The organism is Nocardia sp. NPDC051756, assembly GCF_040681495.1.
Lineage (GTDB): Bacteria > Actinomycetota > Actinomycetes > Mycobacteriales > Mycobacteriaceae > Nocardia.
On record NZ_JBFAYV010000002.1, the window covers coordinates 169,773 to 624,358 of the forward strand.

Below are 454,586 nucleotides of genomic sequence, written 5' to 3' on the forward strand. Positions count from 1 at the left end.
CGGGAAAACCGCCGTCCGCCTTGCGTTCCCACACCTGCTCGCCGTCCACGGTGATCCGGAAGACGCCGCCCGTGCCCGGAATCAGCGCCACCTCACCGAGTTCGGTGGCGAAGGTGCTCAGCAGTTCCTGCGCCATCCAGCTCGCCCGCAGCAACCAGCGGCACTGGGTGCAGTACTCGATCGCGACACGGGACATAGTGGGTGAGGGTACTCAGGCTTCGATTTCGCCGTCGAGGTAGACCCAGGCACCGTCTGCGCGCAGGAACCGGCTGACCTCGTGCAGCGAACCGCGCGTGCCGTCGGCCCGATAGTGCGCGACGAACTCGACCAAGCCGGTCTCGTCGAACAGCCCGCCGTCCGCGGTGCGCAGTATCTCCAGGAACAACCACCGCTGCCCCGGGTCGAGTTCCAGCGTCGCCGGCCTGGTCCGCGGATGCCACGATCCACGGAGATAGTCGGTGTCCCCGACCGCGAAAGCGGTGTAGCGCGAACGCATCAACGCCTCCGCGGTCGCCGCCGCCCGTTTTCCGGTCAGCACCGGCCCGCAGCAGTCGTCGAAGGCCTCGCCCCGGCCACACGGACACATCCGCGTCCCACTCATACCCCGATTGTTGCGCGCCGCCCGCAACAAAGATCAGGCCGGGTCGCCTGGAGCGCGCTCAGCGGGCCTCGACGGTCGCCAGCGCCGTGGCGATCGCGACCGTCTGTTCGCGCCAACGGCGCAGGTCGGTGACGCTCGGCGCGAGTTCGTAGTCGTGGTGGTGCGCGGCGCGGGACAGCGCGGCCCACAGCGCGGCGACCTGCGCCGCCACCTCGGGGCCGGCGAAGGTGCGCAGCGCGATCAGCTGGGCGCGCATCGGGCAGCGCATCAGCGCGGGCGCGAGCCGGGTCCACAGCTCATCTACCGACTGCTCCAAGGCAATTCGCAGAATCCAGGCGGTGGCGCGGGACCACAGGCCGCCCGCGTCGGTCACCGAGCCGGCCAGCAGGCGATCGACCGTGTCGAGCCGTTCGGCCACCGAGGGCCGCGGCCGCTTCGGTCCCTTCCCCGGGCGCTTCGACCGTTGCCCGCCACCGTTGAACCCGCGGCCGCCGTTCGGACCGCGCCGCTGCCCGCTCACCGGCGCGCCGTCAGTGCGCGAGCCATGCGACGAATCTTTCGGTCTCCGTGATCAATTCGCGCATGCTGCGGCCGATCGGCACGTGCGCGCCCGCCGTCGCGTCACGCAGCGCCTCGACCACCCATTTGCCCTCGCGCGCGACCAGATGCTTGTTGAGATCGTCGACCTTGCCGCCGACGCCCATCACCGCGAGAGCCACCTTCGCCCTGGTGGATTGGGCGGCATCGATGTGGCGCTCCACCTCGCGGTGGTTCATGCCGTCGGCGAGCAGGGTGCGCCTGGCCCGGCCCAGGCTCGCGGCCTCGACCGCGGAACGGCAGCAGGTGGCGACGAGTTCGTCGGCGATGGCCTGCGGCAACTGCGGCGTACGGACCAGGGCGCGCGCGTCATCCAGGTAGCGGCGCACCGGATCGCTGGACACCCGCACCTCGACCACCGAACGGTCGCGGCGCTGCACCTCGAGCACGGTGGCGTCGAGCTGCATCCGGCGTACCGCCTCGGCGAGCCGCTCGTCGTGGGTGAACACGACCACCTGCCGGGTCCACGCGACCGCGGCGAGCACCCTGGCCAGGCCGTCGACCTTCGCCGGGTCCATCGCCTGCACCGGGTCGTCGATCATGACGAACCGGAACGGGCTCTCCTCGACCGTGGCGCGCGGCAGGAACAGCGACAGCCCGAGCGCGTGTAACTCGCCCTGGCTCATCACGCCGAGCGCGGCGCCGTCCACGTCGTCGACGGTGACGTCCAGCAGCACCCGGCGGGCGGTTCCGGCGTTGCCCTGCAACGTGATCGAGCCGAGTTCCACGTTGCTCTGCTGGCGCAGCGTCTGCCAGACCCAGCGCGCGGTGGTCTCCAGCGGCGTCATCCGTTCGCCGCGCAGGCCTGCGGTGGCGGACTTGAGCCAGTCCTCGGCCTTCTTGACCGTGCGCAGTTCGGCCGCGTGTGCGGCGACCTCGCGCGCGCCCTCGAGCCAGCTGACGATGCGCGGGACCAGCGGGGTCCACACCTCGTCGAGGCGATCGAGTTCCTTACGCGTGCCCTGCTGCACCAGGTCGAGTTCGTCGACGAGGCGCGCGTGCGCGCCGCGCAACCGGCCCGGCAGGTCGGCGGAGTAGTCGGCGGAGGTGAGCGCGGCCCAGTCGGCCCAGGCGCGGCGGACCGCGGCGGTGTCGACCGAGGCCGGGCTGCGCGGGTCGAAATCCAGTTCCGGCGGAATCAGATCCGGCAGGGCGCGGGCCGCGCGCAGGGCATCGCCGAGTTCGGTGCGCGCGGTGGTGAGCGCGTCGACCCGGGCGGCGAGTTCGGTGATCGAGTCGTCCGCGGCGGCGGCCCACTCGTCGTCCAGGTCCCCGCGGCCGCAGACCGGGCACGGACAGGTACCGCTCGCCTTGTGGTGGTCGCGGGCTCGGCGCAGCAACTCCAGCACGCGCCAGTCCGCCTCGGCGTCGGCGGTGGTGCCGCGGGCCAAGGCCGTGCCGCAGTCCGCGAGCCGGGTGGCCACCTGCGCCACCTCGGCCGCCGTGGGCAGGGTGAGGCGGACGATCGCGCGCAGACCCGCCGGGCCGCCCGGATCGTCGAACGTGCCGGACACCTCGCGCCCGACCGCGGCGAGGTCCGGTTGGGCGGGCCGCAGCAGGCCGTTGACCCGCACGGCGCGGTCGTCGGCCACCGTTTCCAGCGCCTCCAGGAGTTCGAGGCGTTCCTGGCGAGAATCACGCACGGCGCGTTCCAGTTCCAGGCGGCGCATCCGAATTCGCTCCTGCGCCAAGGTCAATTCGTCGAGGCCGAGCAGCTGGTGCAGCGCGTCGAACAGGTCGCTCGGCTTGCCGTCGACCAGTGCGCCCAGCTCGCTGTAGGACAGGAACGGGCGGTACAGCTCCAGCCGGCCCGCCCAGCGGTCCATGTCGAATTCCGTTGGGGCGGTGGGCGGATGCTGTTCGGTCCAGGTCGCGTCGGGCAGGTCCGCGTCGGCCGCCCATTCCTTGCTGATGGTCAGCTGTGGCTTGCTTCCGGTGGTGAGCAGTTCCACCTCGATGCGGGCGGTGCCGCCGTCGTGCAGGTTGCGCCAGCCCTCCCGCCAGGCCGCGGATCGACCGTCCCAGCGGCGATTTCCGCCGGTGAACACCAGTTCGGCGGCCTCGGCGAAGCTGGATTTACCGCTGCCGTTGCGGCCGACGACCAGTGTGAGACCGGGCCCGGGCGGGAGTTGCAGCTCGGCCTCCGGGCCGATGCCGCGGAAGCCGCGCACCCGGATGGCGCGCAGGAAGATCCCGCCGTCATCGAATTCGGTTGCCCGATCATCGTTCTCGGTGCCGCCGAGGGCGCGCAGGACGGTCCGGGCCACCGAGGGCGTCACCGAGGGATCCGCGGCGAGCCGACGAGTCACCACCTCGGTTAATCGCGGCACCGGGTCTGCGTCGGGACGCATTTGGTCGGACCCCCTCCACCACCGAGCCGCTACACGCCCTCCGACCTCGTGCGCGGCGCCACTGTCGAAGCTCTGCGAAACGCTACCCGATCGCGTCGAATTCGCCCACCGGAGGTAATCGTCCGGTCACCAGCGAATCTGCCCGCGGGGATGGATATGGCCATCGAAACGGCTGGGGCCGCGCCTCGATGTCCACCCCTCGCCAGCCCCGACGGGCAGCTCGATGGTGTATCACCCGATTTGGATGGTTCGGTCGAGCCGAACAGAACAGAATGCCAGAGAACAACAATGTACGCAAGAGGTTTTCAGCGGTGAAAACCGGCACGCCGCAGCAATTTCCGTGCGAAACACACCGGCCGGATCGGCACTTGTCGGTGGCCTGCGGTAGAAATCCGGTCAACCGACGAACGGGGGAAGACATGACGCGCTGGAGCGAGGACCAGGTCACGGCGCTCGCGCCGGACGCGAGCTCGCTGTCGGCCGCGCGGAAACTGGCGAGTCGCTGGCGCGGCACCGGACAGCACGACATCGCGCTGTGGGGACTGTGCCAGGGCAGCGGCGCCAAGCCCTATCAGACGATCATCGATCTGTCCGGGCCCGCGTACAAGTGCTCCTGTCCGAGCCGCAAGTTCCCGTGCAAGCACGCGCTCTCGCTGTTGCTCGAGTGGGCGGCGGGCCGGGTCGAGGAGGCGCCCGCGATCGTCGACTTCGCCGGGAGCTGGATCGGCGGCCGGATCGCCAAGGCCACTAAACCGGCGGCCGAGGCCGGCGCCCGCACCTCGAATCCGGCCACCGCGGAACAGCGGCGGGTGCGGGTCACCGCGGGACTGGCCGAACTCGAGGTCTGGCTCGGCGATCAGGTGCGCACCGGTCTGGCGCAGGCCGACCGCTCGTACCGGGCCTTCGAGACGATCGCCGCGCGCATGGTCGACGCCCAGGCGCCCGGGGTCGCCTCGGCGCTGCGCCAGCTGCCGACCGCCGTGGTGACCAGGTCGGACTGGCCAGAGGTGGTGCTGCGTGAGTACGGCAGGCTGCACCTGCTCGTCGCCGCGCATCGCCGCCTGGACGAGCTACCGCCCGAGCTCGGCGCCAGCGTCCGCACGCACGTCGGCTATCCGAATCCCGCCGAGTCCGTGCGCACCGAGCCCGCGGTGCGGGACCGGTGGATGGTGCTCGGCCTGCGGATCACCGAGGACGAACGCCTCTACACCCGGCGAACCTGGTTGTACGGGAGGCAATCTCGGCGCTGGGCCCTGGTGGTCGACCACTCGTTCGGCTCGCCGGGCTTCCCCGCGGACGTGCCGCCGCTCGGCCTGCTCGCCGACGCGGACCTGCACTACTACCCCGGCGCCGCGCCGCTGCGCGCGCTGTGGGGCGAACGCCACGGCGCGCCGGAGCCTTTCACCACGTTGCCGGCCGATCCGGACCGGCCGGGCACGATCGCCGCCGCGCTCGCCGATCACGCGACGGCGCTCGGCGCCGATCCGTGGCTGCGCGGATGGCCGGTGCTGCTCGTCGACGTGATCCCGGTACACACCGAAAGTGGTTGGTACATCGCCGAATCCGATGGCACCGCGCTGCCGGTGGCGCCCACTGAGCAGCCGTGGCGACTGCTCGGCGTGTCCGGCGGTCATCCGGTGACCATCGCCGCCGAATGGACCGGCGAGGGCCTGGTGCCGGTCTCGGTGTTCAACGCCGGTGACGTGATCGATCTGGCCAGGCTCGATCCGGTCGGCCGGAGCGCGCCGAATGCCCGAGCGGCACAGTCGGCCAACGCGGCCGACCTCACCTCCGTCGCGCTGCTCGGCACCGCCCGCCGCCCGCCGGATCTCACCGGGCTCGCCGCGCCGATCGCCGCGGCCGCCGACCGGCTACCAGCCGATCCGGCGCTGCGCCTGCTCGAATCCGCCGCGCTGCAAGACGTTTTCGCCCGCGGCGGGGTGCGCGCGGCCACCGCGACCGCGCCCGAGCCCGCCGAGGACGATCCCCGGCGGATGCTGCCGCACGTCGCCGCCGGTCGCCTCGCCCGGATGTTGCGGGAGAAGTCGCCGTTCCTGCCCGAATGGTTCACCGCGGCAACGCCGTACGACTATCGCGCGCCGGACGCGCTGTGCGGGCAACTGCTCGACCAGGCGAAGAGCAACGCCGAGCTGCGCGAGCCGCTGCTGCGCCTGGCCGGCACCCGCGGCCGGTGGCTGGCGAGCCAGCATCCGGAGTGGCGAAACCTGGTGCGTCAGCAGCCCGCTGCGGCGCCCACCGAAGAGGCCTGGCAGTTCGGGCAGCCGCCCGAGCGCCGGGGTTGGCTGGCCGAGCTGCGCCGCCGGGACGCCGAGGCCGCACGCGAGACGCTCGCCACGGCCTGGCCGAAGGAATCGGGTCCGTTGAAGGCGGAGCTGCTCGCCGTACTCGCCGACGGGATCTCCCTGGCCGACGAACCGCTGCTGGAAGCCGGACTGGACGATCGGCGCTCCGACGTCCGGCGGACCGCCGCCGGCCTGCTGACCCTGCTGCCCGATTCGGCGCTCGCGCACCGCATGACGCGGCGGGCGAACGACTGGCTGCGCGTCGAGCACCGGATGTTGCACACCGAACTTGTTGTCGCCCTGCCCGATACGCTGGATCCGCCCGCGCATCGCGACGGCATCACCGACCGCAGCGTCGAGTTCACCTATCGCTGGGGCGGCGCACCGGATGTCACCGCGGGTAGGCTGCGCCAGCTGGTCGCGGCGACACCGCTCGGTCACTGGGCGAACGTGCTCGGCGCGCCCGACAAGGCGGTCAAGGTGACCATCGACGACCGCTTCCGCCAGCCGGTGTTCGACGGCTGGGTGGATGCCGCACTGGCCCAGCACGATTCGGTATGGGCGCGGGCGCTGTTCGACGCGGGCGTGCCCACCGACGTCGCCATGCTGCGCCGGCGCGAGCTGTTCGCCCTGCTGCCGCAGGCCGACCGCACCCGCCACCTGCTCGACCTGGACGGCTCCTGGCTCTCCGAGATCGAGGCGCTGCTGCCGGCGATGGGGCATCCGTGGCCGGAACCGTTGGCGCAGCACCTGATTCTGTTGCTGTTCGAACGGGCCCGCGCCGCCGCGCGCCGGCCCGAAGCGCACGGCAACACCCCCAACGCGCACCGCTCGCTGCTGGCCGCGGCGTCGGTGCACCTACCCGTTGGCACCGCGAGCGCCGCCGCCGTGGTGGCCCGCCGGTGCGGCGATCCCACCTGGGAGCGAGCCTTCGATCAGCTCGCCCACGACCTCAACCACCGCTCGATGATGCTCGAGGAGTTGCAGTGACCACTACCGACGTGACGCCCGACCTGCTGCGTCCGCACGCCGAACAGGCCTATGCCGACGAACTGTCCGCCCTCGCCACGGCCGACGAACGCCCGCGCCCGCCGTCCTGGCGGCTCTCCCCGTGGGCGGTGGTCACCTACCTGCTCGGCGGCACCCTCGACGACGGCACGGTCATCAGCCCGAAGTACGTCGGCCCGCGCCGGCTCATGGAGGTAGCGGTCGCGACCCTGGCCACCGACCGCGCACTGCTGCTGCTCGGCGTGCCCGGCACCGCCAAAACCTGGGTCTCGGAACATCTTTCGGCCGCCATCTGCGGGGAGTCGACGCTGCTCGTGCAGGGCACGTCCGGGACCGCGGAGGAGGCGATCCGGTACGGCTGGAACTACGCGCGGCTGCTCGCCGAGGGGCCGAGCGAGGGCGCGCTGGTGCCGTCGCCGGTGATGACCGCGATGCGCGCCGGCTCGATCGCCCGGGTCGAGGAACTCACCCGCATCCCGTCCGACGTGCAGGACGCGCTGATCACCGTGCTGTCCGAAAAGACGCTGCCGGTACCGGAACTCGGCACGGAGGTGCAGGCGGCCAAGGGCTTCAATGTCATCGCCACCGCCAACGACCGCGACCGCGGCGTGAACGAGCTGTCCTCCGCGCTGCGCCGCCGGTTCAACACCGTGGTGCTGCCGCTGCCCGCCAGCGAGGACGAAGAGGTCGCCATCGTCAGCCGCCGTGTCGAACAACTCGGCGCCTCGCTGGAACTGCCGAAGGTGCCCGCCGCGGCCGAGGAGGTGCGCCGGGTGGTGCGCGTGTTCCGCGAATTGCGTTCCGGCATCACGGCCGACGGCCGCACCAAGCTCAAGTCCCCCTCGGGCACGCTGTCCACCGCCGAGGCCATCTCGGTGATCACCAACGGGATCGCGTTGTCCGTCCACTTCGGCGACGGCGTGCTGCGGGCCGCCGACATCGCCGGCGCCGTGCTCGGTTCGGTGATCAAGGATCCGGTCGCCGACGCCGTCGTGTGGACCGAATACCTGGAAGCCGTTGTCCGCGAACGGCCGGAGTGGTCCGACTTCTACCGGGCCTGCCGCGAGATCTCCGGGTGACGACCGCAACCACCAGGTAGAGGAGAAGGGGGTGACACCATGACGCAAGCACAGAACGGCGCGTCGGCGGACGGCGGCACGCAGACCCGCGTGTTCGGCATCCGCCACCACGGGCCGGGTTCCGCGCGCTCACTTCGGTTGGCGCTGGAGGCCTTTCAGCCCGACACGATTCTGATCGAGGGGCCCGCGGACGCCGATCCGCTGGTCGGATACGTCGCGGCCGAGGGGATGGCGCCGCCGGTGGCACTGCTCGCCTATGTGCCGGATGCCCCGGCGAAGGCGGCCTTCTGGCCGTACGCGGTGTTCTCGCCGGAGTGGCAGGCGCTGCGCTATGCCGCCGAACACGATGTGCCCGTTCGTTTCTGCGACCTGCCCGCCACCATGGTGCTCGCCGCCGAGGAGGAGCCCGGCGACCGGTTCGATCCGTTGACCGAGCTGGCCGCGGCGGGCGGGTACGACGACGCCGAACGCTGGTGGGACGCGGTCGTCGAATCCGCCCCCGACGCCACCGCTTTCGATGCGATCACCGAGGCGATGGGTGCGCTGCGCGAAGGCGCCGAGCAGGCTTCGGCGGATCTCGATGCCGGCGAACATGATTCGCCACCGCAGGCCGAGCGGACGGACGACGACGGGTGGGAGGCAGGCACCAACTCGGTCGCCGAGGCCACCGCCGACGTCCTCGAGCTGGAACCGATCCGGCTCGAGCCCCTCCGCATCGACGCGCACACGCTGCGCCGCGAGGCGTACATGCGGCAGACGATGCGCAAGGCGCTCAAAGACGGAGCGGTCCGCCTCGCGGTGGTCTGCGGCGCCTGGCACGCCCCCGCGCTCACGGGCAAGCTCGGCCCCGCCGCCGCGGATACCCGGCTGCTGAAGGGACTTCCGAAGACGAAGGCCACACTGACCTGGGTGCCGTGGACGCATTCGCGGCTGTCCACGATCTCCGGTTACGGCGCGGGCATCACCTCCCCCGGCTGGTACCACCACCTGTTCACCGAGACCGAGCGGCCGATCGTCCGCTGGCTCACCAAGGTGGCCGGCGTGCTGCGCGCGCACGATCTGCCGGTGTCCAGCGCGCACATCATCGAGGCGGTCCGGCTCGCCGACACCCTCGCCGCGATGCGTGACCGCCCGCTGGCCGGGCTGTCCGAGGTCACCGAGGCCACCCGCGCGGTGATGTGCGCGGGCGACGAGACCATGCTGCGGCTGGTCGTCAACGAACTCGTCGTCGGCGAGGCGCTCGGCACCGTGCCCGAGGGCACACCGACCGTCCCGCTCGACGCCGACCTGCGCGCCCGGATCCGCACGCTGCGGATGAAACAGGAGGCGCTGTCCCGGGTCCTCGATCTCGACCTGCGCAAGGAACGCGAGGTCGAGCGTTCCCGCCTGCTGCACCGGCTGCGCGTGCTCGACATCCCGTGGGGCACGCTCACCACCAGCGAGGTGCGCAGCACCGGCACCTTCCGCGAGACCTGGACGCTGGAATGGCGCCCGGAGTACGCCATCTCGATCATCGAGGCGTCCCGCTGGGGCACCACCATCGGCACCGCCGCCGAGGCGAAGATCCTGGACACGGCGAGCCGCGCGGACAGCACCGTCGGCGACCTCTCGGCCGCGTTGGAGGTCGCGCTGCTGGCCGATCTCGGCGGCGCCACCGACGGCCTGATCACCCGGCTGGAATCGGCCGCCGCGCTGGACCACGACATCACCCACCTGCTCGCCGCCCTGCCCGGGCTCGTCCGGACGCTGCGCTACGGCGATGTCCGTGGCACCGACACCAAGGCCCTCGCCCACGTGGCCGACGGCCTGCTCGTCCGCATCTGCGCGGGCCTACCCGGTGCCGTCACCGGCCTGGACACCGACGCGGCCACCGAATTCCGCACCCTGCTCGACGCCGCCCACACCGCCATCAGCACCCGCGACGACGGCTGGGCCACCGGCGAATGGCTCGGCGCGCTGGGCAAACTCGCCGACCGCGACGACGTGCACGGCGCGCTCGTCGGCCGGGCGGTCCGCGTGCTCGCCGACGCGGGCATCATCGACGAAACCGATTCCGCCCGTCGGCTTTCCGCCGCCCTGTCGGTCGGCAACACCGCCGCCGCGAAGGCCGCCTGGGTCGACGGATTCCTCGGCGGGCGCGGGCTGCTGCTGGTGCACGACCGGGAGTTGTTGCGCCTCATCGACGATTGGCTCGGCGCGCTGCGCGAGGACCAGTTCGTCGAGACACTCCCCTTGCTGCGCAGGACATTCGGCGCGTTCGAGTCCGGCGAGCGCCGGGCGATCGGCCGCGCGGTGCGCGACGGCGGCGCGATCGCCAGCCGGACCGCCGACGAGGGCGGCGGTTTCGACCTCACCCGCGGCAGCATCGCCCTGCGTGCCGCCGCGGAGATCCTAGGAGTTCCGGTATGAACGCGGTCGATGAAACACAGGCGCGGCGTTGGCGTTTGGTGCTCGGCGCCGCCGCCGAAGAGGGGCTCGGCGGACTCGGCGACGGCGACGATGTCGCGATGGACCGCGCGCTGTCGGCGCTGTACAACGACGACGAACGCAGCTCGGGTAAACGCTCCGGCGGACTCGAGGGCTCCGCGCCCCGGGTGGCCCGCTGGCTCGGCGACATCCGCAACTACTTCCCCTCGACCGTCGTCGAGGTGATGCAGCGCGACGCGGTGCAGCGGCTGAACCTCACCCAGCTGCTGCTGGAACCGGAGTTGCTCGAGGCGGTCGAACCCGACGTGCACCTGGTCGGCACCCTGTTGAGCCTGAACCGGGTGATGCCGGAAACCACCAAGGCGACCGCGCGCCTGGTGGTGCAGAAGGTGGTGCGCGAGATCGAGCAGCGCATCGCCGCGCAGACCGTCGCCGCCGTCTCCGGTGCGTTGAACCGGGCCGCGCGCGTCTCCCGCCCGCGGCTGCGCGACATCGATTGGGACCGCACCATCCGCAAGAACCTGGCCAACTATCTGCCTGAGCATCGCACCGTCGTGCCCGAGCGGCTGGTCGGTTACGGCCGCAAAGCCCAAGCGGTGCAACGCGACGTGGTGCTCGCCATCGACCAGTCCGGCTCGATGGCGGCCAGCGTCGTCTACGCCTCCGTGTTCGGCGCGGTGCTCGCCTCCATGCGCTCGCTGAAGACCTCGCTCGTCGTCTTCGACACCGAGATCGTCGATCTCACCGACAAACTCGACGACCCGGTCGACGTCCTGTTCGGCACCCAGCTCGGCGGCGGCACCGACATCAACCGGGCCATCGCCTACTCGCAGACCCTCATCACCCGTCCCACCGATTCGCTGTTCGTGCTCATCTCCGACCTGTACGAGGGCGGCGTCCGCGACGAAATGCTGCGCCGGATCAATGCCATGAAGGAATCCGGCGTCCAGGTGGTCGTCCTGCTCGCCCTGTCCGACGAGGGCGCTCCGGCCTTCGACCACGACAACGCCGCCGCCCTGGCCGCCCTCGGCGTCCCCGCCTTCGCCTGCACCCCCGACAAGTTCCCCGCCCTGCTCGCCGTCGCCCTCGACCGCGGCGACCTGCAAGCCTGGGCCAACTCCAACACAAGCCACAGCTGATGTTGGTCATGTATGCTCGCATGTACATCACCAACATCGAGGAGGTGCGCCATGACGGTGACGCAAATCGACCTGGACGACGATGCACTCGCGCAGGCCATGGCACTCTCCGGCGTCCGAACCAAGAAAGAGGCAGTCAACCTGGCTCTCCGCTTCTACGCGGAACAGCAGGAACGCGCCGCCCTGGTCCGCGAGCACTTCGAGCGCGCCCGCACCTGGGGTGCGGTAGCGGATGCCGAACGACTGCATCACGCCGAGAAAGCGGACCGCGATCGGTGATCTACCTACTGGATACCTCCGGGCTGGTCCGCCTGCTCGCCGACCCGGCCATTCAAGCGGCATGGGAACAAGCCATCGTCGCGCAGACCGTCGGTTCCTGTTATGCACAGCGCTCCGAGTTTCTCTACAGCGCGCGCGATGCGCAGGAGTTCGACGAGATCAATGAGATGTTCGCGCGAATTTATCCCGACGTATCGGTACCGAAGCAGGCAGGCGCATGGATCAACGCCGCGCAGTACCGCATGTCACGGCAAGGCCAGCACCGCAGCGCCTCGGCCGTGGATCTGATCATCGCGGCAACGGCCGCCTATCACGGCCTCACTGTGCTGCATGACGACAACGACTTCCGCACTCTTGCCAAACACGCAACCGACCTGACCGAGCACAACATTCGCAATTTCTGAGCGCCCAGCTCACCCCGACAGGCTGGAGATGGCCGAGACCAGGTTGATCAACTGCAAGGCGATGCCGAGCAGGGTGGAGAGCGTGGTGAGGAATTCCATCGGGCTCCTATCTGAACGGGCGAACCGGACAGCTCAGGAGATCCTACGACAGCGGATGCGGCGGCGAGCCTGGTTCGACCGACCGTCGCGCGACGAATTCTCAGCTGGTCACGAGGGGTTTCACGGCCACAGGGCCCATGATGCCCCAGGCCGTCGCTGCGGTCGGGACGAGCTTCGGGTGTAGCAGCGCGGACACGGCCAGCAAACCGATCGCAACGATGACGTCGAGCCAGTAGTGGTTGCCGGTGCCGACCACGACCAGGGTGGTCAGCACCGGATGCGCCAGGGCCAGCCAGCGCCACGGCGTGCGGGTCGCGGCGACCACCGCGAAGGCGAGCAGCAATGCCCAGCCGACGTGCAGCGACGGCATCGCGGCGAATTGGTTGGACAGACCGCCGGATTCGGCCGAGCCGTACACGGATTGGCCGTGCACGGCGGCCAGATCGACGAAGCCGTACTCCGGCAGCATGCGCGGCGGCGCGAGCGGCACCAGGACGTGCACCACGAGCGCGGCGGCGGTCAACGCCACCATCAGGTTCCGCGTCCAGCGATAGTGTTCGGGCCGAAACACCCACAACCACAACAGAACCGCCACCGCGACGGTGAAATGTGCGGTGGCGTAATAGAAGTTGGCCGGCACGGCGAACGAGTCGTGTCGCACGAAGACCGACTGCAACGTCGTCTCCTCGGGTAACCAGAGCCGATCCTCCAGCCCGAGCAGTCCGCGGGCGTTGCCGAACGCGCGCACGGTGTCGTCGGCGGTCACCATCCGGCCGACCCGATAACCGAGATAGAGCACGGTGATCAGCACCAGCTGCCCGACCGCCTCGCCGCCGCGGCCGTGCACCGCGGCCCGCATCCGCTCGACGATCCCGCCCGGCGCGACCTCGAATCCCACACCTGGCCCGCCAAGACCCACAGCCACCATTGCCCGCGGCCTCCTTCCCCGTTGAACCAGGCCGATCCCGGCAATTAAGCGGAGCTACATCCTCCGTTTAACCTAGCATCATCTCCCGGCCAACTTCAGCACGGTGTGACGGGACAGACACCACGGTTCGCCGCACCATCCCGGACCTGCTGCGGGCCAGTCGATTCCGCATAGCAGAACGGCGGGCCCCGACGAATCGGGGCCCGCCGGACAGCGCTGCGCTACAGGTCGGCGATGGCCGCCAAGGGCGGGGTCCGGGCCGCCCGGACCGCGGGCCAGAGCGCGGCCAGCACCCCGACCACGGCCGAACTCACCAGGACGAGCACCAGCTGCGACCACGGGATGGCGATCTGATCGAGCCCCAGATCGCGCAATGTCCGCAGGAAGCCCACGCCGAGACCCAACCCGAGCAGCATGCCGATGATCGCCCCGAAGACCGCGATCAGCATGGATTCCAGATAGATAGTTCGACGCACTTGCGAACGCTGCATGCCGACCGCGCGCAGCATGCCGATCTCCCGCCGCCGCTCCACCACCGACAGCGCCAGCGTGTTGACGATGCCGAGGATCGCGATCACCACCGCCAAGGCGAGCAGGCCGTAGAGGATGGCGAGCAGCGTGTTGATCTGTTTGCCTTGCGCGCCTTTGAATTCCTCCCGGTCCTGCACCTGGACCACCGGGAACGGCTCGACCGCCTTCTCCAGGTCGCTGCGCATCTCGGTCAGGTTCGCGCCCGGCTTGGCGGTGACCAGCACGACGACATTGCTCTGGAAGTTGACCGGCACCACTTCCTTGTAGACCACCGGCGACACCACCAGCGCGCCGAGCAGCGGGGTCTTGCGGTAGATGCCGGCGACGGTCAGCGGAACCTTCTTGCCGTCGAAACTGGTCGGCGAGACCTCCTGGCCGACCCGCCAGCCACGCTTGTTCGCCTCGTCCTCGGACACCAGCATGTCCCGGTCGCCGAGAGTCGCTGAGCCACGCAGTATTTCGTAGTTCAGCGCCTGATCGAGCCGCCCGTCCGGCGAGGTGCCGCCGACCTGATCGTCCCCGATCTTGAAGCCGACGCCGCGCAGCCCGACCACATCGGCGACGCCGGGCACCGACTTGCGCACCGCGTCGGCGGCACCAAACGGCACCCCGACGAACTGCTGGCTGGCCAGCACGTATTCGGACCGCACGCCCTTGTCCACCAGCACCCCGACGCTCGCCTTCGCCGAGGCGCCGAGCATCCCGATCGCGGTCACCAGCATCAGCCCGAGGGTGAGCGCGAAAGCCGTTGCGGCCGTGCGGCGTGGGTTGCGGGCGGCATTGTTGCGCGCCATCCGCCCGATCGGCCCGAACGGGCGAGTCAGCAACCCGAGCCCACCGACCACCGGTCGCGACAGCGCCGGCGCGGCCAGCAATACCGCGAGGATCAGCGCCAACGCGCCGATCCCGACGGTCAATGCCGCGTTCCCGCCGGTGGATTGGGCGCCGACATAGACGAGCACCGCACCCGCCACCGCGAGCAGCGCGCCGACCAGCGTCCGGATCCGCAAAGAGTCACCGGCGGAAGCGAATTCCTCCCGCATGGCCTCGACCGGCGGAATCTTCGCCGCCCGGCGGGCAGGCGCGTAGGCACTGAGCACTGTCACGATGAGACCGACGAGCAACCCGACCACGATGGTCCGCGGCAACACCGTCATCGACCCGGTGGGCAGCCCGAGATCGAACGCGTTGAGCGCCGCGGACAGGCCGAACGCCAACCCGATGCCGCCGGCCAATCCCAGTGCGCTGCCGACCAATCCGATGACGAACGCCTCCGCGACCACCGAGCGCCCGACCTGTTGCCGGCTCGCCCCGACCGCGCGCAGCAACGCGAGTTCGCGCAGCCGCTGCGCGACGATCATCGAGAAGGTGTTGTAGATGATGAACGTGCCGACGATCAGCGCGATCGCGCCGAACGCGAGCAGGAAGTAGTTGATGAAGTTGAGCGCGTTGGAGACGTCCTTCTTCAGGTCCGCGCGCACCTGATCGCCGTTCTGCACCTTGTAGTTCGGCAGGTCCTTGATCAGGTTGTCGCGTAACTGATCACCTGGGATCCCGGTGGCCGCGACATCGACATAGGCCACGTGCAGTCCGTCGGTGAACAACTTGCGCGCCTGGGTGTCGTCGAACAGGACGCCGATGAATCCGCCCGTGTCCGAGGGCACTTGGTAGATGCCGGTCAGGGTCACATCGATCGGATCGCCCTGCGACGGGATCATCAGCTTGGTGTGATCGCCGATCTTCAACCCGGCCCGCTCGGCGCCGCCCGTATTCAGCGCTATCTCACCGCTTTTCGCGGGCGGCACGCCCTGGACGAACTTGTTCGGCTCGGCGACCGCCCGCTCCGGCGGCAGATACGACTGCCCGAAGGTGGGCGCGCCGCCGGTCTGGATCGCCTTCTTCCCGTCCGGCGTGAGCAGCACCAGGACGCCGTTCACGCTCGGCGCGATCGTGCGCACCCCGGGGTACTTCTGGAGTTCGTCGACGATGTTGTTCGGAACCCCTTGCGCCTGCCGCTCTTTGGGACTCACCCGCACGTCGACGCCTTTGGCCTGACCGGCGAAGATTCCGTCGAACGTGCGCTGCAACGTATCGGTGAACACGAACGAGCCCGCGATGAACGCGGTGCCGAGCACCACCGATAGCAGCGTGAGGGCGAGGCGCACTTTATGCGCGGCGAGGTTGCGTAGCGCAACCTTCCGCATCGGACTTCCACTCATCAGGCTTGCTCCAGCGCCTTCATCCGGTCGAGCACGGTGTCCGAGGTCGGATTCCGCATTTCGTTCACGATCTTGCCGTCGGCCAGGAAGATCACCCGGTCGGCGAAGCCGGCGGCGTGCGGCTCGTGGGTGACGATCACCACGGTCTGCCCGAACTCGTCCACCGCGGCACGCAGGATGGACAGCACCTCCTCGGAGGCCTTCGAATCCAGGTTGCCGGTCGGCTCGTCGCCGAAGATGATCTCCGGCTTGCCCGCCAGCGCCCGCGCGCAGGCCACACGCTGCTGCTGCCCGCCGGACAACTCGCTCGGTCGGTGGGTGAGCCGGTCGTTGAGGCCGAGCCGCTTGAGCACCGTGTCCAGCCAGTCCTGATCCGGTTTGAGGCCGGCGATGTCCAGCGGCAGCGTGATGTTCTCCAGCGCGGTCAGCGTCGGCACCAGGTTGAACGCCTGGAAGACGAACCCGATCCGGTCACGCCGCAACCGGGTCATCTGCTTGTCGGACAGGCCCGCCAGGTCGGTATCGCCGATCCGGACGGTCCCGGTGCTCGCGCTGTCCAACCCGGCCAGGCAGTGCATCAGCGTCGATTTGCCGGAGCCGGAGGGCCCCATGATCGCGGTGAATTCTCCCTTCGCGAACTCGGCCGACACGCCGTCCAGCGCCCGGACCTGCGTATCTCCCGACCCGTAGACCTTGACCAGGTCGATCGCACGGGCCGCGACATCGGTCGGAACCGCCAGGTCAGCGGTGTCGGAACCCAAAGCTTGCGAAGTCATGCACACCAGTCTTACCGCGTTCGGGCCGGTGCGCCATCAGGGAATTCCCCGACGCGTCAGGTATCGATGCGCGGCGACGGGTTACGTGGTAACGGGTTCGGTGTGCAACTGGTCGACCAGGCCGGCCAGTGACTTGGCCAATCGGGCATTGTTCGCGGCCAGCGCGTCGAGTCCGCTGGCGGCGACGGCGCGGTTCATCGCCTGGAAGGCGAGCACGCCGCGACGGGTCGGGAACACCAGCACCCGGCGGCGATCGGTGTCGTCGACCTTGCGGTGCACCAGGTTGTCCGCGATCATCCCGTCGATCAACCGGGTCAGGTTCGCACCGGTGAGCAGGGTGGCCTCCGCGAGGTGCGACATCGGGTAGCCGACGCCGTCCACCACCGCCGCGAGGGCGTGCCAGCGCACGACGGAATTCTCGCCGAGGCTGGTCGCGATAGCCCGGTCGAGTTCCTGCGACGCCCTGCGCACCAGCCGGGCCAATTCTTCCAGCGCGGCGGGGGCGGTGCTATTGTCCACGGCAGTACTATATCCAACCCCGTATGGTTAATATTCAAATGGAAATATACGGTGGTGATTCCGTTGTCGCGCTACGGTTTTCGTCGCTCCACGGTGGACATCGCACTGGTGGTGCCGCGCAGTGGATCCGCGGGCATGTTCGGGCCCTCCTGTGAGGCCTGTGCGTCATTGGCCGTCGCGGATATCAATGCCGCCGGCGGAATTCTCGATCGAACGGTCCGGCTGCACCCGGTAGACGCGGGCGCACCACTGCCCGTGCTCGCCGCGACGATCGACCGGATGGTCAGCACCGGCATGGTCGACGGCGTGGTCGGCTGGCATCTGTCCAACGCGCGCAAGGTGATCACGCCGCATACGGCCGGCCGGGTGCCCTACATCTACACCACGTTCTACGAGGGTGGCGAGGACTCCGACGGCGTCTACATGGTCGGCGAGACGCCGGAGCAACAGCTGTTCCCCGCGCTGCGCTGGCTGCGCGCCGAGCACGGCATCCGCCGCTGGTGCGTGGTCGGCAACGACTATGTGTGGCCTCGGGAAACCGCAAGGGCAGCTGTGGAATTCGCGGCGACAACGGATATCGACGTTGTCGGGCAGACCTTCGTTCCGCTCGGCGGGCGCGACTTCCGCCAGGCCCTGGAGCTTATTCATCGCTCGCCGGCGCAAGGCGTTCTGCTGTTCATGGTCGGCGCGGACTGCGCGGCATTCAATCGCGCCTTCGCCGAAGCGGGCCTGGACGACAGCAGGCTGCGGCTGAGCATGATGATCGGCGAGGATGTGCTGTACGCCGGTGGCGCGGACAGCACGCGCGGATTGTTCACCGCCAGTGGGTATTTCGAGAGTGTCGTGTCGTCCGCGGGCATGGATTTCGGTGCGCGCTATCTGCGCGAGTACGGCCCGGCCGCGCCCGCGCTGAACAACATCGGCGAATCCTGCTACGAGGGGCTGCTGCTGTTCGCCTCGCTCGCCGAATCCGCCCGCAGCCTCGACCTGCGCGCCATCGAGCGCCACGCGCCACGGGTCAGCTACGGCGGCCCGCGCGGCGAGGTGCGGGTGCGCGGCGCGCACACCACCCAGCCGGTCTATCTGGCCGATGCCGACCTGCTCGAATTCAGCGTGCGCGCCGAACTCAACTCCTGAGCCCGTAACACGAACTTCACCTTGCGGTTTCGCTGCGGCGACCTGCCTGCCTTTGTATCGTCGTCATACGAAACATATTCAAATGAAAATAATGAGGTCCCCGTGCCCCTCTACTGGTTCCACTGCCGCGCCTGCGGCGGCTTCGATCTCGCCTTCGCGATGGCCGACGTGCCTGCCGCCGCGCCGTGCCCGGACTGCGCGTCGAACAGCAAACGCCAATTCGGCGTCGCGGCGCTGATCCGGCCGGGATCGGCGGCCACCCGGCTCATCGACGCGACCCAGCGCACCGCCAGCGAGCCGCCGGTGGTTTCCGCGCCGCCGCGCAAGTCCGTGCCGGTGACCCGAAACCCCTTGCACCGCAAGCTTCCCCGCCCCTGATACCGAAGGACACACGATGCCCGAGTTACTGTTCCCACTCGATTCCGGCAAGCGGTTCACCGAGCAGCAGCACGTCGGCCACAACCGGTGGCATCCCGACATTCCCGCCGCGGTGACGGTCAAGCCGGGCGCGGAGTTCCGGGTGCACGTGCGCGAGTGGTTCGACGGCGCCATCCACAACGACGACTCCGCCGAGGACGTGCTGAACGCGCCGCTCAGCACGGTGCACTGCCTGTCCGGCCCGTTCGCGATCGAGGGCGCGCAGCCCGGTGACCTGCTCATCGTCGACATTCTCGACATCGGGCCCATCCCGCAGGAGGACACGGGCCCGCTGGCCGGGCAGGGCTGGGGTTACACCGGCATCTTCGCCACCGACAACGGCGGCGGCTTCCTCACCGAACACTTCCCCGACGCGTACAAGGCGATCTGGGATTTCAGCGGGCAGACCACCACTTCTCGGCACATTCCCGGGGTGAAGTTCACCGGGATGACCCACCCCGGCCTGATGGGCACCGCGCCGTCGGCCGCGCTCCTGTCGAAGTGGAACGCGCGCGAAGCGGCGCTGATCGCGACCGACCCGCACCGGGTGCCGCCGCTCGCGCTGCCGCCCGAGCCGCGCGACGCCATCCTCGGCACGCTGTCCGGGGCCGAGTTCGACCGGGTCGCCGCCGATGCCGCGCGCACCGCGCCGCCGCGGGAGAACGGCGGCAACCAGGACATCAAGAACTTCACCCGGGGCAGCCGGGTGTTCTATCCGGTGTTCGTCGACGGCGCGCACCTCTCGGTCGGCGACCTGCACTTCTCCCAGGGCGACGGCGAGATCACCTTCTGCGGCGCGATCGAGATGGGCGGATTCATCGATCTGCGCGTCGATCTCATCAAGAACGGCATGGAGCTCTACGGCGTCGCCGAGAACGCCATCTTCATGCCCGGCAACTCCGGCCCCAATTACTCCGAATACCTGGCCTTTTCGGGCACCTCGGTCACCCTCGACGGCGAACAGCGCTACCTCGACTCGCAGCTGTCCTTCGAACGCGCCTGCCTGCACGCCATCGACTACCTCACCAAGTTCGGCTACACCCCCGAACAGGCCTACCTCCTGCTCGGCGCCGCCCCCATCGAAGGCCGCTTCTCTGGCGTAGTAGACATCCCCAATTCCTGTGCCACCGTCTACATCCCCACCGCCATCTTCGATTTCCCCATCACCCCCACCCCCACCGGCCCCACCCGAATCGACCCCGGCCCCGGCGCCCCCCGCGCCACCCGCTGACCTTCGGTTACGAAAGCTCGCGGATTCGCCGACCAAGCATCGCCGCCAACATGGCGCTGTGCTTGTCGGCGAATCCGATGTCAGATATCCGCTCGGCCCCGTCCGAAACCCCCTCGACGATCCGATCGAGGGCCCGCTCCATGGCCCGCCGAGGCACCGAAAGCCGTTCGGCCGCTTGGATCATCACTGCGCGGGTGAGCTTGTTGGCGCGCCCGTAGAGATCGAGTGCCATCGGGTCACGCCAGCTGAGATACGGCTGGGTGCACAGCAAGTCGTAAGCCGGCGTCAGTGCCCACCGACCATTCGGGGCATAGATGGAGAAGTTCTTTCCGTGTAAGTCGCCATTGCCGATGGCGTACGAGTAAGCGACCAGACGCAACGCCTCGAGCGTCACGAGCCGAGCGGACCCACCGCCAGCTTCGCACCTGCGCGCGAGTTCGGCGATGACGACTTCGGTCTTCATCCGGTACTTCGCCGCCGGGTACAAGCCGAGCACCTGGCAAGCGTCCTCCTGGGCGATCCGCACCACCTCACCACCCGCGCCGATTGTTCGATCGAAGCGTGTCACCAGCAAACCTGCCGTGCCCTGCGCGTCATGCAGCACCCGATGGTCGGCAACGGGCACACCGCACGCCCGCGCCAAGCTCATAAAGAAGTTCTCGTTTTCGACCAACTGCGGAAAGCCGTCCCGCGGGGCCAGCTTGAGGATCGCCGAGCCGGATGCGGTGCCGATGGGCACGCTGAATTCGAGCGCCGAGACTTTGGCCTGCACACCGGGCAACCCCCGCGGATCCAGCTTGAGCGAACGCGGTCCGGAGATCTGCCCGAAGAGGTCGTGCAGGTCCGGGACCAAATCGCCAGGATCGAACACCACCGACGGTATCGGAATCTCCACTCCGGCAGGCAGCACGCGCACATCCCCGATCGCGTCCGCGCCGACCGCGAGCAAGATCGTGAAATGGTCGTCGGGCGAGGTCTTGGTGCCGTCGATCGCAGCGCGCAGGCGGACTCCTTCCGGCAGCAATCCCGCGAAGAACGGTGGCACGCTGCCGCCGGTTGCTTCGACCGGACCGGAGTCCTTCGGTATGGTCCAGGCCAACGCGGGCGCACCGGGGTCATCGAGATAGTCCGCGGCATAACGGAATTCGACTCGGTCGCGATGCCGGAGCAGCGAGCCGGCCAGCCGATCGCCCTTGTACACGTCGGCCGCGTCGACCCCGCGCAGCGCGGAGAAGGCCATCAGCCGGCGATCCGCACGCCGGAACGAGTCGCCAATATGAGGTCGCAGCCGAGGGCGGCGGCGATCTCCTGAACCAGCGACAATCGAACCGACGCTTGGCCTGCCTCCAGCGCCTGCACGCTGGATCGCGAGACGCCCGCGAGATCGGCCAAGTCGGCCTGGGTCAGGCGCAGCTCATGCCTGCGGGCGATGAACGCATCCGCGACACTGCCGGTCGAGGGTCGTTTGACCCGTCGAGGGACTGCCATCTGCCACTCCTTATGCTTGCCAGCGCATGCCTAACGACGAGTTGCTCACAAATCGGCCACCATCGATCCCTTATGCCTGCGAATACAAGCATAGTCGACCAAGCAGGACTCGTGAAGCATATTCAGGCCCTTAATGCCTGTGTTCAGAAGCATAAGATTTACCTCGAGCCGCGCCTGCCACGATCCAGCCGGGCATCGGACGTCACACCGCGAGCCGCTGTCTACCGAGTTCGCCCGGGACGCAGGAACATCGACAAAATGATTGCTGAAATATTGCCAATCCAGACAGATAGCGACGCGGCAATCTCTTTGGCGGCGAACGTCAGCGGATGAATTAGTGGTCAACCGTCAAGTTGTTCAATATGACCCGGGGTGGGTGGGGCGATGGTTCAATCGGGGTGCGTGTGCTCTGGAGTAGCTGTTGGTGGCGAAAGGAGTTTCATGGGGCCGACGGTTGCGGAACGGATCCGCTTGCGGGTCGAGAGATTTCATTCGGAAAGGCTTGCCGGGCATTGGGGCGGGCGGCATATCCTGCACGGCCGCGCGCCTGCGTTCGGCGACATCGTGCTCAGCAGCAACGACTATCTGGCGTTGGCCGCCGATCCGCGGATCACCCACGCGATCAGGACCGCGCTGCGGGCGGCGTATTCGCCGAGATTTTCCTCGGGTGCTTACCTGCCTCCCAATCATCCACAGGTTGCGCTGGAACGCACCTTCGCCGACCATCTGCGCGCGCCCGCCGGGATTCTCTGTCAATCCGGGTGGGATGCGAAGGTCGGGCTGCTGCAATCGATCGCGGACCCCGGAACACCGGTCTATATCGATCAATTCGCGCACATGTCGTTCTGGCACGGCGCGAAAGCGGCTGGTGCGCAGATATATTCGTTCCGGCACAACTTTCCCGGCCATCTGCGCGAGCAGATTCGCGCGCACGGGCCGGGAATCATCGCGGTGGACGCGATCTACGGCACCAATGGCAGCCGGTGTCCGCTGACCCAGATCTGTGACGCCGCCGACGAAACCGACAGCGTGCTCGTCGTCGACGAATCGCACGCGCTGGGCACCGACGGACCGGCCGGCGCGGGCATGGTGGCGGCACTCGGCTTGACCGAACGGGTGCCGTACCGAATTGCCAGCCTGGCCAAGGCCTTCGGCGCCCGCGCCGGGTTCATCGGCGCGAACAGCATCGATTTCGTCGACTACTTCAAGCTGGAATCCCAGCCCGCGGTATTCTCCTCGACCTTGCTGCCGTACGAAATCGCCGGCCTCGCGGCAACACTCGAAGTGATCCGCCTGGACAATTGGCGACGGCAACGACTACGCGAGCTGTCCACCATGGTGCGCCGGGCGCTCACCACGCTCGAATTCGACCTGGAGGGCTCGGCCAGTCACATCGTCGCGCTACAGGGCGGACCCGACGCGCGAGCGATGGCCATGCGCGACTTCCTGGAGGCGCGCGGCATTTTCGGCACCCTGCTGTGCCCGCCGACCACCGCCCGCAACCACAGCCTCGTCCGCTTCGGCCTGCACGCCGGCCTCACCGACCAGCACATCGACCGAATCATCGCCGCCTGCAACGAGATCCGCACCCACTTCGGCGCGACCCCGCCCATCGACCCGCCGCCGAGACCCGCGAAACACGCGCAACCGACCCACGCGGCGAGCGGCACATGACGAACGCCGAGACCGAGCGCGGGGACCCGTACAGGTCCCCGCGCCCAGCCCCGAACCGCTAGCCGGTGGTCAGGACGGTGCCCGCCCCGACGGTCCGCCCGCCCTCGCGGATGGCGAAGCCGAGACCCGGCTCCACCGGGGTCGGACGACCCAGCTCGACGGTCAGATCGACCGTGTCACCGGGCATCGCTATCCGCGTGTCACCGGGCAACGTCACGTCACCGACCACGTCACCGGTGCGGATGTAGAACTGCGGGCGATAACCGGTGGTGATCGGCGTGCGCCGCCCGCCCTCCGCGGTGCCGAGCAGGTAGACCCGCGCGGTGAACCTGCTGTGCACGGCAACGCTGCCGGGCTCGGCGACCACCTGACCGCGCCGGACCTGACCGCGCTGGATGCCCCGCAGCAACAGCGCGACATTGTCCCCCGCTTCCGCGAATTCCATCGTGCGCCCGAAGGTTTCGACGCCGGTGACGACCGAACTCAGCTCGTCGTCCAGACCGAGCAGGGCCACCCGATCGCCGAGCCGGACCCGGCCGCGCTCCACCGCGCCGGTGACCACGGTGCCTCGACCGGTGATGGTGAGGACGTTTTCCACCGGCAGGAGGAACGGCGCGTCGGTGTAGCGGACGGGCGTCGGCACGTGCGTGTCGATCGCGTCCAACAGCTCGATCAAGGCGGCGGTCCACCGCTCGTCGCCGTCCAGCGCCCGCAGCCCCGAGACTCGGACGACCGGGAGTTCGGCGCCCGGGTATCCCTGGGCGGTGAGCAGTTCACGGACCTCCAGCTCGATCAGGTCGAGCAGTTCCGGGTCACCCGCGTCGGCCTTGTTCAGGGCGACGACGATGTGCTCGACGCCGACCTGCCGGGCCAGCAGCACGTGCTCGGCGGTCTGCTCAGAGCGCTTGCGAGCCGCGAATGCGCGAGGCCGCGCATCACCCCGTCCTGCGCGGAGACCACCAGGATCGCGCCGTCCAGCTGGGACGCCCCGGTGATCATGTTCTTCACGAAGTCGGCGTGACCCGGCATGTCGATATGCGCGTAATGCCTTGTCGTGGTCTCGTATTCGACGTGCGCGATGTTGATGGTGATGCCGCGTTGCGCCTCTTCCGGGGCGCGGTCGATCCGGTCGAACGGCACGAAGCTGCCGCCGCCCCGCTCGGCGAGCACCTTCGTGATCGCCGCGGTGAGCGTGGTCTTGCCGTGGTCGACGTGGCCCATGGTGCCGATGTTGAGGTGCGGCTTGGTGCGGACATAGGTCTGCTTGGACATGTTTCTTCCTGGTTTGCCTGGCGGGCACGAGCGAATGTGCCCGACGATGTCGAGCGGGACCTCAGCGACGGGGCGACCTTCCCCGTCCGAGGTCCCGGGACATCCCGGGGAAGGTCAGCTTCGGGCTCCGTCGAGCTGCACGGCAACTGCTGCCGAGGCGGCCAGGACAGCGGCCATCGCGCCCGCGAATGCGGACGATGCGGCGATGGCGTAGCTGAACATGTCGGGAATGGTAAGCGGCGAGACCGCCGCGGCGCGACGGGTTTTCCGTGCGCCGCGGATACGCATGGACGTCGGTGGGAGGGTGATCTCCCCCGGAAACCAGAAATCCGACCCCGGCGTTGCTCGGGATCGGAGGTGTAGCGGTAGGTCGGCCGAGGCGCTCGGGTCCTCGGACACCGAGCGCCTCGATTCGCGACTACTTCGCGGAGCTGCTGCCCGCGAGCAGCGCCTTCAGGAACGCGTCGATCGCCGCGCCGGAGCCCTCGGCGGAACCGGTGCCGGAGCCGGTCAGCGGCGGCGCCGCCACGGTGCCGTTCGCGGAGCCGGTGTACGGCGGCTTGAAGGTTTCGACGGAACCGGTGCCCGAGCCGGTCAGCGGCGGCGCCGCGACAGTGCCGGGGTTCGCGGAGCCGGTGTACGGCGGCTTGAACGTTTCGACGGAACCGGTGCCCGAGCCGGTCAGCGGCGGCGCGGCCACCGTGCCGTTCGCGGAGCCGGTGTACGGCGGGGTCTGGGTGGCCGCGGAACCGGTCCCCGAACCGGTCAGCGGCGGCGCCGCCACCGCGAGGCCCGCGCCGGCCACCGCGATGGAGGCCGCGGTGATGGCCACGAAACCGAACGTACGAATCTTCTTCAAAGACTTTCCCTTCAGAGAACAGCAGCCGACACTCCCTCGGTATCAGCCCGCTAGAGATATCACGGTAAGGGAACATCCAGGTGCGCTCCGCTTAACGCACGACCAACAGCGTGATAACTGGGAATTTGCGCAATGCTCGACACTGCGCCGGGAAAACCGCGCATGCCAGTGCCGCGCAACAAGTCCCGTTCCGCCGACCGTTTTCCGCAGGTCAGACATTTTCGGTCATGGCGAATCGATGGCTAACTTGTGATATGGGCCACACAATTTTGTTCGCGCTGAACTAATCTCCTGGTCAATGATGTCGACCACACCGCGCCGCACGCGGAATTATTAGTCGAGCACAGGATTCGCGCTCCGCAAGCCGAAAACCGCACCGCGCCTTTGCCGACTCACCGAATTGTCTATCACGACCGACGCCGGACCGCTGGCTGAATATTTACCCAGCAGCCCGCGCGCTAACCCATTCGAAAGCATCGGCTTTGGACCGCGCCCCCTCCGCCGCGCGCGATCGATTCGCCTCGCCGAGCTCCGTGAGCAGGCCTTCGGACAGATCGACCAGCGCAGCAAGCGTGGCCGGGGTGAACCATTCGGGGCGCGTCGCGAACAGAATATCCTCGGTGGCGGTGTTGCCGCTGGCGCCGGGCGCGAACGGGCAACCTCCGAGCCCGCCGAGCGCACCGTCGACCATCGTGGCGCCCGACTGAATGGCGGCCAGGGTGTTCGCCACCCCCATACCCCAGGTGTCGTGACCGTGAAAAACGATGCGCCGCTGCGGAGTTCGCGTCCGCACCGCGGTGACCAGCGCGGCCACCTGCCCGGGATGGGCCTGGCCGAGGGTGTCGGCGAGGACGATGTCTTCGGCCCCCGCGGTGCGCGGGTCGTTGGCGATGGCGACCACCCGTTCCGGATCGACCGGACCGTCGAACGGGCAGGTGAAGCTGGTGGCCAGGCACAACTGGATCGAGCCGCCCGCCTCCGTCGCCAAGCGGACCGCGTCCGGCATGGCGGCGACGCTGTCCTCGGTGGTGCGGCCGATATTGGCCTGGTTGTGCGCGTCGGAGACGGACAAGCAGTACTGGAAATTGCGCACACCCGCCGCGGCGGCCTTCTGCACGTGCCGCGGCGTGGCCACCCACACCCAACAGCGTTGCAGCTCTTCGGGACTCAGCGCGGCGACGAGCTCCATGGTGTTCGCCATCGGCGGCACCAGATCGGGCCGGGCCATGGAACCGATCTCCAGTGCCGGTACGCCGAGTGCGAGCAGGCGGCGGACGATGTCCACCTTGCGCTCGACCGGCAGCGCCTTTCCGGTGAGCTGCAAGCCATCTCGCAGGGTGACGTCGCGCAGCAGCGCCGCGGTCACCGCTCGTCCCGCTCCTGCCGCGGCGCGCACATCACGCCGCCCCACGGCTTTTCGTGCACACCGGCCGGGTTCGGATGCACCGTCGGCCGGGTGAACCCCGGTGACCGGATATCGCGCGGACCGCGCCCGGGCGGGCGCCTGCGGTCTTGTCTCATTTCGCCTCCAAGGCGTCGATCTCGCTGTCGCTCATGCCGAGTAGCCCGGACAACACTTCCCGCGTGTGCTCGCCTAGATCCGGGCCGATATTACGGATGGGCAGGGACTGCTCGCCGATCACCGGGACGATCCCGGGGAACCCGACCGTCTTCGGTTCCGCCGCACCGACATCCACCGAGAACGGTTGAATCATATTGCGCGCCTTGTACTGTTCGTCGGCGACGATGTCGGCCGCGGTGTAGATGGGACCGCATGGAATGCCCGCGGCCTCCAGGATCTTCAAGGCTTCGGCGCGGGTGTGCTGAATCGTCCACTCGGAGATGGCCCGATCGAGGCGATCGTGCTGACGCCAGCGGCCCGCGTTGTCGTGCAGTTCCGGGTCGGCGGCCAGGTCGGGACGGCCGATCACCTGCATGTAGCGCTGGAAGATGGCGTCGCCGTTGCCGCCGATGATGATGCTGACGCCGTCGCTGCACGGGTAGGCGTTGCTCGGCGCGATGCCCTCGACCAGGCCGCCCACCCGGCCGCGGTTGATGCCGTAGGCGAGGTAGTCGGGGACCAGGGATTCCATCACCGACAGGATCGTCTCGTTGAGCGCGACGTCGATGATGCGCTCGCGCAACGGAATCGGCGTCTCGCCCGGCTTGCGTTCACGCTGGAACAGCGCCATCACCGTGCCGAAGGCGGCATAGACACCCGCGATCGAGTCACCGATGGAGACGCCGGTGCGCACCGGCGGGCGGTCCGGCTCGCCCATCAGTTCGCGCAGGCCGCCGACCGCCTCGGCAACGGCGGCGAAGCCGGGCCGGGACGCGTGCGGGCCGGTCTGCCCGTAACCAGAGATTCTGGTGATCACCAGGTCCGGGTTCGCCTCGTTGAGCACCTCCGGGCCGAGTCCCCACTTCTCCAGCATCCCAGGGCGGAAGTTCTCCAGCAGCACATCACACCGGCGGACCAGGTCGAGCACGACGGCGCGGCCCGCCTCGCTGCGCAGATCCAGCGTGATCGACTTCTTGTTCCGGTTGACCGTGCGATACAGCATCGAGGTGTCGCCGCCGTAGAGCCGCCAGTTGCGCAGCTCGTCGCCGGCCTGCGGGCGCTCCACCTTGATGACCTCGGCGCCGAAGTCACCGAGGATGCGCCCGGCGGTCGGCGCGGCAATGTAATTGCCCAGCTCCAGGACGCGAACACCGTCCAACGGCCGAATACTCATCGCAACAGTGTCTCAGGGGCCCGAGCGGCGGCGCACGACGACACCTCGCTGCGACCGAACAAGATCATGCGCCCCGGCAGCTGCGCATGATCGTTGTCCGCGGATTCGACCGGCCGCGGCCGGCGTCGGCGAGTCGGCTCAGGAGGCAAGCAGCTGGGTGTCCTCGACGATCGAGTAGTGCTCGGCATTGCCGGCGATGCTGGTGCTCGCGGTGCCGTCGACGCCGACCGGGATGTCGCCGGCCAGGGTGATCCGGGTCAGCTTGCGCGGCTGATCGTCGTAGTCGTCGATGGCGTAGTGCTGGGTGGCGCGGTTGTCCCAGATCGCCACGTCACCGGGCGCCCAGTTCCAGCGCGTCGTGTTCTCCAGCCGGGTCACCCGGTCCTGGAACAGCCGGTACAGGGTCTGCGATTCGGTGCTGGACAGGCCGACGAAATGCTTGACGAAGTGGCCGAGCAGCAGCGCCCGCTCGCCGCTCTCCGGGTGCACCCGGACCACCGGGTGTTCGGTCTCGTAGTAGCTCGACTCGAACTCGGCGCGGTAGGCCTGGGTGTTCGGGCGCAGCGGTTCCACGTTGCGGGCCGCGTAGTCGTAGACGTTGGTGTGCACGGCGCGCAGGTTCTCCGCGAGCAGCTTCAGCGAGGCAGGCAGCGACTCGTAGGCCGCCACGGTGGAGGCCCACGTAGTCGACCCGCCGTAGCTCGGCAGGTGCACCGCGCGCAGGATCGACGCCTTCGGGATCCGGTCGACGAACGTGACATCGGTATGCCAGCTGTTCGCCCGGCCGTGCTCGGAGTCGATCGCCAGGCTCTTCACCCCGTGCGAAGTAACCGTCGGATGCGGCGTCGTCGGACTCCCGAGCAGCTGCGCGAACTCGTACTGCCCGTCCTCGGTCAGCTCGTCCTGCCCGCGAAAGAAGATCACCTTGTGCTCCACCAGCGCCCGCCGGATCACCTCGACGGTCGCCGCGTCCAGATCACCACCGAGCCGAACATTGTCGACCCGCGCGCCGATCCGCGCGCCGAGCTTGGTCACCGAGGCAGTGCTTGGTGCGTGTGCGACCGTCATGAGATCACCTTCGCTGTAGAGAACCCGATCAATGCTCACCCGAGCACATCACCGAATCCCCCACCCCAACCAGGTTTTTCGTCGCCCTGATCCCAACCGAACACCCACTCGCACCCCACCCCCACCTCGCCAGGCCAACACCAGAATCCGCACTCCCTCTCGGGATCCGCACTGGCTTTAGGCCCCTATTCCCGGTGCGGATCCCAAGAGAGAGTGCAGATCTTCGGCCCTACGGGCAACCGGGTCGCTTCGCAGGTCTGGTGGAGCACCCCGACCGCCGCTTCCGGCCCTTTCGTGTCCAAAGCGTCTGTGGTGCAACCACAGCCAGATGACCACGCTGGAACTTGACGCCGCGCCCACCCGGGGTGCGCAGCACCCACGGCCAGATGGCCGGTTGGAACTCAACGCCGCGCACTGGACTGCAGAGGTAGGCCCGGATACGACAGGCGACGCGCCCAGCACTCCTCATCGAGTCGAGCCAAAAGGCTGTTGGCCTAATCGAGCCGAGTCAAAAGGTCGCTTTGGAAGATCAACTAGCAACTATATGACTCCCCTCGATGACGAACCCCAACCCAACCCACCCGGGGTGCGTAGAGCACCCCACCACCATCTACCCAATGCCCCCAGCAACGGTGCACAGCACCATCTCTGCCCCACCAACCCACCCAACTTCCGCCTAACCCACGCCGCGGGTGCGCAGCACCCACCTCCCCTACCACCAAAGAGTGCGCAGCACCCGCAGCCAGATGATCACACTGGAACTCGACACCGCACACTGGACTGCGGAGATACGCCGGATACGACAGGCGACGCACCCAGCACTACTCATCGAGCCGAGTCAAAGGTTGTTGGCCTAATCGAGCCGAGTCAAAAGGTCGCTTTGGAAGATCAACTAGCAACTATATGACTCACCTCGATGACGAGCCCCAACCAAACCACCTGGGTGCGCAGCACCCATCTACCGCCCAACCCACCCCCGGGTGCGCAGCACCAATCACCATCCATGCCCCCACCCAACTCCCGCCTAACCCACCCGGGGTGCGCAGCACCCCACCACCCCTACCACCAAAGGGTGCGCAGCACCCACAGCCAGATGACCACGCTGGAACTCGACGCCGCGCACAGAACTGCGGAGGTAGGTACGACAGGCGACGTGCCCAGCGCTACTCATCGAGTCGAGTCAAGTCAAGTCGAGTCAAAAGATTGTTGACCTAATCGAGCCGAGTCAAAAGGTCGCTTTGGAAGATCAACTAGCAACCATATGACTCACCTCGATGACGAGCCCCCACGCAACTCACACCGGGTGCGCAGCACCCCATCTCCCCTACCAACAAAGGGTGCGCAGCACCCACCACCATCCACCCAACACCCCCAACAACGGTGCCCAGCACCATCTCCCCACACCCCTCCCCAGGAGAGACCAGCAGCCGACCCCTCAGCCCAAATGCTCGCGAAGGTACTTCAAATCCTCCGCAACCCCTTCACCTGGCGTCTCCAAAATCACCGGCGCCCCGGCGGTCTTACAAACCTCAGCAAGCAGTTCAGGATCGATCGTCCCATCGGAGAAGTTGGCATGGCGGTCGGCACCGGAATTGAACTCGTCGCGTGAAGAGTTCAGGTGCACCAGGTCGATTCGGCCGGTGATGGCCTTGATCCGGTCGACGACGCCGATCAGTTCCTCGCCGCCGGCCCAGGCGTGGCAGGTGTCGAGGCAGAAGCCGGCGCCGAAATCGCCTACGGCGTCCCACAATCGGGCGATCGAGTCGAAATGCCGGGCCATGGCGTGGTTGCCGCCCGCGGTGTTCTCGATCAGGATCGGCACGGCGAAGCCGCCTTTGTCCTGCTGGCGCTCGAACAGCTTGCGCCAGTTGTCGACTCCGGTGTCCAGCTCGGCGTCGGAGCGCACGTGCCCGCCGTGCACGACCAGGCCGAACGCGCCGAGATCGGCGGCCGCCTTCGCCTGCTGGGCGACCGCGTTGCGCGAGGGCATGCGCAGCCGGTTGTTCAGGCTCGCCACATTGATCTGGTACGACGAGTGCACCACCACGTCGATCGGGCTGGCCCGGATCTCTTCGGTGCGCGGGTGCGGAGTGGGCTTGTCCCAGCTCTGCGGGTCGACGACGAACATCTGGATGACGTCGGCGCCGAGTTGCTCGCCGAAACCGATCGGGTCGCCGTCCTGCCTGACGTGTGCTCCAATCTGCATGCGGCCAGCTTAACGACCACCACCGACAGCATTGCGCGGATTGCCGACGGGGGTTTGTTGCATCGTGCGGGCCCGGCGAGATACATCGGTAGTATCCGCGCGCTCGACCCGAAGACGGGGGTGAACACCATGTTGCAGACCGGCCATGTCTTCGCCGGCTATGTCATCAAACGCGTCCTCGGCCAGGGCGGCATGGGCACCGTCTACCTGGCCCAGCACCCGCGGCTGCCCCGGCTGACCGCGCTCAAGCTGCTCAAACGCGAGCTGTACAGCGAGGTGGAGATCCGCCGCCGGTTCGAGCGCGAGGCCGATCTGGTCGCCGGGCTCGACCATCCCAATATCGTCACCGTGTTCGATCGCGGCACCGAGGACCAGCAGCTGTGGATCTCCATGCAGTACGTGCCCGGCGCGGACGCCTCCTGCGCGGACGTGAACGTGCTCGCGCCGGGACGAGCGGTGCAGATCATCAGCGACACCGCGATCGCCCTCGACTTCGCACACGCCAACCAGGTGCTGCACCGCGACGTGAAACCGGCCAACATCCTGCTGGCCAAGGCCCCGATCGGACAGCCGGAGCGGGTGCTGCTCACCGACTTCGGCATCGCGGGCGTGCGCGGCAGCGACACCACGATCGGCTCGGCGGGTTCGATCACCGCGACCCTGGCCTTCGGCGCGCCGGAGCAGCTGATGGGACAGCCGCTCGACGACCGGGCCGATCAGTACTCGCTCGCGTGCACGTTGTTCTGGTTGATGACCGGTGTCGCGCCCTACCCCGGCGCGAATCCGGCGGCGGTAGTGAACAGCCATCTCTACGCACCCGTGCCGTCGCTGAGCCGGATGCGCCCCGGACTGCCGCCCGAGTTGGACCGGGTGCTGGCGCGGGCGATGGCCAAGCGGCCGGCCGACCGGTTCGCCGACTGCGCCGAGTTCGCCGCCGCGGCACGGCACGCGCTGGCCACCGGCCAACCGCGCCGCCCCGCCGGCCCCGTGCACAACGCGCGACCGGGCCCGGTTCCGCCGACGCGCACCTTCCCCCCGCAACCGAACCACTCGACAGCGCCACCGAACCAGACCGGCAGGCGCGCACCGGAAGAGCGACCTCCGCACGAATCGGCCGCGCCGCCAACCAGATCCACGCCACCGCCGCCGAGATCCGTTCCGCCACCGCCGAGATCGGTTCCGCCGGCCACATTTCTGCCGCCGCGCCGCCCCGTCCGGCGCGGCATGATCGAGCTGCCCGACCTGCCGAGGCGCCCCGGCCCGGCACCCCGGCGGCAGGCTCCGCCACCGGACGCGCGGCCTCCACCAATAGCTATTCGCTATCGAATGTCACTGGCGTTACCCCGCTTTCGCTGGGCCGCCGTCGGTTCAGTGACAACTGCTATGGTTTCGATGTTTTCCGTGGTCCGGCCCGTGCCTGATCACGTGTTCTTTTGCTGTGCGCCTGTTCGTCGGTGGGTCCCGACGGGCGGCGGGAAGTGGAGCAGACATGCTGGCCAGCGGTGACGTTTTCGCCGGTTATGTCATCGAGCGGCAACTGGGTCGCGGTGGCATGGGTTCGGTCTACCTGGCGAAACATCCTCGGCTGCCGCGGATGACCGCGCTGAAGCTGCTGAACCGGGAGATGTTCTTCGACAAGGAGGTGCGGGCGCGGTTCGAACGGGAGGCGGATCTGGTCGCCCAGCTCGATCACCCGAATATCGTCACGGTCTACGACCGCGGGCTCGACGACGAGCAGCTGTGGATCTCCATGCAGTTCATCGACGGCATCGACGCCGCGTCGGTGCAACCGCAGGCGCTGCCGCCCGAGCGCGCCGTGCAGATCATCAAGGAGACCGCGGACGCCCTCGACTACGCGCACGGCATCGGCGTGCTGCACCGCGACGTGAAGCCCGCCAACATCCTGCTGGCCCGCTCCGGCAGCGGCCGCGGCGAGCGGGTGTATCTCACCGACTTCGGCATCGCCCGGTTCCGGGACGACACCGGCCATCTCACCCAGACCGGAACCTTCACCGCCACACTGGCTTACGCGTCCCCCGAACAGCTGACCGGCTCCGCGCTGGACCACCGGTCGGATCAGTATTCGCTGGCCTGCTCGCTGTTCTGGTTGTTCACCGGCACCGGGCCGTTCTCCGCGACCAACCCCGCCGCGGTCATCCAGGGTCATCTCCAGGGCGCGCCGCCCGCGTTGAGCAGCCACCGTCAGGGCCTGCCCTATGCCCTGGACAGCGTGCTGGCCCGGGCGATGGCGAAGCGACCGGACGACCGCTACCCCAGCTGCGCCGACTTCGCCGCGGCCGCGCGGCATGCGCTCACCAACCCCAGCGTGCCCTCGATGCCGGTGGTCGGCGGGCCGCGTCCGTTCACCGCGCCGCCGACGCCGGTGAGCGGGCCGCGCCCGACCACAGGGCCACGTCCGACGACGGGCCCACGCCCGAGCACCGGACCGCCGACCCCCACCACAGGAGCGCCCTACCAGGTGCCGCACGGCCAAGGGCAGCAGCAGCCGAGCGGGCCGAATTACCTTGCCGGGTCGAACTTCCCGACGCCACCCCCGGCCACGGTGGCGGCCCAGCCGCGGGGGACCGGACCACAGCCGACCAGCCCGTACCAGGGTGGGTACAACCAAGGTCCGCAATCGGGATACAACTTCACCCCGCCTCCGCCGCCCATGTCCCCGGTCGGGGTCGCAGGACAACGACCGCGGAAGTCGAACGTCGGCCTGATCATCGGTATCTGCGTCGCCATCGTGATCCTTTTGGTCGTGGTGCTCGCCATCATCGGCGCGGTCAGTGATTCGGGGTCGTCCGCGGACGGCACCACAACCACCTCAGCCGGCACCGGACCAGGCAATACCGTGCCTGCGAACGCGGACTCGATCAGTGCCGAATTCCCGCGCATGGTGCCCGCGACCAAGTCCGAACAGGTCGGCTACAACGGCGCGAAGTGCTGGGAGACCGACACCAGCTACACGCCGTCGCCGAGCAACGGCGACCCGGAGTTCGGCGCCTGGCAGTGGCAGTGGCGCTGCTACGGCGGCGGGGACAACTCCGATCCGCTGTACCGCATCTACGTCTACAAGTCCGCCGCGGACGCGCAGTCGGTGCTGAAGACGCTGCCGAGCAACAGCAAGTCGATGGACTCCAACGGCGGAAAGTCCTACACCAACTACAAATTCGACGCAGGCGGCCCGAAGATCGTCACCGCCTTCACCGGCGATCCGGACCGCGCCCAGTACCTGATGTTCACCGACGGCTCCGGCTCCATCGATCAGACCTTGCGCTGGTGGCGCTCGGCTCCGCTGAACTAAGATGCTCCGCACTGGAGAAACATTCGCCGGCTACACCATAGAACGCCTGCTAGGCCGAGGCGGCATGGGATCGGTGTACCTGGCGCGGCATCCACGCCTGCCGCGGTTGACGGCGATGAAGCTGCTGAACCCGGAAGTGTTCCACGACAACCAGATCCGGACCCGGTTCGAGCGAGAGGCCGACCTGGTCGCCCGGCTCGATCATCCGAACATCGTGACGGTGTTCGACCGCGGCGTCGAGGACGAGCAGCTGTGGATCTCGATGCAGTACATCGACGGCACCGACGCCGCCGCGGTGGACGCCTGGTCGCTGCCGCCGCAGCGGGCCGTGCAGATCATCGGCGAGACGGCCAAGGCGCTCGATTTCGCGCACAGCCGCGGCGTGCTGCATCGAGATGTGAAGCCCGCCAACATCTTGCTCGAAGGCGCCGGGGGTGTCGGCGAGCGCGTGTTCCTCACCGACTTCGGCATCGCCCGATTCCGCGATGAGACCGGGCGGCTCACCCAGACCGGAACGTTCACCGCGACACTGGCGTACGCGTCCCCGGAGCAGCTGTCCGGCGCCATCCTCGATCACCGCTCGGATCAATACTCGTTGGCCTGCACGCTGTTTCGGCTGCTGACCGGGACGGTGCCGTTCGAGGCCACCAACCCGGTCGCGGTGATCCAGGGCCACTTGCAGACACCACCGCCGCCGGTGAGCCGACTGCGCCCCGGCCTGCCGGTGGCGCTGGACGCGGTGCTGGCCAAGGCAATGGCGAAGCGGGCCGAGGACCGGTTCGACTCGTGTGCCGAATTCGCCGGCGCCGCATGGCATGCGCTCACCGCGCCGCCACAGTTCGCGCCGTTCCCGACCGTGGATCAGCCGTCGACGGTGCCGCCGCAGCCGCCCACGGTGGTGCAGCAGTGGGGGCGCGGCTCCGAAACTCCCACTCCCGCTGCTTCGCTCACCAGCGGTCACCGTCGCTCCCGGTCCAACGCCATGATCGGTGGCGTGATCGGCCTGCTTCTGGTGGTGGGACTGATCGGCTCTATCGCCGCATTCTCGCCCGGCGGAACAGGTTCCGCTGGACCGACGACCACCGTCGCGACTCCGGCGACGAGCGCGCCGACCACGACGCGAACCGGCAGCACCACGCCCACCACCAAGCCGACGACCTCGGTGCGCCCGACGCCCGACCGAGCCCAGGTGAGCGCGAACGCCGCGGCACTGAGCAACGAGTTCCCCGACATGTTGCCCAAAACCACGCCCGGCCAGTCGGTTCAGGCCGGAACGGGCTACAACAAGGCGGGTTGCTTCGCCTACGCCCCCGGTTCGGCGCCCCCGCTCGACAACGACGATCCCGCCCTCGGCGACTGGCTGGTGCTGTGGCGCTGCTTCGGCGGTCCGAACAAGGCGTCCTTCTCGTTCTACCTGTACAACTCGCCCGTCGAGGTCCGATCCGCACTCGACGGCCTGCCCGCCAACGACAAGATCACGGTGGGCAGAGACGGCCACAACTACCTCAACTACACCCTGCGCGACAGCGACGAACGGCGCCCACGCATGGTCACCGAGTTCATCGAGCGCCCGCAACGCGCCGCCATGCTCATGTACAGCGTCGGCTTCATCGCCACCGAGTCCGATTTCATGGAATGGTGGAACGCCGCCCCGCTGAACTGAGTTCGCGCGGAGCGGCGGCCGGAATACGTAGGTAGCTAACCGAATTCGAAGTTAACGAATTCGTGGGTCGGATGGAAGCCGATGGCCTGGTAGATCTTGCCCGCGGTGCGGTTGGCGTTGTCGGCGAAGAGGCAGACGTCCAGGCTCTCGGCGCGCAAGACCTGCGCGATGTGCGCGGTAACCGCGCTGGCGTAGCCGTGACCGCGCTCCTGCGGCGGGGTGTAGACCAGGCCGATGCGGGCCCAGCCCTTCACCGGGATCTGGTGGGCGGCAAAGCTTGCCGGACGACCGTCACGCTCCCAGAACCAGACCATGCCCGCGGCGACCCGCTTGCCGATGGCCGCCTTGTCGAGTGCGGCCACCGGTATCCCCGCGTCGTTGTGCATGGCCTCGGCCCATTCCAGGCACAGCGGCAGCTCGGATTCGGTTGCCCGACGGGCCTTCCCGGGTACATCGGGGATGCGCAGCGCGCCGAGCCGGTACAGCCGGGTGGTGTAGGACGGCTGGAATTCGAGGTCGAAGCGGGCGCTCCAGCGTTCGGCGAAGGCTGTCGCGTCGGCGACGAGTCCCTCCACGCCTTTGCTGTCCGGAACCACGTCGGCGAGCGCGTCGGCCACCGCGCCCGCGCTGCCCTCGGGCAGTTCACCGAGATACATGTCCCGGCCTTCGACCCGCATGGCGACGCCGACCACGGTGGCGTCGTCGGCGTATAACGAGACAAACCGTGAGGATCCGTCGGAGGCCTGGATGCCCTCGACCTGGTTGGCGATGCTCGTGGTGATCACGGTGTGCCGCAGCGGATCACGGAGCAGGAACGATTCGGTGCGCGAGCGGAACTCGGCCGCGTCCGTGGTGATCTCGATCCTCATGATCATCCACGGTAGGCCGCGAAAACGTTGCGCGCCCGCATTTTTCGGCGACCAGCCGGGATCGCTGGGCAACCGACCGACCAGTAGTGCCGACGGCCACGGCGTTCAGCGGGGTTCGGCGTCAGTCCGTTTCGCTGCTGCCACTGCCACCTGTGCGGAGTTTGAGCAGGATCAGCCCTGCGGTGCACGCGAGAATCAATCCGGCGACGGTGATTTCGACGTGTAAGCCGGCGATGCCGAGGACAGCCCCGACGATTCCACCGACGAAGAAAAGCCAGGCGAAGGTCCGCGAAATGATCGTGGACAGCGAGCGCGCTGACTTGTTCGACATGAGCTGCGGCGAAGTAGCCGGCACCGCATCCTTGGCGGTTGCGGACGACGACTCCCGCTGCGACGTTGTCGAGTAAGCTCCCATCATCTACTCCTCGATGACGCCGATCAGAGAACCAATGCCGCGTTCATCACACAACGCTTCTCTCATCTGGGTACAGGCGTCTCACGCGTAACTTTGCTCACACGCTACGACCTGCCGCGCCGGATAACGGCGACACGTGCCCACGACACGCCGAAGATATCAATTCGAGATCTGAATTACTGATGTTTTAAATCATGCCTGGTCGGCGCACCGAAGGCGACCGTTCGTCTGGCTGGGCGGCCCGCGCTCGAGTAAGGTGATCCCGACTCGAACCGCAGCAGGAGTGAATCACCGATGGAGAGCACCAGGACCAAGATCGCAGGTCCGGCGATCGCCGCAGGCGCGATCTCCGTTGGGCTCGTCCTCATCGGCGCCTGCGGAATCGGCAAGCAGGACACCTACGTGGCGCCCCCGCCGTTGCAGTCGGACCCGAATGTCGCGCCCGTGGCGCACGAGGGACCGAGCCTGACGGCGCCGAAGGTGGCCATTCCCCCGTCGCCGACCTGGCAGATCGCGCCCTACCAGGCACCGCACGCGTCGCCGTTCACCGGCTTCAGCACCACGACGCCGGGCGAGACCCCGCCGCCGGAAGAGGCGCCGGGCGCGCTGCCGAACGGGAACCCGCCGCACGAGCGCCCGACCGAGGACGCCCGGCCCACCACCGAGTCGCCGACCACGACCGAGGCCCCCACGACCCGGCCGACCACCACCCGGCCGACCACCAGGCCGCGGCCCACCACGACCACGACGACACCGGACGAGCCGACCACGCATCCGTACGGCGGTCAATCCACCGACGACGAGTGACCCGCGGTGGTGCGCGGATCGCGCACCACCGCAAGGGTTTACAGCTCGGGCAGGGCGTACTCGCCGACCCGCGCGCTGAGCACCCGCAGGTGCTCGAGCCCGCCGCCGAGCGTGCGCTCGATCGCGGTCAGCCGGGCCACATAGTGACCGACCGGGTATTCCGCGGTGACGCCGATGCCGCCGTGCATCTGGATGGCTTCCTGACCGATGTGCCGCGCGGAACGACCGACCTGGAGCCGGGCCCGCGAGGCGACGTGCGGGTCGCTCGTCCCGTCCGCGACGGCCGCGGTGGCGTAGAGGCTCATGCTGCGCGCCAGTTCCAGCGACACGTACATGTCGGCCGCTCGATGCGTGAGCGCCTGGAACTTCGACAGCGTGACCCCGAACTGCTTGCGCTGCTTGAGGTAATCCGTGGTCAGCCGCAGCGCCTCCTCCATCGCACCGATGGATTCCGCGCACAGGCTCGCCTGCGCCTGCACCAGCGCCGACTGAATCGCCGCTGCCGCATCGGCATCGCCGCCGAGCAGCTCCGCCGGGGCCTGCTCGAACTCGAGCTGGGCGCCGCGCTGCCCGTCCACCGTGCGGTAGGGCTTGCGGGTGACGCCGGTGGCCTCGGCGCCGACCAGGAACAGCCCGGTCCCGCCGCCGGGCAGCTGCGCGCTGACCACCAGCTCGTCGGCGCAGTCGCCGTGCGCGACCGGGTTCTTGATGCCGGTCAGCACGTACGAATCACCTTGCGGCACAGCCGTGGTGGCGAGTTCGGTGGACGGCCAGCGCACGCCGGGCTCGGCATGCGCGAAGGCGAGCAGCTTGGTGCCCGACGCCACCTCGGGCAGCACGCGCTGCCGCTGTTCGGCGCTGCCCGCCGCGGCGATCAGCGCACCCGGCACCAGCACCGCGTCCAGGATGGGCTCGGGCGCCAGCCTGCGGCCAACCTCGTGCAGCACGACCATCGTCTCCACCGGGCCGGCGCCGACGCCGCCGTCCTCCTCGGTGAAGGTCAGGCCGAGCACGCCGAGTTCGGCGAGCTGCTGCCACACCTCGCGGCTCCAGCCGAGTTCGGTGTCGGTCACCTTCAGCCGGGTCTCGGGATCGTAGTTGCGGGCCAGCAGGTCACGCACGGTGTCCCGCAGCATTTCCTGTTCATCGGTGAGATCGAAATCCATGGCGGCGCCTCACAATCCGAGGATCGTGGAGGCGATGATGGTGCGCTGCACCTCGCTGGAGCCTCCGTAGATGGTTGTCTTGCGATAGTTCAGGTAGCCGGGGCCGCTGCGTTGCGCCCAACCGGGCGAGGCGATGTCGTCGGCGCCGACCGGCAGCGCGTCCGGGCCGGCGATGTCGACCAGCAGCTCGGTGGCGGCCTGCTGCAACTCCGAGCCGCGCAGCTTCAGCACCGAGGACGCCGGATTCGGCTTGCCGTCGGTGGAATTGGAGACCACGCGCAGCTGGGTGAGTTCCAGCGCGAGCAGCTCGTTCTCCAGTTCCGCGATGCGCGCCGCGAACAGCGGATCGGTCAGCAACGTGCCGTCGCCCGACTTCGTCTGCGCCGCATACTCTTTCGCGATGCCGAGCTTCACCTTGGTGCGGCCGACGCCGGTGATGCCGGTGCGCTCGTTGCCGAGCAGGAACTTGGCGTAGGTCCAGCCCATGTTCTCCTCGCCGACCAGCTGATCGGCCGGAACGCGGACGTTTTCGAAGAACACCTCGTTCACCTCGTAGCCGCCGTCGATCAGCTTGATCGGGCGGATGGTGACGCCGGGCGACTTCACGTCGAAGAGCAGGAACGAGATGCCCGCCTGCTTCTTCGGCGCGCTCGGATCGGTGCGCACCAGGCAGAAGATCCAGTCCGCGTACTGGGCCAGGGTGGTCCAGATCTTCTGGCCGTTGACGATGTAGGAGTCGCCGTCGCGCACCGCGGTGGTGCGCAGCGAGGCCAGGTCCGAACCCGCGTCGGGCTCGGAAAAGCCTTGGCACCACCAGATGTCGAGCGCGGCGGTGGGCGGCAGGAAGCGCTCCTTGAGCTCCTGCGAGCCGAAGTGCGCGATCACCGGGCCGACCATCTGCGCGTTGAACGTGAGCGGCTCGGGCACCGAGGCCAGCTGCATCTCGTCCTGCCAGATGTGGCGCTGCATCGGGGTCCAGTCCTTGCCACCCCACTCGACCGGCCAGTTCGGCACCGCGAGGCCGTGCTCGTTCAGGGTCTTGTGCGACCGGACGATGTCGGCGCGGGACAGCTCCTGGCCGTACTTGGCGCGCTCACGGATGTCCGCGGGGATCTCGGTCCGATAGATGTTGCGCAGTTCGTCGCGGAAGGCGACATCATCGGGGGACAGGCTTATTTTCATACGCAGCTCCGTCTGTGTCTCGTACGTCCGAGTCCAACCTACCCTCCGGTAATCCTCTACTGTCGAGTGGATCACACCGGCAGGACACGCTCGCGGGCGTCGACACCGGGTGAACGGCAGCGCTACCTGGGCGGTATTCCGGACGAACTGGTACGTTGCTGCACGTGGGTTGGGGACCCCGAGACTTTGCGTATCGAGGAGTTCGAGTGAACGGCAGGACCATCGCACGCGCCGCCACGGCCGTGACAGCTCTCGGCATCGGCGCGGCGCTGACCATGGGTGGCACGGCAGGCGCGGATCCCGAGCCGTCACCGCTGGACGCCGCGCTGACCTACCTGACCGAGACCGCCGGTCCCGATCCGACCGCGCAGGCGGGTGTCGGCGCGCTGACGCAGTACACCAAGCTCGCCGACGTCGCCGGACTGCGCCACGTCACCAGCGCCTTCACTCCGTTCGCCTATGCCGCACCCACTTTCGGCTGCGGCAGCATCGGCCCGGTCACCACGATCATCGCGGCCGCGACCACCGATGGCGTCGGCAACAGCCAGGACCTCAATGTCGCGCCGGGCGAGCTGCGGTTCAGCGCGACCCCCGCGCACACCGGCACGCCGCTGGCCTCGGGCCTGGTCGTGGCCTGGGTGAACATCAACAACGGCGCCAGCGGCATCGATTCGCTCGACGACATCACCGAGTACGGCCTGCCGTCGCTGTCCAAGACGGTGCGCAGCGGACCCGGCACGGTGATCGCCTCGATGTGGGGCATCATCGACTACCCGTTCGCGCACTGCCTGATGACGCCGACCGTCGGCACCTTCATGGTGCCGGACCAGCCGGTGGCCCACCCGGCGCCGTCGAACACGAATGCCCCCGGCGGCCTGGTCGCACCGGGCCCGAACGGCACCGAGGTCGGTCCGGCGCCCGCGCCGACCACCGAGCAGAAGCCCGCGCCCGCCCCGGCGCAGGCACCCGCTCCGGCCCCGGTGGCGCCCCCGTCGCCCGAGCCTGCTCCGGCGCCCGCCCCGGCGCCGCCGCCCGCACCGTCCACCCCGGGCGCGCCCGCCGGTGCCGCGGTGCACGGCGAGTTCACCAAGCCCGCCCCGGCCAACTGATTCGACGGCACCGCCGCGAACGGCGGTGCCGCACCGCCTGATTCAGCGAAGCTTGGCGAAGAAGGCCCGGATGTCTTCGACGTGCATCCGCGGACGTTCCATCGGGACGAAGTGATTGCCGGCGTTGCCCTCCGGCCAGTGCACGATGTCGTTGTCGCGCTGGGCAAGTCGCAGCATCAGCGCCGAGCCGCCCCCGTAAACGCCGGTCGGAACCAGCTTTTGGCCCTTCGGCCAGGCGAATCCGTTCTCGCCCAGGCCGTTGTACATCGGCCAGGATGACGTCGCCGCGGTGTTGGTGAACCAGTACAGGCTGATGTTGGTCAGCAGGTGATCGCGGTCGATCACATCCTCGGCCTGGTCGGCGAGCGGGGCGAATTCGTTGAACTTGTGCATCAGCCAGCCGAGCAGGCCGACCGGCGAATCGGTCCACCCGTGCGCGAAGGTCTGCGGCGCGGCGTGTAGCAGGACGTGATGGTTCACCCCGGTCATCCACTTCTGCATCTGATCCCATTCGGCCCGCTCGTCCGGGGTCATGGTCGGCACGTCGGCCGCGCTCGGCATGCCGACGCCGCCGTCGATGTGCGCGCCGAGCACCCGGTCCGGCGCCGCGATCGCCAGCTCGGGCACCACATACGCGCCGAGATCGCCGCCCTGCGCACCGAATCGCCGGTAGCCGAGCCGGTCCATCAGCACGAGCCACATCTCGGCCACCCGCCGCGGCGTCATCCCCATCTCGGTGGGCGCTGCCGAGAACGCGAAGCCGGGCACCGACGGCACGACCACGTGGAAGGCCTGCGCCGGATCGAGACCGTGTCTGCGCGGATCGGTGAGCAGTCCGATGGTCTTGGTGAATTCGACGAAGGTGTTCGGCCAGCCGTGGGTCAGGATCAGCGGCACCGCGTCCGGCTCGGGCGAGCGGACGTGCACGAAATGCACGTCGAGGCCGTCGATTTCGGTGATGAACTGCGGGAACTCGTTCAGCGCCGCCTCCTGTGCGCGCCAGTCGAATTCGGTGCGCCAGTAGTCGGCGAGCTCGCGCAGGTAGGCGACCGGAACGCCGCGGTCGCGGCCCGGACCCGGCAGCTGCGGCGACCAGCGGGCGCGGCGCAAGCGGTCGTGCAGGTCGTCCAGGTCCGCCTGCGCGATGTCGATGCGGAACGGGCGAACGGCGGTGCGGTGGTCGGTCATCGGTGCGGCTCCTTGCCTGTGGGGCTTGCGATCTGTGCACCACGCTAGAACCCATGTAGGACCATCTATGTCCTAGTTATCTGGAATCCTCGAATTCATGAACGACACACCGGCACGGCTGCTTCGCCTGCTGTCATTGCTCCAGACTCCGCGGGAATGGCCGGGTAGCGAACTGGCCGAACGGCTGAACGTCACCGACCGGACGGTGCGCCGGGATATCGATCGACTGCGCGAACTGGGCTATCCGGTCGAGGCGACGATGGGGGCGGCGGGCGGGTACCGGCTGGTCGCGGGGTCGGCGTTGCCGCCGCTACTGGTCGAGGACGACGAGGCGGTGGCCATCGCGGTCGGGCTGCGGGTGGCGGCGGGTTACGCGGTCGCGGGCATCGAGGAGTCGTCGGTGCGGGCGCTGACCAAGCTGGAGCAGGTGCTGCCGGCGAAGCTGCGCCGACGGGTACGGGTGCTCGGCACCGCGCTGGCGCTGCCGGCCGATACCGGTCCGCTGGTGGATCCGGAGGTGCTGACGGCGCTGGCCGCGGCCGTAACCAACCGGGAGCGTGTGCGTTTCGCGTATCGCGACGGCGGCGGCGCGGAATCGCGGCGGCAGGCCGAACCGGTCGGGCTCGTCCCGGCGCGGCATCGTTGGTATCTCGTCGGGTATGACGTCGACCGCGACGACTGGCGGATCTACCGGGTCGATCGGATCGAGCGCCCGCAGCCGACGGCGGCGCGCTTCCCGCCACGCGAACTACCCGCCGCCGATCCCGCGGCGTATGTGGCCGGACGCCGAACCGACTGGGGTACACCGACTTTCCGGCTCTCGGTCACTATCCACGCGGCTGCGCGGCGGATCGCCGGCCGGTTGGGTGACGAACCAGGCGAGGTCATCGCGATCGACGAGAACACCTGCCGCCTGGACACCCTCCGCGACGACTCCCCGGAGTGGTTGGCGCACCGGCTGATCGCGCTCGGCGCCGATTTCGACGTGCACGAACCGCCGGAGCTGATCCGTCAGCTGCGCGCGGTATCCGCGCGGATCGAACGCGCCGTCGGTCCGGAAGCTCAGCGAGCCAACTGAACTCGCAGGACCGCACCGCCCTCGGTACCGGCCAGCAGCTCGTCCGGCTGCCCGGGTGTGGCGACGACCGACGTCAACGGTGCACCGGACAACACCGCGCAGGCCACGCCGGAGGCCGGATCGATGCGGACCAGCTGGCCGGAAAGCGTGGTGACGTAGAGGATTCCGTCGGCATCGACGAGCAGATCATCGGCGAAGTCCGGGACACCGGGCAGCGACGAGGCGAGGTCGGCGACCGCCGTCTGGTTGCTCGGGTCGTCGATCGAAATCCGGAGAATCTGACCGAGCGGGCCCCCGTTGGACGTCACATAGAGCGAACGCCCCTGCGCGACAATGCCATTGGCACCGAGCTTCGCCGCCTTCCCGGTCCAGGCGGTATCGACGCTTCCGTCCCGGCGCACGCGGACCACACCCACGGTGGACGCGACGTAGAGATCGCCCGTCTCATCGAAGGCCGCGCCATTGGGAAAGGTGAACCCGGAAACGAAGACCTCAGGTTTCGGGTTCGCGGCCGACGGATCGAAACGGACGACCCCGCCGGGCCGGATCGCGCTGGTGGGCGAGTCGCCGTAGACGACATACAGCAGCCCGTCCGGTCCGCTGCGGACAGCGCCGGGGAATTCGACGGGAACGGTCGCAGTCAGTGCGCCCGAACGGTTGTACCGCTGCACCTCGTTGCGGTAGGTCCGGGACACCCACAGGTTGCCCTGCGCGTCGTAGCCGACGTTCTCCGACCAGTCGAGGAACGGCACCCCGGCGGGCACCGCGGGCGCGGCGAAGGCGGGCGCGCACGAGGCGATCGGCTGTGTGGCGATCGGCTGTGTGGCGATCGGGTCCGCGGCGGCCGCGGGTGCGGTACACGCCAGCGCGACCAATACGGCGGGCCACAGCAACGAACCTGGGCGACGGAGTGTTCTCAACGGGCACCTCGGGTCTCGGCAAGACGGCACGGCGATCGGCTCGCAGTCTAGCCACCTGAACAGAAGCGGACCGTTCTCACACCACCTGTGGCCGGGGCGAAGACACGCCGCGCCCGCTGGGATGCGGCATGAAGTCCCCTGAGCGACAAAATATTTGGCAAGATCATGGCATGCCATTTTTCGACGGCGAGCGCGGCCGGATGCACTATCGGCGGTGGCCGGTCGAAAACAGCGTCGCGACCGTGCTGTTGCTCCCCGGGATCGGTCAGCACAGCGGTCACTATCACCGCTTCGCCCGCACGCTCAAAGCCGCCGACATCGGAATGTGGGCGCTCGATACCTACGGGCAGGGCCTCAGCGAGGGTGATCACGGCAACCCCGGCACCCTGGCGGAGCTGGTCGCGGACGCGCGGATGCTGTTCGAGCTCGTGCGCGCCACGGAACCTGGGCCGCCGCTGGTCCTGATGGGGCATTCGCTCGGCGCGGTCACCGTGCTCGGCCTGTTCGGCGCCGCGGAACCGGAGGCGCGCGGGACGACCGCGGACACCGCCGCCTTGGAACGCTCCTACCCGCTGCGCCCGGCGATCCCGGCGGACGCGGTACACGGACTGGTGCTGTCCGGCGTATCGAAACGGGCGCTCGGCGGCGGCACCCCCGACGCGCTGGGAACACCTCTGCCACGCGGCCTTCCGATCCTCGCGGTGCACGGCGTCGAGGACCGGCGGGCCCCGATTGATGCGGTCAGGGTATGGACTCAGCGCCACGAATCGGTAGATTTACGCGAGTACACCGATGCCGGGCACGATCTTCTGCACGAGCCGGTGCACGCGCGGGTCGCTGCCGACATCGCGGACTGGATGCAGGGTGCCGTCGTGGGGTTGGCGCGGCGCCCGTGAACTGAGCCTGCTCAGAGATGAGAAAGGGGGACGCCAGATGCCAGCTGACGAGAACGCCAATGGGGTCGGGAGCCCGGATCTGTCGAATTTCGCGGCGCCCGGTGCCAGTGCCGCCGGACTACACAGCGCGGTCAACGACGGAGACCTGTGGATCGACCGCGTGCTCGTCGCGGACGGCGTGCACGAACGTTGCGCGCGCCGCTACGAGCAACTCGCCAATCAGATCGAGGATCAGATCCGCACGCTCAGCGCCGCCTCATCACTCCCCGGATTCGGCGGGTTCGCCTCCGGTGACGCGCTGCGCACCGGTTTCGAGAACAAGGCGCACGGCGCGCTCACCCGGATGTGGGAATACGCCGAAGCCGCCAGGGAACTCGCACTGACCTTCCGGGCCGCCGGCGCGGCCTACCACCGCGCGGACCACGTGCTCGCCTCGGCCGTCGGCCGGATCGGCGCAGAGGGAGCGACGCATGCGTAAGCTGCCCCGCACGCCCGAGCGGTTGCTCGCCCGGCGCAACGATCCGGCGTACGCGCCGAATGTCGAGGTCTTCGACAATCTGACCCATCAGGAAATCCACGACAAGGTCCAACTGCTGAATCCCGCGGTGCTCACCGGCGGACAGCAGGCCTGGGGTGACGCGGCGGCCGGGCTGGCCGAGGCGATCTCGCAGGCGCACATCGAGATTCGAGCGGACATCGCCGACGGCTGGCGCGGCAGCGCGGCGCAGCAGGCGGTCGAGGCCGTGTACGGGTTCGAGCAGACCGGCCAGGATCTCGCGGACGTGCTCGCGGTGGTCTCGCAACGGCTCGGCCAGGCGGGCGACGCGGCGGAGGCGCTGCGCGCCGCGGTGGCCGCACCGTCCGGGAAGGCGCCCGATCTGGGTGCCGCGCTGCTGGATCCGACCCAGGCCACCAGCAATGTCGCCGACCAGAAGACGACCGAGCACACGCGGCAGGACATCGTGCGCTCGATGAACGACATCTACGCCGGGGTGTTCATCCCCACCGGCACCAACGTGCCCGCGTTCCTGGACGAGCAGTTCGGCGATGCGCCGGCCGCGCCGAGCGGGAGCCCGGCCGCCAAGGTCACCGGAGCCGGAATCGACGCGGGAACGCCCGTTGCGCAACAGGTTCCGGCGCAGGCCGCGGTCGTGACGACACAACCGGGCGCCGCACCGGCCGCCGCCGCACCGGCCGCCGAGCAGGCCACACCCGAGGACCCGCAGCCCGAGGAAACCCAACGCGCGACGGTGGCCGCATCGAGCGCGGTCGCCGATGCCGGAAGTCCTTCCGCACCGGCGGCACCTCGCATAACCGCCGCAGCGGCCGACACTCCCCTGTCCTTGGCACCGGCCGCGACCCAGCTGCACTCCGTGCCCGCGGCGGCGACCACGGCCGCGGCACCGACCACCACCACCGCCTCGACCGCCGCACCGATCAGCGTGCCGGGCGCTCCGGGCACCGTGGGCGCGGGCACCCCCGACGAACAACGCAAACGCGATGAACGCCGGACCAACTCGCCCAGCACCAGCGACGCGGTCACCGGGCTCGGCGCCGGCGCGATGGGCGGTCTGATGGGCGGCGCGATGGCTGTCGGTGACGCACCGCGCCAAGGTTCCAGCGTCGCCGCCAGCGCTGCGGCGAACGCGCGCGCCCCGCGCTTCGACGACGAGGACGAGGACGACTTCCACTTCGACGACCTGCCGACCTATCTCGAACCGGCCGACGACAACGGTGAGCTGATCGGCGCCATCGATCCGACCACGCCGCCGGTGCTCGGCGAGTGGACCGAGCTGGAGTGAATTGGACGCTGACGCCGGACCAGTTCGCGCTGGCCTGGGCGCGCACCGACGGTGATCGGATCCCCTATCCGCTGGCCGTCCGGTTATCCGCACGCGACACCGAAGAGCGGGACGCGCAACTACCGGCCTTACAGAGCTGGTGCGATCGCGTGCTCGACCCCGACCTGGAAGCGGCGCTGCGCGTGCTCGGCGCGCCGGAGCTGCGGATCGAGGTGTTCGGCGAGCGGGACGCCGAGCCGGGTTCGGCGAGCGGCATCCGGCCGGTGCGGGTGCTCGGCGCCGCGGCGGGCAATGTCGCGGTGGTGGCCGCGCAGCGTCCCGGCGCGACCGCGGATCGCGGCGGCGACATCCGATTATTCGTCGGCAGCGTGAAGAGCCTGACCGCCCGGGTCATTTCGATGCTGCCGGAACGCACCCCGGGCACCACCCCGCGCCTGACCGCTCCGCTGGCCCGGGTCGGCGAGGACAGCCGCGACCTGGTCACCGTGCCGGTCGCCGGTCCGACGGTGCCCAGCCGCATCCGCAGAATGCTGCGGCAGCCACGCGACGGCATCGGGCAGATCGTGGTGTCCGCCCGGCGCGAGGACGGCGAGCTCCGGCCGTTCGGGGTGCTCTGCTGGATCGACGTGGTGGACGACGGCCGCTACTCGGTGCGCACCGGCACCGATGTGGACATCATTCCGGTGACCGCGCACGGATTCATCGCACAGCTGCGCCCGATGGTCACCGCCGCCGAACGGGCGGGCGCTTACGCCGACCGCTGGTGAGGCTCGGCGTTACGGTGGGCGAATGCCCCTCTATGAATTCGAAGGCAAACGCCCGCAAGTCGATCCGACCGCGTTCATCGCGCCGACCGCCACGCTGATCGGCGACGTGCGGGTGGAGGCGGGCGCCTCGATCTGGTACGGCGCGGTGCTGCGCGCGGACCTGGCGCCGATCATCATTCGCGAACGCGCCAACATCCAGGACAACGCGGTGCTGCACGTGCCGCCGGACGTGCCGATGGAGATCGGCGCGGGCGCGACCATCGCGCACAGCGTGGTGTTCCACGGCGCGTCGGTCGGCGCGGAAGCCATCGTGGGCAACGGAACCACGGTGCTGGACATGGCCAAGATCGGCGCGGGTTCGATGATCGCCGCACACTCGCTGGTGCAGCCGGGCACCGAAATCCCCGACGGCGTGCTGGCCGCAGGCTCCCCCGCCGTGGTCAAACGGCCGATCGAAGGCACCCAGGCGCAAATGTGGATCCAACTCAACCCCACCTTCTACGCCGACCTGGCGCAACGCCACCGCAAAGGGATCACCGAGGTCTGACAGACGCACGCTTTCTGATTTACCGCACCTGGAATCGCATGCAATTTTCGGTGCGGGAAATCAGAAGGGGTGCGGCGGGATTCAGGCGAGGAGGGTGGTGACCTCGTCGTCCTCGAGCTGGTGGAAGTCCTCGTAGGCGGTGCCGACGCCGCCGAGGGTGCGCGGGACCAGCGGGCAGACGATCTGGTCGGCCTCCGCCGCGACTCTGCGCAGGGCCTCGGCGGAGGAGACCGGGATCGCGACCACCACATGGGCCGGCTGATGCAGGCGGGCGACCCGGCAGGCGACCACGACCGTCGCGCCGGTCGCCATCCCGTCGTCCACGATCACCACGGTGCGCCCGTCCAGCGGGATCGGCTCCGCGTCGCCGCGCCACACCGTCCGGCGGCGATCCAGTTCGACCCGCTCGAGGTCTTCGATCTCGGCGAACTCCTGCGGCGTTATCCCGATGTGCGACAACACATCCGAGTTGAGCACCCGGACCCCGCCCTCGCCGATCGCGCCCATCGCCAACTCCGGCTGCCACGGCACGCCGAGCTTGCGGACCAGCAGGATGTCCAGGTCGCCACCGATGATCTCGCGCACCCCCGCGGCCACCGGAACCCCGCCGCGGGGCAGGCCGAGCAGCAGCGGATGGGTCGCGCGCAGGTTGTCCAGATGCGTGGCGAGCGCGCGACCGGCGGACGTCCGATCGGTGTAGATCATCCACTGAAACGCTACGCCGACCGGGCGCCCGATCTGTCCGCTTCGCGATACTGCGCCGATCCGGCACCCGATCGCGCGGTCATAGGTGGTTAGCTGCGCTCCGCGATCGCGAATCGACGCAGGGAAAGACTCGGATTGGTGGTGCGGACCTCGGCCAGCCGGGCGAGGTCGATGCCCGCGGTCAACACGCCCGGTTCGTCGCCCAGTTCGGCGAGCACGGCGCCGGTCGGATCGATGATCATCGACGCGCCCGCCCCGAGCGGCGCGGCCTGATCGGCGGCGGCCACATAAACGGTGTTCTCGATGGCCCGGGCGCGCAGCAGCGTCGTCCACTGATCGACCTTGGCCGGACCGGGAATCCACTGGGCCGGCAACACCAGCACCTGCGCGCCCGCGGCGGCCACCCGGCGGATGCCCTCGGGGAAGCGCAGATCGAAGCAGGTCTGCAAACCGAATGTCACGTCCGCCACAGTGAAGGTGGCCGCGGGCTCGATCGCGCCGGCCTCGATCACCTCCGATTCCAGGTGCCCGAAGGCGTCGTAGAGATGAACCTTCCGATACTTCGTGACGAGAGTTCCGTCCGGTCCGAGGACGACCAGGGTGTTGCGGATCCGGCTACTGTCCGGCGCGATCTGTTCGACCATTCCGGCCACCAGGTGCACCCCGAATTCACCGGCGATCTCGCCGAGTCCGGTGACGAACGGCCCGGTCAGAGGTTCGGCGGCGGCCACGACGCGCGCATCGAGCCGGGTGACGGCAAACATCGAGTATTCCGGTGCGACCACCACCGACGCGCCCCGATCGCGCGCCGCGCGGACGTGCTCGCGCAGCGTGGAAAGGTTGGCCGACGGGTCGGTGCCGGGGGCGAACTGGACGACCGCCACGTCCAGCTGGTTCGGTGCTGCGTTGTGATTCGTTTCGGAGCTATCCAGTTGCATAGGTCTCACCGTATTGGGGCGGTGGCCGGGCAAGCCAGCACGAGGCAGTAAACTCCTGGTCAATGAGTACCAATCAGGTCGACAGCGTTCCTGGCGACAACGACAGGGACACCGACGGCCCGACCTTCGCCGATCTCGGGATCGATGACCGCATCCTCGCGGCCATCGCCGATGTGGGCTATGAGTCGCCGTCGCCGATCCAGGCTGCGACGATTCCGCCACTGCTCAGCGGCGCCGATGTGGTCGGCCTCGCACAGACCGGCACCGGCAAGACCGCCGCGTTCGCGATCCCGATCCTGATGGGTCTCGAGACCTCCGGCAAACTTCCGCAGGCCCTGGTGCTCGCGCCGACCCGCGAGCTCGCGATCCAGGTGGCCGAGGCGTTCGGCCGCTATGCCACGCACATCCCCGGGCTGCACGTGCTGCCGATCTACGGCGGCCAGGCCTACGGCGTGCAGCTGTCCGGCCTGCGCCGCGGCGCGCACGTCGTGGTCGGCACGCCCGGCCGGGTGATCGATCACCTGGAGAAGGGCACGCTCGACCTGTCCCAGCTGAAGTATCTGGTGCTGGACGAGGCCGACGAGATGCTGAAGATGGGCTTCCAGGAGGACGTCGAGCGCATCCTCAAGGACACGCCGTCGACCAAGCAGGTCGCGCTGTTCTCCGCGACGATGCCCGCGGCCATCCGCAAGATCTCCAAGCAGTACCTGAACAACCCGGTGGAGATCACGGTCAAGTCGAAGACCTCCACCGCCACCAACATCACCCAGCGCTGGGTGCAGGTCTCGCATCAGCGCAAGCTGGACGCGTTGACCAGGGTGCTCGAGGTCGAGTCGTTCGAGGCGATGATCATCTTCGTGCGCACCAAGCAGGCCACCGAGGAGCTGGCCGAAAAGCTGCGCGCCCGGGGCTTTTCCGCGGCCGCCATCAACGGCGACATCGCGCAGAACCAGCGTGAGCGCACCATCGGGCAGCTCAAGTCCGGCGCGCTGGACATCCTGGTCGCCACCGACGTGGCCGCGCGTGGCCTGGACGTGGACCGCATCTCGCACGTGGTCAACTACGACATCCCGCACGACACCGAGTCCTACGTGCACCGCATCGGCCGCACCGGCCGGGCCGGGCGCAGCGGCGAGGCCCTGCTGTTCGTCGCGCCGCGCGAGCGTCACCTGCTCAAGTCGATCGAGCGGGCCACCCGGCATCCGCTCGAAGAGATGCAGCTGCCCAGCGTCGACGACGTCAACGCGCAGCGCGTGGCCAAGTTCGGCGACAACATCACCGAGAGCCTGACCTCGTCGAACCTGGCGCTGTTCCGCAGGCTCATCGAGGATTACGAACGCGAGCACGACATTCCGCTGGTCGACATCGCGGCGGCACTGGCCGTGCTGTCCCGCGACGGTGACAACTTCCTGATGCAGCCCGAGCCGCCGGAGCCGGTGCGCGAGCGCCGCGAACGCCCGGATCGCCCGCGCCGCTTCGAAGGTGACGACGACCGTTCCGGTTTCGGGCAGCACAGCCGGGCCAACGGCACCGAGCTGGCCACCTACCGGATCAGCGTCGGCAAGCGGCACCGCGTGGTGCCCGGCGCGATCGTCGGCGCCATCGCGAACGAGGGCGGCCTGCGCCGCAGCGACTTCGGGCACATCAGCATCCGGCCCGACCACAGCCTGGTCGAGTTGCCCGCGGACCTTCCCCCGGAGACGCTGGAAGCGTTGCGTCGCACCAGGATCAGCGGCGTGCTCATCCAGCTGACCCCCGATCAGGGTCCGCCCGGACAGCGCTCGTTCACCCGCGGACCGCGCCGCGAGGGCGCGCCGGCGAAGCGGCCGGAGCGGCGTAAGCCACGCTCCTGAGCCGGGGAGGCTTCCCCGAGGTCAGCCGCGCTAGCTACAGTGTTGCCGTCCGTGCGTAATTAGTGCCGACGGCAGCGGGTGTCCCGCGAAAACTCGAGACGTGATGAGCGACAATGGCGCAGCCTGCTCCGGGCGACTGTTGCGCAGCCCGTTCATCGTCGCCGACCGGGTGCGGGTGTCCCGCAAGACACAGGAGGGCCGCGTTTGTTCGTGTTCGGTGATCGTGTCGTCTGCTCCGCCGTCGACCTCGTGCGCGCGGCGCGCTGTGAATTCGCGCTGCTTCGCGCCCTCGACACCGAACTCGGCACGATCGCGGCCGATCCGGAAACCGCCGCCGAATGGGCGCCCGCGCCGCGCACCTGGTTCGACGACTCACGCGACCGCAGGCTCAGCGACTTCCGCGACCGGTTCGGCTCTTCGATGGTGCAGATCCAACGCCCGCAGCACAACTCGGACAGCCCGAAGACGCTGATCACCGCGCTGACCGCGGCGCACGCGGAGACCGTCGCGGCCCTGCGCGCCGGGGTGCACGTGATCCACGGCGCCACCTTCTTCGACGGAACCTTCGACTGCTCCGCCGATTTCCTGGTGCGCGCGGGTCATCGGGTGCGCTACACGGTGCACGGCACCGCGCACGGCAAGGGCGACCGGGTCGGCGCCGCACTGGAACTCGCGGCCTGCGCCGACGCGGTGGACCACAGCGGATCGCTGACCGGCCCGCTGCTGCGGCTACACCTCGGCGAGGACAACACCGCGTACGCGCTGAGCGATCTGATCCCGGTGTACCGGGCGCGCAGGCGCAGAGTCGAACGCATCCTGGACGAGAAACTCAGCGAGCTGCTACCCGTGCAGTGGGGCGATCCCCGCTACCTCGCCTGCGGGCGCTGTGGAACCTGTACGACCGCCTCGGCGGCCGCGCGGGATCTGCTGCTGGTCGCGGGCATGCCGACCACGATCAGGGCCCGGCTGCGCGAAGCGGGTGTGAGCACCATCGATCGACTGGTCAGCACCGAGAACACCGTCCGCGGCGTACCACCGCGCACCTTCAACGCGCTGCGCCGCCAGGCCGAAATCCAGCTGCGCCGGGAAGATTCGGGCCTGCCGACGCACTGTCTCATCGATCCGATCGCGCTGGGCGCCCTACCCCCGCCCTCCCCCGGCGATCTCTCGCTCACCGTCGACGGCGGCGGCCGCACGCCGCTGGCCGTGGACGTCGGCGGGCCGGGCACCGTGCACCTGACCTTCCGCGGACCGTTCGGCGTCGACGGCGAGCCGGGCAGCGAGGCGGCCGGGCAGCGGCGCGCGCTGGAGGAGGTGCTCGACTATCTCGCGCAGCGGCGGCGGATGTATCCGGACATGCACGTCTACCACTACACCTCCGCGGTGCGTTCGGCGTTGCTGCACTGCACCGGCAGTTCCGGGGTCGGCGAAGAGATCGTGGACGAGTTGCTCTGCGACGGCGTGCTGGTCGATCTGTATCCGATCGTGCGCAATGCGCTGATCATCGGCGAACGGTCCTATCGGTTGAGCAGGCTGGCGCGGCTGCTGCGCGGTGCGGCGCATTCGCCGGTGGCCGAACGGGATTGCCTGACCGTGCTCCGGCTGCGGGATTGGCTGTTGGATCGGGCGGCCGAGCAGCGCATCGATCCGCAGGCGATCACGCTGGAGCGGGCCGGGTCCTGGTGCCAGGTGGCCGGGCCGGACGAGCTGGAACCGATTCCGCCGTCGCGGCCGTCCTCGTTCGAGGCGGCGCTCGCGGAATACGCCGCGGCGCAGGACGAACCGCGGCACGCCGCCGCCATGATGGCCGCGGCGCTCGGGTATCACCGGCGGGAACGGCAGCCGCTGTGGTGGGCGCACGTCGATCGGCTCAGTCATCCGGTCGACGAATGGGCCGACGCGCCAGGGGTTCTGGTCGCCGAGTGGGGCACCGTCGACACCAAGTGGCATCGGAGTCCGGACCGGCCGACCATGCGCCGGTATCTCACGCTGACCGGGCGGATCGGGTCGAGTTGGAGTGCGGGCGGGCCGGGGCCCGCGACCGTGCTGACGCCGGGCACCACCGTTTATACGTTCTACGACCGGCCTGCCGCGGCGGGAATGGTCACCGCCGTCGGACGCCGCGCCACCGCGGTCGCGACCGTGCTCGGCTGTTCGGTGGACGCCGAATTCGACGACACCGTCCGGCTGGAGGAGTTGCTGCCCGACGGCTGCGAACCCTACGACGAACTACCCACCGCGATCGCCCCCGGCCTACCCGCATGGGACTGGAATGCCGAGACCGCGGTCGAATTCGCCGCCCAGCAGCTGCTTGTCGCGCTCCCGGAGATCCCCGAGGGCGCCGTGTTCGACCTGCTCGCCCGCCGCCCGCCGCGCCTGCGCAACGGCGCCGCGCTGCCCGAGGTGCACGGCGACCACGCCGCCGCGATCACCGCCGCGATGCGCGAACTCGATCACTCCTATCTCGCCGTGCAGGGCCCTTCCGGCACCGGCAAGACCTCTACCGCGGCCCGTGTGCTGGAACGCCTGGTCACCCGGCACAAGTGGCGGATCGGGATTGTCGGACAGACCCATTCGACGGTGGAGAATCTCCTGGACGCCCTCGTTCGGGTCGGCGTCCTGCCGGAGCTCGTCGCGAAGAAGGACGTCGAGTCGGTGGCCCCGGAGTGGGTCGTCATCGATGCCTCGCGCTACTCGCGCTTCCTGGACAATGCCATCAGCGGATGCGTACTCGGCGGCACGCCAACGGATTTCGCCAACGAGGAGATGGTGCCGCGGGAGGCGCTCGACCTGCTGGTGATCGCGGACGCGGGGCGGTTCCCGCTGGCCGACGCGGTCGCGGTCGGGGTCAGCGCGCGAAACCTGTTGTTACTCGGTGATCCCGTGCCGCCGGCCACGCACAGCGCGCACCCGGAGCCGGTCGGCGAATCGGTGCTCGGCTGGCTCGCCGAGGGGCGGCACACGCTGCCCGGCGCACGCGGCTACTTCCTGGACCGCACCTGGCGGATGCATCCGCAGGTGTGCGACCCGATCTCCCGGCTGTACTACGACGGACGGCTGCGGTCCAACGAAACCGTCACGCTCGCACGCGCACTCGACGGCGAGGCGCCCGGCGTGAGCACCGTCCTGGTCCCGCATCACGGCAATGCCACCGAATCCGCGGCCGAGGCGCGCGAGGTGGTCCGCCGGGTGCGCGCGCTGCTCACGATGAACTGGACCATCGGCACCATGACCAGGCGGCTGCATCCGCACGACATCTTCGTGGTCGCGCCGTACGCGGCGCAGGTCGGGCGGATTCGAACGCTGCTCGCCCGGGCCAAGATCGAGGATGTGCTGGTCGGGACGCCGGACCGGTTCCGCGGCCGGGAGGCGGCCGTGGTGCTGCTGTCGATGACCACGTCCAGCCCGGCCGACGCGCCCTACGGGATGCCGTTCCTGTTGTCCCGCGCGCTGATTCACGCCGCGCTGTGCCGCGCGATGTGGAAAGCCGTCATCATTCGCTCACCACTGCTGAGCGAGTACCTGCCCGCGTCGCCGGACGAGTTGCCCGACCTGGCCGGGTTCCTGCGGCTCTGACGAATCCCGGCTCAGCCGAAGCACTTTCCTTCGCCGCGGTAGGTGGGGACGGTGGTCCGGGTGCCATCGGAGTCGACCAGATGCACCTTGTCGAAACGCTCGCACAGCTCGCCCGCCTTGGCATGCCGGAACCACACCCGGTCGCCGATGCGCAGTTCCGACGCACCGGTCAGCGGCGTCTGTACCTCGCCCGCGCCCTCGGTGCCGATCAGACCTAATCCCTTCGGCCACACCGGCTTCGGCACGCGCGAGGCCCCGGTCGGACCGGACGCGATGTAGCCGCCCGCGAAAACCGTTGCGATAGAAGGGGTCGGGCGACGCAGCACCGATGTCGCGAAAAACAGTGCGGGCCTTGGCGTGAAGGACCGGTAGTGGTCGAACAGCGTGGGCACGTACAGCCCGGAACCCGCGGTCACCTCGGTGACATCCGGGTCGGCGGTGGAGACCTCGATGGATCCGGAGCCGCCGCTGTTCACGATCTCCAGCTTGCCGGTCACCGACCGCACCGCGTCGAGCACGCGCTTGCGCCGCTTGGTGATCTCCGCCGCGGAGGCCCGCTTCATCAGGCGCAGCGCGACATTGCTGTCCGGCATGCCGGCGATCTGCGCCTCGTAGGTCATCACGCCGACCACGTCGAACTTGCGCCGCAGCGCTTCGCTGGCGAGGGCGACGGCCTGCTCCGGGGTGCGGATCGGCGAGCGGCGCACGCCGAGGTGGATCGGGCCGATGCGGAGGGAGGCGTCGACGTCGAGGCATACCCGCGGGCGCACCCGGTCGGTGCCGACGGCGGCGCGGATGAGCGTCAGCTGGTCGACATCGTCGATCATCAGCGTGATGGAACGCAGCAGGGTCTCGTCGGCGGCGAGTTCGGCCAGTCCGGCGCGGTCGACGGTCGGGTAGCCGAGCAGAATGTCGCGGGCGCCGCAGCGGACCAGCCAGATGGCCTCGGCCAGGGAGTAGGACATGAGGCCGGCGAAGCCGCCGGCGGCGGTCAGCTCGTCGCCGAGCACGGTTTCGAGGATGGCGCGACAGCGCACGGATTTGCTGGCGACCCGCACCGGGACACCGTTCGCGCGGCGCACCAGATCGGCGGCGTTCGCGCGCAGAGCGGTCAGATCGAGGGCGGCCAGCGGCGGGTCGAGCTCGGCGGTGGCCGCGTGCAGCCCCGCAATGGGAGATGTCTCGCTCACAACCCCAACTCAACCATCAAACTGGTCAAACGTCCAGTATTTGCGGGTTCCCCATTTCGCGAGGTCACCGCGCCCGTGGGCCGACTAGATTTCGGCGGCCCTGGTCGCCAGGCTGCTCACCAGATCGTCGAGCACCACCAGCATTGTCTCGTCATTGCAGTCGGCCAGCCAGCGCAACACGGTGCCCTGCAGCACCGAGACCGCGTAGGCGGCGATGGCCTCGACCGGTTCCAGCCACTGCGCGCCCGAACGATCGGCGCACAGTTGCAGGAAGGCGGCGACCTCGGTGTCCATCTCCCGATAGACGGCGGACGCGGCCGGGTCGGCTATGCAGTCGGTCTGCACCGCCCACCGCTCACGCAGGGTCTGCACCGTCGCCTCGTAGGCCTGGACCTGCTTGGCCGGCGCGGCCTTGACCAGTGGCCAGTACGCGCTCACGCCGGCGTGCAGTAGCACACGTAGCGCGCGCACACCTCCATGGTCCAGTGACGCGGCCGCCTTTTCGACGGCCTCGCAGATGGTCGGCCGCAGCCGAACCACTGCGGTGTCTCCTCGTACGCTCAACGACGACTCCCTCGGCGAAAAGATCTCGCGCACCCTCGTCGGCGCGACTCGTCGAACATGGCGGGCAATTCGCTGGAAACCCCAGGCTGCCCGGTCCAACGTTCATCAATGGTAGAGGGTTTCCGGGGTTTGAGAACAGGTTCAGTGGGTAATTCCAGACTGAAAGAATGTTTTGTTACCCAAACGGAATAGTGGGGGTACCACTCCGCCCTGCCCGGATTTCCCTCCCTCGGGGTCACTCTCAGCCCTGCCCGGCTGATAAGCAGACCGTTGTCCACTGTACGGGCGGGCTCGAACGCGGCCGGAATCCTGTGGCCGATCACACAGGTGAACCGCGCAAATCGGTCACCTACCGGTGCGCAGTTCGATCCGGGAACGACACCCGCTCGATGCCGACGGCCGGATAGCCTTGGTCGGTGACTCTCTCGCCGCCTGCCGACCAGTACTTCATCTCCGGCACCTTCAACTTCCGCGACCTGGGTGGACTGCGCACCGAAGACGGCGCGAAGATCCGCCCCGGCGTGCTGCTGCGCTCGGCGCAGCTGACCGGCCTCGACGAGGCGGGCCTGGCCGCCCTGCGCGCACTGCGGGTCAGCGACGTGCACGACCTGCGCGGCGAACGCGAGATCGACCACATCGGCCACGACCGGGTGCCCGAGGGCGTGCGGGTGAACGTCACCCCGTTCGACGCGCGGATGGCCGAGGCGCCGCCGCACCACACCGACGCGCAGGGCGCGTTCACCCACATGCTCGAGGTCTACCGGATGTTCCCCGCGCTGCCCGAGGCGCACGCGGCGATCACCGCGCTCGCGGAGTCGATCGCGCGCGGCGACGGCGCGGTGCTGGTGCACTGCGCGGCGGGCAAGGACCGCACCGGCTGGGCCATCGCCACGCTGCTGCGCGCGGTCGGGGTGGCCGAGGCCGATGTGCGGGCCGACTACCTGGAGAGCAACGGCGCCGTCCCGGCGTTGCGCGCCATGATGACGACGAAACTGCTGGGTGGCGAGGAACTTTCGATCGACCTGCTCGGCGTGCGCGAGGAGTACCTCAGCACCGCCACCGCGTCGATGCACGAGTTGCACGGTGACGTCGACACCTATCTGACGGCCGCCGGGATCACCCCGGCGCTGCGGGCACGGCTGCGCGAACGGATGCTGGAGTGAGACAGCATCATTCGTCCTGAGCCGGACCGCGGCGGACCAGGCCGTCTGCGTCGATGGTGACCTGATCGCCGGTGTGGAACCAGGTTCCGGTGAAGCGGGCGGCGGTGGTGGTCGGGTCGTTCCAGTAGCGCGGGCAGACGTTCGGGCCGCGGCACAGCAGTTCGCCGTGACCGACCTGCGCCTGCGGACCCCACAGCGCCAATTCGGTACCGCCGAACGGGAATCCGAGCACGGTGTCGGCGTCGGCCGCCGGTTCCGCGTCATCGACGGCGAGGCCGATGCCGCTGGTTTCGGTGGCGCCCCAGATCGACCATTGCCGTGCGGCGGGGAACATTTCGCGCAGTTCGGCGGCCAGATCCGCCGGGGTGGCCTGCGCGGCGGCCCGCTCGCCGCGGTGGCCGGCCTTGCTGATCCGGGCGATGTCCTCGGTGCGCACGCCGTCGTTGCGCAGGGCGGCGAGCTCGGGCAGCAGGCCGGCGAAGATCCGCGGCGTCGCCGAGACCATGTCGATCCGTTCGGCCACAATGGCTTCCGCGAGTCCCCGGCCGTCCCTGGCCAGCACGACGGTGCCGCCGACGGCGAAGGTCGGCAGCAGTTGATCGACGCAGCCGCTGGCATGGGCGAGCGGCAGCAGCACCAGGTTGCGCAGTCCGTCGGTCGGCAGATCGAGCGCGGAGACCACCGAACGTATTGCCGACAGCAGGTTTTCGTTGGTCAGCTCCACACCCTTGGGTGCGGTCGTCGCGCTGAGCTGGGTGCCGCTGGTGTAGCTGAGCAAGGCCAGATCACCCAGTGCCGCACCGTCATCGATGTACGCCGCGCCGTCGGGCAGCTCGGCCCCGCGCGCGATGTCGCGGCCGAGCACGAAATCCGCACTACTGTCGGCGATCACCCGCTCGGCCACCGCGTCCGGCAGGCCGTCGTGCACGAGCACCGGCACCGCGCCGCTGAGCAGCGCCCCGAGAAACGCCTGCACCCAGCGGACACCGGTGGGCATGTGCACGGCGACCCGATCGCCGTAACCGATGCCGTGCTCCTGCAATCCGCCCGCGATGCGCGAGGCGGAGTGCCACAGCTCCCGATAGGTCAGCCGCGGGCCGCCGATCTCGACCACGGCCTCGCGCTGGGAGAAGGCGTGCACCTGTAAGTCGAGTAGCTCGGTGAGCGCCGGGGTGAGGTTGCCGTAGCGCAGCACGCCGTCGGCCCCGCGCGCCAGCGGGTTAGCGCTGGCATACGGGCGGGTCAGGGGGTATTCGACGAGCAACTGCGACATTCGTCCTCCGCGCGCCTCGAGTCAGCAGGCACTGCGACTATATGACGCGAGTCACATTTTAGCCGGGAGAGGCGACGAACGTGTCCGGTCTGTCACCGCCCGGTGTAAGTCGCCTTCCCCGGACCGACCTCGAGGAAGCTGCGCACCGCGCCTTTCAGGTCGGCGGTGTCGAACAGCGCGCCGGATACCGCGGGCGTCACCGAATCCGCGTGTGCCACACCGCCGGAACGCCAGGCCTCGATGATCTGCTTGGTCGCGGCGTGCGCCACCGTCGGGCCGTTCGCCAGGCGGTGCGCCAATTCCCTTGCCGCCGTGTCGACGTCGTCGTGGACGGCGTTCACCACGCCCCAATCCGCCATGGTCGCCGCGGTGTACAGGTCACCGGTCATCACGAATTCGCGCGCCCGGCCCGAGCCCGCGCGTTCGGCGAGTCGCTGCGGTCCGCCCATCGACGGCGTCAGCCCGACCACGGTCTCCACCAGGCCGAACTTCGCCTTGGGCGCGGCCAGGACGATGTCGCAGGCCAGCGCGATCTCGAACGCGGCGGTCAGGGTGAGGCCGTGCGCGGCGAACACCACCGGGCACGGCAGCGCCTCGATCGGGTGGATGATCTGCGCGAACAGGGTCCGCCACAGTTCCGCGCCCTGTTCGACCGACAACCCGTCGAAGACGTGCACGTCCACGCCGCCGGAGACCAGCTTGCCCTCGGCGCGCAGCAGCACCGCGCGCGGCGGGTCGGCCGACAGCTCGGCGACGTCCTCGATGAGCGCGTCGAGCATCGCCCGGTCGAACAGGTTCAGCGGCGGATGGGCGAGCGTCAGCGTCGCCACCTCCGCGCCGCCGTCGGTGATTTCGCGTTCCAGGCGGGTGGCCTTCGTATCGGTCATTCGGTCAGACTAGGTCCTGCGTCTGCGAGACTGTCCAGGTGACCAAGTCGGTGGAAAGCGGCTCCTACGTCGAGCCCGGCGAGTTCAAGCGGGATACGAACTACATCACCACGCGAATCACGGCCGACGGCGGCGAGGGCTACGCCGTCGAGCCGGGCCGCTACCGGTTGATCGCGGCGCGGGCCTGCCCGTGGGCGAATCGCACGCTGATCGTGCGCCGCCTGCTCGGGCTGGAGGGGGTGCTGTCGCTGGGGTTGTGCGGGCCGACGCACGACAAGCTCAGCTGGACCTTCGATCTCGATCCCGGCGGCGTCGACCCGGTGCTCGGCATACCCCGGCTGCGCGACGCGTATCTGGCCCGGTTCCCGGACTATCCGCGCGGCATCACCGTGCCCGCGGTGGTGGACGTGCCGACCGGGCAGGTGGTGACCAACGACTACGCGCAGATCACCCTGGATTTCTCCACCGAGTGGACCGAGTTCCACCGCGACGGCGCGCCGCAGCTGTATCCGGAGGCGCTGCGCGCGGAGATCGACGAGGTGAACCTCGCGGTGTTCCGCGACGTCAACAACGGCGTCTACCGCTGCGGTTTCGCCGGCTCGCAGGAGGCCTACGAGACCGCCTACGATCGGCTGTTCCATCGCCTGGACTGGCTGACGGAACGGCTTGCGACGCAACGCTATCTGGTCGGCGACACGATCACCGAGGCCGATGTGCGGCTGTTCACCACGCTGGCCCGGTTCGACCCGGTCTATCACGGCCACTTCAAGTGCAACCGGTCCAAGCTGAGCGAGATGCCGGTGCTGTGGGCCTACGCACGCGACCTCTACCAGACCCCCGGTTTCGGCGACACGACCGATTTCGCGCAGATCAAAGAGCACTACTACGTGGTGCACCGCGACATCAATCCGACCGGAATCGTGCCCAAGGGACCGGACCTGGAGAACTGGCTGACCCCGCACGGCCGGGAAGCGTTGGGCGGGCGACCGTTCGGCGACGGCACCCCGCCCCTGCCGCCGGTGCTGGCCGAGCGGGTACCCGCGCTGCGCCAACCGGACTGATGGAACCGATCAGGCTGGGTACATCGTTGTCATGACGAGCTGAGGTGAGCTGGTGCCATACAGTTCAACCAGCAGACCGAAGAGGAGGGTGCCGCCGATGTTCAAAGGCGCGTTCGAGAAGACGGTGGTCCAGCTACTCGATACCGGGTCTCGCTTGCAGGGGCCCGCGGTCGCCAAGTATGTCGACCGGATCCGGCGTTCCCACCCGTCGGAAAGTCCCGCGCAGATCATCGAGCGCCTGGAGGGGCAGTACCTGCTCGCGGTGACCGGTAGCGGCAGCGCGGTCGGCGCTACGGCGGCGGTACCCGGCGTCGGCACGGTCGCGGCGATCGCCGCGGTCAGCGCGGAGACCACCTTCTTCATGGAGGCCTCGGCCGTGTTCACCCTGGCGGTGGCCGCGGTGCACGGCATCTCGCCGGAGGACAAGGAACAGCGCCGGGCGCTGGTGCTGGCCGTCGTGCTCGGCGAGGGCGGCATGGACATCGTGCAGAAGACCGTCGGCACCTCGGCGAAGAACTGGGGCACGGTGTTCGCCAACCGGATCCCCGGGCTCTCCTCGATGAACGACTCGCTGCTCAAGCGCTTCATCGTCCGCTTCATCACCCGCCGCGCCGCGTTGATGGCCGGCAAGGTCGTGCCCGCGGGCATCGGCGCGGTGATCGGTGGCGTGGGCAACCGGGCGATGGGCAAGACCACGATCAAGAACGCGCGCGAGGCCTTCGGACCCGCGCCGGTGGTCTGGCCGGCCGACCGGCACCTCATCGTCGACGCCGATCCGCTCACCGCGATCGACCCGACGAAGCCGCAGACACCCACCAAGCCGCAGTGACCGCGGTGCCGTCGCTCGCCTTCTCCGTTCGCGGCCTGACCAAGCGCTACGGGCTGGTCCCCGCCATCGAGAACGTGAGTTTCACCGTCGCGTCCGGCAGCACCGCGGCGCTGGTCGGGCCGCGCGGTGCGGGCAAGACCACTGTCGCGCGGACGTTGCTCGGGCTGCTCGTGCCGACCTCGGGGACGGCCTCGGTCGGCGGGCCCGGAGCGAATCGGGCGCGCGGCGAAGGGGATCGGGACGTCAGCTCGGCGCGGGTCGTCGGCGGCGTGCTCGCGCCGCGCGGACTGCATCCCGGCCGGACCGCGCGCGACCATCTGCGGGTGTATGCCGCGGCGGTCGGTGTGTCGGATGGGCGCGTCGAGGAGGTGCTCGAACTGGTCGGGCTCGGCGAGGAAGCCGGATCGAAGGGCGGCGCGCTGTCGGCCGGTCAGCAGACGCGGCTGGCGTTGGCGACCGCCGTACTCGGCGATCCGCCGCTGCTGATCCTGGACGAGCCGATGGACGGCCTCGAAGCCGCGGAACGTGGCTGGCTGCAAGACTTTCTGCGCAGGCACGCCAAGCGCGGCGGCAGCGCGCTGGTGACCAGTGAGAGCCTCGCCGCGGTATTGCCGGGGGCGGACAGTGTGATCGTGCTCAGCGAGGGTGCGGTGGTCTATCAGGGCACTCCGGCGCGGTTGCGCCGCGGTCATCCCGATCGTTTGGTCGTCGCCGCGTCCACGCCGATCGCGCTGGCCACCACGCTGGCCGCGCGCGGGTTCACCGACGCGGTGATCCGGCCGGACGGGCGACTCGCGGTGGCCGAGGCGACCGAGTCCGACATCCGGGACGCGGCGACGGCGGCGCAGGTGCGGCTGGACAGCATCATCCCCGACCTGATCCATCCCGACCGGGTGCTCGCCTCGCTGACCAAGCCGCAGGCTCCGCCGGTCTCGCCCTACCCCGGTCTCGCCGGGGCCGCTCATCAGCCGACGCCGACGCCATACGGAATTCCACGATGATCACGATTGTGCCCCCGGACCTGGTGCCGTCCATCAACTCCGAGGTCCGCAAGGTCAGCACGCTGCCGCTGAGCCGGATCCTCGCGGGCGTGCCGCTGGTGGTCGCGCTGATCGCGAGCGGGGCCAGCGCACTGCTGGCGGGCAAGGCCGATCCGCGCGGCGAACCGGTCACCGGCACCGCGACGATCGGGCTCTACGTCGGCATCGCGGTGGTGGTGCTGGCGGCGGCCGTGTTCGGTGCGGTCGGCAGCGGTGGCGAGTACCGGCACCAGACCATGCCGGTGACCGCGCTGTTCACCGCGGACCGCGATCGGCTCACCGCCGCGAAGCTATTGGTGACCGGCGTGTTCGCGTTGGCCGTCGCGCTCGCGGTCGAGGCGGTCGCGGTCGTGACGCTGCTGGCTTTCGGGCGCGGCAAATTCGACCTCGACCTGGAACTGGCCGCGGTGCTCGGCGGCGGTCTGCTCGCCGCGGTCTGCTGGTCGGTGATCGGCGCCGGGCTCGGCTTGCTGCTGCGTTCGTCGTCGACCGCGATCGCGCTGGTGCTCGGCTGGCTGGTCATCGCCGAGCCGTTGCTCTGGCTGATCGCCAACGGCGTCGGCGCGACCGGCTTCGTCACCCTCTTCCCCGGCTCCACCACGATCAGCACCATCGCCGTCGGCTCCTACCCCGACAGCGACTTCCTCGCGCCCACGCCCGCCGCTGTCGTGGTCCTGTTGCTGTGGACCATCGGCATCGGGGGCGCGGGCTGGTGGAATCTGCGCCGCCTCGACCTCTGAGCCTGCGCACTGCGGGAACAAAAGACGTGTCGGTGAGCGTCGTTACCGTGGATGGTTATGGGCGGGGTTGTCGAAGCGAGTGCACACACCGAGTCGCCTGAACGCGACCCGGACGGTCCCGGCTGGATTCGCCGGCTGTGGGCCGAAAGCCGGTCGCACAAGGGCACGCTGGCGGGTCTAGGGGCGGCCGTGCTGGCGGGTGCCGCGGTGGAGATCGCCGGGCCGCTGCTGACCAAGCGCGCCGTCGATGCCGCGGGCACCGGTGAGACCGCGGTGATCGGGGTGGTCGCCGGGCTGCTGGTGTTGCTGGCGCTCGGCCGATTCGCGGCCGGATTCGGGCGGCGGCTGCTCGCGGGCAAGTTGTCGCTGGATGTGCAGCATTCGCTGCGGGTGGATCTGCTCGGGTCGCTGCAACGCCTCGACGGGGCCGGGCAGGACGCGATCCGCACCGGGCAGGTGGTGTCGCGGTCGATCACCGATCTGCAATTGGTGCAGGGGTTGCTGGCCATGGTGCCGTTGTCGAGCATGGCGGTGCTGGAGTTCCTGCTCGCCGCGGTGGTGATGATGTGGTTGTCGCCGCCGCTCGCCCTGCTGGCGCTGCTCGTGGTGCCCGCGATCGCGGTGGTGGTCTATCGGGTCCGGCCGAAGCTGTACGCGGCCACCTGGTCGGCGCAGCAGCGGGCGGCCGATGTCGCGCAACACGTCGAGGAGACCGTCACCGGCGTTCGGGTGGTGAAGGGGTTCGGGCAGGAGGCCCGGATGGTGGACGTGCTCGAAAAGCACAGTCGCACGCTCTATTCCGAACGGATGCGCGCGGCCGCGGTCGACTCCCGGTTCGCGCCGACGGTGGCCGCGATTCCGCAGCTCGGCATGGTCGGGGTCATCGTGCTCGGTGGTCTGCTCGCGTTGCACGGGACGATCGGCATCGGCACCTTCGTCGCGTTCGCCGCGTATGTCGCGACGATGACCGGGACCGCGCGGATCATGGCCGGGGCGCTGGTGCTCGCGCAGCTGACCCGGGCCGCCGCCGAACGGGTGTACCAGGTGATCGATACGGCGCCGATCGTCACCGATCCGCCCGAGCCCACGCCGCTGCCCGCGGGTCCGCTCGGCATCGAAATCGACGCGGTGACTTTCGGATTCGACCCGGAACAGCCGGTGCTGCGGGAGCTGGACCTGACCGTGCGCCCCGGCGAGACCGTCGCGATCATCGGGCCGGCCGGTTCCGGGAAGACCACGCTCTCGCTGCTGCTCCCCCGGTTCTACGCGCCGAACTCGGGCCACATCCGCTTGTTCGGCAACGACGACGATCGCGTCGATCTCGCGGATCTGCGCGCCGCCGACCTGCGCGGCGCCATCGGAGTGGTGTTCGACGACCCGTTCCTGTTCTCCGACACCATCGCGGCCAATATCGCCATCGGCAGGCCGGAGGCGACCGACGCCGAGATCCGGCAGGCCGCGTCGTCCGCCGCGGCCGACGAGTTCATCAGCGAACTCCCCGACGGCTACGACACCGTCGTCGGCGAACGCGGGCTGACGCTGTCCGGCGGGCAACGTCAACGCATCGCACTGGCCCGAGCGCTGCTGGCGCAGCCGCGCATCCTCGTGCTGGACGACGCGACCTCCGCGGTCGACGCGATCACCGAGGCCGCGATCTTCGGCACGCTGCCCGATCAGGCCGGGCGCACCACCTTGATCCTGGCGCACCGGGAATCGACGCTCGCGCACGCCGATCGGGTCATCCGGCTGCCCGCACCGCTGAGCGCGCACCTGCCCACGCACGGCTCGGCCGCCGCGATGCCCACGACTGTCGCCAACGGCAGTGCGGGGCGCACCTTCGCCGCCGCGGCCGCCGATCTCACCGAAACTCCTGAGCTGCGCCGCAATATCGCGCTGCTGCCGCCCGCCACCGAGCAGCCGCGACTCGATGATCAGCGGATGCGGCAGCCCGATCCCGAGTTCCGGCTGACCAGGTTGTTGCGGCCGGTCCGCGCGCTGGTGTTCGCCGCGATCGGGTTGCTGCTGCTGGACGCGCTGATCGGGGTCGCCTTCCCGCCGATCGTGCGGTTCGCCATCGACAGCGGGGTCACCGGGGACGATGCCGGTGCGCTGGGCGTGGCCGCCGTGCTCGGTCTGCTGCTGGTCGCCGCGGGCTGGCTGGTCGGCGCGGCGAACACGCTGATCACCGCGCGCACCGGCGAACGGGTGCTCTACGGCCTGCGCATCCGCAGCTACGCGCACCTGCAACGGCTCGGGCTCGACTACTACGAGCGGGAACTGTCCGGCCGGATCATGACGCGGATGACCACCGACCTGGACTCGCTGTCCACGTTCATGCAGACCGGGCTGGCGACCACGTTGATCGGCGCGCTGACCTTCGTCGGGATCGCGGTCGCGCTGTTGGTGATCGACGTGTCGCTGGCCTTGGTGGTGCTGGCCACGCTGCCGCCGCTGTTCGTGGCGACCGCGCTGTTCCGCCGGTTCGCGTCGACGGCGTACACGGTGTCGCGGGAGAACGTTTCCACGGTGAACGCCGACTTCCAGGAGAACGTCGCCGGACTGCGTGCGGTGCAGGCCAATCGGCACGAGCCGGTCGCGGCCCGGCGGTTCGCCGAGTACTCCGATCGCTACCGGCGCAGCCGGATGCGCGCGCAGGCCTCGATTGCGCTGTACTTCCCGTTCGTCACCGCGTGGTCGGGCGTCTCGCTGGCCGCGGTGATCTTCGTCGGCGCGCGCGAGGTGGCGGCGGGCACCACGACGGCGGGCACGCTGATCGCGTTCGTGCTGTATCTGGATCTGTTGTTCATGCCGGTGCTCGCGCTGTCGCAGGTGTTCGACGGATATCAGCAGGCGCGCGTCGGGCTGCGCCGGATCGGCGAGCTGTTGCGCACGCCGTCGGCGATCGCGACCGATCGCGCCGACTCGGTGCCGATCGAGCAGCGGCTGCACGGCGAGGTCGTCCTGGACAACGTGCGCTTCCACTACCCCGGCGTCGAAGCGCTCGCCCTGGACGACGTGTCGCTGACCATCCCCGCGGGCAGCACCCTCGCTCTTGTCGGCCCCACCGGCGCGGGCAAGTCCACCATCGTCAAATTGCTGGCCCGCCTCTACGACCTCCCGGCCGACGGCACCGGCGCGATCCTGGTCGATGACACCGACATCCGTGATTACCGTCTCACCGACTACCGCGCCCGGCTCGGCATCGTCCCGCAGGAGGCACACCTCTTCAGCGGCGACGTGGCGAGCAACATCGCCTTCGGCAAGCCGTCCGCGACCGCGGCCGATATCGCCGAAGCCGCAGCTGCGGTCGGTGCGAGCGAGATGATCGCCGCCCTCCCGCACGGCATGCGGCAGCCGGTCGGCGAGCGCGGCCGCGGCCTGTCCGCGGGCCAGCGGCAGCTGATCGCGCTGGCCCGCGCAGAGCTGGTGCGCCCCGACCTACTCCTCCTGGACGAGGCCACGGCTACCCTCGACCCGGACGCCGAGGCCTCGGTGCTTGCCGCGAGTCGATCGCTGACCCGTGGCCGGACCACCGTCCTCGTCGCACACCGGCTCGGTACGGCCGCACGGGCCGATCGGATCGCCGTCGTCGAGCACGGCCGGATCGCGGAAATCGGGACCCACGCCGAACTGCTCGCCGCGGCTGGACCGTATGCCGCACTGTGGTCGGCGGCACGTGAGACCGGGGGAATATTCTTGGTTACGGACAAGTCGTCTTTTATGAGGTGAGGTTTGTCGGGTGGTCAGTCGCTCCGTCGGTTTGCTGCTGGGCCTATCCTCAGATAGGGCGCATCGGCGCGATTCCGCTGATCCCCGTGCCGGGCACGTCACAAACGTCGCAGCGCGAAGAACGAAATGAGGCGAACACCTGCTGTGAGCAGCTCAACTTCCCAGTTCGGACAGAACCAGTGGCTAGTCGATGAGATGTATCAGAAGTTCAAGCAAGATCCATCTTCGGTCGATGAGAGTTGGCACGAGTTCCTCGCCGATTACACGCCCGAAGCCACGGGTGATTCCGGTAACAGCTCGGCCGCTCCGGCCGCGGCCGCTCCCGCGCAGGCGCCGACCCCGGCTCCGGCACCCGCGTCGGTGAACTCGGCCCCCAAGGCGAACGCGGCGCCCAAGGCCGCCGCGCCCGCGCCGGCCAAGCCCGCGGCCCCCGCGCAGGCGCCGGCGAAGGCCACCGCGCGCACACCGCAGACCACCCCGGCGCCGACCTCCAACGCGGCCCCCACCTCCGGCGCCCCGAAGACCGACACCGCGGCCGACGAGGCCAAGGTGCTGCGCGGCGCGGCGGCGGCAGTGGCCAAGAACATGGCCGCGTCGCTGACCATCCCGACCGCGACCAGCGTGCGCGCCATCCCGGCCAAGCTGATGATCGACAACCGGCTGGTCATCAACAACCACCTGGCCCGCACCCGCGGTGGCAAGATCTCGTTCACCCACCTGCTCGGCTTCGCGATCGTCAAGGCGGTCAACGCGTTCCCGAACATGAACCGGCACTTCGCCGAGATCGACGGCAAGCCGAACGCGATCACCCCCGCGCACACCAACCTCGGCCTGGCCATCGACCTGCCCGGCAAGGACGGCAACCGTTCGCTGGTCGTCGCGGCGATCAAGGGCACCGAGGCGATGACCTTCGGCCAGTTCCACACCGCCTACGAGGACATCGTCCGCCGCGCCCGCGACGGCAAGCTGACCTCCGACGATTTCTCCGGCGTCACCATCTCGCTGACCAACCCCGGCACCATCGGCACCGTGCACTCGGTGCCGCGCCTGATGCCGGCCCAGGGCGCCATCATCGGCGCGGGCGCGATGGAGTACCCGGCCGAGTTCCAGGGCATGAGCGACGAGCGGATCGCCGATATCGGCGTCGGCAAGCTGATGACGCTCACCTCCACCTACGACCACCGCATCATCCAGGGCGCGGAGTCCGGTGACTTCCTGCGCACCATCCACCAGATGCTGATCTCCGACGAGTTCTACGACGAGATCTTCCACGGCCTCGGCGTGCCGTACGAGCCGGTGCGCTGGCGCAAGGACATTCGCGAACGCGGCGTCGACAAGAGCACCCGCGTGCTCGAGATGATCGCCGCCTACCGCAACCGCGGCCACCTGATGGCGGACACCGATCCGCTGCGGCTGGTCAAGGACAAGTTCCGCAGCCACCCCGACCTCGACGTCACCCAGCACGGGCTGACGCTGTGGGACCTGGACCGCACGTTCAACGTCGGCGGCTTCCACGGCCAGGAGCAGATGAAGCTGCGCGAGGTCCTCTCGGTCCTGCGCGACGCCTACTGCCGCCACGTCGGTGTGGAGTACACCCACATCCTGGAAACCGAGCAGCTGCAGTGGATCCAGGAGCGGGTCGAGCAGAAGCACGTCAAACCGACTGTCGCCCAGCAGAAGTACATCCTGAACCGGCTGAACGCGGCGGAGGCCTTCGAGACCTTCCTGCAGACCAAGTACGTCGGGCAGAAGCGCTTCTCGCTGGAGGGCGCCGAGGCCGTCATCCCGATGATGGACGCGACCATCGACCAGTGCGCCGAGCACTCGCTCGACGAGGTCATCATCGGCATGCCGCACCGCGGCCGGCTGAACGTACTGGCCAACATCGTCGGCAAGCCGTACTCGAAGATCTTCACCGAGTTCGAGGGCAACATGAACCCGGCAGGCGCGCACGGCTCCGGCGACGTGAAGTACCACCTCGGCGCGCACGGCACCTACCTGCAGATGTTCGGCGACAACGAGATCGAGGTCTCGCTCACCGCCAACCCCTCGCACTTGGAGGCGGTCGACCCCGTGCTCGAGGGTCTGGTCCGGGCCAAGCAGGACCTGCTGGACAAGGGCGACGGCCCGGAGGGTTACTCCGTCATGCCGTTGATGCTGCACGGTGACGCCGCGTTCGCGGGTCAGGGTGTGGTGGCCGAGACGCTGAACCTGTCCGGTCTGCGCGGCTACCGCGTCGGCGGCACCATCCACATCGTGGTGAACAACCAGATCGGCTTCACCACGGCGCCGGAGAACAGCCGCTCCACCGAATACTCCACGGACATCGCGAAGTTCATCGGCGCGCCGATCTTCCACGTGAACGGCGACGACCCGGAAGCCTGCGACTGGGTGGCCCGGCTCGCGGTCGACTTCCGGCAGAAGTTCCGCAAGGACGTCGTGATCGACATGGTCTGCTACCGCCGTCGTGGCCACAACGAGGGCGACGACCCGTCGATGACCCAGCCGGCCATGTACGACGTGATCGACACCAAGCGTTCGGTGCGTAAGGCCTACACCGAGAGCCTGATCGGCCGTGGCGACATCTCGCTGAAAGAGGCCGAGGACGCGCTGCGCGACTACCAGGGTCAGCTGGAGCGGGTGTTCAACGAGGTCCGCGAGCTGGAGAAGTACACGCCGGAACCGAGCGAGTCGGTCGAGGACGACCAGCGGGTGCCGACCACCGTGCAGACGGCCGTGGACAAGACCATCCTGCAGCGCATCGGCGACGCGTTCCTGAACGTGCCCGACGGATTCAACGTGCACCCGCGCGTGAAGCCGGTGCTGGAGAAGCGTCGCGAGATGGCCTACGAGGGCAAGGTCGACTGGGCCTTCGCCGAGCTGCTGGCCTTCGGCACGCTGATCGACGAGGGTCGCGCGGTCCGGCTGACCGGTCAGGACTCCCGGCGCGGCACCTTCACCCAGCGGCACTCGGTGATCATCGACCGCAAGTCGGGCGAGGAATACACCCCGCTGCACAACATCGGCAGCAAGGACCCGGGCTGGTTCGCGGTGCACGACTCCGCGCTGAGCGAGTACGCCGCCGTCGGCTTCGAGTACGGCTACTCGCTGGGCAACGAGAACGCACTCGTGCTGTGGGAGGCGCAGTTCGGCGACTTCGTCAACGGCGCGCAGTCCATCATCGACGAGTTCATCTCCTCCGGTGAGGCCAAGTGGGGTCAGCTCTCCGACGTCGTGCTGCTGCTGCCGCACGGCCACGAGGGTCAGGGTCCGGACCACACCTCCGGGCGCATCGAGCGGTTCCTGCAGCTGTGTGCCGAGGGCTCGATGACGGTTGCCGTGCCGTCCACCCCGGCGAACTACTTCCACCTGCTGCGCCGCCACGCGCTGGACGGCATCCGCCGCCCGATGATCGTCTTCACCCCGAAGTCGATGCTGCGCAACAAGGCCGTCGTGTCGGATCTCAAGGACTTCACCGAGAGCAAGTTCCGCTCGGTGTTCGACGAGCCCTCCTACGAGCAGGGCATCGGCGACCGCAGCAAGGTCAAGCGGGTCCTGCTGACCAGCGGCAAGCTCTACTACGAGCTGGCCGCCGAGAAGGCCAAGCAGAAGCGTGAAGACGTCGCGATCGTGCGGATCGAGCAGCTCTACCCGCTGCCCACCTACCGCCTGAACGAGTCGCTCGACCGCTACCCCAACGCGACCGATATCGCGTGGGTCCAGGAGGAACCGGCCAACCAGGGCGCGTGGCCCTTCTTCGGCCTCAACCTCCCCGAGGTCCTGCCCGAGCGCCTTGGCAAACTGCGCCGCATCTCCCGCCGCGCCATGTCCGCCCCGTCCTCGGGTTCGAGCAAGGTGCACGCGGTGGAACAGGCGGAGATCGTCGCCGAAGCCTTCGAGCCGACCAACTAATAGTTAGACCACCGGACGCCGGGTCGACTCCGCTTTTCCAGCGGATTCGACCCGGCGTCCGGCATTTCCCGTGGTCGACACCGGTGCGCGCGGTCAGTAAACTTCGCCACCATGAGCGACGGGGGTACGCCGGTGACACCCGGCCAGCAGGTTTCGGTCATTCCCGAGCAGGTTCGCGACGTCGGTAAATACGTCTACGAACTGGCCGAGGCGCTGCGTTCTGCGCTGGATTCCGCCGCCAAAGACGTCGACGCACTGACCAACGGGAGCTGGACCGGCGACTCGGCCACCGAGTTCGCCAACGGCTGGACCGATGTCCGCGACGGCGGGGTGCAGATCATGTCGGCCTTGACCGGTATGGCGGAAAAACTCGGCATCACCGCCGATACGTACCAGAAGCGCGACGAAAGCAATGCCGCCGCATTGGACACCTCCAGTCTGGACCTGCCATGAGTTCGGAATTCGCGGTCGACCTCGAACACCTCGACCAGATCGTCTCCCGCCTCGCCGGGCTCGCCGGCTTCGTCGCCGACCATCTCGATGAAATCGACGACCGCGTCGCCGCACTGCACGGCACCGGCTGGGAAAGCGTTGCCGCCCAGGCCTATGCCGACGCCCATCGCCAATGGGCTACCGGTGCACGCGAATTCGTCGAAGGTGTGCGCGAGATGAGCGACGCGGCAAAACAGGCGCATGGGCGCTATACCCGAGCGATCGAACTCAACAGCAAGATGCTGCAAGGGGGTTGAGCCGTGCGCATCGACTGGCAGACCTACTACGACGCCGGCAAGAAATGCCACGACCTCGCCGCCGAGCTGCGCCGTGCGGACAAACCGGTGCACGACGCCGTCAAAGGCGAATGCGCGGGCATGGCGGGTGACGCGCCCGGTTGCAAAGAGTGGGGCGAGAAATACGACGGCGCCGCGCGCGACGTGATGCAGTCGTGCACCGACCTCGCGGACGCCCTCACCAACTTCGGTTATGTGCTGTACGCGACCGGATACAACTACGGCATCAGCAACAAGAGCAATCCGCCACCCGATCGGCCCGATGTTCGCGAGGTGTCGAAGTATCAGGTCAGCATCCCGACCTCGGTGCGCAACAACGGAATCGGCATCGAACACCACGGCGGCGTGCAGGAACTCTTCGATGCCTTGATCGCCAAGATCCTGGAGCAGTTCGGCAAGCTCCCTAACGGTGATATCGCGAAACTCGCGAAAGCGTCGTCCACCTGGACCACCTTCGCCAACCACCAAACCGTCACCGGCGCGGCAGCCCAAATCACCACCATCATCGGCTTATTCGACAACATCGACGACAAGACGAACCTGCCCCCGATCCTCGGCCACCTCGAAACCCTGCGCAACGGCGCAACCCAGGTCGCCGCCGCATCCCAGAACCTGGCCACCCCGGTCGCCGAATACCACACCGGCACAGTCGATGTGCGCGGCAACTTCGAATCCTCGATCACCCAGGCCGAATGGGCAATCGGCCTCACCGTGGTCGCCGCCGCGGCCGCCGCCTTCTTCACCTTCGGCGGCAGCGCGGCCGCCGGAGCAGGCGGCGTCGGCGTCATAGCCACCAACACCGTCAACACAATCCGCACCGTCTACCAGGGCAGCAACCTCCTCAAAGCAGTCGGCCTAGCCACCGCCGCCGCCGGAGCCGTCGGCATCATCAAATCCTTCGACAAAGTCCCCGACCTAACCACCACCCTCACCTCCCTAGCCACCATCATCGCCATGCGCGTGCTCATCGATGATGACGACGACATAAATCCGAATAGTCCTAGCGGCGCATTCACGACAGCCTCACAAACTACAAGAATCAATAAGATAGCCAACTACTACGGCGTCCCCGCGAAGGACGTAAAAGACGCGATTCACAGAATAAAATCGTACAGCGGGTGGCGCGGTGACGGTTCAAATAGAAACCCAGATGTCGTGGTAGATTTGGAAACTGGCGACGTCTTTGTAAAGAAGCCAGATGGAACAGCCTCCGACGACAGCATCGGTAACATACGGCAAGAATTGGATCGATGATGAACGGACCCGAATGAATAGGGAGATCACAGAATACGAGAACCGGTGGCTGCTGAGACCTTTGCAAGGCAGCAGTGTTACTCATATCGAGTGGCGCTCGGATGTCTTCGAGCTCTCGATGGATTCGCCGTTTCGGATAGTCGCAGGCTACGGGGCCGAGCTGTCTCCCCGCTCATTGTCCCCGGATGATCCCGACCGACATGCGATCACTCATTGGCCGACCACCGAGGTCGAGCGAATACTTTCGGCGCCGATAGTGGCCGCGGTACTGTTCAAGTCCGGCAGTCTCCGGCTCGGATTCCGAAACGGGTGGAATATGTTTGTGTCAGATCGACACCCAGAGGTCCCCGCCGAACTGTTCTTCGGCGAGAACCTGCTGTGGAATCGATCAGGAATAGTGGATCAGACAGAATATCCAGTTGTGCAGGTAGATCCGTGGACCGGAAAACCGATCACAGCACCCCCGTGGCCATCTCGCCCGGACGACCTCGACATCAACTACGACTCGGACGACATCAACGACTGATGGCTTCGGTTTGCAAGGATGTCACGGTGCATCTGTTGTGGCGGGTGGCCGTAGTTGCCGCCGTACTCACCCTGACCGCCTGTTCGTCAGAGGATTCGCAGCGGCAGGTGGAAGCTTCGGCGGCGGCCACTACGACCGGCAATCAGCCCGTGGACCGGCAGCGCATCGGTGCGCTTGCAGAGGGGGCACGGATGGCGGAAGCGATTGCGTTGCCGGCCGAAGTGGATCCGTCACTTGTCTATCCGGGCGAGTCCGGGGTTTTGACCAGAGCGATGCTGCTGGTCAGTGTCGGGCACAACGGTGCAATCCGAGATGCGGCGACGAAGAACGGGCTGTTGACCGGATTCGTCACCTCGAGCTCGGACGCGTCTGGCAGCTCGTTCGAAAAGGTTGTGACACAAGGCATCATGCGGTTTCCGGACCGTGCGACGGCGACCCGCGCCGCCGATGACCTCGCCGACGCGGCATTGACGTCGCGGGGCATGCTGGAAACGGACTCGCGCCGAGCAGTCACACTTCCCGAAGCCTCCGATACTCGGTTCAGCCTGTACGACATCCACAACGCTTCGGACAGGGGCGACTGCGTCGACAGTACGGCCTTCACGCCGCATGACAGGTTCGTCATCTTCACTCGCGTTTCCGCGAAGACCGAGGCACAAGCGGCAGCGGCGACTATACGAGCCGCCGAATTGCAACGCCCACTGCTCGATTCATTCGCTCCCACCGACGATGCGAAGGTTGCTGATCTATCCGCCGACCCCGAGGGGATGTACGCGCTCTCCGTCGGAAACGACTCCGGGGAATCCGGCAGTTACGGACCCCGTGGTGCCGCCCTTTTCGCGTTCGACCAGCTTGCCGCGCTGAAGTTGTTTCAGGATGCTGGGATGACGGCCGCGGGCGTTCGAGGTACCTACGCCTACCGCACGCGTGATCCCGAAGCGGCACAACAGCTCGCGCAGGCATTGGCGGATTCTGCGGTGCGCTATCGCAGGATTCGAGACGACCGCCTCCTTCCCGCCGCAAGCCCGCCCGAGGTAGCGGCCGCCCGCTGCTGGTCAATCATCAACGCCGGCAGCAGCAACAGCTGGCACTGCGTGGTTCCACAAGGCCGCTACGTCGGTGAAATTTGGGCCGGTAGCGCGGCCGAGGCGCACGACCTGACGACAAAACAACAGCGCGCATTCGCCGCAGCCCGATAGCCACGGACAACTCCGCCGGGGATGCCGCCTGCAGCGATTCCACCGGCAGGCCGATGAGGTGAATGACTCGGGATAAAAGGCCCATTTTGCGGCTCGATGTGGCGCTCGTCACATTAGTTCAGCTTCTCGGGGATCGTCGGATATGAATATCCCTGTCGATCAATATCAACGCTTCGATTCGTCTGGGGGACAAGGCGTTCCATAGCGGTCGGGGGCGGGAGAGAAAGCCTAAATGTTCCAAAAGACTGTCATGCGCGCAGGCCGCCAGATCCTCACGGTGGTTCTGCCTTTCGCGGTAGTGGCCAGCCTCGCCAACGCGGGCACCGCGTCCGCGACCGAACTCGCGGACCAGCAGGCTCGGTGGGCCGACAGCCTGTCGGCGGCGGGTGCCGAGCAGGGCGTCGAATACAAGACCACCACGTCGGCGGACCTGAAGTCCGTCTCCACGGTGCTGAACAGTGGCAAGTTCACCCTGACCGCGGATTCGTCGGCGGTGCAGGTGGAATCCGCCACCGGCGCGAAGGTCACCGAGTTCCCGATGTCGATGAAGTCGGCCGCGGGCAACACGATCGCGCTGGCTCCGCAGATTTCCCCGGACGGGAAGACCCTGGTCGTCACCCCGCAGGTGACCACGGAAATCGCCGGTGAACTGAAGAACGTCGCCGCAGGCGAACTGAAGCCCATCGCGACCAATCCGGACGCACAGAATCACGACCCGGTGGCCAACGGCCTCGCGGCCGGCGCCATGACGGGCCTCGGCGTCGCCGCCGTCCTGTGCATCCCCGCCATCCTGGTCTTCATCGTCGGCTACTTCGCCTGCATCATCGCCAGCGGCATCAGCTACGTCGTGTTCGCCGCGGTGATCGGCGCCATCCTGGGCGCGGTCGCACCGCAGATCATCCCGCAGGTTCTGCCCTGATAACCAACTGACCGGGGCGATTACCGGTCAGTAAAGAGCCCGCCCTCATCGAAACCGATGAGGGCGGGCCTTTTTTCGTCAGGTGAAAAATGACATGACCGAGTGCGGCGAGCAGCGGATACTCGGGAAATGCAGGGATTTCAGACCAACCCTGGCGGAATGACCGGGGTGGTGCGACTCGAGGACGACGCGGGAGTCTGCTGGGAGTTGACCAACTGGCGGATTTATTTGCGGGTAGTGCGCCGGCTGATCAAGGATCCGACGGTGTGCGTTGTACTCGCTACAGGCGGGGGCCTCTTTCCGGAGTTGGTGCCCGACACCGCACGAATGCCGCTGTGGGAGAAGATCAAACACAACTACACCGGGCCGGGCGGAAAGCGCAGCGGCGGTTATTTTCTGGCGCATCAATTTCGTACGCAAGACGACCGGCGGATGCTCTACATCGAAGAAAACTGCTGACCCGAAACCCTCAGCCGCGCAGAGCTTCGGCCAGCGCGGGGCTGAGCGCAAGCGCCGGTAGGGATTCGACGAGCAGCTCGATGAGTTGCTCACGGGCGATGGGCTTTTCGCTCATCCAGGTGAGGATTGTTTCCTCCACGAAGGCGATCCAGCCGCGCACCGCGAGTGACAGCCGGGGACGATCGGGGTCGTCCGGGGGAATCGGCACCTCGGTGAGCACGAGTTCGGCGATGGCACTGCGGGACTCGTTGACGTAAGTGACCATGCCGGGGTTGTAGCTGGAGGGTCCGCGCAATATCGCGTGATAAGCCGCGCGATTGTCTTCGACGTAGTCGACGTAGCGCTCGACCGAGTCGCGCAGCATGTCGAACAGACCGAGGCTGCGGTCCGGCGCGGTCGCGGTCAGGAACTCGGCGCTGACGTGCCGCGCGATCGCCTCGTGGAATTCGGCGACCGACGCGAAGTAGTGGAACAGCAGCCCGCGCGAGATGCCGGCCTCTTTGGCGATGTCGTCGACGGAGATGTCCTCGAGCGCGCGCTCGGCGAGCATCTCGGCCCCGAGGGTGATCAGTTGCAGGCGGCGTTCGTCCGGGCTGAGCCGGACACGCTTGGACTCTCCCGGACCGGAACGACTGATACTCACACCGACATCCTACTGAACGTGATTCAATACTATTGACTGATGCTCAATAAGTCTCTACGCTCGGGTACATGAGTCGCAAGGTTACAGACAAAGCTGTCGGCGACCGGCCGGTCCGCCGCGTCAAGACGATCATCATCGGCGGCGGATTCTCGGGCCTCGGTCTAGCCATTCGGCTCAGCCAGCAGGGTCGCAACGACTTCCTGGTGCTCGAGCGCGGCGGCGATGTGGGCGGCACCTGGCGCGACAACACCTACCCCGGCGCGGCCTGCGACGTCCCCTCGCACCTGTACTCGTACTCGTTCGCGCTGAACCCCGACTGGTCGCGCTCCTTCTCCCGCCAAGGCGAGATCCAGCAGTACATCCAGGGCGTGGCGAAGAAGTATCAGGTCTACGACAAGCACATCTTCGACTGCGACGTGACCAGCGCCCGCTGGAACAACGACACCGCCCGCTGGGAGGTCGAGTCGACCCAGGGCAGCTTCGTCGCCGAGACCGTGGTCTCCGCGGTCGGCGCGCTGTGCGAACCCGCGCTGCCGGATATCAAGGGCATCAACGACTTCCAAGGCGAGACGTTCCACTCCGCCCGCTGGAACCACGACGCCGACCTGGCCGGCAAGCGGGTCGCGATCATCGGCACCGGCGCCTCGTCCATCCAGATCGTGCCCGCGATCGCGGACAAGGTCGCCCACCTCGACGTCTACCAGCGCACCGCCCCCTGGCTACTCCCCCGCCTGGACCGCCCGTACACCAAGCTCGAGCGGCTCGCGTTCAAGCACGTCCCCGGCTTCCAGCGCCTGTCCCGCGCGGCCATCTACGCCGCCCGCGAGACCCAGGTGGTCGGCCTGGCCAAGCTGCCCGCGCTGATGGGCGCGTTCGAGCTGATCGCCAAGGCCAAGCTGCGCGCCGAGGTGCGCGATCCCGAGCTGCGCGCCAAGGTCACGCCGAACTTCCGCATCGGCTGCAAGCGCATGCTGATCTCGAACAACTACTACCCGGCGATCAGCCGGGACAACGTGGACGTGGTCACCGACGGCATCGCCGAGGTGCGGGCGAACTCGATCGTCACCCAGGACGGCACCGAGCGGGAGATCGACGCGCTCATCGTGGCGACCGGCTTCCACGTCACCGACTCGCCGACCTACGAGACCATCGCCGGCCGCGACGGCCGCACGCTGAGCGAGGTCTTCGACGAGATCGGCCAGCAGGCCTACAAGGGCGCGACCATCGCCAACTTCCCCAACATGTTCTTCCTGCTCGGCCCGAACGTGGGCCTCGGCCACACCTCGATGGTGTACATGATCGAATCGCAGCTGAACTACGTCGCCGACGCGCTCGCCACGGTGGACAAGCTCGGCTTGCAGACGGTCGAGGTGCGCCGCGATGTGCAGGACGAGTTCAACAAGGACCTGCAGCGCAAGCTGAGCAAGAGCGTCTGGCTCAACGGCGGCTGCGCCAGCTGGTACCTGGACAAGCACGGCAACAACACCACGTTGTGGCCCGACTTCACCTTCGAATTCCGTAGGCTCACCCGGTCCTTCGATGTGGACGCCTACCAAACCACCAACCAGTCCAAGGCCGACTTGAAAGTAGGGGCACCCCAGTGAGCAAAGACGCTTACTTCGAGAACAAAGTCTGTGTGATCACGGGAGCCGGCTCCGGCATCGGCCGCGCGCTCGCGGAGAACCTGGCCAAGCGCGGCGCGAAGCTGGCGCTGTCCGACATCGACACCGAGGGCCTGGCCGAGACCGTGCGCCGCTGCGAAGCACTGGGCGCCGAGGTCAAGTCCGACCGGATCAATGTCGCCGAGCGCGAGGCCGTGCTGCTCTACGCGGACGCGGTGAAGGCGCACTTCGGCAAGGTGCACCAGATCTACAACAACGCAGGCATCGCCTACCACGGCGACGTGATCAAGTCCGAGTTCAAGGACATCGAGCGGATCATGGACGTCGACTTCTGGGGCGTGGTGAACGGCACCAAGGCGTTCCTGCCGTTGCTGATCGAGTCCGGCGACGGGCACGTGGTCAACGTGTCCAGCCTGTTCGGCCTGATCGCGGTCCCCGGCCAAAGTGCTTACAACGCCGCCAAGTTCGCGGTGCGCGGGTTCACCGAGTCGCTGCGCCAGGAGATGCTGGTGGGCAAGCACAAGGTCAAGGTCACCTGCGTGCATCCCGGCGGCATCAAGACCGCCGTGGCGCGCAACGCCACCTGGGCCGAGGGCATCGACGGCAAGAAGGCCGCCTCGATGTTCGACGCGAAGCTGGCCATGCACACCCCGGAGATGGCCGCGCAGACCATCACCGAGGGCGTGCGCAAGGGCCACGGCCGGGTGCTGATCGGCTGGGAGGCCAAGCTGCTCGACGTGTTCGTCCGCGTCACCGCCTCCGGCTACCAGCGCATCGCCGCCGTCGTGAACCGTCCGTTCCTACCCTGATTCGAGTTCGAAATACCATGCGGGACATCAATCTTCCGCTGCCCGTCGCACGAGCGGTGCTGCGTCCGATCTTCCGCGCCACGCTGAACCAGCGGGCGCCGTGGCGGATGCAGCGCCTGCTGCTCGAAGTGGGCTCGGCAGCGCAACTGGTGCCCGCGGGCACCATCATCGATCAGATCCGGCTCGGTGGCAGGCCCGCCGAGAAGATCACCGCCACCAAGACGCCCCGGGGCGCGGTGCTCTATCTGCACGGCGGCGGTTACGCGGTCGGCTCGCCGGCCACGCACCGGTCGCTGGCCGCCCGGCTGGCGCACCAAACCGGTTCGACCGTCTACGTTCTCGACTATCGGCTGGCCCCGGAGCATCCGTTCCCCGCCGCGCTCGACGACGCCGAGGCGGCGTTCCTGGAGCTGGTGGAAAGCTCGGGCTACCTACCGGGCCAGATCGCGCTCTCCGGCGATTCCGCGGGCGGCGGCCTGTCCCTGGCCACCGCGCAGCGGCTGATCGCGCGGCACGGGCACACGCCAGCCGCGCTCGGCCTGATCGCGCCGTGGACCGACCCCAATCAGATTCCCGAACGCGACAGCGACCTGGTGATCAACCGCCGGTGGTCGCGCGCGTGCGCCGCCGCCTACCTCGGCGGCGGGGATTCCAGTGATCCTGGTTACGCGCCGCTCACCGGCGAATTGGTCGGCCTGCCGCCGACCTATGTGCAGGTCGATGTGAGCGAGCTGCTGCACGGGCAGTGCGGCGATCTGGTCGAGGCCCTGCGCAACGCGGGCGTGCCGGTCCGGTTCACCGAGAGCACGGGCCTGTGGCATGTCGCGCAACTGCAAGCCGCGCTGGTCGCCCCGGCCGCCGCGGTGCTGAGCGAACTGGCGGCGTTCCTGCGGGAAGCGATTCAGCCTGCCGAATTGCGGGACTTAGGATAACTACGACACGGGTCCGTACTCGGCGGTTACGCACGGATCCGTTTCTGGTGGTCGACCTCACGGCCCTGACCAAGGTGTCGTAGATTACTGGCGAGTAAACCCACGTGGAAGGGCACTGATGCGAGAGTTCGAAGTCCCGGCTTCCTACACCATTCCGGAAGACGCGAACAATTCCGACAACGTCTTCCGGCACGCCGAACAGTCGCCGGACGCGGTGCTGTTCAACGTGCCGAACGGGAGCGGTGGCTGGCAGGACGTGACGGCCGCGCAGTTCGCGAAGACCGTCACCGGAGTGGCCAAGGGACTGATCGCCTCGGGCATCGAGCTGGGCGACCGGGTCGCCATCATGGCCCCCACCCGCTACGAGTGGGCCGTGCTCGACTTCGCTATCTGGGCCGTCGGCGGCTGCACCGTCGCCATCTACGACAGCTCGGCCGCCGAGCAGGCCAAGTGGATCCTGCAGGACTCCTCGACCAAGCTGCTGATCGTCGACAGCGACAAGCACCGCGCGATCATCGATGAGATCGAGCCCGCGGCGCTGACCGAGCTGAAGGAGACGCTGCAGATCGACAAGGGCGTCGTCGACGAGCTGACCACCCGCGGCAAGGACCTGGACGACCAGGCCGTGCACGACCGGCGCAAGCAGGTGAACGCGGCCTCACCCGCCACCCTGATCTACACCTCCGGCACCACCGGGCGGCCCAAGGGCGTCATGCTCTCGCACGCCAACCTGTACGCCGAGTCCCGCTCGGACGGGATCGCGCTCGGCACGTTCATCCGGCCGGGCAAGCGGACGCTGATGTTCCTGCCGCTGGCGCACGTGTTCGCCCGCGCGGTCGCGCTGGTCGCGTTCGACGCCAAGGTGACCGTCGCGCACACCTCCGACTGGTCCACCCTGGTCGACCAGTTCGGCAGCTACAAGCCGCACTTCATCCTCTCGGTGCCGCGGGTGTTCGAGAAGGTGTTCAACAGCGCGAAGCAGAAGGCGCACGACGGCGGCAAGGGCAAGATCTTCGACGCGGCCGCGGAAACCGCCATCGCGTGGAGCGAGTCGCTGGACAACGGCGGGCCCGGCCTGGTGCTCAAGCTCAAGCACGCGCTGTTCGACAAGCTGGTCTACAGCAAGCTGCGCACCGCGCTCGGCGGGCAGTGCGAGGCCGCGGTCTCCGGCGGCGGACCGCTCGGCGCGCGCCTCGGCCACTTCTTCCGCGGCGTCGGCGTCACCATCTACGAGGGCTACGGGCTCACCGAGACCACCGCGGCGATCACCGTGAACACCCCGGAGAACATCCGGGTGGGTTCGGTCGGTCAGCCGATCGAGGGCCACGGCGCGAAGATCGCCGAGGACGGCGAGCTGCTGCTGCGCGGCTCGGTGGTGTTCGACGGCTACTGGGGCAACGAGGAAGCCACCAAGGAAGCCTTCCAGGACGGCTGGTTCAAGACCGGCGACCTCGGCGCCATCGACGCGGACGGGTTCATCACCATCACCGGCCGCAAGAAGGAACTCATCGTCACCGCGGGCGGCAAGAACGTCTCCCCCGCGCTGCTCGAGGATTCGTTGCGGGCCAACCCGCTGATCAGCCAGGTGATGGTGGTCGGCGACGGCCAGCCGTTCGTCGCCGCGCTGATCACCCTGGATCCGGAGGCACTGCCGGGCTGGAAGAAGAACCACAACCTGCCCGAGGACACCCCGATCGAGAAGCTGATCGAGAACCCGGAGCTGATCGCGGATGTCGATGCCGCGGTCGCCGAGACCAACAAGAAAGTCTCGCATGCCGAGGGCATCAAGAAGGTGCGCATCCTGCCGATCGACTGGACGCAGGAGACCGGGGAGCTCACCCCGAAGCTGTCGCTCAAGCGCGCGGTCGTGATGAAGCAGCACGCCGACGATGTGGCGAAGATCTACAGCTGACTTACCACCGACAGCGCCGTTCGCGAATTTCTTTCGCGGGCGGCGCTTTTCGGTTTTCCCGGACGAGTTGTCCTGGTTCGCGCTTCAATGGGGTGACACCGTCGAGGATCGGGAGCGTGCTGAGATGACTGACGGCGCAAGGAAATTGCTCGATGAGATCCAGGCGGAGCTGGCGCCGCGAGAGCCGGACAATCGGCTCGTTCCATTGATCGCCGCGGGCAAGGCGGCGCGGACGGTGTTCGCCGCGATCGCCACCGAGGAGTGGCGGATCACCGGGAGTGACTGGCGCAGTTTCCACGAGATGGCGGCGCGGGCGGCGGATACGCAGGCCCGCGCGTTCTTCGGCATGCTCGCGCCGGGTGAGCAGCAGGCGCAGGGAATGCTGGACGCGCTCTTCGCCGCGGCCGGCGCGGATCCGGGGACCGAGCTGCCGCGGGCGGGATGCCAGGCGTACCCGGCGTATGTGGCGTGGCTGGCGGTGAACGGTGAGTCGTCCTCGGTGGCCGCCGGGATCTACGCGAATTTCGCCACGTTCGGCGCGTACTGCCGCGACGTCGCCGCCGGCATGCGTGAGCATTACGGATTCGACGACGCGGCCTGCGCGTTCTTCGATTTCTACGCCACCGATGTGCCGGAGATCGAGCAGCAGGCGCTGCGGGCCATCCAGGCCGGGCTCGACTCCGGACGGCTCAAGCGCGACGAAGCGCACCTGTATGCCCGCCTCTTCCAGAGCTACGAGCTGATGTTCTGGAACACCCTCGCCGACGAGTTCGCCGGATAACCCGACCAGGGCCTTGCCGTCACCGAATGGTCACATTCCTGGGCCTTTCCCGCAGTACGCTCGGATTCATGGCCGATCTGCGATCGCGGGTGGCGGCTGGGATCGTCTCGGCAGCTGTGACGCTCGGCGTCGCGGAACTGCTTGCGGCGTTTTTCGGCCCCGACAGCGCGCCCCTCAACGCCCTCGGGGCGACCGTGGTGGACCACACGCCGGACGATGTGCGCGAATGGGCGATCAGTACGTTCGGTACGAGCGACAAGACCGTGCTGTATATCTGCATGGCGGTGGTCGCGGTGATCGTCGCCGGGCTGGCGGGGGCGCTCGAACGGACTTCGCGCACAGCGGGTTCGACGATTCTCGGAATCTTCGGCGTGGTAGCGACGATCGTCGCGGTCGGGCGGACCAGTCTGTCCGGCGCGCTGCCGACGATCGTCGGTGTGGTCGTGGGCATCTATGCACTGCGCGTGCTGACTCGTCGGATCGACGCGGTTGCCGAGGCTGCCGAGCGGGCCGACGAACAACATTCTGCGACTGCCGTCCACTCGGCGGGTGAAACCGAAAGCGCCAGACCGGAATCGGCGGCAGCACCGGAGACGCGCTCGCCAACCGCCGACAGTCCGGCCGAGTCGACAGTGCCAGCGGATAGGACCGCGCACGCAGGAGCAGCCGCTGCCTCCGGTGACACCGCCGACTCGACTACGGCGGGTAGGACCGGGCCTGCGGCGGTCATCGCTACCTCTGACTCCGCCAGAGCTGGGCGGGAAGTGGCGGCACCCGAACGACGCCGGGTGCTGCAAGGTCTGGCGGTAGTAGGCGGCCTCGCCATTGTCACCGGTGTCGGTGGCAAAGTGCTCGGGCTGCGACGACGAGACGTATCGGGCGAGCGGGCGGCGGTCGAATTGCCGCAGCCTGTCGCGCCCGAGGTGCCGATCGCGCCGGGCGCAGATCTCCGGGTGCCGGGGCTGACGCCTTACCTCACCTCCAACGCCGACTTCTATCGCATCGACACCGCGCTGATCGTGCCGCAGCTGTCCAAGGACGACTGGTCGTTGCGCATTCACGGCATGGTGGATCGCGAAATCCGGCTCAGCTGGGCGGATTTGGCGAACCGGCCGGTGATGGAGCGACTGGTGACCCTGGCCTGCGTGTCGAATCCGGTCGGCGGTGATCTGATCGGCAACGCCCGCTGGCTGGGCTATCGCCTGGACGAACTGCTGGCCGAGGCGGGTCCGCACCCCGACGCGGACATGGTGCTCTCGCACAGCATCGACGGCTTCACCGCGGGTAGCCCGCTGTCCGTGCTCACCGACGGCCGCGACGCCATGCTCGCGGTCGGCATGAACGGCGAACCGCTCCCCGTCGCGCACGGCTACCCCGCCCGGCTCGTGGTCCCCGGCCTCTACGGTTACGTCTCCGCCACCAAATGGGTGACCGAGCTGGAGGTCACCCGCTTCGACCGAGCCACCGCCTACTGGACCCGCCGCGGCTGGTCCGCCCTCGGCCCGATCAAGACCGGCACCCGCATCGACACCCCGCGCTCGCGCGGCCGAATCAAGCCGGGCCGCAACACCATCGCCGGCGTCGCCTGGGCGCAGCACCGCGGCATCCGCAGCGTCGAGGTCCAGATCGACAACGGCAACTGGCAACCCGCCCGCCTAGCCGACGAACAATCCCTCGACACCTGGCGCCAATGGACCTTCGACTGGGACGCCACCCCCGGCCCGCACACCCTCCGCGCCCGCAGCACCGACGGCCCCGGCAACCTGCAAACCGCCGACCGCGCCGACGTGGTCCCCGACGGCGCCACCGGCTACCCCTCCGTCACCATCCAGGTCGGCTGAGGACGGCACTGCGCCCCACGGACGAAGGTCCGTGGGGCGCAGTAGTTCTCGTTGATCAGACGGTCAGGGACTCTTCCTTGGTGAGCTTGTCCTTCGGTTCGGCCGGGGCGGGTTTGCCGTGGCGGATGAAGAGGGCGGAGGCGAGGACGCCGACGAGCAGGATGGCTGCGGGGAGCAGGGTGGACTGGCCGAGGGCGGTGCTGAACGCGTCCTTGACGAACTCCGGGATGGGGCCTTGGCCCGCACCGCCTTCGGCGACCTTGCCGCCGCCGAGTCCGTTGGCCGACATGCGGGACGCGATCAGGGCGCTGATCGCCGCGCTGCCGAGGACCGAGCCGACCTGACGGGTGGTGTTGTAGACGCCGGCACCGGCGCCGGCCTGCTGCACCGGCAGGTTGTGCGTCGCGGTGGTGGCGAGCGGACCCCAGATGCAGGAGTTCGCGAAGCCGGCCAGCGCGGCCGCCAGCAGGAACCACACGATGGACGAGTCCGGCGACATCAGCGCGGAGAAGCAGAAGATCGACGCCGAGAACAACGCGAAGCCGATGGTCGGCAGCAGCCGCGGGTGCAGGCGGTCGGAGATCTTGCCGATGAATGGCGCGAAGATGAAGGTGACGATGGCCATCGGCGCGAACACCAGGGCCGACTTGGTCGGCGACAGCTCACGCACGGCTTGCAGGTAGAAGTACGACGGCACCATGAACGCGGTGACCGTGGCGCCCATCGCGGCGATGGCCACGTTGGACAGCGCGAAGTTGCGCTCCTTGAACAACCCCAGCGGCAGCAGCGGTTCACCGGTGTTGCGCGCCTGGTTCACGAAGAACGCGGCGAGCACCAGCACACCCGCGCCGATGATCAACCAGATCCGCAGCGACCAGTCGTAGCTGTTGCCCTCCTGGATGCCGAACACCAGCGCGAACATGCCGACACCGCTGAGCAGCACGCCGGGGATGTCGAACTTGTGCCGGTTGGTCGGCAGCGCGGGCACCAGCCAGACGGCCAGCGCGAAGGCGACGATGCCGACCGGGACGTTGACGAAGAAGATCCACTTCCAGCTCAGGCCGTCGACCAGCACACCGCCGAGGATCGGCCCGACCAGCGTGGCCAGTCCGGCCACCGCACCCCACAGGCCCATGGCCGCGCCGCGCTTGTCCGGCGGGAAGGTGCGGGTGATCACCGCCATGGTCTGCGGCGTCATCAGCGCGGCGCCGATGCCCTGGGCGGCGCGCGCGGCGATCAGCATGCCGATGGTGCCGGACAGGCCGCACCACAGCGACGCGCCGGTGAACACGGCCAGACCGATGAGGTAGATGTTCTTGGGGCCGAAGCGATCTCCGAGCCTGCCGGTGACCAGCAGCGGCACCGCGTAGGCGAGCAGGTAGGCGCTGGTCACCCAGATCACCTTGGAGATGTCGGCGTGCAGGTCGGTCATGATCGCCGGGTTGGCCACCGCGACGATGGTCATGTCCAGCAGGATCATGAAGAAGCCGACGACCAGCGCGGTCAGCGCCAGCCACGGATTGCGTTGAGTGGTCATGGGTTCGGAGTTCCTATCTCGGATGTCCCCGAGGACGGGGGAACGGCGGCGGGTGCGTGCCATCCGGCGACATCGGGCTGGTGGCGTCCCAGCCGCCGGGTGTGCGGCGTCGGTGGCGGCTCGCTATGGTTCTCGCCGGTCCACGGGTGGTGATGCTTGGCGACCCTGGTTCCGGTGACCTGATCGAAGTCTTCCCATTGCAGGCCGCCATCCTCGAGCTCGCCGAGAAAGCCGGTGACCCAGGCGATCTCGGCGCCGATCATGGCGTGCAGATAGGGCAGGACGATGGTGTAGCGGCGGGGCACCTTGCGCTCGCCCGCCCAGTCGATCAGCAGCGCGACCTCGTTGTGTTCGGCGTGCAGATGCCCGATCCGCTCGCGCAGCAGCGCGAGCACGTCCTCCTTGGGCAGGTTGTGCGACTCGGCCAGCGCGACCGGGAAGATCGGGTACTCCGGCGCCGGGAACCGCAGGATCTCGGTGATCCTGGTGCGCAGCGCCGCGCGGCCGTGCTCGGTGATCCGGTAGGTGGTGCGCTCGGGGCGGTTGCCCTCCCGGTCGACCCCCTCGGCCTGCACCAATTCCTGCTCGGCCAGCCGCGCCACCGTGTGATACAGCGAGCCGGGGCGCACCTTGATCAGCGCGTCTTCGCGGCGGGCGATCAGCAGTTGGTACATCTCGTACGGATGCATGGGCTGCTCCTCGAGCAGCGCGAGCACAGCGATCGCCAGTGGCGTCACCGCCGGACGCGCCTGCTGCGCCATTTCCGTCACCTCCTGCACATCGCTCGCGCGGTCGTCGCACGAGCCGGAGATCGCCGACCCGCGAGGCGAACGTTAGCCCCGTCCTCCGACATGCTCCACACTTAATATTCCACGTGGAATATACGGCGCGGAGCAATGCGCTCGCAAGGTCGGCCGACCGGATCGAAAGGTGACTGTGCGCACAGAAAACCGGCCCCGACATCAGTCGGGGCCGGGGTGAGGCGGGGGTTGTTTCGGCAGGTCAGTCGGCTGACGACACGCTGAGGTCGGGCGCGACCGGCAGCGCTTCGGCGCGCCGGAGCCGTCCGGTGCCGGGCGTGCTGGCCCAGACCGCCAAGGCGAGCAAGCCGTCCAAAACCATGGCCAGCACGGCGACCAACAGCGCACCGACCAGAACGCGGTCGTACTTGTAGAGGCTGATTCCGTCGAAGATGTAGCGGCCGAGGCCGCCGAGGTTGACGTAGGCCGCGATGGTCGCGGTCGCGACTACTTGAAGGGTGGCCCCGCGCAGACCGGTGAGCAGGATGGGCAGCGCGTTGGGCACCTCGACCCGGAACAGGATCTGCGTTTCGGTCATGCCCATGGCGCGCGAGGCATCGACGACATCGGCTGGGACATTGGCGATTCCGGCATAGGCCCCGGCCAGCAGCGGCGGAATGCCCACGGTCACCAGGGCGAGCAGCGGCGGGATCAGGCCGAGCCCGAGGCCGAGCACCAGGAAGGTGAGCAGGCCGAGCGTCGGCAGCGCACGCATGGCGTTGGCGAAACCGACGAGCAGCGCGGCGCCACGCTTGGTGTGCCCGATGACCAGGCCGAGCGGCAGCGCGACCGCGGCGGAGATGACGATGGTGAGGAAGCTGTACCAGAGATGTTCGGCGATCCGGTGTTGGATGCCCGCGGGCCCGGACCAGTTCGCGCCGTCGGTGAGGTAGTGCCAGGCGTCGAGGAAAAGGTTCATGCGGCACCGCCTTTCGCCCGCGCGGCCCTGGCGTCGGCCCGCACCCACGGTGTCGACCAGCGGCCGAGCGCGTAGACGAGGCGGTCGAAAATCAAAGCGAGCGCGAGGATCACGATGATGCCGGCGATGATCTCGTCCGGATAGTCCCGCTGATAGCCCTGGGTGAACAGCTTGCCGACGCCGCCGACCCCGATCAGCGCGCCGACCGAGACCATGGCGATGTTGGTCACCACCACCACCCGCAGGCTGGACACGAAAACCGGGATGGCCAAGGGCATGTCGACGGTGAGCGTGCGCCGCAGCGAGCTGAACCCGACCGCGTCGGCGGCGTCGATCACCTCGGCGGACACCGAATCCAGCGCCGCGGGCACCGCGATCACCAGCAGCGCGGTCGAATACAGGGTCAGCGCGAGGATGACGTTCAACGGGTCGATCGTCGAGATCCCCACCAGCGGCGGGATGATCACGAACAGCGCCAGCGACGGAATGGTGTAGGCCAGGCTCGCCGTGGTCACGGTCACCCGGCGCAGCCAGGAGACCCGGCGCACGAACGCGCCCACCGGAATCGCGATGATCAACCCGAGCGCCAACGGCACCAGCGCCAGGTACAGATGGGTTTTGGTGAACCCCATGATCTCGGCAAAATTGTCGATCAGGTACCTCACGTCGGTCCCCCGCCGCTCACTTCCTGTTCGAAGAAGTGCCGGTTGCGTTCGGCGTCTTCGACGGAGCGCTGGTCGGCGAGCTGTTGCAGGATCTCGGTGGCCAGCACGCCGCCCCGGACGGCGCCCGAATCATCCACGGCGACACCGACTCCGGAGGGTGAGGAGATCGCGGCGTCGAGCGCCTGGCGCAGGTCGCCGGTGGGGGTGAACAGCGAGCCGCCCGCGGAGGTGCTGCCCGCCAGCGAATGTCCGCCGCGGACCGCCTCCACGCCGGTCACGTCGATCCAGCCGGACGGCTTGTGCTCCGCGTCGACGATCAGCACCCAGTCGCCGCGATCCAACCGCAGCGCCGGGATCTCCGCGGCGGTCGCGGTCCGGATCTCGTGCAGCGGAACGTCTTTCGCCGAACGGAAGGACAGCCCGCGATACCCGCGATCGCGCCCGACGAAATCGGCGACGAAGTCGGTGGCCGGTTGGGACAGCACATGATCGGGTGCGTCGTACTGCTGCAACACCCCGCCGCGGCCGAACACCGCGACCCGATCGCCGAGCGTGATCGCCTCATCGATGTCGTGCGTGACGAACACGATGGTCTTCTGCAATTCGGCTTGCAGCCTTTGCATTTCGCTCTGCAACTCGGCCCGCACCACCGGGTCGACGGCGCTGAACGGCTCGTCCATCAGCAGCACCGGCGGGTCCGCGGCCAGCGCCCTGGCCACCCCGACGCGCTGCTGCTGCCCGCCGGACAGCTGCGCCGGATACCGAGTGGCCAGTGCCCGATCCAGGCCCACCCGATCGAGCACCTCCAGCGCCGCCGCCCGGGCGGCCTTGCGCGAATCACCGCGCAGCACCGGCACGGTCGCCACATTGTCGACGACCGTGCGGTGCGGCAGCAGTCCCCCGCTCTGGATCACGTAACCGATACCGAGCCGCAGCTTTACCGGGTCGACCTTCGAAATGTCCTGTCCGGCAATGGTGATCGAGCCGGAGCTGGGCGTGATCATTCGGTTGATCATCCGCATCGAGGTGGTCTTACCGCAGCCGGACGGGCCGACGAACACGGTGAACGAGCCGGATTCGATGCGCAGATCGAGGTCGGTGACGGCCTTGGTGCCGTCCGGGTAGGTCTTACTGATACCGCGGAATTCGATATCGGACAACGGTTTTCCCCTAGCCGGTCGGTGTGTTCAGTCCCTGCGCGGCCACCCAGGCGACGGCCGCCGCCTTGGGCTCGGTCTTGCTGGAACCGGACACGGCCTCGTTCAGCTTGATCAGCTCCGCGGTGGTCAGCTTGGCCGAGGCGGCGTTCAGCACGGCCAGCGCCTTGTCCGTCTTCTTGGCCGAGTTGAGCAGCGGGACCACGTTCTGCGCGGGGAAGTTGTGCTTCGGATCCTCCAGCACCACAAGGTTGTTCTGCGTGATGGCGGGCGAGGTGGTGAAGATGTCGGCCGCGGTCACCTGGCCTTCGACCAGCGCGCGCACGGTGGCCGGGCCGCCGCCGTCGGCGATCGGCACGAAGTTGTTCGCGGCGATGTCCAGGTTGTAGTTCTTCTTCAGGCCGGGCAGGCCGCCCGCGCGCTCCTGGAATTCGGCAGGCGCACCGAATTTCACCTCGGCCGCGTGTGCGGCCAGGTCGGCGATGGTGCGCAGGTTCCAGCGCTCGGCGGTGGCCTTGGTGACCACGACGGCGTCGGAATCCTCACCCGGGGCCGGGGCGCCGATGGCGAGATCCGTGCCGAGCGCGGCGGCCAGCGCGCTGTTCACGTCTGCCGCGCTGGTCGCGGTCGCGTTCTTGTCCAGGTACTGCAGCAGGTTGCCGTTGTACTCGGGGATGACCGAGATCGCGCACGTGCGCACGGCCGGGACGTAGGCCTCCCGGCTGCCGATGTTCAGCTTGCTGTCGACCTTGAATCCGTTGACGCGCAACACTTCCGCGTATACTTCGGCTACCGTCTCGGATTCCGGGAAGTTCGCCGAACCGACGGTGAGCCCGTCGCCCTCGCAGCTGCCTTTGCTGGCCAGTGGGTCGGAGTTGCCGCCGCACGCGGACAGGATCATGGCGACGGCCAGCGCCGCGGCCGCGACGATGAACCGGGTGGCGCGCAGCGTGAGCCGCAGCGCCGACCGGCCATGCCGCGCCGCATGGGGGGTGATCGAGGTTTTCACTGAAGTCCTTCCGGCCTGACGGGCAGTGCGAGGTCCCGGGGCAACACAGCCACCGGTACATTCTGGGTGTCCATACTGCCCGCTTCAGGGTGTTCGTGTTAGCTCTGTCGGTCTCTCGGAGAGTTGGTGTCGCCGGATGGTGTTGCCCGCGTCGCTGCGGATGCTGGCTCGAGTACTGGTCGTCGCGACCGCCACACTGGCCGTATCCTGCGGTAACAGTGCGGACGGCGCGCGGATCACGGTCGGGGCGGGCGATTCGGTCGAGTCGAGCGTGCTCGCCGAAATTTATGCGGGCGCGCTGGCGCGGGCCGGCGCGCGCACGTCGGTCGCACCCCATCTCGGTAGTCGCGCCGACTATCTCGCGGCGTTGGATGACGGCCGGATCGATCTGATCGGTGAGCACAACGGCGCGCTGCTGGCGTATCTCGACCCCGAGAACGCCGAGCGCACGCCGGACAAGGTGCCTACCGCGTTGAGCACGTCGCTGCCCGAAGGCCTGGTGGTCAGCGATGCCGCCGACGGTACTGACCTGCGCCCGCGAGTCGTGCTCAGCGCCGAGACCGCGACCCACGACAACCTGCGCACCGTCGGTGATCTCGCGCCACGATGCGACGCGCTCACGGTCGGCGTGGCGCCCATCCCAAATCTGATCGCGCTGCCGCAGACGCTGGAACAGGTGGCGGGCTGCCATTTCGCGGCGACAGTGTCGTTCCCCGACGCCGCCGCACTGCGAAACGCCCTGCTGGACGGGCAGGTTCAGGCCGGTCTGCTGACCGGCCCACCCGCCGTCGTGCCCGGCTCGACCGACGGACTGACCATCCTGTCCGACGCTGACTACGCCATCCGCACCGAAAACGTACTACCCCTGTTCCGCAAGGGCATACTCGACGACCGCCAGCTCGAGAAGCTGAATTACGTTGCGGGCGAGCTCACCACCGACGACCTCGCGAAGCTGATCCGCGACGTCCGGGACAACGGCGCGAATCCCGCCGAGGTCGCGCGCAAGTGGCTCGACGACCACTCGCTGTAAACACCGCACGCTCGGCACCGGACCTGGCTAACGTCTGACCAGTGAGTATCAGGTTCATCGCCGGCTATGTGGCGCTCGTAGCGATATTGCTGTTCGCCTGGACGACCTATTCGGACAAGAATCCCGTGTTCGCGGCGGCGTTGGTCTTCGCGCTGTGCGCGATGATCGCCATGAACATCTGGATCCATCTGTCGCTGCGCAAGCACACCCCCACGCGAAAGGCGCCCCGTCCCGAGCGGGACAAGGCGCCTTCCAACGACTGAACCGACCTACTACGCAACGCCTTCGGCCCGCGCGGCGGCCGCGACGGCCTCGGCGACCGCCGGGGCGACCCGCGGGTCCAGCGGGCTGGGCACGATCTTCTCCGGGCCGAGCTCGTCGGCGACCACGCTGAGAATCGCGTCGGCGGCGGCGATCTTCATGCCTTCGGTGATCCGGCGGGCGCCGGCGTCGAGCGCGCCCTTGAACACGCCGGGGAAGGCGAGCACGTTGTTGATCTGGTTCGGGAAGTCGCTACGGCCGGTGGCGACGATCGCGGCGTACTTGCGCGCGACCTCGGGGTGGATCTCCGGGTCCGGGTTGGACATGGCGAACACGATCGACTCCGGCGCCATCGAGGCGATGAGCTCCTCGGCGATCAGGCCGGCGGACAGGCCGAGGAAGACATCGGCGCCGTTGAGCGCCTCCGCGGGGCCACCGACCAGCCCGCGCGGGTTGGTGCGGGTGGCCAGCTCGGCCTTCACGTCGTTGAGGTCGCCGCGCTCCCGGCTGATGATGCCCTTCGAGTCGAGCACGGTGACGTCCCGGACACCCGCGGCCAGCAGGATATTCGTGCACGCGACACCGGCCGCGCCCGCGCCGGACACGACGACCTTCATGCCGTCGATCGAGCGACCCTGCACCTTGGCCGCGCCGTTGAGCGCGGCGAGCACCACGATGGCGGTGCCGTGCTGGTCGTCGTGCATGACCGGGCAGTCGAGCGCCTCGATGAGTCGCTTCTCCACCTCGAAGCAGCGCGGCGCCGAGATGTCCTCCAGGTTGACCGCGCCGAAGCTCGGGCGCAGCCGGATGATGGTCTCGACGATCTCGTCGACGTCCTTGGTGTCCAACACGATCGGGATCGAGTTGAGCCCGGCGAACTTCTTGAACAGCGCGGCCTTGCCCTCCATCACGGGCAGCGAGGCGCGCGGGCCGATGTCGCCGAGGCCGAGCACGGCGGTGCCGTCGCTGACCACGACGACGAGGCGGTCGGTCCAGGTGTAGCGCTTGCAGAGCTCGACGTCTTGCGCGATCGCCCGGCTGACCTGAGCGACGCCCGGGGTGTAGGCGATCGACAGGTCGCGCTGGGTCTCCAGCGGCGAGCTGAGTTCTACCGAGAGCTTGCCTCCGAGATGCCCCGCGAAAATCTCGTCGTGGGTGATTTCGGAAAGACTTGCAGTGGCATTCGGTGCGTCAGTCACAGGTGACACGATTTCACTCCTGCTCGGGCCGGACAAACCGGGGGACGGTTACCGCCGGGTATATAGGTATAAGTGTTTTCATTACGCTCATCGAGTGCGCTGACCGGTACGTTTCGCGGTCGACGGCGGGTCATGAAAAAACCCGTAGCCGATTTCGCTGACGTGGCGCGGCACTGATCCGCGGAGCGGGAGCCGGACGGGTGGGTCCGGACAGAACATGCGGCGTGATCCTCGGGTCGCGACGGTGCGTCGCGAGGCGGAGATCTCCGTAACTCCAGTACCCGGCGGTGGCTTAGGTAAAGGAATCCGACATATTCTGCCAGCACGGTCCGCGACTTGCCAAACCGGTCGGGTTCCCGCTGTGTCGCGCGCCGGTATCCAGCCTAGAGCGGCGGAATTACCTGGCGGTAAGGGAAAACTCGCACGTGGCCGCGGCCGCGGTGAGTTGTCACAACGCGATCGGGTCGGCCGGTGTGAGGTGCGGGGCGGTGCCGTCCTCGTCCTCGGGCAGGATCGCCGGGGCGTCCGGGACGGCCGCGGAACGTGCGCTCAGCACACCCGGGTCGCGCAGGTGCGAGACGGCGGGGCCGCGCGCGTCGAGCACGAGGGTTTCGCGCCGGCCGCGCGGGAACGGTTCGCGGGCAGGGGCCACCGAAATCTCCGTTGCGCCGACCACGCCCGCGTCCAACGCCGCGATTTCCCGCGCGTCCGGGCGGACCCAGACGTTGTCCAGGCCCCCTGACATCAATCGCACCCGCCAGTCCGCCTCGGCACCAGGATGATCGGTGCGCCGATGCATGCCACGGCTCTCGGTGCGGGCCAGGGCGCTGTACTTCGTCCACCGCGCGACCGCCAGCAGCGCCGCGGCCTGCCTGGCCCGCAATCGGTCCAATCCGGTGCCGCCGAGGTCGAATTCGGCGCCCGGCCACATCGCGTCGAGTTCGCCGATGCTGTCGACCAGGCTGCCCGCGCTGCGCCAGTAGCTGCGCCGCAGCGGCAGCGTGTGTTCCTGCACGAGGCCGACCACGGCGCGCGGATCGATCCGCGCCACCGCGCTGAGTCCGGCGCCGGCCACCTCGCGGGTGGGACTGCGCCGGTCGGCCGTGCGCGCGTGCCTGGCCGCGCCGGTGCCCGCCCACACGCCGGACGCGATGGCCCACGCGCCGCCCTGACCGCCGAAGCCGCTGACCGCGCCGGTGATCGGCTCCCTGGTGGTCACGTCGCCCGCGCCGAACAATCCGCGAACCGTGGTCGCGCAATCCGGTCCGGCCAGGCGCAAACCGCCGGTGCCGCGCACGGTGCCTTCGAGCACGGCACGCAGCGGCACTCGTCCGGTGCGGTCGACCAGTCCCTGCTCGGTCAGCCAGCCGCGCATCGTGGCCGGCACGTCGTCGAGCGCGGCGAACACGCGGCGGCCGTCGGCGATAGCGGCGAACGCGGCGGCGCGGTGACCCTCCAGGATCGTGCCGGACTCGTCGTAGAGGGTGGCGAAATGCAATCCGAGGCCGGGCGCGGAGTGCAGCGGCGCGGCCGGGCGCGGCACATTCACCACGGGCGTCAGGCCATACGCGCTGGAGAATTCCATGCCCGACAGCTGTGCCCCCGCCTCCGCGGCGAACAGCAGTCCGTCACCGGTGTCCACATCGGTGCCCGCGCCGCCGGACAGGAACGCACAGCCGCCCGTGGCCACCACCACGGCGCCGGCCCGGACGGTCCACGCCTGGTACTGATTGTGCTGCTGCACGCCGGTCGCCCCGGCGACCTTGCCGTCGGGATCGATGAGCAGTTGCAGCGCCGGATGATGATCGAGGATCTGCACGCCCGCGTTCAGCACGCTGCGGCGCATCCGGCGCAGGTAGCTCGCGCCGTCGAGGTACACCCGCAGCGAGGAGCCGGGGCCCGCGCCGGGAAACCGATAGCCCCAGCGGGCCAGCTGTTCGACGCGCAGGTGCGTCTCCTCCAGCACCCGATGCATCCAGTCCGGGTCGCCGAGTCCGCCGCCGTGCGCGTAACCGCGGTGCACCGCCTCGTCCCTGGCCGGGCCGGGTGGGATGTTCCACAGCGAGGTGGTGCCGTGTGCGGTGGGGCCGCTGGTGCCGCATCTGGCCTTGTCGGCGAGCACCACCCTGGCCCCGGTAGCGGCGGCGGATACGGCGGCCCAGGTTCCGGCGGGCCCTCCGCCCAAAACCAGTACGTCCGTCTCGAGTTCCGCCACAAAGAGAAATGTTCGGCCACAATTCACGGAACCGCAACCATTAACGAAATATTTAGCGCTGCCGTATTCGATCCGTTGTCAGCGGAGTGCCCCCAATCAGCTCCACCACTGGGTCCAGAGCAATAATCCGGCGGCGACAAAAACAACCGCAGATCCGGAAAAGGCGGCGAAACCCCGACGCTTGTCCGAATAAATCTGTGCCGCAACGGCAATCACCGCGGACACCACGTGCCACGCCACCGATTCGGTGCCCGGCCCGGGGAACTCCCGCCGAGCCGCGACGACCGCGGTGCCGATGACGACGAGCGCCAGCGCCACCGTGCCCGCGGCGACGACGCCGCTGAAGCCGCGCACCAGTTTCACGAGACGATCACCGGCACGCCGGTCGCCTTGCCCGCCAGCACCTCGAATTGCGCGGGGTCGGTGGTGAACTGGCCGAGCTCGATGGTCTTGTTCGAGCCGTGGTAGTCCGACGAGCCGGTGGTGATCAGGCCGAGCTCGGCGGCCAAGTCGGCGAGCACGGCGCGATCGGCCGCCGAATGGTCCGGATGGTCGAGCTCCAGTCCGCCGAGGCCGAGGGTGGCCAGTTCGCGGATGTCGTCCAGGGCGAGCAGCCGGCCGCGCTTGCGGGCCCGCGCGTGCGCGACCACGCTGACCCCGCCCGCGGTGGCGATCATCTCGACCGCGCGACGCAGCGGCGTGTCCGCCTTCTCCGCGTAATAGGGACCGTGCGGCGCGAGCAATTCCTCGAACGCGGCATCGACACTCGGCACCACGCCCGCCGCGACGAGCGCCCTGGCCAGGTGCGGACGACCCGCGGACGGCCCGGCCGAGGCGAGCACCGCGTCGGGATCGATCGGCAGGCCATCGGCCACCATCCGATCGGCCATGGCCCGCACCCGCTGGATCCGTTCGGCGCGCAGCCGCTCACGTTCGTCGGCGAAGCTGCGGTCGGTCGGGTCGAACAGATAGGCCAGCAGGTGCACCGGCACCGGCCAGCCGTCCTCGCCCATGCCGATGCAGGACATCTCCATGCCGCGGACCAGCGTCAACCCCTTCGGCAGCGCGTCGACCGCCTCGGTCCAGCCGGACGTGGTGTCGTGATCGGTGATCGCGACGACGTCCAAGCCGGCGGCGGCCGCGTTCCGGACCAGTTCGGCCGGACTGTCGGTGCCGTCGGACGCGGTGGAGTGGGTATGCAAGTCGATGCGCACGCCCTCAGTCTTACAGTGCGTGTGCCAGGAACCGCACCTCGCGGGACGTAGCATCGCGGTGTGCCATCCATTCCGCCGCTGCCGTCGTTCCGCGGTTCGAGCCGTTCGGCCCGTGCGCTGCCGCGGATTCCGATCCCGACCGCGCGGGCGATCGTCGACTGCGGCGTGTACGTCGAGGGGCGGCGGCTGCCCGGCAGATTCACCCATCGGGACGCGCTCGCGGAGGTGCGCAATCGGGGTGCGGGTTTCGTCTGGGTGGGCCTGCACGACCCGGACGAGGCGCAGATGGCCGATATCGCCGAGACGTTCGGGCTGCACGCGCTCGCCGCGGAGGACGCGGTCAAAGCGCATCAGCGCCCGAAGCTGGAGCGCTACGACGACACCCTGATCCTGGTGATGCGGACGGTCGCCTATGTCGAGCACGAGATGCACAGCATCAGCGAGATCGTGGAGACCGGCGAGATCATGGTGTTCACCGCGCCGGACTTCGTGGTGTCCGTGCGGCACGGCGAGCATTCCGAATTGGCCTCGCTCCGTAAGGAACTGGAGGCCGACCCGGCGCAGCTGATGCTCGGCACCGGCGCGGTGCTGCACGCGATCGCCGACCACGTGGTGGATTCGTATATCGAGGTGACGCAGTCGATCGAGCTCGACATCGACGCGATGGAGGAAGAGGTCTTCACCCCGCGCAGCCGGGTCACCATCGAGTCGATCTATCAGCTCAAGCGCGAGGTGGTGGAGCTGCGGCGCGCGGTGAACCCGCTCGCGGTGCCGCTACAGGTGCTCGGGCACAAGCCGGATGTCCCGCTGCCCAAGGAGATTCGGCGCTACATGCGCGACGTGGCGGACCATCACGCCGGGGTCGCCGAGCGGATCACCGATTTCGACGAGGCGCTGAGCGCGCTGATCAGCGCCGCGCTGGCCAAGGTCGGCGTGCAGCAGAACACCGACATGCGCAAGATCTCGGCCTGGGTCGCGATCGCCGCGGTGCCGACCATGATCGCGGGCATCTACGGCATGAACTTCACACACATGCCGGGATTGGAAGCGACCTGGGGCTTTTGGCTGGTGATCGTGGTCACCCTGGGTATCTGTTTCGGCTTGTACGCCAACTTCCACCGCAACAACTGGTTGTAGCGCCGAATTACAGGCTGGCCGCGCCGCGTTCGGGGTCGCGCACGTCGATTCCCGCCTCGGCCCAGGCCTCGCGCAACGCCTGCGCCCCGCGCACCCGCACCCACGCCGCCTCGGTCGCGGTCACCGGCGTCACCGCGAAGTAGCGCACCGGATCGGCCGGTGCGGGCAGCACGACCTCGGGAATCCCGCTGTCGCCCAACAACACCGCGGTGAACGGCGCGCCGTGCCACATCTGCTCACCCAGGTCCATCAGCGCATCGGCTTGCAGCACAACGCCTTCCACCGCGGGCGCGGCGGCCAGCACGCCGAGCGTCTTGGCCAGCCCCGAGCTCGCGCCTGCCGAACCGCGCAGCGTGAGCACCAGCTCGGCGCGCGGCCCCTGCACCGGATCGGCAAGCAGCGCAGTGGGATCGCCCATCGGATGCCGGGAACCACCCACCGTCGCGTAGTGCACCAGGTCGCCGTCGACGATCCGCAGGATCTCGATCGGCTCCAACCCGAGGAAGGTCACCGACGCCGAATCGACGCCGGTGGCCGGTACACCGAAATGGTCGAGCACACCGGTGCGGACCGTCGACAACACCTCCATGCGTCAGATGGCCAGCCGGGCGAGCATGTCCCGCGCCTGTTCCGCCGACTTCGGGTCGCACAGCACGTCGTAGCGCCCGGCCACCAACTGCATGGTGGAGGCGAAGTCGCGCTGCCCCTTGGTCGCCGCGTACGGGATCGAGGTGGAGATGACGCCGAAGATGATGCCGCCGACCAGGCCGACCAGCAGCGGGCCGAGCGCGCCGCTGGTGGTGAACAGGCTCAGCAGCAGACCGAGGAACAGGCCCAGCCAGGCTCCGCTCACCACACCGCCGCCGATGACCTTGCCCCAGGTGAGTCGATAGAGGACCCGCTCGACCTGCATGAGGTCGACGCCGACGATGGTCACGTCCTGCACCGGGAACTCCCCGTCGGCCAGGAAGTCGACGGCCTTCTGCGCCTCGGCATAGGTGGGATAGGAGCCGACCGGCCAGCCGGACGGCGGCGTCGGCAGGGCCTGCCGTGCGCGATTCGAGTTCCCTAAGGGATTCGTCATGTCTCTATTCTGCTATTTCTACCGGTTTTCCGGGGGTGTGAAACGCGTGGTGCGCGTCATTGCGGCCGCGCGACCCTTTTCCGCGATCACCTGAGCCATTTTCGCGCTCGCCTCATCGATCATTTCGTCACCCAGCATGACCGCACCGCGGGCGCCGCCCGCGGCCGAGGTGTGGAAGGCGTACGCGTCCAGGATCAGCTCGGCCCGGTCGTAGTCGGACTGACGCGGGCTGAAGATCTCGTTGGCGGCCTCGATCTGGCCGGGGTGCAGCACCCACTTGCCGTCGAAGCCGAGCGCGGCGGTGCGCCCCGCGGCCCGGCGGAAGCCGTCCAGGTCCCGGATCTGTAGGTACGGGCCGTCGATCGCTTGCAGGCCGTGCGCGCGGGCGGTGAGCAGGATGGTCATCAGGATGTGGTGATAGGCGTCGCCGGTGTCGTAGCCCTCCGGCTGTTCGCCGACCACCAGGGTGCGCATGTTGATGCTGGCCATGAAGTCGGCCGGGCCGAACACCAGCGCCTGCACGCGCGGGCTGGCGGTGGCGATCTCGTCGATGTTGCGCAGTCCCAACGCGTTTTCGATCTGCGGCTCGATGCCGATTCGGCCGGCCTCGAGTCCGGTCGCCTTCTCCAACTGGGTGAGCAGCAGATCCAGCGCGCGCACCTGGCCCGCGTCGGTCACCTTCGGCAGCAGGATGGCGTCCAGCGCGGTGCCCGCGCCCTCGACGATGGTGATCACGTCGGTGTAGGTCCACTGGGTGGTCCAGTCGTTCACCCGGACCACTCGTAACTGGGATCCCCAGTCGGAGTCGTTGAGTGCCGCCACGATATTCGCGCGGGCCTCCGCTTTGGCCGGCGGCGCGACCGCGTCCTCCAGATCGAGAAACACCTCGTCGACGGGCAGGCCCTTGGCCTTCTCGATCATCTTTTTGTTGCTGCCCGGACAGGCGAGCACCGAACGACGCGGCTTCAAGATCACTCCCATCGATCGTGGCGTGGTACTTACACCCGGCCGCGAACCTCTAGCCTGGCAAGCATGGCAGCTACCAGGGTGTACGTCGCCAGGCTGGCCGGCCTGGTGGTGCTTGGACCGGACGGCGAGTCTATCGGCCGGGTCCGCGATGTTGTGGTGGCCATCCGGTACGACCGCCAGCAGCCCCGTATCCACGGCCTTGTCGTCGAATTACCCACCAGGCGGCGCATTTTCGTGCCGATCCTGCGGGTCACCGCGATCGAACCCGGCGTTGTGACATTGAACACCGGGACGGTCAGTTTGCGCCGGTTCCACCAGCGGCCCGGCGAGATGCTGGCGCTGGCGCAGATCGTGGATTCCTCGGTGCGCGTGGAGGATCCGGATCTGCCGGACCTGGCCGGCGTGGACGTCGTCGTGGTCGATCTCGGCATGGAACAGGCGCGCACCAGGGATTGGCGGGTGACCAGGGTCGCCGTGCGCGGGCACCGCCGGATCGGGCGCCGCCGCACCGTGCATGTGGTGGATTGGATCCTGGTCTCGGGGCTGACCCCGAAGGACATCGACCGGCCCGGGCAGGAAGTCACCCAGCTGCTCGAGCAATTCGAGGGCTTGCGCGCCGCGGACGTCGCGCACCTGCTGCGCGAGTTGCCGGAGAAGCGCAGGCTCGAGGTGGCGGTCGCGCTCGACGACGAGCGGCTCGCCGATGTGGTGCAGGAGCTGCCCGACGACGAGCAGGTCGACCTGCTCGGCCACCTCGAGGTGCGCCGCGCGGCCGACGTGCTCGAGGCGATGGATCCGGACGACGCCGCCGACCTGCTCGGCGAGCTGCCGGTCAACGAGGCCGAATCGCTGCTCGCGCTGATGGACCCGGAGGAATCCGAACCGGTCCGCAGGCTGCTCGAACATTCGCCGTACAGCGCGGGCGGCCTGATGACGCCGAAGCCGGTGATCCTCACCCCGTCCACCACGGTCGCCGAGGCGCTGGCCCGGGTGCGCAACCCCGATCTGACGCCGGCGCTGGCCTCGATGGTGTTCGTGGTCCGGCCGCCGACCTCGACGCCCACCGGGCGGTATCTCGGGTCGGTGCATATCCAGCGGCTGCTGCGCGAGCCGCCGGCCCACCTGGTCGGCGGCATCCTCGACGCGGGCCTGGCCCCGCTGCGCGCCGACGTCCCGCTGGCCGCGGTGACCCGCTACTTCGCCACCTACAACCTGGTCTGTGGACCGGTGGTCGACGAGGAGAACCACCTGCTCGGCGCGGTCAGCGTCGACGACGTGCTCGACCATTTGCTACCCGATGACTGGCGCGACCAGGAAGAGCTGCACGAAGGGATAGCTGGACATGAGTGACAAGGTCGGCGGCGCGCGACAGCGGCTGGAGACGCCGGTCGAGTCTCGGTTCCGCATCGATTGGGACGCGGACGCCCTCGCGCGCAGCAGCGAACGCGTCGCCCGCTTCCTCGGCACCGGTCGCTACCTGGCCATTCAGACGTTCGTCGTGATCGTTTGGATCGCGTTAAATGTCGGCGTCATCGCGTTGCGCTGGGATCCATATCCGTTCATTCTGTTGAATCTGGCGTTCTCCACCCAGGCCGCCTATGCCGCACCGTTGATCCTGCTCGCGCAGAACCGGCAGGACAACCGCGACCGGGTCTCGCTGGAGGAAGACCGGATGCGGGCCGCCCAGACCAAGGCGGACACCGAATTCCTCGCCCGCGAACTCGCAGCGTTGCGGATCGCGGTCGGCGAAGTCGCGACTCGCGACTATTTGCGCAGGGAATTGGAGGAGATGAAGGAGATACTCGATCGGATCGAGGGTGCCGGCCCAGCCAAGCCGCGACGCAAGAAGAGTTCCGGCCAAAAGCAGGCCCCAGCCCCGGTTTCACCGCCTGTTGCTGACGATTGACCGGAAATACCAAACAACTACCTGACTGGTGGGTAACCTGGACAGCGTTGTCCCGAGCGGCGCCCGGGAGGGGATGTCCCAGATAGCCGCTCACACGACGTAGAGGATTGGTGTGGCTGAATGCGTATATCTGCTCCGATAACCGTCTCGGCCCTGGTCGTAGCCGGTCTGGTCGCCTCAGGCTCAGCTTCCGATCCTTCCTCTCCCGCCGGCGCGCCCACGGCACCTGAGGCTTTGCTGGCCGCATCCACGAATCCCGCCGGATCGGCCGACAGCTCGGCCAAGTCCAGCGAGACCGGACTGTCTAAGACAGTTGGCTTGCTACCGGTGACCCAGGACTCGCCCCGCAAACTTCGGGCAATGACCCCGTCCGACGGCTCGGCGCCGTTTGCCGGCCGAGTGCCGTTGCAGGAGATCTCGCTGCCGCTGATCGGCGGCGCGCTCGGTATCCCGGAGGTCGTGCTCGCCGCGTATCGCAACGCCGAACTCGCGCTGGAGTCGTCGACGCCCGGCTGCGGGTTGTCCTGGAGTCTGCTGGCCGGCATCGGCCGCATCGAGTCCGGGCACGCGGGCGGCGGGCGCACCGACGCCGCGGGCACCACGGTCTCCCCCATCTACGGCCCCGCGCTGGACGGCACGCTGCCCGGCAACGAGGTGATCAAGGCGGCCAGCGGCGGTTACGTGCGCGCGGTCGGGCCGATGCAGTTCCTGCCCAGCACCTGGACCCACTACGCGGCCGACGGTAACGGCGACGGCGTCGCCGATCCGAACAATGTCTTCGACGCCGCGCTCGCCGCGGGCAAGTACCTCTGCTCGGGCGGGCTGAACCTGCGCGATCAGGCGCAGGAACTACAGGCCGTGCTGCGCTACAACAACTCGACGGCCTACGCGGCCAACGTGCTGAGCTGGGCCGCGGCCTACCGCACCGGCGGCGCGCCGACCCAGGTGACCATCTCCCCCGAGCTGATCCCGCCGGGCAGCAACACCGGCGCGCCCGCGCAGATCCCGGACATGACGGCGGTGACCTACACCAACAACACGCCGACCACGACGGCCCCCGCGGCGCCGCAGACCACCACGACGACGCCGACGCCGACCGAGGTGATGATCACCATCCCCGGCCTGCCGCCGATCCCGTGTGGCATCTTCTGCCCGCCGCCGCCGAAGCCGCTCAATCCCTGTGAGCCCGCGGTCATCCCGGCCCCCATGCCGCAGCCCGGCGAGCTCGCGGAGCCCGCCGCGGTGCCCGGCGCGCCCGCCCAGACCTTCGGCGCAGGCATGGCCCCGAAGGATCCCGCGGTGGCCGACGCGAAGGATCCGGCGCACCCGGATCAGCCGACCATCGCACCGGTCTGCACGCCGCCGGACCCCGCCCAGCAGCAGGCGCAGCCGCCGCAACCGCCCGCGCCCGGTCAGCAGGCCGTACAGACCCCGGAAGCGACCCCTGAGGCCCCGCCGACGGTCTCGGTCGAGCCGACCCCGTCCGCCGAGACCGCGCCGACCCAGCAGCCGGGCATCACGTTGCCGTTCGGCATCGTGATTCCGCTGCCGCCCGCCCCCCAGGGCTGACGCCACACTCGAAGTAGGTCACGAAGCAGTAACAAAAAGGTCTCGGGTGCGGTAGTCTCCTCTTCGTCAGATCACGAAGGGCTCACATCGAGCCGTTGGAGGGTCACCGCACAGTGGGGCGTCACCGAAAGCAACCAGCTGTCACCGTTAAACGCAGCTCGGTTATCGCATTGACCGGATTGGTTCCCGCTGGACTGATGGCATGTACTGCCGCGTCCAACGTGGGCCACGGGAACACCGCGAACGCGGTGGAACAGCATCTTCCGGCAGCCGATCAAGGCGAACTGGGCGCCAAGCCCGCAGCCCTGATGACAGATCCGGGCGCGACGACGGAATTCGTCGCCAACAAGATGGCCAAGCCGAGCGGACCGCCGGTGGTGAAAAGCGTTGCGCTGGCCGACAATCGGCAGCTCGCCGCGCTGCCCGCCGGGCCGATGGGCGTGCCCGGCATCGCGGTCGCGGCGTACGAGAACGCCGAGCGCATCCTCGCCGAGGAGAACCCCACCTGCCACATGCCGTGGTCGATGCTCGCCGGAATCGGCCGGGTCGAATCCACCCACGCGTACGGCAAGGCCGACGCCGACGGCAACCCGATCAACGCGGTCTACGGCCCGGTGCTCGACGGAAGCCTCTACGGCAACAACGTCGTTCGCGACACCGACGGCGGCGAGCTGGACGGCCTGGCCGGATACGACCGGGCGATCGGCCCGATGCAGTTCCTGCCGCAGACCTGGAAGCGCTACGCCGCCGACGGCAACGGCGACGGCATCGCCGACCCGCAGAACCTGTACGACGCGGCCCTGACCGCCGGAAAGTACCTGTGCGACGGCGGTTTGAACATGCGCGACCTCGCCCAGCAGTCCAAGGCGATCCTGCGCTACAACAACTCGATGGCCTACGTCGCGAACGTCATGGCCTGGGAAACCTCGTACAGCAGCGGCGTCGCACCACGGGCCGGGGACCTGCCCAGAATTTGACACGCCTAAAATTCCTGCCATGCCAGTAGTTACGGAATCGGATGTGCGGGGCGCGCTCGCGAAGGTCGACGATCCGGAGATCCGCAAGCCGATCACCGAACTGGGCATGGTGAAGAGCATCGCGATCGCCCCGGACAGCAACGTCCACATCGAGATCTACCTGACCACCGCGGGCTGCCCGCTGCGCACCGAGATCATCCAGCGGGTCACCAAGGCGGTCGCGGACGTGTCCGGCGTCGGCGCGGTCACCGTCGACCTCGACGTGATGAACGACGAGCAGCGCACCAACCTGCGCAAGCAGCTGCGCGGCGACTCGGCCGACCCGGTCATCCCGTTCGCCCAGCCCGGCTCGCTGACCCGGGTGTACGCGGTCGCGTCCGGCAAGGGCGGCGTCGGGAAGTCCAGCGTCACCGTCAATCTCGCCGCCGCCATGGCCGCGCGCGGGCTCTCGGTCGGCATCCTGGACGCCGACATCTACGGCCACTCGATCCCGCGCATGCTCGGCACCGACGCCCGGCCGACCCAGGTCGAGAAGATGATCATGCCGCCGCAGGCGCACGGCGTGAAGATGATCTCCATCGCGCAGTTCACCCAGGGCAATACGCCGGTGGTGTGGCGCGGCCCGATGCTGCACCGGGCGCTGCAACAGTTCCTCGCCGACGTGTTCTGGGGCGATCTGGACGTGCTGCTGCTCGACCTGCCGCCCGGCACCGGCGACATCGCCATCTCGATCGCCCAGCTGATCCCCGGCGCGGAGATCCTGGTCGTCACCACCCCGCAGATCGCCGCCGCCGAGGTGGCCGAGCGCGCGGGCGCCATCGCGTTGCAGACCCGGCAGCGGATCGCCGGCGTGGTGGAGAACATGTCCTGGCTCGACCTGCCCGACGGCAGCCGGATGGAGCTCTACGGCGCCGGCGGCGGACAGGTGGTCGCCGATCGCCTCACCCGCGCCGTCGGCGCCGACGTGCCGCTGCTCGGCCAGGTGCCGATCGAACAGGCCGTGCGCGAGGCGGGCGACGACGGCCTGCCGATCGTCCTGAGCGCACCCGAGTCCCCCGCGGGCAAGGCGTTGCTCGAGATCGCCGACAAGCTGGCCGTGCGTCGCCGCGGGCTGGCGGGCATGTCGTTGAACATCGACACGACGCGCCACGGGTAGCGAACTCGACGACCGATTTCCGCGCGGACGTTGTTCGCCCGGTGTCGGTGGGTGGCAATAAGCTCGGGGGCATGCTCACGTTGCTGCTGTACGTGCTGATCGTCGGTCTGGTCGCCGCGGTGCTGTTCCTGCTCGCCAGTGCGGTATTCGGCCGGGCCGAGGAGCTCGGGCCGCTGCCGGAGGGGACCACGGCGACCGTGCTGCCCGCCGAGGGGATCGCCGGCGCCGATGTCCGGGCGCTGCGGTTCCAGCAGGTGGTGCGCGGTTACAAGGCGTCCGAGGTGGACTGGACGTTGGCCCGGCTGGCCGCCAGGATCGACGAACTACAGCATCAGCTGGCCGAGGCGCAGGCCGCGCGCTGGCAGACCCCCGTCGCGCCGGACTCGAAATGAGCCCGGCCGCGCTGACCGTCGCCGAGGACGACGGCCGGATCCGCTGCGCCTGGCCGCTGGAGACCCAGTTGTACCGGGACTACCACGACTTCGAGTGGGGAAAGCCGGTGCACGGCGACGACGCGCTCTTCGAACGGCTCTGCCTCGAGGCCTTCCAGTCGGGCCTGTCCTGGATCACCATCCTGCGCAAGCGGCCCGCGTTCCGGAAGGCGTTTGCCGGGTTCTCGATCGACCGCGTCGCCGAGTTCGGCGACGCCGATCGGGCGCGCTTGCTCGCCGACCAGGGCATCGTGCGGAACCGGCTGAAAATCGACGCGGCGATCGGCAACGCCCGAGTTGCTCGCGAACTCGATATCGGACTGGACACGCTGCTCTGGTCGTTCGCGCCGGACCCGCGCCCGCGCCCGGAAACCGGTGCCGACGTACCCGCCAGCACACCCGAATCCGTAGCTCTGGCAAAAGAATTGAAGCGGCGCGGGTTCCGTTTCGTGGGGCCGACCACGGCCTACGCCATGATGCAGGCGACCGGGATGGTAGACGATCACCTGGCCGATTGCTGGGTCGGTAGTGACGTGTCCGACACAGTCCGACCGGTCACTTTTTGAACTCAGGTATCCGTCCACATCCGCGATAGGGAAGAATGGGACAGGTGTAGCTCGCCAAATGCCGGCGAGCTCGCTGGTTGGTGACAACTGGAGTTCCAAGAAAGTGCGCAGCATATCGCGCAGATCTGGAGGGAGCAGAGGATGGCGGCCATGAAGCCCCGTACCGGGGACGGTCCCCTCGAGGCAACCAAGGAAGGGCGTGGAATCGTCATGCGGGTTCCACTCGAGGGTGGCGGGCGTTTGGTCGTCGAACTCACGCCGGACGAGGCCGCGGCGCTCGGCGACGAACTGAAGAGTGTCACCAGCTGATACCTCGGCGCTGGCCGCTGTGGCCGGTCTGCTGGCTTGCCCGGAATGCGCGCTCGGACTCGAGCCGCATGATCGGGTACTGCGCTGTGGACACGGGCACAGTTTCGACATCGCCAAGCAGGGCTATGTCAGCCTGCTGACCGGCGCGTCGACCAAAATGACCGGTGACACCGCGGCCATGCTGGACGCGCGGGCCACCTTTCAAGGTGGGGGACATTTCGCACCGATCGCCACCGCGGTGGCAGCGGCGGTCGGGCCGGACGAGCATGCGTCCGGCACCGTACTGGAGGTGGGCGCGGGCACCGGCTATTACCTGGCCGGTGCGCTCGACGCCGCACCTTCGACTTCGGGCATCGCGCTGGACGTGGCCAAACCGGCCGCCAAGCGCTGTGCCCGCGCTCATCCACGGGCGGCCTCGGTCCTGGCCGACGCCTGGCGTGGGCTGCCCGTTCGCGACGGCACTCTGCGCGCCGTGCTCTCGGTGTTCGCGCCGCGCAATCCGGGCGAGGTCGCGCGCGTGCTCGCCGCCGACGGCCGATTCGTCGTCGCCACCCCCACCGAACGTCACCTGCGCGAATTGATCGGCCCGCTCGGCATGGTAACCGTCGACCCGGACAAGGATCGCCGGCTCGACGCGGCCATGTCCGGCCACTTCACCGCGGTCGATCGGGTGCTGGTCGAGTATCCGATGAAGCTCAGCCGGGCCGACGTGGCCAACGTCGTCGGCATGGGCCCCTCCGCCCACCACGCGACCACCGAGGACGCCCGCGTCGCGGCGCTCCCCGACATCAGCGAGGTCACCGCGTCGGTCTTGGTCTCCACCTACCGCCCGGCCTGACGCCGGATCTCAGGCTTTGCGAACCTGCTCGTAGACCCCGACGGTCTGCTCCGCGATCTTCGACCAATCGAATTCCGCGATCGCCCGCGCCCGCCCGGCCGCGCCGAACTCGGCGGCCAGCACCGGATCGCCGGCGACCTCGTTGATCGCCACGGCCAGCGCCCGCTCGTACTCCTCGGGCGCGGCCGGGTCGTAATGCACCAGACGGCCGGTCCCACCGTCGACGACCACCTCGGGGATGCCGCCGACATCCGAGGCGACCACCGCGGTCGAACACGCCATCGCCTCGAGATTCACGATCCCCAGCGGCTCGTACACCGACGGGCAGACGAACACCGTCGCCGCGGCCAGGATCTGCCGGATCTGCTCGGTCGGCAGCATCTCCCGCACCCAGAACACGTTGCCCCGGCTGCGCTGCAACTCCTCGACCGCGGCGGCCGTCTCGGCTTCCAGCTCCTTGGTGTCCGGCGCGCCCGCGCACAGCACCAGCTGGATGTCCGGATCGAACTCGCGGGCCGCGGCGAGCAGATGCCCGACGCCCTTCTGCCGGGTGATCCGCCCGACGAACGCCACCATCGGCCGGTCCGTACGCACCCCGAGCACGGCCAGCACCGGCCGCGCGCCCGCCGCCACCGGTCCCGGGTACCAGACGCCCGCGTCGATGCCGTTGTGCACCACGTGCACCCGGTCCGGGTCGACCGCGGGATAGGCGTCGAGCACGTCGTGGCGCATGCCCTCGCTCACCGCGATGATCGCGTCCGCGTGCTCGACCGCGTTGCGTTCCGACCACGAGGAGAGCCGATACCCGCCGCCGAGCTGTTCGGCCTTCCACGGCCGGCGTGGCTCCAGCGAATGCGCGGTGAGTACGTGCGGGATGCCGTAGAGCGTGGCGGCGAGGTGCCCGGCCAGGCCGGTGTACCAGGTATGGGAGTGCACCACGTCGACCTGTCCGGCGGCGTCGGCCATGCGCAGCTGCGCGGACATCATCTGCAACGCGGCATTGGCGGCGTAGAGCTGCGGATCGGGTTGGTGCACTACGGCATCGGAACGCGCGACCCCCATGCAATGCACGGTGACCTCGCACAGTCGCCGCAGCTGCGCGGTCAATTGCGTCACATGTACCCCGGCCCCGCCGTATACCTCGGGTGGGTACTCACGGGTCAGCATTGCGACCCGAAGCCGGTCGTGCGCGCCGGAATCCGCCGTCGCGCGGCCGGTGTCCGTGCCGAAACTCACCAGGTTCAAAGTAGACGTTCACCTCCGCTGGGGCCACTCGCGCGCCGGTTACCCGGTAGTTTGACAGGTGTGAGGAGCCAGCCGCACGTACTCGGGATCGTGCTCGCCGGTGGCGAGGGCAAGCGACTCTTTCCACTCACGGCGGATCGTGCCAAACCAGCGGTGCCTTTCGGCGGCGCGTATCGACTGATCGATTTCGTACTCAGCAACCTGGTCAACGCGGGTTTCCTGCGCTTGTGCGTGCTCACGCAGTACAAGTCGCACTCGCTGGACCGGCATATCTCGCAGACCTGGCGGCTGTCCGGTTTCGGGGGCGAATACATCACCCCGGTGCCCGCGCAGCAACGCCTCGGGCCGCGCTGGTACACCGGCAGCGCCGACGCGATCATGCAGTCGCTGAACCTGATCTACGACGAAGACCCCGACTACATCGTGGTTTTCGGCGCCGATCACGTGTACCGGATGGATCCGGAACAGATGGTCAACCACCACATCGAATCCGGCGCGGGCGTCACCGTCGCCGGGATCCGGGTGCCGCGCAGCGAGGCCAGCGCGTTCGGTTGCATCGACTCCGACGAGTCCGGCCTGATCACCCAGTTCCTGGAGAAGCCCGCGCACCCGCCCGGCACGCCCGATGATCCCAATGTCACTTTTGCGTCAATGGGCAACTACGTCTTCACCACCAAGGTGCTGGTGGATTCGATCAAGGCGGACGCGGACAACTCCGACTCCGATCACGACATGGGCGGCGACATCATCCCGTCGCTGGTGGCCGCGGGGCAGGCCGGCGTCTACGACTTCGCCGACAACGAGGTGCCCGGCGCGACCGAACGCGACCGCGGCTACTGGCGTGACGTCGGCACCATCGACGCCTTCTACGACGCGCACATGGACCTGGTCTCGGTGCACCCGGTGTTCAACCTCTACAACCGGCACTGGCCGATTCGCGGGGCCGCGGAGAACCTGCCGCCGGCCAAGTTCGCCCAGGGCGGGCTGGCGCAGGAGTCCATCGTCGGCGCGGGCAGCATCCTGTCGGCGGCCACGGTCCGCAATTCGGTGCTCAGCTCGAATGTGGTGATCGACGACGGCGCGACCGTCGAGGGCAGCGTGCTGATGCCGGGCGTGCGGATCGGCCGGGGCGCGGTGGTGCGCCGGGCCATTCTGGACAAGAACGTGGTGGTCGGCGAGGGCGAGATCATCGGCGTCGACCTGGAGCGCGATCGCGAGCGATTCGCCATCAGCAATGGCGGTGTGGTCACCGTGGGCAAGGGTGTCTGGGTGTAGCGAAACATTGGACAGCAAGGGCATTCGGGCCTCAAGATTGGTCCTATGATCAGGCGCGCGCAGTCCGATCCCGCGCTGGAACAGGTCCGCGCACTGGCCGCGTCGCTCGAGATTCCGCGGCCGTGGCAGCTGGAGACGTTCGTCGATCATGTCGCGACGCGGCTCGGCAAGCCGATCCTGCTGCTGCCCCAGCCCGAGCTGACCGCGAAGGGATTTCCCTGCGGGGTGGTCATCGAACGCCCGGACAGCTTCGCCGTCGCCTATGACGCGGCGAGCTCCGGCTATCACACCGACCACATCGTGCTGCACGAGCTCGCGCACCTGCTGCTCGATCACGCGGGCTATGTCTCCCCGTCCGCGCACCTGCGCACGCTGCGCCAGCTGTTCACCGAGATCGACACCGAGATCGTGCTGCGCGTGCTGGCCCGCACCGACTACGACGACGTCCTGGAAAGCCAGGCGGAGCTGTTCGCCTCGCTGGTGATGTCCGAAACCGACGCGCCCCGTTCGGGTTCCGTGCTCGGCCGCGCGATCTTCCACCACTAGTGACCCGGGGGGATCCGCAGTGATGCTGCCGACCGCCGTGACCTTGCCGATCACGGTGGCCGCCTGGCTGCTGCTGATCGTCCGGCTGCTCTGGTTCCGCACCACGCTCATCGAGCGGCGGTTGAACATGCTGATCGCGCTGGTGACCGAGATTCTCACCACGCACGAGCCGACGCTGCGCGATCAGCTCAGCGCGCTCACCGGCGGACGACTGAGCCCGGGATTGATCTATCAGCTCGGGGCCATCGGATTCGTGTTCACCACCGCGACCAGCCTGCTGCTCGCGGGCGTGATGCTCGGCCGTTCGCCGTCGGCGGTCGCCGTCTACGGCCTGGCCGGCGTGTCCTGCGCGGTGGCGCTGCTCTGTAGCGGTCCGGCGCAGGGGCCGAGCCCGGAAACCATGTACACGCAACCGGGCTGGGGACAGTTCGGCTTCTGGCTGGCGCTGGCGCCGATGTCCTACTGGATGGTCTTCTACTTCGGCCGGGTGTGCCTGGCCGAGATGCGCGAGCAGAACGATCGCCGCGAGCGGACCCTGCACGCCATGGTGCTGGCGACCGGCGGCACCGTCTTCATGATGTTCAGCCTGACCCTGATCAGCACGGGGCTGCGGTCGTTCGGGCACGAAAGTTGGCTGACCCGAGCGCAAGTCGTCATCGACAACAACGCCATCTTCGTCCAGGGGCTGCCGTTCCTCGGCATCGGCGCGGTGCCCGTGCTCGCCCGGCTGATCAACGCGACCGAACTCGATGCCTGGTCGCGGCGCCGGAAGCGGTTGCTGCCGTTGTGGTTCGACCTCACTGCGGCCTGTCCGGAGATCGTCCATCGCACCTCGAACCCGGACGCCGCGCACCGTAACCGATATGCCCTGCACCGCACCGTCATCGAGATCCGGGACAGCGTGCTCATCCTGGCCCGGCACGCCACGCCCACCCCGGCGGACCTGCACGCGGAGATCGCCGCGGCCGGCTCGGACCGCGAAGCGCTGGACCTCGCGGTGCGCCTGGTGCGCGCCTGCGCCGCCAAGACCCGCGGCGATTCGCCGGCCGGCACCGGTTCGTTGCGGCACTGTGCCGGGGACAATCTGGCGGAGGAGGCCGCGGAGCTGGCCGCCATCGCCGCGCAGTGGTCGCGGGCGCGCGCCCTGGTGGACGCCGCGGCGATCAGAGCTGCGGCGCGGGCGTAGCGGGGCAGAACGGCGCGCAGGGGCCGGGCGTGCGCGGCACCGTGGATTTCGACGGTTGACCGAAGTCGGCCGTGCTGACCAGGTAGACCACCAGGACGGCGGCGACCAGGACCAGGGCAAACGCGACCATCGCCCCACCCCAGTGAATCTGCGGGCGGCCGTTCTCGTCGTTGTTGCTGTTGTTCAGGATGTAGTAGAGCACTCAGCTCGCACCTCTTCCGCATGCCCCACCGCGAGGCATCACCGCTCTGGTATCGGATGTGCTCTGAGCAGCATGCGCCTCGAATCGCCGCGATGTTGCTGTTTGGTCCACCCGGCGGAACAGCGCTGGCGACCGGCCCACCCCTCCCGGGTCGGTCACCAGCGATCCGGCCGGCCTTCGTGCGCGTCCGTCATCGGCCTCCCCGCCGCGGACGCGACCTGTCGAAGGCGAACCGGTCATCGTACATCCGTTGCGGGACTTCGTATTCCGTGACCTGTCCCTCACCGGGGCGAGCTACTGACCAGGTACCGGCGGGGCGGTGCAGAACGGTTCGCACGATCCGTGCGTCGGCGTGACTTTCGCTGGGCCGGTATCGAAATCGGCGTTACTCACCGCCACCATCGCGATCACCGCGGCGAGAATGATCACCGCGAAGCAGATCAGCGCGGGCCGCAGCCAACTCGATCGAGTTTCGAAGATGGTGTGGCCGATGTGGCCGATTTCGAACAGTTCGTGCCCACGCATTGCGGTACCTCCGCCAGCGGAATACCCGGCGCGAGCACAAGAAACCGCGATGTCGGTACGGATTCGGCGCGGGCTATCCGCGCGAGGCGCAGAGCAATCCGTCGCCGACCGGAATCAGCACGCTGGTGAGTTCCGGGTCCTCGGCGATCGCGCGAGTGGCCGCCCGCACCGCCTGGGTGGCCGGATCCCGTTGTGCCGCATCGGGTACCCGCCCGCCGAGCAGCGCGTTGTGCAGCAGGATCGCGCCACCGGCGCGCAGCAGCCGCACCGCCTGGGTGACGTACTGCGGGTGCTCGAGCGGCGCGGCATCGATGAACACCAGGTCGTAGGCGCCGTCCGCGAGCCGGGGTAAGACGTCGAGCGCGCGGCCGTTGATCAGCCGGGTGCGCGCGGGCGGAATCTCGGCGGCGCGGAACGCCTCCTTGGCCGCGCGCTGATGCTCCGGCTCGGAGTCGATGGTGGTCAGCGTGCCGTCCTCGCGCATGCCGTCGAGCAGCCACAATCCGCTGATCCCCGCGCCGGTCCCCACCTCGACCACGGCCTTGGCGTCCAGCAATTGCGCGTACATGCTCAGCAGCGCCCCCACCGAGGGTGGCACCGGCACCGCACCGAGTTCGGTGGACCGTTCACGCGCGCTGATGAGGATCTCGTCTTCCACGACGGATTCCTCCACGTAGGCGAGATTTCGCTCCAAATTCGATGCCACGCCTATGAGGTTAATGCTGGGCGCCTGGTATGGGCGTTCCGAACTACTCGCGCCGCCGAGCAATCTCCGCGCAGATTTTCTCAGGTGTCCCTCAGCATCTCCATATCCAGGCCATATCCGGACAGGAAAGAGTATGGGCAACGCAAGACCAACAGACCGGCTCGACACGGGACGCGGGAACAACGACAGACACGTTGTCGGTTGTATCCGAACGTAACGGTTTGCGGCCCGAAAGAGATTTCGGATCGGAGCCAAGTTCCGAGTTTACGGTCCCTAGTAGGAGGTAGCCCCATCCACATGGTCGATGCGGCGCGTGAGCACGCAACCTTGCCAGAGCAGATTCTGCCGATCGAGTCCGACACCGCTGAAGAGGCCGTCGACCTGACCGGTACCGCTGCCTTCGATGCCACCGGTGACCGGGCGGCCATGCCGTCCTGGGACGACCTGGTCCGCGAACACGCCGACCGTGTCTACCGTCTTGCCTACCGTCTGTCCGGCGACGCTCAGGACGCCGAGGATCTCACTCAGGACACCTTCATCCGGGTGTTCCGCTCGCTGTCCAGCTACCAGCCGGGCACCTTCGAGGGCTGGTTGCACCGCATCACCACGAACCTGTTCCTGGACATGGTCCGGCGCCGCAACCGCATCCGGATGGAGGCGCTGCCCGAGGACTACGACCGGGTCCCGTCCGAGGGTCCCGACCCGGAGCAGGCCTATCACGACGCCCGCCTCGACCCGGATCTGCAGCGCGCGCTCGATTCGCTCGCGCCGGAATTCCGCGCCGCGGTCGTGCTGTGTGACATCGAAGGACTCTCCTACGAGGAAATCGGCGCTACGCTCGGCGTGAAACTCGGCACCGTGCGCAGCCGGATTCATCGCGGGCGACAGGCACTGCGCGACTACCTTGCGCATAATGGAAGTGAGCAGCGGTTCGCCGCTGATGCAGCAAGTATCGGGTGAGCTGGACGAAAGCCGGCATCACCCCACGGTTCGGATGATGTCGGTTGGAAGGGTGAGCACCGAATGAGTGGCGACTCCAGCACGCCCGGTCGTCGTCCGCCTCGTTTTCGTCCCACCGAGCATCTGGCCAGCGAGGCGATCGCGGCCTATGTGGACGGCGAGTTGCGGATGAACGCCTATCTGCGTGCCGCCCAACATCTTTCTCTGTGCCCGGAATGCGCGGCCGAGGTCGACGCACAGCAGCAGGCGCGTATCGCGCTGCGCCAGTCGGGCCCGATCTCGATTCCGCACGGGCTGCACGACAGCCTGACCCGAATTCCGCTCGCCGATCTTCCCGGCGGCGCGTCGAGCCAAACGTCGGGCACCAACGGGACTCCGCGCAACGAGGCAGTTTTCGGCTTTCTCACCGATTCGTTTGCCGCGACTCGGTGGACAACGTGGTGGCGCAAGTAGAGTTTCCCCCGTGACTGAGCGGAGCGAAGGAACCAAAGGCACAGCACGCCTCGGCGCGGCGGAGCCGAGCGCTAGCGAGGCGGAGGCGTGACGACGGAATCGACGAATACCGGATCGGCCGACACCCCGGATAGCGTCCAGGGCAGGCCCACGGATTCGGCGGCCGACAGGGGAACCCTGAGGCCGCCGGACGCGCCCGTGCTGGGCCCCCGGCCGGTATACCGACCCCATGTCGACAACCACACGGCGGGTGCATTCCGCAGGCCTGCGGGCCAGCGCGGGTCGTTCGCCGAGCCGCTGCCGCGTGGCGCGCAGGCGGTGTCGGGCCAGGACGTGCAGAACCGTCCGCCGGACGCTGTGCTCGCCGAGGCTTTCGGTCGCCCCGACGGTTCCACCGAACTGCTGCAACGCGATCCCGACGCGGCCAACGGGGCCGCACCGGTCGCAGGCCCGGTCGATCCGTGGCGCGATCCGGACTCCGCCGCCCGCCTCGGCGCCCCCGCGGTGCCGACCCCGAAGCCCCAGCCGCTGCCGCAGGCGCAACGCCTCAGCGCGCGCGAGGTCCTCTTCGGCTCCAGGGTCGCGCCCAAGGCCCTTGCCCTGCTCGCCTTGGTCGCACTCGCCGTCGGCGTGCTCGGCGGACTGGTCGGCAGGCTGACCGCCGAACAGGCCTCCGTCCTCACTTCGCGCAAAGTGACCCTCGAGCAGAGCTCCGACACCAGCCAGCCGCACAGCCAGATCGCCAAGGTCGCCAACGCCGTGCTGCCCGCCGTCGTCTCCATCCGGGTCACCGTCGGCGACAACGGCGCGACCGGCTCCGGCGTGGTGATCGACGGCCTGGGCTACATCGCGACGAACAACCACGTGGTCTCGATGGCCGCCCAGGACAAGACCAACCGGGCCGTCATCCAGGTCCAGTTCTCCGACGGCTCCCGGGTGCCCGCCCGCATCGTCGGCCGCGATCCGAAGTCCGACCTGGCCGTGCTCAAGGTCGATGTGAAGAACCTCACCGTGGCCAAGCTCGGCAAGTCCGGCGACGTCCAGGTCGGCGACGAGGTCCTCGCCATCGGCTCCCCACTCGGCCTGAGCAAGACCGTCACCTCCGGCATCGTCAGCGCCCAGCACCGCCCGGTGAAACTCCAGGGCGAGGGCAGCGACACGAACGCGGTGATCGACGCGGTCCAGACCGACGCCTCGATCAACCCCGGCAACTCCGGTGGCGCGCTGGTGGACATGGAAGGCCGGGTCATCGGCATCAACACCGCCATCCGCAGCGAGACCGGCGGCTCGGTCGGCCTCGGCTTCGCCATCCCGGTCGACCGGGTTACGCAGGTCGCGCAGATCCTGATCAAGGACGGATCCATCCATCACCCGACCATGGGCCTCAGCCTCCGCAGCAAGGTGGTGGCGAACGAGCAGATGAGCGGCGCGGAGGTGGCCGACGTGGTGGCGGGCGGTCCGGCGGCCAAGGCCGGCATCGTGGAGAAGGACGTCATCGTCAAGGTCGGCGAGCGCGAGGTGACCGGTCCGGAGGAGCTCACGGTCGCGGTGCAGTCCCGCGCTATCGGCGAAACGGTGAACGTGGTGTTGATCCGGGACGGCAGGCAGGTGGACGTTTCGGTCACGCTGGAATCCGACTGACGACAGCCGCGGTTCCCCAAACCACTCGGTGCGAGATCGCCGCACCCAACCGGTAGCCTGATTAGGTGTTCAGCAATATCGGCTGGAGCGAGATGATGATCTTGCTCGTCGCCGCCCTCGTGATCCTCGGACCGGAGCGACTGCCCGGCGCGGTTCGCTGGACCACGCGCAGCCTGCGGCAGGTGCGCGACTACGCCAGTGGCGCGACCTCGCAGCTGCGCGACGAGCTCGGCCCCGAGTTCGAGGACCTGCGCAAGCCGCTGGCCGACCTGAACGAACTGCGCGGCATGACGCCGCGCGGCATGGTCACCAAACACCTTCTGAACGGCGACGATTCGATCTTCCGCAACATGGAGGACGCACTGCCGGACAAGAAGGACTTCCTCGGCGCCAACAGCGGCATGCCGGACTATCCGATGCCGAAGCTGGAAAAACCGTTGGAGCGCAACGAACGTCCCCCCATCGACACCGACGCCACCTGACCTGGCGTCACTGCGTCACGAGAAGGGTGCAGTGTCAAGAGTTCTAGACACTTTGGCCTGTCCAGCTGTCTAGACTTCCCACATGTCGGCCGATGACGTGGCGCGCGTTTTCGCAATCGAAGACAAGGTCGAGCGACTCAAAGCGGCCACCGATGGTGTGGCTGCGGCCCAGCAGACCATCAATGAGCTAACCAGGATCCGTCGTGCGGTCATCCGGGAGCTACACGCCGAAGGCTGGACCTTCGCCAGAATCGGTGCGGCAGCCGGACTTTCCCGTGCCCGCATCCATCAGGTGAGCACCCAGGGGCCGGCGCCGGAGGGCCTGTTCTTCGGGCACGGGACGCTCACGGTGCTGGTGCCGGAGGTTCGCGCGGGCCGGGTGATCGGCGCCCCGGATCCCGCGGCGGCGCACCGGCTAGTCGAGCTGCTCCGCGAGCTCGGCTTCACCGCTTCGGTCGAGCACTTCCTCCCCGGGCGACCGGTGGACCTGAACCGGGACGGCCTGATCGTGCTCGGCGGGCCGGAGCTCTCGCCGAGCGTGCGGCAGCTGATCGCCGCCGACCCGCGGCTACGGCGCGCGGTGGCCAGGGCCGGCGACGCCCGGCGGGGCATCGAGGATCGCGCCGCGCGCCGGGTCTATCGCCCCGGCGGCCCCGATCCGCACGACATCGCCTACCTGGCCCGGCTACCCCGTCCGGACGGGCGCGGCTCGGTGCTGATGATCGACGGCATGCACCCGCCGGGCTCGCTGGGTGCCATCCGGTTGCTCGCCACCCGATTGGCCACCCTGCACGAACGTGCGGGCACCCACCTGTTCTCCGTGCTGGTGGCCTGCCGGTTCGATCGGGCGACCGGTGAACCCCTGGAAGCCGAGCTGCTCACGCCGGTCTATCGGCACGACCCCGAAAACCGTTTGCCCGCACCGGGTATCCGTCGCTGAAAACGCCGGCCGCCGGTCCCATAGCCGACGGCTGTCGATGATCATCGTGACCTAATTGTGTCGCGGGTCACTCACCTCTTCCGCTCGGGAAATCTTGATGCAATGCTTGAATAGCTAGAAGGTAACTATGCGTGATAGGTGAGCTCGATGAGTGTTGAACTTTCGACGGCGGCCAGTTCCGCACCCACGATCCGGACGGTGCGGCCGAAGCCGACGCAGTCCGGCGCTGTCGATGCGGCCGACCCGATCATCACCACCCACCGGGTCACCTACAGCGACCGGCTCAAGCTGTTCATCGGCGCGGGCGAGACCATCGACAACTTCCTGCGCCCGCTGCGCAGGCTGGACGGTCACCACCGCTTTTCGGTGCAGCTGTCCCGGCTGCCCGCGCCCATGCGATCCGCCGACATCAGCCCGGCGATCAGCTCCGCGCCCGGGCAGAACTATCTCCAGTGCACCGGCTCGGCCGACGCGCTGGTGCTCGAGCTGCGCACCGTCCTCGACGGCGTGGCGCACCGTTGCATCGTCGGCCGGGGCACCGGTCACGACGGCGAACCCGGCATCTGCGTACAGGTTCCGGAGAGCATGCCCGCGCCGTGGATCTATCCGGACGAGGTATTCACGGCCGAAGACGCGGCCGAGATCTTCGCCGTCTACTTCCGCACCGGCACGGTCCCACCCGGCCTCGCACTCCGCGAGACGACCGATTGATGCGTGACCAGAGGAGGCAGTGATGAATCTGCTCGTCACAGTCGGCGGCGCCGTCCTGGCGCTCGGCCTGCTCATCCTGGTCGTCACCGTGCTGAGACGGCCGACCAAGTCGCCCGGACGGCTGACCGTCGCCGCCTTACAGGCGCGACTCGCCGAAGAGGGAACCGCGGTGCCGGACGAGACCGAAGAGCGCCTCGCCGACCACGTCTCGGCAGGCTCGAATCAGCCGCACACCTCCTGATTTCCCGCACACGTCGGCGCCCGCGATTCGGTATGCGAGAAATCAGTGGGTGTGCGGTGCGTCGCTGCTGCGCGGCCGAATAGCTTTCGGATAGCTAGGCTGGGCAGGAGCCGGTGTACTCCGGTGTGCTCGCTCGAGAGAGGAACCGTGCTGATGCGCGCAATGCTCGAGCAACTGATAACGCTGGCGGGACTGGGGCCGGTGGCCTTGGCGCGGGTGGTGGATACCACCGGGCCGGGACCGCGTGAGCCGGGTGCCGCGATGATCGTGACCGACTCCGGCGAGGTGTTCGGGTCGCTGTCGGGTGGATGTGTGGAGGCCGCGGTCGTCGAGTCGGCGCGCCAGGTGCTGGCCACCGGTCACGCGGTGACCGATCGATTCGGTTATGCCGATGGTGACGGCATCGCGGTGGGGTTGACCTGCGGCGGGGAGATCGAGGTCTTCGTCGAACGGCTGGGGCCGGATCGGGTTCGGGTGCTGTCGGCGCTGCGGGAGCGGATTGCGAGCGGGTTGCCCGTCGCGCTGGCGACCAGGCTGGACACCACCGCGGAGTGGAAGCTGCTGCGGCCCGATTCGAAAGAGACGTGGCACGACGTCGATCGCGACGCGCTCGCGCTGCTCGCCGCCGGGCGCAGCGGCGTGGTCGGCGCCGACGAATGCGAGGTCGACGCCTCCCCGCGGCCGCGGGTCTTCGTGCAGGTCTTCGGCGCGCCCGCGCGAATGATCCTGGCCGGCGCCAACGATTTCGTGCGCGCGCTGAGCCGTACCGGGCGGCAACTCGGCTACCGGGTGACCGTCGTCGATGCCCGCGAAACCTTCGCCACCTCGGCGCGATTCCCGTCCGCGCACGAGGTCGTGGTGGATTGGCCGCACCGGTATCTGCGCACGGAGCACGAGGCGGGGCGCATCGACGGGCGCACCGTGGTCTGCGTGCTCACGCACGACACCAAGTTCGATGTGCCGACGATCGCCGCGGCCCTGGACATCGACGAGATCGCCTTCGTCGGCGCCCTCGGTTCCCGTCGCACCCACGCCGAGCGCACCGAACGCCTACGGGCCGCCGGCGTCACCGAGAGCAAACTGGCACGCCTGAAAAGCCCCCTCGGCCTCGACCTCAACGCCCGCACCCCGGACGAGACGGCGATCTCCATCGCCGCCCAAATCCTCGCCGATCGCGGCAACGCCTCGGCCCGCCCCCTCGACCGCATCAACGGGCCGATACACCGCTGAGCCGCACCATCTCTGATTTCCCGCACCGGAAATCGCAGGCGAATCTCGGTGCGGGAAATCAAGAGTGGTGCGGGAAGTTCAGAGCAGGTGTTCGATGCGCAGCGGGAGGTCGCGGAAGCGGTGGCCGGTGGCGTGGTGGACGGCGTTGACGATGGCGGCGGCGGCGCCGATCATGCCCAGTTCGCCAATTCCTTTGACACCCAACGGGTTCACCACGGTGTCGTCGACCGCGACGAAGGAGATGTCGACCTCGGGAGCGTCGGCGTTGACCGGCAGCAGATACTCCAGCAGTGATGCGTTGGCCCAGCGACCATCACGGAGGTCGGGCAGCGAACCCTCCATAAGCGCTTGGGACAGACCCCAATTCATGCCGCCGAGCACCTGACTGCGGGCCAGCTTGACATTGAGCACCCGGCCGGGCGCGAACGCACCGACCATGCGGCGCACGCGAATCAACCCCAGCTCCGGATCGACCGCGACCTCCGCGAATTGGGCACCGAAGCTCATCTTCCCGTACGGCGCGGCGGGCGAGGCCGGCCGCCAGCTGCCGGTCGTCTCGATATCCGAAAGCTGGTTGCGCTCCAGCACATCCGCGTAGGCGTCGGTGACCGACGGATCATCGACCAGCCGCAGCACGCCCTCGACGCCTTCGATCTCGTCGGGCGTGCGGCCGCGCAACGGTGAATCGATATCGGCGACCGCGATCTCGATGAGCTGGGCCAGCAGCTGCGTGCACGTGGTGTGCACCGCGGAACTGACCGCGCTCGCGCCGATCGAGCCGACGGTGGCCGCGATGTTCGGATAGTCGGTGTTGCCGATCTCGAAGCGGATGCGGTCGAACGGCATTCCCATGGCATCGCACGCGACCTGCGACATCGCGGTCGCGACACCGGTGCCGAACTCCTGTGTGCCGGTCTGGACCACGAGCGAGCCGTCCGACCGCAGCCGGGCATGGGCTCGCTGCGGCTGCCCCGGCTCGTACACCGGGTAGCCGGCCGTGCCGACGCCCCAGCCGAGCAGCCAGTTGCCGTCGGTGTGCGATCCGGGGGTCTGGATCCGGCCGTCCCAGCCGAACCGCTCGGCCGCCAGCCGGAGGCATTCGACGTAACCGTCGGAGCTCCACGGGTTTCCGCTCTCCGGGTCGACCGCGGCGTGATTGCGCAACCGCAGGTCCACCGGATCCGCGCCGAGCTGTTCGGCCAGCTCATCGATGGCGCATTCCAGCGCGACCATGCCGGACGCCTCACCCGGCCCGCGCATGAAGGTCGGCGTCATCGTGTTGCCCTTGATCAGCCGATACTGCCCCTCCCAGTGCGGAATTCCGTATGCCTTGCCGGGCACCTCCAGCGACGGCTCCGCCCAGTCGTCGAAATGCGAAGTGACGGAGAGCTTGTGGTGCCGCAGCCCGGTGAACCGGCCGTCGGCGTCGCTGACCAGGGCGACCCGCTGTTCCTGCTCTTCGCGTAATCCGGTGCCGTAGAACATCTGCTCGCGATTCAGGATGACCCGCAGCGGCCGGCCCAGCTCCCGCGCGATCAGCGGGGCGAGCGTAACGTGCGGCCACATCATGGCTTTCGCGCCGAACCCGCCGCCGACATAGTCGGCGACCACCCGCACCTTGCTCGGCGAGATGCCCAGGTGCGCCGCGATGGTCAGCTGGCTGGCCACGATGCCCTGGGTGGCGTCGTAGACGGTGACCGAATCGCCGTTCCACATCGCGGCGGTGACCGAGCATTCGATCGGATTGTGGTGATTTGCGGCGAACCGGAACGTCGCGTCGACGGTGTGCGCGGCGGCCGCACTCGCGCCGGCGAAGTCGCCGCGCGACTGGGCGGCGGGGATCTGACCGGCGAAGATGCTGTCCGGCAGGTACTGCTCGTCGCGCCCGTCGTCCAGGCGCACCAGCGCGGGCTGCGCGTCGTAGGTGGCCTCGACCAGGCGGGCGGCCTCCTGCGCGACCTCGAAGGTATCCGCGACGACCACCGCGATCGGCTGACCGAAATAGTGAATCGTGGTGTCCTGCATGGGAAAGAAGGTCTGCCCGGGTGCGGGCTGGCCGAACAGCGACGGCAGCAGCGGCACCGAGGGGACCCGTGGCAGGTTCTCGTGGGTGAGCACGGCGACCGCACCGGCCCGCAGCGCGCGAGTGACGTCGATGGAGGTCAGGGTGCCGTTACCGATCTCGGCGCCGACGATCACGCCGTATGCGGCGTTCGGCATCGGGATCTCAGCGGTGTAGCGGGCGGCGCCGGTGACCTTGGCGTGCCCGTCGATCCGGTCGAGGCCCTGGCCGATCAGCTTGGGGACCGCGGGTGCGCTCATTTCCGGCCTCCCTGCTGCTCGGTCACGATCTCCAGGGTGCGCACCATGGTGCGTTGTGCCAGTTCGATTTTGAACCGATTCATCGCATGGCTGCCGTCGGCGGCGGCAAGCTCGGTAGCAGCGGCTGCCGCGAAGTTCTCCTTGGTCGCGGGCTTGCCGACCAGCAGCGCCTCGGCCATCCTGGCCCGCCACGGCTTGGTCGCCACCCCGCCGAGGCCGATGCGGACATCGCGCACCTGCCCGTCCACCAGATCCAGCGCCACCGCCGCGGAAGCCGCTGCGAACTCATAGGATTCGCGATCGCGCACCTTCAGATAGTGCGAGTTCGCCGCGAACGGCAACGGCGGCACATCGATTCGGACGATCAGCTCGTCGGCGGTGATCGGATGTTCGAGATGCGGTGTGTCACCGGGCAACAGGAAGAAATCGTCGAAGGCGATGGCGCGCGTGCCGCGCGGTCCCTGCACCTGCACCACGGCATCGAGCGCGGTCAGCGGAATGGCCATATCGGACGGGTGCATGGCGAAACAGTGCTCGCTGGTGCCCAATACGGCGTTCCCGCGGTGCAGCCCCTCGTGCGCACCACACCCGCTGCCCGGCGCACGCTTGTTGCAATCGAACGCGATGTCGCGGAACTGCGGGCAACGCACCCGCTGCATCAGGTTGCCGCCCATCGACGCCATGTTGCGGATCTGCGCGGACGCGCCCTTCCACAGGGCGATGGACAGGAACGGAAAGCGCTCCACCACACCGGGATCGGCGGCCACCTCGCTCATCCGGACCATCGCGCCGATGCGCAGGCCGCCGTCCGGCCGGTGCTCGAGCTCGGTGAGCGGCAGCCGATTGATGTCGACCACGTTGTCCGGCTCCATCGCCCCGATCCGCAGCATGTCCACCAAAGTGGTGCCGCCCGCGAGGAATACGGTGTTCGGGCGAGCGGCCACCGCGGCGAGCGCCTGGTCCACCGTCTCGGCGCGGGCAAACGCGATGGGCTTCATCGGTTCTCCCCCATCTCGTCGCGCGCGCTCTTTATCGCGTCCCGGATGTTCTGGTAGGCGGCGCATCGGCAGATATTGCCGCTCATCCATTCGGCGATCTCCGCGTCGTCGCCGGTGTGGCCCTCTTCGATGCATTTGATCGCCGACATGATCTGTCCCGGTGTGCAATACCCGCACTGGAAGCCGTCGCAGCTGATGAACGCGCGCTGCACCGGGTGCAGCTCCTCCCCCTCCGCGACCCCCTCGATGGTGGTGATCTCGCGCCCCTCCACGCTCAATGCCAAGGTAAGGCAGGACAATTCGCGCTTACCGTCGACCCAGACCGTGCACGCGCCGCAGGCCCCCTGGTCGCACCCCTTCTTGGTGCCGGTGAGTCGCAGGTACTCGCGGAGGGCGTCGAGCAGGCTGACCCGGGGTTCCAGTGCCACCGGGAAAACGTGGCCGTTCACCCGCAGTGTCGCCAGCGTGTAGTCGGGACCGGCAAACTCTGGTTGCCGCGTGTCCTGCTTGGGTAGCTCACCAATAGTCATTGACGTATCTCCTGCTCATGAGCGCGCGATGGACGGCGTCTTGAAGGACAGAATGCGAACGTAAGACCAAAACAACACTCTAGCGTCCACTCAGCAAACACGCATCCGTATGGCGGCCATGGCTTTCGGCACAACGCAGCGAACCCGGGCGCCGAAGGCACCCGGGTTCGCGCGTCGATATATCGGTCAGGCAGCCGCCCACTCGGGGCGCAGCGTGTTCATCGGCGGCCGATCGGCCAGCGACACCTCGGTGCTCTGCGCGGTGAAGGCGTCGCCGACCAGCGGGAACTGGGTCAGCGCGGCCCCGGAGTCCTGCACGCCGCTGCGGCCGAGCACGGTGCCGAGGATCTGCCTGCTCATCACGCCGAGATCGGCCAGCGGGCGATTGCGGTGCGTGCGCACGCCCAGGTTCACCTGCCCGATCGCGGACAGCCCGAGCTGGTCGTAGGTATCGAGCAGCAACCCGATCTCCACGCCGTAGCCCGGCGCGAACGGGACCGAGGTGAGCAGCTCGCGGGTGCCCGCGTATTCGCCGCCGAGCGGTTGCAGCACCTGGGAGAGCTCCGGACGCAATGCGGCGAGCAGCGGACGGGCGACGAGTTCGGTGACCCGGCCGCCGCCGTGGGCGTCCACCGCGCCGCCCTGGTGCAGCGGCCTGCGGTAGTACGCCTTGACCAGGTGCATCGCATCGACCGTGAGCAGCGGTCCGAGCAGTTTCGGCACGAACTCGGGATCCGGGTCGATCAGGTCGGAGTCGACGAAGGCGATCAGATCGCCGCTGGTCACGGCCAGCGAGCGCCACAGCACCTCGCCCTTGCCGGGCACCGGATCCAGCTCCGGCACCGCCTGCTCGCGGGTGATCACCTCGGCGCCCGCGGCCAGCGCCCGTTCGGCGGTGGCGTCGGTCGAGCCGGAATCGAGCACGATCAGCTCGTCGACCAGGGTGCCGAGCAGCGGCATGATGCTGCCCACCACGTCGGCAACGGTGTTCTCTTCGTTCAGCGCGGGCAGCACCACCGAAACGGTGCGGCCGTCTTTGGCGGCGACGAGCTCGTCGACCGACCAGTGGGGGCTGTCCCAGGTGTTTGTCGTCGCCCACGCGGGGCGGTCTTCGCGGCTGTGGGGGTGGTGGAATTTCATACCAAACCTCGCAGGGTGCGTGCTGGGGGCCGGATGCCTTGGATCGCGGCGATCATGTCCACCACCCGCCGGGTCGCGGCGACTTCGTGGACTCGGAAGACTCGGGCGCCGGCGGCTGCCGACCAAGCTGTTGCTGCCAATGTGCCCTCCAACCGTTCGGAAAGATCGACACCTAGAGTCTCCCCGATGAAATCCTTGTTGCTCAGTGCCATCAAGACTGGCCACCCGGTATTTACAAGAACGTCCACTCCGCGCAACAAGTCGAGCCCGTGATAAGTGTTCTTGCCGAAATCATGGGTCGGATCGATCAAAATCGAATCCGCGCGCACACCCGCCGCGACCGCGTTTTCCGCCGCGCGCACCAAGGTTCCGGTCACTTCGGCCACGATGTCGGCGTAGCGGACCCGATGCGGGCGGGTACGCGGGATCGCCCCGCCGGTGTGGCTGCACACGATGCCGACGCCCTGGTCGGCGGCCACCGAGACCAGGTCAGGGTCGGCGCCGGACCAGGTGTCGTTGATCAGATCAGCACCCACCTGGACCGCGGCCAGGGCCACATCGGCCCGCCAGGTGTCGATGCTGATCAGTAACTCCGGGTATTTCGCCCGAATGGCCGCGACGAACGGGATCACCCGGCGCGATTCCTCGGCCGCGTCGACCAGCGCACCCGGACCGGCTTTGACCCCGCCGATATCGACCAGATCCGCGCCTTCGTCGACCGCCCGGGCAACGGCCGCCATGGCCGCCTCGTCGGTAAACGTGGCCCCTTTGTCGTAGAACGAATCGGGAGTGCGATTCACGATCGCCATCACCAGCGCCCGATCGGTCGCCACCGGCTTGCCGCACAAGGTAGGAAGCGGCGTTGCGGTGGTACTGAACATCCTCTGACTGTACCGACCGGTGTGCTACCGGTCGCTCCGCCCAGCGGCGCTAGTTCTTCGGCGCGCGCCCGGCGGCCACGTCGGCGGCGTAATCGTCATAGGCGGGGACATAACCGTCGGAGCGGCCCGCGAGGACGTACAGGGTGCCGTCACCGTCGGCGGCGTACCCCTGCTTACGCAGTTCGACCTTGCGGCTCTTGAAGGTGGAGGTCTGCTCCAGCTCCTCGACCACGCGGATGAACAGCGGGACGGCGTAGCCGGGCAGCTGCCGGTAGACCTCGCCGGCGATCGCCTTGCCGTCGAACTCGACATCCGGGGTCAGCGTCACCGCGGCCATGCCCGCCTTGCCGTCGGCGCCCGGCACCTCTACGCCGTAGACGACCGCCTGGGAGAGTGCGTGCGAGCGGGTCAGCGCGCCCTCGACCTCGGTGGTCGCCACGTTCTCGCCCTTCCAGCGGAAGGTGTCGCCGAGCCGGTCCACGAACGCGATGTGGTGCCAGCCCTGGTTGCGCACCAGGTCGCCGGTGTCGAACCAGACGTCGCCCTGCGCGAATCCGTCCCGGACCAGCTTGGCCTCGGAGGCGTCCTGGTCGGTGTAGCCGTCGAACGGCGAGCGGTCGGTGACCTTGGAGAGCAGCAGCCCGACCCCGCCGGAGCCCACCTTGCGCAGCCGACCGTCGTTGCCCCGCTTGGCTTTTCCGGTCTCGTCGTCGTACTCGACCACCGCGTACGGCAGCGGCCCGAAGCCGGCCGTGCGGTCGACGCTGAACGCGTTGATGAAGGCGATGTTGGCCTCGCTCGCACTGTAGAACTCGACGATGCGATTGATGCCGAACCGCGTCTTGAACTCGTCCCACAGTTCCGGGCGCAGCCCGTTGCCGACCGCGAGCCGCACCCGGTGCTGCCGGTCGGTCGGCTTCGGGGACTGGTTCAGCAGGTAACGGCACAGCTCACCGATGTAGATGAACGCCGTCGACTGCTCGCGGATCACCTCGTCCCAGAAACGGGACACGGAGAACTGCCTGCCGAGGGCCAGCGTGGCGCCGGCGCCGACCACCGCCGACAGCGCGACGGTGATCGCGTTGTTGTGATACAGCGGCAGGCAGCAGTACAGAGTGTCGTTGCCGCGCAGGCGAATTCCGAGCCCGGCGATGCCGGCCAGGCTCTTGGTCCAGCGCAGGTGCGTCATCACGCTGGCCTTCGGCAGGCCCGTGGTGCCGGAGGTGAAGATGAGGAAGGCGCGTTCCTTGGCGGTGACCTCCGCGCACACCGGCGGATCGGTGGCGGCCGCCTGCTGTGCCGCGGCCTGCAAGTCGTTGGCGAGCAACACATTCGGCAGCGGCTCGGCCAGCGAGTCCAGTGCCTCCTTGCATTCCTCGCCGATCACGTTGAGCACGCTGTTCAGCAGGCTGAAACTGTGCGCGAGCACCTGGTCGCGCTGATGATGGTTGAGCAGGCCGACGGTGGCGCCGAGTTTCACCGAAGCCAGTACGGTGAACAAGGTTTCGGGCCGATTGGTCATCAGCACGCCGACCACGTTGCCGCGTTCGACGCCGCGCGCGGCGAGCACCGAGGCGTAGCGGTTCACCTCGGAGTTGGCCTCGCCGTAGGTGTAGGCGGTGCCCTCGAAGCGCAGGAACGTCCGGTCCGGATGCCGGTGCGCGGCGCGCTGGAAGTACAGCCCGACCGAGGATTTGTCGTCCGGCCCGACCAGCATGCCTGCCGCGTTGCGCAACATGGCCGGTGCGTCGAGCGCCATCGCGGGCAGGTTTTTGGCCAGGCTTAATAGACTCACCGTCGAGCGGCCGTCAGCACTCACTGTGTAGCTCTCCTCATCAGGAAGGTGTTGCGCGCGCCTCCAATGCCGTGAAGGCGGACGAAAGATCGGTGACCACGGTGATGCGGTCCATGGCGGGCTGGGGCACGAACTTACGGTCGTAGAGTTCGTCGAGCCACTGGAAAAGGCCTCGGTAGAAGCCATTCGGGTCCAACAACACCACCGGCTTATTGTGCTGTCCCAGATACCCTCCGGTCCAGGTTTCGAAGAACTCCTCGAGCGTGCCGATGCCGCCGGGCAGGGTGAGGAAGGCGTCGGCGCGGTCCTCCATGATCTGTTTGCGCTGGCGCATGGTGTCGGTGACGACCAGTTCGTCGGCGTCCACATCGGCCACCTCGCGGTGCACCAGATGCTTCGGGATCACCCCGATGGTGTTCGCGCCGCCGGCCCTGGCCGCGGTCGCCACCTCGCCCATCATCGAGACGTTGCCGCCACCGGACACCAATTGCCAACCGCGCCGGGCGATCTCGGCACCGACCTCGGCGGCCAGCGCGAGGTAGGTGGGATCGGCGGTGCTGGCCGAGCAGTAGACGCAGACGGAGTAGGGCTGCTGTTCGGTCACCACTGGTCCTCCGTGCCGAGCGCGTCCTCGGCGGCGCCCGCCTCGGCGTAGGACAGGATGATCTGCACGATCTCCTCCACGCTGTCGGTCACGTGGATCAGCCCGAGGTCGCCGGGCGAGATCTTGCCGGAGCCGCCGAGCGAATCACGCAGCCAATCGACCAGGCCGGACCAATATCTGCTGCCGAACAGGATGATCGGGAAGCGGGTGATCTTGCGGGTCTGCACCAGGGTGAGCGCCTCGAACAGCTCATCCAGGGTGCCGAAGCCGCCGGGCAGGCAGACGAACGCCTCGGAGTACTTCACGAACATCGTCTTGCGGACGAAGAAGTAGCGGAAGTTGATGCCGAGATCGACCCACTCGTTGAGGCTCTGCTCGAACGGCAGCTCGATGCCGAGGCCGATCGAGTAGCCGCCCGCCTCGCACGCGCCGCGGTTGGCCGCCTCCATCGCGCCGGGACCGCCGCCGGTGATCACCGCGAAACCGGCCTTGGCCAGCGCCGCGCCGATCGCCCGCCCCGCCTCGTACTCCGGATGATCCGGGCCGGTGCGCGCCGAACCGAAGACGGTGACCGCGCGCGGCACCTCGGCGAGCGCGCCGAACCCCTCGACGAACTCGGCCTGGATGCGCAGCACGCGCCACGGGTCGGTGTGTACCCAATCGGTGTCGCCGCGCCGGTCCAGTAGATTCCGGTCGGCCGTGCCGGTCCCGTCCTTGCGGTCGCGGCGGAGCATGATCGGCCCGCGGAACTTGGCTGTCGACTTCTGCGTATTGGCAACCTCGCGGTCAGCGGCGTCGGTGGACATGCCGACCACGCTACCGGGGACCGCGCGAAGCAACTGCCCGGAGGCGAGAAGTCGTCCCACGTTCAATCACCCGACCCGAGGGCGAGCCCGGCCCGCAATCTGCGGGCCGGCAAACCGCGCGTGCGATCAGCTCGACGTGCCGGTGAGGTAGTTGCGCAGCATCGCGGTCACCGCGGTGATCTGGTCGACCGGGACGTGTTCGTCGCGCTTGTGCGCGAGGTTGGGGTCGCCGGGGCCGAAGTTCACCGCGGGGATGCCGCGGGCGGCGAAGCGGGCGACGTCGGTCCAGCCGAACTTGGCCCGCACCCCGCCGCCGCCGTGGCTGTTCACCGAGGCGATCAGGTCCTTGGCGGCCGGGGCGGTCAGGCCGGGCAGCGCGCCGGGCGCCGAGTCGGTCACCTCGAAGGTCAGCTCGAGGTCGGCGAATACCTCGCGGACATGCTCGACGGCCTGCTCGACCGTGCGGTCGGGGGCAAAACGGAAGTTCACATCGACCTCGGCCGCATCGGGCACCACATTGCCCGCCACTCCGCCGGAGACGCGCACCGCGGACAGTCCCTCCCGGTAGACACAGCCGTCGATGTCGACCTCGCGGGCCCGGTAGTCGGCCAGCCGCTGCACGATCGGCGCCAAGCGATGAATCGCGTTGTCGCCCAGCCAGGCTCGCGCCGAATGCGAACGCACGCCCGCGGTGGACAGCCGAACCCGCAACGTCCCTTGGCAACCCGCCTCGATCCAGCCGCCGGACGGTTCGCCGAGCACCGCCAGATCGCCGTCGAGCCATTGCGGCAGTTCGCGTTCGATGGCGCCGAGCCCGTTGAACTCGGCCGCGATCTCCTCGCAGTCGTAGAAAATCAGCGTCAGGTCGTGCACGGGTTCGGCGACCGTCGCGGCCAGGTGCAGGAACACCGCGTCACCGGACTTCATGTCGACCGAACCGCAGCCGTAGAAGACCCGCTCCCCCGCCGCGTTCTCGGTGAAGTGGCCCGGCACGTTGTCGGCGATCGGCACGGTGTCCAGATGCCCGGCCAGCACCACCCGGCTCGGCAGTCCCCGATTCGTCCGCGCCAGCACCACGTTCCCGTGCCGCAGCACCTCGAACCCGCTCGTCTGCTCCCGCAGCGCGCGCTCGACGAGGTCGGTGATCGCCAGCTCGTCGCGCGAAACACTCGGGATATCGACGAGGGCGGCGGTCAGGGTGATCGGGTCAGCACGCAGGTCGAGGGTCACGCACCCACCCTACGACCGCCCGTCGGCCGTGTGGTGCGGCACATCGGCGGAGCGGGCTCACCGCTTGCGCCGATGGGTCGGTAATCTCTGTTGACGTGAGCATTCAGGGAGCAGCAGCAGTCGGTATCGCCAATGTGACCGCGGACGGGACCGTCCTGGACACCTGGTACCCGAGCCCGGAGCTGGGCGAGTTCGCCGAGACCGGGACCAAGCGCCTGGATGACGCGCCCGCGGAGTTCGCGGCGCTGCTCGGCTTCGACGAGGCACGCGGGGTCGACGTGGTCGCGGTGCGCACCACGATCGCCGACCTGTCCGCCGCGCCGGTCGACGCGCACGACGTCTACCTGCGGTTGCATCTGCTCTCGCATCGGCTGGTCCGGCCGCACGGGGTGAGCCTGGACGGGCAGTTCGGGCTGCTCAGCAATGTGGTGTGGACCAACCACGGCCCGGCGGCGGTGGAGGGCTTCGAGACCACCCGCGCCAAGCTGCGCGCCCGCGGCCCGGTGACCGTGTACAGCGTGGACAAGTTCCCGCGGATGGTCGACTACGTCATCCCGTCCGGCGTGCGCATCGGCGACGCCGACCGGGTCCGGCTCGGCGCGCACCTCGCCTCCGGCACCACCGTCATGCACGAGGGCTTCGTGAACTTCAACGCGGGCACCCTCGGCAACTCCATGGTCGAGGGCCGCATCTCGGCCGGCGTCGTGGTCGGCGACGGCTCCGATGTCGGCGGCGGCGCGTCCATCATGGGCACGCTATCCGGCGGCGGCACCACGGTCATCTCGATCGGCGAGCGCTCGCTGCTCGGCGCCAACGCGGGCGTCGGCATGCCGCTCGGCGACGACTGCGTCGTCGAGGCCGGCCTCTACCTGACCGCGGGCACCAAGGTCACCACCCCCGACGGGGCCGTGGTCAAGGCCGCCGACTTCAGCGGCCAGAACAACCTGCTGTTCCGCCGCAACTCGGTCAGCGGCGCGGTAGAAGTGGTGCCCCGCAAGGGAACCGGCATCGAACTCAACGCCGCCCTGCACGCCAACGACTGACCGTCAGGTAAGGCGCTTCTTCTGCACCTTGCCCATGGCGTTGCGGGGCAGGGCGTCGACCACGCGGATTTCGCGGGGGCGCTTGTGGGCCGAGAGTTGTTCGGCCACCTGGGCGATCAGGTCTTGTTCGATGGAAGCCGGTGCGTCGCCGCGTAATACGACGAAGGCGACGATGCGCTGGCCCAGGTCAGGGTCGGGCAGGCCGACCACGGCGGTCTCGGCGACGGCGGGGTGGCCGAGCAGCACGGTCTCCACCTCGCCCGCGCCGATGCGGTAGCCGCCGGATTTGATCAGGTCCACCGACTCGCGGCCGACGATGCGATGGAAGCCGTCCCGGTCGATGGCGGCGACGTCGCCGGTCTTGAACCAGTCGTCCGCGGTCCAGCTCTCGGCGGTGGCGTCGGGCCGGTTGAGGTAGCCGTCGAATAGCATCGGGCCGGAAACCTGGAGCCCGCCGATGCTTTCGCCGTCGTGCGCGACATCCGCGCCCGCTTCGTCGCGCAGCCGGGTCCGCACGCCGCGCACCGGGGTGCCGACCCAGCCGGGGCGGCGCTCGCCGTCGGCGCGGGTGGACAGGGTGATCATGGTTTCGCTCATGCCGTAGCGCTCGATCGGCGCGTGACCGGTGAGTTCGCGCAACCGCTCGAAGACCGGGACGGGCAGCGGCGCACTACCGGATACCAGCAGCCGGGCATCGGCCAATTGCTTTGCGGCTTCGGGCTCTTCGACGATGCGCGACCACACGGTCGGCACGCCGAAGTACAGCGTGCCGCGCGCGGCGGCGTAGGCCTGCGGGGTCGGCTTGCCGGTGTGCACCAGCGGGCTGCCCACCCGCAGCGGGCCGAGCACGCCGAGGATCAGGCCGTGCACGTGGAACAGCGGAAGCCCGTGCACCAGAACATCGTTCGCGGTCCAGGCCCACGCGTCGGCGAGCGCGTCCAAACCCGCCGAGATCGCGCCGCGGCTGAGCACAACACCTTTCGGCAGACCGGTCGTGCCCGACGTGTAGAGCACGAAAGCCGTTGCGGCCGGGTCCGGTTCGGGATAGGTGTGCCACGACCTCGCGTGCACCCGCACCGGAACCACCGGCAACTCGCTGCCCGCCGCGGCCTCGCCGAGCCACGCCTGCGCCCCCGAATCGGCCAGAATGTGCGCCAGCTCAGCGGTTCCCGAGTCCGGCGGCACCGGAACGACGGTCACGCCGGCGATCAGGCAGCCGACGACCGCGAGCACCGTGCTCACGGTCGGCTTGGCCAGCACCGCGACCCGATCGGCCCGGGCCACCCGCTCGGCGACGGAGGTCGCGGCCCCGAGCAGATCGCTGCGGGACAGCATCACCCCGTCGATGGTGACGGCATCCGGGATGTCCGCCCCGCCGGCGACGGCGAGCGGATTCAGGGAACTGAGCAGCAACGGCGGACCGAACGACATGCGCCCAAACTACTTCGCCCACCCCGTCCGGCCCGCAACAGCTCGGCCGATCACAGGTGAATGAACCACCGATGTGACCGTTGACACACCCGATGAGTCGGTGAGACAGTCAGTGCATAGCCTTCTCAATGAGACAGGGGTCGACGATGACCAGGCCACTTCGCGCAACGACGCACGAGACCGCACCGCCGGACGAGCTCGACATCACCCAGTTCATCGACGGCATCGCCGGCCTGCTCGGCGGCGCCGCGAACGTCATCATGCAGCTCAGCACCCGGCCGGTCGGCTACGGCGTAGTAGAGAGCACCGTCGACAGCGGGAAGGTCATGCTGCACCCGGTCAAACGGTTGCGCACCACGATCACCTATCTGGCCGTCGCCATGCTCGGCACCGAGGACGAGCGCGCCGACTACCGCAAAGCCGTCAATCGTTCGCATCGCCCGGTGCATTCGACCGCGTCGAGTCCGGTGCGGTACAACGCCTTCGACCCGAGTCTCCAATTGTGGGTCGCCGCTTGCCTTTACTGGGGCGCGAAGGATCTGTACGAGCGCATGCACGGTCCGATGGACGAACCGACCGCCGACGCCTTCTACCGCTACAGCGCCCGCCTCGGCACCACTTTGCAAGTGCGCCAAGACATGTGGCCTGCCGATCGGCAGGCCTTCGCCGCGTACTGGGACGCGCATCTGGCCGGCACCACGATCGATCCGCCGATCCGCGACTACTTCAACGACCTGATCGATCTGAAGATGCTGCCCCGCCCGGTGCAACTCGCCTTCGCCCGCCCGCATCGCTTCTTCGTCGCGGGCCTGCTCCCGCCACACCTGCGCGACCAGATGGGCTTCACCTGGACCGCGCGCGACGAACGCATCCTTCAGCGCATCATGCGCACCCTCGGCACCACACAGACCTGGCTGCCCCGCCAGGCCCGCATGTTCCCGATGAACGCCTACCTGCTCGACCTGCGCCTGCGCCGCCGCCTCGGCCTCCCCCTGGTCTGACTGGGCAATTGATCAGCTACCGCGTGTCGCGACGGCCTTTTCATCGCTGATCGGTGTTATCTCGAAGAGCACACAGGGGGCCGAGCCAGGAGGAAACGATGGGCTATCGGACTGTGATGACCGCGGCCGCCGCCGCGGCGACCTACTGCGCACTGGTCGCGCCGACCGCCCGCGCGGAACCGCTCGAGCCCGACGTGGTCCCACCGCGCACCTCGATCTCCATCCGCTCCACCCTCGGCGGGCACTGGAGCACCGCGAACGAACACGAATCGCGCACCAGCCTCTCGCTGACCAAGCTGTACCTGGCCGACTACGCGCTGCGGCACGGCGACGGTTCCCGCGCGGACCGCGACCTCGCCGAGCGGATGATCCGCTACTCCGACGACGGCGCGGCCACCACGATGGAGAACAAGTATCCGCAGGCGCTCAAAAGCGTTGCGGCGGAATACCATCTGACCGACACCCGGTCCGCGGGCAGTTGGGGCGCGGCCTACACCAGCACCGCGGACCTGACCGACTTCCTGGACGCCAAGCTGCGCACCGACCCCGGCTCACCGATCTTCGACTGGATGGCCGCCGCGGGCCAGAGCGCCGCCGACGGCACCGAACAGGACTGGGGCACAGCGCGTTTGCCGTTCGTCCTCGGCACCAAGTGGGGCTGGTCGGATATCGGCGAACCCGATGTCGCGTCGGCCTCCTACGGCCCCGGCTTCACGGTCGCGGCCCACACGCACGGCACCGCGACCGAGCAGACCCTCGACCTCCTCGGCGCACTCCCGCTGGCCGCCCTCGAACTACTGGCCGGCCACTGAAATCAGGTCAGGGCACCCGGAACGACACCACGATGTGATCGCGGGCGAACTGCCGGATCGCCACCTCGTCGCCGAGCGGAATCACCGTCTGCGGCGTCAAGGCCAGCGACAACGCGGTGCGCGCGATCATCTCCGCGAGCGGCTCCGGGTCGTAGGCGGGCAGCTTGCCCTCCCGCTGCAACCGAGAGATGAACTCGGCCACATAGTCTCGGCCGAGCTCGAGCACCGGCGCGCCCTTGATCGTGAGATACGGCAGCACCAGTTCGGGCTCGGTCGCCAGCAGCCGGTGCACGAGCCGGTTGTCCCGCAGCCCGGTGATGAACGCGGCGAACAGCTCGACGATCTGCTCCTCCGCGCCCGCGTCGCGATCGAGCTGCCGCTGCAACGCAGCATCGACCTCCTCGACGAACTCACGGGTCTGCCGCAACCCGACCGCCTCGATCAGGTCGGACTTGCTGGCGAAGCGCCGATACAGCGTGGCGAGCGAAAGCCCGCAGCGCCGGGCCACCTCGACCATGCTGGTGCGTTTGATGCCGAAGTCGAGGAACGCCAGCAGCGCGGCGTCGAGCACGCGCGTCTGGTTGCCGTCTTCCGGACCGGCGCTTCGCACCAGCGGCAGCAGTCTGGTCAGCCTCGCCATGCGACCAGCCTATCCGGATCGGCGAAACGATGACACAAGAACCATTGCAGCGCATCATTGACACAGTCGACGAGGCAATGAGAAGGTGAGATAAGAACCTTCTCATTCGTTCGCTGGTCCGGAAACGCCTTCGGACCCAGAAAGTCGAGGTCAACGATGACCGCACCGCTGCATCGGGTCGAGCCGTCCGCCACACCGGCCCTCACGCCGGAAACCGTCGAGCCGTTCATGGACGGCATCGCGGCCTTCCTCGGCGGCACCGCCAACGTCATCATGCAGCTGAGCCTGCGCCCGGTCGGGCGCGGTGTGCTGGAGAGCAGTGTGGACAGCGGCAAGGTCACGCTGCACCCGGTCAAGCGGTTGCGCACCACGCTGACCTACATCGCCGTCGCGATGATGGGCTCCGACGACGAACGCGCGGCCTACCGCGAGGCGGTCAACCGCTCGCACCGCCCGATCCGCTCCGGACCGCAGAGCCCGGTGAAGTACAACGCCTTCGACCCGAAGCTGCAACTGTGGGTGGCGGGCACCATCTACTGGGGCATCGACGACCTCTACACCCGCATGCACGGACCGCTGGACCCGAGCACGGCCGAGGCGCTCTACCAGTACAGCGCGCGGCTCGGCACCACCTTGCAGATGCGGCCGGAGATGTGGCCCGCCGATCGCGCCGAGTTCTTTCCCTGGTGGGAGGAGAACCTCGCGCAGCACCGCATCGAGCCCGCCCTGCGCGAATACTTCGACGGCCTCATCGATCTCGACATGATGCCGCAGCCGATCCGATTCACCTTCGCCAAGGTGCAGCGATTCATCGTGGCGGGGCTGCTGCCCCAACACGTGCGCGCGGAGATGCGGATGACCTGGACCGACCAGGACCAGCGCCGATTCGACCGGCTGCTGCGCGGCATCGCCGTGGTCAACGCCCGGCTGCCGAAGCAGGCGCGGCTGTTTCCATTGAACGTCTACCTGTTCGACCTGCGCCGGCGGATGCGGCTGGGCAAGCCACTGGTGTAAGGACTTTCAGGACTTGCTGACCAGGGCACGCAGGAAGAACGTGAGATTGGCGGGTCGCTCCGCCAAGCGCCGGGTGAGGTAGCCGTACCACTGGCTGCCGTAGGGCACGTAGACCCGCACCGCCCGGCCTGCCGCGGCCAACCGCAACTGCTCGGCATCACGGATGCCGTACAGCATCTGATACTCGAAACGGTCAGGGCCACGGCCGCTTTCGGCCGCGAGATGCTCGGCAGCGGCGATCGGCTCCGGATCGTGCGTGGCCACCATGGGATAGCCGTCGCCGAGCATCAGCGCGTCCAGGCAGCGCAGGTAGGACTCGGTCACCTCGTGCGCGCGCTGGAAGGCGACCTCGTGCGGCTCGCGATAGGCGCCCTTGCACAACCGGATTCGCGATCCCGGCCCGGACAGCGCGCGGCAGTCCGCCTCGGTCCGGTGCAGGTATGCCTGGAGAACCGCGCCGAGCCAAGGGAATTCACCGCGCAGCTCGCGCACGGTGGCCAGCGTGGCCGCGGTGGTGGTGTGGTCTTCGGCGTCGACGGTCACCCACACGTCGGCCTGGGCGGCCTTGGTGCACAGGATGCGCAGGTTCTCGGTGGCGACCGCGGGGCCGTTGTCCGGCAGGGCCTGCCCGAGCGCGGACAGCTTCACCGACACCTCGACGGGTGGCGCATCGATCCCCGGCAGGGCCGGACGGTCCAGCGCGGCCAGGTCGTTGATCAGCGAAAGGTATTCGGCCACTGTGGCATCGGCCTGGCCGCGGTCGGTGGTGTTCTCCCCGAGAAAGTCCACGCTGACCATCCGGCCGCTGTTCAGCAGCGCCTGGGCCACCTCGATCAGCTCGCCGCGGGTCTCCCCGGCGACGAACCGCCGCACGATGTCGGCGGTGATCGGGATGCCGGTGAGCGCGCGCTTCATCCGCGGCGACTCCGCCGCCGCGAGAATGAGGGGACGCAGCGGATTCACCGGTCACTCCCCCATGTGCGGGTAACGGAAATCGGTGGGTGGGACGAAGGTTTCCTTGATCGTGCGCGCGGCGACCCAGCGCAACAGGTTCAGCGGCGAGCCCGCCTTGTCGTCGGTGCCGGAGGCGCGGGCGCCGCCGAACGGCTGCTGACCGACCACCGCGCCGGTCGGCTTGTCGTTGACGTAGAAGTTGCCCGCCGCGAATCGCAGTGCGGCACCGGCCTGTTCGATCGCCTGTCGATCCTGGGCGAACACCGCGCCGGTCAGCGCATAGGGTGCGGCGGCGTCGACCTCGGCCAGAATCGCCGCATACGCACCGGGTTCGGCGTCGTCATAGACGTGCACCGACAGGATCGGCCCGAAATACTCGGTGGCGAAGGACTCGTCGTGCGGATCGTCGGCCAGCAGGACGGTCGGACGGACGAAAAACCCCTCGCTGTCGTCGTAGGTGCCGCCGACCGGGATGGTGACTCCGGCATCCCTGGCCCGCTCGATCGCAGCGGCGTTCTTGTCGAACGAGCGCTGATCGATCAGTGCCCCACCGAAATTCGACAGGTCCGTCACGTCGCCGTAGGTCAGCCCATCGGTCAGGTGCAAGAAATCGTCACCCATCTTGCGCCAGACCGACCGCGCGATATAGGCGCGCGAGGCAGCCGAACACTTCTGCCCCTGATACTCATAGGCGCCGCGAATCAGCGCGGCCCGCAACGCATCCGGGTCAGCCGACGGATGCGCGACGATGAAGTCCTTGCCGCCGGTCTCCCCGACCAGTCGCGGATAACCGTGATACCGGCCGATATTCGTGCCGACCTGCTGCCACAGATACTGAAAGGTCTTGGTGGAGCCGGTGAAATGGATCCCGGCCAGCTGCGGATCGGCCAGCGCCACCTCCGACAGCGCGACCCCGTCACCGGTGACCAGATTGATCACGCCCGGCGGCAGCCCGGCCGCCTCGAGCAGGCGCATCGTGTAGTACGCGGACAACGTCTGCGTCGGCGACGGCTTCCACACCACCGTGTTGCCCATCAACGCGGGCGCGGTCGGCAGATTCCCGGCGATCGCGGTGAAGTTGAACGGCGTGATCGCGTAGACGAACCCCTCCAGCGGCCGATAGTCCAGCCGATTCCATACCCCCGCACTCGACTCCGGCTGCTGCGCCATGATCTGCCGCGCGAATGCCACATTGAACCGCCAGAAGTCGATCAGCTCGCACGGCGCATCGATCTCCGCCTGCTGCGCCGACTTCGACTGCCCGAGCATGGTCGCCGCGGCCACCGTCTCCCGCCACGGCCCGGCCAGCAGATCCGCCGCGCGCAGGAACACCGCCGCCCGTTCGTCGAACGGCAAGGCCCGCCACCCCGGCGCCGCCGCCATCGCCGCATCGATCGCGCCCTGCGCCTCGGACTGCGTGGCATCGGTATAGGTCCCCAGCACCTGACTGTGCCGATGCGGCGCGACGATATCGTGCCGCTCCCCGCTCCCCGGTCGATGTTTACCACCGATGACCAGCGGGACTTCGACGGCCTCCGCGCCGATCTCGGCCAGCTTGGCGACCAGCCGTTCCCGCTCGGGACTGCCGGGCGCGTACGCATGCACCGGCTCGTTGCCGGGGGTAGGAACAACCGTGACAGCGTCCATACTTCAGGCTAACGCGCTCCCGCGACCGCGCGCCGGTTGCCGGTCACGGCGGTCCGTGCGTGTCGCCCGGCCCCGCGGACCGACTGCCGTCCGATCAGTAGATCAGGCGGTCAGTCGTTCGGCGGCGGCGGCGATGCGTTCGTCGGTGGCGGTCAAGGCGATACGGACGTGCTCGGTGCCGGTGGGGCCGTAGAAGTCGCCGGGGGCGGCGAGGATGCCGCGGTCGGCGAGCCAGTCGAGGGTGGTGCGGCAGGCTTCGCCGCGGGTCGACCAGAGGTAGAGGCCCGCTTCGGAGTGATCGATGCGGAACCCGGCCTGCTCCAAGGCCTTTCGCAGGACCTCACGCCGGACCCGGTAACGCTCGCGCTGTTGCGCCTCGTGCGTGTCGTCGCTGAGGGCGGCGGTCATCGCGGCCTGGATGGGGAACGGCACCATCATTCCGGCGTGCTTGCGCACTTCCAGCAGTTCGGTGACCAGCGCCGGGTCGCCCGCGACGAAGCCGGCGCGGTAGCTGGCCAGGTTGGAGGTCTTCGAAAGCGAGTGCACGGCAAGCAGATTCGTATGGTCGCCGGCGCACACCTCGGGGTCGAGGATCGAGACCGCGCGCCCCTCCCAGGTGAGCCCGAGGTAGCACTCGTCGGAGGCGATGATCACGTCGCGTTCGCGGGCGAATTCGACGACCTTGCGCAGGTGGTCGACGCCGAGCACGCGACCCGTCGGGTTCGACGGCGAGTTCACGAACATCAGCGCCGGTGTCCGCGGGCCGAGCTGGGTGAGCCCGTCGGCGCGCGCGATCTGCGCGCCCGCGAACAGCGCACCCACCTCGTAGGTCGGGTAGGCGACCTCGGGAATGACGACCAGGTCGTCCACGCCGAGCCCGAGCAGCCGGGGCAGGCCGGCGATCAGTTCCTTGGTACCGATCGCGGGCAACACCGAAGCCGGGTCGAGACCCGTGATCCCGTAGCGCCGCTTGAGTGCGTCGACCGCGGCCGCGCGCAGCTCGGCGGTGCCGTGGGTGGCCGGGTAACCGGGTACCGCCGAGGCCGAACTCAAGGCCGTGCGGATGAGCGGATCGACCGGGTCCACCGGGGTGCCGACCGACAGGTCGACGATCCCACCGGGATGCGTCGCCGCCTTCGCCTTCACCGAAGCGATGGTGTCCCAGGGAAAGTCGGGAAGCAGACTGCTGACCCGGTTACGCGCGGACACGGCAGAGCTACTCGCTCGCCATCGGCGGCAGTTCCTTGATGAACGGCGGGTCGTGGGCGACCTTGCCGACCTTGGTGGCGCCGCCCGGCGATCCGAGCTCGTTGAAGAAGTCGATGTTGGCGTTCACGTATCCGGACCACTGGTCCGGAGTGTCGTCTTCGTAGAAGATCGCCTCCACTGGGCACACCGGTTCACATGCACCACAGTCCACGCACTCGTCGGGATGGATGTACAGCATCCGGCCACCCTCGTAGATGCAGTCCACGGGGCATTCCTCGATGCATGCTTTGTCCAGCACGTCAACGCACGGTTCAGCGATGATGTACGTCACTGACGTTCTCCTAGTCTGTCCTCACCTTGCGGAGATAGTCCGCCGCCCTGCGAAACCCTATCCGGACACCCCACGCTACTCCGGGTCAGCCTTGCCTAACTTCAGATGTTCCGCACGCCACTGGGGCCGTCCGAAACCTCGGTCAGGACCGGGCTGTTCGGAGCCGTCCCACGTCATCGCGGGTACGGCTCCAGCTCTTCGGAACCCTCCCGGTCGGTCCGCCGGTATTCCGGCAATCCGGCCAGATCCGAATTCGATCGCCGCGTGGAGCCTTGTCTATCACCGCCACCGGCAGTTACCGGAAGCCTACGCCGCTATCCCACGGTGAGGGGTAACGCCGAAACCTTGTGCTGCGGAACGCCGTACGTGGTGGTGCGTTCGCGGGCCGGACGGCCGATGCCCGCGGCGATGTCCACCAGCTCCGCGACGGTCTTGGCCGAGCCGTGCTGCGAACCGGCCATCCGGGAGATGGTCTCCTCCATCAGCGTGCCGCCGACATCGTTGGCGCCGCTGTTCAGCATCACCCTGGTACCGATCGTGCCGAGCTTCACCCAGCTGGTCTGGATGTTGTCGATCCGCCCGTGCAGCATGATCCGCGACAGCGCGTGCGCGGCCCGGTTGTCCCGGTTCGTCGGCCCCGGCCGCGCGGCGCCCGCCAGATACAGCGGGGCGCTCTGATGCACGAACGGCAGCAGCACGAATTCGGTGAAACCGCCTGTCTCGTCCTGGATTCCGCGCAGCACGCGCAGGTGCCCGACCCAGTGCTTCGGGTTGTCCACGTGCCCGTACATCATCGTCGAGCTGGAGCGCAGGCCGATCTGATGCGCGGTGGTGATCACCTCGATCCACGCCGAGGTGGGCAGCTTGCCCTTGGTGAGCACCCAGCGCACCTCGTCGTCCAGGATCTCCGCGGCGGTGCCGGGGATGGTGTCCAGGCCGGCCTCCTTCAGCGCGACCAGCCAGTCGCGGATGCTCTGCCCGCCGCGCGAGGCGCCGTTCACGATCTCCATCGGGCTGAACGCGTGCACGTGCATGGACGGCACCCGCTGCTTCACCGCCCGCACGATGTCGGCGTAACCGGTGACCGGCAGGTCGGGATCGATGCCGCCCTGCATGCAGACCTCGGTGGCGCCGTCGACGTGCGCCTCCCAGGCCCGGTCGGCGACCTCGTCCATGCTCAGCGTGAACGCGTCCGCGTCGCCCTTGCGCTGGGCGAACGCGCAGAAACGGCAGCCGGTGTAGCAGATGTTGGTGAAGTTGATGTTCCGGTTGACCACGTAGGTGACGTCGTCGCCGACGGTGTCGCGGCGCAGTTGATCGGCCAGCGCGGCCACTGCCTCCAGGTTCGCGCCGTCGGCCGTGGCCAGCGCCAGGTATTCGGCGTCGGAGAGTCCGGCCGGATCCTTCTCCGCCGCCCGCAGCGCGGCGAGCACCTCGGAGTCGAGACGTTCCGGCGCGACGACCGCGAGGTCGCGAGCCTGCTCCCGGATGGTGTCCCAATCGCCGAACGCGCCGACCACGTCCTGGCCGATCGCGGAATCGCTGCGGCTCTCGGTGTTGCGGCCCTCGGTGTCGATCGAGGTGTTCAGGTCGACGCGGCCGGCGGACTCCCAGGACTGGTCCGGTTCCTGCCAGGGCAGGCCGACCGGCATCGCGTCCGGGTTGGCCAGGCCGGTGACCGGATCGCTGAGCGCGGCGACGTGCACGCCGATCCGCGGGTCGATCCATGGGCTGCCCGCGCGCACATACTTCGGGTGTGCGGAGGTCCGCTCGACCAGCTGGTAGCCGGCCGCCTCGGTGATCTCGCGCAGGGTGTCCAGGTTCGGCCAGGGCCGTTCCGGGTTCACGTGATCCACCGTCACCGGGGACACGCCGCCCCAGTCGTCGATGCCCGCGTCGATCAGCGCCAGGCAGTCCTCGTGCGACACCAGATTCGGCGGCGCCTGCACCGGCACGTCCGGGCCGAGCAGCAGCCTGGTCACCGCGATGGTGGCCAGGAACTCCTCGATGCCCGCGTCCGGGACGTCGCGCATGGCGGTGTCGTCCTTGGCCCGGAAATTCTGGATGATGACTTCCTGGATGTGCCCGAAAGCCTTGTGCTGCTTGCGAATCGCCATGATCGACTCGGCCCGCTCGGCGATCGTCTCGCCGATCCCGACCAGCAGGCCGGTGGTGTACGGGACCGAGAGCCGGCCCGCGTCGGTGATGGCGCGCAGCCGCACCGCCGGGTCCTTGTCCGGGCTGCCGTAGTGGCATTCACCCTTCTCGGTGAACAGCCGGGTGGCGGTGGTCTCCAGCATCATGCCCATCGACTGCGCGACCGGCTTGAGCCGGGAGATCTCCTCCCACGACATCACACCGGGGTTCAGGTGCGGCAGCAGGCCGGTCTCCTCCAGCACCATGATCGAGACGGCGCGCAGGTAGTCCAGAGTCGAGTCGTAGCCGCGCTCGTCGAGCCACTGCGCGGCCTCTGGCCAGCGATCCTCGGGGCGGTCGCCCAGCGTGAACAGGGCTTCCTTGCAGCCAAGGGCGGCGCCGCGACGGGCGATGTCGAGCACCTCGTCGGGTTCCAGGAACATGCCCTTGCCCTCGGCGCGCAGCTTGCCCGGCACGGTGACGAAGGTGCAGTAGTGGCATTTGTCCCGACAGAGGCGGGTCAGCGGGATGAAGACATTGCGCGAATAGCTGATCGTCTTGGGCCGTCCGGCCGACTCCAGCCCGGCGTCACGCACCCTGGCGGCGCTGTGACTCAAATCTTTCAGATCGTCGCCGGTCGCGTGCAGGAGCACGGCGGCCTCGTCCACGTTCAGCGTGACACCGTCACGCGCTCGTCGCAGGGCCCTACGCATGGCCGATGGAGAGGGAGGTGAAGCAGGAATGCTCGGGTTCGGCAGTTCGGTCACGTCTTCGATCATGCGCTAACCATCCGGACCTGTCTCCTTCCGATGCTGATGAGTGAGCGTAGCGACCGGAACCCACCGGGCGCGGGACGCGGCGCTCACCACGGAGCCCTGGGACAGCGAGGCACCATGTGAGCGTTGACAACTGCGCGAGGGGCGGGGAAATTCCATCGGCGCCCGTTCGAGTTCCCGCAATGCCGGTCCGGGTGCGCCGCGCCGCGCGCGATCGGCAGCCCCGGAGGGCGGAGTTCATGGAACCATGGCATCCATGTCGCACCCGCGCACGATCATGGCCGATCCGGCCTGGCGCCCCAGTCCGAAGGCGAAACTCTTGTGGACCATTCAGGCCGCCTTGGTCTGGGTGGTTCCGTTCGCGGCGCAGCTCGTGTGGGCAGTGCTCGACTCCGGCAATCGGGGGTGGCAGCTGGGCGTGTTCCTGGTGACGCTGGTGCTCGCCGGGCTGAATATCGGCGTGGTGCCGTGGTGGCGGTACGCGGTGCATCGGTGGGAGGTGACCGAGGACGCCGTCTACACCAGGGTCGGCTGGCTCACCCAGGAGAGCCGGGTGGCGCCGATCTCGCGGGTGCAGACGGTGGATACCGAACGCGGGCCACTGGAGCGGTTGCTCGGGCTGGCGACGGTGACGGTGACCACCGCCTCGTCGGCCGGCGCGGTGCAGATCTCCGAACTCGATCTGCCGGTGGCCGAGGAGACGGTCACCCGGCTGACCCGGATCGCGGCGCAGCATCGGGGCGACGCGACGTGAGTTCCGTGGAGGCGCTCGCGCCGGAGACCGATCAACCCTGGTCGCGGCTGGACAAGCGAATGCTGTTGGTACATCCGGTCACCGAGGTGGTGAAGTTCATCCCGGTGCTGATCGGGTCGGTGATCCTCGGCACCAGCAGCGGCAATCATGTGTGGAGCATCATCCCGCTAGCGTTGATCGTCGGGTTCGCGCTCACCCGCTGGTTCACCACCACCTATCGGGTCGGGCCGACCCATGTCGAGCTGCGCACCGGGCTGGTGCAGCGCAAGAAGCTCGCGGTGCCGCGGTCGCGGATCCGGTCGGTGGATATCGAGGCGGACCTGCTGCACCGGCTACTCGGGCTGGCGGTGCTGGCCATCGGCACTGGGCAACAGGCGGATTCGGGGGAGAAGTTCAAACTGGACGCGCTGGATGCGCGACTGGTGCCCGACCTGCGGACCGCGTTGCTCGCGCACACCGGTGCGGCACCGCAAAGCGTTGCCGGACAACCTGTTCCGGATGACGCGGCCGTCACCGAGAGTCAAGACGCGCAGCCCGGACGCGAGATCGCGCATTGGAATCCGGCCTGGGTCCGGTACGCGCCACTGTCTTTGACCGGTTTCGCGATCATCGCGCCGATCGTCGGTCTGGCGTTCCAGTACGGCGTCGGGCAGGTGCTGTTCCGTTCGGACGCGGTGCAGCGGGTGGAGAACGGCGGCGCGGCGCTCATCGCGATCGGCACCGCCGGGTTGATCGTGGTGATCGTGCTCATCGTCAGCCTCGCGGCCTGTGCGCGTTATCTGACCACGTATTTCGGCCTGCGGGTGATCGACGACGGCCGGACGCTGCACCTGCGCCACGGGTTGTTCACCACCCGGCAGATCACCCTGGATCTGGCCCGCTTCCGCGGCGCGACGGTGAACGAGCCGCTGCTGTTGCGGCTGGCCGGTGCGGCCGAGCTGGAGGCCATCATGGTCGGGGCGAGCCCGCGGCAGAAGATTCTGCCGCAGGCGCCGCGCACCGCCATCGAGCACACGTTGAGCCATCTGCTCGCGCCGAATGAGTTCCAGGACAAGGTCATTGCCCCGCCGGCCGCGGGTCCGACGCCGGGCAGCGCCCCGCTGATTCCGCACGGGCCGATCGCGCGGCGCAGGCGCTACACCCGCACGCTGGCTCCGATTGCCGTGGCCGCCCTCGTCATGCTGGGCTTTTCGATTGCGGGCGCGGGCTTTTCGCCGTGGTGGTATGTGATTCCGGCGCTGTTGGTTCCGGTCGCGATCGCGTTGGCCGAAGACCGGTATCGGGGCCTCGGTCACACCGTGCTGCCCGAAACCTCTGCCAGCCCAGCCTGGTTGATCGCCCGGTCCGGGTCACTCGGCCGGGACCGCGACTGCCTGGAGGCGCCCGGCGTGATCGGCTGGACCGTCCGGCAGTCGTTCTTCCAGCGCCGGGCCGGCGTCGCCACCGTCGTCGCGGCCGCCGCCGCGGGCAAGAAGCGCTATCACGTGCTCGATATCCCGATCGCCGATGCCTGGGCACTCATCGACTCGGTCACGCCGGGCCAGCTGGGCGAGCGCTAGCGCCGGCTGAACAGCCCGGAATTGATCCGGATGTAGATGTAGATCAGCGGCGGCACCAGTCCGCAGAACAGCAGCAGCACGGTGCGCCAGTCGCTGGCCAGCATGATGTCCCCGCCCGGGCCGGTGCTCGCGCAGATGAGGAACCCGAAGGTCCAGGCGGCCAACGGCAGGAACATCGCCGCGACCCGGGTCGAGACCGCGCGGGCGCCGATCACGAGCAGGATGTTCACCACGCCCGCCAGCACGCCGGACAACGGAACCGCGGTGCTGCCGAAGTAGGTCGGCAGGTACAGCACCTCCAGCGCCAGCGTGATGAACGCGTCGATCACCAGCACCACCAGGATGAGCGGCGCCAACCACGGCGCCACCGGGGCGGGCGACTCCAGATAGGACACGGGCGCGCGACCGCCCGGCTGACCGTCGACGGCCGTCCTCACGGCACCGGCGGGAAGCCGAGCAGGGTCAACAGATGACTCTGCATATCGACGAACCCGTACAGCACCGTCAGATACAGGTCGTGTTGCGCCTGCCAGTTCGGCTTCATGCTGTCCACGAACGCGACGATCGCGTCCTGGACCGACCAGTTGTACATGCGAGCGAGTCTATTCCGGCGCCGCGACGGCCGTGCCCCGCATGATCACTTCTCGCCGTCGATCGGGATGTTGGCCACCACCGGGAACTCGCCGGTGTAGCCCATCCGCTCCTCCGCGATGGACAGCACCCGCTTGCGTGCCACCAGCCAGCCGACGATCAGCATCGGGATGATCAGCACCAGCGAGGCGACGGTCCAGGTGCCCACCGGGTAGTCGAAACCGGTCAGCACCACCACGAAGAACAGGAACACCAGTGTGAGCAGCCCGGTATAGGGCGCGCCGAACATGCGGAACGACGGCCGCTCGGCCTTGCCCTGCTTGCTCCACCGCCACAGCTGCAACTGGCACAGCACGATGGTGGCCCAGGACGCGACGATGCCCAGCGAGGCCAGGTTCAGCACGATCTCGAACGCGCGGTCCGGCACCACGCCGTTGAGCGCGATACCGACCAGCGCGATCAGGCTGGTCAGCAGGATGCCGCCGTAGGGAACGCCGTTGCGCCCCATCACGCCGGTGAACTTCGGCGCGCTGCCGTTCATCGACATGGACCGCAGGATGCGCCCGGTCGAGTACAGGCCGGCGTTGAGGCTGGAGAACGCGGCGGTGAGCACGACCAGGTTCATCACGCTGCCGATGCCCGGCACGCCGAGCATGGTGAAGAACGTGACGAACGGGCTCTCCTTGGCGGTGTAGGCCGTGTACGGCAGCAGCAGGCCGAGCAGCACCAGCGAACCGACGTAGAAGATCGCGATCCGGGCGATCACCGAGTTGATCGCGCGCGGCATGATCTTGGCCGGGTTCTCCGTCTCGCCCGCCGCCGTGCCGACCAATTCGACCGCGGCGTAGGCGAACACGACGCCGGAGACGACCACGACCAGCGGCAGCACCCCGGTCGGGAACAACCCGCCGCTGTCGGCGATCACGCTCGGCCCGGTCGGGTTGCCCTGCACGGTGAACCGGCCGATGAGGAAGATCGTGCCGACGATCAGGAACGCGCTCAGCGCGAACACCTTGACCAGCGCGGCCCAGAACTCCATCTCGCCGAACCACTTCACCGAGATCAGGTTGATGCTGAGCACCAGGATCAGCGCGATGAGCGCGAGCAGCCATTGCGGGATGCTGCTGAACCCGGACCAGTAGTGGAAGTACTGGGCGATCGCGGTGGTGTCGGCGATGCCGGTCATGGACCAGTTGAGGAAGTACATCCAGCCGGCCACGAACGCGGCCTTCTCGCCGAAGAACTCACGCGCATAGGACACGAACGACCCGGAGGACGGCCGGTGCAGCACGAGTTCGCCGAGCGCGCGCAGGATGAGGAACGCGAAGAATCCGCAGACGCCGTAGACCAGGAACAAGCCGGGTCCCGCATTGGCGAGCCTGCCGCCCGCACCGAGGAACAGCCCCGTGCCGATGGCGCCACCGATGGCGATCATCTGCAGCTGTCGCGGTTTGAGACTCTTGTGATAACCCTCGTCCTCGAGGCTGAGGTGAGCCTTGTCGCCGACCGCCGTCATGAACCGCTTCGCCCTCCACATCGATGAATTCGAGATCACGGGAACGGTACCCGGCGAAATATTTCGGGGTAACAGCAACCCTCAAGCTACGAATATTCGCAGCTCAGGGCACATTCGAAGATTACGCCGTAATCCAGCAGGAACTGCGGAAGGCCAGCCGAGGCTTCGCTAGAAGTTCACTTGTCGAGGCCGGCGAGCAGATCATGTTCACGACCGTCGGTACCGACCGGTCCGCGTCGACCCCGCACGAGCGCGTAGCACTCCTCCGGCAGTACCGGCTGAGCAACATTGTTGGACAGGGCGAATTCGCGACCGGACGGCGCCACCGTGACCTGCGTGGCGTGGGCCCGCAGCGCGGCCCGCTTGGCCGCGAGCGCGTCGGAAACATCGATGGTGGTGGTTACGGTGCGGCTCGGCACGCTCGCCAGTTCACCCTCGGCGGGCAGCCGCCAGCCCGGCGGCAATCGGCCGGGCAACCCGTTCACGGTGCGCTTGGCCAGCGCGCTCGTGTGCTGGCGCAGGATATCGGCGTCGGTGACGGTCCAGTAGAACTTCGGCGTGTCCCAGCCCTGCTCGGCCGCGGAAGGCACTGCGGCCGTGGTGATCTGGTGGGCGCGAATGTGGTCGGGGTGGCCGTAGCCGCCGTTCGGGTCGTAGCTGATCACCACCTGCGGGCGCAGTTCCAGGATCACCTCGGTCAGCGCGCGCACGGCCTCGTCACCGGACTTCACGAACACGCCCGGCTTGTCCGCGGCCGGGGTGCCGGCCATGCCGGAATCGCGCCAGCGGCCCGCGCCGCCGAGGAACCGCGGCGGCGCGGCATCCAGGGCCTGCAACGCCCGGGTCAGTTCGAGAACGCGGTAGCCGCCGAGTTGATCGGCGCGGTCGGCGGTGAGCTGGGCCCACTCGTCGCCGATGACCTCGCCCTCCTCGCCGAGCGTGCAGGTCACCACGGTCACCGGCACGCCGCGACGGCGGTAGTGCGCGATAGTGCCGCCGGTGGTGATGGATTCGTCGTCCGGGTGCGCGTGCACCAGCAGCAGACCGCCGGTCATTGGATCTTTCGCCACTGGCCGGCGTCGCCGAAGATGCCGACCTGGATGCTGCCGCTGAGCGACGCGCCGTCCACCCGCGGACCGGCCGCCGCGACCACGTTGTCCTGCACGATCGGCAGCACCGTGGCCAGCTCCCACAGCTTCGGCTCGGCGTCGGCGAGCACCCGGCCGGTCTCGATGCCGCGCAACGCCTCGTCCATCGGCAGTTGCAGGGCCGGGTCACACACCCCGGACAGGTTGGCCGGCGCGCGGCGGGCCGGGTCCGAACTCTGCTGCGCCGTACCGGTGGTCCCGGCGCCGGGTTCCGGTGGCGGGCAACCATATCGGGAGGCGAGCACGGTGGCCGGGTCGGAACCCGCACGCTCCCAACCGACTATCGCGTCGACCGTGCCCTCGACGAGCTCGCGCCCGTACAGCTGATCGGCGGAGACGCTGCGCACCGTGGCATCGATTCCGGCACTGCGCAATTGGTCGGCGGCGGTGTTGGCGACCGCGATGGCGGTGGTGTCGCCCTCGGCCGCGCCGATCCGAATCGACAGGGATTTACCGTTTTTCGCGACCGGTCGCGGCGTCGGCGCGGGCGAGGTCGGCGAGTTGACCGGCGGCGGTTCGGGCGCGCGGCCATAGCCCGCCTCCGCGAGCAACGCGAAGGATTCCTCGGCCGGCGGGCGGGGCGGCGAGGTGGGCGCGTAGCCGGGGTCGGACGGCGAAAGTATCTGTGCGCGAGCCGGTTCCACCCAGCCGCCGGTCTGCGCGCCGACCGTGGCGAGCAGCGCGGGATCGAGCAGCGCGAGCACCGCGCGGCGCACCCGGATGTCGCTCACCGGTCCGGTCCTGGCATTGAGCGCGAGCTGCAGCACCCGCGACTGCGGCATGATCGCGGTGCGCACCGACGGAATGGCGGCCAGCTGCGCCTGCGTGGCGACGCCGCCGTGCACCAGCGTCATCTGCGCGTCGTTGGTGCGCAACGACTCCGCCAGCTGCGCGGGCGTGCCGCCGCGGCGCAGCAGGATCTCGTCCGGCGCGGCCGGTGTCCCCCAGAAACGCGCGTTGCGCTCCAGCAGGACTTCCTCCCGCTGCGGATCGACGTTCTTGATCGCGAACTGCGAGCCGGACACCCGGATGCTCTTCACCCAGCCGTCCTGGAACCCGCCGGGCGAATCCTTCATCAGGTGCGAGGGCAGCAGATTGGTGAACAGCTGCTGCCACGCCGGATACGGCTCGCGCATCTTCACCGTGACCAGCTTGCCGCCGTCGGCCGAGCCGATGTCGGTGATCAGCCGGTAGCCCGCCGAGTCGATCACGCCGGGCTGGGAAATCATCTGCTGCCAGAGGAATTGGAAATCCTCGGCGGCGATCGGCGCACCGTCGGACCAGTTCGCCTCGTTGCGCAGCGTGTAGGTGATGGTGAACGGATCCTGCGCGCTGACCTCGGCGGAGGTCAGCAACGACGTGTCCGGCACCCAGTCGGTGACGCCCGGCGCCACCTGATTCGGCACCGGGCGGAACGGACTCGGCAGCACCATCGAACTCAACGCGGCCGAGGCCGGCGACTGATCCGAACGCAGATGCGGATTGAACCCGATCCCGATCGTGTCGATCGCGACGACCACCGTGCTCTTGCCCGGCTTGGCCTGCGTCGTCTTCGGACTGTCCGTCGTTTCGATCGGCGGTGGCGGGTTCGCCGTGCAACCGGCGAACACCGTCAACGACGCTGTCACGATGATCAGCAGTGCGCGCCACGTAGCGCGATTCCTTGCCCCCGGGCTCACGGAGCGCACTCTACCCGCGACTTACAGCGCGGCCCGGTCCCGTGCCTTCCGACGCGACAGTTCGCGGCCACGCTCGGTCGCGCCCAGGATCACCTTGCGCACCCGGACCACCTCCGGAGTCACCTCGACGCACTCGTCGTCGGCACAGAACTCCATCGCGGCTTCCAGGTCCAGCTGCAACGGCTTGGCCAGCGTCTCGAACACATCCGCGGTCGCGCTGCGCATGTTGGTCAGCTTCTTCTCGCGGGTCACGTTGATGTCGAGATCCTCGGCGCGCGGGTTGATCCCGACGACCATGCCCTCGTAGGTGTCCGCGCCCGGTTCGACGAAGAACTGGCCACGATCGGCGAGCTGGATCATCGCGAACGGGGTCACCGAGCCGGCCCGGTCGGAGACCAGCGCGCCGGTGTGCCGGGCCCGGATCTCGCCGGCCCACGGCGCGTAACCGTGCGAGACGGCGTTGGCGATGCCGGTGCCGCGGGTGTCGGTGAGGAAGTCGGTGCGGAAACCGATCAGGCCGCGCGAGGGGACGATGAACTCCATCCGCACCCAGCCCGCGCTGTGGTTGGCCATCTGCACCATCTTGCCCTTGCGGGCGGCCAGCAGCTGGGTGACCGCACCGAGGTACTCGTCGGGGCAGTCGACGGTCAGCTCTTCGTAGGGCTCGTGCACCTTGCCGTCGACCAGCTTGGTCACCACCTGCGGCTTGCCGACGGTCAGCTCGAAGCCCTCCCGGCGCATCTGCTCGACCAGGATGGCCAGCGCGAGCTCACCACGGCCCTGCACCTCCCAGGCGTCCGGGCGGCCGATGTCGAGCACGCGCAGCGACACGTTGCCGACCAGTTCCTGATCGAGCCGCGACTTCACCATGCGGGCGGTGAGCTTGTGCCCCTGCACCCGGCCGACCAGCGGCGAGGTGTTGGTGCCGATGGTCACCGAGATGGCGGGCTCGTCGACGCTGATCCGCGGCAACGCGACCGGGTTCTCCAGGTCGGCGAGGGTGTCGCCGATCATGATCTCCGGGATGCCCGCGATGGCGACGATGTCACCGGCCACGGCGACCTCGCCCGGCTGGCGCTCGACGCCGATGGTCTGGAGCAGCTCGGTGATCTTCACCTGCTTGACGCCGTCGCCGTGCATCCACGCGACGTTCGCGCCCTTGCGCAGCTCGCCGCTGTAGATGCGGACCAGCGCGAGGCGGCCGAGGAACGCCGAGGCGTCGAGGTTGGTGACGTGCGCCTGCAACGGTCCGGCCGGATCGCCCTTGGGCGCCGGGATGTTGTTGAGCAGCACGTCGAACAGCGCGTCCAGGTTCTCCGCGTCCGGCTCGTGGCCGTTCTCCGGACGCTCCTTGGACGCCTTGCCCGCACGCCCGGAGGCGTAGAGCACCGGCAGGTCGAGCGCGAGCTCGGCGGCCTCGGCGGCGGAGTCGTCCAGGTCGGAGGCCAGGTCGAGCAGCAGGTCGTGGCTTTCCTCGACGACCTCCTCGATCCGGGCGTCCGGCCGGTCGGTCTTGTTGACCACCAGGATCACCGGCAGCGACGCGGCGAGTGCCTTACGCAGCACGAACCGGGTCTGCGGCAGCGGGCCCTCGGAGGCGTCGACCAGCAGCACGACGCCGTCGACCATGGAGAGGCCGCGTTCGACCTCACCACCGAAGTCGGCGTGGCCGGGGGTGTCGATCACGTTGATGACGGTGACAGAACCATCCGCGTGGTGCTTATGCACCGCGGTGTTCTTCGCGAGAATGGTGATGCCCTTCTCGCGCTCCAGATCGCCGGAGTCCATCACCCGGTCGACGAGCTCGGCTCGCTCGGCGAACGCGCCGGATTGGCGGAGCATGGCGTCGACCAGCGTCGTCTTACCGTGGTCGACGTGCGCCACGATGGCGACGTTGCGAAAATCGCGCGCAGACGACACGCTGAATCCTCCTGCTGTTAGGTGTAGGTACCGGCCGACCCCTGCAAACAGGTGGAGAATCGAAACTCACCGGGCATTGCGGCCATATACACCCTACCTGCGTTCGGGTCACCCCTCCGCGCCAGGCACGCAACTAAGGGTATGCTAACCGACATGGGCAAGGTCAAGGCTAAGCAGGTTTCACGTCTGAAACCGAAGAAGAAGTGCTGTCGAAAAAAGACGCGCTGCGTGAAATGCCCTGTGGTCATTATGCGTATGAAGAAGTGTGAAGCCGCAGGCATCTGCGGCAAGGACCTGAAAAAGGCGCTCAAGCAAGCCCGCGCCGCCTGACCCTTTCGTCCCCTCCCGACGGGTCGCGCGGCCCGTTGCGCTCGAACGTTCCGGCAATGACGGACATCACTCTCGGCACAGGTGTAGAACCGGGTTATGAGCGCCCCGCTGCTGACCGAAACCGAACTCGAACAGTCTCTGACCGACCTGCCCGACTGGACCAGGGACGGCGATGTGCTGACCCGCACCGTCCAGGCGCCCACCTTCCTCGCGGGCATCGAACTGGTCCGCCAGGTCGCCGAGGCGGCCGAGGCCGCCAATCACCATCCCGACATCGATATCCGCTGGCGCAAGGTCTCGTTCGCGCTGTCCACCCATGATTCCGGCGGCCTCACCGCGCTGGACGTCGAGCTGGCGGGCAAGATCGACCACCTGGCCGCGCAGCTCGGCTGACCGGCTCAGGCGGCGCGCGCCTGGCCTTCGGTGGCCACGCGCGCCGCTGCTTCCGGCTCCGCTTTCGCATCGCGGCCCACCCGGATCACCCAGAGGAAGAAGACCAGCGCGCCGAGCACGTCCACCGCGCCGAGCCAGGCCAGCACGGCGGGCCGCGGAATCGTCCAGATCGAATCCTGGAAGAACGAGAGCACCCACGGCACCCCGATCAGCGTGTTCACCAGCCAGTAGCCCGCGATGATTTTCGCCCCCGGCGCGCGCCGCAGCGGTCCGTAGAGCAGCCACAGCACCATCGGCAGCAGCCAGACCCAGTGATGCGACCAGGAGATCGGCGAGACCAGCAGCCCGAACAGCTGCACCATGATCAGCGTGCCCATCCGGTCGTCCGGCCCGAGCACCCGCCAGGCGAAGAACGCCAGCACCGCGACCACCAGCACCCCGGCCATCCACCACGGCCCGGATTGCACGTCGTAGCCGAGGATTCGGCTCAGCGTGCCGCGCAGCGACTGGTTCCACACCGAGCCGACCGGGCCGATCCGGTCCGCGTCGCCGAGCAGCGTGCCGAAGTAGCGCCGCGCCTCGTGCGGGGCGATCAGGAAGCTGATCCCGACCGTCGCGCCGAACACCACCGCCGACCAGAGCACCGCCAGCCAGCGCCGCTGGGCGACGAAGTACAGACCGCTGATCGCCGGGGTCAGCTTGATCCCGGCGATGACGCCGACCAGCCCGCCGGACAACCACCAGCGCGAGCTGCGCACCGCGAGCATCGCGCCGAGCACCAGGAACACATTGACCTGGCCGTAGTCGATCGTGGTGCGCACCGGTTCCATCCACATGCCGAGCGCGGTCCAGCCGACCGTCGCGGCCTGCCAGCCGGGTTCGCTCGCCCGCTCCGCGCCGAGGATCAGCTCCAACGCGATGCGCACGACCACATAGAGCGCGGCGACGGTGGCCAGCAACCAGCCGACCGCGACGGCGGTGAACGGCAGGTAGTGCAGCGGGAAGAAGACCAGCGCGGCGAAGGGTGGATAGGTGAACGGCAGCGGGAAGTCCGGCGTCTTCTCCGCGTAGGTGAAGTCGTAGAGCTTGTCGGTCAGCAGCGACGCCGATCCGTCCACGTACACGTGGAGGTCGACGACGTTGAGTCCGTTCTTGTTCAAGAACATCCAGAGCAGCCGCGCCAGCACGGACAGACCGAGTGCCGAGACAGCCCATCGGAGTTGACGGTTCAAATCGCAGGCTTTCGACTCGGGTGCGGTAGGTCGGCCCGGCACCCGGCGTTGCGAGTGTTCGGCGACAAGAATGGATGGCTGCGACTAGATTAACCGCAGCGCCGATCCCGATCGCCGCGCCCTCGTATCATCAGATCCCTTCCGAATCACTGATAACATTTGCATCACCTTTCACACCAGTAACACCAGTAGCGCGCTACCGTCTGATAACACTGATCGTCCGCAGCACCTGTAGGGCGACGCAGCTGTACACATAGCCGCGATGTCCCTAGAGTGACCCCCGAAACGATGGCTTTTCAGCATCGGCCCCAGATGTACCCGAGGTAAGGACGGCTAGACCAGTGCTTCGCACCCGAGGACCGCGGATTGCATTGTCCGCGCTCGCCATCGCGGCGAGCGCCACGCTTGCCGCGCCGATGACGACAGCTGTCGCGGCGCCCGCGCCCGCGCCTGCGGCGACCCCGAACTCCGTGCCCATGGTCCCGGAGGGTGTCCCGATCGACGCCCTCGCCGCGCTGGCCCCCGCCATCGTCGGCTCGATCGCCGGCCCCGCCGATATCGCGGCAGGCCCGCAGTCGGCCATCCTCGATCAGGCCCGCAAACTGCTTGCGACGCTGGCCCTCCCGCCGCAGATCAAGTCGACGCTGGAACGGATCATCACCTTCCTCGACGGCAGCGGTGGCGGTGGCCCCGAGCTGCCGCAGGAGGGTCCGGTCATCGCCCAGTTCCTCTACCCGACGATCGGCAAGGGCTGCATCGGCCCGACCGCCGACTCGATCGGCACCGCGCTCGCGGTGGCGGGCCCGGCCCAGCTGCCGCCGCCCGGACCGAAGGCCGGCCAGGCCGGGTTCGTCTTCACCGCGCTCGGCACCAAAGCGCCGACGGTGGAACAGAATCCGCCGATGACCGTGCAGTGGATGAACCTGGACACCCGGCAGTCCGGCCTGCTGCCGCTGACCGACGAGGCCAAGATCAACCCCGGTGGCCCGGCCACCCTGTCCGCGATCGCCGACACCGGCGCGGGCCGCGTCGTCGCGGTCATCTCCGGCTCGCTGACCACCAAGGCCGATGACGCCGACCCGCGGACCTGCTCGTTCCTGCCGACGCTGGGATTCTTCACCGTCGCATAAGTTCTGCACGCATAACGGCGGCGACTCTCCGGAGTCGCCGCCGTTGTCGTTTTTACGACACCACTACGGAGAAACGCCGCGATGACCACTGCGCGGGTGTTGATTGTGGTAGACCGCTAACTATGGCGACGATCGAACATTCGATACGGCCCGGCCGCTCCATCCGGAGCAGGCGCTCGCATCGATCGATACTGTCTATCCGGTCCGAGGGCTCGATTCTGTCCATCGGCTCGGCCTACTCGATCCTGTCGATCGGCAGCGTGGGCTCGGTGTTGTCGATCGGGTCGGTCGGCTCGTTCGGGTCGGCCATCTCCTCATTCTCGTTCACCAGCCTCGGGTCGGCGTTCTCCGGCCTGTCCCGCTGGTCGCTGTTCTCCTGGCTCGGCGATCACGAGGCGCCGGACTCCCGCCCGACGTTGCGGGTGGTGCCGGACGAGGAACCCGATCTGCGCGAAGCGCCGTTGAGCCACTGCCAGACCTAGGGCCGGCGGCTCACCACTGCCCGTAGTCGGCGGCGAGCGCATTGTTGAGATCGATGCCGATGCCGTCGAGCGAGCGCTTGTCGATTTCGAACTGGTGCAGGTGCGCGGCGGGGTGCACGACCCCGTTGGAGCCCCAATTGTGCTGCCAATACCAGGAACACAGGCCTGCGGCGCGAGCCAGTTCGATGGTGGGGGCGTTGGCGTACATGCCGGTGTTCTCCTTGCCGAGCACCGACTGCCAGCCGAGCAGGTAGGGCGCGATCATGGTGGCGAACTCGACCGCGGTCGGGTTGTCATCGATCGACGCGTAGATGGGCACGCCCTCGGGGCCACCCGCATCGAGGTGCAGGTCGAGCCCGCGCTGCGCGTGCTTCTTGCCCGCCTCCAGCCCACCACGCCAGTCCGCGGTCGGCCCCTTGCCGAACTGGTAGCAGGACACGATGTCCAGGTTTGCCGCGTGCAGCTCGTCGACCTCGTTGGCGCGCAGCGGCTTGCCCGCCATCCATTCCGCGCCGGGCCGCCGGTCCGAGACGTACCGGATGACGCCGAGATGCCCGGCGTCCCTGATCGATTCGGCCGACGGCACGCCGCCCGCGTAATCGATCAAGGTGCCGTAACCGGAGGCGGCCGCGGGCTTCGCGGAAACGGTCAGGCCGATCGCGGCTGCCGCTGCGGCATACCCGAATAGCTCACGCCGGGATACAGAACTGGAACGCATCGCAGGACTCCTTCGCGCAACCCCGACCATGGATGGCAGCGTGCCCGGCGCACCTTCCCCAAACTTTTTTCGCACGCGCCGGGAGCCTCGAACGTGTACTTATTTCACCATATTCACATAGGAACCGCTAGACCCACGGGACACACCCTTTCACATTGGTCACACTGGTGTGCCTGGGTGAATGCGGATCGAACTCGGGCGGGCTCGCCCTATCGCACGCCGTCCATGCGCGCGGCGACGTCGATGGTCCGCCCGGAACCGTTGGCGAGTTCCTTGCTCACGACGCTCGCCACCTGGGCGATCACCTGCTTCTTGATGCCCGCGAGCGCGCCGAGCGTCGCCGCCCGCACGCCGTGCGCCTTGAACTCCAGGCGGATGTCGTCCAGATCCGGCGGCGGCACATCGATGACCACGAGCAACGGATCGGCGGCGCGCGCGGTCAGCACCAGCGGCACCTCCACGTCGGCGCGATAGCGATTGGACTTGAGCACGTCCACGGTGATGTCGAGGCTGACCGGCAGGGTCAGGTCGAAAGACCGTGGCGTGTCCGTCTTGTCGTCGAGCTGCGGCACCCGGACGCTGCCCCGCACCGTGACCGTCGCCGATTTACCCGGTCCGGTCTTCAGCGGCCCGATCTCGATCGGCCGCCCCGCCATCCGCTCCACCACGTCGAACACCCGCTCCCGGGTCACGATGCGGGAGAAGAACCGGTGCCCGAATTCGTCGTAGCCGATCCAGTCGAACTCCGCCTGCTCCCGATGTTCCGACCGGGTGCCGCTCACGATGGCCTCGACGTCGAAGACCCGGCTGCGGCGGGCCTGCGGGTCGGCGAGCATGGCGTTCACCCGCGAGGCGACCTCGCGTTGCACCAGGCCCGCGATCGGATCGAGCAGCATCTCCCCCGCCGCGTCCATCGCCTGGGCGCGCAGCACGAAGCTGACGTCGCGCTGGGTGACCGGCGGGATATCGATGACGATCAGCAACGGGTCGGCGGTGCGCGCGTGCAGGGTCAGGTCGATCTCGACCCTGGCTTCCAGCCGCAGCTTCTTGCCGCCGAGCATCACCTTCAGCGCCAATGACACCGGCACGGTCACGTCGAACGTGACGTGCGGGCCGCTGTGCAGCACCTTCGGCGTGCCGACCTTGCCCTCGGCGACGAAGCCCGCGAGTCCGGCCGGGCCGAGGGAGAACGGGCCGATCGTCATGCCGCGCCCGGTCATCCCGGACACCGCGGCCTCGATCCGGTCCTTCGTCACCGCGTGCGTGACGAAGCGTTCGCCGAAATCGGCATAGTCGATCCAGGTCGGATCGCTACTCGGTTCGTCGGTCGACTGCATCAGATGTTCCGGAACCCTCACCGCTCGATGGACAACGGACACGGTACGCGACCGACATTGCCCAGAACTTGCACGAGTCTGAACCCGAGATCCCCGTCCTGCCGATGAGGGGGAGGCAGGGCGGGGATCGGCGACGGCGCTGCCGGGCGCCGTCACTATCTATCGTAGGGCTATCGCGCGCGCTCATCGGCCGTCTCCGCCCACCAGCTACCGCAGGCGGCCGGCAATCTTGCTCACAATCGGCCGAATCCCACGATTCCCGGCGCCTGGGCCAGCGCGAACGTGTGGATACTCACCTCGCCGAACTCGTTGCCGCCGATGGTCGTCACCACCCCCGCCTCGGATTTCAGCACAATGTTCGTGTGCTGGCCGAACGGGCTGGTGCTGTCGTACATCAGCACGTCACCCAGGCGCGGCTGGTACGTGCCGATCGGCGCGAACCGCCCGGCATTCGCGTAGTACTCCTGCAACGTGTAAACGCCCGGGATCCGCCACGAACCCGAGTTCGGGTTCGCCAGCGGCGCCCCCGACTCCCGCATCACCCAGCTGACGAAGTCCGCACACCACGGTTCGCTCACCCCTTCGGCGTACTTGTCCCCCGAACCCGGACTACGGAATTCCTGCGCCGTCACCGCGACGATCTCGGCCTGCGTCGGATCCAGCGCCGACTTGTCGATCGCGGGGAACGCGGTGCTGCGTTCCCCGACGATGGCCGCCGGACTCGAATGGTCCTGCCACCAACGGACTCCGACAACCCCGGCCGCCGCAAGCGCGATCACGACCAGCCCGACCACGAGCCACGGCCCCACCCGCCGACCTGACTGCTCATGTCGGCCGCCCGCGCCGCGTTGCCGCACTCGATGCGAGCCTCTGACCTGCTGTTCCGGCATCTCTCCCCCACGTTCGTCGTGCGCGCGGCCGGTCTCGGCCCTTGCTGAATTGGACGAACGAGCGGCCCGAACGGTTCCCCTCGAAAAACCATTTCCAGCGCGCAGATCTCGAGGTAGATTTCCACCATCCCCGCACGGAAGGGTAGAAACCAGCATGAGTCTGAATATCAAGAACGAGGCGGTGCACGCCTTGGTGCGTGAGGCAGCGGAGCGGACGGGGATGTCCCAGACCAGCGTTGTCGAGGAGGCACTGAAACGCATGTTGAAAGAACTTGATGCCGAACAACACACTCGGCTCGAAAAGCTCCGGCTGATCGTGGACGATATGCACACGATCCTGCGGGAATCCGGGCACCTGCCGTTGACCACCGACGATCTCTACGATGAGGACGGGATGCCCGCATGATCGTCGACGCGTCTGCCCTGCTCGCCATCCTCAACGAGGAACCCGAGTCAGAATCGTTCACCGAGGTTCTGGGATCGACCCACAGCCTCGCGATGTCGGTCATCAACCATTTCGAGGTGGCGATCAAAGTCGACCGGCATCCGAACCCGGTGCTCGCCCGGCGCGCGGACCAACTGATGGACACCGCAAAGATCGAGCTCGTTCCGGTCTCGCTCGAACAGGCCGCCATCGCCCGAGCCGCGTATCGCGATTTCGGCAAGGGCAGCGGCCACAAGGCACAGCTCAATCTCGGCGATTGCTTCGCGTACGCACTCGCCACGGTCACCAAGAAGCCGCTGCTCTACAAGGGCAACGACTTCGTCCACACCGATATCAGATCCGCGGTCTGACCTCGGCGCTCGATTCCGGGCGGCGCGCCGCCGCCCGGAATACCGTCCGGGCGAAGCGAATCCGCGCTACCCTCCCAGAACACCGGGCGACGGGGAGGTACGACCCTGGACACGCTGTGGACTTTCGTAGTACACCGGCGACATCAGCTGCTCATCGACTCCTACCTACATGTGTCGGCGGTGTTGCAGTCGGTGCTGATCGCGACCGTGGTCGCGGTGCTGATCGGAATCCTGGTGCACCGCAGCCCGATCGGCTCGTCCCTCTCGACGGCCGTCGCCAGCGCCATCCTCACGGTGCCGTCGTTCGCGCTGCTCGGCCTGCTGATTCCGATACTCGGCCTCGGCGTCGCCCCGACGATCACCGCGCTGGTGCTCTACGCGCTGCTGCCGATCCTGCGCAACACGATCATCGGCCTGTCCTCGGTGGATCCCGCGGTGACCGACGCGGCCCGCGGCGTCGGCATGAACCGCCTGCGCGTGCTCACCGCCATCGAACTCCCCCTCGCCTGGCCCGCCATCCTGGCCGGCATCCGGGTCAGCACGCAGCTGATCATGGGCATTCTCGCCATCGCCGCGTACGCCAAGGGCCCGGGGCTCGGCAACCTCATCTTCTCCGGACTGGCTCGCCTCGGCAGCCCGAACGCGGTGCCGCAGGCCCTGGTCGGCACGGTGCTGATCGTCGTACTCGCGCTCGTACTGGACGGGATCTACGTCCTCATCGGACGGCTCACCACCTCGAGGGGAATTCGTGACTGACACCGAAACCCGTTCCGGCGGCATCGAATCGGCGGTGTCGGGCGAGGAGATCGTGCTCGACGCGGTCACCAAACGCTATCCGGGCCAGCACGATCCGGCCGTCGACGCGGTGTCGATGACCATCCCGGCCGGCGAAATCGTCGTGCTCGTCGGACCTTCCGGCTGCGGCAAGACCACCACCATGCGGATGATCAACCGGCTGATCGAGCCGACCTCGGGCACCATCACCATCGGCGGCCGCGACGCCGCGTCGATGAATCCCGACGAATTGCGCCGCGGCATCGGCTATTCGATCCAGCAGGCCGGACTGTTCCCGCACATGACCGTCGCCAAGAATGTCGCGACGGTGCCCGGCCTGATCGGCTGGGACCGCAAGCGGATCGCCGCCCGCACCGACGAGATGCTCGACCTGGTCGGACTCGATCCCGACACCTACCGCGACCGCTACCCGCGCCAGCTGTCCGGCGGTCAGCAGCAACGCGTCGGGGTGGCCCGCGCGCTCGCCGCCGACCCGCCGGTGCTGCTGATGGACGAGCCGTTCGGCGCGGTCGATCCGATCACCCGCGGGCTGCTGCAAGACGAATTGCTGCGGCTGCAAGGCGAATTGGGCAAGACCATCGTCTTCGTCACGCACGACTTCACCGAGGCGGTCAAGCTCGGCGACCGAATCGCGGTGCTGGGCAACCAGTCCCGCATCCTGCAATACGACACCCCGGCGGCGGTGCTCGCCGATCCCGCGGACGAGACCGTCGCCGGCTTCGTCGGCGCGGACGCCTCGCTCAAGCAGCTCACCCTCACCCGGGTGAGCGATGTCGACATGGGGCAATGCCCGACCGCGGTCGAGGACGAGCCGGTCGACGCGCTGCGGACCGCGCTGGCCGGGCAGGACTGGCCGTGGGCGCTGGTGCTCGACCAGCAGCGCCGCCCACTGCGCTGGGTCTCGGCCGAACACCTGGCGCACGCGAAGTCGTTGCGCGGCACCGGAACCCCGATCGGCGAACCGCTCTCGCTGCGCTCGACCTTGCAGGACGCGCTGGAGGCCCTGCTCGCGGATCAGACGGCGAACGCGGTGATCACCGGCAAGCGCGGCGAATACGTCGGACTGATCAACATCGACACCTTGGTCGCCCATCTCTCGGCGATGCGCGCCGAACACGGATCCGGCCGGCCCGCGGCGGGTGACGCGCCATGACGGCGGCCACCGGCACCCCGCCCGTGACCGCCGCGCCCGCCGCTCAGCGCCGGGCCGAACGCATCCGGCTGTTCGTCCAGCCGGTGGTCGTGCTGATCCTGACCGCGGGCGTGCTGGTGTGGGCCTTCGCCCGCGACCTGACCACCACCCAGCAGGCCAGCCTCAATACCCGCAACATCGTGACCGTCACCTGGCAGCACATCCTGATCTCGGCGACCGTCGTGCTGATCGTCATCGCCGTCGCGGTACCGCTCGGCACGCTGCTCACCCGCCCCGGATATCGCCGTCTGGCACCGGTTTTCGTCGGCATCGCCAATATCGGCGCGGCCGCACCGGCCATCGGCCTGATCGTGCTGTTCTATCTGGCCACCCGCACCACCGGCTTCTGGATCGGCGTCGCGCCGATCGCGTTCTATTCGCTGCTTCCGGTGCTGCGCAACACGATCCTCGGCTATCAGCAGGTGGATCAGACGCTCACCGACGCCGGCCGCGGGCAGGGCATGTCGGCGGTAACGGTGTTGCGCCGCATCGAGTTTCCGCTCGCGGTGCCCTACATCCTGGCCGGCCTGCGCACCTCGCTGGTGCTGGCGGTCGGCACCGCGACGCTGTCGTTCCTGGTGAGCGCCGGTGGTCTGGGCATCCTGATCGACACCGGCTACAAGCTGCGGGACAACGTCACGCTGGTGGTCGGCGCCGTCCTCGCGGTCGCGCTCGCCCTGCTGGTCGACTGGCTCGGCGCGCTCGCCGAACAGTTCCTCGGGCCGAGGGGGCTCAAATGAACCGGCGCTGGCGCGGGATGGCATTGGCGGCCGGAGTCCTGCTGGTCGCGGCCTGCGGCCTGGAATCCGGTGGCGCGGTGCCGCTTCGGGTGGGGCCGGGCAGCATCGTTGCGGTGCCGGAACTCGACGGAGTCCGAATCATCGTGGGGTCCAAAGACTTCACCGAGCAGAACATCCTCGGCTACATCGTCGAGTTCGCCATGTCGGCGGCCGGCGCGCAGGTGCGCGACCTGACGAACATCCAGGGCTCCAACAGTCTTCGCGACGCCCAGCTGCACGGCCAGATCGACGTCGCCTACGACTACACCGGCACCGGCTGGATCAACTACCTCGGCAAGGAGACCCCGATCCCGGACGAGGTGGAGCAGTTCAACGCCGTCCGCGACGCCGATCTCGCCGCGCACGGCATGGTGTGGACCGACATGGCGCCGATGAACAACACCTACGCGCTGTTGATGAGCCAGGCCACCGCACAGGAGACCGGCGTGCGGACCCTGTCGGACTACGCCGCGCTGATCGCGAAGGACCCGGGCGCCGCGGCCACCTGCGTCGGCACCGAATTCAATGTGCGCCAGGACGGCTACCCCGGCCTAGCCCGCAAATACAACATCGATGTCGGCAAGGTCCGCAAACAGATCGTGCAGGACGCCGTGGTCTATCAGGCGACCGCCGATGGCAAGCAGTGCAAGTTCGGCTCCGTGGCCGCGACCGACGGTCGCATTCCCGCGCTGAACCTCATTCTGCTGCAAGACGATCAGCGCTTCTTTCCGAAATACAATGCGGCCGTGGTGATGCGGAAATCCTTCGCCGACGCGCACCCGCAGGTCGCCACCGTCCTGGCGCCGATCTCGGAGCGTCTCACCAACGAAGCCATCACGGAGCTGAATCGGCAGGTCGATGTCGAGGGCCGCGAGCCCGCCGATGTGGCCCGCGACTGGATGGTCGCCCAGGGCTTCGTCACCGCACGCTGACGATTTCGACCGCGCCCCAACGGTTCCCCCGAGCAGCAAAGGTGCGCGGCGAATGCCGCGCACCGCGCCACATCAGACGCGCGGCACCCGGCCGAGGTAGTGCAGCAGCTCGGCGACCGCGCCCTCATCGGACGTTCCGTCGACGATCGCCGCGTAGGCGCCCCACTGACGCAGCGGCTCAACGATTTCCGCTTCCTCGCCGCTACCCGGCGCGGGCTGTCCGGTACGCGCGGCGGTGAGCAGGTATCCCGCCAGCTCCTCGGTCAGCGGCGAGGCCTGCCCGGTCCCGATCGCGATATCCCAGGCGTGCACAGCCGCATCCAGCGCGCACATCACCGCGGCGACCGAAGTCGGCATCGCGCCGTGCGGCAGCGGGGTCGGCACGGTCTCGGTGCTGTCGGTGACGGTCGCCCACGCGGCGGCGGTCTGCTCGATCGCGTCGTCGACCAGCGCGACCAGCGTGCCGTCGACGGTGCCGGACGGATCGAACGGGTTGTACGCGGGGCCGGCGCCGATCCCGAGCGCCGCGGCGTAGGCCAGCTGGTCGCCGGCGGCGTGCTGGATCACCTGCGTTACGGTCCACTCCGAGCACGGGGTCGGCAGCTGCCACTGGTCGTCGCGGACGCCGGCGACCACGTTTGCCAGGGCGCGGTAGGACTCTGCGAGCACGTCGCGCCACACCGGGTTGAGGGTGGCGATGGAGGTGGTGGTGACGTTCATGTCCGGGCCTTTCGAGAGGGTGTTCCTTGCTTCTGACATCAGCTTATGAGTCCATTAGGCTAATTTCGTTCCTAATGATCCGGAGGTGAAATGTGACGCCGACCACAGTTCGCGTACTACGTTTGCTGGCCCTGCTCCAAGATCGCGCGCACACCGGCAGGGAGCTGGCCGACCGGCTGTCGATCACCGACCGAACCCTGCGCAACGACATCCAGCGCCTGCGCGAACTCGGCTATCCGGTGCAGGCGCAACGCGGTGCGATCGGCGGCTATCGCCTGGGTCGCGGCACCACCATGCCGCCGCTGCTGCTGGACGACGACGAGGCCGTGGCGGTCGCGGTGGCCGTCGGACTGGCCGAGGACGGCGCGACCGGGATCGCGGACATCACCGACAACGTCACCCGCGCCCTGGCCAAACTCGACCAGATCCTGCCGAAACGCTTGCAGCGCAAGGTGACCGCGCTGCGCGAGGCCACCGCCATCGGCCCGGCCACCACCGGCTCGCGCGAACCCGACGCCCCGGTCCCCGCCGCGATCCTGACCACGCTGGCCGGCGCCATCCGCGATGCCGCCACCGTCCTGATCGAACAGACCGAGCAGGATCGCGGCGAAGAAGTCGAGCCGTATCGACTCATCAATTGGCAGCGCCGCTGGTACCTGGTCGCCTACCACCTCGAAACCCATTCCTGGAGCGCAATTCCGGTCGCCCGGATTCAGCAGGCCGACCCGGGTACTCGCCGTTTCGCCGCCCGCGCGCTCCCCGACGACGACCTGGTCGCCTTCGTCATGCGCCACATTGCCAGCACCGGCTGGAAGGTGCACGCCCGGGTCACCGTGCTGGCTCCGGCCGAAACCGTCATCGCCAGAATCAATCCCGCGGTCGGCGTCGTCGAGGCGGTCGACGCCGACACCTGCGTGCTGATCACCGGCGCCGACGCCATGGAGACCCTCGCCATCTACCTGAGCATGCTGATGATGGACTTCCGCATCGACGACCCACCGGAGCTGGTCGAGCACATCCGCACCCTCGCCCGCCGCTACACCGAGGCCGTCGCCCCGTAACCGGCATAGGCTGAACTTCGTGGCCGACAACCAGTTGTTCCTGGAACCGAACATCGGAAAGCCCACCGAGCAGGTCGGCTACTTCGCGACCCGAGCAGGTTTCGACCGATTCGCCGCCGCGTACACCGCCGGTCTGGCCGAACTACCCACGCCCGCCGAACAGGTCGCCGTGCCGACCTCGTTCGGCCCGGTCCGCGCCTACCGCTTCGGCGACGCGGGCGGTACCCCGATCGTCCTGCTGTCCGGTCGCCAGGCCTCGACGCCGATGTGGGGCGCGAACCTGCCCGGCCTGATGGCCGGCCACACCATCTGGTCGATCGACAGCATCGGCGAGCCCGGTGCCAGCACTCAGCACAAACAGCTCGTCACCCCGATCGACCAGGCGACCTGGGTCGCCGAGGCCCTCGCCGGTCTCGGACTGCACCGCGCGCATCTGCTCGGCGTCAGCATCGGCGGCTGGCTGGCCACCCGGGTCGCCCTGCACCGCCCCGAATGCGTGGCCTCGGTGACCCTGCTCGATCCGGCGAATACCTTTGCGCCCCTTACCTGGAAGATGATCGTCGTCTCGCTCGGCAGCATCATCCCCGGGCTGCCGAAGCGGGTGCGCTACTGGCTGCTCAGCTGGATCTCCGGCGGCATCCCGGTGGACGACTCGATCCCCGAGGGACGCCTGATCGCTTCCGCCATGCGCGATTTCACCTCCGCGCAGCCGATGCCGGTGCGCCCGACCGCCGAGGAACTGGCCACAATCAAGGTGCCGGTACTCGCAATCCTGGCCGGGCGCAGCATTGTTCACAACGCGACCCATGCCGCCGAAACCGCCCGCACCATCCCCGGTGCGCAGGTCGAGGTCTGGCCGGAAGCCTCACACGCGATCAACGGCGAGTTCCCGGAGCGGATAGCCGAACGCGTCGCCGAGTTCACCGCCGGTCTTCAATAGCCCGTCAGAGCGAAGCGCGCGGTCGCAGGGGTAGCTGACCCATGAAAAGAGCCGACCCGGACGAATCCGGGTCGGCTCCAATGCTGCTCAGATCAGGCGTGTCCCACCGTCGCCGCCGCGTCCGGCGCCTTGCGCATCGGGATCAGCGCGGTCAGTACGATCGCGACGATGGCCGCGGCCGTGGCGATCAGGAACGTGGTGTGGAACCCGTCGCGCGACGGGAAGACGTGCACACCGAGCTGCATGGTCATGTGCGCCAGCACGACGCTCATCACGGCCGACGAAGTCGACGTGCCGACCGAACGCATCAGCGAGTTCAGCCCGTTGGCCGCGGCCGTCTCGGTGATCGGCACCGCGCCCATGATCAGCGCGGGCATCGCGGCGTAGGCCAGGCCGACGCCGGCGGCGACGATCATCGACGCCACCATGATTTCCCAGACGCTGTTCATCAGCACCACGGCGCACAGGTAGCCCGCCGCGATCACCGCGGAACCGAGCGCCAGGGTGATCTTCGGACCACGCGCGGCGGACAGCTTCGCCGACACCGGCGAGAGCAGGATCATCACGAATCCGGTTGGCGCCAGCGCCAATCCGGCGTTGACCATGGTCAGGCCGAAGCCGTAGCCGGTCTGCTCCGGCGCCATCAGCAGCTGCGGGAAGGTCAGCGACATGCCGTAGAGCGCGAAGCCGACCGCGACGGACGCGATATTGGTGAACAGCACCCGCGGCCGCGCCGAGACCCGCAGGTCGACCAGCGGCGAACGCTGACGCAGCTCATAGGCGCCCCAGCCGAGGAACACCACCAGCGACACCGCGAACAGGATCAGCGTGGTCGGGCTGCCCCAGCCCCAGTCCGCGCCCTTGGTGATCGGAATCAGCAAAGCCAGCAGCGCGATCGAAAGCCCCAGCGCGCCACCGAAATCGAAGCGCGCGGGGGTGCGCACCGGCGATTCCGGCACGAACACGAAAACCAGTGCGGCACAGATCAAGCCGAGGCCCGCCGCGGTCCAGAACAGCATGTGCCAGTCCGCGTTCTGCGCGATCGCCGCGGCCAGCGGCAGGCCGAGGGCACCGCCGACGCCGAGCGTGGCGCTCATGATCGCCATCGCCGAGCCCACCTTCTCGGCGGGCAGTTCGTCGCGCATGATGCTGATGCCCAACGGAATCGCGCCGACCGCGGCGCCTTGCAGCGACCGTCCGATGATCTCGGGGATCAGCGAGGTGAAGGCCGCGCAGACCACCGAACCGGCGACCAGCGAGAGTAGGTTGACGAACAGCACCCGGCGCTTGCCGAACATGTCGCCGAGGCGGCCGGAGATCGGGGTGAACACGGCGCCGGCCAGCAGCGTGGCGGTGACCACCCAGGAGGCGTTGGACGCCGAGGTGCTCAGCAGATCGGGCAACGACGGGATGATCGGGATGACCAGCGTCTGCATCAGCGAGACGACGACACCGACCATGCCGAGGGTCGCGATGAGGACGGCCGGCGATGGACGCCTTCGGTCGTCGGTATCGGAGACGGTCGAAGACGCGTCGGCAGCAACAGTCACAAATGTGCACGCTACACACGTTGTGTATCGTGCACAATTGGATATAACGTGACGCACCCGACATAGTGAGGCCCATGTCCGAATTCGGTCCCGCCGACAACGCAGCGCTCACCCGCCTGGTCTTCGAGCTCACCCTGCTCGCCAGGCACTTCCCCGCGTCGCTGCTCCGCCGCCCCGGCTTCCAGCTCGACCGCTCGGCTTTCCTCATCCTGACCCGGCTGGAGTACGACGAGCCGCTGAGCCTGCGCGAGCTGTCCGAGGCGTTCCAGCTCGATATCTCCACGATCAACCGCCAGGTCGGCGCGATGCTCAAGCAGGGGCTCGTCGACCGCGTCCCGGACCCGGACGGTGGGATCGCGCGCAAGATCCAGGCCAGCATCAAGGGCCTGGATGTGCTGGCCGCCGATCGCATGCAGAGCCGGGAAGGCATCGGGGCGGTGGTCGCCGATTGGGACGGTACCGATGTCGACCAGCTGAGCAGGTTGATCGCGCGGTTCAATCAGTCCGTCGAGCAGATCGAGGAAAACCCGTGGCCGCGGCCGCCGGAGGTGCGGCTCTAGCCGACACCTTCGCCGATTTCAGCTCGGAGATCGTTCGGCCGCCGGCTTTGACGGTGGCCAGGACCGGGGCGGTCTCGAGGGTGCGGATCGCGTCGAGGGTGCCGAGGCGGGCGGTGAGGTATCGGTGCAGGGCGGCGGGGTCCGGACACATGGCCTGGGCGACGAGGTTCGCCGAGCCGGTGGTTGCGACGACGAAGGCTAGTTCTTCGTGGCCTGCCAGTATGGTCGCGACCGCGTCGAGGTGGGCGGGGGCGATCGACATCCACAGCAGAGCTTGGGTGGTTACGCCGAGTAGTGCGTCGTCGAGTTCGACGTCGAAGAAGAGCGCGCCGGTTGTTCGGAGTTCGGCCAGTCGTCGGGTGACGGTGGCCGGGGACCAGCCGGTTGCCGCCGCAAGTTCGGCGAGGGTGGCGCGTCCGTCGCGGCTCAGTGCGCCGAGCAGGGCGGTCTCGGCAGGGGAAAGTGTTCGTCGTTCGGGCGATTTGTCGGTTGGGGTCTGAAGCTGTTGCTGCTGAGCGGGATTCAGTGCGTTGACGTGTCCGTGCCATACACCGGGACCGCCGTGATAGGTGTGCAGTACTAGATGCGCCGAGACTCCGGTGATGCCTGCTGTTCGTGGAATGTCATGCAGCAGTAGCGATCGCGAGGTTTGAGCACCGAGGGGCACGTCGACGATGAGCAGGATTTCAGTGCCGCCGGACATCAGCTTGACCCATGAGGTGTCGGATCTGCGGGCCAGCGAATTGGCGAGGTTTTGCGCGGCGGCGGTTGTGGTGGTGAGCCGAACCAGCCACTGCGCCTTGCCGATTCCACTCGTGTCCGGCAGTCCGACAACGCGTAGGCCCGCCTCGGTGCGCAGTCGGCGGTAGCGGCGGGCGATGGTCTGGGTCGAGACGCCGAGGACCGCACCGATCTGGCTGAGCGGCGCCCTGCCGTCTATGTGCAGGGCGTGGATCAGGCCGCGATCCACGTCATCAAGTGTGGTCATTCCTTTCATATCACCACTCTGGATGGAACTTTTCTACTGTTTGTGAGCCGCAGATGGATCTGTTGACGGTTCTGGTCGCACCCTGGTCCAGGCAGCGGGCGCTCGACCTGAACGCCTGTGCTATCGAAAGAGGCAGCGACACAATGATTCTCGTAACCGGGGCCACCGGAACCGTCGGCCGTGCCCTGATCGACCAGTTGCTCGTTGCGGGCGAACAGGTCCGCGCGACCAGCCGGAATCCGGCAGCGGCGAAGTTGCCTGACGACATCGAAGTGGTCCAAGCCGATCTGGGCGATCCCACCCGGATGGCCGTCGCGATGCGCGAGGTGGATCGGGTCTTCCTGTTGTCCACCGGCCCCGACATCCCCGAGCACGACGCCATCGTCGCCGACGCAGCCGCTCGGGCGGGTGTCGCGCGATTGGTCAAGCTGTCGTCCGGCCGCACCGGTGACGACACCGCCACCGATCCCATACCCACCTGGCACCGCGCGGGCGAACAGTCGGTGCGCAGTTCCGGCGTGCGGTGGACCATCGTGCGCCCGCTCGGATTCATGTCCAACGCGCTGCACTGGGCAGGCACGATCCGGGCACTCGGTGCCGTGCACGCGCCATATGGCCAGGGGCGCATAGCTGTCATCGATCCGCGTGACATCGCCGCGGTCGCGGCGGTCGCACTCACCACCGACGGCCACGAAGGTCAGATCTACACACTCAGCGGCCCGCAGGCCCTGTCCCCGGGCGAGCAGACCGCGGTCCTCGGTGAGGTCCTCGGCCGGCCGCTCGAATTCGTCGAAGTCGCACCGGCACAGGCACGGCAGGCCATCCTCGACCACGGCGTTCCCGCCGAGCTGGCGGACGCGATCATGGCGCTTCGAGCCACCGCGCTGGAATCCTTCACCTCCGTCGTGCATGACACCGTCGAACGACTGACCGGCACCCCACCACGCACCTTCCGGCAGTGGGCCACCGACCACGCCGCCGAGTTCCGCTCCGCCGCAGCCTGACTCGGCCCGGGCGGCGGCGCGGCGGCAACCCCCGTACCATCGAGGCGTGAGGCTGGGTGTGGGGTTGCTGGCCGTATCCGTCCTCGCGGCCGGATGCCAGGCCGGCGAAGACGAGTGGTCCGACTGGACCGTGACGGTGTACTACACCGCTGTCGAGTCCTATCACGACGGCCCCCTGGAAACGGTGCACGGCTGCACCGCCATCGACTGCGTCGAATCCGACGTCCAACTGGGCGAGCTGCCAAGCGATTTCGTCGACGCCGTGCGCGACGAAGGCACCGGCCGCATCACCAGCGGCACCAACGCCGGCGCCTACCTGAACTGGTCCTACGACACCGGCTTCTGGCTCGACTCGCACCCCCGCGACGCCGCAGGCGAAATCCTGCAACCCTTCCACAGCGCCGCCGCCGACGGCCTCGACCCCGGCACCCGCCTGCGCCTCACCGATTGCGGCATCATCGACCCCGAAACCACCCCCGCCTGCACCAAATTCCAAGCCGCCGAATGGTCCATCGGCGAAGAATTCATCCCCGGCCCCAGCGGCCCACACCACCTGGACCTCTACATAGGCGAAGAAACCGCTCCCGACTTCCCCGATACCCCCGACTTCCCCCTCTTCGCCGGCGCCGCCCTGGAACCCCTCCCCTGACCGAGGCGTAGCCGGGAGCGAGGTCCCCACCAGCACAACGTGATCGGGAGTTCGCCGGTCGTGCGGGTGGCGGGGCGCTAGGCTCTGCGGCTGGGTCGGACCCGACGTCTTGGGAGGCGCTTCGATTCACACGAAACAACACGCATGGTGGGACAACTATCTGGTCGCCCTGCTGGGGCTGGTTCTCGCGGCGGGGTTTGCGTTCGCCGCGATCGCCGCGGCCTCGGGCGGGGCCTATCCGCTGGCGATTGCTCTGGCGGTGCTGGCGGTGCCGTTCGCGATTCCCACCATCGTTCAGATACTCGGTGAGTTGTTCATCTACCTGATGATTCCGGTCGTTTTGGTCGGATTCGTACTGTTTCTCCCGGTTCTCGCGGTCAGCCCGGCGGCGCGGACCTGGGCGCGGCGGAGGTGGCGGCACCGATGAGCCAGGGGCTCGGGCCGACGAAGATCACATAGCCCGTTCGTTAGCCATCCGTAGAGTTATCGGCATCGAGCTGTTTGCCGCGTAACCGAAGGACGGAGGCCCCGGGTGAGCGAGCTTCAGCGAGCGAACCGAAGATACAGCGCGCCTTCGCGCACGACGGAGCCGAGCGCCAGCGAGGCGGAGTCGTGAGCGGTGGCAAGGCTGTGAGCTGGGATGTACGTGGTGCGGCGTGGTGGCTGCCTGGGCTGATCGTGATCCTGGCGGGTGTGCTGCTGTACTCGCCATTCGGCGTTTCTCTGATCGAGGGACGCGTGGTCGTGGTGGTCGCGATGCTGGTACTCGGCGCGTCCGCCGCCGCTCGGTGGTGGTTGGCGCGGAGAGACGGTTCGTCCGGCTCTGAGCCCGATGAGTCGTCGGATCGCGACAACGCCAGGCTCGTGCGTGCTCAGCGGTTGCTGGGCGCCGAGGCGGTGCTTACCGTGGCGTTCGGGGTCCTCGGCATCGCCGGGCTGCCCATGTCGGTGTCGACGGCACTGGTGTGGGTCGGGACCTTCTTCATCGCACTGGGAATCTGCGGGCTGCTGGCCGGAACCGGGCGCGATGAGGTCCTCGTCGCGTCCGCGGCGCTCGCGGGCTGGCAGATACTCGCGGGCGTAATTCTCGCGACGCTGCCCTTCCGCACCGGTCTCGATTTCACCGCGTGGACGATCATCACGTTGTTGATCACCGGTGTGGCGATGCTGGTCCGCGGCCTTCGACTGACCGCGCCGCTGCCTCGCGCGAGCACCCTGCGCTGGTGGCGTCCTACGGCGATCACCGTGCAGCTGATCGTGCTCGCTGTGACCGTCGGCTGGTACGGAACGATCGTCACCCAGGCAGCCCGGCAAGACGCCGAACAAACCCGGCTCGACGCCTTCTACGAAGTGCCCCAGGGCCTTTCGCCCCAACCGCCCGGCACCGTGATCCGCACGGCACCGATGTCCCTTCCCGGGGTGAACGGCCACGGTCAACGCATCCTGTACTGGTCTCAAGACCGCAACGGCGCCCCGGCGGTGTCCTCCGGCATGGTCTGGACGCCGCTCGCCGAAGGGGCCAACCGCCCCATCCTGAACTTCGCCCACGGCACCGTCAGCCTCGGCGCCGAATGCGCCCCCAGCAGGCAATCCGGGATCGCCTCGACCATGCCCTGGCTCAACGACGCGCTCGACCGCGGCTGGGTGGTCGCCGCCAGCGACTACGCGGGCGCGGCAGGCACCGGCGACGGCGAGCACTACCTGGTCGCCGCCGACCAGGGCCGCGACACCGTGAACGCCGCCCGCGCCGCCCACAACCTGCCCGGCACCAACGCGGGCACCGACATGCTGATCTACGGCGTCTCCCAGGGCGGGCTCATCTCGCTGGCCGCCGCCGCCCAATCCCCCAGCTACGCACCCGAATTGCACCTCGTCGCCGACGCCGCCACCGCCCCGGCCTCCGACATCGCCGGCATCCTGCGCGCCAACCCACCCCAACTCCTCAACGGCTGGGCCGTCACCCCGTTCCTCACCACCCAGTACGCGAAGGTCTACCCCCAACTCGACCCCAACGCCCTGCTCACTCCCCAAGCTGCCCTGCGCAATCGGGAAATGGCCGGAGCAGGTTGCGCCGCAGCACCTTTCGCCGCCCTCTTCGCCCGCATCACCACCGTCCCCGGCATGGGCGATTACTTCAAGGGCGACCCTTTGGCCGACCCGTCTTGGCGTCGAGCCTTCGAGGAAAACCGAGCCCCCGACATGCCTTCCGGCATCCCGGTTTACCTCGCTCAAGGACTGGAGGACCAACTGGTCCCCCCGAAATTCACCGCCGCCCTGGTCGATCGTTACTGCTCCGCAGGCACTCCCGTAACCACCCAGTGGAATCCTGGCGTCGGCCACGACAACGACAACGAGAAGGCCGTCGCTCCCCGCGTGATCCAGTGGTTCGCCGACCGCCTCACCAACACCCCCACTCCCAACAACTGCGGCGACGCTCTGCCGGCGACTCTCACGGAGCACTAGCCGCACGCGAACCCGTTGTGGCGGAACACATCCGGGGTCAGCGAGGTATCGGCCTCAGGCCGCGTATGGACGTTCGGCGCGGGCTGTGCGAAGGGCGGATCCCCACCAGACGAGTTGGTTGAGTAGTTGGTCGGCGGCGGCCGTGGGAGCGGCCGGATCGGTGAGTTTGCCTGTCGCGTCGAAGAGTTGGCCGGCCCAGTGGAAGCTCACGGTGTCGCGCACGGTGACGGCGTGGAGTTCGGCGAAGACGTGGCGGAGGTGCTCCACCGCGCGCAGGCCGCCGGAAACGCCTCCATAAGAGACGAATCCGATCGGCTTGGCCTGCCACTGGGTGAAGTGCCAATCGATCGCGCTCTTCAGGGGTGCCGGATAGCTGTGGTTGTACTCCGGGGTTATCACGACGAATCCGTCGGCGGCGGTCAGCCGCGCACCGACGGATTCCAGCGCTCGCGCACCCTCGGGGTCGGGTTCGCTCGACATGTAAGCGGGCAGTTGGTCTTCCGCGAGATCGATGAGGTCGACCGCGATGTCGTCGCGTTGCTTCGCGTGATCGATGAACCAGTTGGCCACCGTGGGGCCGAACCGTCCCGCCCGGGTGCTCCCGAGGATTACCGCGACCTTGACCGGATTCTCTGTCATGACAGTTCCTTTCGATGCGTGCAGGTGTGCGCGCAAGCATCGAACATCAACAAAGGTTCAGGTCAAATCGGCGCGTTCCATCCGGCGTATCCGCCAGGTCAGGGGCGATCAGCCGTCGCTGTTGTCGGCCGGAGCCGCTACTTCGCTGTTGTGGTGACCGTCGGGGCGGGAGTGGTCGCAACGGAGGTCGTCGCGGACGGTTGCGGCGTCGGCGAGACGGTGGCGGTCGGCCGAATCGGGTCGGGGCACCTCTTGTTCCACTCGCCGAGGGTGTTGATCTCGCCGGGCGTCCGCGGATCACCCGTGTAGTCGATCTGGTCCGTGCATTTCGCCGGCTTGGGGGTCTCACCGCAGACGATGATGCCGCAGTTGTCGGTGCCGCCGGGCGCCGGCGGCGGGGTCTCACCACAAACGATGATCCCGCAGTTGTCGGTGCCACCGGGGCGCGTCGCGTTCACGTCACCGCAAACGATTTCGCCGCATCTGTCGGTCCCGCCGGGCGCGGGTGCCTGGGTCTCGGTCTGTTGAGCGGCGGGCTGACCCGGGTCACCGGCGCCCGGACGCGTTGCGGCGGGAACTCGCGGCGTACCCGGATCAGCCTGCGCCGGAATCGAACTCGTCGGCGTCTTGGTCGCAGTGACCGAAGTCCCGGTCACTTTGCTCGACGGCGGCGCACCGGAGTCCGGTTCTTTCGACCCGCACGCTGCCAATATCAGCACCAGTGCCGCCAGCAGCACCCCTAGCACTACACGCAGCCGAATATCAACCTTCATGATTTCCCTCTATCTCCTCCAGCTGCCGAAGCAGCACCCCGATCCGAAGGTAAAAGTACACGGAGACTGAGGATTTCGGGCAATGCGCTTTTCGACACCGGGCAGCAACTCGGATATTCCGAGTCAAGACCACAGAATAGGTGCCCCTTGTATACGGGGCCGAGAATGCCACGGAGACAGCCGATCCCGTGGAACGCGAGACGGCCCCGATCGAATAGCTCAGGTCGGCCGCTTCTTAATGGCGTACTGCAACGCGCTTTCCGCGTTGGCGGTGCCTTTCATCATGATTTCGAGCGCCCGGACAAGCGGATCGATGCCGGTGGCCACGCGACCCTGCTCCAGGATGGCAACCCGGCGGACCCGCTGGTCGGCAAAACCGCACACGCCGCGCTCGCCGGAGGTCAGCGCGGTATCGGGCGGCAGCGACACCAGGCTCGGCGTCGCCTCGGCGATCAGCAGGAATCCACTGGCGGCAAACCCGCGCAGAGCCCCGAGCGACCACTCCTCCAACCGGCCTTCCTTGGTGGTCTTGACCCCTTCGCCGGTTTGCCGTCCCGCGTCCGGATCGGTGGGCGCGTCCGTTCGCTCCGGCCCCGGGACTTCACCCCCGAATGTTTCGTAGGTCATGATGTTGATCGCCTGGCTCGGATCCGTGCCCCGGGTGATCACCACTGCCTCGGCCGTACGCAGCGAATCCAACCGCTTCTCCTGATCGCGCTGAATGCGCAGGAGTTCCACCGCCAGTTTGCGATTCAGCTCGTTGTCCAAGTACCGCTTGCATCGTGCGGCGTCCTCCGCCCACTCCTGCACCCGTGCCTGCGCGAGCGCGTACAACTTCTGATAGGCGACCACGATGTCCTGCGCCGTGTAAGTCTCATCGGGATCGTCGATCGCGGTCTTCACGAGCACCGCGAGCATTTTATGCAACGGACCGGTCGATTTGGTCGGTGGCGTCACCTGGGCGGCGAGAATGGTGGCGGCACGCGTAAATTCGGTGATCGGACTAGGTCCTGAAGCAGTGGTTTTGGTGGGATCCTGCAAGGTGAGCACGGTGATCTCCAGAGCTGAACGAGATGGTGAGACCCCTTCAGTCTGAACCCTTCTCGTCACCGACCTGCCCGGAATCCGAAGCATACGACCGGGTTCGGTTCGGCCACCCGAGTACGCTGCGTACACCCACCCGCCGAAGGAAGGTTCGCCATGCCCGACGACGATGTGCGCGCCGCTCTGCAACACCATTGGGCAGCCTCGGACGCCAACGACTTTGCGACAGAACACGAAATCTACCGAGCCGACGCAATTCTCGAATATCCGCAATCCGGCGAGCGAATCCGCGGTCGGCACAATATTCGAGCGTCCCGCGAAGCCCAGCCGAACACGAAACGCTTCACCGTGCGCCGCATACTCGGCGGCGGCACCCTTTGGATCAGCGAACTCGTCCTCGAATACGACGAGGAACCGTTCTACGTCGTCAGCATCATGGAATTCGACGGCCCAGACGTAGTCCGCGAAACCCAATACTTCGGCGAACCCTTCGCCCCCGGCCCCTCCCGCGCCCAATGGGTCGAACACCTGGACTGAAACCTTTTCGGCACAAACCGATTTCGGAGTCGGATCAGACACGGAGCGGATTCGACCACAGCCCTCGATTCGCGACCGCGGTCACCGTGCGGCAGGGTTGAGCGCACCATGACTGACGACGATCCTTCGCAGACCAGCCGCTGGCGACACGGCGCGCGCCTCGCGGCATGCATCGTGTTCCTGCTCACGCTGTTCTACCTCGTCGCCGTCGCCCGCGTTATCGACATCAACAGCGTGCGCGACATGGTCGAAGCAACAGGCCCGGCAGCACCGCTGGTCTATGTAATCGTCTCAGCACTCCTCGGCGCCATCCTCGTCCCAGGCCCGATCCTCGCCGCCGGAAGCGGCCTACTGTTCGGCCCACTCCTCGGCACATTCGTCACTTTGGGTGCCACCGTCGGCACAGCAACGATCTCCAGCTACCTCGGCCGCCGAGCCGGCCGAGAAAGCGCCCGCGCCCTACTCGGCCCCACCCGCGCCAACCACCTCGACACCCGACTAGACCGCCACGGCCTCTGGGCCGTAGTAGCCCAACGCTTCATCCCCGGCGCCCCAGACGCCCTCTCGTCCTACGCCTTCGGCGCCCTAGGCATCCCCCTATGGCAAATGGCAACCGGCGCCTTCATCGGCTCAACCCCCCGAGCCTTCGTCTACACCGCCCTAGGCGCCTCCATAGGCGACCTTTCCGCCCCCCTCGCCTACACCGCCATCACAGTCTGGTGCATAACCGCCATCCTCGGCGCCTTAGCCGCCCACCGCACCCTCCGCACCTGGCGCCGCCGCAACGAGGAAGCCGAACCAACGGCGAAAAGCTAGACGTTGAAGCGGAATTCGACCGACCCCGACCAAGCGGTCGGCGCGAACGATCGGAGAACGTAGCCGAGTTGAGTGCGTTCGGCTGACTCGCCGTCCGAGCCTGCCCGATCGGGCTGAACCTCCGTGGTTTGCCGATTTGCGTTCTGCGTGGTGATTTCTGTGTCACTGCTGGTTGGGGTTGTACCGGAGTCGGTTGTTCGAATGACTGTGGCGGGTGCGCGCCGACCATAGGCTTGTTGTTGTCGTCTTGTCTTGGTCTCCAGCCTCTTCTGCTGGGGTTGCCTCGAATCATGTGCGGACGGCGATCCCCGCGTAATGAGCAGAGCAGGAGTACAGATGACCGAGCCGTTCCCCACCCCACAACCCAACTACCGGTCGGCCGTAGGCTCGCCGACGGAGCAGAAGAAGTGGGTGTGGCTGGTCGGCGCTCCGGTACTGGCTCTCGTCCTGGCGGTACCCGCATGGAACAGCGCTCCGGCAGCGGCCGACGCCGCTCAGCTGGGTATCGCGGCACCCGTGTCGACAGTTGCGGTCGAATTCTCCCCGGCCAAGCTGGACATCACTTCCAGCCAGCGCAACGCCATCCGGTCTGCCCAGCAGTACCTCGACTACTCTGCCTTCTCCCGCAGCGGTCTGATCCACCAGCTCGAGTACGAAGGCTTCTCTACCGCAGACGCTACGTTCGCGGTGGACAGCCTGAATGTGGACTGGAACGAGCAGGCGGCAAAGAGCGCCAAGCAGTACCTCGAGTACACCTCGTTCTCTCGGTCCGGACTGATCGATCAGTTGGTGTATGAGGGCTTCACGCGCGCCCAGGCCGAGTACGGAGTCAATGCCGCCTACTGACAACCTCTTTCGGCGGTAGACCCGGACACCGCAGCACCCCTTCCGGGCTCGTCTCGCTCGACGGCGGCGATGTCACGTATCGCGCGCGCACCTGCGCCGCATTGGTACGGAGCGCGGGGTGAAACCTATGGTCAGATCCGCCGCTAGACGTTGAAGCGGAACTCGACTACGTCGCCGTCGGCCATGACGTAGTCCTTGCCTTCCATGCGGACCTTGCCTGCGGCTTTGGCGGCGGCCATCGAGCCGTGTTCGACCAGGTCGTCGAAGGCGACGATCTCGGCCTTGATGAAACCGCGTTCGAAGTCGGTGTGGATGACGCCGGCGGCTTTGGGGGCGGTGTCGCCCTGGTGAATTGTCCAGGCGCGGGACTCTTTCGGGCCTGCGGTGAGGTAGGTCTGGAGGCCGAGGGTGTGGAAGCCGGTGCGGGCGAGGGCGTTCAGGCCGGGTTCGGTTTGGCCGATGGATTCGAGGAGCTCGAGGGCGGACTCGTCGTCGAGCTCGAGGAGTTCGGCTTCGACCTTGGCGTCGAGGAAGACGGCGTCCGCGGGGGCCACGGCGGCTTTCAGCTCGGCGATCTTCGCGTCGTCGGTGAGGATGGACTCGTCGGCGTTGAAGACGTAGAGGAAGGGCTTGGTGGTGAGCAGCGAAAGCTCTTTCAGCAGTTCGCCGTCCAGCTTGGCGCGCGCGGAGTAGAGGGTCTGGCCGCTGTCGAGGACGGCGTTGGCGGCGACGGCCGCGTCGAGCAGGGGCTTGCGGTCCTTCTTGATCCTGGCTTCTTTTTCCAGCCGCGGGATCGCCTTCTCCAGGGTCTGCATGTCGGCGATGATCAGCTCGGTCTCGATCACCTCGATGTCGGCGAGCGGATCGACGCGACCGTCGACGTGCACCACGTCATCGTCGGCGAAGACGCGCACGACCTGGCAGATGGCGTCGGCCTCGCGGATGTTGGCGAGGAACTTGTTGCCGAGACCGGCACCCTCGGACGCGCCCTTGACGATGCCGGCGATGTCGACGAAGGACACCACGGCGGGCAGGATTTTCGCCGAACCGAAGATCTCCGCGAGCTTGTTCAACCGCGGATCGGGCAGCGGGACCACGCCGACGTTCGGCTCGATGGTCGCGAACGGGTAGTTCGCGGCCAGCACGTCGTTCTTGGTCAGCGCGTTGAAAAGCGTCGACTTTCCGACGTTGGGCAGGCCGACGATTCCGAGGGTGAGACTCACGAGAACGAGAGTCTACGCGGCAGGCGCGGGCCACCGACCCGCGCCTGCCCCACCGGTGATCAGGGGATAAGCACAACCTTGCCGAGATTGCCGCGGTCCTCGATCAGCGCGTGCGCCTCGGCGACGTCGTCGAGCGCGAATTCGGCGTGCACGACGGGTCGCAGCTGATCCGACGCGACGTACTGCCACAGCTCCTGCCGCCACTGATCGAGCAGGTCCGGCTGTCGCTGCGCGATGCGCGCGATCTGGAACCCGATCACCGACTTGGCGCCGACCAGCAGGTCGTAGGCCTGGATGGTGCCGCCGCCGGAGCTGTAGGCGACGAGCCGCCCGCCCGGCGCGACCGCGGCGATAGCGGGTCCGAGCAGATCGCCGCCCACCGCGTCCAGCACGTAGTCGACGGGCTGGCCCCACGACTCCTGCCCGTACTCGATCACCTCGTCGGCGCCGAGCCCACGCACGAACTCCGCCTTGGCCTGATCCGAGACCGCACCGACCACCCGGGACGCCCCGCGCACCCGCGCCAGCTGCACCGCGAGATGCCCTACCCCACTGGCCGCAGCCGTGACCAGCACGGACTCACCTTCGAGCGGCGTCGCCGCCTCGAGCGCACCCAGCGCGACCAACCCACTGCGCACCAACGCGACCGCGTCCACGGCCGACGCCCCGTCCGGAATCGGCGATGCCATCGCCGCCGAAACCAGCGCGTATTCGGCGTACCCGTGCCCGAACACCAGCCCGGTCACCCGATAGCCCGGCGCGTACCCGGTGACGCCGTCGCCGACCGCGACCACCTCGCCCGCGACCTCACCGCCCAGCGGGATCGGCGTGGGCTGCTCGCGCACCTTCCGCACCATCGGCAGGGTCACCCCGATCGCCTCGACCCGGACCAGGAGTTCACCCGGGCCCGGGGTCGGCACCTCGGCCGACCCGACCTCGAGCACCTCAGGACCACCGCTGCGCTCGTATTGGACCCGCCGCATCACACCTCCAGAAAACATCGGAAAGACGACACGGTAACCAGAGCCCGGTGTGGGCTCATACCCGATTTCGGGTCCGAGTGCTCCATCTCACCGCGCTTGCGGCCGCCGGTGGGCGGCGTAGCGTGACCTGCATGGAGCCGATCACCGAGGTGGTGACCGCGCGGCCGGCGCCCATGCTCACGCCGTTCATCGATCACTACCTCGGCTACCGCATGACGGGTTATCCCGCCGGGTTGCATCGCGGGCTGCCCTCGGCGCACATGACCTTCATCATCAGCATCGGCCCGACGATCGACGTTGTGGCGCAGACGGATCCGAGCCAAGCCCCGCAGGACTATCGCTGCTCGGTGAGCGGGTTGCAGGCGAACACCGCGCTGATCTCGCATACCGGGCACCAGGAGGGCGTCTCGGTCGCGCTGACCCCGCTCGGCAGCCGAGCGCTGTTCGGGGTACCGGCCGCGGCGCTCTGGGACACGTCGGTGGAATTCGCGGACGTGGTCGGCCCGGTCGGGCGCGAGCTGTGGGAGCGGTTGCAGGAACCGCTGAGCTGGCCGGAACGCTTCGCCGCCGTCGACCGGATCCTGACCCGGATCGCCTACCCCGATCGCGTGGTCGCACCCGAACTGACCTGGGCCTGGCGCGCGCTCGTCGACTCCGGCGGCACCCTGTCGGTCGGTTCGCTGGTGGAGGAGATCGGCTGGAGCAGACAGCACCTCGCCCGCCGGTTCGGCAACGAGTTCGGCCTGAGCCCGAAGCTGGCGGCCCGGATCACCCGCTTCGAACGGGCGCGGCGCATGCTCGAGCGCACCCCCTCGTTCGTCACCATCGCGCAGGTCGCGGCCAGCTGCGGCTACTACGACCAGGCACATCTGAATCGCGACTTCGCCGAACTGGCCGGGACCAGCCCGACGGCCTGGCTGAGCGAGGAGATTCCATCCGTCCAAGACACCGAGCGGTCCGCCGGGCGACGCTGAGCGCATGACGAATCCAACCCCCACCGACATCACCACCCGCACCGCCGTCTGGCCCGCGCTGACCTTCCGCGACGCCAAGGCCATGTCCGCGTTCCTGGTCGAGGCCTTCGGCTTCCAGGAGACCGCGATGTACACCCGCGAAGACGACCCGTCGATCGTCGTGCACGCCGAACTGCGCTGGCCGCTCGGCGGCGGCGTGATGTTCGGCTCCGCGTGCAAGGACGAGAGCGAGTTCGGCAAGCGCGTCCCCGGCAACGACTCCACCTATGTGGTCTGCGAAGACCCGGATGCCCTGCTCGAGCGCGCGACGGCCGCCGGGGCCGAGGTGCTGCGCGGTCTGCGCGACGAAGACTATGGTTCGCGCGGCTTCACCGTCCGCGATCCCGAGGGCAACCTCTGGAGTTTCGGTACCTACTGGGGCGAGTAGCAACCGGGAGCACTGCGTAAGTTCACCTGGGGTCCGCGGCCCGGCGGCACCGAGTGTCGTTGGGCCGCTGGGTATTCAGCGCCCGCCGAGACCGGACATGGCCATGCCGCGGATGAACGCGCGTTGCGCGATGCCGTACACCACGAGCAGCGGCAGCAGAATGACGACCGACGTGGCCATCAGAATCGGCCACTGGGTGTAGTACTGCCCCTGCAAACGCACCAATCCCAGTGTCACGGTGGCAATCTCGTTACGCTGAATCATGACCAACGGCCACAGGAAGTCGTTCCAGACGGTGATCCAGGTGAGCACGCCTAGCACCATCAGAGCAGGACGGGTGTGCGGCAGCAGGACTCGCCAGTAGACCTGCCAGGTGGAGCACCCGTCGAGGATGGCCGCCTCCTCCAATTCCATTGGCAGCGTGCAGAAGAACTGCCGCATCAGATAGGTACCGAAAGCGCTGCCGAACAGGCCGGGCACGATCATCGCCCACGGCGTGTCCACCCAGCCGAACGCCCGCATCAACAGGAACTGCGGGATCACCGTGACGGTCAGCGGCACCATGAGCGTGCCGAGATAGGCGACGAACAGCACCTCGCGCCCGCGAAACCGCAAGCGCGCGAACGCATATCCGGCCAGCGAGCAGAAGAACACCTGGCCCGCGGTGACACACGCCGCGTACATCAAGGTGTTGAGCAGCATCCGCCACATCGGCAGCAGCTCGAAAACCTTGCCGTAGTTGGACCATTGGGGACTGGCCGGCAGCAGGGCTCGATCGGCGACCTCGCCCTCCCGCTTCAACGATCCGGACACCGCCCACAGAATCGGCGCCAGCGCACACCACGCGATCCCGATCAACACCGCGTAGATCCCCACCCCACGCAACATCCGGCGCACGATCGCCTTGTCCGCCTTCACAGCTCCACGGCCTCCCGCCGGGCGAACCGTAACTGCAACAAGGTGAGCACCAGCAGAATCGCGAAGATCACCCATGCCAGCGCCGACGCGTACCCGACCTCGTAGAACCCGAAGGCGTTCTGGAACAGCATGATTCCCAGCAGATAGGTCCCGGTCTCCGGTCCCCCGTTGCTCCCGGTCAGCGCATAGACCTGATCGAACGCCTGCATCGAGTTGATGACGGTGATCACGAACACGAACGACAGCGGCCCCCGGATCAGCGGCAGCGTGATCGCCGAAAACCGCCGTAGCGCACCGGCTCCGTCGAGTTTCGCCGCCTCGTACAACGGCTCCGGCACCCCCTGCATCGCGGCCAGCAGAATGACCGTCGCGAACGGCACGCTCTTCCACACCGTGACCACGCTCAGCGACACCAAGGCCAGATCCGGATCGGTCAGCCAGGGCACCGGCCCCAATCCGATCCAGCCGAGCCCGATATCGAGCATCCCGTCCTGGGTGAAGATGAACCGCCACACCACCGCCATCGCCACCGTGGACGCGACCAGCGGCAGGAACGCCAGTGTCCGAAAGAGCCCGACACCGGCCAGCTTCCGATTCAGCGCCGCGGCGATGCCCAACCCGATCACTACCGTCGGCGCCAGCGTCAGCACGGTGAACACCGCACTGTTCCGTAACGCGATGAGAAACAACGGATCCGACCCGAACAACCGCCGATAGTTGGCCAGCCCGACGAACCGCATCGGCCGGAACAGATCCCACGCGTGAAAGCTCAAATACAGCGAGAACCCCAGCGGAAACAACAGGAACACCGCCACCGCGGCGACATTCGGCGCGACGAACATCCACCCGGCCCGCTCCCGTTTGCGCGCGAGCTGTGTGCCCTTCACGAAGGCTCCAGCAGGGCATCCACGTCAGCGGTGAACTGACCATCGAAGGAGGCGGCAGTGGCGGCTCCCCGAAGTACCCGGTTGGCCCCGCGTTCGAGCAGCGCGGAAACCTTCCCCCAGGCCGGCGTCACCGGCAACGGACGGGAGCTGTCCGGCCCCTCGGTGAACACGGTGAGGTTGCGGATATCCCGATGCGCCGCAGCGAATCCGGGCGACCCCATCGCGGACTTCAACACCGGCACGAACAACCCGGACGCGGCGACGATCGCCTGCCCCACCGGCCCGGTAGCGAATTTGACGAATTCCCAGGCCTGTTCGATCCGCGGGCTCCCTGCCGCTATGGACAACCCGGTACTGCCGACATCGGTGATCGAACCGGGCCCACCGTGCGGCCCCACCGGCAGCACCGTGACATCGATCGAAAGCTCTTCCTGCCCAGCGAATTCGGAATACAGCCAGTGCCCGCCGAGCACCATCGCCGCCCGCCCGCCACGGAACAGATCCGGCGCCGAGATCGACAGCTGGTCGGCGACTCGCGGCGCCACTCGATGCCGCACCGCGAGATCCGCGTAGAACTGGAACCCCGCGGCGAACCGAGGATCACCGAGGTTGGCCTTGGTCGGCGCCACCGACGGCGTGAACCACTCCGCCCCGTTGTTCATGCCGAAGCAGGCGGCCGAGTAGTACGGCACCCACGCATCGGCAAAGCCCCATTGCCGGTCCCGCGTGAGTGTGCGTGCGGCTTCCAGGAATTCGTCGAACGACCACGCGTCCCGCCAGCGCGCCGGCGGCGTCAGCCCGGCCGCCGCGAACAACTCCCGGTTGTAATAGAGGAATACGCCGGACCACTGCTCGGGCAGCGCGTACTGCCCACCGCCGTAGGTGAACGTGTCGTACAACGCCGGATAACTGTCCCGCCGCAACATCTCCGCGTACTCCGGCTCCCGATCGAGCAGCGTGCGCAGATCGAGCAACACCCCCCGCTCGGCCAGCCCGGAGTAGAGCAGCTCCCACGCCATGATGACGTCCGGGCACCGCCCGCCCGCGCAGTAGGTGAGCAGCTGTTGCTGCGGATCCGGCCCGGACATGATGGTGCGAATCCTGATGTCCGGGTGCCGCTTCTGGAACTCGTCGATGATCCTCAGCCGCACCCGGGCCTCTTCCGGCCTGGCCTGGAAGAAGAAGGTCAGTTCGTCGTCGGGTGATCCGCATCCGGTCGCGCTCAGCAGCGGCGCGGCCAGGGCCGAGCCGAGCAGGGTGCGACGGCGGACCGGTGACACGAGCTCCTCCACGACGGCAGGCGGGCGGATCCGGGAACCACGGCATCAGAAACGTCAGTGTGTAGGACCGATCGGCAGACGCCGGAGCCAGCATGGCAGCATACGGATGGCAACATCGCCGGGCGAGGGAACACGCCCACCCGCACCGGCGAATACCGGGCCGCGCGGGCCACCCGTACCCGCCGCGTACCCCTGGATCGAGCCCCGCTCGTACGAACACACAGTACGAGTCGACGCGGCGCGCACGATCCGTATCGCAATGTTCAGACTTCACTAAGTCCGGCTCATTCGCGCTTCAGTTCAGCTACGTTGTGAACGTTTCAGCAAGTCCAGCTCGATCACGGGAGAGTAGTTCGCATGGCGACCATCGAATACCTCCGGACTGATCCCGACCTCCCTCCCGTGGGTGTCGTGGACCGTTCGCCTATTACCCCTGTCAAAAAGGGCATCTTCGCCGCCATCGCGATCGTCGGCGCGATCGCCTGGGCGGTCCTCGCCATCTCGCGCGGCGAGTCGGTCAACGCGGTCTGGATCGTGGTCGCGGCCGTGGCCACCTATGTATTGGCCTATCAATTCTATTCCAGGCTCATCGAATACAAGATCGTCAAGCCGCGTGACGACCAGGCCACGCCGGCCGAGATCCTGGAAAACGGCAAGGACTACATGCCGATGGACCGGCGGGTGCTGTTCGGGCACCACTTCGCCGCCATTGCCGGCGCGGGCCCGCTCGTCGGCCCCGTCCTCGCCGCCCAGATGGGCTACCTGCCGGGCGTGCTGTGGATCGTGATCGGCGTCGTGTTCGCCGGCGCGGTGCAGGACTACCTGGTGCTGTGGGCCTCGACCCGCCGCCGTGGCCGCAGCCTCGGCCAGATGGCCCGCGACGAGCTCGGCGCGGTCGGCGGCGTCGCCGCGATCATCGCCGTGCTGGTGATCATGATGATCCTGCTCGCCGTGCTCGGCATCGTCGTGGTGAACGCGCTGGCCGCGACCCCGGGCAAGGACGGCACGTTGCAGGGCGGCAGCCCGTGGGGCGTGTTCTCCATCTCGATGACCATCCCGATCGCCCTGTTCATGGGCGTCTACCTGCGCTACTTCCGGCCGGGCAAGGTCGGCGAGGTGTCCATCATCGGCTTCGCGCTGCTGCTGCTCGCCATCATCTCGGGCAACTGGGTGGCCGGCTCCGGGTGGGGCCAGGACCTGTTCACCCTGTCCGGCACCACCATCGCCTGGTGCCTGATCGCCTACGGCTTCGTCGCCTCGGTGCTGCCGGTGTGGCTGCTGCTCGCGCCGCGCGACTACCTGTCCACCTTCATGAAGATCGGCACCATCGTCCTGTTGGCCGTCGGCGTGCTGATCACCATGCCGGTGCTGAAGGCCCCCGCGGTCTCGGAGTTCGCCAGCTCGGGCAAGGGGCCGGCGTTCGCCGGCAGCCTGTTCCCGTTCTTGTTCATCACCATCGCCTGCGGCGCGCTGTCCGGATTCCACTCATTGGTCTCCTCCGGCACCACGCCGAAGCTGCTGGAGAAGCAGTCGCAGGCCAGGATGATCGGCTACGCGGGCATGCTGATGGAGTCGTTCGTCGCGGTGATGGCGATCATCACCGCGAGCATCATCGACCAGCACCTGTACTTCGCCATGAACGCGAGCGCCGGCCTCACCGGCGGCACCGCGGAGAAGGCGGCCGCCTACACCAATAGCCTTGGGCTGAGCGGTGATCCGATCACCCCGGCGGAGCTGACCCAGGCGGCCAAGGACGTCGGCGAGACCAGCATCGTCTCCCGGACCGGTGGCGCGCCGACGCTGGCCGTCGGCATGTCCGAGGTGCTGCACCGGTTCCTCGGCGGCACCGGGCTGAAGTCGTTCTGGTATCACTTCGCGATCATGTTCGAGGCGCTGTTCATCCTCACCACGATCGACGCGGGCACCCGGGTCGCGCGCTTCATGCTGTCGGACTCGTTGGGCAATCTCGGCGGCCCGGCCAAGAAGTTCAAGGATCCGTCCTGGCGTCCGGGCGCCTGGCTCTGCTCGGCGATCGTGGTCGCCGCGTGGGGTTCGGTGCTGCTGATGGGTGTCACCGATCCGCTCGGCGGCATCTACACGCTGTATCCGCTGTTCGGCATCTCCAACCAGCTGCTCGCCGCGATCGCGCTCACCGTGGTGCTGACTATCGTGATCAAGAAGGGCCTGATCAAGTGGGCCTGGATTCCGGCGATCCCGCTGATCTGGGATCTGATCGTGACGATGACGGCGTCCTGGCAAAAGATCTTCTCCGCCGACCCGAGCATCGGCTACTGGAAGCAGCACAGCAACTATGTCGCGGCGGTGGACGCGGGGAAGATCTTGGCGCCCGCGAAAACGGCCGCCGATATGGACAAGGTCGTGCGCAACACCTTCATCCAGGGCAGTTTGTCCATCATCTTCGCGGTGCTGGTGCTGATCGTCGCTATCGTCGGAGTATGGGTCTGCGTACGCGCCTGGCGCGCGGGCGGCGGACCCGACAGTGAGTCGCCGGACGAGCCGTCGAAGATCTTCGCACCGAAGTCCTTCCTGGCGACTTCCACGGAGAAGGAGGTGCAGCGGGAATGGAACGCCTTGATCGAATCGGGGAAGGTCCGAGCACCGGGCGCCGCACAGCCGAAAGTGACGCATTGACCGTGCAGGTGACCCCGCAGGACGGCCGACCGGCCGCCCTGCGGGGCCTGCGGGCCGCTGGAAGTTCCTGTGCGACAGCGGTTCGTGCGGCCGGCTGGTGGTTCAACTCGATCCTCGGTGGCCAGGACTATCAGCGCTACGTGGACCATCTGACCCGCAACCATCCCGGCTGCGCGGTGCCGACGGAACGCGAATACTGGCGCACCAGGCACGCGGACGCGGACAACAACCCGACGAACCGCTGCTGCTGAGGCACGGCGGGGCGACGCGATGAGGGCGACGCTCCGCCTGCCCCGGCCGGGCCGATCTGTGGTGATGGCAGATTTCCGCTAGCGGAGTGTGCCCTTACCTGACATTGTGGTTGGCGTGACGATCACGGCGTTTGATTTCGAGCGGTGCTACCGGGCGGTATCGACCAGGGACTCCCGCTTCGACGGACAGTTCTTCACCGCGGTGCGGACCACCGGAATCTATTGCCGCCCTTCGTGTCCGGCGATCACGCCGAAACGGGCGAACGTCTCGTTCTTACCGACCGCGGCGGCCGCACAGCAGGCCGGTTATCGGGCCTGCCGCCGCTGCCTGCCGGACGCCGCCCCCGGATCTCCGCTCTGGAACACCCGCGCCGACCTGGCCGCGCGCGCGATGCGGCTGATCGGCGACGGCGTCATCGAACGCGGCGGCGTGCCCGCGCTGGCCGCCACCCTCGGCTATTCGCAGCGGCAGTTGACCCGGGTGCTCACTACGGAACTCGGCGCGGGACCGCTGGCGCTGGCCCGCGCGCACCGGGCGCACACCGCCCGACTATTGATCCAGACGACGGCAATGCCCATGTCCGACATCGCCTTTGCCGCCGGGTTCGCCAGCATCCGCCAGTTCAACGACACGGTGCGCGAGGTGTTCGCGGTCAGCCCGACCACCATGCGGACCGAGGCGCACAAGGTGAAATCCACGTCGAACGGGCGTCCGGCGCCCGCGGTCAACGGCGTACTCAGCCTGCGGCTGCCCTATCGCGAACCGCTGGACAAGGCCTGGCTGGAGTGGTTCCTCTCCGCGCATGTGGTGCCCGGCATGGAGCTGTGGGAGAACCGCGCCTACACCCGGAATCTGCGTACGCCGCACGGTCATGCGACGACTCGGCTGAGCTTCCAGCGCGACCACGTGCGGGCCGAGCTGGCCCTGCACGACATGCGCGACCTGGCCCCGACGGTGGCGCGGCTGCGGCACCTGCTCGACCTCGACGCCGACCCGATCGGCATCGACGAGGCGCTGGGTGTCGCTCCGGGACAGCGGGTTTCGACGCCGGAGCTGGCCGGACCGGATACCACGCGGCTGCCGGACGCGGGCGCGGGATCACCACCGGACGCCGATACCGCGCTCGCCCCCGGCGCTGGGCGACAGCCGATGTTCTCCCCTGGCATTCGGGTGCCTGGCTGCCTCGACGGACCGGAACTGTTGCTGCGCACCATGATCGGGCAGCAGATCTCGGTTTCGGCGGCGGCGACGCACACCGCGCGGCTGGTGGACGCGCTCGGCGACCGGGTCGACGGGCCGATTCCGCTGCTGTTCCCCACGCCGGCGGTGATCGCCGAACGCGGTGTCGAGGTGCTCACCGGGCCGACCCGGCGGATCCGTTCGATCATCGGCGCGGCCGAGGCCCTGGCCGGCGGCGAACTGGCCTTGCATCAGGGGCGCACCGCGGCCGATCTGCGCCGCGATCTGCTGGCGCTGGACGGGGTCGGGCCGTGGACCGCCGACTACGTGACCATGCGGCTGCTCGCCGACCCGGACGTGCTGCTGAACACCGATCTGGTGGTCCGTCAGGGCGCGGCGGTGCTCGGCATCGACCTCGCCGACACCACGCACTGGGCGCCGTGGCGCTCGTATCTGTCCATGCACCTCTGGAAGGCGGCGCTCACCGAGCGCGCCGACCGATCCAAGTCCGCCGCGGCGAAGTCCGCCTCCTCGAAAGCGAAGTCCGAAGCATGAACGCTCCCACCGCTGTTCGCTCGACCAAGCGCCATATCGGTACGACCACCGCGGATTTTGCGACCGTCGATACGCCGATCGGTCCGTTCACCGCGGTGGTCGACGCAGACGGTGCGGTCATCGCCTCCGGGTGGACCGCCGATGTGGGTGAGCTGACCCCCGTGATCCATCCGACCTTGCGTCCCGCCGAACTGCGGCAACGAGATTCGCTCGGTGAGCTGACCCGGGTAATCATCACCTATCACGACGGCGATCTCGCGGCGATCGATACGGTCCCGGTTCGCCAGCAATCCGGTGAATTCCTCATGCACGCTTGGGATGTGCTGCGCAAGGTGCCGGCGGGCGCGCCGATCACCTACACCGAGTACGCCGCCATCTCCGGTCGTCCCGATGCCACCCGGGCCGCGGCCAACGCGTGTGCGCGGAATGCGGCGGCACTGTTCGTTCCGTGCCACCGCATCTACCGCATCGGTGGTGCGCTCGGCGGTTTCCGCTGGGGTCTGCCGGTCAAGCGCTGGCTGCTCGATCACGAGGCGTGAGCGGGTCTGTCGTGCCCTCAGTCGATGGCGGGGTGCTCGATATAGCGCGCACGTCCGGCCGATAAACCGAGCACGACGTTGCCCACCATGAGCACCAGCAGTCCGATCAGTGGCACCGTCCACGAGCCGGACAGCGAGTACAACGCGGTCGCGATCAGCGGTCCCGCGCCGCCGATCAGGTAACCGATGGTCTGCGCCTTCGTCGACAGAGCGGCGGCGGTGTGCTGATCGCGGGTGCGCAGCACGTACAGCATGCTCGGAATGGTCTGTCCGGCACCGATACCCACGCCGAGCAGCACGAGCCACAACGGGGCGGTCGCGACCGGCGCACACAGGATGCCGAGGACACCGACGAAGCACAGTGTCGCCGCGGCGGCCAGGTGCAGGCGCTGGTTGCGGTGGCGTCCCGCCAGCGTCGGTCCGAGGAATCCGCCGACGGCCAGCATCAAGGCGCAGATCGACAGGTAGAAACCTGCGGTCGTCTGGCTGACACCACGCGAGACGTAAATCGAAGGCAGCCAAGCGAACACGGTGTACAGCAGTAGCGATTGCAGGCCGAAGTAGCCGGTCACGCTCCACGCCAACCGATTTCGCAGCAGCCAGGACCACGAGTTCGAGACCGCATCGGGCGCGGGCTGCTGATCGAGCTGTGGGATCAGCGCGATGAGCGCGAGTAGAGCGGGGATGAGTGCGAGGCCGAGGGCCAGCGCGGTGGAGCCGGTAGCCTGGTACACAGGCACGGTCAGTGCGGCGACAATCGCGGCACCGACGCTGATCATCAGGCCGTAAACGCCCAGCATGGCACCGATTCGGGTCGCCGGGAACCGCTTCTTCACCAGCACCGGCGTGATCACGTTGAGCACGGCGATACCTGCGGCCGCCACCACTGTGCCCGCGAACAACCCCGCCGTGCCGATCGAGCGAATCACGATGCCGACCACCAGCACCGCGGTCGCCGCGAACAACGCGCGCTCCTCGCCGAGCCGCCCGCGTGCCAGCACGCCGACCGAGGCGAAGATACCCATGCACAAGACGGGCAGGGCGGTCAAAAGTGTTGCTGCGAAACGACTCAGGTCGAGTGCGGGCAGCAACGGCCCTGGTCCGGCGAACGGGATGCGGAGGTTGAAACTGACCAGGACGAACGCGGTGACCAGCAGCGGCATCGACGCCGCCCGGGTGGTCCGCGGCGGATCCAGAACTCGGCTCATGCCGTCACTGTTGCGGCTCAAGTCGGCTTGAGCGCAAGCGTGCTGCGACGGCTAGGCGGGGAACTCCAGATCACGCGGGGTGATGGGATTGCCCGCCATCCGTTGCGCGATCACCTCGCGCATGAAATCGCACCGTCCCGCCGGATGCGCATTCGGGCAGACCAGCATGTGTTCGAGCTGCGCTTGCCCGTCAGCGAGGCGTCGCCGCTGCTCCTCGATGGCGTCGATGCGGTCGCGCACCACGTCACGCCAGCCGTGCGCGTCGCCGGACAGCATGGCCGCGATCTCGTCCAGGCTGAGCAACCCCAGCTCCTGCCACAGCTGGATCAGGCCGATCCGGTGCAGCTGATCGGCATCGAACTGGCGCACACCCGCGCGCCGGGCCGAGGCGGTGATCAGGCCCCGTTCCTCCCAATAGCGCAGGGTGGAGACGGGTAGCTTGAACCGCCGGCCGACCTCACCGATGGCCACCAATTCCTGCGCCGCGTTCTCCGTCACCTCCTCATTCGACCTCGGTACTGGCCCGAGTTCAACCGGTCGGTCAGGCGACGGTGGCCTCGAGGTGCGAGCCGGTGCGCCCGCGGCGGACGTGCAGGCGGCTCGGGATGCGCTGGCGCATTTCGTCGACATGGCTGACGACGCCGACCACCCGGCCACCCGCGCGGAGTTCGTCGAGCACGCCCATCACCGCGTCGAGGGTGTCGGCGTCGAGGCCGCCGAAGCCCTCGTCGATGAAGAGGGTGTCCAGCACCAGGCCGCCGGATTCGGCCGCTACGGTGTCGGCGAGGCCGAGGGCCAATGACAGTGAGGCCATGAAGGTTTCGCCGCCGGAGAGGGTTTTGGCGGGGCGGATGGCGCCGGTGTAGTCGTCGCGGATGTCCAGGCCGAGACCGCCGCGGCGACCGCGCGGGCCTGCCTTGTCGGAATGGACGAATTCGTAACGGCCGCCGGACATTCGGCGTAGACGCAGCGAGCCCGCCTGAGCCACCTCTTCCAGTCGGGCGGCGAGGACGTAGGAGCGCAGCGACATCCGGCGGTTGTTCTCGCCGCGGCCCGCGACGACCTCGGCGAGGCCGGCCAGTTCGTCGTGGGTGCGCTGTAGTGGGGCGATTCGATCCACTGCTGCCCAGAGTTGGCCGCCGAGGTCTTCCAGGAGGCTGACCCGCCGGGTTGCTTCGGCGTGTGCGGCGACGGCGGTGTTCAGTTGCGTCTGCGCCGCGGCGACGGCGGACTCGAGTTCGGTCAGGTCGCCGGGTTCGAGCGAGGCGGCCGCTTGGATTTCCGGTTCTGCGAGAACGGCTTCCGCGTGTGCGCGGGCACGGTCCGCGTTGGTGAGTTCGGCTTCGATCTCCGCCTGGCGTTGTGGGGTGCGGCTAGCGGCGGTGACCACGCGCGCATAGGCGGTGAGCCGCGCAACAACGTCCTGGGGTGCTTCGACTGCGGCTGCGCGCGACGTAGGTCCCGTGGCCGAGTCGTTGGCGGGCCCCGTGGCTGCATGGTCGGCAGTCGATGTAACCGTGTTGTCGGCGATCGCTGTGGCCGCGCCGTCGGCGTGCGCGGAAGTCGCCGCAGCCGCATTGTCAGCGGTCGCCGCAGCCGCGCGGTCAGCGTGGTCTGATGCTGGATCGCTCGATTCAGCGTTTGCTGCACGCGCGGCGTCGCGCGTCATCTGTGCACCGGCGGCCGCTGCCTCGGTCCGCTGCCGGCCGACTTCGTGCTCGGGGATGAAACCTGCGGCGCGGGCGAGGTTTTCGACGCGGTCGGCGATGACGGCCACCTGCTCGCGGGCGGCCGCGGCGTCGGCGCGGGCTTCGCGCAGGGTGGTGGCGTCGGCGACGAGGGCGGTGAGGCGGGCGTAGCGGCGTTCGATGGTCTCGTCGGCGCCCGCTGCCGCGCGCAGGCGGTCGTTGAGTTCGGCGAGGCGGGTGGTGGCGGTGGCGACGTTCGCGGCGACTGTGCTTCGGCGGGAATCGGATTCGCGGAGTTCGTCGTGCAGGCGGGACTCGTCGGTGCGCAGGCGGGTGAGTTCGGCGGTCAGTCCGTCGGTGAGGGCGGCCAGCTCGGCGGTGTCCTCGTAGCGGTCCGTGGCGGCGCGGAGGGCAGCAGCCAACTCGACCCGGTCGGTGTCGCCGCCGCGGACGGTGAGCGTCTCGATCTCGCGCTCCAGGGCGGTAATTCGGGCCAGTACCCGATCGCGCGCGTCCTCGGCGGCGCGTTCCGCGGTCACCGCGGCCTCTTCGGCGTCCTTGGAAACCGCAGTGGCAGCAGGGCGGGCGGGTGCCGGGTGATCGGCGGAACCGCACACCGTGCAGGGCTTTCCGTCGGCGAGCCCCGCGGCCAATTCGGCGGCCATGCCCGCCAGCCTGCGCTCCCGCAGATCGAGGACGCGCTCCTTGGCGTCGTTGTGGGCGGCACGGGCAGATTCGAACTCGACCCGGGCGTGGTCCAAACCTGTTTTGCGGGAGGCGAGTTCGACTGCGGCCGCAGCTGCGGTCTGAAGGCGCTCGCATTCAGCAGTCAGGGTCGGCAGTGTGGCAGCCGCGTTCGTCGCCTCACGTAAACGAGCCTCGAGGGTGGCGAGTGAACCCGGGAGTTGTTCACGCAGCCGGGTCAACTTCGTCACCTGGGTGTTGAGCGCCGCATCCTCGTCGCGCAGCCCTGCCAGTTCGCGGGTGAGCCGAGTCGCAGCCGTAGCGTCGGCCCGTACCTCGTCCAGCCCGCCGATCTGTGCGCTCCAGCGCCGAATCGCCGCGTCGATATCAGCGTCGTCCCGGATAGTCGCCGGGTCTGCGGACCGCGCCCGCCCCTGATTCGACTCGGTGCCACGACGGTCTCGAGGGAGCGGGCGGGCGGTTCGCCGCTCAGGATCGTGCCCGTCAGCCCTCCCCCGTCGATTCGACTCGGTGCCAGAATGATCCTCACCAACCGGGTGGACAGTTCGCCGCTCGGCGTCGGAGTCGTCGACCTTCACCGCGCGGTTCGACTCGATACCAGGGTGACTCGCACCGAGCCGCCCGGCACCTCGCTGCTCGGTGCCGGAGTCGAGGCGCTCGGCGGCTCCGTCGCTCGGCTCGGGATCGGTACCTTCCACATACTCGTGTTCAGGTTCGACCATCTCGACACCGCTGAGGTCGGCGCTACCGGGCTCGAGCAGACGTGCGGCCAATTTCCGACTGGCGCTGAGAGTTTCGGTATCGCGGCGGCGCATCTGCATGACGGCGGCGCGGGCCTCGTCGATGGCTGCGGCGACCGGTTCGGCACGGCGGGCCAGTTCGAGTTCGGCGTGCAGGGCGGTGCGGTGGTCCGTGCTTGCGGCGTAGTCGTCGAGTTGCTTGCGGGCGGCCGACATTCGGCGGCGGAGTTCGTGCAGGCGACGTTGTTCCTCGGCGAGGGCCCGAACCTTGCCCGACTCCTGTTGACGGCGTTCGGCTTCCGTTGCCGCGGTGGTCAGATCGGTACGCGCGGTGGCAAGTAGCTCCTGCGACCAGCTGACTGCCTCCAGCGGTCCGAGGGTCTCTGCCGCGCCCGCCCCGGCCGCGACGCCGACCTGGGCGATCAGCCGATCGATGCCCTGCTTACGGGAGTCCAGGTCCGCGGTGGAAGCGCGGCGCTTGTCCGCGAGCCACTGTTCGGCGCTACCGAATCGTTCGGTGTCGAAGAGCTTTTCGAGTAGCTTCTCCCGATCTTCGTTGTCCGCCCGCAGGAATCGGGCGAAGTCGCCCTGCGGCAGCAGCACCACCTGGAAGAACTGGTCGGCGCTCATGCCGAGCAGCCGGATGATCTCGTCGCCGATATCGGGTATGCGGGAAAGGTTTTCGCCGCGGCCGTCCAGCCAGGCCAGCGTCGCCTTGGCGGGATCGGTGCGCATGCCGGTGCCGCGCAGCTTCGGGCGTTCGAATTCGGGGATGCGGGTCAGCCGCACCCGCCGCCCGCCGAGGGTCGCCTCCAGGATCACCTGGGGCGGAGTCTGTTCCGCCGCGTGATCGGAGTGCAGGCGCTTGCTCTCGCCACGCGCGCCGGGGACCCGGCCGTAGAGCGCGAACGCGATCGCGTCGAGCACGGTGGTCTTGCCCGCGCCGGTCTGTCCGTGCAGCAGGAACAGCCCGTCGGCGCCGAGCGCGTCGAAGTCGACGACCGTGGTCTCGGCGAACGGGCCGAACGCGGTCATCTCCAGCCGGTGCAGCCTCATGCAGCCGCACCACCGCGGGCGATGCGCAGGCCGCTGCAGCTCGGCAGCACGGGGCGAGCGGCGGGCCGCGCGCTCACGCCGAGAGTTCCGCGGCCGAGTCGGCGGTCAGCACATGGTCAGGTTCCGCGACGGCGGCGGCGAGTGCGCGCTCCAACCAAGCCATTTCGCCCTTGCTGGGCTCCCCGCGGACATCGGTGAGGAAGCTCTGCGCTACTTCGGTGTCGCGGCGGCCGTGCACCCGCTCACGGTAGCGCAGCTCCGGGTTGCCCTCCGGGCGCACCCACTCGACGTGCACCGCGTGCGGGAACCGTTCGCGCAGCTTGCGCATGGCGTCGACGGGGCGGGTCGAGTCGGTGAGCACCGCGGAAACGTAATGCCCCTCGGCGGGTGCGTGACCCGCATCGGTGAGGAGTTCGTCGAGGGTGCCGGTGAGCTTGGTCAGCCCGCGGACCACGGGCAGGTCGCGGCGCTCAACCGAATGCAGTCCGGCGGCGTCGAGTTCGATGAGCCACACCGCTTTACGGTGCGAGCTCTCCGCGAACGAGTACGGCAGCGGGGAGCCGCAATAGCGCACGGACTCCGACAGCGTCTGCGGGGAATGCAGGTGACCGAGGGCGACGTAGTCGATGCCGTCGAAGGCCGACATCGGCACGGTTTCCACGCCGCCGACCGAGATCGAGCGTTCCGAACCGGTCGCCTCGCCGCCGACGACGAAGGCGTGCGCGAGCACCACGGTGCGGATCCCGTCACGCTGCGCGATATCGGCGCGGATCCGGGCCATCGCGGCGTCCAGGATGTCGGCGTGCGAACGGGCCTGCGGCACACCGAGTTCCGCGCGGGTGATGTCCGGCTCCAGGTACGGGATGCCGTAGAAGGCGACGGGACCGTGCTCGTCGTCGAGCAGAACCGGCCGGTCGGCCTCGGCGACGGTGGTGCGCAGATACAATCCGCCCGCCGCCGCGAAGCTCGCGCCCGCGCCGAGTCGCGCGGGCGAATCGTGGTTTCCCGAGGTGGCGACGATGCGGGCGCCGGCCGCACGGATGGCCTCGAAACCGCGGTTGCACACCGCGATCGCGTCGGCACTCGGAATTGACCGGTCGTACACGTCGCCGGGCAGCACCACCACGTCGACCGACTCCGCGGCCACCAGCTCCGCGATCGCGGTCAGTGAACGCGCCTGGTCGGCAAGCAGATCGACCCCGTGGAACGTGCGCCCGATGTGCCAGTCCGAGGTGTGCAGCATCCGCATCCGCGAAACCGTAGGCCACCGCACCGACACAATTCAATTGCCGAACCCCTCGTGTCGGATAGCCGCCCGCTCGTGCGGCGTGTCAACGGTGATTCACCCGGCACTCCGATGGCTATTCCGCAGGGTGTGCGCGCACCGTGTCGCCGCCGCGCGCGGGCGATCTGCCGGCGCACAGCCCAACCGCGAGTACGGTTTTCGATGCCGCGTCGGGCACCGAGGCCGATCCCGCGTAGCCGAATCCATGGCCGGCGAGCGACGCGCGTCACGAATTCGGTTGCCACGTCATGACCGGCCGCGCCGCTCGGCGCCGTATGTATGGCTTGACCGTTACGTTTGCCGACACGGCGCTGCGTAATTGCCGACCGGCGCGTACTTGTCGGTGGTGTGCGGCACTATCGGCGCTATGACCGCACCGATGCTCGTCGCACTGATGCTGGTGTTCGCCGCCGGGGTAGGGCTCGGCTGGCTCGGCCATGCCGCGCGCGCGGGTCAGCGGGCGGCGCAGGCGGAAGCGAGACTCGCGGCGGCCACGGACAACGAGCATTTGTTGCGGCAATCACTCACCGCGGCGAACGAGGATGCGGCGCGCAGGCATTCGCATGCGATCGGCGCGATGGTCGACCCGCTGCGCGACGCGGTCGGTGCGCTGAACCAGCACATCCAGCAGGTCGAACATCATCGGATCAACGCGTATTCGAGCCTGCGCGAGCAGGTCGCGGGGATGCAGCGCACCTCGCTTCAGCTCACCAGCCAGACGAGTCAGCTGGTCGCGGCGTTGCGCGCGCCGCAGGTGCGCGGGCGGTGGGGCGAGATCCAGTTGGAGCGGGTGGTCGAGCTGGCCGGGATGACCCGGCATGTCGACTTCGACACCCAGGTGACCCGCGTGGCCCGCGGGGACGGCGACGGCGACCGGACCGGCAACGTCCGCCCCGACCTGGTGGTGAATCTGTCCGGCGGCCGGCACATCGTGGTCGATGCCAAAGTGCCGTTCAGTGCCTACCTGGACGCCAGCATGGTCGACGATCCGGACATGCGCGCCGAGCACCTGACCCGGCACGCGAAACATCTGCGCGGGCACATCGACCAGCTGGCGGACAAGGCGTACTGGGCCGCGTTCGATCCGGCGCCGGAATTCGTGGTGCTGTTCATACCCGGCGATCCGTTCCTGGACGCGGCGCTGACCACGGACTCGGGCTTGCTGGAGTACGCGTTCGGCCGCAACGTGATCCTCGCGACGCCGACCACGCTGATCGCGTTGTTGCGCACGGTGGCGTTCGGCTGGCGGCAGGAGGCGCTGTCCCGGGATATGGCGACCGTGCAGCAATTGGGCAAGGAGTTGTACGCGCGGCTCGGCATGACCGGCCGTCATCTGGATCGGCTCGGCGCGCAACTCGGCAAGGCGGTCGACGCGTTCAACTACACCGTGGCGTCGGTGGAATCGCGGGTCATGGTCACCGCGCGCAAACTGCACGACCTGGAAATAGCGGAACAGGAGGTGCCGGCCATCCAGCGGGTTGATTCGTGGCCACGCGCGGTGGGCTTCGCCGACGCCGACGATTAGCCGGGACAACCGCCGTGCCATAACGCCGTCCGAGGCGGCGAAGGTTAGTGTTCATAATGTGGCTGCTTCCCAACGTGTGCGAACCCGGGTGCCCGCGCCGCAACGCTCGATACTGCCGACGGTCCCGGGAATCCCGGTGGGCGCGGCGGTCCTGATCGCGGTTGCCTGCACGTTTCTGGGTTTCTTGATCGATGCGAACGGCGACAGTACCGATCTGACCGGTACCTTCGCCGCGCTGTACGTCGTCGGTTGTGTCGCAGCCGTACTGGCGGTCCGCTATCGCGGGCTGTTCACCACCATGGTGCTGCCGCCGCTGCTGCTGTTCATCGCGGTTCCGCTGGCCTACAAGGTGCTGACCGCCGTGGCCATGACCTCGATCACCGAGGTCCTGCTGAAGCTGGCGGTCCCGCTGGTCGAGCGGTTCCCCACCATGTTCCTCGCCACCGCCTTGGTGCTGCTGATCGGCGGCGCCCGCATCATGATGCAGCGCCGCGGTGAGCCGGCGGATCGCGGCACCGAGTCCAAGCGCGGCGAAAGCTGGGGCCGGACCGCGGCCAAGCGCCCGCGCTCCGGACGCGCGGCCGGCGCCGCCGGACTCGCCGACTCGGCCAAGCGGCGCACCCGCCGCCCCAAGCCCGACCCGGACGATCTCGACGACCTCGAAGACACCCCCCGCCCGTCCCGCCGCGCCGCCACCCCGGTCGCCGACGCCCCGCCGCGCGTGGCCACCCCCGCCCGCCCGCGCGAGGGCCGCCCGGCCCCACGCACCGGCGCGCGTCCCGCCGCGGCCGCACCACGCGCGGACAACGAACCACCCCGCGGCAATCCCCCGCGCCGCCGCGGCGATATGCCGCCCCCGCACCCCCAGCCCAATGTCCGCTACCGCGAACGCGATTCGAGCCGCACCGACCGCCGCAGGCCGGAGAACCTGTAGGTCGTCGGTCGCGCAGACCGCCGGCGAACGGCATGGAGCGCCAGTGCTCGATCGACGGTTTCAACGCCTCGAAGAGCATCGGCCAGCTGCGGCACGCGGCACGACAGCGTCCTGGCCATGCCGACGGCGTTGATGAAGCGCATCACCCGTTCGTCTAGCCGCCGCAGTCCTCGGCACTCTGCCGCGGCGTTGTAGGCACTCGCGCACTCAGGGCTGGAAAACCGGTGGGAGCAGTCCCTCAGCCGCGATCGAGCGTGTCGGAGCTCAGCAGTTGTCATCGAGGCGAGTCAAATGGTCGCTAGTTGATCTTCCAAAGCCACCATTTGACTCGCCTCAACCAGGCCAACAACCATTTGACTCGCCTCGATCAAAAAATCTCGAGAACAGCACCACAGCCAGTCCCCACGTCGACAACTCTCACCTCCCGACCAAAGCCGCGGAAGACCAGGTCGGGGACCCCACCTGACGCGCCCAGCACTACCCGGGCATCCCACGCTGCAGGTCGAAAACCCCGCAGATCGCCCACCCGGGACGTCTCTGAGTGCGCATACCGAAACGGGGACACCCCGAAACCCTCGGAACGCGCACCTACCCCGTGACTACTTCCAAGGACTCCCCGCCTGCACTATCCAGTGAAGCTGAAGACCTACCCAGGTTTTCTCGTGAGTAGTGCTGAGCACGCCGCCTGCCGTACCCGACCTACCTCCGCAGTCGAGTGCGCGACGCCAAGTCCCAGCGTGGTCATCTGGCTGTGGTTGCGTCACAAACGCTTCGAACAAGAAGGCCGCTAAGTGGCAGTTGGCTGCTCCATCAGACCTGCGAACCAACCCGTTTCCCCATAGTGCCGAAGATCCGCACTACCTCTCGGGATCTGCACTGAGAATAGGGCCCTATTCTCAGTGCAGATCCCGAGTCTCAGTGCAGATCCCGAGTCTGGGTGCGGATTTTCCTGTCCGCGGGGTGTGTGCCGTGGGACGGCGTGTATCCCGTTGTCACGCAGGGATTACCATGGCGAGCACCAACGCTTCCGGCTAGCGCTCTGCGCACAAACCTCTCGCTCTGCGCACCAACCTCTCGCTCCGCGCCCAAGACCTCTCGCCGCGCATAGGTCCTCCCAACGCACGCGGAATCACTAGCTGACTACTCCGCGGGACTGCGAAGCACGTACACAAGCTTCAGAGCAGCTGCACTACACCGATTCAGTGCGCCCGGCTGGTGCGCAGTTCACGCGGCAACGCGAAAACCAGAGTTTCGTTGGCCGTGGTGACCGGCTGGACGTCGGCGTAGCCGTGCTCTTCGAGCATGTCCAGCACGCCGCGGACCAGGATCTCGGGGACCGAGGCGCCGGAGGTGATGCCGACCGTGCGGACGTCGGCGAGCCAGGCGGGGTCCACCTCGCGGGCGTAGTCGACCAGGTAGGAGGCCTTGGCGCCGGCGTTGAGGGCGACCTCGACCAGGCGAACCGAGTTCGAGGAGTTGCGCGAGCCGACGACGATCACCAGATCGCATTCGGGGGCCATCGCCTTGACCGCGACCTGACGGTTCTGGGTGGCGTAGCAGATGTCGTCGCTCGGCGGATCTTGCAGGTTCGGGAAGCGCTCGCGCAGCCGCTGCACCGTCTCCATCGTCTCGTCGACGCTGAGCGTGGTCTGTGAGAGCCAAATCACTTTCGACTCGTCGCGGACGGTGACCTTGTCCACCGAGGCCGGGCCGTCGACGAGCTGCACGTGGTCGGGCGCCTCGCCGGCCGTGCCCTCGACCTCTTCGTGGCCCTCGTGGCCGATCAGCAGGATGTCGTAGTCGTCGCGGGCGAAGCGCTTGGCCTCCTGGTGCACCTTCGTGACCAGCGGGCAGGTCGCGTCGATGGTGTGCAGGTTGCGCGCCGCGGCGGAGGTGTGCACAGCCGGTGAGACGCCGTGCGCGGAGAACACGACGACCGAGCCCTCGGGCACCTCGTCGGTCTCGTCGACGAAGATGACGCCCTGCTCACGCAGGGTTTCCACGACGTGGCGGTTGTGCACGATCTCCTTGCGCACGTAGATCGGCGCACCGTGCTTTTCCAGGGTCTTCTCCACGGTTTCCACCGCCCGGTCCACGCCGGCGCAGTACCCGCGCGGTTCCGCGAGCAGCACACGCTTGCCGCCGAGGGTATCGGCGGTTCCGGCACCCGCTGAGCGGGTGATTCCGACGTTCAAGGGTATGGCCGTGGACATGCCGACAGCTTACGTGCGTGCACCGACTCCGCGCCGTCCGGGCGTTGCGCCGGCGAACTCGTCGCGCGGCGGCGAGGCGTACTCTGCGCACGCGCTCGCATGCGCCAGAATCACTCCCGTGAGCCCCGACCTTTGCATAGCACACCATTTCGGGCAGGCTAGGACCATGTTTCGACCACCGTTCCTGGCCCGGGTAGCCGCCGGGGCCGCCGTATACGCCATTGAGGAAACTCGCCGGCTACCCACGGCCGCAATGAATTTGCCGATCACCGCCATCAGCCAGATGCTGCAGACGACCATGCACGTCCAGCAGTTCGTGACCAGTCTCGCACTCAAGGGCGACGCGGTCTTCGATCGTTTGGGCAACGCTCCGGAGGAACAACCGGAGTGGGCCACCTTCGACGAGGACCTCGACAGCGAGCAATCCTTCAGCGGCACCGCGGCGCGCACCAGCCGCTTCGATCTCTACGCCGCCGACGAACCCGAATCGCCCTTCACCACCCAGGAGACCACGGCCGGACGCAACGGCCACCCGGTCGACTTCGTCGCCGAGCCGGAATCCGCTGAGCCGGAACCGGAACTGGAGATCGTCCGCGCGGAGGACCCCGCGCCGGCGATCAGCGAGCCGGAAGTAGCCACCCGCTACGACTACGCCAACATGACCCTCGCGCAGCTGCGTGCCCGCCTGCGCATGCTGACCGTCGAAGACCTCACCGCGCTGCTGGATTATGAGCAGCAGACCCAGGACCGGGCACCGTTCGTGACCATGCTGACGAATCGGATCGCCACCGTGCGGGCCCAGTGACCGAACCCCGGACGCCGTCGACGGTTGGCCGGGCCGCACCCGGCCAACCCGAACAACCCCAAACCCCATCCGCCGCTCCGGCGAACTCCGCCGAGCAGCCGTATCCGGTCCGCTCCGTCGCGATCAAGGTCGCGCAGTGGATCGATCGGCTCGGCAGCATCTGGGTCGAGGGCCAGATCACCCAGATCAACCTGCGCCCCGGCACCCGCACCGCGTTCCTGGTGCTGCGCGACCCGTCCGCGGACATGTCGCTGTCGGTGACCTGCGACCCCGACCTGATCCGCAAGTCCGCGGTCCCGCTGCAAGAGGGCAGCCGGGTCGTGGTCTACGGCAAGCTGTCCTTCTTCACCGGCCGCGGCACATTGTCGTTGCGCGTCATCGAGATTCGCCCGGTCGGCATCGGCGAGCTGCTCGCCCGGATCGAGCGGCTCAAGGCCCTGCTGGCCGCCGAGGGTCTCTTCGATCCGCGGCTCAAGCGGCCGATCCCGTTCCTGCCCAAGACCGTCGGCCTGATCACCGGCCGGGCCAGCGCCGCCGAGCGCGACGTCCTGACCGTCGCCCGGAATCGCTGGCCCGCGGTGCGTTTCGAGATCCGCAACACCGCGGTGCAGGGACCGAGCGCGGTGCCGCAGATGCTGGAGGCGCTCGCTCAGCTCGACCGCGACCCGGCCGTCGAGGTGATCGTGCTGGCCCGCGGCGGCGGCAGCGTCGAGGATCTGCTGCCGTTCTCCGACGAGGCGCTGTGCCGCGCCATCGTCGCCGCGACCACCCCCATCGTGAGCGCGATCGGCCACGAGCCGGACAACCCGCTCAGCGATCTGGTCGCCGACCTGCGCGCCGCCACCCCGACCGACGCCGCGAAACGCGTTGTCCCCGATGCCGCCGCGGAATTGGCTGGCGTGCACGACATGCGCGCCCGCGCCGCCGCCGCGTTGCGCGGCTGGGTCGACCGGGAAACCCGCGCGCTGACCCAGTTGCGTTCGCGGCCCGTGCTCGCCGATCCGTTGCGCGAAATCGACCGTCGCCGTGAGGAAGTCGAGCGGCTACGCGCGTCGGCCCAGCGCAGCGCCGAGCAGTTCATCCGCACCGAGGCCACCGCGACCAGGCACCTGCGGGAGAAGCTGACCGCGGTGGGCCCGGCCGCCACGCTGGCCCGTGGCTACGCTGTCGTGCAGCGCGTCGCCGGTCCCGAACGGCACGTGGTGCGCACGATCGAGGACGCGCCCGCGGGCAGCCAGTTGCGCATCCGGGTCGCCGACGGCGCGGTCACCGCGGCCGCGCTCGGCACCCAGGCGCTCGGCCCGCGATCCACCGAAGACCCCGAAACCAGGAGGAACTGACTTTGGCCGAGCCCGAGACCGAGTTGGCCGAGATCGCCACCTTCGGCTACGAGCGTGCCCGTGACGAACTGGTCAACGTGGTGAAGATGCTCGAGCAAGGCGGTCTCGACCTGGACGAGTCGCTGGCCCTGTGGGAGCGGGGCGAGGCGCTGGCCAACCGCTGCGAGCAACACCTGGCCGGGGCCAGGAAGCGCGTCGAGGATGCGTTGTCGCGCACCGACCTGGAGGACGGCAAATGACGATCCGCCGGGCCACGCCGGACATCCACACCACCGATATCGAGCGCAGCCGCGAGTTCTACAAGCTGCTCGGTTTCGAGGAGGCGATGGATCTCGGCTGGGTCGTCACCATGGTCTCCCCGACCAACCCCACCGCTCAGGTGCTGCTGGTCGGCCCCGGCGCGGAGAAACTCCAGCCGAATATGAGCGTCGAGGTCGAAGACGTCGACGCCGTGCACGCCGCGATGACCGCCGAGGGCGCCGACATCGTCTACCCGCTGACCGACGAAGACTGGGGCGTGCGCCGCTTCTTCGTCCGCGACCCCAGCGGCACCGTCGTCAACGTGGTCAGCCACCGCTAGGTCAGGGCTTGCTGATCGGCGGGGTCGCCGCGATCGCCTGGGCCAGCGTGACGAACGAGTCGCGCTGTCCCGCACCGGTGATCAGGACTCGGGACTGGCCGAGGTCGGCGATCCAGGCCGATTCCGAGCCGGGCTCGGAGTAGACGATCCACTTCTGGTCGCCGACCTGCTCGGTGCCGGTGGCGTAGCGGGAGCCGAGGACGAAGCGCGACATCGATTCCTCGGTCGCATTGCTCTGACTGAAGCGCATGTAGGAGCCGTGGCCAGTGATATAGCCGACAGTGCTGATCGGTCCGCCCCCGGTGCCGCTGATCGACTCGCGGCTGCCGGAGTTGGGGGTCCAGTCCGACGGCACGGCCGGGTTCCGGATGGGGAACGGCAGGCTGCGCGCGTCGGAGGTGAGCGCCGCCTTCACGTCGAAGTGGGGAATCTGCCCCTGCGTCGGACCCTTTGCGGCGAAACTGCATTGGCTGGCCAGGCCGGCGAAAACCACGGCGATCAACACGAGCGGAATCAGTGACCAGAACAGATCCCGGTAGTCGTTCATGATGCGTGGCTTTTGTGGGGACACGCACTCAGTATCCACTCGTGGGTCGGGTGCTCGAGCTCGCACCCCGCTGGGGCGTGCAGGGTGTACGCCCGTCTCAGTCGGAGTGAGACAATCGTCCGGTACGTACCGACGCACAGGAGGCACCCCGCAATGACGGCATCTTCCCCGACACCGAGCCGCCGCGAGGCGCCGGACCGCAACCTCGCGCTAGAGCTGGTCCGCGTCACCGAGGCCGGAGCGATGGCCGCGGGCCGGTGGGTCGGCCGCGGTGACAAAGAGGGGGGCGACGGCGCCGCCGTGGACGCGATGCGGCAGCTGGTGAACTCGGTGTCCATGCGCGGCATCGTGGTCATCGGCGAGGGCGAGAAGGACGAAGCGCCCATGCTGTTCAACGGCGAGCTGGTCGGTGACGGCACCGGTCCCGAGGTCGACTTCGCGGTCGATCCGGTCGACGGCACCACGCTGATGTCGAAGGGTTCGCCGGGCGCCATCGCGGTGCTCGCGGTCGCCCAGCGCGGCGCGATGTTCGACCCGTCCGCGGTGTTCTACATGAGCAAGATCGCGGTCGGCCCGGACGCCGCCGACGTGATCGATATCTCGGTCCCGATCGGCGAGAACATCCGCCGGGTGGCCAAAGCCAAGAGCCTGTCCAAGTCGGACCTGACCGTCTGCATCCTGGACCGGCCCCGGCACGCCGGGCTGATCCAGGAGGTCCGCGACGCGGGCGCGCGCATCCGGCTGATCTCCGACGGCGACGTCGCGGGCGCCATCGCCGCGGCCCGCCCCGATTCGGGCACCGACATCCTGGTCGGCGTCGGCGGCACCCCCGAGGGCATCATCGCGGCCGCCGCGATGCGCTGTATGGGCGGCGAGTTGCAGGGCATGCTGGCCCCGACCGACGACGACGAGCGGCAGAAGGCGATCGACGCGGGGCACGACCTCGATCGGGTGCTCACCACCGAGGATCTGGTGGCCGGCGACAACGTCTTCTTCTGCGCGACCGGCGTCACCGACGGCGATCTGCTGCGCGGGGTCCGCTACTACGGCGGCGGCGCGTCCACCCAGTCGATCGTGATGCGCTCCAAGTCCGGCACGGTCCGGATGATCGACGCCTACCACCGGCTGACCAAGCTGCGCGAGTACTCCTCGGTCGACTTCATCGGCGACGAGCACGCGGTGCCCCCGCTGCCCTGATCCCGGTATCGACCGCAGAAAGACGCGCAGGCCCACCCGCCTGCGCGTCTTTCTTATTCCGGCTGCCGCGTGTGCGAATCACTACAGGCGTGGCAGCCCCATGGCCGCGTGCCGCGGCATAGGGTCGAAATCATGACCGAGGAGACGCAGCAGTACCGCATCGAGCACGACACCATGGGCGAGGTCCGGGTCCCGGTGGACGCACTCTGGCGCGCGCAGACCCAGCGGGCCGTGGAGAACTTCCCGATCAGCGGCCGCGGCCTGGAGCGCGCGCAGATCCGCGCGCTCGGCCTGCTGAAAGCCGCCTGCGCCAAGGTGAATCGGGATCTCGGGCTGCTCGATCCGGCCAAGGCCGACGCCATCATCGCCGCGGCGAACGAGATCGCCGCGGGCAAACACGACGCGCAGTTCCCCATCGATGTGTTCCAGACCGGCTCGGGCACCAGCTCGAACATGAACGCCAACGAGGTGATCGCCTCGATCGCCAAGGCGAACGGCGTCACCGTGCACCCGAACGACGACGTGAACATGTCGCAGTCGTCCAACGACACCTTCCCCACCGCCGTGCACCTCGCGGCCACCGAGGCGGTCATCACCGATCTGGTGCCCGCGCTGGATCACCTGCGGCTCGCGCTGCTGGACAAGGCGACCGAGTGGCGGACCGTGGTCAAGTCCGGCCGCACCCATCTGATGGACGCGGTGCCGGTGACGCTCGGTCAGGAGTTCGGCGGGTACACCCGGCAGATCGCGGCGAGCATCGACCGCTTGATGGCGACGCTGCCGCGCCTCGGTGAGCTGCCCATCGGCGGCACCGCGGTCGGCACCGGGCTGAACGCGCCCGACGGGTTCGGCGGGAAGGTCGTCGCGGAACTGGTCCGTTCGACCGGTCTCGACGCGCTGCGCGAGGCGGAGGATCACTTCGAGGCACAGGCGGCTCGCGACGGACTGGTCGAGGCGTCGGGCGCGGTGCGCACGGTCGCGGTCAGCCTGACCAAGATCGCCAACGACATTCGCTGGATGGGCTCCGGCCCGCTGACCGGTCTGGGCGAACTCCAGCTGCCCGATCTGCAGCCCGGCAGTTCGATCATGCCCGGCAAGGTCAATCCCGTTCTGCCCGAGGCGGTCACGCAGGTCGCCGCGCAGGTGATCGGTAATGACGCCGCGGTCACGTTCGGCGGCGCGAACGGCGCGTTCGAGCTGAATGTCTATATCCCGGTAATGGCGCGCAATCTGCTCGAGTCGATTCGCTTGCTGGCCAATGTTTCCCGGCTCTTCGCCGACCGTTGTGTGCGCGGTCTGGTCGCCAATGTGGATCACTTGCGCACATTGGCGGAATCGTCGCCGTCCATTGTGACGCCGCTGAATTCGGCAATCGGTTATGAAGAGGCCGCCGCGGTCGCCAAGGAAGCGCTGAAGCAGAAGAAGACAATTCGCCAGACGGTTATCGATCGCGGTCTGCTCGACGAGAAACTCACCGAGGAAGAACTCGACCGGCGATTGGACGTCCTGTCGATGGCGAAGGTCGAAGATATTAAGTAGCAGGGACTTTCGACGCTACGTCGGGCGCCACGTTGAATACCCTCATGGTCCAACGTGACGCCCGAACAAGCGTGTGCGCGGGTAGGTCAGCCGAAGTAGACGTACCCGCGCAGGGCATCACAAGAAGATGCCGAGTGCCGCGAGGAACGCGCCCGCGCCGAGGGAGACCAGGGCTACGAGGCCCCCAACAATTGCAGCAATCATGATTCTTTCCTTTCTTGCGTCCGCGTATTGCGGATGTACTCAGCTAATCGCGAGCAATACCGCGTGTGTTTCATCACATTTTCGCGGCGCAAGAAAAGAAACCCGGTCGGCGCGGTAAAACCACGCGCCGACCGGGAGTAATTCAGCGCAGGTACGCGAGTTCTTCGCGGGCCTTTTCGCCCGCTTCACCCAGATCCGTCCGGGTGAAGACGTTCCAGCGCTGCAACAGCGGCTTGAACACCAGCTCGTCCTGCTTGGCCGGATCGTAGATCCCGGCCTCGGCGAGCACGTCGTCGCTGTTGCGCCCGTCGGCCAGCGTCACCGACGGCACCGTGAAACCGGCGACCTGGTCGGCGATGGCCCGCATCGCCTGATCCGGCGCCACGTTCAGGCCCGCCTCGACCAGTTCGGCGAACACGACCGCCTGCAACTCGTCGTCGACCGCGATGCGTTCGGCGATCGCGGTGACCATCGGGCTCTCGTCGAGCGCGGCGGTGTTGCGATGCCGAATCGCGGCGGCGACCTCCTCGAACGCGCAGGCGGCCAGCACGTCGAGCAGGTGCATGCCGGGGCGGCGGAAACCGGTGGTCATGTTGTCCATCCGCATCCGCTCCAGCGCGACCGGGTCCACCGACCTGGTCGTCATGAGGAAGTTGCGGATCAGGATCTCGTGGCGGTTCTCCTCGGCGGTCCACCGGCCGACCCAGCGCCACCAGGCGCCGGTGCGCAGGTACTTGCCGAGCTCGCGGTGATACGAGGGCAGGTTGTCCGCGATCAGCACGCTGACGGTCAGGGCGAGCTTGGCCACGTCGCTGAGTTCGGACTGCTCCGGCGCCCAGTCGGTGCCGTGCAGGAACGCGAAGTTACGGCCGTCGTCCCACGGCACGAAATCGTGCGGCTGCCATCCGTCGGCGGCGTCGATATGACGACGCAGAATGGATTCCACGTCCAGCGCGAGGGATTCGAGCAACTCGCGATCGGTCAAGAGAGTTTGCACCTAGACAACCTAGCGGTTGAGCCCGTGATACGGGGATTTTTGGAATGAGACTGGACGGGCGTCCGGGACCGGTCGGGGCGTCCCGGACGCCGCACCGACTACTGCTTCGGGGTGACCGTCGTCTTGCCGTCGACCCAGGTGATGGTGCCGCCGGAGAAGTCGCTCTCCTTGCCGCCGGCGATGTCCTTCTCGTCGCTGGTCGGGTAGCCGAGCTTGCCCATGGCGCCGCCGTTGTCTTCCCACGCCTTGCGGATCTCGCCCCAGACGATGTGCGCTTCGCCGTCCTTGGCCTTGTACACCGTGCCGCCGACGAAGTCCTGGTACTTGCCGTCCTCCGGACCGGACTCCTGCGCCTCCAGCGGAGCGCCGAGCGCGCCGGCCGGACCGCCCGACTGCACGTACTTGTCGAAGATCGCGCCGGAGACCGTGAGGTCACCGCGCTGCGTGGCGATCTTGGTCTCCTCCGCGGCACCCGAGGCGTGCTCCTCGCCGTGCTGCATCGCGGCCGTGGTGGTGGTGATGGACGCCGCCGCGTTGTTGTCGTTCTTGTCGTCGTCCTTGCTGCAGCCGGCGACGATCAGGCCTGCTGCGGCGAGCAGGGCGGTGTATCCAGCCGTTCGTCGAGCGAAGTGGTGCATTTCCATCCTCTCGAAAGTGGCTACCGAGGGCGTCGCCGACTCGGTGACGCCGCTGGCAGCCTAGGCCGATGTTCAGCAATGACCCGGCGAATCCACCAGGGACACGCCGGGTCATACCGAACAGCTATCGCAGGGATATTACCCGGCGACTGTGAGCGGAAACACACCGCCCAACTCAGGCGTTGGGGCCGTACTCCTCCAGCATCTCGGTCACGAGCGCCGCGATCGGCGAACGCTCACTGCGGGTCAAGGTGATGTGGGCAAACAGCGGGTGACCCTTGAGCTTCTCGATCACCGCGGCGACGCCGTCGTGCCGGCCGACGCGCAGGTTGTCCCGTTGCGCCACATCGTGAGTGAGCACCACCCGCGATCCCGTGCCGAGCCGGCTGAGCACCGTCAGCAGCACATTGCGTTCCAGCGACTGCGCCTCGTCCACGATCACGAACGAGTCGTGCAACGACCGTCCGCGAATGTGGGTGAGCGGCAACACCTCCAGCATGTCGCGGGCGAGCACCTCCTCCATCACCTCGCGACTGGCCAGCCCGTCGAGCGTGTCGAAGACCGCCTGGGCCCACGGGCCCATCTTCTCGCTCTCGCTACCCGGCAGGTAGCCGAGTTCCTGGCCGCCGACCGCGTAGAGCGGACGGAAAACAACCACCTTTCGCTGAGTTCGCCGCTCCAGCACCGCCTCCAGGCCCGCGGTCAGCGCGAGCGCGGACTTGCCGGTGCCCGCCCGGCCGCCGAGCGAGACAATGCCGATGCTCTCGTCCAGCAGCAGATCGAGCGCGATCCGCTGCTCGGCGGAGCGGCCGTGCAGGCCGAACGCCTCGCGTTCACGCACCAGTTGCACCCGCTTGTCCGGGGTGACCCGGCCGAGCGCGCTGGAGCTACTGCCCAACAACCGGATTCCGGTGTGGCAGGGCAGTTCCCGGGCGTCATCGATATCGAGGACGGACTCGGAGTAGAGCTGGTCGATCTGCGCCGTGCTGACGTCGAGTTCCACCATTCCGGACCAGCCGGAAGTAACAACGTCCTGTGCGTGGTATTCGTCGGCTTGCAAGCCCACCGCACTCGCTTTGACCCGTAGCGGAATGTCCTTGGACACCAGCACCACCTGGCGGCCCTCGGCCGCCAGATTGAGTGCACAGGCCAGGATTCGGGAATCATTGGTGTCGGTGCGGAATCCGACCGGAAGGACCGCGGGATCGGTGTGGTTCAGTTCCACCTGCAGCGTTCCACCCTCGGTGCCGATCGGCACCTGCTGATCCAGCCTGCCGTGCTGCAGGCGAAGATCGTCCAGGTTGCGCAGGGCTTCCCGCGCGAACCAGCCCAGTTCATGGTGATGCCGTTTGCCTTCGAGTTCGCTGATGACCACCAGCGGTAGCACCACGTCGTGTTCGCCGAACCGGGTGAACGCCCAGGGATCGGACAAAAGGACCGACGTGTCGATGACGAAGGTATCGGCCGGGGAATGCGAGGGGTGTGCCCCCTTCGCGGCGGTTCCGCCTTTCGCGGAACGGGATTGCGCCGAGGGAGCGGGAACGGAGCGTGAAGCAGTCACGGTGGGCTCCTCTTTGTCCGCGCGGCACCCGCACGAACGATCTCGCTGGACCGGTCCGTCCTGATGGGACCTGACGTTGCCGTCAGATGCCACGAGGGCCGGGTGCCGGCCCCCTCGTACTGAATAGCTCAGTCACGGTCAGGACCTCCCGTACGAGCCACACCGCCGCGGCCCGCACCATCGACGCTACCGTCGAACTACGCTTCCCCGCTCCCGCACAGGTAGGCGTGTCCGTGAATTTGTCGTTAACCCGGACACCACCCCGCCCCGCTACCCCACCCGGCCCGTTCTCAAACCGGCTGGTGAGCGGCAACACCACGCCCACACAACCCCTGCATCCCGCCGCCCGACCCCGCCGGGATTTCGTCACACGGCCCGGGAAGTGACCAGCATCATTTCCGCATCACCCTAAGCAACCGCCTCCCGCAACGCCGCAGTCCAGGACACCCACCGCGGGTCCGGGGCAGCCGCATTGTCTCCGGTCATGTTGGTGCACGTGTAGCCGACCGCCACACCGGATTCCGGGTGAGCAAAGGCGATTCGACCGCCGGTGCCCACGTTGCCGAACGAGCCCGCGCCGAGCATCGGCCAGGTGATGCCGGGGACCTCGTAGGTGTAGGCGAAAGTGTGCGTCCCCGGGATGACGTCCAGCGGTGGCGGACTGCTCAGGTTGCTGGTTTGAGGTTGACGCGCCTTCTCGACGGTCGCGGCGGAGAGCAATCGGATGCCATCGACTTCACCGATGGTCGCGGCGAACATCCGGGCCAGCGAGCGGGCGTTGCCGATCCCGTTGCCTGAGGGCACTTCGGCCTCGTGACCTGCACGCGTGTTCAGCATCTCGATCCCCTCGTCCTTGGTCGCGAGAGTCGCCAAGGTCGCCCGCACCAGTCGATCCTCGACATCGATCCCCATCTTGGTCAGCACGGCCCGCACCTGGTCTGCTGTGGGACCGGTCTGGCGGGTGAACTGCGGGATGACCCGATGTTCCTCGCGTTCGGGCAGCCCGATCCACAGGTCCAATCCGAGTGGCCCGGCGATTTCGGCGGCAAGGAAGTCACCGACGGTCTTGCCGGTCACCCGCCGGATCAGCTCGCCGGCCAGATAGCCCAGCGTGAGGGAGTGGTAGTAGAACGCCGTTCCTGGCCGCCACAGCGGAGTCATGGATTCGAGCGCCGTCACGCAGGTCGACCAGTCGGTCAACTGTGTTGGGCCGATACCGTATTCGGGGTCGAAGCTGGACAGTCCGGCACGGTGCGAGAGCACATCGGCGACCGTGATCGCGGCTTTGCCGTTGGCCGCGAACTCTGGCCAGTAATCACGAACCGGTGCGTCGAGGTCGAGTTGCCCGCGTTCGACGAGCATGTGCACGCAGGTCGCGGTCAACCCCTTCGACACCGACATGAGCACCACCAACGACTCTGCGTCCCAGGGCTTGTCGGATATCGGATCTCGACCGGTCCAGAGGTCGACGACGCTACGCCCGTGCCGATAGACACACAGCTGAGCCGCGCCTTCATCCTCGGCTTGAGCCTGTCCGAAGGCGTCTCGAACCGCCTCGAACCCGGGCTCGACCGAACCTTGCACCGACATCACAACGCCTCCTGGCAGCTGAAGATCGAACTTCCCCGCGTAGATCATCACTCGTCGGCCTGAACAGCCCGGCCGCCGCCACCAGTTGGTGGGGGGCGGTTAGAGTCGGCGGTATGGCCGGTAACGAGGACCTGGAGAAGCTGTCGTCCAAGGAATTGCACGATCGAGCGGTGAAGCTGGCCGTGCGGCACGGGGACGTGAAGTTCCTGTGGCGGCTGCTCACCTCGATCCCGGCCGCCGAGGCCGCCGCGGGCAACCTCGGCGAGAGCGAGGCGGACATCAAGTACGTGCTGCCGATGCTGGACGACTACATCCATGCGGGCGACGGTGAGATCGCCGAGGTGCTGCGGCCGTTCTATCTGGAGTATCTGACCGAGCACAGCTGAGCGCGTCGTTGTTCAGCCGCGGGGCAGCACGGCGCGGAAGAGGCCGACGGCCGTGCCGCGCAGGAAGTTCTCCCAGCTGAAGTGGTCGTGCCACAGGATGATTCGGCCGTCGCGCAGTTCGAAGGTGCCGGTCACCCAGAACGAAATCCGCACCGGGCCGAAGCGCAGGATGTCGGTGCGGTCGGTGAGCACGATATTGCCGTCGGCGGCGATGTGGTGCATCTCCACCCCGAAACCGAACGCGTCCTTGTCCAGGCCGAGCAGTACCTTGCGCGCCAAGCCGCCGCCGAGATCGGGCAGCGAGGTGTTCTTCCACACGACATCCGGATGCAGCAAGTCCAGCGCATCCGAGACGGGTCCGTGTTCGAGCGCGGCGAAGAACTTCCGCACCGTGGTGATCGCGTCCTGCTGAAGTTCTAGGTCCTGGGTCATGGTCCGACGATAGGCCGAAGTCGGCCGATGCGGCAGGCCCGGCGATGGAGACCGCTCAGCCGCCTGCCCGTCGAGCGATCAGCACGGCCAAACCGTCGAGGACACGCTCGATACCGAAGTTCAGGGCGTCGTCCGCCGCAGCCGAATCGGCTGCGGCGGCCTCCTCGGCGAAGGCGGCGACGACTTCCGGATAACGATCGCCCGCCTCGGTCATCATCTCGGTGAACTGCTCGGCGAACTGCGTGGTCGGGGCCGCGCCCAGGCTGTGGGTCTGTTGCGCCAGGCTGCGGGCGTGGCCGTTCACCAACACGATGGTGTCCAGCTTTTCCGGGCCGGTGAGGCCGGTGCCGCTGAGCGCGACCAGCGCGCTCTCCGTCCAGCCCAGCTCGTTCGGGCCGAACGGGCGGACGCCGACGGTCAGCTCGATGGCCCAGGGATGTTCGCGATAGCGCTGGTAGATCGACTCGGCCCAGAGCCGGATCCCGGCCCGCCAGGATTCCGAATCCCCCGGTAGCGCGGCGGTATCCGGTGGCGTGCCCATCGCGGCATCGAGCATCAGCGCGGTCAGGTGTTCCTTGGCCGGCAGGTACCGGTACAGCGACATCTTGGTGAAGCCGAGGCTCTCGGCCAGCCGCTGCATCGACAGGTTCGCCAGCCCTTCGGCGTCGGCGAGCGTGATCGCCTCGGCCACGATCCCCGCCAGCGAGAGGGCGGGCTTCGGACCCCGTTTGGGTCGCTGCTGGGTTCCCCACAGCAGCTGAATGGTGGTCGGTACCGGCATGCGCAAATCCTTCCGGAGAACGGCTTGACTTGAAACTGTGTCTACCATACTCTGATTCGCGTCCAGCGGAAACAGTTTCCGAAGGACACTTATCGAGACCAGGAGTCACCATGCGCAACCAGTCCGTTCTCATCTCCGGCGCCAGCATCGCGGGCCCGGCCCTCGCCTACTGGCTGAACCGCTACGGCTTCGACGTCACCGTCGTCGAGCGCGCCCCCGGCCTGCGCCCGGGCGGCCAGGCCATCGACTTCAAGGGCAAGACCCACTTCACCGTGCTCGAGCGGATGGGCATCCTGGACGACATCAAGGAACGCTGGACCGGCACCACCGACACCGTCTTCGTCGACGAGAACGGCAAGCAGCTGGCCCTGATGTCCGGCGACTTCACCGGCGGCGACGTGGAGATCCTGCGCGGCGATCTGGCCGAGATCATGTACAAGCGCACCGCCGAACACTGCGAATACCTGTTCGGCGATTCGATCAGCGCCCTCACCGAACTCTCCGACGGCGTGCACGTAGAGTTCGAACACGGCCCGGCGCGCACCTTCGACCTGGTCTTCGGCGCCGACGGCATCCACTCCCGGGTGCGCAAGCTGACCTTCGGGCCGGAAAAGGACTTCGTCGAATACCTGGGCTACTACTACTGCGTCGCCGGCGCCAGCCCGTGGAGCAAGGACGCCACCGGACCGCGCGAGCGGGTCACCGCCTACGGCCACAACGCGCCCGGCAAGCTCGCGATCACCGGCGGGTCGAAGGCCCAGCAGCTGTACATGTTCATGTCCCCCGAGCTCGACTACTCCCGCGACGACACCGCGACCCAGCGGCGCATCGTCGAGGAGGTGTATGCCGACGTGAACTGGAACGTTCCCCGGATGCTCAGCGAGATGGCCGATTTCAACGACTTCTACCTCGACTCGATCAGCCAGGTGCGGATGCGGGGCGTCTTCACCAAGGGGCGGGTCGCGCTGGTCGGCGACTCGGCGTACGGAAACACCTTGGCAGGCTTCGGCACTGGGCTCGCGGTGGTCGGCGCGTACGTCATCGCGGGTGAACTCGCCCTCGCCGACGGCGACTACACCGTGGCCTTCGCGCGCTACAACGAGATCATGCGGAACTACGCGAAGATCATGGGAAACAGCAACGCTGGAAGGTTCCTGGCGCCGAAAACCGCGTACGGCATCAGAATGCGCAACTGGTTCTTCGGATCATGGATGTTCAGCCTGATGGCGAAGTACGCCGACAAGGCCGCCAACGACATCGACCTGCGGGATTACCCGGCCCTGATCGGCCCGACCGAGATCAACTGAAACCGTTGGCCGCGCGGGATTTTCGGTCCCGCGCACCGATTCGAGGCCGACCGGTATGCGGGGACGATCCGCCGATGTGCTCGCACCGGAGAATTCGCTGTGTTTCGATGGAACCGAAGCGGGGCGGGGCGCGTCTATAGGGTCAGAGGCACTCATGAAAGGGGACGGTGATGGCGGTGGACAGCCCGTTTCCCGGGTACATCGAGGATGCGAAGTCCGGGGCGTTGAAGGTGCGGATGGATCCGCAGGGGTTCGTGGATATCGACAAGGCGTGTGAACAGCTGATCAACCAGCTGACCGGTGTGCGCGCGGACGCGCGTGAGTTGAGCGAGAAGACCTCCTGGGGGCTCGGTGAGAACAACCCGCGCCTGTCGTCGGCCGTCGAACTCGTACAACTGTTCCGGGAGAAGGCATTCGGTGGACCGAACAACGCCTACGACACCCTGAACGATTACATCAAGGTGGCCGAGGACATCCGGGCAATGTTCAAGGCTATCTGCGAGAGCTATCAGCGCACCGATACCGAATTCGCGACGAAGTTGCGGGAGATCAGCGTATGAGCTTTGTGCAGCGTGGGAGTCATTCGCCGCGAGTCGGTTTCGTGGCCGCCGCCGCGATCCTCGCCGCCGCGCTGACCGGATGCGACGGCGAGCCGAAGCCTGCCGGCCCACCGACCGGCCCGGACTCGACCGCGCCATCGGTCACCAAAACAACAGGATCGGCTCCGCAAGCGGCCTTCGATCCCTGCACGTCGATGACCCCGCAGTTCCTCAGTCAGCATCAGTGGGATGCGTTGCCGCCCTCGCCGAAACAGAACAGCGCAGACGGCATCAACTGGAAGGGCTGCCGCTACGTTGCCAAAGCCGGCTACGGCATGACCATCGAGACCACCAACGGAACCCTCGCTCAAGTGCGCGAGAAGTTCCCTGTGGCCGTGGACATCTCGATCGGCGACCGGAAGGCGCTGCGGTACGAGGCCAGGCCGGACGTACCCGGCGGGTGCACGGTCAATGTCGAGATGAAGACCGGTTCGCTCTACGTCCTGGTCGACGACCCGACCGGCAAGCACCCACGCAATCTGTCGCCCTGCGACAACGCCACCGAAATCGCCCAAGCAGTCGCACCATTGCTGCCAGCGGGCAGCTGAACCAAACCCTACGGGGGAGCGATCATGAAACAGACCGACGGCCGCGCGATCACCAATCCCGAGAACGCGCAAAGCTTTACCCACGCCGAGATCAAGCAGGCGGCCGACGAGATGAACCCGGACGGGCTGGACAGCGCGTTCGACGCCTGGTCGAAGATCGCGACGGCGGTGACCGATGCCGGGCACCAGTTCGAGACCGCCATCAAGCAGGCGATCGAACAGCATTGGGAGGGCGCGGCGGCGGACAGCGCGGTGCGCGGCATCCGCGACTACGCGACCCAGGTCGGCGAGTTCGGTGACACGCTGAACGCGCAGACCACGCCGTTGTCGCAGGCGGCGAGCGCGGCGGCGAAGTTCAAGCTGTCGGTGCCCGACGTGGTGGACACCTCGACCAATCCGCGTGGGCCGGAACTGCGTAACTCCAGCGAGGAGCAGGCCCGCGACGACATGACCACGCAGTACATCCAGCCGTACGGCACCACCGCCCCCGCCATTCCGACGCTGCCGCCGCCGATCAGCCCGATCTCGGTGACCCCGCCCGGCGGGGACAGCAGTACCGATCCGGGCACGAGCCCCGGCCCGACGAAGAATCCGGACAACAGCAGTTCCAGCACGGAGGATTCCAGCAAGCAGGCACCGACCGACAAGGCGGACAAGTCGTCGGACACCGGCACGCCGGAAACCGAAGCGAAGTCGGAAGAGACTGCTCCACAGTCTGTTTCGAAGGATCAGACCACCGACCCTTCGACCACACCCGCCTCGACGACGACCGCGGCAACCACACCGAAGTCCCCGGCAACCACCACCACCTCGCCCTTCTCGGCCAGCCCGATCGCGACGACAATCCCCACCACGACACTGCCGTCGACCACCGTCACCCCCGCCTCGGTCAACGGGACCCCGAGCAGGTCCGGCTCTCCGACCACCAGCGGTCACCCGAGCACCTCGGCCAACCCGAACACTCCTGGGAGCTCGAACAGCGAAGCCCGCCAAGGCACTTCACGCCCCCCGGTGCCCGCCACCGCCCCCGTCGCCGCCGGAGCCCAGTCGGCCGCCACGCCCGGTCGAACGGGCGCACCGGGCACCTCCGGCTATCCCGGCATGTTCCCGCACGGCGCCCGCAGCCGAGGTGACGACGACGGCGAACACAAGTCCCCCGGCTTCCTGCGCACCGAGGAACACGCCAAGGAACTGCTGGGCGAGGTGGAAAAGACTGTGCCGCCGGTGATCGGAGAAAAATGACGGCGCAGTGGTCGCTGTCGGCAGAGCAGTTCGCGGCGGCCTGGTTCGGCACCGGCCTCGATCGCCTGCCCTTTCCGTTCCGCTTCACCAGCCGCTTCCCCGGTCTGCGCGAATACCAGACCTACCAGCAGCAATTCCGGGAGGAGCTGGCTCGCCCCGAGCGCGTCCCGCTGTCGCGCGCCATCACCGTGCTCGCCCGACCCGATTGGCGCATCGAGCTTTTCGGCTACGACAACACCCGCGACGGCGTCGAGTTACGGGCGATCGGCTGCGCCACCCACGGCGGCGCGGGCGTGATCGCCGAGCAGACCCCCGCACCCACCGGCGGCCGAGTTCAGCTGCGCCGCTGCCGGATAGACCAGCTCGCCACCGAACTGGTGCGGCTGCTGCCCGAAACCCCCGCGGGCACCACCGGCGAAAAGTCGTTCCTGCTGGACGATCTCAACGACGAGCGCACCGATCTGTTCGGCAGCGCCCCCGCCAGCGAAGTCAAGGATCGCTACCGCCGCTTCTGGCGCCAGCCCTGCGGCACCCGCGGCATCGCCGCGGTCCTGCTCGGCCCACGCAACGCCGAACCGCTGCGCACCGGCCGCCTGCGCTGGATCGACACCACCGCCGACGGCCGCTACTACGAGGTCCCCGCCAATCGCGCCCTGATGATCCGTCCCGGCACCAGCGCCGACCTCGTCCGCTACCTCGACGAGTCGATCGCCCGCGCCCGGGCCAGAATGGATTCGGTGTGACCGTATTGGTACCGGCCGGTCTGGGTAAGTCGACGGCATGACTACCACTCGGGATGAGATCGAGTCGCTTCTAGTCGAATACCAGGACTCGCTGACCGCGTTCGACGCCGAACGCTCGGTCTTGCAATGGGGCACGCCCGGCATGATCATCAGCGACGCCTTCGTCGGCACGCTGTCCTCCGCCACGGAGATGGCCGAAGGGCTGAAACAGTCCTACCCGTTCTATCAAAGCCTCGGCCTCGCCTCGGTCGGCCACACCCTGCTCGAGCAGGCCGACCTCACTGCCCGGCTCACCCGAATCCACGTGCGCTGGCACTTCTACGACAGCGACGGCGCGCTGCTCACCGACGGCGACTACGAATACCTGCTGCGCCGTGAGGACGACGGCCGGCTGAAGGTGTACGTCGCGGTCGCCATCGATGAAATGGAGAAGCTCGCCGCACTGGCCGCCGCCAAGGGCATCGAAATGCCGACGAGCTGAGCGCTCAGTCGTTCCGGCGGATCGCGTCGATGAGCATCTCCGCTTCGTGCTGATGACCAACGGCGTTGGCGTGCAACGGTTGTGCGGGTGAGTTCGGGACGACACCTTCGGCCCAGCGATCGTCCTCCGGCGCGCAGGCGTCGTGGCCGATGCTGGCCGGGTACACATCGACGAACGTCGCGTCGTGCGTCGCGGCCTGGGCGGCCAGCACCGCGTTGACCGCTTCGATACCGGTGTAGATCTGGTCGGCCTGGGTCGGCAGCAGGGGCACCGCCGGGAAACATCCGCCCGCGCGCACGCGCTCGATCTTGCCCATCACGAAGACTTCGGCTTGTGGTGCACGCGCGTGGATATCGTCCAGTAGCGCAGCCAATTTCGACGCCAAGACGGTAGCGGTCCAGCCGTCGTCCGCATAGTCGTTGATGCCGAAGTCCACGGACACGATCGTCGCGTCCGCGGTCACCGCGTCCATCTGCGGCGGGTTCGGCGCACCGAACGGAAGCGGCTGTGCCACATACATGTTCGCGATCTTCGCGCCCGAACACGCCGGATCACGCAACGTCAGCCCGAGCGCATCGGCGGTCAGATGCGCGTAATTGTGATCGGAGCGAAAACAAGCCAGCGGCTCGAGCTGATCCGGAATGAACGGCCCCGCCGCACTCGACTCCCCCACGGACACATAAACCCCCGGCGGTTCCGCCCCCGCCGCCGACGACACCCCCGCGGCCAGCACCACCAGCGCGCAGACCACCCGGACCACACGCCTGCCGACCACCAGGTTGCCTCCGCGCCGAGTCGAGTCCCCTACCTGAGCTACACAACGCCAGACTGCGCCCGCGCACCCATCCGACGAGGGCAATCCGCGAAAACACTAGCGGGACACCTCGTCAACGACACGCGACGACACGCACACGAACCAACTCCGCGACCACACCCAACGGACGACTTTCCCTGCGCGCCGCCCGCCACAACCAAACGGCAGGCAGCAGAAAACGCAGCCGCACGGCTAGCTCGACGTCTCTAGCCACCGGGACATAGCCGAGGCATTCGCGAGTAGCGCCACCACTATGTCCGTTGGACACAATGGGCCGAAGGCTCTTCCGTCGGTGGCGGTGAGCTTGTGGCAATGCTGGTGATGGGGGGCGGAAACGACTCGGGCTCGCAAATCCGGCGGATGACCGGATATGCGAGCCCGTCGAACGAATCAGCGGCGACTCAGCCGAGCAGACGCCAGTCCTCCAGGCCGTCGTACAGCGGAACGCTCTGCGCCAGCTTGGTGACCCGGCCGCGCAGGGTCTCGACATCGGAACCACCGGCGAGCGCGGTGCCGATGATGTCGGCGACCTCGGTGAACTCGGTGTCGCCGAAACCACGGGTGGCCAGGGCTGCGGTGCCGATGCGCAGGCCGGAGGTGACCATCGGCGGGCGCGGGTCGAACGGAACGGCGTTGCGGTTCACCGTGATCCCGATCTCGTGCAGCAAATCCTCGCCCTGCTGGCCGTCGAGCTCGGAGTTGCGCAGGTCGACGAGCACCAGGTGCACGTCGGTGCCGCCGGTGAGCACGCTGACGCCCTTGCCCTTGACGTCGGCCGCGGTCAGGCGCTCGGCCAGGATCTTGGCGCCGGACAGGGTGCGCTCCTGCCGGTCCTTGAACTCGCTGCCCGCGGCGATCTTGAAGGCGACGGCCTTGGCGGCGATGGCATGCATGAGCGGGCCGCCCTGCTGGCCCGGGAACACCGCGCTGTTGAGCTTCTTGGCGAATTCCTGCTGGGCCAGGATCAGGCCCGAACGCGGTCCGCCGAGAGTCTTGTGCACGGTCGAGGACACGACGTGCGCGTGCGGCACCGGCGAGGGGTGCAGGCCGGCCGCGACCAGACCGGCGAAGTGCGCCATGTCCACCCACAGGTAGGCGCCCACCTCGTCGGCGATCGAGCGGAACGCGGCGAAGTCCTGCTGCCGCGGGTAGGCGGACCAGCCGGCCACGATCACCTTCGGACGAGCCTCGAGCGCGATGGTGCGCACCTCGTCCATGTCGATCCGGTGGTCTTCCTTGCTGACGCCGTAGAAGTGCGTCTCGTACAGCTTGCCGGAGAAGTTGAGCCGCATGCCGTGGGTCAGGTGACCGCCGTGCGCGAGGTCGAGGCCGAGCAGCTTGTCGCCCGGGTTCATCAGCGCCATCAGCACCGCGGCGTTCGCCTGCGCGCCGGAATGCGGCTGCACGTTGGCGAATTCGGCGCCGAAGAGTTCCTTGGCGCGGTCGCGGGCGAGGGTCTCGACGACGTCGACGTGCTCGCAGCCGCCGTAGTAGCGCCGGCCCGGGTAGCCCTCGGCGTACTTGTTGGTGAGCACGCTGCCCTGCGCCTGCAGCACCGCGCGCGGCACGAAGTTCTCCGAGGCGATCATCTCGAGCGTGTCGCGCTCGCGCGCGAGTTCGCCTGCCATCGCGGCGGCGAGCTCCGGATCGAGCTCACCGAGAGACTGAGTATTGACCGAGGCCGTCGTCTGCGTCACCGCCACAGTCTATGGGCCGCCGGTGTGTTGTTCGGCATGGGGTTCCGGACAACTCTGGCGTGCGTCAGCGCTCGGCGTCGGGCCGGAGATAGTGCCCGAGCAGGACCGACAGGTGTTTTTGCGCGTCGATGAGCGGCTGGGTGGATTTCATCGCGCGCGACTGCACGATCGCGCCCTCCAGCGCGCTCAGCACGAAGCTGCCGAAGGAGCTCGCCTCCTCGGCGGACAGGCCCGCGCCCGCGAAGCCAGCCGCGAGTTTCGCCTGCCAGTCGGCGAATACCGCGCCGGCCGCGGCTTGCACGTCGGGTTCGGATTCGGCGAGCGCGGCGCCGACGATCGGGCAGCCGATGCGGTAGGAACTGGCCGGCATCGCGGCGATCCACCAGCCGAGCAGCGCGTCGAACCAGCGTTCGGGCGGCCGGGTCGCGGTGATCTTTTCCATGACAGCGGCCAGCCGGGCGCCGGCGATCGTGGTCGCGGTGGCCACCAACTCGCTCTTGCCCGCCGGAAAGTGCTGATACAGCGAATTGCGCGAGGCCTTGCTTCGGTCGAGCAACGCGGACAGGCCGGCCGCGTGCACTCCTTGCTCGCGAACCAGTTCGATCGCGCTGTCGATCAGCCTGGCGCGGGGGCCGGTCATCGGGGCTCCTTACCGGTACATGGTTGCGTGAACCGATCGGTCCATGCTCCAATCATGACAGATGTGGACCGATCGGTTCACCGAAGGGACGGATTCATGTCGGAAACCACGATCGACCTCGCCCAGCTGACCGGCCTGGAGCTGCTCCGGACCGCCATGACCATGGAAGACCGCCCGCCGTTCATCGGCGACCTGCTGGGCATGGAGGTGGATCTGCTCGAACAGGGCAAGGTGGTGTTCGGGCTGCGGACCCGGCCCGATTTCGCCAATCCGCTCGGCAGCACGCACGGCGGCATCTGCGCCACGCTGCTCGATTCGGTGATGGGGTGCGCGGTGCACTCGACCCTGGACGCGGGCGTAGGCTACACCACGCTCGAGCTGAAGATCAACTACATCCGCTCCGCGCCGACCAACGGCCAGCGACTCACCGCCACCGGCACCACCATCCACGTCGGCCGCACCACCGCGACCGCCGAGGGACGGGTCGTCGACGAACAGGGCCGCCTGGTCGCGCACGGCACCACCACCTGCGTCATCTTCCGCGGAAACCGCTGAGCCACAAGGAGCCTCGTCATGACCGAACGCAGCACCAGCGCCGCCGTCCGCAAGTTCCGGCGCGAACGCCTGATCGGCCGCTACCTGGCCAACCCCGCCGTCGGCCTGCTCGACCGCATCGGCATCCGCTCGGCCCTGCTCGCCGAGTTGGAGACCACCGGCGCGAAAACCGGTCAGCCACGGCGAGTTCCGGTCACCGTGTCGGTGGATGACGAAGGCGCCTGGCTCATTTCCCAGCACGGCCGTCGTTCCGGCTGGGCGCGCAATATCGTGGCCGACCCGAATGTCCGCCTGCGCCAAGGCAAGCGCTGGTACACCGGCACCGCCGCGTTCGTCCCCGACGACGACGTGATCGCCCGCGCCCGCAGCTTCGCCAAGGGCCGCGTCCCCGAATCCGCCGCGGAGTGGACCATGAAAGCGCTGGAAAGTGACCCGATCTCGGTGCGCATCACCTTCACCAACGCCTGACCAACGCTGCCCCCACTACCCGGGGCACACTGATTCGGGGCCCCGCGAGACGTAACGAGACACCCCGATTCCACCGGTTTAACTGGTGAAATCGGCCACACACCCGTCTCGAGGAGCCATCATGCTCGCCCTGATCTCGGTCCCCACCAACCCGCTCGAGGGCCTGCTCCGCCAGCTCTCCACCCTCATCTGCACCATCTCCTCCGGCCAAGGCTGCGCGGTCATCCAGTAGCGCACCGAATTCCGCCGCGCGACCCGGCGCACGGCACCATCGCGGACATTCGACCGGCCGGCACGAACCGGAGGGGATCGCGCCGTACGGCAAACCGTCGCGCCATCGCCTCGGGCATTCGCACCCGCTGCCACTGCCCGGCAGCGGGTGCGAATCCGCGTCAGGGGATCATCGAGCGCCTTCGGCAGAGTGACGCATCACAGCCGCGGCGGGAGTCAGCCACGCCGGACCGCACCCGGGGTCAGCGGCTCGTCGAGCAATCGACGGAAACGATCCGAACGGTCGTCCGCATCGATCGCCCGGTCCAGCCAGCCGCCGAGCAGGCGGTAGCCCTCCACATAGGTGGAGATATAGGCGCGCCACAGCGGCGAGGACAGGAAGCGCAGGGACTGGCGGGCGCGCTCGGGGGTGGTGAGGCTCCAGGTCTGGAGGAATTCGGCGACCTCGTCCTGGCCGCGGTGCTGATCGTGCAGGAGCAGGGCCGCGTCCTGCCGGACGCCGAGCAGGTTCGCCGAGGCGATCGAAAGCCGTTCCGCGCGTTCGCCGTCGAAGCGCAGGCCGAGGTCGGCGTAGATCTCCTGGGCCCATTTGCCCCAGCCGGGGCCGACGATGGAGTCCAGGGCCAGGTCGGCGAGGCCCTCGGCCATCAGGCACTGCGGGGTGTTCACCACGAACAGGGTCTGTTCGGCCTGACCGGCCGCGACCAGTCCGGCCTCCTTGCGGCAGTGCTCGGTGTGATGGCCGGGGTAGGACTCGTGCGCGATCAGCACCGGCAGGACGGTCATGTGCTGCTTGAGGTCGGAGTTGATCGCGACGCGGGAGTGGAAGTTGCCGACGTAGTAGTTGAAGCCGGACCAGGGCTTGTCGCCGACCACCTCGTAGGTGACGTGCTCGTGGTCGGGCAGCGGGTAGCGGTCGCGGACCAGCTCGCGCAGGGCGCTGGAGAACGCCTCGACGCAGGCGGACAACCGCTCCGGCGGGATCTCGTCGGCCTTGCGATGCGCGGCCACCCGTTCGGCCAGCGGGCCGGTGCCGGCCAAGACCTCGTCCATCTGCCGGTGCGCCTCCCGGTAGTCCTCGACGTCGCCCGGCGCGATGTCCACGTCGAAGTAGGCGCGCACCTCGTCGACGAACCCGATGTCGTCGCCCGCGAACTTGCGGCCGGAGCACTCCAGCGCGCGCAAGTGCGCGTCCAGAAACTCGGTGCGCTCGGCCGAGAGCCCCGCGTCGGCCAATCCGGCGCGCAGCTCGGCCGCCCGGCGGGCCAGCTGACGCGGCTCCGGCGCGGGGGCGTTCTCCACCTCCCGGCGCAGGGCCGGATCGCCGGTGAACGCGTCGACGAAACCGTCTTCGAGCCGGTCGAATGCCAACCCGAGCCGCAGGTACTCGGTCACCAGTGGATGCGCTGCCATCCGACCGACATTAGTCGTTCGCCGACCCGGGATACCCCGCTATCGGTACCCCGCTTTTCGCACGCTGTTGACGCAGAGCAGAATTCGGCTATGCGGCGAGAGTTAGACCGAATCACACGGAGCCGGCACGGTATGTGTACGCGTTTGCCGAACTGGAGCGTCGGGTAAGTGGCACGAATGAGCGAGCCCAGTCCGTATGTGGAATTCGACCGCAAACAGTGGCGCACACTGCGAAAGTCGACTCCCCTGGTGCTCACCGAGGAAGAACTGAGGGGCCTGCGCGGTCTCGGCGAACAGATCGACCTCGAAGAAGTCGCGGAGGTCTATCTGCCGCTCGCTCGACTCATCCACCTGCAGGTGGCCGCGCGCCAGCGGCTGTTCGCCGCGACCGCGACCTTCCTCGGCGAGACGCACCCCGACCGGCAGGTGCCGTTCGTGATCGGCGTCGCGGGCAGCGTCGCGGTCGGCAAGTCCACCACCGCCCGCGTGCTGCAGGCGCTGCTCGCCCGGTGGGACCACCACCCGCGGGTGGACCTGGTCACCACCGACGGATTCCTCTATCCCACCGCCGAACTCACCCGCCGCGGCATCATGCACCGCAAGGGCTTCCCGGAGAGCTACGACCGCCGCAAGCTGCTGCGATTCGTCACCGAGGTGAAGTCCGGCGCGGCCGAGGTGTGCGCGCCGGTGTACTCGCACATCTCCTACGACATCGTGCCGGACAAGTTCCACTGCGTGCACCAGCCCGACATCCTGATCGTCGAGGGCCTGAACGTGCTGCAGACCGGGCCCCGGCTGATGGTCTCGGACCTGTTCGACTTCTCCATCTACGTCGACGCCCGCATCGAGGACATCGAGAGCTGGTACGTGCAACGGTTTCTCGCGCTGCGCGAGACCGCCTTCGCGAACCCGAACGCGCATTTCCACCACTACTCCGGATTCACCGACGAGCAGGCGACGCATGCCGCGTCGGAGATCTGGAACAACACCAACCGCCCGAATCTGGTGGAGAACATTCTGCCCACCCGGCCGCGCGCCACCCTCGTGTTGCGTAAGGACGCCGACCACAGCATCAATAGACTGCGACTACGTAAATTGTGATCCCGCTTACAATTTCCAGGCGGCATCGAGGCGTTCGGCCACATTGATATCGCGGGCCGCGGCAATGTGCGGTTTGTCGATCTCCTTGGCGATATAGCGGGCGACGAAACGCCGGATCTCCTGATCGACGCTGGCGAAGATGCGCAACAGGTTCCCGCGAATGGTGTCGGTGGCGACATTGATCCGGACGTCGCTCGAGCGCGGCGTCGCGATGTCGATGACCACGCGCAGCGGCTCGGCGGCCCGCACGATCAGGTGCACGTGGATGTGGCCGTCGACCTCGAACCGGTGCTTGTCCAGCGCGAGGTCGATGAGCATGTCGACGCTCAGCGGGATCTTCAGCGCGAACGAGATCACCTCGTCGACATCGCGGCGCACCACCGCCTGACCGAGCTGCACCTGCGCGCTGGCCTTGGCCAACCGGCCGGGCCCGACCCCGATCGGGCCGAAATCGAACGCGGCGCCGGTCAACTGGGAGAACGCGCCCAGGATCCGCTCCTCGGTGGCGGCGTACTCCAGGAACCGCCGGCCGAAGTCCTCGTAGCTGATGTAGGGCACCGGCGCGGTCCGGTGTCCGTCGGCGCGGCTGTCCAGGTCACTCATGACCCACCGCCCGAGCTCAGATGCCGAAGCGCCGGTGTCGTGCCGCGAAGTCGCGCAGCGCCCGCAGGAAGTCCACGCGCCGGAATTCCGGCCAGTATGCCTCGGTGAACCATATCTCCGAGTATGCGCTCTGCCACAGCAGGAATCCGGAGAGTCGCTGTTCTCCGGAGGTGCGAATGACCAGGTCCGGGTCCGGCTGGCCGGAGGTGTAGAGGTGCTGGCCGATGGCGTTCACGGTGATCGACTGGACCAGATCCTCGCCGGTCTCGCCCGCGGCGATCTCCTGGCGGACCAGCGAGCGCACCGCGTCGGTGATCTCCTGCCTGCCGCCGTAGCCGACGGCCACGTTGACGTGCACGCCGCTGTTGCCCTCGGTCCGTTCGGCGGCGGTGCGCAGGCGCTTGGCGATCAGCTCGGGGAAGCCGTCGAGCGTGCCGACGATGCGCACGCTCCAATTCTGTTCCGGCGCCGAGAGTTCCTCGACCACGTCGGTGATCACCTCGAACAGCGTCTCCAGCTCTTCGGGATCGCGCTGCAGGTTCTCGGTGGAGAGCAGGTAGACGGTGACCATCTCGATACCCTCGGCCTGACACCAGCCGACGAGCTCGGCGATCTTCACCGCGCCGACCCGATGTCCGTGGCTGACGTCGGTGAAGCCGTTCTCTCTGGCCCACCGCCGATTACCATCGCACATCACCGCGACGTGGCGGGGATGTTGTTTGCCGGCCAGCTGCTTCATGAGCCGGGCCTCGTAGATGCGATACGGCAAACCCCGCACCTGAACCGGAAGCTCCACGCGGCCACCCTACGCCCCACGGGCGGGATCCTGGCAGCGACCGGGTCTCCCGGTACAGTAGCGGTGGGCCGCAACCTACGGTTCCGTAGGTTACCGGTGAGTTCAACCAGGAGGTAGCTCGTGTCCGAATCGGTCGGCGCCGCAGACCCCGCAGTGGTCGACGGCTCGGGGTCGGAGTCCCTGGTCGAGACGCTGGTGAAGCCACGGATGCGCGGCTGGATCCACACCTGGGCGGTCGGCATCGCGGCCGTCGCGGCCATCGTGCTGGTCGCAAAGGCGGCCACCATCTCGGCGACCGCGGGGTGGTCCACCGCCGTCTACGGACTGACCGTGTGCGGGCTTTTCGGCATCAGTGCGGTGTATCACCGAGTGACCTGGCCGACCACGCAGGCGCGCATCCGGATGAAGCGCGCGGACCACTCGATGATCTTCCTGTTCATCGCGGGCAGCTACACGCCGTTCGCCTTGCTCGGCCTTCCCGGACGCACCGGGCAGACATTGCTCATCGTGGTCTGGGCGGGCGCGCTGGCCGGCGTCGCGCTGAAACTGTTGTGGCCCACCGCTCCTCGCTGGGTCGGCGTGCCGCTCTATCTGTTGCTCGGCTGGGCGATCGTGCCGGTGGCCGGGCAGTTGAACAGCGAGATCGGCATCGCGCCGCTCATCCTGCTGCTGGTCGGCGGCCTGTTCTACAGCGGCGGCGCGATCCTCTACGCCACCAAGTGGCCCAACCCGTGGCCGACCGTCTTCGGCCATCACGAGTTCTTCCATGCCGCGACCGTGCTCGCCGCGCTCACCCACTATGTCGCGGTGTGGCTCGTCGTCCTCCGATGACCAGCACGAACGGCTAAGCTGCTCGTTCGTGTTCCTAGTCACCGCCGTTCGTGGCGTCGCATTGCCCGGGCGGGCCGTCGCGGACGTGCGAACGCCATGATCGCCCGGTTGGTCATCTGGGCCCTCAAGGCCCGCGCGGGTCTCGCGGCGGTGGTGATCACCGCCAACCTCAGCGGTCTGTTCGTCATCATCACCGAGCTGTGGCTCAGTGGGTCGCTCAGCCGGCTCGGGCCGGACTGGATCCGGCACATCGCGCTGGCCGGCATCTATCCGACGCTCGGGTTCCTGGTCGGGGTCATACTCGCGGTCCGGGATCGGTCTCACCATTTCGGCTGGCTCGATCAGGGACGCAAACCGACCGAAGAAGAGGCGCGGCAGCTGTTGCGCCTGCCGATCAGCATCACCATGCGCGCGTCCGCGGTGTGGATCACCGGTGTCATCGTGGCGACCGTGTCGCTGATGCGCCTGGCGCCGGACAACGACCCGGCGGTGATGGCGTCGCTGTTCACTTTCGGCGGGATCGAATCGGTCGGGCTGACCTTCCTCATCGTCGATCGGCTGATCCGGCCGACCATTCCGGTGGTGGCCGCGGTCCTCGGGCCGACCATGCACTGGAGTTCCTCCGTACTGGTCCGGGTGGTGGTGAGCTGGGCGGTGGCTGCGGCGTTGCCGCTGCTGATGCTGATCGTGGTGCTGGGCAATCCGGTGGCGGACCCGAGCGATCGGGTGCGCACCGCGATCTACCTGTCGGTCGTCGGGCTCGGTGTCGGCGCGCTCGCCACCGCCTTCCTGGCCCGCGCGGTGGCGACGCCGATGCGCACGTTGCGCCGGGCCTTGGATCGGATCACCGGGGGCGATCTCGACGTGCGCGTTCCGGTGGGCAGCACCAGCGAGATCGGCCGGCTGGAGAACTCGGTCAACGAGCTGGTCGCCAATCTGCGCGAGCGGCAACGGATGCGGGATCTGTTCGGTCGGCACGTCGGCACCGAGGTGGCCGAGCGCGCGCTGGCCGGTGGGCTGGATCTGACCGGGGATGTGCGGGTGGTATCGGCGTTGTTCGTCGACGTGACCGGCTCGGTCGAACTGTCCACCGGGCTGCCGCCGGAGGAGTTCGTGGCCAAGCTGAACCGGCTGCTCGCGACCGTCGTCGCGGCGACCGAGGAGAACAACGGGCTGGTCAACAAGTTCGAGGGAGATGCGGCGCTGTGCATCTTCGGTGCGCCGATCGCCTTGCGTGACAACGCGACTCCGGCTCTGCGGGCAGCGCGGCGGATCCGCGATGAGGTGGTCGCGGCGGGCGAACTCGATATCGGCATCGGTGTCGCGCACGGGCTGGTGTTCGCGGGGGACATCGGTGCGGACACCCGGCTGGAGTACACCGTGATCGGTGACGCGGTGAACGAGGCGGCACGACTCACCACCGAGGCCAAGGAGGTCCCGCGGCGAATTCTGGTGAGCGGTGCCGCGATCGAGGCCGCCGCGCCGCACGAGCGCGCGAAATGGGCGCTGTACGAAACGATTCTGCTGCGCGGAATGAAGAACCCGACCGCCTGTTGGACGGACGTCGATCAGACCGTTGCGCCTGCTACGGCGAGCAACAACGGTGACGAAACCGCAGCGCCCAGCGGCACTGCCGATCCCGAGACCGATCGCAGCGGGGTGGTCGAAGTTCGTACCGCTGCAACGGAAATCGACTGAGCGTCGGTTTTGGCTGCGCCATCCGCAGCCACCGCATTGACCTTGGTAGCGAAAGGCGCCAACACCCGTCATCGGCGCGGCCCCGGCCGCCATCGGTGAGCCCTGACAAAACTGAGCGGCCAGTTCCGTCAGACAGCAGCGCGTACGTCCTCTTCTATTCACCTGTAACTCGGCCAACGCCAGCAAGCGACCTACCGACCCGCAGGACAACGAGCGATCAACCCGCCTCGTAGTCTGCGTCTATGGCCGTTCCAGGCACGCAGTTCAGCCGCTGTCCCAACTGGGAGGTCGCAGACCGTGCCGCGGCAGACGTAGGCGGCAGGCTAGCCACCCAGCAGCGTGTACCTTCGCTTCTCGTCGACCTGTAACCCGCCACCACCAACAAGTGATCTACCGATTCCCGCGACTGGGCGAGCGGTCAACTCGTCTCGTAGTCGGCGCCTACGTCCGTTCCAAGGCTGCACGCAGTTCAGCCGCTGTCCCTACCGGGAGGTCGCAGACTGTGCCGCGGCAGACGTAGGCGGCGGGTTCGCCACCTAGCAACGGGCGGTCGGCCAGTAGGGGTGCCGAGTTCGGTGGGCCCGCAAGGATTACCGTGCCGCCGGGGGCGATAGCGCGGGCAGCGGTAAGCAGTTCGCTTGGCTCGCCGGGTGATTCGGTGGCGATGGCGACCTGGAGCGGGCCGCGCAGGGCTGCCTCGGCGACCGTCATCCACTGGCCTGCGGAACGTGGGGCGCGGGCCAGGACGACCGCGCCGCGTTGGAGTGTTTGTTCGGCCAGGGCGAAATAGGGGATGGCCTGGTCGGGTTCGCTGACGGCGGCCGCGGTGAGCAGCGCTTCAGCGAGTGCGGACGCGCCGGCCGGGGTCGCGCCGTCGACGGGATCGCGAGGGCGAGTGACCAGCGTTTCGGCATCGTCGGCGGTGTCGAACCAGCTGCCGGGGATGCCGGGGTCGGCGAAGTGCTGAATTGCCGTGTCCAGCAATCGTTGTGCTTCGTCGAGCCAGTCGAGTTCGCCGGTGGCCTGATGCAGGGCGAGCAGTCCGGTGACGAGCCAGGCGTAGTCCTCGAGCACGCCTGGCGATGTTCCCGCGGTGCCGTTCAGTGAGGCGCGACGCACCCGGCCGTCGATCACGTGCTCGGACAACAGGAATCGCGCGCAACGAACCGCGGCGGCCACCCAATCGTCCTCACCCAGCGCGGCGCCCGCTTCGGCCAAGGCGGTGATCGCCATGCCATTCCACGCGGTGACCACCTTGTCGTCACGGTCCGGTTGCGGCCGGCCGTCGCGCGACTTACGGAGCGCCGCGGTGATGCGTTCGAGCCGATCGACATCGGCGGGCGCGGGGTCGGCGTATCGGGTGAGCACCGAGGTGCCCTGCTCGAAGTTCCCGCCGGTTGTCACACCGAAAAACTCTGCGGCCCAAGCACCTTCGATCGGCCCCAGCTCTCCGACCAGCTCCGCGGGCGTCCACACATAGGTCGCGCCCTCCACTCCCGGCTGCCCTGGTTCGAGATGCGTGTCGGCATCGAGGGCCGACGCAAAGCCGCCCTGTTCGGTGCCCAGATCATCGAGCAGGAAGTGCACGGTCTCGCGAGTAACCCGATGGGCCAACGACTCCGGCTGCTCCCCCGGCGAACGCCGCGCCAAATGCCCATAGGCACGCAGCAATTGGGCGTTGTCGTACAACATCTTCTCGAAATGCGGTATCAGCCAAGCCGGATCGACGGAGTAGCGCGCGAACCCACCGCGCAACTGGTCATAGATCCCGCCCCGCGCCATCGCGTCGGTCGTCCGCGTCACCGCCCCGAGCACAGCCGAATCACCGCTGCGCTCCCAACTCCGCAGCAACCCCTCCAGCAACGCCGACGGCGGAAACTTCGGCGCCCCACCGAATCCCGCATACTTCGGATCCTCGTCCCGCAGCACCGCCGCGACCGCATGATCGAGCAGTTCCGCCGTGATCGCCAGATCCGAATCCGGCAACCCCGCCGCCTGCGCCTGCAACGCCTCGGTCACCTGCGCCGAAGCCTTGTGCACCTCATCCCGCCGCTGCACCCAGGTCTCGGTGATCGCGGTCAGCAACTGCGTGAAGGATGGCATCCCACCCCGCGGCTCCTTCGGATAATAGGTACCGCAGTAGAACGGCTCCCCATCCGGCGTGAGGAAGCAGGTCATCGGCCACCCACCCTGCCCCGTCATGGCAACGGTCGCATTCATATAGACCGCATCCAGATCAGGCCGCTCCTCCCGATCCACCTTGATACAAACGAAGTTCTCGTTCATCAACTCCGCCGTCGCCACATCCTCGAACGACTCATGCGCCATCACATGACACCAAATGATTTGTTGAGTGCCGTAGCTACCAATGGCAAGACGCATACCCAACTGACAACAGTATGGGCACGTCTCGCCTGGTAGCTTCCGCACTCGCCTCCTTCCCCCACTCCTGCCAATCCACTGGATTGGAGGCGTGCTGCCGCAGGTACGGCGAGGTAGCACTACCTAATCGGTTCATAACCTCACCCTACGGCCCTTCCGTCCAAGATCCGGGCAATGGTGTCGTAATGCTGCTCCGATCTGCTCGGGCGGTCCCGAAGGTGCCACCGAAGCCACTCTTCTTCCGGTGCATCTTCATCAGGCTTTTCGTGCTCCGTCACGGGTTCGCCGGGCCGGTTGCCGAACAGTTTTCACCCGCCCCACCCCCACCAGCGCTGTTCCGGTCACCGGGTGGGCCTTGGGCGGCAAGCATCGCTCGGTCGTATTCGGCGCGCCAGGTGATGCGTTGGCTGATCGCGGCCAGCAGGAGCTTCGCGCGTGAGGGGGTGCGTGTGCCGGGTGCGATGGTGGCCCACACGTAGCGGCGGGGATCTTGGGCAGGTTTGCCGATGCCGATTGCCGCGAGGGCGCGGCGGACGAATTCGATGCGGTCGGCTTTGTGGTCTTCGAGGGTCTTGCCGGTCCATTGCTCGGAGGTCAGTACCCGGTTGCCGGGCAGCGCTAAGGTTTCGCGGCGGTGCGCCCGCGCTTTGCACACTCCGGGAACGGTTTTCGCTGTCGCGCCTTTGGGGATGACGCCGTAGAGCAGCCAGATGGCGCACCGTGGACTACACGGTGTGTGGCACAGGGCGACGTGTAGGCGGTCGTAGTGGTCTTGCTGGCGGGCGGTGCGCGCGGACAGGACTTCGGTCACCGATTTCATCAGGTACTTGCACAGGTAGCCGATCGCCTTGTCTGCCGTGTGGGTGCCTGCGGCGATGCCTTGGATGTCGATGCGTGGCCCGAACCGTGCGGTGTGGGCGGGCGCGTCGCTGGGTCCGATTGCGTCGACGGCGTCGTCCCAGTCCGTCAACGGTTTTCGTGTCGCCGGGTCGGTGAACGTGGCGTGCTCGGTGTCCCACGTCGGGACGGTCTTGCCCGGATAGTGCAGCTGCTGTGCTGGGGGCCACCACACTTGGTGGTAGGTGGCTTCGTGGACTTTGCTCAGCACGGCGCGTGGGATCGCACCCCGCAGCGCCACATGCAGGTGCGGTGCCCCGCGTTTCTGGGGTTCGACCACAGCGAAGTATTGGACGTTCCAGCCCAGGGCGCGGCGCAGGTTCTGTATCCAGCGCGAGAACAGCCGCGAACAGGTGATCGCGTCCCAGGCCGCCTGCTGGTAGTCGTAGCCCTCGGGTTCGCGTGCGCTGCCGTCGCCGTAGACCTTGCCGTAGCTGGGCATGGTCAAGGTGACGAACATCGAGGAGAAGCGACCGCCCAACGCTCGGCCCACCGTGCGCTCGGAAACCTTGTGGCGCGGTAGGTCCGGTGCGTCTGTGCGGCGGCGAGTCGAACGCCTGGGACGCGTGCCTGGATTCTGCTCGCGGTCCCCGCCGGCCTCGGGGGCATGGACGGAGGCTGGCGCCGAGCCTCGCATGCCCAGCAGCTCTAGTTGCTTGTCGGCCCAGGCGATTTCGGCACGTAGTTCGACTGCTTCGTGTGGGTGACCTTCGCCGAGGAGCGCAGCCAGATCAGCTCGGTAGACGACGAGTCCCGCTTGGCCGTAGGTGGGGCGGGCACGCGCAGCTACCGGCTCGGTGCTCAGGTGCCAGCCTTCGCGGCATTGAGCTTTGCGCAGCGCTTGAGCTTTGCGGGCACATGGCCCGCAGCGTGATTCGAGCCTGGCACCGCACGGCACCGGCACGAATGTCGTGTGCCCGGTTGCGGTGTCGGTTTGCTCGAGCAGCACCGGCCGTACACACACGCCGTGCCGTTCTGCGGCAGCCACCGCGATGTCGAGAAACGACGGACCCCGACCGGGTATCGCCACGTCGCTGTCGTGTTCGTGTGAGATGTCGTCGAGATGGATAGTCATCCGTTGCGCTCCTGTTGCGTGGGGAAGGAGCGGCACCAGGCCCACCACGCGTGCGTCGGACGCGAACGGATCGGCCCGGTGCCGCAGGCAGCACCGAAAAGCGTTCCGCCGGAACAGGAATCAATGGATGGTGTGGTCCTGCCGGGTCAGGCCACGAGCGCTACCCGCGCTGAACAGGAGAGTCTGAGAGATGCGCTACCCGCGCTAAGAGTCTGTGTGGATGCGCTACCCGCGCTAGCGAAAGTGCCGCTCACAAAAGAGGATTCAATCGGGTTCACCTGGCGCGGCTTCTACCAAGCTACCTCGCGATGATCAGCCAGCGTCCTTACCGAAGTCGACACCGGTCTCATCCTGGCGGCGCGGTGGCGGGTAGGTGGTCATGATCCAGCGGATGTCGTCATCGGTGACGTGGAAGGCCCGCACGCGGGTGATTTCGGGTGATTCGTCTTCTTCCACGAAACCGACACCCGGCATGGATGTCGGGATCTGATCACATAGCGCGCCTCGTTCCCGCGCGTTGTCCCCGAGTGCCATGTCCGGTTGTGTGCGCTCCTTCATCCGTAACCCGATCCGGTACGGAATCAGTTGCCGCACAGGCACAGTGTCCTTGCTGGGGTCCTGCACACACGCCATCACCGGTACCGCGACCGCACGGGACTTGCTGAGCACGTCTCCGAGTAGCCGCAGGATTTCGTCTCTGATCTTGCGGTCGCTGAAATAGCTGGTCAGGCTTGCTGCTTCATCGATGATCAGCAGCACCAGCGGCTCGTCCACGGTCGGGGTGATCTTGCGCGCCCACGAATCCATATGCCGTTCACCCCGCCCTTGGACCAACGCGGCAGCATCCTGGAGCAGCGTCAACGCCTGCGGCCCGTTGTCATAGGCGAAGCGCGCGAACCACCGACGCCCGGCACCGAACTCGAACCCGCCCTTTGGATCGATCACCCAGATCTGCACCAGACCCGCACGGATCGCCGGACCCAACGCCGCGATCGTGGCCCACGCGACCGACCCTTTGCCCGAACCCGTCGCCCCGGCGACGAGCAGCTGATTGCCCAGCAGCCGAATCCGCCACGGCTCACCGAGTTCAGTCATCCCGATCGTAAGTGCCTCCAGATCAACGGTTTTCGAATCCACTCGCGGTAGCGAGATCGGTTCGGTGAGCCGGTCAACCTGGATCACCTCCAGGCGCACCCATCCCGGCTGCGTCGTACGTACCCGCACCCCGAGCGCCCCGAACGCGTTACGCAGCGCGTCCGCGCGATTGGCCCAGTCATCCGCCACTTGGGATTTGAGCATCTTGATCGTCAGGACATCAGCGGTGTCGCCGATCTCGATCTTCACCAACCGCGGAGTCAGCACACCCGTATCGAGCATCTGCGTCAACGAGTTCACCGCCAAGGTCGTGTTCCAACTGGCCCGGTAACGCTTCCAGCCCAGATATCGCCCCCGCATCCGCCCCCACACCCATCGCCGCCACGAGGCCGGCCACCAAGCCCACCACCACACCCACGCGGCAACCGAAAGCGCGACCACGCCAACGGCATACGGCCATCCCCGCCACCACCACAACGCCCCAGCACCGGCCAGGGGAACCGAGAACATCGGGTACAGCATCACCCACCACAACAGGTGCACCACCCCGACCATCGCACCCCCGAGCACGTAGAACACTGCTTTGCCCACGTCATCGGCCAACGTCGGTGTCCCCGAAGGGGGTTTCTGGTACTCCGCCGAACGGACCATTGCCTTCATTGCCTTCCATCAGGTCTATTGCGAATCATGCTGCCCCGCAGGCAGTTACAGAATCTCGCTCGCAGGACTAGCGCGGGATGGGCCCGGGACACAAGGCACCGGACCCATCCCTCGTTGGTTAGTGCCTCAAATCAGGCACTTTTCGGCCCCGAACCGCCCGACGAACGCGGATTAGGAGGCTGGGCGTAGCCCGTCGCGCGGACGGTGTGCGTCAGGTACTTGAACTCGCCCTGACCGCCGACACGCGGCGTGACCATCAGCCCGGTCAACTCGATGGGCCGAAGACCGGGAGCGACTTCGTCTGTCGTCGGCACCGGCTCGGTATCCGAGAGCAACAGCACCTCATAGCTCGCGCGCCGAGGGTTGCGCTCGCCTGGATCACTGACAGTGATCTTCCAGACCAGTTGACCGGTCACCGAGTCGCGTTTCTGCGGACCCGGCCGGTTCGGATCACCGGTGTACTCGGTGTCCGGACGCACCGGACCCATCTGGAACAGACCCGCCTTGTAGAACAAGGAGAACGGAGGGTTGTATCGGAAATCTCTGCGGAAATCGTCCGCATCGGTAGCCATCGTGGCAAACCTTCCTGTTGTTCGAATGTGAAGAACCTGGCCGATTTCCGCCAGGACAAAGGTAGTTCGGGACTCCGCAGGTAACGGTCATGTCCCGGTGTTGGACGTGCCGCCACGAGGCGGGCCCCGGCATCCGTACCGCCCGCAGCCACGGGTCGATAGCACGGCTTCTACCCCACTTTCGGGGGTGAACTCGCCGCGGAATAGTGACTTAGCCAGCATCTATCGACTACTCTTGACACAGCAGAGACCTAGTTTCTGTGTGAATGGAAAGCGGGGACTCCAAAGGCGAGGGCTCATATCCCTATGACCCGTCGGAGTTTCTTTTCGTTCAGGCTGTCCCCTCGTTGACGCGGGGGGACAGCGACGAAACCTCGTTCGGCCCTGCCGAACTCAACTCACCGAATCCTCATCACCTGCCTTTCTCGTGTTGTGCGGTCAACATTCCATCCTGGCCTCATCGGCGGTACCTGTCCAGTAAAATGACCACTCTCATTTTTGTTAACAGTGCCAGTATCAAATCGTTCGCCTACTCCTTTCTACGTCCTCCAGCCCCGCCACAGGCACCGATGCCACACGCCCTGTGGGTGCACAATCCGTGCACGTCTCGGTGCAGTGACAGCACCTGCGCGACCGCGAATCGAGGACGAACCATCAAGTCCAACAACGTAGTTCGCGCGACTCATACGATCGCGTACCGCGTGCCTCAGCGGTTGGGACCACCCCTTTACTCCAGAATCGGAAACACCATACGGCGGCATCGACCAACCCTGAGTCAACACTGGGGTGTCGCGATAAATCCCGACAACTTTCTTCGGAGTAGGTGATGACCGCGTCCACACATGGATAGTGGCCGAGTCGTCAAGAAGCGCACTGAGTCGTAATGGGCTGCAACGAGTCGTAATGAGTTGTAACGACTTCCGTGTATTGCTGAGGAGACCTCCGATCGCTTGAGGCGCTCCCGGACATGCGGGAAGTGGCTTCACATCGGAGTGTCAGCTTGACAATTGATCATTCCACTATCGCGAATGCCGTTGAACGACTTGCATCCTCACGATGGGAGGATCGGCCGAGGGTAGTGACCGCCCGTACACCGGCCAATCGTCACCAGGGTTGGCACCACGGAATATCCGATTGTCGAGTTCACACCTCGTGTGTGCCACGACAGTGCCGCCGCCTCAGCTGCCCGCCAGGCCCCATATCGCGATCAGGTCCCGGTCAGATCCGGGTCCACCCGTCGCAGCGCGGACGCGAGCCACTCGGTTCGGCGGTGCTCGATCGGCATCTCAGCAAGACCCGCCATGGCTTCTTCAACTGCTTGGGCAGTGTCGCCGAGCAGGGCGAGAACACCACCTCGTTGCACGGCTCCGAAACCGGGCGTCCACCAGTACATTGCGTCCGGTGGTTCGAAGCCGTCCGCCGATGCCGCCGCTTCGTCTGCTGCGGCCAGAGCGCGTTGTGCCTCGAGTGCCTCTCCCCGTGCGGCCAGTAGTTCGGCCCGCCGCATACGGGCATAGGCGGCTAGGACAGGGTGCGCGCCGCGCACATTGAGTGCTGCGTCCGATAACCCGATGACTTCGTCGTAGTCTCCGGTCGCACCCCAGGCGACATAACCGGCAAAGCCCAAGCTGTGTACGAGCCGGTCCGGGTCATGAGACTCCGCCGCCAGATCCACTGCTGTCGTCAGACTCCGGCGAGCGGCCGTGTCCGCTCCTACCGCGTGTTCCAGCCAACCCCGGTATTGCGTGACCTCGGACGCGACGGCAGCTGCTGTGTCTCGTCCAGTACGAGCCTCCCGTACGAACTGTTCTGTCATGGATGACATGCCGCGCACTGCCGGAAGTACTGCGTGAGCACCGGTTGTGTCCTCTATCCGGCGGATAGCCGCCAGCATCACCGCTACGTCGGCCAGGGCGCTGGCGTCCACGCTGGCCGCCGAACTCGAAGCAGCAGTCAGCCGTCCGAGGTCTGTCGTTGCAAGCACGCGTTCGTACGCGGCGCTCACCCCCGCCGGCACCGGCCGTTGCCCAGTCTCGATCGCACTCAGGTACGTGCGGCTGTAGAAGGTCCGTTCAGCCATTCCACGCAGCGAAATACCTGCCGCCTCGCGGGCGGCCCGCAACAGCGGTCCAGGCTCCACAGTTCCAGCGTAACGGGAGCTGAGGACGCATGTGGACACGAAGCCGCACATCTCCGCGCATATCGGGTGGTTGTCTGAATGCGTGCCAGGAAGGCGCTCCCAGGACCGAGCGACCGGCGCCCCAACCCACTAGGGGCCGGGCACACCTAAACCGTGCGATGCCAGCAGGGGGCTTGAATCACGATGAAGAACATCTCGTTCGGGGATACACCAGTTTCGCGATGCGTCTACTACCGATTGGTGTGCGGACTCACCGCCAACATCAACCCGCCCGGCTCCAATCGAATCACCTTCCTCGCCGGGAGTACCGGTGCAGTGACCATGCCCGGAACGCTGGGAACCGTTCTGCGCCAACATATGCAGCGGCACGGGATCGCGGTTGGTCCGATCGTGTCGCACGTCGGTTCGAACCGGTGGACGTTCCTCGTTCGTCCCGATGTCCCTGATGACGACACGCGGCTGTTCAAACAGCTTTTTCCGCTGAATGTGAGCGTCGTTCGTGAAGGAGCGATCGCGCTGCCGTCACCGACAGGCGAACCCGGAGGCGGTAGCAGACGGTGGATAGAACTACCACGCAACACGTTTCGTCCTTCGGCCCGTGTCGTTGTGGACTCGATTCTCGGATGTACGGGCATCGTCCGCGATGCGCGATGGCTGGCGGTGCATCGTGGCTGATTGCGGATGTGGTTGTGGGTGCGGTCCGTGGATCAAGCTGTCGCACTGCGGAGTCGGGATGTGGGGACCGTCCGGGGAGCTGACCCAAGTACGGTGCCCGTCGGTGTTCTGCATGAAGCTGGTGCCGTTGGTCGCCGGAAAGATCGGCTATCACGACGGCATGGTGCCGGGGCACTGCCCGTTCATCGGGACACGGGTTGTCGATGACGCCGCCGACTTCGACCCGGACCACCTCAGCAAGATCCGATCGAAGCGGGAGGCGTAACCGTGGGAACGTTCGAAGAATTTCGCCAACGGGTGACCGCCAACGCCGAGCGCTTAGGGCTTACGTTGCGGCGCAGGAACCGCGCGCCTTACGGGTTCGAACTGATCACCGAGCACGGCGACATACCGGCGTCCGGGACGCTGGAAGAGCTGGACAACTATGTCGCTGAGCAGCGGGACAACGCGGTCAGTGATCGGTATTCGAGATGACTGCCCCCGAGTCTCCGCATCCGGAACAGCCCGATGTGCATCTAGCTGTCGTGCTGGACGGACAGCGACTCGACTTCGCGGCGTGCCTCACCTCCGCGTTGTGGTTCCTCCAAGAACAGCGTCTACGGCACTTCGCCGACTCGGTAGACGTAATCCCCGGAGCGGCAACAGGATTGCCGCGCCTGCCCACCGAACAACTCTACGACGGGCCATAACATGACCTTCCGCCTAGGCAACTGGGAAATATTGCGCCACAACGGCATCCACGTGTCCTATCGCAAGTCCAGGCACGCTGACGGTGGCGAGGGTAAGCCGTGGTCGAACTCGTCGCATTGCGACGTTGTCCACATCTTCGACGGCTCCCGGGGCCATCGAGTTCAACCCCTCGAACACGGGCTCGACACCCGACCCCGTCCTGACGGAACCAGTGTCCCGTGAAGTGCCGTACGCCGATCCGTACGCACGGGATACTGTTCTGTTCGGTTGAATCCAGGCAGGGCGGTACCGACTACCGAAAAAGGGGAAGCGCGATGGCTGACGAACAGATGAGTATGGACCTCGGCGTGCCTGTCGAGCCTTCCGATTGGGCACGGTGGGTGAACGTTGACCGCCGCAAGGCGCAGGCTCAGAAATTCTTGGATCGCATCGGCATTCAAGGCATCCCCGATGAATTCTCGTGGTTCGGCGATGTCGAGAAATCGGCGAATATTGCATTGTCTGAGGCGTTTCCCGGCATGGAGTTGCCGACGCCGGAAACCCGCTCGAACCTGGTCGACCCTTTCGTGTGCTTCCTCGGCGAATACCTAACCAAGATTGCCGAGGCAGAATGGTACGACTCGCCGGTCGATCGGGAGCGCACGATATACGAAAACGTTAACCCGGCGCTTCGATGCAAAGGTTCTGCCGATACAACGGTGACCGATCTATTGCAGGACATTCTGAATCACGGAAAAGAACTCGATGACCGCATTTTCACGAGTGCGATGGTAATCAGTCACGAGCTCCATCTAAATTCGTTATAGGCGTAATCGGGGGGGACGGCATGTCCGCAGAGAATAACCAACAGGGAGACTTCTTCCATCGTGGAATGGCGGAGATCCGGGGTGAAACTCGCGAACACGGATGGGTGCGGGAGCATCCAGAACCGGCCACCAACCAACGTCTAGATCAAGCGCGTATCTACGTTAACGAGCGCGAGCGCGAATTTACGGAGTACAAGTCCGGCCGGATCGACGCACGGTGCGTCGAGCAACTGGCGAAGCATCTCGAACTCCTGGATCGGGGCATGTATCGCTCCGCCGAATGGGTTTCGGTAACGCCTATTGAGAGAACACCCAAAGAGTTTCAAGATTTGGTACGTGGGGCGCAAGATCGAGGGTTGAATTTCAAATACGTCACCCCTGAACGTCATGTGATCAAGGAAGCGATCGAAAAGGGCAAGCAGCAGGTAGCGGGACAGCAACTCGAACTACCCGGCGTTGGAGATAAGGCACGCGAAGCGCAGGCGCAAGACCTTCAGAAAGCGCGAGACCGGCAAGTCGCACTCTCGAAGGCGCGTGAGGCAAAAGAACGGTTTCAAGCAGTACAGAGATTCAAAGACGCCAGTGCCCGCGGCAGAGTAGAAGCACCGGCAATCGTGCACGCCGAGCGTGTAAGACGGGCCGAATTAAGATCCGAGCACGTTAAGGCCCGTGAAACACCGGAGACCGAACGCATCCGGGCCGGACGTGCAGCGGCAGAGAAGGCCGTGCGGGAATTTCAGGACCGACTGAGAGACGAGCCGGGATCGTCGGCGGACAATGCAGCCGCGAAAACCGCTACCCCGAAGCGTGAATCACCCGAAGCGGCCCGCGCCCGAGTCGAGCAGGAAGCCCGTGAACAGGTCTTGCGCGACTTCCCGTTCCCTGCGCCTCAGCAGCCCCCAGAGCGAGAAACACTCGAGATCGGGGAACGGAGTATCCCGGAGCTGGATCAGGCTGCCAGCGTGGCACGTGAAGCCGCCGATAAAGCACAAGCGGCCGAACGCGAAGAAGCCGACAGGGCACGCGAGGAAGCCCGCGAACGAGCAAAGGCATTGGAGCAACACCAACTTCACGGTCTTTCACCCGAAGTCCGCAACCTTCTCGCGTTAGGCCAAGCTCAGCCACCCGCTGCGGCGGTGGAGACGAAACCGGGATACGCGCCACAAGTCCAAGGTCTCGGCAGGAACGCGCAGGGGATCTCCCGGGGGCCGGAACGCGGCCGTTGATGACCGAAGCGGAGCACACCCACGATCAGTCGCCGCAGCCGGCCTCGGTCGGGGCTATCGACGCGTTACCCCGCACGATGTAGCTCCGTGGACTAGGCAATAAAATCCGTACACGATCGGGTGGCGCATTACGAGCGCCGAGTCTCGCCGCTCTTGCCCGAATTCGGTTCGCTCCATCCCAGTACTACGCGTCCAAGGTGCCGCCTGTCGCGTCACGACCGAGCAGACACATAGTCAGATTCGCGAAAGAATGCGGTGTCGCAGTCTTTGATGGACCATATAGGGCAGATGAAGAGAGTTTGGGAGCCCTCGGAAGTGAGAAGAAGGAGAAGAGGAAACCGGAAACCCAAGTAAGAGAACTTGCCGAATTCACCTTTACTGGATCAAGTGCGGCGCGCTACGCGCGCCGCCCAGGTGCCCGCCCTCCGCTGCGCTCCGGGCAGCACCCTGGTGTGTAACCAGGACGGGGGGACCGAACCATCGCAACACAACCGCCGCAACAGCAATCCATCCGCCGCACACCCACAAACCTTCGCCAGGCACATAGACCAATCACCAGCCCTCAGCAACCCGCCCTGAAGCGCTGCCGCGCCCCTCCGGGGCTTGCCACCGATCCATTGCGAGGCAGCTGATTAAACCAGCTGACCTATCCAATAAGATAACGGACATTTAGAGCCAACCCGTTACCAGGAGTCCAATAGACTGCCTCCAGCGACTACTCCGAGCGTGGATCACTTCCCGATGTGCGAGCTGTTACAGCCACCTGTCCACTGTTAGAAACCTTTCCTCGACTCGACGCGTCAAACCATCCCGTCATTTCGCCACTCTCGATCGCCGTAACCGCCTCAACTAGCCGTTGATCGCGAGTCAACGCGACGTCATACGGAGGAACTCTAATCCGATATTTCCTACGCTCAGCTTCAACAGCTTCACGAGCTTTGCTATACCGCAGATAGTTCTCTTGCCACAGGAACAGCGATCGCAGCCCTGTGACAACAACAACAAGAGAACCAATGACGGCCGGTAAAATCGTATTACCAGAGAACATCGCTGCAAATACCGGAATAGAGGCGGATCCGGCCAGCTGAATTGCTTCGGTTAGCCTGTGGTACCTGCGCGATCTTTTCGAGGCTTTGACATACCAGTCATAAGAAGCATTGGCCATCCCCACGGCATACTGCTCTACCGAGTCACTGTCGGTCATTCGCAAGCCCTACCCCAGACGGAATATATCGATGTATCATTCGATGCCGCGCAAACTATCGATCCAATTCTTAATTATTGTCTGAGTGTCGGAGATCATTGTAATCCCCGACACGATCAACTTCCCCGGCTTTCTCATATCCCGACTCAGTGCCGACATTCCCTCCAATACATCGACCAGTGGCCTCGCTTCCATAAGTGCCAGATTTACCGATTCGTACATACCTCCAATCGTATCCGCCAGACCAGAAACCTCTTGTGGATCCATGGACGTAGACATTTTCATGTCATTAATAACTGCACCGAAGGCCGCATCCATGGAGACGACGCTATCCCTGTAGCCTTCGGCAGCTCCATAAAAGTCGGAGCAAGGCGACATTAGCCGACCGGCGATACGGCGCAAACTCGCAAGGCGCTGCGACATTTTCGAAGCCTGGGTGGCACGTTCAAGGTCCGGCTGCGAGGCATTCATAATGCTCGCCAAGGATTCCAATGCAATTGTCATGGCCTCAATAGACTCTTGCCATACCACCGTTTGATCTTCGAGGTTCGCAATTTGATCCAAAGTACCCGGTACATCATTCCCGTCCTCGTCGTCGCTATCCGGACCGCCCCCCCGTTCACCGTCCGGATCACGGTCGACTGGAACCATCTCTGGCACACTTTCCATCATTTCGGAAATCTTTTTGATGCGTTCGGCCAGTTTATGAATAGCTCGCTTGTAGATACTTGACGACTCATCTTCAAGGCGGATATCAAACCAAAACTGGCATTGCAGACTGCTCACAATCGTTAAAATTTCGTCGCCAGAGCCATCCTCCATGCCCATTTCGGTATAAACAATAGGCAGCATGAGATCGACAAGCCCCGCGGAGCGCGACTTACTCCAGAACGTAAGGAATTCGTAGCGGCATGCAGAGCTTCGCAGATACGAGGGCGTAATTATCGGAATAAAAAGCGTTGTATTATGTATCGAGTCATCAATCCTTTTCGCCCATTCTTCTCCCCATTCTATACTTTCGCGATCTATGAAAATCTCAAGAGGATTTCCGTTGATCAACTTAAATTCCCTGCCGATCTGCTTCGACAGTTTTACAATATGACCATCCGTGCACTCGTCATCATCACGCGAATAGCTCCAGAACGCGCTCAGGGCTGCCACCATGCAAGAATGATGCCTCATCTTGCGCACTTTTAAAAACAGACGGCGTGTCTTCTCATGTTTCGCGGAGACGCTACATGCGGCCAGAATGTTCGCTACAATGCTCGATTCTTCGATCAGACAGGCCGTCCTCAGACCAATAAGTCAATTCTTGCCAATCAATATCTACCGGGCGCTTCCAATGCCCGCGCCTTACCCTGCTTCCTTCCACACAGGCGTGAAGCTGTCGAGCGAACGGTTCTGGGTACCCTTTCCTACTGGGTGAATCACGACTGCTGCCAACTCCGCGAAGAGGATCGACCGCTTTTGCTGAAGGTCGTAACCACCCTCTTCGACGGGCTCGTACCAGCGCTCCCGACGTTGTGCAGCGGTATCAACCGGCACCGTGTTGGCCTTCTGGAACGTGGCACGCTCACGCCGGAGCATGTTCACCGTCTCATCGAGGCCCGGCAACATCCGATAGAACCGCTCGTCATCGATCTCGCCGTGGTTCCACCGAGTCTCGAACTCATCGCGGCGACGCAGGGCAGCCTCTAGCTCAGATTCCTTGTCCCAATGCAGTTCCGCGGTGACCGCCGGCCGTTCCTCCAGCGCCAGCAGAACGAGCTCGCTGATCTTCTCATCTATCCACTCGCCACCGACCGAGACGCCACCACATCCGCCATTGGTTACCGGTCGGCAGCCATAGCGGTACTTGGCGCGTCCCTTGTCGTTTTTTCGGCCGGACATCACGCAGTTGCAGCGGCGTCCGCTTTCGAGCAGGTTCCCGCACCGGTACAAACCGCTTCCGAGGTAGACCCGAGACACGATGCCCTTCGGGGGCTTGTTCTTGCCGATACGGTTCCGAGGGCGGTAGCGCCCGGCCACCTTCTCCCACTCTGCCGGGGTAATGATGGCTTCCCACTGCCCCAGCATCAATTCACCGTGCTCATCCCGATAGACGTCGTTGTTGTCCCCAAGAATTCGAAGACCCGCGTTGCGTGGGTTCGAGACGATCTGCTTGACGGTCTGGTCCCGCCACTGCCCGCCCTTCGCAGTCGGAATCCCGGACTCTTGGAAGATCTTCGTGATGGTGCCCCAGGACTGCTGGGCGATACACGCGGCAACTGCCTTCCGTATAACCACCGCCTCCTCCGGAACCACTTGGATCTCACCGGGTTTCCCCTGCACTGGCTCATAGCCGAAAACCCGACCTCCGGTGTGCGCAATTCCTCTTCGCGCCTGGCCCTCATGCCATCGTCGGGTGCGGCTACGCCGTTTTCGGTTCTCCCCCATGGCGATTGCGACACCAAGCAAGCCGATGATCTCGGAGTTCTCCGAGTACAGATCTTGGGTGCCGTAGTCGTCGGCGAACACACGGTCCGGGGCCGCGCGAAATGCCTCGATGAAGTGCTGCCACTGGGCAGGGAGCTTGTAGATACGATCTTCGTCCACGGCGACCACGCCCTGAATTGGGTAGCCCGCCGGGGTTGCGCCCTTGTGCAGATGCGTCAGCATCATCTCAAAGTCGGGGCGGTAAGCGTCTTTCGAGGCAGACAGGTCGTTATCGGTGTAGTACCGAACGATGACCAGATTCTCTCGCCGAGCGGTGCTGTAATTCGTTGTGTGCTGGTTGGTCACCCCCTTGGCCCTCTTGCTCGTCCCCCGCTTGCCCGAGAGGTCCGAGATCCGGGCATAGGCCACAACGCAGACCGCGCCGGACTGGCTTAGCTCAGCCGGACTTGGAAGATTCGCAGGCACACCCCGCATCTCCATGTCCAGTTTGGCGAGCACAGCACCATCGACAGCGGGGGCATCTTCGTCAGGTTCCATCGCATCTCCCCAGGTAGCAACACCTTTCGAAGACTATGGTACTTCGCAACTCACATGACACCAGTGGCAAGACGCGTACCCGATCGACAAGAGAATCGGCACGTCCCGCTCGGCCGCCTCCGCCAACGCGGCGGCATCCCACTCCCGCCAGTCGACCGGATTACCGGCGTGCTGTCGCAGGTAAGGCGATGTCGCACTTGCCAATTGGTTCACATCCATCAGCCTCCTCGGTCAAGCCAGCACCCAGCACGCTCCGGCCACCAGGTCTCGATCCGCAAGTTCGGCTTGCGGAGACGGCAAAGCGAGTCCCCACACCACGGACGTCTTCTACGCCATCACATGAAGAGTAGTGCGCCATCTCTGGAAAGCGGGGGTTCGTTCGGCGAGGGACACGCTGGCGCCTGACTTCGGCTGCGCATGCCCGATTCTTCGTTCACAAGCTCGACCTCACGTTGCATGGTCTGGCAGATTCTGGATTAAAAGTCTGGCAATTCTGGGATATTTAGGTCGCAAATGTGCGACTATACCCCTGGCAGATTATCGAATAGAGAGGTTGACAGTGTCGGAACCCAAGCTGATCGCACGTTACTTACAGGGCGAGCTGGCCGAGTTGGTCCACGACGAACCTGTAGTCGTACTGACCGGCGCCCGCACTGTCGGCAAGAGCACCTTACTCTCCGCATGCGCCAAGGCTGTGGGCCTGCAGGTCCTCGACCTCGATGATCTGGAGACCCGACGAGCAGTTTCGGCCGACCCTGCGCTCTTCGTCGCCGCAGACCGACCGGAACCGGTCTGTATCGACGAATTCCAGCATGTTCCATTGCTTCTGGACGCCATCAAGGCCGAACTCAACAAGGATCTACGAGCTGGGCGCTTCATCCTGACCGGCTCGACTCGCTATGGGTCGCTCCCGGCGGCAGCGCAATCGCTCACCGGCCGTGCCCATGTTGTGACGATGTGGCCGCTCTCGCAAGGGGAGTTGGCCGGAACTCAGGAAACGGCCCTGGATACGCTGGTCGACGACCCCGCAGCACTGGTAACCGCGAACTCGTCTCCGAGTACCCGCGCCGACTATGAGCGAGCGATCCTTGCCGGAGGGTTCCCACTCGCCTTGGCCCGCGAACCTGGACGCTCCCGTGATCGGTGGTTCCGAGACTTCGTCAACCTTGTCGTCGAGCGCGATGTCATGGAGATCCGCAAAGTCCGCCAGCGGCAAGTACTTCCACGAGTGCTCCAACGACTGGCGGGCCAAACCGGCCAAGTAGTCAACATCTCGAACATCGCCGACGCCGTCGGCCTCGACTCGACAACGGTCAAGGACTATCTCGGCCTCCTCGAAGCGGTCTTCCTCGTCCATCGCATCGAACCCTTCACCCGATCAGCTACCCAACGGGCCATACGCAGCGCGAAGATCCACGCCGTCGACACCGGCCTCGCGGCGTACCTCACCGGACTAACGGAGCAGAAGCTGTCCAGCCGGGTCCCCGCTACGCTCACCCAGTTCGGCCACCTCGTCGAAACTTTCACTGTAAACGAGCTGATCAAGCAAGCAGGGTGGGCACAACAGGAAGTCGAGTTCTCCCATTTTCGAACCCGCGATCAGCAGGAAGTCGACCTCGTTATCGAAACCGTCACAGGGTCGGTCGCCGCGATCGAGGTAAAGGCGGCCGGCACGGTTACCGACCGAGACTTCGAAGGACTCAGGATGCTCCGCGACAAACTGGGCAGCGCATTCGTGGGCGGTGCAGTCATCAACCTCGGCCAGAAGTCCTACACCTACGAGGACAAGTTGCACGTCTTGCCCCTCGATCGGCTGTGGACACCCCTCAGCTGACAATGCGCACTGAACGCTCGTGCGCGGTACTTCATAGTTCAGGCCGGTACAACCGGTTTCGCCCGGTGCACAGGGGCTGCCTGCGACCGGACCGCGGGTCCGGCGGGCATTGCGCCCACCGTGCCCGCGGTCACAGGATCAGCCCTGAACTGGGAAGTTCGCGCGGATGACGTTGTGCGGGTCGCGGTTTCGCTTGATCTCGCGCAGCCGCGCGAGGGTGTCCGGGTCGAAGGCCGCGGCGGCGGACTCCCCGGGAGCGAGGAACGTGTAGGGCTTGGTGCCGGTGATCTGGGTGCCGAGGGCGTCGGTGATCTCGGTGATGCGGCCGCGGATGTCGTCGAGCAGGTGCGGCAGTCCGAGACCGAGCAGGTACAGCGCGTAGGGCTCGGTCACCGCGCCGCGGGCACCGTCGCCGGGGCGGTTCTCGGCGAGTGCGCCGCCCAGGCCGCGGATCTGCACGTTGAGCAGCGGCGCGACGGGTGCCTCGATGAGGGTTTTCACCACCGCGTCGTCGAGTTCGGTGAGTAGTTCGCCGCGCGAGAGCGACGGGCTGGGGTCGGTAGGTTCGGCGGTGATCTTGCCGATCTCGGCGGGGGTGAGTTCGCCGCGGGTATCGGCGATGATGCCGTCGATCGTGTCGAGCCGGCGGGTCAGGTGGCGTCCCTCGGCCGAGTCGCCCAGGTAGGCGAAGTCGATCGCGACGGTCGGCGCGATGCCGGGAATCTGGTAGCGCTGCAACCACACCGAGAGCTCGGCGGGCGCGTCGGTGGTGAGTTCGGTGAACACCTCGAAGACCTCGCGGGTGCGCTCGGCCGGCCACATCACCCGCCCGCCGTAGAGCCGAGGCAGCTCGACCAGCTCGAACTCGAGCCCGGTAACGATCCCGAAGTCACCGCCGCCACCCCGCAATGCCCAGAACAGGTCCGGATCCGAATCTGCGGTGACCCGCTGTGGCCGCCCCGCGGCATCGACGATCTCGACCGCGCGCACCGCGCTCGAGGCCCATCCGTACTTACGCGCGAACCAACCGAAACCGCCGCCCAGGGTGTACCCGGTCACGCCAACGACCGGGTTGCTCCCGGACAGCCCCGCAAGACCGTGCGCCGACGCCGCGGCCTGCACCCGCCCCCACTGCGCACCACTGCCCACGCGCGCCACGCGCTGCTCGCCGTCGATATCGATGCTGTCGAATCGGCTGGTACGCACCAGGATCGCGCCATCGATATCACCGGTCGCACCATGCCCGGTCGGTTGCGTCACCACTACCCGCCCCGCCCGCCGGGCGTACTCCAGCACCGCCGCCACATCCTGCGCGTCGGCCACCTCCACCACACCCGCCACAGACTGCACCACAGCGGTATTCCACGGCTGCGCCGCCCGATCGAATTCGGCATCACCCGGCAGAAGCACACCGCCACGGACCGCAGTGCGCAAGTTCTCGATAGACATTCTCAATCCTCGTTCATCATCGTCGTGCCGGGTTGTCTAACTGATTGACGACACAGGCCCCACAGGTGTGACATGAGCCCCTCACCGCCCGGTGCAACCACGTCGTTCGCGGGCTATCCGCCGACGTTGCGGTATGCCGCGTAAACCCGGATTCGCCCAGTGCAGAGCGGGTTTCGGCGACATGCGGGCGACCACACCCACGAAGCGAAGACCACGCAAAGTTTCGGCCGCACCCGAGCCACTGGTCTCAAGGCACGACGCGACCAGCACCGAGCGACGGCATGGCCACGGACGCCGGCCCTCGCAGACCACCGACCACAATCGGACGTCCATCGGCCGGACGTACTTCGAGAGGGCCGATGATTCCGAACTGCACAGCTCACAGTATGCCGCGCAATCCTCGAGCTACGGAATAGACCGCTGGTCAGCACCGATCGCCAGGCCGATAGCGGTGTCGCCGTTCGCATCGGGCACATTGCAGGAGTCCGCAGCGCCGAGAAAGCCGGCCAGCCCTTCGGTCTCGATTGCACAGGCGGCCACAGCATTCGCGACCGCCATCACATAGCAACGGAATCGCCTACTGCGAAGTAAACAGGGGTGCAGCCACACTCACCGCGAAGACGCGGTTCACCCCCAGTGGCGAACTCCTTGATAGAGCGAGGTGGTCACTCCACCAGATCAGGCTCCGGGTCCGACCGGATCTGCGCGCTGAATTGTGCTCCGTACTTGCCGGAGTTCGCCTCCATGGCCGGGATGAGCAGCGACGAATTCGCCGATTTGCCGGAGAACAGTGCGTCCCACGTATCGGCACCACTTGCGATCAGGTCGGCAGCCTGTTTGAACTCGGCACCCAGCTCACCGGACTTAGCGAGTTCTTGTAGCTTCTGGGCCTCTTCCGCAGTGGTCACATTCGCCTGAGCAAGCCGTTGCGCCTCCTGCATCAACTCGTCCAGTTGCGACTTCAGCTCCGCAAGAATGGTCCCGAACGCCTCACCTCGGTTCGCGATTGCCATATTTTCTCCTGATTCTTTGCATCAGACCTGCGGCGGTTTCGGTAGCGACTCTCTACTGAACTCACCAATCGCACTCACAAAAAGATTCTTGACCGCATGCAGCAATGTGAAGAACACGAGGAGCACACTCACTACACCCTTGTAAAGCTTGAAGGCATCCCACCCCTTCTTGGCCAGATAGGCCTGCCCGAACAGCGGGATGGCCGCCTTCGTGAACGCCGCGGTGAGCAGACTGACGATGGTCATGAATACGTCGGTCGCATTCTGCGCTAGATGCACTGCCTGGTCAGCAGCATCATCGATGTATTGCGCCGCTTTCCGCATGATCGACTCGATATTGTCGAACTTCGTGTCCCAAGCCTTGAAATGGTTGCCCGCGCTGGTCGACGCACTGCCAATCCACGTTTTAGCAATCGAGGTCTGCCCGGAGGCGAGATTGGCCTGCACATCGTCGACGAACTCGGCCAGCTTCCGCCAGGCATCTGCCTGAGCTTTCGCCTTCGGAATGTCGCCGGCCAGCAACTCGCAGATCTTCTTCCTGGGGTCGGACGCACCCAGCGCTACCAGCAGTTCGCACACCTTGTTCCACATCAAACCCAAAGACAGCGAAGGCATCTCGAAATTGCCACGCACCGGGTCCGAGAGCTGAGCGGTCGGTGTCTGAAGATCAGCGAATCCGTTGGCGACACCGTCGTCGACAACGGTGACCGGAACATCCCCATCCAGCTCGGCGAGTGACCCAGCGAACCGGCGATCGGCGTCGACGTAGTCAGCAGCCGCGTACTCCAGCGCCCGCTTGGCCTTGTCCATATTTTCATTGCTTGCCAGCAACACATCATGCAACGCCGGCAGCAGCGTCGTGTAGTCATCCTTGATGAGATTCATGATCCGGCCGAAGTCTGCATCATTAAGGTTGCGGACTGAGTAATTATGCCCTTCGTAAAGATGAGTCCCCGAACGGCCGACCTGTTCCGCCCAACCACGCAGATCGCTGATCTCGACCGAAAAGTCTGGCGCCAAAGCGTCCCCCTCGATATCGTATTACCAATTATTTCAGAGATCCCCGGATAGTCGACCATGCACGACCAGCAGGATCACGTTTATCAGCACAATGCTGATCGAGCCCAACCATTGCAGGGGCCAGTTCCTACGCATAACAATGAATGACGCGACGATACCGAGAGCCCCCGCCACGCAGTAACTGGCTTTCCAGGCAGTGCTATCAGAAGTAAGACCCATCACGACGGTGAACGTCGACAGCAGGACAGCACCGACCAAGAATTCGCGGCGTAGCAATCCCTCGGCTAGCAAGGCACCGATCTGCGCGGTTGCCGTCACCACTCGCCCTACAGTCCGGAAGCGACTCGGTTCCCCCATACGATGCCCTCCCCATAGGTGCCGTAACGATCAGAACGTCCCCATTTCCGTTCTCGCGCAATTCAAACACTTCACACACCGCGGTGCAACGGCGACAGCTGCCGTCTTGCCGGCGAGCCGATGACCGTTGAGGCGGTGACATCTGCCACATCGCCACGGTGTCACACGGAGGCGCTTGGCGGCATCTCGTGTTCGTCCGGGTGAGCGGGCCGGGCGTTGGTGCCCGACGAGTCGAGGAAAGAGCTGTTGCTATGCGTATTACTGTTTTTGGGGCCAATGGGCCTGCCGGTCGGGTGTTGACCAGTCAGGCGCTCGCTGCCGGGTATCAGGTTGCTGCGGTTACTCGGCGGCCGGAAGTGTTTCCGCTGCAACATGATCGGCTCGAGGTGATCGAGGCCGATGTGTTCGATTCGGGGGCCGTTGATGCTGCGGTGGGGGCGGGGGATGCGGTGTTGTCGGTGCTTGGGGTGCCTGCGGGGAAGGAGGCCATCAGTACGTATTCGCGTGGGGTGGGGAACATTATCGATGCGATGCGGCGGCGGGGGGTGCGGCGGCTGGGGGTGGTGAGTTCGGCGGGGGTGGATCCGCATCCGTATGCCGGGGCCGGGGTTGTGTTCAATCGGGTGCTGATGCCGTATTTGACTCGGGTGCTGGGTAAGACGATGTACGACGATATGCGGCGGATGGAATCGTTGGTTCGGGCAAGCGATTTGGAATGGATGATTGTGCGGCCCGGTGCGCTTTATCATCGGCCGGCGGTCAGCGACTACACCGTGGTCGAGGGGCGCGCGGACGGGATGTATACCGCTCGGGTGGATCTGGCGGCGAGCCTGCTCGCGCTGCTGGATGACGACCGCTACCTGCGTAAAACGGTCGAGGTCGTCACCACGGTCGGCAATCCGACACTGCTGCAATGGATCCGGCGCGAGGCCATGCCGAAGCGGTGAATCGATCCGCGACTCCCGTACACGCGATGACAAGATGGGGAGATGCCACGAATCGCTACTGCCGACAAGGTCGAACAGTCCGCGCTGCTGGAGTTCTTGCGGCAACGGCACCGCGGGGTATTGGTCACCAGCCGCGCGGACGGGTCGCCGCAGCTGTCTCCGGTGACCTGCGGGCTGGATGCGGAGGGGCGCATCGTCGTCTCGACCTATCCCAGCCGGGCCAAGACGCGCAACGCCCGCCGCAACCCGCAGGTGTCGATCTGCGTGCTCTCCGACGACTGGAACGGTCCTTACGTGCAGGTCGACGGCCGGGCCGAAGTCCTGGACATGCCGGAAGCCCTCGACGGGCTGGTCGACTACTTCCGCGGCATCTCGGGTGAGCACCCGGACTGGGACGAATACCGGACGGCGATGGCTCGCCAGAACAAGTCGCTGATCCGCATCCACATCGACCGCTGGGGACCGATCGCCACCGGCGGGTTCCCACCCGAGCAAGCGGAAGCATAGCGACAATTCGCGGGCTCAGTTCCAGTCGGACCAGACGGGCGGCGGGCCGACGAGGGTGACCCCGTAGCTCCCGATCAGGTCCACCTGCTGGTCGTGTTCTCGGGTCTCGGCCGCGCCGACGCCGTTGAAGTAGCCTTCGATCGCACCCGGCGTATTGCCGACCAGAACCTCACTCTCCTCGGTGATGGTCTGGAAGGTGTGCGGAATATTGCGCGGGCCGTAGACGAAAGCGCCGGGACCCGCCTCGGTGATGGCGCATTCCGCCAACGAGTATCCACCGATCCAGAACCGGACCTGCCCGGACAGGATGACCCAGAACTCGTCTTCCCTGGTGTGGAAATGCAGCGGCGGCGCACCCGCGGGGAACACCTTGGCCCGCATGACGGTCAGTGCACTCGCGGTTTCCTGCTCCGACAGCACCTGCTCGAAACCGCCGTCGTAGTAACGAACTTGCGGCTGAGTCCAGGGTGCCCGAACGCCCACGGGGCCTGCGTAACCCATTGCGATGTCCTCTCTGTACGGGTGGGACCGCTATGCCGTCCCCCTAGACAGGAAACCGCAACCGCCGTCAGCGACAGATCACCGTCCGATCACCATCGATCACGGCCACACCTCAGGGAGTGAAGGTCTGTAGGTGATCGACGGTGACGAATTTGCTGGTCGGACTGGCTTGCGCGACGGCCTTGCGCAGCGCTTCGAGACCACCCCAGTCACGGGCGGGCTCGGCGAGCGGATAGTCGAAATCGTCCCAGTGCGTGGGAATTACGTAGCGCGGGTTACCGGTGACGCGCAGCAACCGCGCGACATAGTCGGTGATCTTGCCGCCGCCCGCGGGCAACAGCAGCACGTCCGGGTGCAGGCCGGCCAGCTCGGATTCGATGTAGTTGGAGCCGCCGAAGTTCAGCACGCTCACCCCGCCACCGCTCACCTCGTAGGCCAGCGTGCCGCCCTCGACCAGATCGCGAATCACCTTGGGCTCCGGCAACTTTCCCGCGCCGAGACCGGGGCGGGTGCCGGCGAAGGCCACCTCGGCCCGGGTACCGGAGACCGAATGCAGCGAGCGCAGTGCGCGAATCGTGTATCCGTCGAAGCGCAGTTGCTCGCCGCCGGTGGTGATCGAGAGCTGATCTTCCGGTGCGCCGAGCGCGGCCAGCAGATTGAGATGGGTCTCGGTGCCGAGCACCGTCGCACCGGTCTTCTTCGCCAGGTACGGCACATCGGTGAGATGGTCGTAGTGACCGTGGGTGACCAGGATGTGGTCGGCGCGCAGTTCGCCGCTGTCCACGTACCGGTCGATGAGGGCGGTATCAACAGTGATCGGGGTGTCCGGATCGGCGCCCGCAGCGGTATACGTTCCGGTATGGAACCTGGTCAGCCAGGGATCGATCAGCACCGTCTTACCGCCCGGCAGCCGGATTTCCCAGCTGTTGTTACCCCACCAGCGCAGGGTCATCGCACCGGGCGCCGGAGCGGGAGCCTCCGCCGCAGGTTTCGCGGATTCCGTTCCGCCACATGCCACTACGCCCGCGAGCACCGCCGCACCTCCGGCCACACCGAAGAATTTCCGCCGTCCGAAACCTGTCATGCAGGCACCCCAACACAGCAGATATCCCGCTGTCCAAGACCGGCGCGGCCGCTCGGCGATATCGAAAACGATATCGTCGCAGCGTGGACATGCTGCGTCAGCTGCGGTACTTCGTTGCCGTGGCCGAAGAACTTCATTTCGGACAGGCCGCCGAACGCCTCGGCATCGCCCAGCCACCGCTGAGTCAACGCATCCGCAAGCTCGAAAACGACCTCGGCGCTCGGCTGTTCGACCGGGACAGCCGCCGGGTCGAACTCACCGAGGCGGGCCAGATCCTGCTCGCCGAATCGCGCGATCTGCTCGCCCGCTGGGAGCGCGCGACCTCGCTGGTCGGCAAGGCGCATCGCGGCGAGATGGACGCGTTGCGGGTCGGTGTGCCGCCCGAACTGGCGGGACGGGTGCTCGCCGCGATCCTCACCGCGTTCGAGAGCCGCGAGGTGCGAGTGGATCTCCAGGAGCTGACCACGGCCGAGCAGGTCCGCCTGCTGGCCGACCGCCAGCTCGACGCGGGACTGCTGCAACATCCGGTCGACGTCGTCGGCCTCGAACTCGGCCCCGCCGTGGACACGCCCGTCGGCGTGGTCCTCCCCCGCGATTCGCCACTGGCCGTGCGCGCTTCGCTCACCCTCGCCGATCTGGCCGGACTCGGCCTGGTGATCTTCCCGCGCGCCGCCGCGCCCGGACTCTACGACGCGACACTGCGCACCTGCTGGGAGCACGGCTTCAAACCGACGCGGGTCCAGCACGCCCGAAACCCCGAATTCGTGCTCGGCATGGTGCTTTCCGGCCGCGGCGTCGCCTTCGATCAGGGCATGGTGGCGCAGAAGGAACCGCGGGTCGTCTGGCGGCCGCTACCGGAAGGCACGTTGACCTGGCGGCTCTCCCTCGCCTGGCCGGCGCACGCGCCACATCCGCTGGTGCCCGAACTCGCCGAGCTGATCGTGCGAGTTGTGCAGGGCGACGGCGCATCTCGGCCCGCGGCGGTTCAGGCAGCCCCGCACCGGCCGTGGAACGTGGTGTACGGCAGGCCGTGATCGATGCGGTCGATCGCGTGCGCGGCGACGGCGCCGATCGCGCGATCCACCTCGGGCAGCCGTTGCGCGAGCGAGTTCACCCTGGTGAATACCGCTACGGCATAACGACTTCCGTCCGGATACTCCAGCACACCGATCTCGTTGCGCACCCCGGGCAGGGTGCCGGTCTTGGCCCACACCTGCACCTCCGGCGGGAACGCACCGGCGAGCCGATGCCAATTCACTTGCCGGCGCATGAGATCGCGCACCCAGCCGCAGGCCTCGGCGGGACCGGCGAGATCCTGACCGATGAGCGTGAGCAACCGGGTCATCTCCCGTGGCGTGCTCGCGGTAGTCCGAAGCGGGTCCAGCGCCCGGGTGCCGAGAATCTCCACGGCGGTGAGCGCCGGAAACCGCTCGGCGAACTCGGCGGCATCCCGAGCGCCGATGTCGTCGGCCATGCTCTGCACGATGTGCCGCGGCGGGCCGACGATCCGGGTGGCGTCGAGGCCGAGTTCCCGCACCAGCGAACGCACATTGTCGAGACCGACCCGATCGAAGAGCAGATCGGCCGCGGTGTTGTCGCTCACCGTGAGCGCGAAGAACGCCGCATCGCGCAGGCTCAGCTCGACATCGTCATGACAGCCCGCCGTGCCGACCCCGCCGAGCCGATCCGCACCCGCGGCCCGCACTCGATCGGCCGGATCCAGCTGCCCCGCCGCCACCTGCCGGGCGAACTCCAGCACCAGCGGCACCTTCACCACCGAGGCGAGCACCACCGGCTCGTCGGCGCCCGACCCGGCCTCGGCACCGCAGTCGAAGCACCGCGCATGCACCCAGCCCCGCACCCCCGCGTCCCGAAAGATCTCGTCCACGCCTCCAAGCTGCCACATGGATCGACGCTTGACTCTCCCGGTGCTGGAGCCTCCAGGCTCGCGGTATGAAGCTCGATCTGGCCAAAACAGACAAGCACTACTACCACGCATCCACCGAGCCGGCACTGCGCACGTTCGACACCTACGCGTACGTGACGGTCACCGGTTCCGGCGCCCCGGCGGGCCCGGAGTACGTCGCGGCGATCGAGTCGCTCTACCGAACCGCGTACGGCGCGAAGAAGATCGCCAAGCTCGCCGGGCACGACTTCGTGGTGCCGAAGCTGGAGGGCCTGTGGTGGGTCGAGTCCGACGAACCCCCACTGACGGTGCCGCGCGAGCAGTGGCACTGGAAGCTGATGGTGCGCATGCCGGAGTTCGTCACCGCGGCCATGGTGCACGGGGCAACCTTCGAGCAGATCACCGAGGGCGACGCCATTCAAGCGCTGCACATCGGTCCGTACGCGACCGAACCGGAGACCCTGGCCAAGCTGGAAGCGTTCATGGCCGCCGAGGGCTTGACGATGAACGGACGCCATCACGAGATCTATCTGTCCGACCCGCGCCGGGCGCCGGCCGCGAAGACGAGGACCATCCTGCGCCACCCCGTCCGCCGGGTCGCCGAAAAATAGGATGCGCCGGTCGAATTCGACCGGATACAGTTCGCAAGCGCCCGGTGCACGGGCAACGGTGGAATGGAATCCGTTGCCGATCGCGAACTCCGGCGCGCACGGACACGCACCCGCGGTACGTGGCGCACGTTTCTTTTCGTGTGCCCGAAATACGGTGGGCGCGACGGAAATCGAGCCGATATACCTGCATCTTATGGAAAGGGCGTAATTGCCATGCGCAAATTCACCATCGCACGTCCGAAAGACGGCGCAGCCCGGGATATCAGCGCGGCGACGTCATCGGTACATGCCGAGCAGCATGCCTTGCATCGCCACCACGGTGGCCGGCTCGCCTACGAGCAGGCCGCGGCGCGCGAGCTGCTGCTTCTCGCGGCCTCGACCGTGGTTCGGATCCGGTAGCGGGCTACGGGGTCCGCGCCAGCACTTCCCGGCCGACATAGCCGAGCAACCGGCGATGACCCGGCTCGTCCGCCTCGACGAACACCTCGGCGTCGAAGATGCCGGGGGCGCGGAACCGGTCGATGCCGCCGCCGGCCTGCATGGTGGCGAGAAGTTCGCCACACAACTCGTCGTCGGCCAGGTCCGGCCTGCCGATGGCGACCGCGAGATCGACACCGTGCACAACCAATTCGGTGAGATGCACAAGGGCCGCCATCGCGGCGGGCAGTTCGCCCAGCGGAATGTGCACGGTGTACTCGAGCGCGTCGGGCCGATGCCAGGCCGCTCGATCCACCTCCGCCGCCGCCGCGTACGCGCCCTGCGGATCGCCGCCGAGCCAATCGGATTCATGATCGGCGCCGGAATCCGTGCCGCTCAACGCGGCCGCGAAGATGTGCATGTTGCCCACCGTGTGGTTCAACACGGCACGCACATCCCACTCCCGGCAGGGCGTCGGCGCGGTCATGGAGCTGTCGTCCAAAGCCGCGACGATCACGCTCGTCGCATCGAGTGCACGGTCGATCTGTCCGATCACGTTGTCCATGAGCTTCCTTCGGTCGAGCGGTCTGGCTGAATTGGTAACACAGGCGGGCGACATACGGAGGCCGTTGCGAAAGCTGCTCGCGGCGAATTAGGTTGCCAGCAGTGTGCTTCTCGGTGGCCGTTGGATTAAGCGGCTGTGCTCAGCCGAATACATCTCGCTACAGTGTGCAATGCGCTCGGTGCGCATGCAACGGCCGCCCCACAACGTTTGAAAACTGTTGCGTCAGCGGTGTTGTGACCGTAGAGCGGGCTATGCAGTGGTGTGAAGCTGAAAACCGGTTTCGATTAAGCCACAGCTGTAGCGATTTCGTTATCCAGTTCAGGTGTTGTTTAAACCTGTTACCCCGATTGAAATTCGGACATTCGCACATTCACATGGTCAGCCGACCGGCAATGCCGCACGTCGCCTACCATCCGTGCCCATGCGCATCGACCTCTGCACGCTCGTCGTCGAGGACTACGACCCGGCGATCGCCTTCTTCACCGAGGCGCTCGGCTTCGATCTGATCGAGGACTCGCCCGCGCAGACGAACGACGGCCGCTCCAAACGCTGGGTGGTGGTCCGCCCGCCCGGCGCCCGAACCGGCCTGCTGCTCGCCCGCGCGGACGGCACGGAGCAGTCCGCGGCGGTCGGCAACCAGACAGCGGGCCGAGTCGGATTCTTTCTCCAGGTAGACGATTTCGACGCCGCGTTCCACCGGATGGTGGCGCGCGGCGTCGAATTCGTCACGGTGCCAAGGCAAGAGCCCTACGGTCAGGTCGCGGTGTTTCTCGATATCGCGGGCAACCGCTGGGATCTGCTGGGCCCCAACTGATCCCAGCGTCAGGTCTTTTCCGCGCGGCTGTCCGGCTCGACCTCGTCGGGCCGGGTGGTGATGCCGCGCTCGGTCCCCTCGTCGGCCTCCTGGTCCGGTTCCGGGTGTTCGGGTTCGAAGGTGGCGGGCAGCTTCTTGAGGTGCTTGTTCATCGAGCGAACCAGCAGCACGGTGCCCGCGAGCAGGATCAGGATGATGACCAGACCGAGCGGGGACGCCTTGCCGAACTCCGGCCCGGTCGGGGTGCCGCCGGGTGCTTGCGCGAGCAGAACCAGCATCACCGGTGCTCGTCCTCGATGCCGGCGAACAGGTCGGTCTCCGGCAGCGCCGTCTTGACCCTGGTCTTGGCCAGCTCGAACTCCTCGGTCGGCCAGAGCCGCTGCTGCAGCTCCAGCGGGATGGCGAAGAACGCGCCGTTGGGGTCGATCTGGGTGGCGTGCGCGCGCAGCGCGTCGTCGCGCTGCGGGAAGTACTTGGCGCAGTCGATCTGCGTGGTGACCCGGGAGAACACGTCGCCGCGCTCCGGGACGTACTTGCGCATCCGGTCCAGCCACTCCTGCAACGGGAACGGCTCACCCATCCGCTCGTACTCCTCGGCGAAGACCTCCATCCGCCGGGCGGTGAAGCCGTGGTCGTAGTACAGCTTCAGCGGCGTCCACGGCGCGCCCGCGTCGGGGAACTGCTCGGGATCGCCGGCCGCCTCGTAGGCGGCGACCGATACCTCGTGGCAGCGGATGTGGTCCGGGTGCGGGTAGCCGCCCAGCTCGTCGTAGGTGGTCATCACGTGCGGGCGGAACTCGCGCACCACCCGGACGAGCGCCTCGGTGGCCTCCGCCAACGGCACCACCGCGAAGCTGCCCTCGGGCAGCGGCGGCAGCGGATCCCCCTCCGGCAGACCGGAATCGACGAAGCCGAGCCAGTGCTGGCGCACGCCGAGCGCACGCGCCGCGGCGGCCATCTCCTCGCGCCGGATCTCGTTGATCCGGTCCAGGACACCAGGGGTGTCCATCGCGGGGTTCAGGATGCTGCCACGTTCGCCGCCGGTCAACGTCACGATGAGGACGTCGTGTCCCTCGTCGGCGTACCGGGCGGTCGTCGCGGCACCCTTACTGGATTCGTCGTCGGGGTGGGCATGCACCGCCATGAGGCGAAGGCCACTCACGTCTCGTTCACCATCGCTCTCGCTCGCGGGTGTCTGGTCTTCGTTCCCTATAGTTCCATTCGACCGACTTTTGTTCCGACGTACCCCCCGGGAGCGACCTTGTGACCGATCGAAGCGACGCCCCGGCTCCCGCCGCGCCCCAAAGGCCGACCGACCGGTACGGAACCAAGCCGCCGGTGCAGCGCCGCTGGCTGCCGCTGGTCCTCGGCGTCGTCGTGGTGGTGCTCGGCTGCGGCGTGGCCTTCGTGGGCTACCAGAAGTACGGCCCCAAGGACCTGGAGTCCGAGCAGCTCGGCTACACGGTGGTCGACGACTCGACCATGACCATCCGGATCAAGGTCACCCGCAAAGATCCCGTACAACCCGCCGTCTGCTTCGTCCGCGCGATGGCCCGCGACAGCGTCGAGGTAGGCCGCCGCGAGGTGCTGATCGAGCCGTCTACCAGCGGCACGATCGAACAGACCACCACGGTCAAGACCTCGTCACGACCGGCGTCGAGCAGTATCTACGGTTGCAGCTCGCAGGTACCCAGCTATCTCCGAGCAGGGTGATTTGCCGCTTTTGCCGCAGCAATTGTCCTCGAAATTAACTCCGACCTGCACGTTTGTGATTCATGCTAAAATGGCCTGATACACGGTTCCGGGGTTCGGAGCCGTGTTTGCTGCATTGGCGGCCAGCGCTATCTGTTCCGGATTACGAGCTTTGCCCGGAACCAGGGTCTGTCGGGGTTCGATGAACTTCCCAGGATCGCTCTAGCCGTCGACTGGTGCGTGCCCGCCCCCACGGGTGGGTACCGCGGCAGTTATCAGGGAATCCCGGCCTGCCGGGAACAACTACTAGGGAGTGATCGAGATGACTGAGACGCAAGTGACTTGGCTGACCCCGGAGTCGCACGACAGGCTCAAGGGCGAACTCGATGCGCTCATTGCCAATCGTCCCGTTATCGCTGCCGAGATCAACGAACGCCGTGAAGAGGGCGACCTCAAGGAGAACGGCGGATACCACGCCGCGCGCGAGGAGCAGGGCCAGCAGGAGGCGCGTATCCGCCAGCTGCAGGAGCTGCTGAACAACGCCAAGGTCGGCGTCGCGCCGACCAAGTCCGGCGTCGCGCTCCCCGGTTCGGTCGTCAAGGTCTACTACGACGGCGACGAGTCCGACACCGAAACCTTCCTCATCGCCACCCGCGAAGAGGGCCTGAACGACTCCAAGCTGGAGACCTACTCGCCGGCTTCCCCGCTCGGCGGCGCGCTCATCGACGCCAAGGTCGGCGACACCCGTGAGTACACGCTGCCCAACGGCAAGACGATGAAGGTCACCTTGGTCAGCGCGGAGCCCTACCACAGCTGACCCGTCCGGCCGCGGTGTCGCGCAGCCACGAGCTGCGCGCCCCGGCCGACTTGTTCCCCTGAGACACGAACGGCCGCACCCGATTACCCGGTGCGGCCGTTTCGTCATTCTCCGGACCCTAGCTCAGTGCCTGCTCGAGGTCCGCGAGCAGGTCGGCGGCGTCCTCGATGCCGACCGAGAGCCGCACCAGATCCGCGGGCACCTCGAGCACCGAGCCCTCGGTGGACGCGTGCGTCATCGCGGCCGGGTGCTCGATCAGCGATTCCACCCCGCCCAGCGACTCGGCGAGGGTGAACACCTTGGTGCGCGAGCAGAGATCGCGGGCCGCGTCCGGGCCGCCGTGCAGCCGCACCGAGATCATGCCACCGAACCGGCGCATCTGCTTCGCGGCGACCGCGTGGCCCGGGTGCTCCGGCAGGCCCGGGTAGATCACCTGGGAGATGGCCGGGTGCCGGGTCAGGAACTCGGCCAGGGTCTCGGCGTTGTCGCAGTGCCGATCCATCCGCACCGCAAGGGTCTTGGTGCCGCGCAGGGTGAGGAAGGCGTCGAACGGGCCGGGCACCGCGCCCGCGCCGTTCTGCAGGAACGCGAACGCCGCGTCCAGTTCGGGATCGTTGGTGATCAGCGCGCCGCCGACCACGTCGGAGTGCCCGCCCAGGTACTTGGTGGTCGAGTGGGTGACGATGTCGGCGCCGAGCAGCAGCGGCTGCTGCAGGTACGGGGTGGCGAAGGTGTTGTCCACCACCAGCTTCGCGCCCACGCCGTGCGCGATGTCGGCCAGCGCCGGGATGTCGCCGATGCTCAGCAGCGGGTTGGTCGGGGTCTCGACCCACACCAGCTTGGTGTTCGGCCGGATCGCGGCGCGCATCTCGTCCACGTCGAACACGTGGGCCGGCGAGTGCTCGATGCCCCACTGGCTGAACACCTTGTCGATCAGCCGGAAGGTGCCGCCGTACGCGTCGTCCGGGATGACGATGTGGTCACCGGGACGCAACGTGGCGCGAATGGCACAGTCGGTGGCGGCCATGCCGGACGCGAACGCCCGGCCGTAGGTGCCGGATTCGAGCGCGGCGAGGTTCGCTTCCAGCGCGGACCTGGTCGGGTTGCCGGTGCGCGCGTACTCGAAACCGCCGCGCAGGCCACCCACCCCGTCCTGGGCGAACGTCGAACTCGCGTAGATGGGCACGTTGACCGCGCCGGTCTGCGGATCGGGATCGAATCCTGCATGCACGGCTCGCGTAGAGAACCCCAGCTCACTCATGGCCCCAGCCTAATCAGGGGCGATTTCCGGGCAACCCCCTGGTCGGGTCGGATCGACGTTCTGCGGACGAATCCGGGTCGGCACCGATCTAGTTACGCAGCTAGGGCAAGTAGACCGGAAATTTTCTTATGAGAACCTCACCAGACCCCGATCTCACCGGCGGCCTTCCCATTTACGCTTAGCGCATGGTGACTGTGGAAGAACTGTTCGCGATCGACTCCCTGCTGTCCGACGATGAGCGCGAGATCCGCGATGCCGTCGCGACCTTCGCGAATCAACGCTTGCGACCGCACATCGCGGACTGGTTCGAGGAGGGCACCTTCCCGGCTCGCGAACTCGCGCCGCAGCTGGGCGAGGTCGGGCTGCTCGGCATGCATCTCGAGGGTTACGGCTGCGCGGGCATGTCGGCGACGATGTACGGCCTGGCCTGCCAGGAGCTGGAGGCCGTCGACTCCGGCGTGCGCAGCATGGTGTCGGTGCAGGGATCGCTGGCGATGACCGCGATCCACAAGTACGGCTCGGAGGAGCAGAAGCAGCAGTGGCTGCCGGAGATGGCGGCCGGGCGCGCGCTCGGCTGCTTCGGGCTCACCGAACCCGACTTCGGCTCCAACCCCGGCGGCATGCGGACCAGGGCCAAGCGCGACGGCGCCGACTGGGTGCTCAACGGCTCGAAGATGTGGATCACCAACGGCTCGGTGGCCGATGTCGTGGTGATCTGGGCGCAGACCGAGGACGAGGGCAGGCAGGTCATCCGCGGCTTCCTGGTGCCCACCGGGACGCCCGGGTTCAGCGCGCGCGAGATGCATCGCAAGCTGTCGCTGCGCGCCTCGGTGACCGCCGAACTGGACCTCGACGACGTCCGGCTGCCCGCCGACGCGGTGCTGCCGGAGTCGCGCGGGCTGGCCTCGCCGCTGGGCTGTTTGAGCGAGGCGCGGTTCGGGATCATCTTCGGCGCACTCGGCGCGGCCCGCGACTGCCTGGCCTCGACCATCGAATACGCGCGCACCCGTGAGGTGTTCGACAAGCCGCTGGCCGGGTACCAGCTGACCCAGGCGAAGCTGGCCGACATGGCGCTGGAGTTCGGCAAGGGACAGCTGCTCGCGCTGCACCTGGGCCGGCTGAAGGATCGGGACGCGGTGACGCCCGAGCAGGTGAGCGCCGGCAAGTTGAACAGCACGCGGGAGGCCATCAAGATCGCCAGGGAGTGCCGCACCATCCTCGGCGCGAACGGCATCACGCTGGACTATCCGGTGCTGCGGCATGCGAACAACCTGGAGTCGGTGCTCACCTACGAGGGCACGGCCGAGGTGCATCAGCTGGTGCTCGGTCGCGCGCTGACCGACGCCAACGCCTTCCGGTAACCGGGGGTCGCCGAGGGAATCAGTTCGCCGCCGCCAAAACCGTATCCATACCGGACGGTCGCATTTACCGGCGGCTATTGGCGAACTGATTCTCTCCCAAGACTTTTCGATGCGGCGAATTTGCTGGAACTCACTTTTCCGGCAAAACAGACTGGGTGAAGCGTCACAGTTCTATAAAGACTCGCCGATTGCTAGCATAGGAACATGTTTCTGCTCGGCCCCGCGTTGCTCGAAGTGTCGGCGCGCAAGATATTGACCCGCCTGCACAAGACGCACGGGGTACCGGCGCTCGCCGCGGCGGCGGAACTGCCCGCCCTTTCGGCAGCGCTGGACCAGCACGCGGCCGCCGTGCGCGACATCCTCGAACTCGGCGTCGAAGGCGCCGCGCGGGTGCCGATGAGCGTGCTGCTCGCGGGTTACGCGCGCGGCCTGCTCGATCACGTGCGCGAGGCCGCGGCCGAACACGGCATGACCAGCGCCGCGCCGAGCGATCTCGGCAGCTGGGCGAACGCCGACTGGCTCCAGCTGCGCCTGGCGAGCGTGTGCCTGCACCCGTCCCAGCGGTTCGCCTGAACCCCTGACACAACGCGTCCGCCGTAGGCAACAGCCCACGGCGGACGCGTTTATCGGTGGTACTTAGCGCCGCTCGCCCGGGTCGCGGTAACCCATGTACTCACCGGACTGCTCGTACGAGCCGCCGCCCTGCATCGCACCCTGATCCCACTGCTGTGCGTGCTGACCCTGGCCGCGGGTGGCCTGCTGATCCATCCATAGCTGCTCCCGCGAAGCATCCTCACGACCACGCGAGTACGCCTCCGCGTGCCCCTTGACCGCGGGCATCTCCTCTTCCAGCCCGCTCAGCCAGCCCTCCCAGCGCTGCTGCATCGGCCGGACCATGCCGCCGCCGACGCCGACCACCAGAATGCCGCCGATGGTGGCGAGCACCGTGATCAGGATCGGCATGGTGACCGACATGGCCACGCCGATCTGGTTCAGCGCGGCCACGATGCCGACGCCCCAGATGAACACCGCCGCGATCCGGCCGATCATCGCGCCGTAGGACAGCCCGCCGAGCATGTTGCCGACCAGGTCACGCACCGCGGACGCGATCGCGCCGGCGATCACCACGATGATGATGGCGACCGCGGCCTTCGGCAGCCAGGACACGATGCCGTCGAGCAGATCGCTCACCGGGTTCGGCCCGAACACCCCGAAACCGAGTTGCAGCGCGATCAGCAGGATCGCGTAGTAGGCAAGCTTCGCCAGCAGATCGGAAGCGTCGTAGCGGCTGCGCGACATCATCTGCTTGAGGCCGCCGCGCTCGACCAGGCGGTCGAAGCCGAGCCGGTCGAGCACCTTGTCCACGATCGTCGAGACGACCTTCGCGACGATCCAGCCGATGAGCAAGATGACGATGAATCCGGCCAGCTTGGGGACGAACGTGGCCACCGAACTCCACGCGTCCGAGAACCCCTTCTGGAAATCGATAGCCAAACTGGAGGTGTACATGCCCATCCCTTCGCTATCCGATTACGCCATGGCGGTTGCCGAGGCTGCTTCATGGCCGGTTATACCCTGGCCACATAACTCGAATCGTCTATTTGCAGATAATTTGCCACATTGCGACTTTCGGCGCGACCGCTAACCTGTCCGGCGCGCGGGGGACGTACTCTCTACCCCGGCCACCCGAGACTGGTCGATCTTCCTCACAACCCCGGCCGACGCCATGAGGAGAAGATTGTTACGACCTGTCATCGCGGTGCCATCTCGACGTCACCGACACGCCGAGGTAAGCGGCGCACTCTTATCTCGGATTCGGCATCAGGGCAATGCCTCCCGCCTGACGTCACCCGGAGGTGCACGATGAAGACCTTGTCAGCCGACCGATCATTGCCGGATCAACGCGAACTGGTCGCCGCCTTCGGCAGCCACGCGGGCGATCCGAACACCGACCATCCGCTGATCGATCTGGCCCGCCGGTTGGCCACGCTGCACCGGCAGCGGCCCGGCAATCCGCTCGGGGCCGCCGGAATAGATTGCCGCCGCGCCGAATTGGTCGCCGCCATCGATAACTGGGTAGCCACCCAACTCCCCCGCCGCAGTTGCACCGAGCATCTGCGCACCGGATCCCTCGGCGCCACCGTCGATCGCATGGCCGCCGCACACGCGCACGCCAGTCATCTGCTGCACACCGCCGAAAAAGTCTCCGATCTCCGGGTGCATGCGGCGTGGTATCGGCTCGCCGCGCTGGCCGACGAATGGACCGATCTCATCGTGGGTGCGGTGCGAAAGGCGTAGTGGTGCAGGGGTGCCCGGTCTAGGCGGACATTCTCGGCGTCGAACGACGAGAACCGCGGGCAATCAGCGGGAAAGTGTCCGCGCAGGCCGGGTCAGGCCACTAGCTCAGGCTGCGCCAGCTGCAACTGCCGAGCCGAGAACCACCGCATCGCCTTGGCCAAGAGCGGCAGCATCAACACCATCAGCAGCAGGCGCATGCTCTGCACGCAGGTGATCAACGGCAGGTTCGCGTCCATCGACTCGGCCGTGGCCAGCACCGCGTTGATACCGCCGGGCGTGGTGGCGAGGTAAATGTCGGACAGCTCGAGGTCCACGAAGGTGGCCACCGCGAACGCGAGTCCGGCGACGATCGCGGACAACGCGACGATGGTGACCGTCATGCCCGGGATCATCCGGGCCATCTCGCGAACCACGGTCCGGGTGAAGCGAGTTCCGACCTCGAAGCCGATGAGCACGAACAGCAGATCCTTGAACAGGTTCGTCGGCGCGTACCCGTGGCTGACGCCCAGCGCGGTGAGCACCGCGGTCATCAGCATCGGCCCGATCAGCGCGGGGCTCGGCAGCCCGAGCCGCCGGCCCAGCTTGGTGCCGACGACGCACAGCATCACCGCGATGGACAACCCGGCGACCTGATCCCCGCGTCCGACGATCATCCAGAACGGCAGATCAGGATTGGTGACCGCGCCGCCGAGCGTCACCTTCTCGTTGCTCAGCCCGTCGCCGCTGTTGCTCAGCAGCGCACCGAGGGCAGGCGCGCTCACCGCGACCAGCGCGACCCGCAGGTACTGCATGAACGCCACCTGACGCGGATCGGCGTCCATGTCGTCGGCCACCGCCACCACCGCCGCGGAACCGCCGGCCAGCAGCCCGAGCGTCGCGGTCGGCAGTTCGACGTGCGCGAAGCGGGCGAACACCACCGCGACCAGCAGGCTGATCAGCAGCGTCGCCACCGTCACCGCGAGCACCGGAATCAACGCCAACCCGATGCTGGACAGCAGCGAGATCTCCAGATAGCTGCCCATCAACACACCGAGCATGGACTGCACGCCACAGGACAGCTGGCGGGGCATCGGCGCGGGCAACTTCCCGGCCAACGCGAGGGCGCCGCCGACGACGATCGCGAGAATCATCTGCGGCGCGGGAAAATTCACCCGATCGAGCAACTCGGCCCCGGCAAGCACCGAGGTAAGCAGAGCTACCCAACCGATCACTTGCCTCCGAGTCATACCTCGTAATCCTGGCCCTAGACGGTGAACAGACCGTTACAACTCCGTTATCGCGGTTAACGGCCGGTGTGATCCCGGCCGCAGGACACCAATCCCCAGTTCAGAACGGACATTTCCCAGGCCCTGCGTTGGTTCGTACTCTGTCCGGTTTCCAGGATACCGAGTCGAGCGAACATGCAGTTCACGGCCGTTCAGCGGGCGCGGCCATGCGGATCGCACGGACCGCCGAATCGCCACGTGTACTATTCGCCCGAACCACCCCCACCGCGGGAGCTCGGGCAAGGCCGGGCTGAGAGGGCGGACCCCAGCGCTTCGCCGACCGCATGAACCTGTCCGGGTAATGCCGGCGTAGGAAGAGCGTTTCGGGCATGTCTTCATCGACCCTGCACAACTCCGAACGGCACGAGGCCCCCTTCACCCTCGACGAGCCCGCCCCGAAGGTGCTGTCCTTCTGGGACCAGAGCGCATTCTGGGCAAACCTGGGTGTCAGCCTCATCGCCTTCTCCGGCGCGTACACCGTGCTGGCGCCGAATTCCGACGGCGCACCGCAGATTTCCATCTCCGCGGGCATCCTCGCGATGATCGTCGGCACGGTCGTCGGCGGTCTGATGCTCGGCCTGGCGGCCATCCCCGGCGCCAAGACCGGCAAGCCGGCGATGGTGCTGCTGCGCGGCCTGTTCGGCGCGAAACTCAGTTATCTGCCAACCGTTTTGAACATCGCCCAGCTGATCGGCTGGGGCACCTTCGAATTGATCGTGATCGGCGACGCGGCCGACGAGCTGTTCGGCGGCGGTCCGCACTGGCTCTACGTGGTGGCCGCCGGCTTGCTCACCACGGCGCTGACCATCTGGCCGCTCGGTTCGGTGCGGCTGCTGCGCCGGTTCGTCACGATCGGCGTGGTGATCGCGCTGATCTGGTTCTACATCCAGTTCTTCCGCACCGGGCTGCCCGATCTGTCGGCCAATCCCGGCCCGCACGGCAGCGGCCCGTTCGGCGCCGACTGGAACCTCTTCTGGATCGCCACCGACGCGGCGCTCGCGGTGTCCATCTCCTGGGTGCCGGTGGCCGCGGACTACACCCGGCACTCGCGCAGCACCGGCTCGGCCTTCGGCGCGGCCAGCGGGGCCTACGCGATCACCCAGATCGTGGCCTACACGCTCGGCCTGTTCGCGCTGGCCCGGGCGACCGGCGACGGCCAGTACTCGCCGTTCCTCCAGGTCAGTCTGGGCGGCCTGTTCTTCTTCGTGTTCGTGCTGCGCGAGGCCGACCAGTCGTTCGCCAACGTGTACTCCACCGCGGTCTCGATCCAGAATCTCGCGCCGCGCATCGACCGGCGGATCCTGTCGATCGGGCTCGGCGTCCTGATCACGGTGCTCGCGTTGCAGCTGAACATGGCCAACTACTTCGGCTTCCTCGGGCTGATCGGTTCGGTGTTCGTGCCGCTGCTCGGCGTGCTGGTCGCCGACTTCTTCCTGCGCGCGAAGGGCGACTGGAACACCGCCGACGACGCCCCGCCGCGCTGGGGCATGATCGTCGCCTGGCTGGCCGGGCTCTCGGTCTACCAGCTCATCAATCCGGGCGATGCCGGCGTGTGGACCGACTTCTGGGTGAACGTGCAGGAGCGGTTGCACTTCACCAAGCAGGCGTGGATGAGCGCGTCGCTGCTGTCGTTCCTCGCGGCGCTGGTGGTCGCGTGGGCGTTCGGCCGGATCTCGACGCTCCGGCGAGCTCGGGTAGCCGGCGACACGTCCGCCTAGCTGCCACGATGGAGTGATGGGTGAGGTCAGGATCGGCACGTCGGGGTGGGTGTATCCGCCCTGGCGTGGCGTCTTCTATCCCAAAGGCGTGACGCAGAAGCGGGAACTCGCCTATCTGTCGCAACAGCTGAACAGCGTCGAGATCAACGGCTCGTTCTACGCACTGCAACGCCCGTCGAGTTATCAGAACTGGGCGAGCCAGACGCCGGACGATTTCGTCTTCGCGGTGAAGGGCAGCAGATTCATAACGCACATGAAGCGGTTGCGCGACGGCGACGAGTTGCTGGCCAATTTCCTCGCCTCCGGAATGCTCGCCCTCGGCCCCAAATTGGGCCCGATCCTCTGGCAGCTGCCGCCGAACTTCCAGTTCGATCCGGAGGTGCTGGCTACCTTTTTCACCCACCTGCCCCGAACCACTATGCAGGCCACGGAAATAGCGAAACAGCATGACCAACGGGTGGATCCGGCCTATACGACCACCGACGCTGATCGCCCGCTGCGGTACGCGTTGGAGATCCGCCACCCCAGCTTCGTCACGCCCGAGTTCACCGATCTGCTGACCGAGCACGAGATCGCGCTCGTAATCGCCGACGCCGCAGGCAAATTCCCGATGATCGAGGAGGTCACCGCGGATTTCGTCTACATCCGCCTGCACGGCCACGACGAGCTGTACGTCAGCGGGTACACCGACGAGGGCCTCGATATGTGGGCCGACAAGATCCGCACCTGGTCCGCCGACCGCGACGTCTTCTGCTACTTCGACAACGACGCCAAAGTCATGGCCCCACGCGACGCCCTAGCCCTGCGCGCCCGCCTCGCATAGTCGGGGCCCGAGTACACGGGCCCCGACTGACATTCCCCGACAACAGATCTCGTGAGCACAGGGGTAACTCACCGGGGACGGGCTGACCCTGCCTCCGCCGCACCGCCGGTCGCCGACGTCAAGCGCCGCGCGCCTGAGTCCGGCCTGAATTCGCGGAGAGGCGGATGAGCAATTCAGTGTCCGAGCGTTCCGATGCTGAGGAAGCCGAGCAGGTCGTGCCGCGTGATGACGCCGACCGGCTTGCCCTCCTCGACCACCATCAACGCGTCGGTATCCGACAGTGCCTTGGTCGCGGCGGAAATCGGCTCGCCCGCACCGATCAGCGGGAACGACGAGCTCATGTGCTTGCCGACCGAATCCGTCAGGTGCGCACGGCCTTCGAACACCGCCGAGAGCAGGTCGCGCTCGGACACGCTGCCCGCGACCTCGCCCGCCATCACCGGCGGCTCCGCGCCGACCACGGGCATCTGCGAGACGCCGTACTCGCGCAGGATCTCGATCGCGTCGCGCAGGGTCTCCGACGGATGGGTGTGCACCAGGTCGGGCAGCTCGCCGGACTTGCCCCGCAGCACGTCGCCGACCAGCGGTTCGACCATGCTGCCGTCGAGCCGCTCGCGCAGGAAGCCGTAGGAGCTCATCCACTGGTCGTTGAAGATCTTGGACAGGTAGCCGCGGCCGCCGTCGGGCAGCAGCACCACGACCACGGCGTCCGGGTCGCGCTTGGCCACCTCGATGGCCGCGACCACGGCCATGCCGCACGAGCCGCCGACCAGCAGGCCTTCCTCGCGGGCGAGGCGGCGGGTCATGTCGAAGGAGTCCGCGTCGGAGACCGCGATGATCTCGTCCGGGATGGCCGGGTCGTAGGCGGACGGCCAGAAGTCCTCGCCGACGCCCTCGACCAGGTACGGCCGTCCGGTGCCGCCGGAGTACACCGAGCCCTCGGGATCGGCGCCGATGATCTTCACCTTGCCGCCGGACACCTCCTTGAGGTAGCGCCCGACGCCGGTGATGGTGCCGCCGGTGCCGACACCCGCGATGAAGTGGGTGACCTTGCCGTCGGTGTCGCGCCAGATCTCCGGGCCGGTGGTCTCGTAGTGGCTGTCCGGGCCGCCCGGGTTGGAGTACTGATCCGGCTTCCACGCGCCGTCGATCTCGCCGACCAGGCGGTTGGAGACGCTGTAATAGCTGGCCGGGTCTTCCGGCGCGACGGCGGTCGGGCACACGACGACTTCGGCGCCGTACGCGCGCAGCACGTTGCGCTTGTCCTCGCTGACCTTGTCCGGGCAGACGAAAACGCAGTGGTAGCCGCGCTGCTGGGCGACCAGCGCGAGACCGACACCGGTGTTGCCGGAGGTGGGTTCGACGATGGTGCCGCCGGGGCGTAGCTGCCCGGACTGCTCCGCGGCGTCGATCATCTTCACCGCGATCCGGTCCTTGGAGCTACCGCCCGGGTTCAGGTATTCGATCTTGGCCGCTACCAGTCCGGCGTTCGGGCCTACAACAGAGTTCAACCGGACCAGCGGCGTATTGCCGATGAGGTCCACGACATGGTCGGCGATGCGCATGCGCCCCATAGTTCCAGATGGACCCGGTGTGAGTTGGCGCACGCCACGCGCAAGCCCGTCCGGCGCGACAAACCGGGATTCCAGCAAACCCCCCTTTAGGATCCGAACCATGAAGCAGCCGAACATCGCCCGGGCCGGCGTTGTTCTGGCCGGAGCGGCACTGGCCGCGCTGGTCGGACCAGGCGCGCAGGCGAACGCAGTCACCATCGAATTCCCGCAGGTGCCGACGCTCGCCTACGGCGGCTGGTGCTGGACCAGTATTCGCACCTGGGCCGACGTCAGCCCAGCGTGGCCGGGTCGCGCCATCCTCAATATGCGCGCGTTGCCGGTCTCGGGCATCGGTCCCGGCGACTATCCGCTGGCGCCGCTGTGCGAGGTGCACACGATGGTGGACTGGCGCAACACCACCACCGGCGCGGTGGGCCGGTACGAGGACACGATCGTCACCGGCCTCTACGGCAGCATCCAGTACGCGCTGTTCCAGGACACCGGCCCCGGCCACGTCGAGGTCACGATCAGCACCGACGCGGCCGCCATTCCGGCGCACGGCTCGTTCGACGTTCCGGCTCCGGCTGCCCCGCCTGCGTAAAGTCGGTACATTTTCTGTTGTGAGCGCACCACGCATCGGCTGGCGTACGGCCGCGGTGACCGGTGCCGCAACAGTCCTGGCCGGTTCCGGAACCGGCGCCGCATGGTGGGTGACCTCCCGACTGTTGATGGCGCAGGCCGGCGCGGCGCGTGGCGTCATCGGCCGCGACACCTCGAAACCCCCTGAGGCAGACGGCATCTACACCGCGGGCTGCCTGGTGCCGGAGCGCTGGCGCTCCGGCAAGCAGGCGGATCTGCACCTGATGGTCTTCGGCGATTCCACCGCGGCCGGGGTCGGCTGCCTGGTCGCCGACGAGGTGCCCGGCGTGCGCCTGGCCCGTGGACTGGCCCTCGCTACCGGGCAGCGAATCCGGTTGAGCACCAAGGCGATCTCCGGCGCCACCTCCAAGGGCCTCTCCGGTCAGGTGGACGCGATGTTCGTGGCCGGGCCGCCGCCGGACGCCGCGGTCATCCTGATCGGCGCCAACGACATCACCAAGAAGCATTCGGTCCGCGCCTCCTCGCGCCGGCTGGCCGCCGCGGTCGCCCGGCTGCGCACCGCCGACAGCGTGGTGGTGGTCGGGACCTGCCCGAATCTCGGTACGGTGACCGCGATTCCGCAGCCGCTGCGCACGGTGGTGCACAACTGGAGCGTGCGGCTGGCCAAGGCCCAGACGGTGGCCACCGCGGTGGCCGGTGGGCGCCCGGTGCCGATGGGTTATCTGCTCGCGCCGGAATTCCGGGCCCAACCCGAACTCCTGTTCTCCGCCGACGGTTTCCACCCGTCGGCGGCCGGCTACGAACTGGCCGCCGCGCAACTACTTCCGGTCCTGCTCGAGGCCCTGGACGAGGTGACCCCGCCTTCCCGTTCTCCGGGACGGGACGTAGATTCGGTAAGAACCCGCGAGTAACAACAGCGGTTCGCACGTTCCTTCCGACAAAGGAGTCCTCATGCCTGAGGCTGTCATCGTCTCGACCGCCCGCTCCCCTATCGGCCGGGCGGCCAAGGGATCGCTGGTCGACATGCGGCCCGACGATTTGACCACCCAGATCGTCCGCGCGGCGCTCGACAAGGTGCCCGCCCTGGACCCCGCCCAGATCGATGACCTGATCCTCGGCTGCGGTTCCCCCGGTGGCGAGTCCGGCTTCAATATGGCCCGGATCGTCGCGGTCCAGCTCGGCTACGACTTCGTGCCCGGCACCACCGTGCACCGCTACTGCGCGTCGTCGTTGCAGTCCACCCGGATGGCCTTCCACGCGATCAAGGCCGGCGAGGGCCACGCGTTCATCTCCGCGGGCGTCGAGACCGTGTCCCGGTACAAGAACGGCTCTGCCGACAGCTGGCCGAACACCCAGAACGTGCTCTTCGCCGAGGCGCAGGCGCGCACCGCGAAGACCGCCGAGGGCGGCGCGGGCATCTGGCACGACCCGCGCGAAGACGGCCTCATCCCGGACGCCTACATCGCGATGGGCCAGACCGCGGAGAACGTGGCCGGCTTCACCGGCATCACCCGCGAGGAGCAGGACCGCTGGGGCGTCCGGTCGCAGAACCGGGCCGAGGAAGCGATCAACAACGGCTTCTTCGAGCGCGAGATCACCCCGGTCACGCTGCCCGACGGCTCCGTGGTGTCCAAGGACGACGGCCCGCGCGCCGGCGTCACCTACGAGGCGGTCAGCAAGCTGAAGCCGGTCTTCCGCCCGGACGGCACGGTCACCGCGGGCAACTGCTGTCCGCTCAACGACGGCGCCGCCGCGCTGGTCATCATGAGTGACACCAAGGCCAAGGAACTCGGCCTGACCCCCTTGGCCCGCATCGTGTCCACCGGCGTCTCCGGCCTGTCCCCCGAGATCATGGGCCTCGGCCCGATCGAGGCGTGCAAGCGCGCGCTCGCGCTGGCCGGCAAGTCGATCGACGACATCGACCTGGTCGAGATCAACGAGGCGTTCGCGGTGCAGGTGCTCGGCTCGGCCCGCGAGCTGAAGATCGACGAGGACAAGCTGAACGTGTCCGGCGGCGCCATCGCGCTCGGCCACCCGTTCGGCATGACCGGCGCCCGCATCACCACCACGCTGATCAACAACCTGCAGACCCACGACAAGCAGTTCGGTCTGGAGACCATGTGCGTCGGCGGCGGCCAGGGCATGGCGATGGTCATCGAGCGGCTCAGCTGAGCTAGGTAATTCGCCGAAGGGCGGTCATCCGGTCTCCGGGTGACCGCCCTTTGTCAGAACCGACGTGTTGGGCTGACCCGGATACGCAGAACGGGTGGCCACCGGAATCCGGTGACCACCCGTGGTCAGCTCAGCGGGTCGGAACCCACTGCCGTTAATCGTTGTTGAAGTAGCTCAGCAGTCGCAGGATCTCGACGTACAGCCAGACCAGGGTGACGGTCAGGCCGAGCGCCACGCCCCAGGCCGCCCGCTCCGGCGCCTGTGCGCGGATCAGCTGATCCGCGGCGTCGAAGTCGAGCAGGAAGCTGAACGCGGCGATCGCGATGACCACCAGGCTGAACACGATCGCCAGCGGGCCACCGTCGCGCAGGCCGAGGCCGCCGGAGATGAAGAAGCTGGCGATCAGGTTGCCGACCACGAGGACGAGCACGCCGATCATCGCGCCGACGACCATCCGGGTGAAGCGCGGCGTCACGCGAATCGCGCCGGTCTTGTAGACGACCAGCATGCCCGCGAACACACCGAATGTGCCGAGCACGGCCTGCGCGATCATCGCGCTGCCGCCGACCCCGCCGAAGGAGATGTTGGTGAACATGAACGACAGCGCGCCGACGAACAGGCCCTCGAACACCGCGTAGGACAGCACGAGGACCGGGTTGTCCATCTTCCGGGCGAAGGTCGCGACCAGCACCAGCACCAGGCCGACCAGACCACCGCCGATGACGAACAGCGGAGCCAGCGAGTTGTTCGCGTTGGTCAGGCCGTAGGAGATGATCGCCGACAGCGCGAGCACGCCGAGCGTAATCGCCGTCTTGGTCACCACGTCGTCGATGGTCATCGCGCGGGTCGCGGTGGGCTGCTGGTACGGCTGCGGCTGCTGGTACGGCTGGCCGTACTGATTGCCCAGCTGCTGGCCCATCTGGCCTGCCCCGGTCACGCCCGAACCGAAGTTGGCGTAGCCACTACCCTCTTGCCTCGGCAAATTTCTGAATACCGGATTGCTGGTGCTACGCACTCGCTTCCCTTTCTGGTCGTTGCCGCTGTTCGTCGAGCTCTCGCTCGAGAACCAACTGCTAGGTCCAACGTTTGCTGCGCGGCCCGAGTTCCCGAGGGAGTGGCCGACGCGGACAATTCGGACTCTACCGCTGCTGCGCGTCGTGCAGGCCACGCACGGACCGAGTGACCGTGAACTTGCGGTTGCGCCCGACCACGTCGGTGCGCCCGACCATGCGCTCGATCACACCCCGATAGTTGAGATGCGAGTTGAACACCGTCCACAGCTCGCCGCCCGGGCGCAGCACCCGCCCGGTCTCGGCGAACATCTTGATCGCCGATCCGGTGTGCACGGCCGCACCGACATGGAACGGCGGATTGCACAGCACGAGGTCGGCGCTGTTGTCGGCGGCCGCGGACATGGCGTCGTCGCGCACCACGGTCACCCGCTCCGCGACGCCGTTGACGGCCACCGTCGCCCTGGCCGAGGCCACGGCGGCCGCGGACTGATCGGTGCCGAGCACCCGCAGCGCGGGCCGGGCCCTGGCCAGCGCGACGGCCAGTATCCCGGTGCCGCAGCCGAGGTCGATGGCCTCGCGGGCGTCGGGTTTCATCCACTTCAGATGGTCCAGCAGGAATCGGGTACCGATGTCCAGCCGAGCGCCGGAGAAGGCGGCGCCGTGCGCGACCACGTCGATGCCGAGATCGTCGAGCCGGTCGCGGACCGGGAACGGCGGATCGCCGACCGGTTTCGGCCCGCTGACCAGCAGGGTGCGCGACTTCTGCCGGCCGCGGCTGGCCCGGACCTCGGAAAACGATTGGGCCAGAATGTCGTTCATCGACTTGGTCAGGTACTTGTCCCGGCCGCCGGCGAACACCACCACCTCGGGATCGGCGTAGCGCGCGATGGCGTCGGCGACCTCGGACAGTCCGGCCAGCGCACGGGGCAGCCGCAGCAACACCACGCGCACGCCGGTCAGCAGCTCCGGGCCGAGCGGGTACGCGGTGTATCGATCGGCGTAGCCGAGGGCGCGGGCGTTGTTGGCCAGGGCCAGCTCGCCGGTCAGCAGATCCTGGTACACCCGGACGCCGCGCAGGTCGTGCGCGGCGACCGCGCCGATGGTCAGCGCGCCGTACGCGTCACCGAGAATAGCTATCTTTCCGCTATCGGTGCTGGCGAGGGCTTCGTCGGCGACATCGAGGATCAGCCGATCGGCGGCATCCACAGCGTAGAGGTTTAAGGCCTCCACATCTGGATATCGCCGCAGCCGGCTCAGTACGTCCTCGATATCTGCCACGCCTCAAGTGTGCTAGATCGTTGCCCCAAGGTCACATCGGCCCCGGCAAACCGGCGCCAGCAAACCGCGCAGTCTCATGTGCGTTTGCCATAACCCATAGTGCCACAACGTATTTCACTTATTTGACGTCCGCTTTGCCACCCGTGGGAGTCACCGCGTGCCATACCCCACCGACCCCTTGGCCGAGCAGATCGCCCGCCTTCTGGTCCTTGGCGAAGAAGTAGACGGGCCAGCCCGCGATGGTGATTTGGCATGCGCCATCAGCACGTTCGACGAACCCGATGAGTTGCGGGTCGACACCGGTGGCGTACACGACCTGGCCGCGCTGCGCGATCAGCGGCGGCCAGGTGGTGGCGCAGGGGCCCGCGCAGTTCGACTTCGGCGGCTTCGCGGTGTCGTTGTCGAATCGGTACAGCGCGCGCTCGGTGGCCGTAACGTACTGTCCGACAGCGTTATTGTCCGCGATCGTGAGCTGAACGGCATTCGTGCCGGTCGGCGCCGTTCCGCTGTAGATCTTCAGCCAGTCCTGCGTTTTGGCCGGCGCCTGGCTCTGCGGCGCACCCGCCGGGGCCACCGTCGAGGTCGCCGCCGCCACCGGGACGGGCGCGGGTGCGGGCACGGGCTTGGCCGAGTCGGCGCTTCCGCACGCACTCAGCAAACCGGCGAGAATCACCGAGGCAGCGGCAAATGGCAGGGCGGCTCGCTGGAAGTGCTTGGTCGACAGCATTTTTCAGATCCTCCGGATCGATCGATGACGCGCGATTCGCGTCCGGTCATCGACAACTACGAGACAGGCCCGCGTCCGGTTCAGCCGAAAGTACTTCCGACGGCAAACATCGAGAAACCCGCAAATCCCGCGCGACACCCGGCTTGCCGTTTACCATCAGCCCCATGCGTAACAGGATGGTGTTGACCATCGCCGCTGCGACGGCACTGCTCGCGGGCTGCGGCGACAACGGCTCTACCGCCGATACTCCTGTGGCGACCGCCCCGACCACCCCGACCACCGCGACCGCGGCCGAAGCGCCGAAAGTCCCGCACGACGCCACGCCCAAACGCGGCCCGGCCTCCGGCGACGCGGGCCTGACCGTCACCGGCATCCGGATCGGCCACCAGCCCGGCTTCGACCGCGTCGTCTACGACCTCGGCGGCCAGGGCACCCCCGGCTGGATCGTGCAGTACGCCGACCGGGCCGTGCAGGACGGCAGCGGCAAGCCGGTCGACGTGGCCGGGAAATCCATCCTCGAGGTGCAGATCCTCGGCTCGGCCTACCCGTTCGACAGCGCCGTGACGCCGTACGCGGGACCCGACCCCGCGACCGATCCGAGCGCACCCGGCATCGCGGGCGTGTACCGCAACACCGTGTTCGAGGGCACCACGCAGTCGTTCATCGGCGTGAACGCGGACCGTCCCGGATTCGTGGTCAGCTCGCTGAGCAACCCGACGCGGCTGGTTATCGACGTCGCCACCCCATAGGTACCCGTACCGCCAGGGGGTATCGGAACCGGGCCGGATCGTCGTCATTACACTGGCCGCGTGGTCGAACAGCACCTGCCGCTCCGCGCAACCGGGCTCGCCCGGGCGCTCGGCGTGCTGGTGCTCCTGGCCGGGATCGTGGCGATGCATGCGGCGGTGTTCGCGGTGCACGGGGAGGCGACCGCCGCCGATCACCATGCGGAAGCGCGCAGCGATCCGATCGGCAACACCATGCCGATGCTGAGCGGTGCTGTGCTGATGCGCACCGGATCCGACGCCGTGTCGGCCGAACACGGTATCGCCGGAAACGAAGGCCGAAGTCTCCTGGCGACGCCGCTGACCATCCGCGAGACAGCCACCAATCATGCTGCACCAGAACCAGATTGCGCGGGTGACGGATGCACCGGCACCCACGGAGGAATGCACGGCTGCGTGTTCATCCTCGTAGCTGCCGCTCTCTTGCTGGCCCTGGTACTGCTATACCGGCTCGGCGTCGCCCGGCCGGGCAATGATGTTGCGCGGCTGCGTCATCGTCGTCCGCGACGTGACCGTTCACCACCGTGGACCGTGCTCTCCCTAGCCGAATTGTCGATTCTGCGGATCTGACAGGTACCCGGCGACCCCTTCGAACGGTCGCCGCGTTTGTCTTGCCCGAAATCCGATCATGCGCAATTCCCAAGGAGCACAACCATGTTCATCAGCCGTACCCGAATCACCTCCGCGATCGTCGCGAGCACCGCGGCCACCGCCCTCGTCCTGACCGGCTGTAGCGACAACGACTCCAGGTCCGGCATGGACCGCGGCGCCTCCAGCACACCCGCATCCGCGAGCGCGCCGGCCGCCCGCACCGACTTCAACGACGCCGACGTCACCTTCCTCCAGATGATGTACCCGCATCACGCCCAGGCGGTCGACATGGCGAAGCTGGTGCCGGGTCACAACCAGAACCAGCAGTTGCTCGCTCTCGCCACGAACGTCGAGCAGGCCCAGGCACCGGAGATGCAGCAGATCACCACCCTGCTGCAAGGCTTCGGCAAGCCCGCCCCGACCGCGGGCGGTCACGGCGGCCACACCATGCCCGGCATGATGAGCGCCGACCAGATGACCGCGCTGCAAGCCGCCTCCGGCCCGGACTTCGACCGGCAGTGGCTGACCATGATGATCGAGCACCACACCGGCGCGGTCGCCATGGCCGAAACCGAGCTCGCGGACGGCACGAACGCCGAGTCGAAGACCTTGGCCCGCACCATCATCGACAGCCAGCGGGCGGAGATCGACACCATGCGCGGCCTGCTCGGCCAGCGCTGATCCGGCGGCCGGTCGCACCGGGATACCCCTCCGGCCCCGGTGCGACCGGCCTCGGGCGCACATCTCAGTTGGTCATCGATATCGGTGCAGCCAGCTCAGCCGCGCGCCGTGTGGACGTACCGTCGAAATGTCCGGCATCTGCGAAGAGAGGGGCCGAGCATGCGACGACTGGAACGCGCGGGCCTCACCGTCGCCGCGGCGGCGACCGCGATCGGCGTGCTGCTCATCGGTGCCTGCGCACAGCAGGTTTCCGGCACCGCCCAGGTCAACCAGTCCGACCTGGCCGCCTACACCTCCGAGGTCACCGCGTCCTCGATCGCGGCGTCAACGGCCCGCACCGCCGCCATCGAACGCGCCACCGACTCGGCCTGCGACGCCTTCCTGGCCGCGAACGGCAACTCGATCCGCGACTTCAACGCCTACATCGCGATCAGCAACGACAAGGGCCCCAACGACCCGGAGGCGAACGGCAAGGCCGACCTCGCCGTCGGCACGCTGCACGACGGTGCGGGCGCGGTCGACCGGAAGGTGACCGCGGACGTGCCGTCGAACATCGCCGACGTACTGCACGCCTACCGCGACGACAGCAACGCTCTCGCCGACACGGTCGCCCGCCGCGCCGACACCGACACGCTCAACAGCACCATCGACAAGTTCAACGCGACCAAGAACACCGCCCTCGCCGCCTGCGCCGGTCATGGCACCCGCTGAGCCGCCTCGCTCCGGTCGAAGAACTTCTCCAGCAACGCGTTGAACGGCGCACCCGTGTCGGGCACCAGGTGTCCCATCCCCGCACACACCGCGCGTTCGGCGCCGGTCTGTTCGGCGATGGCGTCGCAGATGATCTCGTTCGACTCCATGTGGCCGCCGGAGATCACCAGGATCGGAAAGCCCGCCGCCCGTAGCAGTCCCATGGGCGGCGCGGCCTCGTCCGGCGGTCGCGCGCCTTGCAGCCGCCGCATCCCGTCGATCAGCACCTGCGGTACCGGCTCGCCGAGGGCGACCGGCACGCCTTCGACATCGAAGAAGCGCGCCAGCGCGGCCGCCGGCGACAGATCCGGGTCTTCGATCAGCGCGCGGGTCGCCGCGGACACCCAATCGACCGCGGGGTTCCCGCGGGCGATGCCGAACAGCGGCGGCTCGACGATGGTGAGCGAGCGGACGTGCTCCGGCCGCAACGCCGCGGCATACATCGACACGATCGCGCCGTAGGACAACCCGACCAGATGCACCGGTTGATCGAGCAATTGATCGGCGAGCAGCTGGGCTTCCGGCTCGAAATCCTGACGTCCCCCGGCGGGCGTGCCGCCGTGACCTGGGCGGTCCGGCGCGAGCAGGGTCCATCGCTCGGTCAACGGCCGTTGCGCCCGCCAGGCTTCGCGGCCGCCGAGAATCCCGCCGTGCACCAGCACGACCGGCGGCCCCTCACCCCACCGGTGCACATGCAACCGGACATCGGAATGCGTCGGATCCATCATCGATCTCCTTCGGAGTTCGTGCTTACCGAGGTGTGCTGGGCGGACCGCACTTCTCCATATTGACCTGGGTCATGTGCAGGGTGGCCTGGGCGATGTCCGGGCCGGCCGAATCGATCGTGGCCTGTCCTTTCGAGATTGCCCGGTAGCCCGCGCTGATCTTTTCGATATCGCCGGCCACCTCGGCCGGCGCGTCGCCCTTGATCTGATCGAACAGGTCGGCGGTCTTCCCGTAGTCGAGGTTGCTGATGTCCGACTTCGATCCCAGTTCCCTTGTCTTCAGCGACAATTGGAGCATCTGCTGGCAGTAGTCACCCGGCGTGCCCGGGCTCTGCGCCGCCGCTGCCGCGGAGCTGCTGGTAACCGGGGCGGCACTGGTGCCCTTGTCGTCGGAGCAGGCGGCGCCCGCGCCGGCGACCAGGATGGCGAGCGCGATCGTGCAGAGTGTTCGGCGATTCATGGACGTTCCTCCGAGCATTGATGGCTTGTGCTGCCGTCGATACTTCGGGGTGGACGTCTCACCGGCCTTTCACCCGCATCTCAGGAACCCCGGCTCACGCTCCGGGCGGGACGATGACCTGCCAGGCCGGGGCGTCCTGGGGCGCGACGGCGCTGCGCTTGCGTCCGCGCAGTAGATCGAATGTGACGAGTGCCGCACCCGCGAGCAGGGTCACCACGGCGAAAATCGTGATGGCCAGGGCCGCGCCGCCGAATCCCCACATCGCGACCACCGCGGCGACGACGGCAATGACCACGCCGATGAACAGCAGGCCGAAGCCGGCCCAGTTCCGCGTATTGGCCAATGTTTCGCCTGGCTGCGGCTCCGTGGTGCGGGTGATATCCGCGGCGTCATCGAGCGGGGGAATTTCGTACGGACCGTCGACTGTCATGCTGCTTACCTCACGCCGCGATACCGGCTGGTCGGCCGGTACCTGATGCGACAATTATGCCCCGATTGCTTCATCCGAAACCCGGCGGCGAGCCGGATCAGTTGTAGGACTTGCCGACTCCGTCGAGCAGTCGCTCCAGCGTGTCGAACGTGGGCGTGGTGATCACGTCGATGAGGTCGGCGGCGACCGGGATCTTGTGCTCGGCGGTCACCGCGGCGAACTGCGCGGCGTCGCCGGTGCGGAAGCCGTGCACCGCGGCGAGGCGTTGCAGTTCCGGATCGGTGGACAGCAGGCGGCCGATCCGGTCGCCCGCATCGCCCAACGGCACCAGCGTGTGCCGGGACATGATGGTCGGCGACGGGTACAGCAGCGTCATGTCGGGCTTGATCTGGCCGCGCACGGTGGCGTCGACGAACTGCGACTCGTAGATCCAGACCAGCGGCGTCGGGCCCATGCCGGAGGCGAGGTAGGCGTCGAAGGGGCCTTCGCTGCTGCTCTGCGTGTAGCCCTGGCCGACGAAAAGCCGTGACACCGTCGGGATTACGTCCTGCTCGGCCGAGGTCCCCTGCACGATCGTGTTGTTGTTCGCGACGTAGCCCGCGATCGCCAGATACATCGCCGCGGAGTTCGAGCTGCGCGGATCGGTCGTGGAGATCAGCACGTTCTTGCGCACCGAGTACGCGGTGTTGTCGCCGAGCTGGTCCCACCGCGTGTTGTTGCCGACCATGCGCAGGTAAGGAGCCATGTCGAAGGTCGGCACCGGACCTTGGTGCACCACACCGGCTTTGGCGAGCAGATCCGCGATCGGCGTGAACGTCGCGATCGCCATCGGCGAGGAGAACGGAATGTACTTCGCACTCACGTTGCGCTGCCGTTGAATTCGTTCCGCCGCCTGCTCACTCGACGGAAACGCGAATTCGTACTTCCCGAGATCCACCGAGGTGGCGATCTCTCGCGACCCCGCCGAGTCCACCTCGACCTTGATCCCGTTGCGCGCCAACACCTCCGCGACCTTCGAATCCTGGAAGAACGACATCTTCTCCGACCCGACCACCCCGCGCACCAGCGTCAACGACGACGCCCCCGGCGCCGCAGCCTGCGGAGCCGAACTCGGCTGCCGCACCGCCAGAGCCACCGTCACCACCGTCACGACAACCAACGCCGCGACTACCGCGGCAACCGCCGCGGGCGCGAAACGCTTGTTCGCCGACCAGGTTTCACGAATCGCGGCAGGCAGCCGGCCTTCACCCGATTCCGCCTTGTGCTTGGCCCTACGCGTCCGCGCGGTATCGGGACCGGCAGCATCGGCCACCTCCCCCACACCCTCCAACTGCCGACGCACATGCCGCTCAACCAGAATCGGCACAAACGTCCGCACCGGATGCCCGGCGAACCGCCGCCGAGCCGCCCCCACCATCCCCTCGATGTACTCCGCGGAGTATGTGCCGCCGAACTTTTCGACCAACCGCTCGGTCAACTGAGCGATCGCCTGTTCCTCACGAACAGTGTCGACAACCACCACATTCTCCTCGACATCCCAGCGGCCTACACATCCCCGCGACAGCTCCCCAACCCCATCGCGCCGGCCAACCCTAGCCCCATCCCACCCACCCCGAAACCCACCCAAAAACCACCCCTGACCACTAATCTCCTCCGACTCACGCGATCTCGACCAGACACTGGCATCGCTACTCGCAGAGTCACCCCAGATCAGAGCACTGGACATTCGCCCACCGCCGACCGGGCAATCACCTATGCCCGCTGCCGGCCGCTGACTGGCCACCCTGTTCTCGCCCATAGAATTCAATACGACATCGCCAATCCGCCACTCCCCGTTGCGCTCACGTTTGCTCTATGGACAGACGCGGGTCTGGCGACGATTGTTCGGGCTCATCAATATCGAACGATCCGGGAACAACCCCAATCCAAATAACCGGTAGACATCAGCACCGACTCGGCGTCTGATACAGCAGTTCATTCGCTACAGGAGCCCGATTACGACGAGGAGGAATGAAATGGCTCGCGGATCGCACACCAGCTGGAAGATTCCGCCTGAGCATCGGGCGGATCCCGACTATGTCGCTGCCGCCGATGCTTTTGCCCTCGGGCAAGCCGTCCACGACCGGCGGACGACGCTGGGCCTTACCCAGGCCGAGCTCGCTCGGCGTGCGGGCATGACGCAGCCGCAGGTGAGTCGGATGGAGGGCGGTGATGTCACACCGACACTGCCCCTGCTGCACCGGTTGTCTATCGCCTTGGAGGCGGAGCTGAACCTCTCGTTCCAGGGTGAAGAACTCGCGGTGCGGTTCACGCAGTGCGCGGCTTGACCGCTCGGAGCGAGGGGCTATCGTCGGCTGGAGTCGCTGCTTAGGGAGAACGCATATGCCTCGTACTGCTGTTGTTACCGGTGCTTCGTCGGGGATCGGGAAGGCGACGGCCGCGGCGTTGGTGGCGCGGGGGTATCGGGTGATCGGGACCAGCCGGAAGCCGGAGGGGGTCGGGGACGACGCTCGGGTGGCGGGGGTGGAGTATCGGGCGCTGGATCTGACCGACGCCGGGTCGATCGAGGCGTTCGTGGCCGGGCTCGGGGAGGTCGATGTGCTGGTCAACAATGCCGGGGAGAGTCAGGCGGGGCCGCTGGCGGAGCTGCCGACCGACGCGGTGGAGCGGCTGTTCCGGCTGAATGTGCTCGGGCCGATCGCGCTGACGCAGGCGGTGCTGCCGGGGATGCGGGAGCGCGGGTACGGGCGGGTTGTGATGATCGGGTCGATGATCGCCAGCTTCCCGATGCCGTATCGATCGTCCTATGGCGCGACCAAGGCGGCGCTGAAGGGTTTCGCGGTGGCGGCGCGGTTCGAGGAGTCGCCGTTCGGCGTGTGGATCTCGACTGTCGAACCGGGACAGATCAATACGGGGCTGCGCGAGCGCCGGACGAAGTATCTGAACGAAGGTTCGCCGCACACCGCCGATTTCACCAGGTTCATCGCGAAATTGGATGAGGCACAGGGGAAAGGCATCACCGCCGAACGGGTGGCCGACACGATCGTGCAGGCCGTCGAGGCCGACCGGCCGCGCCCGCTCTACGCCGTCGGCAGCAATGCTCCGGTGATGTTCGCGGTGCGCAGGCTGCTGCCGCGCACGGTGATGGAACGCCTCATCGCGCGCGTGCACGGACTCTCGCGCTAGCCGCTCAGTCGGTCGCGACCTGCGCCTGCCACATCCAGTGCAGCTGCTCCAGCCGTGCGGCGAAGCCGATGAGCAGGTCCTGGGTGACCGGGTCGGCCTTCTCGGTCGCCTCGATCCGCTCGCGCAGGCCCTTGATCACGGCGGTGAGATTGCCGACGATTCCGTCGATCACGGCGGTGTCCTGCTGCCAGCCGTCAGGGAAGCCGAGCGCACCGGTCTCCTTGGCGACGGTTGCCGCCCGGCCGTCCGGGCTGACGCCGACCGCGGTCGCCCGCTCGGCCGCGGCATCGGTGAAGTCCCTTGCCGCCGTGACTAATTCGTCCAGCGCCAAGTGCACCGACCGGAAGTTACGGCCGATCACGTTCCAGTGCGCCTGCTTGGCGATCAGCGACAGGTCGATCAGATCGATCACGGTGGCGCGCAGCGCCTCCCCCGCGATCTTCTGCTGCTCCGCATCGAGGGTGCTGGTGATGGGCTGGCTCATCGTTCACGCCTTTCTGGTCGGATCCATGTCACCCACCGTCTACCCGCACCGCACGACCTAAACGTGCGCAGTGACGAGCGCCATGTTCTGTCGGCCCGCCCTGATAGCGTCCGCCGCGTGAGTGACCTCCCCACCGCGGCGGACGAAGCCCGGTTCTGGACCATTGTCGAATCGGCCTGGCAGTTGGTCGGCGACGAATCCAACGCCCTCCGGAAAGGCTTGATCAACCGGGAAAACGACGACGCCGCGTATGCCCTGGACAAGCACCTGCCCGCCTTTCTCGACCACCTGCAAGCGCTGAGCGAGCCGCTGTCGACCAAGGACCTGACCGCACTGGACCGAGTCGTCGAGCGAAAGCTCTACGACCTCGACCGCTCCGACATCCACGAGGTCACCGACGGCTCGGACGACGGCTTCCTCTACTGCCGCGGCTTCATCGTCGCGATGGGCCAGGACTTCTACACCGCCGTAACCGCCGATCCCGCCGTGGCCGTCACCGACGGCGAGTGCGAAAAGATGTGCTACTTCTTCGCCCACCTGCACAACGCCCGCGCCGGCGACTTCCCGAAGACCAACTCCGGCATCTCCCGCGAGTCCTTCTCGAACCCGGCGGGCTGGAACTAACTCCGCGACCGGACATCCCCCCTGCATACAGACCCACTTGAACACCGTTCATGAAAATATTTGAACGGTGTTCAAGTCTGTTGATATGTTGGCCAGTATGGGTACCGAGCTGCTGGATCAATTGGTGGACAAGGCTTTACGACGCGGCGCGGGCACCGACCTGCCCGCGAACGCCTGATCACCCCGGCGCGACCTGCTGGAACCAGGTGAGGATCTGCGGCAACGCGATCCGGGCGGAGGTCGCGTGGTCCACGGCGCCCAGGTCTTGCAGGGTGGCGTGGTCACTGCGCAGGGCGCGCAGGCAGTGCTCGGCGTTCGCGTAGGGCACATTGCGGTCGGCGGCACCGGCATAGAGCCGGACCGGGACGCGCGGGACCCAATCGCAGGTACGGTCGCTATCGGTCATCGCCTTCAACGCCGCGCCGGTCGGGTTGGTCGCCCACTCGACGAATCGCGGCGTCAGCAGCAGATCCGGGGTGATGGGCAGCGCGGTGGCGATGGTCAGTTCGTTGCGGGTGCCGTCGAAGAGGCCCTCGATCTTTCCGGCGTACGGCTGCTGGAAGGCCTCGGCCGGATCGTCGTACAGGTGATAGATCGGGTTCATCGCGGTGAGCCAGTAGGCGAAGAAGAACACCGCGGGCCCCGGCGCGATCCGTCCGTCCAGGCCCGCGGGGGTCTGGACATCCCGGAGCGCATACGGGCCGCTGACCGGCGCCAGCGCGCCGAGACCGAATCCGGGCACCTCGCCCGCCTGCAATGCCTTGCCGAAAGCCATTGCCGCATGGCCGCCTTGGGAGAAGCCGGTCACCAGAATGTCCGGTTCGAGTTCATGATGCTGTTGCGCGGCAATGCTTTTGGCCGCGAACAGCAGGTCGGCCGACGCACTGACCTCGGTCGGCGCATGCGTGTAGGGATGACTCCCCGGTCCGTCGCCGAGGCCGAGATAGTCCGGCGCGATCGCCGCGTACCCGGCCGCCGCGAACATGACGGTGCGCGCCTGATCGGGACGACTCCGGCTATTGACCGACGGCGCGTCGCCTTTCGACGCCAAGGTGCCGTGCGCGTAACTGACCGCGCGCAGTCGAGGAGAATCCGTGCGCGGCAGCACGACCAGCCCACTCGCGGTGGTCGGCTCGCCGTGCGCGCCGACGGTTCGATAGTCCACCCGATACGCGTCCACCCCGTTGCGCACCGGAGTACCGGAGTTCCCCTGGGCCAGGTAGGCCGAGGTCTCCTCGGTCGACAACTGCGCGACCGGAGTCGAGGACACCACCGTGCCCCGTTCCCCCTGCCCGGGCACAGTCGCATCGGCACCGTACGTCGCCTCGGCCGCACAGGCACCGGTCCCGCAGAGCAGGACGAGGGCACCGACCAGGGCGAAACGACGCATTCCCGACCCTATCCCGCCAGGCGGTCTGCCTCGTCGAGGTGATCACGCAGGCCGAGCAGTTCCCAACGCTGCAAGGCCAACGGCACATTTCCTTCGCGCCACAGCCGATCGTGGAACTGCTTCAGCTCGAACTCCTCGCCCAGTTCGCGGACCGCCGTGCTGAGCAGATCCTGGATCTGGAGTTTGCCGATCTGATAGCTCAACGCCTGGCCGGGGTTACCCGCGAAGAACACCGCTTCGTCCCAGGCGGTCTCGCGATCCATCGGGACGGCGATCGCCAGTCGATCGGTCGCCTCCTCGATGGAGAGTTCGCCGAGGGCCAGCCCGAGGTCGACTTCGACGCGTAAAGCCCGCAGCCGCATGGCACTTGCCACGAAGAGCGCGCTGGCCGGTGCGTCGTCGAACAGACCGGCGTGCAGCATCAACTCTTCGTAGTTGAACGCGATGCCCTCGTTGGGTGTCGAGTCGTAGAACCAGCGCCGGGCCGGATTGTCGTGGTGCCAGCCGATCGCGACCTGCTGGGCATGGACGCCCTCATGCACGATCGCGGTGCGCGCATCGAACGCGGCGGCCCGATCGAAGTAGGGTAGCTCCGGATGCGGAGCCGGGACATATCGAATGGCGTCCTCGTCCATCCGGTCGGGGCCGGTCAGATCATCGGTGACGCCGAGCCAGGTCAGCGGCTCGAGGTAGGGCGGCAACGGCGCGAACCGGTAGTGCCGCAGGCTCTCCGGCTGACTGAGCAGACCTCGCTCGTCCGCGAACCGGCGCACCGCGAGTTCATCGGCGGCCTGGCGCCGCACGTGCTCCTGCGCGTCGGCGGGCAGCGTGGGCGTGGGCGCGGCCCGATGCCGGGTGCGCAGCAGAGTTTCCAGGGCGACGGCTCGATGCCACTCCTGGATGCCCATCTCGCGCAGCTGCTGGGCCGAATAGGGCAGCAGCGCAACGCGATGCAGGAAGTAGGCCAGCGACTCCGGCCCGACCGGTTCGGTCTCCCCGAGCGACGGCAGCTGTTCGGCAAGCCAATTCCGGTACGCCGCAATGGCCTCCACGGCGACCCGCGTCGCGGCGGGCAGTTCGGGTGCGTACTCGTCCGGCAGGAACGGGGTCAGCGCGATCATCGCGGCGTCGAGCGAACCCGCGTTCTCGTCCAGCAGGCTCAGCGCACTGCGCGCGAACGAAGCGCCGGCCCGGCCCGCGAGATTCTCCCGCGCCTGCTCGAGCACGAGCGGAACATGCCGCAGCAGTGCGCTGATCCGCCCCGCCCGAGCACTGTCGAACGGCGACGAAACGAGCAACTCCACGTAGATCGGGCCGAGGCTCTGCTGAATGTAAAAGCAGGGATTGCGTTCCCAGTCCCGGATCAGCTCCAGTTCCCAGTGCACCCTGGCCAGCGCCGAGCCGAGCAGCCTGCCGTCGACCTGCACCGAAACCGGCTCGTCGGACAGATCGAGTTCGCGGTGCCTGCGGGTGAGCTCGGCGAGCACGTCCCGGCGATCCGCGATCGACTGCGGCGACCAATCCGGCAGCCAGCCGACCGGCCGCCGCACCCGGGGCAGGTCGTCGCTGGAGTCGGGCACGGTCGCCAGCCGCCAGTTCCAGAACTCTTCGGCAAGCTTCGCTAGACCCATGTCCGCACAATACAATTCAGGTCCGACATATGGGTCGGACCAGGCGATCTACAGCCCGGCGTGGGAGAACAGCCCGGGCGAGCCGATGCCCTGCTGCTGCGGCGTCTTGGGCACGATGCGCTCGAACAGCGTCAGATAATCGTCGATCATTCGATCCGCGCTGAACCGCGCGCGAACGTCGTCGCGGGCGACACGCCGGTCGAGTTGGTCGACCTTCGCCAACGCGGCCACCGCCGCGGCGACATCGGTGACGAGGAATCCCGTCTCCCCGTCGCGAATGATTTCCGGCATCGATCCGAGCGGGGTGGCGATCACCGGGGTTCCGGTCGCGAGCGCCTCGACCACCGCGAGACCGAACGGCTCGGCGAAACCGATCAGGTGCAGCAAAGCGCGTGCGCCGCCGAGCAATTCGTCCCGGCGCTGCGGTCCGACCGGCCCGACGTAGGTCACGGCGTTCGCCGCCAGATGCGGTTCGACCTGCGTGCGGAAGTACTCCTCGTCCTGAATCACGCCGGCGATGATCAAGGGCAGCCCGGTCAGCCGCGCCACCTCGATGGCCAGGTGCGTCCCCTTGTCGGGGTGAATTCGGCCGAGAAAGAGCAGATATCCGCCGTGGTCGGGGCGAAATGTGAACTGCGCGGTATCGATACCGTGATGAATGGTCGCGGCATAGCGCAGATCCGGATGCCGGTCGGCATCGCTGATCGCCACATAGTGCGCGATATCGTCGAATGCCTTATATACCGGAACGATTTTCGGCGAGGAAAAGCCGTGGATCGTGGTGACCATCGGGGTCGACACCAGCCTGCTGTAGGTCAGCGGCATGAAGTCGAAATGATTGGCCAGCACATCGAACTCGCCCGCATGCGCGAACGCGGTCGAATTATGCAGCGCCTCGGCAACTTTCGCGTCCGCGCCGGTCGTCTCCTCGTACCCCGAGGACACCGGCGCGACCAGGCGTGCCGCCGTCTCGGAGTCCGCGGTGGCGAACAGCGTGACGTCGTGTCCGCGCGCGACGAATCCCTCGGCCAGGGTCGACGCGATGTGCTCCCACGGTCCGTAGTTTTTCGGTGGCGTGCGATGAGCTACCGACGCGATTACGCCGATTTTCATAAATTCCTCGATTACTGGCGAATTTACCGCCGAGAGCCGTCCCGAACGGGCGGACTTGATGCCACGACCATATCACACCACCCACCTGTGACCTGGGTGTTACTATCGAGGTCTAGTGGTCGATCCGCCCGTGTCGTGCTCCGGAGTGGATTCTCAAGCGCTTCAGCGCGACACGATTCAGCCAATTGAGTGGCTGCAGACAGCGGCACCGTAGGCGCTGGCTCGAATCAGAAAGGCTGACGTTGTGTCAGTTCGGTCTTACGGCGTTCTGAGCACCTACCCACCGACCCAGTGCGGGTTGGCCACCTTCACCGACTCGCTGGTCGGCGCGCTGACCGCGCCCACCGAAACCGCTTTCGCTGCGGTCGATTTCGGTCAGGGTCCGGCCGCCGCGCACACCGTCGGCGTGGTCGCCGTCGTCGACAGCCCCGAGCCGGCGCCGACGCCGCTGGTCACCCACCAGTGGGAGCGCAGCGCCCGCCGCGGCGCGGCCACCGCGGCCGCCGCCCTCAATCGCTTCGATGTCGCGATCATCCAGCACGAATACGGCATCTACAGCGGCCGCGACGGCGTCGACATCCTCGAAGTGGTTCGCGCGCTGCGCGTTCCGGCGATCGCGGTGCTGCACACCGTATTGGTCACGCCGACCACGCAGCAACGGATGATCCTCGAGGAGCTGGCCCGGCACTGCGCCGCGCTCGTCACCATGACCCAAACGGCCCGGCAGCGCCTGATCGAGCACTACGCGGTCGACGCGGCCAAGGTCCGGGTGATCCCGCACGGCGCCGCCGAGCATCGCCCGGGACCACACAGCACCCTGCACCAGCCGATCTCCCGCACACCGGTCGTCCTCACCTGGGGCCTGCTCGGCGAGGGCAAGGGCATCGAATGGGGCATCGACGCGATGGCCCACCTCGCTGACCTGCGCCCGGCCGCGCACTACCGGGTGGTCGGGCAGACCCACCCGCGGGTGCTGGCCCGCCACGGCGAGGCCTACCGCACCGGCCTGGTCGACCGGGCCGCACGCCGCGGCGTCGCCAATGCCGTGCACTTCGACGCGCGCTACCTGTCCAGCGACGAGTTGCATCGGCTGATCGAACAGGCGGATGTCGTGCTGCTGCCGTACGACTCGCGCGAACAAGTGACGTCCGGAGTGCTGATAGAAGCCGTCGCAGCGGGTAAACCAGTGGTATCGACGGACTTTCCGCACGCGCGGGAACTGCTGTCGAGCGGCGCCGGTCTCCTTGTCGATCGCGAATCACCGACCGCCATCGCGTCCGCGCTGCGCCAGGTGTTCACCGAGCCCGGCCTGGCGGCCCGGATGAGCGCCGAAGCGAAACGCATTGCGCCAGACCTACTCTGGCCCGCAGTGAGCAGGAAATACCATGCGCTTGCCGCAGAGACGCGACAAGCCGATGCGAAGTTGGCTACAGCATGAGTGAACGAAGTGAACGAAGTGAACGAATCATGACACAGCGTGCGTCGCGCATGACGGAGCCGAGCGCCAGCGAGGTGGAGTCATGAGTGAAACCATCACCATCTCTTACGCCCACCTGTTACGACTCAGCGACGACGTGGGGATCTTCGAACACGCCAAATTCACCACCCCGCGGCTCGAAAACGGTTACTGCGTCGATGATGTCGCGCGCGCCCTGGTCGTCGTGCTCCGCGAGCCGGAGCCGACCGCGGAGCTGGACGCGCTCGTGCCGGTGTACGCGAGCTTCATCTTCGACGCGCTCACCGAGGACGGCCGCAGTCACAATCGCCGCGGCACCGACCGGAACTGGCAGGACGAGCCGAGCCTGGAGGATCACTGGGGTCGCGCTGTCTGGGCGCTCGGCACCCTCGCCGCGCACAGGCCGGAGTTCGCCGAAAAGGCCTTGGCGCACTTCACCATCGCGGCCAAGCAGCGGTCCCAGTTCCCGCGCGCGATGGCGTTCGCCGCGCTCGGCGCGGCCGAGGTGCTGCGCGCCGATCCCGGAAATCTCACCGCCCCGGCGCTGCTGGCCGATGCGGCCAAGCTGATCGGCCCGCCGACCCGGCGCCTGGACTGGCGCTGGCCGGAACCGCGGCTGCACTACGCCAATGCCGTACTGGCCGAAGCGCTTCTGGTGGCCGGTACGGCACCGGGCCAGGGCCGCACGCACGCCGACGGCTTGGCGATGCTGCGCTGGCTGCTGGAGATCGAGACCGCGGGTGACCACCTGTCGGTGACCCCGGTCGACGGCTGGGCGACCGGGGAGAAGCGCCCCGGTTTCGATCAGCAGCCGATCGAGGTCGCGACGCTGGCCGACGCGTGCGCCCGCGCGTACGACGACACCAAGGACTACCACTGGAAGGACGCGGTCATGTTGTGCGAGGCCTGGTTCCGCGGCTCGAACGACGTCTCCACCCCGCTCATCGATCCGGTCAGCGGCGGCTGCTGCGACGGGCTGGAACACACCGGGCGCAACGAGAACCAGGGCGCCGAGTCGACGCTCGCGCTGATCTCCACGATGCAGCAGGCCCGGCGCCTGCAACAGGCGGCCTAGTGACCAACACTTCGGCGCTGACCTCAGCCGATCTGGCTCGCCGTGGCGGCCAGGCCCTGTTCCCGGACGGGAGCCGGGTCCTGGCCAGGCTGTTCCAACCCGGGCAAGAGCTACTCGGCCATGGCATTTCGCGCGCGGAGGCCATCATCGCGCGCGTGCTGCGCCTGTCCGACGCGGAAGTGTCGAGCGCCCTGACCTCCGCGCTGGAGCGATTCGGCAACCGGCATCGCGACATTCACGCGGTATTCGCCGCACACAGTGCGGTGGTCGAGGAACTGCTGCCGGTGGTGCTCACCGCGGATCGACGCCAACTGGTCGGCGCGTGCTTCACCCAGGAGTACGCGGTCGAGGCGGCGGCGCTGTTCAATCCGTCGATGGTCGCGCACCCGGACCAGAGCGGCCTCGCCCCAGGCGAATTGCGGTTCGTGATGAGTGTGCGCGCCCTCGGCGAGGGACACATCTCCAGCATCGAATTCCGCACCGGCGTGCTCGCCCGCGGCGATTCGATCCGGCTGAACACGCCGACGCCGTTCCTGGACGCAGGGCAGGTAACCCCTGGCACCGCCGGAAACTACACGGTGACCTTCCCCGCCGACCGCCCGATGTCGGAGCGGATCCTGTTCCCGGCCAGCGCCGACGAGAGCCATGGCATCGAGGACGCGCGCTTCACCCGGTTCGTCGAAAAAGACGGAACTGCGACGTATTACGCCACCTACACCGCGTTCGACGGCGGCCGGGTCGCGGGACGGCTGTTGCACACCGACGATTTCGTCACCTTCGACAGCATCCGGCTCGACGGCGCCGGTGCCAGCGACAAGGGCATGGCGCTGTTCCCCCGGCAGGTCGACGGCCGCTATCTGATGCTGTCGCGCTGGGATCGGGAGAACATCAGCGTGGTCAGCTCGCCGGACGCGCGCGCCTGGAGCGACCCGGTCACCATCTATCTACCGACCCAGCCGTGGGAGCTGATCCAGCTCGGCAATTGCGGTCCGCCGATCGAAACACCGCGCGGCTGGCTGGTTTTGACCCACGGCGTCGGGCCGGTGCGCACCTACGGGATCGGCGCGATCCTGCTCGACCTCGCCGATCCGACCCGGGTCATCGGCGCGCTCCGGCAGCCGTTGCTGGCACCGGCCGAGAACGAGCGCGACGGCTACGTGCCCAACGTCGTGTACTCGTGCGGTGCGCTGGTCCACCGCGACACCCTGGTCCTGCCCTACGGGTGCAGCGACTCGGCCATCAGGTTCGCGTTCGCGGATATGCCCGCGCTGCTGCAACGACTGGTGAACGAGGGCCCGCCGGCGAGCTAGCCGGCGCCGGTGTAGCGGTGCCAGGCATGTTCGAGCTGCGCCGCCATATCGATCGTCGGGTCGATCAGCCATCGGGCCTGTAGGCCGTCGGCGAGCGCGAAGAACATGGTGGCCGCGGCGTCGGCGTCCACTTGGTCGGACAGCGTGCCCGCCCGCTGCATCCCGCGCAGGGCCTGCGCGAACGACTCGGTGCCGAGGCGGTAGCGCTCCAGCATGTAGTCGTGCGCCGGGTGGCGCGGGTCGGCCGCGGCCGCCTGCATGTGGGTGAACAGTTCGATCAGCCCGGGCACCTTCGCGTTGCGCCGCACCACCGCCACGAACGCGTCGGGCGCGGTACCGCGCATGGTCGCGAGGTCGGACTCGTCACGCTTGCGCAGCACCGCGACGAACAGCTCCTCTTTCGAGCCGAAGTAGTGCAGCAACCCGCCCTGGCTCAGGCCGACCGCCTCGGCCAGCTCGGCGACCGAGGTGGCCAGGTAGCCACGCTCGGCGATGGTACGCAGCGCGGCATCGAGGATCTGCTCCCGTCGTTCGATGCCCTTGCCGTAGGGACCCCGTTTCGCCACCGGGTCAGTGTAGGCATGGCGAGGTCCGCCCTTGCCATCGAAAACCGAGCGTTGTACGGTTTTCATCGAGGCCCGCCCACGGCGTCCGCCGAGGTCCCGGCTTGTCACCCCAACGAACGGGAGCACCACCCGATGCGATTCCGTCTGCGCGGACTCGGCCTGGCCGCCTTGGCCGCCGCCACCGCTCTGACCTGCCTGCCCGGCTCCGCCGCCGCCCGCCCGGAGCCGCCGGCTCAGGTCGCGCCGCTCGGTCCGGATTTCCTGTGGGGCGTCGCCGCCTCCGGCTATCAGTCCGAAGGGCATGCGCCGGACAGCAATTGGAGCCGTTACGTCGCAGCGGGCAAAACCGAGGACCCGTACCGGGATTCGGTCGACTTCTACAGCCGCTACGCCTCCGACATCGATCTGGCGGCCGGGCTCGGCGTCAAGGTCTATCGGATCAGCATCGAGTGGGCCCGGGTGCAGCCGGAACCCGGCGTGTGGTCGGCAGCGGGATTCCGCTTCTACGACAACGTGATCGCGAAGATCACCGCCGCCGGGATGCGGCCGATGATCACACTCGATCACTGGGTGTTCCCCGGCTGGGAGGTCGACCGCGGCGGCTGGCACAACCAGGGGATGGTCGAGGACTGGCTGGCCAACGCCCGCACCGTGGTCGACCGCTACGCGCCCGTCGACCCGCTCTGGGTGACCTTCAACGAACCCACCTTCTACGGCCTCAACGAGCTGCGCCACGGCGGTCTGCCCGCCACCGACGTGCCCGGCATGCAGGATCGGCTGGCGCAGGCGCACAACGCCATCTACGACCACATCCACCAGGTGCAGCCCGATGCGATGGTGACCAGCAATGTCGCCTACATACCGGCCGGCGAGGACGCGATCAACAAGCCGTTCATCGACAAGATCGCCGCTCGGCTCGACTATGTCGGCATCGATTACTACTACGGCATGTCCCCGGACACCATCACCTCGATGGGCCAGAACCTGACCCAGCTCTGGAAGAACCCGCTCCAGCCGGAGGGTATCTACTATGCCCTGCAACACTATTCGCGCGAATTCCCGGGTAAGCCGCTCTACATAGTCGAAAACGGCATGCCCACCGAGAACGGCAAGCCGCGCGCCGACGGCTACACCCGCGGCGACGACCTGCGCGACACGATCTACTGGATCCAGCGCGCGCAGGCCGACGGCATGAACGTCATGGGCTACAACTACTGGAGCCTCACCGACAACTACGAATGGGGCAGCTACACACCGCGCTTCGGCCTGTTCACGGTCGATGTGCTGACCGATCCGAGCCTCACCCGACGGCCCACCGACGCGGTCGCCGCCTACACCGACATCACCCGTGCCGATGGCGTGCCCGCCGGCTATCGGCCGACCCGGGCACCGCAGCCCTGCTCGCTGGTCGATGCCGCCGTCAGTTGCCTCGACCCGCTGACCGTCCCGCGCTGATCGACCTTCTCTCGTAACAACCAATCGCAGAACGGATTTCGATGGATCTGAGATGGCGTCGCCTGACGGCGGCAGGCGCGGCAGCGGGCATACTCACGGGAATCTGCGCCCCGGCGGTGCAGGCCCAGGCAGAACCCGGCCAACCGACCGCAAGCGAGATCGCCGGAGTGGGCAAGGATCCGGACGGCAGCATCCCGCCCGCCGGATCCGACGACTGGACCTGCCGGCCCACCGCCGCGCATCCACGACCGGTCGTTCTCGTGCACGGCACCTGGGGCAACCAGAACGACTGGAACGTACTCGCGCCACAGCTGAAAGCTGAGGGCTACTGCGTCTTTTCGCTCAACTACGGCCGCGACACGTCGAGCGTGCTCGGCGCGCTCCCCGGCATGTACGGCGTCGGCGACATCCACGCCTCCGCCAGGGAACTCGCCGCCTTCGTCGGCCGCGTGCGCGAGGCGACCCACGCGCCGAAGGTCGATCTCGTCGGCCACTCGCAGGGCGCGTTGATGTCTCGGCAATACCTGCGCTTCGAAGGCGGCGCGGCCGAGGTCGATCACCTGATCTCGCTCGCGGGCACCAACCACGGTTCCACCATGCGCGGCGTCGCAGGCCAACTCCCGTCCGGCAGCGCGCATTCGGCCTTCTCCGCCGGACTGACCGGAATCGCCGGAATCGCGGCCACCCAACAACTCGTCGGCAGCGAGTTCCTCCAGGCCGTCAACGCCGCGGGCGACACCGACCCCGGCGTCAACTACACGGTGATCGCCAGCACCCGCGACGACGCCTCCACCCCACCGGAAGCCACGTTCCTCCAAGCAGGTCCCGGTGCGACAGTCGACAACGTCTGGGTCCAAGACTTCTGCCCGACAGACACTTTCGACCACGGCGTCCTCCCCCAATCCCCCACCGTCGCCTACATCATCAAGCGGGCCCTCGACCCGACCTACGTCGGCACCGCCTGCCCGTGACACAGATCCGGGCGGTAAGGCAATCGCCTCACCGCCCGGAATGCGTTGGCCGTCAGCTACGTTCGGTAACCAGCTGCTCGTCCTTGTCCTTGTCTTTGTCCAGCAGCGAATCCTCCAGCACCGCTTCGCCGCGGGCGACCATGCCCGCCTCGTCCGACAGCTTCAGCTGCGGGATGAACAGGGCGAGGACGAAGACGATGACGGCGCCGGGGATCAGGTACCAGAAGCCGGGGACCAGGGCGTTCACGTACGCACCGACGATCGCGTCGTGCAGGCCCTCGGGCAGGTTCTTGACCACCGAGGGCACCAGTGCGCTCGGGTCGAGCTTCGCCGCCATGACCTCCGGTCCGTGCGACATGAACGCGTCGGTGAGGCCCTCAGTCAGCCGGCTGGTGAAGATCGAGCCGAAGATCGCGACGCCGATCGCGCCACCCATCTCGCGGAAGTAGTTGTTGGCGCTCGTCGCGGTCCCGATCTGGTTGGGCGACACGGCATTCTGCACGACCAGCACGATGATCTGCATGATCAGGCCGAGGCCGGCGCCGACCACGAACAGCATGGCCGACACGACCCACATCGGGGTGTTCGCGGCGAGCGTGGTCAGCCACAGCATGGCGGCGAGCATGATCAGCGCGCCGATCGGCGGGTAGATCCGGTAGCGACCGGTCTTGGTGATCGCGGTCATCGACCCGATCAAGGTGATCATCATGCCGACCATCATCGGGATCAGCAGCAGACCGGAGACCGAGGCGGACGCGCCGGTGGCCATCTGCAGGTAGGTCGGGATGAACCCGATCGCGGCGAACATCACCAGGCCGACCAGCAGGCCGATCGCGGAGGTCAGCACGAAGGTGCGGTTGCGGAACAACCACAGCGGCAGCATCGGCTCCTCGGCCCGCGCCTCCACCATGACGAATGCGGCGACCACGACCACCAGCGCGGCGATCATCGCGATGATCGTCGTCGAACCCCACGCGTACTGCTTGCCGCCCCAGTCGGTGATCAGGATCAACAACGTGGTCGCCGAAGACATCAGCAGCACACCGAGGTAGTCCGGCTTGGTCTTCGGCCGGTGGCTGGGCACGCTCAGGTAGCGGAAGGCGATGAACAGCGCCGCGATGCCGATCGGCACGTTGATCCAGAAGCACCAGCGCCAGCCGAGCGTGTCGGCGAAGAAACCGCCGAGCAGCGGTCCGGCGACCGAGGTGATGCCGAAGACGGCGCCCATCGGCGCCATGTACTTACCGCGGTCCTTGGCGGGCACCACGTCGGCGATGATGGCCTGCGCCAGGATCATCAGGCCACCGCCGCCGACGCCTTGCAGGCCGCGGAAGACGATGAACTCCCAGAAGCTGGTCGAGGCGGCGGCGCCGACGGACGCGGCGGTGAACGCGGTCACCGCGAACAGGAAAAGCCAGCGCCTGCCGAACATGTCGCCGAACTTGCCGTAGATCGGCATCACGATGGTGGTGGCCAGCAGGTACGACGTCGCGGTCCAGGCCATGTGCGAGACGCCGCCGAGCTCGCCGACGATGGTCGGCATCGCGGTGCCGACGATCATCTGGTCCAGGCTGGCCAGGAACATGCCCGCGATGAGCGCGGAGAAGATGAGCCAGATTCGCTTCTGGGTCAGGACAATTGGGGTAGGCGGCGAGTCAGCCGTCGTGGTCATCGGTTCTCCTGGTTTCGCTCGGCAGGCTGGTCGAACATCCGGGCGGCCATCGCGCAGTGGTCCTGCATGGCCGCGGTGAGGGATCTGCTGGTGTCGGCGGTCGCGGACATCGCGGCCCTGGTGGTGATGCTGGTCATGACTCCCGCTGCGAGAGCGGCGAATTCGCGCGCCACGGGCGCTCCGGCCCGGGCGGTCAGCAGCTCGCCGACGATGGCCTCCTGCTGCACGCCCGCGGCCATGAACGCCGCGAACACCCGCGGCTCCTGCTTGATGATCTCCATTATCAGCGAGATAGCTTCGCGCACTTCGTCTTCCGGCTCGAGCGCCGAGGCGAACAGCCAGGTGAGGTCGGACATGAGCATCCCGGTCGGCCCACCGGCGACGAACTCTGCACGCGCGGAAGGGGTTCCGATCTCCTCGATCGGGCCGACGATCGCGTCGAATTTCGTGTCGTAGTAGTTGAAGAACGTGCGCGGCGAGACGCCGACGACCTTCGCGATGTCCTCGACGGTCGTCGCGTCGAGCCCGTGCGCGACCACCAGCCGGCGAGCCGCCATGCACAGCTCGAGCCGGGTCTTGCGCTTCTTCTGTTCGCGCAGGCCGATCGGCGGCTCCGCGCGAGTGGGGGATGACATGGCAAAAATTTAACACAAACTGCAAAATTTCAGACAGTGCAATTTTCTGTGATCGTACTCACCCCGACCACCCGAACGCTCGGGCAGAGTTATCAGACCTACTGCTTGAATGCGTACTCGATCACACTTCATTCAGCCTCAGCTAGATAGGCGCTGGTCATAAGCAACCTCTCAGAATCTTCATCTACTGTTCACCTCAGTAGATGAGCAGAGAGGCAACGACGCCATGAAGCGATCACCCCTACGACCGACCGGCATCCTCCGCCGACACCGCCGCGCCACCGCACTCGCGGTGATCGTCGGATTCCTCGGCACCGCAACCGCCCTCAGCACCGCCGTCGCGGTCGCCGACCCGGGCGCTCGCTCGAATCAGACACCCGGCCGCGCGGGTTCGGCCACCCCCGGCAACACGACCGGCGCGCACCACATCGACCCGTTCGGCTACAACCACACCGACGCCAACCCGTTGCAACAGAACGAGCACCGGAACGCCCTGCGCGAGTACCGAAGTCAGCAGAATCCGGCCGAGGCGACGCAGAACCGCAGCGGCGGCGCGACCACCTGGACCGCGGTGCCGCGCACCGACGGCGAGGGCTGGGTCGTCTGCCGCCCCACCGCCAGCTGGTGCTAGCCGAGCGGCCGCGAAACCCCTTGCAGTACTTCGCATTACCGATCGGCGGTGAATCCCGCCGCCAGGTCGAGGACGAAAGAGAGAACTCGATGAACACGGCAATGACGCCGAACGCCCCTGTCCTGCGCCGCACATCGATCGCGCTGCTCGCGGTCGCCACCCTGGCCGGCGGCCTCACCTTCGGCGCGGGCACCGCCGCGGCCCAGGCCCGGACCAGCGCGGCCGGCGCCGGAGCGCACTGCCTATGGGCAGGCGCCGGCTACCCGCAGGGCGCGACCGTCGCCGCAGGCGGGCAGACCTTCCGCTGCGATATCGACCGCGGCACGGCGTCCTGGTCACGCGGCCCCGCCGACGGCAAATCGACCGCCGTCCCCAACCCCGGCGCTTACACCAACCCCACCGGCCTGTTCAGCGCGGGCGCGCGGCAACCCGGCACCGAATACAACGACTACTGCGTAGGCAGCCAGCTCATCGAAGGCAACGAGGACGTCTACCAGGTGGTCGCGACCCGGGACGGCAAGTTGCAGTGGAAGGCGGCCGCACCGATCTCGCAGTGGGCCTTCGCGGCCGGCGACACCCGCCCCGGCCCGTCGTCACGGTCCGTGAGCCTCTGCATCGATGGCAACCTGACCTGACCCGATCCGTCGGCGTCACATCCGCGCGGCCGCGTCGCCGATCGCCTCGTCGAGAATGGCCAGGCCGAGGGACAATTCGTCCTCGGTCGCGGTCAACGGCGGGGCGATCCGGAACACGCCACCCATGCCGGGCAGCTGCACGATGTTCATGTGCAGGCCCAGTTCCAGGCAGCGGCGGGTGACCAGCGCGCCGAGTTCGTCCGACCCCTGCTTGGTTTCGCGGTCGACGACCAGTTCCAGTCCGGCGAGTAGCCCGCGACCACGAATATCCCCGACGACGTTGTGCCGCTCGGCAATTCGCTCCAGACCCTGACGCAGGAACACGCCGAGTTCGGCCGCTCGCTCGTCGAGGCGATCGCGCACGAGCACGTCGAGCACGGTGTTGCCGACCGCGGCGACCAGCGGGTCGGCGACATGCGTGGTGAAGAACAGGAATCCGCGATCGTGCGCCTCCTGCTCGATCTCCGCGCTGGTCAGCACGGCAGCGAGCGGCAGTCCGGCGCCGAGCGTCTTGGACAGGGTGAGGATGTCCGGCACGATGCCGTCGCGTTCGAACGCGTACCAGGATCCGGTGCGGCACAGCCCGGTCTGGGCCTCGTCGAGGATCAGCAGCATGCCGCGTTCGCGGCACTTCTCGTGCAGCGCGGCGAAGTAGCCGAGCGGCGGTTCGACGACGCCGCCCGAGCTGAGGATCGGCTCGACGATGCAGGCGGCCAGGCTGCCGACCGATTGCGCGTCGATCAGGTCGAAGGAGAAGTCCAGCTGCTTGCGCCAGTCGAGTTCGCCTGCGGCCGTGGTGAAATCGGGACGGTAGGTGTGCGGCGCCGGGATGGCGAAGTTGCCGGGCGCGGCGGGGCCGTAACCCTTGCGGCCCGCGCTGTAGGTCGCGCTCGCCGCGGCCTGGGTCATGCCGTGCCAGGAGCGGGCGAACGAGACGATCTCGTGCTTGCCGGTGACCAGCTTGGCCATCCGGATCGCGGCCTCATTCGACTCGGCGCCGGTGGTGAGCAGCAGCGCCTTCTCCAGCGGCGCAGGCAAAGTGCCGGCGAGCCTGCGGGCGAGGTCGACGACCGGGCGGCTGAGCATGCCGCTGAACAGGTGGTCGAGTTCGCCGACCTGGCGGCGGACCGTCGCGACGATGTCCGGATGTGCGTGCCCGAGGATCGCGCTCATCTGACCGGAGGTGAAATCCAGTATCTCCCGGCCGCTTTCGGTGTACAGGAAGCTGCCCGCGGCGCGGGCGATGATCTCGGGCGTGAAGCTGCCCGCGCCCGCGTAGCGCACGAGGTGCCGATCGGCGTCGGCCCAGAAGTCGTCGGTGGACTGTGGCGTGAAGGTGGGGGAAGCCATATTCCGACGGTAAGGGTGGCACGAGCGACACGTCCATCTCACAATTCCGGCTGTGCTGTTCGGCTCAGCCGTACAACAATCGAGGGATGCTGAACCCCTGGCGGCTGCGGTTGCTCAGCCAACTCGATTCCCTCGGCACCGTCCGCGCGGTCGCGCAGGCGGCCAACCTGAGCGCGTCCAGCGTGTCCCAGCAGCTCGCCGTGCTGGAGGCGGAAACCCGCACGCAGCTACTGGAACGCTCCGGCCGCCGGGTGCGGCTCACCCCGGCGGGGCTGATCCTGGCCCGCCGGGCCAGGGCGATCCTCGACCACATGAGCACGGTCGAGGCGGAGCTGCGCAGCCTCGGCGGCGAGCCGGCCGGCCTGGTTCGGCTCGGCGCGTTCCAAAGCGCCATCCACTCGCTGTGCGTGCCCGCGGTGACCCGGCTCGCGCAGAGTCATCCACACCTCGACATCACGCTGCACGAGCTGGAGCCGCACGAGAGCATGCGCGCGCTGCGCGCCGGAGACGCCGACATCATCATCACCACAACGGATTTCGTCGCGCAGCCGCTCGGGCCGGACATCGACATCGTGCCGCTGGCCACCGATCCGATCGTGCTGGTGCTGCCGCCCGAGCAGGCCGCGCGCGGACCCGCCGACCTAGCCGCGTACGCCGACGAGCCGTGGGCCTTCGATACGCCGAAGTCCTATATGGCGAGCCTGGCCACCCGGCTGTGCCGCGAATCGGGCTTCGAGCCGCGGATCGTCTGCCGGTTCAGCAACTATCTGATGGCGTTGCAGCATGTCGAGGCCGGGCTGTCGATCACGCTGCTGCCCGGCCTCGCCATCGATCCGCGCTATCACGTTGCGACCAGGGAACTCACGAGCCCGGTCACCCGGACCATCACCGCGGTAATCCGGCGCGGAACACCCCCGCGACCGGCCGTCAATGTGGTGCTCGATGCGCTGCGCAGACACGGCGATCTGCCGGGTGCGACCGGGCCGATCGGTGGTTGAAAACACCCGATCGAAAAGCAGATCGCTCGCCGGCGAACAGTAATTAGCCCGCCGTACGGGTCGCCGACGCGGAAATTCTCCCCGGATTGAATGACGTATTACCCCAGGTAGGCGGCACTTTTCAATAGCTAATAAGCATTAGTTACCGTTTCGTTATTGCTTTACCGTGTGTCGGAAATTTGTTCGAACCCACTTGTGTCGAAAGATGGGAAATCGGATCCGCTTGGACTGACAGATCACCGTGATGTTCTCGAATCTTATTCGGAGACTTTGGTGAAGTCCGGTGCGCCTGCGTATGCGGCGCCGCATGGCCGAGCCAAGGCCTTCGAAATGACCATCGGAGGACTTGATCATGGCATCGAAGAACGACGACGACGTCCGAAGTACCCGCTCGCTGCGCCGGGTGTTCTGGTGGACACTGGCCGCGGGCGCAGCAGTATCCGGCGCACTCCTGTTCTCCGCCGCGGAAGCCTCGGCGCAGACGGTGACCATCCCCGGCGTCGGAGCATTCGACGTTCCGAACGAAATCTCGGTTCCCCCCGGCATTCCCGGCATCCAGGTCTCGGGTCCCGCGCAGGAGAGCGCGCCGTCCGCTGCTCCCTCGAAGACCGAGTTCTCCGCCCTCGGAATCCAATTCACGCTTCCCGACCTTCCGGGCATCGAATACTCCGGCCTGGCCGGTCTTCCCGGCATCACCGCCCCGAATTCCGTTCAGCCCCAGGTCGCCCCGATGAAGACGACCGGCGAGGTCGCCGTCGAAGCGGCCCGGGCCAAGATCGGCTCGGACTACAGCGCCAACTCCGCGGGCCCCGACGCCTTCGACTGCTCGGGCCTGGTCCAATGGTCCTACCAGCAGGCCGGAGTCGCGGTGCCGCGCACCAGCTACGACCAGCTGGCCACCGGAACGCCGGTGTCCCGAGACGATCTGCGCCCCGGCGACGTGGTGTCCTTCTACGGCGGCGGCCACTCCGCGCTCTACGCCGGAAACGGCAAGGTCATCCACGCCTCGACCTACGGCACCGGCGTCGTCGAATCCCCGATGTCATCGATGCCCTACGCCGGCGCCTGCCGTTTCCAGCGCTAGCGCCTTTCCGCCGAAGGCTCAGTACTGGTGACTCGGGAAGTCGAGGTAGCCGGTGTCGCCGCCCTGGTACCAGGTGTCCTTGTCGCTCTCGCGGAGCGGGACACCGGTTCGAAGTCGTTCCACCAGATCGGGATTGGCGAGGTAGGCACGGCCGTAACCGATCAGGTCCGCGCCCTGGGACAGCCAGTGCTCGCCGTCGGCGCGGTCCGTCGGCTTCGGGGCGATCTGGCCGCCGGGGTTGAGGATGAAGGTGTTCGGCCAGGCCTTGCGCAACGCTACGAGCAGGTCCTCGGCGGCACCGGCCAGCACGTGAACATAGGCCAGGTCGAGGCGGGCGAGTTCGGTGAACAGGGCGCCATAGAGTTCCGGCACGTCCTGCTCGACGGTGTCCCACACCGTGCCGCCGGGTGAGAGCCGGATGCCGACCCGGTCGGCGCCGATCGCGTCGGCGGTGGCCTCGGCCGCCTCGACGGCGAAACGGATTCGGCCGGTGATGGATTCGCCGTAGGCGTCGGTGCGCCGATTCGCGCCGGAGGACAGGAACTGCGAGATCAGATACCCGTTGGCGCCGTGCAGCTCGACACCGTCGAATCCCGCATCGATCGCCCGTCGCGCGGCATCCGCGTAAACCTGCGCCTCGCCGGGGATTTCGGACAGCTCGAGCGCCCGCGGGACCGGTGCGGGTTGCAGACCACCTGCGCCCGTGAACACTTCGGCTCGCATCGCGATCGCGGACGGGCCGACGGGCTGATACCCGGCCACGTCCGGGTGCCCGACCCGCCCGGCGTGCATGAGCTGAGCGAAGATTCGGCCGCCATTGGCATGCACGGCGTCGGTCACCGGCCGCCACGCGAGCGCCTCGACATCGGTGGCCAGGCCGGCCGAGCCCGGATTCGATTTCCCCGGCAAGCTCGGATACACCCCCTCGCTGACGATCAGCCCCGCGGTCGCCCGCTGCGCGTAGTAGGTCGCCATCGATGCGGTCGGCAATCCGTCCGGGGTGGCCCGCACCCGCGACATCGGCGCCATCACCACCCGGTTGGGCAGTCGCAGATCGCCGAGTCGGTAGCTATCGAACAAGCTGGTCACGGTGATTTCCTCAGTGTCGGTGGAAGCGTGGATCGGATATCGCTACGCTAAAACCTGACACTGACGTCAGAGGCAACTGTCAGTGACCCGGATCACCAGGAGAACCATGCGAATCGGCGAGTTGGCGGCCAAGACCGGAGTCAGTGTCCGCGCGCTGCGCTACTACGAGGAGCATCAGCTGCTCGGCGCCACCCGCAGCGCCAGCGGTCAACGCCACTACCCCGACCATGCGGTCGTGCGCGTCGAAATGATCCAGCGCATGTACTCGGCCGGACTGTCCAGCAAGACGATCCTGGACATCCTGCCGTGCATGTCCACCGGCTCGGCGACCCCGGAACTCGCGGAAAGGTTTGCCGCCGAACGCGATCGCCTCGATCGCCAGATCCGCGACCTGATCCGCACCCGCGACGAACTGGACGCGATGATCACCTGCACGAACGAAATGGTCGACACCGGCTATCAATGCCAGCCGCAATAACCCCGGCTCGACGCAGCGACCCTACTTTTCCGTCGACTCGTCCGCGGGCGCGGCCGGCGCGATCCGGATCACCCCGGCATCCAGGTCGAGCGCGAGCCGGGGACTGTGTGCCTGCCCATCGCTGTCCTCACTGCCCTCGTCGGCCAGCTTCTTACCGGGAAACAGTTCGCCCATGACGCCCATGAACTCCACGATAGTCCCGGCGCCCGGGTATGCCCGAAATGCTCCGATTCGCTCTACGCTGGCCGCATGTCTGTTCGTCGCCTGGTGGCTCTGTCCGTGTTCTCCGCGTTCGCCGTGCTCGGGGTGTCCGCGTGCACCGTCGAGGGAGCGGGGACCAAGACCGAGTGCGCGGTGAGTGGGTGCACGGTGACCTTCGATCGTGGGGTGAACGCGAAGGCCAGCGTGCTCGGGGTGGACGTGGAACTGGTTGCGGTGAACGGCAATACGGTCACGCTGAAGGTGGGCGGGCAGGAGGTCAGCGTGCCGGCCGGGGACACTCAGCCTGCCGATGGGCTGAATGTGAAGGTGCAGGAGGTCACGAGCGACAAGGTCGTGGTCAAGCTCTCCACCGGGATCACCACCAACTGAGCCTAGTCGGCGTCGCGGTGGTATCTGGCGACGAATCGGCGCAAGATCTCCTTGGGCGTGGTGATCGATTCCCGGTGGCCCAACGCGGTGAGGTAGTCCGCCTCGTCCGGGTCGAAATAGCCTGCGTGCCGGTAGGTTTCGATACGCAGCGCGAGGCCGTCGCCGTCGAGTTCGGGGTGGAACTGGGTGGCGTAGATGTGCCGGCCGACGCGAATCATCTGCACCGGGCAGTCGGCGGAGGTGCCGAGCAGCACCGCGTTCGGCGGAACCTCCTGGCACGCCTCCTTGTGCCCGACGAAGGCGCGGAAGGTCTGCGGGACGCCACGAAGCAGCGGATCCTCGGCGGCCTGCTCGGTCAATTCGATGGTCTGCGCGCTCGGCGATTCACCGAATCGCTCGTCGCTGACCGTCCCGCCGAGCACATCGGCCAGAATGCTCAATCCGTAGCAGGCACCCAGATACGGGAAGTCCCGGCCGACGATCTCGACCAGCAGCTTCTTCAACCCGGGCTCGAATCGCTGCTGATAATCGTATTTTTCGGCGTCCGGATTGCCGACATTGCTCGGCCCGCCGCCGACGATCACCGCGGAAAAGTCATCGAGCACCAGATCAGGCAGCCCCTGGTCCATCTGCACCCGCACCACGTCGCCGACCTCGAGCTCGCCCGCGCGCAGGACGGCGTAGTACTCGTCGTCCGCGGCGGGGCGCTCGGGTCGCAGCTGGAGCAGCAGGCAGGGCTTGGGCATATCACCGATTGTGCAAGATCGGCCCGGCGGAAAGGGCGTAGTGCGGACAACTCGCGTGTTCGGAAAGAATTGTCGGTCGTTCGAATGACAGTTGTCTGGCCGATACCCGACACCGGCCGGGACTGTCAGGCTCGTCGGCATACGACGAACAGTCGGACCCGACTGAGGCCGAGCACCGAGGGGTTAATCGGCCTTCAGTTCGGCAAGCCGCAGGCTTCCGGTCTGCGGCTTGCCGTGTCCCGGGCTCAGCCGACGCGCCCACGCAGTACGCCGAGGCCGGCGGTCAGCGCGGAACCCCCTGTGGTCCAATCGATTCCGGCGGGTTGGGCAGTCAAGACGACCACCACGTACGGCAGTTGCCGAGTCGAGGCCGGACCGACGAGACCGGTGGTGTCCAGTGTCGTGGATGTGTCGAGGGACATCCAGCCCTGCTTCACCGCCCAGCTGACACCGGCCAGGCCGTCGGGGATGCCGAAGTACTGATCGGTGCCGTCCGCCGAGATCTCGCTGGTGCTGCGCAGCGCGTCGACGACGAGAGAGCGAGCAGGCTCGGGCACGGCGGTGGTGAGGAAGCGGTAGACGGCGACCACATCTCGTGCGGTGGTGAGAGTCTCGCCCCACTGCTCCGGGTCCGCGGGCGGCTGGGTCGCGGTCAGGCCGATCGCGTCGATCATGCGGCCGACGATCGCGTCGCCGCCGTTCTCGTCCCACAGCTCGTCGGCGATGTTGTCGTCACTGGCCGACAACATCGTGCTGACCCGCGCCGCGGTCTCCGAATCAGGTTGCCAGCCCTGCTGGCTCAACACGTCGAGCGCGATCAGCAACTTGACCACCGAGGCGGTGTAGAAATGCTGATCGGGGTTCAGGCCGACCAGGGTGGTCCCGGAGTCGAGGTCGACCACGTCGATGCCGACTTCGGTGCCCGGCGAGACGGCCTGGATCGCCGCCTGCATCTGCTGCGCCAGCTCCGTGTACGACCCGACTGGTTGCCGCGCGAGCGTCCCGCGCACCGGCGTCATCGCGGCCGCCGGCGGCGTCAGCGGGACAAAGTCCTGGTCATGCGGTCCCGCGGTGGCGAGCGGAGCCGCCACCAACGCCGATATCGCCACTGCCGCTACACATCCGGCGGACGCCGCCCCCCACCCCCATGTCGATCCCATACCTATTTGAACCATGCCAGGCTGGCGAAAGCTCGAGGGCTACTTGGCAATTGGCTGTGACCGCGTCCCCAGTCCGCTGCGGGGACGGCGGCGCCGCCTCAGGGTCGAGTCGCGACGGGTATCGGGGTAGGTCCGCCGAAAGGATGACATCGGACGAGACCGCGGGCCGATGCCCACCGAGGGGGCACCCGCGCAGAATCGCTAGGGCGGTTGGCGATCACAAGCATTCTGTAGGGAAACTGCTAGCCGCGCAGGATTTGATGCAGAGGTGCAGTTGGCGGGGCTCCTGCGCAACCGACGTGAGATCTCGATCTACCTGGTGAAATGGAGAAGACAGTGCCCGCGACGTTCCCGAGTTCCAGCACCTTTGCCGCAGCTGACGCAGTGCAGGACTACCGCGGCCGCGGCTGGACCGTCGCCGAAACGGCCAACGGAGCGTGCCTGATCACCGACGAACACGTCGCCGCCATCGAACTCACCGGCCCGCTCGCCGCCGAGGTCCGCCGCTTCCTGCGCGCCAACAAGCTCTCCGGCCCGGTGATCGAAATCCCCGGCGCCGAACGCCGCGAGATCCACCTGGTGGTCGGCGCCGCCAAGGCCGTACTGGCCATCGAGGCCCTGCGCGGCGCGGGCGCGACCGTGCACACCGACGGCGCGAGCATCCCGCTCCCCCCGACCCGGCTGACCAGCGGCTGCGCCGAATGGGCCATCGCCCCCGCCGAAGCCCGATGGATTCCGCCGGTCGTCGCCATCTCCGCCGCGGTACACGCCGCCACCCCGGCTCGCCGCCTCGCCGAAATAGCCTGCTAACCGGTCTTTCTCGGTCAGGCGACCACGTGCCGCGGCTCCGGGAAATGACACGCGGCCAGGTGACCGTCGGTGGATTCGCCCAGTTGGATCAGGGGTGGTTCTTGTTCGGCGCAGATGTTTTCGGCCTTCCAGCAGCGGGTGCGGAAGCGGCAGCCGGACGGCGGATTGATCGGTGACGGGACGTCGCCGGTGAGGCGGATCCGCTCGCGCTGCTTGGCGCTGTCCGGGTCGGCCTCGGGCACCGAGGACAGCAGCGCCTGGGTGTACGGGTGGTGCGGGCGGCCGTAAAGGTCGGCGCGGTCGGCGATTTCGACGATCTTGCCCAGGTACATCACCGCGATGCGCTCGCTGAAATGCCGGACCACGGCCAGGTCGTGCGCGATGAACACGAAGGCGATGCCCAGCTCGCGCTGGAGCCGTTGCAGCAGGTTCACCACCTGCGCCTGAATGGAGACGTCCAGCGCGGACACCGGTTCGTCGGCCACGATCAGCTTGGGATCCAGGGCGAGCGCGCGGGCGATGCCGATGCGCTGGCGTTGCCCGCCGGAGAACTCGTGCGGAAAACGATTGAAATGCTCAGGATTCAGGCCGACCGTCGCCAGCAGTTCGCGCACCCGGTTGCGCCGGCCGCCGGGCGGGTCGATGCCGTTGATCTCCATCGGCGCGGCGATGATCCGGCCGACGGTCTGCCGCGGGTTCAGCGAGGAGTACGGATCCTGGAAGATCATCTGGATCTCCGGGCGGATCGGGGCCAGCTCGCGCCGACTCCGGTGGGTGATGTCCTGACCGTTGTAGGTGATCGTGCCCGCCGTCGGCTCCAACAGCCGGGCCAGCATTCGCCCGGTGGTCGACTTGCCGCAGCCGGATTCGCCGACTAGTCCGAAGGTTTCGCCGGCGGACACGGTCAGGTCGATACCGTCCACCGCGCGGACGACCTCGGTTTTCCGTTTGATCAGGAATCCGGAGCGGATGGGGAAGTGCATCTGTAAGCCGGTCGCGGTCAACAGCGGTCCGTGCGCGGCGGGGCGCGACTTCGGCAGGTGCAGAGTCTGTTCGGTCATGATGCCTTCCCGATGCCGAGCGTCGGCTGGACCGCGTCGACGAAGATGCGGTCGGCCTCCTCGGTGGCCAGGTGACAGGCCGCCCCGCGGCCCGTGGCCGAGCCGAGTTCCGGTCGCTCGGTGGTGCAGCGCCCGTCCGCGACGCGGTCCACGTAGTCGCAGCGCGGATGGAACGGACAGCCGGACGGCACGTCGATCAGGCTCGGCGGCGTGCCGCGCACCGGAGTCAGCGGTGTGTCCACGTCCCCGCCCAGGTGCGGGATCGAGGACAGCAGGCCCCAGCTGTAGGGATGCCGTGGCCGTTTGAGCACCTCGCGCACCGTGCCGCGCTCCACGCACCGGCCGGCGTACATGACCAGCACGTCGTCGGCCATCTGCGCGACCACGCCCATGTCGTGGGTGATCAGGATGATCGCGGTGTCGAACTCGGTCTGCAACTCGCGCAACAGGTCCAGGATCTGCGCCTGCACCGTCACGTCGAGTGCGGTCGTCGGTTCGTCCGCGATCAGCAGGTCCGGGTCGCAGCAGAGCGCGATCGCGATCATCACCCGCTGGCGCATGCCGCCGGAGAACTGGTGCGGATACTCGTCCACCCGACGCTGCGGCTGGGGGATGCCGACCTTGGTCAGCATCTCGACGGCCCGGGCCCGCGCCTGTTTCCGGCTCGCGCCGGTGTGCTTGCGATAGGTCTCCATGATCTGGTCGCCGACCGTGTAATACGGGGACAACGCGGTCAACGGATCCTGGAAGATCATCGAGATCCGCTTGCCCCGGAACTGCCGCATGGTGCGTTCGTCCGCACCGGCCAATTCCGTTCCCTCGAACCGGATCTGGCCGCTGATCGTCGCCTGCGTGCGGTTGTGCAGGCCGAGGATGGCCATGCTCGACACGCTCTTACCCGAGCCGGACTCGCCGACGATGCCGAGCGTCTTGCCCCGGGCCAGGTCGAACGACAGCCCGTCGACCGCCTTGACCATGCCGTCCTCGGTGCGGAAGTGCACCAATAGATCTCGCACCGAGAGGATGGCGCCTTGGCTGGACATGTCACGCTCCAGATTCGAATCGGGCGGGGTCATCCGAGCCGCACCCTCGGGTCGATGAACGCGTACACGACGTCCACCACGATGTTGGCCACCACCACGGCGGCCGCGGCCAGCAGCACCACGGCCATCATCACCGGCAGGTCGGAGTCCTGGACCGAATTGACCGCCAGCTGGCCGATGCCCGGCAGGTTGAACACGGTCTCGGTGACCAGCGCCCCGCCGAGCAGCACGGCGATATCCAGGCCGAGCAAGGTGGCGATCGGGCTCATGGTGCCGCGAAAGGCGTGCTTCAAGTAGATGTTCCCGTTGCCCATGCCTTTGGCGCGCACGGTGCGGATGTAGTCCTCGTTGAGCACCTCCACCATGGAGGAGCGGGTGAACCGCGCGTAGTACGCGGCGGTGATGATGGCCAGGCAGATCCACGGCAGCAGCAGCCCGGTCCCCCATTTCACCGGGTTGCTGAAGAACGAGGTGTAGCTGGGCACCTTCATCAGGTGCGTCGAATACACGAAGAGGAACAACAGGAACGGGCCGAGCACGAAGATCTGCTGCGCGCCGCCGAGCACCGCGAAACCCATGGCTGCCTTGTCCGCGACCTTCCCCTTGCGCAGCGCGGCCAGCAGGCCGAGACCGATGCCGACCAGCAGGAACAGCACCACCGCGCCGATGGTCAGCGAGAACGTGACCGGGATCCGGTCCAGGATGGTGTCCAGCACCGGCCGGTGGTTGTGGAACGAGTAGCCCAGACATGGTGCCGAGCAATAGGTATCGGCGATCGTGCGGCCGGTGAAGATCCCGCCGAGGTAATCGAGGAACTGCTTCCAAACCGGCTGATCGACGCCCAATTGGTGGGCGACCGCGGCGATCAGCTCGGGTGAACAGCTCTTTCCGCAGGCCAGTCTGGCGACGTTGTTGCCGGGGGCCACGTAGAACATCACGAAGGTGATCGCGCAGATGATCAGCAGGATCAGGATGCCGCCGAGGATCCGGCGGGTGAGGAAGGCCAGCATGCGGAGATCGCTCTCTGGAGGAGGTGGCGGCCGAACCGGGTGCCGGGCTGCGAGTCCGGCACCCGGTTCGACCGGCCTGCGCTACTTCTTGATGTAGGTGTTGAACAGGTCGATGGTGGCGCTGAGCGTGTCCATCCGCGCCCCGCCGACCTTCGAGCCGTACATCACCTGTTTGCGCGTGTACACCAACGGGATCGCCGCCGCGTAGTCCTTCTGGATCAGCTGGTCCAGCGGCATGTACCCGGCGCCCTGGGCGGCGATGTCCTGGATGGACTGGATGCGGTTGATCTCGTCGTCGACGCGCTTGTCCTTCAGCTGGGCGTAGTTGTTGCCCTCGTCGCGCACCGCCCCGCCGTAGTACACCGCGCTGTACACGGTCCGGTTGGTCGGCCAGTCCGGGCTCCACTGGTTCCAGATCAGGTCGAACGGATTGTCCAGGCGCCCGATGGCGTCATAGAAACCCTTGTCCGGCACCGGATTCAGATTGACCTTGAAGCCGGCCGCCTCGAACGCGCGCTTGATCGGGACGCCCCACCGGTCCGCGGTCGGGGTGGAGTCCCAGGCCACATTGACCTCGTAGCCGAGTTTGCCTGCGTCGGTGAGGATTTGCTTCGCCTTCTGCGGGTCACCGTTGTCGCCGACGCCGTACGGATTGGGCTGCTCGGCGAAGCCGAGCGAGGAGCGCGGGCTGAGCGTGTCGGCGACATTGCCGAAGAAGGGGCCGCCCTGCGTGGTGATGACGTCCTGCTTCGGGAACGCGGTCGCGATGGCCTTGCGCACCTGCAGGTCGGTGACCCGGGCGGTGTTGATCGCGAAGACCTGCACGCCGTTGGTCTCGTTGTCCAGGGTGCGCTGCTTCAGGTTCGGGTCCTGCATGATGGCCTGGACCTGGTCGCTGTCCACGCCGCTGTAGTAGGAGGACGCGTTCGGGTCGGTGTCTGCCTTGAGCTGGTCGGTCTGCTGCTTGGCCATCACGCCGAACTGGAAGTGGATCTGGTCCAGGTACTGGTGGCGGACCGGGTCGGTCTTCGGATCCCAGTTCGGGTTCTTCACCAGGGTCAGCGTCTTGTCGACCTCGTGTGCGCCGATCTTGTACGGCCCGGTGACCATGTCGCCGAATCCGTTGGCGTCCAAGTCATCCGGCTTCGCGTCCCGATCCTTGCGCACCGGCACGGTCTGACCCATCGAAGCGGCCATCGGGAAGTCCGACTCCGGCTCGGCCAGGTGGAAGATGATGGTCTTGTCGTCCGGGGTCTCGATCTTGTCCGGACCGAGCTCCTTGCCGCCGGTGAACGGACCGGGATAGACGGAGTTGAAGTCGTCCTTGCCCGCGAGCCAGAGCTGAACCCACTTGGGCCCGGTGGCGAACTTCGTGTCGAAGCTGCGCTCGACGCCGTACTTGATGTCCTGGGACCGGATCGGCGAACCGTCGGCGTACTTCACCCCGTCCTTCAGGGTGTACTTCCACGTCTTGCCGCCGTCGGAGGCCTCGCCGGTATTGGTGGCCAGATCGCCGACCAGCGCCATCGTGCCGTCGTCGTGCTGATTGAAAACCGTGAGCCTGCGGTTGATCAGGCGGAACGCCTCGTCGTCCGGGGCGGTGTAGATCTTGGCCGGGTCGTAGTGCGGGAAGTCGGCGCGCCACATCAGGTTCAGCGAGCCGCCCTGCTGGGCGCCGGGCACCTCGGCGGCCGGGCCGCTGGACTGTTTGCCCTCCGCGTCGAGGGTGAGCTTGCTCTGGCCGGCCTTCGGCTGGTCACCACTGCCGACATTGGTGCCGCCGGCCGAGCAGCCCGCCGTCACCATGGCCAGCGCCGCGGCCACCGCGGCGGCCTGCGCGAGATGCGATCTTTTCATTCCAGTTCCTGCCTCCTCTTACCGCCGAAAAGCCCGGCGACCCAACGGTTATCGGCTTCCCTTCGGGTCAAGGGCGTCGCGCACCGAGTCCCCGAGCAAGTTGAACGCGAGCACGAAAAGGACCATCCCGATACCGGGGAAGACCAGATAGGTGATGTCGGAGGAGATCAGGCCGGAGCCGTTCTGCACCATCACACCCCAGTCGGGTGTCGGCTCCTTGATGCCGACGCCGAGGAAGGACAGCGCCGCCTCCGCCGTGACGTAGGCGGGCAGGTCCAGCGTCGCCAGCACCAGGATCGGGGTCCACAGATTCGGCAGCAGTTCCCGGAAGATGATCCGCCGGGGATTGGCCCCGGTCACCTTGGCCGCCTCGACGAACTCGAGCTCGCGCAGGGAGAACACCTGTCCGCGCAGCAGCCGGGCGTTGCGGGTCCAGCCGAACAGGGTCAGCAGCCCGATCATGCTGGCTGCCCGCACCCAGGGCGGAACCTCCTGCCCGGTCGCCTGGTAGCCGGCCCAGGCGACCGGCATGAAGGCGAGGATGAACAGGGTGGACGGGACCGACAGCAGGGTGTCGGTGATCCGGCTGATGATGTAATCGGTGCGGCCGCCGACGTATCCGGCGGTGACGCCGAGCACCGTGCCGATGATCGTCGTCAGCAGTACCACGGCCAGCGCGATCAGCAGCGAGGTGCGAATTCCGTAGGCCAGCACGATGAGTACGTCGCGGCCGGTGTGCGGCTCGATGCCGAACCAGAATTGGCTGTCGATACCGCCGTTGGGTTTGATCGGGAAGCCGGTGTCGGTGAGTAATCCATTGGCGGTCGTGGCATACGGGGTGTAAGGATCTTTGCCGTAGAGCCAGGAGATCAGTGGTGCGCCGAGGCCGACGGCGAAGAAGAACACCACGACAATGGCGGCCGTTACGCCGGTTTTGTCCCTTTTGAACCGAAGCCAGGCGAGCTGACCGGGAGAACGGCCGAGCGGGGCGGTGCTGCCCACCTCGACGGTGGCCACGGCATCCGGTGGAAGCTCGTCCGCGCGCAGGGCCACTAGTCCCCCTAGATCACTTGGTAAGAATGGGCGAAAGGTACGGCGCGCGAGCATTCAGCGTCAACCCCCTCTCGCGTTTACTTAGCAAGATGTACACATAAATCGGACACCGCCTCGCGAATAGTGCACTGTTGCATCAGTTTTTGTTGCCGAGGCCGGGGAGAGAGCACATGCTCAGCGGTCGCTGGGTGCCGAAAAGACCTGAATCTCAACGGATGTCGGCGGCGAGCGAGTGTTGTTGCCCGGCTGATCAACTGGGGAATTCCCCAGATCGGCGGGTTGCGCGGCAAGGGTGGGTGTGCTCTCACGCGCACGAGGGGGCTCGCCACGGAGCGTCCGGCGCGAGGGCGGACCTGACGGAATAGGCATCCCCTATGGCGGCTACTGAATTTTCGTCTTTGCTTCAAGTTCTTCCGCGGACGTAGCGTGAAAACAGTTCGACGAAGTCAATTCTTTTCCGTCGATTCGGCGAATACGCAATCGAAAGGACCTCGACATGAGCACATTTGGCAGCGGATCGGGAACCCAAGAACTCAAAGGAAAGCGGGCGCTGGTCACCGGCGGTTCGCGCGGAATCGGAGCCGCCATTGTTCGGCAATTCTTGAATGCGGGCGCCGAGGTGCTCACCACCGCCAGGTCGGCGACGAACACGGTGCCGGAGGGTGCCACTTTCGTCGCGGCCGATGTGCGGACCAAAGCCGGAGCGGAATCGCTTGCCGCGGCTGCGCAAGAAGTGCTCGGCGGGGTGGACATCCTGGTGCACAACGTCGGTGGGGCGCGCCCGCACCAAGGCGCGCTGGCCATTCCGGACGAGGAGTGGCAGGACGCGCTGGACCTGAATTTCCTTGCCTCCGTTCGGCTGGACTCGCTGCTGGTACCGGGGATGCGGGAACAGGGTTCGGGGATGATCGTGCACATCTCCTCGGCCGCGGTCCCGACGGTAGCGCCGCCGTTCCTGCACTACGTGGCGGCGAAGGCGGCGCTAGAGGCCTACAGCCGGGGACTGGCGCTGGAGTTGGCGCCGTCCGGAATCCGGGTCAACACGGTGTCTCCGGGCAAGACGGCCACCCCCGGCGGCGAAGAGACCCGGGAGTTGTGGGCGCGCTTGGGCGAAGGGCCTGCCGCCGACAGCACCGCGCCGTTGGGACGCGATGGCCGGCCCGACGACATCGCCGACGCCGTGCTGTTCCTCGTTTCCGACCGGGCGAGCTGGCTGACCGGCAGCAATCTCTTCGTCGACGGTGGCGAATTCCCCAGGGGCTGAAGGTAATCCAGAGCGTTGTGAGAAGAGGTATTCCGGCATGGGTAAATACAGCGACAAGAATGTAGTGATCACGGGCGGCGGCAGCGGCATCGGGTTCGGGATGGCGAAGCTGCTGGCGGACGGCGGAGCGCGGGTAATCATCACCGGGCGTGCGCAATCCGCGCTCGACGCCGCGCAGGCGCAGCTCGGTCAGAACGTGGTGGCCGTCCGCAGCGACGTGGCCGCAGTGTCCGATCTGGATGCGCTGGCCGAGCGGGCGAAGGACGAATTCGGCACGCTCGATGGGCTTTTCGTCAACGCGGGCATCACCCGCACCATGCCGTTCGCCGCGACGACCGAGACCGAGTACGACGAGCTGTTCGCGATCAACGTCAAGGGTGCGTTCTTCACCGTGCAGAAACTCGCGCCGCTGCTGAGCACGGGCGCCGGCGTCGTCCTGACCACCTCGGTCGCGAACGTCATGGGCATGGTGGAGGCCGGTGTCTATTCGGCGGGCAAAGCGGCGCTGCGCTCGATGACCCGTAGCCTCGCCCGCGAACTGCTTCCGCAGGGGGTTCGGGTCAACGCGGTCAGCCCCGGGCCGATCGACACGGGGACGTTGGAGAAGACGATGACCGCGGAGGCAGCCGCGGAGTTCAAGGCCGAACGGGTCGCCGAGAATCCCATGCGACGCTTCGGCACTCCCGCCGAAATCGCTACGGCGGCAGCGTTTCTCGCCTTCGACGCGACCTATACCACCGGCGCTGAGCTGGTTGTAGACGGCGGCGCGACCCAGCTCTGAGGGTCAGGACACCCGAGCCAGGGCGGCGGGCTCGGGCCAGGTCTCCTGGCGCAGGAGTTCGAGCAGGGCCGTCTCCGCCGGGCCCGCGTTGGGCCGGAGGACGGCGATCACGGGCTGGGACACGACCGGGAACACCGGGCGCACCAGGTGCTCATGACCGGGCGGCACCGCGGAGGCCGGAATGAGCGTGACCCCCAGCCCGTGCGCGGCCCAGCGGGCGGCCGTCGACGTCTGGGACACCCGGGCGACGGTGGTCGGGGTCAGCTCGTTCCGCCGCAGCACGTCTACCAGTACCGCATCGAGCGCGCTGTCCCGGTCGAACCGCACCCACGGTTCCCCGTCCAGTTCACGCAGTTCGACTCGGTCCGCGGCAAGCAGCCGGTGCCCGGCGCTCAGCATCACCACGAACTCCTCCTCGCCGAGGCGGTGCGCGTCGGCCGGCGTCCGGTCGCAGGCCGCCATGAACGCGAGGTCCAACAGGCCCTGACGGCACATCCGGTCCATCTCGGCCGAACTCGCCTCCTCGAAAACGGAGACCTCGAGCCGCGGGTAGCGGCGGCGCAACGCCCCCAGCGCGCCCGGCAGCTGCCGCGTGCCCAGCCCCATCTGCACCGCGATCACCACCTCCCCCACCAGTTCATCCGCCCCGGCCCGCGCCGTCGCCCGCGCCCGCCGCGACGCACTCACCGCGACCTCCGCCTCCCGCAGAAACGCCCGCCCGACCACCGTCGGCACCAGTCCACTCGGCGTGCGCGCGAACAACTGCACCCCGAGTTCCCGCTCCAGACTGCGAATCTGCTGCGACAACGAAGGCTGCGCCACATGCAACCGCTCCGCCGCCGCCGTCACCGACCCCTCCTCGGCCACCGCCAAGGCGTACTCGTACTGACGCAGGCTCATCAGATCCCATCCCGCGGCGGACCACCATCCACCCCGTTGCCATCGATGTATATACAAGCGCTACAACAAGCCAGACAACCCGTTTACTCCGTGTGCCCCGACTCCGGGCAGGGTGAGACTCAATTCTCCAGCCATCCGGATTAAGTGCTGGCCGGCCGAACGCAGCGCCCCGATCTTGGTCAAGGGATGAAATCCCGACCTCGGTGGTCCGACCCGAGTGCTCCGCCGAAAACGCGTCAACCGACGGAACCGGGTGGGGCGCAGGGTGTTCGGCGGGTGGATCGGCTGGGGACAGATGGTGTTCATTCGGCGGGATGATCATGGGGGTGGGGGATTCCATGGGGGAATCCGGTTTAGGAGAACGAAAATGGGCTTCAGGCTCGTCAGTCGCGCTGTCCTGTGCACGGCGGTGGCGGCTTCGTCTACCTTGCTTTTCACCGGGGTGGCCAGCGCGGCGACGTCGACCACGATCAACGGTGCTACGGCTGTCGGTGGGGGTGGCGCAACGGTTTCGGTTACCTACAGTTGTGATCCGTCGAGCGATGCTCGGCGGTTGACGGCGGTGATCGAGGACAAGACCTCGGGTGGACTCGGCGCTGGTTTCGTCGAGCCGACCTGCAACTCGCAGAGTCACACGGTCAGCGTGCCGGTGCGCCCGAGTGCCGGCGCGTTCAACCACGGGGACACCGCGAAGATCGCCACGGATCTGGTCGACGGACTCGGCGACAGCGTGCCGGGCGCGGGCCGATTCGGCACCGTCACCCTCGGCTAGAACGGACGGAGTGCGCGCCTGCGCACAGTGCGCAGGCCGCACGCCTGCCCGACGCTCGCACCTTCCAGCAGGAACTGGAACACGATCACCACGTAGCCGAACAACCACCTGCCCAGCGTCTGCCACACGCGCGGGCGGCGGCCGTCCTTCCAGCGCAGTACCCGCATGCCGAACAGCAGTTTGGCCGCGCTGCCACGGAAGATCAGCGTGCCGAACACATGGTTGACGAACGACACCGCGAACAGGCAGGGCAGGAACACCGGCGCGAACTCGGCGATCCCGGCCTCAGCGTGAAAAACCCGCACCGCCAACGCGAGTGCGATGAAGAACGCCAGCAGCCCATCCGTCATCGCGGCCAGGGCGAGCCGGTTCTCCCCCGCTTCTTCCGGCACCCACACGCGCTCCGCGCGCGGTTGCCGGTTACGGCCCGAGGTAGCGGCGGCGGGATCGACGTAAGGTGCGCTCACGGACCACATTGTGCACATCGCCGCCTTGCCTGCCCAGCACCGAAAAATAGGGGGTCATCTTCCTGTTTGCCGTCACAGTCGGTCGAAGACCGCGATCAAACGGTCGAGGATCGCGGTAGCGGAGAGCAGCGCCGTGATGTCCTGGTCCGCGAGTTCCGCTTGCAGGGCAGCGGACATCGCTGCCATGCGTTCGCGGTTGCGGACGCGTCCGGCGTCGGTGAGTGAGACCAGCACCGAGCGCTTGTCGCCCGAGACTCGTTCCCGGGTGACGTAGCCCGTGGCGACGAGGCCGTTGATCAGTTGAGTCGTTGCGGCGCCGGTTGTTTCGGTACCGGCGGCCAATTGGCTGATGGTGGAGGGTCCCTGTTCGGAAAGCACGCGCAAGGCGCGAGCGTGGGTAAGGGACAGCGCCTCCGGTGACCTGGTCGCGCGCCCGCGCAGACGGGAGTCTGCCGCGCTGAGCCGGTAAGTCACGCGAGCGAGCTGGTCCAAGGCCGCCGCGCGGGCCGGGTCGGACTGTTCGGGCACGATGCGTCTCCTGTCACAGGGGTTGACATCAGCATAACCTAAGTACTTAATGAATAAGTACTTAGGTAAATCGGAGGAAGGATCCCGACATGACCACACGCGCCGCGGGCCAGAGCTGGGCACTGGATATCGCCCTCGCCCTGGGTGGATTCGACGCCCTGCATCCCCAGGCCAAGGGCACCATGGAACAGCTCGGCCACGACCACACCGACTTCGACAAGGTCTTCGCGCTGGTGCAGAGCGGGGCGATGCTGCCGAAGGCCTGGGCCACCGTCGCCGCCCAAGCCGAGCAGCGTGCCGCCCATCACGAGCGAAACGGCTTCGCGCGCACCGCCGCCGATCTCTACCTGCGCGCCGCGGTGATGTGGGGCCGGGCGCAGTACTCGATATTCGATGCCGCCGACCCGCGCAAACTCGCCCTGCGGGAACGCACCAATCACTGCGTCGAGCGGCTGAGCGAGTTGCGCGGCGGACTGGTCCGGCGGGTGGCGCTCGACTTCGAGGGCCGGCAGATCTTCGCCTTGCTACACCTACCGCCGGGCCCGGTGCGCAACGCGCCGGCGGTGATCCTCGGTCCGGGCATGGACATGATCAAGGAGGACTACCTCTACGCCGCCGAGCGGTACTACACCTCGCGAGGCGTGGTCGCGCTGTCGATCGAGGGCCCCGGGCAAGGCGAGACCCGAGCCAACGGGCTGACCGTCGATCTGACGAATTACGAACGCGCCGTGCGTCGTTACCTCGATTACCTGGCCGAACTGCCCGAAGTGGATCCGCAGCGGATCGGCATGTTCGGAATCAGCATGAGCGGCTACTGGGGTTCGCGCGCGGCCGCCACCGATCCACGGCTGGCGGCGCTGGCCGCCTTCGAGGCGCCCACCGGCGACTTCCACACCATCTTCGAGCGTGCCCAGCCGACCTTCAAGCACAACTACATGTACATGGCCGGCTATGCCGACGAGGCCGCGTTCGACCGGGAGCTGACGGCCCGCATGCCGCTGGGTGATCTGGTCGGTGACATCACCTGCCCGGTGCTGTACGGCATCGGCGAATTCGACGAGCTGACCCCGCTGGAGCAGGCCCTCGCCAACTACGAACTCGTGCGCGCGCCCAAGGAGATTCGCGTCTACGAGGGCGAGTTCCATCCGCTCGGTGGCGTCGCGGCCGAGGTATTCCGCTTCGGCGCGGAATGGCTCGAACGGGCGCTGTCCGGCGAATTCGCCGACCCGGGACGAGACGTGCGGCACTACGTGCACAGCGACGGCCGGATCACGGACGGCACCGCAGATCCCCAATGGTGGTCGGGTGCCGTTCCCACCGCAATCGCCCAGCAGCGCACCGACCAGCGGGCTCGGAGTTGACCGCCGCAGGTGTGGAATGCGCAGCAGCGCTGTGCGGCGTTGCTCGAGAACGCCGCTGGTGGGCTAGCGAAAAAGGAGGGTCCGGATACTGCCGGTCACCTGTATAGTTCGAATCGACTCCAAACGGGGGAATCCATTGCTAGAGAGAGTATTTCAACGTGCGTAAATCAAACAGAGCAGCTGCCACCACCGTGGCGGCACTCAGTGCGCTGGCTGCGGCGGTCGCGTTCGCCGCGCCGCAGGCGGGGGCAACCGTCTCGAGCGTCCGGGTCGAGCAGGGGCAGAGCTTCGGCAGCTCGGCCGATGCTCGCGGTACCGGCTGCTCCTACAAGGTCACCGTGAACACCGACCCCGGCAAGACCGTGGTCGTGCTCGATCAGATCGGCGACGACCCGAAGACCGCGGACTACAAGCAATTCCAGCCGTATGAACTGGTCGCGGATGCGTCCGGAGCGGCGCGCACCACATGGACCCCGGATCGGAAGGGCCCGCACAAGATCGTGGTGCTCGAGCTGCGGGACGACGAGGACTTCGATATCTACAGCCCGCGCAACGCGATGAACATCGGCACCGGCATCAGCCTCGGCCCGGCCTGCGTCGTACTGCCCTGATTGCCCACCGCAGACCGGCGTGCCGCCCTCGGCTCCATGCTGGGCGACACCCGGTCTGCGGTGTCAACGAGCACCCGGATAAACGCCTCAGGCGAAACTCAGGCGCATCGAACCAACATCTGCCGGTACTCATGGCCGAACCCATCTTCAAGGTCTACGTCGTCTTCGTCGGTAAAGCTAGCATTCACAGAGTAATTCGTCGGGCAGGTGATAGTCGGCTCACCAGGACGTACCTTGCTGGGGAAAGTAACTGTATGCGAATCGCCGTCGCATTTCGCTTCTGTATTTCCGTGAGGCCCTCCCTTCATGCTCACGTCGATATTTACCGGAGACGAGGAAGTGCATGTGTAGGTGACCGTAAACTCCGCTTGGTTCGAAGCTCCATCCTTCTTCCCTTTTGCCTTGCCGGTCAGATGCGCCGAATCGATGGTGATCACACCGCCAGGAGCAGCTGATGCCGCGACTTCGGTGAGGCATATTGCAGTGAGGGCCAGCATCGGTGCGACGACAAGCAGGTACTTCATCATGCCTCCAGTTCTTTTCGGACTACGAATGTGTCGCACTCAGGTCGTCAACATGGGGCTATCGGCGTGAACCCGGCGTCACGATAGTGAATTCGGAGCCGATCATCTATCGGATTGGTGCGACCATTACGCGCATCGTCATTGCGAGCCTAGCCCGGCGCAAGTTGCTCAAGGATCCGCCACACTGATCTTTATCGGGTCGGAGAAGCGCCCGGATCGGCTACAACGGTCTGTGGACGGTAGAGCTCGGTCCTGCGGCAGGCAAGAGACGGCGACCCATCCTGAAGGTCTGCGACGGCCATCGCCGGTGCACTCGCACGACGAGGGCAGTCATGTCACGAACACGATCGAATCCCGACCGACCAACCGCCCCGGGTCGCACACGCGGCGACATCGATCGGCGGCGCCCTGGCCGCTACGCAAGAATCCCCTGTTCAGGCCGCAGGTCGTGGCCCTTGTCTCGATGCTGTGCGTGCCCCCAGTCGGACTCGAACCGACACTCGATGGATTTTAAGTCCACTGCCTCTGCCAATTGGGCTATGGGGGCGTCCGGGACAGCGTACCGAGTCGTACGGGTGTACCGGAATTCCGACTGTTCAAGCTGTGCAACGTGTCGGCGTCCTCCTGGAAAATGTCGGGCAGTTGACCAAAGCGGCGTGATCGAGCGGGGTGCTGTGGGGCGGGGGCGGTCGTGTCTGGTTCGGTGCCGGTTATCGCCTGGGCGGCAGCGGGATTCGGTCGAGGTCGGTGGCGATGTGGATGGCGCCGGTGAAGTGTTCGCGGGCCTCGGCGAGGTGCGCGGAGAGGTCGCGGTAGCGCTGGGAGAAGTGGGTGAGAACGAGGGTGCGGGCGTGCGCGTCGGCGGCGACGCGGGCGGCTTGACCCGCGGTGAGGTGGCCGTATTCGGCCGCGAGGTGCGCATCGGCGTCGAGGAAGGTGGCCTCGATGACGAGCATGTCGGTGTCGGCGGCGAGTTCGTGCACGCCGTCGCAGAGGCGGGTGTCCATCACGAAGGCGAAGCTCTGTCCGGGGCGCGGTTCGCTGACCTCTTCGAGAGTTACTGTGCGTCCCGAGATCTCGATCCGGCCCTCGTGCTGCAGTCGGCTGATGGCCGGTCCGCTCAGCCCGAAGGACCGCAGGCGGTCGGGCAGGATGCGCCGGCCTGCGGGTTCGGTCAGCCGGTAGCCGAAGGTGTCGACGGGGTGGGAGAGCGCAACGGCCGACACCTCGAACGGCGCGCCGGGAAACTCCACCGGACCCGGTCGAGCAATGGCGCGGGGACGCAATTCGGCGCGCCGGTAATAGGACGTGGCATTGACGAGCCGGTCGTAATACTCGGCGCCCGACGCGGGAAAGCACACGTCGACCGCATGCGGCACCTGATCGAGATTGATCCGCTGCACCACGCCGGCCAGCCCGAGGCTGTGATCGCCGTGGAAATGCGTGATCGCGATCCGGGTGATGTCGGTGGCCGACACCCCGGCATGCGTCATCTGCCGCTGCGTCCCCTCCCCCGGATCGAACAGCACCCCTTCCGCATCCCAGCGCAGCAGATACCCATTGTGATTGCGCTGCTTGGTGGGTACCTGACTGGCAGTCCCGAGGACAACGAGCTCCCGCTGCGACACTAGCGCCACGCTACTCTCGCGCCACTTCCCCACCCGACGCCCGAAGCGCGCCCTCGATGTGGTGTCGAGCGCGCGCTTCGGCGATCGGGCAATGCGTGCGTGGCACACCACAGTGCGGGCTTCGCGCAGACCATGTGCCACTCGCCCACTTATTCGGCGGGAGTGTTGCGCAGCACCGAGTGGCGCCGGCTGTAGGCGAAGTAGATGACGAAACCGAGCGCCATCCAGACGATGAACCGCAGCCACGTCTCGACCGACAGGTTCAGCATCAGCCAGAGGCAGGCGAGCACACCGAGAATCGGCACCACCGGCACCAGCGGAACGCGGAAACCACGCGGCAGGTCCGGCCGGGTGCGGCGCAGGATGAGCACGCCGACCGAGACCAGCACGAACGCGAACAGCGTGCCGATATTGACCATTTCCTCGAGCGTGCCGAAGTCGACGAAGCCGGCCAGCACCGCGCAGACCACCCCGACGATCGCGGTGATCCGCACCGGCGTGCCGAACTTGCTGGTGTGCGCCAGCTTTCGCGGCATCAGTCCGTCGCGCGACATGGCGAACAGCACCCGGGTCTGGCCGAGGAACATCACCATGACGACGGTGGTGAGCCCGGCGAGCGCGCCGATCGAGATGATGTTCTTCACCCAGGTATCGCCGTGGATCGCGAAAGCCGTTGCGAGCGTGGCATTGTCGCCGGCCAGCTCGGTGTAGGGCACCATGCCGGTGAGCACCAGCGACACCGCGACATACAGGATGGTGACGATCAGCAGCGAGCCGAGGATGCCGCGCGGCACCGCCTTCTGCGGGTTCTTGGTCTCCTCGGCGGTGGTCGCCACCACGTCGAAGCCGATGAACGCGAAGAACACCAGGCTGGCCGCGGCCAGCAGGCCGTACCAGCCGAAGCTGCTGTGCCCGGCGCCGGTCAGGAAGGAGAACAGCGACTGGCGCAGGCCGTCGCCCGATTCGCCGGGCTGCGACGGCGGAATATACGGGGTCAGGTTCTCCGACTTGAAGTAGGTGATGCCGACGATCAGCACCAGCGCGATCACGGCCAGCTTGATCGCGACCGCGACCGCCGACACCCGCGAGGACACCTTGGTCCCGGTGGCCAGCAGCACGGCGAGCACCGCGATCAGCAGCACCGCGCCCCAGTCGAAGGACACCGAGCCGATGTGCACGATCGGCGTCGTGCCCATCACCTCGCCGAGGTACTGCGACCAGCCCTTGGCCACCACCGAGGTGGCGAGCGCGAATTCCAGGATCAGGTCCCAGCCGATGATCCACGCGACGAGTTCACCGAAGGTGGCGTAGGAGAACGTGTACGCGCTGCCCGCGACCGGGACGGTGGAGGCGAATTCCGCGTAACAGAGGGCGGTCAGCCCGCAGGCGATCGCGGCGAAGACGAAGGCAAGCGAGACCGACGGCCCGGCGACATTGCCCGCGGTGCGCGCGGTGAGGGTGAAGATGCCCGCGCCGATCACCACCGCGACGCCGAAGACGGTGAGGTCCCACGCGGTCAGGTCCTTGCGGAGTTTGGAGTCCGGCTCGTCGGTGTCCTTGATCGACTGCTCGACGGATTTGGTGCGGAACAACCCGCCCCATCGAGCCGGGTCCTGTCCCGTCGCGCCGTCCGGCTTGCGGATCGCCACACCTTCTCCTCTACCTCTGATCGTGCTGTCGAGCTGTCTATGGCCCGGGGGCAGGCTAATGCACGCCCGCCATGTAGTTGCTGATCCGCGGCGCGATAGCGGCCACGATCAATCCGGCGCAGACCGCGACGGCGCCGGTGATGCCGAAGTAGGCGACTTCGTGGTCTTGGTCATAGAACCGAGCCAAAGTACCCGACATCGAAGTGCCGATGCCAACCGAGAAAAAGTACAGCGCCATCATCTGTGCCCGGAAAGCTTCCGGCGCGAGCTGGGTGGTGACCGCAAGACCGATGGGCGAGAGCAGCAACTCCGACACCGCGAACCCGGCCATGACGGCGACGATGAGCAGGATGGGCACATGCTGGCCGTTGATGAACGACAGCGGCACGAACAGCATGAAGGCGAGTCCCATGCCGATCACGCCCAGCGCGAATTTGCGCGGCGTGCTCGGCGCGCGCGAGCCGAGCTTGGTCCACATGAGCGCGAACAGCGGTGACAGCGTGATGATCCAGACCGGCTCGACCGAGCTGATCCAATTCGACGGCGCGGTCCAGCCGAACAGGCGCCAGTCGATCCGGTTGTCGGAATAGCCCGAGAGCACCGTGAAGATCTGCTGGAACAACGACCAGAACACCGCGTTGGCGATGAACAGCGGGATGAACGCGCGCACCCGGCTGCGCTCGAGCGGCGTCACCTTGGCGCTGGTCAGCATGACGACGAAATAGATCGCCGCCGCGACGGCGATGACGCCGGTGGTCACGTCGGGCAGGTTGTCCAGCGTCACGAGGCCGGTCAGGAACGCCACGGCGACCACCACCGCCGCGATGGCGAGCAGGCCGAGCAGCGGGCCGATCGCGGTACGCGGCAACGGGTTCGGCACCTCCCGGCCGTGCGTGCCGAGGTTCCGCCGGAACACGACGTACTGGATCAGGCCAAGCGCCATGCCGATCGCGGCGGCGCCGAACGCGTAGTGGAAGCCGAGGTGGTCGTGCAGCAGGCCGGTGAGCAGCGGGCCGCTGAACGCGCCGAGGTTGATGCCGAGGTAGAAGAGGGTGAATCCGCCGTCGGCGCGCGCGTCGCCCTTCGGATAAAGCGTGCCGAGCAGCGAGGAGGCGTTCGCCTTGAGCGCGCCGCTACCGAGCGCGACCAGCACCAGGCCGACGCCGACCCCGGTCAGGCCGGGCAGCACGGCCAGCGCGACATGCCCGGCCACCACCACCACGCCGCCGTAGAAAACGGTCCGTTCCATGCCGAGCAGCCGGTCCGCGACCCACCCGCCGAGCACCGTGGACAGATAGACCAACCCGCCGTAGGCGCCGACGATGCCGAACGCGGTGCTCTGATCCAGCCCGAGGCCGCCGTCGGTGGCCGAGTAGTACAGGTAGTACCCGAGGATGCTGACCATGCCGTAGTACGAGAACCGTTCCCACAGCTCTACTCCGAAGAGGTTGGTCAGGCCGATCGGGTGGCCGAAGATGGTCCGTTCGGCAATCGGTGAATCAGCCGTTTTCGCTTCCGACATCCTCAGACCTTCCCATGTTTGCGACGATTCTTCGGCATCAACGCCGAAATCTCGAAGATCATCGCAGCATCGCGCCCGGTTGCGGATCGTGCCAGACTGCATATCGGAGCGTTTCCTCAGGCCCTTGTTGGGCATCCGAGGAGCAGTGCGGTCCCGGCCGCGACGGCCTCGGCAGACGACGAAAGTGACGCACGGATGGATCCGATCGAAATCACGGTGCCCGCCTCGGTCGAGGACACGTTCGCGGTGCTGGCCGACGGCTGGCTGTATCCGCTCTGGGTGGTCGGCGCCTCGCACATCCGCGATGTCGACGCGGGCTGGCCCGCAGTCGGCACCCGCATCCATCACAGCGTCGGCCCGTGGCCGTTGAATCTGTCCGACACCACCAAGGTCCGCGAGGTGGACCCGCCGCGGATGATCGAGCTGGAGGCGCGGCTGTGGCCGGTCGGCTCGGCGTGGATCCGGTTGGAGCTGACCGGGATCACCGCAGCGACCACCCGGATCAGCATGTTCGAACGCGCGATCAGCGGGCCGGCGGCCCTGGTACCCGACCTGATTCAGACGCAGGTGCTGGCCCCGCGCAACAAGGAATCACTGTCCCGGCTGGCCGATCTGGTCACCGGCCGGGCCCGCGAAGGCAAGTCCGACTAGGCGATCAGGCGATGGAGAGGGCGATGCCGTCGAGGATGTCGTGTTCGGAGACGACGAGCTCGGAAATGCCTGCGCGGCGGGCGAGTTCGTCGGCCAAGACCTCGGCGATGACGCCGCCGCCGCCGATCACGTCGACCCGGCCGGGATGCATGGGGCCGAGCGCGGCCCGCTCGTCGTGGGTCATGCCGATCAGCCGATCGCACACCGCGCGCAGCTGATCCAGGCCGAGCCGGGTGAGATGGACCTTCGCCGAGTCGTATTCGGGCAGGTCGAGGGCGACGGCGGCCAGGGTGGTCATGGTGCCCGCGACGCCGACCCAGGTGTGCGCGCCCTCGACGGGCACCCGGGCGAACGCCTCGGCCAGTCGCTCGGCGGCGAATTCCCTTGCCGCGCCGACCTGTTCGGCGGTCGGCGGGTTGCCGGGCAGGCAGCGTTCGGTGATCCGGACGCAGCCGATGTCGGCGGAGAACGCGGCCTGCACACCCGCGCTGTCGCCGAAGACGAGTTCGGTCGAGCCGCCGCCGAGGTCGACCACGACGAACGGGCCTGCCTCGCTGGACAATTCGCCGATGGCGCCGGCGAACGACAGCCGCGCCTCTTCGTCGCCGCTGATCACCTCGGCCTCGGCGCCGGGCACCACGGTGCCGAGTTCGGCGCGGGCCATGGCGAAGAAGTCCTCGCGGTTGGCCGCGTCGCGGGTGGCGGAGGTGGCGGTCATGCGCACCCGGCCGACCTCCGAATCCCGCATCAGCGCAACGTAATCGGCGAGCGCGACCCGGGTGCGTTCGATCGCGTCGGGCGCCAGCGATCCGGTCGCGTCGACGCCCTTGCCGAGCCGCACGATCCGCATCTCGCGGTGCACATCGGCCAGGGTGCCGTCGTCGAGCACGTCGGCGATCAATAGTCGGATGGAGTTGGTCCCGCAATCGACGGCGGCTACCCGGTTGTTCATGCCTGTGCTCCGTTTTCCGGCACGCCGACCCGCTCGTACTTCGGCCAGTCGGCCGGAATCGCGGTGCCGCGCAACCCATTGTCGGCGGCCAGCGCCACCGCCTCGTCGCCGAACGGGTTCACGCCCGGCCCCTTGGCCAGCGCGTGCGCGATCAGCACATGCAGGCACTTCACCCGCTCGGGCATCCCGCCGCCGGTGAAATCGGTGCCGAGCGACTCGATCTCGTTGCGCTCGGCCAGGTAGCTCTGGTGCGCGGCCGAGTAGGCGGCGGCCAATTCCTGGTCGCTGCCGAGCCGTTCGGTCATCTCGCGCATCACCCCGGCCGACTCCTGCCTGCTCGCCTCGGCGGTGAGCCGCGGGTCGGTCAGGTAGTACAGGGTGGGGAACGGGGTGCCGTCGGGCAGGCGGGGCGCGGTCTTCACGACGGCCGGGATCCCGTCCGGGGTGCGATACGCGACGGCGAGCACGCCGCGCGGTTCGCGGCCGAGCTGCTTGGCGATGATCGCGAGATCCTGGTCGTTCGGCTGGGTCACCTGGGTCCTTCCGGTCCTGGCGGCGGCGCGACCGGCGGGGCGGGAGGTGGTGCCTGGTCGGCCGCGGGGGCGGGTTGTGGTTCGGAAATGCTGTGCCACAGTTCGGTGTACCAGGGGTCCGGCTCCCTGGACTTGGTCACCGCGGTCGGCGGGGCGGACGCCTCCATGCCGGGCACCTGCACGATGTACGGGGTCTCACCGGGCAGCACCAGCCGCAGCCGATCGCGCGCCTCGGAGCGGATGTAGGCCGGATCCTGTTGCTGCGCACGGCGATCGCGCAGCCGCGCCAGATCGGCTTCCAGATCCCGGCGCTGCTGCGCGAGTTGCGCGGCCTCGGCGCGCTGGGTGAAGTACGTGCGCATCGGCACGGCGAGGGTAAGCGCCAGCGCGCACACCACGATCGCCAGGATCACCGCTTTGCCGGTGGACAGGCCGAGAATCGTGCGGTCGTGCTTGTCCGCGCCATGGCCGCCGCTGCGCAGGCCGACCTTTTGCGGCCCGGCCTTCTTGTCCTCAGATCGCCTGCGCGCGGTGCGTTTTACCGCCGCGGGCCTGGCGGCCGTCTCCGTATCGGAGCCGGCCTTGGGGCGCGAACTGGCCGAACGCGACGTGCGGCGGTCCCCACGCCCGGCTGGACTGGTCCCACGCGCACGTCGCTCCGTCATAGCGTCCCTTGTTTACTAACCCTCGAAGGCGAAGCGCGGGAACGCGACATCTCCCGCGTACCGCGCGGAATCACCGAGCGCGTCCTCGATGCGCAGCAGCTGGTTGTACTTCGCCACCCGCTCGCTGCGCGCCGGCGCACCGGTCTTGATCTGGCCGCTGCCCACCGCGACCGCGAGGTCGGCGATGGTGGTGTCCTCGGTCTCGCCGGACCGGTGGCTCATCATCGTCTTGTAGCCGTTGCGGTGCGCGAGCTCCACGGCGTCCAACGTCTCGGTGAGCGTGCCGATCTGGTTGACCTTCACCAGCAGCGCGTTCGCGGCGCCCTTGGCGATGCCCTCTTCCAGGCGCTCCGGGTTGGTGACGAACAGGTCGTCACCGACGATCTGGATCTTCTCGCCGATCTCGTCGGTGAGCGAGACCCAGCCGTCCCAGTCGTCCTCCGAGAGCGGGTCCTCGATGGAGACCAGCGGGTAGGAGGCGAGCAGCTCGGCGTAGAACTGGGTCATCTCGGCGGCGCTGCGCACGCTGCCCTCGAACTTGTAGCCGCTACCGGTGGTGTAGAACTCGGTGGCCGCGACGTCGAGCGCCAGCGCGACATCGCTGCCGAGCTTCAGGCCGGTCTTGCCGATGGCCACGCTGATCAGGTCGAGCGCCTCGCGGGTGCCGGCCACGTCGGGGGCGAAGCCGCCCTCGTCGCCGAGACCGGTGGACAGGCCCTTGGACTTCAGCTCCGCCTTCAGCGCGTGGTACACCTCGGCGCCCCAGCGCAGCGCCTCCTTGAAGGTGGGCGCGCCGATCGGGGCGACCATGAATTCCTGCACGTCCACGCTGGTGTCGGCGTGCGCGCCACCGTTGAGGATGTTCATCATCGGCACCGGGAGCACGTGCGCGTTCGGGCCACCGAGGTAGCGGAACAGCTCCAGGCCGGAGGACTCGGCGGCGGCGCGGGCCACCGCGAGCGAGACGCCGAGCAGGGCGTTCGCGCCGAGGCGGGACTTGTCCGGGGTGCCGTCCAGGTCGAGCAGCACCTGGTCGACGGTGCGCTGTTCGACCGCGTCCAGGCCGATGACGGCCGGCGCGATCTCGTCGAGCACACCCTCGACGGCCTTCTGTACGCCCTTGCCGCCGTAGCGTTCGCCGCCGTCACGCAGCTCGACGGCCTCGTGCTCGCCGGTGCTCGCGCCGGAGGGCACAGCGGCCCGGGTCAGGGTGCCGTCGTCGAGGGCGATCTCGACCTCGACAGTGGGGTTTCCGCGAGAATCCAGGATCTCGCGAGCTCCGACCTGTTCGATGATGGCCACGAAAACGACACTCCTTAGGCTGCAGGCACGGTGGGTATTACGGGAATTGCCGTGCGCTGCGAGCCTAGCGTCCGCCGAGCTCGGCGGGTAACCGGCACTCCGGTCGAGGAGGTCACACCCGGCGACCGACGCTGTAGGCGGCGGCGCGGTCACGCACGGTCAGCAGGTAACTGTTGGACTGGTTATAGGTGAGCAGCGCCTTCTGCCAGCCGTACTCGGAGGTCAGATCGCCGCCGCTGGCACACAGGTAGCGGGCCGCGGTGAGGGCCGCGTCGTCGATGTTCTGCGGGTCGGCCACGCCGTCGCCGTTGGCGTCGACGCCCCAGCGCTTCCAGGTTTCCGGGATGAATTGCAGCGGGCCGATGGCTCGATCGAAGACCGGATCGCCGTCCAGCGCACCGCCGTCGGTGTCCTTGACCAGGGCGACGCCCGGTGCGCCGTCGAGCGGGATGCCGATGATCGGCGGGCGCACCGTGCCGTCCGCGTCGATCCGCGAGCCGCCGTGCGAGCCGTGTTTGCTCTCCACGCTGGCGATGCCCGCGATGGTGGTCCAAGCGATGCCGCAGTCCGGCTTGGCGCGAGCGAGGACCGCGGCCGCGTAACCGTAGGCCTCCAGCGCGACCGAGGGAATGGCCATGCGGTCGGCCTGTTCTTCGGCCCAGCCGCGCAATTGGATCGCCGTGCGGCCGGGGCCGTCCAGATCGATCAGCGGCAGCGGGGTGCCCGGGCCGGGCGGAATGCCCTCGGGGATCGGCGGGAGATCGCGGTCGATCCCGCAACCGGCGAGCGCGAGGGTCACCATGACGGCGGCCAAAGCGCCGGTCTTTCTGAGGAGCACTCCACCTATCATCCAGGTCCGGCGGAGTACCCCGGTGAAGTCAGCCGAGCAGCTCGCGCGTCGCGGTATGCGCGGGTGCCGCGAGTATGGCGCGCGTCTCACCGGATTCGACGATTCGGCCGTGGTCCAGGACGACCATGCGCGGGCAGTGGGCGGCCACTAGGGGCATGTCATGGCTGATCACCAGCAGGGCCATGGTGCGCTCGTGCTTTATCCGATCCAGCAGAGTCATGATCGATGCGGCGGTGGCGTGATCCAGGGCGGAGGTGATCTCGTCGCAGATGAGGATGGCGGGTTCGGCCGCGAGGGCGCGGGCCAGGGCGACTCGTTGGCGTTGACCGCCGGACAGTTCGTGGGGGTAGCGGACGGCCAGTTCTGGGGCGAGTTCTACCGAGGCGAGTAGGTCGCTGATCTGTTGGGGCAGCCGGCGTCTCGGGACGCCGCCGATGCGCCGTAGTGGTCGGCCGAGGGTTTGGGCGACGGTTCGGCGTGGGTTGAGTGCGGATCGGGGGTTCTGGTTTACCAGCTGGATGCCGTTGGTTCGTCCGCGACCGGTTACCGGGATCGGAGCGCCGTGCAACTCGAGCACTCCGGTTGCCGAGCGGTGCAGGCCCGCGATGACCCGGGCGAGCGTCGTCTTGCCCGCGCCGGATACGCCGACGATCGCGAGGGCCGCGGCGGGTGCGAGCTCGAGGTCTATCTCGGCGAGGACTGCACGGCCGTCGATAGATGCGCCGATGCCGTTGGCGCGCAGCAAGAGTGGGGTGGAGGTTCCGGCCGATGCATCCGGGCGTGGACCGGCCACCTCGTCGCTCACCTTTGCCGGTGACGTCGGAATACCCACTGACCAATCAGATCCCGACGAGCGGTCGATCATGGGCTGCGCGGCCGTAGTCGGATGCTCGTGGAGGTCGGCTCCGACGTGCGCCACCAGTCCGATGCCGAGTTCGACCACGGTGTCGGCGATCGCGTGCACCGTGTCGGTGTCGTGGCCGGACAACAAGATTGCCGTCGAACGTTCAGCGGCAATCTCGGTGAGGAGGCGGGCGATGTCGGTGCGCAGGGCGCCGTGCAGACCGGCGAGAGGCTCGTCGAGGATCAGGACTCCGGTGCGGCGGATCAGGGCGCGGGCCAAGGCGACTCGGCGCTGCTGACCACCGGAGAGTTCGCCGGAGCGGCGGCGCAGGTGCTCGGCGGAGAGGCCGACCAGTTCGAGGGTGTCGATGAGGGTGTCGCGGGCGGCGTGCTGGGCGACCTCGTGCAGCAGTCCCTGCACGCGCATCAGGGGATTGAGGGCGGACCCGGGGTCTTGGCCGACGTAGGCGACTTGCATGCGCCGGAACCGCTGTAGCGCAACCGGATCCAGAGCGAACACATCGTGGCCCGCGACGGAGACCGAGCCACGGTACCGGGACGCACCCGCGGGCAGGTGTCCGAGCAACGCTCGCATCAGTGTCGTCTTGCCGGACCCCGAAGGACCGGTCAGCGCGGTGATTTCCCCCGCGGCGATCTGGAAACTGATGGGCCCGAACAATTCTTGTCCCGACGAACCGCGCACCGACAGCTCGTCGACCACCACCGGTGCGCCGACCGCCTGCCCAGGCACCCGACTGTGCGCGCTGTTCGACGAGACATCGCCGGCACGCGGCTTCGCCGCGGCGTCCGGGGCGCCGCCATCATTTCGTGCGTCGACATCGATGGCCGGGTCGCTCACCGCAACTCTCCTCGTCGGCCGATGATCGCCGGACGTGCAGTCGGCTTCGCCATAACCGCACGGACTGCGACCGACGATCGGTTGCTCATGGGCGCTCCCCTCGCCCGAACGCGGTGACGGCCAGGTTCACGCTGACCGCGACGACCGCGATGGCCAGGCTGGGCGCAAGCACCGCCCACGGATTGAGCAGCATCCCGGAGGCGTTCTCGCGCACCATGACCGCCCAGTTGCTCGCGCCGAGCGTGGTCGGCAATTGCAGGAACGAGGCGGTACTGACCACGTAGACTGCCGCCACGAAACGAAGGCCGAGTTGAGCGGTGATCACCTCGCGCAGGTTCGGGATCACTTCACGAAAGACCAAGTGCGGCAATGTTTCGCCACTGGCTTGCGCGGCCTCGACGTAACCGGAAGCAACGACTCCCGCGGCGGCCGCGGCGAAAACCCTGGCGCAGTATGGGGTACCGAAGAGCAGGGCGACGACGAGCAGACCGACGGCGCCCGCGTCCGGCCACGACGTCAGGACGAGCAGGATGCCGAGCACGGCGGGCAGCAGCATGGCGAAGTCGGTGGCCAGCTCGATGAACCTGCCGACCCGCGGTCGCAGCGCGGCGATCGTGCCGAGCACACAGGCCAGCGCAGTCACCGCCACCGCGATTACCGCCGCCAGCAGGAGCAGACCCCAACCGCCGTACAGCAATTGGCTCAGGACATCACGTCCCAGCCGATCGGTGCCGAACCAAGCGCCGGCCCCGGCCGGACCGAACGGGATACCGACGGGCGCCTCGGCCGCGTGCGGCGCCAGCGCCGGGCCGAAGACGGCCAGCAGAGTCACCAGGACTGCGGGCAACACCGTCAGTAGCCGAAGGCGTTGCACCCGACGGTGATTCCGCCGCACGTCCGCGTGTTCGTCGCGCCGTTCCAGTAGCCGTGTCATCCGCGCCCCCGCAACGACCAGGCGCGAATACTATCCGCGACGGCGAGCACACCCATGATGACCGCACCGGACAGCGCGACCACCGAGGCGATCAACGACACGTCGCGATCCGCCACCGAACCGGCGAGCAGCGCTCCGAGTCCCGGATAGTTGAAGATGGTCTCCACCACCAGCGATCCGCCGAGCACCATGCCGACGGTGGTCGCGAAGCTCGCCACGATCGTGGGCAGCGCGAACGGCAAGGTATGCCGCAGCTGCACCGCACGCGTGGAGATCCCGTCCAGCACAGCGCTTTCCACGTGCGGCGCCTGCGCGGCATCCACCATCGCGGCGCGCACCACCCTGGTGTTCCACCCGATCTGCGGAATCGCCAGCGCGAGCACCGGCAGCACCAGCATGTCCGGGCTCGCCGGAAAACCGGAGCGATCGGTGATGGTGACGGCGGGCAACCAACCGGCGGCCAGCGCGAACACCAGGATCAACAGCGTCGCGACCACGAATTCCGGTACCGCGGCGGCAATGGTCGTCGCGGGCTGTAGCAGCCGCACCGTGCCCCGCCGGAGCGCGGCCACCCGCCCCCGGACCGCGGCGGCGCCTGGCCGGGCGCGCTCCCCCTGTCGCGCCGCCCACCATATCCCGAGCAGCAGCGACGCGACCACGGTCAGGGTCAACGCCAGCCCGCCGAGCAGCAGCGTCGGCGGGAACTTGTCGGCGAGCAGGTCGTTGATCGAACGTCCGCGCGCCGTGCGGCCGAAATCACCGGTCAGCACCCCGGCGATCCAGTCCCAGAAGCGTTGCGGCAGCGAATGATCCAGTCCGAGTTCGCGCTCCTTGGCCGCGATCTGTTCCGGCGTCGCGTCCCGCCCGAGCACCGCCCGAGCCGTATTGCCGGGCAGCAGGTCGACGACCACGAAGACCGTTGCCAGCAAGGCGATCAGCAGGGCGATGCGCCGGACCAGCAGGCGCGCGAACGAGATCACCCGGCCAACCAGGCTCGTTCCAGCTGCACCCTGGCGAAGCCGCCGAGCGTGGGCAGGTCGTGCACCCGGGCGGAGGCGATGTCGATGCCGTCGGCCATGCCCCACACCAGGTAGCCGCCGCGATCGTGCTGGATCTGCTGCACCTCGCGGCAGGCCTGCGTGTAGTCCGAGTCGTTCTGTGCGGCCAGGGCTTTGGCGGTGGCCGCGTCGAATGCCGTGTCCTCGAAGGCGGTTTCGTTGCGGTTGGAGCCGCTGGACATCAGATTCTTCGCATAGAACAGCGCGGAATCGTTGGTGCCCCAGGAGACCGTGTAGAGCGGCGCCTTCAACCAGGTCTGGTCGTAGAAGGCGTTCGATTCCTGAGTGACCACATCGAGGCGGATCCCGATGTCGGCCAGCTGGGTCGCGATGACCTTGGCCGACTCGACCTCGCCGGGGGCTTCCGCCTTGGTCACCAATGGATAAGTCCGCCCGGTGTCGAAACCGGCTTCGCGCAGCAGGTTCTTCGCGCGGTCGAGGTCGCGGGTGCGCTGCGCGATGGACTTGTCGTACATCGGATCGGCGGTGCCGAGAATGTCGTTGGCGATCGTGCCGTAGCCCGAATGCACCTGAGTCACCAGCGCGTTTCGATCGACGCCGAGCCGCAGCGCGGTGCGCACCCTGGCGTCGGCGAACGGACCGTCGGCGGCGCGCATCGCGACGCCGAGCATGGTGTCGTCGGCCCGGCGCACCACTCGCAGGTCGCCGCGGCCCTCCGCGGTCCGGCCGGCGATCGCGCCGACATTGGACGCGAGGTCGATCTGCCCGCCGAGCACGGCATTGCCCAGTGCGGTCACGCTTTCGAACATGGTGACCTCGATGGCGTCGAGCAGCGGCGGCGGGCCGTGCCAGTGCTCGTTGCGCACCAGCCTGGCGTTGCCGCCCTGGTACGACTCGAGCCGGAACGGCCCGGTGCCAACGGCTTTGGTGAAGTCGGTGGTGTCCTTCTTGACCGTGAAGGTCATCAGCCGCACCAGCAGCGGCAGCTGGGTGTTCGGCTCGGGCACGGTGAGCACCACCCGATTCGGACCGTCCGCGGTGATGTCTTGTAACGCGACAGGCATTTTCGACGCGCCGCCGACCGTGCGCAGCCTGCGCAGCGACCACACGACGTCGTCGGAGGTGACCGGGCTGCCGTCGTGGAAGGTCGCGCCGTCGGCGAGGGTGAAGGTCCAGCGGCGGCGTTCGGCGTCCGGCTCCCACCGGGTGGCCAAGCGTGGCGCGACATTCGGATCACCGCCGGGCACGGTGAGCGCGTCGTAGACCAGCGAGGTGATCAGGAAGTCGCTGTCGTTGCTCAGATTGGCGTGCGGATCGCGTTCGCTGCGCGCCGCGGTGCCCAGCGCGCCGACCCGTAGTGTGCCGCCACGCTGCGCGGGCCCGGACGAGTCCGTCCCCTTGGAGCAGGCGGCGACCACGAGCACCGCTCCGATGCCGAGACCCGACTGCAACAGCTGCCGTCGATTCAAACCCATTGCGCCGCCTTCTTCCTGGACGATCAGGACAGGCTAGCCTAAACGGTTGCGCGCAACTCGGCCGCAATTAAGTCGATCTTCACTATAATTATGCGTTTCTGCTATTTTTTATAGACTCGCTTAGGTAAGCCTTGCTTAACGCCGCCAGACCAGATAGCTTCGCAGATCGACGTCACTCCTGCTCTTTTCGAACGATGCGAAGAAGGGACTCCCTCGGTGAAAGGCGTTCTCTCCGAACGTAAGACGCTTCACCCGCAGGATATCGAACGTCGTGAGCTCCCCGCCGCCGCCGGGCGTGCGGTGCGTGAACTCGCGCGAGAGATATCTACCACACTGGATGCGACGCGGCCCGACGAAGCCGCGCTGGCCGCCACGCTGACCGATCCGGCGCTGATCGCGCAGATCGACGCCCGGGTCGCCGAATTGCCCACCGACGTCCGCCGCACCCTGCGCCCGCCCGCCACCAGCGCCGGCGCGACCATCGTCAGCCGCCTGCCGCTCACCGATGCCGAATTCGGGCCGACGCCGCCGAGTTGGCGCGAGGCCGCGCAGTGGAGCGGCACCGCCGCCCGGCGCGCGAGTTCGTTCGAGCTCGACCTGGTGATGCTGCTGCTCGCGCGTTGTGCCGGTGAGCCTTTCGGCTGGCAGGGCCAACAAGGCGGACGGCTGGTCAACAACATCCTGCCGTCCCCCGGCCACGAGCACGAACAGTCCGGCGCGAGCAGCAAGACCCTGCTCAGCCCGCATTCCGAGGACGCCTTCCACCCCGAGCGGGCCAACCTGCTGATGCTCGGCTGCCTGCGCAATCCGGACCTGGTCGGCACCACCGTGTCCTCGGTCCGGCGGGTCGAGCTGACCGCCGCGCAGCGCAGGCTGCTGAGCACGCCGACCCTGCCGATCCTGCCCGACGTCTCGTATGGCACTGGGCACGAACAGTATTCGGCCGCGCCGCTGCCGACGCTGTGGAGCTCGGCCGGCCCGGACGAGACGACGCTGCGCTACGACCCGGCATACACCCCGCTCGACGATGCCGACGCCGGCTTCCGCGCCGCCTACGCCAGGCTCAGCGCCGAGTTCGAACGGGTCTGTGTCACGGCCGCGCTCGCGCCCGGCGAGGTGCTGCTGGTGGACAACGACGTCGCGGTGCACGGTCGGGTACCGTTCACCGCGCGTTACGACGGCACCGACCGCTGGCTCAAGCGGGTGAACGTCCGCCTGCCTGATCGGCCGCGGCGGGCCGAGGAGGCCGACGAGAATGGATATGGGCAACGGACCGTCGCCCCGTTCCGAGCAGCAGTGAATTCCGCGTTCGCGTCCGGCGGCGACGAGCCGGCCCGTACGGACGAACACCGGGAGAACCATCCGGTGGCGACAGAGCGGGAAGCAGCACATGATCGAGGATCCTTTGAACATCCGTGACCGCAGCACCCCCTTACGGGTGCTGAGCCGCAGCGATCTGGCCGGCGTGCCGATCACGCCCGGCGATGTCGTGCGGGCCGTGGAAGACGCGTATCTCGCGTTCGCCGCGGGTGATTCGGACAACCCACGCAAACTCAGCGTGGCCAATCCCGACGGCTGGTCGGTGTCCTACGCGATGCTCGGCCGCGACGGCCGCCGCCGGGTGGTCGCGATGAAGACGTCGTACAAGTTCGATCCCGGTCACGATCGCAGCACCAAGCGCTACTACACGACCATCACGCTCTACGACGACAGCACCGGCGCGCCGATCGCGATGATGGACTGTTCCCGGGTCGGCGCGCTGCGCACCCCGGCGGTGTCGGCGCTGCTGGTGCGCGAGACCGTCCGCCGCGGCGCGGAGAGCGTGCTGTTGATCGGCACCGGCACCCAGGGCCGGAACGCGTTGCCGCACTTGCTCGCCGCGAACCCGCAGCTACGCAAGCTGATGCTGTACGGCACCCATCCGGAAGGTCTCGACGCGGTGCACCGGCAGCTCGCCGAGCACTACCCGCACGCATTGCTGGAGAGGGTGGCGGACCCGAAGGTCGCCGCGGCGAGCGCGGACGTGGTGCTGGCCACCGCGGGCCCTGGCACCGAGGTCGCGCTCGAATCCAGCGATCTCGCACCGGGTTCGACGGTGGTGCTGGTCGGCTACGGCCTGGCTCCCTCGGCCCTGGTCGACGCGGATCGGGTGATCGCCACCAGCGCCGAGCAGATGGCGTTGACCGGCACCGACATGGTCGGGCCGGACGGGACGCTGCGCGCGGTGGACGCCGAGTTGCCGCAGATCCTGAGTCGGCGCGCGGTCGCGCGGCGCTCGGACGACGAGCGCATCTTCGTCTACAACAGCGGACTCGTGCTGACCGACATCGCGGTCGCGCACGCGCTCGCCGAACGCGCCATCGCCGAGGGCCGCGGCACGGAGGTGCCGCTGTGGGATTAGACGTCGGCGGGGTCGGGGTGACGCGCGATTCGATCAGCGCCGCCCCGGTCCCGGCGGTCCTGGACGAGTGGGAGCGCCGCGCACTCGATGACCCGAACCTGCTGGGTGACATCAGTTTTGCCGTGGGCGGGCCGTTTCATGTGATGTATCCGCCCATGGTCGGCAGCAACATTCACGGGTTCCGCGCGGTGTTCGAGCAGGCCGGGATCGATGGCGTCATCTACTACGGCAAGAAGGCGAACAAGTCGCCTGCCGTCGCGCGCGCCTGCGCGGAAAGCGGTGCGGGCGTGGATGTTTCCAGCACCGGAGAGCTGACCGCCGCACTCGCACAAGGGATTCGCGGCGACGAGCTGATGGTGACCGGCCCCGCGAAATCCGACGACCTGCTCTGGCTCGCTACCAGGCACGGCGCGCTGCTCGCCGTCGACGATCCCGGCGAACTCGAACGTCTTGCCGCCCTTGGCACCTCGACTGCACCGGTCAGGGTCCTGCTCCGGGTGCTGCCCGCCGCTTCCGCCAGTCGATTCGGCCTCACCGAGGCCGAGCTGGAACAGGCGATGACCACGCTCGCCGGCAGCGGATCGATCCGCCTGGAGGGCTTCAGCTTTCACCTCTCCGGCTACGACGCCGTGGCCCGCGCCGAGTTGGCCTCCGAGCTGATCGCCCGCTGCCTGCACGCGCGGACCCTCGGCCATCCCGCCACAACGCTGTCGATCGGCGGCGGATTCGGCGTCGACTACGTGCCCGCCGCCGCATGGGCGGAGTTCACCGAGCACGTCGACCGGCGGTGGTTCCACTCGGGCAAGTCGTTCGAGTCGTACTACCCCTATCACTTCCCGGCCCCCGGCCCGGCCATGCTCGCCGCGATCCTCGACCACGACGGCCTCGCACAACGGCTGCGCGACAACACCATCCGGCTGGCCATCGAACCGGGCCGCGCGCTGCTCGCGCACGCCGGCTTCACCGTCTTCCGCGTGCAGGGCAGCAAGATCCGGCACGCCGACGGCGCGCCGTACCGGCTGCTCACCGTCGACGGAACGAGCCTGAGCCTGTCCGAGCAGTGGTTCGAGAGCGAATACCTGCCCGACCCGCTGCTGTGGCCGGCCCGGCCGGGCACCCCGACGCCGACCAGCGTCGGCGCGGCCACCTGCCTCGACTCCGACATGCTCAGCTGGCGCCGGGTCCCGCTGCCGCGCGCCGCCGAGGTGGGCGACCTGCTGATCTACCCGAACACCGCCGGTTACCAAATGGATTCGAACGAATCCGCCTTCCATGACCTGCCGATTCCGCCGAAGGTGGTGCTGCACGACGCGCCGGTGCGCACCCACCCCGGCGATCGGTTCCGCTGGACGCTCGACGGCTGACCCCCTACCCACCCTGACCTAGGAGAAATTCAATGCCGCTCGTCACGCGCGTGACGGATCTGATCGGCCGCACGCCGCTGTTCGAACTGGCGGCGACCTCGACCGGCACCCGGTTACTGCTCAAGCTCGAGCAGTTCAACCCGACCGGCGCGGCCAAGATCAGGATGGCCCGCGAGATGGTGCTCGATGCGGAGCGTCGCGGTTTGCTGAGAAGTGGCGGGCATATCATCGAGTCCACCTCCGGGAATACCGGACTCGGTCTCGCGGTAGTAGCTGCCGAACGTGGGTATCGCTTCACCGCAGTGGTCGATCATCACGCGTGTAAGGACAAGTTGCGGGCTATGCGGGCAATGGGTGCGGAATTGGTGTTCGTCGCCGACGACGGCGACGACAACCTCGCGACCTCGGCGCGGGAGGACCTGGCCGAGGCGATGGCGGCCGCGCGGCCGGACGCGTACTTCACCGAGCAGCACAACAACGACGCCAACGCGGTCGGCTACTACGCGGTCGCCGAAGAGTTGCTGGAAGACGTTGAGCGGGTCGATATCCTGCTGTCCGCGGTCGGCACCGGCGGTTCGCTGTTCGGCACCGCGACCCGGCTGCGCGAACTCGGCCGCCCGGCCAGGGTGATCGGCGTCGAGCCGGTCGGCTCGATCGCCTTCGGCGGCGAGGGCGGCCCGTACTGGCAGTCCGGCACCGGCACGCCGCCCGGCGCCACCATCGGCACCGCGGTGGACTACTCGCTGCTGGACGAGGGGGTGAAGGTGACCGACGTGGACGCCTTCGCCACCGCCCGCGCGGTCGCCGCCGAACTCGGCCTGATGATCGGCGGCTCGGCCGGCGGCTCGGTGCATGCCGCGCTCAGCCGCCTCGACGAATTCCCGCCCGGCTCGACCATCGTCACGCTCGTCTGCGACGGCGGCGAGAAGTACCTGGACACGGTCTTCGACGACGAGTGGATGGCCGAACGCGACCTGCTCGACCCCACCGCCGAAGCTGAGGTCAGGACAATGCTGCATAACTACGCCCCCGAGGCCCGCCGTCCCGTCGCGCTCGTAGAGGCGCGATGAAGCGCTCGCACGCGGTGGGGCGCCGCGGATCAATCGCCCCGCCGTGCACGGCCCGCGAAAACGGGCACCGCGGCGCGTTCGAGTGCGCGGAGGTAGCCCGGTGATGCTGTCGGGCTACCGGACCGACAGTCGTCGGCTCACCGCGCTCGCCACGCCGATCGCGATGACGCAGTTGGCGCAGATCGCGGTGTCCACCACGAACGTGGTGCTGATGGGCACGCTCGGCGTGCAGCAGGTGGCCGCGGGCGGGCTGGCGATCGCGCTGTTCAATCAGATCCGCACCATGTGCGTCGGGCTGATCACCGCGAGCGGCAATCAGATCGCCACCGCGGTGAGTTCGGCAGGCAAGCGCGGCGTCTCCCCCGATGACGAGATCAAGGACGTGCTGCGGTCGAGCTTCCTGATCGCCACGCTGGCCGGCATCGTCGGCGGCGCGCTGCTCATCGGACTCGGCTGGGCGCTGCAATGGCTCGGACAGGACGCGGGCGTGCTGGCCGACGCGCGGCCGCTGATGGTGGCGCTGGCGCCGGGCCTGTTGCCGTGCCTGTGGTTCCAGGTGTTGCGGCAGTACACGGTCGGCATGCAACGACCGCAGGCGCTGCTGATGGTCACCCTCGGTTCGGTGCTGCTGAATCTGGTGCTGGCCCTCGGCTTCATCCACGGCCGCGCCGGACTGCCCGAGCTCGGCCTCACCGGCATCGGCGTGGCCACCTCGCTGGTCTTCCTGATCACCTTCGGCGTGTTCTGGGCGATGGTGCGCCGCGATGCCCGGCTGGGCGCGACGCTGCCGGTGCGGCCGTGGCCGGTGCGGCGCTCGACCGTGCTGGCCGAGCTGAAGCTGGGTGCGCCGATCGCGCTCACGTACGGCTCCGAGGCGGGCATGTTCTCGGTGCTGGCGCTCGTCATGGGCAGCATCGGGCCGGCCGCGCTGGCCGCGCACAACATCGTCTACCAGATCATCTACATCGTGTTCCAGGTCGCCATCGGTCTGTCGCACGGCGCGTCGATCCTGGTCAGCCATGCCGTCACGCGCGACGAATATCAGCACGCCCGGGCGCTGGCCTGGATCGCGCTGCGGCATGTCGGGGTCGTGGCCGTGCTCACCGGTGCGGTGTACGTGATCGCACCCGACCTGGTGCTGCGACCGTTCCTGAATTCGAGCGATACCAGCACGATTCAGATCGCGCACACGCTGTTGCTGATCGGCATCGTGCTGCAATTCTTCGATGCCGCGCAGAACATCGGCACCGGACTGCTGCGCGGGTTGAAGGCGACCAACGCCGGTTTCCGGCTGTCGATCATCGGCTACTGGTGTGTCGGGCTTCCGGTCGCGCTGCTGCTGGCCTTCCCGGCCGGGCTCGGCGCGGCGGGCGTCTGGTGGGGACTCACCGCGGGCCTGGCCACCACGGCCGTGCTCATGCTCCGCCGGTACTTCGCGCTGCTGGACAGCCGGGAACGGGACCGCCCGCAGCTGATCGCGGAGACGCCGGAAAGCCTCAGCAGCCCGAGCTGATTCGCGGCGGGTCTTCCGGATGTCTTGCCTGCCCGCAAGATCCGGAAGGCCCGCGCCGCGGACGGACGATCAGATATGCACGCCGTAGTCGCGGGCGATGCCCGCGAGCCCGGACGCGTAGCCCTGGCCGATGGCGCGGAACTTCCACTCGTTGTTGTGCCGGTAGAGCTCGCCGAACACCATGGCGGTCTCGGTCGAGGCATCCTCGGTGAGGTCGTAGCGGGCCAGTTCCACGCCGGTCGCCGCGTCGGTGACCCGGATGAACGCGTTGCGGATCTGCCCGAACGACTGGCTGCGCGCGTCGGCGTCGTGGATGGACACCGGGAAGAAGATGTTGGTGATGGTCGGCGGGGTGGCGCTCAGGTCGACGTTGATCACCTCGTCGTCGCCCTCGCCCTCGCCGGTCAGGTTGTCACCGGTGTGCTCGATCGAGCCCTCCGGCGAACGCAGGTTGTTGTAGAAGACGAAATGCTGATCCGACAGCACCTTCAGGTCCGGTCCGGTGGCCAGCGCGCTGGCGTCGAGGTCGTAGTCGGCGCCCGTGGTGGTGCGCACGTCCCAGCCGAGGCCCACCGCGACCTTGCTGAGGTTGGCTGCCTGCTTAGACAGCGAAACATTTCCGCCTTTGGCCAATGTGACGCTCATGAATCCCTTCCATGCGGCCCGTTCGCGCCGCCTTCGTTCCCGATTATCATCGTGCGTTCCGGAAGTGTTGCGCAGGTTCAGTTTTGGTCGTTTGACCAGGTACGCAGCGTGCGCACCCGCCCTTCCAGCGCGTGCAGTTCGCTCGGGTCGAGCACGGTCCGCTGGATGCCGTTGGCGACCTGGAACGCCGACTGCCGATGGTCATCGATCGCCTCGACATCGATCCGAACCGCGACATAGTCGGAGGCCTCCGGCATCTCTTCGGCGATGACCTGCGCCGTGCCCCGCGCGCACAGCGCGACATTGCCGCCACCGAGAATCAGCAGCGCCACCTGCGGGCGTTCCCGCAGCCTGGCCAGCGACCCGCGATCGAACTTGAGACTGAGCAGGATGCGCCGATCACCGGCCCGCACCGGCCAGGACACCGGGATGGCGTGCGGTCCGGGGTCGGTGGTGACCAGCACCGCGATCGTTTCCTGCGGCCATTCCGGGAGCACGTCCAGCTCGGGATGATCGTCGTGATCTGTCGAGTGGTCTTGACGTTGCACGTGGCTCGCTCCGGCTACCATCTTCGTCACCTCATGGATCGTCGAGCGCGACGGGGCTGTGCCGCGCTTGATAGCAGTCTAAAGTGCTGGGCCACTTGTCCGCTGGCGCTGCACCCTATGTCCGGACTGCTCTCAGCCGACTATCAGGCCGGGGCGAACGCGGGGATGGGCAGCGTCGCCGCCCAGTCGTGGGCCATCTCCTTGGCCCGGATTTCGGTCGACGCGTCGTGCCGCGCGTGCTCGCCGACCTGGGTCGCGCCGCATTCGACGAGCCGCTCGGCCGCGATCTCGCCGCCGCGATTGAAGGTGTCGCCGTAGATGCTGTCGCCCAGGCCGAACACCGCGAACCGCAGGCCGGTCAGATCGGGCGCGGCGGCGGTGAGTTCGTCGAAGAACGGTTCCGCGTTGGTCGGCAGGTCGCCGTCGCCGTAGGTCGAGCACACGATGACGTGGAAGTCCTGCGCGTCGAGGTCGTCGACGGCGAAATCGCCCAGGTCGTAGACCGACACATCGTGCGCCGCGAGCGCGTCGGCGACGCTGTCCGCGACGGACTCGGCCGTGCCCATCTCGGATCCGAACAGAATGACGACGCGCACGGCGGTGCACTCCCTTCTCCACAGGTGTCCGCAAGGTTGGTGAGGCTAGCCTAATTAATTAGCCCGTTCGTCGCCACCCCTCCTCCGCCGGACATGATGCCTGTCACCGCGACGGACCGGCTGAGCTGCGACGCGACCGCCCACAGCGGGCCACTCGGTGGCTATTACCAGGCACGGCAGCGGTTTCGGGGCACCGGCCCGGGCGCAGGGGCAGCGGAACGGCAGCGGGTGAGACGGAGTGTCCCGATTGACGAAATGTCACCGTGGATGCATCATTCGTACAGTCCCCATTGTTGTCTGGGACATCTTCTCTTTGCCGGCCGATGATTGTCCGGCCCAGCGTGCTGTCTCCCGTGCGCACGCTCGGTCGTCTCGCCCGCGCGCACGGATGCAGCACACCCATCATTTGACGCTTGTGCGTTCTGCCGTGAGTGAGGTGAAAACGAATGGTTTACCTGTCGTCTACATACCGCGTGATCAATTCGTTCCTGCGCTACGGCATCGTGCCCCACTTCTGAATGCGACCGCGCCGGGCGCGGCACTGCACGGCCGACATCACGACGTCGGCGGTGCGGCCGCTCGGCTCCGGCGCGGTGCCTCGGTAGTTGGCCCCAACGGAGCACGAACGAATGTGGAGAACAAGCTGATGATGGACATGGGGGCAGTGAATCCGGTAGAGATGGTGACCCGTCCGATGGCGGGCAACCTGGTCGTATCGGCCTCGATGATCGAGGATTTGGGTTATCTGCGCTCCGAGCTCGCGGCGGCCGAAGTGCCGTTCCTGCTGGTGCGCGACCGCGGGCACCGGCTGGTGCTCGCCGCGGACGCGGCCCACCACCTGATGGTGCGCCGGGTCATGGCCGGCGCGACGGCCGCGGGCTTCGCGTGTGACGAGGTGCAGCACAACGTCTTCCGGATCGGGCGCGACAACGACCCGGCGCACCGGGTGGACCTGGAACTGTGGCAGTACCACGGCGACACGGTCGAGTGCCCGCGCCCGAACTCGTTGACCCGCACCATGTTCGACCTCGCCGATGTCGAGCAGACGCAGGTGCTGCTGTTCGATCGGGCGTGGCCGACCCTGGTGGACATGTTCGCGCCGCAACCGAGCGACGTGAGCTTCGACATCGACCTGGTGTTCTCCTGGGTGGACGGCTCGGATCCGGAGTTCCGGGCCCGCCGCGCGGGCATGCTCGCGCAGGTGGTGGTCGGCGAGGGTGACGACGCGGACGCGCGCATCCGGCAGATCGACGAGCTGAAATACGCTCTGCGGTCGGTGGACAAGAACGCGCCGTGGATCCGGCGGATCTTCATCGCCACCGACTCCACCATGCCTGCCTGGCTCGCCGATCACCCTCGGGTGACGGTTGTCCGTGCGCTGGACCACTTTTCGGACACCAGCGGGCTGCCGACGTTCAATTCCCATGCGGTGGAATGCCAGTTGCAGCACATCGAGGGGCTCAGCGAGCACTTCCTGTACTCCAACGACGACATGTTCTTCGCGCGGCCGGTGCGTCCGTCGATGTTCTTCACCTCGGCCGGGATCAGCCGATTCATCGAGGCGGACACCAGGATCGGGCCGGGCCGCAACAACGAGCGGCGCAGCGGCTTCGAGAATGCCGCCCGGGTGAATCGGGAACTGCTCGCCGAGCGGTTCGGACAGCTCATCTCGCGGCACCTCGAGCACACGCCGGTTCCTTTGCGCCGCAGCGTGTTACTGGAGATGGAAGACGAGTTCGCGGCCGACTTCGCGCGGACCAGGACCAGCCGATTCCGTTCGGCCACCGATATTTCCGTTACCAACTCGCTGTATCACTACTACGCGATGCTGACCGGGCGGGCGGTGCCGCAGGAGACGGCGAAGGTGCGTTATGTCGACACGACCAGCCACAAGGGGCTCGCGCTGCTGGACGGGATCGCGCGCAAACGCAATGTCGACTTCTTCTGCCTGAACGACGGAAGTTTCCCGGAGATCTCCGAAACCGAACGCGTGCTTGCGGTTTCGGCGTTCCTGTCGCGCTACTTCCCGGATCCGGCGCCGTGGGAGCAGCTCAGCGCACCGTCTCGTCGTCCGATTCCGGAGTCGTCGCCCGGCGCCGCATGACATGCGGGATGCGCGCGGCGGGTGGGATGACGATGCCCTCCGCCGCGAGCGTCCGGGCGGCCTCTTCCGCGGTGGACGGCTTGCCGACCGTGGGGCCGCGATCGATCGGGACCACCGAGTGCACCACGGTGTCCGGGTAGATGTGCACGTAGTTGAACGCCTGCGCGCCGTCGCGGCCGCGCTGGGCGCCCTGCTCGACGCCGAGATCCTGGCTGTAGCAGGTCGCCGAGGCCACCGAGACGGGGATGCCCGCGAAGGTCGCGTTGGTGGAGAAGTGCAGGTGGCCGGCCAGGATGGCGCGGACGTCGCTGCCGTCGAGCACGTCGGCCAGCTTGCGCTGGTCGCGCAGCTCGACGGTGACCGCGAGGTCGAGCACGCACGGCACGGGCGGGTGGTGCATGGCCAGGATGGTGCCGAACGGGGCCGGTTCGGACAGCACCGAACGCAGCCAGTCCAGCTGTTCGTCGGAGATCTCGCCGTAATGGTGGCCGGGGACCGAGGTGTCCAGCGCGATGATGCGCAGGCCGTCGATCAGGTGTACGCGGTCGAGCGGTGCCGTAGAGGCCCGCTCGCCGAGTAGCTTGCGGCGTAGCAGGCTGCGGTCGTCGTGGTTTCCCGCGACCCACACGATGGGCGCCGGCAAACTTCGCGCGAACGGCTCGATCAGAGCCTTGAGCTTGTCGTACGCCGCGGGCTCACCCTTGTCGGTGAGATCGCCGGTGAACACGATCGCGGTCGGCTGGATCCGACTGGCCGCGGCCTGCTCGAGTAACTGGCGTAACCGCTGGTCCGCGTCGACGTCACCGTATAACTCGCCGTCGCCGGCAATCACATGGGTGTCGCTGAAGTGGAACAACACATGATCCGGTCGCGGGTGCTCCGCGACTCTGCTGATGTGCACCGGACCGAACGTCCTCCCCGGCGGTTTGCCCGCCATTGGCTTCGGGTTCCACCGCCAGAATAGCGAAGGACTACTGACAGGTTTCCCGACGGACGGTGACGACATGCTTGCGGGAAGGTGAGGTTTCTATGTCGAAATCCCGCGGAGGTGCTCGGACGTTAACGAGGTCGTTGTGCGGTAGTGACGCGGTTCATAGCTGTGCGTAGGCGCGGCCGAGGGCATCGGCGGCGCGCAGGGCGTCGATCGTCATCGCGGCGTCGACGCTGAAGGGTTCGTTGTGGATGGACTCGGCCGGGGCGGTGGCACGGCTGGCGATCGCGGACAGGGTGGATTCGTGGACGTCGGCCAGGCCGACACCGGCGAGGGTGGTCGGCAGGCCGACCTCGGTGCAGAAATCGAGGACCGTGTCGATCTCCGACGACGGAGCGCCCTCCAGCACCAGCTGGGTGAGCACGCCGAAGGCGACCTTTTCGCCATGCAGGTAGGCATGGGTCTGCGGTGCCGCGGTCAGGCCGTTGTGGATGGCGTGGGCGGCGGCCAGGCCCGAGGATTCGAAGCCGAGACCGGACAGCAACGTGTTGGCCTCGACGATCCGCTCGAGCGCCGGGGTGATCGCGTGCGCGCGCACCGCGGCGAGCGCCTGCGGACCATCCGCGAGCAGGGTGTTGTAGCAGAGCTCGGCGAGGGCGGTGGCGCTGCGCGTGGACGCGCCGCCGCGCAGGTTGCGCACCTGTGCGGCCGAACAGGTCCGCGCCTCGAACCAGGTGGCGAGCGCGTCGCCCATGCCGGAGGCGAGCAGCCGGGCCGGCGCCTGCACGATGACCGAGGTGTCCACGAGCACGAGCGCCGGATTGCGGCGCAGCAATTGCGACGTCTCCACTTCGCCTGCGTCCGTGTAGATCACGGACAACGCGCTGCACGGGGCGTCGCTCGACGCCGTGGTCGGACAACTGATCATCGGCAACCCGAGGTCATCGGCAACCACCCGCGCCGAGTCCAGCACCTTCCCGCCGCCCGCACCCAAAACGACCGTGCTGCCGTTTTCCTGCACGCCCGCGGTGATCCTGGCGATTTCCGCCCGCGTGCACTCCCCATTCGAAAGATGCACGGAATAAGCGATTTTCGCGTCCGTCAGCGACCGCTCCCACACGTCCGCCAACAACCGCTGCGCACTCCGCCCCGCCACAATCGTGACCGGCCCCCCGATCCCCAGCCGAGTCATCTCCGCCCCGAGCTGCCCCGTAGCCTCCCGCCCCTGCACATAATGCCCCGGCGAAGAAAACACACTCAACATCGAAACCTCCCGATCCCAGGCCCACAGACGCCGTCCCCCAAACGCTACCCGCGCCGGAACTCCCAGCCACTGAACCGTGCGGAAGAGCGATTCCCGCGAGCGGGCGCTAGCAGCATGGGGTTTCACTCGACCGGAGCCGAGTCCGATACCGAGTGCACGCGGCTTATCGGGTTAGCATCACGATCATCTGCCGGATCAGCCCTCGCGGCTTTGGGACAAGTAAGGGAAGGGCCATGGCGACTCCGTCTGAAGGTGCTGGCACGTCGAGTCTGCGGGTGCAGGTGGAGCAGTTGCTCGATCTGTATGGGGATGGGGTTGCGCCTATCGTTCAGTCCGGGGATCCGGTGTTGCGGTCGGTTGCCGGGCAATATGAGGGGCAGCTCGAGGATGAGGTGTTGGCGGCGCTCGTCGAGTTGATGCGGCGGACGATGTATGCGGCGCCGGGGGTCGGGTTGGCGGCTCCGCAGATCGGGTTGCCGGTGCAGTTGGCGGTGATCGAGGATTCGGCTGCGGTCAGCGAGGAGATCGCTGAGAGCCGGGAGCGTTATCCGCAGGAATTCCTGGTGATCGTCAATCCGACGTACACGCCGTCTTCCCTGCGGACCGCCGATTTTCCCGAAGGCTGCCTCAGTGTCACCGGGTATCACGCGGTGGTTCGCCGCCACGCCGATGTCACGTTGCGCTACACCGATCTCGGCGGAACCTCCCGGCTCGCGGAGTTCAGCGGCTGGCCGGCCCGCATCGTGCAGCACGAGACGGACCACCTCAACGGCATCCTCTATGTCGACAAGGCCGAACCGGGGACGCTCACCGAGATCGTGGATACGCCGCCGGTCTCGTCTCAGTGAACCCAGTACTTGCGCCAGTCGTCGCCGGCTAGCGGAAGTCGTTCCCCGCGATCGGCTTCCGCGGCATCCTCGGTGGCGCGGATGGCGGCGGCGAAGGTGAGGGTGGCTTTGCGGAGGCGTTCCTCGGCGCTGTCGGGGCGGCCGAGGTGGACGACGCGCAGGTCGGCGGGGACGAGGTCGTCGGGCAGGCCGGCCTTGGTGCTACGGTCGCGGATTTTTTCGGCGAGGGCCAGCGCGGGCTGGGCCATGGCGATGCCGTCCAGGCAGGAGCGGCGGGATTTCTCGGCGGATTTGCGCTCTTCCCAGGCGCTTTCCTGGGCGGCGATCTTCTCTTCGAGGGTGGTGTCGGCGGCGAATTGGGTGTCGCGGAGGTAGGGGCTGCGGTTGACCAGTTTGGCCACCAGCGCGGCGGCCACCTCGTTGACCGTGAATTCGCCTGCGGCCTGGGCGATTCGAGAGTGGAAGAGGACCTGGAGCAGTAGGTCGCCCAGCTCTTCCTTGATGGTTTCGGCGTCGTCGTGCTGGATGGCGTCGAGGAGTTCGTAGGTTTCCTCGAGCAGGTAGGGGCGCAGCGAGTCGTGGGTCTGGGTCACTTCCCAGCCGCCGAAGTGCCAGAGCCGATCCATGACCTCGACGGCGCCGGTCAGCCCGGCGGCCACCACGGCGGTGTCGGAGGGAGTCCCGCTGGCCGCCGCGTGCCGGGCGGCGCGCAGGACTGCTTCGTCGCGGTCGGCAGTCATCGGGCCGCCGAGACCTCGGTCGCGGTGGTGAGATCCACTGCGCCCTGGGCTTTTCCGTCCAAGGCGAGCAGCAGGTCGGCGACGAATTGCAGCAGCACCACGTCGCGGACGCGCTCGGCGCCGACGCTGTCTTCGACCCGCGGCAGTGGCAGCGAGATCACGCCGCTGGCCGCGCGATAGCTGGCGCTGGGGTAGATCCGTTTGAGGCGCATCTGCTTCGAGTCGGGCAGGTGCAGCGGCGAGATCTTGAGTGTGGTTCCGGTGACCGCGATTTCGGTGACCTCGTACTCGCGCGCCAGCAGTCGCAGCTTCGCGACCGAGACCAGGCGGCCGACCTCGACCGGCAGCGGACCGTAGCGGTCGACGAGTTCCTCGACGACCGAGGCGAGATTCGAATCGTCCTGGGCGGAGGCGAGTTTGCGGTAACCCTCGAGCCGCAGCCGATCGCTGCCGATGTAGTCGGGCGGGATGTGCGCGTCGACGGGCAGGTCGATGCGCATCTCCTTGGGTTCCTCGGTGGTGATCGGCCTGCCATCGGCGGCGGCCCGGTAGGCCTCGACGGCCTCGCCGACCAGCCGGACGTAGAGGTCGAAGCCGACGCCCGCGACGTGCCCGGACTGCTCGGCGCCGAGCACGTTACCGGCGCCACGGATTTCGAGGTCCTTCATCGCCACGGCCATGCCCGCGCCGAGGTCGGAGTTCTGCGCGATGGTGGCGAGGCGGTCGTAGGCGGTCTCGGTGAGCGGCTTCTCCGGTGGATACAGGAAGTAGGCGTAGCCACGCTCCCGGCTGCGGCCCACTCGGCCACGCAACTGGTGCAGCTGCGAAAGACCGAGCGCGTCGGCGCGTTCCACCAGCAGGGTATTCGCGTTGGAGATGTCCAGGCCGGTCTCGATGATCGTGGTGCAGACGAGCACGTCGAACTCGCGCTCCCAGAACCCTTCCACCGTGGACTCGAGCGCGTCCTCGTTCATCTGCCCGTGCGCGACCGCGACCCTGGCCTCGGGCACCAGATCGCGAATCCGCTTGGCCGCCTTGTCGATCGAGGACACCCGGTTGTGCACGTAGAACACCTGGCCGTCGCGCAGCAGCTCGCGCCGGATGGCGGCGGTGACCTGCTTGTCGTTGTAGGCGCCGACGTAGGTGAGCACCGGATGCCGCTCCTCCGGCGGGGTGAGGATGGTGGACATCTCGCGGATGCCGGCCAGGCTCATCTCCAGGGTGCGCGGAATCGGCGTTGCGGACATGGTCAGCACGTCCACGTGCGTGCGCAGCGCCTTGATGTGTTCCTTGTGCTCGACGCCGAATCGCTGCTCCTCATCGACCACGACCAGGCCGAGGTCCTTCCAGCGCACGCCGGTCTGCAACAACCGGTGCGTGCCGACCACGATATCCACGGTGCCGTCGGCCATGCCCTCCATCACGGCGCGGGCATCGGCCGGATCGGTGAACCGGGACAGGCCCTTCACATTGATCGGGAAGCCGGCCACCCGCTCGGTGAACGTTTGCAGATGTTGTTGCGCCAGCAGGGTTGTCGGCACCAGCACGACGACCTGCTTACCGTCCTGCACCGCCTTGAACGCGGCGCGCACGGCGATCTCGGTCTTGCCGTAGCCGACGTCGCCACACACCACCCGGTCCATCGGGACCGGCTTCTCCATGTCCGACTTCACCTCGGCGATGGCGGTCATCTGATCGACGGTCTCGGTGAACGCGAACGCGTCCTCCATCTCCTGCTGCCACGGGGTGTCCGGGCCGAACGCGTGCCCCGGCGCCGCCTGGCGCGCGGCATACAGCTGCACCAGCTCGCCGGCGATCTCCCGAACGGCCTTGCGCGCCTTGCGTTTCGTGTTGGCCCAGTCGGAGCCGCCGAGCTTGGACAGGCTGGGCAGCTCGCCGCCGACGTAGCGGGACAGCTGATCCAGCGACTCCATCGGCACGAACAACCGGTCGCCCGGCTGACCGCGCTTGCCCGGCGCGTACTCGATGACCAGGTATTCGCGGCGAGCGCCGCCGACGGTGCGCTCGATCATCTCGACGAACCGGCCGATGCCGTGCTGATCGTGCACCACCATGTCGCCCGCGTTCAACGCCAGCGGATCGACCTGGTTGCGCCGCTTGGCGGGCAGTCGCTTGCCGTCGCCGGGCGCGGTCATCCGATTGCCGGTGAGATCGGATTCGGCAACGACGACGAGTCCGGCGTCGTCGAACACCAGGCCGTCGTGCAGCGATCCACACAGCACGCCGACCACACCGTTGCCCGGTTCGGCACCGGGTTCCAGCGCGGCCGCGGGGACATCCGCGTCGGCGAGCCGTTCCAAAATGCGTTGCGCCGTACCGTGTCCCGCGACGACGACCACGGCGCGGCCGCCGGTGGCCACGTGCGCGCGCAGCGAGGCGAAGATGGTCGCGACGAGTTCGTCGGAGCCGCGCGCGGTCGGCCCGGCCAGCACCGGCAGCACCACCTCGGCGGGGGTGCCCGCGGTGAGCGGGCTCAGCGTCCACCAGGGCAGGCCGCGCTCGTCGGCGCTGGCGTGCACGTCGGGCAGCGCCTGATAACCGGAGGCGGCCAGGTCCAGGCCGTGCGCGCCGAGCGGCGCGTCGGCGCCGAAGGACGCCGCGGTCCAGGACGCCTCCAGGAACTCCTCGCCGGTGCGCACCAGATCGGCGGCGCGGGTGCGGATCTTCTCCGGATCGCACAGCAGCAGATGAGTGCCCTCGGGCAGCACCTCGGTGAGCAGCCGCAGCTCGCCCGGCTTCAGCACCGGGAGCAGCGCCTCCATGCCGTCCACCGGAACCCCGTTGGCCAGCTTCTCCAGCATCTCGACCAGGGCGGCGTCTGCCGCGTTGGCCGCCGCGACCTCGGCCGCGCGCTCGCGCACGTCGGCGGTGAGCAGCAGCTCCCGGCAGGGCGGCGCGACCACGACCTCCACCGACACCTCGGCCAGCGACCGCTGGTCGGCGACCGCGAACGGGCGCAGCTCGGTGACCTCGTCGCCCCAGAACTCCACGCGCACCGGATGATCGGCGGTCGGCGGGAACAGGTCGAGGATGCCGCCGCGCACCGCGAACTCGCCGCGCTTGCCCACCATGTCGACCCGGCTGTAGGCGAATTCGACCAGGCGCGTGAGCAGTTCGTCGAAGTCGAGCTCGGCGCCGACGCGCAGCACGATCGGCTCGATGTCGCCGAGGCTGCCCGCCATCGGCTGCATGAGCGAGCGCACCGTGGTCACGATCACGCGCAGCGGCGCGGGGAAGGCCGGGTCTTCGGGATGGGCCAGCCTGCGCAGCACCTCGAGCCGGCGGCCGACGGTGTCGGCGCCGGGCGACAAACGCTCGTGCGGCAGGGTTTCCCAGGAGGGGAACTGCGCGACCGCCGGGCCGAGCATCTCCTCCAGTTCGACGGTCAGATCGTCGGCCTCGCGACCGGTCGCGGTGACCACGACCAGCGGCCGTTTCGCCTCGATCGTCGCGGCCACGAACGGCCGCACGCCGGACGGCCCGACCAGCTCGACCGAGGACTTACCGACCAGCTCGGCGACGGTCCGCAGCGCGGCATCGGCACCGGCGACCGCCGCGAGTCCCGCAAGCGGTGGACGATGGGTCGGCATCACAACTCCTGAGCTCAAGCCGGGTATTTCGAGCAGCAGGCAAAAGTCTAGTCAGTGCCGCCGACAGACCGAGCTGAGGCTGCTACGGCACGTAGCGACGCAGGCGCCGCGCCGCGAACTCGCGGAAGCAGGCGAGCTTCTCGGCGGGGACGATCGACGGCAGCAGGAAGTACCAGACGCGTTCCATCCGGGTGGCCATCTGATCGATCGACTCGGTGCCGACCGCGATGATGTGCACGCCCGCGGTCATCTCCTGCAGCAGCATGCCGATCACGTCGGCATCGAGCTCGGGCTGCAAATCGCCTTGGGCGATAGCCCTTTCGGAGAGCACGCGGTAGGTGTCGCCCCACGTCTTGGCGATGTTGTCGCCCTGCGCGCCGCGGTAGTCACCGATCTGATGGGTCAGCTTGAGCATCGCGCCGACCATCGGATCGTTCATCGATAGGTCCGCGACTACATAGGTGATGCCGATGCACGCCTCGAGCGCGGGCACCCGGGGATCGAAGAAACCCTGACACGAGCTGACCAGCCGCTCGTTGCCCTGGTCGACCACCGCACGCGCCAGCTCTTCCTTCGAGCCGAAGTGAAAGTACAAGGCGCCCTTGGTCACATTGGACTGCGCGATGATCTCGCTCAGACTCGCGTTCGCGTAACCCAAGCGCAGAAAGACATCGGCAGCGCCCGCAAGAACGGAGTCGCGGGTGATCTCCGCGCGCGCTTGCCTAGCCATCAGATCCGCCTGTCATCCTAAAAACCAGCCATCCTGAAGTAGACCGACATCACGAAGTAGACCGACTTACCGCCCGAACAGCACCCAAAGGATGGGTGAACCGTACCACCAGGCGGGCCCTCGGCAGTCAATTCGAGCATTCGACTGGACCCGCTTCGCAATTCGCTGGTTAACAACCCGAGTCACTCCTCGATACCGGCGCGCCACTCCGAGCTGAGATGCGGGTCGGCCTCCAGATGGCTCAACCCGTTCCAGCACAGATTCACCAAGTGCACGGCGACAACCTCTTTCGACGGTTTGCGTTCGTCCAGCCACCAGGTCGCGGCGGTGGCCACCTGCCCGACCAACGCCTGGGCGTAGAGCGTGGCCAAGCTGGTGTCGAAACCGCGGCGCTCGAAATCCCCGGCGAGGATGTGCGCGACCTGGTTCACGGCCTCGTTGAGCAGGCTGGAGTAGCGTCCCTCCGCATTGCCCGCGGGCTGATCGCGGACCAGGATGCGGAACCCGTCGGTGCGTTCCTCGATATAGGTGAGCAGCGCGAGCGCGACCTGTTCGAGCCGGACCCGCGATCGGTTCTGGGTCAGCGAGGACACGATCATGTCCAGCAGCATGGACATCTCGCGATCGACGACGACCGCGTACAGCCCTTCCTTGCCGCCGAAGTGTTCGTACACCACAGGTTTGGAGACTTGCGCCCGCTGCGCGATCTCCTCGATCGAGGTGGCGTCATATCCGCGCTCGGCGAACAGCGCGCGACCGATCTCGATGAGCTGCTGTCGCCGCTGGGTACCGGTCATCCGCGGACGCGACACTTTGGGCGGTTCACTAGTCGACATCGCTCCCGCCTCCCTTCGTCACCGACCGTCCAGTGCCTTAACTGTTCCAGACAGCCCGCAAGATTGCCCCGTCAACCCCGGGCGCGCCTTCGAACTACTCCCGCTCCGACCCGGTCGACGCTCCAACTACCGGCAAGAATCGCGGAGAGGCGTGGGTGTATGCGAGGATCTTTCCCGTGCCGTGGCACAGCGGCGGGTGTTCCCGATCCGCCGATGTGACAATCCGCCGTGGTGTAATGGCAGCACCTCTGATTTTGGTTCAGATAGTTCAGGTTCGAGTCCTGGCGGCGGAGCTCGGCAGCACGATGACCTATCGTTGGCCCGCACATCTGCGCCCAGCACAGCCGACACCCCAGCACGATGAGCAGAGCCCAGCAGCATGATGACAGGCAGCCGAGGGAGATCCATGCCACAGCAGACCGCCGTCGTCGTTCTCGCAGCCGGTGCCGGGACGCGAATGCGGTCGAAGACCCCCAAAGTGCTGCATTCGCTGGCCGGTCGAAGCATGCTCGCACACGCGCTGCATGCGGCGAACGAGATCGACCCCGCATATCTGATCACCGTGGTCGGACACGACCGCGAACAGGTCGGCGCCGCCGTCAACGCGGTGGGCACCGACCTCGGCCGTGAGATCACTCCGGCCATCCAGGAGGAACAGCTCGGCACCGGGCACGCCGTGCAGTGCGCATTGGCCGCGCTGCCCGTCGGTTTCACCGGCGACCTGCTGGTCACCTCCGCCGACGTGCCGCTGCTCGACGGGCACACGCTGTCCGCGCTGCTCGACGAGCACCGCTCCTACGCCGAGCGGTCCGCGGTGACGGTGCTGACCTTCGTGCCCGACGACCCGAACGGCTACGGCCGCATCGTGCGCGACGCCGACGGCCAGGTGGTCGAGATCGTCGAGCACGCCGACGCCACCCCGGCGCAGTCCGCGATCACCGAGGTCAACTCGGGTGTGTACGCGTTCGACGTGAATGTGTTGCGCACCATGATCAGCCGGTTGTCCACCGCCAACGCCCAGCACGAGCTGTATCTGACCGACGTGCTGCGGCTGGCCCGCGAAGCCGGGCATCCGGTGCACGGCGCCCGCCTGGTCGACGCGGCCAAGGTCACCGGCGTGAACGACCGGGTCCAGCTGGCCAACGCGACCAGCAGGCTCAACCGCTACATCCTGGAACGGCACATGCGGGCCGGCGTCACCATCATCGATCCGGCCTCCACCTGGGTGGACGCGAGCGTGCGGATCAGCAGGGACGCCATCCTGCGCCCCGGCGTGCAGCTGCTCGGCGACACCGTGATCGGCGAGGACGCCGAGATCGGGCCGGACAGCACGCTGACCGACGTGGTCGTCGGCGACGGCGCGCGGGTCATCCGCACGCACGGCGAGGGCGCGATGATCGGCCCCGGCGCGACCATCGGCCCGTTCAGTTACCTACGACCGGGCACCGTGGTCGGCAATTCCGGCAAGCTCGGCGCCTTCGTCGAAACCAAGAACGCCTCGATCGGCGCGCACTCCAAGGTGCCGCATCTGACCTACGTCGGCGACGCGACCATCGGGGAGCACAGCAACATCGGCGCTTCGAGTGTTTTCGTCAACTACGACGGAGTGACCAAGCATCACACCACTGTCGGGTCGCATGTGCGAACGGGAAGCGACACGATGTTTGTCGCACCGGTAACGGTGGGTGACGGCGCGTATACGGCGGCGGGTACTGTACTGCGCAGAAGCGTTCCGCCCGGCGCACTCGCGATTTCCGGCGGGCCGCAGAAAAACATCGAGGGCTGGGTGCAACGGCACCGTCCTGGAACGGCCGCGGCGCGCGCGGCGGCAGAAGCCAACGCCGCCAAAGAGAACTCCGGTCAGGCAAACGAGCAAAAGGATGGCAACCAGCAGTGACCGCGTCATGGATCGATAACCAGAAGAACCTGATGCTCTTCTCGGGACGCGCTCATCCTGAGCTGGCCGAACAGGTCGCCAAGGAACTCGACGTCCACGTCACGCCGCAGACCGCACGCGACTTCGCCAACGGTGAGATCTTCGTCCGGTTCGAGGAGTCCGTCCGCGGCTCCGACGCGTTCGTGCTGCAGAGCTTCCCCGCTCCGCTGAACCAGTGGCTGATGGAACAGCTCATCATGATCGACGCGCTCAAGCGCGGTTCGGCCAAGCGGATCACCGCCGTGCTGCCGTTCTACCCGTACGCCCGCCAGGACAAGAAGCACCGCGGCCGCGAGCCGATCTCCGCTCGCCTGGTCGCCGACCTGCTCAAGACCGCGGGCGCGGACCGGATCATCACCGTCGACCTGCACACCGATCAGATCCAGGGCTTCTTCGACGGCCCGGTCGATCACATGCACGCGCAGTTGCAGCTCGCCGAGTACATCCGCACCAACTACACCCTCGACCACATCACCGTGGTCTCCCCCGACTCCGGCCGCGTGCGCGTGGCCGAGAAGTGGGCGGACTCGCTCGGCGGCTCGCCGCTGGCGTTCATCCACAAGACCCGGGACCCGCTGGTGCCCAACCAGATCAAGGCCAACCGCGTGGTCGGCGACGTCGAGGGCCGCACCTGCATCCTGATCGACGACATGATCGACACCGGTGGCACCATCGCCGGCGCGGTCAAGGTGCTCAAGGATGCCGGCGCCGGTGACGTGGTCATCGCCGCGACGCACGGCGTGCTGAGCGACCCGGCCGCGGAGCGCCTGGCCGCCTGCGGCGCCAAGGAGGTCGTGGTCACCAACACGCTGCCGATCACCGAAGAGAAGAAGTTCCCGCAGCTGACGGTGCTGTCCATCGCGCCGCTGCTGGCCCGCACCATCCGCGAGGTCTTCGAGAACGGCTCGGTCACCGGTCTGTTCAACGGCAACGCATAGCTTTTCCGCACGGCACCGGCGGCTCGGACTTCGGTCCGGGCCGCCATTGTTTTGCGCCGGGTCCGTTAGTTACGGCGATGCGTGGGGATACTGGGAGGTATGGACCGTGAATCGCTCGACACCGACATGGGAGACGACGACCAGGCCGACGAGATCCGCGCCTATCAGCGCAATATCGAGGATCCGCCGGATGACCTGCGCATTCGCTATCACGAGAACGACGATGACGGCAGGTTGGGCATCGCGGACGAGCTGGCGCAGGAGTCCACCCCGCGCGAGCAGCGTCAGGAGAAGGCCGAGGACGACGAGCGCCCCGCCGAGGTGGTCGCCATGGACATCGTCGACGACACCTCGCTCTGATCTCCCCTCGATGACCGGCTGCGCCACCTAGCGCAATCGGCTATCACGGCTCGACCATCGTGGTACGCATAACGGACAAGCCGGACGCAGTCCGTCCGCTGCTCGCGGACGGCCGCGGCGGCGCAGGACGCAGAGGTGGCGACCGGACGACACGAGGAGGGCGCGATGAGCACGCCACAGGATCCGAAACCGGTCGGCGGTACCCCGGAGCCCGCCGAGTCCGCGTCGTCATCGAGTGCGGCCGAGGGGGCGGCGCCGAGCCAGGATGCGGCGCCTTCGTTGTCGAAAGATGTTGGCGCGGCGGAACCTTCGAGTGAGCCGTATACCGCGCCGCCGCCCCCGGCCGGTGAGTGGTGGCAGCCGACCGACGCGCCTGCCGGGCCGTTGGGCGGGCAGACGCCGCAGTGGGGCGCGGAGCAGGGCAGTCAGCCATCCAACCAACAGTCGTCAGGTGACGGACCGGCGGGACCGTCCGGCAACCAGCCGGCGTGGGGATCCGGCCCCGCTGGGCCGTCGGCCGGACAACCGGCCTGGGATTCGGGACCTGCGGGACCACCCAGCAGCCAACCTTCGTCAGGCGGCGGACCCGCAGGGCCCGCGGGCAGCCAGCCGTCGTGGGGCGCACCGGCCGAGCAGCAATGGAGTCCGCAGCAGTATCCCCAGAGCCAGCCGCAGTACCCGCAATATCCAGGGAGCGGCCAACCGCAGGATTCGGGTGGCGCACCGCAATATCCGCAGGGCGGGATGTACAACTACCCGCCTGCCGGTGGCTACAGCGAGCAGCAGAGTCCGCAGCCCGGCGCGTACGGCGCGTACCCGCCGCAGTCCTACGAGCCGTACACCACGCCGCAGCGCGGGTCCGGCAGCCAGGTGTTCTCGATCATCGGTTTCGTCTGCGCGGTGATCGCGGTGTTGTTCTGCCCCATCCTGTTCGGGCCCGCCGGCATCGTGCTCGGCATCATCGGCCACAACAAGGGTGAGCCGCTGGGCAAATGGGCGGCGATCACCGCAGGCGTCACCATGATCATCGGCTTCCTGGTGGGGTTCCTTATCTTCAACGGAGACCTGAGAACGTAGATTGCTCTGTATGAGCGAGGCACAGTCATGACCAAGTTCGGCGGGTTTCCGCTGGCGGGACTGGATTTCTACGAGGATCTCGAGGTCGACAACTCGAAGATGTTCTGGTCCGCGCACAAGGACGTCTACGAGTCGGCGGTGAAGGCGCCGATGCTCGCGCTCACCGCCGAGCTGGAGCCGGATTTCGGTGCGGCCAAGATCTTCCGGCCGTATCGCGACGTCCGCTTCTCCAAGGACAAGACGCCGTACAAGGATCACCAGGGCGCGTACGTGTCCGTGGCGCCGAGCACCGGCTGGTACGTGCAGATCGGCGCGGCGGGGCTCTACGTCGCGGGCGGTTTCTACGGCGGCTCGTCGGAGCAGATCGCCCAGCTGCGCTCCACCATCGATCACGATGTGCGCGGGCCGGAGCTGGAGCAGATCCTGGCGAAGCTGACCAAGGCGGGTTTCACCATCGGCGGCGAAAAGCTGAAGACCAAGCCGAAGGGGTACGACGCCGACCACCCGCGCATCGACCTGCTCCGGCACAAGGCCCTGGTCTGCAACAAGGAATTCGGCTCGCCCGCATGGCTGGACAAACCCCGCGCCGCCAAGGAGATCCGCACCGCCTGGGAGGCGATGCGGCCCCTGGTCGACTGGCTCGCGGCGGTGGTGACCGGGGCGACTACCCGGTCACCACTGCTCGCCTAGTCGCGCGCCGCGAGGAACAGCGCGAACCGATCGTCGGGATCGGTCCACACCTGCTCGGTGCTGAACCCGGCGGCGGCGAGTTCCGCGCTGAAACCGTCGACGCGGAACTTGGCCGAGATCTCGGTGCGCATCTGCTCGCCGGCGGCGAACCGCACGGTGAGATCGAGTTCGCGAACCCGGACGGTCATGTCTTCGGTGGCCGCCAGGCGCATTTCGATCCACTCGTGCTCGGCGTCCCACACCGCGATGTGCTCGAACTTCTCCGGCGCGAAGTCGGCGTCGAGGCGAGAGTTCAAGACGTGCAGCACATTCCGGTTGAACTCGGCGGTGACCCCGGCCGCGTCGGCGTAGGCGGGGACCAGCACGGCCGGGTCGATGACCAGACCGGCGCCGAGCAACAGCTGCTCGCCCGGCTCCAGCACCTCGTAGATGCTGGCGAGGAATTCGGCCCGCTCGGCGGGGACCAGGTTGCCGATGGTGCCGCCGAGGAAGGCGATCATCCGGCGGCCGCCGCCGGGCAGGTTGTGCAGGGTGTCGGTGAAATCGCTGACCACGCCGTGCACGGCCAGGCCGGGGAACTCGGCCGCGATCTCGTCGGCCGCGGCCCGCAGTGCCGCGGACGAGACGTCCTGCGGGACATAGGTCTTCAGCGGCCCCTCGGCGGTCAGCGCGGACAGCAGCAGCCTGGTCTTGGCCGCCGAGCCCGCGCCGAGCTCGACCAGCACCTCGGCCTGCGCGACCCGGGCGATCTCGCCGACCACCCGCTCCAGCAGGGCGCGCTCGGTGCGCGTCGGGTAGTACTCGGGGAGCTCGGTGATCTGCTCGAACAGTTCACTGCCGCGGGCGTCGTAGAACCACTTGGGCGGCAGCCACTTCGGGTCGGCGGTCAGGCCGAGCCTGGCGTCCGCGCGCAAGGCCGAGGTGAGGTCGTCGTCGGATAGGTGGATCTCCAGCGTCGGTGCGGTCATCGGGAGGCGCCTTTCGTGCTGTCGGGCAGCGGATCGATGGTGAGCTTTCCTGGGCGAGCGATAACCAGGCTGCGGTCGGGGATCGACCGCCAATTCGGGTCGTCGTCATAGGGTTCGGAGGCGAGCACGGCGACGGTGTCGGTGACCAGCGCCGACAACGCGTGGTGCACCGTTGTGGCCCAAAGGGTTTCGCCGTCGCCGAGCAGGAAGTTGAGCCGCGCGGTGGGCGCGTGTTTCAGCACGCCGGCGGCGAGCAGGCCGAGGGCGGTGCCGGGAGAATCGGCGAAGCCGTCCGGTGACACCGCGGTGAGCAACTGCCGCAACAACACCCAGAGCGTCGCGGCATCGGTCGGCGATTCGGCCTCCAGCAGCTGGATCGTTTCGAAGAGCCTGGTCGCGCCGAATTGGGTAGCGGCGTTGTCCAGGTCCGACGACGCCGCGGTGATGACTTTGCGCCAGTCGGGCACCGAGCCGTTGTGACTGAACGCCCACTGCGCGCTGGTGAACGGCGCGCACGCGGCCCGCTCGACCGGCATGCCGACGGTGGCGGACCGGATCGAGGCCAGCACCGCAGTCGAATGCAGTTGCGGCAGTACCTCTTCCACCGCGGGATCGGTCCAGATGGGTGCGGGGTTGCGGTATCGGCTGGCGGTCAGTTCGCTGCCTGCGGCACCGACGCCCGGCAGTGCACTGGTCGCGAGCGGGTTGCGGGTACCGGCCAACTCGGTGGCTCGCCACCAGGCGACGCCGAAACCGTCGGCATTGATCGTGCCGCCGCCGCGCATGTCTCGTGGCGCCCAGGCCTGGGTACGCAAGGAATGCGTACCGGCCGTGAGCATTTCACCGACGCTGACCGCCGGGCCGACGTAACCGAGATGTCTGCACATCAGCGCCTGCCTCCCGCCGGGCTCATTCGCCCTCCCCCGGCCGCAGATCACGCGCGAGCCGGAACCCGGAGAAGATCTGCCGCCGGATCGGGTGATCCCAGTTGCGGAAGGTGCTGCGGCAGGCGACCGGATCGGTGCCGAACGAGCCGCCGCGCAGGACGCGATAGTCGCCACCGAAGAAGACCTCGGAGTACTCCTGGTACGGGAAGGCGTGGAAGCCCGGGTACGGGTCGAAACCCGATGCGGTCCACTCCCAGACGTCGCCGATGAGCTGGTGCACACCGGCCGGAGACGCGCCCGCCGGATACGCGCCGACGTCGGCCGGTTCCAGGTGGCGCTGGCCGAGATTCGCGGTGGTCGCATCGGGTTCGGTGTCGCCCCAAGGGAATCGGCGAGTGGCGCCGGTGGCCGGGTCGTGGCGCGCGGCCTTCTCCCACTCGGCCTCGGTGGGGAGGCGCTTGCCCGCCCAGTTCGCGTACGCCTCGGCCTCGAACCAGCAGACGTGCACCACCGGCTGATGTGGGCGCAGCGGGGTCAGCACACCGAAAACGCGACGCCACCACTGCCCGGCCGAGTCGCGCTCCCAGAACTGCGGCGCGACCAGGCCCGCCTCCTGCCGGTGCGCCCACCCTCGTTCGGACCACAGTTCCGGCCGGTCGTAACCGCGGTCGTCGAGGAATGCGAGGTACTGCTCGTTGGTCACCGGCGCCGCGTCGATCGCGAAGCCGGGCACCTGAACTCGATGCGCGGGGCGCTCGTTGTCCAGCGCCCACGGTTCGGTGGACGTGCCCATGCTGAATTCGCCGGCCGGCACGACGACTTCGCCGGTGACCGGTGCGGTCGTGGTCGGCACCGCGAGCGCGGTCAAAACCGCAGGCCCGCTGCGCAACTGGTGGGTGGCCAGCATGGTCTCGTCGTGCTGCTGCTCGTGCTGGGCGATCATGCCGAACGCGAATCCGCCGTCGACCAGCGGCGAACCGCGTAAATCGCTGCGGTCCAGCACATCCCAGACCTTGTCGCGGACGGTGCCGACGTACCCCCTGGCTTGGGTGGGGTCGAGCAGCGGCAGCGCGGGCCGGTTCGAGCGGGCGTGCTTGAACGCGTCGTACAGCTCGTCGATATCGGCCCGCACCGCTTCGCGGCCGCCGACATCGCGGACCAGCCACAGTTCTTCCTGATTGCCGATGTGGGCGAGATCCCACACCAGCGGGCTCATCAGCCGCGAATGTTGCGCGACCAGCTCGGCCTCGTCGATGCAGTCGGTGAGGGTGAGGGTGCGCTGCCTGGCGCGGGTGAGCACTTCGGCGATCTGCTCGCGTAGTCGTTCGGTGCCCGCGTTATCGGTGGCGGGCGGATGCTGAATGGTCATGCTGGGTCTCCGGGGTTGGTTCCTGTCGGCCTGGGCGCAGCACTGCACGCCGGACCGGATCGGCAATGCAGGCACGCTCGGCAGGCGACCACGCGCGCACCGACGCCGCGTTCTCGGTTCGCTCGCTGATCCGCGCTCACGAATCCGCTCCAGGACCGCCCGTCCTGGCGCCGGCCGCGGCGGAATCCGCCACGGGTCTATCGCCGCTGCGACATCGCTGAACGGCGGCTTCGATCTCGCGTGCGGCCTCGGTGGTCGACGCGTTGGCCGCGGCCAGGGTGAGGAGTTCGACCGCGACGGCCCGGATCTCCAGGTCGGCCAATCCGTAGCGGGCCGCGTCGAGCCAGTGTCCGGCCAGTGGCGCGGCGATGGCGATCGCCTGGGCCACCACCCGGCTGCTGGACATGAGCGCGTCGAGAACGTGGATCGGGACGGTCCAGCTGTCGCCGGGCTGGGCGTCGATGTAGCGGACCTCCAGATACCCGGACGCGCGTACCGGCGGGAACAGTGTGGTCAGGTGATAGTCGAGGTCGTTGCGGTCGGGTCGGCGGCCGACCTCGTCGTCCAGGGCGCCGGTGAGCCAGTCCGCGAAGGTCGCCCCCGGCGGCGGCGACCAGCCGCTGTCGGCACCGTGCCCGTTCGCGCGATGACCGTTCGCGCCCGAGCCGGTGCCGTCCGGTCTTCGCACGCACAGCAACGGCACGTCGAGCGCCCATCTGCTGTAGCCGAGGATCGGGTCGGCCCAGTCCATCAGCGGTGGCCGGGTCCTGGCGTTGTCGAGGCGCAGCCAGGCCCGCATCCGCTGGGAGGCCCACTCACCGGCGGGCGCGCCGCGCAGCGCGGGCGAGCAGGCGAAGGCGGCGAGCAGGGCCGGGCCGATGGCGTAGAGCGCGGTCCAGCGGGCGGCGATGTCGGCGCGGTCGGCCCCCGCATCGACGCTGACCTGGGTCGCGGCGGTATTGCACATCATGAGTTTGCCGAACGGGCCGATGCCGGCGAAGGTCTGTTCCATGGCGCGATAGCGCGGCAACTGGAGCAGCCGCTTGGGGCGGCGGTCCGCGTCGGCGGCGGCAGAAACGGTTCGGATGGAGCGAGATTCGAGAAGTTCCCGCAATAGGCGGGCATCGTCGCGGAGCGAGGTATTCAGCTGCGCGGCATCAGCGAATGGTGCGCTGGATAGTTCGATCTGACCGCCGGGTTCGATGGTGACCCGGCTGCCCCCTGGTAGTGCCAGTTCCGGCGAATCGGGGGCGATGGACCGTGGTGCGTAGGGTCCGAGGGCATCCGCTAGAGCAGTCAGTTGCGGACGCGGGGCGGCCGAGGGGCCTGACGCCTGACACTCACCCTGCACGGTGAGCCATTCGAGCTCGGCGCCGATCAGCGTCGGTGGTCCCTGCTTGAAGCAGACACCCCCGATATACGCCTCGGCGGCGGCTCGTGAATTGAGCTCTCCGTCGTGGATTACCCGACTGACCAGCTCTGATTCCAGCGTGACCGCCATGCCAACCTCCGTTGTGCGTCCGAGTTGCTGTGGTTTCGTGTCCGCTGTCGATCTATAACCACCGCGCGGTCGTACTGTGTTCCGCTCGCGGCGATCCATCCAGAGTAGCGATGAGGACTGACAAGAAATCGACAAGAATCCGAACTGGGGATCGGCTCAGGACGGACGGACTCCGCCCGGTTATGCCCGTTAGAGTCGGAATCATGCTGGATGAAGAGCGTGTCCGCGCCGACACTCCGGGCTGTATGTCCGGTTCCGTTTTTCTCGACAGTGCCGGTTCCTCCCTCCCCCCGCGGGTGGTGCTCGACACCGCCATCGACCATCTGCGCCGGGAAGCCGAGATCGGTGGCTACCGCGCCGCGAACGAACGCCTGAACGATCTCGCCGCGGTGAAGACCGCGATCGGCAGGCTGATCAACGCGACGCCGGCCAGTATCGCGTTGAGCGACAGCGCGACTCGTTCCTGGGCGGATTTCTTCTACTCGATCCCGCTGGCCGCGGGCGACCGCATCTTGGTCTCCGAGGCCGACTACGCGAGCAACGCCATCGCGGCACTGCAACGCGCCAGGGCCACCGGGGCGACGGTGGAAAAGATCCCCAGCGACGGCACCGGGCAGATCGATCTCGACGCGCTGTCGAAGCTGGTCGACGAGCGGGTCAAGCTGGTCTCGGTGCTGCACGCGCCGACCAACGGCGGCCTGGTCAATCCGGCCGCCGAGGCCACCCGGATCGCCCATTCGGTGGGCGCGCTGGTGTTGCTCGACGCCTGCCAGTCGACCGGGCAGCTGCCGATCGACGTGGCCGAGCTCGACGTCGACGCGCTCTCGACCACCGGCCGCAAGTGGCTGCGCGGACCGCGCGGCACCGGATTCCTTTACGTCCGACCGGAATTGGCGGCATCCATCGAGCCCAGCCGGCTCGATCTGCACAGCGCGTCCTGGGTCGGTGCGGACGATTACCGCCTCGCGCCCGACGCCAGCCGCTTCGAGTTCTGGGAGTGCGATGTCGCCGGACGGCTCGGTCTCGGCGCGGCGGTGCAGTACCTGCTCGATCTCGGTCCGGAGAACGTGTACGACGCCATCTCCGCCCGAGCCGAGTACCTGCGCAAGGCACTACCGGAGATCCCCGGAGTCACGGTGCGCGACATCGGCATTCGACACAGCGGCATCGTGTCGTTCACCGTCGACGGCGTCGAGGGCATCGCAGTGCGCGATCAGCTTGCCGCACAAGACATCACGGTCACGGTAAGCCACGCCAGCTCCACCCTGCTGGACATGACCGGCCGCGGCCTGAGCTCGGTAGTCCGCGCCTCACCACACTGCTTCGTAAGCTTCGAGGAGCTGGACCGGTTCGTCGCCGCGGTCGCACAGCTGTAGGAACACGACATCCCATCGAGGTTAGTCATATGGTCGCGAGTTGATCTTCAACAGCAACCATATGACTAACCTCAATAGCTGGAACGACCTTATGACTCCCCTCGACGCACCCAACCACCATTTGACTCACCTCGATGACGAGAACCACCATTCGACTCGACCCGATCTTTCCGAGCCTCTCTGAACCGGACCACAGCCAAGTAACCACGCCGGAACCCCCACGTTGCCCATACCAACAGCGGGAGGTAAGCCGGGGACCCCACCCAACGCGCCCAGCACTGCTCCAGTGAAAACCTGGGACAAGTCTTCAGAACTACGGACCAGGCCTCACCGCGAATCTTTCCCCTTTGGAGCAGGTACACCTACCCGGTAGGTACAGCCAAGGACATCCCAGGCTGACCTGGCCAGTAAAACTGAAGACCTACACCGGTTTTCACTGAAGTAGTGCTGAGCACGTCGTGTGCCGTACCCGGCTTTAGTTATCCGTCAGGCACGCGGTCTCGCGTTCCAGCGTGGTCATCTGGCTGTGGTCCCGTCACAAACGCTTCAGACAAGAGCGGGTCGGTCAGCGGCGGTTTTCGTGGTGGTTTCAAGGCGCCGCCGCCGGCGAACCTGTCTGCGAGCGCCCCGCCCGCCGGTCTTCCTGAAGAGCTGCACCCTCTCTCGGGATCCGCACCGACAATACGGCCCTAAAGTCAGTGCAAATCCCCAGTGAGAGTGCAGATCCCGCTGTCGGCGGGGCGAGGACCGCCAGATCGCCCACAGCAGCATTTCCGTGGCGGCTGGTAGTCGCGTCACCGGTGCGGCCTACCCGCAGGCCTCCCCCGAGCAGACACCCCCAACATCCGCACCCTCTCTCGGGATCCGCACCGAAAATAGAGCCCTAAAGTCAGTGCAAATCCCGAGTGAGAGTGCAGATTTCGCGTGTCTGCGCGGAGAGTGGGTGCCGCACACCGTTTACATAAGCTGCACACCCTCTACAACGGGTGTGCAGCTTAGGCAACGGGTGTGCAGTCTCAGCCCGGCCGGGGGTCGATGCTGTTCAGGCTAGGTGTAGTTCGAGGGCGCGGGCGACCAGGGCGCGGATGTCGGCGGCGGGGGCGACCAGGCGGAGGCTGCGGTTTGCCTGGAGGGCGGCGATGCCGTGCAGGTTTGTCCATAGGGCGATCGCGCGCTCGCTGGGATCTACGGTGCCGGGGTGCGCGGCCTCGCCGGTCAGGGCCGCGAAGCGGGCGAATAGGGGCAGGGTGGTCGCGCGGAGGTTCTCGCCGGAGCCTTCGAGTAGATCGTGCCGGAACATCAGCGCGAACATCTCCGGGCGTTCGCCGGCGAACTCGACGTAGGCGACGCTCATGCGCACCAGGCGATCTCGCGGGGCGGTACCGGGATCGACTGCGGCGAACCGGTCGATCAGATCGGCGAATCCGCGGGCGGCGATGGCCGCCAGTAGCGCGCGATGGGTCGGGAAGTGCCGCCGCGGTGCCCCATGTGAGACACCCGCGGCCCGGGTGATGGCGCGAAGTCCCAATTGCGCCGCGCCCACCTCTTCGAGCAGGTCCACGCCCGCGCCGACCAGGCGTTCCCGCAGCGGTTCGTTCTCGACCATGCAGACATTGTCTACGGCAACCATCGCCAATCCCTACTCCGGGTGTAGACACTGTCTACAGGAATGCGGTAGACAGTGTCTACACATTCTTTCCCGGGAGGTTTTCGTGTGGTACTGGCTCTTCAAGTACGTGTTTCTCGGCCCCCTGTTGCGGGTGCTGGGTAGACCCGAAGTCGAAGGGCTGGATCAAGTTCCGCGCACCGGGCCGGTGATCGTCGCGGCCAACCACCTGGCGGTTATCGACTCGCTATATCTCGCGCTGGTGCTGCCGCGCCAGGTCGCGTTCCTGGCCAAGCAGGAGTACTTCACCGGGACCGGACTGCGCGGCCGGTTCAAGCGCTGGTTCTTCTCGGCGGCGGGCCAGGTGCCGGTCGACCGAACCGGCGGCAGCGCCGCCGCCGACGCGCTGGCCGCGGCCACCCGCATTCTCGAGGCGGGTGGCGTGTGGGCCATTCACCCTGAGGGCACCCGCTCGCCCGACGGCCGGATCTACCGCGGCCGCACCGGAACGCTGCGCGTCGCCATGGCCACCGGCGCCCCGGTGATCCCGGTCGTGCTGTCCGGCACCGATCGCGTCAACCCCCGCGGCACCCGGCTGCCCCGCTTCGGCAAGGTCCGGATCAGCTTCGGCGCTCCGCGCTACTACCTGCCCGCCGAGCAGCATCACGTCGCGCGGACGAATACCGACGAACTGATGCGCGAGCTCGCGGCCCGCTCCGGCCGGCACTACGTCGACCAGTACGCCACCACGTTCCGGACGGCATAACCAGCACATACCGGCGTCGCCCTCCGCGAAGTGCCCGGATGACCCCCGCGTCCCGAACCGCGCGCCCGGTTACCCGCGACACTCCAGCAAACTCAGACACGCAGGAAAAGGGTTAACGCCACGCCGGAATGGCGGGATAGTTGATTGCAGGTCGGCAGGCGGCCCGAAGCTGGTGATGAGGGAGTTGACGTTGAGCAGGTTCACCGACGAGATGTATGCGACGGCGCAGGCGTCGACCCGGGGGCTGGTGACCGGTGAGCCGGACGCACCCCGGCGTCAGAGCTGGGGCGAGATCCATCGGATCGCCCGGCGGATGGCGGGTGGCCTGGCGGCGGCGGGCATCGGACACGGTGACGCGGTCGGCGTGCTGGCCGGCATGCCGGTCGACATCGCCCCGGCCTGCCAGGCCATCTGGATGCGCGGCGCCTCGATCACCATGCTGCACCAGCCGACCCCGCGCACCGATCTGGTGGTCTGGGCGCGCGACACCGAGACCGTGCTGACCATGATCGAGGCGCGCGCGGTGGTGCTCGGCGCCCCGTTCGAGGCGGCCGAGCCGCTGCTGCGCGAGCGCGGCATCACCGTGGTGCGGATCGATCAGCTGCACGAGGGCACCGACACCGATCCGGTGCCGACGGCCGAGGACGATATCGCCTTGCAGCAGTTGACCTCCGGATCGACCGGGTCGCCCAAGGCGGTACGGATCACCCACGGCAACTTCTTCGTCAACGCCTACGCCATGTTCGACCGAGTCAAGTTCCAGCTCGACGACGACGTGATGATCAGCTGGCTGCCGCTGTTCCACGACATGGGCATGGTCGGATTCCTCAGTGTCCCCATGCAAATCGGCGCCGAGGTGGTGTGCGTGACGCCGCTCGACTTCCTCATGCGCCCCTTGTTATGGGCCGAACTGATCGCCAAGTACCGCGGAACCGTCACCGCCGCACCGAATTTCGCGTACTCGCTGCTGGCCCGCCGGCTCAAGCAGGCCGATGACGGCGCGTTCGATCTGAGCAGCGTCCGCTACATGTGGAACGGCGCGGAGCCGGTCGACCCGGACACCATGGAGACGTTGGCCGCGGCCGGAAAGCGCTTCGGGCTCAGCCCGATGGCGCTCACCCCGGTCTACGGCATGGCGGAAACCACACTGGCCGTGTCGATTCCGGATCCGGGCCTGGGTCAGGTGATCGATGTCATCGACGCCGATCTGCTCGAGGCACTCGGCAAGGCCGTGCCGGTGCACGACGCGCACGGGCATCCGGGCAACATCCGCCGACTGCCGACGCTGGGCTACCTGGTCGATCATCTCGAAGGCCGGGTCGTCGACGCCGAACGCCAGGAACTGCCGAGCAGGTCCGTCGGCGTCATCGAATTACGCGGCCCGGCAGTCACTTCCGGTTACGTCACGGTCAACGGATTCCGCCCCGCGCAGGACGCGGCAGGCTGGCTCGACACCGGCGACATCGGCTACTTCACCGACGAGGGCCTGATCGTGGTCTGCGGCCGGATCAAGGACGTCATCATCATGGGCGGCCGCAACATCTACCCCACCGACATCGAACGCGCCGCCACCCGGGTGACCGGCGTACGACCCGGCAACGCCGTCGCCGTGCGCCTCGATGCCGGCCAGAAGCGCGAAAGTTTCGCGGTCGTGGTGGAAAGCAACGAATACCAGGATGCCGAGGCGGTCAAGCGAATCGAACGCGAAATCGTGCACGCCGTGTTCTCCGAGGTGGGTTCGCGCCCCCGCACCGTCGCCGTCCTCGGCCCCGGCGCCCTGCCGAAAACCTCCTCCGGCAAACTCCGCCGCGCCGCCACCGCCGTCCACCTGCGCTGACCGCGGACCGATGAGCTTCGGGCGCCGGCGTCGTCTCTATTGATATCCAGCCAATAGGAGGCGGCAATGCCCGAACTCGAGCCGATCAGCACCGAACTCAACCCAGACTTCAGCAGTCCCGGCGCCACCACCCCGGCCTGGTCCGCGGTCGGTGACGTGCTGGCGGCGTCGGAGATGTTCTGGCTGAGCACTACCCGCAAAGACGGCCGCCCGCACGTCACGCCACTGCCCGCGATCTGGCACGACGGCAGCCTGCACCTCTGCACCGGCGCGAAGGAGCAGAAGGCGGTGAACCTGGCCACCGAGCCGCGCTGCATTCTCAGCACCGGCACCAACGAGATGAACTCAGGGCTCGACGTGGTGGTGGAGGGCACGGCCGTCCGGATCACCGACCAGGCGGCGCTGCACCAGCTGGCGAAGCTGTGGAAGTCCAAGCTGGACTGGGACTTCACGGTCGTGGAGGCGGGCTTCGACGACGGTGCGGGACACACCGCTCTCGTCTACGCCATCGCGCCGGCCAAGGTGCTCGCCTTCGGCAAGGGGGAGCCGTTCAGCCAAACCCGTTACCGCTTCAGCTGAACGGCGGCGCGAATATCGAAAGGCATTGGCAGCGCGGCGGATTCGCGGCGGTCAGTGGACTCGGTTCTGCGCGGCTTCCAGGCCTACGCGGAGCAGCAGCTCGACGGCGTCGGCGGCCTGTTCGACGATGACCGGTATTTCCTTGCGTTCCGGTGCGGCGAAGGGCTTGAGCACGTAGTCGGCGGGGTCCTGCCGGCCGGGTGGGCGGCCGATGCCGATCCGGGTGCGCAAGTAGTCTTTGGTGGTCAGGGCGCTGGAGATGGAGCGCAGGCCGTTGTGGCCGCCTTCGCCGCCGCCGCGCTTGAGCCGGATCTCGCCGAACTGGAGGTCGAGTTCGTCGTGCACGACGATCACCTCGGTCGGCGGCACGGAGAAGAACTTGGCCAGCGCCGCGACCGGCCGCCCGGACAGGTTCATGAACGAGCGCGGCTTGGCGATCAGCACCTGGCGGCCGTCGAGGCGGGCCTGCAACAGGTCGGCGCCGGACTTCTTGTGCACGGCAAAACGGCCGCCGACGCGCTCCGCGAGCACGTCGGCGACCAAAAACCCCACATTGTGCCGGGTGCGCTCGTATTCGGTGCCTGGGTTACCCAGTCCGACAACGAGCGCGGGCCCGGTCGTGGATTCGGTCATCGACAACCGATTCCCGGTACTACTTACTCGGCGCTCGCGGCTTCGGCGGCGGCCTCGGCAGCCTCGGCGGCTTCCTCGACCTCGGCCTCGGACGCCGGGGCGGCGATGATGTTGACGATCAGGGTCTCCGGATCGACGATCAGGGTGACGCCCTTGGGCAGGGTCAGCTGGCTCGCGTTGATCTGCGTGCCCGCCTCGATGCCCTCGACCGAGACCTCGATGGACTCGGGGATGCTCATCGCGTCGGACTCGATGGAGATGGTGGTGGCGTCCTGGGTGACCAGGGTGCCGGGGGCGGCGTCGCCGACGATGATGACGTTCACATCGGCGGTGACCTTCTCGCCCTTCTTGATGATGAGCAGGTCGGCGTGCTCGATGTAGCGGCGAATCGGGTGCACGACAACCGATTTGGTGAGCGCGAGCTGCTTCTTGCCGTCGATGACGAGGCTGAGCACCGCGTTGGTGCCGTGCTCGCGCAGAATGGCGGAGAAGGCGCGGGCATCGAGCGAGAGGTGCTGCGGGTCGGCCTGGTGGCCGTACAGCACGGCGGGAACGTTGCCCGCGCGACGGGTACGGCGGGCGGCACCCTTACCGAACTCGGTGCGTACGGCGGCTTCGAGAAGGTTGGCGTCGGACATGACTGGATCTACTCCCTACGGCTGTTCCGGGCTGTCAACAGTGCGCCAGGGTCTGTTTCCGCCCTGGCTGGTTTGGTCTACTCGTCCGACGAAAGGACCAACGGGGACGGCCGGAAGCCGAGCCGCGTCGATCACGGTGAACGCAAATCAAGGTCTGCGGTCACCCTCGCCGAGACAACCCGGACACCATACCGCAATGGTTATGCGCAGTTTGAATCGGGTGGTCGGATGCAGGTCGTGTCGGTGACATGCGGATCGCGTAGATTAGACAGGTTGCCGATCGGTCGTCTGTGAAAGGTTGTTCCGTTGACCGCCTCCCCTGAGGGACTTCCCGCCGAGGTTTCCCGACGGCGCACGTTCGCGGTGATCTCGCACCCCGACGCCGGCAAGTCGACGCTCACCGAAGCGCTCGCGCTGCACGCCAGGATGATCTCCGAGGCGGGCGCGATCCACGGTAAGGCGGGCCGCCGCTCCACCGTCTCGGACTGGATGGAGATGGAGAAGGCGCGCGGCATCTCGGTCAGTTCGACCGCGCTGCAGTTCAATTACCGCGCCGAGGGCTCCGACGTGGACAGCGTGATCAACCTCGTCGATACGCCCGGCCACTCCGACTTCTCCGAGGACACCTACCGGGTGCTCACCGCGGTCGACGCCGCGGTCATGCTGATCGACGCCGCGAAGGGCCTGGAGCCGCAGACGCTCAAGCTGTTCCAGGTGTGCAGGCACCGCGGCATCCCGGTCATCACCGTGATCAACAAGTGGGACCGGCCCGGCCAGGCGCCGCTGGAACTGCTGGACGAGATCAACGAGCGGATCGGCCTCACCCCGACCCCGCTGTTCCTGCCGGTCGGCATCGCGGGCGACTTCCGCGGCCTGCTGCGCCGCGGCGAAGAGGGCGCCCCGCTCGAATACATCCACTTCACCCGCACCGCGGGCGGCGCGACCATCGCGCCGGAAGAATCGCTGACCCCGGCGCAGGCCGAGGCGCGCGAGGGCGAGCCGTGGACCACCGCGGTCGAGGAGAGCGAGCTGCTCTCGGCCACCGGGCAGGACCACGATCAGGAAATGTTCCTCGCCGGGCAGACCTCTCCGGTCATCTACGCCTCGGCGATGCTGAACTTCGGCGTGCGGCAGCTGCTGGAGGCGCTGGTCTCGCTGGCGCCGCCGCCCGGACCGCGCCCCGACGTGAACGGCGGAGCGCGCGAGATCACCGAACCGTTCAGCGCGGTCGTGTTCAAGGTGCAGGCAGGCATGGACGCCGCGCACCGGGACCGGTTGGCGTTCATGCGGATCGTGTCCGGCGAGTTCGAGCGCGGCATGGTCGTGACGCACGCGCAGACCGGTCGCCCGTTCGCGACGAAGTACGCGCTGACCGTGTTCGGCCGCGAACGCAACACCGTCGACACCGCCTACCCCGGCGACGTGGTCGGCCTGGTGAACGCGACCGCGCTGGCCCCGGGCCACACGCTGTTCGTGGACAAGAAGGTGGAGTTCCCGCCGATCCCGTCGTTCGCGCCGGAGCACTTCGCGGTGCTGCGCGCCGAGAGCGCGGGCAAGTACAAGCAGTTCCGCAAGGCCATCGATCAGCTGGACTCCGAGGGCGTGGTGCAGGTGCTGCGCAACGACATTCGCGGCGACGCCTCCCCCGTGCTCGCGGCCGTCGGGCCGATGCAGTTCGAGGTGGTCACCGCGCGCATGCTGACCGAGTTCAATGTCGAGACCAAGATGGACAACCTGCCCTACACGCTGGCCCGGCGCACCGATGCCGCGTCGGCGGACGAGCTGGGCAAGCAGCGCGGCGTCGAGGTGTTCACCCGCAGCGACGGTGCGCTGCTCGCGCTGTTCAGCGACAAGTGGCGGTTGCAGTACATCGAGAAGGAATTCCCGAAGCTGACCCTGGAACCACTGGTCGCGACGGCGGACTGAGGTCAGCCCGCTTCCGGCTCGCGCCGCACCGGCGGTGCGCCGGGATCGCGTTCGACCGAGGAAATGACGCCGTCTTCGCGGGAAATCAGGCCCCAGCGGCTCGACGTCAAACGCAGGCTCGGCAGATCGCTCAGCGAGAGCACCACCTCGTAGGTGCGTTCGTAACCGGTGTGCGAAATGCGCCAGCGGCCGTCGTCGCAGCGCACATATTCGTCGGAGTAGAAGGCCGCGCCGCGCAGCAGCATGTTGTGGCCGGGAATGAGCACGGTGTCGGCGAGGTACCAGGTGCCGGTCGCGGCGTCGCCGTCGACGTCGATCTCCGGATGGTCGCAGCGGTGCTCGGTGATCACGTGCGGGCCGAGGGTGTTGCGCATGAACGCGAGGAACGCGTCGCGCGATTCGAATTGCAGGTATTCGCTGTAGGTGGCGGTCGCCTCGGGAATCATGGTGTCCGCGAACTCATCCCAGGATTTCGTGTCGAGGCTGCGTAGGTAGCGGAACTTCAGTCTGCTGATCGCGGTGACGTCGTCGAGCTTGCGCTCGTCGCCGCGCGGTCTGCCCTCGCGGCGCTGCTGTCCGTCCGCTCCGGGGTCGCCGCGCTCCAGCCGACCGATGTCGATCCTCGGGTTGCCCCGCTCCTGTCCACCGCCACCCGCGCTCGGGTCGCCGCGGCCCTGCCCGCCGGTTCCCTGATCCATACTTAACAATCCCATCCAAAGCCCGTCGGCTTCACGAATTGGGAGATTTGTACCAGATTGCTATCACCGGGCGGGGGACATTTCGACCGAGATCAACGTCGGGTTTCAGTTGGCGATGGTGAAGCAGGTGCGGCAGAAGTCCTCGCCGAACTCGGTCAGGCGCAGGCTCTTGCGCACGATTTTCGGTGCGCGACCGGCCTTCTTCAGCGCGGCCTCGACGACCGGCTGGACCTCGAGCACCATGTATCGGCTCAGCACGACCGGGTCGTCGGAGACCAGGGTCAGCCCGAGCCGGCTGAGGTTGATCAGGTAGGGGCGCGACCGGTCCGGGTAGCGGACGCCGGCCTGCTCGGGCACCGAGGTCAGATCCCCCTGGACCAGTTCGGAGCCGATGCCCAGCGGGCGGTTGGTGCGCACGTCGACCGAGGGTTGCGGGCCGTTCTGCGCCATGAAACGCAGGATGCGCGCCTCGTCGGGGGCGAGTTCGTCGAGGATTCGGTCGTAGGCCGGGTGCACGTCTTCGGTGAAATAGACGTCGGCCGAACGCGCGAGCAGCGCGTCGCCGCGCCGGCGTAGCTCATCGGTGCTCGCCGAACGCAGGTAGGAGCCGACGGCCAGCGCCTGCTGCTGCGCGCCGCTGTTGTTGCCCGGCCCGTTCGGCGTCGGCACGTAACTGACGATCTCGCGCACCGAACCCTCGGTGACGCCGAGCGCGCTACGAGCTATGGAGCGCAACGCATTTCCGGTTCGCTCGGCGATATCGGCGGACGATTCACCGTCCAGCGCCGCCTGGGTGATCTCCTTGGTGACCTCGAACGTGGTGCCGACCGCCCACTGACCGCCGCGCACCACACTGCCCGCCGCGACCCCCGCCGCGCGAAAAACACCGCGAATCAACCGGGCTTCATTGCTGATCTGCCGCTGTTCAACATCTGAGCTGCGCTCAACGGCGCGGGAACCGGCTCTGGTGAGGTCCTGTCCGGTCCTGTCGTCTGCCACGTCATACTCCGATATCGCCAGGTGAACGAATCCCGCCCCACAGATTACTTCCCCCTGTGTCGCTGGTCATTGTCGCGGTCGGACTCCGCCGATGCGGCATTGCGCACAAACACTGTGACCGATATCTCGGCATGCGTCAGTGTGGCACCGCGCACTCGAGGTGGACCCGTCTCTTCTCCTCACAATAAGGTCCCGGTGCCGACAGGGTGCTACTTTGATGTTCCGGTGAGGCGGCGGTCACCGGTGTGTCGGCAGGAGGGTGTCGTGTTAGAGAGTGTGTTCGGTGTCCACCCAACAATCCTGCTAGAGCTTCTGACTATCCCACTTTTCACCGGAATCATCGGCTACATCACCAACTGGACCGGCGTGCTGATGCTGTTCCAGCCGATTGCCTTCCACGGCTTCCGACTACCAGGACTTCGCGCGCTGTATCCCTTCCTGCCCAAAAGAATTCAGGTGTTGCCGCTACTGAGTTACGACGGCAGATTCGGCTGGCAGGGCATCGTCCCCTCGCGCGCGGACAAGATGGCCAGCATCGCGGTGGACAAGGGCCTGGCCAAACTGGGGAGCGTCGCCGATTTCTATCGCGAGCTCGAGCCGGACAAGCTCGCCGAACATCTCGCCAGCATCGCCGACGAACAGATCCAGACCATCGTCGAAGATATTCTCAAGCGCGAACACCCACAGCTCTGGTACAACCTGCCGAGCCAAGTTCGCGACATGGTACAGGCTCGAGTTCGTCAGCAACTGCCGGATATTCTGCGCGAGCTGACCGATGAATTAGGCGCGAATATTGATCAACTGCTCGATGTGAAGCAGATGGTGATTCGCTACTTCCAGGGCAGGCCGCAACTGCTCAACACGCTGTTCCAAGTGCTCGGCGCGAAAGAGTTGCGGTTCATGATCAATTTCGGCTTCTACTTCGGCGCCCCGATGGGCGTGGTACTGGTAGCCATCCTGCATCTCACCGGCTGGTCCACGCTGGTCGTGCTGCCGATCGGCGGCGTGGTGATCGGCTGGGTGGTCAACTGGGTGGGCATCAACATGATCTTCGCGCCCGCCTACCCGAAGTGGTGGTGCCCGTGGCGGCAGGGCCTGCTGATCAAACGCCAGTCCGAAATCACCGACGGCTACGCCGAATTGGTGTCCAGTCAGGTGCTGACCGTGGCCAACATCGGCGACGAGCTGCTCAACGGCCCGCGCTCGGACCGCACCATCCAGATGCTGGAGGACACCCTGCGCCCGGCCGCCGACCGCGCGCTCGGCCCGGCCCGGCCCGCGGTCAAGTTCATGCTCGGCAGCCGCGACTACGACACGTTGCAGGACACGTTCACCGCCGAGGCCATGGCCATCGCCCCGATCGCCTTCGCCGACCCGGAGTTCAACGTCCGCCAAGGTAGACAGATCAACACCTACATCGCCAAACAGATGGCGGCACTGAAGCCGCCGGACTTCGTCGACATGCTGCGCTCGGCCATCAAGCAAGATGAGTGGCTGCTTTTTCTCCATGGCGGCGTGTTGGGGCTCTTCGCCGGATACGCTCATATTCTGATTTTCGGAACAGGAGTGGCGACCACATGGCTGTAGCGAAATCCGACCCCGGCGACGATGCCGGGGACGTCGAGCACACCGCCGAGGAGGTGGCGCCGTCGACGGAGATCGCGCGACGGTCCGGCAGCCAAGTCGTCCGGCACGACGAATCAGCTTCGCGGGTGCCCTATCCCATCGCGGGCGTGCGCGCGGCCACCGGCGTGGCCAGGGTGGCCTGGACCGCGGTGACCGGCATGACCGCGTGGAGTCTGGGCACGGCGGTCGGCGTCACCTCGACGGTCGTGCAGCGCAGCATCCAGGGCGTGCCGCCGCGAGAAGTGTTGGCCGAGGCCGAATCCGAGGTGCGCGATCGGCTGCGCCGGGCGCTCGGTTTCCCCGAGGCGCCGAATGAGCCTGCCGCGCAATCCGTTCCCACGCTGCGCGAGCAGGGTGCGGCGCTGCTGCGGTTGTCGGCGAGCACGCACGGCGACGAGGAGAACCATCCGGCCTTCGCCGGCATGCTGGCCGAGCTGACCCCCGACGAGGCGCGGATCCTGCGCTTCCTGCACCTGGACGGCCCGCAACCGTCGATCGACATCCGCACCGGACGCCCGCGCGCGCTCGGCGCGGAACGCCTCGGCTCGATGCTGACGCTGGTCGGCGAGCACGCCGGGCTGCGCTTCCCGAACCGGATCCAGCAGTACCTGACCAACCTGCGCAGGCTCGGACTGGTCGAGCACGCCCGCGAGCCGGTCGGCAATCCGCACCGGTACCAGCTGCTGGAAGCGCAGGGGCCGGTGCGCGACCTGCTCAAGCGCTCCGGGTTCGGCACCAAGGTGATCTACCGCAGCGTGGCGCTCACCGGATTCGGCGCGGATTTCGTCCGTACCTGCCTGCCGGTGGCCATCCAGGACGACCGCGCCGCCGGGCACTGACGGACGGTTACCCGTCCGCCAGCTCCATCCAACGTTCTTCCGCGGCTTCCTTTTCCGCGACGACCTGCTTGAGTTCGGCGTTGAGCTTGACCAGCTGGTCCGGGTCGGTCGCGGCCTCGGCCAGCGCGGCGTGCAGCTTGCGCTCGCGCTCGTCGAACTTCTCGATGGACCGTTCCAGCTTGGACAGCTCCTTGCGCGCGGCCCGCTGGGTCGCAGCGTCGGTGACCGGCGCGGCCTTGGTGTCGGCACCCGAGCGGACCGCGGTGTCACCCTGTGCGGCACGCTTTTTCAGGTATTCGTCGATGCCGCCGGGCAGGTTGGTGAGCTTGCCGTCGCCGAACAGCGCCCAGGTGGAGTCGCAGATGCGCTCGATCAGGTACCGGTCGTGACTGATCACGACCAGGGTGCCCGCCCAGTTGTCCAGCAGGTCTTCCAGCTGTTGCAGGGTGTCGATGTCCAGGTCGTTGGTCGGCTCGTCGAGCAGCAGCACGTTCGGCTCGGCCATCAGGATGCGGGTCAGTTGCAGCCTGCGCCGCTCGCCACCGGACAGGTCGCCGACCGGCGTGCGCTGCCGGGCGGGGGTGAAGCCGAGCCGCTCGGCCAGCTGGCCCGCCGAGATCTCCTTGTCGCCCAGCATGATTCGCTGCGCGACCTGCTGCACCGCCTCCAGCACCCGCATATTGGTCGGCAGGTCGTCGAGTTCCTGCCGCAGCCAACCGATCTGCACCGTCTGGCCCTGAATGCGCTTGCCCACCGCCGGTTCCGTCTCGCCGGCCAGCGTGCGCAGCAGGGTGGTCTTGCCGGAGCCGTTCACCCCGACCAGGCCGACCCGCTCGCCCGGCGCGAGCCGCCAGGTCAAGTCGCGCACCAGCTCCCGGCCGTCCGGCGTGGTGAGAGTGGTGTCCTCGAGCTCGATCACGACCCGCCCCAGGCGCTTTCGTGCGAACGCGGCCAGCGAGACGCTGTCCCGCGGCGCGGGCACATCGGCGATGAGCGCCTCGGCGGCCTCCACCCGATAGCGCGGCTTGGAGGTGCGGGCCTTCGCGCCGCGGCGCAGCCAGGCCAGTTCCTTGCGGGCCAGGTTGGCGCGGCGGGCCTCGGAGGCGTCGGCCTGCCGGGCGCGCTCGGCGCGGGCGAAGATCCAGTCGCCGTAACCGCCCTCGTAGGTCTCGACCTTGCCGCCGACGACCTCCCAGGTGTTGGTCGCGACGGTGTCCAGGAACCAGCGATCGTGGGTCACGACCACGAGCGAGCTGCGCCGGTTGAGCAGATGCTGGGCCAGCCACTGCACGCCTTCGACGTCGAGGTGGTTGGTGGGCTCGTCGAGCACGAGCAGATCGAGGTCGCGGACCAGCGCGGCGGCCAGGGCAACTCGGCGGCGCTCGCCACCGGAGAGGTTGTCGATCGAGGTCTCCAGGCCGAGGCCGGCGATCCCGATGCCTTCCATCACCGAACGAATGCGCGGGTTCGCCGCCCATTCGTGCTCGGCGACATCGTCGGGCCCACCCGCCGCCCGACCGCCACCCCTCATCGAATCGCTGCGCGATCCCCAATGTAAGTCGTCGGCCAATCCGGCCAGCACGACGTCGCCGACGGTCGACCCGGGCGGCAGCACGCCGCGCTGCGTCACCGTGGCGATCCGCAGCCCGCCGACGCGGCTGACCCGCCCGCTGTCCGGCGGCTCGAGCCCGGTGAGCACCTCGAGCAGCGTGGTTTTACCGCCGCCGTTCAGACCGACGACGCCGATACGCTCGCCCGCGTGGACGCCCATCGACACGTTGTCCAGCAGCGGCGTGATCCCAAAGCTCTTGGAAACCTGCTCGAGGTTGATCAGGTTGGACATGAATCCTTCCGGTTCTTGCAGCGGCGGGCGAGTTGCTTGCCCTGAGCCAGCGTACTGAGCTTCTCGAACCCGCTCCGCCGCCCCCTTGCGGAACGAACGGCGTTCGTCTAGATTAGTCCTAACGAACAGAGTTCGTTACGAACAACGTTAGTCAACCAGGCGCTCTCCGGAATCACAGCCGCAGCATGGGAGCCCCGCCTCGGACGAGGTGAGCGGGCGGCACAATCCAGTTCGTTTTCCTCATGGAGGTTCTCCCATGCACGTCGGTCTCGGTCTCCCCATCTCCGACCCCACCGTCCTGCTCGACTGGGCCCGCCGCGCCGACGTCGGCCCGTTCTCCACCCTCGGCCTGCTCGACCGGCTGGTCTACGACAATCCCGAACCGCTGGTCGCGCTCGCCCTCGCGGCCGGAGCCACCAGCCGGATCAAGCTGCAAACCGAGGTGCTCCTCGCGCCGCTGCGCGAGCCGACCCTGCTCGCCAAGCAGGTCGCGACGCTGGACCGAATGTCCGGCGGCCGCTTCGTGCTCGGCCTCGGCGTCGGCGGTCGTGAAGACGACCACATCGCCTCCGGCACCGACCTGCGCACCCGCGGCCGCCGCCTGGACGAACAGATGGAGATCATGCGTCGCATCTGGTCCGGTCAGCCCTACGGCCCCGACTGCGGCCCGATCGGCCCCGCACCGCTGCTGCCCGACGGCCCCGAGGTCCTGTTCGGCGGCTTCCAGCCCGCCGCGCTCGAACGCGTAGGCCGTTGGGGCGGTGGCTTTCTCGCCGCCGCTCCGGCCGCCTGGGCCGGCCGGTTGTTCGACACCGTGCGCAAGTCCTGGACCGATAACGGCCGCTCCGGCGCGCCGCGCATCGTCGCCCAGGTCAATGTCGTGCTCGGCGACCAGGACCTGATCGACGAGGCCCGCGCCTCGATGGGTGGCTACTACGAATTCAGCGGCCGCGCCGATTACATGCTCGAGGGGATGCTCAGCACCCCCGACGCAATCCGTTCCGCCATCAAGCAATTCGACGATCTCGGCGCCGACGAGGTCATGCTCTACTGCTACGGCGGCGACGCCGACCAGGTCGACCGCCTGGCCGACGTCATCGCCTGAGCCCGCTTACCGCTTCCCCGGCGTCTCGCTGTTCAGCACGCGAGCGCCGGGCACCGGGCCGCTCGCGGTCCGGATGCTGCGACAGACGCCCGCGCCCGCCAGTTCCGCCGCCACCGACACCGCGGATTCCTCACTCTCACAGAGGAATGCGCAGGTGGGGCCGGAGCCGGAGACCAGGCCGGCCAGCGCGCCCGCGTTCACCCCGGCGCGCAACGTGCGGCGCAACTCCGGTTTCAGCGACAGCGCCGCCGCCTGCAAGTCGTTACCCAGCAGCGGCGCAAGCTGTTTCGGGTCGCCGAAGGCCAAAGCCTGCATCAGCTGCTGCGGTTCGCCGAGCCGCGGCGGAGTTCCGTTCGCGCGCAACCGATCGAGTTCCGCGAACACCGCCGGGGTGGACAAACCGCCCTTGGCCAGCGCGAGCACCCAGTGAAAGCTGTTGCGGGACAACACCGGAAGCAATCGTTCGCCGCGTCCGGTGCCGAGCGCGGTGCCGCCGTGCAGCGCGAACGGCACGTCGCTGCCGAGTTCGGCGGCCACGGCGGAGAGTTCGTCGCGGGTGAGCCCGAGATCCCAGAGCTCGTTGAGACCGACCAGCGCCGCGGCGCCGTCCGCGCTGCCGCCGGCCATCCCGCCCGCCACCGGAATGCCCTTGGCGATCGCGAATTCCACCAGCGGCGCCCGCCCGGCCTGATGCGCGAGCCGGACCGCCGCCTTCCACACCAGGTTGGTGCGATCGGTCGGCACGTCCGCCGCGCCCTCACCGGACACCCGCACGGCCAGCGAACTCGCCGGGGCGATCTCCACATCGTCGCTGAGCGAGAGCGCCTGGAACACCGTGGTCAGGTCGTGATACCCATCGGGGCGCAGGTCACCGACTCCGAGATGGAGGTTCACCTTCGACGGCGCGCGCACGGTGATGGGGCTCGGGACAACTGACAGCACGGTGCCCAAGCCTAACGGGTGGTCCTGGCCGTCGCGCGGCTCGATATCGGCCTTTCACCGTCTGTGAATCATTCGGTTACAGCAGTCCCCCGCCGGTGGCATCGATCCACTGCCCGGTAACCCAGCGGGCGTCGGCGGAGGCGAGGAAGCCGACCACATCGGCCACTTCGGCGGGCTGACCGAGCTGTTTCAACGGGGACATCTGCGTCACCATCGCCACCATCTCGGCGTTGTTCAGGAAGCCCGCGTTCATGTCGGTGTCGATGATGCCGGGGGCCACCGCGTTCACCGTGATCCCGCGCGCGCCGACCTGCTTGGCCAGCACGCTGGTGAACGCGTCGAGTGCGGCCTTGGTCATCGTGTACGCGATCAGCTCCGGCATCCGCGCGCCGTTGGTGAGGCCGGTGGACAGGTTGACGATGCGGCCGCCGTCGCGCATCCGGTCCAGGCCCAGCTTGGTGATGAAGAACGGGGCCTTGGCGTTGACCGCGAAGACCCGGTCGTAGGCGGCCTCGTCGGTGCCTTCGATCGGTTCGCGGATGCCGTCGATGCCCGCGTTGTTGACCAGGATGTCCACCCCGTCGGCGTGTGCGTCGAACTCGGCCCAGAGTGCCGCGGCGTCGTCGGGGACGCCGAGTTCGGCGCGGATCGCGAAGGCCGAACCGCCCGCGGCCTCGATGCCGGTCACGACCTCCTTGGCCGCCTGCTCGCTCCCGTTGTAGTGCACCGCCACCCGCGCCCCGTCCCGGCCGAGCCGTTCGGCGATGCCTCGGCCGATGCCCCGGCTGCCGCCCGTCACCAGTGCGGTCTTGCCTGTCAGTGCGCCCATTGTGAGGTTTCCTTTCTCTAGCGATCACTACAGAAGTGGACGTTAGCACAATATCTAGCGATCGCTATAGAATGATTTCCATGAGCCCTACGACCCGAGGCCGGCCACGTTCGTTCGACCGGGACGCCGCGCTGGAGCAGGCGCTACGGCTGTTCTGGCAGCGCGGCTACGAGGCCACCTCGATCGGCGACCTGACCACCGCCATGGGCATCGGCGCGCCGAGTCTCTACGCGGCGTTCGGCGACAAGACGACGCTGTTCAAGGAGGCGGTCGAGAGCTTCGGCGCGCAGTACGGCGACTTCATCGGGCGGGCGCTGGCCGAGGAGCCGACCGCGGCAGCGGCGATACGGCGCACGCTGCACGAGGCGGCCACGGAGTACACCCGCCCCAACTACCCGCGCGGCTGCCTGGTGATCAGCGCAGGCATCAACACGAACAGTGGTGAGGTCGCGGACATGTTGCGGGGGCTGCGCAGTCGGAATCTCCAGTTGTTCACCGAACGGATTCAGGCCGACATCGACTCGGGCGACTTGGTCACCGAGGACGACGCGTCGACGCTGGCTCGCTATGTCGGCACGGTGATGCAGGGAATGTCGCACGCGGCCAGAGATGGTGCGAGCCAGGCGGAGTTGGAGAAGGTCGCCGAATTGGCAATGTACGGCTGGGGCCGGGCGAACTAGCGAACGTTGCACCGGAAGTATGAGGCCGCCGCGCGACAAATGGCCCTGAAGCATGAGGGCAACGACACCGGCGCGATGTGACGATTTCTGGATGATAGATAGACCTGAAACTCCCACCGCCACCTTCGACGATGCAGCTCAGCGGGTTTCGGCGCCAACTGCCCGGATCTTCTGGGCATTGATCGGGATCTACGTTTTCGCGACCTTGCTCGCCTCGACGGCAATGCTTGCGCTGCAACCGGTTTCGGGAATCGATCCGGCGGCATTGTCGCTGGTTCAATTCGCGCCGGCGCTCGGCACGCTCGTTACCTGGCTCGTCGGATACAAAATTGTCGGCCCATTATTTCCGGTACCGGTTTCCGCCCGGCAGGTCCGCGAGAATCTCGGCTACATACTCGCGGCCTGCCTATTTCTCGCGCTATCAATCGCCGGCGCAACAGCATTGGCAGGGCGCGATCTCGTCGGCCCCGCGGCAGTTGGCGGCGTGCCCTTCATAGTGTTCGTCGTGATCCAGCTCATCGGTGCGACCGGTGAGGAGATCGGGTGGCGCGGTTTCCTGCAACCGCTGCTGGAATCGCGGATGCGCCGGTTCGCGGCGATCGCGGTAACCGGCGCGGTGTGGGCGCTGTGGCATGTGCAGGCGTTCAGCGCCGGTCCGGTGGTCGCGGTGTCGTTCTTCGTCTCGACCATGGCGTTCGCCGCGCTGCTCGGCATGCTCGGTACCGGCAGTTTCTGGCAGCGGGTACTCGTCGCGGCGGTCGGACACTGGCTGATCAATGTCGGGATCTATCTCACCGCGGGCGACGCGACCTACGACCGACCACAGATCGTGATCGCCGCGGTCGGAGCGGTTTTCGTCGCCGCGGCGACGCTCGCAGTACGGTCGTGGCGCGCGCGATGAGCGGCGATCCAGCACTTGCGCGCAATACCCGCTGGGGGTATGTTCGAGCGGGTCGGGGTACCCCCGGCCCGTATGATGGAGAATGAGCGAAGGAGTCGGAGATGCCCAGTTCCACCTACACCGTCACGGGGATGACCTGCGGGCACTGCGTGAGCTCCGTCAAGACGGAGATCGGCAAGATCGACGGTGTCACCGGTGTCGACGTGGACCTCGCCAGCGGCGCGGTCACGGTCGACAGCGCGGCGCCGATCGCCGACAGCGCCATCGCGGCCGCCGTGGACGAGGCAGGCTACGAGGTCGCGGTCTGATGCAGGACCGGCTGAAGTTCGCCGCCTTCGGTGGCGCGCTCGTCGTGCTGTTCGGTGCCGCGCTCGGCATCGGCGCCCTGGTCGGCGATCCGGCCGAGCGCGCAGCGGACCGCACGACGAGCTCGGCCGGGCCGGACCAGGGACTGTCGGAGCGTCGATCCGGCTACACACTCGCCGACCTGACCGCGCCGACGGAGCCGAATCAAGCCGGTGCCCTGCGCTTTCGGATCACCGGGCCGGACGGCGCGCCGGTCGTCCGGTTCCAGACCCAGCACGACAAGAAGCTACACCTGATCGTCGTCCGGTCCGACGCCACGCAGTATCGGCACGTGCATCCGACCATGGACGCGGCGGGCACCTGGTCGATCGATTGGACGTGGGCGCAGCCGGGGACATATCGGGTGTTCACCGACTTCATGCCGGAGACCGACGGCGCCGGGCCCGGCGGGCTGGTCTTCAGCCGGACCGTCACCGTGGCCGGAACAGCTGCGCCACAACCACTTCCACCGCCCGCGCGGACAGCAGCACCGGACGGCTATCAAGTCACCGCGACCGGCGACCTCCGCACGGCCGGCAGCGAACTACGGTTCACCATCACCCGCGACGGCACGCCGGTGACCAACCTCGAACCGTACCTCGGCGCCTACGCGCATCTCGTCGCTTTGCGGGCGAACGACCTCGCCTATCTGCACGTGCATCCGGAAGGCGAGATCGGCCGCACCCCCGCCGGACCCGAGGTCGCGTTCCACGCACAGGCCCCGAGTGCGGGCCCATATCGGCTGTATCTAGACTTCTCCCACGGCGGCGCGGTACACACCGCCGAGTTCACCATGGAAGTACCTATGGTCGAATCATCCACAGGCTCATCCACATCCGGCGGAACACCGCATCAGGGTGGCGGTCACTGACGCCCACACCCGCCGACACGCGCCCGATCGAGCCGCGAATCGGCAGGCTGACCTGCGGTTCTCAGGTCACGCGGATCGATATGAGACACAACCGAATCGGCATCGCCACACCCACCGTGACCCCTGCCACAAAAATGGCAAAGATAAGTTATCCACAATGTGCATGGCTGGCTTCGCTGCTAGAACACGTTCTCGATGTGGGGTGCGTGACGTGCGTATTCAGTTCCGCCGCAACACAAACCGACCAGTACGACCATCTCGATGCGACCTGCGACACTGACTGCTGATCGGTCCTGCCGACGAAAGCCTCTGAGCCCCAATCGTTATCCAGCGCTCACCCCAGCGCCTGCGCAAACGGCGACTGCAGCATCGCCCGTTGTCCGGGCAGATCCTCGCCGAGCACCATGAGCGGCAACGGCGGCTTGGCCGTCAGCCCGCGCCCGACCAGCCAAGCACCGAGCTCGGCAACCGCCCCACCGCACACATCGACGCGCGTCGAACTCCCTTCCGGGAGAACAGCATCGAGCAACGCCGTCGCCGTCCGCATCGAGTCCGCGACCAACGGCCCGGCCTGCACCAGGTCGAGGTTGCGCCACGCAATCACGTAACCGCCCTCCGCAACAACCACCCGGTCGGCGATCCCGAGCACGGACCGCAACAGCACGCTCCGGTCGGCACCGAATGCTCGCCGATCCAGACTCGCCAGTGCCGACAAGTCGCCGGTCTCGTCCACCGGTAGATCAGATACGGACGAGCCTCGCGTGAATACCCCGGTGTGCGAAACGACCTCATCCACAACCCGAAATCCCAGCTTCGTATACAACGGCTTACCCGCCTCGGTCGCATACAGAAACACAGTCGCGCAGCCCGCCGCGCTCAACGCCGCTTCCATCAATCGACCGCCCAGACCACGGCCACCATGCCGGCGCGCAACCAGCAGCATGCCTACCGCCCCGATCCCTGACGCCACCTCGGTCAGAAAAACCGTGCCCGCCAAACCCCCACGTGGGTCATCGATTCCGTAACCCCCACCGAGTTCCAGCAACAACCGCCACTTGACGTCCTCGCGCGGCCACCCCCGATCCGCGGCAAGATCCAGACAAGCAGCCAAATCCCCCACACCGAGCTGACGAACCAGCACTTCTTTCGCAACGATCCCAGGCACCGCGCCATGCTAATCACCAACCAACCGCCGACGCCTGCCGTTATTTCGCCGCGGTAGCCACCCGGTCTAGGCCTGCGCCGCCAAGCGGACGAAGGCGGCGGTGTCGAGGGTTTCGCCGCGGGCGGTGGGGGCGATGCCGGCGGCGACGAGGCGGCGTTCGGCTTCGGCCGGGGAACCGGCCCAGCCGGACAGGGCGGCGCGGAGGGTTTTGCGGCGTTGGGCGAAGGCGGCGTCGACGACCTCCCAGACGCGGCGGCGATGGGCCTCGTCCATCGGCCACGGCGGTTCGGTGTAGCGGTCGACGCGGACCAGGCCGGAGTCGACGCGCGGGACCGGCCAGAAGACCTGGGTACCGACGGCGCCGGCGCGGCGAACGGTGCCGAAGAAGCCGGCCTTCACGCTGGGCACGCCGTAGATGCGACTGCCGGGGGCGGCCGCGAGCCGGTCCGCCACCTCCGCCTGCACCATCACCAAAGAGACTGCGATGCTTGGCAATTCGGCCAGCAGGTGCAGCAGAACGGGGACCGCGACGTTGTACGGCAGGTTCGCCACCAATGCGGTCGGCACGATCGGAAGGTCCGTGGCGGCGACCCGCAGCGCGTCCGCCTCGACCACCTTCAGCCGGTCGGCCAGCTCCGGCGCCCGATCCGCGACCGTCACCGGCAGGTGCTCGGCGAGCACCGGATCGATCTCGACGGCGACCACCGAATCCACCACATCGAGCAGCGCCAGCGTCAGCGAACCGAGCCCCGGTCCGACCTCGAGCACCACGTCGTCCCGCCCGACCCCGGCCGCCGCGACGATCCGCCGCACCGTGTTCGCGTCGTGCACGAAGTTCTGCCCGAGTTGCTTGGTCGGTCGCACGCCGAGCCGCTCGGCCAGCACCCGCACTTCGGCGGGACCGAGCAACGCGGCACTCCCACGAGCAGCAACTTCAGGTTCGGACACCTGAAGAACCTATCAACCCACCGGGTGGTCCCCGGCACCTGCTACTCGGCCGGGGTGGCCTCGATGTGGTTCAGGAACTCGTCGATGGCCGCCTGCATCGGGGCGTTGAGCTGGGTGTGCTTGCCGGTGCCGGTGACCGTCCGGAAGTCGACGCCGTTGGCGGCGAACTGCGCGGCGAGCGCGGCGTGCAACGGCGACGGGACGGTGGTGTCGGTGACGTTGAGCAGCAACAGGATCGGCGCGTCGTAGCCGGAGGTCGGCACGGTGAGGTACTGGTCGAGTGCCGAGCGGATGGGTTCCTGGCCGAGCGGCCGGGCCAGCAGGTCGCCGACGCCGAGGCCGTGCACGCGGTCGATGATGCCGTCCAGGCACAGCGTGCCGACGCTGTCCAGAACCGCGCGGCCCTGCGGGGTCAGGTACTGATCGACCTGCACGTCGGGGCGGGCGGCGCGCAAGCCGGCCAGGATGCTGACGAAGAAGCTCAGCGCGCCGTCGTTGCCGGGAATCGTGGGGATGATCGGCCCGGCCAGCGGGAGGATCTTCTCCACGTCCGATTCCGGGTCGATCGCGATGGTGCCGCGGAAGTCGAGGTCGGGCGCGTCGATCGCCTGCCGGTGGCCGGTGCCGAGCGCGGCTTGACCGCCCTGCGACACACCGAGCACGGCCCAGGTGCGGGACAGGTCGGGGTTGGTGGCGCGGGCGGCGCGCAACAGATCGATGGTGGCGGTCGCCTCGGTGGCGATCTCCAGATATGGGTGCGGGCCGGTGTCGAAGCGGCCGAGTCCGAGGTAGTCGGGGGCGACCACGGCGAAGCCCTGCTCGAGCAGGCCCTGGATCAGCTGGTCCTCTTTGGACCTGATCTGCTGGTACGGATGGCTTTCCGGGGCGGATTGGCCGCCGCAGCCCGCGCCGAGGCCGCTAGTGCCGTGGTCGTAGGCGATGACCGGCCACCCGCCGGCGGGTGGCGTGCCCTTCGGCACGAACAGCGCGCCGCTGGCCGGCCGGGGCGTGCCGTCCGAGCCGCGCATCCAGTACTCGAGCACCGAGCCGCCCGATACCCCGTGCCAGCCGTCGGGCTGGGCCGCGATCGAGATCAGCGACCCCGGAGTTTCCGCCTGCGCCGGCGCAACATTCACGAACAACGCCGCACTCGCCGACAACGTGGCCACAGCCACAACACGCCGGAACCCCTGAACAACCCTCATCGACCACACCTCACTGACCCGACCCACACCGTCACAAACCTGGACGAGTGTACAGATCAACGAGATACTGCCAGCTCACCGTGACAACCCGGCCAACCGAAGGCAACACCAAGGACCGCCGAGCAGTGAGCAGCCGCACGCCTTCTGATTTGCCGCACCTGGAATCGCATGCGATTTTCGGTGCGAGAAATCAGAAGGGGTGCGGCTGCGGTCAGCTGATGCCGAGGCGGCTGGTGCAGGCGGGCCAGGCGCCCCAGCCCTGACGGGCGCGGGTGATCTCGGCGATGGCGATCTGCTCTTCGCGGGTGGCGAGGTCGGCGCGGGGTGCGTACTTCAGTCCGCCCTGGCGTTCCCAGGTGCCCTGGTCGAATTGGATGCCGCCGTAGTAACCGTTGCCGTTGTTGATGTTCCAGTTGCCGGTGGATTCGCAGCGGGCCAGCGCGTCCCAGGTCGAGCCGTCGCGCACCGGCGGCACCTCGGTGCCCGGCTTGGCGCCCTTGCGCACGGTCTTCGGCTGCGCGGTCACCGTCACGTTCGAGGCGATCGGCTTGCGGTCCACCTCGGTGCCGTTGACCATGGTGACCGCGAAGGTGACGTCCTGGACGCCGGGCGCGCCCTGGGTTTCCACCACCGAGCGGCTCATGTTCATCTCCGGGTCTTCGATCACGTTCTCCGGCGGGTCGAGCGGCAGCGTCTCGGTCCGGTTCTCGATTCGCTTGCGGGTCACCGTGATTCGCACACCGTCGGTGAGCGGGGTGGTCGCGGCGGGCTCGACGGTGTCCTGCTCGATCAGCGGAATGCCCGCCACCGCAAGGAGTTCGCCGACCGTCGGCGCGGCGAGCCGCACGTCGACCGGTGCGCCGATGCCGTCGAGCAGCGAGACCGATCGCGGTGTCGCGACATTCAGGGCCGCGCCCTCCAGCGGCAGCTTCTCGTCCCGCTTGGGCGAGACGTACACCTCATGGGGCAGGCTCAGCTGCTCGAGCGCCTCGCCCGCGGTGAGCCCGGTGGTCCACACCTTGCGCGCCTGGCCGTCGACCATCAGCTGGACCTCGCGCGCCCGGTTGAGCGTGATGGTCGCGCCGTCGCCGATCTTCGCGGCCAGCGCGGGGGCGACCCGGTCGCGCTCGGTCACGGCGAAGCCCGCGGTCCGCAAGACACCGCGGACGTCCAGCGACATCGTCGTCTCGACTCGCTTCTCACCGTCGACGACGACGGTCACCGTCTTGCGGTTCACGATCGCCAGGCCGGCGCCGACGATCAGCGTCATCAACAGCGCGCCGACCGCCGCGTACAGCAGCGGCGATCGTGACTGGTTGATTCGCGTGAATGGGGACATGGTCACAGTACGATAACGAGGGGTTTGGGGGTAGACAACCTTCACTTGCTTCAGCTGGGTCTTTCAATATCACGAACAGATATCGCTGCCGCAGGTTGATCACGATATATGCCTACCGATGTGACCTAAGACACACTGGGTATATCCAGCCCCCTTGCGGGTACTCAAATAGCCGGAAAATAGCGGATTTGTCAGATTCCGTACACGCGGCGCGCGTTCGCGGTGGTGATCTTCGCCAATTCGGCCGCGTCCTGTTCGCGTAGTTCCGCCAATGCCCGAACGGTGTACGGCAGGCAATAAGATTCGTTGGGAGCACCACGGAATGGATGCGGCGTCAAATACGGCGCGTCCGTTTCGACCAGAATCAGCTCGTCCGGTACGACTTTCGCGGCCTCACGCAACTCGTGCGCATTCTTGAAACTCACCGTGCCGGAAAAACTCAGCACATAACCCTCGGCCACGCAGGCCAGCGCCATGTTCGTGTCGGAGGAGAAGCAATGGAAGATCACCGTGTCCGGCGCGCCCTCGTCCAGCAGCACGGTCAGCAAATCGTGGTCGGCCTCGCGGTTGTGGATCATCAGCGGTTTGCCCAGCCGCTTCGCCAGGTCGATGTGCCAGCGGAAGCCCTCGACCTGGGTCTCGATGTCGGCGCAGCCGTCGAGCTTGCCGGGCCAGTAGTAGTCCAGGCCGGTCTCGCCGATCGCGACCACGCGCGGGTCGGCGCCGAGGCGTTCGAGTTCGGCCTTCGCGGCGTCGTCGAGTGCGTTGGCCCGGGTCGGGTGCAGGGCGACGGCGGCGTAGACGCGCGGGTCCCAGTGCGCGGCCTGCACAGCCCATTGCGCGGCGGCGAGGTCGTCGGCCACAGTGACCACCTGGCCGACGCCCACCGACGCGGCACGGTCGATGATCGCCGTGGTGGACGCCGCGTCCGTCGCACCGCAGGCGTCGAGGTGGGTGTGCGCGTCGATGATCGGGGCGAGGGGCTCCGGCAAGGCAGGCGCCGGGCGCTTGTTACTCATCGAAAACCGCCGCAGGACACGGGGGAACCGGCGCCGGGGATATTCGCGTGAGTGTAGGAAACCACGCGCATTACAGTAGACACACCATGAGCGAGCGAAGCGAGCGAACCATCAACACAGCCGCCCATGCGGTCATGCCGGAACCGAGCGTCAGCGAGGTGCAGGCATGAGCGCAGCTGACCGCCCCGCCTTCTATATCACCACGGCCATCGCCTACCCGAACGGTGCGCCGCACATCGGGCATGCGTACGAGTACATCTCGGCCGACGCCATCGCCCGGTTCAAGCGGCTCGACGGGTTCGACGTCTTCTTCATGACGGGCACCGACGAGCACGGTCAGAAGATGCAGCAGGCGGCGGCGGCCGCGGGCATCCCGGTGGAGGAGCTCGCCAGCCGCAACTCCGACGTGTTCGAGGCGCTGGACAAGACCCTGGACATCTCCTACGACCGGTTCATCCGGACCACCGACGAGGACCACCAGGCGGCCAGCGTCGCGCTGTGGGAGCGGATGCTCGCCAACGGCGACATCTACCTCGGCAACTACTCCGGCTGGTACTCGGTGCGCGACGAGGCCTTCTACACCGAGGAGGAGACCACGCTGCTGGAGGACGGCAGCCGGATCTCCACCGAGTCGAAGACGCCGGTCACCTGGACCGAGGAGTCGAACTTCTTCTTCAAGCTCTCCGCCTACCAGGACAAGCTGCTCGCGCTCTACGAAGAGCATCCCGAATTCATCGCGCCCGCAACGCGTCGCAATGAAATCGTCAGCTACGTCAAGGCGGGGCTGAAGGATCTGTCCATCTCGCGCACCACCTTCGACTGGGGCGTGCCGGTGCCTGGCCATCCCGATCACGTGATGTACGTGTGGGTGGACGCGCTCACCAACTACATCACCGGCGTCGGCTACCCGGACACGGAATCCGCTGCGTTCCAGAAGTTCTGGCCCGCCGACGTGCACATCATCGGCAAGGACATCACCAGGTTCCACACCGTGTACTGGCCGGCCTTCCTGCTGTCGGTAGGCGTCGAGGTGCCGAAACGCGTGTTCGTGCACGGGTTCCTGTACAACAAGGGCGAGAAGATGTCCAAGTCGGTCGGCAACGTGGTCGACCCGCTGGAACTGGTCGAGACCTACGGCGTCGACGCGGTGCGCTTCTTCCTGCTGCGCGAGATCTCCTACGGGCAGGACGGCAGCTACAGCCACGACGCGATCGTCGGCCGGATCAACTCCGACCTGGCCAACGAGTTCGGCAACCTGGTCCAGCGCAGCACCAAGCTGGTGGCGCGCGACTGCGGCGGCGTGGTGCCGACGCCGGGTGAATTCACCGACGCGGACCGCAAGCTGCTGGACCTGACCAACGGGCTGCTCGACCGCTGCCGCGCCGAATACGACGCGCAGCAAATGCATCTCGCGCTGGAGGCGATCTGGCTGACCCTCGGCGAGACGAACAAGTACTTCTCCGCGCAGGCGCCGTGGGCGCTGGCCAAGTCCGGCACGCCGGAGGACCTGGCCCGCGAGGCGACGGTGCTGTACGTGACGCTCGAGGTGCTGCGCATCGTCGCGATCCTGGTGCAGCCGGTGATGCCCGGTTCGGCGAGCAAGATCCTCGATCAGCTCGGTCAGCAGGAGCGCACGTTCGCCGATATCGCCACGCCGATCGTGCCGGGCGTGCTGCTGCCCGCACCGGAACCGGTGTACCCCAAGTACATCGAGCCCAAGGACTGACCCGCACCCGAATCGGCGAACATGGGCACCGACGCGTAATCCCCTGGCGCGCAGTCGCATAATGCTGGGTTACGAATACTCATGTTCGCCGAACAGGGAGAGCACCCATGCGCCGACAACAGGCGACCGACTCGACACCCGTGCCGCAGAACAGCTTTGCCGACCGGCATCGGGCGGCGCGCGACGCCGTCCTGGTCTCCCAGCGCGGGCGACTCATCGAGGCGATGGTCCAATGCGTCGCCGGCGCGGGGTATTCCGCCACCACGCTCACCGATATCGTTGCCCGGGCACGGGTTTCACGCAGCACCTTCTATGAGCACTTCGCGAACAAGGAGGAGTGCTTCGTCGAGGCGGTGCACACCGGCGTCGACATCGTGGAAACCCGGATCACCGAGGAGCTGGCGCAGCTCGCGCCGGCGGCCGGCGTGCGCGCCATGATCGAGTCGATCGTCGGCACGTTCTGCGAAACCGTCGCCACCGAACCGGATTTCGCTCGCCTGATCCTGGTCGAATCGTTCAAGGTGAACCAGGCCGCGGTCGACTACCGCGACCTGGCCGTCGACCGCTTCGCCCTGCTGTACCGCTACTTCTACGACCAAGCGCGCCAAGCGGATCCGCGCCTGCCGGAGGTTTCGGACGAGCTGATCGCGCTGATCCCGGACGCGATCGGCGAGCGCACCCGCCGAGTCATCGTGTCCGACGGCCCCGCGCACGTGCCCGCCTTGGCGCCCCTGTTCGTCCAGTTCGTCCACCAGACGCTCGGCCTGCCGGCCTGAAAGCATTGCCCCGCTCCGATTTTCCCGAACGGACGATCCGCGTCGGCGAATCGCCCGTCGCGTCGGCTACTTCCAGCGACCGAGCAGGCGCTCGATCTCCGCGGTGAGGGCGCGCTGCAAGAACGGCCCGAAGCTGATCCGGGCGACGCCCTGATCGGCGAGCAGCGCCTTGTCGGACTTGTCCGGAAGTCCGACCATGCTGATCGGCAGCGGCAGTTCACTGGTCAGCCTGCGCACGGCGGCGTCGTCCTGGGCGCCGGCCGGGAACAAGACGTCGGCGCCGGCCGCGGCCGCGAGACCGAGGCGCTCGATGGCGCGGTCGACGCGATCCGCCTCGTCGCCGTCCTGCCGCAGGAACAGATCGGTCCTGGCGTTGACCACCACGTGCACCCCGGCGGCATCGGCGAACTGACGCAGGCCGTGCACCAGGTCGGCGTGCTCCTGCGGGGCGCGCAGCCGCTTGCCCTCACTGTGCACGGTGTCCTCGATGTTGAGGCCGACCGCGCCCACCTCCAGCAGCCCTTCGATCAGCTGGGCCGGCTCGAGGCCGTAACCCGACTCGATGTCGACCGACACCGGCACCTCGACGGCCTCGGTGATCTGCCGGACCCGGGTGAGCAACTCGGCGAACGTCATCCCCTCGCCGTCGGCACGGCCGATCGAGTCGGCGACCGGATGACTGCCCACGGTGAGCGCCGCGAACCCGGCGTCCACCGCGACCTTCGCCGACCACGCGTCCCACACGGTGGGCAGCACGGCGGGATCACCGGGACGGTGCAGTGCGAGGAAGGCCTTGGCCTTGCTTTCCAGAGAGGTCATAGGACGATCATGCCGCGTCCCCGCGGTGCGCACCATGGCGCGCCCTCAGGGCTGCGTCAGGCGGGTGACGGCGCCGGTGAAGCTGGTGACGTAGAGCGCACGCGGATCCCAGCCGGGCCCCGCGCCGAAGCGGGCGGAGGTGGCGAACGGGAGGCCGTCGGCGATGACGCAGGCGGCCGCGGTGTCGGGGTCGACGCGGATGACGCGACCTGCGGCGTTCAAGGCGAGATAGATGTCGCCGTCGGGGCCGACGGTGAGATCGTCGGCCGCGTTGAGCGGGCCGAAGCCGGGGAGGGTGATGCGGCGGGGCGCGGCGTCCGGGCGGTCGAGGTCGATCGCGGCCAGGGTGGTTTCCGGGTCAAAGGTGGTTGACACGAATAGTTTTCGACGAGCCGCGGCGTAGGCGATGCCGTTCGTCGAGGTCAGTTCGGCGGCGAACGGCTGTGCGCCGGAGCCGTTTCCGGCGATCCGGGTGAGGGTGGTCGGCGAGCCCAGGTCCCGGCTGACCACGAAGCTGCCATCGGGCAACTGCGCCAGACCATTCGGCGCGGTCAGGCCGGTCACCACGGTTGAGACGGTGCGTTGGCGGAGATCGAGCGCGTCGATCGTGCCGTCGGCCCGCCCGGACAACCCGCTGCTCAAGGAGCCACCGGTGGTGAAGTACGCCGTATCGCCGGCCACCACGATGCCGCCCGGAGAACTGGCCTGTGCCAGCACTTCTCGCGATCCGTCCGCACCGAGACGGTGCACCGCTCCCCCGCTGCCGGAGGCGGGCACCTCGGACAGCAGCAGGCCGCCGTGTCCGTCGAACGCCAGATTCTCCAAGACGCCGAAGCCGGACGCCACCGGCGACGCGGCCCACCGACCGCACGCGGCACCGGCGACTTCCTCGGCGCCGACCACTCCGGCACCGGAGACCAGCGTGAGCGCAACGCCCACGGCCAGCACGCTTTTGACCAAGGCATGGTGAATCGCCATCCGAATGTTCTCCCCTCGCACCGACTCCGGCGCCTGCGCTCAAGATATCGGCAGTTCGATGCGAAGTCCGCGAAACCTCAGACCCCTGTGCGCATGCCCAGATTTCGCTCAGGCCCCTGTCCGGCCGCACAAACCAGCCGCACCTCAGTCTTCGCCGTCACGGCGGGCGATCAGCACCGCGTCGTAGAGCTCGTTGCGGGACGCGCCGTGCTCGCCGGCGACCTGCGCGCACGCGTCCTTGAGGCGGACGCCCCCGGCGGTCAGCGCCTCGACCGCGTCGACCAGGTCGGCCGGATCGGCGGATCTGGGTTGTGCGCCTTCGAGAACGACGGTGATCTCGCCGCGGGCACCGTCGACGGCCCAGGCGGCGACCTCGGCGAGGGTGCCGCGGATGACCTCCTCGTAGGTCTTGGTCAGTTCGCGGCAGACGGCGGCGCGCCGGTCCGGGCCGAGCACCGTGACCGCGTCGGCCAGGCAGTCGGCCAGCCGGTGCGGCGCCTCGAAGAAGACGCAGGCCCGCGGCTCGGTGGCCAACGTGCGCAACCACTCCCGGCGCTGGCCGCCCTTGCGCGGCGCGAAGCCGTCGAAGCAGAAGCGTTCCACCGGAATGGCGGACAGCGCCAGCGCCGTGGTGACCGCGGACGGCCCCGGCAGGCAGGTCACCGGCAGGTCCCGCTCCGCACACGCCGCGACCAATCGATAGCCCGGGTCGCTGACCGACGGCATGCCCGCGTCGGTCACCAGCAGCACCGTGCGTCCGGCCTCGATATCGGCGAGCAACGCCGGAATCCGCGCGATCTCCACGTGGTCGTAGAAGCTGACCACCCGTCCGGTGATCTCCACCCCCAGCGACTTCGCCAGTGACTTGGTGCGCCGCGTGTCCTCCGCCGCGACGATGTCGGCCGACCCGAGCGCGTCACGCAGCCGCTGCGAGGCGTCCCCGATGTCGCCCATCGGTGTCGCCGCGAGCACCAGCCTGCCCGGCCCTGTCGCCTCGTCCGTCACCGCACTCCTGTCTCGACCACGCCCGGCGCCTACCGAACCTTCGCAGCCTAAGACATGCGGGGCGCCGCGAACCTCCGGCCGTGGCGCGATCGACGGCTCACCGCTGCGGGACCTCGCGGCCCGCACAGCATACGATCGGTACGTGACACAGGTGACCGACCAGCGCGCAAACGCTCCGTTCGGGGCCGTGCCCTCCTGGTCGAGCCCCGCGCCGCGGCGGCCGGCCCCCGATTTCGGCCCGACCGACCGGCTGCGCGGCTGGCTGGTCACCGCGTTCCTGACCGCGATCGCCGCGGTGACGCGGTTCACCATGCTCAACTACCCGACCGACGCGGGCACTCCGGTGTTCGACGAGAAGCACTACGCGCCGCAGGGCTGGCAGATGCTCAACGGCGGCGGGGTGGAGGACAACCCCGGCTACGGGCTGGTGGTGCATCCGCCGGTCGGCAAGCAGCTCATCGCGATCGGCGAGGCGATGTTCGGCTACAACGGCTGGGGCTGGCGCTTCGCCTCCGCGATGGCAGGCACCATCCTGATCCTGCTGGTGATCCGGATCGTGCGGCGACTGGCACGCTCGACCCTGATCGGCGCGATCGCGGGCATCCTGCTGATCGCCGACGGCACCACCTTCGTCTCCTCGCGCATCGGCATGCTCGACATCTTCCTGGCGTTCTTCGCCACCGCGGCCTTCGGTTGCCTGATCGTCGACCGGGACGAGGTGCGGGCCAGGATGGCGCGGGCCGATGCGGAAGGCCGGATCGGCGAAACCCCGTGGGGCCCGCGGTTGGGCGTGCGCTGGTGGCGGTTCGGCGCGGGCATCCTGCTCGGATTGGCCTGCGGGACAAAATGGTCCGGCGTCTACTTCATCGTCGCGTTCGGCCTGCTCAGCGTCTGCTTCGATGTGGCGGCGCGGCGGGCCTACGGGGTGCGCAATCCGTGGTTCGGTACCGGGATCCGCGATGTCGGACCCGCGCTGTACGCGCTGGTGCTGATTCCGCTCGGGGTCTATCTCGCGACGTACTGGGCCTGGTTCGCCAGCGAAACCGGCATCGATCGATACATGGTCGGCAATCCGTCCGCCCCGACGGAACCGATCGGCACCGGCGGATACTTCAGCTGGATCCCCGACGCCTTGCGCTCGCTCTGGTATTTCAGCGCCAGAGCCCTGGAATTCCATGAGGGCTTGACCAATTCGGCCGGCAACCATCACCCGTGGGAGTCCAAGCCGTGGACCTGGCCGATGGGCCTGCGGCCGATGCTCTACTACTACGCCGACAACGGGGTCAGCGGCTGCGGCCAGACCCAATGCGTCAAGGCCGTCATGCTGATCGGCACCCCCGCGATCTGGTGGCTCGCCTTCCCGGTGATCGCCTGGATGTTGTGGCGCACCGTGGTTCGCCGCGACTGGCGCTACGCCGCGGTGCTGGTCGGTTACGGCGCTGCCCTGCTGCCCTGGTTCCTGACCCTCGACCGGCAGATGTACTACTTCTACGCCGTCGCCCTCGCGCCGTTCCTGGTGATGGGCATGGCCCTGGTGCTCGGCGACATCCTCGGCCCCTCGCGCCGAATAGCCGTGCCGCGCAGCCCCGTCGGCACGTATCTACCCGTCTCGCCGGACGAACGTCACGCCCTCGGCCTGCTCGCGGTCTGCCTCTATCTGGCCCTGGTGATCGCCAACTTCATCTGGCTCTGGCCGATTCTTACCGCACTGCCGATCACGCCGGGCAATTGGCACGATCACCTCTGGCTACCCAGCTGGCGCTAACCCTCCAGTGCCGCTTTGACATAGCGCAGCGCGGCCGCGTCGTCGAGCCCGAGACGACGGACCGTGGCGACGTAGGCGGTGGCGGCGCGACCCGCGACATCCCGGGTCGGGTCGCCCGACGAGGCGATGAAAGAGCCTTGTCTGCCCCGGGTTTCGACCACGCCGTCGGCCTCCAGCTCGCGATAGGCGCGGGCCACCGTGTTGGGGGCGAGGCCGAGTTGCGCGGCGAGCGCGCGCACGGTGGGGATCTTGGTGCCCGCGGTCAGCTCGCCGGAGCGCACCTTGGCGATGATCCCCATGCGTAACTGCTCGTAGGGCGGGACGGCCGACTCGTGCGACACGGTGATGTTGAACATGACTGGATCACAACTCATCCCGGGAGAGTGGACAGGACAGGCACCTGGGTCCGCCTCTACCGGAACCCAATTCGGAGCCGGGAATGCGCAGCACCTCGATGCCGGCGTCTTCCAGGCGCGCGTTGGTCATCTCGTTGCGCTCGTAGGCGGCGACCACGCCCGGCGCGAGCGCCAGCGTGTTGTTGCCGTCGTCCCACTGCTCGCGTTCGGCGGTGACGCCGTCCAGCCCGGTGTCGATCACCCGGAGCTTGTCGATGCCCATCGCCTTGGCCGCGGCGACCAGGAACGGATCGGGTCCGCTCATCGCCACCTTGCCGTCGCCGTTGCGCGCGCTGTAGTCGTCCTCGCGTTCGATGGTGAACGCGCACAACGAGTCCCGCACAGCGGGGTACATCACCAGCGCGTCGCTGTCGACCATCGTGCAGACGGTGTCCAGGTGCATGGTCGCCCGGTTCTGCGCGATCGGGACGACCAGCACTGTGTGCGCGAGATCGTCGTCGAACAGGCTGCGCGCCAACGCTTCCGCGCCCGCAGGTGAGGTGCGTTCGCCGACGCCGACCGCGACCACGCCGGGCGCGAGCAGCAGCACATCGCCGCCCTCGATCGGCGCGGTATGCGATTCGTAGGCACGGCGCACCCCGAGGAAACGCGGATGGAAGGCGTAGATCAGATCGGTGAGCGAGGTCTCCCGGATCCGCGCGGGCAGCGCCAGCGAGGTGATCGCCACCCTCGGCCCGATCCAGAACGAGGAGTCCCTGGTGAACAGCAGATTGGGCAGCGGATCGATGACGAAATCCGCGCCGTGGTGCATCCGCCGCACCAGCGAGGTGGCATCCGGCCCGAACGGCAGCTCGTCGAAGGTCATGCCGGCCATCAGGATGTTGGCCAGGTCCCTGGCCCGCACGCCGCGCAGGAACGCGGCGAGCTGGTCGGCCAGCGAATGCCCGAGCCTGCGCGCGTCCACGGCGGCGGAAATGCCCTGGATCCGGGCCGCGCCGCTGACCGCGAGGGTCTCGGCGAGCAAGTCGGCCAGCAGCAGCACCTCGACGCCGCGGTCACGCAGCACCCCGGTGAACGCGTCATGCTCTTGTTGCGCCCGCTCTACCCAGGGAATGCCGTCGAACAGCAGCTGATCGTTGTTGCGCGGGGTGAGCCTGCGCAGCTCGTCACCCGGCCGATGCAGCAGCACCGTACGCAGCGTGCCGACCTCGGAGGTCACCGTCAACCGCGTGCCCGGACTGTCGGGGTCCAGCCCGTCCGCGTCCGAGTCCTCTCCGTGCCGCGCGGGCACAGCGTCTGCTCCCATGCTCAGACCGTAGTTCGCCGCGGCCACAAGAGCACGTAATTCGGGCCTTCGTTGCCGTCTTGCCGTGTGTGAGGTCGCTCGCTCCCGGATTCCGGCGACTTGCCGAAGCGGTCCGTTTCCCCCCCAGCCGATCCTAACCTCAAGTATTGTTGAGGGGAATGGAGGAGCGTGCATGTCGACAGCCGATTGGCGAGCGAAGGAGCTGACCCCCGGGCAGCTTTCCGAGCGTAGCGGAGTAGCAGTTTCCGCGTTGCACTTCTACGAACGCGAAGGACTCATCAGCAGCCGCCGGACCAGCGGGAATCAACGCAGATATGCGCGCGAGACATTACGGCGGGTCGCCTTCATCCGGATCTCGCAGCGGGTCGGCATCCCGCTCAGTGAAATTCGCGACGCCCTCGATCAACTGCCCGAAGGCCGCAACCCCACCCGGCGCGACTGGGAGACGCTGTCCACCAACTGGCGCACGGACCTCGACGACCGCATCACTCAGCTGATTCGGTTGCGCGACAACCTGACCGGCTGCATCGGCTGCGGCTGCCTGTCGCTCGGCAGCTGCAAATTGGTCAACGAACACGACCGGCTCGGCACCGAGGGTCCCGGCGCGCGCGTGCTCGACGTGCAGCTCAACTGTTCTGCGCGCCCAGCAACCGGCTGAACCGGGCCGAGGCGCGGCGCATCACGATCTCGTAGGGCAGCGCGAACTTTCGCGCCCACCAGTAGCCGAAGCGGATGTCGAAGGACGTGTAGATCAGGAACCGGTTGCGGGTGACGCCGCGCAGGATCGAGGACGCCACGTGTTCCGGCGACACCGCGTGCTTGGTGAACGACTGGGTGAGCCGCTGGATCTTCGGCGACTCCCGATCGACGCCGACCAGCTCGACGCTGTGCACCAGCGGGGTGTCCACCGCGCCGGGCACCACCAGGTGCACCGAGATGCCGTGCTGGTCCAGGTCGAACCGCAGCACCTCGGACACGCCGCGGATGCCGTACTTGCTCGCGCTGTAGGCCGCGTGCCAGGGCAGGGCGAGCAGCCCGGCCGCCGAGGAGACGTTGACCAGCGACCCGCCCTTGCCCGCGCGCACCATCGGCGGCACGAAGTTCTCGATCACGTGGATCGGGCCCATCAGGTTGACGTCGACCATCCGCCGCCAGTGCTTGTGCTCCAGGTTCTCCACGGTGCCCCAGGCCGAGGTGCCCGCGACGTTCATCACGATGTCGAGGCTGCCGTGCGCGTCGTGCACCTTCTCGGCGAACGCAGTGACGGCGTCGTAGTCGGTGATGTCGAAGGCCTGCGCGACCAGCACCACGCCGCCGTCGCGGCGGATGTCGGCCACCGTCTCGTCCAGCCCGGCGGCATTGATGTCGGTGAGCACCAGCTGCCCGCCCGCCTTCGCGGTGGCCACCGCGGTGGCCCGGCCTATTCCGCTCGCCGCGCCTGTGATCAGCACCTTTGCGTCTTGCACTGTATTGCGGCCCGGTCGCCCATTACCTCGCACTGCGCATCCCCATCTCGAATTGCTCGAATCGGCTCACCGCAGGGTACTTGGGCAAGGCTCAGCGGCCCAGTACGGCGAGCATTCCGGCGACCGCCCGCGGCCAGGTGTATTGCTCGGCGCGACTGCGGGCGGCGCGCCTGCGGCCGACCGTCGGCAGGGCGAGCACGTCGGTGACGGCCTGCGCGAACGCGGAGCCACGGTCCTCGGCAACCGCGCCGCACTCAGCGGTCACGATGTCCTTCAGCGCCGAGGAGCGGCTGGCCACCACCGGGGTGCCCGCCGCGAGTGCCTCCAGCGCGGCCAAGCCGAACGTCTCGTGCGGTCCGGGTGCCAGCGAAACATCCGCGGTGGCAAGCAGTTTCGCCACCATCGCGCGTTCGGAGATGAAGCCGGTGAAGTGCACGGCGGGAAATCCGTTGGCCAGCGCGGGTAGTGCGCGCGCCCGGCGCTCCAGCGCCTCGCGGCGCGGGCCGTCACCGGCGACGACCAGCCGAACCTCAGTGCCCGCCTTGCGTAATGCCGCGACCGCCTCGATGCTGCGCTCCACCCGCTTCTCCACCGACAACCGGCCGCAATGCACGAGCAGCGGATGTCCGGGCACGCCGAGGTCGGCGCGCAGCGCGCCGTCGCGCCGGCGCGGGCTGAACAACTCCAGGTCGACGCCGAGCGGTACCAGTTCGACGTTCGGCGCATCGATCCGCAGGAATTCTTCGCGCGCGAATTCGGTAGTGCAGACCACGATGTCGTAGTCGGCGGCAGTGCGGCCGTTCGCCACATCGGCGCAGCGCCGGGCCGCCGGACGGGGCATGAACTGACCGAGCAGCCGATCGAGTCGTTCGTGCGAGATCATCACGCCGGCCACATCGCGCCGGCGGGCCCAGCGGCCGAATCCGCGCAGCGTCAGCCGGTCGGATACCTCGAGCACGTCGGGACGCAGCCCGGTGAGCACGTCGGCCACCCGGCGCGGGTCGGCCGCGCGGTAACCGCCGGTCCACGGAATCGCCAAGGCGGGCAGGGTTATTCGAACGACACCGGTCGGCAGAAGCTCTTCCGAGCGCCGCGCACCCGGCACGATGAGCACCACTTCGTGTCCGGCCGACACATATCCCTCGCCGAGGTGATGCAAGGCAGTGCGCAACCCACCCGAACGCGGGCCGTAGAAGTTCGCAAGCTGAACTATGCGCACCTCGCCGATGGTGCAGCCAATCGGGTTATCTTCGGGACCGGTGCGCCCAACTCGACATGAACAGCCGTGAAAGACCCGGCGAACCCGCTTTTCAGGGCGCTTCCGGCCGCACCCGGATCAACCCGTGCCCGCGCTCGGCGGGCACCGGGGACAGCTCCGCGCGCACCGGAATCCATTCGGTATCGGCGAACCGCACGCGGAACCGCAGCTGTTCGACCGTCGCGTCGTCCGCCAGCAGATCGGCGCACGCGGAACGGAAGCCGTCGAGATCGTCGGGATGCACCGTCGGGCGTTCGACGGCCCAGCGGTCCAGCGGCGGGGCCGGCGTGCGGATCCACTCGTAGATGAGGCAGGAGTGCAGTCCGACGAAGCCGACGCCGTCCTCGATCCGCTGCGACACCGCACGCACCATGGCCATGTCGACCTCGGGCCGGGCCGGTGCCGCGTCCGCGCATTCGCGCATCAGCGCCCTGATCCGGCGGGCGACCGGATCGGCCCTGGTCACCATCTGGAAGCAGCGCACGACGCCGTCGTCGCCGACCATGTCGACCTGGCTCTGGTGTCGGCCCTCGAACGCGCCGACCATCTCGAAGTAGTCGATCCGTCCGTCGAACCGCACCATGCGGCCGAAGGCTTCCGGTGGCGTCCGGATCACCCGGACCGCTTCCGGTGCCCGGGCGAAGATCAACTCCTCCAAACCCGGTCCGTGATGCGCCAATTCGGTGTCGGCCTGCCAATCCCACGCCGCGACCCGCGGACGCGGCGGCGGGGACACCTCGTTCGCGGCGACCCACACCTGCACCCCGTGCACCTCGTCGAACGCGCATCGGACGGGCACACCGATCACGACAAGCCCTGTCTCACAATGGTTCACCGGCTCCGCGGTCGCGACGCAGTTCTGCACCACCTCGGCGATCCGTTGCGGCGCGGCGGCATGCAGATCCCGGCGGACCCGCACCAGGCTCGCCCAATCCTTGACCTTCGATCCGTCGGCCACCAGGGTCGGCTCGGTGCCATCACCGCCCGGTGTGCGGCCCAGCGTCTCGATCAACAACCAATCATGTTCGGACGGTTGACGTTCGGACCCGCCGCCAGCGGTCATATCCCCGCAGTACCGCGGCTCGCCCGAGGCAGATCGAGATCGAGCGGGATGCGGCCCACCGCCAGATGCGCTTCCACTTCGTCGGCGGGCATCGGCCGGGCGATCAAGAAGCCTTGTGCCCGATAGCAACCGAGGCCGACCAGGGTGCGCGCGGCGACCGCGGTCTCGACGCCCTCGCCGACCACCCCGAGGCCGAACGAACCGGCAAGTCCGATAATGGATTTCACGATCGCGAGATCGTCGGTGCTGGCGCCGAGGCGCTGCACGAAGCCGCGGTCGATCTTCACCGCGTCGACCGGGAGCGCCTTCAGGTGCGACAGCGAGCTGTAGCCGGTGCCGAAATCGTCGATCGCGATCTGCACGCCCATGCGCTTGAGCCCGCGCAACGTCACCTGCGTGCGAGCCAGATCCTGCACGACCACGTGCTCGGTGATCTCCAGGCAGATCGAGCTGCCATCGATGCCGAACAGCCGCAGGATGTCCTCGATCCGTTCCACGAAGTCCAGGCTGACCAGCTGCACCGGCGAAACATTGATCCGCATCACCACATTCGCGGCCAGGCCGCGTCTGCGCCATTCGGCGAACTGCGCGCAGGCCGATCTGATCACCCAGCGCCCGAGCTCACCGGCCAGGTTGGTCGCCTCGGCCACGGTGACGAACGCCGCGGGCGGCAGCAGGCCCCTGGTCGGATGCAGCCAGCGGACCAGCGCCTCCAGCGCGACGATCCGGCCGGTGCGCAGGTCGACCTCCGGCTGGTAGTGCAGCAGCAGCGAGCCGTCGGACACCGCGCCGCGCAGGTTCAACTCGACGTCGTCTTGCAGTTCGAACTGGGCGCGCATCGCGTCGGTGAACACGGCAACGCCGTTGCCGCCGCCCGATTTGGCCGAGAGCAGCGCGTGGTCGGCCCGGCGCAGCACGTCGGCGACGGTGGTCTCGCCGGGAATGCCGACCGCGACGCCGATGCTGGCCGCGCGGCTCACCGATTCCCCGCCGACGGTGACCCGGCGGCCGATGAGCTGCTGAATCCGCGTGCCTTCTTCCTCGGCGGCGACCGCGTCCATCGGCTTGGCCGGCACGATGACGAACTCGTCGCCGCCGAGGCGGGCGATCATGTCGTCCGGATCGAGGTGCTCGCGCAGTCGCGAGGAGAGCGTGCGAATGAAGTTGTCACCCGCGGTGTGCCCGAGGAAGTCGTTGAGTGCCTTGAGCCGGTCCAGGTCGAGGAAGAACGCCGCCACCGGTCCGGGGCTGCCCGGTTTCAGCCGCTCGTCCATGTGCTCGAGCAGCGCGCGGCGGTTGGCCAGTCCGGTGAGGTCGTCGTGCAGCGCGATGTAGCGCAGCCGCTCCTCGGCGACCACCCGCGCCTGCAACTGGGCGAACAGCGCGGCGATCGCCTTGAGCACATTGAGTTCGCGGGTGCTCCACTGCCGATCGCCGGTCTTGATGAAGCCGAGCACGCCGGTCGACTCGCCGCGCGAGAGCAGCGGCACCGCGGCCGTGGTGACGACCGGGATGCCGGAGGCGCGGCGCATCGTCTCCTGATAGTCGGCGAACTCCGGGGTCGGGCGGGCGATCATCGGCTCGGTCGCGTGCTCGAACGCGCGGAACACCGGATCGGCGCCCTCGAAGTAGACGACCTCGAGCGGATCCGGATCGGGTACCTGCGGGCGATGCGGCCATTCCGCGATCAGCAGCGACGCGCGGCGTTCCCGGTCGGTGTGGCGCACATAACTGAAGTCGACGTCGAAGTATTCGACCAGCTGGGCCAGCACCCGTTCGGTTGCCTCGGCCATGGTCGTGGCGTCGACACCCATCAGCTCGGAGGCGACCTGGGTCACCAATGAGTCGAGCGTCCGCCGAGGCACCTTGTCTCCGATCACGCTATCCACGGGTGTCCACGCCAGGCATCGGCCGCCGAATCGCTCAGGCATGGCACCAACGCCATGGTCTCATGCTCAGGTGTTGTGAGCAGGTCCGAGAAACGAAGCGACGTCAGTGTATCCACGCGATCCGGGAAAATCGTGGCCGGTGCACAGGGGAGTCGCGTTTTTCGGCTGCTGGCCGCACCCATCGTCACCCCACCATTCCGGGGCCGGTATCCGGTGTACGGCGCCCGTGCCGTACGACTCGAATCCGTGAGCCTTGCAATTCATCGGCAATTGCCCGACCAGACCGATTATCCCACCAGATCGGATCGGTCGAGCGGTGATCTCCCGAATCGGGGCCCGGTGGGAAATGACCTGCTACCGTCCCACCGAAGCCGCCAGCAACCCGGATCGGCGCGGCGGCGATGCTCGCCTCGACAGCCATACTGTTCCTACTCCGTTGCTCCGCATCCTTACGCGGTCGTCGAACCGGGGTCGACATCTTCACCCGAATCCCGCTTTCCGGACGAGTTTGCCTAGGGCAGTATCCGTCATCGGACAAGAATTGACCAGACGTCTGGTTAATCTTCCGAAAACTGGATGCAGCCCCGCAAATTCCCCCTGGTCAGAACCCGTCTTGTGGATGAGCAAGATACCAGAGAGACCGGTCGGTTCTAGCGCAGCTAACGAGCAGCAAGCTAGACCAGGATCGAGATGAACAGCTCCACCGAGTCCGGCCCCTGCCAGATCTCGATCTCTTCCCGGTAGGCCCGGGTGATCTCGGCCGACGCCGTCGCGTCGTCGACCTGAGCCCACACATCCTCCACCGGATCGTGATAGTCCCCGTTCGGCGCGAAGCGCGCGTAGACGCCCTTCGGCACGCGCACCAGGACATCGCCGATCGGCACCGCCTCCGGCTCGCGGTACTCGAAACAGACCACCGCGTTGTAGTTGCCCGCCGGGTCCGGCACGTACACCGTGAACATCGGCCGGTCGGCGCCCTTGCGGTCGCGCAGCCGGTCCTTGAGGAACTCGATCAGGTCGCTGTTGCTGACCTTGAAACTCGGGCGCACCCTCGGCACCACCAGGCCGCCGTAAATCGCCTCGTGGCGCACTGCGATCGCATAACTCATGACTGCGCCTCGCTGGCGCTCGGCTCCGTCATGTGCATGGCACGCTGGCACATGATTCGCTCGCTCCGCTCGATCATCGGGCGTCGACCGCCAGGTAGAGCTCGATCTTGTAGGCGTGCGGGTAGCACTCGAAGTCGCCGGTGTAGGTGCGCTTGATCTGGTTGTGTTCCTCGGCGTACGCGATCTGGGTCCAGAGGTCGGTCATCACCTGCGGGAAGTTACCGACCGAGGAGAACCGCGCATAGGTGCCGCGCGGCAGCCGGGCCACCAGATGGCCGCGGGTGACATCGCCGAAGGACGCGCACTCGTAGCCGACGATCTGCGTGTTGTAGGTGCCGAGCTCACCGGTGTAGTCGGTGTAGGCACTGGCCAGCGGGCCACCGAGTTCCTGGTGCAGCACGGTCGCCCAGGCTGCCTCCAGGTCGTGATCACGCAGCTCTCCGAGCGCACGTTTAGGGCTGCGCACCGGCAACCCGGCAACCCATGTTTCGTCTCGCTCGACGATTTCAAACTGCATGGAAAGACTCTTTCGAGATGAATCCGGGGGCGCGGCCCGCATCCGGTCGGTCAGAAAGGCCATGCTATCAACACAGACCGCGTGGTCACGATCACATGTCCCTCTTGTTACTCACCCTCACGACGGTCCCGAACTGGACAAATGACCGGTGGCAGTGAATCTCTCGCACCGCTATGGCCACTCATGCATAGTTGGCATGAACCCGCGCGCTGATCACCCGGCCACCCCGGCGACACCGAACGGAGTCCTGATGCACGACAGCCTGATCCACGACGATTTGGACCGGCGCGCCGCCGCGATAACCGATCAGGTGATCGCCTGGCGCAGGCAACTGCATCAACATCCCGAGCTGTCCAACCGCGAGGTGAACACCGCCGCCCTCATCACCGAGCACCTCCACGCACTGGCCCTGGACGAGGTGCGCACCGGCATTGCCGGACACGGTGTCGTCGGCGTGTTGCGCGGCGGGCAGCCCGGTGACCGGGTGATCGCACTGCGCGCCGACATCGACGCGCTGCCGGTGCCGGACGAATGCGGCGCCGACTTCGCCGCGCACGTGGTGGACGACAAGTATCCGGGCGGACCGTTTCCGGTGTCGCACGCCTGCGGCCACGACTGCCACACCGCGATGCTGATGGGCGCCGCGAGTGTGCTTGCGGGCGTCCGTGATCAGCTACCCGGAACTGTGCTGTTCGTCTTTCAGCCCGCCGAGGAGGGGCCGCCGGTGGACGAAAAGGGCGGCGCCCGCGAGATGCTCGCGCAGGGCGTGTTCGACGATCCGGTGCCGACGATGGCATTCGGGTTCCATGTCACGCCATATCCCAAGGGCTACATCGGCTATCGCGTCGGCAACCAGTTCGGCGCGTCCTGCCTGGTCCGGATCACCGTCACCGGGCAGCAGGTGCACGGGTCCACGCCGTGGATGGGCATCGATCCGATGCCTGCGGTCGGCGCGGTGCTCACCGGTATCGGGCAGCTCTATCGGCAGGTCAACGCGTTTCAGCCGATCACCGTGTCGATCGGGCACATCGAGGATGTGGGGCGGTTCAACATCATCGGACGGACGGTCACGCTGTGGGGCACGATCCGCTGCGCGGTGGAATCCGATATGGCCGAGGTGCAGCGGCGGCTCGCGACGCTGGCCGAGCACAGTGCGCAGGCCTACAACGCCACGGCGACCGTCGACTATTTGCAGGATGTGCCCGCGGTGCACAACAAGAAGGAATGGATCGACGCCGGTCTGCCGACGTTCTGTCATGTGGCGGGCGTCGAGCGGGTGGTGGAGACCGCGGCGACGCTCGGCTACGACGATGTCTCGGAGTTCGTCAACAAGTACGGCGGCCTGTACGTGACGCTGGGCGTACAGGACACCGAGATCGCCGACAACGGGATGCCGGCCCCTGCGCCCGGCGGCCGAGGGCTGGCGATGAATCACAGTCCGCACTTCTATGCCGACGACGACACCCTCGTCACCGGAGTCCGGCTGCACGCGCATGTGGCCAACGACCATCTCAGCGGCGCCTTGGTGCCGCACCTAGGGTGATTCCCGTGTGCCACACCATCGCCGAGTTGGACGCCGCGGTTGCCGACTGCTTCGCCTGTCCGCGGCTCGTCGCCTGGCGTGAGCAGGTGGCGCGGGAGAAACGGGCGGCGTTCCGGGACGAAACCTATTGGGGGCGGCCGGTTCCCGGGTACGGTCCGGACGACGCGCGCTTGCTGGTCGTCGGGCTGGCGCCGGCGGCGCACGGCGGCAACCGGACCGGCCGGATGTTCACCGGTGACCGTAGCGGTGACGTGCTCTACGCAGCCATGCACGCGGTCGGGCTGGCCAACCAGCCGACGGCGACGCATCGCGACGACGGATTGCGGTTGCTCGGCACCCGGGTCACCGCACCGGTGCACTGCGCGCCGCCGGACAACAAACCGACCCCGGACGAACGCGACCGCTGCCGGCACTGGCTGGCCACCGAATTCGCTTTGCTCGCACCGACTGTCCGCGCCGTCGTGGTGCTCGGCGGGTTCGGCTGGCAGGCGCTGCTACCCGTGCTGGCCGACGCGGGCTGGACCATTCCGCGGCCGCGACCGAAGTTCGGGCACGGCGCGCACATCGAGCTATCCCCCGCCGATCCGGGCCGCGCGCCATTGCATCTGTTCGGCTGCTATCACGTGAGTCAGCAGAACACCTTTACCGGCCGGCTCACGCCCGCGATGGTCGAAGAAGTGCTGAGCACGGCGGCGCGGACGGCCGGACTCGAGGTCACCGCGATCGATTAGTTCCATTGTCCGAGAAAGGGTTTTCGTCGATTCACGATATCGTTGGAGCCGGGGAGTCGGTCGCGGGTGCGGCTCGACGGAGGAGCCGGGCGGCCACGGCGCGCCCATTGTGAACGGAGCGAACGTTGCCCAGTAACCAAATGGTGTTCCTGCTGGTAGATCTCGTGCTCATCGCGGTGGCCGCGCGATTGCTCGGCAAGCTGGCCCAGCGGCTCGGCCAACCGCCGGTAATCGGCGAAATCGCGGCGGGAATCATTGCGGGGCCCACCATTCTGGGGGCGCATTTATCCGGCATCGTCTTTCCGCAGGACGTCCGTTCCTATCTGAGCGCGTTCGCGAATGTCGGCGTGATGATCTTCATGTTCCTCGCCGGGCTGGAGATCGATCGGAGCTCGTTCAACGGCAATCGCCGCGCCGTGGCCAGCGTGTCGCTGTCCGCCTACTTCGTGCCGTTCGCGCTCGGCTGCGGGGTCGCGCTCGCGGTGCTGTCGCGATACCACCAGGGCAACCGGCTGACCTTCGCGTTGTTCATCGGCTGCGCGCTCGCGGTCACCGCGTTCCCGGTGCTGGCCCGCATCCTGATCGAACGCGACCTGATGGGCACCCGGATCGGGCAGCTCAGCATGGCCAGCGCGGCCATCGACGACATCCTGGCGTGGACCGTGCTCGCCTTCGTCATCGGCCTGGCCCGGCCGGGCGCGACCAATCAGTGGAAACTGCTGCTGTTCGTGCCGCTGGTCGCGGCGATGTGGTGGCTGGTCCGCCCGCTGCTCACCCGCGCCTCCCGCTCCACCACAGCGACCAGCAACAACACCATGATCTTCCTCGCCGTCTGCGGCGCGCTGATCTGCGGCGCGGCCACCGAATGGATCGGCCTGCACCTGATCTTCGGCGCCTTCCTGTTCGGCGTCATCTTCCCCCGCACCCACCGGCCGGTCGTGGAAACCGGTGCGCAACTGCTGAGTTCGGTGTTCCTGCCCGCCTTCTTCGTCATCGCGGGTCTCCAGGTGGACCTCAGCTCGCTCGACCGCGCCGGTGTCGTGGAGATGATCGCGATCCTGCTGACCGCGCTGGCCGGAAAGCTCGGCGGCACCTATCTCGCCGCGCGCGCCAACGGAATCGAGCCGCGCGAAGCCGGTGCGCTGGCCAGCCTGATGAACACCCGCGGACTCACCGAACTCATCATTCTGAATGTCGGTTTGACCACGGGACTCATTGGGGTGCAGCTGTATTCGATCCTCGTCGTGATGGCCCTGGTGACCACGGCGATGACTTCGCCGCTGCTGCGCCTGCTCAAGGTGACGCCCGACCTCGGACGCCTGCCGGTCCAGACCACGGACGAGGCCCGGACGGTTTCATGACCGGCGTCGAGTACGGAAGGTGCGCCGCAGGTCATCGATCCAGGCATCGGGGACCTCCCAAGGGATGAAGTGCCCGCCTGCCGCGTGCGCGGTCAGGTTGACGTGGTTGTACCAGTCGGCCCGGTCCGTGGCGAGCCAGCTCTCCACGCGTTGCTCGGGAGTGTTTACGCCAGGCGGGTTTTCGTGACCGACGAAGGTGATGCCGGTGGGCGCCTCGATGATCGGGACGCGATCGTGCGCCGGGGTCCAGGGATAGCGGTTCGCGTTGGCGTAGTAGCGGATCGAGGTGCCGATGGCGTTGTTCACCCAGAAGATCATGGCGTGGGTGAGCAGGTCGTCCTTGCTGAAGACGGTCTCGATATCGCCGTGGCTGTCGCTCCACTTGACCCAGCGTTGCAGGATCCAGGCGAGCAGGCCGGCCGGTGAATCGGTGAGACCGTAAGCGAGCGTGCTCGGTTCGAGCACGTGGACGGCGAGGTGGACGGCGAAGCGGTGTTCGAGGGAGCGGAATCGCTGATAGTCGGCGTCGGACAGACCCGGCGGGATCGGTTGTCCCCCACTGAGATCCCAGGCCCGATCGCCGCTGAACAGAGTGAGCTTCAGGCCGGAGCCGATGTGGATGCCGTGCAGTTCTTCGGCGTATTTGTGGCCGAGTTGGCCGGTGACGAGCGCACCGACATCGCAGCCTGCCGCAGCGTATTTCGGATAGCCGAGGGTGTCGGTCATCAGCGTGTGCCAGAGGTCGGCGACCTTCCAGAAGTTCATGTCCGGGTTGTCCGGCAGCGGTGTGGAGAAGCCGAACCCGGGCAGCGACGGGACGATGACGTCGAACGCGTCGGCCGGGTCACCGCCGAAGGCCGCGGGGTCGGCGAGCGGGTCGATCACCTTGGCCCAGTGCCAGAAGGTCCACGGCCAGCCGTGGGTGAGGATCAACGGGGTCGGGTTTGGCCCGGCACCCGGCTTGCGCATGAAGTGAATCGGCACGCCGTCGACGTGCACTCGATAGTGCTCGTAGGCATTGATCGCGGATTCCGCTTTGCGCCAGTCATATTCGTCGCGCCAGTACTCGACCAGCTCCTGTAGGTATCGACGACTGACGCCATAGCGCCAATCGTCGTTGCCCACATCGTCGAGCCACCTGGTGAGCCGAAGCCGCGTCGCGAGATCGTCCAACACGTCATCGGCAACCCGAATCGGCGCGGCCGCCAGTGCAAACTGCGATGTCATGAATACCCTTCCGAGATAACCGAATCCGCCGACGTCAGCTCGTTGTCCATCAAATCGGCCATCCGCTGCAAGGCGGGCAACGCCGCACTGACCGCCTGCCGCTCCGCCTCCGTCAACGCCTCGGCCAACTCCGTGAACCGGCGAACCCGTTCCTGATGCCGCGTCTGCACGATCCGCGCCCCCGCCGCGGTGATCTCGACCAGCACCGCTCGACCATCCGCCGGGTCCGGCCGTCGCTCGACCAGCCCGCCCCGCTCCAACCGGCTCACCAGCTGAGTGATCGCCGGCTGGGTGATCTGCTCGGTCACCTTCAACGCCGAAACCCGCATCGCCCCGTGGCCGGCCAAGGTGTGCAACACCGAAAGCGTGGTGAACGCGTGCTTCTCCGCACTCGGCAGCCGAATAGACGCCCGGGTGAACGCCCCCATCACCCGAGCAAGGTCATCAGCCTCGAGCTCGCGCCGCTGTGCTCCCATAGTCAGCAATGTATCACCAGTTTATTTAAGTTGCTTATGCAGTTTCGGGACTCGATCGCCCATGACGGCGTGGGTAACGGGCATTTTTGCTGGTGAGACCTAGTGTGCGGGGATGACCAACCTGCGCGGGCAGCATGAGCGGCGGCGGACGGCGGGCGAGTGGTGGGCGATGGTGCGGGCATCGCCATACCTGCCCGCGACGGTGCTCGTATTGCTGGTCGCGGCCGCAGCGGGGTTGTTCGCGGGGTCGTATACATACGCGCTGGCTAATCCGACGCCGCGGCAGATTCCGATCGCGGTGATCGGGTCGGAGCAGAGCGCTCCGGTATCGGGGTTTCTTACGGAGATGCAGCGGTCGCTGGATGATTCGCTGGCGGTGCGCAGCTATCCGGACGAGGCGGCGGCGCGGGAGGCGATCGAGGATCAGAAGGTATTCGCGATCGTCACGGCCCGGCCGCCGGGAGTGCGGCTCGATATCTCCAGTGCCTCAGGTCAATCGGTGGCACAGTTGCTCACCCAGGTCGCCTCGACGGCGGGGGCGGTCGAGGTGACGGATGTGGTGCCGTTGCAGCCCGGCGATCCGCGCGGACTCGCGATCTTCTACATCTCGCTGGCGGCGGTGATCATCGGCTTCGTCGGCGCGACCCAATTCAGCGTGCACGCCGCGGCGTTGAATCCACTGGAACGGATCGGCTTCACCGCGGCGTACGCGGTCTGCGGCGGTTTCACCATTGCGGCGGTGGCGGATTGGGTGCTCGGGGTGGTCCGATTGCCGTTTCCGGAATCGTGGGGAATTCTGTCGCTGACCATGTTCACCTCCGGCATGGTGTTCACCATGTTCAACACCCTGTTCGGGCGGTGGGCGATCCTGCCGACCTGGGGTCTGATGGTGTTGCTCGGCAATCCGTCCTCCGGCGGCGCGGTGTCCTGGCCGCTGCTGCCGTCTCTGCTCGGGCACATCGGCCGCTGGCTGCCGCCCGGCGCGTCGGTCAACGCACAGCACACCGCCGTGTATTTCGGTGCGCACCAACATCTTCTGCCGTTCGCCGTGCTCGCCGGCTGGGCGCTCGTCGCGTGCGCGGTGTTCTGGATCTGGCGCAGCCGTCATCCCGGCGGCCGGACGACCGGCAACGCGCACGACGCCCGCTCACGCAACCGGGAAGTGGTCGGCCAGGAACTTGGCGAAGACCTGCCGTGAGATCTGCGTGCCCCAGCCTGCCCAGGTGAAGTCGTAGATGTGCTCGCCGTAAGGCACTGCGAGCAACTGGTTTTCGACGCCGACCCGGCGCAACCGTTCGGCGAGTTCGGCCGAACCGCGGTACGGCGCAACATGATCCCGATTGCCGTGCATGAGCAGCGTCGGCGGCACATTCGGCCGGACATAGGTGACCGGGGAGGCGGCCTTGTAGCGGTCGGGCACCTGGTCCGGAGTTCCGCCGGTGTAGTCCTGGAGAAACGTGCGCATTCGTCCGGGCAGCCCGGTGTCGCGCCACGCCTCGACCAGGTCAGGCACCGGGTAGAACGCCGCGACCGCCTTGACCGCCGTGTCGGTGACCGCGCAACTCGGCGCGACCCGGTCGTCGGCGTACGCGCCCATCAGCGCGAGATTGCCACCCGCCGAACCGCCCGCGAGCATCACCCGCTCCGGATCGATGTGGTACTTCGCCGCCTGCTGTTTGACCCATCCGACGGCACACTTCACATCACCCGGCGATTGATTCCAGCGCGCGGGCGGAGTCAGCCGGTAGTCGATGGCGAAGACAGCATATCCCTGGTCGGTCAACCACTTGTGCCACATCGGCGCCTCGCCGCGATCGCCGTTGCGCCAGCCGCCGCCGTGCACCCAGACCACCGCGGGGCGCGGCCGAGCCGAATCGCCTTCCGGCAGTTTCACATCGAGCTTCAGGTCCTGGCCGTCGACGGTGTTGTACACGGTGCTCAACGATTCGTCCGGCGTGCCGGTGTTCGTGCCACCGGAAAGATAGTCGCCGAACGACAGTTTCGCGTCCTGGCGCACCGCCGTCCCCCACGACGCGGCCAACGGGAAGCCCGAGGCGACCACGCCGAGCAGGCACACCAACCCGGTCACCGCCGCCACCCGGCGCACCCCTACTCGTCCCTTCTTGCCAAAGGCGATCAGCGACAACACGAATCCCGCCAACCCGAGCGGAATCAGGTACAGCCCATAGTCACTCACGATGTGCGTCAGCACCACGAAGGGTGCGGGCACCCGCACCGCGATGATCACGTAGATGAACAGCACCATCAGCACGGCCACCCCGGCCGCCGATGCCGCAACCAGCCAGCGAATGAGCATTCGATCATTAACCCACGACCGCCCGCACCAGCACAGATGGCACGCCGCGCGTGGTCGTCGGGGCAGTACTCGAGGTGTGCGACGATAAGGCGGAGGATGTCCTGATCTGCGGTATATCGGTCCGAAAGGACAGGGCAGACGAGGTACCCGAAGACGCATTCTGGGACAGGTCAGCACCTACGTTTACAGGAGCGTTCCCATGACAGAGCACATCGCAGGCATCGCCATCCCGGACAGCCGCCTGGTCACCGAGGCCACCGAACTGGTCCGCGCCAGCGCACCGCCGCTGCTGTTTCATCATTCCCGGCGCGTCTACCTGTTCGGCATGCTGCAAGGACAGCTGCGCGGCCTGAAGCCCGATCCCGAATTGCTGTACGTCGGCGCGATGTTCCACGACCTCGGACTGACCGATACCTACCGCACCCGGAACCAGCGATTCGAGGTCGACGGCGCCGACGAGGCCCGCCGATTCCTCGCCGCGCACGGCATCGATGACGAAGCGGCGCAGCGGGTGTGGACAGCCATCGCGTTGCACACCACGCCGGGCATCCCCGAACACATGGCGCCCGAGATCGCGCTGGTCACGGCCGGTGTCGAAACCGATGTCCTCGGTATCGGATACGGTGATCTCGCGCCCGCCGATATCGAAGCGGTCACCGCCGCGCATCCGCGACCCGACTTCAAACGGCAGATCCTCGCCGCGTTCACCGAGGGGTTCGCCGACCGCCCCGACACCACCTTCGGGACGGTCAATGCCGACGTCCTCGCGCACTTCGTGCCCGGCTTCGTCCGGACCGATTTCGTCGAGGTCATCCAGTCCAACCCGTGGCCCGAATGAGCGTGACGTCCCGTCCGCACGTGGTCGGCATACTCGTGTTTCCCGGCGTCACGCTGCTCGATGTCGCCGGGCCGAGCGAGGTGTTCACCGAGGCCAACCGGTGCGGCGCGAACTATCGGATCACGCTGATCTCCCCCGACGGCGCGCCGGTGCGCTCGTCCACCGGGTTGCGCTTCGACGTCGACCGCGCCGCTGAGGAGGCGCGGAAGCTGGACACCCTCGTGGTGCCCGGCTCTGAGGAACTGGTCACGGCGGCGCTGCCACCCGAACTAGTCCGCGCGGTAACCGGATCGGCCGAACGCACGCCCCGGATCGCCTCGGTCTGCACCGGCGCTTTCCTGCTCGCCGCCGCCGGCCTGCTCGACGGACGCCGGGCGACGACGCATTGGCGGCACGCCGCGACCCTGCAACGACGCCACCCTGACATCGAGGTCGATCCCGACGCCATCTTCGTCACCGACGGACCGATCATGACCTCGGCCGGCATCAGCGCGGGCATCGATCTCACCCTGCACCTGGTCGAACAGGATCACGGCCCGGCGCTGGCCCGCGACGTGGCCCGCTCACTGGTCGTCTTCCTCCAGCGACCCGGCGGCCAATCGCAATTCTCCGTCCCGATTCGCACACCGGCACCGAAGGACAACACCCTGCGCACACTGCTCGATGTCATCCATACCGATCCCACACGGGACTACACCGTGCCGGTGCTGGCCGCCCTCGCGAACACCAGTCCGCGCCAACTCACGCGACTGTTCCGCCGGGAATTGGACACCACTCCAGCTCGCTATCTAGAGCAGGTTCGCCTCGAACAAGCCCAAATACTGTTGGACCAAGGGCATTCCGTCACGACAACGGCCGCCCGGAGCGGTTTCGGCAGCGACGACACCCTCCGTCGCGCCTTCCAACAGCACCTCGGCATCGCACCGAGCACCTATCAGCACCGCTTCACCGCGACCACCGAACACTGAGGTGCGGGTTACTTCGCCGCTTCCGCCTGCCACGCCGCGATCGCCGCTTCCCAGCGACGATTGTTGGTGAACTCGGAGATTTCCCGGCGATCGATCAGGATGTAGATCTCCCCCGCGGTGGTCGTCTCCATGATCAGCGGCTTGCCCGCGTTGAGCAGCCCGCCCATGAATCTGCCGTAGAGCGAGGTGAATTCGCGGCGCAGCGACACGATGGCCGCGGGCGACAGGGTCAGATCGTCGCCGTCGCTCCAGTCGGACAGCACCAGGCGCTCCCCATCGAGTTCGATCCGGCCGCGGCGCGGGAACAGCGCGCGCTGGCTGACGAATCCGGCCGCCTTGTCCGCGGAGCTGTGCCGGCGCAGTTCCGCCACCGTGGCGGCGATGTAGCTTGCACTTCGCACAACATCCGTCATCACGAACACCTCCCGGCTGAATGGCAAGCACCTACCGAGAATTGTCCGACCGGGCACCGCCGTCGCACATCGCTCTCCCGTACCCCCTCGATGTCCGCCGCAAGAACTACGCGACGCCGTACCGATCCTCCGAGAGGAGGACCCCGAGCGGGCCGAAGACCGCGCCTGGGCGTCGTCAGCCGGTGTCGTACCGCTATTTTCCGTGGTCACGCCCCTAGGCTTGGACCATCGATACCAACTTCTCGCGCAGCACCTTTCTGCGGAACGCACTCGGAATCGGCCTGACCGGCTGGGCCTTGGCCGGCCTACCGGGCACGTCCGGCGCTCGCGTCGCGCGGGCCGAGCCGCTACCACTGGCCGTCGGCCGCACCGCGGCGGGCGTGGATTGGAGCAAGCTCGACAAGCGCGTGCGGGGCCGGGTCCTCCTGGCGAACGACGCGGATTACCCGACGGCCAAGCAGATCTTCAACACCCGGTTCGACGACGCGAAGCCGACCGCCGTCGTGCAGGTCGACAATGTCGACGACGTCGCGGCCGCGCTCGCTTTCGCCGCCGAGAACGAGCTGATGCTGGCGGCCCGCGCGGGCGGTCATTCGTATGTGGGCGCCTCGGCGGCGACCGGTGCGATGATCGTCGACCTGCGCAAGCTGTCCGGGGTGAACTACCGCGACGGCGAAGCCGTTGTCGCACCGGGCATGACGCTGAACGCGGTGTATCGCGAACTCGACCGGTTCGGGCAGACGCTGCCCACCGGGATGTGCCCGATGGTCGGCATCGCCGGACTCACCCTGGGCGGCGGGCTCGGCTTCGAATCCCGGCGCTACGGGTTGACCTGCGATCGGCTTGCCGCGGCCACCATGGTGCTGCCGGACGGCACGGTGGCCGCGGTTTCGCCGACCTCGCGGCCGGATCTGTTCTGGGCCATCCGCGGCGGCGGATCCCATCTCGGCGTGGTCACCTCCCTCACCTATCGCACGTGTCCGGCGACGCCGAAAGACGTTGTGCAACTGTCCTTTCCCGGCGAGCTGGCGGCGCAGGTGATTGCCGGGTGGTCGGCCTGGCTGGCTACCGCCGACCCCGGCGAGTGGGCCTGCGTCAGCGTGGACGCGGACGGGCACGGCGGGTTGAAATGCTGGATGCAGCTGGTCTGCCCGGCCAAGGAGGGCATCCGGGCCGCGGTCACGCTGATGGCCGCCACGGCCAAGCCGCTGAACGTGGAGTACCGGAGCCTGAATCACATGGACACGGTCATGTATCTCGCGGGCGGCAACGCCACCCAGCCGCGCGCCACCTTCACCTGCGGCTCCGACGTCGTCACCGAACTGTCCGCGGACGCCATCGCCGCGGTCCTCGAGGCGATCACCGCGCACTCCCGGGCGGGCGGCACCGGCTGGGTGCAGATCAACACGCTCGACGGCGCCGTCCGCGACACCCTCCCCGGCGACACCGCCTTCCCGTGGCGCGAGCACGCGGCGCTCGTGGAATGGGGTAACTACCAACAGATTCCGCACGAGCAGGCCGCCGCATGGATCACCGAGGCACACCACCTCGTCGCCCCCTACTCCGCGGGCGCCTACGTCAACTACCTCGAAATCGGCGACCCGATGGAGCGCTACTACGCACACAATTATCCGCAGCTCGACCGCGTCCGCCGAAAGGTGGACCCGCAGAACCGGATACACACGGTGCTGGTCAGCTGACTCCGCTTTGCCGCCGGAGAGCTAGGCCGAGCGGACGAGAATGGCTCGGGTGTACAGGATTTGGAAGCCGATCTTCTGCACGTTCTGCTGCGACTTGGAGCCGGGGAGGGTGGTGACCACGGCAAGGTCGCAGCCCGCTGCTGCGGCGTCGGCCAGGCGGGCCGACAGAAGCGAGGCCTGAACACCGCGGCGACGGAATGCCGGAAGGGTTGCCGCGCCGCAGAATTGCGCGACCCCGTCGGCGAGACGCAGGCTGGCGCCACCGGCCGGGACGCCGTCGATGCGGGCGATCGAACCGGAAAAGCCGGTGGCCGAGGCGATGTCACGCACCGAGTTGTCGAGGGCGTCGCGCGGAAACTCCTCGTGCGAGGCGATGCCCTGGAGGTCGGGCGCGGCGAAGCCGGTGGCGACGACGTCCAGCCAGGTGTCGAACTCGTCCGGGCCGACCGGCGAGATCTGCACGCCGGCCGCGGAATTCGACTGCCGCCCCGGTTCGAGCCGCAGACCGAGCACGTTCTCGAACCCGCTGAGCACGTAGCCGCGACGGGTCAGGCGTTCGACCACCGCGGGATCCGCGAGCGTCGAGACCTCGAACTGGACCGGGGTGTCGCGCTCGGCGAACGCCGCCTCCACCTCGTCCAGGGTGCCGTCGTCGAATTCGTCGCCCATGCCGACGCCGACCACCTTGTCGAGCGGTGAGCCGGGACCGGCCCACACGGCCGCCCCGCTGCCGACCGGAAGCACGAGCACCCGCGGCTCCCGTTGCGCGGCGGCGCGGGCGCCCTCTTCGATCAGCGAACGCTCGACGCGCTCGATCCTGGCCGCGAGATCGGTTCCGGCGAACAGGCTGGGTTCAGACCACATGGATGCATTCCTACCAGGGCGAACCCGCCAAGCGACAATCCTTTTCGGGCCCTATGCCGAAGCCCGGAGTACCGGCGACGACGCCTCGGATCGATCGGCGGAACGCCGGAGCCCGACCAGCGACGCGAGAATGCCGACGCCCGCGAGCGGAATCACATCGAGCGTGAGCATCGGCGCCATCGTGCTCACCGCCATCACCACCGGGCTCCACCACGGGAGCCGCCCCGCCCGGACGAGCAGGACGGTCAGCACGATCAGTCCGAGAAAGAACAGCGGCGGCCCGACCTCGTAGAAGGCCAGACGAACGCCGGGAACGGCCGAGAATTCCCGGCTCAGCCTGGACATGTCGGCCCTGTCCGCGGCCATGGCGGCGAACACGACATCCGCGCCGAACTGAACGATGGTCGCCGCCAACCCGGTCAGCGTGACGATCACCGTGCCCATCCCCCACTTGCTGTGCGGGAGCAGTCGTTCCAGACCGAGCACCGCCGGAACGAACAGCACCATCCCGATCAGTCCGACGATATGCGCTGCCTGCCAATCGATTCCGGGCCCGTAGTGGCCGTCCGCCAGACCGAACAGCCGGATCACGCCGTATCCGGAGAAGAACAGCGGCGCGGAGAAGAGCAGCACTCCGGGGGATTTCACGGTCTCAGCTTGGCAGGACGACAGCCACGCGAGCCTCCGGGAAAACCCTGGTTCCGACCCTGGATCCGAGGCTAGGTCTGCGGCAGCGGCGTGGATACCGGGAAGGTGACCGGGAGGGCGGTCAACGCTCGATGGAACGGGCCCGGACGCCAGGTCAGCTCGTCTGCCGGTACCGCGAGTCGGATCTCCGGGAGGGCGTCGAGCAGCTGATCGATGGCGTCCTGCGCGATCAGGTAGGCCAGTGAGCTGGCCGGGCAGACGTGCGGGCCGGTGCCCCAGGCCAGGTGCGAACGGTTGCCCGCGAACTGGTTCGCGCTGATCTCCGGATCGGTATTGCAGGCGGCCATGCTGATGACGACCGGTTGGTGCGCCGGTAGCCAGACGTCATCGATCAGGATCGGCTGTCGCGGAAAGCTGATGCAGAAGTTGGCCATCGGCGGGTCGTTGAACAGCACCTCGTCCAGCGCGTCCCGGGTGGACAGGCTGCCGCCGAGCACGCTGCCGCCGAAGCGCTCGTCGCTGAGGATCAGCCGCAGCGTGTTGACGATCAGATTCTGTTGCGGCTCGATGCCCGCGCCGTACAGCGTGGCCAGCTGGTGCACCATTTCGGTGTCGCTCAGCTCGGCGTGGTGTTGCAGCATGCGCGTGGTGACGTCGTCACCCGGTTGAGCGCGCTTGAGCTGGGTCAGCTCCAGCAACGCGCCGATGAGCATCTTGTTGCCCTGCGCCGCGTCGACACCCTCGAAGATCGCCGCGAAACCGGTCGCCGCCTGCTGGGCGATCTCGGCCGGGCAACCCAGCATGGCGTTCAGCACCGCGAAGGCGAGCGGAAACGCATACTGGCGCACCAGATCCGCCGATCCGTCCGCGCAGAACGAATTGATCAGCGGTATCGCGACCTCCGCGACGGTGTCGTGCAGGCTGTACTGATCGACTTTGTCGAGACCGGCGGTATTGGTCTGCCGATAGCGGGCATGCTCGGCGCCCGCGTTGCGCAAGGCATTCGGCCGCCACTGCATCATCGGCAGCACCGGGCAATCCGTCGCGACGCCCTTCTGCCAGGTCCGCGGATCGGCCGGGAAATGATCCGGATCATTGAAGATCCGCACCGCGGTGTAATAGCCGATCACCAATGTGGCCGGCACACCCGCCGCCAATTCCACCGGCACCAGCGACCCGTACTGTTCGCGCATCGACCGATAGGCGCCGTGCGGATCCGCCGCGAACTCCGGTGCGTACAACGACACCCGGGGACCGTCGGTATCGATCGGCGAACCGGGTACGGCCCGACTGTGCGCGGTGGGCGGGGGCATCGTCATCGCGGCAACTCCATGCGGTCGGGCAGCAAACTCCGTGAGCCTATGCAGCCGTCGGCACGCGCGTATCGAAATCCGCGCGGGTCGAACCCGAAACGTTTTCACGCCACTCCGCCGACGTGTTTGCCCCGCATTCGCCCCAGTGGTTCCATGAGGCCGCGACACCTGGTGACGGGACTGGCTTTCGAGTAGCCGAGCAGATCTGTTTGCTGGCGAAAGGAACCGTGTCTCGATGCGCCCAGGTCATTCACGTCGCTGCCGTTGGGGAATCAGTCTGACCGCGGCGCTCGCGGTCACCGGAATGGTCGCGGCCGTTCCCGCTTTCGCGGAGGTCACCGAGGACGGCAGCGTCTCGCCCGCCGGGGCGAACGATTGGACCTGCGTACCGAATACGAAGCGACCGGAGCCGGTGGTGCTCGTGCACGGCACCTGGGGCAATCAGAACTCCTGGGACGTCCTGGCTCCGCAGCTGAAAGCACTTGGGGTGTGCGTGTATTCGCTGAATTACGGGCACGCGCCGTTCAGCGTTCGAGGTGCGGCGCCCGGGGTATTCGGCACCGCGGATATTCGTTCGTCCGCCAAGGAGCTCGCGGCATTCATCGAGCGGGTGCGTGGCGTGACCGGCGCGGCCAAAGTCGATATCGTCGCGCATTCGCAGGGCGCGCCGCTCACCCGGCAGTATCTGCGTTTCGAGGGTGGCGCGTATCGCGCCGACCCGAGCCGCAACAAGGTCGATCACCTGGTCACCATCGCCGGCACCAACCACGGCACCACCGCCGACGGCCTCGGCTTCCTGCTACCCACGGGGAGCGCGTCCGGGATATCGGACGGCGTGATCGCCAGGGTGCTCGGCACCTCGGCGGCCCAGCAGCTGACCGGCAGCGAATTCATCCGCACACTCAATGCCGGCGGCGATACCGAACCGGGCGTGCATTACACGGCGATCGCCACCCGCGTCGATCATGTCGTCACGCCGCCCGAGGCGACATTCCTGCGCGCGGGCCGTGCGGCCACGGTCGAGAATCTATGGGTGCAAGACCTATGCCCGACCGATACTTTTCACCACGGAATTCTCCCCGAATCCCCCACTGTTGCTTATCTTGTGCACCGCGCCCTCGGCCTGCCGTTCGCCGGCGATCCCTGTCCCGAGCCGAGCGCCGATCAATCGAAGTAGCCCCTGGGCGGCCGATGCCCCCGGCCCCCAATCCCCGGGGCCGAAACCATACCGAAAATATGGTTTGATCAGGGGAAATGCCCAATAGACAGGTCTGCACCACCAGCGCATCATGATCTTTACGTCCGGTGCCGTTCGTCGGGGGAACGTCAAAGGAAACCCGCACGGATTGGAAAGACCATGTTTATCAAGAAGTTGGTGGCGACCGCAGTATTCGCCATCGCGGCCACCGGAATCACGATGGCAACGGCACACGGTGAAGCGGAATTGGCCGATATCTCGGTCAGCGCGACGGACGGCCCGGTCGGCTACACGACGACCCTGGCCGCGGATCATTCACAGGCCCTGGTCACCCTGGCCTCCGGCAAGTTCGTCCTGACGCCGGACGCGGTCCAGGTGGTCACCGACGACGGCACGGTGGTCGGCGCGATTCCCACGACGCTGCGCGTCGAAACGGGTCAAACCCTTGCCGTCACACCGGCTTTGACCAGTGACACCGCGCTGACCCTCACCCCGGTGGGCGGCCCGACGGCCGCCGCGACCAGCTCGCAGGACCTGCCGTTCGTGCACACCGTAGGCGGCGGCGGAGCCATCCTGGCCGGCGCGTTCGTCGGCTGCCTGGTCGGCATTCTGATCGGGATCTGGTTCTTCCTGGTCGGCGCCATCTTCGGCTGCGCCATCGGTGCGGCGATCGGCGGATTCATCGGCGCCGTCTCCTGACCGCGCCCGTTCGTCGAGGGTGACGAACCCCACGAGAAGCGAGGAAACGAAAGACCCGTGCTCCACCCGAGCACGGGTCTCTTACGTGCGGAACGGAACTCGTCAAACGCAGTACTCGCAGGTGCCGTTGGCGGGCAGCTGAATGAAGCACTGCGCGCACACCGCGGGCCGCGTCGGCTGCGGCTTGATCTCGACCTGCGCGACGGTGCTGGGCGCCCGGCGACCGGCGACCTTGGGGGTGAGCGGCGGAACCGCCATGTCGGCAGGCATCGCGGCACCATAGAACTCGTAGCACTGCCAGCGCGCGTAGGCGGCGTGCAGTTCGAGGTCGACCGGGATCGGCAGTCCGGCCAACTCGAGCACGTATTTGTAGGTGTCGCCGACCGTGTGGTTCTCCCGCACGCACAGCGCGGTCAGCGGCGGCTCGCCCGCCTTGTGACAGCGGCGCGCGATCTTGCGCAGGATGGCGTCCATCCAGGTGCGGGTCGGCGCGCCGGTATGCACCCCGGACACCTCCTGCACCCGCTCGGCCAGCTCGCCGACGGTGATGAAATGCCCGTACCCGGTGGCGATCTCGGACAGCTCCGCGTGCGCGGCCAGCGCCCACGCCACCGTCGCCTCCCGCAACGACACCGCGGTGTCGTCACCCGCCCGCCATGCTCCTGCCGTCGTGGGTACCGAATTGCTGATCACCCGATCAAGTTATCGCGGGAGACCGGGAAAAGACCAATGACGGGACATGTACCGGAAGGTACGGGTGGGCGGTCGGCCAGGTCTTGACTATACATACGATCGACCGTACGTTTATTTTGTGACTATCGATACCGGCCGAGGCCGAGACCTGACAACGGATCCACGCGTACGAGATGTCGGCGAGGTGCGGACCGAGCATCTTTTCGATGTGGTGGTCGACTTGAACCCGCCGCTGGACATGGGCGTCGGCCCGTACGGCCGGCGGATTCTTTATGGCGCGGCGGGCGGGTCGTTCGCGGGGGCGAAGTTGCGCGGCGAAGTGGTTGCGGGCGGCGGAGATTGGACGTTGTTCCGGCCCGATCGGGGGATGACGGTGGATGTCCGGCTCACGTTGCGTACACACGACGATGCGCTGGTACACGTGTCGTACGGCGGTCGATGGATTGTTCCGCCGGAATTGCACGACGATATCGTCGATCCGGTGCGGAGTCGCCTGGTCGATCCCGCGCGTTATTATTTCCGGACTGCCCCGCTATTCGAAACCGGGTCGGAGAAATATGCTTGGTTGAACGATATCGTGTGCGTCGGATCGGGTTACCTGATCGACGGCGGGGTGGCTTACCAAGTCTCCCGAGTCCTTTAAGAAAGCAATTCGAATTCGTTCGCCCCGGTGCGGCGAGCGAGCGTGAAGATCCGCAAGAGTCCAGGCAGAAGGGGCCTCTAGGGCGGCGGATCGACCGCCGCAGGGCGCGGCCGCCGAGCGGCCGGAGTGCCACAGAGCCAGGGATTCGCATTATTGAATCCCTGGCTTAACTCCATTTATAGAATGGCTAACCTTTCCGTCCATTGCTAATCGCCTACCCTACACTTTCGGCTGGGAAGTGGGAATCCGATCAGGCAATCGAGATCTAGACGTGATATGCCGACACCCACCTCCCCGTGGCCGTTTCGGCCCATCGATCGACGATTATCACGACCGACGGAGAAAGTTGCCTCATCTTGAGATCGATCAATCCACGCCGCACCGGACGTTGGATATTCCCCAGTGCAGTAACCACACTCGTCCTCGCCACCCTCATCGGCCTGACGGTCACCGTCAGCCCGGTCAGCGCGGAACCGACCGCGGACGGCCTTGACGACGCCATCACCGACACCCTCGCGACGCAGCCCGCCGCGCGGACCGCCACCAGCGATAAACCGCCGGTCATCGATCGCATGCGCAGCGACGGCGAATGGGTCTTCGGCGCCGCGACCGTCCCCGAGGACAGCGACAGCGAGGAAGCGCCGAAATCCACGCTATATGTCGCGAAACTCGACGACGAAGGCGATTGGGACGTCGCCTTCGAAGGCACCCCCGAGTTCGGCAGCATGGTCGGCAACGCGCCGGAGTCCGTGGTCAGCGGCGGCGAGAAGGCGGCATTGACTGCGCCGCAACCACGTTCGGGCAACACCGGACTGTCGTTGCCGTGGAAGCAGGGGCAGAGCTGGTACATGGGCGGCGGGCCGCACGGCATCAGCGGCGAGAGCCGGCCGTACAACTCGATCGACTTCAACGGCGGCGACGGCCGGGTGCTGGCGCCCGCGTCCGGCCGGATCTACAAGACGTGCGTGCGCAACGGCAGCGCCGAGGTGAAGATCGTGCACAACAACGGTTTCACCACCTCCTACTACCACATGACCGACCTGATCGGCGCCGCCGACGGCACCGAGATCACCGCGGGCACGTACCTGGGCCGGACCGGAACCCAGTTGCCGTGCGGCGGTTTCGCCAGCGGGGCGCACGTGCACATGTCGCTCTACAAGGGCGCGCAGCCGGTGCCGGTGAACGGAGTGAACATCGGCGGCTGGACCTTCCGCGAGGGGCGGGAGGCCTACGGCGGCTACGCCGAGCACGAGGGTCAGCAGGTGCGCACCGGCGGCCGGCTGATCAACTACGGCGGCGGGGACGATTCGAGCCCCAAGCCGACCGACCCGAAGCCGACCGACCCGAAGCCGACCGATCCCAAACCCACCGATCCCAAACCGACGAACCCCAAGCCCACCGATCCCAAGCCACCGACCACCACGCCGAAGCCGCCCAAGCCCAATCCGACGCTGGCCAAGGGCACTGTGCGCCCTTATCCCGACCGCAATCGGAACGTCAATCTGCGCTCCGGTCCGGGCACCCGGAATTCGGTCGTCGGCACGGTCCGCGACGGTGACGTCCTGACGATCACCTGCACGGCCCGCGGCGACCGGCTCAGCGGCAAGTGGGGCGGCACCGACCTGTGGAACAAGCTGGACAACGGCAAATGGATCAGCGACGGCTTCCTCGAAACCGGCAGCAACGGCCCGGTAGCGCCCGCATGCCAGCCCAACGAAACCCCGAAGCCCGACCCGCACAGGGGAACTGACGGCGACGAGCCGGATGCCGGACAGCCCGAGGAGAGCACCGACGGAGAACAGCCGGCCGACGAATGGCCGGAGGAGGAATGGAGCGAAGACGAATGGCCGGATGACGAATGGGGAGACAGTGATTGGAGCTGGTGGAACTAGTACCCCACGGCTGATCGGCTGAATTGATCGGTCCGGTAGAGGCGTTGGGTCGTGGGATCGCCTCCACCGGACCGGTCAGCTCTCGCAGTCCGCCACGGAAGTGCACGGCAGGATTCGACGCCATTTGTGATTCGTGGCACATCTCCCCGACCAGTGCTACAGTCGGCGTCAGCAAACTTTCGGTAATCCAGATTTTAGGATGTGAATCGCATGCAGAATCTTGTCACCCGAGCACTACCAGGCATCGGAGCCCTGGTCACGGCCGTCGCCGTCGCGGCCCCGGCGCAAGCCGCCCCGCCCGCCAACGCTCAGCAAGCCCAGGACACCTGCATCGACTACCTCGTGCAAACCATCCGGGCCATGCCCGAGGGCACTTACCTGGACTCGCTGCCGGATGCGGCAAGGCCGACCTCGCCGGGCTCCGTATTGCCCACCGGAACCGGCAGCGCCTTTCTCCCCCGCGCCGAGTACTACTCCCTCGACTATCGCGCCTTCGGCGACTCCGCCGAGGCGCTCATGAACAGCGCCGAATCCGCTTGGCAAAGCATCGGCTGGCAGCCGAACCGAAAGCCGCCGTTCCCCAACGGATCCTACGAAACCCAGACCAATCCGGCCGACGGCTATCTGCTCAGCGCCATACTCGGCGTCGGCCCGGCCGGCACCGCCGTCACCCTCTCGTGCTCGACGAACGAGACCTTCCCCGGCGGCGGCCCCGCACCCGCCCCGGCCCCTCCGGCCCTCTTCCCGTGAGGTCAGGCGCGCGGCCCGAGGACCATCGGCGCCAGCGTGCCCTCGATATAGCGGCGTACCGCGGATTCGTTCTCGAGATCGATGGCCCCGCCGGGTAGCAAGACGAAGGACGCGAGCAGGCGGGCCACGGTTTCCCCCGCGAGCTCGGCGTCGACATGGCGCGCAGCGCCCTGGGCCTGTGGTTCGCGGTGCACAATCGGCGGACTCGAATCGGACGAAAGTCACTGGGGGAAACCAGATTCGGGCATATCGGTCGACCCGTGGGGTCCCGCCGAGTTGCCGTGGTGCGCATGCGAAACTCGTCGCGATGCTCACCTACTTTCAAGCGACGGTCATCGGCGTGGTGCAGGGAGTCACCGAACTGTTCCCGATCTCCAGCCTCGGACATTCCGTGTTGATCGCGGCCTGGGTCGGCGGCGATTGGCAGAAACTGGTCAGCTCGGGCGAATCACCTACGGGCACACCGTATCTGGCCTTCGTGGTGGCCTTGCACGTAGCGACAGCCCTGGCGCTGCTCGGCTACTACTGGCGCACCTGGTGCAGCATCGTCGTCGGCCTCGTCACCACGTTGCGAACCGGCCGCCTCGACACCGTCGCACAACGATTGGCGCTGCTGATCGTGATCGCCACCATCCCCGTCGGCATCCTCGGCCCGCTGCTCGAACACCCGCTACACGCCCTGTTCGCCGCACCCATCTGCGCCAGCATCTTCCTGGTGCTGAACGGCATCGTGCTGCTCATCGGCGAGGGCCTGCGCCGTCGCAACGAACCGACCCTGGCCGAGTACGGCCGCCGCTTCGCCCGACAACAAACCCGCACAACGGTTCTCACCCTCGAAGCGCCCCCGCCCCGCCCATCCGACCGCAAGCTGGCCGCCCTCGACCTCCGCGACGCCATCGGCATCGGCTTCGCCCAGGCCGGCGCCCTCCTCACCGGCTTCAGCCGGGCCGGCCTCACCATGGTCGGCGGCCTCTGGCGCGGCCTGGAAAACGACCACGCCGCCAAATTCGCCTTCCTCCTCGCCACCCCCGCAATCCTCGGCGCAGGCATCCTCGAAGTACCAGAACTGACCGGCCCCGAAACCATAGGCATCCGAGGCCCAATCCTCCTCGGCGCCATAGCCTCCGGCCTCTCCTCCTGGCTAGCCGTCCGCTTCCTCGAACGCTACTTCCAAACCCGCACCCTCCTCCCCTTCGCCCTCTACTGCATAGCCGCCGGCCTACTCTCCATCGCCCACTTCAGCTGAACCCCTCGTTCCCGCTGGCCGAGTTGCGAGTTCTGACCAATCAGGGCCACCTGTCAGCGAGTCCGCAGGTCGGCCGTGGCATCGATGCCGGGAGACCGATAGACTCCTGCTGTATGAGTGCAGGTGGGGGAACTCCGAATCTCGGCCACGAACTTTCCGTCGTACCAGACGAAGTACGCGCAGTTGGGCGTTACGTCTACAGCCTGGCGCAGTCCCTCCGATCAGCTCTTGATTCAGCCGGACGTGAGGTCGATGAGCTGACCTTCAGCGGCTGGAGTGGCAGTGCGGCAACAGCTTTCGCCGAGTCGAGGCCGAACTCATGACCGACGAATTTCACGTCGATCTGGATCATCTCGATCAGCTCGTCGCACGGCTGTCCGGGCTCGCCGGGTTCCTCCGCGCTCACCTCGCCGAACTCGACCGTAAGGTCGCGGATCTGCAAACAGGGATTTGGGACGGTACGGCTGCTGCGGCCTATGTCGAAGCACACCGCCAGTGGGCGGTAGGCGCACAAGAGTTCGCCGAAGGCGTGACCGAGATGAGCGAGGCCGCCAGCCGCGCTCACGTCCACTACACGGAAGCAGCCACGTTGAACCTGAACATGCTGCGGAGTACCTAGCCGTCGTCCGCATGCGCCACCGACATCACACCGCAATATAAGGAGCCGAGAGTCCGGTGACGCCGATCACGGTTGACCCCAACTCCTACTACAACGCGGCCAAAGGCTTGTTCGATCTGACGACCGATATGAGTTCTGCCGTGGCTCAGGCCATGACGCCGGGTCTAAAGGACACGTTCGGCATGGGCGGCCACTATCCCACGGTGACAAACTGGAACACGGCCTATAAACAACATGCCGCTGACCTGATCGCCACCATCGCGGCATATGCGGGCGCGGCGCAGCAACTCGGAGATGTCCTCAACCTCGCCGGCTACAACTGGCACACCGCGAACTACAACGCCAACCGCAACCCCGACAAGGGTGCGGCGCCGACGAAGCCGGCCGTCACCGAGGCTCCGTCGTTCGGTCCGGGCGGGATCCCTCCGATTCCCGACCCCGGCACCTCCAGCCCCAGCGAATCACGACTGACGTTCTGGCCGGACAGCGCTGAACTGTTACTGCGATCGACCTTGACGACGATGGCTGTGGAGATCCCGGACGGCAACACCGAGACGTTGAACCGCGCTGCATCGGGTTGGCGGGCCTTCGCTCGACATCCCGCCGTCGCCGAGGCCAACACCAGGCTGAACACAATCACGGCAATGTTCGACGGCATCCAGGCACCGGATGTATCCGAGGTCCGCGATCTGCTCGGGGCGTTGAAGACCGGTGCCAGCGCAATAAGCGCCGCGACAGCGGGTTTGATCACCGCCACCGTCAACCACCATGACGCACTCACGGATCTACGCACGCAGATCATCAATGCCACACCGCGAGCATTTCCGAACCTGAGCGCGAAAGCCACCGTGCGCACCACCGGGGTCGATGTCATGCCCGCAAGCGAAGGGTCCGATGGCGAAATCATCGCTGGTGCGGGTGTCTACAAGGATGTCATCAGTTCTCACTCGCTGTTCGCCCTGCTGAGCAGGGCCACCTTCGAGGGCATGGACGGTCTCGGCATCAGGACGAGGCTTACCGAGATAGCCGGGCTCCGGGACGATGCAATCGTCCGGTTGGACTCCTATTCGAGCGATCCCGTCAAGTGCACACTGAACCCGAATTGGCAAAGCGAACTGGAAAAGATCGATCCGGACGTGCAGCCATGGGTGGGCTCGGCGGTGAAGTACGGAAATGCCGCAGGCATTGATCCTCGACTGGTCATGGCGATCGTCTATAACGAAGGCGGATACCGATCCGACTCGTTCATAGAACGAGAAATGAGTTACGCATACGACGTCTTCATCCGAGAAGGCGGTAATCTTATCCGGCCGAACTCTCTGGGCCTGACGAATATGAAGGAAGGCACTTTCGAAGACGTCAAGAGAATATTTCGATCCGAGTTCGAAGGCAAGGAGTGGTCCGACCTCAAGGAGGATCCCGACCTTGCCATCAAGGCGGCCACCTATAATTTGAAGCGTATTCAGGACCAGTACGTCGGCGGAGTGCCGGACGAGTTGAAAGAAAAATACACACTCGACCAGTTCCTGGCCGCCGGATACAACGCTGAAAGAAACATTCCAGACTACTTCGAGGCCGGCGACCTCGGTCCGGTGGTGCAAGGGTATGTTCGGATGACAAACACCGCGCTCGACAAGGCGCAGCAACTGCTCGGCGGGATGTACACATGCAAATGACTTGGCTGCGGACGTCTTCGAAACGGGTGGCGACGCTCGTCGTCGGTTTCGTCGTGATCGGTGCCATCGTCTGGGGTATCGTTACCTGGCTTACCCGGCCCAACGATGCGGAACGCTGCTTGAACCAGCTGCAGGTAGCCGGATACACCAAAGTGACGCAAAAAGCAGACACCGAAGACGCTGGTCCCTGGGCCGAAGCAGTATTCGTGGGCTCGCCGGTGAATGATGTCAAGACGATCGTCACCGGGCCAGAATTGCAGCTCCGACTCCCACGCTCTGCCAAACAAACGACCAATCCGTCACCGAGTCCACCGGTACCTGTTCTTCCGGTCGAGGAGTGGGTGGCTTACGGCGACGCCGCGAACAATTGCCACGTCTCGGTATACAAAGTGCTCGACAGCCTAGGCAGTTCGTGGAAATTGACAGATGCGCAGATTGCGAGCATGAAGGACGGAACGATCAACGTGTTCAGATTTCAAGTCACTTGCGGTAATGGATAATCCCGGCATGTCCCCCGAACGCTACGCAGGGTGCCCGGCGCGTTCCGTGTTCATCGGTTAGCGGCGAGCACTGCGGCGAGGCCCTCTTGCAGGTCCTTGACGAAGTACTCGGGGACCTCGAGTGATGGGAAATGTCCGCCGGTTTCGGGGGACCTCCATCGGACGATCTGGCGGTATCGCTGCTGCGCCCAGGGGCGGGGATATTTCTCGATGTCGCGGGGGTACATGGTGATTGCGGATGGGACGTCGACTCGGAGTTCGGGGTCCAGCGAATTGTGGCTTTCGTAGTAGATGCGGGCGGCCGATGCGCCGGTTCGGGTCAGCCAATACAGGGTGACGTCGTCGAGAATGCGGTCTCTGGAAATCCGCTCGAACGGGCTGTCTTCGGTGTCTGTCCACTCGGCGAACTTGTCCAGGATCCAGGCGAGCAGTCCGACCGGGGAGTCGACGAGCGAATAGCCGATGGTCTGCGGCCTGGTCGCTTGCTGCTTCGCGTACGCCGCACGGTTTCGCCAGAAATCGTGAGTTTCCTCGGTCCATTTGTGCTCGACTGCCGTCAGCCCGTCCGTGGTCAATCCGGGCGGCGCCTGCGCGGTCGTTGTGTGGATGCCGAGAACGTGCTCCGGGAATCGGCCGCCGAGGATCGTGGTGATCACGCCGCCCCAGTCGCCGCCGTGGGCCAGGAACTTGTGGTAGCCGAGCCGTTTCATCAGTTCCACCCAGGCGGCTGCGATCTTTTCGGTTCCCCATCCGGTGGTGGTCGGCTTGTCGCTGTAACCGAAGCCCGGCAGCGACGGGACCACAACATGGAATGCCGGCGTGCCGGCGTCTTTCGGATCTGCCAATTCGTCTATTACGTCGATGAATTCGGCGATACTTCCTGGCCAACCGTGCGTCACAATCAGCGGAGTGGCATCGGCGCGCGCGGATCGGCGGTGCAGGAAATGGATTCCCAGATCGTCGATGGTCGTGCGGAACTGGCCGATCTGGTTGAGCCGCGCTTCGAACGAGCGCCAGTCGTACTCGGTGCGCCAGTAATGCACGAGATCGACAAGGTCGGCGAGCGGAACGCCCTGGTCCCATCGGCGCGGGTCGGGCGCGGCGCGATAGACCGTCTCGGGTTCCGGCAGTCGCGCCGCGGCTAGTCGCGCACGCAGATCGTCGAGGTCGGCGTCAGTTGCGTGGGCTTCGAATGCCTGCACGTCGCTGGTCGGACGGGGCATGAGACCTCCTGGTCGTCGAGGAACCGACTTAGGGTTGTCGCGAACCGGCTAAGACGGTTCTAACATGTCTCGAAGCCCGGATGCAACCAGCTAAGGTGGTTCCATGCGTGCTGAGTTTCCCGATTTTCGCCTCGGTAGCGTGCTGGCGACCAGCTTCACGGGGACGCTGTCGGAGCGTCAGGGCACCTCCGTGGAGCGCATTCCCACGCCGCAACGGCTCATCGACTGGCTGGCGATATACGGCCTCGCCGTGAACTCCTGCACCACCGCGCAACTCGAACTCGCCAAGGAACTGCGGGAATCCATTCACGCCGCCGCAACAGCCGCCGCAACCCAAAGCCCGCTCCCCGCACCGGCCGTCCAAGTCATCAACGACTACAGCATTCAGGGCCGAGCTGCGGCCATCCTGACCCCCGAGGGCGACCGACAATGGCGACTCAGCTCGCCCTCCCGCGTAGAAGACGCCCTAGGCGTGATCGCCGCCGACGCCATCAGCATCATCGCCGGCGAACGAGACGGAAAATTAGCCCTCTGCGCCTCCCCCACTTGCCAAGCCGCCTTCTTCGACACCAGCCAAAGCCGCACCCGCAAATGGTGCGACATGAACACCTGCGGCAATCGCCAGAAGAAGGCGCGCTTCAATGCCAACCAGCGTCAAAACACCAAATCAGCAGAGTAATCGCGACCCTCTATACATCCGGCAGGCCGGATTTCCTACGTCGTGGGATCTACCAGCCGTAGACGGAGAACGCAGTTCCGTCGGCTACGTGGGAGATCGCGGTACGGCAGTAGGCGATCATGTGGCCCGGGAGGTTGTCGAGCGAGAACCAGGACAGGGCAATGCATTTCGCGGGCTCGCGGTTCTCCGGCTCGCCCTGCCAGTTGTCCACGGTGAAGAAGAAGGCGACTCGGCCGCCTGCGGATGCGTTGTGCATGACGTGGGCGAACCGCACTGCTTCCGGGGCGATGGTTACGCCGACTTCTTCGTGCGCCTCTCGGATCAAGGCGTCGACGACTGATTCGTTCGCTTCGAGATGGCCGCTCGGCAGGTGCCAGGCGCCATCTTCGAAGCCGGTGTTCTGGCGCTGCCCGAATAGTGCTCGGCCGTCCTTCAGCAGCAGGAGATGCACGTCGCCAGTTACCTTGTGCCGCATCTGTTCTGCAGTCGGCGAGTGGTTCATGGGTTGAGAAGGCCTCCCTCTGCTGAAGATTGGCAACATGGTTCAACCAGAACCGTATCTTTCGGTAGCCGATACGGACGAGGGCTCGCGGCAGGGCGGAAGACCCTAGCGGCGGACCTTGAACTTCAGGTGCAGTACCCCTTCGCCCTGGATGACCACGTGGGGATCCTCCAGTAGGTGCTGTCCATCGATGCCGCCGAAATACCTTTTGCCCGAACCGAATATGACCGGGACGATGTCCATCGCCACCTCGTCTACGAGGCCTGCCGCGAGGATTTGGCCGCCTACTTCGCCGGCGTTCACGGCGACGGTTCGCTCACCGGCGAGCTCCTGGGCCTTGGCGACCGCGGCCGTAACGTCGTCGACGAAATGGTAGGACGCCTCGGGATGCCAGCCTTCGGGCTTGGGGCGATGGGACACCACTACGACGTGTTCGCCGGCGGGCGGGCGGCCTTCCCATCCGTTCACGAGGTCGAAGAGGTTGCGGCCCATGATGATTGTGCCGATGGTCGCCCACATCGCTCCGACGTACTCGGCCGATACGCGGGAGGCCTTCATGCGGTTGCCAGATCCGGAATGGTCGTATTCCGGGTCGTCGCCACCTTCGATGAGCGGGGTGTCGCCGTTGAAGTACCAATCGTGCAGTGGCCCGACGTCGTCGTTCTTGTCGGCGATGAAGCCGTCCACCGACGCCACATTGTGCATGATCACTGTTCCCACTGGTTCTCCTCGGGTCTCTCGGGTATTCGATCCGATCTTGTCGTCCCGCCGCACAGTTGGTCTTGTAAAAAATCAATCGGCGGGCATCGGACCGCTGTCGGGCGGGAATCCCTGTTCAGCGGGGAATCGACGCCGGAGGGCGAGGTAATCCGTCGGCGTGTGGCCGGTGAAGTCCTTGAACTCGCGGCTGAAGTGGGCCTGGTCGAAGTAGCCCGCGGTGTGGGCGAGCGCCGACCAGTCAACCGGACGCTGGGCGTCCACGGAAAGGATCAGCCGCGCGAACCGATAGATCCGCGCGACCTGCTTCGGGGTGACTCCGACGTGCGACTTGAACTGCGTGGCAAGGTGATTGCCGCTCACCCCGGCGGCATCGGAGAGTGCACCGACCGAGATTCCACCGAACGAACTCGCCAAACGGCCGCCGACATGCTGGACCAGTTCGAGACCACGCAACGGCTCCTCGGCAAGCCGTGCTCGAAGTTCCACCTCTACTGCCCGCAGCGTCTCGGCGGCCGAAGCGAGATCGCCGATCTGGTTGCGGATCCGGTCCACCGATCGTTGCCAGACGGCGTCGACCGGCACCCATCGATCCCGCAATTCACTCACCGGCAGATCGGCGAACGGCGAAATCCCCCACGGCTTGAAATGCACCCCGACCAGCCGCACCCGCTCGGGGTATTCGAAGAGGAACCGCCTGGTCCACACGCCCATGAACCATCCGTCCGCGAAAACCGCCGGCGGCACCGAAGGGTCGGAATCCCAGAGCCGGGCTGGTTCGCCCAGATTGATGAACAGATGCGCGGACGGCATCGGCGGAACGATCATCCGGCGATGGTTCGGCACCCCGGTCAGGCAGTAGATATCGTCGATGAACCGGTCGAGCGGCGGGCCCGGCACCATGCCGACGTATTGCATGACCTCAGTCTGCCGACGAATTCGATCCGCGACATCGGTAGACACGGAAGCCGCCATAGGTATGCCTGGACGGCACCTTGCCCAACGAGCGGTGTGAAAAGCTTCCGATGGCTGTTCGGCGAAAGAGAGGTACCGGTGTCCGGAGCGGGACCGACAATGCAGTCCGCGGCCGGAACTCGGCTCAACAAGAAGGGCAGGGAAACCCGGCAGCGGCTGCTCGACGTCGCCATCACCTGTCTCGCGGAGGGGTCCGGCGAACCGCTGTCGGCGAATCGGGTGGCGCGCGCGGCGGGGGTCAGCTGGGGGACGTTGAAGCATCAGTTCGGCGACCTGGATGGTTTGTGGGCCGCGGTGCTGATCGAGCTGACCGATCGCAGCGGCGCGAGCAGTCCGGAGACCTGGCCGCGGTTCAGCGGCTCGATCCAGGAGCGGGTGGGGGAAATGGTGCATGCCATCTGGACCATCCTGGGCGCGCCCGAGGGACGCGCGGTCGAGACGCTGCGCGCCGGACTGCCCACCGAGCAGACGGAACGCCTTGCACACTTCCCCCTCACTTCAGCGGCCATGGCCGGGTACGAGGACGCGTGGCTCCGGGCCTTCGAGCACTCCCTGGCCGACCTGCCGCTCGACCCGGAAAAGGTGCACCGCGTCCGGTGCCTCATCCCGCCGGCGATTCGCGGCATAAATAACGAGCGGCGGCTGACCTCGGAGGCCGACGTAGCGAGCGCGCTGCGCGGGTTGGTCGACGCGACCACCGCCTACCTGGAGTAACTCCCATTCATTGAGAACCCTTGTTGACAATTGTGCGGCGGCGACCGATGGTTATCCGCAGTTTTCGCACAGCTGTCAGGAGTGATCGATGTCCCAACCTCGAGCCGAAAAGGGCATGCGACTGCAACGCAGTAGCCGCGACACCAGCACGCTGATCCCGCACCTCACCGAATGGCTGAGCACGCAACTCCCACCGGCCGCCGAGCCGAGCGTCACGCTGCAATCCGGCATCGACAGCAACGGTATGTCCGCGGAAACCATGGTGTTGCAGGTGAATTGGGCCGAAGCCGGCGTCGCGCAGTCGGCCGACCTGATCGCCCGCATGGTGCCGGCGCCCGGCGACTTTCCCATCCTGGAGAGCTACAGCCTGCCGGATCAGTTCGACGCCATGCGCATCGTGGCCGAATCGAGCGAGGTCCCCGTCCCGCGGGTCCGGTTCATCGAACCGACCGGTGACGTGCTGGGCACTCCGTTTCTCCTGATGGACCGCGTCGACGGTCTGGTACCGCCCGACGTGATGCCCTACACCTTCGGCGACAACTGGCTCTTCGACGCGAGCCCCGAACAGCAGGTTCGATTGCAGCACAACACAATCGAGGCCCTCGCCAACTTGCACGCCATTCCGGACGCAGCGAATACCTTCGCCATTCTCGATCCGCGACAGCCGGGTTCGAGCCCGCTCGAACGAACCCTCAACCGCGCCAAGGGGTGGTACGAATTCGCCGCCCGCGACAGTGGAACTTCGCCACTGGTGGAGCGAATCCTGGTGTGGCTCAGAGCGAACCTGCCCGACACCTCGGCCGGCGAGACCGTGCTGTCATGGGGCGACGCCCGCATCGGCAACTGCATGTACCGGGACTTCACGCCCGTCGCGGTGCTCGACTGGGAACTCGCCACGATCGGTCCCCGCGAACTCGACCTGGCCTGGTTGATCTTCGCGCACCGCGTCTTTCAGACCATCGCCAACACCTATGGCCTGCCCGGGATGCCCGACTTCCTGCGCGCGGAGGACGTGACGGCGACCTATCGCGAGTACTCGGGCGTGCAGATCGGCGATCTCACCTGGTACACGCTGTATGCCGCGCTCAACTACTGCGTCGTCTTCATGCGTTCCGGCGGACGGCAGGTTCATTTCGGTGAGATGGAACGTCCCGACGATATCGAGATCCTCTTCCATCACAAGTCACTCGTCGAGGAGCTACTCGCCGAACTCGGCGCCTGACACTCGTCCGAAAACTACCTGGGGAGAACCGCTCTCGTGATCGAACAGCTCAATGAACTGGCCTACTACTGCGTCACCCGGCACCCTGCCGATGCCCGCGTTCTCTTTCCGGAGGCGCGCACCGCGGAGGAGATCGGCCTCGGATCGTGCATGATCGGTGAACGCATGACCGTCAAGGATTCCGCGGTGCTGTCCGGCGGAATCGCTGGATGCACAACCAATTTGGGTGTCGCAGCCGCTGCGACGAATCACCACACCCGGCACCCGATGGTCACGGCGACCATGGGCTCGACGATGCAAGCGCTGACCGAAGGTCGATATGCGATGGCATTCGGCCGCGGTATGGCGGCGAATTGGCGGGCGATCGGGCTACCAGCCGTCACCGAGGCCCAACTCCGCGACTTCGTCGATATTCTGCGCCGACTATGGGCCGGCGAAACCCTCATCGATCGCAAAGGTCCCGCGGGTTCGTGGCCAGTCCTGTACCACCAGAACGGGTTAGAAGACTCGCCCCCGATCGGCTTCGTCGCGGTCGGCCCGAAAACCCTCGAACTCGCCGGCGAGATCGGCGATTTCGTCATCCTGCACACTTTCTTCTCCGACGAAGCCACCGCGAATTCCGTTGCGGCAGTGCGCCGTGGCGCCGAACGGGCCGGCAAGGATCCCGACAGCGTCCGAATCTGGTCGTGCCTGGCAACCGCGAGTGACGCACTCTCCGAAGAGGATCAGCTACGCCGCCGGACCGGCCGCCTGGTGACCTACCTACAGGCCTACGCCGACGTCCTCATCACCGCCAACGGCTGGGACCCCCGGGTCTGGGAGCGAATCCGCACCACCCAGCTCTTCCTCGACGCCGCCGCAGCCGGACCCATCGATGCGTCCGCGTCCGTCGAAGTCCTGGAGCAGTTCGACGCCCTCATCCCCGACGAATGGCTGAGCGCCGCCGCGTACGGCACACCGGAACAGTGCGTGCAGAAGATCTCCCGCGAGTACGACCTCGGCTGCCACTCGGTGATCATGCACGGGGCCAGTCCGCACGAATTGACGTCCGTGGTCGAGGCCTACCGAGCGAATCGCCCGGTGCTGCGCCGGAAGGTAGCCGCGAACCCGGGGAAGTTCCTCTGACGGTGCTGTAGAGGAAGTTCGAAACCATCAGTCCACTCGGCGACCCGCTGTATGTGCGGAACGGCAACGATTTCGCGCGCCGAGGTGGCACGAATAGAGCACCAACAGCGCTGCACAGCCACTGAACAATACTCGACCCGGGCTGGCTGCGTATCACTCGAACAGTCGACACCATAATCGAAGCACTACTGGAATCATCACTCCGGGTGGTGCATCCCGGTTCATCACCTCGATTGACAACCGACCAGCGACCAGTTCGAGTGGTGCAACTTACCGTCAGCGCGATCCACGACTCTGTAAATAATTGACCAGGGTAGTAATCACTCCAGCCTGCACAGCATCGGTCGGACGTCGACCGCAGCCACATCGGCGCGTAGACGTGCCGCTCAGGAGGATTTACCTTTGACTACGAGAATCACAAGAAGAATAATGACTGCTGTCGCCGGTTTCGCCATGGCCGGGATTGTGGGAGTAGCAGCCGCACCGGTCGCAACTGCTGACCGCGTTTATCCCTATTCGACATCACCGTACTTCGGCGGACAGGTGTACGTCTCCACCGCACCAGGAAATATAACGATCCGCGCTGTTCAAACCACCGTCGGGTCGTTTCCCTACGGCTGCTGGGCGAATGCGCGCAGCATGGAAGGAAACTGGAACACCGGAAGCCGTCCACTGGTTCAGCTGTTTCCACGGATCTGGCAGGTGAGCTTCGATGGACTGCCGAGCGGCCGCTACGAGGTAATGCAGCGATGCGCGGACGGCACCAGCCTCATACGCGAGCGCGAAGTCATCGTCGAACTCGGAGACGGCGGGCAGACAGTCACACCGCAGGAGGCGAAACCGTTCGATCCTGGGCGGGCGCCTGGCGGGACCTGCAGTGAACGAATCAGCGGCATCTTTTCGTCTGCGGGTATTCCCACCCAGTTGGCACTTCAAATCATCGACGGCCTGAAAGGACCCGACATCGAGTCCTCGTTCCAGGTCCTTTGCGGTGCAATCGAATCAGACCCTGCAGCCTTCTGTCGCGCACTACAAGCTCAGGCCCCCGTCGATCTCGCCCTCGGTGTCGTAGACGGCATCTTCGACGAGATCGACCGGCTGCTGGGACAGCAGAACTCGCAGGATCGCGACGCCATCATTCGGTCGTGGCAAGGTGCGTGCTCGATCTTCTGACTTGAATCTCTACATTCGTGGAGGCTGATCCAGCCGGCCGCCCGACGCTGCGTCGGGCGGCTACTGCGAACCAGGGGGAGTTCTTGTGGTGCATCACTATTGGGCGCTAAGAGCCAGCGGCCTCGCTCTGCCTGCGTTCCCAACCATCCGGACCGAAGATCCACCCTTCGCCGCTGCCATCACGGGCAACGTATACGGCGCCGATCGGAAGCGTGGTCACCTCACCGCTGTAGAACGCCATGCGAAGCATGTCCACAGCTAGCCAGTACGCGTAATGCGCGGCCGTCGATTCCCATTCTGCGCGCTGCAGTGACGCCATAAAATGCTCGTCGCGCCGGAACGCGTCGCCGCCCGCACAGGTCCAGTACAACGCCCGATCCGGATTGCCCGAGCCACGCGGCACGAGTTCACGTGCGGCACCGCACATCGGGCATAAGCCCACCGAGCGCGGCGCGAATCGATTCATCATCCAGTGCAGATCGATAATGCTGTGCTCGGTGTCGCGAGTGCCGGATCCGCCGCCAGGCGCAAGGCAATCCGGGCAGCGCATGGTGGCGGTGCTGCCGCTGGTTCGCGGCCATCCAGTCGGCCAGCGAGAACCACAACGTAGACACCGGAATTGGCCATTGTGCGGCGCGGTCACCGGGAACGCGAAAATGGGATTGGGTCTATCCCGGAACGAGCCCCGATAACCTGGATAAGTGCCGAGTTCTCCGCGCGGCCACTTACCGGCTCCCTCCGGAGGCCACAGCAGTCCGATTACCTCGGAGACACTGCTCCAATCCCAAGCCGCGCCTGCACGAGCAGATAACCCGGCCGCATTCAGGTGATCGGCGAGGTCGCCGATATCCCCTATCGATTCCGCGTTTCGTTCAGCCAGCTCTCGTACTCCGGCTTCGCTGTATCCGGCACGCAGCGCGGCCGGTATATCAGCCCACTGCAACGCAATTCCGATCCGATGCCGGCGCTGTCGATCGGCCTCGGCCCGCGCCTGGAGCGATGCCCGTTCCTCCGCGCTGCCAGGCCATGGCTCGACCGCCGGGTCGCCATAGACCCGCCGTGGCATTACCCGCAACGACCCCGCGCCGGGTGGAAGGGAGTCTTCATCGTCATACCGCCACTGCCGACGTCCGGCCTGTCGATCGGCCTCTGCAAACGCTGCCCGCGTCCGCGCCAACGTCTCCTTGCTCAGCTTCTGCGGATCCTCCGGCGGCCGGAACTCGCGCTCGCCAACTTCTTTCGGCATCATCTCCCCCTCCGTCGACCAACCATCAGCACTACCGTACCGGCGACCAGGTCACCTTCCGTGCGGGCGCTGATCGCGGAATCGCACGAACACTTGGCGTGGATGTTCTATTCAGTTGGCGCGTTCGTTCAAGTGTGGTCCGGGTTGCTTTTCTATGGTTTTTCTATGAACACCATCAGTAACCCCGTGTTTCCGGTCCAGTGTGACATTCGGGTGCGGCAGGGCGATCTCGGTCGGGACGGAGCCGTGAGCACGGTCGGGATGGCTCGTTGGCTGGAGGACGCTCGGATCCGGGTGCGGATGTCACGGTTCGAACGGCTCGTCGAGGCGGGTGGATTCGGGCCGCATCAGATCATTTTCGTCAGTCAGCAGGTGGAGCAGCTGGCGCCCGTTTATGGCACCCGCGCTGAGGTGAAGGTGCACACCGGTATTCGTCGTATCGGGCGGTCCTCGTTCACTTATGAGCAGGCGGTGTTCTCCCGGGGCGAGCAGGTGGGTCGCGGCGGGTCCACGGTGCTGAATCTCGGTCCGGCGGGGCCGCTTGCGCTGCCGGATGAGTTGATCGCGGATCTCACCGATTTGTCCCTACCGGATTCGAGCGAGACGACGGAGAATCGTCCCGGCACCGAACGCCGAAAGCGGGACCACTACGCGTTTTTCGCTCCGCTACGCGCGCGGATCGGTGACGTCGACGTCAATCAGCACGTCAATTATCTCGCGCTCACCACTTGGTATGACGAGGCGGTCGCGACATTCACGGCCGCGGCGCTCGACGAGGACGGGCTGGTGCCGGACCTGGCCCCGTCGTCGTATCGAATCGACTACATCGGCGAGGTGACTTATCCCGGCGACTACGAGATCGGCGTTCTCGTAAGCTCTTTCGATGTCGATTCCGTGCACTATGAACTCGGGATCTTCTCCGGCGGCACATGTTTGGGCATCGGAGACGCCATCGGCGCACGAGGGGCGTTGTCCGCCAGGTCTTTAGGGCCCGGTGGCCCTCGTTGAACGGGCGTACTCGATGGGCGTCTGACCGTAGCGTTTCTTGAAGGCGCGGATGAAGTGGCTGCTGTCGGCGAATTGCCAGTGCGCGGCCAGTTCGGTGACGCTCGGCGGGCGGGCCTGGACGAGTGCGAACCGGGCCTCTTCCAGCCTGCGGTGGCGGATGTAGCTGGTCACCGACTCACCGGCCAGGGTGAACGCCCGTTGCAGGGTGCGCACGGAGACGTTGAGTTCCCGGGCCAGCAACGCCGGAGACAGCTCGGGATCGGCGAGCCGTCGGTCTGCCGCTTCCTTCGCCGCTTGGATGAGCGCGGGTCTGAGTTCGGGTTCGGCGTCGTCGAAGCGGCCGGTCACCACCGCCTTGGCCAGTTCGAGCAAGGCGCCGTGGGCGGCGTGCACACCGGCCGGGCCGAGGTCGGTCACCGTCGCGTGGACCATGTTCGTGTGGGCCAGCAGCAGGCGCATCTCGGCCGAATCCGCCGACTCGGTGACGCTGCGGTTTCGGAGGCGCGGCCCGAACGCGGCGGAGGGCAACGTGAGGATCTGCACCGTGGTATCCGGCGTCGCCCCGAAGTGCAACGGCGGCCCGTGCCGCAGGAGGAACTGCCCGGCCGGCACCGTGTGCTCGGCGCGACCGGGTACACCGCCCAGCGACCAGATGCCGCGCCGCACCACGTACATCCGCACCTGGTCCGCGTAGCCGTACGGGGTTCCTGCCGTCCGGATGACGGACGCGCTGGCGAGATCGGTGATCGCCACGTCGCGCAGCTTCGCCACGCGGCTGCGAACCCGGAAATCACCGGTCGTGGCCTGGCTGAAGGTCGGCAGCGGGAAGGCATCGCCGACCTGCGTCTGCCACCCATGACGGAAGATGTCGAAACCGCGCGGAACGGCGCCCGCGACGGTGGAGTCCAGGGAGAACCCTCCGTGCGAGTCGGCGATCTCTGCTCCCGTGCTGTCCATCACCTGCCGATCTAATCCGTGTGCCCTGTTCGGAGCCTATTTTCGCGCTCGCTCCAGTTCAAGCTCGGCCGTTTACGGCACCTTGCGATTTTTACGCCGCGGTGACGGGTCCTGGCGCGAATGTTCCATTCAGATGGCGCAGCAGTCCAAGCGTGCGCGGTGTCGATATTCCTAGGCTTCGAAGATGCCCGATCAGGTCCGTTGGAGATCGAGATGGCCTGTTATTCACAGCAATTCGGGCGATTGAGGAGTCAGTACATGGAACCCGAACCAATCGTTCTGGACACCGCCGGCGTCGATATCCAAGGTGAGTCGGCCCAGATTCGCCGGCACGGGCCGATCACCCGGGTCGTGCTACCCGGCGATGTTCCCGCCTGGTCGGTGACCGACGCCGCCGTGCTCCGCCGGCTGCTGACCGACTCCCGGGTATCCAAGGACGCGCGGCAGCACTGGCCGGCGTTCAACACGGGAGAGATCCCGGCGGATTGGCCGTTGCGCTCGTGGGTGGGCGTCGACAACATGTTCACCGCCTACGGGCCCGAGCATCGGCGCTTGCGGAAACTGGTCGCCCCAGCGTTCACGCACCGCCGGACGATGGCGATGCGTCCACGGATCGAAGCGATCACCGCCGACCTGCTGGACCAGCTGTCCGCGATCCTGCCCGGCGCGGTGGTCGACCTGCGGAAGCATTTCGCCTACCCGGTGCCGATCCGCGTGATCAGTGAATTGATCGGCCTCCCGGAGCATTTGGCCGCCTCGCTGCACTTCTGCGTGGACAGATTCTTCGACACCTCGGACACCCTCAAGGATCCGCCGGCCAACTACCGCGAAATGTACGGGCTGGTAAGCGAACTCGTCGCCTACCGCAGAGCCGAACCCGGCGACGACATCACCAGCGTGCTGACCGCCACCTACGACGAGGACGGCGGCCGGCTGACCGAGAAGGAACTCGTCGACACCCTCATGCTGATCATCAGCGCCGGGCACGAGACCACCGTAAACCTGCTCGACCAAGCCATTTTCGCGCTGCTGACCCATCCGCGGCAGCGAGCCGATGTGCTCGACGGAAGGTCGAGTTGGGCTGACGTGGTGGAGGAAGCGTTGCGGCACCAAGCGCCGCTCGCGCACCTACCGCTTCGGTATGCGGTCGAGGATCTCGACATCGATGGTTTCCGCATTCCGAAGGGTGATGCGATCCTCGCGTCCTACGCCGGGGCCGGCCGCGACCCGCGCACGCATGGGCCCACCGCCGACGATTTCGACGCGCAGCGCGACACCAGAGGCCAGCACCTCGCGTTCGGGTATGGGGTCCACCATTGTCTGGGTGCGCCGCTGGCCCGGCTCGAGGCGCAGGTGGCGTTGCCTGCGCTGTTCGCTCGATTCCCGGACCTCGGTTCGGCCGGCGATCCGGCCGAGTTGCGGCCGGTGAGCAGCTTCATCTCCAACGGGCATGCCCGGCTACCGGTTTACTTGCACTCCGCTATTGACGTGGCGTGAGGTTCATCCGGATGTCGTCGGCGGCCCATAGGACGAAGCGTTCGATGGGGATTACCTCGTGGTCTGCGGCGAGTTCGAAACGGAAGCGCCGCAACAGGATCGCGAGCATCAGTTCGGCTTCGACCATGGCCAGAGAGGCGCCTTCGCAGCTTCGTGGGCCTAGGCCGAAGGGGATGTAGGCGAGTCTGGGGCGGTTGGCCGTCTCTGCGGCGGTGAAGCGTTCCGGGTTGAAAACGTCTGGCTCCGGCCAGTATTCGGCGTTCATGTGCACGGCCCAGATTGGGTAGAAGATCGTGGTGCCTGCGGAGACCGCGTGGTCGCCGATGCGCAGATCTTCGGTGGCTTCGCGGGCGCCGTAGGGGCCTGGCGGGTAGAGCCGCATCGATTCCTTGAGCACCCTGGTCAGGTAGGTCAGGTTTTTCAGATCCGGGTAGTCGGGGACGGCGCGGTGGCCGAGGACGCGGTCGAGTTCTTCCGCGACGCGGTCGGCCGCTTCCGGATGCTGCGCGAGTAGGTACAGCGTCCAGGAGACGGCGACGCCCGTGGTGTGGTGGGCGGCCAGCATGGTCATCAGCACGGTGTCGCGGATCCGCGCCGCGGGTTGTCCGGCGGCGGCCAGGGCGGCGATCAGATCGCTTCCGTCGCTTTGCTGCTCGTCGCGGTGTGCGGTCAGCACGTTGTCCACGGTTGTTCGCAGATAGGTCAGGGCCTGTTGTGCGCGATCCCTGCGCTCCTCTTCGGTGCCGGGCATTTCGACCTGATACAGCCGGGCCAGTTGCTCGGTCAGCACGTCCTCGAACGCCGATACGATCTGTCCGGCCTGTTCCGGGGAGTCCGCTCCACTGCCGAGGGCGTAGGCGCAGATCATGCGCAGCGATAGCGAACTGAGGTTCTGCTGCAAGGCAATTGGACCTTGTGCCGCCGCCCACTGATCGGCCAACTCGCCGACCAGGGTCGCGAACTGTCCGAAATGCGCCTCGTGCGAGGGACGTCCGGCCAGGACCGACAGCAACACCCGCCGCCACGGGGTGTGTTCGGCGGCGGGTATGGTTTGGAGGTTGCCCGATTCCTGTAGTGGGGCAAGGAATTCGAACAGCTTCTCCGGTCGCTTGTCGATCGTTGCGGTGGCTTCCAGCAGCACCGGGTCGGCGACCGACACTGCTGTCTCCGCGCCCGGAAGCCGAAACTGGACCACCAGGCCGTACTCGTCGTGCAGCTTCAGCTGATAGTTGTGCAGGCCGCCCGCGGCGACGATCTCGGTCAGACCGTCGCCCGCGCAAGGAGGTCCGGGGATCGGTGTGGAATTGCCGTCGTCTGGTTTCATGACATCCCTCCATGACATGCTCCCGCGTCCGATCGGGACACGACAGCGGCACCTGGAGTCGACGTTAATCAGACATCAATTCTTCCTGTGCAGTTCGGCCGAATCTGTTGGAGGGCAAAAGATTTCGTACTGATGGCCGGTCAGCGTCGCCAGAACAGATGATGCGTCACCCCGCTCGGACTCGGGACCTTCTCCAGATGGAAACGGTCCGTGAGTTCATCCGGACTGGTCCACAGCCGTTCCCCGCTACCGAGTTCGACCGGGGCGACGGCGACGTGCAGCTGATCGATCAGATCCGCCTCGAGGAACTCACGGACGGTGGCGACGCCGCCTCCGAGACGCACATCCTTACCGTCTGCGGCCGCGAAAGCCCGGGCCAACGCCTCCTTCGGCGGGGCGTCGAGGAAATGAAAAGTGGTTTCACCCAAGGTGATCGATGGCCGCAGATGGTGGGTGAGGACGAACACCGGTGTGCGGAACGGTGGTTCGTCACCCCACCACCCCTGCCAGTCATGGTTCTCCCATGGTCCACGCTGCGGGCCGAACTTGTTGCGCCCCATGATTTCAGCGCCGATGTTGTTGCGGTAGTCGCGGGTGAAGTAATCATCGAGACCGTAAGTCCCGCCGGGATCGGTCCGGTTCGGCCAGTGCGCCGTAGGGCCACACCAAGCGAACAGCGCGCTCGCATCAGCGTCGCCGAACGGGCGCTCGAAAGTCTGCCCGATTCCGGCGCCGTACCCGTCGCTGGAGATGTTGAAGTTCTGCACTCGAACCAACTGTGACATCGACACCCTTCCGGTTGCACTTTGCAATCGGTTCGACAATAACGACGCCGATCCTGTCTTGCAACCAATTACCTGCAAAGGCAGCGAAACAGCGTCCATGCCCTGACCGAACCGGCTGCCGCAAGGTTGCCGGAAGACGTTGGGGCACAGCTCCATACAGATGGCGACGACGCGCAGCCGGGGGATCAACGTCTGCTCGAGTCGAAACTCCCTGCCATAACAAATATGAGTCGCCGCGAACACAGTCCCCCACCTACGATCGCGAAATGGGGTTAGACGCTTTCGTACGCTGTCGATGCTGGCAGGACGGCCGCACCACCACCGCACCGGTCCCGGCAGACATGATCGTCGAAGACGGCGAGCGCTACCTGATGTTTTCGATGCCCTACGAAAGGCATGAAGAACAGCACCACCGTGTCGACGACTGGATCCGTAACGGCGCATGCCCGCACAAACGTATGGACCTCGTTTCCGAGCGGATCGCGAATTGGTCCGGCTACCGACTCTTCCAGTCGGCCCTGGAGGCGGCCGGCCTTGCCAACTTCCCGACCCTGTCCGCGGAACTTCCCAACAACAACGGCGGCCAACTTTCACCAACGTCAGCTGCGGCTGCGCTCGTCGAAATCGGCCTATTCCGAACGCAATCCGATGTCGGCACCGAAACCAACCTGATCGACGCCGCAACCGGTGAAGCGCTGATGACCGGCGTGCCGTCCTACAGCGGCGTTTTCATCTGGGATGGCCGGACAAAGCACAACTTCGCCCTCGATGCCGACGCCGGCCTGACGATCATCAACACCTCCACAGATCCCGAATCGGAGATCTTCCGAGCACACAACTTCACCCAGAAACAGTCGTTGCGGGGCGGAACCTGGTTCACCAACCTCGACACCGGACAGCGAGCCAGAATTCCGGCGCGCGAGCCGATCAACCCGAAGGAATCCGCGAACTATCCGCGTCGGCTGCGAGTACAGAACACGCCCGTCACCCCAGATCGGTTCGACTACATCCTCAACCCGTTGACCCGAGTCCTCCAAGCCTCCGTCGACACCGACAACCCGGTCGTGTGGTGTTGACCGGAACTCCGCGGAGAGGTTTCCGGTAGACAGTAACGACGGATCGGCGCGCACAAATGCCGCTTGTGCGCGAGATCGGTTCTACGGTCGCCGTCGAGCTGCGGGACCTGCGACGCAGGATGTTCCCGATGCCCAGGCACAATGCCGACATGATCACCGATGATGCCGTCTACCTCGACGGACAGCTGTGCCCCGAGCTTCGGGCGACTGGTTCGGAGGGCAGTCACAAGACGCCGGGGGCGTTCGCTTGGATCGGTGTGCGGGATCTTGACGACGATGATCTCGCCCAACTGCACCAGGCGGTGGGCCTGGATCCGATATTGCTATCCAAGGCTCATCGAAACCTGCAACGTCCAGGTTTGGAAGTCCAAGGTGACACCGTCGTCGTCGCAATGCCCACGGGCCATTTCGACCCCGACGATATTTCCCTCGAGGTAGGGGATGTATTACTCGCCGTAGGAAGGGATTTCATCGTCACCATCGGCGCCGAGATCACTCCCCCAACCACCCACACCGACCTCGCCGGCGGCCCGCTCGCCGCATTTCGCGTCGTCCTCGACGTCATCATCGATGGCTACCTGGACCTGCTCGACCACCTCGACCGTGAAATCAAACAGGTCGAGAGCGAAGTCTTCTCCACCGGCGGCGCAAACCCGGTCGAGCAGATCTACCGACTACGACGCCTGCTGATGGAATTCGAACAAGCCACCGCCCCACTCGTCGACGAACCCCTCGAACGCTTGGTCCGCCGCCGCCTCCCCACCTGGATCGCCGACGACCCCTACAGCGCCAACATCGGCGAACAAGCCCTACACGAAATAGATCGCCACTTCCGCCACATCGATAACCGCGTCCGCGCCCGCCGCGAACTCCTCGACGGCGTCCTCAACGCCAACCTCACCCAAGTCGGCATCCGCCAAAACGAAGACATGCGCAAAATCTCCGCCTGGGTAGCGACCGCCGCCGCCCCCACCCTGGTCGCCGGAATCTACGGCATGAATTTCGAAGGCATGCCCGAACTCTCCTGGACCTACGGCTACCCCGCCGCCCTCACCCTCATGATCACCCTCGCGAGCCTGGTGCACGTCCTGTTCCGCCGCAAAGGATGGCTCTGACCTCATCTCGCGGGCCGATTGGTGCGCGTCATCATCATTGCCGCACAACCGATTTGGCGTCACGGCAGCCTCCCGTCGTCCTACCTCGATGAACCAGCGATCGACACCTGCCACTGGTCGCGCTATCGTCGGTATTGTTCGTTTTTTCGGAATTACGGATTTACAGGAGTAGGGATGTTCCGCAAACTCGCGACTCTGGTGGCCGCAGCTCTGCCCGTGCTCGTGTCGAGCCCGAATCACGCGGCGGCGGAAGGGATGTGCGCTTCGATTCCGGCGGCGAGCGTGACCTCGGTCGACGGGTGGCTGGGCCGGATTCATCACGATCGCGACGACATCGCGATCGCCGTCGACGACGGAGCCGGAAACACGGTCGAGCGACGTGTCGATGACCAGCAGCCCGTGGCGTCGGCGATGAAAGTCGTGCCGCTCGCGGCCTACGCCCGTGCGGTGGCGACGGGAACGCTGGATCCGCAGCAACGAGTCCCCGTCACCGAATGGGAGCGCTGGTATCTCCCCGGCGCCGACGGCGGAGCACATGAGAGCGCGCGAACTCGCCTGCCCGGTGACACGGTCACCCTCGACGAGATGGTGAGCGCGATGATCCGCGAGAGTGACAACGCTGTGCCCGACTATCTACGCGACCGTTTGGGTGACGGCGCATTGATCGCCGCCGCCGAAGCCGGCGGGTGGCACGATTACCTGCCGACCTCGGTGCTCGGCAGCATGCTTCGCCTGCTCGACCCGAACGTCGCCGACGATTGGGCAACGGCCCGGCGCTACGCCGAGGACTCCGGGTATCGCACGGCGATGCAGGCCGAATCGCTGCCGCTCTACGGTGTTCAAGCATCGTGGGCGGACACCACATGGACCGCCTCGGCGCGTCAGCTCGCGAACATCCATCGATCGATCGCCACCGGCAGCTTCGGGCCCGGCGCGGATATCGCACGCAGGCATCTGGAGTGGCAGTCGTCGCCAGAGGCGTCCGACGGAATCGGTTTCAAAGGCGGCTCATTGCCCGGGGTTCTGGTCGATGCGATCTACGTGCGCGGCGCCGACGGCAGGGTCGCGACAGCGGTTCTGCTCAACCGCCATATGCCCGAAACCGCGTGGCGGGACGCAACGGAGAGTTTCAGTCAGCAGAAACTGCTGCTGCAGGCCATGACCGACCCGGAGATGATGCGCCGATTAGCGTGTGTCGTATGAGCGATGTCGATGCCAAACTCGCCGAATTGGAAGCGCGGATCGACGCGCTCGAAGGGCACCGCGCCCCCGACGATCCGGCCCGTGGCTTCGTCGAATACCAGGGCAGGGTCGACTTCGACGGCGAGATCGACTGGACCATCCGATACAGCGCGGCCTCGGTACTCCGGTTGCCTGCCAACGCCCGAGTGGAAGTGCTTGCCGCGCTGGGACATCCGGTCCGGCACGCCCTGATCCAGGAACTCCTCGACGGCCCCCGCACCGGCACCGAATTGACCGAAGCCGTCGGCCTCACCTCCGCAGGCCAACTACACCACCACATGCGCGCCCTGTCATCGGCAAAGATCGTCGAACAACACAGCCGCGGCACATACCGCATCCCGCCACCAAAAGTCGTCCCAGTCCTGATCCTGATGACCGCCGCAGCCGATATCGCCGACCTACTGCGATAAGTGCTGAGCAGCGCAGACGCAAAGGTGTAGCGCGGTCAACGTTCAGATCAGTCCCCGGCAGCAGCCACGTACTCTCGTTGATCTCGTTCAGATTTCGCTTACCCCTGGGCGCAGACTCGGACGGAACCTGTCGCCACAGCTGATGTGACCGCACACAGCTTCCGTGCTGCAGTCGCGACGATCCTCGATGATGCCGGACTCGGCTCGGGTGGCCGCCGATAACCACGGGCACGTTAGGGGTCCTGGGGCGCGGCTTCGGGACGGGCAAGCCTGGGAGGGGTCCGCAGGGCACGGCCTCGGGTAGGAGAACCGGGGAGGGGGCCGGGGGCGAAGCGTCGGGACAAGCGAACCCGGGACAGGCGAACCCGAGGAGGGGGTCCGGGGGCGAAGCCCGCCGGGCGGGGTGTGGGGGTTGCACCCCCACAAGACATTACGAAACGAGAACGGCCCATGCTCTCCATGAGCATGGGCCACCTACGAGTGAAGTGGAGCTAAGGGGAATCGAACCCCTTGAGATTCCCTGGTTTTCTGGTTCTGACCTGGGCCGGAACGATTTTCGCTGACTGTTGATAGATTGGTCGCGACCTGGCGATTTACCACTCAGGTGTTGATGGCATCAACACCTCCCTGATGGGGCTGTGCGACGATCTGGACCATGTCCACGGGCATGACGACCGAGCAGAAGCGGCTCATCCTTGCGGTCGTTTCCGTACTCAACACGACCACGGCGATTACTGCCGAGGACGTCCATCGACTACTCCCGGACACGGTCGGCGAGGAC

439 protein-coding genes, 2 tRNA genes, 3 pseudogenes and 1 riboswitch (2 of these 445 cut by a window edge) are annotated in these 454,586 nt (G+C 67.4%); of the genes and pseudogenes, 223 read left to right on the plus strand and 221 right to left on the minus strand.

The genetic code is table 11. The annotated features are described in order from the left end of the window. The 4 genes in view from AB0M22_RS06815 to AB0M22_RS06830 are tightly spaced (at most 58 nt apart) and all read right to left on the minus strand, a layout consistent with a single transcriptional unit that may run on beyond the window. Nucleotides 1-196 carry the 5' portion of a SelT/SelW/SelH family protein gene (locus AB0M22_RS06815; RefSeq protein WP_364722024.1) on the minus strand. The gene continues 80 nt to the left of window position 1, outside the view, so 196 of the gene's 276 nt are visible here — the first part of the coding sequence; its start codon is at nt 194-196; its stop codon lies beyond the left edge, outside the window. A gap of 15 nt (nt 197-211) precedes the next feature. Next, nucleotides 212-601 carry a YchJ family metal-binding protein gene (locus AB0M22_RS06820; protein WP_364722026.1) on the minus strand — a complete coding sequence of 130 codons (390 nt, stop codon included), beginning with the start codon at nt 599-601 and terminating at the stop codon, nt 212-214. 58 nt (nt 602-659) lie between these two features. Next, nucleotides 660-1,121 (minus strand): hypothetical protein, encoded by a 462-nt coding sequence (locus AB0M22_RS06825; RefSeq protein WP_364722028.1) that lies wholly within the window; start codon nt 1,119-1,121, stop codon nt 660-662. Nucleotides 1,122-1,131: 10 nt separating this feature from the next. Continuing rightward, nucleotides 1,132-3,549 carry an AAA family ATPase gene (locus AB0M22_RS06830; protein ID WP_364722030.1) on the minus strand — a complete coding sequence of 806 codons (2,418 nt, stop codon included), beginning with the start codon at nt 3,547-3,549 and terminating at the stop codon, nt 1,132-1,134. Between the two features lie 419 nt (nt 3,550-3,968). Here AB0M22_RS06830 and AB0M22_RS06835 point away from each other — a divergent pair, with 419 nt between their 5' ends. From AB0M22_RS06835 to AB0M22_RS06860, 6 genes are read left to right on the plus strand one after another with little or no spacing between them, the layout of a single operon-like run. Further along, nucleotides 3,969-6,842: an SWIM zinc finger family protein gene (locus tag AB0M22_RS06835; protein WP_364722032.1), complete on the plus strand. Its 2,874-nt coding sequence runs from the start codon at nt 3,969-3,971 to the stop codon at nt 6,840-6,842. Beyond that, complete coding sequence (locus AB0M22_RS06840; RefSeq protein WP_364722034.1) at nt 6,839-7,939, plus strand: AAA family ATPase; 1,101 nt, start codon at nt 6,839-6,841, stop codon at nt 7,937-7,939. The genes AB0M22_RS06835 and AB0M22_RS06840 overlap by 4 nt, the downstream gene beginning before the upstream one ends. Nucleotides 7,940-7,978: 39 nt before the next feature. Then, nucleotides 7,979-10,348 carry a DUF5682 family protein gene (locus AB0M22_RS06845; protein ID WP_364722036.1) on the plus strand — a complete coding sequence of 790 codons (2,370 nt, stop codon included), beginning with the start codon at nt 7,979-7,981 and terminating at the stop codon, nt 10,346-10,348. Beyond that, nucleotides 10,345-11,505: a VWA domain-containing protein gene (locus AB0M22_RS06850; protein WP_364722038.1), complete on the plus strand. Its 1,161-nt coding sequence runs from the start codon at nt 10,345-10,347 to the stop codon at nt 11,503-11,505. Before AB0M22_RS06845 ends, AB0M22_RS06850 begins: the two co-directional genes overlap by 4 nt. Nucleotides 11,506-11,556: 51 nt before the next feature. Beyond that, entirely contained in the window at nt 11,557-11,784 is a 228-nt protein-coding gene (locus AB0M22_RS06855) for a type II toxin-antitoxin system VapB family antitoxin (protein WP_364722041.1), read from the plus strand. Next, nucleotides 11,781-12,188 (plus strand): PIN domain-containing protein, encoded by a 408-nt coding sequence (locus tag AB0M22_RS06860; RefSeq protein WP_364722042.1) that lies wholly within the window; start codon nt 11,781-11,783, stop codon nt 12,186-12,188. The genes AB0M22_RS06855 and AB0M22_RS06860 overlap by 4 nt, the downstream gene beginning before the upstream one ends. A gap of 199 nt (nt 12,189-12,387) precedes the next feature. Here the strand turns inward: AB0M22_RS06860 and AB0M22_RS06865 are convergent, their stop codons facing one another. The 4 genes from AB0M22_RS06865 to AB0M22_RS06880 all read right to left on the minus strand — a co-directional run bounded on the left by AB0M22_RS06865 (nt 12,388) and on the right by AB0M22_RS06880 (nt 17,260). After that, entirely contained in the window at nt 12,388-13,215 is an 828-nt protein-coding gene (locus AB0M22_RS06865; RefSeq protein ID WP_364722043.1) for a phosphatase PAP2 family protein, read from the minus strand. Between the two features lie 221 nt (nt 13,216-13,436). Further along, nucleotides 13,437-15,950 (minus strand): FtsX-like permease family protein, encoded by a 2,514-nt coding sequence (locus AB0M22_RS06870; RefSeq protein ID WP_364722045.1) that lies wholly within the window; start codon nt 15,948-15,950, stop codon nt 13,437-13,439. 14 nt (nt 15,951-15,964) lie between these two features. After that, nucleotides 15,965-16,741, minus strand: a complete 777-nt coding sequence (locus AB0M22_RS06875) for an ABC transporter ATP-binding protein (RefSeq protein ID WP_364722047.1) — start codon at nt 16,739-16,741, stop codon at nt 15,965-15,967. Nucleotides 16,742-16,822: 81 nt separating this feature from the next. Further along, a complete protein-coding gene (locus AB0M22_RS06880) occupies nt 16,823-17,260 on the minus strand; it encodes a MarR family transcriptional regulator (protein ID WP_364722049.1) in 438 nt (145 codons plus the stop codon). Nucleotides 17,261-17,311: 51 nt separating this feature from the next. Between AB0M22_RS06880 and AB0M22_RS06885 the strand changes: the two genes are divergently transcribed. The 3 genes from AB0M22_RS06885 (at nt 17,312) to fmdA (ending at nt 20,045) form a co-directional block, all read left to right on the plus strand. Next, a complete protein-coding gene (locus AB0M22_RS06885) occupies nt 17,312-18,397 on the plus strand; it encodes a substrate-binding domain-containing protein (protein WP_364722051.1) in 1,086 nt (361 codons plus the stop codon). Nucleotides 18,398-18,499: 102 nt separating this feature from the next. Beyond that, a complete protein-coding gene (locus tag AB0M22_RS06890) occupies nt 18,500-18,775 on the plus strand; it encodes an FmdB family zinc ribbon protein (protein WP_364722053.1) in 276 nt (91 codons plus the stop codon). A gap of 16 nt (nt 18,776-18,791) precedes the next feature. Further along, nucleotides 18,792-20,045: a formamidase gene (gene fmdA, locus AB0M22_RS06895; RefSeq protein WP_364722055.1), complete on the plus strand. Its 1,254-nt coding sequence runs from the start codon at nt 18,792-18,794 to the stop codon at nt 20,043-20,045. Nucleotides 20,046-20,052: 7 nt separating this feature from the next. On the opposite strand, the gene AB0M22_RS06900 is transcribed toward fmdA, so the two are convergent. Together AB0M22_RS06900 and AB0M22_RS06905 are read right to left on the minus strand one after the other, a co-directional pair. Next, nucleotides 20,053-21,285 carry a HipA domain-containing protein gene (locus tag AB0M22_RS06900; protein ID WP_364722057.1) on the minus strand — a complete coding sequence of 411 codons (1,233 nt, stop codon included), beginning with the start codon at nt 21,283-21,285 and terminating at the stop codon, nt 20,053-20,055. Continuing rightward, a complete protein-coding gene (locus AB0M22_RS06905; RefSeq protein WP_364722059.1) occupies nt 21,285-21,533 on the minus strand; it encodes a helix-turn-helix domain-containing protein in 249 nt (82 codons plus the stop codon). The genes AB0M22_RS06900 and AB0M22_RS06905 overlap by 1 nt, the downstream gene beginning before the upstream one ends. Nucleotides 21,534-21,974: 441 nt before the next feature. Here AB0M22_RS06905 and cqsA point away from each other — a divergent pair, with 441 nt between their 5' ends. After that, the gene (gene cqsA / locus AB0M22_RS06910; RefSeq protein WP_364722061.1) at nt 21,975-23,207 is read left to right on the plus strand and encodes an alpha-hydroxyketone-type quorum-sensing autoinducer synthase; all 1,233 of its coding nucleotides are present in this window, start codon (nt 21,975-21,977) and stop codon (nt 23,205-23,207) included. A gap of 58 nt (nt 23,208-23,265) precedes the next feature. Here cqsA and tuf read toward each other — a convergent pair. The 7 genes and pseudogenes from tuf to AB0M22_RS06945 form a co-directional block, all read right to left on the minus strand. Then, nucleotides 23,266-24,479: pseudogene (tuf, locus tag AB0M22_RS06915) on the minus strand (elongation factor Tu). A gap of 418 nt (nt 24,480-24,897) precedes the next feature. Continuing rightward, the gene (locus tag AB0M22_RS06920; protein WP_364722064.1) at nt 24,898-25,338 is read right to left on the minus strand and encodes a hypothetical protein; all 441 of its coding nucleotides are present in this window, start codon (nt 25,336-25,338) and stop codon (nt 24,898-24,900) included. A 439-nt stretch (nt 25,339-25,777) separates the two neighbouring features. Then, complete coding sequence (locus AB0M22_RS06925; RefSeq protein WP_364722066.1) at nt 25,778-26,704, minus strand: hydroxymethylglutaryl-CoA lyase; 927 nt, start codon at nt 26,702-26,704, stop codon at nt 25,778-25,780. Beyond that, nucleotides 26,701-26,859: a hypothetical protein gene (locus AB0M22_RS06930; RefSeq protein WP_191093954.1), complete on the minus strand. Its 159-nt coding sequence runs from the start codon at nt 26,857-26,859 to the stop codon at nt 26,701-26,703. Before AB0M22_RS06930 ends, AB0M22_RS06925 begins: the two co-directional genes overlap by 4 nt. Next, nucleotides 26,856-28,073, minus strand: a complete 1,218-nt coding sequence (locus AB0M22_RS06935; RefSeq protein WP_364722068.1) for a CaiB/BaiF CoA-transferase family protein — start codon at nt 28,071-28,073, stop codon at nt 26,856-26,858. Before AB0M22_RS06935 ends, AB0M22_RS06930 begins: the two co-directional genes overlap by 4 nt. A 138-nt stretch (nt 28,074-28,211) precedes the next feature. Continuing rightward, on the minus strand, nt 28,212-29,141 hold the full coding sequence (locus AB0M22_RS06940; RefSeq protein ID WP_364722070.1) for a TauD/TfdA family dioxygenase: 930 nt from the start codon (nt 29,139-29,141) through the stop codon (nt 28,212-28,214). 1,435 nt (nt 29,142-30,576) lie between these two features. Further along, on the minus strand, nt 30,577-31,347 hold the full coding sequence (locus AB0M22_RS06945; RefSeq protein ID WP_364722072.1) for a deoxyribonuclease IV: 771 nt from the start codon (nt 31,345-31,347) through the stop codon (nt 30,577-30,579). Nucleotides 31,348-31,476: 129 nt separating this feature from the next. On the opposite strand from AB0M22_RS06945, the gene AB0M22_RS06950 reads away from it, so the two are divergent. From AB0M22_RS06950 to AB0M22_RS06960, 3 genes are read left to right on the plus strand one after another with little or no spacing between them, the layout of a single operon-like run. Further along, nucleotides 31,477-32,853: a serine/threonine-protein kinase gene (locus tag AB0M22_RS06950; protein WP_364722074.1), complete on the plus strand. Its 1,377-nt coding sequence runs from the start codon at nt 31,477-31,479 to the stop codon at nt 32,851-32,853. Continuing rightward, nucleotides 32,837-34,657, plus strand: a complete 1,821-nt coding sequence (locus AB0M22_RS06955; RefSeq protein WP_364722076.1) for a protein kinase — start codon at nt 32,837-32,839, stop codon at nt 34,655-34,657. Before AB0M22_RS06950 ends, AB0M22_RS06955 begins: the two co-directional genes overlap by 17 nt. 1 nt (nt 34,658) lies before the next feature. After that, nucleotides 34,659-36,320, plus strand: a complete 1,662-nt coding sequence (locus AB0M22_RS06960; protein ID WP_364722078.1) for a serine/threonine-protein kinase — start codon at nt 34,659-34,661, stop codon at nt 36,318-36,320. Nucleotides 36,321-36,355: 35 nt separating this feature from the next. Here AB0M22_RS06960 and AB0M22_RS06965 read toward each other — a convergent pair whose 3' ends face one another. Next, nucleotides 36,356-37,189 carry a GNAT family N-acetyltransferase gene (locus AB0M22_RS06965; RefSeq protein WP_364722080.1) on the minus strand — a complete coding sequence of 278 codons (834 nt, stop codon included), beginning with the start codon at nt 37,187-37,189 and terminating at the stop codon, nt 36,356-36,358. Nucleotides 37,190-37,310: 121 nt separating this feature from the next. Further along, nucleotides 37,311-37,604: a hypothetical protein gene (locus AB0M22_RS06970; RefSeq protein WP_364722082.1), complete on the minus strand. Its 294-nt coding sequence runs from the start codon at nt 37,602-37,604 to the stop codon at nt 37,311-37,313. Between the two features lie 294 nt (nt 37,605-37,898). On the opposite strand from AB0M22_RS06970, the gene AB0M22_RS06975 reads away from it, so the two are divergent. Then, a complete protein-coding gene (locus AB0M22_RS06975) occupies nt 37,899-38,411 on the plus strand; it encodes a hypothetical protein (RefSeq protein WP_364722084.1) in 513 nt (170 codons plus the stop codon). Between the two features lie 38 nt (nt 38,412-38,449). Here AB0M22_RS06975 and AB0M22_RS06980 read toward each other — a convergent pair whose 3' ends face one another. Together AB0M22_RS06980 and AB0M22_RS06985 are read right to left on the minus strand one after the other, a co-directional pair. Further along, nucleotides 38,450-39,577: an acyl-CoA dehydrogenase family protein gene (locus AB0M22_RS06980; protein ID WP_364722086.1), complete on the minus strand. Its 1,128-nt coding sequence runs from the start codon at nt 39,575-39,577 to the stop codon at nt 38,450-38,452. A 9-nt stretch (nt 39,578-39,586) separates the two neighbouring features. Continuing rightward, nucleotides 39,587-40,759, minus strand: a complete 1,173-nt coding sequence (locus AB0M22_RS06985) for an acyl-CoA dehydrogenase family protein (protein ID WP_364722088.1) — start codon at nt 40,757-40,759, stop codon at nt 39,587-39,589. A 206-nt stretch (nt 40,760-40,965) separates the two neighbouring features. Between AB0M22_RS06985 and AB0M22_RS06990 the strand changes: the two genes are divergently transcribed. Further along, nucleotides 40,966-41,868, plus strand: coding sequence for a hypothetical protein (locus tag AB0M22_RS06990; RefSeq protein WP_364722090.1), 903 nt, complete (start codon nt 40,966-40,968; stop codon nt 41,866-41,868). 42 nt (nt 41,869-41,910) lie between these two features. Here the strand turns inward: AB0M22_RS06990 and AB0M22_RS06995 are convergent, their stop codons facing one another. Next, nucleotides 41,911-43,056, minus strand: a complete 1,146-nt coding sequence (locus AB0M22_RS06995) for an epoxide hydrolase (protein ID WP_364722092.1) — start codon at nt 43,054-43,056, stop codon at nt 41,911-41,913. A 97-nt stretch (nt 43,057-43,153) separates the two neighbouring features. Here AB0M22_RS06995 and AB0M22_RS07000 point away from each other — a divergent pair, with 97 nt between their 5' ends. Continuing rightward, entirely contained in the window at nt 43,154-44,134 is a 981-nt protein-coding gene (locus AB0M22_RS07000; RefSeq protein WP_364722094.1) for a YafY family protein, read from the plus strand. Here AB0M22_RS07000 and AB0M22_RS07005 read toward each other — a convergent pair. Continuing rightward, a complete protein-coding gene (locus tag AB0M22_RS07005) occupies nt 44,119-45,054 on the minus strand; it encodes a hypothetical protein (protein ID WP_364722096.1) in 936 nt (311 codons plus the stop codon). The genes AB0M22_RS07000 and AB0M22_RS07005 overlap by 16 nt on opposite strands. A gap of 170 nt (nt 45,055-45,224) precedes the next feature. On the opposite strand from AB0M22_RS07005, the gene AB0M22_RS07010 reads away from it, so the two are divergent. From AB0M22_RS07010 to AB0M22_RS07030, 5 genes are read left to right on the plus strand one after another with little or no spacing between them, the layout of a single operon-like run. Next, nucleotides 45,225-45,950, plus strand: a complete 726-nt coding sequence (locus AB0M22_RS07010) for an alpha/beta fold hydrolase (protein ID WP_364722098.1) — start codon at nt 45,225-45,227, stop codon at nt 45,948-45,950. 37 nt (nt 45,951-45,987) lie between these two features. After that, on the plus strand, nt 45,988-46,428 hold the full coding sequence (locus tag AB0M22_RS07015) for a hypothetical protein (RefSeq protein WP_364722100.1): 441 nt from the start codon (nt 45,988-45,990) through the stop codon (nt 46,426-46,428). Further along, nucleotides 46,421-47,752, plus strand: a complete 1,332-nt coding sequence (locus tag AB0M22_RS07020) for a hypothetical protein (RefSeq protein ID WP_364722102.1) — start codon at nt 46,421-46,423, stop codon at nt 47,750-47,752. The genes AB0M22_RS07015 and AB0M22_RS07020 overlap by 8 nt, the downstream gene beginning before the upstream one ends. Next, entirely contained in the window at nt 47,749-48,519 is a 771-nt protein-coding gene (locus tag AB0M22_RS07025) for an ESX secretion-associated protein EspG (RefSeq protein WP_364722104.1), read from the plus strand. Before AB0M22_RS07020 ends, AB0M22_RS07025 begins: the two co-directional genes overlap by 4 nt. Nucleotides 48,520-48,541: 22 nt before the next feature. Then, complete coding sequence (locus AB0M22_RS07030; protein WP_364722106.1) at nt 48,542-49,066, plus strand: gamma carbonic anhydrase family protein; 525 nt, start codon at nt 48,542-48,544, stop codon at nt 49,064-49,066. An 81-nt stretch (nt 49,067-49,147) separates the two neighbouring features. On the opposite strand, the gene AB0M22_RS07035 is transcribed toward AB0M22_RS07030, so the two are convergent. Continuing rightward, nucleotides 49,148-49,771 carry a phosphoribosyltransferase family protein gene (locus AB0M22_RS07035; protein WP_364722108.1) on the minus strand — a complete coding sequence of 208 codons (624 nt, stop codon included), beginning with the start codon at nt 49,769-49,771 and terminating at the stop codon, nt 49,148-49,150. Between the two features lie 89 nt (nt 49,772-49,860). Next, complete coding sequence (locus AB0M22_RS07040; RefSeq protein WP_364722110.1) at nt 49,861-50,709, minus strand: carbon-nitrogen hydrolase family protein; 849 nt, start codon at nt 50,707-50,709, stop codon at nt 49,861-49,863. A 62-nt stretch (nt 50,710-50,771) separates the two neighbouring features. Here AB0M22_RS07040 and AB0M22_RS07045 point away from each other — a divergent pair, with 62 nt between their 5' ends. Then, complete coding sequence (locus tag AB0M22_RS07045; protein ID WP_364722112.1) at nt 50,772-52,562, plus strand: DEAD/DEAH box helicase; 1,791 nt, start codon at nt 50,772-50,774, stop codon at nt 52,560-52,562. A 210-nt stretch (nt 52,563-52,772) separates the two neighbouring features. Next, the gene (locus tag AB0M22_RS07050; RefSeq protein ID WP_364722114.1) at nt 52,773-56,138 is read left to right on the plus strand and encodes an AAA domain-containing protein; all 3,366 of its coding nucleotides are present in this window, start codon (nt 52,773-52,775) and stop codon (nt 56,136-56,138) included. A gap of 11 nt (nt 56,139-56,149) precedes the next feature. Here the strand turns inward: AB0M22_RS07050 and AB0M22_RS07055 are convergent, their stop codons facing one another. Further along, nucleotides 56,150-57,328 carry an amino acid deaminase/aldolase gene (locus AB0M22_RS07055; protein WP_364722116.1) on the minus strand — a complete coding sequence of 393 codons (1,179 nt, stop codon included), beginning with the start codon at nt 57,326-57,328 and terminating at the stop codon, nt 56,150-56,152. Nucleotides 57,329-57,412: 84 nt separating this feature from the next. After that, on the minus strand, nt 57,413-57,892 hold the full coding sequence (locus AB0M22_RS07060; RefSeq protein WP_150402377.1) for a TetR family transcriptional regulator: 480 nt from the start codon (nt 57,890-57,892) through the stop codon (nt 57,413-57,415). Nucleotides 57,893-58,308: 416 nt separating this feature from the next. On the opposite strand from AB0M22_RS07060, the gene AB0M22_RS07065 reads away from it, so the two are divergent. Continuing rightward, on the plus strand, nt 58,309-59,055 hold the full coding sequence (locus tag AB0M22_RS07065) for a tyrosine-protein phosphatase (RefSeq protein WP_364722119.1): 747 nt from the start codon (nt 58,309-58,311) through the stop codon (nt 59,053-59,055). Nucleotides 59,056-59,062: 7 nt separating this feature from the next. Here AB0M22_RS07065 and AB0M22_RS07070 read toward each other — a convergent pair whose 3' ends face one another. Both AB0M22_RS07070 and AB0M22_RS07075 read right to left on the minus strand, forming a co-directional pair. Then, entirely contained in the window at nt 59,063-60,328 is a 1,266-nt protein-coding gene (locus AB0M22_RS07070) for a long-chain fatty acid--CoA ligase (protein ID WP_364722121.1), read from the minus strand. 92 nt (nt 60,329-60,420) lie between these two features. Beyond that, entirely contained in the window at nt 60,421-61,215 is a 795-nt protein-coding gene (locus tag AB0M22_RS07075) for an enoyl-CoA hydratase/isomerase family protein (RefSeq protein ID WP_364722123.1), read from the minus strand. A gap of 38 nt (nt 61,216-61,253) precedes the next feature. On the opposite strand from AB0M22_RS07075, the gene AB0M22_RS07080 reads away from it, so the two are divergent. The 13 genes from AB0M22_RS07080 (at nt 61,254) to AB0M22_RS07140 (ending at nt 77,671) form a co-directional block, all read left to right on the plus strand. After that, entirely contained in the window at nt 61,254-62,276 is a 1,023-nt protein-coding gene (locus tag AB0M22_RS07080; protein ID WP_364722125.1) for a glutathione S-transferase C-terminal domain-containing protein, read from the plus strand. Between the two features lie 97 nt (nt 62,277-62,373). Then, on the plus strand, nt 62,374-63,105 hold the full coding sequence (locus AB0M22_RS07085; RefSeq protein ID WP_364722127.1) for a hypothetical protein: 732 nt from the start codon (nt 62,374-62,376) through the stop codon (nt 63,103-63,105). Beyond that, entirely contained in the window at nt 63,102-64,106 is a 1,005-nt protein-coding gene (locus AB0M22_RS07090; protein WP_364722129.1) for an ATP-binding cassette domain-containing protein, read from the plus strand. Before AB0M22_RS07085 ends, AB0M22_RS07090 begins: the two co-directional genes overlap by 4 nt. Continuing rightward, a complete protein-coding gene (locus tag AB0M22_RS07095) occupies nt 64,103-64,885 on the plus strand; it encodes an ABC transporter permease (RefSeq protein WP_364722131.1) in 783 nt (260 codons plus the stop codon). Before AB0M22_RS07090 ends, AB0M22_RS07095 begins: the two co-directional genes overlap by 4 nt. 57 nt (nt 64,886-64,942) lie before the next feature. Next, on the plus strand, nt 64,943-68,614 hold the full coding sequence (locus tag AB0M22_RS07100; protein ID WP_364722133.1) for an ABC transporter ATP-binding protein: 3,672 nt from the start codon (nt 64,943-64,945) through the stop codon (nt 68,612-68,614). A gap of 126 nt (nt 68,615-68,740) precedes the next feature. Beyond that, nucleotides 68,741-72,526 carry a multifunctional oxoglutarate decarboxylase/oxoglutarate dehydrogenase thiamine pyrophosphate-binding subunit/dihydrolipoyllysine-residue succinyltransferase subunit gene (locus AB0M22_RS07105; RefSeq protein ID WP_364722135.1) on the plus strand — a complete coding sequence of 1,262 codons (3,786 nt, stop codon included), beginning with the start codon at nt 68,741-68,743 and terminating at the stop codon, nt 72,524-72,526. Between the two features lie 111 nt (nt 72,527-72,637). Then, on the plus strand, nt 72,638-72,979 hold the full coding sequence (locus AB0M22_RS07110) for an ESX-1 secretion-associated protein (protein ID WP_364722137.1): 342 nt from the start codon (nt 72,638-72,640) through the stop codon (nt 72,977-72,979). Next, nucleotides 72,976-73,275, plus strand: coding sequence for a WXG100 family type VII secretion target (locus tag AB0M22_RS07115; protein WP_364722139.1), 300 nt, complete (start codon nt 72,976-72,978; stop codon nt 73,273-73,275). Before AB0M22_RS07110 ends, AB0M22_RS07115 begins: the two co-directional genes overlap by 4 nt. Before the next feature lie 3 nt (nt 73,276-73,278). After that, complete coding sequence (locus AB0M22_RS07120) at nt 73,279-74,568, plus strand: hypothetical protein (RefSeq protein ID WP_364722141.1); 1,290 nt, start codon at nt 73,279-73,281, stop codon at nt 74,566-74,568. A 13-nt stretch (nt 74,569-74,581) separates the two neighbouring features. After that, nucleotides 74,582-75,094, plus strand: a complete 513-nt coding sequence (locus AB0M22_RS07125; protein WP_364722143.1) for a hypothetical protein — start codon at nt 74,582-74,584, stop codon at nt 75,092-75,094. A gap of 26 nt (nt 75,095-75,120) precedes the next feature. Continuing rightward, nucleotides 75,121-76,293 (plus strand): hypothetical protein, encoded by a 1,173-nt coding sequence (locus AB0M22_RS07130; RefSeq protein WP_364722145.1) that lies wholly within the window; start codon nt 75,121-75,123, stop codon nt 76,291-76,293. Nucleotides 76,294-76,525: 232 nt separating this feature from the next. Next, the gene (locus tag AB0M22_RS07135) at nt 76,526-77,212 is read left to right on the plus strand and encodes a hypothetical protein (RefSeq protein WP_150402363.1); all 687 of its coding nucleotides are present in this window, start codon (nt 76,526-76,528) and stop codon (nt 77,210-77,212) included. 159 nt (nt 77,213-77,371) lie between these two features. Further along, nucleotides 77,372-77,671 (plus strand): hypothetical protein, encoded by a 300-nt coding sequence (locus tag AB0M22_RS07140; protein WP_364722148.1) that lies wholly within the window; start codon nt 77,372-77,374, stop codon nt 77,669-77,671. Between the two features lie 10 nt (nt 77,672-77,681). On the opposite strand, the gene AB0M22_RS07145 is transcribed toward AB0M22_RS07140, so the two are convergent. Beyond that, nucleotides 77,682-78,308 (minus strand): TetR/AcrR family transcriptional regulator, encoded by a 627-nt coding sequence (locus AB0M22_RS07145; RefSeq protein ID WP_364723986.1) that lies wholly within the window; start codon nt 78,306-78,308, stop codon nt 77,682-77,684. Between the two features lie 74 nt (nt 78,309-78,382). Here AB0M22_RS07145 and AB0M22_RS07150 point away from each other — a divergent pair, with 74 nt between their 5' ends. From AB0M22_RS07150 to AB0M22_RS07175, 6 genes are all read left to right on the plus strand, one after another. Then, a complete protein-coding gene (locus AB0M22_RS07150; protein WP_364722150.1) occupies nt 78,383-79,918 on the plus strand; it encodes an NAD(P)/FAD-dependent oxidoreductase in 1,536 nt (511 codons plus the stop codon). After that, nucleotides 79,915-80,745 (plus strand): SDR family NAD(P)-dependent oxidoreductase, encoded by an 831-nt coding sequence (locus AB0M22_RS07155; RefSeq protein ID WP_364722152.1) that lies wholly within the window; start codon nt 79,915-79,917, stop codon nt 80,743-80,745. The genes AB0M22_RS07150 and AB0M22_RS07155 overlap by 4 nt, the downstream gene beginning before the upstream one ends. A gap of 17 nt (nt 80,746-80,762) precedes the next feature. Continuing rightward, a complete protein-coding gene (locus tag AB0M22_RS07160) occupies nt 80,763-81,677 on the plus strand; it encodes an alpha/beta hydrolase (RefSeq protein WP_364722154.1) in 915 nt (304 codons plus the stop codon). Nucleotides 81,678-81,795: 118 nt separating this feature from the next. After that, nucleotides 81,796-83,589, plus strand: coding sequence for a long-chain fatty acid--CoA ligase (locus tag AB0M22_RS07165; protein ID WP_364722156.1), 1,794 nt, complete (start codon nt 81,796-81,798; stop codon nt 83,587-83,589). A 124-nt stretch (nt 83,590-83,713) separates the two neighbouring features. Further along, a complete protein-coding gene (locus AB0M22_RS07170; RefSeq protein ID WP_364722158.1) occupies nt 83,714-84,370 on the plus strand; it encodes a hypothetical protein in 657 nt (218 codons plus the stop codon). Nucleotides 84,371-84,438: 68 nt separating this feature from the next. After that, nucleotides 84,439-86,211, plus strand: coding sequence for a molybdopterin-dependent oxidoreductase (locus AB0M22_RS07175; RefSeq protein WP_364722160.1), 1,773 nt, complete (start codon nt 84,439-84,441; stop codon nt 86,209-86,211). A 55-nt stretch (nt 86,212-86,266) separates the two neighbouring features. On the opposite strand, the gene AB0M22_RS07180 is transcribed toward AB0M22_RS07175, so the two are convergent. The 6 genes from AB0M22_RS07180 to AB0M22_RS07205 form a co-directional block, all read right to left on the minus strand. Then, complete coding sequence (locus AB0M22_RS07180) at nt 86,267-87,748, minus strand: DHA2 family efflux MFS transporter permease subunit (RefSeq protein ID WP_364722163.1); 1,482 nt, start codon at nt 87,746-87,748, stop codon at nt 86,267-86,269. Next, nucleotides 87,745-88,509: a PadR family transcriptional regulator gene (locus AB0M22_RS07185; protein ID WP_364722165.1), complete on the minus strand. Its 765-nt coding sequence runs from the start codon at nt 88,507-88,509 to the stop codon at nt 87,745-87,747. The genes AB0M22_RS07180 and AB0M22_RS07185 overlap by 4 nt, the downstream gene beginning before the upstream one ends. Nucleotides 88,510-88,750: 241 nt before the next feature. Further along, a complete protein-coding gene (locus tag AB0M22_RS07190) occupies nt 88,751-89,467 on the minus strand; it encodes an ABC transporter permease (protein ID WP_364722167.1) in 717 nt (238 codons plus the stop codon). Next, nucleotides 89,464-90,132: an ABC transporter permease gene (locus AB0M22_RS07195; protein ID WP_364722169.1), complete on the minus strand. Its 669-nt coding sequence runs from the start codon at nt 90,130-90,132 to the stop codon at nt 89,464-89,466. The genes AB0M22_RS07190 and AB0M22_RS07195 overlap by 4 nt, the downstream gene beginning before the upstream one ends. Next, nucleotides 90,129-91,292, minus strand: coding sequence for an ATP-binding cassette domain-containing protein (locus tag AB0M22_RS07200; protein WP_364722171.1), 1,164 nt, complete (start codon nt 91,290-91,292; stop codon nt 90,129-90,131). Before AB0M22_RS07200 ends, AB0M22_RS07195 begins: the two co-directional genes overlap by 4 nt. Nucleotides 91,293-91,302: 10 nt before the next feature. Continuing rightward, nucleotides 91,303-92,190, minus strand: coding sequence for an ABC transporter substrate-binding protein (locus tag AB0M22_RS07205; protein ID WP_364723989.1), 888 nt, complete (start codon nt 92,188-92,190; stop codon nt 91,303-91,305). A gap of 244 nt (nt 92,191-92,434) precedes the next feature. Between AB0M22_RS07205 and AB0M22_RS07210 the strand changes: the two genes are divergently transcribed. Both AB0M22_RS07210 and AB0M22_RS07215 read left to right on the plus strand, forming a co-directional pair. Continuing rightward, the gene (locus AB0M22_RS07210; protein ID WP_364722173.1) at nt 92,435-93,328 is read left to right on the plus strand and encodes a glycine betaine ABC transporter substrate-binding protein; all 894 of its coding nucleotides are present in this window, start codon (nt 92,435-92,437) and stop codon (nt 93,326-93,328) included. A 41-nt stretch (nt 93,329-93,369) separates the two neighbouring features. Continuing rightward, nucleotides 93,370-93,591 carry a hypothetical protein gene (locus tag AB0M22_RS07215; protein ID WP_364722175.1) on the plus strand — a complete coding sequence of 74 codons (222 nt, stop codon included), beginning with the start codon at nt 93,370-93,372 and terminating at the stop codon, nt 93,589-93,591. A gap of 9 nt (nt 93,592-93,600) precedes the next feature. Here AB0M22_RS07215 and AB0M22_RS07220 read toward each other — a convergent pair whose 3' ends face one another. From AB0M22_RS07220 to AB0M22_RS07235, 4 genes are all read right to left on the minus strand, one after another. Next, complete coding sequence (locus AB0M22_RS07220) at nt 93,601-94,788, minus strand: NADP-dependent malic enzyme (RefSeq protein WP_364722177.1); 1,188 nt, start codon at nt 94,786-94,788, stop codon at nt 93,601-93,603. 448 nt (nt 94,789-95,236) lie between these two features. Beyond that, nucleotides 95,237-97,003: an FAD-binding protein gene (locus AB0M22_RS07225; protein ID WP_364722179.1), complete on the minus strand. Its 1,767-nt coding sequence runs from the start codon at nt 97,001-97,003 to the stop codon at nt 95,237-95,239. Between the two features lie 96 nt (nt 97,004-97,099). Then, nucleotides 97,100-97,366: a hypothetical protein gene (locus AB0M22_RS07230; protein WP_364722181.1), complete on the minus strand. Its 267-nt coding sequence runs from the start codon at nt 97,364-97,366 to the stop codon at nt 97,100-97,102. Next, a complete protein-coding gene (locus AB0M22_RS07235; RefSeq protein WP_364722183.1) occupies nt 97,363-98,217 on the minus strand; it encodes a PHP domain-containing protein in 855 nt (284 codons plus the stop codon). Before AB0M22_RS07235 ends, AB0M22_RS07230 begins: the two co-directional genes overlap by 4 nt. Before the next feature lie 60 nt (nt 98,218-98,277). On the opposite strand from AB0M22_RS07235, the gene AB0M22_RS07240 reads away from it, so the two are divergent. Further along, entirely contained in the window at nt 98,278-99,354 is a 1,077-nt protein-coding gene (locus AB0M22_RS07240) for a magnesium and cobalt transport protein CorA (RefSeq protein ID WP_364722185.1), read from the plus strand. 7 nt (nt 99,355-99,361) lie between these two features. On the opposite strand, the gene AB0M22_RS07245 is transcribed toward AB0M22_RS07240, so the two are convergent. From AB0M22_RS07245 to AB0M22_RS07255, 3 genes are read right to left on the minus strand one after another with little or no spacing between them, the layout of a single operon-like run. Then, nucleotides 99,362-99,943 (minus strand): suppressor of fused domain protein, encoded by a 582-nt coding sequence (locus tag AB0M22_RS07245; RefSeq protein ID WP_364722187.1) that lies wholly within the window; start codon nt 99,941-99,943, stop codon nt 99,362-99,364. Between the two features lie 3 nt (nt 99,944-99,946). Then, nucleotides 99,947-100,438 carry a general stress protein gene (locus AB0M22_RS07250; RefSeq protein ID WP_364722189.1) on the minus strand — a complete coding sequence of 164 codons (492 nt, stop codon included), beginning with the start codon at nt 100,436-100,438 and terminating at the stop codon, nt 99,947-99,949. Nucleotides 100,439-100,456: 18 nt separating this feature from the next. Continuing rightward, on the minus strand, nt 100,457-101,419 hold the full coding sequence (locus AB0M22_RS07255; protein WP_364722191.1) for a CoA ester lyase: 963 nt from the start codon (nt 101,417-101,419) through the stop codon (nt 100,457-100,459). A gap of 51 nt (nt 101,420-101,470) precedes the next feature. Between AB0M22_RS07255 and AB0M22_RS07260 the strand changes: the two genes are divergently transcribed. From AB0M22_RS07260 to AB0M22_RS07300, 9 genes are all read left to right on the plus strand, one after another. Beyond that, nucleotides 101,471-102,757: a CBS domain-containing protein gene (locus AB0M22_RS07260; protein ID WP_364722193.1), complete on the plus strand. Its 1,287-nt coding sequence runs from the start codon at nt 101,471-101,473 to the stop codon at nt 102,755-102,757. Further along, nucleotides 102,750-103,313, plus strand: a complete 564-nt coding sequence (locus tag AB0M22_RS07265) for a DUF1003 domain-containing protein (protein WP_364722195.1) — start codon at nt 102,750-102,752, stop codon at nt 103,311-103,313. The genes AB0M22_RS07260 and AB0M22_RS07265 overlap by 8 nt, the downstream gene beginning before the upstream one ends. A 360-nt stretch (nt 103,314-103,673) precedes the next feature. Next, the gene (locus AB0M22_RS07270) at nt 103,674-104,882 is read left to right on the plus strand and encodes a lytic murein transglycosylase (protein WP_364722197.1); all 1,209 of its coding nucleotides are present in this window, start codon (nt 103,674-103,676) and stop codon (nt 104,880-104,882) included. A 113-nt stretch (nt 104,883-104,995) separates the two neighbouring features. Continuing rightward, nucleotides 104,996-105,859: a lytic murein transglycosylase gene (locus AB0M22_RS07275; RefSeq protein WP_364722199.1), complete on the plus strand. Its 864-nt coding sequence runs from the start codon at nt 104,996-104,998 to the stop codon at nt 105,857-105,859. A gap of 19 nt (nt 105,860-105,878) precedes the next feature. After that, nucleotides 105,879-107,015: an Mrp/NBP35 family ATP-binding protein gene (locus AB0M22_RS07280; protein WP_364722201.1), complete on the plus strand. Its 1,137-nt coding sequence runs from the start codon at nt 105,879-105,881 to the stop codon at nt 107,013-107,015. 71 nt (nt 107,016-107,086) lie between these two features. Beyond that, on the plus strand, nt 107,087-107,407 hold the full coding sequence (locus AB0M22_RS07285) for a DivIVA domain-containing protein (RefSeq protein WP_364722203.1): 321 nt from the start codon (nt 107,087-107,089) through the stop codon (nt 107,405-107,407). Continuing rightward, nucleotides 107,404-108,012 carry a DNA-3-methyladenine glycosylase I gene (locus tag AB0M22_RS07290; protein WP_364722205.1) on the plus strand — a complete coding sequence of 203 codons (609 nt, stop codon included), beginning with the start codon at nt 107,404-107,406 and terminating at the stop codon, nt 108,010-108,012. Before AB0M22_RS07285 ends, AB0M22_RS07290 begins: the two co-directional genes overlap by 4 nt. A 141-nt stretch (nt 108,013-108,153) precedes the next feature. Beyond that, entirely contained in the window at nt 108,154-108,321 is a 168-nt protein-coding gene (locus AB0M22_RS07295) for a DUF3117 domain-containing protein (RefSeq protein ID WP_011211259.1), read from the plus strand. Further along, entirely contained in the window at nt 108,308-109,159 is an 852-nt protein-coding gene (locus AB0M22_RS07300) for a putative RNA methyltransferase (protein ID WP_364722207.1), read from the plus strand. The genes AB0M22_RS07295 and AB0M22_RS07300 overlap by 14 nt, the downstream gene beginning before the upstream one ends. Before the next feature lie 9 nt (nt 109,160-109,168). Here the strand turns inward: AB0M22_RS07300 and glgA are convergent, their stop codons facing one another. Further along, a complete protein-coding gene (gene glgA, locus AB0M22_RS07305) occupies nt 109,169-110,326 on the minus strand; it encodes a glycogen synthase (protein ID WP_364723992.1) in 1,158 nt (385 codons plus the stop codon). Between the two features lie 138 nt (nt 110,327-110,464). On the opposite strand from glgA, the gene glgC reads away from it, so the two are divergent. From glgC to AB0M22_RS07320, 3 genes are read left to right on the plus strand one after another with little or no spacing between them, the layout of a single operon-like run. Then, nucleotides 110,465-111,679 (plus strand): glucose-1-phosphate adenylyltransferase, encoded by a 1,215-nt coding sequence (gene glgC / locus AB0M22_RS07310; RefSeq protein WP_364722209.1) that lies wholly within the window; start codon nt 110,465-110,467, stop codon nt 111,677-111,679. 45 nt (nt 111,680-111,724) lie between these two features. Next, a complete protein-coding gene (locus AB0M22_RS07315) occupies nt 111,725-112,225 on the plus strand; it encodes a hypothetical protein (RefSeq protein ID WP_364722211.1) in 501 nt (166 codons plus the stop codon). A gap of 22 nt (nt 112,226-112,247) precedes the next feature. Continuing rightward, on the plus strand, nt 112,248-113,411 hold the full coding sequence (locus tag AB0M22_RS07320) for an MAB_1171c family putative transporter (protein WP_364723995.1): 1,164 nt from the start codon (nt 112,248-112,250) through the stop codon (nt 113,409-113,411). Here AB0M22_RS07320 and AB0M22_RS07325 read toward each other — a convergent pair. From AB0M22_RS07325 to AB0M22_RS07335, 3 genes are all read right to left on the minus strand, one after another. After that, complete coding sequence (locus tag AB0M22_RS07325) at nt 113,389-113,613, minus strand: hypothetical protein (RefSeq protein ID WP_364722213.1); 225 nt, start codon at nt 113,611-113,613, stop codon at nt 113,389-113,391. The genes AB0M22_RS07320 and AB0M22_RS07325 overlap by 23 nt on opposite strands. A 294-nt stretch (nt 113,614-113,907) precedes the next feature. After that, nucleotides 113,908-114,138, minus strand: coding sequence for a hypothetical protein (locus AB0M22_RS07330; RefSeq protein ID WP_364722215.1), 231 nt, complete (start codon nt 114,136-114,138; stop codon nt 113,908-113,910). A 73-nt stretch (nt 114,139-114,211) separates the two neighbouring features. Further along, complete coding sequence (locus AB0M22_RS07335) at nt 114,212-114,850, minus strand: O-methyltransferase (protein WP_364723998.1); 639 nt, start codon at nt 114,848-114,850, stop codon at nt 114,212-114,214. 291 nt (nt 114,851-115,141) lie between these two features. Between AB0M22_RS07335 and sigE the strand changes: the two genes are divergently transcribed. From sigE to AB0M22_RS07375, 8 genes are all read left to right on the plus strand, one after another. Continuing rightward, the gene (gene sigE, locus AB0M22_RS07340) at nt 115,142-115,804 is read left to right on the plus strand and encodes an RNA polymerase sigma factor SigE (RefSeq protein ID WP_364722217.1); all 663 of its coding nucleotides are present in this window, start codon (nt 115,142-115,144) and stop codon (nt 115,802-115,804) included. Nucleotides 115,805-115,867: 63 nt separating this feature from the next. Beyond that, nucleotides 115,868-116,257, plus strand: coding sequence for a hypothetical protein (locus AB0M22_RS07345; RefSeq protein WP_364722219.1), 390 nt, complete (start codon nt 115,868-115,870; stop codon nt 116,255-116,257). 87 nt (nt 116,258-116,344) lie between these two features. Continuing rightward, nucleotides 116,345-117,898 carry a trypsin-like peptidase domain-containing protein gene (locus tag AB0M22_RS07350; protein WP_364722221.1) on the plus strand — a complete coding sequence of 518 codons (1,554 nt, stop codon included), beginning with the start codon at nt 116,345-116,347 and terminating at the stop codon, nt 117,896-117,898. Between the two features lie 65 nt (nt 117,899-117,963). Next, nucleotides 117,964-118,380, plus strand: coding sequence for a Sec-independent protein translocase protein TatB (gene tatB / locus AB0M22_RS07355; protein WP_150402329.1), 417 nt, complete (start codon nt 117,964-117,966; stop codon nt 118,378-118,380). An 82-nt stretch (nt 118,381-118,462) separates the two neighbouring features. Next, entirely contained in the window at nt 118,463-119,320 is an 858-nt protein-coding gene (locus tag AB0M22_RS07360; RefSeq protein WP_150402328.1) for a hypothetical protein, read from the plus strand. A 147-nt stretch (nt 119,321-119,467) separates the two neighbouring features. Further along, complete coding sequence (locus AB0M22_RS07365; protein WP_364722224.1) at nt 119,468-120,031, plus strand: hypothetical protein; 564 nt, start codon at nt 119,468-119,470, stop codon at nt 120,029-120,031. A 22-nt stretch (nt 120,032-120,053) separates the two neighbouring features. Next, nucleotides 120,054-120,272: a hypothetical protein gene (locus AB0M22_RS07370; protein WP_364722226.1), complete on the plus strand. Its 219-nt coding sequence runs from the start codon at nt 120,054-120,056 to the stop codon at nt 120,270-120,272. A gap of 153 nt (nt 120,273-120,425) precedes the next feature. Continuing rightward, nucleotides 120,426-121,502, plus strand: a complete 1,077-nt coding sequence (locus tag AB0M22_RS07375; protein ID WP_364722228.1) for an XdhC/CoxI family protein — start codon at nt 120,426-120,428, stop codon at nt 121,500-121,502. Nucleotides 121,503-121,580: 78 nt separating this feature from the next. On the opposite strand, the gene AB0M22_RS07380 is transcribed toward AB0M22_RS07375, so the two are convergent. The 9 genes from AB0M22_RS07380 to dapE form a co-directional block, all read right to left on the minus strand. Next, nucleotides 121,581-123,824 (minus strand): xanthine dehydrogenase family protein molybdopterin-binding subunit, encoded by a 2,244-nt coding sequence (locus AB0M22_RS07380; protein ID WP_364722230.1) that lies wholly within the window; start codon nt 123,822-123,824, stop codon nt 121,581-121,583. Beyond that, nucleotides 123,821-124,822, minus strand: a complete 1,002-nt coding sequence (locus AB0M22_RS07385) for a xanthine dehydrogenase family protein subunit M (protein WP_364722233.1) — start codon at nt 124,820-124,822, stop codon at nt 123,821-123,823. Before AB0M22_RS07385 ends, AB0M22_RS07380 begins: the two co-directional genes overlap by 4 nt. After that, a complete protein-coding gene (locus AB0M22_RS07390; protein ID WP_364722235.1) occupies nt 124,819-125,352 on the minus strand; it encodes a (2Fe-2S)-binding protein in 534 nt (177 codons plus the stop codon). Before AB0M22_RS07390 ends, AB0M22_RS07385 begins: the two co-directional genes overlap by 4 nt. 186 nt (nt 125,353-125,538) lie before the next feature. Continuing rightward, complete coding sequence (locus tag AB0M22_RS07395; protein WP_364722237.1) at nt 125,539-126,492, minus strand: glucosyl-3-phosphoglycerate synthase; 954 nt, start codon at nt 126,490-126,492, stop codon at nt 125,539-125,541. Next, the gene (gene folP, locus AB0M22_RS07400) at nt 126,489-127,373 is read right to left on the minus strand and encodes a dihydropteroate synthase (RefSeq protein WP_364722239.1); all 885 of its coding nucleotides are present in this window, start codon (nt 127,371-127,373) and stop codon (nt 126,489-126,491) included. The genes AB0M22_RS07395 and folP overlap by 4 nt, the downstream gene beginning before the upstream one ends. 49 nt (nt 127,374-127,422) lie before the next feature. After that, nucleotides 127,423-129,192, minus strand: coding sequence for a long-chain-acyl-CoA synthetase (locus tag AB0M22_RS07405; RefSeq protein ID WP_364722241.1), 1,770 nt, complete (start codon nt 129,190-129,192; stop codon nt 127,423-127,425). Nucleotides 129,193-129,208: 16 nt separating this feature from the next. Further along, the gene (locus AB0M22_RS07410; RefSeq protein ID WP_364722243.1) at nt 129,209-129,775 is read right to left on the minus strand and encodes a TIGR00730 family Rossman fold protein; all 567 of its coding nucleotides are present in this window, start codon (nt 129,773-129,775) and stop codon (nt 129,209-129,211) included. Continuing rightward, nucleotides 129,769-130,506, minus strand: coding sequence for a TIGR00730 family Rossman fold protein (locus AB0M22_RS07415; RefSeq protein WP_364724001.1), 738 nt, complete (start codon nt 130,504-130,506; stop codon nt 129,769-129,771). The genes AB0M22_RS07410 and AB0M22_RS07415 overlap by 7 nt, the downstream gene beginning before the upstream one ends. 198 nt (nt 130,507-130,704) lie before the next feature. After that, the gene (dapE, locus tag AB0M22_RS07420; RefSeq protein ID WP_364722245.1) at nt 130,705-131,808 is read right to left on the minus strand and encodes a succinyl-diaminopimelate desuccinylase; all 1,104 of its coding nucleotides are present in this window, start codon (nt 131,806-131,808) and stop codon (nt 130,705-130,707) included. 95 nt (nt 131,809-131,903) lie between these two features. On the opposite strand from dapE, the gene dapD reads away from it, so the two are divergent. Further along, the gene (gene dapD, locus AB0M22_RS07425; protein ID WP_364722247.1) at nt 131,904-132,851 is read left to right on the plus strand and encodes a 2,3,4,5-tetrahydropyridine-2,6-dicarboxylate N-succinyltransferase; all 948 of its coding nucleotides are present in this window, start codon (nt 131,904-131,906) and stop codon (nt 132,849-132,851) included. Between the two features lie 3 nt (nt 132,852-132,854). Here dapD and AB0M22_RS07430 read toward each other — a convergent pair whose 3' ends face one another. Next, complete coding sequence (locus tag AB0M22_RS07430) at nt 132,855-134,282, minus strand: acyl-CoA synthetase (protein ID WP_364722249.1); 1,428 nt, start codon at nt 134,280-134,282, stop codon at nt 132,855-132,857. Between the two features lie 146 nt (nt 134,283-134,428). Here AB0M22_RS07430 and AB0M22_RS07435 point away from each other — a divergent pair, with 146 nt between their 5' ends. Then, nucleotides 134,429-135,283: an oxygenase MpaB family protein gene (locus AB0M22_RS07435; RefSeq protein WP_364722252.1), complete on the plus strand. Its 855-nt coding sequence runs from the start codon at nt 134,429-134,431 to the stop codon at nt 135,281-135,283. A gap of 98 nt (nt 135,284-135,381) precedes the next feature. Further along, nucleotides 135,382-136,095: a hypothetical protein gene (locus tag AB0M22_RS07440; protein WP_364722254.1), complete on the plus strand. Its 714-nt coding sequence runs from the start codon at nt 135,382-135,384 to the stop codon at nt 136,093-136,095. Between the two features lie 7 nt (nt 136,096-136,102). On the opposite strand, the gene AB0M22_RS07445 is transcribed toward AB0M22_RS07440, so the two are convergent. Next, a complete protein-coding gene (locus tag AB0M22_RS07445) occupies nt 136,103-136,735 on the minus strand; it encodes a TetR/AcrR family transcriptional regulator (protein ID WP_364722256.1) in 633 nt (210 codons plus the stop codon). A gap of 156 nt (nt 136,736-136,891) precedes the next feature. Here AB0M22_RS07445 and AB0M22_RS07450 point away from each other — a divergent pair, with 156 nt between their 5' ends. Beyond that, complete coding sequence (locus AB0M22_RS07450; RefSeq protein WP_364722258.1) at nt 136,892-137,749, plus strand: oxygenase MpaB family protein; 858 nt, start codon at nt 136,892-136,894, stop codon at nt 137,747-137,749. A gap of 6 nt (nt 137,750-137,755) precedes the next feature. Here the strand turns inward: AB0M22_RS07450 and AB0M22_RS07455 are convergent, their stop codons facing one another. The 5 genes from AB0M22_RS07455 to AB0M22_RS07475 all read right to left on the minus strand — a co-directional run bounded on the left by AB0M22_RS07455 (nt 137,756) and on the right by AB0M22_RS07475 (nt 144,805). Then, nucleotides 137,756-138,664, minus strand: a complete 909-nt coding sequence (locus AB0M22_RS07455) for a proline dehydrogenase family protein (protein ID WP_364724004.1) — start codon at nt 138,662-138,664, stop codon at nt 137,756-137,758. 51 nt (nt 138,665-138,715) lie between these two features. After that, entirely contained in the window at nt 138,716-140,350 is a 1,635-nt protein-coding gene (gene pruA / locus AB0M22_RS07460) for an L-glutamate gamma-semialdehyde dehydrogenase (protein WP_364722261.1), read from the minus strand. A gap of 102 nt (nt 140,351-140,452) precedes the next feature. Next, complete coding sequence (gene dapC, locus AB0M22_RS07465; RefSeq protein WP_364722263.1) at nt 140,453-141,559, minus strand: succinyldiaminopimelate transaminase; 1,107 nt, start codon at nt 141,557-141,559, stop codon at nt 140,453-140,455. Between the two features lie 7 nt (nt 141,560-141,566). After that, nucleotides 141,567-141,890 (minus strand): ferredoxin, encoded by a 324-nt coding sequence (gene fdxA / locus AB0M22_RS07470; protein ID WP_364722265.1) that lies wholly within the window; start codon nt 141,888-141,890, stop codon nt 141,567-141,569. 314 nt (nt 141,891-142,204) lie between these two features. Beyond that, nucleotides 142,205-144,805, minus strand: a complete 2,601-nt coding sequence (locus AB0M22_RS07475) for a bifunctional FO biosynthesis protein CofGH (RefSeq protein WP_364722267.1) — start codon at nt 144,803-144,805, stop codon at nt 142,205-142,207. Between the two features lie 253 nt (nt 144,806-145,058). Between AB0M22_RS07475 and AB0M22_RS07480 the strand changes: the two genes are divergently transcribed. Then, nucleotides 145,059-145,556 (plus strand): PH domain-containing protein, encoded by a 498-nt coding sequence (locus tag AB0M22_RS07480; protein WP_364722270.1) that lies wholly within the window; start codon nt 145,059-145,061, stop codon nt 145,554-145,556. Beyond that, on the plus strand, nt 145,553-147,115 hold the full coding sequence (locus tag AB0M22_RS07485) for a PH domain-containing protein (protein WP_364722272.1): 1,563 nt from the start codon (nt 145,553-145,555) through the stop codon (nt 147,113-147,115). The genes AB0M22_RS07480 and AB0M22_RS07485 overlap by 4 nt, the downstream gene beginning before the upstream one ends. Here AB0M22_RS07485 and AB0M22_RS07490 read toward each other — a convergent pair. The 6 genes from AB0M22_RS07490 to typA all read right to left on the minus strand — a co-directional run bounded on the left by AB0M22_RS07490 (nt 147,112) and on the right by typA (nt 153,969). After that, nucleotides 147,112-147,552, minus strand: a complete 441-nt coding sequence (locus tag AB0M22_RS07490) for a hypothetical protein (protein ID WP_364722274.1) — start codon at nt 147,550-147,552, stop codon at nt 147,112-147,114. The two genes, AB0M22_RS07485 and AB0M22_RS07490, sit on opposite strands and share 4 nt — an antisense overlap. After that, nucleotides 147,549-147,707 carry a hypothetical protein gene (locus tag AB0M22_RS07495; RefSeq protein WP_364722276.1) on the minus strand — a complete coding sequence of 53 codons (159 nt, stop codon included), beginning with the start codon at nt 147,705-147,707 and terminating at the stop codon, nt 147,549-147,551. Before AB0M22_RS07495 ends, AB0M22_RS07490 begins: the two co-directional genes overlap by 4 nt. 45 nt (nt 147,708-147,752) lie before the next feature. Next, nucleotides 147,753-149,222 (minus strand): amino acid permease, encoded by a 1,470-nt coding sequence (locus AB0M22_RS07500; protein WP_150402848.1) that lies wholly within the window; start codon nt 149,220-149,222, stop codon nt 147,753-147,755. Nucleotides 149,223-149,398: 176 nt separating this feature from the next. Beyond that, nucleotides 149,399-150,277, minus strand: coding sequence for an N-acetyl-1-D-myo-inositol-2-amino-2-deoxy-alpha-D-glucopyranoside deacetylase (gene mshB / locus AB0M22_RS07505; RefSeq protein ID WP_364722278.1), 879 nt, complete (start codon nt 150,275-150,277; stop codon nt 149,399-149,401). Next, nucleotides 150,274-152,049, minus strand: coding sequence for an ABC transporter family substrate-binding protein (locus AB0M22_RS07510; RefSeq protein ID WP_364722280.1), 1,776 nt, complete (start codon nt 152,047-152,049; stop codon nt 150,274-150,276). Before AB0M22_RS07510 ends, mshB begins: the two co-directional genes overlap by 4 nt. A gap of 21 nt (nt 152,050-152,070) precedes the next feature. Further along, the gene (typA, locus tag AB0M22_RS07515) at nt 152,071-153,969 is read right to left on the minus strand and encodes a translational GTPase TypA (RefSeq protein ID WP_364722282.1); all 1,899 of its coding nucleotides are present in this window, start codon (nt 153,967-153,969) and stop codon (nt 152,071-152,073) included. Nucleotides 153,970-154,122: 153 nt separating this feature from the next. Between typA and AB0M22_RS07520 the strand changes: the two genes are divergently transcribed. Further along, entirely contained in the window at nt 154,123-154,299 is a 177-nt protein-coding gene (locus AB0M22_RS07520) for a hypothetical protein (protein WP_191093947.1), read from the plus strand. Nucleotides 154,300-154,395: 96 nt separating this feature from the next. Next, on the plus strand, nt 154,396-154,692 hold the full coding sequence (locus AB0M22_RS07525; RefSeq protein WP_364722285.1) for a 4a-hydroxytetrahydrobiopterin dehydratase: 297 nt from the start codon (nt 154,396-154,398) through the stop codon (nt 154,690-154,692). Nucleotides 154,693-154,697: 5 nt separating this feature from the next. Here the strand turns inward: AB0M22_RS07525 and AB0M22_RS07530 are convergent, their stop codons facing one another. Continuing rightward, nucleotides 154,698-155,966, minus strand: a complete 1,269-nt coding sequence (locus AB0M22_RS07530) for a mannosyltransferase (RefSeq protein WP_364722287.1) — start codon at nt 155,964-155,966, stop codon at nt 154,698-154,700. A gap of 299 nt (nt 155,967-156,265) precedes the next feature. On the opposite strand from AB0M22_RS07530, the gene AB0M22_RS07535 reads away from it, so the two are divergent. Beyond that, a complete protein-coding gene (locus AB0M22_RS07535; RefSeq protein ID WP_364722289.1) occupies nt 156,266-157,054 on the plus strand; it encodes a hypothetical protein in 789 nt (262 codons plus the stop codon). Between the two features lie 122 nt (nt 157,055-157,176). After that, entirely contained in the window at nt 157,177-157,536 is a 360-nt protein-coding gene (locus AB0M22_RS07540; protein ID WP_150402302.1) for a hypothetical protein, read from the plus strand. A 10-nt stretch (nt 157,537-157,546) separates the two neighbouring features. Here the strand turns inward: AB0M22_RS07540 and AB0M22_RS07545 are convergent, their stop codons facing one another. The 3 genes from AB0M22_RS07545 to AB0M22_RS07555 form a co-directional block, all read right to left on the minus strand. Continuing rightward, entirely contained in the window at nt 157,547-158,254 is a 708-nt protein-coding gene (locus tag AB0M22_RS07545; RefSeq protein WP_364722292.1) for a DUF1906 domain-containing protein, read from the minus strand. A gap of 209 nt (nt 158,255-158,463) precedes the next feature. Next, the gene (locus tag AB0M22_RS07550) at nt 158,464-159,591 is read right to left on the minus strand and encodes a hypothetical protein (RefSeq protein WP_364722294.1); all 1,128 of its coding nucleotides are present in this window, start codon (nt 159,589-159,591) and stop codon (nt 158,464-158,466) included. A gap of 233 nt (nt 159,592-159,824) precedes the next feature. Then, on the minus strand, nt 159,825-160,400 hold the full coding sequence (locus AB0M22_RS07555) for a CHAP domain-containing protein (protein ID WP_364722296.1): 576 nt from the start codon (nt 160,398-160,400) through the stop codon (nt 159,825-159,827). Nucleotides 160,401-160,635: 235 nt separating this feature from the next. Here AB0M22_RS07555 and AB0M22_RS07560 point away from each other — a divergent pair, with 235 nt between their 5' ends. The 6 genes from AB0M22_RS07560 to AB0M22_RS07585 all read left to right on the plus strand — a co-directional run bounded on the left by AB0M22_RS07560 (nt 160,636) and on the right by AB0M22_RS07585 (nt 164,974). Continuing rightward, complete coding sequence (locus AB0M22_RS07560; RefSeq protein ID WP_364722298.1) at nt 160,636-160,887, plus strand: type II toxin-antitoxin system VapB family antitoxin; 252 nt, start codon at nt 160,636-160,638, stop codon at nt 160,885-160,887. Further along, a complete protein-coding gene (locus AB0M22_RS07565) occupies nt 160,884-161,276 on the plus strand; it encodes a type II toxin-antitoxin system VapC family toxin (RefSeq protein ID WP_364722300.1) in 393 nt (130 codons plus the stop codon). Before AB0M22_RS07560 ends, AB0M22_RS07565 begins: the two co-directional genes overlap by 4 nt. A gap of 105 nt (nt 161,277-161,381) precedes the next feature. Beyond that, nucleotides 161,382-162,032 carry an ABC transporter permease gene (locus AB0M22_RS07570; RefSeq protein WP_364724008.1) on the plus strand — a complete coding sequence of 217 codons (651 nt, stop codon included), beginning with the start codon at nt 161,382-161,384 and terminating at the stop codon, nt 162,030-162,032. Next, nucleotides 162,025-163,224, plus strand: coding sequence for an ATP-binding cassette domain-containing protein (locus AB0M22_RS07575; protein ID WP_364722302.1), 1,200 nt, complete (start codon nt 162,025-162,027; stop codon nt 163,222-163,224). Before AB0M22_RS07570 ends, AB0M22_RS07575 begins: the two co-directional genes overlap by 8 nt. Continuing rightward, nucleotides 163,221-164,003 (plus strand): ABC transporter permease subunit, encoded by a 783-nt coding sequence (locus AB0M22_RS07580; RefSeq protein ID WP_364722304.1) that lies wholly within the window; start codon nt 163,221-163,223, stop codon nt 164,001-164,003. Before AB0M22_RS07575 ends, AB0M22_RS07580 begins: the two co-directional genes overlap by 4 nt. After that, complete coding sequence (locus AB0M22_RS07585; protein WP_364722306.1) at nt 164,000-164,974, plus strand: glycine betaine ABC transporter substrate-binding protein; 975 nt, start codon at nt 164,000-164,002, stop codon at nt 164,972-164,974. Before AB0M22_RS07580 ends, AB0M22_RS07585 begins: the two co-directional genes overlap by 4 nt. Before the next feature lie 72 nt (nt 164,975-165,046). Here the strand turns inward: AB0M22_RS07585 and AB0M22_RS07590 are convergent, their stop codons facing one another. Then, on the minus strand, nt 165,047-165,733 hold the full coding sequence (locus tag AB0M22_RS07590; protein ID WP_364722308.1) for a TIGR03086 family metal-binding protein: 687 nt from the start codon (nt 165,731-165,733) through the stop codon (nt 165,047-165,049). A gap of 53 nt (nt 165,734-165,786) precedes the next feature. Here AB0M22_RS07590 and AB0M22_RS07595 point away from each other — a divergent pair, with 53 nt between their 5' ends. Beyond that, the gene (locus AB0M22_RS07595; protein ID WP_364722310.1) at nt 165,787-166,755 is read left to right on the plus strand and encodes a WYL domain-containing protein; all 969 of its coding nucleotides are present in this window, start codon (nt 165,787-165,789) and stop codon (nt 166,753-166,755) included. 19 nt (nt 166,756-166,774) lie between these two features. Further along, nucleotides 166,775-167,695, plus strand: coding sequence for an alpha/beta hydrolase (locus AB0M22_RS07600; RefSeq protein ID WP_364722312.1), 921 nt, complete (start codon nt 166,775-166,777; stop codon nt 167,693-167,695). Nucleotides 167,696-167,787: 92 nt separating this feature from the next. Here AB0M22_RS07600 and AB0M22_RS07605 read toward each other — a convergent pair whose 3' ends face one another. Next, entirely contained in the window at nt 167,788-169,245 is a 1,458-nt protein-coding gene (locus tag AB0M22_RS07605) for an MFS transporter (RefSeq protein WP_364722314.1), read from the minus strand. A 74-nt stretch (nt 169,246-169,319) separates the two neighbouring features. Here AB0M22_RS07605 and AB0M22_RS07610 point away from each other — a divergent pair, with 74 nt between their 5' ends. Further along, nucleotides 169,320-169,805, plus strand: coding sequence for a MarR family winged helix-turn-helix transcriptional regulator (locus AB0M22_RS07610; protein ID WP_364722316.1), 486 nt, complete (start codon nt 169,320-169,322; stop codon nt 169,803-169,805). Here the strand turns inward: AB0M22_RS07610 and AB0M22_RS07615 are convergent. Further along, on the minus strand, nt 169,741-170,793 hold the full coding sequence (locus tag AB0M22_RS07615; RefSeq protein WP_364722318.1) for an Lrp/AsnC family transcriptional regulator: 1,053 nt from the start codon (nt 170,791-170,793) through the stop codon (nt 169,741-169,743). The two genes, AB0M22_RS07610 and AB0M22_RS07615, sit on opposite strands and share 65 nt — an antisense overlap. Before the next feature lie 143 nt (nt 170,794-170,936). Between AB0M22_RS07615 and AB0M22_RS07620 the strand changes: the two genes are divergently transcribed. From AB0M22_RS07620 to AB0M22_RS07635, 4 genes are all read left to right on the plus strand, one after another. Further along, the gene (locus AB0M22_RS07620) at nt 170,937-171,797 is read left to right on the plus strand and encodes an NAD(P)H-binding protein (RefSeq protein ID WP_364722320.1); all 861 of its coding nucleotides are present in this window, start codon (nt 170,937-170,939) and stop codon (nt 171,795-171,797) included. Nucleotides 171,798-171,843: 46 nt separating this feature from the next. Next, nucleotides 171,844-172,446 (plus strand): hypothetical protein, encoded by a 603-nt coding sequence (locus AB0M22_RS07625; protein ID WP_364722322.1) that lies wholly within the window; start codon nt 171,844-171,846, stop codon nt 172,444-172,446. A 109-nt stretch (nt 172,447-172,555) separates the two neighbouring features. Next, complete coding sequence (locus AB0M22_RS07630; RefSeq protein ID WP_364722324.1) at nt 172,556-172,873, plus strand: hypothetical protein; 318 nt, start codon at nt 172,556-172,558, stop codon at nt 172,871-172,873. 185 nt (nt 172,874-173,058) lie between these two features. Beyond that, nucleotides 173,059-174,909: a lipase family protein gene (locus AB0M22_RS07635; protein WP_364722326.1), complete on the plus strand. Its 1,851-nt coding sequence runs from the start codon at nt 173,059-173,061 to the stop codon at nt 174,907-174,909. A gap of 54 nt (nt 174,910-174,963) precedes the next feature. Here AB0M22_RS07635 and AB0M22_RS07640 read toward each other — a convergent pair whose 3' ends face one another. From AB0M22_RS07640 to AB0M22_RS07650, 3 genes are all read right to left on the minus strand, one after another. Next, on the minus strand, nt 174,964-175,548 hold the full coding sequence (locus AB0M22_RS07640; protein WP_364722328.1) for an NAD(P)H-dependent oxidoreductase: 585 nt from the start codon (nt 175,546-175,548) through the stop codon (nt 174,964-174,966). A gap of 137 nt (nt 175,549-175,685) precedes the next feature. After that, nucleotides 175,686-176,321, minus strand: coding sequence for a hypothetical protein (locus AB0M22_RS07645; protein ID WP_364722330.1), 636 nt, complete (start codon nt 176,319-176,321; stop codon nt 175,686-175,688). 219 nt (nt 176,322-176,540) lie between these two features. After that, nucleotides 176,541-177,944 carry a hypothetical protein gene (locus tag AB0M22_RS07650; RefSeq protein ID WP_364722332.1) on the minus strand — a complete coding sequence of 468 codons (1,404 nt, stop codon included), beginning with the start codon at nt 177,942-177,944 and terminating at the stop codon, nt 176,541-176,543. 66 nt (nt 177,945-178,010) lie between these two features. On the opposite strand from AB0M22_RS07650, the gene AB0M22_RS07655 reads away from it, so the two are divergent. Together AB0M22_RS07655 and AB0M22_RS07660 are read left to right on the plus strand one after the other, a co-directional pair. Next, on the plus strand, nt 178,011-178,718 hold the full coding sequence (locus AB0M22_RS07655; protein WP_364722334.1) for a TVP38/TMEM64 family protein: 708 nt from the start codon (nt 178,011-178,013) through the stop codon (nt 178,716-178,718). A gap of 336 nt (nt 178,719-179,054) precedes the next feature. After that, nucleotides 179,055-179,564 carry an Ltp family lipoprotein gene (locus AB0M22_RS07660; protein WP_364722336.1) on the plus strand — a complete coding sequence of 170 codons (510 nt, stop codon included), beginning with the start codon at nt 179,055-179,057 and terminating at the stop codon, nt 179,562-179,564. Between the two features lie 143 nt (nt 179,565-179,707). Here the strand turns inward: AB0M22_RS07660 and ychF are convergent, their stop codons facing one another. Beyond that, nucleotides 179,708-180,787 (minus strand): redox-regulated ATPase YchF, encoded by a 1,080-nt coding sequence (gene ychF / locus AB0M22_RS07665; protein WP_364722338.1) that lies wholly within the window; start codon nt 180,785-180,787, stop codon nt 179,708-179,710. Between the two features lie 59 nt (nt 180,788-180,846). Next, nucleotides 180,847-181,770, minus strand: a complete 924-nt coding sequence (locus tag AB0M22_RS07670; RefSeq protein WP_364722340.1) for a zinc-binding dehydrogenase — start codon at nt 181,768-181,770, stop codon at nt 180,847-180,849. 131 nt (nt 181,771-181,901) lie between these two features. Here AB0M22_RS07670 and AB0M22_RS07675 point away from each other — a divergent pair, with 131 nt between their 5' ends. Both AB0M22_RS07675 and AB0M22_RS07680 read left to right on the plus strand, forming a co-directional pair. After that, nucleotides 181,902-182,744: a helix-turn-helix domain-containing protein gene (locus tag AB0M22_RS07675; RefSeq protein WP_364722342.1), complete on the plus strand. Its 843-nt coding sequence runs from the start codon at nt 181,902-181,904 to the stop codon at nt 182,742-182,744. Between the two features lie 4 nt (nt 182,745-182,748). After that, complete coding sequence (locus tag AB0M22_RS07680; protein WP_364722344.1) at nt 182,749-183,171, plus strand: VOC family protein; 423 nt, start codon at nt 182,749-182,751, stop codon at nt 183,169-183,171. A 75-nt stretch (nt 183,172-183,246) separates the two neighbouring features. Here the strand turns inward: AB0M22_RS07680 and AB0M22_RS07685 are convergent, their stop codons facing one another. From AB0M22_RS07685 to AB0M22_RS07695, 3 genes are read right to left on the minus strand one after another with little or no spacing between them, the layout of a single operon-like run. Next, the gene (locus AB0M22_RS07685; RefSeq protein WP_364724011.1) at nt 183,247-184,059 is read right to left on the minus strand and encodes a carbohydrate ABC transporter permease; all 813 of its coding nucleotides are present in this window, start codon (nt 184,057-184,059) and stop codon (nt 183,247-183,249) included. Nucleotides 184,060-184,085: 26 nt separating this feature from the next. Beyond that, nucleotides 184,086-184,931: a sugar ABC transporter permease gene (locus AB0M22_RS07690; protein WP_364724014.1), complete on the minus strand. Its 846-nt coding sequence runs from the start codon at nt 184,929-184,931 to the stop codon at nt 184,086-184,088. Between the two features lie 41 nt (nt 184,932-184,972). Beyond that, nucleotides 184,973-186,256 (minus strand): sugar ABC transporter substrate-binding protein, encoded by a 1,284-nt coding sequence (locus tag AB0M22_RS07695; protein ID WP_364722346.1) that lies wholly within the window; start codon nt 186,254-186,256, stop codon nt 184,973-184,975. Nucleotides 186,257-186,613: 357 nt separating this feature from the next. Here AB0M22_RS07695 and AB0M22_RS07700 point away from each other — a divergent pair, with 357 nt between their 5' ends. The 4 genes from AB0M22_RS07700 (at nt 186,614) to AB0M22_RS07715 (ending at nt 191,433) form a co-directional block, all read left to right on the plus strand. Continuing rightward, on the plus strand, nt 186,614-188,908 hold the full coding sequence (locus AB0M22_RS07700; protein WP_364722348.1) for a carbon starvation CstA family protein: 2,295 nt from the start codon (nt 186,614-186,616) through the stop codon (nt 188,906-188,908). 47 nt (nt 188,909-188,955) lie between these two features. Next, complete coding sequence (locus AB0M22_RS07705; protein WP_223885122.1) at nt 188,956-189,159, plus strand: YbdD/YjiX family protein; 204 nt, start codon at nt 188,956-188,958, stop codon at nt 189,157-189,159. 106 nt (nt 189,160-189,265) lie between these two features. Next, entirely contained in the window at nt 189,266-190,894 is a 1,629-nt protein-coding gene (locus AB0M22_RS07710) for an Ada metal-binding domain-containing protein (RefSeq protein WP_364722350.1), read from the plus strand. Then, the gene (locus AB0M22_RS07715) at nt 190,891-191,433 is read left to right on the plus strand and encodes a methylated-DNA--[protein]-cysteine S-methyltransferase (protein ID WP_364722352.1); all 543 of its coding nucleotides are present in this window, start codon (nt 190,891-190,893) and stop codon (nt 191,431-191,433) included. Before AB0M22_RS07710 ends, AB0M22_RS07715 begins: the two co-directional genes overlap by 4 nt. Before the next feature lie 17 nt (nt 191,434-191,450). On the opposite strand, the gene AB0M22_RS07720 is transcribed toward AB0M22_RS07715, so the two are convergent. The 4 genes from AB0M22_RS07720 to AB0M22_RS07735 all read right to left on the minus strand — a co-directional run bounded on the left by AB0M22_RS07720 (nt 191,451) and on the right by AB0M22_RS07735 (nt 198,079). Next, nucleotides 191,451-192,641, minus strand: coding sequence for an MFS transporter (locus AB0M22_RS07720; RefSeq protein WP_364722354.1), 1,191 nt, complete (start codon nt 192,639-192,641; stop codon nt 191,451-191,453). 51 nt (nt 192,642-192,692) lie between these two features. Then, the gene (locus tag AB0M22_RS07725; RefSeq protein WP_364722356.1) at nt 192,693-193,139 is read right to left on the minus strand and encodes a MerR family transcriptional regulator; all 447 of its coding nucleotides are present in this window, start codon (nt 193,137-193,139) and stop codon (nt 192,693-192,695) included. A gap of 43 nt (nt 193,140-193,182) precedes the next feature. Continuing rightward, nucleotides 193,183-196,830 (minus strand): AAA family ATPase, encoded by a 3,648-nt coding sequence (locus AB0M22_RS07730; protein WP_364722358.1) that lies wholly within the window; start codon nt 196,828-196,830, stop codon nt 193,183-193,185. Between the two features lie 73 nt (nt 196,831-196,903). After that, nucleotides 196,904-198,079, minus strand: coding sequence for an exonuclease SbcCD subunit D (locus AB0M22_RS07735; RefSeq protein ID WP_364722360.1), 1,176 nt, complete (start codon nt 198,077-198,079; stop codon nt 196,904-196,906). Nucleotides 198,080-198,482: 403 nt separating this feature from the next. Here AB0M22_RS07735 and AB0M22_RS07740 point away from each other — a divergent pair, with 403 nt between their 5' ends. Further along, the gene (locus tag AB0M22_RS07740; RefSeq protein WP_364722362.1) at nt 198,483-199,640 is read left to right on the plus strand and encodes a DNA recombination protein RmuC; all 1,158 of its coding nucleotides are present in this window, start codon (nt 198,483-198,485) and stop codon (nt 199,638-199,640) included. A gap of 58 nt (nt 199,641-199,698) precedes the next feature. Further along, on the plus strand, nt 199,699-200,574 hold the full coding sequence (locus AB0M22_RS07745; RefSeq protein ID WP_364722364.1) for a DUF6542 domain-containing protein: 876 nt from the start codon (nt 199,699-199,701) through the stop codon (nt 200,572-200,574). A 1,199-nt stretch (nt 200,575-201,773) separates the two neighbouring features. Here the strand turns inward: AB0M22_RS07745 and AB0M22_RS07750 are convergent. Beyond that, the gene (locus AB0M22_RS07750; protein WP_364722366.1) at nt 201,774-202,787 is read right to left on the minus strand and encodes a 4-hydroxy-3-methylbut-2-enyl diphosphate reductase; all 1,014 of its coding nucleotides are present in this window, start codon (nt 202,785-202,787) and stop codon (nt 201,774-201,776) included. A 166-nt stretch (nt 202,788-202,953) separates the two neighbouring features. Here AB0M22_RS07750 and AB0M22_RS07755 point away from each other — a divergent pair, with 166 nt between their 5' ends. The 4 genes from AB0M22_RS07755 to AB0M22_RS07770 are packed head-to-tail and all read left to right on the plus strand — an operon-like array spanning nt 202,954 to nt 205,512. Continuing rightward, nucleotides 202,954-203,592: a lipid droplet-associated protein gene (locus AB0M22_RS07755; protein ID WP_364722368.1), complete on the plus strand. Its 639-nt coding sequence runs from the start codon at nt 202,954-202,956 to the stop codon at nt 203,590-203,592. Next, nucleotides 203,589-204,932: an exodeoxyribonuclease VII large subunit gene (xseA, locus tag AB0M22_RS07760; protein WP_364722370.1), complete on the plus strand. Its 1,344-nt coding sequence runs from the start codon at nt 203,589-203,591 to the stop codon at nt 204,930-204,932. The genes AB0M22_RS07755 and xseA overlap by 4 nt, the downstream gene beginning before the upstream one ends. Before the next feature lie 2 nt (nt 204,933-204,934). Next, a complete protein-coding gene (locus tag AB0M22_RS07765) occupies nt 204,935-205,171 on the plus strand; it encodes an exodeoxyribonuclease VII small subunit (RefSeq protein ID WP_364722371.1) in 237 nt (78 codons plus the stop codon). After that, nucleotides 205,168-205,512, plus strand: a complete 345-nt coding sequence (locus tag AB0M22_RS07770) for a VOC family protein (RefSeq protein WP_364722373.1) — start codon at nt 205,168-205,170, stop codon at nt 205,510-205,512. Before AB0M22_RS07765 ends, AB0M22_RS07770 begins: the two co-directional genes overlap by 4 nt. A gap of 1 nt (nt 205,513) precedes the next feature. On the opposite strand, the gene AB0M22_RS07775 is transcribed toward AB0M22_RS07770, so the two are convergent. Then, the gene (locus AB0M22_RS07775) at nt 205,514-206,083 is read right to left on the minus strand and encodes a DUF4245 domain-containing protein (protein ID WP_364722376.1); all 570 of its coding nucleotides are present in this window, start codon (nt 206,081-206,083) and stop codon (nt 205,514-205,516) included. A 129-nt stretch (nt 206,084-206,212) separates the two neighbouring features. Here AB0M22_RS07775 and glpX point away from each other — a divergent pair, with 129 nt between their 5' ends. Both glpX and AB0M22_RS07785 read left to right on the plus strand, forming a co-directional pair. Further along, the gene (glpX, locus tag AB0M22_RS07780; RefSeq protein ID WP_150402252.1) at nt 206,213-207,256 is read left to right on the plus strand and encodes a class II fructose-bisphosphatase; all 1,044 of its coding nucleotides are present in this window, start codon (nt 206,213-206,215) and stop codon (nt 207,254-207,256) included. Between the two features lie 132 nt (nt 207,257-207,388). Continuing rightward, a complete protein-coding gene (locus AB0M22_RS07785) occupies nt 207,389-208,795 on the plus strand; it encodes a class II fumarate hydratase (protein WP_364722378.1) in 1,407 nt (468 codons plus the stop codon). 346 nt (nt 208,796-209,141) lie between these two features. On the opposite strand, the gene AB0M22_RS07790 is transcribed toward AB0M22_RS07785, so the two are convergent. The 4 genes from AB0M22_RS07790 to AB0M22_RS07805 form a co-directional block, all read right to left on the minus strand. Beyond that, nucleotides 209,142-209,996 (minus strand): acyl-ACP desaturase, encoded by an 855-nt coding sequence (locus tag AB0M22_RS07790; protein WP_364722381.1) that lies wholly within the window; start codon nt 209,994-209,996, stop codon nt 209,142-209,144. A gap of 98 nt (nt 209,997-210,094) precedes the next feature. After that, the gene (locus AB0M22_RS07795) at nt 210,095-210,634 is read right to left on the minus strand and encodes an esterase (RefSeq protein WP_150402249.1); all 540 of its coding nucleotides are present in this window, start codon (nt 210,632-210,634) and stop codon (nt 210,095-210,097) included. A 175-nt stretch (nt 210,635-210,809) separates the two neighbouring features. Further along, entirely contained in the window at nt 210,810-212,195 is a 1,386-nt protein-coding gene (locus tag AB0M22_RS07800; RefSeq protein ID WP_364722383.1) for a PhoH family protein, read from the minus strand. Nucleotides 212,196-212,603: 408 nt separating this feature from the next. Then, nucleotides 212,604-213,785, minus strand: coding sequence for a serine hydrolase domain-containing protein (locus AB0M22_RS07805; RefSeq protein ID WP_364722385.1), 1,182 nt, complete (start codon nt 213,783-213,785; stop codon nt 212,604-212,606). A 113-nt stretch (nt 213,786-213,898) separates the two neighbouring features. Between AB0M22_RS07805 and AB0M22_RS07810 the strand changes: the two genes are divergently transcribed. Continuing rightward, complete coding sequence (locus AB0M22_RS07810) at nt 213,899-214,171, plus strand: hypothetical protein (RefSeq protein ID WP_364722387.1); 273 nt, start codon at nt 213,899-213,901, stop codon at nt 214,169-214,171. A gap of 12 nt (nt 214,172-214,183) precedes the next feature. On the opposite strand, the gene AB0M22_RS07815 is transcribed toward AB0M22_RS07810, so the two are convergent. Both AB0M22_RS07815 and AB0M22_RS07820 read right to left on the minus strand, forming a co-directional pair. Further along, nucleotides 214,184-214,603, minus strand: a complete 420-nt coding sequence (locus AB0M22_RS07815) for a limonene-1,2-epoxide hydrolase family protein (protein ID WP_364722389.1) — start codon at nt 214,601-214,603, stop codon at nt 214,184-214,186. Between the two features lie 55 nt (nt 214,604-214,658). Further along, nucleotides 214,659-215,384: a TetR/AcrR family transcriptional regulator C-terminal domain-containing protein gene (locus AB0M22_RS07820; RefSeq protein WP_364722391.1), complete on the minus strand. Its 726-nt coding sequence runs from the start codon at nt 215,382-215,384 to the stop codon at nt 214,659-214,661. A 110-nt stretch (nt 215,385-215,494) separates the two neighbouring features. Between AB0M22_RS07820 and AB0M22_RS07825 the strand changes: the two genes are divergently transcribed. From AB0M22_RS07825 to AB0M22_RS07850, 6 genes are all read left to right on the plus strand, one after another. Next, the gene (locus tag AB0M22_RS07825; protein ID WP_364722393.1) at nt 215,495-216,691 is read left to right on the plus strand and encodes an FAD-dependent monooxygenase; all 1,197 of its coding nucleotides are present in this window, start codon (nt 215,495-215,497) and stop codon (nt 216,689-216,691) included. Between the two features lie 170 nt (nt 216,692-216,861). Continuing rightward, entirely contained in the window at nt 216,862-217,251 is a 390-nt protein-coding gene (locus AB0M22_RS07830; RefSeq protein WP_364722395.1) for a hypothetical protein, read from the plus strand. Next, the gene (locus AB0M22_RS07835) at nt 217,248-217,838 is read left to right on the plus strand and encodes a DUF3558 domain-containing protein (RefSeq protein ID WP_364722397.1); all 591 of its coding nucleotides are present in this window, start codon (nt 217,248-217,250) and stop codon (nt 217,836-217,838) included. The genes AB0M22_RS07830 and AB0M22_RS07835 overlap by 4 nt, the downstream gene beginning before the upstream one ends. A gap of 24 nt (nt 217,839-217,862) precedes the next feature. Beyond that, nucleotides 217,863-219,080, plus strand: coding sequence for a hypothetical protein (locus AB0M22_RS07840; protein WP_364722399.1), 1,218 nt, complete (start codon nt 217,863-217,865; stop codon nt 219,078-219,080). Continuing rightward, the gene (locus tag AB0M22_RS07845; RefSeq protein ID WP_364722401.1) at nt 219,077-219,823 is read left to right on the plus strand and encodes an ESX secretion-associated protein EspG; all 747 of its coding nucleotides are present in this window, start codon (nt 219,077-219,079) and stop codon (nt 219,821-219,823) included. Before AB0M22_RS07840 ends, AB0M22_RS07845 begins: the two co-directional genes overlap by 4 nt. Nucleotides 219,824-219,860: 37 nt before the next feature. Then, nucleotides 219,861-220,304: a hypothetical protein gene (locus tag AB0M22_RS07850; RefSeq protein ID WP_364722403.1), complete on the plus strand. Its 444-nt coding sequence runs from the start codon at nt 219,861-219,863 to the stop codon at nt 220,302-220,304. Nucleotides 220,305-220,308: 4 nt separating this feature from the next. Here the strand turns inward: AB0M22_RS07850 and AB0M22_RS07855 are convergent, their stop codons facing one another. The 3 genes from AB0M22_RS07855 to AB0M22_RS07865 form a co-directional block, all read right to left on the minus strand. Beyond that, nucleotides 220,309-221,163, minus strand: coding sequence for an SGNH/GDSL hydrolase family protein (locus AB0M22_RS07855; protein WP_364722405.1), 855 nt, complete (start codon nt 221,161-221,163; stop codon nt 220,309-220,311). A 356-nt stretch (nt 221,164-221,519) separates the two neighbouring features. Next, a complete protein-coding gene (gene glyA / locus AB0M22_RS07860) occupies nt 221,520-222,815 on the minus strand; it encodes a serine hydroxymethyltransferase (RefSeq protein WP_364722407.1) in 1,296 nt (431 codons plus the stop codon). A 64-nt stretch (nt 222,816-222,879) separates the two neighbouring features. Continuing rightward, on the minus strand, nt 222,880-223,455 hold the full coding sequence (locus tag AB0M22_RS07865; protein ID WP_364722409.1) for a TetR/AcrR family transcriptional regulator: 576 nt from the start codon (nt 223,453-223,455) through the stop codon (nt 222,880-222,882). A gap of 96 nt (nt 223,456-223,551) precedes the next feature. On the opposite strand from AB0M22_RS07865, the gene AB0M22_RS07870 reads away from it, so the two are divergent. Further along, nucleotides 223,552-224,010: a PaaI family thioesterase gene (locus tag AB0M22_RS07870; RefSeq protein ID WP_364722411.1), complete on the plus strand. Its 459-nt coding sequence runs from the start codon at nt 223,552-223,554 to the stop codon at nt 224,008-224,010. Between the two features lie 18 nt (nt 224,011-224,028). Next, nucleotides 224,029-224,478 (plus strand): nitroreductase family deazaflavin-dependent oxidoreductase, encoded by a 450-nt coding sequence (locus tag AB0M22_RS07875; protein ID WP_364722413.1) that lies wholly within the window; start codon nt 224,029-224,031, stop codon nt 224,476-224,478. Between the two features lie 447 nt (nt 224,479-224,925). On the opposite strand, the gene AB0M22_RS07880 is transcribed toward AB0M22_RS07875, so the two are convergent. Continuing rightward, on the minus strand, nt 224,926-226,122 hold the full coding sequence (locus AB0M22_RS07880; protein WP_364722415.1) for a DUF885 domain-containing protein: 1,197 nt from the start codon (nt 226,120-226,122) through the stop codon (nt 224,926-224,928). Between the two features lie 168 nt (nt 226,123-226,290). On the opposite strand from AB0M22_RS07880, the gene coaA reads away from it, so the two are divergent. Further along, the gene (gene coaA / locus AB0M22_RS07885) at nt 226,291-227,223 is read left to right on the plus strand and encodes a type I pantothenate kinase (protein WP_150402230.1); all 933 of its coding nucleotides are present in this window, start codon (nt 226,291-226,293) and stop codon (nt 227,221-227,223) included. Between the two features lie 6 nt (nt 227,224-227,229). Here the strand turns inward: coaA and AB0M22_RS07890 are convergent, their stop codons facing one another. Both AB0M22_RS07890 and AB0M22_RS07895 read right to left on the minus strand, forming a co-directional pair. After that, nucleotides 227,230-227,826 (minus strand): hypothetical protein, encoded by a 597-nt coding sequence (locus AB0M22_RS07890; protein WP_364722418.1) that lies wholly within the window; start codon nt 227,824-227,826, stop codon nt 227,230-227,232. A gap of 16 nt (nt 227,827-227,842) precedes the next feature. After that, entirely contained in the window at nt 227,843-228,622 is a 780-nt protein-coding gene (locus AB0M22_RS07895) for an isoprenyl transferase (RefSeq protein WP_150402228.1), read from the minus strand. A 180-nt stretch (nt 228,623-228,802) separates the two neighbouring features. On the opposite strand from AB0M22_RS07895, the gene AB0M22_RS07900 reads away from it, so the two are divergent. Together AB0M22_RS07900 and AB0M22_RS07905 are read left to right on the plus strand one after the other, a co-directional pair. Next, nucleotides 228,803-229,453: a hemolysin III family protein gene (locus AB0M22_RS07900; RefSeq protein ID WP_364724018.1), complete on the plus strand. Its 651-nt coding sequence runs from the start codon at nt 228,803-228,805 to the stop codon at nt 229,451-229,453. A 96-nt stretch (nt 229,454-229,549) separates the two neighbouring features. After that, on the plus strand, nt 229,550-231,151 hold the full coding sequence (locus tag AB0M22_RS07905) for an adenylate/guanylate cyclase domain-containing protein (protein ID WP_364722421.1): 1,602 nt from the start codon (nt 229,550-229,552) through the stop codon (nt 231,149-231,151). Nucleotides 231,152-231,592: 441 nt separating this feature from the next. On the opposite strand, the pseudogene AB0M22_RS07910 reads toward AB0M22_RS07905, so the two are convergent. From AB0M22_RS07910 to AB0M22_RS07930, 5 genes and pseudogenes are all read right to left on the minus strand, one after another. Next, a pseudogene (locus AB0M22_RS07910) lies at nt 231,593-233,669 on the minus strand (thioredoxin domain-containing protein). Between the two features lie 138 nt (nt 233,670-233,807). Beyond that, on the minus strand, nt 233,808-235,505 hold the full coding sequence (locus tag AB0M22_RS07915) for a replication initiator (protein WP_364722423.1): 1,698 nt from the start codon (nt 235,503-235,505) through the stop codon (nt 233,808-233,810). Nucleotides 235,506-235,817: 312 nt separating this feature from the next. Further along, a complete protein-coding gene (locus AB0M22_RS07920; RefSeq protein ID WP_364722425.1) occupies nt 235,818-237,260 on the minus strand; it encodes a cell division protein FtsK in 1,443 nt (480 codons plus the stop codon). Nucleotides 237,261-237,391: 131 nt separating this feature from the next. Beyond that, on the minus strand, nt 237,392-237,832 hold the full coding sequence (locus AB0M22_RS07925) for a hypothetical protein (RefSeq protein WP_364722427.1): 441 nt from the start codon (nt 237,830-237,832) through the stop codon (nt 237,392-237,394). A gap of 1,207 nt (nt 237,833-239,039) precedes the next feature. Next, nucleotides 239,040-239,972 carry a helix-turn-helix transcriptional regulator gene (locus AB0M22_RS07930; protein ID WP_364722429.1) on the minus strand — a complete coding sequence of 311 codons (933 nt, stop codon included), beginning with the start codon at nt 239,970-239,972 and terminating at the stop codon, nt 239,040-239,042. Nucleotides 239,973-240,155: 183 nt separating this feature from the next. On the opposite strand from AB0M22_RS07930, the gene AB0M22_RS07935 reads away from it, so the two are divergent. From AB0M22_RS07935 to AB0M22_RS07960, 6 genes are all read left to right on the plus strand, one after another. After that, nucleotides 240,156-240,647, plus strand: coding sequence for a DNA-directed RNA polymerase subunit beta (locus tag AB0M22_RS07935; protein WP_364722431.1), 492 nt, complete (start codon nt 240,156-240,158; stop codon nt 240,645-240,647). Nucleotides 240,648-240,705: 58 nt separating this feature from the next. Then, nucleotides 240,706-240,912 carry a hypothetical protein gene (locus AB0M22_RS07940; RefSeq protein ID WP_364722433.1) on the plus strand — a complete coding sequence of 69 codons (207 nt, stop codon included), beginning with the start codon at nt 240,706-240,708 and terminating at the stop codon, nt 240,910-240,912. Nucleotides 240,913-240,914: 2 nt separating this feature from the next. Further along, nucleotides 240,915-241,121 carry a hypothetical protein gene (locus AB0M22_RS07945; RefSeq protein WP_364722435.1) on the plus strand — a complete coding sequence of 69 codons (207 nt, stop codon included), beginning with the start codon at nt 240,915-240,917 and terminating at the stop codon, nt 241,119-241,121. Then, nucleotides 241,118-241,336: a hypothetical protein gene (locus AB0M22_RS07950; protein ID WP_364722437.1), complete on the plus strand. Its 219-nt coding sequence runs from the start codon at nt 241,118-241,120 to the stop codon at nt 241,334-241,336. Before AB0M22_RS07945 ends, AB0M22_RS07950 begins: the two co-directional genes overlap by 4 nt. Before the next feature lie 315 nt (nt 241,337-241,651). Beyond that, on the plus strand, nt 241,652-242,143 hold the full coding sequence (locus tag AB0M22_RS07955; RefSeq protein WP_364722439.1) for a hypothetical protein: 492 nt from the start codon (nt 241,652-241,654) through the stop codon (nt 242,141-242,143). A gap of 20 nt (nt 242,144-242,163) precedes the next feature. Beyond that, nucleotides 242,164-243,369, plus strand: coding sequence for a hypothetical protein (locus tag AB0M22_RS07960; RefSeq protein WP_364722441.1), 1,206 nt, complete (start codon nt 242,164-242,166; stop codon nt 243,367-243,369). Nucleotides 243,370-244,084: 715 nt separating this feature from the next. Here the strand turns inward: AB0M22_RS07960 and AB0M22_RS07965 are convergent. The 4 genes from AB0M22_RS07965 to AB0M22_RS07980 all read right to left on the minus strand — a co-directional run bounded on the left by AB0M22_RS07965 (nt 244,085) and on the right by AB0M22_RS07980 (nt 247,765). Further along, nucleotides 244,085-244,573, minus strand: a complete 489-nt coding sequence (locus AB0M22_RS07965; protein ID WP_364722443.1) for a DUF4231 domain-containing protein — start codon at nt 244,571-244,573, stop codon at nt 244,085-244,087. A 36-nt stretch (nt 244,574-244,609) separates the two neighbouring features. Continuing rightward, nucleotides 244,610-245,737: a TIR domain-containing protein gene (locus tag AB0M22_RS07970; RefSeq protein WP_364722445.1), complete on the minus strand. Its 1,128-nt coding sequence runs from the start codon at nt 245,735-245,737 to the stop codon at nt 244,610-244,612. A gap of 189 nt (nt 245,738-245,926) precedes the next feature. Further along, complete coding sequence (locus AB0M22_RS07975; RefSeq protein ID WP_364722447.1) at nt 245,927-247,546, minus strand: recombinase family protein; 1,620 nt, start codon at nt 247,544-247,546, stop codon at nt 245,927-245,929. A 33-nt stretch (nt 247,547-247,579) separates the two neighbouring features. Beyond that, nucleotides 247,580-247,765: a DUF255 domain-containing protein gene (locus AB0M22_RS07980; RefSeq protein WP_364722449.1), complete on the minus strand. Its 186-nt coding sequence runs from the start codon at nt 247,763-247,765 to the stop codon at nt 247,580-247,582. Between the two features lie 340 nt (nt 247,766-248,105). Between AB0M22_RS07980 and AB0M22_RS07985 the strand changes: the two genes are divergently transcribed. Next, complete coding sequence (locus AB0M22_RS07985) at nt 248,106-249,380, plus strand: ATP-binding protein (RefSeq protein ID WP_364722451.1); 1,275 nt, start codon at nt 248,106-248,108, stop codon at nt 249,378-249,380. Nucleotides 249,381-249,518: 138 nt separating this feature from the next. Here AB0M22_RS07985 and AB0M22_RS07990 read toward each other — a convergent pair whose 3' ends face one another. The 5 genes from AB0M22_RS07990 to AB0M22_RS08010 all read right to left on the minus strand — a co-directional run bounded on the left by AB0M22_RS07990 (nt 249,519) and on the right by AB0M22_RS08010 (nt 253,183). Then, nucleotides 249,519-250,829: an FAD-binding oxidoreductase gene (locus AB0M22_RS07990; RefSeq protein ID WP_364722453.1), complete on the minus strand. Its 1,311-nt coding sequence runs from the start codon at nt 250,827-250,829 to the stop codon at nt 249,519-249,521. A 405-nt stretch (nt 250,830-251,234) separates the two neighbouring features. Beyond that, nucleotides 251,235-251,390 (minus strand): hypothetical protein, encoded by a 156-nt coding sequence (locus AB0M22_RS07995; RefSeq protein ID WP_364722455.1) that lies wholly within the window; start codon nt 251,388-251,390, stop codon nt 251,235-251,237. A 104-nt stretch (nt 251,391-251,494) separates the two neighbouring features. Beyond that, nucleotides 251,495-251,842 (minus strand): hypothetical protein, encoded by a 348-nt coding sequence (locus AB0M22_RS08000; protein WP_364722457.1) that lies wholly within the window; start codon nt 251,840-251,842, stop codon nt 251,495-251,497. 21 nt (nt 251,843-251,863) lie between these two features. After that, a complete protein-coding gene (locus tag AB0M22_RS08005; protein ID WP_364722459.1) occupies nt 251,864-252,862 on the minus strand; it encodes a hypothetical protein in 999 nt (332 codons plus the stop codon). Nucleotides 252,863-252,895: 33 nt separating this feature from the next. After that, the gene (locus tag AB0M22_RS08010) at nt 252,896-253,183 is read right to left on the minus strand and encodes a hypothetical protein (protein ID WP_364722461.1); all 288 of its coding nucleotides are present in this window, start codon (nt 253,181-253,183) and stop codon (nt 252,896-252,898) included. Between the two features lie 287 nt (nt 253,184-253,470). On the opposite strand from AB0M22_RS08010, the gene AB0M22_RS08015 reads away from it, so the two are divergent. Further along, the gene (locus AB0M22_RS08015; protein ID WP_364722463.1) at nt 253,471-254,166 is read left to right on the plus strand and encodes an NAD(P)H-binding protein; all 696 of its coding nucleotides are present in this window, start codon (nt 253,471-253,473) and stop codon (nt 254,164-254,166) included. Between the two features lie 42 nt (nt 254,167-254,208). Continuing rightward, on the plus strand, nt 254,209-254,673 hold the full coding sequence (locus AB0M22_RS08020) for a PPOX class F420-dependent oxidoreductase (RefSeq protein ID WP_364722465.1): 465 nt from the start codon (nt 254,209-254,211) through the stop codon (nt 254,671-254,673). A gap of 15 nt (nt 254,674-254,688) precedes the next feature. On the opposite strand, the gene AB0M22_RS08025 is transcribed toward AB0M22_RS08020, so the two are convergent. Then, nucleotides 254,689-255,156, minus strand: a complete 468-nt coding sequence (locus AB0M22_RS08025; RefSeq protein WP_364722467.1) for a cupin domain-containing protein — start codon at nt 255,154-255,156, stop codon at nt 254,689-254,691. A 130-nt stretch (nt 255,157-255,286) separates the two neighbouring features. Next, a complete protein-coding gene (locus AB0M22_RS08030; RefSeq protein ID WP_364722469.1) occupies nt 255,287-256,258 on the minus strand; it encodes an MBL fold metallo-hydrolase in 972 nt (323 codons plus the stop codon). Nucleotides 256,259-256,347: 89 nt separating this feature from the next. Here AB0M22_RS08030 and AB0M22_RS08035 point away from each other — a divergent pair, with 89 nt between their 5' ends. Then, nucleotides 256,348-257,292 carry a LysR substrate-binding domain-containing protein gene (locus tag AB0M22_RS08035; RefSeq protein WP_364724021.1) on the plus strand — a complete coding sequence of 315 codons (945 nt, stop codon included), beginning with the start codon at nt 256,348-256,350 and terminating at the stop codon, nt 257,290-257,292. Here AB0M22_RS08035 and AB0M22_RS08040 read toward each other — a convergent pair. Then, a complete protein-coding gene (locus tag AB0M22_RS08040) occupies nt 257,244-258,164 on the minus strand; it encodes a serine hydrolase (protein WP_364722471.1) in 921 nt (306 codons plus the stop codon). The two genes, AB0M22_RS08035 and AB0M22_RS08040, sit on opposite strands and share 49 nt — an antisense overlap. Before the next feature lie 47 nt (nt 258,165-258,211). Here AB0M22_RS08040 and AB0M22_RS08045 point away from each other — a divergent pair, with 47 nt between their 5' ends. Both AB0M22_RS08045 and AB0M22_RS08050 read left to right on the plus strand, forming a co-directional pair. Then, the gene (locus AB0M22_RS08045) at nt 258,212-258,775 is read left to right on the plus strand and encodes a GyrI-like domain-containing protein (protein ID WP_364722473.1); all 564 of its coding nucleotides are present in this window, start codon (nt 258,212-258,214) and stop codon (nt 258,773-258,775) included. A 213-nt stretch (nt 258,776-258,988) separates the two neighbouring features. Next, nucleotides 258,989-259,174, plus strand: coding sequence for a hypothetical protein (locus tag AB0M22_RS08050; RefSeq protein ID WP_364722475.1), 186 nt, complete (start codon nt 258,989-258,991; stop codon nt 259,172-259,174). A gap of 4 nt (nt 259,175-259,178) precedes the next feature. Here AB0M22_RS08050 and AB0M22_RS08055 read toward each other — a convergent pair whose 3' ends face one another. Beyond that, nucleotides 259,179-259,757 (minus strand): TIGR03086 family metal-binding protein, encoded by a 579-nt coding sequence (locus tag AB0M22_RS08055; protein ID WP_364722477.1) that lies wholly within the window; start codon nt 259,755-259,757, stop codon nt 259,179-259,181. 421 nt (nt 259,758-260,178) lie between these two features. Between AB0M22_RS08055 and AB0M22_RS08060 the strand changes: the two genes are divergently transcribed. Beyond that, nucleotides 260,179-260,571 carry a VOC family protein gene (locus AB0M22_RS08060; protein WP_364722479.1) on the plus strand — a complete coding sequence of 131 codons (393 nt, stop codon included), beginning with the start codon at nt 260,179-260,181 and terminating at the stop codon, nt 260,569-260,571. Nucleotides 260,572-260,579: 8 nt separating this feature from the next. On the opposite strand, the gene AB0M22_RS08065 is transcribed toward AB0M22_RS08060, so the two are convergent. Beyond that, nucleotides 260,580-260,849 (minus strand): hypothetical protein, encoded by a 270-nt coding sequence (locus AB0M22_RS08065; protein ID WP_364724023.1) that lies wholly within the window; start codon nt 260,847-260,849, stop codon nt 260,580-260,582. Further along, nucleotides 260,849-261,715: a mycothiol conjugate amidase Mca gene (gene mca, locus AB0M22_RS08070; protein ID WP_150402836.1), complete on the minus strand. Its 867-nt coding sequence runs from the start codon at nt 261,713-261,715 to the stop codon at nt 260,849-260,851. The genes AB0M22_RS08065 and mca overlap by 1 nt, the downstream gene beginning before the upstream one ends. Nucleotides 261,716-261,834: 119 nt before the next feature. Here mca and AB0M22_RS08075 point away from each other — a divergent pair, with 119 nt between their 5' ends. Together AB0M22_RS08075 and greA are read left to right on the plus strand one after the other, a co-directional pair. After that, nucleotides 261,835-262,284 (plus strand): DUF4307 domain-containing protein, encoded by a 450-nt coding sequence (locus AB0M22_RS08075; RefSeq protein WP_364722481.1) that lies wholly within the window; start codon nt 261,835-261,837, stop codon nt 262,282-262,284. A 301-nt stretch (nt 262,285-262,585) separates the two neighbouring features. Further along, nucleotides 262,586-263,080: a transcription elongation factor GreA gene (gene greA, locus AB0M22_RS08080; protein ID WP_040738717.1), complete on the plus strand. Its 495-nt coding sequence runs from the start codon at nt 262,586-262,588 to the stop codon at nt 263,078-263,080. Between the two features lie 118 nt (nt 263,081-263,198). Here greA and AB0M22_RS08085 read toward each other — a convergent pair whose 3' ends face one another. After that, on the minus strand, nt 263,199-264,341 hold the full coding sequence (locus AB0M22_RS08085; protein WP_364722484.1) for a cystathionine gamma-synthase: 1,143 nt from the start codon (nt 264,339-264,341) through the stop codon (nt 263,199-263,201). Nucleotides 264,342-264,526: 185 nt separating this feature from the next. On the opposite strand from AB0M22_RS08085, the gene AB0M22_RS08090 reads away from it, so the two are divergent. Continuing rightward, a complete protein-coding gene (locus AB0M22_RS08090; protein ID WP_364722486.1) occupies nt 264,527-265,702 on the plus strand; it encodes an acyl-CoA dehydrogenase family protein in 1,176 nt (391 codons plus the stop codon). A gap of 204 nt (nt 265,703-265,906) precedes the next feature. Beyond that, nucleotides 265,907-266,275, plus strand: a complete 369-nt coding sequence (locus AB0M22_RS08095; protein ID WP_364722488.1) for a DUF6401 family natural product biosynthesis protein — start codon at nt 265,907-265,909, stop codon at nt 266,273-266,275. A gap of 63 nt (nt 266,276-266,338) precedes the next feature. On the opposite strand, the gene AB0M22_RS08100 is transcribed toward AB0M22_RS08095, so the two are convergent. Further along, nucleotides 266,339-267,217, minus strand: coding sequence for a hypothetical protein (locus AB0M22_RS08100; protein ID WP_223885052.1), 879 nt, complete (start codon nt 267,215-267,217; stop codon nt 266,339-266,341). A gap of 348 nt (nt 267,218-267,565) precedes the next feature. Between AB0M22_RS08100 and AB0M22_RS08105 the strand changes: the two genes are divergently transcribed. Further along, nucleotides 267,566-268,000: a DUF4254 domain-containing protein gene (locus AB0M22_RS08105; protein ID WP_364722491.1), complete on the plus strand. Its 435-nt coding sequence runs from the start codon at nt 267,566-267,568 to the stop codon at nt 267,998-268,000. Between the two features lie 92 nt (nt 268,001-268,092). Here the strand turns inward: AB0M22_RS08105 and AB0M22_RS08110 are convergent, their stop codons facing one another. After that, entirely contained in the window at nt 268,093-269,226 is a 1,134-nt protein-coding gene (locus AB0M22_RS08110; RefSeq protein ID WP_364722493.1) for an AbrB family transcriptional regulator, read from the minus strand. 256 nt (nt 269,227-269,482) lie between these two features. Further along, nucleotides 269,483-269,598, plus strand: a riboswitch (TPP riboswitch). Here AB0M22_RS08110 and AB0M22_RS08115 point away from each other — a divergent pair. Both AB0M22_RS08115 and AB0M22_RS08120 read left to right on the plus strand, forming a co-directional pair. Then, entirely contained in the window at nt 269,595-270,983 is a 1,389-nt protein-coding gene (locus AB0M22_RS08115) for a cytosine permease (RefSeq protein WP_364722495.1), read from the plus strand. Its footprint overlaps the riboswitch before it by 4 nt. A gap of 16 nt (nt 270,984-270,999) precedes the next feature. Next, nucleotides 271,000-271,806, plus strand: a complete 807-nt coding sequence (locus AB0M22_RS08120) for a DUF72 domain-containing protein (RefSeq protein ID WP_364722497.1) — start codon at nt 271,000-271,002, stop codon at nt 271,804-271,806. 173 nt (nt 271,807-271,979) lie between these two features. Here AB0M22_RS08120 and AB0M22_RS08125 read toward each other — a convergent pair whose 3' ends face one another. Beyond that, entirely contained in the window at nt 271,980-273,371 is a 1,392-nt protein-coding gene (locus tag AB0M22_RS08125; protein ID WP_364722499.1) for a cystathionine beta-synthase, read from the minus strand. Between the two features lie 109 nt (nt 273,372-273,480). On the opposite strand from AB0M22_RS08125, the gene AB0M22_RS08130 reads away from it, so the two are divergent. From AB0M22_RS08130 to AB0M22_RS08140, 3 genes are read left to right on the plus strand one after another with little or no spacing between them, the layout of a single operon-like run. Then, entirely contained in the window at nt 273,481-273,960 is a 480-nt protein-coding gene (locus AB0M22_RS08130) for a hypothetical protein (RefSeq protein ID WP_364722501.1), read from the plus strand. 19 nt (nt 273,961-273,979) lie between these two features. Further along, nucleotides 273,980-274,870, plus strand: a complete 891-nt coding sequence (locus AB0M22_RS08135) for an SGNH/GDSL hydrolase family protein (protein ID WP_364722503.1) — start codon at nt 273,980-273,982, stop codon at nt 274,868-274,870. Nucleotides 274,871-274,910: 40 nt separating this feature from the next. After that, on the plus strand, nt 274,911-276,131 hold the full coding sequence (locus tag AB0M22_RS08140; RefSeq protein WP_364722505.1) for an acetyl-CoA C-acetyltransferase: 1,221 nt from the start codon (nt 274,911-274,913) through the stop codon (nt 276,129-276,131). 154 nt (nt 276,132-276,285) lie between these two features. Here the strand turns inward: AB0M22_RS08140 and AB0M22_RS08145 are convergent, their stop codons facing one another. From AB0M22_RS08145 to AB0M22_RS08155, 3 genes are all read right to left on the minus strand, one after another. Next, entirely contained in the window at nt 276,286-277,146 is an 861-nt protein-coding gene (locus tag AB0M22_RS08145; protein ID WP_364722507.1) for a Bax inhibitor-1/YccA family protein, read from the minus strand. Nucleotides 277,147-277,270: 124 nt separating this feature from the next. Then, complete coding sequence (locus tag AB0M22_RS08150; RefSeq protein ID WP_364722509.1) at nt 277,271-278,422, minus strand: methyltransferase; 1,152 nt, start codon at nt 278,420-278,422, stop codon at nt 277,271-277,273. Nucleotides 278,423-278,540: 118 nt separating this feature from the next. Further along, a complete protein-coding gene (locus AB0M22_RS08155; RefSeq protein ID WP_364722511.1) occupies nt 278,541-279,149 on the minus strand; it encodes a hypothetical protein in 609 nt (202 codons plus the stop codon). Nucleotides 279,150-279,313: 164 nt separating this feature from the next. Here AB0M22_RS08155 and AB0M22_RS08160 point away from each other — a divergent pair, with 164 nt between their 5' ends. The 4 genes from AB0M22_RS08160 to AB0M22_RS08175 all read left to right on the plus strand — a co-directional run bounded on the left by AB0M22_RS08160 (nt 279,314) and on the right by AB0M22_RS08175 (nt 281,917). Beyond that, nucleotides 279,314-279,898, plus strand: a complete 585-nt coding sequence (locus AB0M22_RS08160; protein WP_364722513.1) for a hypothetical protein — start codon at nt 279,314-279,316, stop codon at nt 279,896-279,898. Between the two features lie 60 nt (nt 279,899-279,958). Further along, on the plus strand, nt 279,959-280,504 hold the full coding sequence (locus AB0M22_RS08165) for a DUF6153 family protein (RefSeq protein WP_364722515.1): 546 nt from the start codon (nt 279,959-279,961) through the stop codon (nt 280,502-280,504). Between the two features lie 84 nt (nt 280,505-280,588). Then, a complete protein-coding gene (locus AB0M22_RS08170; protein ID WP_364722517.1) occupies nt 280,589-281,206 on the plus strand; it encodes a DUF305 domain-containing protein in 618 nt (205 codons plus the stop codon). 159 nt (nt 281,207-281,365) lie between these two features. Further along, on the plus strand, nt 281,366-281,917 hold the full coding sequence (locus tag AB0M22_RS08175) for a hypothetical protein (RefSeq protein ID WP_364722519.1): 552 nt from the start codon (nt 281,366-281,368) through the stop codon (nt 281,915-281,917). Here AB0M22_RS08175 and AB0M22_RS08180 read toward each other — a convergent pair. The 4 genes from AB0M22_RS08180 to AB0M22_RS08195 form a co-directional block, all read right to left on the minus strand. Further along, nucleotides 281,902-282,684, minus strand: coding sequence for an alpha/beta hydrolase (locus AB0M22_RS08180; RefSeq protein ID WP_364722521.1), 783 nt, complete (start codon nt 282,682-282,684; stop codon nt 281,902-281,904). The genes AB0M22_RS08175 and AB0M22_RS08180 overlap by 16 nt on opposite strands. Nucleotides 282,685-282,706: 22 nt before the next feature. Next, complete coding sequence (locus tag AB0M22_RS08185; protein WP_364722524.1) at nt 282,707-283,141, minus strand: hypothetical protein; 435 nt, start codon at nt 283,139-283,141, stop codon at nt 282,707-282,709. 94 nt (nt 283,142-283,235) lie between these two features. Further along, nucleotides 283,236-283,571: a hypothetical protein gene (locus AB0M22_RS08190; RefSeq protein WP_364722526.1), complete on the minus strand. Its 336-nt coding sequence runs from the start codon at nt 283,569-283,571 to the stop codon at nt 283,236-283,238. Nucleotides 283,572-283,668: 97 nt separating this feature from the next. Further along, nucleotides 283,669-285,090, minus strand: coding sequence for a three-helix bundle dimerization domain-containing protein (locus tag AB0M22_RS08195; protein ID WP_364722528.1), 1,422 nt, complete (start codon nt 285,088-285,090; stop codon nt 283,669-283,671). A gap of 496 nt (nt 285,091-285,586) precedes the next feature. Between AB0M22_RS08195 and AB0M22_RS08200 the strand changes: the two genes are divergently transcribed. Beyond that, entirely contained in the window at nt 285,587-285,898 is a 312-nt protein-coding gene (locus tag AB0M22_RS08200; RefSeq protein ID WP_364722530.1) for a helix-turn-helix domain-containing protein, read from the plus strand. Nucleotides 285,899-285,953: 55 nt separating this feature from the next. Then, entirely contained in the window at nt 285,954-286,757 is an 804-nt protein-coding gene (locus AB0M22_RS08205; RefSeq protein WP_364722532.1) for an SDR family oxidoreductase, read from the plus strand. Between the two features lie 4 nt (nt 286,758-286,761). Here the strand turns inward: AB0M22_RS08205 and AB0M22_RS08210 are convergent, their stop codons facing one another. Beyond that, nucleotides 286,762-287,241, minus strand: coding sequence for a DNA starvation/stationary phase protection protein (locus tag AB0M22_RS08210; RefSeq protein WP_150402188.1), 480 nt, complete (start codon nt 287,239-287,241; stop codon nt 286,762-286,764). A gap of 117 nt (nt 287,242-287,358) precedes the next feature. Here AB0M22_RS08210 and AB0M22_RS08215 point away from each other — a divergent pair, with 117 nt between their 5' ends. After that, complete coding sequence (locus AB0M22_RS08215) at nt 287,359-287,865, plus strand: DUF4240 domain-containing protein (protein ID WP_364722535.1); 507 nt, start codon at nt 287,359-287,361, stop codon at nt 287,863-287,865. A gap of 178 nt (nt 287,866-288,043) precedes the next feature. Here the strand turns inward: AB0M22_RS08215 and AB0M22_RS08220 are convergent, their stop codons facing one another. From AB0M22_RS08220 to AB0M22_RS08230, 3 genes are read right to left on the minus strand one after another with little or no spacing between them, the layout of a single operon-like run. Continuing rightward, nucleotides 288,044-289,255, minus strand: coding sequence for a hypothetical protein (locus AB0M22_RS08220; protein ID WP_364722537.1), 1,212 nt, complete (start codon nt 289,253-289,255; stop codon nt 288,044-288,046). A gap of 8 nt (nt 289,256-289,263) precedes the next feature. Then, nucleotides 289,264-290,886, minus strand: a complete 1,623-nt coding sequence (locus tag AB0M22_RS08225) for a DUF885 family protein (RefSeq protein WP_364722539.1) — start codon at nt 290,884-290,886, stop codon at nt 289,264-289,266. A 48-nt stretch (nt 290,887-290,934) separates the two neighbouring features. After that, nucleotides 290,935-291,999 (minus strand): glycosyltransferase family 4 protein, encoded by a 1,065-nt coding sequence (locus AB0M22_RS08230; RefSeq protein ID WP_364722541.1) that lies wholly within the window; start codon nt 291,997-291,999, stop codon nt 290,935-290,937. A gap of 244 nt (nt 292,000-292,243) precedes the next feature. Between AB0M22_RS08230 and AB0M22_RS08235 the strand changes: the two genes are divergently transcribed. The 3 genes from AB0M22_RS08235 to AB0M22_RS08245 all read left to right on the plus strand — a co-directional run bounded on the left by AB0M22_RS08235 (nt 292,244) and on the right by AB0M22_RS08245 (nt 295,840). Continuing rightward, nucleotides 292,244-293,437: a glycosyltransferase gene (locus AB0M22_RS08235; RefSeq protein WP_364722543.1), complete on the plus strand. Its 1,194-nt coding sequence runs from the start codon at nt 292,244-292,246 to the stop codon at nt 293,435-293,437. Between the two features lie 82 nt (nt 293,438-293,519). Continuing rightward, entirely contained in the window at nt 293,520-294,530 is a 1,011-nt protein-coding gene (locus tag AB0M22_RS08240; protein WP_364722545.1) for a glycosyltransferase, read from the plus strand. After that, nucleotides 294,530-295,840: a glycoside hydrolase family 130 protein gene (locus AB0M22_RS08245; protein ID WP_364722547.1), complete on the plus strand. Its 1,311-nt coding sequence runs from the start codon at nt 294,530-294,532 to the stop codon at nt 295,838-295,840. Before AB0M22_RS08240 ends, AB0M22_RS08245 begins: the two co-directional genes overlap by 1 nt. Here AB0M22_RS08245 and AB0M22_RS08250 read toward each other — a convergent pair. Next, nucleotides 295,837-296,406, minus strand: coding sequence for a helix-turn-helix domain-containing protein (locus tag AB0M22_RS08250; protein ID WP_364722550.1), 570 nt, complete (start codon nt 296,404-296,406; stop codon nt 295,837-295,839). The genes AB0M22_RS08245 and AB0M22_RS08250 overlap by 4 nt on opposite strands. Before the next feature lie 132 nt (nt 296,407-296,538). Here AB0M22_RS08250 and AB0M22_RS08255 point away from each other — a divergent pair, with 132 nt between their 5' ends. Together AB0M22_RS08255 and AB0M22_RS08260 are read left to right on the plus strand one after the other, a co-directional pair. Next, on the plus strand, nt 296,539-297,861 hold the full coding sequence (locus AB0M22_RS08255) for a family 1 glycosylhydrolase (protein ID WP_364722552.1): 1,323 nt from the start codon (nt 296,539-296,541) through the stop codon (nt 297,859-297,861). 41 nt (nt 297,862-297,902) lie between these two features. Beyond that, entirely contained in the window at nt 297,903-298,832 is a 930-nt protein-coding gene (locus AB0M22_RS08260; RefSeq protein WP_364722554.1) for an alpha/beta fold hydrolase, read from the plus strand. A gap of 52 nt (nt 298,833-298,884) precedes the next feature. Here the strand turns inward: AB0M22_RS08260 and AB0M22_RS08265 are convergent, their stop codons facing one another. Continuing rightward, the gene (locus AB0M22_RS08265) at nt 298,885-300,504 is read right to left on the minus strand and encodes an MDR family MFS transporter (RefSeq protein ID WP_364722556.1); all 1,620 of its coding nucleotides are present in this window, start codon (nt 300,502-300,504) and stop codon (nt 298,885-298,887) included. Beyond that, a complete protein-coding gene (locus AB0M22_RS08270) occupies nt 300,501-301,139 on the minus strand; it encodes a helix-turn-helix domain-containing protein (RefSeq protein ID WP_364722558.1) in 639 nt (212 codons plus the stop codon). Before AB0M22_RS08270 ends, AB0M22_RS08265 begins: the two co-directional genes overlap by 4 nt. A gap of 226 nt (nt 301,140-301,365) precedes the next feature. Here AB0M22_RS08270 and AB0M22_RS08275 point away from each other — a divergent pair, with 226 nt between their 5' ends. Beyond that, nucleotides 301,366-301,770, plus strand: a complete 405-nt coding sequence (locus tag AB0M22_RS08275; protein WP_364722560.1) for a hypothetical protein — start codon at nt 301,366-301,368, stop codon at nt 301,768-301,770. Between the two features lie 89 nt (nt 301,771-301,859). Then, nucleotides 301,860-302,405, plus strand: a complete 546-nt coding sequence (locus tag AB0M22_RS08280; RefSeq protein ID WP_364722562.1) for a hypothetical protein — start codon at nt 301,860-301,862, stop codon at nt 302,403-302,405. Between the two features lie 15 nt (nt 302,406-302,420). Here AB0M22_RS08280 and AB0M22_RS08285 read toward each other — a convergent pair whose 3' ends face one another. Beyond that, nucleotides 302,421-303,755 carry an aspartate aminotransferase family protein gene (locus AB0M22_RS08285; protein ID WP_364722564.1) on the minus strand — a complete coding sequence of 445 codons (1,335 nt, stop codon included), beginning with the start codon at nt 303,753-303,755 and terminating at the stop codon, nt 302,421-302,423. An 86-nt stretch (nt 303,756-303,841) separates the two neighbouring features. Between AB0M22_RS08285 and AB0M22_RS08290 the strand changes: the two genes are divergently transcribed. Both AB0M22_RS08290 and AB0M22_RS08295 read left to right on the plus strand, forming a co-directional pair. Continuing rightward, entirely contained in the window at nt 303,842-304,753 is a 912-nt protein-coding gene (locus AB0M22_RS08290) for a LysR family transcriptional regulator (protein ID WP_364722566.1), read from the plus strand. 352 nt (nt 304,754-305,105) lie between these two features. Continuing rightward, complete coding sequence (locus AB0M22_RS08295; protein ID WP_364722568.1) at nt 305,106-305,837, plus strand: C40 family peptidase; 732 nt, start codon at nt 305,106-305,108, stop codon at nt 305,835-305,837. Nucleotides 305,838-305,855: 18 nt separating this feature from the next. Here AB0M22_RS08295 and AB0M22_RS08300 read toward each other — a convergent pair whose 3' ends face one another. Beyond that, nucleotides 305,856-306,926, minus strand: a complete 1,071-nt coding sequence (locus AB0M22_RS08300) for an alkene reductase (protein ID WP_364722570.1) — start codon at nt 306,924-306,926, stop codon at nt 305,856-305,858. Nucleotides 306,927-307,032: 106 nt separating this feature from the next. On the opposite strand from AB0M22_RS08300, the gene AB0M22_RS08305 reads away from it, so the two are divergent. Beyond that, nucleotides 307,033-307,404: a MerR family transcriptional regulator gene (locus tag AB0M22_RS08305; protein WP_364722572.1), complete on the plus strand. Its 372-nt coding sequence runs from the start codon at nt 307,033-307,035 to the stop codon at nt 307,402-307,404. Between the two features lie 21 nt (nt 307,405-307,425). Here AB0M22_RS08305 and AB0M22_RS08310 read toward each other — a convergent pair whose 3' ends face one another. Continuing rightward, nucleotides 307,426-307,587: a hypothetical protein gene (locus tag AB0M22_RS08310; RefSeq protein WP_364722574.1), complete on the minus strand. Its 162-nt coding sequence runs from the start codon at nt 307,585-307,587 to the stop codon at nt 307,426-307,428. Between the two features lie 66 nt (nt 307,588-307,653). On the opposite strand from AB0M22_RS08310, the gene AB0M22_RS08315 reads away from it, so the two are divergent. Then, the gene (locus AB0M22_RS08315) at nt 307,654-307,995 is read left to right on the plus strand and encodes a hypothetical protein (RefSeq protein ID WP_364722576.1); all 342 of its coding nucleotides are present in this window, start codon (nt 307,654-307,656) and stop codon (nt 307,993-307,995) included. A gap of 2 nt (nt 307,996-307,997) precedes the next feature. Here AB0M22_RS08315 and AB0M22_RS08320 read toward each other — a convergent pair whose 3' ends face one another. Beyond that, nucleotides 307,998-308,741, minus strand: coding sequence for a glutamine amidotransferase (locus tag AB0M22_RS08320; RefSeq protein WP_364722578.1), 744 nt, complete (start codon nt 308,739-308,741; stop codon nt 307,998-308,000). A gap of 245 nt (nt 308,742-308,986) precedes the next feature. After that, nucleotides 308,987-309,850, minus strand: a complete 864-nt coding sequence (locus AB0M22_RS08325) for a serine hydrolase (RefSeq protein WP_364722580.1) — start codon at nt 309,848-309,850, stop codon at nt 308,987-308,989. A 387-nt stretch (nt 309,851-310,237) separates the two neighbouring features. Between AB0M22_RS08325 and AB0M22_RS08330 the strand changes: the two genes are divergently transcribed. Beyond that, nucleotides 310,238-310,711 carry a hypothetical protein gene (locus AB0M22_RS08330; protein WP_364722582.1) on the plus strand — a complete coding sequence of 158 codons (474 nt, stop codon included), beginning with the start codon at nt 310,238-310,240 and terminating at the stop codon, nt 310,709-310,711. A gap of 14 nt (nt 310,712-310,725) precedes the next feature. Here AB0M22_RS08330 and AB0M22_RS08335 read toward each other — a convergent pair whose 3' ends face one another. From AB0M22_RS08335 to AB0M22_RS08355, 5 genes are all read right to left on the minus strand, one after another. Next, nucleotides 310,726-311,772 carry a dipeptide ABC transporter ATP-binding protein gene (locus tag AB0M22_RS08335; RefSeq protein ID WP_364722584.1) on the minus strand — a complete coding sequence of 349 codons (1,047 nt, stop codon included), beginning with the start codon at nt 311,770-311,772 and terminating at the stop codon, nt 310,726-310,728. Beyond that, a complete protein-coding gene (locus AB0M22_RS08340) occupies nt 311,769-312,848 on the minus strand; it encodes an ABC transporter ATP-binding protein (protein ID WP_364722586.1) in 1,080 nt (359 codons plus the stop codon). The genes AB0M22_RS08335 and AB0M22_RS08340 overlap by 4 nt, the downstream gene beginning before the upstream one ends. After that, nucleotides 312,845-313,825 (minus strand): ABC transporter permease, encoded by a 981-nt coding sequence (locus AB0M22_RS08345; RefSeq protein ID WP_364722588.1) that lies wholly within the window; start codon nt 313,823-313,825, stop codon nt 312,845-312,847. The genes AB0M22_RS08340 and AB0M22_RS08345 overlap by 4 nt, the downstream gene beginning before the upstream one ends. 81 nt (nt 313,826-313,906) lie before the next feature. After that, on the minus strand, nt 313,907-315,682 hold the full coding sequence (locus AB0M22_RS08350; protein WP_364722590.1) for an ABC transporter substrate-binding protein: 1,776 nt from the start codon (nt 315,680-315,682) through the stop codon (nt 313,907-313,909). A gap of 48 nt (nt 315,683-315,730) precedes the next feature. Then, on the minus strand, nt 315,731-316,735 hold the full coding sequence (locus AB0M22_RS08355; RefSeq protein WP_364722592.1) for an ABC transporter permease: 1,005 nt from the start codon (nt 316,733-316,735) through the stop codon (nt 315,731-315,733). A 496-nt stretch (nt 316,736-317,231) separates the two neighbouring features. Between AB0M22_RS08355 and AB0M22_RS08360 the strand changes: the two genes are divergently transcribed. Beyond that, complete coding sequence (locus AB0M22_RS08360) at nt 317,232-317,999, plus strand: SDR family oxidoreductase (RefSeq protein WP_364722594.1); 768 nt, start codon at nt 317,232-317,234, stop codon at nt 317,997-317,999. A 37-nt stretch (nt 318,000-318,036) separates the two neighbouring features. Then, nucleotides 318,037-318,780: an SDR family oxidoreductase gene (locus AB0M22_RS08365; RefSeq protein WP_364722596.1), complete on the plus strand. Its 744-nt coding sequence runs from the start codon at nt 318,037-318,039 to the stop codon at nt 318,778-318,780. Between the two features lie 3 nt (nt 318,781-318,783). Here AB0M22_RS08365 and AB0M22_RS08370 read toward each other — a convergent pair whose 3' ends face one another. Continuing rightward, nucleotides 318,784-319,680: a LysR family transcriptional regulator gene (locus AB0M22_RS08370; protein ID WP_364722598.1), complete on the minus strand. Its 897-nt coding sequence runs from the start codon at nt 319,678-319,680 to the stop codon at nt 318,784-318,786. Nucleotides 319,681-320,047: 367 nt separating this feature from the next. Between AB0M22_RS08370 and AB0M22_RS08375 the strand changes: the two genes are divergently transcribed. Then, nucleotides 320,048-320,452, plus strand: coding sequence for a hypothetical protein (locus tag AB0M22_RS08375; RefSeq protein ID WP_364722600.1), 405 nt, complete (start codon nt 320,048-320,050; stop codon nt 320,450-320,452). Here the strand turns inward: AB0M22_RS08375 and AB0M22_RS08380 are convergent. Beyond that, nucleotides 320,449-320,919 (minus strand): RDD family protein, encoded by a 471-nt coding sequence (locus AB0M22_RS08380; RefSeq protein ID WP_364722602.1) that lies wholly within the window; start codon nt 320,917-320,919, stop codon nt 320,449-320,451. The genes AB0M22_RS08375 and AB0M22_RS08380 overlap by 4 nt on opposite strands. A gap of 72 nt (nt 320,920-320,991) precedes the next feature. Beyond that, nucleotides 320,992-321,447 (minus strand): MarR family transcriptional regulator, encoded by a 456-nt coding sequence (locus tag AB0M22_RS08385; protein WP_364722604.1) that lies wholly within the window; start codon nt 321,445-321,447, stop codon nt 320,992-320,994. A gap of 89 nt (nt 321,448-321,536) precedes the next feature. Here AB0M22_RS08385 and AB0M22_RS08390 point away from each other — a divergent pair, with 89 nt between their 5' ends. Further along, a complete protein-coding gene (locus AB0M22_RS08390; RefSeq protein WP_364722606.1) occupies nt 321,537-322,808 on the plus strand; it encodes an alpha/beta hydrolase in 1,272 nt (423 codons plus the stop codon). 158 nt (nt 322,809-322,966) lie between these two features. Continuing rightward, nucleotides 322,967-323,419: a hypothetical protein gene (locus AB0M22_RS08395; protein WP_364722609.1), complete on the plus strand. Its 453-nt coding sequence runs from the start codon at nt 322,967-322,969 to the stop codon at nt 323,417-323,419. A 98-nt stretch (nt 323,420-323,517) separates the two neighbouring features. Here the strand turns inward: AB0M22_RS08395 and AB0M22_RS08400 are convergent, their stop codons facing one another. The 5 genes from AB0M22_RS08400 to AB0M22_RS08420 form a co-directional block, all read right to left on the minus strand. After that, a complete protein-coding gene (locus AB0M22_RS08400) occupies nt 323,518-323,946 on the minus strand; it encodes a hypothetical protein (protein ID WP_364722611.1) in 429 nt (142 codons plus the stop codon). 470 nt (nt 323,947-324,416) lie between these two features. Continuing rightward, nucleotides 324,417-324,490: transfer RNA gene (locus AB0M22_RS08405), tRNA-Leu, on the minus strand. 163 nt (nt 324,491-324,653) lie between these two features. Continuing rightward, nucleotides 324,654-325,571 carry a ribonuclease Z gene (locus AB0M22_RS08410; RefSeq protein ID WP_364722613.1) on the minus strand — a complete coding sequence of 306 codons (918 nt, stop codon included), beginning with the start codon at nt 325,569-325,571 and terminating at the stop codon, nt 324,654-324,656. Between the two features lie 149 nt (nt 325,572-325,720). Next, complete coding sequence (locus AB0M22_RS08415) at nt 325,721-327,220, minus strand: amino acid permease (RefSeq protein ID WP_364722615.1); 1,500 nt, start codon at nt 327,218-327,220, stop codon at nt 325,721-325,723. 55 nt (nt 327,221-327,275) lie between these two features. Beyond that, the gene (locus AB0M22_RS08420; RefSeq protein ID WP_364722617.1) at nt 327,276-328,742 is read right to left on the minus strand and encodes an oligopeptide:H+ symporter; all 1,467 of its coding nucleotides are present in this window, start codon (nt 328,740-328,742) and stop codon (nt 327,276-327,278) included. Between the two features lie 195 nt (nt 328,743-328,937). Here AB0M22_RS08420 and AB0M22_RS08425 point away from each other — a divergent pair, with 195 nt between their 5' ends. Further along, on the plus strand, nt 328,938-329,393 hold the full coding sequence (locus AB0M22_RS08425; protein ID WP_364722619.1) for an SRPBCC family protein: 456 nt from the start codon (nt 328,938-328,940) through the stop codon (nt 329,391-329,393). A gap of 4 nt (nt 329,394-329,397) precedes the next feature. Here the strand turns inward: AB0M22_RS08425 and AB0M22_RS08430 are convergent, their stop codons facing one another. The 9 genes from AB0M22_RS08430 to AB0M22_RS08470 form a co-directional block, all read right to left on the minus strand. Beyond that, entirely contained in the window at nt 329,398-330,345 is a 948-nt protein-coding gene (locus AB0M22_RS08430) for a Ppx/GppA phosphatase family protein (RefSeq protein ID WP_364722621.1), read from the minus strand. Further along, entirely contained in the window at nt 330,342-330,878 is a 537-nt protein-coding gene (locus AB0M22_RS08435) for a DUF501 domain-containing protein (protein ID WP_364722623.1), read from the minus strand. The genes AB0M22_RS08430 and AB0M22_RS08435 overlap by 4 nt, the downstream gene beginning before the upstream one ends. Beyond that, nucleotides 330,875-331,543: a septum formation initiator family protein gene (locus AB0M22_RS08440; protein ID WP_364722625.1), complete on the minus strand. Its 669-nt coding sequence runs from the start codon at nt 331,541-331,543 to the stop codon at nt 330,875-330,877. The genes AB0M22_RS08435 and AB0M22_RS08440 overlap by 4 nt, the downstream gene beginning before the upstream one ends. A 15-nt stretch (nt 331,544-331,558) precedes the next feature. Further along, a complete protein-coding gene (gene eno / locus AB0M22_RS08445) occupies nt 331,559-332,845 on the minus strand; it encodes a phosphopyruvate hydratase (protein WP_150402143.1) in 1,287 nt (428 codons plus the stop codon). Between the two features lie 112 nt (nt 332,846-332,957). Next, nucleotides 332,958-333,647, minus strand: coding sequence for a lytic murein transglycosylase (locus AB0M22_RS08450; RefSeq protein ID WP_364724026.1), 690 nt, complete (start codon nt 333,645-333,647; stop codon nt 332,958-332,960). Between the two features lie 76 nt (nt 333,648-333,723). Further along, on the minus strand, nt 333,724-335,397 hold the full coding sequence (locus tag AB0M22_RS08455) for an ATP-binding cassette domain-containing protein (protein WP_364722628.1): 1,674 nt from the start codon (nt 335,395-335,397) through the stop codon (nt 333,724-333,726). Between the two features lie 85 nt (nt 335,398-335,482). Continuing rightward, the gene (locus AB0M22_RS08460) at nt 335,483-336,331 is read right to left on the minus strand and encodes an ABC transporter permease subunit (protein WP_364722630.1); all 849 of its coding nucleotides are present in this window, start codon (nt 336,329-336,331) and stop codon (nt 335,483-335,485) included. Beyond that, nucleotides 336,328-337,311 carry an ABC transporter permease gene (locus AB0M22_RS08465; protein ID WP_364722632.1) on the minus strand — a complete coding sequence of 328 codons (984 nt, stop codon included), beginning with the start codon at nt 337,309-337,311 and terminating at the stop codon, nt 336,328-336,330. The genes AB0M22_RS08460 and AB0M22_RS08465 overlap by 4 nt, the downstream gene beginning before the upstream one ends. Beyond that, a complete protein-coding gene (locus AB0M22_RS08470; protein ID WP_364722634.1) occupies nt 337,308-338,825 on the minus strand; it encodes an ABC transporter substrate-binding protein in 1,518 nt (505 codons plus the stop codon). Before AB0M22_RS08470 ends, AB0M22_RS08465 begins: the two co-directional genes overlap by 4 nt. A gap of 216 nt (nt 338,826-339,041) precedes the next feature. Between AB0M22_RS08470 and AB0M22_RS08475 the strand changes: the two genes are divergently transcribed. From AB0M22_RS08475 to AB0M22_RS08495, 5 genes are all read left to right on the plus strand, one after another. Then, nucleotides 339,042-340,244, plus strand: a complete 1,203-nt coding sequence (locus AB0M22_RS08475; protein ID WP_364722636.1) for a TauD/TfdA family dioxygenase — start codon at nt 339,042-339,044, stop codon at nt 340,242-340,244. Further along, entirely contained in the window at nt 340,216-341,226 is a 1,011-nt protein-coding gene (locus AB0M22_RS08480; protein ID WP_364722638.1) for an ornithine cyclodeaminase family protein, read from the plus strand. Before AB0M22_RS08475 ends, AB0M22_RS08480 begins: the two co-directional genes overlap by 29 nt. Beyond that, complete coding sequence (locus AB0M22_RS08485) at nt 341,217-342,590, plus strand: alanine racemase (protein WP_364722640.1); 1,374 nt, start codon at nt 341,217-341,219, stop codon at nt 342,588-342,590. The genes AB0M22_RS08480 and AB0M22_RS08485 overlap by 10 nt, the downstream gene beginning before the upstream one ends. A gap of 32 nt (nt 342,591-342,622) precedes the next feature. Next, nucleotides 342,623-343,660, plus strand: a complete 1,038-nt coding sequence (locus AB0M22_RS08490; protein ID WP_364722642.1) for a cysteine synthase family protein — start codon at nt 342,623-342,625, stop codon at nt 343,658-343,660. A 103-nt stretch (nt 343,661-343,763) separates the two neighbouring features. Next, nucleotides 343,764-345,173: an MATE family efflux transporter gene (locus tag AB0M22_RS08495; protein ID WP_364724028.1), complete on the plus strand. Its 1,410-nt coding sequence runs from the start codon at nt 343,764-343,766 to the stop codon at nt 345,171-345,173. 69 nt (nt 345,174-345,242) lie between these two features. Here AB0M22_RS08495 and AB0M22_RS08500 read toward each other — a convergent pair whose 3' ends face one another. The 3 genes from AB0M22_RS08500 to AB0M22_RS08510 form a co-directional block, all read right to left on the minus strand. Further along, the gene (locus AB0M22_RS08500) at nt 345,243-345,818 is read right to left on the minus strand and encodes a TerD family protein (protein WP_150402134.1); all 576 of its coding nucleotides are present in this window, start codon (nt 345,816-345,818) and stop codon (nt 345,243-345,245) included. 77 nt (nt 345,819-345,895) lie between these two features. Then, the gene (locus tag AB0M22_RS08505) at nt 345,896-346,387 is read right to left on the minus strand and encodes a pyridoxamine 5'-phosphate oxidase family protein (protein WP_364724031.1); all 492 of its coding nucleotides are present in this window, start codon (nt 346,385-346,387) and stop codon (nt 345,896-345,898) included. A 122-nt stretch (nt 346,388-346,509) separates the two neighbouring features. After that, complete coding sequence (locus AB0M22_RS08510) at nt 346,510-346,962, minus strand: flavodoxin domain-containing protein (protein WP_364722644.1); 453 nt, start codon at nt 346,960-346,962, stop codon at nt 346,510-346,512. Between the two features lie 679 nt (nt 346,963-347,641). Here AB0M22_RS08510 and AB0M22_RS08515 point away from each other — a divergent pair. Continuing rightward, nucleotides 347,642-349,066, plus strand: a complete 1,425-nt coding sequence (locus AB0M22_RS08515) for a stealth family protein (protein WP_364724034.1) — start codon at nt 347,642-347,644, stop codon at nt 349,064-349,066. On the opposite strand, the gene AB0M22_RS08520 is transcribed toward AB0M22_RS08515, so the two are convergent. Then, the gene (locus AB0M22_RS08520) at nt 349,014-349,967 is read right to left on the minus strand and encodes a metallophosphoesterase (protein ID WP_364722646.1); all 954 of its coding nucleotides are present in this window, start codon (nt 349,965-349,967) and stop codon (nt 349,014-349,016) included. The two genes, AB0M22_RS08515 and AB0M22_RS08520, sit on opposite strands and share 53 nt — an antisense overlap. A gap of 190 nt (nt 349,968-350,157) precedes the next feature. Beyond that, nucleotides 350,158-351,261, minus strand: coding sequence for a glycerol dehydrogenase (locus AB0M22_RS08525; RefSeq protein ID WP_364722648.1), 1,104 nt, complete (start codon nt 351,259-351,261; stop codon nt 350,158-350,160). A 233-nt stretch (nt 351,262-351,494) separates the two neighbouring features. On the opposite strand from AB0M22_RS08525, the gene AB0M22_RS08530 reads away from it, so the two are divergent. After that, complete coding sequence (locus AB0M22_RS08530; RefSeq protein WP_364722650.1) at nt 351,495-352,109, plus strand: peptide deformylase; 615 nt, start codon at nt 351,495-351,497, stop codon at nt 352,107-352,109. Here AB0M22_RS08530 and AB0M22_RS08535 read toward each other — a convergent pair. The 4 genes from AB0M22_RS08535 to AB0M22_RS08550 all read right to left on the minus strand — a co-directional run bounded on the left by AB0M22_RS08535 (nt 352,103) and on the right by AB0M22_RS08550 (nt 357,987). Continuing rightward, on the minus strand, nt 352,103-352,849 hold the full coding sequence (locus AB0M22_RS08535; protein WP_364722652.1) for a MazG family protein: 747 nt from the start codon (nt 352,847-352,849) through the stop codon (nt 352,103-352,105). The genes AB0M22_RS08530 and AB0M22_RS08535 overlap by 7 nt on opposite strands. After that, a complete protein-coding gene (mfd, locus tag AB0M22_RS08540; RefSeq protein ID WP_364722654.1) occupies nt 352,846-356,460 on the minus strand; it encodes a transcription-repair coupling factor in 3,615 nt (1,204 codons plus the stop codon). Before mfd ends, AB0M22_RS08535 begins: the two co-directional genes overlap by 4 nt. Before the next feature lie 82 nt (nt 356,461-356,542). Next, nucleotides 356,543-357,190 carry a TetR/AcrR family transcriptional regulator gene (locus tag AB0M22_RS08545; RefSeq protein ID WP_364722656.1) on the minus strand — a complete coding sequence of 216 codons (648 nt, stop codon included), beginning with the start codon at nt 357,188-357,190 and terminating at the stop codon, nt 356,543-356,545. A 182-nt stretch (nt 357,191-357,372) separates the two neighbouring features. Then, nucleotides 357,373-357,987, minus strand: coding sequence for a TetR/AcrR family transcriptional regulator (locus AB0M22_RS08550; protein ID WP_051187212.1), 615 nt, complete (start codon nt 357,985-357,987; stop codon nt 357,373-357,375). 261 nt (nt 357,988-358,248) lie between these two features. Here AB0M22_RS08550 and AB0M22_RS08555 point away from each other — a divergent pair. From AB0M22_RS08555 to AB0M22_RS08580, 6 genes are all read left to right on the plus strand, one after another. Next, nucleotides 358,249-358,319, plus strand: a tRNA-Gln gene (locus AB0M22_RS08555). 113 nt (nt 358,320-358,432) lie between these two features. After that, nucleotides 358,433-359,923: a bifunctional UDP-N-acetylglucosamine diphosphorylase/glucosamine-1-phosphate N-acetyltransferase GlmU gene (gene glmU, locus AB0M22_RS08560; RefSeq protein WP_364722659.1), complete on the plus strand. Its 1,491-nt coding sequence runs from the start codon at nt 358,433-358,435 to the stop codon at nt 359,921-359,923. Then, complete coding sequence (locus tag AB0M22_RS08565; RefSeq protein WP_107659278.1) at nt 359,920-360,900, plus strand: ribose-phosphate diphosphokinase; 981 nt, start codon at nt 359,920-359,922, stop codon at nt 360,898-360,900. The genes glmU and AB0M22_RS08565 overlap by 4 nt, the downstream gene beginning before the upstream one ends. A gap of 99 nt (nt 360,901-360,999) precedes the next feature. Next, a complete protein-coding gene (locus AB0M22_RS08570) occupies nt 361,000-361,260 on the plus strand; it encodes a hypothetical protein (RefSeq protein ID WP_364722661.1) in 261 nt (86 codons plus the stop codon). A 165-nt stretch (nt 361,261-361,425) separates the two neighbouring features. Beyond that, entirely contained in the window at nt 361,426-362,337 is a 912-nt protein-coding gene (locus AB0M22_RS08575) for a hypothetical protein (RefSeq protein ID WP_364722663.1), read from the plus strand. Nucleotides 362,338-362,364: 27 nt separating this feature from the next. Further along, a complete protein-coding gene (locus AB0M22_RS08580; protein WP_364722665.1) occupies nt 362,365-363,027 on the plus strand; it encodes a DUF2461 domain-containing protein in 663 nt (220 codons plus the stop codon). Here the strand turns inward: AB0M22_RS08580 and egtD are convergent. From egtD to egtA, 4 genes are all read right to left on the minus strand, one after another. After that, on the minus strand, nt 363,024-363,995 hold the full coding sequence (egtD, locus tag AB0M22_RS08585; protein ID WP_364722667.1) for an L-histidine N(alpha)-methyltransferase: 972 nt from the start codon (nt 363,993-363,995) through the stop codon (nt 363,024-363,026). The genes AB0M22_RS08580 and egtD overlap by 4 nt on opposite strands. Then, nucleotides 363,992-364,882, minus strand: a complete 891-nt coding sequence (locus AB0M22_RS08590; RefSeq protein WP_364722669.1) for a class II glutamine amidotransferase — start codon at nt 364,880-364,882, stop codon at nt 363,992-363,994. Before AB0M22_RS08590 ends, egtD begins: the two co-directional genes overlap by 4 nt. A 22-nt stretch (nt 364,883-364,904) precedes the next feature. Continuing rightward, entirely contained in the window at nt 364,905-366,251 is a 1,347-nt protein-coding gene (gene egtB / locus AB0M22_RS08595) for an ergothioneine biosynthesis protein EgtB (RefSeq protein ID WP_364722671.1), read from the minus strand. Nucleotides 366,252-366,387: 136 nt separating this feature from the next. Further along, nucleotides 366,388-367,752: an ergothioneine biosynthesis glutamate--cysteine ligase EgtA gene (gene egtA, locus AB0M22_RS08600; protein ID WP_364722673.1), complete on the minus strand. Its 1,365-nt coding sequence runs from the start codon at nt 367,750-367,752 to the stop codon at nt 366,388-366,390. 203 nt (nt 367,753-367,955) lie between these two features. Here egtA and AB0M22_RS08605 point away from each other — a divergent pair, with 203 nt between their 5' ends. After that, on the plus strand, nt 367,956-369,128 hold the full coding sequence (locus tag AB0M22_RS08605) for an aminotransferase class V-fold PLP-dependent enzyme (RefSeq protein WP_364722675.1): 1,173 nt from the start codon (nt 367,956-367,958) through the stop codon (nt 369,126-369,128). A gap of 1,042 nt (nt 369,129-370,170) precedes the next feature. On the opposite strand, the gene AB0M22_RS08610 is transcribed toward AB0M22_RS08605, so the two are convergent. Beyond that, on the minus strand, nt 370,171-370,734 hold the full coding sequence (locus AB0M22_RS08610) for a TetR-like C-terminal domain-containing protein (protein WP_364722677.1): 564 nt from the start codon (nt 370,732-370,734) through the stop codon (nt 370,171-370,173). A gap of 106 nt (nt 370,735-370,840) precedes the next feature. On the opposite strand from AB0M22_RS08610, the gene AB0M22_RS08615 reads away from it, so the two are divergent. The 3 genes from AB0M22_RS08615 (at nt 370,841) to AB0M22_RS08625 (ending at nt 373,916) form a co-directional block, all read left to right on the plus strand. Beyond that, nucleotides 370,841-371,500 (plus strand): lysophospholipid acyltransferase family protein, encoded by a 660-nt coding sequence (locus AB0M22_RS08615; protein ID WP_364722679.1) that lies wholly within the window; start codon nt 370,841-370,843, stop codon nt 371,498-371,500. Nucleotides 371,501-371,690: 190 nt separating this feature from the next. Beyond that, nucleotides 371,691-373,337, plus strand: a complete 1,647-nt coding sequence (locus AB0M22_RS08620; protein WP_150402116.1) for a fatty acyl-AMP ligase — start codon at nt 371,691-371,693, stop codon at nt 373,335-373,337. A gap of 66 nt (nt 373,338-373,403) precedes the next feature. After that, nucleotides 373,404-373,916, plus strand: a complete 513-nt coding sequence (locus AB0M22_RS08625) for a pyridoxamine 5'-phosphate oxidase family protein (protein ID WP_364722682.1) — start codon at nt 373,404-373,406, stop codon at nt 373,914-373,916. 51 nt (nt 373,917-373,967) lie between these two features. Here AB0M22_RS08625 and pth read toward each other — a convergent pair whose 3' ends face one another. Both pth and AB0M22_RS08635 read right to left on the minus strand, forming a co-directional pair. Further along, nucleotides 373,968-374,549, minus strand: coding sequence for an aminoacyl-tRNA hydrolase (gene pth, locus AB0M22_RS08630; RefSeq protein ID WP_364722684.1), 582 nt, complete (start codon nt 374,547-374,549; stop codon nt 373,968-373,970). A 23-nt stretch (nt 374,550-374,572) separates the two neighbouring features. Next, nucleotides 374,573-375,187 (minus strand): 50S ribosomal protein L25/general stress protein Ctc, encoded by a 615-nt coding sequence (locus AB0M22_RS08635; RefSeq protein WP_364722686.1) that lies wholly within the window; start codon nt 375,185-375,187, stop codon nt 374,573-374,575. A 306-nt stretch (nt 375,188-375,493) separates the two neighbouring features. Here AB0M22_RS08635 and AB0M22_RS08640 point away from each other — a divergent pair, with 306 nt between their 5' ends. After that, nucleotides 375,494-377,113: a peptide chain release factor 3 gene (locus AB0M22_RS08640; protein WP_364722687.1), complete on the plus strand. Its 1,620-nt coding sequence runs from the start codon at nt 375,494-375,496 to the stop codon at nt 377,111-377,113. A gap of 2 nt (nt 377,114-377,115) precedes the next feature. Here the strand turns inward: AB0M22_RS08640 and AB0M22_RS08645 are convergent. Next, a pseudogene (locus AB0M22_RS08645) lies at nt 377,116-377,646 on the minus strand (nuclear transport factor 2 family protein); the annotation flags it as partial. 270 nt (nt 377,647-377,916) lie between these two features. Further along, nucleotides 377,917-378,810 carry an Abi-alpha family protein gene (locus tag AB0M22_RS08650; protein ID WP_364722689.1) on the minus strand — a complete coding sequence of 298 codons (894 nt, stop codon included), beginning with the start codon at nt 378,808-378,810 and terminating at the stop codon, nt 377,917-377,919. A gap of 195 nt (nt 378,811-379,005) precedes the next feature. On the opposite strand from AB0M22_RS08650, the gene AB0M22_RS08655 reads away from it, so the two are divergent. Both AB0M22_RS08655 and AB0M22_RS08660 read left to right on the plus strand, forming a co-directional pair. Further along, entirely contained in the window at nt 379,006-380,397 is a 1,392-nt protein-coding gene (locus AB0M22_RS08655) for a hypothetical protein (protein WP_364722691.1), read from the plus strand. Beyond that, the gene (locus tag AB0M22_RS08660) at nt 380,388-381,275 is read left to right on the plus strand and encodes an Abi-alpha family protein (RefSeq protein ID WP_364722693.1); all 888 of its coding nucleotides are present in this window, start codon (nt 380,388-380,390) and stop codon (nt 381,273-381,275) included. The genes AB0M22_RS08655 and AB0M22_RS08660 overlap by 10 nt, the downstream gene beginning before the upstream one ends. A 7-nt stretch (nt 381,276-381,282) precedes the next feature. Here AB0M22_RS08660 and AB0M22_RS08665 read toward each other — a convergent pair whose 3' ends face one another. Then, nucleotides 381,283-383,118, minus strand: coding sequence for an ABC-F family ATP-binding cassette domain-containing protein (locus tag AB0M22_RS08665; protein WP_364722695.1), 1,836 nt, complete (start codon nt 383,116-383,118; stop codon nt 381,283-381,285). Nucleotides 383,119-383,374: 256 nt separating this feature from the next. Between AB0M22_RS08665 and AB0M22_RS08670 the strand changes: the two genes are divergently transcribed. Then, complete coding sequence (locus AB0M22_RS08670; RefSeq protein WP_364722697.1) at nt 383,375-384,223, plus strand: LLM class flavin-dependent oxidoreductase; 849 nt, start codon at nt 383,375-383,377, stop codon at nt 384,221-384,223. A gap of 6 nt (nt 384,224-384,229) precedes the next feature. On the opposite strand, the gene AB0M22_RS08675 is transcribed toward AB0M22_RS08670, so the two are convergent. Further along, on the minus strand, nt 384,230-385,165 hold the full coding sequence (locus tag AB0M22_RS08675; RefSeq protein WP_364722699.1) for a 4-(cytidine 5'-diphospho)-2-C-methyl-D-erythritol kinase: 936 nt from the start codon (nt 385,163-385,165) through the stop codon (nt 384,230-384,232). 76 nt (nt 385,166-385,241) lie between these two features. Beyond that, entirely contained in the window at nt 385,242-385,994 is a 753-nt protein-coding gene (locus tag AB0M22_RS08680) for an SDR family oxidoreductase (protein ID WP_364722701.1), read from the minus strand. Between the two features lie 80 nt (nt 385,995-386,074). On the opposite strand from AB0M22_RS08680, the gene AB0M22_RS08685 reads away from it, so the two are divergent. The 4 genes from AB0M22_RS08685 to AB0M22_RS08700 all read left to right on the plus strand — a co-directional run bounded on the left by AB0M22_RS08685 (nt 386,075) and on the right by AB0M22_RS08700 (nt 388,791). Then, the gene (locus AB0M22_RS08685; protein WP_364722703.1) at nt 386,075-386,674 is read left to right on the plus strand and encodes a TetR/AcrR family transcriptional regulator; all 600 of its coding nucleotides are present in this window, start codon (nt 386,075-386,077) and stop codon (nt 386,672-386,674) included. A 91-nt stretch (nt 386,675-386,765) separates the two neighbouring features. Then, nucleotides 386,766-387,575 carry a type II CAAX endopeptidase family protein gene (locus AB0M22_RS08690; RefSeq protein WP_364722705.1) on the plus strand — a complete coding sequence of 270 codons (810 nt, stop codon included), beginning with the start codon at nt 386,766-386,768 and terminating at the stop codon, nt 387,573-387,575. 101 nt (nt 387,576-387,676) lie between these two features. After that, entirely contained in the window at nt 387,677-387,883 is a 207-nt protein-coding gene (locus AB0M22_RS08695; RefSeq protein ID WP_364722707.1) for a copper ion binding protein, read from the plus strand. After that, nucleotides 387,883-388,791, plus strand: coding sequence for a hypothetical protein (locus AB0M22_RS08700; RefSeq protein WP_364722709.1), 909 nt, complete (start codon nt 387,883-387,885; stop codon nt 388,789-388,791). The genes AB0M22_RS08695 and AB0M22_RS08700 overlap by 1 nt, the downstream gene beginning before the upstream one ends. Before the next feature lie 334 nt (nt 388,792-389,125). On the opposite strand, the gene AB0M22_RS08705 is transcribed toward AB0M22_RS08700, so the two are convergent. The 5 genes from AB0M22_RS08705 to AB0M22_RS08725 all read right to left on the minus strand — a co-directional run bounded on the left by AB0M22_RS08705 (nt 389,126) and on the right by AB0M22_RS08725 (nt 394,467). Next, nucleotides 389,126-389,956 carry a GNAT family N-acetyltransferase gene (locus AB0M22_RS08705; protein WP_364722711.1) on the minus strand — a complete coding sequence of 277 codons (831 nt, stop codon included), beginning with the start codon at nt 389,954-389,956 and terminating at the stop codon, nt 389,126-389,128. 66 nt (nt 389,957-390,022) lie between these two features. Continuing rightward, a complete protein-coding gene (rsmA, locus tag AB0M22_RS08710) occupies nt 390,023-390,904 on the minus strand; it encodes a 16S rRNA (adenine(1518)-N(6)/adenine(1519)-N(6))-dimethyltransferase RsmA (RefSeq protein ID WP_364722713.1) in 882 nt (293 codons plus the stop codon). A gap of 41 nt (nt 390,905-390,945) precedes the next feature. Then, complete coding sequence (locus tag AB0M22_RS08715; protein WP_364722715.1) at nt 390,946-392,109, minus strand: alpha/beta fold hydrolase; 1,164 nt, start codon at nt 392,107-392,109, stop codon at nt 390,946-390,948. Between the two features lie 211 nt (nt 392,110-392,320). Beyond that, the gene (locus tag AB0M22_RS08720) at nt 392,321-393,448 is read right to left on the minus strand and encodes a transglycosylase family protein (RefSeq protein ID WP_364722717.1); all 1,128 of its coding nucleotides are present in this window, start codon (nt 393,446-393,448) and stop codon (nt 392,321-392,323) included. 191 nt (nt 393,449-393,639) lie between these two features. Next, complete coding sequence (locus AB0M22_RS08725; RefSeq protein ID WP_364722719.1) at nt 393,640-394,467, minus strand: TatD family hydrolase; 828 nt, start codon at nt 394,465-394,467, stop codon at nt 393,640-393,642. 166 nt (nt 394,468-394,633) lie between these two features. Here AB0M22_RS08725 and metG point away from each other — a divergent pair, with 166 nt between their 5' ends. Continuing rightward, nucleotides 394,634-396,193 (plus strand): methionine--tRNA ligase, encoded by a 1,560-nt coding sequence (gene metG, locus AB0M22_RS08730; protein ID WP_364722721.1) that lies wholly within the window; start codon nt 394,634-394,636, stop codon nt 396,191-396,193. Between the two features lie 107 nt (nt 396,194-396,300). Next, nucleotides 396,301-396,969, plus strand: a complete 669-nt coding sequence (locus AB0M22_RS08735; RefSeq protein WP_364722724.1) for a helix-turn-helix domain-containing protein — start codon at nt 396,301-396,303, stop codon at nt 396,967-396,969. A 66-nt stretch (nt 396,970-397,035) separates the two neighbouring features. Here the strand turns inward: AB0M22_RS08735 and AB0M22_RS08740 are convergent, their stop codons facing one another. The 3 genes from AB0M22_RS08740 to rsmI form a co-directional block, all read right to left on the minus strand. Beyond that, the gene (locus AB0M22_RS08740; RefSeq protein WP_364722726.1) at nt 397,036-397,788 is read right to left on the minus strand and encodes an isocitrate lyase/phosphoenolpyruvate mutase family protein; all 753 of its coding nucleotides are present in this window, start codon (nt 397,786-397,788) and stop codon (nt 397,036-397,038) included. 45 nt (nt 397,789-397,833) lie between these two features. After that, nucleotides 397,834-398,766 carry an SMP-30/gluconolactonase/LRE family protein gene (locus tag AB0M22_RS08745; RefSeq protein WP_364722728.1) on the minus strand — a complete coding sequence of 311 codons (933 nt, stop codon included), beginning with the start codon at nt 398,764-398,766 and terminating at the stop codon, nt 397,834-397,836. A gap of 144 nt (nt 398,767-398,910) precedes the next feature. Next, the gene (gene rsmI / locus AB0M22_RS08750) at nt 398,911-399,771 is read right to left on the minus strand and encodes a 16S rRNA (cytidine(1402)-2'-O)-methyltransferase (RefSeq protein WP_364722731.1); all 861 of its coding nucleotides are present in this window, start codon (nt 399,769-399,771) and stop codon (nt 398,911-398,913) included. 187 nt (nt 399,772-399,958) lie between these two features. Between rsmI and AB0M22_RS08755 the strand changes: the two genes are divergently transcribed. Beyond that, nucleotides 399,959-401,536: a phospholipid carrier-dependent glycosyltransferase gene (locus tag AB0M22_RS08755; protein WP_364724037.1), complete on the plus strand. Its 1,578-nt coding sequence runs from the start codon at nt 399,959-399,961 to the stop codon at nt 401,534-401,536. On the opposite strand, the gene AB0M22_RS08760 is transcribed toward AB0M22_RS08755, so the two are convergent. Together AB0M22_RS08760 and arcA are read right to left on the minus strand one after the other, a co-directional pair. Beyond that, nucleotides 401,533-401,892, minus strand: a complete 360-nt coding sequence (locus AB0M22_RS08760) for a GntR family transcriptional regulator (RefSeq protein ID WP_135237604.1) — start codon at nt 401,890-401,892, stop codon at nt 401,533-401,535. The genes AB0M22_RS08755 and AB0M22_RS08760 overlap by 4 nt on opposite strands. A gap of 7 nt (nt 401,893-401,899) precedes the next feature. Further along, nucleotides 401,900-403,198: an arginine deiminase gene (gene arcA, locus AB0M22_RS08765; protein ID WP_223885038.1), complete on the minus strand. Its 1,299-nt coding sequence runs from the start codon at nt 403,196-403,198 to the stop codon at nt 401,900-401,902. A 172-nt stretch (nt 403,199-403,370) separates the two neighbouring features. Between arcA and soxR the strand changes: the two genes are divergently transcribed. After that, entirely contained in the window at nt 403,371-403,856 is a 486-nt protein-coding gene (gene soxR / locus AB0M22_RS08770) for a redox-sensitive transcriptional activator SoxR (protein ID WP_364722733.1), read from the plus strand. Here the strand turns inward: soxR and AB0M22_RS08775 are convergent. From AB0M22_RS08775 to AB0M22_RS08800, 6 genes are all read right to left on the minus strand, one after another. After that, nucleotides 403,825-404,649, minus strand: coding sequence for an SDR family oxidoreductase (locus AB0M22_RS08775; RefSeq protein WP_364722735.1), 825 nt, complete (start codon nt 404,647-404,649; stop codon nt 403,825-403,827). The two genes, soxR and AB0M22_RS08775, sit on opposite strands and share 32 nt — an antisense overlap. A 106-nt stretch (nt 404,650-404,755) precedes the next feature. Continuing rightward, a complete protein-coding gene (locus AB0M22_RS08780; protein ID WP_364722737.1) occupies nt 404,756-405,883 on the minus strand; it encodes a glycosyltransferase in 1,128 nt (375 codons plus the stop codon). A 91-nt stretch (nt 405,884-405,974) separates the two neighbouring features. Then, nucleotides 405,975-406,934, minus strand: a complete 960-nt coding sequence (locus AB0M22_RS08785) for a GAF domain-containing protein (RefSeq protein ID WP_364722739.1) — start codon at nt 406,932-406,934, stop codon at nt 405,975-405,977. Between the two features lie 47 nt (nt 406,935-406,981). Continuing rightward, nucleotides 406,982-408,799 carry a bifunctional diguanylate cyclase/phosphodiesterase gene (locus AB0M22_RS08790; protein ID WP_150402822.1) on the minus strand — a complete coding sequence of 606 codons (1,818 nt, stop codon included), beginning with the start codon at nt 408,797-408,799 and terminating at the stop codon, nt 406,982-406,984. Nucleotides 408,800-409,548: 749 nt separating this feature from the next. Further along, nucleotides 409,549-409,983 (minus strand): effector binding domain-containing protein, encoded by a 435-nt coding sequence (locus AB0M22_RS08795; RefSeq protein WP_364722741.1) that lies wholly within the window; start codon nt 409,981-409,983, stop codon nt 409,549-409,551. A 73-nt stretch (nt 409,984-410,056) separates the two neighbouring features. Continuing rightward, complete coding sequence (locus tag AB0M22_RS08800) at nt 410,057-410,500, minus strand: GyrI-like domain-containing protein (protein WP_040738955.1); 444 nt, start codon at nt 410,498-410,500, stop codon at nt 410,057-410,059. Between the two features lie 250 nt (nt 410,501-410,750). Here AB0M22_RS08800 and AB0M22_RS08805 point away from each other — a divergent pair, with 250 nt between their 5' ends. The 3 genes from AB0M22_RS08805 (at nt 410,751) to AB0M22_RS08815 (ending at nt 414,135) form a co-directional block, all read left to right on the plus strand. Beyond that, nucleotides 410,751-412,043 carry an amidohydrolase gene (locus tag AB0M22_RS08805; protein ID WP_364722744.1) on the plus strand — a complete coding sequence of 431 codons (1,293 nt, stop codon included), beginning with the start codon at nt 410,751-410,753 and terminating at the stop codon, nt 412,041-412,043. 5 nt (nt 412,044-412,048) lie between these two features. Further along, nucleotides 412,049-412,774: a uracil-DNA glycosylase gene (locus tag AB0M22_RS08810; RefSeq protein ID WP_364722746.1), complete on the plus strand. Its 726-nt coding sequence runs from the start codon at nt 412,049-412,051 to the stop codon at nt 412,772-412,774. Between the two features lie 125 nt (nt 412,775-412,899). Continuing rightward, nucleotides 412,900-414,135, plus strand: a complete 1,236-nt coding sequence (locus AB0M22_RS08815; RefSeq protein ID WP_364722748.1) for a cation:proton antiporter — start codon at nt 412,900-412,902, stop codon at nt 414,133-414,135. On the opposite strand, the gene AB0M22_RS08820 is transcribed toward AB0M22_RS08815, so the two are convergent. Together AB0M22_RS08820 and AB0M22_RS08825 are read right to left on the minus strand one after the other, a co-directional pair. Continuing rightward, complete coding sequence (locus tag AB0M22_RS08820; RefSeq protein ID WP_364722750.1) at nt 414,130-415,362, minus strand: epoxide hydrolase; 1,233 nt, start codon at nt 415,360-415,362, stop codon at nt 414,130-414,132. The two genes, AB0M22_RS08815 and AB0M22_RS08820, sit on opposite strands and share 6 nt — an antisense overlap. Next, complete coding sequence (locus AB0M22_RS08825) at nt 415,359-415,838, minus strand: MarR family transcriptional regulator (RefSeq protein WP_364722752.1); 480 nt, start codon at nt 415,836-415,838, stop codon at nt 415,359-415,361. Before AB0M22_RS08825 ends, AB0M22_RS08820 begins: the two co-directional genes overlap by 4 nt. A gap of 112 nt (nt 415,839-415,950) precedes the next feature. Here AB0M22_RS08825 and AB0M22_RS08830 point away from each other — a divergent pair, with 112 nt between their 5' ends. Beyond that, on the plus strand, nt 415,951-417,036 hold the full coding sequence (locus AB0M22_RS08830) for an ABC transporter permease (protein WP_364722755.1): 1,086 nt from the start codon (nt 415,951-415,953) through the stop codon (nt 417,034-417,036). Here the strand turns inward: AB0M22_RS08830 and AB0M22_RS08835 are convergent. Continuing rightward, nucleotides 416,986-418,155 carry an alpha/beta hydrolase gene (locus tag AB0M22_RS08835; protein WP_364722757.1) on the minus strand — a complete coding sequence of 390 codons (1,170 nt, stop codon included), beginning with the start codon at nt 418,153-418,155 and terminating at the stop codon, nt 416,986-416,988. The genes AB0M22_RS08830 and AB0M22_RS08835 overlap by 51 nt on opposite strands. 199 nt (nt 418,156-418,354) lie before the next feature. Here AB0M22_RS08835 and AB0M22_RS08840 point away from each other — a divergent pair, with 199 nt between their 5' ends. Together AB0M22_RS08840 and AB0M22_RS08845 are read left to right on the plus strand one after the other, a co-directional pair. Beyond that, nucleotides 418,355-418,993 carry an HD domain-containing protein gene (locus tag AB0M22_RS08840; protein WP_364722759.1) on the plus strand — a complete coding sequence of 213 codons (639 nt, stop codon included), beginning with the start codon at nt 418,355-418,357 and terminating at the stop codon, nt 418,991-418,993. After that, entirely contained in the window at nt 418,990-419,961 is a 972-nt protein-coding gene (locus AB0M22_RS08845; RefSeq protein ID WP_364722761.1) for a GlxA family transcriptional regulator, read from the plus strand. Before AB0M22_RS08840 ends, AB0M22_RS08845 begins: the two co-directional genes overlap by 4 nt. Before the next feature lie 8 nt (nt 419,962-419,969). On the opposite strand, the gene AB0M22_RS08850 is transcribed toward AB0M22_RS08845, so the two are convergent. Then, entirely contained in the window at nt 419,970-420,374 is a 405-nt protein-coding gene (locus tag AB0M22_RS08850; protein WP_364722763.1) for a hypothetical protein, read from the minus strand. A 296-nt stretch (nt 420,375-420,670) separates the two neighbouring features. Between AB0M22_RS08850 and AB0M22_RS08855 the strand changes: the two genes are divergently transcribed. Beyond that, on the plus strand, nt 420,671-422,074 hold the full coding sequence (locus AB0M22_RS08855; protein ID WP_364722765.1) for an FAD-binding oxidoreductase: 1,404 nt from the start codon (nt 420,671-420,673) through the stop codon (nt 422,072-422,074). A gap of 21 nt (nt 422,075-422,095) precedes the next feature. Here the strand turns inward: AB0M22_RS08855 and AB0M22_RS08860 are convergent, their stop codons facing one another. The 3 genes from AB0M22_RS08860 to AB0M22_RS08870 form a co-directional block, all read right to left on the minus strand. Further along, nucleotides 422,096-422,938: a GNAT family N-acetyltransferase gene (locus AB0M22_RS08860; protein ID WP_364722767.1), complete on the minus strand. Its 843-nt coding sequence runs from the start codon at nt 422,936-422,938 to the stop codon at nt 422,096-422,098. A 51-nt stretch (nt 422,939-422,989) separates the two neighbouring features. Beyond that, entirely contained in the window at nt 422,990-423,586 is a 597-nt protein-coding gene (locus AB0M22_RS08865; protein WP_364722769.1) for a hypothetical protein, read from the minus strand. Nucleotides 423,587-423,657: 71 nt separating this feature from the next. Beyond that, nucleotides 423,658-424,905, minus strand: a complete 1,248-nt coding sequence (locus AB0M22_RS08870; RefSeq protein WP_364722771.1) for a cytochrome P450 — start codon at nt 424,903-424,905, stop codon at nt 423,658-423,660. 229 nt (nt 424,906-425,134) lie between these two features. Between AB0M22_RS08870 and AB0M22_RS08875 the strand changes: the two genes are divergently transcribed. After that, complete coding sequence (locus AB0M22_RS08875; RefSeq protein WP_364722773.1) at nt 425,135-426,076, plus strand: alpha/beta fold hydrolase; 942 nt, start codon at nt 425,135-425,137, stop codon at nt 426,074-426,076. 180 nt (nt 426,077-426,256) lie between these two features. Continuing rightward, nucleotides 426,257-426,796 (plus strand): hypothetical protein, encoded by a 540-nt coding sequence (locus AB0M22_RS08880; RefSeq protein WP_364722775.1) that lies wholly within the window; start codon nt 426,257-426,259, stop codon nt 426,794-426,796. A gap of 102 nt (nt 426,797-426,898) precedes the next feature. On the opposite strand, the gene AB0M22_RS08885 is transcribed toward AB0M22_RS08880, so the two are convergent. Then, complete coding sequence (locus AB0M22_RS08885; RefSeq protein ID WP_364722777.1) at nt 426,899-427,489, minus strand: hypothetical protein; 591 nt, start codon at nt 427,487-427,489, stop codon at nt 426,899-426,901. A gap of 184 nt (nt 427,490-427,673) precedes the next feature. On the opposite strand from AB0M22_RS08885, the gene AB0M22_RS08890 reads away from it, so the two are divergent. From AB0M22_RS08890 to AB0M22_RS08900, 3 genes are all read left to right on the plus strand, one after another. Beyond that, nucleotides 427,674-428,132, plus strand: a complete 459-nt coding sequence (locus AB0M22_RS08890) for a DUF3237 domain-containing protein (RefSeq protein WP_364722779.1) — start codon at nt 427,674-427,676, stop codon at nt 428,130-428,132. 356 nt (nt 428,133-428,488) lie between these two features. Next, entirely contained in the window at nt 428,489-430,024 is a 1,536-nt protein-coding gene (locus AB0M22_RS08895) for a peptidoglycan DD-metalloendopeptidase family protein (protein WP_364722781.1), read from the plus strand. Nucleotides 430,025-430,234: 210 nt separating this feature from the next. Next, nucleotides 430,235-430,774: a hypothetical protein gene (locus AB0M22_RS08900; protein WP_364722783.1), complete on the plus strand. Its 540-nt coding sequence runs from the start codon at nt 430,235-430,237 to the stop codon at nt 430,772-430,774. 2 nt (nt 430,775-430,776) lie between these two features. Here AB0M22_RS08900 and AB0M22_RS08905 read toward each other — a convergent pair whose 3' ends face one another. After that, nucleotides 430,777-430,968, minus strand: a complete 192-nt coding sequence (locus AB0M22_RS08905; protein WP_364722785.1) for a hypothetical protein — start codon at nt 430,966-430,968, stop codon at nt 430,777-430,779. A gap of 113 nt (nt 430,969-431,081) precedes the next feature. On the opposite strand from AB0M22_RS08905, the gene AB0M22_RS08910 reads away from it, so the two are divergent. The 5 genes from AB0M22_RS08910 (at nt 431,082) to AB0M22_RS08930 (ending at nt 434,815) form a co-directional block, all read left to right on the plus strand. Next, nucleotides 431,082-432,020, plus strand: coding sequence for an undecaprenyl-diphosphate phosphatase (locus AB0M22_RS08910; RefSeq protein WP_364722787.1), 939 nt, complete (start codon nt 431,082-431,084; stop codon nt 432,018-432,020). A gap of 113 nt (nt 432,021-432,133) precedes the next feature. After that, nucleotides 432,134-432,343 (plus strand): WXG100 family type VII secretion target, encoded by a 210-nt coding sequence (locus AB0M22_RS08915; RefSeq protein WP_364722790.1) that lies wholly within the window; start codon nt 432,134-432,136, stop codon nt 432,341-432,343. Then, nucleotides 432,340-432,639: a WXG100 family type VII secretion target gene (locus AB0M22_RS08920; protein ID WP_364722792.1), complete on the plus strand. Its 300-nt coding sequence runs from the start codon at nt 432,340-432,342 to the stop codon at nt 432,637-432,639. The genes AB0M22_RS08915 and AB0M22_RS08920 overlap by 4 nt, the downstream gene beginning before the upstream one ends. A gap of 56 nt (nt 432,640-432,695) precedes the next feature. Then, nucleotides 432,696-434,315: a hypothetical protein gene (locus AB0M22_RS08925; RefSeq protein ID WP_364722794.1), complete on the plus strand. Its 1,620-nt coding sequence runs from the start codon at nt 432,696-432,698 to the stop codon at nt 434,313-434,315. Then, nucleotides 434,306-434,815 carry a hypothetical protein gene (locus AB0M22_RS08930; RefSeq protein ID WP_364722796.1) on the plus strand — a complete coding sequence of 170 codons (510 nt, stop codon included), beginning with the start codon at nt 434,306-434,308 and terminating at the stop codon, nt 434,813-434,815. Before AB0M22_RS08925 ends, AB0M22_RS08930 begins: the two co-directional genes overlap by 10 nt. 50 nt (nt 434,816-434,865) lie before the next feature. On the opposite strand, the gene AB0M22_RS08935 is transcribed toward AB0M22_RS08930, so the two are convergent. Next, on the minus strand, nt 434,866-436,038 hold the full coding sequence (locus tag AB0M22_RS08935; RefSeq protein WP_364722798.1) for an epoxide hydrolase: 1,173 nt from the start codon (nt 436,036-436,038) through the stop codon (nt 434,866-434,868). Between the two features lie 103 nt (nt 436,039-436,141). Between AB0M22_RS08935 and AB0M22_RS08940 the strand changes: the two genes are divergently transcribed. Continuing rightward, nucleotides 436,142-436,717, plus strand: a complete 576-nt coding sequence (locus AB0M22_RS08940; protein WP_364722800.1) for a CGNR zinc finger domain-containing protein — start codon at nt 436,142-436,144, stop codon at nt 436,715-436,717. A gap of 49 nt (nt 436,718-436,766) precedes the next feature. Here the strand turns inward: AB0M22_RS08940 and AB0M22_RS08945 are convergent, their stop codons facing one another. The 3 genes from AB0M22_RS08945 to AB0M22_RS08955 all read right to left on the minus strand — a co-directional run bounded on the left by AB0M22_RS08945 (nt 436,767) and on the right by AB0M22_RS08955 (nt 438,854). Next, nucleotides 436,767-437,168 carry an NUDIX domain-containing protein gene (locus tag AB0M22_RS08945; protein ID WP_364722802.1) on the minus strand — a complete coding sequence of 134 codons (402 nt, stop codon included), beginning with the start codon at nt 437,166-437,168 and terminating at the stop codon, nt 436,767-436,769. A 156-nt stretch (nt 437,169-437,324) separates the two neighbouring features. Further along, complete coding sequence (locus tag AB0M22_RS08950; protein WP_364722804.1) at nt 437,325-437,939, minus strand: dihydrofolate reductase family protein; 615 nt, start codon at nt 437,937-437,939, stop codon at nt 437,325-437,327. A gap of 72 nt (nt 437,940-438,011) precedes the next feature. Continuing rightward, nucleotides 438,012-438,854: a helix-turn-helix domain-containing protein gene (locus tag AB0M22_RS08955; protein WP_364722806.1), complete on the minus strand. Its 843-nt coding sequence runs from the start codon at nt 438,852-438,854 to the stop codon at nt 438,012-438,014. A gap of 93 nt (nt 438,855-438,947) precedes the next feature. Between AB0M22_RS08955 and AB0M22_RS08960 the strand changes: the two genes are divergently transcribed. From AB0M22_RS08960 to AB0M22_RS08975, 4 genes are all read left to right on the plus strand, one after another. Then, entirely contained in the window at nt 438,948-439,625 is a 678-nt protein-coding gene (locus AB0M22_RS08960; protein ID WP_364722808.1) for a TetR/AcrR family transcriptional regulator, read from the plus strand. 88 nt (nt 439,626-439,713) lie between these two features. Further along, nucleotides 439,714-440,847 carry a phosphotransferase family protein gene (locus tag AB0M22_RS08965; RefSeq protein WP_364722810.1) on the plus strand — a complete coding sequence of 378 codons (1,134 nt, stop codon included), beginning with the start codon at nt 439,714-439,716 and terminating at the stop codon, nt 440,845-440,847. A 39-nt stretch (nt 440,848-440,886) separates the two neighbouring features. Beyond that, complete coding sequence (locus tag AB0M22_RS08970) at nt 440,887-441,972, plus strand: TIGR03857 family LLM class F420-dependent oxidoreductase (RefSeq protein WP_364724042.1); 1,086 nt, start codon at nt 440,887-440,889, stop codon at nt 441,970-441,972. 429 nt (nt 441,973-442,401) lie between these two features. Beyond that, the gene (locus AB0M22_RS08975; RefSeq protein ID WP_364722812.1) at nt 442,402-443,145 is read left to right on the plus strand and encodes a hypothetical protein; all 744 of its coding nucleotides are present in this window, start codon (nt 442,402-442,404) and stop codon (nt 443,143-443,145) included. A gap of 106 nt (nt 443,146-443,251) precedes the next feature. Here AB0M22_RS08975 and AB0M22_RS08980 read toward each other — a convergent pair whose 3' ends face one another. Further along, complete coding sequence (locus AB0M22_RS08980; RefSeq protein ID WP_364722814.1) at nt 443,252-443,695, minus strand: hypothetical protein; 444 nt, start codon at nt 443,693-443,695, stop codon at nt 443,252-443,254. Between the two features lie 276 nt (nt 443,696-443,971). Here AB0M22_RS08980 and AB0M22_RS08985 point away from each other — a divergent pair, with 276 nt between their 5' ends. After that, nucleotides 443,972-445,399, plus strand: coding sequence for a hypothetical protein (locus AB0M22_RS08985; RefSeq protein ID WP_364722816.1), 1,428 nt, complete (start codon nt 443,972-443,974; stop codon nt 445,397-445,399). Here the strand turns inward: AB0M22_RS08985 and AB0M22_RS08990 are convergent. Next, the gene (locus AB0M22_RS08990) at nt 445,376-446,356 is read right to left on the minus strand and encodes a helix-turn-helix domain-containing protein (RefSeq protein ID WP_364724045.1); all 981 of its coding nucleotides are present in this window, start codon (nt 446,354-446,356) and stop codon (nt 445,376-445,378) included. The two genes, AB0M22_RS08985 and AB0M22_RS08990, sit on opposite strands and share 24 nt — an antisense overlap. A 258-nt stretch (nt 446,357-446,614) precedes the next feature. On the opposite strand from AB0M22_RS08990, the gene AB0M22_RS08995 reads away from it, so the two are divergent. Then, a complete protein-coding gene (locus AB0M22_RS08995) occupies nt 446,615-447,853 on the plus strand; it encodes a cytochrome P450 (RefSeq protein ID WP_364722818.1) in 1,239 nt (412 codons plus the stop codon). Here the strand turns inward: AB0M22_RS08995 and AB0M22_RS09000 are convergent. Together AB0M22_RS09000 and AB0M22_RS09005 are read right to left on the minus strand one after the other, a co-directional pair. Then, nucleotides 447,837-449,177 (minus strand): cytochrome P450, encoded by a 1,341-nt coding sequence (locus AB0M22_RS09000; RefSeq protein WP_364722820.1) that lies wholly within the window; start codon nt 449,175-449,177, stop codon nt 447,837-447,839. The two genes, AB0M22_RS08995 and AB0M22_RS09000, sit on opposite strands and share 17 nt — an antisense overlap. Nucleotides 449,178-449,317: 140 nt before the next feature. Further along, the gene (locus AB0M22_RS09005; RefSeq protein ID WP_364724048.1) at nt 449,318-449,962 is read right to left on the minus strand and encodes a dihydrofolate reductase family protein; all 645 of its coding nucleotides are present in this window, start codon (nt 449,960-449,962) and stop codon (nt 449,318-449,320) included. A 266-nt stretch (nt 449,963-450,228) separates the two neighbouring features. Between AB0M22_RS09005 and AB0M22_RS09010 the strand changes: the two genes are divergently transcribed. From AB0M22_RS09010 to AB0M22_RS09030, 5 genes are all read left to right on the plus strand, one after another. Continuing rightward, nucleotides 450,229-451,038, plus strand: coding sequence for a hypothetical protein (locus AB0M22_RS09010; RefSeq protein ID WP_364722822.1), 810 nt, complete (start codon nt 450,229-450,231; stop codon nt 451,036-451,038). Nucleotides 451,039-451,166: 128 nt separating this feature from the next. Further along, nucleotides 451,167-452,153 carry a CorA family divalent cation transporter gene (locus tag AB0M22_RS09015; RefSeq protein ID WP_364722824.1) on the plus strand — a complete coding sequence of 329 codons (987 nt, stop codon included), beginning with the start codon at nt 451,167-451,169 and terminating at the stop codon, nt 452,151-452,153. Between the two features lie 21 nt (nt 452,154-452,174). Then, the gene (locus tag AB0M22_RS09020; protein ID WP_364722826.1) at nt 452,175-453,356 is read left to right on the plus strand and encodes a serine hydrolase; all 1,182 of its coding nucleotides are present in this window, start codon (nt 452,175-452,177) and stop codon (nt 453,354-453,356) included. Continuing rightward, nucleotides 453,353-453,805 carry a helix-turn-helix domain-containing protein gene (locus AB0M22_RS09025; RefSeq protein ID WP_364722828.1) on the plus strand — a complete coding sequence of 151 codons (453 nt, stop codon included), beginning with the start codon at nt 453,353-453,355 and terminating at the stop codon, nt 453,803-453,805. Before AB0M22_RS09020 ends, AB0M22_RS09025 begins: the two co-directional genes overlap by 4 nt. Before the next feature lie 655 nt (nt 453,806-454,460). Continuing rightward, a protein-coding gene (locus tag AB0M22_RS09030) for a hypothetical protein (RefSeq protein WP_364722830.1) crosses the window boundary here: on the plus strand, nt 454,461-454,586 show its 5' portion. Its footprint extends 156 nt past the window's final position; the window shows 126 of its 282 coding nt (coding positions 1-126); it begins with the start codon at nt 454,461-454,463; its stop codon lies beyond the right edge, outside the window.

Bases quoted from the DNA above. Each gene is read 5' to 3' on its own strand.
- AB0M22_RS08725 (WP_364722719.1), bottom strand. From the start codon at position 394,467: ATGAGTAACAAGCGCCCGGCGCCTGCCTTGCCGGAGCCCCTCGCCCCG.
- AB0M22_RS08200 (WP_364722530.1), top strand. From the start codon at position 285,587: ATGGCTCGCGGATCGCACACCAGCTGGAAGATTCCGCCTGAGCATCGG.
- AB0M22_RS08955 (WP_364722806.1), bottom strand. From the start codon at position 438,854: ATGCAATACGTCGGCATGGTGCCGGGCCCGCCGCTCGACCGGTTCATC.
- AB0M22_RS06975 (WP_364722084.1), top strand. From the start codon at position 37,899: ATGGAGAGCACCAGGACCAAGATCGCAGGTCCGGCGATCGCCGCAGGC.
- AB0M22_RS07565 (WP_364722300.1), top strand. From the start codon at position 160,884: ATGATCGTCGACGCGTCTGCCCTGCTCGCCATCCTCAACGAGGAACCC.
- AB0M22_RS08315 (WP_364722576.1), top strand. From the start codon at position 307,654: ATGTCTGTTCGTCGCCTGGTGGCTCTGTCCGTGTTCTCCGCGTTCGCC.
- AB0M22_RS07430 (WP_364722249.1), bottom strand. From the start codon at position 134,282: ATGTCGTTCGGTCCGCCGTTGCTGCTCAGTTCCCTGAATCCGCTCGCC.
- AB0M22_RS06950 (WP_364722074.1), top strand. From the start codon at position 31,477: ATGTTGCAGACCGGCCATGTCTTCGCCGGCTATGTCATCAAACGCGTC.
- AB0M22_RS08310 (WP_364722574.1), bottom strand. From the start codon at position 307,587: ATGGGCGTCATGGGCGAACTGTTTCCCGGTAAGAAGCTGGCCGACGAG.
- AB0M22_RS07095 (WP_364722131.1), top strand. From the start codon at position 64,103: ATGATCACGATTGTGCCCCCGGACCTGGTGCCGTCCATCAACTCCGAG.
- AB0M22_RS07365 (WP_364722224.1), top strand. From the start codon at position 119,468: ATGAGTGTTGAACTTTCGACGGCGGCCAGTTCCGCACCCACGATCCGG.
- AB0M22_RS07035 (WP_364722108.1), bottom strand. From the start codon at position 49,771: ATGATCTACACCGATCGGACGTCCGCCGGTCGCGCGCTCGCCACGCAT.
- AB0M22_RS08015 (WP_364722463.1), top strand. From the start codon at position 253,471: ATGCGTATTACTGTTTTTGGGGCCAATGGGCCTGCCGGTCGGGTGTTG.
- AB0M22_RS08125 (WP_364722499.1), bottom strand. From the start codon at position 273,371: ATGCGCATCGCCGACCATGTCGTGGACCTCATCGGCAATACGCCGCTG.
- AB0M22_RS07870 (WP_364722411.1), top strand. From the start codon at position 223,552: ATGTCGGAAACCACGATCGACCTCGCCCAGCTGACCGGCCTGGAGCTG.
- AB0M22_RS07915 (WP_364722423.1), bottom strand. From the start codon at position 235,505: ATGACTATCCATCTCGACGACATCTCACACGAACACGACAGCGACGTG.
- AB0M22_RS07010 (WP_364722098.1), top strand. From the start codon at position 45,225: ATGCCATTTTTCGACGGCGAGCGCGGCCGGATGCACTATCGGCGGTGG.
- AB0M22_RS08350 (WP_364722590.1), bottom strand. From the start codon at position 315,682: ATGAAAAGATCGCATCTCGCGCAGGCCGCCGCGGTGGCCGCGGCGCTG.
- AB0M22_RS08910 (WP_364722787.1), top strand. From the start codon at position 431,082: ATGCTCACCTACTTTCAAGCGACGGTCATCGGCGTGGTGCAGGGAGTC.
- AB0M22_RS07795 (WP_150402249.1), bottom strand. From the start codon at position 210,634: ATGCACCACTTCGCTCGACGAACGGCTGGATACACCGCCCTGCTCGCC.
- AB0M22_RS07000 (WP_364722094.1), top strand. From the start codon at position 43,154: ATGAACGACACACCGGCACGGCTGCTTCGCCTGCTGTCATTGCTCCAG.
- AB0M22_RS07280 (WP_364722201.1), top strand. From the start codon at position 105,879: ATGCCAGTAGTTACGGAATCGGATGTGCGGGGCGCGCTCGCGAAGGTC.
- AB0M22_RS08570 (WP_364722661.1), top strand. From the start codon at position 361,000: ATGGACCGTGAATCGCTCGACACCGACATGGGAGACGACGACCAGGCC.
- AB0M22_RS08160 (WP_364722513.1), top strand. From the start codon at position 279,314: ATGCGTAACAGGATGGTGTTGACCATCGCCGCTGCGACGGCACTGCTC.
- AB0M22_RS07875 (WP_364722413.1), top strand. From the start codon at position 224,029: ATGACCGAACGCAGCACCAGCGCCGCCGTCCGCAAGTTCCGGCGCGAA.
- AB0M22_RS06965 (WP_364722080.1), bottom strand. From the start codon at position 37,189: ATGAGGATCGAGATCACCACGGACGCGGCCGAGTTCCGCTCGCGCACC.
- AB0M22_RS09005 (WP_364724048.1), bottom strand. From the start codon at position 449,962: ATGTCACAGTTGGTTCGAGTGCAGAACTTCAACATCTCCAGCGACGGG.
- AB0M22_RS06835 (WP_364722032.1), top strand. From the start codon at position 3,969: ATGACGCGCTGGAGCGAGGACCAGGTCACGGCGCTCGCGCCGGACGCG.
- AB0M22_RS08820 (WP_364722750.1), bottom strand. From the start codon at position 415,362: ATGACATCGCAGTTTGCACTGGCGGCCGCGCCGATTCGGGTTGCCGAT.
- AB0M22_RS07100 (WP_364722133.1), top strand. From the start codon at position 64,943: ATGGGCGGGGTTGTCGAAGCGAGTGCACACACCGAGTCGCCTGAACGC.
- AB0M22_RS08085 (WP_364722484.1), bottom strand. From the start codon at position 264,341: ATGAGTGAGCTGGGGTTCTCTACGCGAGCCGTGCATGCAGGATTCGAT.
- AB0M22_RS07610 (WP_364722316.1), top strand. From the start codon at position 169,320: ATGTCCGAATTCGGTCCCGCCGACAACGCAGCGCTCACCCGCCTGGTC.
- AB0M22_RS08100 (WP_223885052.1), bottom strand. From the start codon at position 267,217: ATGGGCATGTACACCTCCAGTTTGGCTATCGATTTCCAGAAGGGGTTC.
- AB0M22_RS08790 (WP_150402822.1), bottom strand. From the start codon at position 408,799: ATGGGTGTCGACGCCACGACCATGGCCGAGGCAACCGAACGGGTGCTG.
- glpX (WP_150402252.1), top strand. From the start codon at position 206,213: ATGACGGCATCTTCCCCGACACCGAGCCGCCGCGAGGCGCCGGACCGC.
- AB0M22_RS08170 (WP_364722517.1), top strand. From the start codon at position 280,589: ATGTTCATCAGCCGTACCCGAATCACCTCCGCGATCGTCGCGAGCACC.
- AB0M22_RS08140 (WP_364722505.1), top strand. From the start codon at position 274,911: ATGCCTGAGGCTGTCATCGTCTCGACCGCCCGCTCCCCTATCGGCCGG.
- AB0M22_RS08575 (WP_364722663.1), top strand. From the start codon at position 361,426: ATGAGCACGCCACAGGATCCGAAACCGGTCGGCGGTACCCCGGAGCCC.
- AB0M22_RS07135 (WP_150402363.1), top strand. From the start codon at position 76,526: ATGTTCCAAAAGACTGTCATGCGCGCAGGCCGCCAGATCCTCACGGTG.
- AB0M22_RS08155 (WP_364722511.1), bottom strand. From the start codon at position 279,149: ATGCTGTCGACCAAGCACTTCCAGCGAGCCGCCCTGCCATTTGCCGCT.
- AB0M22_RS08550 (WP_051187212.1), bottom strand. From the start codon at position 357,987: ATGACCGGTACCCAGCGGCGACAGCAGCTCATCGAGATCGGTCGCGCG.
- AB0M22_RS08660 (WP_364722693.1), top strand. From the start codon at position 380,388: ATGGCTGTAGCGAAATCCGACCCCGGCGACGATGCCGGGGACGTCGAG.
- AB0M22_RS08240 (WP_364722545.1), top strand. From the start codon at position 293,520: ATGAGTGAAACCATCACCATCTCTTACGCCCACCTGTTACGACTCAGC.
- AB0M22_RS08535 (WP_364722652.1), bottom strand. From the start codon at position 352,849: ATGACTGCCGACCGCGACGAAGCAGTCCTGCGCGCCGCCCGGCACGCG.
- AB0M22_RS06830 (WP_364722030.1), bottom strand. From the start codon at position 3,549: ATGCGTCCCGACGCAGACCCGGTGCCGCGATTAACCGAGGTGGTGACT.
- AB0M22_RS08390 (WP_364722606.1), top strand. From the start codon at position 321,537: ATGACCACACGCGCCGCGGGCCAGAGCTGGGCACTGGATATCGCCCTC.
- AB0M22_RS07820 (WP_364722391.1), bottom strand. From the start codon at position 215,384: ATGCCGGTACCGACCACCATTCAGCTGCTGTGGGGAACCCAGCAGCGA.
- AB0M22_RS08860 (WP_364722767.1), bottom strand. From the start codon at position 422,938: ATGTGGTCTGAACCCAGCCTGTTCGCCGGAACCGATCTCGCGGCCAGG.
- AB0M22_RS07965 (WP_364722443.1), bottom strand. From the start codon at position 244,573: ATGACCGACAGTGACTCGGTAGAGCAGTATGCCGTGGGGATGGCCAAT.
- egtD (WP_364722667.1), bottom strand. From the start codon at position 363,995: ATGACCGCACCGACGCTGGAGATCCACCTATCCGACGACGACCTCACC.
- AB0M22_RS07590 (WP_364722308.1), bottom strand. From the start codon at position 165,733: ATGTCAGAAGCAAGGAACACCCTCTCGAAAGGCCCGGACATGAACGTC.
- AB0M22_RS07160 (WP_364722154.1), top strand. From the start codon at position 80,763: ATGCGGGACATCAATCTTCCGCTGCCCGTCGCACGAGCGGTGCTGCGT.
- AB0M22_RS06850 (WP_364722038.1), top strand. From the start codon at position 10,345: ATGAACGCGGTCGATGAAACACAGGCGCGGCGTTGGCGTTTGGTGCTC.
- AB0M22_RS07825 (WP_364722393.1), top strand. From the start codon at position 215,495: ATGCGCAACCAGTCCGTTCTCATCTCCGGCGCCAGCATCGCGGGCCCG.
- AB0M22_RS08850 (WP_364722763.1), bottom strand. From the start codon at position 420,374: ATGACGGATGTTGTGCGAAGTGCAAGCTACATCGCCGCCACGGTGGCG.
- AB0M22_RS08185 (WP_364722524.1), bottom strand. From the start codon at position 283,141: ATGAATCGCCGAACACTCTGCACGATCGCGCTCGCCATCCTGGTCGCC.
- AB0M22_RS08610 (WP_364722677.1), bottom strand. From the start codon at position 370,734: ATGGTCGAGAACGAACCGCTGCGGGAACGCCTGGTCGGCGCGGGCGTG.
- AB0M22_RS07320 (WP_364723995.1), top strand. From the start codon at position 112,248: ATGCTGCCGACCGCCGTGACCTTGCCGATCACGGTGGCCGCCTGGCTG.
- AB0M22_RS07740 (WP_364722362.1), top strand. From the start codon at position 198,483: ATGACCGCACCGATGCTCGTCGCACTGATGCTGGTGTTCGCCGCCGGG.
- folP (WP_364722239.1), bottom strand. From the start codon at position 127,373: ATGTTCAGTACCACCGCAACGCCGCTTCCTACCTTGTGCGGCAAGCCG.
- AB0M22_RS08505 (WP_364724031.1), bottom strand. From the start codon at position 346,387: ATGGTAGCCGGAGCGAGCCACGTGCAACGTCAAGACCACTCGACAGAT.
- mshB (WP_364722278.1), bottom strand. From the start codon at position 150,277: ATGACCGGCGGTCTGCTGCTGGTGCACGCGCACCCGGACGACGAATCC.
- AB0M22_RS07720 (WP_364722354.1), bottom strand. From the start codon at position 192,641: ATGAGCCGAGTTCTGGATCCGCCGCGGACCACCCGGGCGGCGTCGATG.
- AB0M22_RS07345 (WP_364722219.1), top strand. From the start codon at position 115,868: ATGAGTGGCGACTCCAGCACGCCCGGTCGTCGTCCGCCTCGTTTTCGT.
- glmU (WP_364722659.1), top strand. From the start codon at position 358,433: ATGCCACAGCAGACCGCCGTCGTCGTTCTCGCAGCCGGTGCCGGGACG.
- AB0M22_RS08515 (WP_364724034.1), top strand. From the start codon at position 347,642: ATGGTGACCCGTCCGATGGCGGGCAACCTGGTCGTATCGGCCTCGATG.
- AB0M22_RS07175 (WP_364722160.1), top strand. From the start codon at position 84,439: ATGGCCGATCTGCGATCGCGGGTGGCGGCTGGGATCGTCTCGGCAGCT.
- AB0M22_RS07015 (WP_364722100.1), top strand. From the start codon at position 45,988: ATGCCAGCTGACGAGAACGCCAATGGGGTCGGGAGCCCGGATCTGTCG.
- AB0M22_RS07840 (WP_364722399.1), top strand. From the start codon at position 217,863: ATGAAACAGACCGACGGCCGCGCGATCACCAATCCCGAGAACGCGCAA.
- mfd (WP_364722654.1), bottom strand. From the start codon at position 356,460: ATGCCGACCCATCGTCCACCGCTTGCGGGACTCGCGGCGGTCGCCGGT.
- AB0M22_RS07360 (WP_150402328.1), top strand. From the start codon at position 118,463: ATGTCGGCCGATGACGTGGCGCGCGTTTTCGCAATCGAAGACAAGGTC.
- AB0M22_RS07685 (WP_364724011.1), bottom strand. From the start codon at position 184,059: ATGTTGCGTGGGGTGGGGATCTACGCGGTGTTGATCGGGATCGCGTGG.
- AB0M22_RS08460 (WP_364722630.1), bottom strand. From the start codon at position 336,331: ATGACACGGCTACTGGAACGGCGCGACGAACACGCGGACGTGCGGCGG.
- AB0M22_RS07075 (WP_364722123.1), bottom strand. From the start codon at position 61,215: ATGACCGATACGAAGGCCACCCGCCTGGAACGCGAAATCACCGACGGC.
- AB0M22_RS08680 (WP_364722701.1), bottom strand. From the start codon at position 385,994: ATGGGCGCACTGACAGGCAAGACCGCACTGGTGACGGGCGGCAGCCGG.
- AB0M22_RS08915 (WP_364722790.1), top strand. From the start codon at position 432,134: ATGAGTGCAGGTGGGGGAACTCCGAATCTCGGCCACGAACTTTCCGTC.
- AB0M22_RS08800 (WP_040738955.1), bottom strand. From the start codon at position 410,500: ATGCAGTTTGAAATCGTCGAGCGAGACGAAACATGGGTTGCCGGGTTG.
- AB0M22_RS08980 (WP_364722814.1), bottom strand. From the start codon at position 443,695: ATGCGCTGCCCGGATTGCCTTGCGCCTGGCGGCGGATCCGGCACTCGC.
- AB0M22_RS08000 (WP_364722457.1), bottom strand. From the start codon at position 251,842: ATGGCAATCGCGAACCGAGGTGAGGCGTTCGGGACCATTCTTGCGGAG.
- AB0M22_RS07190 (WP_364722167.1), bottom strand. From the start codon at position 89,467: ATGAACCTTTTCCTCGACGCCTGGCACTACCTCACCGACGGCGCGAAC.
- AB0M22_RS07540 (WP_150402302.1), top strand. From the start codon at position 157,177: ATGGCGACGATCGAACATTCGATACGGCCCGGCCGCTCCATCCGGAGC.
- AB0M22_RS07925 (WP_364722427.1), bottom strand. From the start codon at position 237,832: ATGGCTACCGATGCGGACGATTTCCGCAGAGATTTCCGATACAACCCT.
- AB0M22_RS07455 (WP_364724004.1), bottom strand. From the start codon at position 138,664: ATGAAGCGCGCGCTCACCGGCATCCCGATCACCGCCGACATCGTGCGG.
- AB0M22_RS07805 (WP_364722385.1), bottom strand. From the start codon at position 213,785: ATGTCGGTGCAAGGTTCGGTCGAGCCCGGGTTCGAGGCGGTTCGAGAC.
- AB0M22_RS08590 (WP_364722669.1), bottom strand. From the start codon at position 364,882: ATGTGCAGACATCTCGGTTACGTCGGCCCGGCGGTCAGCGTCGGTGAA.
- AB0M22_RS08670 (WP_364722697.1), top strand. From the start codon at position 383,375: ATGCACGTCGGTCTCGGTCTCCCCATCTCCGACCCCACCGTCCTGCTC.
- AB0M22_RS07390 (WP_364722235.1), bottom strand. From the start codon at position 125,352: ATGACTATTGGTGAGCTACCCAAGCAGGACACGCGGCAACCAGAGTTT.
- AB0M22_RS06930 (WP_191093954.1), bottom strand. From the start codon at position 26,859: ATGAGACAAGACCGCAGGCGCCCGCCCGGGCGCGGTCCGCGCGATATC.
- AB0M22_RS07445 (WP_364722256.1), bottom strand. From the start codon at position 136,735: ATGGCGAGGCTGACCAGACTGCTGCCGCTGGTGCGAAGCGCCGGTCCG.
- AB0M22_RS07845 (WP_364722401.1), top strand. From the start codon at position 219,077: ATGACGGCGCAGTGGTCGCTGTCGGCAGAGCAGTTCGCGGCGGCCTGG.
- greA (WP_040738717.1), top strand. From the start codon at position 262,586: ATGACTGAGACGCAAGTGACTTGGCTGACCCCGGAGTCGCACGACAGG.
- AB0M22_RS08345 (WP_364722588.1), bottom strand. From the start codon at position 313,825: ATGCTGGCCTTCCTCACCCGCCGGATCCTCGGCGGCATCCTGATCCTG.
- AB0M22_RS08205 (WP_364722532.1), top strand. From the start codon at position 285,954: ATGCCTCGTACTGCTGTTGTTACCGGTGCTTCGTCGGGGATCGGGAAG.
- AB0M22_RS08040 (WP_364722471.1), bottom strand. From the start codon at position 258,164: ATGTGGCAGCTTGGAGGCGTGGACGAGATCTTTCGGGACGCGGGGGTG.
- AB0M22_RS07770 (WP_364722373.1), top strand. From the start codon at position 205,168: ATGACGATCCGCCGGGCCACGCCGGACATCCACACCACCGATATCGAG.
- AB0M22_RS07260 (WP_364722193.1), top strand. From the start codon at position 101,471: ATGGCAGCTACCAGGGTGTACGTCGCCAGGCTGGCCGGCCTGGTGGTG.
- AB0M22_RS07245 (WP_364722187.1), bottom strand. From the start codon at position 99,943: ATGGAGGTGTTGTCGACGGTCCGCACCGGTGTGCTCGACCATTTCGGT.
- AB0M22_RS08175 (WP_364722519.1), top strand. From the start codon at position 281,366: ATGCGACGACTGGAACGCGCGGGCCTCACCGTCGCCGCGGCGGCGACC.
- AB0M22_RS07970 (WP_364722445.1), bottom strand. From the start codon at position 245,737: ATGGTGGCAGCCCTGAGCGCGTTCTGGAGCTATTCGCGTGATGATGAC.
- AB0M22_RS07690 (WP_364724014.1), bottom strand. From the start codon at position 184,931: ATGTTCGTCGCGCCGAATGTCGCCGCGGTGGCGGTGTTCCTGTTGTTT.
- AB0M22_RS07990 (WP_364722453.1), bottom strand. From the start codon at position 250,829: ATGTCTATCGAGAACTTGCGCACTGCGGTCCGTGGCGGTGTGCTTCTG.
- AB0M22_RS08805 (WP_364722744.1), top strand. From the start codon at position 410,751: ATGCACGACAGCCTGATCCACGACGATTTGGACCGGCGCGCCGCCGCG.
- AB0M22_RS07525 (WP_364722285.1), top strand. From the start codon at position 154,396: ATGAGCGCCCCGCTGCTGACCGAAACCGAACTCGAACAGTCTCTGACC.
- AB0M22_RS06960 (WP_364722078.1), top strand. From the start codon at position 34,659: ATGCTCCGCACTGGAGAAACATTCGCCGGCTACACCATAGAACGCCTG.
- AB0M22_RS08740 (WP_364722726.1), bottom strand. From the start codon at position 397,788: ATGACCTCTCTGGAAAGCAAGGCCAAGGCCTTCCTCGCACTGCACCGT.
- AB0M22_RS08745 (WP_364722728.1), bottom strand. From the start codon at position 398,766: ATGGCGATTCACCATGCCTTGGTCAAAAGCGTGCTGGCCGTGGGCGTT.
- AB0M22_RS07615 (WP_364722318.1), bottom strand. From the start codon at position 170,793: ATGACCACACTTGATGACGTGGATCGCGGCCTGATCCACGCCCTGCAC.
- AB0M22_RS08480 (WP_364722638.1), top strand. From the start codon at position 340,216: ATGATCGAGGATCCTTTGAACATCCGTGACCGCAGCACCCCCTTACGG.
- AB0M22_RS08920 (WP_364722792.1), top strand. From the start codon at position 432,340: ATGACCGACGAATTTCACGTCGATCTGGATCATCTCGATCAGCTCGTC.
- AB0M22_RS07960 (WP_364722441.1), top strand. From the start codon at position 242,164: ATGTCCGCAGAGAATAACCAACAGGGAGACTTCTTCCATCGTGGAATG.
- AB0M22_RS08825 (WP_364722752.1), bottom strand. From the start codon at position 415,838: ATGGGAGCACAGCGGCGCGAGCTCGAGGCTGATGACCTTGCTCGGGTG.
- AB0M22_RS08305 (WP_364722572.1), top strand. From the start codon at position 307,033: ATGCGAATCGGCGAGTTGGCGGCCAAGACCGGAGTCAGTGTCCGCGCG.
- AB0M22_RS07285 (WP_364722203.1), top strand. From the start codon at position 107,087: ATGCTCACGTTGCTGCTGTACGTGCTGATCGTCGGTCTGGTCGCCGCG.
- AB0M22_RS06995 (WP_364722092.1), bottom strand. From the start codon at position 43,056: ATGACCGACCACCGCACCGCCGTTCGCCCGTTCCGCATCGACATCGCG.
- AB0M22_RS08065 (WP_364724023.1), bottom strand. From the start codon at position 260,849: ATGCTGGTTCTGCTCGCGCAAGCACCCGGCGGCACCCCGACCGGGCCG.
- AB0M22_RS07815 (WP_364722389.1), bottom strand. From the start codon at position 214,603: ATGACCCAGGACCTAGAACTTCAGCAGGACGCGATCACCACGGTGCGG.
- AB0M22_RS08795 (WP_364722741.1), bottom strand. From the start codon at position 409,983: ATGAGTTATGCGATCGCAGTGCGCCACGAGGCGATTTACGGCGGCCTG.
- AB0M22_RS07450 (WP_364722258.1), top strand. From the start codon at position 136,892: ATGACCGCACCGCTGCATCGGGTCGAGCCGTCCGCCACACCGGCCCTC.
- metG (WP_364722721.1), top strand. From the start codon at position 394,634: ATGAGCGCAGCTGACCGCCCCGCCTTCTATATCACCACGGCCATCGCC.
- AB0M22_RS07045 (WP_364722112.1), top strand. From the start codon at position 50,772: ATGAGTACCAATCAGGTCGACAGCGTTCCTGGCGACAACGACAGGGAC.
- AB0M22_RS07150 (WP_364722150.1), top strand. From the start codon at position 78,383: ATGAGTCGCAAGGTTACAGACAAAGCTGTCGGCGACCGGCCGGTCCGC.
- AB0M22_RS08875 (WP_364722773.1), top strand. From the start codon at position 425,135: ATGCGCCCAGGTCATTCACGTCGCTGCCGTTGGGGAATCAGTCTGACC.
- AB0M22_RS07495 (WP_364722276.1), bottom strand. From the start codon at position 147,707: ATGTACAACTGGTCGGTCCAGGACGCGATCGTCGCGTTCGTGGACAGC.
- AB0M22_RS06985 (WP_364722088.1), bottom strand. From the start codon at position 40,759: ATGAAAATAAGCCTGTCCCCCGATGATGTCGCCTTCCGCGACGAACTG.
- AB0M22_RS07750 (WP_364722366.1), bottom strand. From the start codon at position 202,787: ATGTCCACGGCCATACCCTTGAACGTCGGAATCACCCGCTCAGCGGGT.
- AB0M22_RS07375 (WP_364722228.1), top strand. From the start codon at position 120,426: ATGCGCGCAATGCTCGAGCAACTGATAACGCTGGCGGGACTGGGGCCG.
- AB0M22_RS08360 (WP_364722594.1), top strand. From the start codon at position 317,232: ATGAGCACATTTGGCAGCGGATCGGGAACCCAAGAACTCAAAGGAAAG.
- AB0M22_RS07085 (WP_364722127.1), top strand. From the start codon at position 62,374: ATGTTCAAAGGCGCGTTCGAGAAGACGGTGGTCCAGCTACTCGATACC.
- AB0M22_RS08695 (WP_364722707.1), top strand. From the start codon at position 387,677: ATGCCCAGTTCCACCTACACCGTCACGGGGATGACCTGCGGGCACTGC.
- AB0M22_RS08280 (WP_364722562.1), top strand. From the start codon at position 301,860: ATGAACACGGCAATGACGCCGAACGCCCCTGTCCTGCGCCGCACATCG.
- AB0M22_RS07920 (WP_364722425.1), bottom strand. From the start codon at position 237,260: ATGAAGGCAATGGTCCGTTCGGCGGAGTACCAGAAACCCCCTTCGGGG.
- AB0M22_RS07380 (WP_364722230.1), bottom strand. From the start codon at position 123,824: ATGAGCGCACCCGCGGTCCCCAAGCTGATCGGCCAGGGCCTCGACCGG.
- AB0M22_RS07865 (WP_364722409.1), bottom strand. From the start codon at position 223,455: ATGACCGGCCCCCGCGCCAGGCTGATCGACAGCGCGATCGAACTGGTT.
- AB0M22_RS08635 (WP_364722686.1), bottom strand. From the start codon at position 375,187: ATGTCCGACGCCAACCTTCTCGAAGCCGCCGTACGCACCGAGTTCGGT.
- AB0M22_RS08110 (WP_364722493.1), bottom strand. From the start codon at position 269,226: ATGACTCGGAGGCAAGTGATCGGTTGGGTAGCTCTGCTTACCTCGGTG.
- AB0M22_RS07950 (WP_364722437.1), top strand. From the start codon at position 241,118: ATGACTGCCCCCGAGTCTCCGCATCCGGAACAGCCCGATGTGCATCTA.
- AB0M22_RS07715 (WP_364722352.1), top strand. From the start codon at position 190,891: ATGAACGCTCCCACCGCTGTTCGCTCGACCAAGCGCCATATCGGTACG.
- AB0M22_RS06875 (WP_364722047.1), bottom strand. From the start codon at position 16,741: ATGACTTCGCAAGCTTTGGGTTCCGACACCGCTGACCTGGCGGTTCCG.
- AB0M22_RS08260 (WP_364722554.1), top strand. From the start codon at position 297,903: ATGGATCTGAGATGGCGTCGCCTGACGGCGGCAGGCGCGGCAGCGGGC.
- AB0M22_RS08210 (WP_150402188.1), bottom strand. From the start codon at position 287,241: ATGAGCCAGCCCATCACCAGCACCCTCGATGCGGAGCAGCAGAAGATC.
- AB0M22_RS08500 (WP_150402134.1), bottom strand. From the start codon at position 345,818: ATGAGCGTCACATTGGCCAAAGGCGGAAATGTTTCGCTGTCTAAGCAG.
- AB0M22_RS07440 (WP_364722254.1), top strand. From the start codon at position 135,382: ATGGGCTATCGGACTGTGATGACCGCGGCCGCCGCCGCGGCGACCTAC.
- AB0M22_RS07290 (WP_364722205.1), top strand. From the start codon at position 107,404: ATGAGCCCGGCCGCGCTGACCGTCGCCGAGGACGACGGCCGGATCCGC.
- AB0M22_RS08035 (WP_364724021.1), top strand. From the start codon at position 256,348: ATGCTGCGTCAGCTGCGGTACTTCGTTGCCGTGGCCGAAGAACTTCAT.
- AB0M22_RS07755 (WP_364722368.1), top strand. From the start codon at position 202,954: ATGTTTCGACCACCGTTCCTGGCCCGGGTAGCCGCCGGGGCCGCCGTA.
- AB0M22_RS08685 (WP_364722703.1), top strand. From the start codon at position 386,075: ATGAGCCCTACGACCCGAGGCCGGCCACGTTCGTTCGACCGGGACGCC.
- AB0M22_RS07890 (WP_364722418.1), bottom strand. From the start codon at position 227,826: ATGAGTGACCTGGACAGCCGCGCCGACGGACACCGGACCGCGCCGGTG.
- AB0M22_RS08990 (WP_364724045.1), bottom strand. From the start codon at position 446,356: ATGGACAGCACGGGAGCAGAGATCGCCGACTCGCACGGAGGGTTCTCC.
- AB0M22_RS06845 (WP_364722036.1), top strand. From the start codon at position 7,979: ATGACGCAAGCACAGAACGGCGCGTCGGCGGACGGCGGCACGCAGACC.
- AB0M22_RS07210 (WP_364722173.1), top strand. From the start codon at position 92,435: ATGGTGTTGCCCGCGTCGCTGCGGATGCTGGCTCGAGTACTGGTCGTC.
- AB0M22_RS07030 (WP_364722106.1), top strand. From the start codon at position 48,542: ATGCCCCTCTATGAATTCGAAGGCAAACGCCCGCAAGTCGATCCGACC.
- AB0M22_RS08830 (WP_364722755.1), top strand. From the start codon at position 415,951: ATGACCAACCTGCGCGGGCAGCATGAGCGGCGGCGGACGGCGGGCGAG.
- AB0M22_RS07105 (WP_364722135.1), top strand. From the start codon at position 68,741: ATGAGGCGAACACCTGCTGTGAGCAGCTCAACTTCCCAGTTCGGACAG.
- AB0M22_RS08840 (WP_364722759.1), top strand. From the start codon at position 418,355: ATGACAGAGCACATCGCAGGCATCGCCATCCCGGACAGCCGCCTGGTC.
- AB0M22_RS08700 (WP_364722709.1), top strand. From the start codon at position 387,883: ATGCAGGACCGGCTGAAGTTCGCCGCCTTCGGTGGCGCGCTCGTCGTG.
- AB0M22_RS08375 (WP_364722600.1), top strand. From the start codon at position 320,048: ATGGGCTTCAGGCTCGTCAGTCGCGCTGTCCTGTGCACGGCGGTGGCG.
- AB0M22_RS07955 (WP_364722439.1), top strand. From the start codon at position 241,652: ATGGCTGACGAACAGATGAGTATGGACCTCGGCGTGCCTGTCGAGCCT.
- AB0M22_RS06870 (WP_364722045.1), bottom strand. From the start codon at position 15,950: ATGCGGAAGGTTGCGCTACGCAACCTCGCCGCGCATAAAGTGCGCCTC.
- AB0M22_RS07585 (WP_364722306.1), top strand. From the start codon at position 164,000: ATGAACCGGCGCTGGCGCGGGATGGCATTGGCGGCCGGAGTCCTGCTG.
- AB0M22_RS08230 (WP_364722541.1), bottom strand. From the start codon at position 291,999: ATGAAAATCGGCGTAATCGCGTCGGTAGCTCATCGCACGCCACCGAAA.
- AB0M22_RS07385 (WP_364722233.1), bottom strand. From the start codon at position 124,822: ATGAAGCCCATCGCGTTTGCCCGCGCCGAGACGGTGGACCAGGCGCTC.
- glgA (WP_364723992.1), bottom strand. From the start codon at position 110,326: ATGCTGACCCGTGAGTACCCACCCGAGGTATACGGCGGGGCCGGGGTA.
- AB0M22_RS07170 (WP_364722158.1), top strand. From the start codon at position 83,714: ATGACTGACGGCGCAAGGAAATTGCTCGATGAGATCCAGGCGGAGCTG.
- AB0M22_RS07550 (WP_364722294.1), bottom strand. From the start codon at position 159,591: ATGCAGTCGACCGACGAACCGAGTAGCGATCCGACCTGGATCGACTAT.
- AB0M22_RS08120 (WP_364722497.1), top strand. From the start codon at position 271,000: ATGGGTGAGGTCAGGATCGGCACGTCGGGGTGGGTGTATCCGCCCTGG.
- AB0M22_RS08900 (WP_364722783.1), top strand. From the start codon at position 430,235: ATGCAGAATCTTGTCACCCGAGCACTACCAGGCATCGGAGCCCTGGTC.
- AB0M22_RS07905 (WP_364722421.1), top strand. From the start codon at position 229,550: ATGATCGCCCGGTTGGTCATCTGGGCCCTCAAGGCCCGCGCGGGTCTC.
- AB0M22_RS08525 (WP_364722648.1), bottom strand. From the start codon at position 351,261: ATGTTGAGTGTGTTTTCTTCGCCGGGGCATTATGTGCAGGGGCGGGAG.
- pth (WP_364722684.1), bottom strand. From the start codon at position 374,549: ATGACCGAATCCACGACCGGGCCCGCGCTCGTTGTCGGACTGGGTAAC.
- AB0M22_RS06905 (WP_364722059.1), bottom strand. From the start codon at position 21,533: ATGGCAGTCCCTCGACGGGTCAAACGACCCTCGACCGGCAGTGTCGCG.
- AB0M22_RS06970 (WP_364722082.1), bottom strand. From the start codon at position 37,604: ATGGGAGCTTACTCGACAACGTCGCAGCGGGAGTCGTCGTCCGCAACC.
- AB0M22_RS08530 (WP_364722650.1), top strand. From the start codon at position 351,495: ATGGCGACTCCGTCTGAAGGTGCTGGCACGTCGAGTCTGCGGGTGCAG.
- sigE (WP_364722217.1), top strand. From the start codon at position 115,142: ATGGTCGATGCGGCGCGTGAGCACGCAACCTTGCCAGAGCAGATTCTG.
- AB0M22_RS07205 (WP_364723989.1), bottom strand. From the start codon at position 92,190: ATGATCCTGTCCGCGTGCGGCGGCAACTCCGACCCACTGGCCAGCAAA.
- AB0M22_RS06955 (WP_364722076.1), top strand. From the start codon at position 32,837: ATGCTGGCCAGCGGTGACGTTTTCGCCGGTTATGTCATCGAGCGGCAA.
- AB0M22_RS08580 (WP_364722665.1), top strand. From the start codon at position 362,365: ATGACCAAGTTCGGCGGGTTTCCGCTGGCGGGACTGGATTTCTACGAG.
- AB0M22_RS08845 (WP_364722761.1), top strand. From the start codon at position 418,990: ATGAGCGTGACGTCCCGTCCGCACGTGGTCGGCATACTCGTGTTTCCC.
- AB0M22_RS07940 (WP_364722433.1), top strand. From the start codon at position 240,706: ATGTGGGGACCGTCCGGGGAGCTGACCCAAGTACGGTGCCCGTCGGTG.
- AB0M22_RS06980 (WP_364722086.1), bottom strand. From the start codon at position 39,577: ATGGATTTCGATCTCACCGATGAACAGGAAATGCTGCGGGACACCGTG.
- AB0M22_RS08285 (WP_364722564.1), bottom strand. From the start codon at position 303,755: ATGGCTTCCCCCACCTTCACGCCACAGTCCACCGACGACTTCTGGGCC.
- AB0M22_RS08290 (WP_364722566.1), top strand. From the start codon at position 303,842: ATGCTGAACCCCTGGCGGCTGCGGTTGCTCAGCCAACTCGATTCCCTC.
- AB0M22_RS08490 (WP_364722642.1), top strand. From the start codon at position 342,623: ATGCCGCTCGTCACGCGCGTGACGGATCTGATCGGCCGCACGCCGCTG.
- AB0M22_RS07580 (WP_364722304.1), top strand. From the start codon at position 163,221: ATGACGGCGGCCACCGGCACCCCGCCCGTGACCGCCGCGCCCGCCGCT.
- AB0M22_RS08225 (WP_364722539.1), bottom strand. From the start codon at position 290,886: ATGGGTCTAGCGAAGCTTGCCGAAGAGTTCTGGAACTGGCGGCTGGCG.
- AB0M22_RS08440 (WP_364722625.1), bottom strand. From the start codon at position 331,543: ATGACGGAGCGACGTGCGCGTGGGACCAGTCCAGCCGGGCGTGGGGAC.
- AB0M22_RS08545 (WP_364722656.1), bottom strand. From the start codon at position 357,190: ATGGCTAGGCAAGCGCGCGCGGAGATCACCCGCGACTCCGTTCTTGCG.
- AB0M22_RS07265 (WP_364722195.1), top strand. From the start codon at position 102,750: ATGAGTGACAAGGTCGGCGGCGCGCGACAGCGGCTGGAGACGCCGGTC.
- AB0M22_RS07980 (WP_364722449.1), bottom strand. From the start codon at position 247,765: ATGGATGTGAACCAATTGGCAAGTGCGACATCGCCTTACCTGCGACAG.
- AB0M22_RS07655 (WP_364722334.1), top strand. From the start codon at position 178,011: ATGACTGACGACGATCCTTCGCAGACCAGCCGCTGGCGACACGGCGCG.
- AB0M22_RS07935 (WP_364722431.1), top strand. From the start codon at position 240,156: ATGAAGAACATCTCGTTCGGGGATACACCAGTTTCGCGATGCGTCTAC.
- AB0M22_RS07645 (WP_364722330.1), bottom strand. From the start codon at position 176,321: ATGAAGGTTGATATTCGGCTGCGTGTAGTGCTAGGGGTGCTGCTGGCG.
- pruA (WP_364722261.1), bottom strand. From the start codon at position 140,350: ATGGACGCTGTCACGGTTGTTCCTACCCCCGGCAACGAGCCGGTGCAT.
- AB0M22_RS07850 (WP_364722403.1), top strand. From the start codon at position 219,861: ATGACTACCACTCGGGATGAGATCGAGTCGCTTCTAGTCGAATACCAG.
- AB0M22_RS07270 (WP_364722197.1), top strand. From the start codon at position 103,674: ATGACCCCGTCCGACGGCTCGGCGCCGTTTGCCGGCCGAGTGCCGTTG.
- AB0M22_RS07700 (WP_364722348.1), top strand. From the start codon at position 186,614: ATGGCGACCATCGAATACCTCCGGACTGATCCCGACCTCCCTCCCGTG.
- AB0M22_RS07185 (WP_364722165.1), bottom strand. From the start codon at position 88,509: ATGGCGCAGCAGGCGCGTCCGGCGGTGACGCCACTGGCGATCGCTGTG.
- AB0M22_RS07110 (WP_364722137.1), top strand. From the start codon at position 72,638: ATGAGCGACGGGGGTACGCCGGTGACACCCGGCCAGCAGGTTTCGGTC.
- AB0M22_RS07435 (WP_364722252.1), top strand. From the start codon at position 134,429: ATGACCAGGCCACTTCGCGCAACGACGCACGAGACCGCACCGCCGGAC.
- AB0M22_RS06855 (WP_364722041.1), top strand. From the start codon at position 11,557: ATGACGGTGACGCAAATCGACCTGGACGACGATGCACTCGCGCAGGCC.
- AB0M22_RS07475 (WP_364722267.1), bottom strand. From the start codon at position 144,805: ATGATCGAAGACGTGACCGAACTGCCGAACCCGAGCATTCCTGCTTCA.
- AB0M22_RS08720 (WP_364722717.1), bottom strand. From the start codon at position 393,448: ATGTCCCCATTCACGCGAATCAACCAGTCACGATCGCCGCTGCTGTAC.
- AB0M22_RS08335 (WP_364722584.1), bottom strand. From the start codon at position 311,772: ATGACCGAACAGACTCTGCACCTGCCGAAGTCGCGCCCCGCCGCGCAC.
- AB0M22_RS08735 (WP_364722724.1), top strand. From the start codon at position 396,301: ATGCGCCGACAACAGGCGACCGACTCGACACCCGTGCCGCAGAACAGC.
- AB0M22_RS08095 (WP_364722488.1), top strand. From the start codon at position 265,907: ATGTTTCTGCTCGGCCCCGCGTTGCTCGAAGTGTCGGCGCGCAAGATA.
- AB0M22_RS08400 (WP_364722611.1), bottom strand. From the start codon at position 323,946: ATGATGAAGTACCTGCTTGTCGTCGCACCGATGCTGGCCCTCACTGCA.
- AB0M22_RS08180 (WP_364722521.1), bottom strand. From the start codon at position 282,684: ATGATGGATCCGACGCATTCCGATGTCCGGTTGCATGTGCACCGGTGG.
- AB0M22_RS08270 (WP_364722558.1), bottom strand. From the start codon at position 301,139: ATGTCATCCCCCACTCGCGCGGAGCCGCCGATCGGCCTGCGCGAACAG.
- AB0M22_RS07680 (WP_364722344.1), top strand. From the start codon at position 182,749: ATGACGAATCCAACCCCCACCGACATCACCACCCGCACCGCCGTCTGG.
- AB0M22_RS07395 (WP_364722237.1), bottom strand. From the start codon at position 126,492: ATGAAATTCCACCACCCCCACAGCCGCGAAGACCGCCCCGCGTGGGCG.
- AB0M22_RS08605 (WP_364722675.1), top strand. From the start codon at position 367,956: ATGCTGGATGAAGAGCGTGTCCGCGCCGACACTCCGGGCTGTATGTCC.
- AB0M22_RS08370 (WP_364722598.1), bottom strand. From the start codon at position 319,680: ATGAGCCTGCGTCAGTACGAGTACGCCTTGGCGGTGGCCGAGGAGGGG.
- AB0M22_RS07255 (WP_364722191.1), bottom strand. From the start codon at position 101,419: ATGGGAGTGATCTTGAAGCCGCGTCGTTCGGTGCTCGCCTGTCCGGGC.
- AB0M22_RS08870 (WP_364722771.1), bottom strand. From the start codon at position 424,905: ATGACGATGCCCCCGCCCACCGCGCACAGTCGGGCCGTACCCGGTTCG.
- AB0M22_RS07880 (WP_364722415.1), bottom strand. From the start codon at position 226,122: ATGGCAGCGCATCCACTGGTGACCGAGTACCTGCGGCTCGGGTTGGCA.
- AB0M22_RS08090 (WP_364722486.1), top strand. From the start codon at position 264,527: ATGGTGACTGTGGAAGAACTGTTCGCGATCGACTCCCTGCTGTCCGAC.
- AB0M22_RS08340 (WP_364722586.1), bottom strand. From the start codon at position 312,848: ATGACCCCGCCCGATTCGAATCTGGAGCGTGACATGTCCAGCCAAGGC.
- AB0M22_RS07330 (WP_364722215.1), bottom strand. From the start codon at position 114,138: ATGCGTGGGCACGAACTGTTCGAAATCGGCCACATCGGCCACACCATC.
- AB0M22_RS08625 (WP_364722682.1), top strand. From the start codon at position 373,404: ATGCCCGAACTCGAGCCGATCAGCACCGAACTCAACCCAGACTTCAGC.
- AB0M22_RS08265 (WP_364722556.1), bottom strand. From the start codon at position 300,504: ATGACCACGACGGCTGACTCGCCGCCTACCCCAATTGTCCTGACCCAG.
- AB0M22_RS07295 (WP_011211259.1), top strand. From the start codon at position 108,154: ATGGCGGCCATGAAGCCCCGTACCGGGGACGGTCCCCTCGAGGCAACC.
- AB0M22_RS07660 (WP_364722336.1), top strand. From the start codon at position 179,055: ATGACCGAGCCGTTCCCCACCCCACAACCCAACTACCGGTCGGCCGTA.
- arcA (WP_223885038.1), bottom strand. From the start codon at position 403,198: ATGGGAGCAGACGCTGTGCCCGCGCGGCACGGAGAGGACTCGGACGCG.
- AB0M22_RS09000 (WP_364722820.1), bottom strand. From the start codon at position 449,177: ATGAAACCAGACGACGGCAATTCCACACCGATCCCCGGACCTCCTTGC.
- egtA (WP_364722673.1), bottom strand. From the start codon at position 367,752: ATGGCGGTCACGCTGGAATCAGAGCTGGTCAGTCGGGTAATCCACGAC.
- AB0M22_RS07140 (WP_364722148.1), top strand. From the start codon at position 77,372: ATGACCGGGGTGGTGCGACTCGAGGACGACGCGGGAGTCTGCTGGGAG.
- AB0M22_RS08220 (WP_364722537.1), bottom strand. From the start codon at position 289,255: ATGCGTCGTTTCGCCCTGGTCGGTGCCCTCGTCCTGCTCTGCGGGACC.
- AB0M22_RS08690 (WP_364722705.1), top strand. From the start codon at position 386,766: ATGATAGATAGACCTGAAACTCCCACCGCCACCTTCGACGATGCAGCT.
- AB0M22_RS08055 (WP_364722477.1), bottom strand. From the start codon at position 259,757: ATGGACAACGTGATCGGACAGATCGACCGTGCACTCGATGCGACGAGC.
- AB0M22_RS08130 (WP_364722501.1), top strand. From the start codon at position 273,481: ATGAAGCAGCCGAACATCGCCCGGGCCGGCGTTGTTCTGGCCGGAGCG.
- AB0M22_RS08495 (WP_364724028.1), top strand. From the start codon at position 343,764: ATGCTGTCGGGCTACCGGACCGACAGTCGTCGGCTCACCGCGCTCGCC.
- AB0M22_RS07315 (WP_364722211.1), top strand. From the start codon at position 111,725: ATGATCAGGCGCGCGCAGTCCGATCCCGCGCTGGAACAGGTCCGCGCA.
- AB0M22_RS08940 (WP_364722800.1), top strand. From the start codon at position 436,142: ATGCGTGCTGAGTTTCCCGATTTTCGCCTCGGTAGCGTGCTGGCGACC.
- AB0M22_RS08255 (WP_364722552.1), top strand. From the start codon at position 296,539: ATGCGATTCCGTCTGCGCGGACTCGGCCTGGCCGCCTTGGCCGCCGCC.
- AB0M22_RS08020 (WP_364722465.1), top strand. From the start codon at position 254,209: ATGCCACGAATCGCTACTGCCGACAAGGTCGAACAGTCCGCGCTGCTG.
- AB0M22_RS09010 (WP_364722822.1), top strand. From the start codon at position 450,229: ATGGGGTTAGACGCTTTCGTACGCTGTCGATGCTGGCAGGACGGCCGC.
- AB0M22_RS08935 (WP_364722798.1), bottom strand. From the start codon at position 436,038: ATGCCCCGTCCGACCAGCGACGTGCAGGCATTCGAAGCCCACGCAACT.
- AB0M22_RS08425 (WP_364722619.1), top strand. From the start codon at position 328,938: ATGGATCCGATCGAAATCACGGTGCCCGCCTCGGTCGAGGACACGTTC.
- AB0M22_RS06900 (WP_364722057.1), bottom strand. From the start codon at position 21,285: ATGGCCTTCTCCGCGCTGCGCGGGGTCGACGCGGCCGACGTGTACAAG.
- AB0M22_RS08715 (WP_364722715.1), bottom strand. From the start codon at position 392,109: ATGAGGGTTGTTCAGGGGTTCCGGCGTGTTGTGGCTGTGGCCACGTTG.
- AB0M22_RS07675 (WP_364722342.1), top strand. From the start codon at position 181,902: ATGGAGCCGATCACCGAGGTGGTGACCGCGCGGCCGGCGCCCATGCTC.
- AB0M22_RS07020 (WP_364722102.1), top strand. From the start codon at position 46,421: ATGCGTAAGCTGCCCCGCACGCCCGAGCGGTTGCTCGCCCGGCGCAAC.
- AB0M22_RS08365 (WP_364722596.1), top strand. From the start codon at position 318,037: ATGGGTAAATACAGCGACAAGAATGTAGTGATCACGGGCGGCGGCAGC.
- AB0M22_RS07500 (WP_150402848.1), bottom strand. From the start codon at position 149,222: ATGACGGCGGTCGGCGACAAGGCTCACCTCAGCCTCGAGGACGAGGGT.
- AB0M22_RS07480 (WP_364722270.1), top strand. From the start codon at position 145,059: ATGTCGCACCCGCGCACGATCATGGCCGATCCGGCCTGGCGCCCCAGT.
- AB0M22_RS06940 (WP_364722070.1), bottom strand. From the start codon at position 29,141: ATGACGGTCGCACACGCACCAAGCACTGCCTCGGTGACCAAGCTCGGC.
- AB0M22_RS07545 (WP_364722292.1), bottom strand. From the start codon at position 158,254: ATGCGTTCCAGTTCTGTATCCCGGCGTGAGCTATTCGGGTATGCCGCA.
- AB0M22_RS08450 (WP_364724026.1), bottom strand. From the start codon at position 333,647: ATGGTGACCCTCGCGCTCGCCGGTTGCGGGATCGACCGCGATCTCCCG.
- AB0M22_RS07370 (WP_364722226.1), top strand. From the start codon at position 120,054: ATGAATCTGCTCGTCACAGTCGGCGGCGCCGTCCTGGCGCTCGGCCTG.
- AB0M22_RS07735 (WP_364722360.1), bottom strand. From the start codon at position 198,079: ATGCGGATGCTGCACACCTCGGACTGGCACATCGGGCGCACGTTCCAC.
- AB0M22_RS08965 (WP_364722810.1), top strand. From the start codon at position 439,714: ATGTCCCAACCTCGAGCCGAAAAGGGCATGCGACTGCAACGCAGTAGC.
- AB0M22_RS08050 (WP_364722475.1), top strand. From the start codon at position 258,989: ATGCGCAAATTCACCATCGCACGTCCGAAAGACGGCGCAGCCCGGGAT.
- AB0M22_RS08995 (WP_364722818.1), top strand. From the start codon at position 446,615: ATGGAACCCGAACCAATCGTTCTGGACACCGCCGGCGTCGATATCCAA.
- AB0M22_RS09025 (WP_364722828.1), top strand. From the start codon at position 453,353: ATGAGCGATGTCGATGCCAAACTCGCCGAATTGGAAGCGCGGATCGAC.
- AB0M22_RS07115 (WP_364722139.1), top strand. From the start codon at position 72,976: ATGAGTTCGGAATTCGCGGTCGACCTCGAACACCTCGACCAGATCGTC.
- AB0M22_RS08115 (WP_364722495.1), top strand. From the start codon at position 269,595: ATGTCTTCATCGACCCTGCACAACTCCGAACGGCACGAGGCCCCCTTC.
- AB0M22_RS06935 (WP_364722068.1), bottom strand. From the start codon at position 28,073: ATGAGTATTCGGCCGTTGGACGGTGTTCGCGTCCTGGAGCTGGGCAAT.
- AB0M22_RS07830 (WP_364722395.1), top strand. From the start codon at position 216,862: ATGGCGGTGGACAGCCCGTTTCCCGGGTACATCGAGGATGCGAAGTCC.
- mca (WP_150402836.1), bottom strand. From the start codon at position 261,715: ATGGCGGTGCATGCCCACCCCGACGACGAATCCAGTAAGGGTGCCGCG.
- AB0M22_RS07670 (WP_364722340.1), bottom strand. From the start codon at position 181,770: ATGCGGCGGGTCCAATACGAGCGCAGCGGTGGTCCTGAGGTGCTCGAG.
- AB0M22_RS07560 (WP_364722298.1), top strand. From the start codon at position 160,636: ATGAGTCTGAATATCAAGAACGAGGCGGTGCACGCCTTGGTGCGTGAG.
- AB0M22_RS07180 (WP_364722163.1), bottom strand. From the start codon at position 87,748: ATGACCACTCAACGCAATCCGTGGCTGGCGCTGACCGCGCTGGTCGTC.
- soxR (WP_364722733.1), top strand. From the start codon at position 403,371: ATGTCGACAGCCGATTGGCGAGCGAAGGAGCTGACCCCCGGGCAGCTT.
- AB0M22_RS07975 (WP_364722447.1), bottom strand. From the start codon at position 247,546: ATGGAACCTGACGAAGATGCCCCCGCTGTCGATGGTGCTGTGCTCGCC.
- AB0M22_RS08060 (WP_364722479.1), top strand. From the start codon at position 260,179: ATGCGCATCGACCTCTGCACGCTCGTCGTCGAGGACTACGACCCGGCG.
- AB0M22_RS07835 (WP_364722397.1), top strand. From the start codon at position 217,248: ATGAGCTTTGTGCAGCGTGGGAGTCATTCGCCGCGAGTCGGTTTCGTG.
- AB0M22_RS08835 (WP_364722757.1), bottom strand. From the start codon at position 418,155: ATGCTCATTCGCTGGCTGGTTGCGGCATCGGCGGCCGGGGTGGCCGTG.
- AB0M22_RS07640 (WP_364722328.1), bottom strand. From the start codon at position 175,548: ATGACAGAGAATCCGGTCAAGGTCGCGGTAATCCTCGGGAGCACCCGG.
- AB0M22_RS08430 (WP_364722621.1), bottom strand. From the start codon at position 330,345: ATGAACAACCGGGTAGCCGCCGTCGATTGCGGGACCAACTCCATCCGA.
- AB0M22_RS07070 (WP_364722121.1), bottom strand. From the start codon at position 60,328: ATGTCGCAGTTGCTCGTCGAATACCCCCTGACCCGCCCGTATGCCAGC.
- AB0M22_RS08975 (WP_364722812.1), top strand. From the start codon at position 442,402: ATGACTGCTGTCGCCGGTTTCGCCATGGCCGGGATTGTGGGAGTAGCA.
- AB0M22_RS07125 (WP_364722143.1), top strand. From the start codon at position 74,582: ATGAATAGGGAGATCACAGAATACGAGAACCGGTGGCTGCTGAGACCT.
- AB0M22_RS06820 (WP_364722026.1), bottom strand. From the start codon at position 601: ATGAGTGGGACGCGGATGTGTCCGTGTGGCCGGGGCGAGGCCTTCGAC.
- AB0M22_RS07785 (WP_364722378.1), top strand. From the start codon at position 207,389: ATGACCGAGGAGACGCAGCAGTACCGCATCGAGCACGACACCATGGGC.
- AB0M22_RS08105 (WP_364722491.1), top strand. From the start codon at position 267,566: ATGAAGACCTTGTCAGCCGACCGATCATTGCCGGATCAACGCGAACTG.
- AB0M22_RS07730 (WP_364722358.1), bottom strand. From the start codon at position 196,830: ATGAGGCTGCACCGGCTGGAGATGACCGCGTTCGGCCCGTTCGCCGAG.
- AB0M22_RS08420 (WP_364722617.1), bottom strand. From the start codon at position 328,742: ATGTCGGAAGCGAAAACGGCTGATTCACCGATTGCCGAACGGACCATC.
- AB0M22_RS08760 (WP_135237604.1), bottom strand. From the start codon at position 401,892: ATGTTCAACATCACCGTGTCGCACGAGTCGGCCGTCCCGCCCTACGAG.
- AB0M22_RS08045 (WP_364722473.1), top strand. From the start codon at position 258,212: ATGAAGCTCGATCTGGCCAAAACAGACAAGCACTACTACCACGCATCC.
- AB0M22_RS08030 (WP_364722469.1), bottom strand. From the start codon at position 256,258: ATGACAGGTTTCGGACGGCGGAAATTCTTCGGTGTGGCCGGAGGTGCG.
- cqsA (WP_364722061.1), top strand. From the start codon at position 21,975: ATGGGGCCGACGGTTGCGGAACGGATCCGCTTGCGGGTCGAGAGATTT.
- AB0M22_RS08665 (WP_364722695.1), bottom strand. From the start codon at position 383,118: ATGTCCAACCTGATCAACCTCGAGCAGGTTTCCAAGAGCTTTGGGATC.
- AB0M22_RS07520 (WP_191093947.1), top strand. From the start codon at position 154,123: ATGGGCAAGGTCAAGGCTAAGCAGGTTTCACGTCTGAAACCGAAGAAG.
- fmdA (WP_364722055.1), top strand. From the start codon at position 18,792: ATGCCCGAGTTACTGTTCCCACTCGATTCCGGCAAGCGGTTCACCGAG.
- AB0M22_RS09015 (WP_364722824.1), top strand. From the start codon at position 451,167: ATGCCCAGGCACAATGCCGACATGATCACCGATGATGCCGTCTACCTC.
- AB0M22_RS08470 (WP_364722634.1), bottom strand. From the start codon at position 338,825: ATGGGTTTGAATCGACGGCAGCTGTTGCAGTCGGGTCTCGGCATCGGA.
- AB0M22_RS07810 (WP_364722387.1), top strand. From the start codon at position 213,899: ATGGCCGGTAACGAGGACCTGGAGAAGCTGTCGTCCAAGGAATTGCAC.
- AB0M22_RS06945 (WP_364722072.1), bottom strand. From the start codon at position 31,347: ATGCAGATTGGAGCACACGTCAGGCAGGACGGCGACCCGATCGGTTTC.
- AB0M22_RS08880 (WP_364722775.1), top strand. From the start codon at position 426,257: ATGTTTATCAAGAAGTTGGTGGCGACCGCAGTATTCGCCATCGCGGCC.
- AB0M22_RS07250 (WP_364722189.1), bottom strand. From the start codon at position 100,438: ATGACGAATCCCTTAGGGAACTCGAATCGCGCACGGCAGGCCCTGCCG.
- AB0M22_RS08320 (WP_364722578.1), bottom strand. From the start codon at position 308,741: ATGCCCAAGCCCTGCCTGCTGCTCCAGCTGCGACCCGAGCGCCCCGCC.
- AB0M22_RS08275 (WP_364722560.1), top strand. From the start codon at position 301,366: ATGAAGCGATCACCCCTACGACCGACCGGCATCCTCCGCCGACACCGC.
- AB0M22_RS07415 (WP_364724001.1), bottom strand. From the start codon at position 130,506: ATGCTCCGCCGCGACCGCAAGGACGGGACCGGCACGGCCGACCGGAAT.
- AB0M22_RS08190 (WP_364722526.1), bottom strand. From the start codon at position 283,571: ATGACAGTCGACGGTCCGTACGAAATTCCCCCGCTCGATGACGCCGCG.
- AB0M22_RS06865 (WP_364722043.1), bottom strand. From the start codon at position 13,215: ATGGTGGCTGTGGGTCTTGGCGGGCCAGGTGTGGGATTCGAGGTCGCG.
- AB0M22_RS08295 (WP_364722568.1), top strand. From the start codon at position 305,106: ATGGCATCGAAGAACGACGACGACGTCCGAAGTACCCGCTCGCTGCGC.
- AB0M22_RS07040 (WP_364722110.1), bottom strand. From the start codon at position 50,709: ATGCAACTGGATAGCTCCGAAACGAATCACAACGCAGCACCGAACCAG.
- AB0M22_RS07620 (WP_364722320.1), top strand. From the start codon at position 170,937: ATGATTCTCGTAACCGGGGCCACCGGAACCGTCGGCCGTGCCCTGATC.
- AB0M22_RS07165 (WP_364722156.1), top strand. From the start codon at position 81,796: ATGCGAGAGTTCGAAGTCCCGGCTTCCTACACCATTCCGGAAGACGCG.
- AB0M22_RS08930 (WP_364722796.1), top strand. From the start codon at position 434,306: ATGCAAATGACTTGGCTGCGGACGTCTTCGAAACGGGTGGCGACGCTC.
- egtB (WP_364722671.1), bottom strand. From the start codon at position 366,251: ATGACCATTCAGCATCCGCCCGCCACCGATAACGCGGGCACCGAACGA.